The sequence below is a fragment of the Pseudomonas sp. G.S.17 genome (assembly GCF_038096165.1).
GTDB lineage: Bacteria > Pseudomonadota > Gammaproteobacteria > Pseudomonadales > Pseudomonadaceae > Aquipseudomonas.
In genome coordinates this window covers 5,189,675-5,644,707 of sequence record NZ_CP151076.1, presented here as the reverse complement: position 1 = coordinate 5,644,707, position 455,033 = coordinate 5,189,675, and the positions used below count along the sequence as shown (strand labels likewise).

Sequence of the window (455,033 nt, the reverse complement as noted above, 5' to 3'; positions counted from 1 at the left end):
GCCTTGCTTGATCAAGCGCACGACGAACAGCAGCGAGGCCAGGATGCTGTTGGCTGCCGCATAGGCGTTCGGCGAAAGCTGGGCTTGCCACATCGGCAGCAGCGTTATCTGGACGAAGCCGAATGCGGCAATCAGCAGCCCGAGCTGGACGCTGTAAAGGCGATAGCAACGTTGCCACTCAGGAATCAGCTTCATGCCTGAGCACCTGCCGTCTGGCCGTGTTGCGCCCCTCGAACCACGCCAGCCAACTGCAGGCCATCGGCGATGATTGAGTCGCCATACCACAGGCCACCCGGCAACGAGCCAGGACCGTTCTCATGACGGATGATGGCCGTGACCAGGTCGCGCATCGTTTCGAATTTGTATACGTCGACAACGCCATCATCTGGAGCAACTCCCAGCACACGCGACACTGTCGCCACGTAGGACTCGGTATCGTTTTCGTTGGGTGGGGCCCAGCGCTCGATGATTTCGCGAACACTGTCAATCCGACTACCATCGTTGGCGCGGCGCTTGTCCTGGTACGTGATCAGAACGCGGGCCAGTGCCCTGATACCCCAGCGCGGGCCATTGAATTGCACGAACGCAGAATCAGTCTGGACCTCGGCCTGACCCTGCCAGCGCACGCCTTGGGCGTGACGGATATTTCCGGGGTTGAAGTTGCGGATACCACGGGGGTTCTGGGGTCGCATACACGTCTCCTGCCGGGCACCCGTCGTGATTGCGGATGCCAGAAATACACACGCCGCCATGATCGGCGGCGCGGTGCAGGAGAGCTTTTAATCGTGTTTAAAGAGATTGCCAGGAGCAGTTGCTCTATGGAATAGAGAACAGATCAGGCTTTACAGTGCGACGGTTTCGGTAGCGCAAACACTTCTTTCGTTTCTGGATTCACGTCAAACACAGTTAAGCATTCTCGGCCGCCCCCTAGCTTTTCCCTAAGCTCTGCATCGCTCGCAGCTTCAGCCTTAGCAGATGCCACGGGATCAGCCGCTAGTAAGCAGTCAGCACGGTTCACCTGATAGCTATCAAACGCACTTTTTATTGACCCCGGTATTCTCTCGACGCCACCATTTTGAACCGAAGACAATTGGTTGCTCCACCAGCTGCGCGAATCAATACCAGCGGCAAAACACCTTCCAAGCGGCTCGAAAATAGAGCTACCAAACTTGCTTTCTCCGACCTTAACTAGTGCCGAAATATATTTGCTGTGAGCGCTGATGGCGGCCAGCTCTCCGCTTTGAAGTATAGAAACCCCATCTTTCATCGCTTTGTTGAGTGCATTCATTTGCTTATTGGCCTGCGCCAGAGACTCTGGGCTTGCCTTCGTGAGCTGCTCTGCATGAGCGGACTCAGGCTTTGAAACAGGAGCCTGAGACACTTTTTCTTGCTGTGCGGCGGTGATGATCGTGCGGTCAACCAAATCAGGCTGCGCTTGATCTTCGAGCGTTACCTCAGACCGCGCTGGCATGATGATGATCGCTACGGCAAAGACGATGAGCGCGACGAGATGCCCGCCCCCCAAAAGCTTCCATCGTCCAGGAACTACACCAGTTTTTTTGTTCCTGAATATCTGCGGCCTCAGAAGGCCGACATATGCCAGTAGCAAGAACAAACAGCCCAGTAACGCCAAAATCACTGCTGCAATACGCATGTCAATTCCTTTTTAGCCCATGAGTTCGGGGCAGTGAGGTTGATGTATGAATGATGGTTTGTACTACTAGGCCGGTTTGTCATCGGACGGCTTGCAATATCATAAAAGCGATGAAGCCTGCCAATGCTGAGAACCCCGCAACCCACCCTTGATACTCCGCAGGGAAGTATATTTTTAAAGAAAAACCTCCAAAAGCTATTGCTATGCTTGCCACACAAACGACGAGCAGTCGCAGCTCATTTCGCTTTTTCCTAAGCGCATCTTGCTCTTCTGCTTCAATCTGATCGTGGCGGTGATGGTCGTAATCACAGTGCATGCATAACTGCGTAAAACGCCACGTTGGTTTTTCACACTGCGGGCATACACGCTCACGATTACTTCCCTCTGGCGGAAGTTCTTTGCCCGGCTTTACTTCAAAGGTCTGACTACCAAGGTTGACGTTGTTATGGCTGCCCTTGATTTTTATTCTGATCTCATGATCCTTGCCATCACGGGGCAGGCTTTCAATTTCTTCCGCTACTCGCTCTGAGAGTTTTTGCACCAACTCATCGTCCCCACTCCGCATAACACTCCCGTTTTACATCAGCGGTTCACTACCAATTTAAGAATACGATCTACACGTGACTCATCAAAGTCCCGATCCTCGATAAGTGCGTTGTATACCTCGGCGGATATGGTCGCGAGCTTCTGTGCGGGCCAGCGCTTCCGTGCTTTCAGCGCAACCTCTTCTAGCATGCCGCAGATCCGCTCAAGCCTTGCCACGTCGATATGCGGCTGCCGCCCTGAAACCGCCGCCACACCAGCAGCTAATGGTGATGCGATCGGCTCTCCAGTAACCACGTAAAGAATATCCAGCCCCAGCTTTCCCCAAGCGGCCAACGCAGCAGCGTCAGGAGATCTTTCGCCTGTCTCGTAGCCGAAAAGCGTCTTTCTGCTAACCCCCGCAGCGCTCGCAAAATCCGTTTGATTCATTCCCAAACCTTCGCGCTGCTCACGCAGACGCACCCCGATGGGTATAAAACAACCCATAAACCACCTTGACTATGGGTAGAAAACTACCCAATATGACTAAACACCAATCAGCGCCGCACCAACGACTAACTGATTAGCAATCACAGCGCCCATAGGAACCCACCCATGAACGTCCCTTATCCGCCACCAAAAAACAAACCCTATACCGCAGACCGCGTTCGAGAGCTTTTCAATGCTGCGGGCGTATCAATTTCAAGCTGGGCCGAGGCAAACGGCTATACCCGGCACCAGGTGTACTGCGTCATCGGCGGCCAATACAAAGGCAATCGCGGCAAATGTCACGAAGTCGCCTTGAAGCTGGGCATGAAGCTTTCTGTCGAACAACTCGCGGCAATTGCAGCATGAACGGCACCTTACCCTACGAGTTCGGTTTCGACATGCACCGGTCCGTCACTGGTCACGGTTACGTTTTCCCGTCTTCACGTACCGAAAGTCAGCAAGCAATTGATCAGCCACTTCCTCAAGCGTCTGCACAACCGTTGCTCGATTCGGCACCTCAAGACGAAGCCGCTCACCAGCAATCCGAAGATCTGCCTGTAGCTTTTGCTCATCAAGCAAGCCGTTACGTTGAAGCGTTCCGGCCAGAATCATCACGCTGCGGGCAATGCCCTCAATGCGGCCAGCCAATTCATCAAATTCCTGCGTGGTCATTGTCATGACTCCGTTTGTCAATTTACCCCTAAACATTGCATCCAGTGCAAGCACTTTGCATAGGCGCAAACACGGACTTTGTTTGGAAAGGCTTGTTTTGGAGGCATTCCAATGAGCAAGCGTCGCTGGAAACTGATTCGTCCAACCTCTTTGCGTAATGCCATGGAGCTCTGCAAGGAGTACGCACGGGAAGTGCATAACAAGGGCATGCAACGCATCTCCGACGAGATGGGCGTTACTGACCACTGGACCGTCTACAAGTGGCTCCAAACGGCTCGCATGCCAGCCTGCATGATTCGTCCCTACGAACAGGCTTGCGGCTGCGATTACATCACCCGCTGGATCGCTGCAAGCGCTGGCCGTCTCACCATCGAAATACCGTCGGGGCGCAAATGCGCAGCCGAAGACATGCAGGCATTGCAGGAGTTGCTGAACACCGCTGCCGGAAAGCTGATGGCGTTCTACGCAAAAAACAGCGAAGCCGACGAGACCCTCTCAGCCATTCAGTCAGCAATGGAATCGCTGGCTTGGCACCGAGGCAACGTAAGCCAGAGCAGCAACCCACAGCTCGACTTTGGAGAGCAACCATGAGCGCAACGATCTCAGCGTCAGCGCGTGTTCTACGGGTTCTGAAGGCCTTAAAAGGCCACACCGTCACAGGGCTCAGCAACACGGAGCTTGCAAAGCTGACTGGCGACAGCCCGAGCAATATTACCCGCGCCATGCAAACCCTTATTGAAGAAGGGCTCGCGATGAAGCTCGACAACGGACGGTTTGCACACTCGGTTGGAATGCTACAGATCGCCCAGGCTCACGCCGAGCACATGGCGCGACTGCAAGGCCGGATGCAGGAAATTAACCAGCGCATTGCGGCTGGCTCGACGAATTAAGGGGAACACCATGGCGCGTACAAAACTGGAAGTCACACCTGAAATCGAACTTCCCGCACTGGACGGTGAGACGCTGACAGCGAATCAGAACCTGATGGCTGCAATGATTGACTCTCACAGCGATGAGCGCGACCTGCTGAATCAGTTGCTCGGCCAGGCACAAATGGCTGATTCGTTTGCCAAGTTTTCCCTGACCGTCAGGACTTCCAAGCTTGCATATGTCAAAGAAAACAAGCTCTACAAGGCGCTGAAGGGCAAAAAAACTCCTGACGGTCAGGGATTTCTGTCTGGCACCTGGGACGAGTTTTGCGGACTTCTCGGGCGATCTGTCGCCCAGATTGATGAAGACATTGCCAACCTTAGATCGCTTGGCGAAGAAGCACTTGAATCCATGTCCCGCATGGGCATCGGCTACCGCGAAATGCGCCAGTATCGCCGCCTGCCGGAAGATCACCAGGCAGCACTGATCGAGGTCGCGAAAACCGGCGACAAGGAGGCGTTCATTGATCTGGCCGAGGAGATCATCGCCAAGCACGCCAAGGAAAAAGAAGCGCTGACCCTGCGCCTCGACGAAGTGAACGCGGACTACGACGCCCAGGGCGAAGTTATGGCGGCGAAAACCATGGAACTGGATAAAACCAAGATCGAGCTGGAGAAAGTCCGGGGCCACATTCAGAAGCTGGCCCCGAACGAAGTCACCGAGATGATTCGGCAGGAAGCGGGCAGACAAGCCTTTGCCGTCGAATCCAGCATCCTTGGCGAGCTACGTGAAGCCCTCACAGAGCTTTCGAAGCATGCCGAAGAAACCGGTGAAGACCAGCGCACATTCCAGGCTGGCTTGCTTCAGAACCTTGAGCTGACCCTCGCCGCCGTCCGCAGCGAGTTCTATCTGACCGACGCCCTAGTTAGTACACCCGTCTGGCTAAACACGGCCGAGGCTTAATCCATGACGCCGGTACAAATCCAGCTCTTGGCTCGAATTGCCCAACAGGCAGCCAATGCCCCGCATGGCCAGCGCACTGCGATCTACAAGGCAGGCGCAGTCGAGCTGGGCGTATCGATCCAGACCTTACAGCGCAAGTTGAAGGACACCTCCATGACCAAGCCACGCAAGCGCCGAAGCGATTCAGGCTGCAGCGCGCTGCCTCTGAACGAAGCGCAACTGATCTCGGCGGTTCTTCTGGAGTCGATCCGGGCCAACAACAAACAATTGTCGACTGTCGAGCGCGCAGTTGAGCGCCTGCGCAGCAACAACATGATCATCGCCGGGCGTCTGGACGAAAAAACAGGCGTATTCACAGAGCTTTCAACCGGCGCGATCACTCGCGCATTGCGCACTTATAAGTTGCATCCGGAACAGCTGCTGCACGACGCACCCTCGGTATCACTCGCCAGCAAGCATCCCAACCACGTCTGGCAGGTCGATGCATCCATTTCTACCCAGTATTACTTGGCAGATGATGGCGCACGGGCAATGAACCCTGCCGAGTTTTATGACGGCAAGCCCGCCAACCTGAAGAAGATCGAGCGCCAGCGTCTTTGGCGCTATGTCATCACCGACCACACCAGCGGCACGCTTTACCTGGAGTATGTGCTGGGCGCCGAATCTTCGGAAAACCTGTGCAACGTCTTGATCAATGCTATGCAAAAACGGCATGAGTCGGACCCGTTCCACGGTGTGCCCTGGATGCTGATGACCGACCCAGGCGCAGCGATGACAAGCGGCATTTTTCGCAACCTATGCCGCGCCATGTCCATCGAGCTGATCATCAATCAGGTAGGCAACGCCCGCGCCAAGGGTCAGGTTGAGCAGGCTCACAACCTGGTGGAGCGGGAATTCGAAAGCGCTTTGAAATTCCAGGCGGCCACCAGCCTGGAGCAGGTCAACGAGTGGGCAGGTGAGTGGATGCGTTATTACAACGCCACTGCTATCCACACCCGCACTCAGCGTACTCGATACGGCGTCTGGCAACTGATCAAGGCTGACCAGTTGCGCCTGGCACCGAGCGTAGCTGTCTGCCGCGAACTGGCGGTCAGCACCCCTGAGGAGCGCACGGTCACCACCATGCTGCGCATCTCGTTCCGTGGCGCTCAGTTCGATGTCAGCAACGTGCCAGGCGTGATGGTCGGCGAAAAAGTGTTGGTGACGCGTAACTGCTGGCGGGACAAGGACGCCGCCTTGGTACTGCGGATCGGCGAGGACGGCCGTGAGCGCTATCACGTCATCGAGCGTCTCGACGTGGACCAGTTTGGGTTTTCCGAGGCTTCCGCTTTGATTGGCGAAAGCTTCAAAAGCCACGCTCAGACTCCTGCTCAGCTATCGCGCAAGGTGCTTGAACAACTCGCCACCGGCACAACCAACGAGGAGGACGCGAAGGCTGCACGCAAGGCCAAGACCCTACCGTTTGGCGGCATGATCGATCCGCACAAGCATGTCACCGACACCGTTCTTCCTGCCTACATGCCGCGCCGTGGCACTTCGTTGAGCGTGAACGTGCCCACCGTTGACCATGCGCCACTCACGCATGTGGAGGCAGCCAAGCTTCTTCGCGCCCGATTGGGTTCTACGTGGTCAGGCGAAACCTTCTCCTGGCTGCAGAAACGATTCCCTGAAGGCGTGCCGCCTGAACAGCTCGACGCCATTGAGGCTGAGCTGAACCGACCAGCAGAGGTGATGCGTCAGCCGCTCAGCCTGGTGCGCTCTGCTGCTGGAGGCGAGTGATGTTGAAGCTAAAGCAAGTACTGAAAGGGCTTGGCCGACCTCAGTCGGCTCTGGCTGAGTCGCTGAAACTCAGCGCAGCCACCATCGCCCAGCTGATCAACCACGGTCAATGGCCTCGCAGCTTGGACAGTGCGGACTTGCAAGGGCGCATTCGAGCGTTCCTGGTCGAGTCAGGGGCCAACGATTCTGACATCGCCAACGCATTTGAAAAAGTGGACCCGCCGTACGTCAACACGGCAGGTCCGGCCCTAAATGAAGAGCCGTCCGGGGAGGACGAACCCATGCTACTACCAAAACAAACACTCAAGGCATCGACCCGCAAGGTATTTGGGATGTTCCGCGACCCCTTTGACGAGCTTCAGAGCGCCAAAGACATGTGGGTCAGCCCTGATATTCGCTATGTCCGCGAGGCCATGTACCAGGTCGCTCGGCATGGCGGCTTCTTGGCCATCGAAGGCGAATCAGGTGCGGGGAAAAGCACATTGCGCCGCGACCTGATCAACCGCATTCAGGAAAACAACGACCCGATAATCATCATTGAACCTTATGTGCTCGCGTCCGAAGACAATGACACCAAGGGTAAATCACTGAAGAGCACTCACATCGCTGAGTCAATGATGGCAGCAGTAGCGCCACTGGAAAGAGCGAAAAGCAGCCCGGAGGCGCGCTTCGCCCAGTTGCACCGCGTCCTGAAAGAGTCCCACGCCGCTGGTTATCGCCACTGCCTAGTCATCGAGGAGGCGCACAGCCTTCCGATCCCGACGCTCAAGCATCTCAAGCGCATCCTGGAGCTGGAGATCGGTTTTACCAAACTGGTCAGCATCATCATGATCGGCCAGCCGGAGCTGGGCGTAAAACTGAGCGAGCGCAACGCTGACGTGCGTGAAGTCGTGCAGCGCTGCGAGCGCGTGACATTGCCCGCGATCGAGGGCGGTCGTCTCGACGAGTTCCTGCGGTTCCGTTTTGAACGCGCAGGTAAAGACCTGCGCGAAATCATCGACGAAAGCGGCATCCAAGCCGTTGCTGCTCGACTGTCACAGACCGGGCGACGTGGGGGCCGCGATGAGTCGATCTCGCTTCTGCACCCGCTGGCCATCGGCAACTTGGTGATTGCCGCGATGAACCTTGCGGCCGAGCTGGGTGTGCCCGTCGTTAACGCCGACATCGTGAAGGGGGTCTGACATGACACATCTTTCCTTGGTGCCAGCCCGACCCAAGCCACGATTGAGCCTCTTGGCTCCCGAGTTTCAGCCCCTGCTTTCGACATTTAATGACCTGACCCGCGACATCCGCAACGCTGGTGTCGCGATCCAGGGGCTTCGCTTTCTCGACAACCGCATCGTGGTATCGATTGACGATATCGACGTCATTGCACGTCGCTTTGCGCACGAAATTCGCAGCCAGAGCAGCAAGACGCAGGATGGCGAGACGCGTCACTCGGTGAAGATTCGCGGGATCTACGTCACTTGGTTTTCCCTGGTGAAGGAGCAAGACCGGTGAGTGCCGATTATCAAACGTTCGTGGTGAAAAACCCGAAGTCCGTCGAACTGCAAACCCCGATCCATGGTGGCCGGGTGGTTGCCTGGGCTGATGGGCACGCACTGACCGCCATGGGCGAGCTCGAAGACTTCATTCGCAGCCTGTCCTATGGCGACATCGAAAACCCCGAACAGGCTGCGGTTGAGCTGATGGAGCGCATGAAATGGGCATAAGCACTCGGCAAGTCACCGACCAATACCTCCTGCTGCAGGGGCGTCAGTTCGCGCTCGACCTCGTCGAGTCTTTTGGGCAGCAACTTTACAGCCCTAAGGGGCTCTCGGACGCCGTCAAGCGTCTCGATGCCGCAGCAGCGAACAAGCCAGAGAGCTACGCACTGGGCATCAACAACATCGTCGATGTGCTCAACAACACCATTCGGGGCTTGCCCCAGCCATCACTGGTGAAAAGTCATGACTAAGACCAATTGGATCTTATTCGCCGCGTTTGTGGCCATGGTCGTGATCCAGGGGATTACCGCAGATCAGCGTGACCGCGCCAAAAGCGATGGTCGCGTTCTGGCCGGGCTCTACAACGGCGTACTGATCGGTCGGGGATGTGAGCCGAACTGGTCAACAGAGGACGCCTTATCGGACGAGATATCCAACCTAGCAAGCCCTCCGGGGATCCGCCCATGAAGGCCAATCAGTGCGGAACCATGGCAGAGCAGAAGCGCTTCACTCAAGGCTGGCTCACCGCGACCCAGCGACCCCAGTGCGGCAACTGCAAAAACGGCGAGCAGAAATTCAATAACCCCGACTCTGCGTTTGAGTCAGTTATTTACCGCTGCACCTTGGGCGATTTTGCCACCGGCAAGACCGCTATTTGCAATCAGTATGAGGTTAAACCCCGTGATTAACTCCCAGCAAACATCAGTACCGGCTGGCTTCTGGCAAGACGCCCAAGGCCGTATGGTTCCAGAAAGCCTGATCAAGCCGATTGATATCGAGCGTGACCGGCTGGTTCGCCAGCTGGTGGGCTCAGCCAACAAACTCAGTGGCGAGCTGGCCAACCTCAAAGCCGCCGCGTTCGGAGATATCGAGGCCTTTATCGAGCTTAGCGCTGAACAGTACGGCATTACACTTGGTGGAAAGAAGGGCAATGTCACCCTTTATAGCTTCGATGGTCGCTTCAAGATCCAGCGTTCGGTGCAGGAGTCGATTGCTTTCGACGAAAGGCTGCAGGCGGCACGCGCCTTGATCGACGAATGCCTGCGTGACTGGACGCAGGGAGCGCGTCCAGAGGTGGCCACACTCGCCAACGACGCATTCCGCACCGACTCCCAGGGCGAAATCCGCACCGCCCGCGTGCTTGCGCTGCGCCGCTTGGATATCAAGGACGAACGCTGGCAGCGGGCAATGCAGGCGATCGGCGAAGCGTGCCAGGTGGTCGGCTCGAAGTCCTATATCCGCGTGTACGAGCGGATCGGCGACTCGGACCAGTACCGTGCCATCAGCCTTGATATTGCGGGGGTGTGACATGGAAGAGAACCGCATTCTCGACAAGATCAAAAAGTGCTTGGCGATGGCCAAGTCCAAAACCAGCAACCCCCATGAGGCTGAGACTGCGCTGCGCCAAGCACGCCTGCTGATGGAGAGATACAACCTGGAGCAAGGTGATGTTCTAGCCAGCATGGCGTGCGAGGTTTCAATACTCGCGGGATCTGAAGGTCCGCCGCCTGCATGGCGGGTTCGACTGGTGCAGGTCGCCACGCTGGCCTTCGGCACCAAGGTGATCGTTACCACCGGCAGGTTCAGAGCCGCACGTTTTCTCCTGATCGGCTGCTCAGCTGCACCCGAGTTGACCGGTTACGCATATCAAGTGCTGGCCCGCCAGCTGCAAAAGGCGCGACGCGAGTACCTGGATACTCAGAAGCGCTGCAAGCGATCCACGAAAGTGGCTCGCGGCGATGCATTTGCGAACGCCTGGATCGATGCGGTGCTGATAAAAATCGATGAGTTTGCCGGTGTTGAAGACAATATCGCGGAGGCAATCGAGGCGTTTGTGAAGAAAAACCACCCAGAGCTGGAGAGCTTCGAAGTCAAGCGTCGAAAACTCAAGTCACGCGATGAGGTTGCCGCAGATGCTGGCTATCAAGCCGGTCAGTCTGCCCAGTTGCACCAGGCGGTGAATCACCGGCCTCGTGCCCGCCTGACTGCAGGAGTCTGAGATGCGCGTTCAATGCCCTTGCTGCGGCGAACAGTTCCCACTGGAAGCCGGGTTTCTCGATGACGAGGGTAAGCGTCTGGCTGCTCAGTTTGCCGATATCGAGCCGCGCCTGGGTCGAGCGATCCTTGGCTACTTGCGTTTGTTCAGCCCGGCTAAGCGTGGGCTGCGCACCACTCGGGCCATCAAGCTGGTTGAGGAGCTGATGACCGCCATCAACGCTGGGACGGTTACTCGCGATGCCAGGACCGCCGAGGCGAAACCGGCCAGTCCGGCTATGTGGACGGCTGGGATTGATCAAATGCTTGCCCAGCGGGAGCGGCTTAGCTTGCCGCTGGACAATCACCATTACTTGCGGGCCGTGGTGTTCGGCATTGCCAATGATCCTGCGCTTGCCGCCAAGGTGCATCAGTCGGACCCCAAGAAGGTCAGATCACGCATGACCGCGCAGCAGCTGCACCAGGAGCAAATTGGCAGGATCAACAGTGACGTGTTGCTGGGGATCCTGAGTAAAGAGGACGGTGAGGGCCGCATCGCAGCATTACTGGGAGCAGAAGCATGAAGACGGACGAACGCTTGAAGCTGATCAAGCTTATCCACGTGGCGCGACGTGAGCTGGGCATGGATCGCGACACATACGGCCTCATGCTCAAAAGCATGAAGGGATTGGGCGGCGCGACATCCACGGCCGATCTGAGCGTTCCAAACCTTAGGTTGGTTTTGGAACAGCTCAAATTGAAAGGCTTCAAGGTTCGTCCAAACAAAAAACCAGCGCGCACCTTGGCAGCTGACCCGCAAGCACAAAAGATCCGGTCGCTTTGGCTGGAGCTACACGAGATGGGTGTTGTTCGAGATCCGTCTGAAGCCGCATTGGCGAAGTATGTGATGACCATGGCCAAGGTGCAGGCACTGCAATGGCTGACAGTCCCGCAGGCGAGCCATGTAATTGAAACCTTGAAACAGTGGATGGGGAGAGTCCAGCAATGAGCACGATCCGAGCTAGTGACCTTTTGAGTGAGTCAGTCGCGCCGATTGCGAAGGTAATCCAGCAGACGCTGGGGGTTAACGCGGAGTTGGCAGAAGCAACGAGCATTGAGATTACGATGCTCTTCGCTCACCTCTGGGGCGGCCAGGTGGTCTACGTCCCCAAAGGCGTTTGCATCCAGGCATCTAAGCTGCATCAGAAGATCTTCGATGACTGGACTGGTCGCAACCACCACGAAGTGGCAACAAAGCACGGTGTGTCGGTCCAGCATGTTTACGCAGTAGTGAAGCGGATGCGCCTGGCAATTATTGCCAGAGACCAGCACGATCTATTCGCGCCGCCAGAGGAGGAAGAGCTGCCCTAGACCAGTAGGATTTGCACCCCGGCCAGCAGCATCTGGTCGGGCTCCCCAGAATTGCACCCCGCGCAACGTTATTGCAGCACCCATCCCACTCGCAACCACTATCTCTCGCTTTATCCCGCAATTATCTTAGTTTCCCCTGTAGATTTATCTCAGTCCTAAACATGATCGATTTTCAGGATGTCCAACGGCAGGCGTTTGAGGTAGCTCAGTGAGGAGTAGCCGGTGCCGAAGTCGTCGATGGCGAGTTGTACGCCGAGCTTTTTCAGTTTGTGCAGGACGATAAGGGCTTCTTCGGCCTGGCTCATGATGAAGTTTTCGGTAATTTCCAGTTGCAGGTAGCCGGGTTTCAACTGGTTTTTCGATAGCAGTTGTTCGATGCGCGCCAGCAGGTTGGGTTGTCGCAGCTGTGCGCCGGCGAGGTTCACCGACAGCGGGCCAAAAGGCTTGTAGGTTTTGTTCCACTCGCACATTTGCTGGCAAGCCTGTTCGAGCACCCAGTCGCCGATCTGCAGGATCATGCCGTTCTCTTCCGCCAACGTGATGAAGTGCTCGGGATGCACTTCGCCAAAGGTCGGGTGGGTCCAGCGCAAGAGGGCTTCGGCGCCCACCAGTTTGTGGGTGATCAGGCTGACCTTGGGTTGGTAGCTCAGGCTCAGTTCATTGCGCTCGATGGCTCTGCGCAGTTCATATTCCAGCGCGATGCGCTCGCTGGCCTGGGAAGTCAGGTCGCGGGTGTAGCTTTCTACTCGATTGCGGCCCTTGGCTTTGGAGCGGTACATGGCGGCGTCGGCGTTCTTGACGACGGTGGCGACGTCTTCACCATCAGTCGGGAACAGACAGCTGCCGATGCTGGCGCTGATGAAAAACTCGTGTTCGCCGGCCTGGAAGGGCGCGGTGAAGCAAACCAGCAATTTGGTCGCGATGATCTCGGCGTCACTTGAGTTTTGCAGCCCCGGTAGCAGGATGATGAATTCATCGCCGCCAAGGCGCGCCACCGTGTCGATATCTCGCAGATGTTCCTTGAGGCGCTGGGCGATGCCCTGAAGCAGCAAGTCGCCCACCGGATGGCCGAGGCTGTCGTTGATATGTTTGAAGCGGTCCAGATCAAGGAACAGCACTGCGCCGAGACTGTTGGATTCCAGGCTGTGAATCAGCGCTGCCTGCAGGCGGCTCTCAAAAAGGGTGCGATTGGGCAGTCCGGTCAGGGGATCGTGGTGCGCTTGATAATCGAGTCGAGCCTGGGCGTGCTTGAGGCTGGAAATATCCGCGAATACCGCGACGAAATGGGTGATGAACTGATCCCTGTTTCGTACAGCGCTGATCGTCAGCCAGCTTGGGTAAATCTCTCCGTTCTTACGGCGATTGCTGATTTCTCCCTGCCAATGACCTTCGGCGGTGAGCTGATACCACATGGCCGCGTAGAAGGCGCTGTCGTGCAGTCCGGACGCGAGCAGGCGGGGAGTCTGGCCGATGGCTTCGTGTTCGCTGTAACCGGTGATTTCGCTGAAGGCCCGATTGACGGCGTTGATGCGTTGGCGGGTGTCAGTGATCAACACGCCTTCGGCGGTGCTCTCGAAAACAGTGGCGGCCAGTCGTAACTTTTCCTGCATCTGCTGGCGTTCAGTGATGTCCCTGGCGATGGTCAGCATGCAGTCTTCGCCGGCAATCAACAGCGGGCGGGAGGAGATCTCGCATACTCGGATCTGGCCGTCCTTGCGTCGGATGTGGCTGCGAAAATCTCGAACATAGCCATCCCGATTCAAGAACTTCAGCAGTTGTTCGCGCTCTTGCAGATCCACCCAGATTCCCAAGGTGATGGTCGAGCGGTCGACTGCAGCGGCGCCGTCATAGCCGGTGATCCGGGTGAAGCCTTCGTTGACTTCAACCAGCAAGCCGTCGCTCTGGCGGGTAATCAGCATGCCGTCTGGCGAGGAGTGGAACGACTTGGCGAACTTCTCTTCCGACAATTGCAGCAGTTGTTGGGCCTGCTTGAGCTGCGTGATGTCGCGAACCACGACCACCACGGCCTGAGTGGAATCCAGATCGAAAGGTTCGGCGGACAACAGCCCGGAGAAGGTCTGGCCGTTCTTGCGGCGAAAGGGCATTTCAAGGTTGCGGATACTGCCGTTTCGCAGCCGCTCAAGCAGTCCGGGACCTATACCGGGAACACCCCAGATATCGAGCTCGGTAGGCGTTTTGCCGATGACTTGTTCGGCGCTGAGTCCGATTTGCTCGACGAACGCTTTGTTGGCTTCCAGGAAGCAGCCGTCGCTGAGGCGGGCTATCACCAATATGTCGGGGCATTGGGCGAACACCGAAGCAAACTTCTCTTCGGACAGGCGCAGGGCTTCTTCGGTCTGCTTGGTCTCGCTGATATCGATCATCAGCCCGCGCATCAAGGGTTCGCGTCCATGCCGGATCAGGCTGACGATATCGCGGATCCAGAGCATCCGGCCGTCGGCGCTAAAGACTCGATAGTCGACGCTATGATCGTTGCCGTTACGGGTTTCCCTGTCGCAAAGATGTTCGGTGTGGGGGAGGTCGTCCGGGTGGACAATGCTGCGCCAGAAGCCGGGTTCCATCCATCTGGCGAGTGGGTAGCCCAGCAGTCGTTCGGCCTGAGGCGAAACGTAGCTGTAGGTGTAGTCGCGGACGTTGGCTTCCCATGCAATGGCCGAGAGGCTTTCTACCAGGCCGCGATAGTGATACTCGCTGCTGCGCAGTTCCTGTTCCAGGGCGACCCGCCGGGAAATTTCCGAACTGAGCTTGCGATTGGTGCGAACCACAATCGCCAGCACCGTGGACAAGAGCAGCAGGCCGGGCAAGCCGTAGAGCAGAAAGTTCTCCCAGAATCGAGGGCGTTCAGGGTTTCTACCAGTGCGGACGGCCTGATCCACTGTGATTTGCGGAGCGGTAGCGCTGGCCAGGAGTTCGTCTTCGTGAAAAACCAGTGATTTCAGCGTTGATCTTTGAAACTCCGGGACGGGCGAGAGCGTGCTGATGGCTATGTCGAGGTCATGACGAACGCTGGACCAGATACGTTCAGGATCTGTAAGGGTCAATGCGTTGGCAACTAACGGCAGGCCAATCAAGTAAGTAAAGATAATGGCCGGCAGTCGTGACATGGCAGCCTCAAGGGTCGCAGATAGCATGAGACGAGTGTAGCCGTACTGAGAAAAGCGTGACACGGGATGTAAAACTTATTAGCCAGAATGCAAAACCCCCAGCAATGCCGGGGGTTTTGGTGTCAGCTTGTCAGCTTATTCGTCAAGGAACGAACGCAGATGCTCGCTTCTTGTCGGGTGACGCAACTTGCGCAGAGCTTTGGCTTCAATCTGACGAATCCGCTCACGGGTCACGTCAAATTGTTTGCCTACCTCTTCCAGCGTGTGGTCGGTATTCATATCAATACCGAAACGCATACGCAGGACTTTGGCTTCCCGGGCAGTAAGGCCCGACAGCACTTCGCGGGTTGCTTCTTTCAAGCTTTCAACGGTAGCGACATCGATTGGCGACTGCATGGTCGAGTCTTCGATGAAGTCACCCAAGTGCGAATCTTCGTCGTCACCGATCGGGGTTTCCATGGAGATCGGCTCTTTAGCGATCTTCAATACCTTGCGGATTTTATCCTCAGGCATTTCCATGCGTTCGCCCAACTCTTCCGGGGTCGGTTCGCGACCCATTTCCTGCAACATCTGCCGGGAAATACGGTTGAGTTTGTTGATCGTCTCGATCATGTGTACCGGAATACGAATGGTACGGGCCTGGTCGGCAATCGAGCGAGTGATCGCCTGACGGATCCACCAGGTGGCATAAGTCGAGAACTTGTAACCACGACGGTATTCGAACTTGTCTACCGCTTTCATCAAGCCGATGTTGCCTTCCTGGATCAAGTCGAGGAATTGCAGGCCACGGTTGGTGTACTTCTTGGCGATGGAGATAACCAGACGCAAGTTCGCTTCAACCATCTCTTTCTTCGCGCGGCGGGCCTTGGCCTCACCGATCGACATGCGACGGTTGATGTCCTTGATTTCGGCAATCTTCAAGCCGGTCTCTGTTTCCAGAGCGGTCAGCTTTTGCTGGCAACGCTGAATGTCAGGTTGCAGGCGACCAATGGCTTCAGCGTATTTGCTTTTGCCTTTGGCCAGCGCCTCGCTCCAGCTTTCGTCAACTTCGTTGCCGGGGAACTGGCGAAGGAAGTCAGCGCGTGGCATACGTGCATCACGTACACACAGCTGCATGATGGCGCGTTCCTGAGCACGCAGGCGCTCAAGTGCACTGCGGACACGCTCGACCAGGCCTTCAAACTGTTTAGGAACCAGTTTGATCGGCATGAACAGCTCAGCCAGTGCAACCAGCTCGGCCATTGCCAGCTTGTTGCCACGACCGTGCTTTTTCAGGGCCTTGCGGGCGACTTCCATCTGATCGGAAACAGCACCGAAACGCTGTTGAGCAATGACCGGGTCCGGACCGCTTTCGACTTCTTCTTCGTCGTCAGTGGAATCGTCCTTCTCTTCCTCTTCCTCGTCGCCTTCGGCAGCCTTGACTGTTTTAGGGTCGACAGGCGGCGGCACTTCGGCTGGCGGCGCAATGCCGTCATCCGGGTCGATGTAACCGCTCAGGACGTCAGAGAGGCGACCGCCTTCGGTCGTGACACGTGTGTACTCGGAGAGAATATGGTCGACCGTGCCAGGGAAGTGCGCAATTGCGCCCATCACTTCACGGATTCCTTCTTCGATACGCTTGGCGATTTCGATTTCGCCTTCGCGGGTCAGAAGTTCGACCGTACCCATTTCACGCATGTACATACGCACAGGATCAGTGGTGCGACCGATGTCGGTTTCAACCGCTGCCAACGCTGCTGCCGCTTCTTCTGCGGCTGCTTCGTCGGTGTCGGCATCGGCCAGCATCAGGGCGTCCGCATCCGGGGCACTCTCGTGTACCGGGATCCCCATGTCATTAATCATGCGGATGATGTCTTCCACCTGCTCGGGATCTGAAATATCCTCAGGCAGGTGGTCGTTGACCTCTGCGTAAGTCAGATACTTCTGCTCACGACCCAGGGTAATCAACTCTTTGATACGAGACTGCTGTTGCGCTTTTCCGGACATAACACCCTATCCACTGAAGGTCTTGGCGGGCAAAAAACAAGCCGAGGATTATACCCGAGCTATGACCTCACGCGCCAGTTGAGGTCGGGGTTTGTGCAGGAACATTACGAATTAGCAGGTCACGCAGCTGAATTTTCTCTTCAGCGCTCAACTCGGTCTGACGTGCCTTCTTGATCAGATGTTCCAGGCTACGCTCGCGTTGGCGGGCGGATAAACTAGTTATAGTGTCGAAAAACTGCTGTTCAAGGTTATCGGCCTCGATCAGCCATTCCTTCTCTGCCAGTGCTCGCAACAGGCGACCTTGTTCGGTGCCATGCCAGCGTGCAATCAATTGCAGTGATCTTAAGTTGGGGTTTTTTTGCAAAGCTTCAAGCAAAGCCACCAACAATTGTGCATAAATGTGATCTTCTGCCGCGAAATGACTGGCATCTTCGACCTTTGCTGCCAGCTCTGGATGATGCAGTAACGTCCGTAAAGCTGTCAGTGTTGGTGGTTCGACGGTGGTCGGCGTGCGCGGGACACGTGGTTCGTAGTCAGGTCGCTTGCCTTTTTTGTCCCACGGCTTCTTTTCCCACTTTTTCTGGCCCTGGCCGGCGGTTTTCTTCGCCGTCCAGTCCTGCTGTCCTTCATACCCGCCAGGTTGCTGATAATCAGCATAGTCGGGCATTGCGTCATAATCGATGTTCGGGTCGTAGCTGGGTGGCGCTTCAGCGGGAGCGTTCTGCACCAGTTGACTGACGGCCTCGCTGTTGAGCCCGGTTATTTCCGTGAGGCGCTGACGCATCAGGGTCTTGAGGTTCGCGCCGGGCACCTTGTCGATCAGTGGCGCGGCAAGCGTGGCCATGTGGGCCTTGCCTTCCAGTGAGCGCGGATCGGCTTCCTTGGTCAGCTGCTCGAAGAAGTAATCGGCCAGCGGTTGCGCGTGTTGGTTGATGCGCGCCTTGAACGCATCGGTGCCTTCGGATCGCACCAGCGTGTCCGGGTCTTCGCCTTCGGGCAAAAACAGGAAGCGAGCACGTCGTCCATCCTGAAGGCTGGAAAGCGTCGCTTCCAGGGCGCGCCATGCGGCGTTGCGGCCAGCCTGGTCGCCGTCGAAACAAAACAGCACGTTCGGCACGACCCGGAACAGGCGCTTCAAATGTTCTTCGCTGGTAGCAGTGCCCAGCGTGGCGACGGCATTGCGCAAGCCCTGCTGAGCCAGCGCGATGACGTCCATATAACCTTCGACCACGATGATTTCGTCGAGGCTGCGGTTGTGCTTGCGCGCTTCGAACAGGCCGTACAGTTCCTGGCCTTTGTGAAATACCGGGGTTTCCGGTGAGTTCAGGTACTTGGGTTTGTCGTCGCCCAATACCCGGCCACCGAAGGCAATGACTCGTCCGCGACTGTCGCGAATCGGAAACATCACACGATCACGAAACCGGTCGTAACGTTTGCCGGTTTCCGCGTTTTCAATCAGCAGTCCGGCATCAATCATGGCTTTTTGCTGGAGCGTGTCGCTGCCCAGATGCTTGTGCAGGTTGTCCCAGCCGGGCGGGGCAAAGCCGAGGCTGAAGTCCCGGGCGATTTCGCCAGACAGGCCACGGCCTTTCAGGTAATCCACCGCCGATTTACGGGTCGGATGACTCTTGAGTGCCTGTCGGTAAAATTCCGCAGCGGCGGTCAGAAGCGGGTACAGCGGCGAGTCGGTCGGCTGGCGGGGTTTCTGGCCTTTGACGCTCTGCTCGCGGGGTACTTCCATGCCGGCGGCTTTGGCAAGGTCTTCGACGGCCTGGGGGAAATCCAGGTTGTCGTGATCCATGATGAAGCCGAGGGCATTGCCGCCCGCGCCGCAACCGAAGCAGTAATAGAACTGCTTGTCGGGGCTGACGCTGAACGACGGTGTCTTTTCTTTGTGGAACGGGCAGCAGGCGCTGTAGTTCTTCCCGGTTTTCTTCAATTGCAGACGTGAGCTGACAACATCGACGATGTCGGTGCGGTTCAGAAGGTCGTCAATGAAGCTCTGAGGAATAAGCCCGGCCATGGAATTCTCATCATCAAGCGTTTCGCCGCGAACATCGTGGCGAATCCAGAATACAGCGACGGTTGGCTGGTTGGCAGATCATGCCTGAAAGACATGCGCCATTGAGCACCAGTGCCGACTCATCATTATCCGGAAGAGTAGCTGCCAGCAAATCCACCTGTGGGTATCTATCTAGATCAGGCAGTCAGGGCTTGGTATTTTTTTGGTTCGGCTGCTGCTGCGAGCTGAAGGCTGCGAGTTGGACTTCGGCCTGCGGCCTCGGTTTTCGCTCAGCGGTCGAGAAGGACGCTGCCTTGGCTGAACTTCTTGCGAAGGTCATCAAGGCATACTCGTCATGCACCCTGATTTGCTCTCGTCGGTATCGACGAAATCAAAGTGGCCTGAGTTCAGGCTGGACGTGCTTTGACGGAGTGTTAATGCCGGATGTGGTCGCGTGGGCGACTCAAACAGCCTCAGTCAATATAGCGTTATGCTGTGCTTTAACTGCCGCTAGCCCGGCTTTGAGGCCGGGCGTTGCAGAAGCTTGCGACGGACGTCTGTAAATTAATACAGGCGAACGGCGCGGCGCTGTTCGCGCTGTACTTTCTTGGCGTGACGCTTAACAGCGGCTGCTGCTTTACGCTTACGCTCAGAAGTCGGCTTCTCGTAAAATTCGCGGCTACGAACTTCAGCCAGAACACCGGCTTTTTCGCAGGAGCGCTTGAAACGACGCAGAGCTACGTCGAAGGGTTCGTTCTCTTTAACTTTGACGGCTGGCATCCAGAGCTACCTTCATTTATTACCGGGGTCAACGCCTCGTGCAAAAACTGCACATAAGTACGTCGGTTTTTAAGGGTTGCGGATGTTAACCCCTCATTGAGAGGAATGCAAAGCCTCTGATCGAAAACCGCTGGTCGGGGGCTTGGGTGACGACTATTATGCGCGCCTTCGAATTCAGCCTCTACAAGGCGCAAACCCATGCTAGTACTGGGATTAGAAACTTCTTGCGACGAAACCGGCGTCGCGCTCTACGACAGTGAGCGCGGCCTGCTTTCCGATGCATTATTCAGTCAGATCGACTTGCACCGCGCCTACGGTGGCGTGGTGCCAGAGCTGGCTTCGCGTGATCACGTCAAGCGCATGCTGCCCCTGATTCGTCAGGTCCTGGCTGACGCCGATGCGGTCGCCGAAGATATCGACGCCATCGCATACACAGCAGGGCCGGGCCTTGTAGGCGCGTTGCTGGTCGGCGCGTCCTGTGCGCAGGCGCTGGCGTTTGCCTGGGACATTCCGGCGCTGGGCGTGCATCACATGGAAGGCCATTTGCTGGCGCCGATGCTCGAAGAACAGCCGCCCGAGTTCCCGTTCGTCGCTTTGTTGGTTTCCGGTGGTCATACGCAGCTGGTTCGTGTTGATGGCATCGGCCTGTATCAGTTGCTGGGCGACACTCTGGACGACGCCGCAGGCGAGGCATTCGACAAGACGGCCAAGATGATGGGCATGCAATATCCCGGTGGTCCGGAGATCGCCGCATTGGCTACCAAGGGTGTGGCGGGACGTTTCGTCTTCCCCAGGCCCATGACTGATCGGCCGGGTCTGGATTTTAGCTTCAGCGGCTTGAAAACCTCCGCTCTGAATACCTGGCAGCAGTGCCAAAGCGCTGGGGACGACAACGAGCAAACCCGTTGCGACATCTCGCTGGCCTTCCAGACGGCGGTGGTGGAGACTTTGACCATCAAGTGCAAGCGAGCCCTCAAGCAGGCCGGGATGAAACGCTTGGTGATCGCTGGCGGCGTCAGCGCGAACAAGGCGCTGCGCACCTCACTGGAAAAAATGCTCGGTGATCTGCACGGCAATGTGTTTTATGCGCGTCCTGAATTCTGTACCGACAACGGCGCGATGATTGCCTTTGCCGGTTGCCAGCGTTTACAGGCCGGGCAGAAGGAAGATTTGAGTATTACGGTGCAAGCGCGCTGGCCAATGGAGCAGTTGTCCGGGCTGTAGGCCGCACTTTGCCAACCTGAGCGGGATTCACCGGGCGCATTCAAAAATGCCGTTCGCGCCCTGCGAACAGGTCGCGTAGATTGCCTCGGTGGCGCCAGACGATCAGTAGCGTCAGCACGCTCATGGGCAGCAGCGCCAGTGGTTCTTTCCAGGCCAGCAGTGGCAGGGTCAGCGGCGTCGCAATCAACGCAGCCAGCGAGCTGGTGCGGGTCATGTAGAACACCAGCGCCCAGGCGCTGATCGCCAGGGCCGCCGCCGGGGCATACAGACCCAGCAGCATGCCGGCTGCCGTGGCGACGCCTTTGCCGCCGCGAAAGCGGAAGTACAGTGGGAAGAGGTGGCCGAGCACGGCACAGAGTCCGATCCAGGCTTGTTCCCGGGGATTCATGCCGCAAAGTCCGGCGATGAGTACCGGGATCAGGCCTTTGCACAAGTCGCCGATCAAGGTGAGGATCGCAAGCTTCTTGCCGGCCAGGCGCAACATGTTGGTGGCGCCGGCGTTGCCGGAACCACTGGCACGCGGGTCCGGGCTGCCAGTGAGGCGGCTGAGCAATATGGCGAAGGACAGTGAGCCAAGCAGGTAGGCGAAGATCGCCAGTAACCAAAACATGCTAACCATTCCGGGCGAGGAAGCCCTGATTCTAACGGCGCATCGCGCCCTTGTCGTGCAGTGGAGAGTAAGTGCTTGGACAGAGTTTTCATCGAAGGTCTGGAAGTTGACACGGTGATCGGCGCCTATGACTGGGAGCGCGGCATTCGCCAGTGCCTGCGTCTGGACCTCAGCTTCGGCTGGGACAACCGGCCCGCTGCTGCCGGCGATGATCTGAGCAAGGCGCTCGACTACGCCAGCGTCTCGACACGCATTCAGGCATTTGCCGAGCAGGCGCAGTTCCAGCTGGTCGAGACCTTTGCCGAGCGCCTGGCCGAAGTGCTGATGAGCGAATTCAATATCCCTTGGTTGCACCTTAAGCTGACCAAGCCCGGCGCCGTTGCGGCAGCTTCTGGTGTGGGCGTGGAGATCGAGCGCGGATGTCGCTAACCCGGATTTACCTAGGTCTCGGCAGTAATATCGAGCGCGAAAAGCACCTGGTTGCGGGGCTCGAGGCACTGGACGGATTCGTCAGCGAAATCACCTGTTCGCCGGTTTTCGAGAGCCTGCCGGTGGGCATCAAAAGCGGCCCGTTTTTCAATCTGGTGGTGACCGGCCTGACCGATCTGCCCTTGATGGAACTGGACCGCCGCCTGAAATTCATCGAAGCCGACAACGGCCGCTACGCCCCGGAACGCAAGGGTTTGCCGCTGGATATCGACGTGTTGCTGTACGGCGATCAGGTCGGTAACTTCGACGGTTTGATCCTGCCTCGGGCCGAGATTCTGAAGAATGCTTTCGTGCTGTGGCCCTTGTCGCTGATTGCCGCGGATCGTTCGCATCCTGGTGTAGGCATTCCGTTCGCGAAGCTGTGGGCAGATGCGCAGATCGAGCAAGAATTGTGGCCGGTGGCGTTCGCATGGCGGGGCGCGCAGCTGACGCCGGAAGGGTTGTTGCAGGCTGGCTCGCGGCCAATAGACTGACCTTTGTGGGAGCGAGCTTGCTCGCGAAGAGGTCGACTCATACGGCAAATTTCAGGGTCTGAAATACTGCCTTCGCAAGCAAGCTTGCTCCCACAAATTCGGAACCCGCTCAGCTGTTGTACTCCGCCTTGTAAATCTTCAGCGCATCCAGTCGCTCTACCTTGAGCGCTTCGCCCAGTTCCTGGCCCTTCAGGCCTTTCTCCAGTAATGGTTGTACCGAAACAGCGCGTGCCGCCTGGGCCGCACCGCGCAGGTAATCGGCTTGTGGGTAGCTGCGCTCTTCGAAGCCGTGACGTCCCCGCGCATCCATCTCGCAGGCCACGATGAAATCTTCGAAGCGCTGTGGTCGGCGATAGACGTCGAAACTGTGCAGCAGGTCCAGCAAGGTCGAGGGTTTCAGTTCAAGGGCGCGGTGGCCATGGGTGTGATATTGCCCGACCAGCAAGGCCAGTTCCTGACATTCCCTGGGTACTCGAAAGCGCGTGTTCATATCCTTGATCAGGCGCAGGCCGGTGTGTTCATGGGCGATATGCCGTGGCCAGTCAGCTTCCGGTGTCAGGCCTTTGCCGACGTCGTGCAGCAGGCACGCCCAGCGGACGCTCAGCGGTTGTTGGTGTCTGGCGGCTTGTTGCAGAACGCTGAGGACATGCACGCCGGTGTCGATTTCCGGGTGGTGGGCCTCAGGCTGCGGAACGCCGAACAGCGCGTCGATTTCCGGCAGCAGCTCTTTCAGCGCGCCGCATTCACGCAGCACTTCGATGAACACCTGAGGCTGGCTTTCCATGAGTGCGCGGGAGATTTCTTTCCAGCTGCGTTCGGGCGTCAGTGCTTCAAGTTCGCCCGATGCGCTGAGCTGACGCATCAATTCCAGCGTCTCTGGGGCGATGCTGAAACCGTCGGGTGCATAGCGCGCGGCGAAGCGTGCGACGCGCAGTACACGCAGCGGATCTTCGGCGAACGCCGGGGATACGTGACGTAAAATGCGCCCTTCGAGGTCGTGTAGGCCGCCATAAGGATCGGTCAGGTTGCCGTCTTTGTCTTCGGCAATGGCGTTGATCGTCAGGTCGCGGCGGATCAAGTCTTCTTCGAGGGTGACTTCCGGGCTGGCATGAAAAACAAAGCCGCCATAGCCGCGTCCGCTTTTGCGTTCGGTGCGGGCGAGGGCGTATTCCTCACCGGTCAGCGGGTGTAGAAACACCGGGAAGTCGGTGCCCACCGGGCGATAACCCTTGATCAGCATTTCTTCAGTGGTCGCGCCAACCACGACCCAATCGACATCGGTAACGGGTTTCCCCAGCAGGCGATCGCGAACGGCACCGCCAACTTTATAAATCTGCATAAAAAACCTCCGTAAGCGCGACAGGATAAACCTTGCGTCGCCCTCGCGGAGGTAAAACCGAATCAATATCAGCCAGCGTTCAGAAACGCACGCTGGCGGATCTGGCTCCTAGAGGTGAACTACCGCCAAATCAAGCCGGGGATATTCACTGTCGTGCTCACCCCGGGGGGGCACGTGATGAGTCTTCACGATCTGGTCGCCTTGCACGGTTTCCAGATGAATATCGAAGCCCCATAGCCTATGCAGATGTTTGAGTACCTCGTCAGTCGAGTCGCCCAATGGTTTGCGGTCGTGTTGCTGGTGGCGCAGTGTCAGTGACCGGTCGCCACGGCGATCAATGCTGTAAATCTGGATGTTGGGTTCGCGATTGCCCAGGTTGTACTGGGCTGCCAGGGTTTCCCGGATAATCCGGTAGCCGGGTTCGTCATGAATCGCAGGCACCAGCAGATCGTCTTTCTGGTCGTCATCCATGATGCTGAACAGCTTCAGGTCACGGATGACCTTGGGCGACAGGTATTGCAGGATGAAGCTCTCGTCCTTGAAGCTGCTCATGGCGAACTTCACCGCAGTCAGCCAATCGGTGCCGGCAATGTCGGGGAACCAGTGGCGATCTTCGTCAGTAGGCTCTTCGCAGATCCGTCGAATGTCGCGATACATCGCAAAACCGAGGGTATAAGGATTGATCCCGCTGTAGTACGGACTGTCGAAGCCGGGTTGAAAGACAACGCTGGTGTGGGACGTCAGAAACTCCATCATGAAGCCGTCAGTCACCAGGCCTTCGTCATACAGGTCATTCATCAGGGTGTAATGCCAGAACGTTGCCCAGCCTTCGTTCATCACCTGGGTTTGGCGCTGCGGATAGAAATACTGCGCGATCTTGCGCACTATTCGCACGACCTCACGCTGCCAGGGCTCCAGCAATGGCGCGTGTTTTTCGATGAAGTACAGAATGTTTTCCTGCGGCTCGGCAGGGAAGCGTGCGTTGTCCTCCTTGCTGTATTTGTCCGCGCTTTTCGGAATGGTGCGCCACAGATCGTTGATCTGTTTCTGCAGGTGTTCTTCGCGATCCTTCTGGCGACGACGTTCTTCTTCGGCCGAGATCGGATAAGGGCGCTTGTAACGGTCGACGCCATAATTCATCAGGGCATGGCAGGAATCGAGCAGGTCCTCGACGGCGTCGATGCCGTGGCGCTCTTCGCATTGCATGATGTACTGCTTGGCGAACACCAGGTAATCGATGATCGAACTGGCGTCGGTCCAGGTGCGAAACAGGTAATTGCCTTTGAAGAAGCTGTTGTGGCCATAGCAGGCATGAGCGACGACCAGGGCTTGCATGCAGATGGTATTTTCTTCCATCAGATACGCGATGCACGGATCGGAGTTGATGACGATTTCATAGGCCAGCCCCATCTGGCCACGTGAGTAGGATTTTTCCGTGCTGAGGAAGTGCTTGCCGTAGGACCAGTGGTGATAGCCCAATGGCATCCCCACCGAGGCATAGGCGTCCATCATCTGTTCAGCCGTGATGACTTCAATCTGGTTGGGGTAGGTATCCAGGGCGTAGCGGTCCGCAATACGGCTGATCTCGCGGTCATAGGCCTGGATGAGTTCGAACGTCCACTCTGAACCCGTGGAGAGGGGTTGGCGCTTCTGCTCTCTAGCGGTCATGTCACTAACCTGCGCTGGAAGAGTTCACGGAATACCGGATAGATATCACCGGCAGAGACCAGCTGCTGCTGGGCAAACGTATCGGCAAAGGCTTCGCCGATGCGCTCGTATTCGAACCACAAGGCCTGATGTTCCCGTGGGGTAATTTCCACGTAAGTGTAGTACTGCACGAACGGCATGATTTGCTTGATCAGGATTTCGCGGCAGATCGGCGAATCGTCGTTCCAGTTGTCGCCATCTGAAGCCTGGGCGGCGTAGATATTCCATTCGTTGGTTGGGTAGCGTTCAGCCATGATCTCCTGCATCAGTTTCAATGCGCTGGAAACGATGGTGCCGCCGGTCTCCCGCGAATAGAAGAACTCTTCTTCGTCGACTTCCCGGGCGCTGGTGTGGTGGCGGATGAACACTACTTCAATCTTGTCGTAATTTCGTTTCAGGAATAGATACAGCAGGATGAAGAAGCGCTTGGCGATGTCCTTGGTCGCCTGGGTCATGGAACCGGAGACGTCCATCAGGCAGAACATCACAGCCTTGGAGCTTGGGTTGGGCTGTTTGACCAGCAGGTTGTATTTGAGGTCGAAGGTGTCCAGATAGGGCACCCGTTTGATTCGCGCCCGCAGCCGCTCGATTTCTACTTCCAGCTCTTGAATGTCGCCGAAATTATCCGGTTCTTCGCGCTTCATGCGCTCAAGTTCGCTGATTGCTTCCTTGAGCTTGCCACGGCTGCTGCCGGACAGCGCGATGCGTCGCGCATGGGCCGAGCGCAAGGTGCGGATGATGTTGATGCGCGAGGGATTGCCCTCGTTGCTGATACCGGCGCGGACTGTCTTGTAGGTGTCGGTACCGGTCAGATTGCGTTTGACCAGATTGGGCAGTTCGAGGTCTTCGAACATGAATTCCAGAAACTCTTCCTGAGTGATCTGGAATACGAACTCATCCATGCCTTCGCCGGAATTGCTCGCCTTGCCCGGGCCTTTGCCGCCACCGCCACCTTGTGGGCGGGCAATGTGTTCGCCAGTGGTGAATTCTTTGTTGCCGGGATGGACCACCGTCTGCTTGCCGCCACGGCCATGATGAAGCACCGGTTCGTCAATGTCGCGACCCGGAATGCTGATTTGTTCGCCGTGCTCCATGTCGGTGATGGAGCGCCGGCTGACGGCCTCTTCAACTGCTTTTTTGATGTGGTCACGGTAGCGCCGCAAAAACCGCTGGCGGTTCACCGTGCTCTTGTTCTTGCCATTGAGACGTCGGTCGATCACATAGCTCATAGGCCCCTCCGGGGAGCTTCAAGTCGTAAGCCTCAAGCTGCAAGCGAATGCGCCGTCAACTCCCGAGTCCGGGACTCAACCGCTTTTCCCTTGCAGCCTGTAGCTAGAAGCTTGCAGCTGCTTCACTGCGACTTCCGGACCCGTAGGTACCATTCGGAAAGAAGCCGTACCTGTTTGTCGGTGTAGCCCCGCTCGACCATTCTGGTAACGAAGTCGTTGTGTTTCTGTTGATCCTCTTTGCTGGCTTTGGCGTTGAAGCTGATGACCGGCAGCAAGTCCTCGGTGTTGGAGAACATTTTCTTCTCGATCACCACACGCAGCTTCTCGTAGCTGAGCCAGGTTGGATTTTTGCCATTGTTGTTGGCTCGGGCGCGCAATACGAAGTTGACGATCTCGTTGCGGAAATCCTTCGGATTGCTGATCCCGGCCGGTTTTTCGATTTTTTCCAGTTCTTCGTTCAATGCCACGCGGTTGAGGATTTCTCCGGTTTCCGGATCGCGGTATTCCTGATCCTGAATCCAGAAGTCTGCGTAAAGCACATAGCGGTCGAAGATGTTCTGGCCGTACTCGCTGTAGGACTCAAGGTAGGCCGTCTGGATTTCCTTGCCGATGAACTCAATGTAGCGCGGCGCCAGGTATTCCTTGATAAAGCGCAGGTAGCGCTCGCGGGTTTCGGCCTGGAATTGTTCCTGCTCGATCTGCTGTTCGAGTACGTACAGCAAGTGCACCGGGTTGGCGGCAATCTCGTGCGGATCGAAGTTGAACACCTTGGAGAGGATCTTGAACGCGAAGCGCGTGGAAAGACCGTTCATGCCCTCATCGACGCCAGCGTTGTCGCGGTATTCCTGGATCGACTTGGCCTTTGGATCGGTGTCCTTGAGGTTCTCGCCGTCGTACACACGCATCTTGGAGTAGATGTTGGAGTTTTCCGGCTCCTTGAGGCGCGACAGCGTGGTGAACTGCGCAAGCATTTTCAGGGTGTCGGGTGCGCAATGCGCCTTGGCCAACGAGCTGTTGAACAGCAACTTGTCGTAGATTTTGATTTCGTCGCTTACGCGCAGGCAGTACGGCACCTTCACGATATAGATACGGTCGATGAAGGCTTCGTTGTTCTTGTTGTTGCGGAAGCTGTGCCATTCCGATTCGTTGGAGTGGGCCAGCAAGATGCCGGTGAACGGAATCGCGCCCAGGCCTTCGGTACTGTTGTAGTTACCTTCCTGGGTAGCGGTGAGCAGTGGGTGCAGCACCTTGATCGGCGCCTTGAACATTTCGACGAATTCCATCAAGCCCTGGTTGGCCCGGCAGAGTGCGCCCGAGTAGCTGTAGGCGTCGGCATCGTTTTGCGGGAATTCTTCCAGCTTGCGGATATCGACCTTGCCGACCAGCGCAGAAATGTCCTGGTTGTTCTCGTCACCTGGTTCGGTTTTGGCGACGGCGATTTGATTGAGGATGGATGGATAGAGTTTTACGACTTTGAACTGGCTGATGTCGCCCCCGAACTCAGCCAGACGCTTGGTCGCCCAGGGCGACATGATGGTGCTCAGGTAGCGTCGGGGAATACCGAAGTCTTCCTCGAGAATCGCTCCGTCTTCGGTGGCATTGAACAGCCCCAGCGGCGACTCGAAAACCGGCGAGCCCTTGATGGCGTAGAACGGCACCTTTTCGATCAGTTGTTTGAGTTTTTCAGCCAGAGATGACTTGCCGCCACCTACCGGGCCGAGCAGATACAGGATTTGTTTCTTCTCTTCCAGGCCCTGAGCGGCATGGCGGAAATACGACACAATCTGATCGATGCACTCTTCCATCCCGTGGAAGTCGGCAAAGGCAGGATAGCGACGGATCACCTTGTTGGAGAAGATTCTCGATAACCGGGAATTGACCGACGTGTCGACCAGCTCCGGTTCGCCAATGGCCAGCAAGAGGCGTTCTGCCGCAGACGCGTATGCGCTGCGATCCTGCTTACAGAGCTCTAAATACTCCTGTAAGGAGAGCTCCTCCTGGCGTGTCGATTCAAAGCGTTGTTGGAAGTGGCTAAAAATACTCATGACGTCACCTCGCTCGATACGTAGAGCCGGCGGCGGATCGTCAGTCGATGCTGGCAGCAGCTGTGAATCCAGTTGCCGTTTACCCCCCAGAACACCATAAAAGTAGCTACCGATGACCCACGCGCCGGTGTACCGGCTCTCCCCTGATTACGGATGGCCTGAGGCTAAGGATAGTTCGGAATCGGAAAGATAAAGAAGGGATGAACAATAAGTCAGGCCAACCGTTCGTCAGTTGGCCCGCCAACCCGCGCAGGACGCGGGATCAGCTGTAATAAAAAATATTTCGCTCAGCCTTGGGCTGTTTCACTTGGGAAGGTGCTGCGCCATAGCTCGAATCCGCCGTCCAGGCTGTACACCTCCGAGAAACCCTGGCTCACAAGGTAGGCCGCAGCGCTCTGGCTGGAATTACCGTGATAGCAGACAACGACCAGGGGTTTGTCCAGATCGGCTTCGCGGATGAAGTCCGAGATGGAGTGATTATCCAGGTGCAGCGAATTCGGAATGTGATTGCTGGCGAATGTCTGCGGGTCGCGTACATCCACAAGCACAGCGCCTTGTTCGCGCAAGGCTTGAGCCTGTTCGGGAGGAATGCGTTTGAACTCGGTCATGTCTGGCTCCTGTTTGTGGGTGTATTGATTCTAGCGTCCGGCCGGGATGACAGGACTTTGGGTAATGGTCCTGGCGGAACCGGATTCTGCGTTGCCCTGGGCGTCGCAATCGCAATGATGCCTTTGCAGCGTATCGACATTGAGCAGCGTCAGGGCTGCCCCCCAGACGCAACCGGTGTCCAGCGCAAACACGCCGGGCTCGTTGCAGCGACCTTCCAGCGCAGCCCAGTGACCGAAGATGATCTTCACGTCGCGGGTCTTGCGTTCCTTGTGGCTGAACCATGGGGCGTAGCCGGGCAGGGCGGTTTCTGCGCCTTCCTTGCCTTTGAGGTCGAGCTTGCCTTCGCTGGTGCAAAACCGCATACGAGTGAAGTAGTTGGTGATCACGCGCAAGCGCGTCACGCCCTGCAGCGCGCTGTCCCATTTGTTGGGCTCGTTGCCGTACATGCCGTCGAGGAACGGCTCGTAAAGCAGATCGTCATGCAGAGCGGTTTCGACTTCGGCCGCGTGCTTGAGCGCTTTCTTCAGCGTCCATTGCGGCGGGATGCCCGCATGCACCATCGCGACGTTACGCTCGGCATCGTAATGCATCATCTTTTGCTGGCGCAGCCACGCCAACAGGACATCGCGATCCGGCGCGTCGAGAATCTCGCGCAGGGTGTCGCCCTTCTTCAGGCGCTCGATCTTGCGTGAGACCGCCAGCAGATGCAGGTCGTGATTGCCCAGCACACAGACCAGGGACTCGCGGATGTTGTACAGGAACCGCAAGGTCTCGAGGGATTGCGGGCCGCGGTTGACCAGATCACCCACCAGCCAGAGGCGATCTTTGGCCGGATCAAATTGCACATGGTTCAGCAGGCATTGCAGCGGTTCAAGGCAACCTTGCAGGTCGCCAACGGCATATACCGTCATCAGTGCAGAGCCCCCGGCACAGCCAGGCGGAACGGCGCAATCACGGCGTCGAAGCGTTTGCCGTCTTCGGCGAGCATCTGGTAAGTACCCTGCATGTTGCCGACCTTGGTGGTCATCACTGTGCCACTGCTGTAGGTGTGGCTTTGGCCAGCATCGATCAAGGGTTGCTGACCGACGACGCCGTCGCCGCGCACTTCCTCGACATGGCCATCACCGTCAGTGATCACCCAATGACGGGACAGAAGCTTGGCCGGCAACTCGCCGCTGTTATGCACTGTCACGGTATAGGCGAACGCAAAACGGTTCTGATCGGGTTGCGACTGTTCTGCGAGGAAACGCGTGACGACGCTGACGTCGACCTGGTAACGGGAATCAGACATGCAGTAGGCCTTGAAAGCAAATGCGAATAAAAACCGGACATTCGGCGAAGTCAGTCTAGGACATGTGGGCGGGATAGACTATCGCCCACACGTCCGGCGTGCATCAGGCCTCGACCGGCTTCTCGCTGAGTTTGTCCGCCAGGCGTACGAACGCAGCCAGGTCCAGTTGCTCCGGACGCAGGCTGCCGTCCACGCCAGCGGCGGCAATGTCGTCGCTGGTAAGCAGCAACTTGAGCGTGTTGCGCAAGGTCTTGCGCCGCTGATTGAAGGCTTCGCGGACGACGCGTTCGAGCAGGCGGTGATCCTTGGCTGGATGCGGCAGGGTTTCGTGCGGGACCAGACGAACAATCGCGGAGTCGACTTTCGGCGGCGGATTGAACGCGCCTGGGCCGACGTTGAATAGGTGTTCCACGCGGCAGTGGTACTGAACCATGATCGACAAGCGACCATAGTCGCCGCCGCCGGGGCCTGCCGCGAGACGCTGCACCACTTCTTTCTGCAACATGAAGTGCATGTCGCGGATCAGGTTGGCGTTTTGCAGCAGATGAAAAATCAGCGGCGTGGAGATGTTGTAGGGCAGGTTACCCACCACGCGCAGGCTGTTGGCTGGCGCGTTGAGGCTGGTGAAGTCGAACTTCAGCGCATCGCCCTGATGCAGGTTGAAGTTCGGCTTGTTGCCGAACTGGTGAACCAGGATCGGGATCAAGTCCTTGTCCAGCTCAACCACATCCAGTTGCGCATTACTGTTGAGCAGGCCTTCGGTCAGGGCACCCTGGCCCGGCCCGATTTCCAGCAGGCGGTCTTCCGGCTTGGCACGAATGGCGCGCAGGATTTTGTCGATCACGCCAGCGTCGTGCAGGAAGTTTTGCCCAAAGCGTTTGCGCGCCTTGTGTTGGAATTGCTCGGTCATGAATGGGTCTCGGCCATCTGATAGGCGGTTTCCAGGGCGACTCGCAGGCTGCCGGTGTCGATTTTGCCACTGCCCGCCAGATCCAGCGCGGTGCCGTGGTCGACAGAAGTACGAATGATCGGCAGACCGAGGGTCACGTTGACTGCGGCGCCGAAACCTTTGTATTTCAGCACGGGCAAGCCCTGGTCGTGGTACATCGCCAGCACTGCGTCGCAGTGCTCCAGATATTTTGGGGTAAACAGAGTGTCGGCGGGTAGCGGGCCACGCAAGTCCAGGCCCTCGCTGCGCAGACGCTCCAGAGTAGGTTCAATGATGTCGATTTCTTCGCGGCCCAGATGTCCGCCTTCGCCGGCATGCGGGTTCAGCCCACACACCAGGATGCGTGGACGCGCGATGCCGAACTTGTTGACCAGATCGGCGTGCAGGATGCGGGTTACGCGCTCCAGTCGCTCGGCAGTGATCGCATCGGCAACATCACGCAAAGGCAGGTGCGTGGTGACCAGTGCGACACGCAAGTCGCCGGTCGCCAGCAGCATCACCACCTGTTCGGTGTGAGTCAGTTCGGCGAGGAACTCGGTGTGGCCTGAAAACGGGATGCCGCTGTCATTGATCACGCCTTTATGAACAGGCGCGGTAATCATGCCGACGAAATCGCCGTCGATGCAGCCTTGCCCGGCGCGCGTCAGGGTTTCCACGACGAACGGGCCGTTGGCGGTGTTCAGCTGGCCCGCAACGACAGGTCCGCGCAATGGCGTGTCCCAGACGTAGAGGCTACCGACTGGCGAAGGCTCATCAGGAAAGGCATCGGGCGTGACAGCAATCAGCTTGACGGCCACGCCCAGTTGCGCGGCCCGCTCGGTGAGCAAGTCGCGGCTGGTAATGGCAATCAGGGGATGTGGCTGAGGCTGCGTGGCGAGCAGCAGGCAAAGGTCAGGACCAATGCCGGCCGGCTCGCCGGGTGTCAGGGCGAAACGCTTTGGTTTCACTGCGCAGCCTGGGCGGCGCCAGGGAGCTTGATTTCAACGTAGGCTTCGTCGCGGATCTGACGCAGCCAGGTTTGCAGCTCTTCATCGTATTTGCGGTTACGCAACACGGTCAGGGCTTGCTGATCACGGGCCTGGTTGGTGCTGTCAGTGGCGCGGCGGCCAAGGACTTCCAGTACGTGCCAGCCATAAGCGGTCTTGAACGGCTTGGACAACGTGCCTTGCGGCGTGTCGTTCATCACCTGACGGAATTCCGGAACCAGCGAGTTAGGATCAACCCAGTTCAGATCGCCGCCGTTGAGTGCCGAACCCGGATCTTCAGAGAAGCTCTTCGCCAGCTCGCCGAAGTCATCGCCATTCTGGATGCGGTCGTAGATTTTCTGCGCCAGACGCTTGGTTTCTTCTTCGCTGCGGATCTCGCTTGGCTTGATCAGGATATGACGCACATGCACTTCATCGCGCATTTGAGCCTGGCCTTCACCGCCGCGTTTTTCCAGCAACTTGAGAATGATGAAACCACCTGGCGTCCGAGCTGGAGGCGTTACGTCGCCAATCGGCATGGTCCCGAGCATGTCACCAAACGGCGGTGGCAGTTGAGCGGCTTTACGCCAGCCCATGTCGCCGCCTTCCAGTGCGCTTTCGCTGGCGGAGTTGGCAATTGCCATCTGACCGAAGTCAGCGCCTTGCTTAAGCTTGCCGTAGAGGTCTTGAGCCTTGCGGGCAGCGGTCTGGATCTGGTCCGAGGAAGCGCTGTCCGGGGTGGCGATCAGGATGTTGGCGAGGTGGAATTCTTCCGACAGCTGAGCCTTGCCCTGGCCGGAAGCGAGGAAGTTCTTCACTTCCTGCTCGGAGACCTGGATGCGCTCGGCAACCCGGCGCTGACGTACCCGGCTGATGATCATTTCGCGACGAACCTGATCGCGAGCATCGTCGAAGGACAGTCCATCGTGGGACAACGCGGCGCGGAACTGGTCCACGGTCATGTTGTTACGCTGGGCAATGGTGCCTATGGCCTGGTTCAGCTCTTCGTCGGTGATCCGGATGCCGGAGCGCTCGCCGATCTGCAACTGCAGGTTTTCCAGGATCAGACGATCCAGAACCTGCGGTTGCAGCGCTTCTGCAGGTGGAACGCCCGAACCGCGTTTGGCAATGGTCTGTTGAACCTCACGGACACGTTGGTCCATCTGGCTCTTCATGATCACGTCGTTATCGACAATGGCCACCACGCTGTCCAGCGGCTGGACCGCAGCATGCGCTGCAGTCCCCAGGAGTAACGCGCCCAGCAGCAGCGGGCGCAGACAATCAGAAAGCTTGGTCTTCACGTTCACGATAACCTTGAATGCCTTTGTCGAGGAAACTCTCTACTTTGGCGCCGGTAACGCCACCAAGTCCCTTCAACACAATTTGTAGGAATACGCCGTGGTCGCCTTTCTCGTTCTGAGGAGCGTCCTGGCTGAACTCGTCGTAGTCGACCCAGTAGCGGCTGATCAAGCGCAGTTTCCAGCAGCAGTTGTCATACTCGAAGCCACCGAAGGCCTCCAGCGTGCGGTCGCGGTTGTAATCGTACTGCCAGCGGCTGATGGCGTTCCACTGCGGAACGATTGGCCAGATGACCGAGAAGTCATGCTGCTGGATCTTGTAGTAATCCTTGACGTAGTTCGGGCTGCCCGGGGTGCCGTAATCGCCACCACCCACGCTCCACTTGCCGGTGGTCTGGTCGTAACGCACCAGGTCATTGCGGTAGCGGTAGCCGAGGTTGACGACCTTGTTCGGGTTGTCTTCAGGCTGGTAGTGGAACATTGCGCTGCCGGAGCGAGTGCTGTGGCTGTCCGGATCCCAGTTGAAGTCCGAATTGACACGCCAGTCGCGGTTGAAGCGGTATTCGTATTCGAGTGCATACGGCGAGACGTTCGCTTGTGCGTCGTCACGGTCCTTGAACTCGATGCCCGGCAATTGAACCTTGCGATCAGCGAAGTACAACGCCTGACCGATGCTGAAGCGTTGACGTTCGAAGCCGTTGTCTTCGATCCAGCGGTTGGTGATGCCCAGGGACAACTTGTTTTCGTCGCCGATACGGTCGGAGCCGACGAAACGGTTGTCACGGAACAGCGACGCGTAGTTGAACGTCGTTTCAGCCGTGTCGAAGATCGGGATGTCGCTCTGGTCTTTCTCGGGAACATAGAGATAGAACAGGCGCGGTTCGAGAGTCTGGCGATAGTTCTTGCCGAACCACTGCGTATTGCGGTCGAAGTACAGGCCGCTGTCGACGCTGAAGATCGGTACGGCGCGGTTTTCGCTGCTGTTGAATTCTTCGTCGGCGAGCAGGGTTTGCTTGCCGCGACCGTCCAGATCCAGTTGGTACTGGGTGTAGACGTATTTCAACTTCGGCGTCAGGAAGCCGTAGGTCCAGTTCATCGGCAAGCTTACCGATGGTGCCAGGTTCAGGCGGTCGCCGTTTGCACGCGCCAGGCCGACAACGTTGGTGTCCAGACGAGGGCTTGCAACACCGTCCTGGTCAACGTAGTTGCCGGTTTCCAGGTCGCGGTCAAAGCGCACCAGTTCGGTCTGGTAATCGAAGTGCAGGCCGCCCGGATTGTAAGGCAGTGCACCGTTGAAGGTGATCTGCGGCAGGCGGTTGTACGGGGTGATGTTGGCGACGGTTGCCAGCTTGTAGGCCTGGGCGTTGACGGCTGCCGTGTAGGTGTCACCACGGTAGGTCAGGGAACCCTGCTGGTTGATGTAGTCGCGGTTTTCAACGCCGATCTGATCGGTTTTCAGATCCTGGAAGTAATAAGGATCGCTGACGTCGGTGTAGTCGACCTGAGTCAACCAGCGCGAGTCCAGGCCACCTTTGTGCTGCCAGTTGATCATCCAGCGGGTTTTTTCGTAATCGGTCTGACGACGACGTTCGTCTTCATCATCGTTCAGGTAAGCGCCGCCGAACTGACCTTCGCTGCTTTTGGTCAGGTAACGGAATTCGCCTTCCATCAACAGGCCACGCTTGGCCATGTAACGAGGATAGAGCGTGGCATCGTAGTTCGGTGCCAGGTTGAAGTAGTAAGGCGTAACCAGCATGAGGCCGGTATCGCTGCCGGTGCCGATGGTTGGCGGCAGGAAGCCTGACTGGCGACGGTCGTCGATCGGGAAGTAGATATACGGCGTGTAGAGTACCGGTATGTCCTTGACCCGAAGAGTGACGTTGGTCGCGGTGCCGAAACCGGTAGCCGGGTTCAGCGTGATGTTGTTGCCTTTGAGCGTCCACGCGTTGCTGCCCGGTTCGCACGTGGTGTACGTACCGTCCTTCAAACGAATGATCGCGTTCTCGGCACGCTTGGCGTACAGAGCGTTACCGCGAATATTCGATTTGTGCAGCACGTACTCTGCGTTGTCGACCTGGGCTTCGCCGGTGTCGAGTTGCAGTTCGGCGTGGTCGCCGACGATCAAGGCACCGTTGTCGCGCAAACGGACATCGCCGTTCAGCTCGCCACGGTTTTCGGTCTGATGAAGGCTCGCTTCCTGAGCCTGGACCTGCATGCTGCCCTGACGCAATACAACGTCACCGGCGAGCGTGGCGATCTGCTCTTCCTGCTGGTAGCGAGAAGCCTTGGCGCCGATGAACATTGGCGCTTCGCTCATCTTGGTCTTGTCGTCCATGCCAGGCCGGATCGGCTCGACATAGGCGCCCGAGCAATAAGGACCGGTTTCGGCCAATTGCGCAGGAGTCAGTTTTTCGCGAGGAACCCAATCAAGGTGGCTGTAGTCTGCACTACGCGACTTCAGACCTTTGCCCTTGGCTTCGGTTACCAGCTTAGTGGTAGCGACAGCAGGTTCACTGGTGGAGCCACTGTCCGAAGTGACCGAGCCGTTGGAACTGACCGACGTCGTGCTATGCACGGGGCGCGGAGGCAATTCGAGGGCGTTGGTTTTCGGCGCGCAATCCCAGGCGCCCGAAGCAGACACTGAACAGTCATACTGTTCCGCTGCGACCGCGAACTGAGTGGCAAGAGGTTGCATCGCCAGCAAACTGCCGGTTACGAGCAACGGAAATTTTTTACGAAACGCGGGGGATTTCAATGCCATCTTATTAATCCGGGCTTCCTGCGCGCCATCTGCCCGCGGGGGGGCCGCACGCCTCTCGATGGGCTGAAAAAGATGTCGGATAATAAAGCATGACCCGCTTGACGGCTAGCGCCGTCGGAGACCCTTGCAATGCCAGATCAAGATGTACGCCTGCAACACCTCGAAACTTGGCTCGATGAGCAACTTCCCGCGCTGTTCGCAACGCAAGGCTGGGGCGCGATTCCCCCGGCCACGTTGACCGCGGCCAGTAGTGATGCGAGTTTTCGCCGTTACTTCCGTTGGCAGGGGGGCGAGCGAACTTTTATTGTGATGGATGCGCCGCCGCCCCAGGAAAACTGCAAACCCTTCGTGGATATCGCAGGTTTATTAAGTAAATCAGGGATTAATGTTCCGAAAATTTATGCCGAAGACCTGACGCAGGGCTTTTTGCTGCTCAACGATCTGGGTCAGAAAACCTGGCTCGACGTGCTCGATGCAGACAACGCCGACGCTTTGTTTGCCGACGCGCTTGATGCGCTGCTGGCTTTTCAGCAGTTGCCGATGGATGCGCCGTTGCCCAGCTATGACGTGGCCTTGCTGCGCCGCGAGCTGGAGTTGTTCCCGCAGTGGTATGTCGCTCGGGAGCTGGGCATCGAGTTTGACCCGCAACAGCAGGCCATGTGGCAGCGATTCAGCGACCTGTTGATCAGCAGTGCGCTTGAGCAGCCCAAAGTATTGGTTCATCGCGACTATATGCCGCGCAACCTGATGCTCAGCGAGCCCAATCCCGGCGTGCTGGATTTCCAGGATGCGGTGTACGGCCCGGTGACCTACGACGTGACGAGCCTGTTCAAGGATGCATTCCTGAGCTGGCCCGAAGATCGTGTGCAAGGCTGGCTGAAGCTTTACTGGGACAAGGCGCAGGCCCTGGGCATCCCGGTGCAGGACGATTTCGCCGCGTTTGTGCGGGCCAGCGACTTGATGGGCGTGCAGCGGCATTTGAAGGTGATCGGGATTTTCGCGCGCATCTGCCATCGTGACGGCAAGCCGCGCTACCTGGCCGACGTCCCGCGATTCTTTGCTTATATAGAAGCGGTGTTGTCCAGGCGTCCCGAGCTGGCCGAGCTGGGTCAACTGCTGACCAGCCTGAAGCAGCCGGTGACACACGCTGTATGAAGGCCATTAGTACCAAGGCCATTACAACAAGAGGGTATTGCAAGTGTTGAAGAGGCTGGAATGAAAGCGATGATTCTCGCTGCAGGGAAAGGCGAACGGCTGCGCCCGTTGACCCTGCACACGCCAAAACCCCTGGTGCGCGCTGGCGGCGTACCTCTGATCGAATACCATTTGCGCGCCCTGCACCACGCCGGGTTTCACGATGTGGTGATCAACCACGCGTGGCTCGGTCAGCAGATCGAGGATTACCTGGGTGACGGGCAGCGCCTGAACCTGAGCATTCGCTATTCCCCGGAAGGTGAACCGCTGGAAACCGGCGGCGGCATCTTCCGTGCCCTGCCGTTGCTGGGCGACAAGCCTTTTGTGGTGGTCAATGGCGATATCTGGACCGACTACGACTTCGCCGGTTTGCGCATGCCCATCGCCGGGCTCGCGCATCTGGTGCTGATCGATAACCCTGCTCACAACCCCAGTGGTGATTTTGCCCTGGTCGACGGGCAGGTTCGTGATGACGACTCGGCAAGCGCGCGGCTGACCTACAGCGGCATCGCCATTTTGCACCCGCGTCTGTTTGCCGGTTGCGAAGCGGGCGCGTTCAAGCTGGCGCCGTTGTTGCGTCAAGCCATGACACAGGGCCAGGTCACCGGCGAGCATTTCAGCGGGCGTTGGGTGGATGTGGGTACTCACGAGCGGCTGGCTGAAGTCGAGCGACTGCTTGCGGTGGCCGGCTGATGTTGTGGCCGGGCACATTGCTGGGAGCGGGCGCAGGTTATCTGATCGCCAGCATTCCGGGCGCCATGCTCGGCGCTTTGCTGGGGCAGGCGCTCGACCGACGTCTGGCCCTGCAAAGCTGGGCTGAACTGCGCGCTCGATTGGGCGGTCGGCAGGTGCCCCGCGACGATGAGCTGCTGTTCCTGCTGCTGGGGCGACTGGCCAAACGCGACGGCCGTGTCGTCGAGCAACATATCCAGCAGGCCCGCGTGGAAATGCGTCGGCTGGACATGAGCGAGCCTGCGCAGCGCCGCGCTATTGCGGCGTTCAACCGGGGCAAGGATGGTCGCGATCATCTGCGCGGTTATCTGCGGCGCTTTCGGGCGCAACCCCATGCCGCCGAAGGTTTGCTGCGTGCTTGTTGGCGCATGGCCTGGGCCAACGGCAGGGCCACACGCAACGAGCGCGAGCTGATTGTGCTGTGGGGAAAATGGCTGGGTTGGCCTGCAGCGAAAGTCGAGGCGCTGGCCGCTGAACATGACACCCAGAGAAAGCCGCTGACCAGCAAGGTCAATGACTATCAGCACGCTCTGACGTTATTGGGCGTGAAAGCCGATTCTGAACCTGCGCAAATCAAACGCGCCTATCGGCGTCTGCTCAGTCGCAACCATCCGGACAAGATCGCCGGTTCCGGCGCGAGCCAGATCCAGGTCCGCGACGCCACCGACCGCACCCGGGAATTACACAGCGCTTATACCTTGATCAAGGAACGGCGCGGGTTTCGGTGAGTACCGGGTAAAAAACTGCAGCCTTGTGCGAGCTCGGTGGGAGCGAGCTTGCTCGCGAAGGGGCAGGTACATTCGACGTATTTTTTGAGTCTCGTATTTTGCCTTCGCAAGCAAGCTCGCTCCCACAACAGCGCATCATCACTTCGCCTCAATCCACCCTCGCACCCGGCGAAACATCTGTTCCTGTTCGGCTTCTTCATTGCCGGGAATGGCTGTCAGCGCAACTTGGGTAAACCCGGCGTTCTTCGTCCTTTTGCTGACTTGCAGCCGTGCGGTTGCAGCGTCGCGGGCCTGGAGCTGTTCCTTGTAGACGAAGTCCGAAGTCTTCATTTTCAGGGTCGGAATCAGCTCCAGAAGTGGCGGCTTGGCATCAAGCGGTTCGTGGGCGGTGACCATGACGAATTTCTGCACCAGTGGCGAAGGCCGTTCGTTCAAGAAGCGTGCGGCCCAATACGCGCCGCTGCCATGGCCGAGCAGCACGATGCTGCGTGCCTTGTTCTGCTGGGCAAAACTGATGGCGCTTTCGATGCGGGCGAAGATTTGTTCGGCTTGGGCCTTGGCCTGTTCTTCAGCTGCGGCGGCGCTCGCGGCAGTGGCGGCGGCTTCTTTTTCGGCAGCAGCGGCTTTGTCGGCTTCCAGAGCGGCAGCATCTTTAGGCGCGGCGTTCTTGGGCGCTTCCTTGGGCTTGTCGGTGCCTTCAGCCGGTGGCGCTTCGACCTCTCGCGGCTGGCTGAAATCGGTTTTAACGTCAGGCAGCGTCAGGCTCAGGCTGGCCCAGCCGATATCCGGAAAACGCCGACGCAGCGGGCCAACCGTATCGGGCCAGTCCGCCGATTCATCGGCCCCCGGCACAATAATCACTGCACCTTTTGGCTCATCGCTGTTGGCTGGCTTCCACAGTGCAAGAAACGTCTCGTCCCCGGCCTGCAATTGTTGTTGATCGGCCTGCGGCAGACGACCTTCAAGGGCCAGCGAGTCTTCCTGACTGCGTGGCAACAGCGGAGGCCGTTCGATGGCGGGCTCGGCAGCAGGTTCTTTGCCCGGTTCAGGATCAGCAGCGCTTGCAGACGGCGCACAGGGTAAGATCAGCGCTAGCCACAATGCAGGAAGCATTGCGCGAAAGGTGTAGGACATTGAGTATTCCAAAGCAGAAACTATTTCCGCAGCCTAATAGGTTGATCGGCATTTGTCAGGCAACGCGTCTCAGATCGCACACAGGAACAACACATAAATGACTGGCCTGCTGCGCACGGGTGTTATCGGCTGTCTGGCCGTGCTCTTGATGATCGGCGCTGGACTCGCCCAGTCTGCGCCAGCCGTTCCCACGCCTTCGGTGCTGACGCCGCAGCAGCGCAGCTGGCTTGAGCAGCGCGGCCAGTTGCGGGTCGGCCTGGTCATGCAAGCGCCGTACGCGCAATTTGACCGCCGCCAGCAGCAACTTTCCGGTGCCAACGTTGACCTGATGAACCTGCTGGGCAAGAGCCTGCAAGTCGAGCTGCTGTGGCGCAGTTTTCCCGATCAGGCGGCCCTCGAAGAGGCGCTGGCGCAAGGTCTTGTGGACATCGTCCCCGGCCTGACGCAAACCCCGGCGGGGCTGAAGACCTGGCTGTTTTCCGATCCGTACATGCGCGTGTCGCAACTGGTGGTCGGCGAACGGGACGGCACCGGCGTAGTGGATCTGGAAAAACTCGACAGCCGTACCCGCGTGGCGGTGCGGATGCCCAGCGTCACGGCCGATTACTTGCGTGGCAATTATCCGCACCTGAACCTGCAAGGCGTGCCGCTTGAGCGACAGGCGTTGCAATTGCTCTTGAGTCAGCAGGCGCGCTACGCGGTGTTGGACGAAGCGCAACTGAGTCGACTGTCCCGTGAGCCCGAGTTTGCCGGGCTCAGCATCGTCGGCGACATCGGTTTCCCACAACTGCTACGCATTGCCTCGCGGCGGGATGCGCCGGAACTGGCCGAGATCATCAGCGCTGCGTTGCAGGCCATTCCTGCTCGGGAGCTGGATCAGCTCCACGCGCGCTGGTTGCCGCTCAATTCAGTGAAAGCCAGCGAATCCCCCGGTTTCTGGCAGAACATCTGTCTGTTGTTGCTGGTGCTGCTGCTCGCCTGTTTTGCCATCGTCATCTGGCAGCGTCGCCAACAGCAGGCGCTGGAGCGCGAAGTGCTGGTCGCCCGCGAAGACATCGCGCGCCGTGCGGCGGGCGAAGAAGCGTTGCGGTTGGCGCAGTTTTCCATTGATCAAAGCACTGTCGGCATCTTGTGGGTCAACTGGGACAGCCGCGTGCGCTACGCCAATCGGGCCGCCGAAGCGATGTTGGGTTATCCGGCGGGTGGTGTGATTGAGCGGCCGTTGATCGACTTCGAACCCAGCCTGCACATGGACCGCTGGCTCGGGCTGTGGCGTAGCGCGCGGTCCAGCGAAGGCGTGGCGCAGACCTTCGAAACCAACTGTGTTCGCGCCGATGGCAGCATTTTGCCCGCTGATGTGTCCCTGAGTTTCCTGCGCTTTCAGGAATCCGAATACCTCGTCGTGTTCCTCACCGACGTTACCGATCGGCGCGGCTATCACGAGCAATTGCGTGAATTGTCGGCGCACCTGGAAAGCGTGCGCGAAGAAGAAAAGGCGCGCATCGCCCGGGAAGTGCACGACGAATTGGGGCAGATGCTCACGGTGCTGAAGCTTGAAACGTCCATGTGCGAGCTGTCTTACGCCGATCTTGATCCGGGTTTGCGTGAGCGCCTCAACAGCATGAAGCGCCTGATCTCACAGTTATTCCAGCTGGTGCGCGACGTGGCCACCGCCCTGCGCCCGCCGATTCTGGATGCCGGCATTGCCTCGGCGATCGAATGGCAGGCGCGACGTTTCGAGACGCGCACGCAGATTCCGTGTCTGGTTCAGGTGCCGGATAACCTTCCGGCGTTGAGCGACGCCCGCGCCATCGGCATGTTCCGGATTCTTCAGGAGGCGCTGACCAATGTCATGCGTCACGCCCAGGCGCATACCGTGGAGGTCAGCCTGACGCTGGATGATGGCCTGATGTGCATGACCATCGCCGACGACGGCCGTGGTTTTGTGCCGGAGCAGGGCAGGCCTGTTTCATTCGGACTGGTGGGCATGCGCGAGCGCGTGCTGATGCTCGGTGGGCGATTGGAACTGGACAGCGAGTCCGGTGAAGGCACAACCTTGCGGGCATACATTCCGCTGGATCAAGTCGGGCAGGAGCGAGAAAAGTGATTCGTGTACTGGTAGCTGAAGATCACACGATTGTTCGCGAAGGCATCAAGCAGCTGATTGGCCTGGCCAAGGATTTGCTGGTGGTGGGCGAGGCCAGCAATGGCGAGCAACTGCTGGAAACCCTGCGCCACGTGGAATGCGAAGTGGTGCTGCTGGACATCTCCATGCCCGGCGTCAACGGCCTGGAAGCGATCCCGAGAATTCGCGCGCTGAACAATCCGCCAGCGATTCTGGTGTTGTCGATGCACGACGAAGCGCAAATGGCCGCGCGCGCCCTGAAAGTCGGTGCCGCTGGTTATGCCACCAAAGACAGCGATCCTGCGTTGTTGCTGACGGCGATTCGTCGGGTGGCGGCGGGCGGGCGTTACATTGATCCGGATCTGGCCGACCGGATGGTGTTCGAGGTTGGCCTGACCGATAACCGCCCGCTGCATGCGTTGCTGTCCGAACGTGAGTTTTCGGTGTTCGAGCGTCTGGCCCAAGGCGCCAACGTCAACGACATCGCCCAGCAACTGGCGCTGAGCAGCAAGACCATCAGCACCCACAAGGCGCGGCTGATGCAGAAAATGAACCTCAACTCCCTGGCGGATCTGGTCAAGTACGCCATGGAACACAAATTGCTCTGAGTCTGAAAACGACATGTCTCAGACCTCATTGATGGGGATACTGTAGGACCGGCTTTAGCCGGGAGGGCGGCTGTTCTGGCGCCGCAGATCCAGTAAAGGTCACGGCCTGCTCCCGGCTGAAGCCGGTCCTACGGATTGCATGGCGTCCGCTAACGCGTCGGTCCGATAGACGCTTTCTTCTGATGACATATCTAATCCCGCCATCCCTGTAGGGCAATCCCTACCCCAATCTCTCCTGCGCCCCGATTTGCGTGGCGTGACGCCTGGCCTAGGCTTGTCCCACGCAGACAAAACAAAGGTGTGGGTAATGAGCAACGTCGATTCAAGCGCTGGGGCAAACGATGTTCTGGTCAGCTTTCGTGGTGTGCAGAAGAGCTACGACGGCGAATCCCTCATCGTCAAAGACCTCAACCTGGAGATTCGCAAAGGCGAATTCCTGACCCTGCTCGGGCCTTCCGGTTCCGGCAAGACCACCAGCCTGATGATGCTGGCCGGGTTCGAAACCCCGACCGCCGGCGAAATTCTCCTCGCCGGCCGTTCCATCAATAACGTGCCGCCGCACAAACGCGACATCGGCATGGTGTTCCAGAACTACGCGCTGTTCCCGCACATGACCGTCTCGGAAAACCTTGCGTTCCCGCTGTCGGTGCGCGGCCTGAGCAAGGCCGACATCAGCGAAAAGGTCAAACGTGCGCTGGACATGGTGCAACTCGGCACCTTCGCCCATCGCTACCCGGCGCAACTCTCCGGTGGTCAGCAACAGCGTGTGGCGCTGGCCCGCGCGCTGGTGTTCGAGCCGCAACTGGTGCTGATGGACGAACCCTTGGGCGCGCTCGACAAGCAACTGCGCGAACACATGCAGATGGAAATCAAACATCTGCACCAACGCCTGGGCGTGACCGTGGTCTACGTGACCCACGATCAGGGCGAAGCGCTGACCATGTCCGACCGCGTTGCAGTGTTCCATCAAGGCGAAATCCAGCAAATCGCCGCGCCGCGCACCTTGTATGAAGAGCCGAAAAACACCTTCGTCGCCAACTTCATCGGCGAGAACAACCGCCTCAATGGCAAGTTGCTCAGCCATTCCGGTGACCGTTGCGTGGTCGAGCTGGGTCGCGGCGAGAAAGTCGAAGCCCTGGCCGTCAACGTCGGTGCGGTCGGTGATGACGTGACCCTCTCGATCCGCCCCGAGCGCATCAGCCTCAATGGCAACAGCGAAAGCTGCGTGAACCGTTTCTCCGGCCGAGTGGCCGAGTTTGTGTATTTGGGCGACCACGTTCGTGTGCGTCTGGAAGTGGCAGGCAAGACCGATTTCTTCGTCAAGCAGCCCATCGCCGAGCTGGATCCGGCGTTGAGCGTTGGCGACGTTGTGCCAATTGGATGGCAAATCGAGCACGTTCGCGCGCTCGATCCCTTGCAGCAAGTGCATTGATTCACCAATAAAAAGGCATCAGCCAGAGGCGATAGATCGCCCTCAACGCATAAAACCAACACTGCTCGTGGAGAACACAACCAAATGCTCAAATCTTTGAAACTCACCGCCATTACGCTGGGCATGATGTGCGCGGCGCAAGCCATGGCTGTCGATCTGACCGTCGTGTCCTTTGGTGGCGCCAACAAGGCTGCCCAGGAAAAAGCGTTTTACGCCCCGTGGGAAAAGGCTGGCGAAGGCAAGATCATCGCTGGTGAATACAACGGTGAAATGGCCAAGGTCAAAGCCATGGTCGACACCAAAAGCGTGTCCTGGGATCTGGTAGAAGTCGAATCGCCGGAACTGGCTCGCGGTTGCGATGAAGACATGTTCGAACCACTCGATCCGAAATTGTTCGGCGACAAGGCAAAGTATGTCAAAGGCGCCATTCAGCCTTGCGGCGTAGGCTTCTTCGTCTGGTCCACGGTGCTGGCTTACAACGCCGAGAAGCTTAAATCGGCTCCGACCGGCTGGGCGGATTTCTGGGATACCGAGAAATTCCCCGGCAAACGTGGCCTGCGTAAAGGCGCCAAGTACACCCTGGAATTCGCCCTGATGGCTGATGGCGTAGCGCCAAAAGACGTCTACAAAGTGCTGGCCGGAAAAGACGGTCAGGACCGTGCATTCAAGATGCTCGACAAGCTCAAGCCAAGCATTCAGTGGTGGGAAGCGGGCGCCCAGCCTCCGCAGTTTCTGCAATCGGGTGACGTCGTGATGAGCTCGGCCTACAACGGCCGCATCGCAGCGGTAGCCAAGGAAAGCAAACTCAAAGTGGTTTGGACTGGCGGCGTGTACGACTTCGACGCTTGGGCGATCCCGAAAGGTCTGGATAAATCCCGAGCTGACGCGGCGAAGAAGTTCATCGCTTATAGCGTGCTACCTGAGCAGCAGAAGACCTTCTCGGAAAACATCGCTTACGGTCCGGCCAATACCGAAGCCGTCAAATTGTTGAGCGCTGAAACGCTGGAGAACATGCCGACTACTCCTGAGAACATCAAGGATCAGGTGCAGATCGACGTGGCATTCTGGGCCGACAATGGCGAGCAACTCGAACAGCGATTCAATTCCTGGGCTGCCAAGTAAGCGCATCAAGTTGAGTTAGATCCGGGCGCGTTTCCTGTGTGGGAAGCGCGTCCCTCGTTGACAGATTTCGGAGTTCGCTATGGCCCTCGCCCTGCCCCTGCCTGACGGCGCCAGCCCCACCTTGAAACAGCGCCTGGCTCGTGCCGAACGGGTCAACCGCTGGAAGGCCCAGGCATTGATTGCGCCACTGGTGATTTTCCTGTTGCTGGTGTTTCTAGTGCCAATCGTTGCGCTGCTTTACAAGAGCGTCGGCAACCCGGAAGTCGTCAACGCCTTGCCGGCCACTGTCGTGCAGGTCGCGCAATGGGACGGCAAAGGACTTCCTTCCGAGTCGGTCTACAAAACCCTGAGCCTTGAGCTGGCTGAAACCCGCAAGAATTCGACCCTGGGCGATTTGTCCAAGCGTCTGAACATGGAACTGGCCGGCTACCGCAGCCTGCTGATGACCACCGCTCGCGCCTTGCCGTTTGCCACTGAACCGGCTTCTTATAAAGATGCGCTCGAAGCATTGGACGAACGTTGGGGTGATCCGGCCTATTGGCAGGTGCTCCGTCGCAATACCAGTAGCGTTACCCCCTATTACCTGTTGGCCGCTGTCGACCACCGCATCGATGACCTCGGTGAAGTGGCGCCTGCGACCCCGGATCAAGCGATTTACCTGGATATCTTCGCCCGCACCTTCTGGATGGGGTTTGTCATCACCCTGATCTGCCTGGTCCTGGCGTATCCACTGGCTTATCTGCTGGCCAATCTGCCAGCACGACAAAGCAACCTGTTGATGATTCTCGTGCTGCTGCCGTTCTGGACCTCGATTCTGGTGCGGGTCGCCGCGTGGATCGTGTTGCTGCAATCGAGCGGGCTGATCAATGGCGCGTTGATGGCCATGGGCATTATCGATAAGCCGCTGGAGCTGGTGTTCAACCGGGTCGGCGTGTACATCTCGATGGTGCACATCATGCTGCCGTTCATGATTCTGCCGATCTACAGCGTGATGAAGGGCATTTCCCCGACGTACATGCGGGCGGCGATTTCCCTGGGCTGCAATCCATTTGCCAGCTTCTGGCGCGTGTACTTCCCGCAAACCTACGCCGGGATTGGCGCGGGTTGCCTGTTGGTGTTCATTCTGGCGATCGGCTACTACATCACCCCAGCGTTGCTGGGCAGCCCGAACGATCAAATGGTCAGTTACTTCGTCGCCTTCTACACCAACACCAGCATCAACTGGGGCATGGCCACAGCGCTGGGCGGCCTGCTGTTGCTGGCGACCGTCGTGCTTTATCTGATTTATAACTGGTTGGTCGGCGCCAGCCGCCTGCGCCTGAGCTGAGGAAAGTCGCCATGTTGAGTCCTTATTCTTCGCCTCTTGAGCGTGTCTGGTTTTACGCTCTGCGCATCATGTGCGGTCTGATCCTGTTGTTTCTGGTGCTGCCGGTACTGGTGATCATTCCGTTGTCGTTCAACTCCGGGAGTTTTCTGGTCTATCCGCTGCAAGGCTTTTCCTTGCATTGGTATCAGGACTTCTTCAACTCGAACGAGTGGATGCGCTCCCTGAAGAACAGCCTGATCATCGCGCCGGCTGCCACCATCCTGGCCATGGGTTTTGGCACGCTGGCGGCAATTGGCCTGACCCGTGGCAACTTCCCCGGCAAGGCGTTGGTCATGGCCTTGGTGATTTCGCCCATGGTGGTGCCAGTAGTGATCATCGGGGTGGCCAGCTATCTGTTCTTCGCCCCGTTGGGACTGGGCAACAGCTTTATCTCGCTGATCCTGGTGCATGCGGTTTTGGGTGTGCCGTTCGTGATCATCACGGTGTCGGCGACCTTGCAGGGCTTTAACTACAACCTGGTGCGCGCGGCCGCCAGTCTTGGTGCTTCGCCGGTGACTGCGTTCCGTCGGGTGACCTTGCCGCTGATTGCGCCGGGGGTTATTTCCGGCGCGCTGTTCGCCTTCGCCACTTCCTTCGATGAAGTGGTGGTGACGCTGTTCCTTGCCGGACCGGAACAGGTGACCCTGCCTCGGCAGATGTTCAGCGGCATCCGCGAAAACCTCAGCCCGACCATCGCCGCCGCCGCAACCTTGCTGATCGGTTTCTCGGTGGTATTGCTGCTGGTGCTGGAATGGTTGCGTGGGCGTAGCGAGAAGTTGCGCACGGCGGTGGAATGAATCACACCTGATTGTGGGGCGAGCTTGGGTGGGAGCGAGCTTGCTCGCGAAGGGGGTATCGCAGGCGATACATTTGTCGACTGGAATTCCGCTTTCGCGAGCGAGCTCGCTCCCACAAGGTTTGTATTTGCCGCGCCCAAGTCAATGCGGCGGGTACTGCTCCAGTATCTTCGCCACGGTCTGGCGAATCACGTTGTTGCGGGCATCCGGATTGGCGGATCTTTCGCTGAGGATCTGCTCGGTGCTGCCACGCCAGACCAGCTTGCCATCCTTGCCGTCGTACATATCAACCTGCAGCGTGGTCACTTTGTAATCGACGCTGCGCGTCTCGGTGCTCATCGGCGCGCCCCAATAACCGTAGCCACCCCAAGGTCCCCAGCCGCCGCCGTAATTGGTGCTGACCAGTTGCTGGCGATTCTCGACGATCAGCCAGGTCTGTATTTTCAGATCGGCATTGCTGCCCGGGCGGGCCATGCGCAGGCCGCGCTGGTCCAGCTGCTCGCCGAGCGACTGACGAATGCGTTGCTCGGTAAGGTCGCTTTTGATGCGCGGATCATCCGGCTGATATTGCACGCCGGGTTCTTTCCAGCTCCAGCTGCGATAGCCGCCAAAGTCGCGACTGGCATCGAAGTCACGATTGACCTGGCTGGTCTGGCAAGCGCTGAGCAGCAGCGCCAGGGACAACACGACAAGACCGCGGAACATGGCAGTTCTCCGAAACAATCAAGAAGGTGGGTAAGCGGTCAGTGCTTTCTGCACTGCCGTCCGCAATGCTTTGGTGCGGTCGGACAGGCTTCCGTCGCTGCGGGTTTCAGCGCTGGCGCTCCACACCGGCTGGCCGTTGCGCCCATCGAACAGGCTGATGTGTACGACAACGACCTGCTCCTGATAAGTGCGTACCACCGGCACGGACGCGTAGCCGCCGTAACCATAACCATTGTGATACGGACCGTTATAGCGTCCGTAGCCCAGCCCGGCACCGCCATAGTATGGATCGTAGTAGTCGTCGCGCACCTGACGCAGACGGGTTTCCAGTCGGGTATCAGCTGTCACCCGCAAATCCGCCGCCTGCGGGTTTTGCGCCGGTCGCAGGCCGCGTTGATCGAGCCCGTTGCTCACGGCTTCGGCGATTTGCGCCGAGTCGGCCCATGCCGAACCGGGTGGCAGTTGGCTGTTGAGCCAGGTCCAGCTGCGATAGCGGCCGTAATCCCGCGCCGGAGCAGGGTAGGCGCTCATGTCCAGCGTCGTGGCTGCTTGTGGCGGCGCCGGTGGCAAAGGCAACGAACTGGCGTTGTACGGGTTATCGGTTTGGCAGGCGCTGATGCCCAGGCACAGCGCGATCAAAGCGAAGCGGCGTTTCATGATGGCCTCCGCAGTGGCCTCGGATAGCAGTGAACAACCGTGGTTCTACACCGGGCGACACACCCAATGCAGGTAGCGCCCCAGCCCGGCATACGCCGGATGGCGACGATGGGCCAGTTCCATTTCCAGCAAGTCGGCCAGCTCTACGCGAGCCTGGAACTCGACCGGCATGTAATCGTGGAAAACTCTTACGCCGCTCTGGGTTTCGACTCGCCACATGCCTTCAAGTTGCGCCGCCAATTCACGCGGATCAAGTGGCTGTTGCGGCGTCAGACTTTGCTTCTCGCCGGCCATGTCGTTCTTGCGCATCTTGCGGAAGTGACCCTTGAGCAGGTTGCGATAGACCAACGCGTCACGATTATAAAAGGCCAGTGACAGCCAGCCATCGGCTTTGGTCAGTTGGTGCAACACCGGCAGAATCGTGTGCGGTTCCGCCAGCCATTCCAGCACCGCGTGGCAGACCACCAGATCGTAGGGTTCGCTGAGCAAACCGGGCAATTCTTGCCAAGGCGCCTGGATGAAGGTGGCGCTTTGGCCGGCTTCGGCGAATCGCTGGCGCGCGCCTTCGAGCATCGGCTCGGCGGGTTCGGCCAGGGTCACGTCATGCCCGCGTTCGGCCAGCCACAGCGACATATGCCCAAGCCCTGCGCCGATATCCAGAACGCGCAGCTTGCGCTCCGGCAATGCTTCGCTGAGATCGGCCTGCAACACCGCCAGGCGAATCGCACCCTTGGCGCCGCCGTAGATCTTTTCCGCGAAACGGGTCGCCAGTTGGTCGAAATGGCGGTCACTCATTTGGCGAACCTGCGTTCATTGTCTGCCAGCTTGGCGCGCACCACGGCGTCCATATCCAGACCCAGTTCGCTGCACATCAGAATCAGATACAGCACGATATCGCCGACTTCTTGCCCGGCGTGAGCCAGTTTTTCAGGCGGCAGCTGGCGCGATTGGTCTTCACTGAGCCACTGGAAGATTTCTACCAGCTCGGACATTTCAACGCTGGCGGCCATAGCCAGGTTTTTCGGGCTGTGAAATTGTTTCCAGTCGTTTTGATCGCGGATGCGATGCATGCGTTGGGTCAAATCGTCGAGGTTCATGATGTTCTCCAGAAGGCGCATAGCTTCCGGGGGAACGGGACGGGACGCAAGTGGGAGGCGCGCGGCGCAATGAGAATTGCCCGCAATTCGGCCGTAGGAGCGGCTTTAGCCGCGAGGCGTGCTCTCCCGGCTGAAGCCGGTCCTACGATAGACCGTGAATTTCTTATTCCACCGGCTGCCAAGTCCCCAGCATATGCACGATGCCCTGCGCGCCTTCCAGTTTCAGCTGCCCATGCGACCCTGCGGCACTGGCCGAGAGCACCACTTCGCTGGGCAGCCGCACCGGTTTGTGGAATTGCACGCTGATGTCGAGGTTCGACGCGGGTAAATGGTCTTCCAGAGCGGCGAGGGTACGGGCCTTGAGCCACATGCCGTGGGCGATGGCTTGCGGGAAACCGAACAGTTTGGCGCTGGGTCTGCTCAGGTGGATCGGGTTGTAGTCGCCCGAGCTCTTGGCATAGCGCCGACCGATATCGGCCGTTGCCTCCCAGCGCGCCACTTCGCTGACCGGCAATGGCGCGGGCTCGAAATCGCCCTCAGCCGCGCCTTCCAGTTGAACCCCGCGACACAGCATGGTGCTTTCTTCTTCCCAGAGAATGCCCAGCGAATCTTCAACCTGAGTCAGCAGGCTGAACGTGGCACCCTTAGCGTGGGGTTGCAGATTTTGCGCATGCACCCCGATGTAGACCTTATTCACCCCACCCAGCGGCCGATGGACCGTGATGCGATTGGCCAGATGAATCAGCCCCAGCAAGGGGAATGGGAAATCCTTGGCAGTCATCAGCTGCATTTGCAACGGGAAAGCCAGCGCATGGGGATACGTCGGCGGCAGCAGGCTGCTGTCGGGATAACCGCAAACTTGGCGGTACGCCGCCAGCTTGGCCGGGTCCACCGACATCCAGCAGCGCAGGCCCAGTTCCGGCAATTGCGTACCCGTCACTTTGCGCTTCAGGGCCGCCTGCACGAAAAGATTCGGCAAAGCCGGCAGGCTGTCCAGATAAAGCCAATGAGCACTCATCGTGTTTCTCCTTGCTCGTTTTTAACCGTGTCACTCACGCGCCGACGACACTTTGACCACAGACTCGCAACACTTGACCGCTGACTGCGCCGGAACCCGGCTGTGCCAGCCAGGCCACCGCTTCGGCGACGTCCTGAGGCAGGCCACCCTGGCCCAGCGAACTCATCCGGCGTCCGGCTTCGCGCAGGGCGAATGGCATGGCGGCGGTCATTTTGGTTTCGATAAAACCCGGCGCCACGGCGTTGATGCTGATGCCGCGTTCATGCAGCGACGGTGCCATGGCCCGCGCCAGGCCAATCAGCCCGGCCTTGCTGGCGGCATAGTTGGTTTGCCCGCGATTCCCGGCCAGCCCGGTCGTGGACGACATGAGAATCACCCGGGCGTTGTCGCGCAAGGTGCCGCTGTCGACCAGCGCTTGCGTCAGGACTTGTGGTGCGTTGAAGTTGACCGCCAGCACCGAGTCCCAGAAATCCGCCGGCATGTTGGCCAGGGTTTTGTCCCGGGTAATGCCGGCGTTATGCACCAGAATGTCCAGCCCGTCCGGCAGGTGCTCGATCAATTGGCTCGCCGCATCTTCGGCGCAGATATCCACCGTCAGCGCCCGTCCGCCGAGGCGCGCAGCCAGCGCTTCGAGGTCAGCCCTGGCCTGAGGCACATCGAGCAGCACCACTTCCGCGCCATCCCGGGCCAATGTTTCAGCAATGGCTGCGCCGATCCCGCGTGCGGCACCCGTTACCAGGGCCTTTCGACCCGCCAGCGGGCGACTCCAGTCCTGCACTTCGATGGCGCAACGGCGTAGGCGGATGACCTGACCGGAGATGAACGCGCTTTTCGGCGACAGGAAGAATCGGAACGCGCCTTCAAGCTGTTCTTCGGCGCCGTTATCGACCTGCAATAATTGCACGGTGCCGCCATTGCGCATTTCCTTGGCCAGCGAACGGCTGAAGCCTTCGATCGCCTGCTGGGTCGCGGCGGCAACCGGATCTTTCAGAGATGCCGGGGCATGACCGAGGATCAGCACATGGGCGCTGCTGTCCAGGCTGCGCAACAACGGTTGAAAGAATTCGCGCAACTGCTTGAGGTGATCGACTTGAGTGAAAGTGCTGGCATCGAACACCACCGCCTTGAGCTTCGGCCCTTGATCGGCCACCCAATTAGTTGCACCGGGAATCTCGCTGCCAAAACTGTAAAGCGAATCGGTCAGGCGCTGCGCGAACAGCCTGACGTGATCGGCAAGCGGTCCGGCGCTGATCAACAACGTGCCTTCGACAGGGCGCAGACGCCCGGCCTGCCAGCGTTCCAGTCTGACCGGCTTGGGCAGGCCAATCGCGCCAACCAGGCGACGGCCTATGTCGGAATTGGCGAAATCAATGTAGCGATCAGACGACATGGAACACTCTCCTTGAGTCGGGGTTCAAAGGAGTGGACCACAAAAAGGCGATCTTCGTTCGAGATCGTCCTACGCTGCTCATCAGCGAATTCGCGTTAAGAAAGGGAGTTTTCCATGAATCAGCCACGCCGGGTCGCCATTGTCGGCGGTAATCGCATTCCGTTCGCCCGTTCCAACGGGCCATATGCCACTGCCAGCAATCAAGCCATGTTGACGGCCGCCCTGGAGGGCTTGATCGAGCGCTTCAACCTGCACGGCCTGCGCCTTGGGGAAGTGGTCGCCGGTGCGGTGCTCAAGCATTCCCGGGATTTCAACCTGACCCGCGAATGCGTGCTCGGTTCGCGCCTGTCGCCGCAAACGCCGGCTTACGATCTCCAGCAAGCCTGCGGCACTGGCCTGGAAGCGGCGTTGCTGGTCGCCAATAAAATCGCCCTGGGCCAGATTGAATGCGGCATCGCGGGCGGCGTGGACACTACGTCCGATGCGCCCATTGGCGTGAACGAAGACCTGCGCAATATTCTGTTGCAGGTTAATCGCAGCAAGACCACCGCCGACAAGCTCAAGGCGCTGATGCAATTGCGCCCGCACAATCTCAAGCCGGAACTGCCACGCAATGGCGAACCGCGCACCGGGCTTTCAATGGGCCAGCATTGCGAACTCATGGCGCAAACCTGGGGTATTCCTCGCGACCAGCAGGATCAGCTGGCTCTGGAAAGCCATCTGAAAATGGCTGCGGCTTATGCCGAAGGCTGGCAAGGCGATCTGATGACGCCGTATCTGGGCCTTACTCGGGATAACAACCTGCGTCCGGATTTGACGCTGGAGAAGCTCGCCAGTCTCAAACCGGCCTTCGAGCGCAGCGCCAAGGGCACATTGACCGCTGGCAACTCGACGCCGCTGACCGATGGCGCCTCGCTGGTGCTGTTGGCGAGTGAAGAGTGGGCCAAGGAACGCGGTTTGCCGGTGTTGGCCTATCTGCGCGATGGCGAAGCGGCGGCGGTGGATTTCGTCAATGGCGCGGAAGGCCTGCTGATGGCTCCGGTGTACGCGGTACCGCGCCTGCTGGCGCGCAATGGCCTGACGCTGCAGGACTTCGATTACTACGAAATTCACGAAGCCTTCGCCGCGCAAGTGCTGTGCACGCTCAAGGCCTGGGAGGATGCGGACTACTGCAAATCACGCCTGGGTCTGGACGCGCCCTTGGGCTCGATTGATCGCGCGAAAATGAATGTCAAAGGCAGTTCGCTGGCCGCTGGACATCCTTTTGCCGCAACAGGCGGCCGTATAGTCGCCAACCTGGCCAAGCTGCTGAGCGTCGCCGGGCAAGGCCGTGGCTTGATTTCCATCTGCGCGGCGGGCGGGCAGGGTGTTACGGCGATTCTGGAGCGCTGAGCAAAACGCCTCAGTAATTGGAGCGAACTTGTGTGGGAGCGAGCTTGCTCGCGAATAGGCACGACGCCTCGCCAACAAGTTGTCTCCCACACGCGAACTCAAGCAGCCCGCGCTTCCTCCAGTGCTTCTGCGGACAACTGTTGTTTGTGGCGGGTGGCATAGCTCTCCGCCATTACCGAACAGACGATCAATTGCAGCGGGTGATAGATCATGATCGGCAGCAGGATCAGGCCCAGCCCCGGATTATCGCCAAAGATCAACGCCGCCATGGGCGCGCCTGCCGCCAGGGATTTCTTGCTGGCGCAGAACACCGCCGCGACTTTATCGGCATGGTTGAATTTCAGCAGTTTGGCGGTCGTGGTCGTGAGGAGCAGGATCACCAACAGCAACACGGCGCTGCCGACGAACGCCATCAAAATCACGCTGTTGCCCTGGGTTTGCCACATGCCCGAGACCATCGAATTGCAGAACGCCGCGTAAACCAGCAGCAGGATCACGATCTTGTCGATGATGTTGGTGTACTTCTTGTGCCGTGCGAAGAACTTGCCCAGCAACGGCCGCAGCAACTGGCCCAATACCAGTGGCAGCAGCATCATCAGGCTCAGGTTCAGCAGCGTCGAGCCCAGATCGATCCCGCCCGAGCCGGTGCCGACCACCAGGCTGACCAGCCATGGCGTCATGAATATCCCGAATACGCTGGACATACTGGCATTGAGAATCGCCGCTGGCACGTTGCCGCCTGCGCTGCCGGTCAAGGCCACCGAAGAGGAAATCGTCGAGGGCAGCGCGCACAAGTAGAGGAAGCCCAGCATCAACAGTGCCGGAATATGCGAGCCGAAGGCTTTGTCACACAGCAGCCAGATCACCGGGAAGGCGATGAAGGTGAAGGCTTGCACCATGATGTGCAGGCGCCAGTTCTTCAGGCCATGCTTGATCTGTTCGCTGGACAGATTCACCCCGTGCAGGAAGAACACCAGGAAGACGCCGATGTTGATCACGTATTCCGCATGCATGCCGCCGCCCTTCGCACCGAAGCCGGGGATGAAATAAGCCAGCACGGTGGCCAGGACCATTCCGCAGAGGAACCAGTCAGTGACCACGCGTTTGAGGTGTTTGAGTACAGGCATAAAAGGCTCGACGGATTCTTTGTAAATATAGATGTCCGCAGCCTAACGCACTCGTAAACTGCCGTCTTGCGACATAAGGCCATTACATGCCGACTAACGGACAACATCGAATTCATCCTTTGGGCAGCGAACGGCAGATCCCGACGCTGACGGATTTACCGCGCCCGCTGTACGCCCGTGCTGAAAGTCTCAGTGCCGGATCGTGGACGCCGCCGCATCGCCATGATTGGGTGCAGTTTTCCTACGCAATCAGTGGCGTTCTCGGTGTGCACACGGCCGAAGGAAGTTTTTTCGCCCCGCCGCAATGGGGCGTGTGGATCCCCGCCGGGCTGGAGCATCAAGTGGTGACGTCGATGCGCGCGGAAATGCGCAGCCTGTATGTGCGCAAGGAAGATTCCGAGTGGGCGCCGCAGCGTTGCCGGGTGTTGGAAGTGACGCCGCTGGCCCGAGAATTGATCAAGTCGTTCTGCCAGTTGCCACCGGTCTACCCGCTGGGCGACAGCAGTGAAGCGCGGCTGGTCCAGGTATTGCTCGATCAGTTGGCGCAGTTGCCGGAAGTCAGTTTCTCGCTGCCGTTGCCGCGTCATCCGCGCTTGCTGGCTTTGTGCAATGAACTGATCGAAAACCCAAGCCAGCTGATTACCTTGCACGACTGGGCGCAGCGCCTGGGCACTTCGGAAAAAACCGTCATGCGCCTGTTTCAGCGTGAAACCGGCTTGAGTTTCCGCGCCTGGCGCCAGCGCGCGCGATTGCTGTCGTCCCTCGGCGTACTGGAAGACGGCGACAGCGTGACCACCGCCGCGCTGGCTTGTGGCTACGATTCCACCTCGGCGTTCATCGCTGCATTCAAGGGCTTGTTTGGCTTCACGCCGGGAGAGCTGTTCAAACAATAATTGCAGGCGATTGGTTCAATAATGTTGCCAATGCTCGACGCTTCCTACAGTGTTGATGGCCTGCGCTAGACAGGTCGCGGGCGCATGTTCCGGCACGAAAGGTGCTTGATACCGGGAGGTTGGCGGGTTTTCCCACACAAACTATCTCCCTCAAACGTCAGCTCCTACTACTCGCTGGCAGAGGATTGCCGTATAACGGGCAACAATCGCGTGTTTGGCAACGAAGGACCCAGAATAAAAGCTGATGAAGACTCCTAAACGCATTGAACCCCTGATCGAAGACGGTCTGGTGGACGAAGTGCTGCGCCCGCTCATGAGCGGTAAAGAGGCAGCTGTTTATGTGGTGCGTTGTGGCAATGAGCTGCGGTGCGCCAAGGTTTATAAGGAGGCGAATAAACGCAGTTTCCGTCAGGCCGCGGAATATCAGGAAGGCCGCAAGGTTCGTAACAGTCGGCAAGCTCGGGCCATGGCCAAGGGCTCCAAGTTTGGCCGCAAGGAAACTGAAGACGCCTGGCAGAATGCCGAAGTGGCTGCGCTGTTTCGTCTGGCCAGTGCTGGCGTACGGGTGCCCAAGCCGTACGACTTCCTTGAAGGCGTGCTGCTGATGGAACTGGTTGCCGACGAGTACGGTGATGCGGCGCCGCGTCTGAATGACGTGACGCTGGAGCCTGATCAGGCGCGGGAATATCACGCGTTCCTGATCGAGCAGATCGTGCTGATGTTGTGTACCGGTCTGGTGCACGGCGACCTTTCCGAGTTTAACGTGCTGCTGACGCCGACCGGGCCGGTCATCATCGACCTGCCGCAAGCGGTGGATGCTGCGGGCAACAACCACGCGTTCAGCATGCTGGAGCGGGACGTGGGCAACATGGCGTCGTACTTCGGCCGCTTTGCGCCAGAGTTGCGCACCACCAAGTACGCCAAGGAAATGTGGTCGTTCTACGAAGCGGGCACCTTGTCCCCAGCTACCGTGTTGACGGGCGAATTCGACGAACCGGAAGACCTGGCCGATGTGGGCGGGGTCTTGCGTGAAATCGAAGCAGCGCGTCTGGACGAAGACCGTCGCCAGGCCGCTCGCGCCGCCGACGAAGCACCACCGACGAAAACCGCCGAAGAACCGCCTCCGCCCTGGATGCAGTGATCGACAGTTAAAAAGAAACCCGGCTCAGGCCGGGTTTTTTATGAGCTCCGACGCCTTCACGGAGGAATCAAACCGGTAGGAGGGGACTTGTCCCCGATGGCGTCGGATTGGCCGACAGTATTTCGCCTGACACCCATCCGTTGCCTGCGCCAGCGTCTCCCGGACAAGTCCGGTCCTACCTGATGGGTGTAAACCGGTAGGAGGGGACTTGTCCCCGATGGCGTCGGATTGGCCGACAGTATTTCGCCTGACACCCATCCGTTGCCTGCGCCAGCGTCTCCCGGACAAGTCCGGTCCTACCTGATTTGTGTAAGCCGGTAGGAGGGGACTTGTCCCCGATGGCGTCGGATTGGCCGACAGTATTTCGCCTGACACCCATCCGTTGCCTGCGCCAGCGTCTCCCGGACAAGTTCGGTCCTACCTGATTTGTGTAAGCCGGTAGGAGGGGACTTGTCCCCGATGGCGTCGGATTGGCCAGCATCTCCATCACCCGCAACACCCACCCGAAGCCAGGTCCTTGAGGATCGGGCAATCCGGGCGGTCGTCGCCCTGGCAGTGTTCAACCAGCTCCTGCAAGGTATCGCGCAGGCTCGCCAGTTCATCGATCTTCTGGTTGAGCTCGACGATGTGTTGCCGGGCCAGCGCCTTGACGTCGGCGCTGGCGCGTTGCCGGTCTTGCCACAAGGTCAGCAGCTTGCCGACTTCTTCGAGAGAAAATCCCAGATCCCGCGAGCGCTTGATGAACGCCAGGGTATGCAAGTCTTCGCTCGCGTAAAGGCGATAACCGCTGTCGCTGCGATGCGCGGGTTTGAGCAGTCCGGTGGACTCGTAATAACGAATCATCTTGGCGCTCAGGCCACTGTTTTTCGCCGCCTGGCCGATGTTCATTGCTGATCCTCCTGCTCGTCGGGCTTCCACGTCTTGAGCAACAAGGCGTTGCTGACCACGCTGACGCTGGACAACGCCATTGCCGCGCCCGCCAGCACCGGGTTGAGAAAACCGAACGCCGCCAATGGAATGCCGATCAGGTTATAGACGAACGCCCAGAACAGATTCTGGCGAATCTTTGCGTAGGTTTTGCGGCTGATGTCCAGCGCCGCCGGAATCAATCGTGGGTCACCGCGCATCAGGGTGATCCCGGCTGCCTGCATGGCCACATCGGTGCCGCCACCCATGGCGATGCCGATGTCGGCGGCCGCCAGCGCGGGCGCGTCGTTGATGCCGTCGCCAACCATTGCCACCACATGATGCTTTTTCAGTGCGATCACCGTCGCGGCCTTGTCGGCGGGCAACACTTCGGCGTGCACGTCACTGATGCCCAGCGCCTGGGCCACTACCCGCGCGCTGCCTTGATTGTCGCCGGTCAGCAAATGGCTGCTGATATGTCGCGCCGACAACTGTTGCACGGCATGCAGCGCGCCGGGTTTCAACGTGTCACCAAAGGCGAACAGGCCCAGCACGGCGGGATTGGGGCTCTGTTCGATCAGCCAGGATAAGGTGCGGCCTTCGGCTTCCCAGGTCCGTGCGGCATCCGCCAATTCACCCATAGGCAAGGCGTGTTCTTCCAGCAGACGGCGATTGCCCAGGGCGAGCATGCGGCCCTGAAATGTACCGGCAATTCCGCGTCCGGCCAGGGACTGGCTGTTCTCAACGGTGGTCGGGTTGATATGCAATTCCTTGCAGGCATCCAGTACGGCCCTGGCCAGCGGATGCTCGCTGCCGCGTTGCAACGCACCGGCCCATTCAAGGATTTGCTCTTCGCTGCCAGCGACCGCCGTCAGGTGCGCGATGCGCGGCGTGCCCGACGTCAGGGTGCCGGTCTTGTCGAAGACCACGGCGGTCACTTCGTGGGCGCGTTCCAGTGCTTCGGCGTCCTTGATCAGAATGCCGTAGCGCGCCGCCACGCCGGTCCCGGCCATGATTGCAGTGGGCGTCGCCAGACCGAGCGCGCAGGGACAAGCGATCACCAGCACCGCGACGGCATTGATCAGCGCCGTTTCCAGTGACGCATCGGCCAGCAGCCAGCCAACCAACGTTGCCAAGGCGATCAGCAATACGACCGGGACGAACACCTGGCTGACTTTATCCACCAGTTTCTGGATCGGCGCTTTGCCCGTCTGAGCGTCTTCCACCAGACGAATGATCCGCGCCAGCACCGTTTCCGCGCCCAAGGCCGTGGTCTTCACCACCAGGCGGCCTTCACCGTTGATCGCGCCACCGGTGACTTTATCGCCGGGCTGTTTCGGCACTGGCAGGCTTTCGCCACTGATCAAGGCTTCGTCTGCGTGGCTGCGGCCTTCCAGCACCTGGCCATCGACCGGGAAACGTTCGCCAGGTTTCACTGCGACCAGATCGCCGAGACGCAGGGCGCTGATCGCTACGTCGTGTTCCTGGCCGTCGATGACCTGGATGGCGCGTTCCGGACGCAAGGCTTCAAGGGCGCGAATCGCGCTGGCCGTCTGGCGCTTGGCTCGGCTTTCAAGGTATTTGCCCAGCAAAACCAAGGCGATGACCACCGCTGAAGCCTCGAAATACAGATGCGGCATGCTGCCCGGCGCCGAGTTGGCCCATTCGTACAGACTCAAGCCATACCCGGCGCTGGTGCCGAGTGCCACCAGCAAATCCATGTTGCCAGCACCGGCGCGCACGGCTTTCCAGGCAGCGACATAGAAGCGCGCACCCAAAATGAACTGCACCGGTGTCGCCAAGGCGAATTGCACCCATGCCGGCAACATCCAGTGCACGCCAAGTGGTTCAAGCAGCATCGGCAGCAGCAAAGGCACCGCCAGGGCGATAGCCAGGAACAATGCCCAGCGTTCCTTGCGCAGGTGCTGTTGGTAGTCAACCTCGGTCGGTTGGTTTTCCAGGGTCGTGGCGCCGTAGCCTGCCTTTACCACGGCGGCGATCAGCGTCGCCGGGTCCAGCGGCGTGAGGGTTTCGACGTGGGCCTGTTCGTTGGCCAGATTGACGCTGACACGACTGACGCCGGGCACTTTGGCCAGCGCACGTTCAACGCGACCCGCGCAACTGGCGCAGGTCATCCCGGAAATCGGCAAATCGAAAGAAACCGGCTTGAGCATCTTGAACACTCCCTGAAGACGTAATGCCAGCAAGGATCAACCTTTCTATGAGGTCAATGTCAAGCCTGGATCAATAGTTCAGGTCGGCGTGCTTGAGATACAAGCCATTTAGGTTGGCAGCAATGCGGAATTTGAGAATGTCGCCCGCCCGGATTTTGATCCGCGTGCCGTTCTGCGCTTCCATGCCCGGATCGCAACCGAACACACCACCTGGCAGCAGGCGCAAGCGGATCGACACATCGCCTGCGGGCAGATTGAACGACGCCGATTGTTCCTGAAACAGACGCCCGACCAGTTGATCCTGGATATACACGCCGATCTCGCAGGACGTCCCGACTTCCAGGCGCTCGCGGGAAATGATCAGAACGCCGTAATCCTGATCGGCTTGAACCGCTGGGGAGGCAGCCAACAAACCGAGAATGCCGAAGAGGCTCAATACTGACCAGCGCATCGCTGATACTCCTGATGTAGACAGTAATGACGCAGCTTGGCCGAGGCTCGCACCGAATACCAGCCCGGCAGGTAAAACAGAAACTTGACCTTGCCACGGCAGGAAGGTCAAACATGGCAGCCAGTGTTTCCCATACTCGTTTGAAGGAGCAACACCATGCAGCGATTCAACGTTCAAGGCATGACCTGCGGGCACTGTGTGAAGGCGGTGACCAATGCCATTAAAGGCCAGGACGCGGCGGCTATCGTCCAGGTTGACCTGCCCACCGGCGAGGTGCTGGTTGAAAGTGATCTGACGACCGAGCAGGTCATCGGTTTGATCGTGGAGGAGGGGTATCAGGCGCAGGTTGTTTAGGTATCGGTTCGTAGGACCGGCTTTAGCCGGGAGACCGCCAATACACTCACAGCAGCTCTGGCGTTTGTACCTTCGTCCTCCCGGCTAAAGCCAGTCCTGCGGAAACATGATGTCACCGAGATTTTTTGCAGTAATTTTCCCCATCAGGCGTTCGGTACCAGAGAGGCCGGGTAGACTAGCCCGCTGCGTTGAATACTGTCTGGATACCTGATGAACCTGAGAAGCATCCTGATTCTTGGTGCATTGAGCGCCTTCGGCCCGTTGGCCATCGATTTCTATCTGCCGGGTTTTCCCGCCATTGCCCTCGCGTTTGGCACTGACGAGCAACACGTCCAGCTGACCCTCGCGGCCTATTTCCTCGGGCTGTCCATCGGGCAACTGGCCTACGGTCCTGTGGCTGACCGGTTTGGTCGGCGTGTTCCGCTGTTGGTTGGCGTCACGCTGTTCACCTTGGCATCGCTGGCCTGCGCTTTCGCGCCGAGTCTGGAATGGCTGATCGGCGCGCGTTTCGTGCAGGCCTTGGGCGGTTGTGCGGGGATGGTGATTTCCCGGGCGATTGTCAGTGACAAATGCGATGCGGTGCAGTCGGCGAAGGTGTTTTCCCAGCTGATGCTGGTCATGGGATTGGCGCCGATACTCGCGCCGATGCTAGGTGGGCTGCTGGTCAATGTTTACGGCTGGCAGGCGATTTTCCTGTCGCTTACCGCGTTCAGTGCGCTGGCTTCGCTGTCTGTCGCCTTGTGGTTGCCGGAAAGCATGCCGGCGACTCATCCGCGCCTGCCGCTGACAGGTGCGTTTGGGCAGTACGCCAACCTGTTCAAGGATCGGGTTTTTCTCGGGCACGCGTTGACCGGCGGCATCGCCATGGCCGGGATGTTCGCCTACATCGCGGGTTCGCCTTTCGTCTTCATCAAGTTGTACGGCGTGCCGGCTGAGCATTACGGCTGGCTGTTCGGTGCGAATGCTGCCGGTTTCATCCTGGTGGCGCAGATCAACGCACGGATCCTCGGCAAGCGCGGTCCGGCTTTCCTGCTGTCGCGGGCGATCTGGGTTTATCTGGTGGCAGCGCTGGTGCTGCTCGGGATCGCGGGTGTTCACAGCGAAAAATTGTGGCCGCTGCTGGTGCCGTTGTTTGTGTGTATTGCCAGCCTCGGTTGCATCATCCCCAACGCTTCGGCGTGTGCGATGAACGGGCAATGGGCGCGAGCGGGCAGCGCTTCGGCGTTGCTCGGCTGTCTGCAGTTCAGCGTGGCAGCGGGTGCTGCGGCGTTGGTCGGCGTGCTGCATGACGGCAGCGCAGTGCCGATGGCGCTGGTGATCAGCCTGTGCGGGATCGTTGCCGTGAGCATGTCGGTGCTGACCCGGCGTTTGCAGGGCAAGCGCGATGCGCTGGCGGCGCGGGTCTAGATTCGGCTGTTATCCCTGCTATCAAACAAATACACCGCGTAGGACTGGCTTTAGCCGGGAGGAGGCCAGTCCATTCGCAGCAGCTGCGTCGTCGGAACTCTCGCCCTCCCGGCTGAAGCCGGTCCTACCGATCCGATGTTTGCTGCGCCTCAGAACCCTTCCAGCACAATCTTGCCTTTGGCCTTGCCGCTTTCCAGCAGTTCATGGGCGCGGCGCAGGTTGCTGGCGTTGATGGTGCCGAAATGCTCGCCGAATGTGGTTTTCAGGGTTCCCGCATCGATGAGCTGGGCGACACGATTGAGCAGTTTGTGTTGTTCGATCATGTCCGGCGTGCCGAACATCGAGCGGGTGTACATGAACTCCCAGTGCAGTGACAGGCTCTTGCGCTTGAGCTTGCTCACGTCGAGGGATTTGGGGTCGTCGATCAGGCCCAGCTTGCCTTGCGGCTGCAACGCTTCGACCAGTTGGTCCAGATGCTGATCGGTCTGGGTCAGGCTCGCCACGTGAGTGACGCTTTCCAGTCCGGCACGCTTGAGTTCCTCACTCAGCGGCTTGCTGTGATCCAGCACTTCGTGGGCGCCCAGCTCGCGAACCCAGGCAGTGGTTTCCGCACGCGATGCGGTGCCGATCACTTTCAGTGAAGTCAGCTGCCGGGCAAGCTGGGTGAGAATCGAACCAACGCCGCCAGCCGCACCGACGATCAGCAGGCTTTGCGGGCTGGCACTTTCACCTTCCGCGACCTGCAAGCGCTCGAAGAGCAATTCCCAGGCAGTGATCGCCGTCAGCGGCAGGGCTGCAGCATGGGCGAAACTCAGGGTTTTCGGCATATGGCCGACGATGCGCTCATCGACAACGTGCAGTTCGCTGTTTGCCCCCGGCCGGGTCAGCGAGCCGGCATAAAACACCTTGTCACCTGGCTGGAACAGCGTGACTTCGCTGCCCACCGCCTTGACCACGCCCGCGACGTCCCAACCCAGCACCTTGGCTTCGCCGCCTTCGGGCTGGACGTTCTGGCGCACCTTGGTGTCGACCGGGTTCACCGAGATCGCTTTGACTTCCACCAGCAAGTCGCGCGGACCGGCGGCGGGCTCCGGCAGATCGATGTCCTGCAAGGCTTGCTCATCGGTGATGGGCAGCGCGTGGTAATAAGCGATGGCTTTCATAAAGGCTCCTGAAGATTGGCTGGATGTTCAATGTCGGGGATGATTGGCTATTTCCTTCAAAGATAAAACCCGCTAAAACGGCAGGCTCTTTCAATGAAACATTGATAATGGACCGCCATGCTGCGTTTCGATGACCTGCAATTGTTCGTTCGTGCGGCTGATCTGGGCAGTTTGTCCGCTGCCGCGCGGGCCATGGATCTGTCGGCGGCGGTGGCCAGCGCCGCGCTCAAGCGTATCGAACAGCAGCTGGGTGCGCGTTTGCTGGCGCGCTCCACCCGCAGCCTGCGACTGACCGCCGAGGGCGAGGGTTTTCTGGCCTATGCGCGCTCGGCTTTAAGCAGCCTCGACGAGGGCCGACGTTTATTGGCCAGCAGCCAGGATCAATGCAATGGCGTGCTGCAGCTTTCAGCACCTTCGGATTTTGGTCGCAACGTGTTGCTGCCCTGGCTCGATGAATTCCAGCGCGAGCATCCGCAACTGACGGTTCGCCTGTTGCTGGGTGATCGCATCGCTGACCTGTTTCGCCAGCCGGTGGACATCGCGTTGCGGTATGGCGAGCCCGAGGATTCAAGCCTGGTCGCGCTGCCCATCGCGCCGCTCAATCGCCGGGTGTTATGCGCCTCGCCTGACTATTTGGCGCGCTGCGGCGAACCGCACCATGTGGAGCAACTGGCGCAGCACAATTGCCTGCTGTTCATGTTGGGTAATCGTGTCCACGATCATTGGACCTTTCATGACGGCAAGCGCGAAATGAGCCTGACCGTGCGCGGCGACCGCTTCAGCGATGATGCCGATGTGGTGCGCTTGTGGGCATTGGCGGGGGCTGGCGTGGCATATAAGTCCTGGCTGGATGTTGCCGCCGATGTGCGCGCAGGCAGATTGAAGGTGCTGATGCCACAGTTACAGGGGGAAGCGACGCCGCTGAACCTGTTGTGCGCGCATCGTGCGCAACTGAGCAAGCCGGTTAATTTGTTACGCGAAATGCTCGCGCGTCGTTGTGAAGCGTGGAGCAGGTAAGCCGCTGCAGGCCGATACAGCACAACCAAATCCGAATCCCACAGCGCGAAGCGAATTGCCTTACGGACAGTTCGGAAAATCGTGCAGGTAAATACCAATACCGACATTGAGCTGCGAACATGTGGATCGTGGTTGAATGTTTTTTTGCGCGCTTGTGCTGTTTGTTCTTGGTTGGTTACTTCGTCACCTTTTGCTTTGCAGCGACATCACAGGGAGTGAATACATGGAATATGCACCTTGCATCAGCCACATTGCGACCTTGCTGGCTGACCCCAAGCGCAGCGCAATGATTTGGGCGTTGATGGATGGCACCGCCAGGCCCGCCGATGAATTGGCCCTGCTGGCGGGGCTGACCACGTCTTCGGCGGGCGCGCATCTGGCGCGGTTGGCGTCGGGTGGGCTGGTCAAGCAGGAAGTGCGCGGCCGCAAACGTTTCTTTCGTCTGGCGGGGCCCGAGGTCGGCACTGTTGTCGAGGCTATGGCCAATGCTTCGCTGGTGAGCGCCGAGCAAATCAGCCGCAGCGTCGCCCAGCCCATGCCGGCCTTGCCGCTGCGTCGGGCGCGGGTTTGCAGTGATCATCTGGGGGGTGAAATGGCTGCTGACCTGTATCAGCGGTTGCTCGGCGCAGGCTGGATCGAGCAGCAGGAACAGCGTATCGAAGTGACCAGCGTGGGCGTCGCGAAGTTTGCCGAGCGAGGGATTTATGTTCCGGCGTTGGCGCTGCGTCAGCGCGAAACCGTGTGCGCCTGCCCGGCCTGGAGTGAGCGCAGCCCGCATTTGGGCGGCGCCTTGGGCGCGGGGCTGTTGCAGCTGTTCATTCAGATGGGCTGGTTACGCGAAACCGAGGAATCCAGCACCTTGCAGGTCTCGTCCAGCGGGCAGCGGGAAATCGGCAGAATCGCCTCGGCAGCCTGAGCCGATCTTGCGCGCGACGGCAGCGGTGCCAGGGTTACTGGCACCGCGCTTGCTGCAAGTCTTGATCAGTCAGGGCTTGATCAAACGGGCATCGAGACTGTTTTGTGCCAGGCGTTGCGCCTGATCCTTGGTCATCCCCAGATGGGTATACAGCGCATGGAAGTTTTCGGTGACGTAGCCGCCGAAGTAGGCCGGGTCATCGGAGTTCACCGTGACCTTCACGCCGCGTTCCAGCATGTCGAGGATGTTGTGTTTGGCCATGTCGTCGAACACGCACAGCTTGGTGTTGGACAACGGGCAAACCGTCAGCGGAATCTGCTCGTCGATGATGCGCTGCATCAGACGCTCGTCTTCGATGGCGCGCACGCCATGGTCGATCCGCTGGATTTTCAGCAGGTCCAGGGCTTCCCAGATGTATTCGGGCGGGCCTTCTTCGCCAGCATGGGCAACGGTCAGGAAGCCTTCGTTGCGAGCGCGATCAAAGACGCGCTGGAACTTGCTCGGCGGGTGGCCCATTTCCGAGCTGTCCAGACCCACGGCAACGAACGCATCGCGGAATGGCAGCGCCTGGTCGAGGGTCTTTTCGGCTTCTTCTTCGCTCAAGTGGCGCAGGAAACTGAGGATCAGACCGCTGCCGATGCCCAGTTTCGACTGGCCATCCTTCAACGCGCTGGCGATGCCATTGAGGACGACTTCGAAAGGAATGCCGCGATCGGTATGAGTCTGCGGATCGAAGAACGGTTCGGTATGGATGACGTTCTGGGCTTTGCAGCGCAACAGGTAGGCCCAGGTCAGGTCGTAGAAATCCTGCTCGGTGCGCAGCACGTCCGCGCCCTGGTAATACAGGTCGAGAAACTCTTGCAGGTTGTTGAAGGCATAGGCGCCGCGCAGGGCTTCGACGTCATTCCACGGCAGGGCAATTTTATTGCGCTCGGCCAGGGCGAAGAGCAGTTCCGGCTCCAGCGAACCCTCCAGGTGCAAGTGCAGTTCTGCCTTGGGCAGGGCGTTCAACCAATCGTACATGTGCTTTTCTCATCAGGCGCAGATCGCCGGCATTCTACAGACTCAGGCTCTTTTCAGGCTGAAACCTGACCAAGCGGTTCAATTAGCCTTGCTGCTCCCGGCGATAAGCGTAGGTATCGGCGAAGCGCGACAGCAGAAACTCCGCACAGGTGGTTGTCGGGTAGCGAGCTGGCCGGGTGGCGCTTTGGCAGCCGGGCAGGCATTCGATACGGGTGCCCGGGTTGGGCTCGACGAAGAACGGCATCGAGTAGCGGTCCACGCCGAGCGGGCTGATCACTCGATGCGGCGTGGACAGATAACGGTCGTTGCTCCAGCGCGCCATCATGTCGCCAATATTGACCACGAACGTACCGTCGATGGGCGGCGCATCGATCCACTGGCCGTCAACGTTGCGCACCTGCAAACCGCCCGCCGCATCCTGATGCAACAAGGTGATGCAGCCGTAATCGGTATGCGCGCCGGCGCCTTGTTGCTGCTCGGAAGTGGCGGTATGGCGCGGCGGGTAATGAATGAAGCGCAGCACGCTGACAGGCTCGACGAATCGTTGATCGAAGAAATCGCGCTCGATGCCCAAGGCCACGGTGATGGCCTGGAGCAAGGTTTGCCCGAGTGCCTGCATGTCCAGATAGTGCTGTTCCATGAGCGCTTGCCAGCCCGGCAGGTCCGGATGGCGATTGGGGCCGCGCAACGGTTGTTCGGCGAGGACGTCAGGATGATCGGCGGGCAGATGAAAGCCCATGTCGAAGGTTTCTTTAAGGTCGCTGGGCAGGTTCGGATCAAGCTGCTCGGTGGCGATGGCGCCATAGCCGCGATGATGACGGGTCTGGGTGATGTCGATCTTGAGTTTTTCAGCCTGGGACAGGGCGAAGAATTGCTGCGCGCTGCCGACCACCTGTTCAATGCGCTCGGCGCTGATCGGATGGCCTGTGATATAGAAGAATCCCCACTCACGACAGGCCTGGTCAATCTGCGCCGCAACGCTTTGCCAAGCCTGTTGGTCGTTGCCGTACAGCGGGGCGATATCGATGATCGGGAGCTGGTTCACGGTGTTTGTCCTGATAGTGTTTTTTCGTAGGACTGGCTTTAGCCGGGAGGAGGTCGGTACATCCGATACGTCGTCTTTGTTGGACATACCGCCTTCCCGGCTGAAGCCGGTCTTACGTAATGTGTTCCAGATTACTTCGGCAACTCAGCCTTGATGCCTTCGACGTAGTAATTCATCGAAGCCAGTTCCGCGTTGGTTGCGGTTTTGCCCGCCGGGATTTTCACCGCGCCGGTCTGATCCTTGATCGGGCCGGTGAACGGGTGGAATTCGCCGCTTTCGATGCTGGCGATGAGTTTCTCTGCTTCAGCTTTCACGTCCGCCGGTACCACATCGCTGATCGGCAGCTGCACCGTGCCTTCCTTCAGGCCGCCCCAGTAATCCTGGGATTTCCAGGTGCCGTCGATGACGCTTTGGGTGGCCTGGATGTAATGCGGGCCCCAGTTGTTGACGATGGACGTCAGCACCGCTTTGGGTCCGAAGTGCGCCATGTCCGAGGCGTAACCCACAGCGTAGACGCCGCGACGTTCAGCCGTCTGAATCGGCGCCGGGCTGTCAGTGTGCTGGAAGACCACATCGACACCCTGGTCGATCAGCGCGTTGGCGGCATCGGCTTCCTTGCCCGGATCGAACCAGGAGTTGACCCAGACCACTTTGATTTCGGTGCCGGGGTTGTACTTGTTCAGCGCCAGTTGGATCGCGTCGATGTCGCGGATCACTTCCGGGATCGGGAAGGAAGCCACATAACCGACCTTCTTGGTCTTGGTCATCTTGGCCGCCAGGAACCCGCTGACGTAGCGGCCTTCATAGGTGCGTGCCAGATAAGTGCCGAGGTTCTTGTCCTGCTTGTAGCCGGTGGCGTGTTCGAACGTCACCTTTGGAAATTGCTTGGCCACTTTCAGTGTCGGGTTCATGTAGCCGAAGGACGTGGTGAACACCAGGTCGTAACCACCTTTGGCCATGTTGCGAATGACCCGCTCGGCGTCCGCGCCTTCCGGAACGTTCTCGACAAAACTGGTGGTCACTTTGTCGCCGAGGGCTTCAACCATCGCCTTGCGGCCTTGCTCATGCTGATACGTCCAGCCGTGGTCGCCAATCGGACCGATGTAGACGAAGCCGACTTTCAACGGATCGGCGGCCGCAGCCATCAGGCTCGAACCCAGACCGACGACTGCTGCCACGGCGCACAGCAATTTTTTCAGGGGACGACGCGGGTGAAGAGTGGAATGCATCAGGTCTAGCTCCTTGGGGTCTTGTTGGCATGGCCGTCTTAGCGGGTTGCTCAAGCAATGCAAAAAACTGACCAACTGGACAGTTAATAGCGGCGCAGTGTCTTTCGCGGTTTTTGCGATGCGCGGGACGACACTCGACAGTGCATCAAGCCCCGCGGCTGCTGCTAACTGGTGCATCAGCCGTTGGAGCCGGGTTTGCCCGCGAAGAACGATAACGTGGTACGTCTGCCGTACTGCGGTGACTGATTCGCGTTTTCACACAGTCTGTGCCGGACGATTTCGCAGGTTTTGAAACCTTTGCTTACACTCAGCACTCTCAACGCCATGAACGCTTCACTTAAACGTTTCACTAAGAAGCCCTGCGGTACTCGGCGCAAGGTTTAAAAGGCAGTTAATGGGCTCAATACTCAAGCAAGAAAAGTTTCTTCTGCTGGCGATACTCGCGACATTTGTCGCCTATCCCTTCGAACACTGGTTCCTCAACAACGGCCAGGCCATCGCGTTGACAGCGGGGATTGCGCTGGTCGCGTTTATCGTCTGCGCCTCGATGCGTGTCGCGCACCATGCCGAGCTGCTGGCCGAAAAAGTCGGCGATCCTTACGGCACGATGATTTTGACCCTGTCGGCGGTGCTCGTCGAAGTGGTGATCCTGGCGATCATGATGAACAACGAGCCTTCGCCGACGCTGGTGCGAGACACGATCTACTCGGCGGTGATGCTCGACATCAACGGCATCCTCGGTCTGGCGGCATTGATGGGCGGGCTCAAGCATGGCGAGCAGTCCTACAACGATGACTCGGCGCGCACTTACAGCGTGATGATTCTGACTGCCATGGGTGTTTCCATGGTGGTGCCGGAATTCATTCCCGAGGGTGACTGGAAGCTGTATTCGGCCTTTACCATTGGCGCGATGATTGTCTTGTACACCTTGTTCCTGCGCATGCAGGTCGGGCCGCACAGCTATTTCTTCAGCTACAGCTACCCGGAGAAAAAGAAGCGCAATGACCCCGCTGTCGAAGAGGAACCGGTCAATCTGACGCGCTCCATCGGCACGCTGTTCGTCGGCATCGTGGTTATTGGCGCGTTGGCGGAAGTGATGTCCAAGACCGTCGACCTCGGCCTTGAAGGCACCGGCGCGCCGCCCGTGATGACTGCGATTCTGGTGGCGGCTATTTCTGCAGCACCGGAAATCCTGACTGCTCTGCGCGCGGCACTGGCCAACCGCATGCAGTCGGTGGTCAACATTGCGCTTGGCGCTTCGTTGTCCACGGTGATTCTTACCGTTCCGGTCATGGAAGCCATGGCGCTTTATACCGGCCAACCGTTCCAGATGGCCATGACCCCGGTGCAGACGGTGATGATCTTCATCACCTTGCTGGTCAGCGCGATCAACCTTAACGATGGCGAAACCAATGCCATCGAAGGCATGACCCACTTCGTGTTGTTTGCGACGTTCATCATGTTGTCGTTGTTGGGGCTTTGAGGACGGACTCACTCTCTGTAGGACCGGCTTTAGCCGGGAGAGCGTGTTTCTTGATCGAGGAAATGCAACGGCTGTGCCGGCCCTCTCCCGGCTGAAGCCGGTCCTACGAAATAGCGTCGACTTAACCGGCAATCAACTCCCGCGCCGCCTGGCTGTGATCGGCGATCAAACCCTTGAGGTCCAGCCCTTCAACCTGGCCGTCGATCACCCGCCACTGGCCGCCGATCATCACCCGATCGGCCCGGTCCGCGCCGCACAGCAGCAGCGCTGAAATCGGATCATGACTGCCGGAGAAGCGCAGTTCATCGAGCTTGAACAGCGCCAGATCCGCCTGTTTGCCCACCGCCAGCTCGCCAATATCGCTGCGCCCCAACAGTTGCGCCGAGCCTTTGGTGGCCCAGCCCAATACCAGTTCCGGGGTGATTTTTTCGGCGCCGTAGCGCAGGCGTTGTAGGTACAGCGCCTGACGGGTTTCGAGCATCATGTTCGACGCATCGTTGGACGCCGATCCATCAACGCCAAGGCCCAGCGGCGCGCCCGCCGCGAGCAGATCCAGCGTCGGACAAATGCCCGACGCGAGCCGCATGTTCGAACTCGGGCAATGACAAACACCCGTGCCTGCTGCGCCGAGGCGGGCGATCTCGTCCGGGTTGAAATGAATGCCGTGGGCCAGCCAGGTGCGCGGGCCAAGCCAGCCAACGCTGTCCAGATAATCCACGGTACGCAGGCCAAAACGTTGCAGGCAGAAATCTTCTTCGTCGAGGGTTTCCGCCAAATGCGTGTGCAGGCGCACATCGAGCTTGTCGGCCAGCGCGGCGCTTTCGGCCATGATCTGCGGGGTTACGGAAAACGGCGAACAGGGCGCCAAGGCGATCTGGATCTGCGCGCCATCGCCGCGCTGGTGGTAGCGCTGGATCAGGCGTTGGCTGTCTTCAAGAATGACTTCGCCCTGTTGCACGGTTTGCTGCGGCGGCAGGCCACCGTCGTCTTCGCCCAGACTCATGGAACCGCGCGTCAGCATGGCGCGCATGCCCAATTCACGGACGCTCTCGACCTGCACATCGATGGCGTTTTCCAGGCCATCCGGAAACAGATAATGGTGATCGGCCGCCGTGGTGCAGCCCGACAGCAACAATTCGGTCAATGCCACTTTGCTGGCCAGCGCGAGCTTGTCCGGCGTCAATCGCGCCCACACCGGATACAAGGTTTTCAGCCAGGGGAACAGCGGCTGATTCACCACCGGCGCCCAGGCGCGGGTCAGGGTTTGATAAAAGTGGTGGTGAGTATTGATCAACCCCGGCAGCAACACATGCTCGCGCGCATCGAAGGTCTGATCGCAAGGCGTAGCGGGTTGCTGACCGGCAGCGAGCATTTCGACGATGACGCCGTTTTCAATCACCAATCCTCCCCGGGCATCGAGGTCATTGGCGGTGAAAACAGCGAGGGGGTTTTTCAACCAGATACGGATCGCGGGCATTGGCCGGCTCCTCTGAAAATGAGTTCAGGTTTGCCAGCTCAGTGTTGCCCTGTCTGCTGATCCAGGGTCGCCAGCACTGCGGGGGCAGGGCTGGCGAGGGAGGGGATTCTAATGCGTCAGTGCAAGGCTGATCAAGCTGCGGCCAGATTAAGGGAGACCGCCAAACCTGCGGTTGCTGCGAGATCGACCAGCGCGTCAAGACTGAACAAATCAACCCGACCGGCCTTTAAATTGGAAAAACGCGGCTTGGTGATCCCAAGGCGAGCGGCCTTTTGGGTATCGCTGCCGGCCCATTCTTTAATGCGCTCGTTCAATTCAATCATGAGTGCAGATCGCACTTTGAGGTGCGCTGCTTCTTGGGCAGTGTCCGCAAGCGCATCCCATACGCTGGCAAAAGTTTGTTCTTCGATCATCTTTTAACCTCTCATCAGATCGCGCAGCCTTTTGGCAGCAAGATCAATATCGCGTTTTGCTGTCTTTTGACTTTTTTTACGGAACGCATGCAGCACATAAACCGCAGTTGGCAGTGTCGCTAAATACAGAATTCGGAAAGCGCCTGTCGGCTCACGAACCCGAATTTCACAGACTCCAATGCCAATACTGCTCATAGGTTTCCAATCTTCAGGTTCAATCCCTCGTTGGACCCGGTCCAACTGGAAACCGGCGACCGACTGTGCCGCCGATGGGAACTCCCGGAGGCAATCCAGGGAGTCGCCTAAAAATTTCACTGGTTTCATGCTTCATTTCCATATGGAGATGAAGCATATTGTTATCGGTTTCGATAACAAATATTAGCAGGACTTTTCCATTTCTGCTTCAGAAAGCTCAACGTCTTTTGTAGGCAGTCCATCTCACCAAGCAATCGTCTCACCCCGGTAATTCACGAAGTAATGCCCGCCCTTGCCGGAATAGGCTTCGAGCTGTTGGACCAGGCCTTTGGTGCTGGTTTCGACGTCGATTTCTGCGCCTTCGCCGCCCATGTCGGTTTTGACCCAGCCAGGATGCAGGGACAGTACGGTAGGGCGTGGTTCCGGGAGTTGCACGACGAAGCTGTTGGTCATGGAGTTCAGCGCGGCCTTGCTGGCTTTGTACAACGCCATGGTTTCGCCTTCGGGACAGGCGACGCTGCCCAGGACCGAACTCATGAACGCCAACACGCCGCTGTTCGGGCGGATTTGCTGGACGAAGCGTTCGGCCAGGCGAATCGGCGCGATGGCATTGGTCAGGAACAGCTGGCCCAACTCCGCTGCCGTGGCCTGAGCGGCGCTTTGGTGTTGCGGGCCCATGATGCCGGCGTTGACGAACAGCACGTCGAAAATCTGTCCTTTCAAGGTTTGTGTCAGTGCGTCCAGAGAGGCGACGTCATCCATCTCGAGGGTTTCGATGCGTACTCCGGGTACGGATTTCAAGTCAACGGCCTTCTGCGGATCGCGCACCGTGGCAATCACATTCCAGTTCTGCTCGCGCAGGCGTTGGACCAGGCCAAGGCCCAGCCCGCGCGAGGCGCCGATGATCAGTGCGGTTTTGTTATTTGACATGAAATGGTTCTCCTGTAGGAGCGAACTTGTTCGCGAGGCAATGCTTGAGTGTACTCAGAAACAACGCCTCGCCAACAAGTTGGCTCCTACAAACTGCCGTGCCACGGCTGGCCCAGCGAAACCGGCGCGTACAACCGGGTGCGCAGGGCGTTGCGCGAGAGCAGCACCAACACCAGAATTGTCGCGACATACGGCAGCATCGCCAGCAGATTGGACGGAATCGCCAGGCCAATGCCTTGCGCCACCAGATGCAGAATACTGGCCAGACCAAACAGCCACGCGCCCAACAGCAGACGCCACACGCGCCAGCTGGCGAATACCACCAGCGCCAGCGCAATCCAGCCGCGTCCAGCGCTCATGTTTTCCGCCCACATCGGTGTGTAGGCCAGCGACAGATAAGCGCCGGCCAGACCGGCCATCGCGCCGCCGAACAGCACTGCCAGCGCGCGCACCCGCAACACCGGCAAACCCATGGCGCTGGCCGCATCGGGATTTTCCCCGACCGCCTGAATGATCAAGCCGACCCGACTTTTCAGCAGCGCCCAGGCGACCAGCGCGAACAGAGCGAAGGACAGGTAAACCAGAATGTCCTGGGCAAACAGCATGCGACCGATCAACGGGATGTCACTGAGAAACGGGATCAAAACCGGTTCGAAACCCTGCAGCGGCTTGCCGACCCACGCTGCGCCGACAAAGCTTGAAAGCCCGACACCAAAGATCGTCAGGGCCAGCCCCGTTGCCACTTGATTGGCGTTAAACACCAGCGCCACGATGGCGAACAGGCCTGAAAGCAGCATGCCAGCACACATCGCCAGCAATACGCCGAGCCACAGATTGCCGGTGCTCAAGGCGACGATAAAACCGATCACCGCGCCAAACAGCATCATGCCTTCCTGGCCCAGATTGAGGACGCCGCTCTTTTCGCAGATCAATTCACCCAGCGCCACCAACAACAGTGGTGTGCCGCAGCGGACCATGGCGAAGAAAATATTGCTCAGCAGATCGATATCCATCACACGGCTCCCGCGACTGGCGCCATCTGGCGTTTGGCCCAGCGCAGCTTGAGGCGCGGGCGATAAAGGATCAGCACGTCACAGGCCAGCAGGAAAAACAGCATCATCCCCTGAAACAATTGCGTGATGGCTTGCGGCAGGTTCAAGGTCATCTGTGCGCTTTCGCCGCCCAGATACAACAAGGCCATCAGCAGACTGGAAAACAGAATGCCGATGGGGTTGAGTCGCCCGAGAAACGCCACGGTAATTGCCGCGTAGCCGTAGCCCGGCGAAACCTGCGGCACCAGTTGCCCGATTGGCCCGGTGACTTCGCAGACCCCCGCCAGACCGGCCAACCCGCCGCTGATCAACAGCGCGAGCCACACCAGGCGCTTCTCGCGAAAACCGACGAAGCCTGCCGCGCGTTTGTCCAACCCGAGCACTTTGATCTGGAAGCCAACGAAGCTGCGTTGCAGCAACACCCAGACCGCCACCAACGCCAGCAGCGCGAAATACACCCCGGCATGCACGCGGCCGTCTTCCATGAGCAGTGGCAAGCGGCTGGCCTCACCAAACATGGCGGATTCCGGGAAGTTCATGCCCGCAGGATCTTTCAGCGAGCCATGTACGAAATACAGCAGCAGGTTGAGGGCAATGTAATTGAGCATGATGCTGGTGAGGATTTCGTTGGCATTGAAATGCGTGCGCAGCCAGGCGGTCAGCCCGGCCCACGCCGCGCCGCCGAGAGTGCCCATGAGCAGAATCAGCGCCAGCGCCCAGCGACTTTCAATCTCAATGACATTAATCGCCACGGCGCTGCCCGCCAAAGCGCCGAGCAGCAGTTGGCCCTCGGCGCCGATGTTCCAGATGCGCGCCTGATAGGCAACTGCCAGACCCAGCGCACAGAGCAAAATGGGCAGCGTCTTGACCATCAATTCGGACACGCCGTATAGATCGCTGACTGGCGCGATCAACAAGGTGTGCAAGGTCAGCAGCGGGTCCAGACCCAGCATGATGAACAGCAAAGAGCCGCACGCCAGGGTCAGGATGGCGGCCAACAGCGGCGAAAACCACAACATGGCTCGTGATTGTTGTCCGCGCGGTTCCAGGGAAAGCAGCATCGGAAGCTCCGTTAGTTAAGCGCGGTGGCTTGAAAATGAGATTGAGCAGCAGGCGCGGCGTCGAATTGGCCGGCCATCCAGCCGCCGACTTGCACAGGCGAAGTCTGGCTGGTGGGGATCAGCGTCGAAAGTTTGCCGCTGCTGAGGGCGGCAACCCGGTCGCTGATCTGGAACAATTCGTCCAGATCTTCGGAAATCACCAGAATCGCTGCTCCCGCGTCGCGCAAGGCGATCAGTGCCCGATGAATCGCCGCCGCAGCGCCAACATCGACGCCCCAGGTGGGGTGCGCTGCGACGAGTATTTTCGGGTTTTGCAGAATCTCGCGGCCCAGAATGAATTTCTGCAGATTGCCGCCGGACAGGCTGCGCGCCGCGGCCTGTGCATCCGGCGTTTTGACCGAGAATCGCTGGATGATTTGCTCCGCCAGCGCACGCACCTTGCCGCGCTGAATCAGGCCGTTGCTGACCAGTCCTTGCTGAAATGCAGTGAGCAAGGCGTTGTCGGCGAGACTCAATTCCGGCACCGCGCCATGCCCCAGTCGTTCGGCCGGCACAAATGCCATGCCATGCTTGCGGCGCGCATCGGGCCTCAGGTGCCCGGCGTTCAGGTCCGCAAAACGTATCTGCGCGGATTGGTCTTTCGTCAGGACTTGTTCGCCGCTGAGCAACGCCAGCAACTCATCCTGACCGTTGCCCGCAACCCCGGCGATCCCGACGATTTCACCGCTGCGCACCTCAAGGTTCACATCGATCAGCGAGCAACCGAACGGGTCCGGATTGTGCCAGGACAACTTATCCACAAGCAGAAATGGCGCGTTACCCTCAACCTTCGGATAGTGCTCGGTCAAACCCTCGGCATCCCCGACCATCAGCCGCGCCAGTTCAAGATCCGTGCACTGCGCCGGGATGCAATGCCCGGACACCTTGCCGCCGCGCAACACCGTAGCGCTGTGGCACAAGGCGCGCACTTCGCCCAGTTTGTGGCTGATAAACAGGATGCTGCAGCCTTCCGTAGCCAGGCGGCGGAGGGTGACGAACAGTTCGTCGGCTTCCTGAGGTGTGAGCACCGATGTCGGCTCGTCCAGAATCAGCAGGCGAATGTCCTGCATCAGGCAGCGAATGATCTCGACCTTCTGCCGCTCACCGATGGACAGGCTGTGGACAAGTCGTTGTGGCTCCACGGCCATGCCATAGCGCTGGGAGACTTCGCGAATCTTCGGCTCCAGTTGTTTCGGCGTACCCGCTGCGCCGCCCATGGCCAGGGCGATGTTCTGTGCAACGGTCAGGGTTTCGAACAGCGAGAAATGCTGGAACACCATACCGATGCCAAGTCCTCTGGCCTGGGCGGGATTACGCATGTTCAACGCCTGGCCCTGCCAGATAATGGCGCCCGAGTCGGGTTGCGTGACGCCATAGATGATCTTCATCAAGGTGCTTTTGCCCGCGCCGTTTTCACCGAGCAGTGCGTGAATCTCACCGGGCGCGATGGTTAAATCGATGGCATCGTTGGCCAGACAACCGGGATATCGCTTGCTGATGGCGCTTAGTTGCAGACGCGGAACTGAGGCGGGGTTGGGCATGACAGACTCGAATTGTAAGGTGGGTCGCCAGTGGATAAAGCAATTTCCTGGCCATTGAGTCAGCTTTTTCGCGTTCTTGCCGATTGTGGCGCTGGCTAGGCGTAATTTCCGCCAGTTGCTGACCTGCAGATGGGTAATTCGAACGTTGCAGGCACCAATTCAGGGCGTGGGCGGCGATAGACGGCTCAATATCGCGCGATTGAACAAAAAACGTACAATCTCCGCGCGGCCCGGTGGTTCAAGCCTCCACGACACCCTTGCACCTGTTATCCACAGATTGTTCCACAGTAAATGTGCTTAAGCCGCGAGGAGGGATATAAGCAGCTTGAGGGTTGGTTCCACAGGCGATAAGCGCTGCTAAATCGCTGTATCAATGGCACTTTTCATTATTTGACGAGTGCCTGGGCAAAAAATGATCAGACGGCTGCAAGCCATATCTGCAAAGGCTCACAGCCGTATGTGCTCAGGTTATCCACAGCCGGATGCACAGTAGTTGTGGGCAAAATGAGAGAGTGCTGTAGGACCGGCTTTAACCGGGAGGGCAATTGATGAAAGGCTCGCGACTGAAGTCGCTCCTACGGTCGCTTCTACGGCTTATTTGCGGGCAAACCTCCAGCGGTTATTCAAAATCTCGCCGCAACAAGATTCGGCCGCGACTCAGATCCGCCAGCATCCGCTGCAGGGTTTCCACTTGCTCGGGGCCCACCGCGATCGACAGCTCGACGCCATTGGCGGTGAAATCCTCGCTCTGCACCAATCCATTGAGTTCCGCCACGCGCAGCTTCACCAGCGGCAACTCGGCGAAGCTGCATCCCAGGTTCAGTGACACACGGTTGATCAACGGCAGACGCTCGGCCTGTTGCAGGCATTTATTGGCGCCGCCGCCATAAGCTCGCGCCAGGCCGCCGGTGCCCAATTGGATGCCGCCGTACCAGCGGATGACCAGCACCACGACCTGATCGAAATCCTGCGCTTCGATGGCCGCAAGAATCGGGCGTCCGGCAGTGCCGCCGGGTTCTCCATCGTCATTGCTGCGGTATTGGTCGGCGAGTTTCCAGGCCCAGCAATTGTGCGTGGCATCGGCAATGCTGTGCTGCTCGATGAACGCCTGAGCGTCGGCCGGGCTGGCGATGGGAGCGGCGAGGGTGATGAAGCGGCTCTTGCGAATCTCTTCACGAAATTCACAAGGGCCAACCAGCGTAAAAGGCATGCGTGTTTTCCAGCTGTGGACAGGGTTGCGTCAGGTCAGGCGGTCGGCGGGGTGAGGCCGCAGCCTTTGAGGATGATACGAATCAGATTGTCGCTGGCAACTTCCATATCCTGCTTGGTCAGGCGCGTGCGCCCGGTCACCTGGCAGATTTGCGTGGCAAAGTCGGCGTAATGCTGGGTGCTGCCCCACAACAGGAAGATCAGATGCACCGGATCGACCGGGTCCATCTTGCCAGTATCTATCCAGGCCTGGAAAACCGCCGCGCGGCCTTTGAACCAGGTTTGATAATCCTGACTGAAATATTCATTCAAACATTCGCCGCCACTGATGATTTCCATCGCGAAGATCCGCGAAGCCTGCGGCTGACGGCGGGAAAATTCCATCTTGGCGCGGATGTAGCGGCTCAACGCCTGGGCCGGATCATCTTCAACGCTGAGGTTATTGAAGGTGCTGTCCCACAACTCGATGATATTGCTCAGCACCGCGATATACAGCCCAAGCTTGTTGGTGAAGTAGTAATGCAGGTTGGCTTTGGGCAGCCCGGCGTTGAGCGCGATGGTGTTCATGCTGGTGCCTTTGAACCCGTGACGAGCGAATTCGTCTTCGGCAGCCTGGATGATCGTCTCTTCGTTTTTCTGCCGAATACGGCTGGCCGGTTTGTTGCCGTGAGTGCTGTGCGCTGGGACTTCGAGGGTCATGGGCAGTTCCGAACAGATCAAGGTGTGCGACGGGTGAACAGATAGCGCACCCGCGACGATCCGACAAGCGTTGGCAGAGGAAAATTATTGTCGTCGCTGCTCAATGCTTCAGCGATTCCAGCTCCGCTTCAGGATTTTTTTCCAGCGCCGTGGACTTGTCCTCAGGCAGCAACAGGCACATGACGATGGCTGTAATGCCGCCGCTGGTGATTGCCGAATCAAACAGGTTCTGCACCAGCTTGGGCATCAGGTGCAACAGCGCGGGTTGCGCGGCGATACCCAGCCCGACACCAAACGACGTAGCAATGATCAACATACTGCGGCGATCCAGCGGTGCCTGGGACAGAATGCGTACGCCGGCGGCCGCCACGCTGCCAAACATCACCAGGGTCGCGCCGCCCAGCACCGGCTTGGGAATTTGCTGAAGCATGGCGCCGATGGTGGGGAACAGGCCGAGCATGAACAGCACGACGCCGATGTACAGGCCAACGTAGCGACTGGCCACGCCGGTCAGCTGGATCACGCCGTTATTCTGGGCAAAAGTGGTATTGGGGAATGCGCTGAAGGTCGCCGCAATCATGCAGCTGAAACCATCGCCCAACACGCCGCCTTTCAGCCGCGCGATGTAGCTTGGGCCCGTGATGGGTTGACGGGCGAGCATGCAATTGGCGGTCAGGTCGCCGACGGTTTCGATGGTGCTGATCAGATAAATCAGCGCGACCGGCAGGAAAGCGGTCCAGTCAAACGCGAAACCGAACTTGAAAGGAATGGGCACGCTGATCAACGGCACGTCGCTGATGGAATGCGGAACCAGTTTGCCGCTGAACCAGGCCGCAACACAGCCAACCGCGAGGCCGATAATAATCGCCGACAAGCGAATCCACGGCGTATTGGAACGGTTGAGCAGGATGATCACCAGCAATACGAAACCACCCAGCGCCAGGTTAAGCGGCTCACCGAAATCCGGCGCATTGAAGCCGCCGCCCAGATCGGTCACGCCGACCTTGATCAGGCTGACACCAATCAAGGTGATCACGATGCCGGTCACCAGCGGCGTGATGACTCGACGCAACTGGCCGATGAAGCGGCTCAACACGATCTGCACCAGAGCGCGGAAAAAGCACACGCCGAAGATCATCGCCATGATGTCTTCCGGGCTGCCGCCGCGCTGTTTAACCATGAATCCTGCAGACAACACCGCGCCCAGGAAGGCGAAACTGGTGCCTTGCAGGCAAATCATCCCCGCGCCGATGCCGAACGGTCGGCGCGCCTGAATGAATGTGCCGACCCCGGAAACCATCAGCGCCATGCTGATCAAATACGGCATATAAGCGTTCAGCCCCAACGCCGAACCAATCACCAGCGGCGGGGTAATGATGCCGACAAAACTGGCCAGCACATGCTGCAACGCGGCGAGGATGGCGGGCGCAGGTTTCGGGCGGTCATTCAAACCGTAGATCAGGTCGTTATTGGGTGCGGCGTCCGGTTGCATGGCGTGTTCTCGAGGTGGGTGGCACAACACCTCTGCAAAAAGCTGTCCAACTGCTCAGGTTATTGTTGGTTGTTCATGGGTATTGTCTTGTTAATCAACTGGATAAGAATGGTCTTCTTCGCGCTGAGGGCTGTTGTTTGCCTGCGCCAGCGCTCTGGAATGTTTCATCGCGTAGCAGCGAGCGTTTCAAGAAAGCTTTCCAGCACTAAATGAGGGCGACGGCCTTTGCGGGTAACGGACACCAGACTCAGATCGTAAAAACGGGCGCCGGGCTTCAAGGCTCGCAGCCGGCCTTGTTGCACCCAGAAGCTCGCATAGTGATCGGGCAGATAGCCGATGTAACGACCGGTCAGGATCAAGAACGCCATTCCTTCGCGATCCGAAGCACTGGCCGTGCAGTTGAGCGCCTGGTAATGCGCCTGGATTTCACCGGGCAGGCGGAAGGTTGGCGCGATGGCGTCTTGCGCGGCGAGTCGTTCGTCATCCAGTGCCGCATCTTCCATATAGAAGAGCGGATGGCCCACCGCGCAATAAAGCAGCGACCGTTCGCTGTACAGCGCCTGATATTCCAGCCCGGACAATGCGCTCGCCTGCGGAACGACGCCGACATGCAGTCGTCCGTCGAGCACGCCTTGTTCCACTTCATTGGGTGCGATCATGCGAATGTTGATGTGCACATCCGGGCCGCGCTCCTTGAGCTGGGCGAGGGCGTGAGTGATACGCATGTGGGGCAGGGTCACCAGATTGTCGGTGAGTCCGATATTCAACTCGCCGCGCAGATGCAGGTGCAGGCCGTTTACCTCTGTACGAAAACTCTCCAAGGCGCTGAGTAATTGCAGAGCCGAGTGGTAAACCTCACGACCTTCTTCGGTCAGGGAAAACCCCGCACGACCGCGTTGGCACAATCGCAGGCCTAGTCGCTGCTCAAGATCGCTCATCTGCTGGCTGATGGCGGAGCGGCCGATGCCGAGCACGCTTTCCGCAGCGGAGAAACCTCCGGCCTCGACTACGCTTCTGAAGATACGCAACAGGCGGATATCAAAATCGCTGACTTGGGCCAGCGGATCGGGGCGGCGGATGCTCATAGTTTAGTGGTCACTGAACTGAAGATCATAAATGTTGGGTTTTCTCGACTGTATCCCCGTGGCAACTTAGCTGCAATCACGCGTTTTCTTCCGTCTTACCGCTTACGCATCTGCGAGGTCCGTTCCGATGAATATGCTCGAATCGTCCGACATGTCTATTGCCAGCCAGTTGAAGCTCGATGCTCACTGGATGCCCTACACGGCGAATCGCAATTTCCAACGCGATCCGCGCATGATCGTGGCAGCGCAAGGCAGCTATCTGACAGACGACAAAGGCCGCAAGATCTACGACGGTTTGTCGGGGCTGTGGACGTGTGGCGCCGGGCATACCCGCAAAGAGATTCAGGAAGCGGTTTCCAAACAGCTGGGCATTCTCGATTACTCGCCCGCCTTCCAGTTTGGTCATCCACTCTCGTTCCAGTTGGCCGAGAAGATCACCGAGCTGACGCCGGGCAATCTCAATCACGTCTTCTATACCAACTCCGGCTCCGAATGCGCTGACACTGCGGTGAAGATGGTCCGTGCTTACTGGCGCCTGAAAGGCCAGGCGAGCAAGACCAAAATGATCGGTCGCGCCCGGGGTTATCACGGCGTCAACATTGCGGGCACCAGCCTGGGTGGCGTCAACGGCAACCGTAAAATGTTCGGCCAGTTGATGGACGTCGACCATTTGCCGCACACCTTGCTGGCCAGCAATGGCTATTCCAAAGGTATGCCGGAAGCGGGTGGTATCGCGCTGGCCGATGAAATGCTCAAGCTGATCGAGCTGCACGACGCGTCGAACATCGCCGCAGTGATCGTCGAACCGATGGCAGGCTCCGCTGGGGTGATCGTTCCGCCCCAGGGTTATCTGAAGCGTCTGCGGGAAATCTGCGACCAGCACAACATCCTGCTGATCTTTGACGAAGTGATTACCGGATTCGGGCGTACCGGTTCGATGTTCGGTGCTGACAGCTTCGGCGTGACGCCGGACCTGATGTGTATCGCCAAGCAAATCACCAATGGCGCGATCCCGATGGGCGCGGTGATTGCCAGCAGCGAGATCTATCAAACATTCATGAACCAGCCGACGCCTGAGTACGCCGTTGAATTTCCACACGGTTACACCTATTCGGCGCACCCGGTTGCGTGTGCGGCGGGCATCGCGGCGCTGGATCTGCTGCAGCGGGAAAATCTGGTGCAGCAGGCTGCCGAAATTGCTCCGCATTTCGAAAGCGCTTTGCATGGCATCAAGGGCACCAAGAACGTTGTCGATATCCGCAACTACGGCCTGGCCGGCGCGATTCAGATTGCCCCCCGTGATGGCGATGCCATCGTGCGTCCTTTCGAAGCGGGCATGAAGCTGTGGAAAGCAGGCTTCTATGTGCGTTTTGGCGGCGATACCCTGCAGTTCGGGCCAACCTTCAACAGCAAGGCTGCCGATCTGGATCGTATGTTCGACGCCGTGGGCGAAGCGCTCAATCAGGTCGACTGATTCGCCGGTCGCCTTGCATCCCTTCTATATAAGGCAGGCGCGGATACGTTCGCGCCTGTGTACACCTTCGGAGTTAATTCATGAGCAGCATTCAACATTTGATCAATGGCGAATTTGTCACTGATACCGAGCGCACAGCCGACGTTTTCAATCCATCGACCGGCCAGGCAATCCATAAAGTGCCTCTGGCCAGTCGTGAAACGATGCAGAAGGCTATCGATGCTGCCAAGGCCGCGTTCCCGGCCTGGCGCAACACGCCTGCGGCCAAGCGCGCCCAGGTCATGTTTCGTTTCAAGCTGCTGCTGGAACAAAACGAAGGCCGTATCGCTCAGTTGATCAGTGAAGAACACGGCAAGACGATCGAGGATGCAGCGGGTGAGTTGAAACGCGGCATAGAAAACGTTGAGTACGCCTGCGCCGCGCCGGAAATTCTCAAGGGTGAGTACAGCCGCAACGTTGGCCCGAATATCGATGCGTGGTCCGACTTCCAGCCACTGGGCGTGGTTGCCGGCATCACGCCGTTCAACTTCCCGGCCATGGTTCCGCTGTGGATGTATCCATTGGCGATTGCCTGCGGTAACTGCTTCATCCTCAAGCCTTCGGAACGTGATCCAAGTTCCACGCTGCTGATTGCCCAGCTGTTGCATGAAGCCGGTTTGCCTAAGGGCGTGCTTAACGTGGTGCATGGTGACAAGACCGCGGTTGATGCGCTGATCGAAGCCCCGGAAGTCAAAGCGCTGAGTTTCGTGGGCTCCACGCCGATCGCCGAGTACATCTATAAAGAAGGCGCGGCACGTGGCAAGCGCGTCCAGGCATTGGGCGGGGCGAAGAACCACGCAGTGCTGATGCCGGATGCGGATCTGGACAATGCGGTCAGCGCCTTGATGGGCGCGGCCTATGGATCGTGCGGCGAGCGCTGCATGGCCATTTCCGTCGCAGTCTGCGTGGGTGATCAGATCGCGGATGCGCTGGTTGCCAAGCTGGTTCCACAGATTGGCGCACTGAAAATCGGTGCGGGTACCACGTGCGGTCTGGATATGGGGCCGCTGGTTACCGGGCAGCATCGCGATAAGGTCAGCGGCTATATAGAAGACGGCGTGCAATCGGGGGCCAAGCTGGTTGTCGACGGTCGCGGTCTGAGTGTGACTGGCAATGAAGATGGCTTCTTTATGGGTGGTTGCCTGTTTGATCAGGTAACGCCGGAGATGCGCATCTATAAGGAAGAGATCTTCGGACCAGTGCTGTGCATCGTGCGCGTCGACAGTCTTGAGCAAGCCATGCAGCTGATCAACGATCACGAATATGGCAATGGAACCTGCATCTTTACCCGTGACGGGGAAGCGGCGCGGTTGTTCTGCGACGAGATCGAAGTGGGTATGGTTGGCGTTAACGTGCCGCTTCCGGTTCCGGTTGCTTATCACAGCTTTGGTGGCTGGAAGCGTTCACTGTTTGGCGACCTACACGCTTATGGTCCGGATGGCGTGCGCTTCTATACCCGGCGCAAGGCGATTACTCAGCGCTGGCCGCAACGGGCGAGCCATGAGGCATCGCAGTTCGCGTTCCCTAGCTTATAAGCAATGAAGAGGGGCGGGCCGCGAGGCCCGCCCCTTTGCTTTTAAGGGGTTTCAGATAGATATTACAAAATGATGAAATTAACGGTTGACGGCCTCTCGAATCTGTCTATAATTTGCACCTCTTCCGGAGCAGATGAAACGGAAAACTCCTTGGTAATCAAGTAGTTAGCCGGTTTGATTGGCGAGGAAGAGGTTTCGATGAGTTGATCGAAAGCGGTGAAAAAAGGTGGTTGACAGCAGATTGTAACGCTGTAGAATTCGCCTCCCGCTCACGAGCAACGCGAAGTTGATCGAAGCGCAAGTGGTTGAAGTTGCAAAGGAAACTTTGAAAACTTCGAAAAATAACCGCTTGACAGTAACTGGTGCTGCTGTAGAATGCGCGCCTCGGTTGAGACGAAAGAATCAACCCACCGCTCTTTAACAATTGAATCAAGCAATTCGTGTGGGTGCTTGCGCTGTCAGACTGAAGTCAACTGATTATCAGCATCGTAAGTTACTCCGCGAGAAATCAAAGAAATAACCAACGATTGCTGAGCCAAGTTTAGGGTTTTCTCAAAACCCAAAGATGTTTGAACTGAAGAGTTTGATCATGGCTCAGATTGAACGCTGGCGGCAGGCCTAACACATGCAAGTCGAGCGGCAGCACGGGTACTTGTACCTGGTGGCGAGCGGCGGACGGGTGAGTAATGCCTAGGAATCTGCCTGGTAGTGGGGGATAACGCTCGGAAACGGACGCTAATACCGCATACGTCCTACGGGAGAAAGCAGGGGACCTTCGGGCCTTGCGCTATCAGATGAGCCTAGGTCGGATTAGCTAGTTGGTGGGGTAATGGCTCACCAAGGCGACGATCCGTAACTGGTCTGAGAGGATGATCAGTCACACTGGAACTGAGACACGGTCCAGACTCCTACGGGAGGCAGCAGTGGGGAATATTGGACAATGGGCGAAAGCCTGATCCAGCCATGCCGCGTGTGTGAAGAAGGTCTTCGGATTGTAAAGCACTTTAAGTTGGGAGGAAGGGCCGTTACCTAATACGTATCGGTTTTGACGTTACCGACAGAATAAGCACCGGCTAACTCTGTGCCAGCAGCCGCGGTAATACAGAGGGTGCAAGCGTTAATCGGAATTACTGGGCGTAAAGCGCGCGTAGGTGGTTTGTTAAGTTGAATGTGAAATCCCCGGGCTCAACCTGGGAACTGCATGCAAAACTGGCAAGCTAGAGTATGGTAGAGGGTGGTGGAATTTCCTGTGTAGCGGTGAAATGCGTAGATATAGGAAGGAACACCAGTGGCGAAGGCGACCACCTGGACTGATACTGACACTGAGGTGCGAAAGCGTGGGGAGCAAACAGGATTAGATACCCTGGTAGTCCACGCCGTAAACGATGTCAACTAGCCGTTGGGAGCCTTGAGCTCTTAGTGGCGCAGCTAACGCATTAAGTTGACCGCCTGGGGAGTACGGCCGCAAGGTTAAAACTCAAATGAATTGACGGGGGCCCGCACAAGCGGTGGAGCATGTGGTTTAATTCGAAGCAACGCGAAGAACCTTACCAGGCCTTGACATCCAATGAATCTGCCAGAGATGGCGGAGTGCCTTCGGGAGCATTGAGACAGGTGCTGCATGGCTGTCGTCAGCTCGTGTCGTGAGATGTTGGGTTAAGTCCCGTAACGAGCGCAACCCTTGTCCTTAGTTACCAGCACGTAATGGTGGGCACTCTAAGGAGACTGCCGGTGACAAACCGGAGGAAGGTGGGGATGACGTCAAGTCATCATGGCCCTTACGGCCTGGGCTACACACGTGCTACAATGGTCGGTACAGAGGGTTGCCAAGCCGCGAGGTGGAGCTAATCCCAGAAAACCGATCGTAGTCCGGATCGCAGTCTGCAACTCGACTGCGTGAAGTCGGAATCGCTAGTAATCGCGAATCAGAATGTCGCGGTGAATACGTTCCCGGGCCTTGTACACACCGCCCGTCACACCATGGGAGTGGGTTGCACCAGAAGTAGCTAGTCTAACCTTCGGGGGGACGGTTACCACGGTGTGATTCATGACTGGGGTGAAGTCGTAACAAGGTAGCCGTAGGGGAACCTGCGGCTGGATCACCTCCTTAATCGAAGACCTTAGCTGTAGCGTAAGTTCCCACACGAATTGCTTGATTCATTGAAGAAGACGATTAGAAGCAGCTTTAAGCTCCACGCTGATAGCTCAGGCTAGCGGCTACAAGCTCGAAATTGGGTCTGTAGCTCAGTTGGTTAGAGCGCACCCCTGATAAGGGTGAGGTCGGCAGTTCGAATCTGCCCAGACCCACCAATTTTGTGTGGGAAACGCCTGTAGAAATACGGGGCCATAGCTCAGCTGGGAGAGCGCCTGCCTTGCACGCAGGAGGTCAACGGTTCGATCCCGTTTGGCTCCACCACTTACTGCTTCTGTTGCCTGTAAAGCTTAGAAATGAGCATTCCATCGTGTGATGGTGAATGTTGATTTCTAGTCTTTGATTAGATCGTTCTTTAAAAATTTGGGTATGTGATAGAAATATAGACTGGTAGCCACTTTCACTGGTGGGTATCAGGCTAAGGTAAAATGTGTGAGTTGCTCTTAAGTGAGCAAGCGTACGAATTTTCGGCGAATGTCGTCTTCACAGTATAACCAGATTGCTTGGGGTTATATGGTCAAGTGAAGAAGCGCATACGGTGGATGCCTTGGCAGTCAGAGGCGATGAAAGACGTGGTAGCCTGCGAAAAGCTTCGGGGAGTCGGCAAACAGACTGTGATCCGGAGATGTCTGAATGGGGGAACCCAGCCATCATAAGATGGTTACCTTACACTGAATACATAGGTGTATGGAGCGAACCAGGGGAACTGAAACATCTAAGTACCCTGAGGAAAAGAAATCAACCGAGATTCCCTTAGTAGTGGCGAGCGAACGGGGACCAGCCCTTAAGTTATCTTGAGATTAGCGGAACGCTCTGGAAAGTGCGGCCATAGTGGGTGATAGCCCTGTACGCGAAAATCTCTTGGTAATGAAATCGAGTAGGACGGGGCACGAGAAACCTTGTCTGAACATGGGGGGACCATCCTCCAAGGCTAAATACTACTGACTGACCGATAGTGAACTAGTACCGTGAGGGAAAGGCGAAAAGAACCCCGGAGAGGGGAGTGAAATAGATCCTGAAACCGTATGCGTACAAGCAGTGGGAGCCCACTTTGTTGGGTGACTGCGTACCTTTTGTATAATGGGTCAGCGACTTATTTTCAGTGGCGAGCTTAACCGAATAGGGGAGGCGTAGCGAAAGCGAGTCTTAATAGGGCGTCTAGTCGCTGGGAATAGACCCGAAACCGGGCGATCTATCCATGGGCAGGTTGAAGGTTGGGTAACACTAACTGGAGGACCGAACCGACTACCGTTGAAAAGTTAGCGGATGACCTGTGGATCGGAGTGAAAGGCTAATCAAGCTCGGAGATAGCTGGTTCTCCTCGAAAGCTATTTAGGTAGCGCCTCATGTATCACTGTAGGGGGTAGAGCACTGTTTCGGCTAGGGGGTCATCCCGACTTACCAAACCGATGCAAACTCCGAATACCTACAAGTGCCGAGCATGGGAGACACACGGCGGGTGCTAACGTCCGTCGTGAAAAGGGAAACAACCCAGACCGTCAGCTAAGGTCCCAAAGTTATGGTTAAGTGGGAAACGATGTGGGAAGGCTTAGACAGCTAGGAGGTTGGCTTAGAAGCAGCCACCCTTTAAAGAAAGCGTAATAGCTCACTAGTCGAGTCGGCCTGCGCGGAAGATGTAACGGGGCTCAAACCATACACCGAAGCTACGGGTATCACCTTCGGGTGATGCGGTAGAGGAGCGTTCTGTAAGCCTGTGAAGGTGAGTTGAGAAGCTTGCTGGAGGTATCAGAAGTGCGAATGCTGACATGAGTAACGATAATGGGTGTGAAAAACACCCACGCCGAAAGACCAAGGTTTCCTGCGCAACGTTAATCGACGCAGGGTTAGTCGGTCCCTAAGGCGAGGCTGAAAAGCGTAGTCGATGGAAAACAGGTTAATATTCCTGTACTTCTGGTTACTGCGATGGAGGGACGGAGAAGGCTAGGCCAGCTTGGCGTTGGTTGTCCAAGTTTAAGGTGGTAGGCTGGAATCTTAGGTAAATCCGGGATTCTAAGGCCGAGAGCTGATGACGAGTGCACTTTTAGTGCGCGAAGTGGTTGATGCCATGCTTCCAAGAAAAGCTTCTAAGCTTCAGGTAACCAGGAACCGTACCCCAAACCGACACAGGTGGTTGGGTAGAGAATACCAAGGCGCTTGAGAGAACTCGGGTGAAGGAACTAGGCAAAATGGCACCGTAACTTCGGGAGAAGGTGCGCCGGTGGAGGTGAAGCATTTACTGCGTAAGCCCCTGCTGGTCGAAGATACCAGGCCGCTGCGACTGTTTATTAAAAACACAGCACTCTGCAAACACGAAAGTGGACGTATAGGGTGTGACGCCTGCCCGGTGCCGGAAGGTTAATTGATGGGGTTAGCTAACGCGAAGCTCTTGATCGAAGCCCCGGTAAACGGCGGCCGTAACTATAACGGTCCTAAGGTAGCGAAATTCCTTGTCGGGTAAGTTCCGACCTGCACGAATGGCGTAACGATGGCGGCGCTGTCTCCACCCGAGACTCAGTGAAATTGAAATCGCTGTGAAGATGCAGTGTATCCGCGGCTAGACGGAAAGACCCCGTGAACCTTTACTATAGCTTTGCACTGGACTTTGAATTTGCTTGTGTAGGATAGGTGGGAGGCTTTGAAGCGTGGACGCCAGTCTGCGTGGAGCCAACCTTGAAATACCACCCTGGCAACTTTGAGGTTCTAACTCAGGTCCGTTATCCGGATCGAGGACAGTGTATGGTGGGTAGTTTGACTGGGGCGGTCTCCTCCTAAAGAGTAACGGAGGAGTACGAAGGTGCGCTCAGACCGGTCGGAAATCGGTCGTAGAGTATAAAGGCAAAAGCGCGCTTGACTGCGAGACAGACACGTCGAGCAGGTACGAAAGTAGGTCTTAGTGATCCGGTGGTTCTGTATGGAAGGGCCATCGCTCAACGGATAAAAGGTACTCCGGGGATAACAGGCTGATACCGCCCAAGAGTTCATATCGACGGCGGTGTTTGGCACCTCGATGTCGGCTCATCACATCCTGGGGCTGAAGCCGGTCCCAAGGGTATGGCTGTTCGCCATTTAAAGTGGTACGCGAGCTGGGTTTAGAACGTCGTGAGACAGTTCGGTCCCTATCTGCCGTGGACGTTTGAGATTTGAGAGGGGCTGCTCCTAGTACGAGAGGACCGGAGTGGACGAACCTCTGGTGTTCCGGTTGTCACGCCAGTGGCATTGCCGGGTAGCTATGTTCGGAATAGATAACCGCTGAAAGCATCTAAGCGGGAAACTAGCCTCAAGATGAGATCTCACTGGGACCTTGAGTCCCCTGAAGGGCCGTCGAAGACTACGACGTTGATAGGCAGGGTGTGTAAGCGCTGTGAGGCGTTGAGCTAACCTGTACTAATTGCCCGTGAGGCTTGACCATATAACACCCAAGCAATTTGCGACTCGAAAGAGACAGATTGCGGTGACTGTGAAGACGACACGAACCGAAAGTTCGGACGCACACAAATGACACCTGACTATCACATACCCGATTTGCCGAAACGTCGAAAGACGCGTCGGTACCCGAATTTCTTGACGACCATAGAGCATTGGAACCACCTGATCCCATCCCGAACTCAGCAGTGAAACGATGCATCGCCGATGGTAGTGTGGGGTTTCCCCATGTGAGAGTAGGTCATCGTCAAGATTGAATTCCAGAACCCCTGATCGCTTACGCGTTCAGGGGTTTTGTTTGTCTGCTCGGAAAATCCATTGGTTATTGCGCGGCACATCTTCGGTAAACCCTGATTAAAACTCTATCGAGTTTCTATGCATTGCCAGCGGGCATGGCTATGATGCGTGCCTCATTAACAGGCGATTTCTAAATGCTGACGTTGTTGAAGCTTCTTAAGGATGGAAAATTTCATTCCGGGCAGGATCTGGGTGGGGCTCTCGGAGTAAGTCGAAGCGCCGTTTGGAAGCAGTTGCAGCAGTTGGAGATCGCTCTAGGTATTGAGGTACATAAAGTGCGGGGCCGAGGTTACAAGTTGGCACGCCCGATCTCCCTGCTTGATGGCGCCGAGATCCAGGCTGCGACGCCTTCTCTGGGCTGGCCTGTTCAACTATTTGATTCGGTAGACTCGACGAACGCAGCCGCCATGAGGTTTATCGCTTCAAAGTCTCCATTGCCCCTGGTTGTATTGGCTGAGCGCCAGACCGCTGGAAGAGGGCGGCGAGGACGTAAATGGGTGAGTCCGTTCGGCGAGAACATTTACTACAGCCTCGCACTCCGGATCGAGGGCGGGATGCGCCAGCTCGAAGGTCTTAGTCTGCTGGTGGGATTGGCGGTCCTGAAAACTCTTCGCGAGAGCGGGGTGAAGGCTGCCGGCCTCAAGTGGCCCAATGACGTTCTGGTGGGGCGGCGCAAAATCGCTGGTGTTTTGCTGGAGCTATTGGGTGATCCTGCGGACGTATGTCACGTAGTCGTCGGAGTAGGGATCAACGTGAACATGCGGGCCTCGGATGAAGTCGATCAAGAATGGACGTCAGTTCATATAGAGGCTGGTGTCCCTTCCAATCGAAACGAACTGGTGGCCAGGCTAAGTGCCAACATCGCTGCATATCTGGCTGTGCATCAGGTGCAAGGGTTTGGCGCGTATATGGCGGAATGGGAAGAGAACCACCTCTGGCAAGGCCGCGCAGTTACTCTTCTCGCTGGTTCTGAGGCAATAGAGGGTATTGTGTTGGGGATTGATGCTCAGGGAGCCCTGCAGTTGCGGGTTGGTGACGATAAGAAAAGCTACAGTGGTGGCGAGCTCAGCCTGAGGTTGCGTAATGATACTTGAGCTGGATTGTGGAAATAGCTTCATAAAATGGCGAGTGATTGCCAATGGTGACTCTGGGCCTGCATCTGGACCTGCAGTAGGTGGAGTGGCGGACTCTGACGACGCGCTCATCGCTACGCTTTCTGAGTTATCTGCTGTGACGTTAACTCAGTGTCGGCTGGTGAGTGTTCGCACCCGCGAAGAAACGAATAAACTAATTTTGGCGCTCGCTTCAAGGTTTGCAATTGATGCTGTGTGCGCCGCGCCGGCTTTAGCACTTGCGGGTGTCGAGAACGGATACGATGACTATCAGCTTTTAGGTCTGGATAGATGGCTGGCGTTGGTAGGGGCTTACCAGCTCGCAGGAAAAGCCTGTCTTGTCCTCGATCTGGGCACTGCCGTGACAAGCGATTTCGTCACGGCTGATGGACTGCATCTCGGTGGATTCATTTGCCCCGGCATGACGTTAATGCGCAGCCAGCTCAAGAACCATACGCGCCGCATTCGCTACGATGATATGGATGCCAAGCGGTCACTGGCTAGCTACTCCCCCGGACGTTCGACAGTTGAGGCGGTGGAGCGCGGTTGCCATCTTATGCTGAAGGGTTTTGCTGCCACCCAGTTGGAGATGGCCCGCCAGTATTGGGGGGAGGATTTCGTGATTTTTGTAACTGGAGGGGATGCGGGTCTGGTTAGTGAATCGTTGCCAGGGGCGTGGCTTATGCCGGATCTCATCTTTGTCGGACTTGCGCTGGCCTGCCCTTTGCCTTGAGGTTTATATGCGTTGGTTGTTTTTGCTATTGCTGATGTTAAATGCTTTTTACTATATCTGGCATCAACAAGAAGCGCCTTTGCGAGCCAAGGAAGTATTGCCTTTATCGCTATATAGGGCAGAGCGACAGGATATCCATCTTCTGAGTGAATCGGATGCTTCTCGCGAGATGGGGGCGTTACAAAGTAATGCTGAAGAAAAATGTCTTTACTTGGGTGGGTTGCCTGGCCAGGAAGAGGCTCGTACCGTTGAGCAGCGCCTGATCAGCCTGGACATCCAGTCTCAATTTCAGGCGTTGCAATCGGGTGGTCAAAATACCTATTGGCTGAAAATAGCTCCAGGCAGCCGGCGCCTGGTTGATCAGGAGCTGCTGGTGGGCCTTGTTCATGACTTCCCTCAGCTGAAAAACAAAATTATGTTGTGTTCAGGCATTGCAACGGCCGATTAGTTTGCATAGAATGGCGCCCGCTCAGCAGCGTAGGGTTAGTTCCTAGTAACTGCCGAGCGACAGTCAGCGTTTGTAACCTCAGGTTTTTAATGAGAAAAAGGTTGACAGAAGGGTAGCATGAGTTGAAAATGCTGCCTCGTTCAGGAGGGGTTCCCGAGCGGCCAAAGGGATCAGACTGTAAATCTGACGTCTACGACTTCGAAGGTTCGAATCCTTCCCCCTCCACCAAATTTAAGCCTAAGCAGCAAGTTAGGCGGGTGTAGTTTAGTGGTAGAACCTCAGCCTTCCAAGCTGATGATGCGGGTTCGATTCCCGCCACCCGCTCCAAATTTGCTGTTTGTGCAAAGTGTTTCGCTCTTGTAGCTCAGTTGGTAGAGCACACCCTTGGTAAGGGTGAGGTCAGCGGTTCGAATCCGCTCAAGAGCTCCATATTAAGGCAGATATGAAAATATCTGCCTTTGTTTTAATCAGTGATTCGTTTGTTGTTGTCTTGCGAAGGCTGAAAGTAAGTGTCAAGGTTTAAGATGTTTCTGATGTTGTTGCCCGTTTATGACGTGCTTTTTGTTTGGCGGCTTTTCAGGTGGCGAGTTAAATGGGTGTGTGGCGGTGGTGAAGGTTGGGGTTGTTCGCCCTGTCTAGCTGTCGATCAGGCCTCAATCAGAAAAAGAGTTGTGAGGTTGTTGAAAAATTCTTGTTGGGCTGGCATAGTGGTCGGCCTGATTTTGCTTTTAGGTCAGTAGCTCAATTGGCAGAGCGACGGTCTCCAAAACCGTAGGTTGGGGGTTCGATTCCCTCCTGACCTGCCAGATTCATTAAATTGTGTCTGGCTTTCTTTTCACAGGATCTCCGTAGATGACTCCCAAGACTGAAGTCCAAGACTCACGCTTCGATATGCTTAAGTGGCTGCTCGTGGTCGTGTTGGTGGTCGTAGGTGTCGTCGGTAATCAGTATTACTCGGCTCAACCGATCCTGTACCGTGTTCTTGTACTGCTGGTGATCGCTGCTGCAGCTGCCTTTGTAGGGTTGCAGACGGTCAAGGGCAAGGCGTTCTTTGTTTTGGCAAAGGAAGCTCGCGCCGAGATTCGTAAAGTCGTGTGGCCTACTCGCCAAGAAACCACGCAGACCACTTTGATTGTAGTGGCTGTTGTACTGGTTATGGCGTTGCTGTTGTGGGGGCTTGATTCCCTGCTCGGCTGGCTTGTTTCCTTGATTGTTGGCTAAGGGTGTCCCGTGGCTAAGCGTTGGTACGTAGTGCATGCTTATTCGGGTTACGAAAAGCATGTAATGCGCTCGTTGATCGAGCGTGTGAAGCTGGCTGGCATGGAAGATGGCTTCGGCGAAATTCTGGTTCCCACTGAAGAAGTGGTTGAGATGCGTAACGGCCAGAAGCGCAAAAGTGAGCGTAAATTCTTCCCAGGCTATGTGTTGGTCCAGATGGACATGAACGAAGGGACTTGGCACTTGGTCAAGGATACCCCTCGCGTCATGGGTTTCATTGGCGGCACTGCTGATAAGCCAGCACCGATTACTGATAAAGAAGCCGATGCGATCCTGCGTCGCGTTGCTGATGGTAGCGACAAGCCGAAGCCTAAAACGCTGTTCGAGCCAGGTGAAGTTGTTCGCGTCACCGATGGTCCGTTCGCTGATTTTAATGGCACGGTTGAAGAAGTTAACTACGAGAAGAGCCGGATTCAGGTCGCGGTGCTCATTTTCGGTCGCTCTACTCCGGTAGAGCTTGAGTTCAGTCAGGTCGAAAAGGTCTAGCTGAGCGAGAATCCCACACCCCGTAGCCCTAGGCTGTGGGGTTTTTTCGTCACTGGGATAAACGTGCAAGTAACCGGGGAGCCTTGATTGGCGTTCGAACCCGTAACTGGAGTGCCTCATGGCCAAGAAAATTACCGCTTACATCAAGCTGCAAGTGAAAGCTGCTCAGGCTAACCCAAGCCCACCTGTTGGCCCGGCTCTGGGTCAGCATGGCGTGAATATCATGGAATTCTGCAAGGCCTTCAACGCCCGTACTCAGGGTATTGAGCCAGGTCTGCCGACTCCTGTGATCATCACTGTTTACAGTGACCGCAGCTTCACTTTCGAAACAAAAAGCACCCCTGCTTCGGTTCTGCTGAAGAAAGCTGCTGGTCTGACTAGCGGTTCGGCACGTCCGAACACCGTTAAAGTTGGCACCGTGACTCGTGCACAGCTGGAAGATATCGCTAAAGCAAAAAATGCGGATCTGACTGCTGCTGACATGGATGCGGCCGTGCGTACCATCGCCGGTTCCGCTCGTAGCATGGGCCTTAACGTGGAGGGTGTGTAAATGGCTAAGCTGACAAAGCGCCAAAAGGCTATCGCCGAAAAAATCGAGCCGGGCAAATCGTATAACTTCACAGACGCAGCAGCCCTGTTGGCTGAGCTGTCGACTGTCAAGTTCAGCGAGTCGGTTGATATCGCGGTAAACCTGGGTGTTGACCCACGTAAATCCGACCAGGTCGTTCGTAGCGCTACTGTGCTGCCACACGGCACTGGCAAGACTGTTCGCGTTGCAGTATTTACCCAAGGCCCGGCTGCTGAAGCTGCCTTGGCTGCTGGTGCTGATCGCGTTGGTATGGACGATCTGGCCGCCGAAATGAAAGCTGGCGATCTGAACTACGACGTCGTTATCGCTTCCCCGGATGCGATGCGTGTTGTGGGTCAGTTGGGTCAGATTCTCGGTCCACGTGGTCTGATGCCTAACCCTAAAGTCGGCACTGTTACTCCTGACGTTGCTAACGCCGTCAAGAATGCCAAGGCTGGTCAGGTTCGTTATCGCACCGACAAAAACGGCATCATCCACACTTCAGTTGGCAAGGTCGGTTTCGACGCAGTCAAACTGAAAGAAAACGTTGAAGCGCTGATCTCTGATCTGAAGCGTATCAAGCCAGCGTCTTCGAAAGGCATTTACGTCAAGCGCGTTACTTTGAGCACCACCATGGGCCCAGGTTTGGTTATCGACCAGGGTTCGTTGGACGCGTAAGACAAAATTGGCGTGTCAAAGCGCCAATGAAAGATTGGGGTCCCTGCCTGGCGGGGGCTATCCAAGACCGTAGGCGGCGCAAGTCTTAAACCTCAAGCCTACGCAGATGGTGCTCCCGGTTCCTTACCGAATCAGACACCAAAACGACATCCGGCCTCGGTTGGATGAAACGGTAACAAGCAGGAGTTAAACCCGTGGCAATTAAGCTTGAAGACAAGAAGGCCATCGTCGCTGAAGTCAACAAGGCTGCCCAAGTTGCTCTGTCCGCTGTCGTGGCTGATGCCCGTGGCGTAACAGTAAGCGCTATGACCGGACTCCGTAAAGAGGCTCGTGAAGCTGGCGTTTACGTACGTGTTGTACGTAACACCCTGCTCAAGCGCGCCGTTGCTGGCACTCAATATGACGTGCTCAACGACGTGTTCACTGGCCCGACCCTGGTTGCATTCTCTAACGAACATCCTGGCGCTGCTGCCCGTTTGTTCAAGGAATTCTCCAAAGGTCAGGATAAGTTCGAGATCAAGGCAGCTGCGTTCGAGGGCAAGTTCCTCGCGGCTAACCAGATCGACGTACTGGCAACCTTGCCGACCCGTGACGAAGCAATCTCCCAGCTGATGAGCGTGATTCAAGGCGCTACCAGCAAGTTGGCTCGTACTCTGGCGGCTATTCGCGATCAGAAAGAATCCGCAGCAGCCTAAGGCTGAGTGTTCCCTCTCGCGTATTTTTGTTTATTTTGATGGCCGCCTAGGCTGTCCCCCAATTCAGGAATTAGATTCATGTCTATCTCTCAAGAAGATATCCTCAACGCAGTTGGCGAAATGTCCGTTCTGCAGGTTGTTGAGCTGATCAAAGCCTTCGAAGAAAAGTTCGGTGTTACTGCCGCTGCTGCTTCTGCTGGTCCAGCTGCTGCTGCCGCTGTTGTTGAAGAGCAAACTGAATTCAACGTCATGCTGCTGGAAGCTGGCGAGAAGAAAGTTAACGTGATCAAGGCTGTACGTGAGCTGACCGGTCTGGGCTTGAAAGAAGCCAAGGCTGTAGTTGACGGCGCTCCAGGCATCGTTCTGGAAGCAGTTTCGAAAGACGCTGCTGACAAAGCCAAGGCTACCTTGGAAGAAGCAGGCGCTAAAGTCGAGCTGAAATAAGTACCGACTTTGAGTGTCCAGCCCAAGCGTTAAGCGAAAGGCTGATGGCTGGTGGCTCTTGCCACCGGCCTTTTTCCGTTATAGACGATTGGCTTGTACAACGTCTCTGACGTGCAAAAAAGCCACCGGAATGGTGGAGCAAACCACGGGGTTTGCACGATTTTCTGGCTGCTCCCGTCGGGGGGAGCCAAACAAGCAGGTGACCAAGCTGGGGAACGCTGATGGCTTACTCATATACTGAGAAAAAACGTATCCGCAAGGACTTTAGCAAGTTGCCGGACGTAATGGATGTGCCGTATCTCCTGGCCATCCAGCTGGATTCGTATCGCGAATTCCTGCAAGCGGGAGCTACCAAAGATCAGTTCCGCGACGTCGGTCTGCATGCAGCCTTCAAATCCGTTTTCCCGATCATCAGCTACTCCGGCAATGCTGCGCTGGAGTATGTAGGTTATCGCTTGGGCGAACCGGCATTTGATGTCAAAGAGTGCGTGCTGCGCGGTGTGACTTACGCTGTACCTCTGCGAGTCAAGGTTCGCTTGATCATTTTCGACAAAGAATCGTCGAACAAAGCGATCAAGGACATCAAAGAGCAAGAAGTCTACATGGGTGAAATCCCCCTGATGACTGAGAACGGTACCTTCGTTATCAACGGTACCGAGCGCGTTATCGTTTCCCAGCTGCACCGTTCGCCTGGCGTGTTCTTCGACCACGACCGTGGCAAGACGCACAGCTCCGGCAAACTGCTTTATTCCGCGCGTATCATTCCGTATCGCGGTTCGTGGTTGGACTTCGAGTTCGATCCGAAAGACTGCGTATTCGTTCGTATCGACCGTCGTCGCAAGCTGCCTGCGTCCGTGTTGCTGCGCGCGCTCGGTTATACGACTGAACAAGTGCTCGATGCTTTCTACACCACTAACGTTTTCCATGTGCAGGGTGAAAACCTTCGCCTGGAGCTGGTTCCTCAGCGTCTGCGTGGTGAAATTGCCGTTCTGGATATCCTGGACGACAAGGGTAAGGTCATCGTTGAGCAAGGCCGTCGTATTACCGCGCGCCACATCAACCAGCTGGAAAAAGCCGGGATCAAAGAGCTGGAAGTGCCTCTGGACTACGTCCTGGGTCGCACTACCGCCAAGGTCATCGTGCATCCAGCGACTGGCGAAATCATTGCCGAGTGCAACACCGAGCTGAACACCGAAATCCTGGGCAAAATTGCCAAGGCTCAGGTCGTTCGCATCGAAACGTTGTACACCAACGATATCGACTGTGGTCCATTCGTATCCGATACGTTGAAGATCGACTCCACCAGCAACCAACTGGAAGCTCTGGTAGAGATCTATCGCATGATGCGTCCAGGCGAGCCGCCTACCAAAGACGCAGCAGAAACCCTGTTCAACAACCTGTTCTTCAGCCCGGAGCGCTACGACCTCTCCGCTGTAGGCCGGATGAAGTTCAACCGTCGTATCGGTCGCACCGAGATCGAAGGTTCGGGCGTTCTGTGCAAAGAAGATATCGTTGCCGTTCTGAAGACGCTGGTTGATATCCGTAACGGTAAAGGCATCGTCGACGACATCGACCACTTGGGTAACCGTCGTGTTCGTTGTGTCGGCGAAATGGCCGAGAACCAGTTCCGTGTTGGCCTGGTGCGTGTTGAGCGTGCGGTCAAAGAGCGTCTGTCGATGGCAGAAAGCGAAGGCCTGATGCCTCAGGACCTGATCAACGCCAAGCCAGTCGCGGCAGCGGTCAAAGAGTTCTTCGGTTCCAGCCAGCTTTCCCAGTTCATGGACCAGAACAACCCGCTGTCCGAGATCACCCACAAGCGTCGTGTTTCTGCACTCGGCCCTGGCGGTTTGACTCGTGAACGCGCCGGCTTTGAAGTTCGAGACGTTCACCCGACGCACTACGGTCGTGTTTGCCCGATCGAAACGCCGGAAGGTCCGAACATCGGCCTGATCAACTCCCTGGCGGCCTATGCGCGCACCAACCAGTACGGTTTCCTCGAGAGCCCGTACCGTGTGGTGAAAGACGCACTGGTTACCGACGAGATCGTGTTCCTGTCGGCTATTGAAGAAGCGGATCACGTCATCGCCCAGGCTTCTGCGGCAATGAACGACAAGAAAGTTCTGATCGACGAGCTGGTAGCTGTTCGTCACTTGAACGAGTTCACCGTCAAGGCGCCGGAAGACGTCACCTTGATGGACGTTTCGCCGAAGCAGGTTGTATCGGTTGCGGCATCGCTTATCCCGTTCCTCGAGCACGATGACGCCAACCGTGCGTTGATGGGTTCGAACATGCAGCGTCAAGCTGTTCCGACCTTGCGTGCTGACAAGCCGCTGGTGGGTACGGGCATGGAGCGTAACGTAGCGCGTGACTCCGGTGTTTGCGTCGTGGCTCGTCGTGGCGGCGTTATCGACTCGGTTGATGCAAGCCGTATCGTGGTTCGTGTTGCTGATGATGAAGTTGAGACCGGTGAAGCCGGTGTCGACATCTACAACCTGACCAAATACACCCGCTCCAACCAGAACACCTGCATCAACCAGCGTCCGCTGGTGAGCAAGGGTGATCGGGTTGAGCGTAGCGACATCATGGCTGACGGTCCGTCCACCGATATGGGTGAGCTGGCTCTGGGTCAGAACATGCGCATCGCGTTCATGGCATGGAACGGCTTCAACTTCGAAGACTCCATCTGCCTGTCCGAGCGTGTTGTTCAGGAAGACCGCTTTACCACGATCCACATTCAGGAACTGACCTGTGTGGCGCGTGATACCAAGCTTGGGCCTGAAGAAATCACTGCAGACATCCCGAACGTGGGTGAAGCTGCACTGAACAAGCTCGACGAAGCCGGTATCGTTTATGTAGGTGCCGAAGTCGGCGCAGGCGACATCCTGGTGGGCAAGGTCACTCCGAAAGGCGAGACCCAGCTGACTCCGGAAGAAAAACTGTTGCGTGCGATCTTCGGTGAGAAGGCCAGCGACGTTAAAGACACGTCCCTGCGTGTGCCAACCGGCACCAAAGGTACAGTTATTGACGTACAGGTCTTCACCCGTGACGGTGTAGAGCGTGATGCTCGTGCACTGTCCATCGAGAAGACTCAGCTCGACGAGATCCGCAAGGATCTGAACGAAGAGTTCCGCATCGTTGAAGGCGCGACCTTCGAACGTCTGCGTTCCGCTCTGGTTGGCCGCAAGGTCGAAGGCGGCGCTGGCCTGAAGAAAGGTCAGGACATCACCGATGAGATCCTCGACGGTCTTGAGCATGGTCAGTGGTTCAAACTGCGCATGGCTGAAGATGCTCTGAACGAGCAGCTCGAGAAAGCCCAGGCTTACATCGTTGATCGTCGTCGTCTGCTTGATGACAAGTTCGAAGACAAGAAACGCAAGCTGCAGCAGGGCGATGACCTGGCTCCGGGCGTTCTGAAGATCGTCAAGGTTTACCTGGCAATCCGTCGTCGTATCCAGCCTGGCGACAAGATGGCCGGTCGTCACGGTAACAAAGGTGTGGTCTCCGTGATCATGCCGGTTGAAGACATGCCGCACGATGCCAATGGCACGCCGGTCGATATCGTTCTCAACCCGTTGGGCGTACCTTCGCGTATGAACGTTGGTCAGATCCTCGAAACTCACCTGGGCCTCGCGGCCAAAGGTCTGGGCGAGAAGATCAACCGCATGCTGGAAGAGCAGCGTAAAGTTGCTGATCTGCGCAAGTTCCTGACCGAGATCTACAACGAAATCGGCGGTCGCCAGGAAAATCTGGAAGACCTGTCCGACAAGGAAATCCTGGATCTCGCGAAGAACCTGCGTGGCGGTGTGCCAATGGCCACTCCAGTGTTCGACGGTGCCAAGGAAAGCGAAATCAAGGCCATGCTGAAACTGGCAGATATGCCAGAAAGCGGCCAGATGCAGCTGTTCGACGGTCGTACCGGCAACAAATTCGAGCGCCCGGTAACCGTTGGCTACATGTACATGCTGAAGCTGAACCACTTGGTGGACGACAAGATGCATGCGCGTTCCACTGGTTCTTACAGCCTGGTTACCCAGCAGCCGCTGGGTGGTAAGGCTCAGTTCGGTGGTCAGCGTTTCGGGGAGATGGAAGTGTGGGCGCTGGAAGCATACGGCGCGGCTTACACTCTGCAAGAAATGCTCACAGTGAAGTCGGACGATGTGAACGGTCGTACCAAGATGTACAAAAACATCGTGGACGGCGATCACCGTATGGAGCCGGGCATGCCCGAGTCCTTCAACGTGTTGATCAAAGAAATCCGTTCGCTCGGTATCGATATCGATCTGGAAACCGAATAACACGTGACGCGAATCGAGGGTGGGTCGGTATGACCGCCCTCTGCTCCGCCAGGAGGAAAGGCCTTGAAAGACCTACTGAATTTGCTGAAAAACCAGGGTCAAGTCGAAGAGTTCGACGCCATCCGTATTGGATTGGCATCGCCTGAGATGATCCGTTCGTGGTCGTTCGGTGAAGTTAAAAAGCCGGAAACCATCAACTACCGTACGTTCAAGCCTGAGCGTGACGGCTTGTTCTGCGCCAAGATCTTTGGCCCGGTCAAGGATTACGAGTGCCTGTGCGGTAAGTACAAGCGCCTGAAACACCGTGGTGTGATCTGCGAGAAGTGCGGCGTTGAAGTTGCGCTGGCTAAAGTCCGTCGTGAGCGTATGGCTCACATCGAACTGGCTTCGCCGGTTGCCCACATCTGGTTCCTGAAGTCCCTGCCGTCCCGTATCGGCTTGCTGATGGACATGACCCTGCGTGATATCGAACGCGTTCTCTACTTCGAGAGCTATGTCGTAATCGATCCAGGCATGACCACCCTTGAAAAAGGTCAGCTGCTGAACGACGAGCAGTACTTCGAAGCGCTGGAAGAGTTCGGCGACGATTTCGATGCCCGCATGGGTGCCGAAGCTGTCCGTGAACTGCTGCACGCGATCGACCTGGAACACGAGATTGGCCGTCTGCGCGAAGAAATTCCGCAAACCAACTCCGAAACCAAGATCAAGAAGCTGTCCAAGCGTCTGAAGCTGATGGAAGCCTTCCAGGGTTCGGGCAACTTGCCTGAGTGGATGGTCCTGACCGTTCTGCCGGTTCTGCCGCCAGATCTGCGTCCGTTGGTTCCGCTTGATGGCGGTCGTTTCGCGACTTCCGACCTCAACGATCTGTATCGTCGAGTGATCAACCGTAACAACCGTTTGAAGCGCCTGCTTGATCTGTCCGCTCCGGACATCATCGTGCGCAACGAAAAGCGTATGCTGCAGGAAGCTGTCGATGCATTGCTCGACAACGGTCGTCGTGGCCGCGCTATCACCGGTTCGAACAAGCGTCCTCTGAAATCCCTGGCTGACATGATCAAGGGTAAGCAGGGTCGTTTCCGTCAGAACTTGCTCGGTAAGCGTGTTGACTACTCGGGTCGTTCGGTAATTACCGTTGGTCCGACCCTGCGTCTGCACCAGTGCGGTCTGCCGAAGAAAATGGCTCTCGAGCTGTTCAAGCCGTTCATTTTCGGCAAGCTGGAAATGCGCGGTCTTGCGACCACCATCAAAGCTGCCAAGAAAATGGTTGAGCGCGAGCTGCCGGAAGTCTGGGACGTTCTCGCTGAAGTGATTCGCGAACACCCGGTTCTTCTCAACCGTGCACCAACGCTTCACCGTCTGGGTATTCAGGCATTTGAACCGGTTCTGATCGAAGGTAAGGCTATCCAGCTGCACCCGTTGGTCTGCGCCGCGTACAACGCCGACTTCGACGGCGACCAGATGGCCGTTCACGTACCGTTGACGCTGGAAGCCCAGCTCGAAGCGCGTGCGCTGATGATGTCGACCAACAACATCCTGTCGCCAGCCAACGGTGAGCCAATCATCGTTCCCTCGCAGGACGTTGTATTGGGTCTGTACTACATGACTCGTGAAGCGATCAACGCCAAAGGCGAAGGTCGTGTATTCGCGGATCTGCAGGAAGTTGACCGTGTATTCCGTGCCGGCGAAGCCGCACTGCATGCCAAGGTCAAGGTCCGCATCCACGAAACGGTCAACGATCGTGATGGTGGCAGCGTCAAGAACACTCGTATCGTCGACACCACTGTCGGCCGTGCGCTGTTGTTCCAGGTGGTTCCGGCCGGCCTGTCGTACGACGTGGTCAACCAGCCGATGAAGAAAAAGGCGATCTCCAAGCTGATCAACCAGTGCTACCGCGTGGTTGGTTTGAAAGAGACCGTTATCTTCGCTGACCAGTTGATGTACACCGGTTTTGCCTACTCGACGATTTCGGGTGTTTCCATCGGCGTTAACGACTTCGTTATCCCGGATGAAAAAGCTCGCATCATCGACGCAGCAACCGAAGAAGTTAAAGAGATCGAAAGTCAGTACGCCTCAGGCCTGGTAACCCAGGGCGAGAAGTACAACAAGGTAATCGACCTTTGGTCCAAGGCGAACGACGAAGTCTCGAAAGCGATGATGTCGAACCTGTCCAAAGAACGCGTTATCGACCGTCACGGCGTCGAAGTTGATCAGGAATCCTTCAACTCGATGTACATGATGGCTGACTCCGGCGCTCGGGGTTCCGCTGCACAGATCCGTCAGCTGGCGGGTATGCGTGGTTTGATGGCCAAGCCGGACGGCTCCATCATCGAAACGCCGATCACTGCGAACTTCCGTGAAGGTTTGAGCGTACTTCAGTACTTCATCTCGACTCACGGTGCTCGTAAGGGTCTCGCGGATACCGCGTTGAAAACAGCTAACTCCGGTTATCTGACGCGTCGTCTGGTAGACGTTGCGCAAGACCTTGTTGTGACAGAAGTCGACTGCGGCACCGAACACGGTCTGCTGATGACTCCGCACATTGAAGGCGGCGACGTTGTTGAGCCATTGGGCGAACGTGTACTGGGTCGAGTCATCGCCCGTGACGTGTTCAAGCCTGGCACCGACGAAGTGATCGTTCCTGGCGGTACGCTGGTAGACGAGAAGTGGGTTGAGTTCATCGAACTGAACAGCATCGACGAAGTTATCGTTCGGTCGCCGATCAGCTGCGAAACTCGCTACGGTATCTGCGCCAAGTGCTACGGTCGTGACCTGGCTCGCGGGCATCAGGTGAACATCGGTGAAGCTGTCGGCGTTATCGCTGCCCAGTCCATCGGTGAGCCGGGTACCCAGCTGACCATGCGTACGTTCCACATCGGTGGTGCGGCAAGCCGGACCTCCGCTGCGGACAGCGTTCAGGTGAAGAATGGCGGTACTGTCCGTCTGCATAACCTGAAACACGTTGAACGTGTCGACGGTCACCTGGTTGCGGTTTCGCGTTCCGGTGAACTGGCGATTGCTGATGACTACGGTCGTGAGCGCGAGCGCTACAAACTGCCTTACGGTGCAGTGATTTCGGTGAAGGAAGGCGACAAGGTCGACGCTGGTTCGATCGTGGCCAAGTGGGATCCGCACACTCACCCAATCGTTACCGAAATGAAAGGTACCGTGACCTACGTGGGCATGGAAGAAGGCATCACGATCAAGCGTCAGACAGACGAATTGACCGGTATGACCAACATTGAAGTACTCGACGCCAAAGACCGTCCAGCAGCGGGCAAAGATATTCGCCCAGCTGTGAAGATGGTCGGTGTTGATGGCAAGGATCTGTTGCTGCCAGGTACCGACGTACCGGCTCAGTACTTCCTGCCGGCTAACGCATTGGTCGGTGTAGCGGATGGTGTGCAGGTTGCGATCGGTGATGTTATCGCCCGTATCCCGCAAGAAACTTCGAAAACCCGTGACATCACCGGTGGTCTGCCGCGTGTTGCCGACTTGTTCGAAGCCCGTCGTCCGAAAGAAGCCTCGATTCTGGCTGAAGTCAGCGGCACCATCGCGTTCGGTAAAGAAACCAAAGGCAAGCGCCGTCTGGTTATTACCCCGAACGACGGTAGCGATCCGTACGAAGAGCTGATTCCAAAGTGGCGTCACCTGAACGTCTTCGAAGGCGAACAAGTGAACCGCGGCGAAGTTATCTCCGACGGTCCTAGCGATCCACACGACATCCTGCGTCTGCTGGGTGTGAGTGCGCTGGCCAAGTACATCGTCAACGAGATCCAGGACGTTTACCGTCTGCAAGGCGTGAAAATCAACGATAAGCACATCGAGACGATCCTGCGTCAGATGCTGCGTAAAGTTGAAATTGCCGAATCTGGTGATTCCACCTTCATCAAAGGTGACCAGATGGAGCTGACTCACGTTCTGGTAGAGAACGAGCGTCTGGCTGGCGACGAGAAATTCGTTTCCAAATTTACTCGTGTGTTGCTGGGTATCACCAAGGCATCGTTGTCCACCGAGTCGTTCATTTCCGCGGCCTCTTTCCAAGAGACAACCCGCGTACTGACCGAAGCGGCCGTTACAGGCAAGCGCGATTACCTGCGCGGCCTGAAGGAAAACGTTGTCGTGGGTCGTTTGATTCCGGCCGGTACCGGCCTGGCTTATCACAGCGAGCGCAAGCGTCGCCGTGAAGTAGACAAGCCGTTGCGTGTCAGCGCTAGCGAAGTCGAAGCAGCATTGACTGAAGCGTTGAACTCCAGCGGTAATTAAGATAAGGCCTCGGTCTTTCTTTTCGACGCGGCGGCAGGTAAATTCTGCCGCGGTGTCGGGAGGAGGGTCGGGGCTTTGCCTTGACTGGGGACAAGATCCTCTTTAGACTCTTGTACCCCTAAATTTGGCGGGACTTATGTCCTGCCATCTTGCTTTTCTTGTAAGACAATAGCGTCGCAAGACAACAGTGGAGCTAGTAGATGGCAACTATCAACCAGCTGGTACGTCAGCCGCGTAAGCGTATCGTCGAGAAATCCGACGTACCTGCGCTGCAGAACTGCCCGCAACGTCGTGGCGTATGCACTCGTGTGTATACCACCACGCCGAAAAAACCTAACTCGGCACTGCGTAAAGTATGCCGTGTGCGCCTGACCAACGGTTTCGAGGTTTCCTCGTACATCGGCGGTGAAGGTCACAACCTGCAAGAGCACAGCGTGGTCCTGATTCGTGGCGGTCGTGTAAAAGACTTGCCAGGTGTTCGTTACCACACCGTCCGCGGTTCTTTGGATACTTCCGGCGTCAAAGGTCGTAACCAGGGTCGCTCGAAGTACGGTACCAAGAAGCCTAAGTAGTCTTTAGGGTTCCTGTGACAAAAATGCAGATTTCTATTTTTCTGAGTCGATAAGAGTAAGGTCGGGCGCACCCTCGCTGGGTGGTGGTCCCGAGCTAACCTGAAGACCGTTTGAGGGCTTATCCATGCCAAGAAGACGCGTAGCAGCCAAGCGCGAAGTGCTTGACGATCCAAAATACGGAAGCCAAATTCTGGCCAAGTTCATGAACCACGTTATGGAAAGCGGCAAGAAAGCCGTTGCCGAACGTATCGTTTATGGCGCGCTGGAAAAGGTTAAAGAACGCAAGAACTCCGATCCCCTGGAAATCTTCGAGAAAGCTCTCGACGCCATCGCTCCGCTGGTCGAAGTGAAGTCGCGCCGTGTAGGCGGTGCTACTTACCAGGTCCCGGTCGAAGTTCGTCCGTCCCGTCGTAATGCATTGGCAATGCGCTGGCTGGTAGACTTCGCGCGCAAGCGCGGTGAGAAGTCTATGGCTCTGCGTTTGGCTGGCGAACTGTTGGACGCCGCCGAAGGTAAAGGTGCTGCAGTTAAGAAGCGTGAAGACGTGCACCGTATGGCTGAAGCCAACAAAGCTTTCTCGCACTACCGCTTCTAATTTCAGCGTCACTAATTTTGCGAGGGCTTTATGGCTCGTACTACTCCGATTAACCGCTACCGTAACATTGGTATCGTTGCTCACGTGGATGCTGGTAAAACCACCACCACCGAGCGCGTCCTTTTTTACACTGGCGTAAACCACAAAATGGGCGAGGTGCATGATGGCGCCGCGACCATGGACTGGATGGTGCAAGAGCAGGAGCGGGGTATCACCATTACCTCCGCTGCTACGACTGCATTCTGGGCTGGCTCCGACAAGCAGTTCGACCGTCACCGCTTCAACATCATCGATACCCCGGGCCACGTTGACTTCACCATTGAAGTAGAGCGCTCCCTGCGCGTACTCGATGGCGCGGTCGTTGTGTTCTGCGGTACCTCGGGTGTTGAGCCTCAGTCGGAAACCGTATGGCGTCAAGCCAACAAATACGGCGTTCCGCGTCTTGTTTACGTAAACAAGATGGACCGTGCCGGCGCAAACTTCCTGCGCGTGATCGGTCAGATCAAGCAGCGTCTGGGTCACACTCCGGTGCCTATCCAGTTGGCTATCGGCGCAGAAGACAATTTCCAGGGTCAGATCGATCTGATCTCCATGGAAGCTGTTTACTGGGACGACGCTGACAAAGGTATGGTTGCCCGTCGCGAAGCGATCCCTGCAGAACTGCAGGAATTGGCTGAAGAGTGGCGCAGCAACATGGTTGAAGCTGCCGCTGAAGCCAACGAAGAGCTGATGAACAAGTACCTCGAAGGTGAAGAACTCACCATCGAAGAAATCAAGTCTGCTCTGCGTCAACGTACCATCGCTGGCGAAATCGTTCTGGCTGTATGCGGTTCTTCGTTCAAGAACAAGGGCGTTCCCCTGGTTCTCGACGCAGTTATCGACTACCTGCCGGCTCCAGTAGACATTCCGGCCATCAAGGGTTCCGACCCGGATGACGAAGAAGTCGCAATGGAGCGTCATGCAGATGACAGCGAACCGTTCTCGGCTCTGGCTTTCAAAATTGCTACCGACCCATTCGTGGGTACCCTGACTTTCGCACGCGTTTACTCGGGTGTGTTGAGCTCTGGCGACGGCGTTTTGAACTCCGTAAAAGGCAAGAAAGAGCGCGTTGGTCGTATGGTGCAAATGCATGCGAACACTCGTGAAGAGATCAAAGAAGTACGCGCTGGTGACATCGCGGCTTTGATCGGCATGAAGGACGTCACCACTGGCGACACCTTGTGCTCTCTTGACAAGCCAATCATCCTCGTTCGCATGGACTTCCCGGAGCCGGTTATCTCGGTTGCCGTTGAGCCTAAGACGAAGGATGACCAGGAAAAAATGGGTATCGCTCTGGGCAAACTTGCTCAGGAAGACCCGTCTTTCCGCGTCAAAACTGATGAAGAGACTGGTCAAACGATCATCTCTGGCATGGGCGAGTTGCACCTGGACATCCTGGTTGACCGGATGCGCCGTGAGTTCAACGTCGAAGCCAACATCGGTAAGCCACAGGTTTCCTATCGTGAGAAGATCACGAAGGCTTGTGAGATCGAAGGCAAGTTCGTACGCCAATCCGGCGGTCGTGGCCAGTTCGGCCATTGCTGGATTCGTTTTGCACCGGCTGACGAAGGTCAGGAAGGTCTGCAATTCGTGAACGAAGTGGTAGGTGGTGTGGTTCCTAAGGAATACATCCCGGCCATCCAGAAGGGTATCGAAGAGCAGATGAAGAACGGTGTTGTTGCCGGCTATCCGCTGATCGGCCTGAAGGCTACCGTTTTCGATGGTTCTTACCACGACGTCGACTCCAACGAGATGGCGTTTAAGGTGGCAGCCTCCATGGCGACCAAGCAACTTGCCTCCAAAGGTGGCGGTGTTGTTCTTGAGCCGATCATGAAGGTTGAAGTTGTTACACCTGAGGACTACATGGGTGACGTGATGGGTGACCTGAATCGTCGTCGTGGTCTGATCCAGGGTATGGAAGATACGGTTTCCGGCAAGGTTATCCGTGCCGAGGTTCCGTTGGGTGAGATGTTCGGTTATGCGACCGACGTCCGTTCCATGTCCCAGGGTCGCGCGAGCTACTCTATGGAATTCTCCAAATACTCCGAGGCTCCGTCGAATGTCGTCGAAGCTATCGTTAAAAAACAAGGCTGATTCAGCCCCCCTTTAGGCTAGGAGTTAATTGTCGTGGCTAAAGAAAAATTTGATCGTTCCCTACCGCACGTCAACGTTGGCACCATCGGTCACGTTGACCACGGTAAAACCACTCTGACTGCTGCTCTGACTCGCGTCTGCTCCGAAGTTTTCGGTTCGGCTCGTGTTGACTTCGACAAGATCGACAGCGCACCAGAAGAGAAAGCTCGCGGTATCACCATCAACACCGCTCACGTTGAATACAACTCGGCTGTGCGTCACTACGCGCACGTTGACTGCCCAGGTCACGCCGACTACGTAAAAAACATGATCACCGGTGCTGCCCAGATGGACGGCGCTATCCTGGTTTGTTCGGCTGCTGATGGTCCGATGCCACAAACCCGTGAGCACATCCTGCTGTCCCGTCAGGTTGGCGTTCCGTACATCGTGGTTTTCCTGAACAAGGCTGACCTGGTAGACGACGCTGAGCTGCTGGAACTGGTTGAGATGGAAGTGCGCGATCTGCTGAGCACTTACGACTTCCCTGGCGACGACACTCCAATCATCATCGGCTCTGCCCGTATGGCGCTGGAAGGTCTGGACGACAACGAGATGGGCACCACTGCCGTCAAGAAGCTGGTTGAGACTCTGGATAGCTACATTCCTCAGCCTGAGCGTGCTGTCGACAAGCCATTCCTGATGCCGATCGAAGACGTATTCTCCATCTCTGGTCGCGGCACCGTTGTGACTGGTCGTGTTGAGCGCGGTATCGTCAAGATTCAGGATCCGCTGGAAATCGTTGGTCTGCGTGATACCACCCTCACCACCTGTACTGGTGTTGAAATGTTCCGCAAGCTGCTCGACGAAGGTCGTGCTGGCGAGAACTGCGGCGTTCTGCTGCGTGGTACCAAGCGTGACGACGTTGAGCGTGGCCAGGTTCTGGTTAAGCCAGGCACCGTTAAGCCGCACACTCAGTTCGAAGCTGAAATCTACGTACTGAGCAAAGAAGAAGGCGGTCGCCACACTCCGTTCTTCAAAGGCTATCGTCCACAGTTCTACTTCCGTACTACCGACGTAACCGGTAGCTGCGAACTGCCGGAAGGCGTTGAGATGGTAATGCCAGGTGATAACGTTAAAGTTAGCGTTACCCTGATCAAGCCAATCGCAATGGAAGATGGTCTGCGTTTCGCTATTCGTGAAGGCGGTCGTACCGTCGGCGCTGGCGTCGTAGCCAAAATCATCGCGTAAGCGATGAGTCAAAAAGAGCCCCCGCTTGCGGGGGCTTTTTTATTGGGTTGACACCCTGTTAGCTCGTCTATAGAATTGCGCCTCCTTTTAACGGGCGTATTGCGCTCGGTGGGAACAGCAATCTGGAGTCTGAAATCCAATGCAAAATCAGCAAATCCGTATCAGGTTGAAGGCTTTTGACCATCGCTTGATCGACCAATCTACCCAGGAAATCGTGGAAACCGCGAAACGTACTGGTGCACAAGTGCGTGGTCCGATTCCACTTCCTACCCGTAAAGAACGGTTCACTGTTCTGGTTTCACCGCACGTCAACAAAGACGCGCGCGACCAGTATGAGATCCGTACTCACAAGCGCGTTCTGGACATCGTCCAGCCGACGGATAAAACCGTTGACGCTCTTATGAAGCTTGATCTTGCGGCCGGTGTGGAAGTTCAGATCAGCCTCGGCTAAGACTCGGGTCTTAGTCGTGTAACGCTCTGAAATGGGCGGCCATAGCGGGTGAAAGCCCCGTACACTCATGAGGTTTACAACATGACTATTGGTGTAGTCGGTCGTAAATGCGGTATGACCCGTATTTTCACCGAAGAAGGTGTCTCCATTCCGGTTACGGTCATTGAGATCGAACCGAATCGCGTCACCCAGTTTAAAACCGAAGAAACCGATGGCTATCGTGCAGTGCAAGTCACTGTCGGTGAGCGTCGTGCTTCGCGCGTTACAGCTGCTCAAGCTGGCCACTTCGCTAAAGCGAACGTTGCCGCTGGTCGTACCGTAATGGAATTCCGTCTTGAAGAAGGCGACTACCAGGCCGGCGATCTGATCAACGCTGAAATCTTCGCTGCTGGTCAACTGGTTGATGTAACCGGTCAGTCCAAAGGTAAAGGCTTCCAGGGTACGATCAAGCGCTGGAACTTCCGCGGGCAAGATAATACCCACGGTAACTCCGTGTCCCACCGCGTCCCAGGCTCTATCGGCCAGTGCCAGACTCCTGGTCGTGTATTCAAGGGCAAAAAAATGTCCGGTCATATGGGCGCTGAGCGCGTGACCGTGCAGTCCCTGGAAGTAGTGCGCGTGGACGCTGAACGCAATCTGTTGTTGGTCAAGGGTGCTGTTCCTGGCGCTACTGGCGGCAATCTGGTTGTACGTCCAGCAGCCAAGGCTCGCGGTTAAGGGGAAGCTGACATGCAATTAAATGTAAATGACGCTCAAGCAATCGAAGTTTCCGAACTGACATTTGGCGGCGAATTCAACGAGACGCTGGTACACCAGGCAGTCGTGGCCTACATGGCTGGCGGTCGTCAAGGCACCAAGCAGCAAAAGACCCGTTCCGACGTTCGTGGTGGCGGTAAGCGCCCGTGGCGTCAAAAGGGTACTGGCCGTGCTCGTGCCGGTACAATCCGTAGCCCAATCTGGCGTGGCGGTGGTACCACTTTCGCAGCACGTCCACAGGATCACTCTCAGAAGCTCAACAAGAAGATGTATCGCGCAGCACTGCGCTCCATCCTTGCTGAACTGGTTCGTACTGATCGTCTGGTCGTGGTTCAGGACTTCGCTGTTGAAGCACCGAAAACCAAAGATTTGCTTAACAAGCTGACTGGCATGGGCCTGACTGACGTCTTGATCGTGTCTGATGCTGTTGACCAGAATCTGTACCTGGCTGCTCGCAACCTGCCGCACGTTGATGTACGTGACGTTCAAGGTTCCGATCCAGTTAGTCTGATCGCATACGACAAAGTGTTGATCACTGTGTCGGCCGTGAAGAAATTCGAGGAGCTGCTGGGATGAACCAGGAACGCGTATTTAAAGTTCTGCTTGGCCCGCACGTTTCCGAGAAGGCTACGGTTCTGGCAGACAAAAAAGGTCAGTTCGTTTTCAAGGTTGCTACTGACGCAACCAAGCTGGAAATCAAGAAGGCCGTCGAAAGCCTGTTCAGCGTGAAAGTTGAGCGTGTTACTACCCTGAATGTTCTGGGTAAGAGCAAGCGCACTGCTCGCGGTCTGGGCAAGCGTAATGACTGGAAGAAGGCGGTTATCTCCCTTCAGCCAGGCCAAGATCTCGATTTCAGCAGCAGTGCTGAGTAAGGAAGGGGTGCATCATGGCAATCGTTAAATGCAAACCGACTTCCCCTGGCCGCCGTTTTGTGGTCAAGGTGGTCAACCAGGAGCTGCATAAAGGCGCTCCTCACGCACCGCTGCTCGAGAAGAAATCGAAGACTGGTGGTCGTAACAACAATGGCCGTATTACTACCCGTCACATCGGTGGTGGTCATAAGCAGCATTATCGTTTGGTCGACTTCCGTCGCAACGACAAAGATGGCATCTCTGCCACTGTTGAGCGCATTGAATACGATCCAAACCGTACCGCTCACATCGCCCTTCTGCTGTACGCAGATGGCGAGCGTCGCTACATCATCGCCCCTAAAGGCGTTAGTGCTGGTGACCAACTGATCGCAGGTGCCTTGGCGCCGATCAAGCCAGGTAACGCTCTTCAACTGCGCAACATTCCAGTTGGTAGCACCGTTCATGGCATCGAATTGAAGCCAGGTAAAGGCGCTCAGATCGCTCGTTCCGCTGGTGCTTCGGCTCAGCTGATCGCTCGTGAAGGTGTGTACGTTACCCTGCGTCTTCGCTCCGGTGAAATGCGCAAAGTGCTGTCGGAATGCCGTGCAACGCTGGGCGAAGTCTCGAACTCCGAGCATAGCCTGCGTTCCCTGGGTAAAGCTGGTGCCAAACGCTGGCGTGGCGTTCGCCCAACCGTTCGTGGTGTTGCCATGAACCCGGTTGATCACCCACATGGTGGTGGTGAAGGTCGTACCTCTGGTGGTCGTCATCCGGTATCGCCGTGGGGCTTCCCGACTAAGGGCGCGAAGACTCGTGGTAATAAGCGTACCGACAAAATGATCGTCCGTCGTCGCAAGTAAATAGAGGGATACGACAGTGCCACGTTCTCTGAAAAAAGGTCCTTTTATTGATCTTCACCTACTGAAGAAGATCGAAGTGGCGGCGGAAAAGAACGATCGCAAACCGGTGAAAACCTGGTCGCGTCGTTCGATGATCCTGCCACAAATGGTCGGTCTGACCATTGCAGTGCATAACGGTCGCCTTCATGTCCCAGTTCTCGTGAACGAAGATATGGTCGGCCATAAACTAGGCGAGTTTGCCGGTACCCGCACATATCGTGGGCACGTGGCAGACAAGAAAGCCAAGCGTTAAGGGGTAAGGAACGATGGAAGTAGCCGCTAAGTTGTCGGGCGCTCGAATCTCCGCCCAGAAAGCCCGCTTGGTCGCCGACCAGATCCGCGGGAAGAAGGTGGGCGAAGCGCTCAACCTGTTGGCTTTCAGTAACAAGAAAGCTGCCGAGATCCTGAAGAAAGTGCTGGAGTCGGCCGTAGCCAACGCCGAGCACAACGAAGGCGCAGACGTTGATGACCTTAAGGTTGCCACCGTTTTCGTCAACGAAGGGCGTTCGCTGAAGCGTATCATGCCGCGTGCCAAAGGCCGTGCTGATCGCATCGTCAAGCGGTCTTGCCATATCACTGTCAAGGTTGCTGACAAGTAACGGAGTCGAAGAGATGGGTCAGAAAGTACATCCCATTGGCATTCGCCTGGGAATCGTCAAGGAGCACACCTCCGTCTGGTACGCAGACGGTCGGACTTATGCGGACTATTTGTTCGCTGATCTGAAAGTGCGTGAGTACCTCCAAGACAAATTAAAAAGCGCGTCCGTCAGCCGTATCGATATCCATCGTCCGGCTCAGACAGCACGTATCACCATCCACACCGCTCGTCCAGGTATCGTTATCGGGAAGAAAGGTGAAGATGTTGAGAAACTGCGTCAGGACCTGACCAAGCAAATGGGTGTGCCTGTGCACATCAATATCGAAGAGATCCGCAAGCCGGAGCTCGACGGTATGCTGGTTGCGCAGAGCGTAGCTCAGCAGCTGGAGCGCCGCGTAATGTTCCGTCGTGCTATGAAGCGCGCTGTTCAGAACGCCATGCGCATTGGTGCCAAAGGCATCAAAATCCAAGTGAGCGGTCGTCTCGGCGGTGCTGAAATCGCACGTACTGAATGGTATCGCGAAGGTCGTGTGCCACTGCACACCCTGCGTGCCGACATCGACTATGCCAACTACGAAGCTCACACCACTTATGGTGTGATCGGTGTAAAGGTTTGGATCTTCAAAGGCGAAGTAATTGGTGGTCGCCAAGAAGAACTGAAACCACAAGCACCTGCGCCTCGTAAAAAAGCTGCTAAGTAAGGGGTACGCCAAATGTTGCAACCAAAGCGTACGAAGTTCCGCAAGCAGATGACTGGCCACAACCGTGGCTTGGCACTGCGCGGTAGCAAAGTCAGCTTCGGCGAATATGCGCTGAAGTCTGTTGCTCGTGGTCGTCTCACTGCTCGTCAGATTGAGTCAGCGCGTCGTGCACTGACCCGTCACGTTAAACGTGGCGGCAAAATCTGGATCCGTGTATTCCCGGACAAGCCTGTAACCAAAAAGCCTCTCGAAGTTCGTATGGGTAAAGGTAAGGGTAACGTGGAGTACTGGGTTGCCCAGATTCAGCCAGGCAAAGTCCTGTATGAAATCGAGGGTGTTACTGAAGAGCTGGCGCGTGAGGCTTTCGCCCTGGCTGCTGCAAAGCTGCCACTCGCCACCTCCTTTGTTAAACGGACGGTGATGTGATGAAAGCGAATGAACTTCGTGAAAAATCAGCACAGCAGCTGAACGAGCAACTGCTCGGCCTGCTGCGCGACCAGTTCAATCTGCGTATGCAGAAAGCAACTGGCCAGTTGGGGCAGTCTCACCTGCTCTCGCAAGTTAAGCGCGACATCGCTCGCGTGAAGACTGTGCTCAACCAGCAGGCAGGTAAGTGATCATGGCTGAAGCTGAGAAAAATGTCCGTACGCTGACTGGCCGTGTTGTCAGCGACAAGATGGACAAAACCATCACCGTTTTGATCGAGCGTCGCGTAAAGCACCCGATCTACGGTAAATACGTTAAGCGTTCGACTAAGCTGCACGCGCACGACGAAACCAATCAGTGCCACATCGGCGACAAAGTCACTATTCGTGAAACTCGTCCGGTGGCCAAGACCAAGTCTTGGGCATTGGTTGATATTCTCGAACGCGCTGTGGAAGTCTAAGGACTAGGGGTCGGAGAAATTATATGATTCAGACTCAATCCATGCTCGATGTGGCCGATAACAGCGGCGCACGCCGCGTTATGTGCATCAAGGTGCTGGGTGGCTCCCATCGTCGTTACGCTGGTATCGGTGACATCATCAAAGTAACCGTAAAGGAAGCAATTCCGCGCGGTAAGGTGAAAAAAGGCCAAGTGATGACTGCTGTTGTAGTCCGCACTCGCCACGGTGTTCGTCGTGCTGACGGCTCCATCATCCGCTTTGACGGCAACGCTGCTGTTCTTCTGAACAACAAGCAAGAGCCGATTGGCACCCGTATCTTTGGGCCAGTGACCCGTGAACTTCGTACTGAGAAGTTCATGAAGATCGTCTCGCTCGCCCCAGAAGTGCTGTAAGGAGATCCGACATGCAAAAGATTCGTCGTGACGACGAGATCATCGTGATCGCCGGCAAAGACAAAGGTAAGCGCGGTAAGGTGCTCAAGGTTCTTGCTGATGACCGTCTGGTCATTGGTGGGATCAACCTGGTGAAGCGTCATACCAAGCCGAACCCGATGTCGGGCGTACAAGGCGGTATCGTCGAGAAAGAAGCGCCAATGCACGCTTCTAACGTCGCCATTTTCAACGGCGCAACCAACAAGGCTGACCGCGTTGGTTTCAAAGTTGAAGACGGCAAGAAAATTCGTGTCTTCAAGTCGACCCAAAAAGCGGTTGATGCTTGAACACTGCTAGGTAGAAGACCATGGCACGACTAAAAGAGATTTACCGGAAGGAAATCGCTCCGAAACTTAAGGAAGAACTTAAGCTTTCGAACGTGATGGAAGTTCCGCGCGTTACCAAGATCACCCTGAACATGGGTCTGGGCGAAGCGATCGGCGACAAAAAAGTCATCGAGCACGCTGTAGCTGACTTGGAAAAAATTACCGGTCAGAAAGTCGTTGTGACTTACGCCCGTAAATCCATCGCTGGCTTCAAAGTCCGCGAAGGATGGCCGATTGGCGTTAAAGTTACTCTGCGTCGCGATCGTATGTATGAATTCCTGGATCGTCTGCTGTCGATCTCCCTGCCTCGGGTTCGCGACTTCCGCGGCCTGAATGCCAAGTCCTTCGATGGTCGTGGTAACTACAGCATGGGCGTTAAAGAGCAGATCATTTTCCCGGAAATCGATTACGACAAGATCGATGCTCTGCGCGGTCTGGACATTACTCTGACCACCACTGCTCGGACGGATGATGAAGGTCGCGCATTGCTGCGTGCTTTCAAATTCCCGTTCCGCAACTGATTGGAGTAGGAAAATGGCCAAGAAGAGCATGAAGAATCGTGAGCTGAAGCGTCAGCTCACCGTTGCCAAGTACGCCAAGAAGCGTGCCGAGCTGAAAGCTGTCATCGTTGATCTGAACGCAAGTCCAGAAGCGCGCTGGGAAGCTACAGTAGCTCTGCAGAAGCAGCCACGTGACGCAAGCGCTTCGCGCATGCGTAACCGCTGCCGCATCACTGGTCGTCCGCACGGCGTTTACCGCAAGTTCGGCCTTGGCCGTAACAAGCTGCGTGAAGCTGCAATGCGTGGTGACGTTCCAGGTCTGGTTAAAGCCAGCTGGTAAGTCGTCTTTCTCGCCGAGTTCCGGCCGGGCGCCTGCGCGTTTGGTCGGAATGAAGCCTGAATTTGAATCAAGCCCCTATTGGGGCTTGCTTCATTTCTGGGGTGCGTCTAGAATTGCCGGCTCGCCTGAGCCCGTGTTTTTCATTTGCCCGGAGTTTCTCGGCGATAAGCTGTAGCCGCAAGGCTAATTATTTTGTATTAGGAGCGTCTAGCCCATGAGTATGCAGGACCCGTTAGCGGACATGCTAACTCGTATCCGTAATGCCCAGATGGCTGAAAAGCCCGTCGTAAGCATGCCATCTTCCACGTTGAAGGTAGCTGTAGCCAAAGTCCTGAAGGACGAAGGTTACATTGCGGGTTATCAGATCAGCAGCGAAATCAAACCGCTGTTGTCCATCGAGCTGAAGTACTTCGAAGGCCGTCCAGTCATCGAAGAAGTGAAGCGCGTCAGCCGTCCAGGCTTGCGTCAGTACAAGTCCGTCGATGATCTGCCAAAAGTTCGTGGCGGTCTCGGTGTGTCTATCGTCTCCACCAACAAAGGTGTGATGACGGATCGTGCTGCGCGCGCTGCCGGTGTCGGCGGCGAAGTGCTTTGCACAGTGTTCTAAGGGGGGATAAGCATGTCACGCGTAGCTAAGAACCCCGTTAAGTTGCCAGCAGGCGTCGAAGTTAAACTCGTCGGCCAGCAGCTTTCGGTGAAGGGTGCCAAGGGCACTCTAGATCTGAATATCCATTCGTCTGTTGAAATTGTTGAAGAAGCTGGTGAGCTGCGTTTCGCTGCTCGCAATGGCGATCAACAAACTCGCGCAATGGCCGGCACCACTCGTGCACTGGTTAACAACATGGTCCAGGGCGTAAGCCAAGGCTTCGAGCGCAAGCTCCAGCTGGTCGGTGTTGGTTATAAAGCGCAAGCAAAAGGCACAGTGCTGAACCTGGCTCTTGGCTTCTCGCACCCAGTGGATTACGAACTGCCGGAAGGCATCACCGCTGAGACTCCCAACCAGACCGATATCTTCATTCGAGGTATCGATAAGCAGTTGGTTGGTCAAGTGGCCGCTGAGATCCGCGACTTCCGCCGTCCTGAGCCGTACAAAGGCAAAGGTGTGCGTTACGCAGACGAAGTCGTCCGCCGTAAAGAAGCCAAGAAGAAGTAGGGCATAGCAAATGACCGACAAGAAAGTTACCCGACTGCGTCGCGCTCGGAAAGCACGCCTGAAAATGCACGAGCTAGAAGTCGTGCGTCTCTGCGTGTACCGCTCTTCGCAGCACATTTATGCCCAGGTCATCTCGGCCGACGGCAACAAAGTCCTGGCAAGCGCCTCGACTTTGGACAAAGAACTGCGTGATGGTGCCACTGGCAACATCGACGCGGCCACTAAGGTTGGCCAGCTGGTCGCTGAGCGTGCGAAAGCCGCCGGTGTATCGCAAGTGGCTTTTGACCGTTCTGGCTTCAAGTACCACGGCCGCGTCAAGGCGCTGGCTGATGCTGCTCGTGAAGGCGGGCTGGAGTTCTAAGTTATGTCAAATAACGACCAAAAACGCGACGAAGGCTACATCGAGAAGCTGGTTCAAGTTAACCGCGTTGCCAAGACTGTAAAAGGCGGCCGTATCTTCACTTTCACCGCGTTGACCGTGGTTGGTGATGGTAAAGGGCGTGTTGGCTTTGGCCGTGGCAAGTCACGTGAAGTGCCTGCTGCGATCCAGAAGGCGATGGAAGCTGCTCGCCGCAACATGATCCAGGTTGATCTGAACGGCACTACCCTGCAGTACGCAATGAAGTCTGCCCATGGCGCTTCGAAGGTGTACATGCAGCCTGCTTCTGAAGGTACCGGTATCATCGCTGGCGGCGCTATGCGCGCAGTGCTGGAAGTTGCTGGTGTTCAGAACGTATTGGCTAAGTGCTATGGCTCGACTAACCCTGTAAACGTGGTTCACGCCACATTCAAGGGTTTGAAGGCTATGCAATCTCCTGAGTCTATTGCTGCCAAGCGCGGCAAAAGTGTCAAGGAGATCTTCTGATCATGGCTACCGTTAAAGTAACGCTGATCAAAAGCATGACCGGTCGCATTCCTAACCACAAATTGTGTGTTAAAGGTCTGGGTCTGCGTCGCATCGGTCACACTGTAGAAGTGCTGGATACTCCCGAGAATCGCGGGATGATCAACAAGGCTTACTACATGCTGCGAGTCGAGGGTTAATCGATGAAACTCAATGATCTGAGTCCAGCGCCGGGTTCCCGTCGCGAAAAGCATCGTCCGGGCCGTGGTATCGGTAGTGGTTTGGGTAAGACCGGTGGCCGTGGCCACAAAGGTCAATCCTCCCGCTCCGGTGGCACAATCGCTCCGGGCTTTGAAGGCGGCCAACAGCCGTTGCATCGTCGTCTGCCAAAATTCGGCTTCGTTTCCCTGAAGGCCATGGACCGCGCAGAAGTGCGTTTGTCCGAGCTGGCTAAAGTGGAAGGCGACGTCGTAACTGTGCAGTCCCTGAAGGATGCCAACGTGATCAACCAAAACGTACAACGTGTGAAAATCATGTTGTCCGGTGAGGTTACTCGCGCTGTCACCATCAAAGGTATCGCAGCCACCAAAGGTGCGCGTGCGGCTATCGAAGCAGCTGGCGGCAAGTTCGAGGAATAAATGGCTAAGCAAGGTGCTCTCTCAGCGCTCGGCAAAGGCGGTATGTCTGAACTCTGGGCTCGTCTGCGTTTTCTGTTCCTGGCGATTATCGTCTACCGAATAGGCGCACACATCCCGGTACCAGGTATCAATCCTGACCGACTCGCAGACCTGTTTCGACAGAATGAGGGGACCATTCTTAGCTTGTTCAACATGTTTTCCGGTGGCGCACTGGAACGGATGAGCATCTTTGCACTGGGGATCATGCCGTACATTTCGGCATCGATCATCATGCAGTTGATGACCGCCGTCAGTCCGCAACTGGAGCAGTTGAAGAAGGAAGGTGAGGCTGGTCGTCGTAAGATCAGTCAATACACCCGCTATGGCACCGTCGTCCTGGCGCTAGTTCAAGCTATCGGCATGTCCGTTGGCCTGGCCAGTCAGGGCGTTGCGTTCTCTGCAGATATCGGCTTCCACTTCGTGGCCGTCACCACCTTTGTGGCGGGGGCGATGTTCATGATGTGGCTGGGCGAGCAGATTACCGAGCGCGGTGTTGGTAACGGTATCTCGATGTTGATTTTCGCAGGTATCGTCGCCGGTCTTCCGAGAGCTATCGGGCAGTCTTTCGAGTCTGCTCGTCAGGGTGATATCAACATTTTCGCTCTGGTTGCGATCGGGTTGCTGGCAGTAGCGATCATCGGTTTCGTGGTGTTCATTGAGCGTGGTCAGCGTCGTATTGCTGTTCACTACGCCAAGCGTCAGCAGGGCCGCAAGGTCTTCGCTGCGCAGACGAGCCACTTGCCGCTGAAAGTGAACATGGCTGGCGTTATTCCGGCTATCTTCGCGAGCAGCATTTTGCTGTTTCCGGCTTCGTTGGGTTCCTGGTTTGGTCAGTCTGAAGGTATGGGCTGGTTGCAGGACATCTCGCAGTCGATCGCTCCTGGTCAACCGTTGAATATTCTGCTGTTTAGTGCAGGGATTATTTTCTTCTGCTTCTTCTATACGGCGTTGATGTTCAATCCGAAAGACGTAGCGGAAAACCTGAAGAAGTCCGGTGCCTTTATTCCGGGTATCCGTCCAGGCGAGCAGTCGGCGCGCTATATTGATGGCGTTCTGACCCGCTTGACCATGTTCGGTGCTCTATATATGACGGCCGTGTGCCTGCTTCCACAGTTTTTGGTGGTCGCAGCAAACGTACCGTTCTACCTTGGCGGGACCTCGTTGCTGATCGTGGTAGTGGTTGTGATGGACTTCATGTCGCAAGTACAATCGCACCTCGTTTCGCACCAGTATGAATCCCTGATGAAGAAAGCCAACCTGAAGGGCTACGGCAGCGGCATGCTGCGCTGAAGCACCCATAAGGTTCGAGGAGTTGGTGATGAAAGTTCGTGCATCGGTGAAAAAGCTGTGCCGTAACTGCAAGATTATTCGCCGCGAAGGTGTTGTTCGAGTAATTTGCAGCGCGGAACCACGTCACAAACAGCGCCAAGGCTGAGTGTGATCTGCTTAAGCCCAGCAGCTAGTGCGCTGCTGGGTTGATTATTTGTTATTACAGCGATATTATCTCGCGCCCTATTTCTTGGCTTCCGGGGCGTAGGTAGCTGTCAATTGGAGTCCCACTGAATGGCCCGTATTGCAGGCGTTAACATTCCAGATAACAAGCATACTGTTATCTCGTTGACCTACATCTATGGTGTTGGTCGCACCACTGCACAGAAAATTTGTGCAACCACTGGGGTTAACCCAGCGGTGAAAATCAAAGATCTGAGCGACGAGCAGATTGAACAGCTGCGTGGCGAAGTGGCGAAGTTCACCACTGAAGGTGATCTGCGTCGCGAAATCAACATGAAAATCAAGCGCTTGATGGATTTGGGCTGCTATCGCGGTCTGCGCCATCGTCGTGGTCTTCCAGTGCGCGGTCAGCGTACCAAGACCAACGCGCGTACTCGCAAAGGTCCGCGTAAGCCGATCCGCAAGTAATCGCACCAGCGCAACGACAGGAATTTAGTCATGGCAAAACCTGCTGCTCGTCCTCGTAAAAAAGTTAAAAAGACGGTGGTTGATGGCATCGCCCACATCCACGCGTCGTTTAACAACACAATCGTCACCATCACCGATCGTCAAGGTAACGCGCTTTCTTGGGCTACCTCCGGCGGTTCGGGTTTCCGCGGTTCACGTAAGTCCACCCCGTTCGCTGCTCAAGTAGCTGCTGAACGTGCTGGTCAAGCTGCGCTGGAATATGGTCTGAAGAACCTCGACGTTAACGTCAAGGGTCCAGGTCCAGGTCGTGAGTCTGCTGTCCGTGCTTTGAACGGCTGTGGCTATAAGATCGCCAGCATCACCGACGTGACGCCAATCCCGCACAACGGGTGCCGTCCGCCGAAGAAGCGCCGCGTGTAATCCAGGAGACTGTAAGAAATGGCTCGTTACATTGGTCCAAAATGCAAACTTGCTCGTCGTGAAGGCACCGATCTCTTTTTGAAGAGCGGCGTTCGCGCTATCGAATCCAAGTGCAACATCGAAGCAGCTCCAGGTATCCACGGCCAACGCCGCGGTCGCCAGTCCGATTACGGTACTCAGCTGCGTGAGAAACAAAAAGTACGTCGCATCTATGGCGTTCTCGAACGTCAGTTCAGCGGTTACTACAAAGAAGCTGCCGGCAAGAAAGGCGCTACTGGTGAGAACCTGCTGCAACTGCTCGAATGCCGCCTGGATAACGTCGTATACCGCATGGGCTTCGGCTCGACACGTGCTGAATCCCGTCAATTGGTTTCGCACAAGTCGGTCAGCGTCAACGGCAAAACCGTTAACGTTCCTTCGTACCAGGTTCGTGCTGGTGACGTGGTTGCTATCCGCGAGAAGGCTAAGAACCAACTGCGCATTGTCCAAGCTCTCGATCTGTGTGCCCAACGTGGCCGCGTAGAATGGGTAGAAGTAGACATTGAGAAGAAGTCGGGCGTCTTCAAAAACGTTCCTGCTCGCAGTGATCTGTCCGCCGACATCAACGAAAGCCTGATTGTCGAGCTCTACTCCAAGTAAGGGCTAGAAAATAGGTGCATCCATGCAGATTTCGGTAAATGAGTTCCTGACACCCCGCCATATTGATGTGCAGGTTGTCAGTCCAACCCGCGCTAAAATCACTCTCGAGCCTCTCGAGCGTGGTTTTGGCCATACCCTGGGCAACGCGCTGCGCCGCATCCTGTTGTCCTCCATGCCCGGCTGTGCAGTAGTCGAGGCCGAGATTGACGGTGTACTCCATGAGTACAGCGCCATCGAAGGTGTACAGGAAGATGTCATTGAAATCCTGTTGAACCTTAAAGGTCTGGCTATCAAGCTGCACGGTCGAGACGAAGTTACGCTGACCTTGTCGAAGAAGGGTTCGGGGGTGGTTACCGCTGCCGATATTCAGCTGGATCATGATGTCGAGATCGTTAATCCCGATCACGTAATCGCTAACCTGGCGTCTAACGGCGCCCTGAACATGAAGCTCACCGTAGCTCGTGGTCGTGGTTATGAACCGGCAGACTCGCGTCAGAGCGATGAAGACGAAAGCCGCAGCATTGGTCGCTTGCAGCTCGATTCTTCGTTCAGCCCGGTTCGCCGTATCGCATACGTGGTGGAAAACGCCCGTGTCGAGCAGCGTACTAACCTGGACAAGCTGGTTATTGATCTGGAAACCAACGGTACTCTGGATCCTGAAGAGGCTATTCGCCGCGCTGCAACCATTCTGCAACAGCAGTTGGCTGCGTTCGTCGACCTCAAAGGTGACAGCGAACCAGTGGTAATCGAACAGGAAGACGAGATCGATCCGATCCTGCTCCGTCCGGTTGACGATTTGGAACTGACTGTACGTTCGGCCAACTGCCTCAAGGCGGAGAACATTTACTACATCGGCGACCTGATTCAGCGCACCGAAGTAGAACTGTTGAAGACTCCGAACCTTGGCAAGAAATCCTTGACTGAGATCAAGGACGTCCTGGCCTCCCGTGGTCTGTCCCTCGGCATGCGCCTCGACAACTGGCCGCCGGCAAGTCTTAAGAAGGACGACAAGGCGACTGCCTGATCGTCGTAATCACCGAACGTTGTGTTTGGTAAGGAATGAACCATGCGTCATCGTAAAAGTGGTCGTCACCTGAGCCGGACTAGCTCCCACCGTAAGGCCATGTTTCAAAACATGGCGGTGTCGCTGTTCGAGCACGAGCTGATCAAAACTACATTGCCGAAAGCCAAAGAACTGCGCCGCGTTGCTGAGCCGCTGATCACTTTGGCCAAGACAGACAGTCTGGCTAACCGCCGTCTGGCTTTCGACCGTACTCGTTCGAAAGCAATCGTTGGTAAGCTGTTCAACGATCTGGGCAAGCGTTATGCAACCCGTGAGGGTGGCTACCTGCGCATCCTCAAGTGCGGTTTCCGCACTGGCGACAACGCGCCTATGGCGTACGTCGAACTGGTTGATCGTCCAGCCGGCGGTGAAGCTGTATCCGCTGAGTAAGACGTCAGTCTGAAACAAAGAACCGGGCCTTGGGCCCGGTTTTTTGTGCCTGCAAGAAAAGCACGGTTCGTACAAGTTTCCCTTTCTGGCTCTCTGCATCATGCGGACGGAAGTGAGTTAGTAATTATCTATCGACACCTACAAATTAATGAATTTGTAGGTGTAACGTTGATGATCAATACTCCCTTCCAGCCAATTAGCCGGCAGTTCAAAGACTGACAGAGGAAGTAGATTGCATGAGCCAGAATAAAACGCTTACAACCGCCAGCGGCGCACCTGTCGCCGATAACCAGAATTCCCGCTCTGCCGGCCCCCGTGGCCCGCTGCTCCTCGACGATTTCCATCTGCTTGAGAAGCTTGCCCACTTCAACCGCGAAAACATTCCAGAACGCCGCGTTCACGCCAAAGGTTCGGGCGCTCACGGTACCTTCACGGTCAGCCGCGATATCTCGCAGTACACCAGTGCGAAACTGTTCGACACCGTTGGCAAGCAAACCCCGATATTCCTGCGCTTCTCCACCGTGGGTGGCGAGCGTGGTTCGGCCGATACCGAGCGTGACCCACGTGGTTTCGCCCTGAAGTTCTATACCGAAGAAGGCAACTGGGACATTGTTGGCAACAACACGCCTGTGTTCTTCATTCGCGATCCGCTGAAGTTTCCTGACTTCATCCACACTCAAAAGCGCCTGCCGCAGAGCAACCTGAAAAGCGGGCAGATGATGTGGGACTTCTGGTCGCATTCACCTGAGGCGCTGCACCAGGTCACGATTCTGTTTTCTGATCGCGGCATTCCGGACGGCTATCGCCACATGCACGGCTTCGGTAGCCACACCTACAGCCTGATCAGCGCGTCGGGTGAGCGTCACTGGGTCAAATGGCACTATAAGACCCAGCAAGGCATCAAGAACCTGGCTCCGGCCGATGCCGCGCGCATTGCCGGTACCGATCCCGATTACGCTCAACGCGACCTGTTTGGCGCCATCGAGAAAGGTGACTTCCCCAAGTGGACCGTTTGCATCCAGCTGATGACCGAAGCCCAGGCTGCGGCGCATCACGAAAATCCGTTCGATGTGACCAAAACCTGGTCGCAGAAAGAATATCCGTTGATCGAAGTGGGCGAGCTTGAGCTCAATCGCAATCCGCAGAATTACTTTGCTGAAGTCGAGCAGGCCGCATTTGGCCCGAGCAACATGGTGCCGGGCGTAGGTCTTTCGCCGGATCGCATGCTGCAAGGTCGTGTGTTCGCTTATGCCGATGCCCATCGCTATCGCGTAGGGACCAATCACCAGCAACTGCCGATCAATGCACCACGTAACCCGGTTCACAGCTATCAGCGTGACGGTTCCATGGCATTCGGTAGCAATGGCGGTTCGGCGCCGAACTACGAGCCGAACAGCTACGCCGACGCGCCGAAGCAGGATTCCCGTTACGCTGAACCTGCGCTGGCATTGAGTGGCGCGGCTGATCGTTACGATCATCGCGAAGATGGCGATTACTACAGTCAGGCAGGCAAGTTGTTCAACCTGATGAACGCTGACCAGAAAGCGTTGCTGATCAGTAATATTGCCGGCGCCATGGCTGGGGTTTCGAATGATGTGGTGCAGCGTCAACTGCAGCATTTCTTCAAAGCCGATGCAGCTTATGGCCAAGGTGTTGCTGACGCATTGGGTGTTCAGCTGGGCTAACTCGAAGTGATAAACAGAACCGCCCTCATTTGGGCGGTTTTTCGCATCCGGTTGTCCGACTTTCGCTGCTTTTGACCACTTATTTGCTGTTTGGCAAGTGACCTCGGCGCGCAGTTGGTTCAAACTCCACACTTTAAAGCAGGGAGATTTAGGGCGATGCAAGGTCACCCGGATGTAATCGATTATCTCAAGACGTTGCTGGTCGGCGAACTGGCAGCGCGTGACCAATATTTCATCCATTCGCGGATGTACGAAGACTGGGGCTTCAGCAAGCTCTACGAACGTATCAATCACGAGATGGAAGAAGAGACCCAACACGCCGACGCATTGATGCGCCGCATCCTGATGCTCGAAGGCACGCCGCGCATGCGTGCGGATGACCTGGATATCGGCACCACGGTCCCTGAGATGCTCGCCAGCGATCTTCGCCTTGAATACAAGGTGCGTGCCGCGCTGTGCAAGGGCATCGAGCTCTGTGAGCTGCACAAGGATTACGTTAGCCGCGATATCCTGCGTATCCAGTTGGCAGACACCGAAGAAGACCATACCTATTGGCTCGAACAGCAACTGGGTCTGATCAAGCGCATCGGTCTGGAAAATTATCTGCAATCGCAGTTCTGACCCGCACTGTTCGTCACGCATGAAAAAGCCCCTGCACATAACGTGACAGGGGCTTTTTATTGCCTTGCTGTTAAGCCGTCAGGCTTTATCCCGGAGCAGCAAAGGCTTGAGGTAATGCCCGGTGTAGGATTGCTCCATTTCGGAGACCTGCTCAGGCGTGCCCACGGCAATGATCTGCCCACCCTTGGAACCGCCTTCCGGCCCGAGGTCGACCAGCCAGTCCGCAGTCTTGATCACATCCAGGTTGTGTTCGATCACCACCACGGTGTTGCCGTGGTCGCGCAAACGATGCAACACGTCCAGCAGTTGCTGAATATCCGCGAAGTGCAGGCCGGTGGTCGGCTCGTCGAGGATGTACAGCGTCTTGCCGGTATCGCGCTTGGAAAGCTCACGGGACAGTTTGACCCGCTGGGCTTCACCGCCGGACAACGTTGTCGCCGACTGGCCGAGCTTGATGTAGGACAACCCCACATCCATCAGCGTTTGCAGCTTGCGCGCCAGTGCCGGAACAGCATCGAAGAACACACGTGCTTCTTCGATGGTCATTTCCAGCACTTCGTGGATGTTCTTGCTCTTGTACTTGATCTCAAGGGTTTCGCGGTTGTAGCGCTTGCTCTTGCACACGTCGCACGGGACATAAATGTCCGGCAGGAAGTGCATTTCGACCTTGATCAAGCCATCGCCCTGACACGCCTCGCAACGGCCGCCCTTGACGTTGAACGAGAACCGCCCAGGCCCGTAACCACGGGAGCGAGATTCCGGAACGCCGGCGAACAACTCGCGAATTGGCGTAAATAGCCCGGTATAGGTCGCCGGGTTGGAGCGCGGGGTGCGGCCAATAGGGCTTTGGTCGATATCCACGACTTTATCGAGATGCTGCAAGCCGTTGATGCTGTCGTGGGTCGCCGCTTCCAGCGTGGTCGCGCCATTGAGCGCGGTGGCGCTGAGCGGGAACAGCGTGTTGTTGATCAGCGTGGACTTGCCCGAGCCGGAAACCCCGGTAACGCAGGTCAGCAGGCCGATGGGGATTTCCAGATCCACGTTGCGCAAGTTGTTGCCCCGCGCGCCCTTGAGGGTCAGCGACAGCTTCTTGTTGCGCGGCGTGCGTTTGGCCGGGATTGCGATCTTTACGCGACCGGAAAGGTATTTGCCGGTCAGTGAGTCAGGATGGGCCATCACTTCGGCTGGAGTGCCTTCGGCCACGATGTGGCCGCCATGCACGCCCGCACCCGGACCGATATCGACCACGTAGTCCGCGAGGCGAATGGCATCTTCGTCGTGCTCGACCACGATCACGGTGTTGCCGATGTCGCGCAAATGCTTGAGCGTGCCCAGCAAACGATCGTTGTCCCGCTGATGCAGGCCAATGGACGGCTCATCAAGGATGTACATCACTCCGACCAGACCTGCGCCAATCTGGCTGGCCAGACGAATCCGTTGCGCCTCGCCACCGGACAAGGTGTCGGCACTGCGATCCAGCGTCAGATAATCAAGTCCGACGTTGACCAGAAATTGCAGGCGTTCGCGAATTTCCTTGAGGATCTTGTCGGCGATTTCCCCGCGTCTGCCGGTCAGCTTCAGCACACCGAAATACTCGGTGGCGTCGCCAATCGGCATGTTGGTCACTGCCGGCAGGGTTTTCTCACCCACCCAGACGTGACGCGCTTCGCGACGCAGCCGGGTACCGCGGCAATCCGGGCAAGGCTGCGTACCGAGGAACTTGGCCAGTTCTTCACGAACTGTCGCCGATTCCGTTTCCCGGTAACGACGCTCCAGATTGGGCACGATGCCTTCGAACGGATGCGCGCGTTTGACGATGTCGCCACGGTCGTTCAAGTAGCGGAAATCCACGCTCTGCGAGCCGCTGCCGTTGAGCAGGATTTTCTGCTGTTCGGCGGGCAGCTCTTTGAACGGCACTTCCAGACTGAAGCCGTAGTGCTTGGCCAGCGATCCGAGCATCTGGAAGTAATAGACGTTACGTCGGTCCCAGCCGCGTATCGCACCCTCAGCCAGGGTCAGTTCGCCATTCACCAGACGTTTGATGTCGAAGAATTGCTTCACGCCCAGGCCGTCACAGGTCGGGCAAGCGCCAGCCGGGTTGTTGAACGAGAACAGCTTGGGTTCCAGCTCGCTGATGGCGTGGCCGCAGATCGGGCAGGCGAAGCGTGCAGAGAAAATCATCTCTTCGCCAGGCTCGTCGTCCATCGGTGCCACCCAGGCGATACCGTCCGCCAGCTTCAGCGCGGTCTCGAAAGACTCCGCCAGCCGTTGTTGCAGGTCAGGGCGCACCTTGAAGCGGTCGACGACCACATCAATGGAATGCTTTTTCTGCTTGTCCAGCTTGGGCAACTCATCGAGTTCGCACAGTCGGCCATTGACCCTGGCCCGCACAAAACCCTGGGCGCGCAGTTCTTCGAAAACCGAAAGATGCTCGCCTTTGCGCTCACGAATCACCGGCGCCAGCAGCATCAACTTGCTGCCTTCGGGTTGCGCCATGACCAGGTCAACCATCTGACTGACGGTCTGCGCTTCCAGCGGAATGTCGTGATCCGGGCAACGAGGCTGACCGACCCGCGCATACAGCAGACGCAGGTAATCGTAGATCTCGGTGATGGTCCCGACGGTGGAGCGCGGGTTGTGCGACGTGGATTTCTGCTCGATGGAAATCGCCGGCGACAGGCCTTCGATGGTATCGACGTCCGGCTTTTCCATCATCGAGAGGAATTGCCGGGCGTATGCGGAAAGGGATTCGACATAGCGCCGCTGCCCTTCGGCATACAGCGTGTCAAAGGCCAGCGACGATTTGCCAGAGCCGGAAAGCCCGGTGATAACGATCAGCTTGTCGCGTGGCAGGGTGAGGTCGATGTTTTTCAGGTTGTGGGTTCGGGCCCCACGAATCAGGATCTTGTCCAAAGTGGCCTCGCTCGGCGGGCGTCGAAAACATGGGAGTATACGGTCAAATACTGGATGGATGCACACTATCGCGGCGTAACATGAAGACCATGTCATCTATGCGCGGCAAAGCGTCGCGATATACCCCGTCAATCGATGGGACTGGTAGAATCGCCGCCGGTTCACATGAGGTTTTTCCATGCACGATCCCCACAGCGAGCGAATGAGTGGCGGCGAGACCCGCGCAGCAGGTGGTCTGGCCCTGGTGTTTGCGTTTCGCATGCTTGGCATGTTCATGGTTTTGCCGGTCCTGGCTACCTACGGCATGGACATGGCGGGTGCCAGTCCGGCGCTGATCGGCCTGGCCATCGGCGCGTACGGCCTGACCCAGGCGGTGTTGCAGATTCCGTTCGGCGTTCTTTCCGACCGGATCGGCCGGCGCCCGGTGATTTATTTCGGGCTGATTATTTTTGCCCTGGGCAGCGTGCTCGCGGCCAACGCCGACTCGATCTGGGGAATTATCGCTGGACGCATCCTGCAAGGCGCTGGCGCAATTTCGGCTGCGGTGATGGCCTTGCTGTCAGATCTGACCCGGGAACAGCATCGCACCAAGGCCATGGCCATGATTGGCATGACCATTGGCCTGTCGTTTGCGGTGGCGATGGTGGTCGGCCCGTTGCTGACCCGCGCATTCGGTTTGTCCGGACTGTTTCTCGCCACTGGCGGGATGGCCTTGCTCGGAATCTTGATCGTCGTGTTCGTGGTGCCGAAAAAGACCGGCACCTTGCAGCACCGCGAATCAGGTGTCGCACGCCAGGCGTTGGGGCCGACGTTACGCAACTCAGACCTGCTGCGCCTGGATTTAGGTATCTTCGTGTTGCACGCGATGCTCATGTCAAGCTTCGTAGCCCTGCCTTTGGCGCTGGTCACCAAAGCCGGTTTGCCCAAGGAACAGCACTGGTGGGTCTACCTTACGGCGCTGCTGATCTCATTTTTCGCAATGATTCCCTTCATCATTTATGGTGAGAAAAAGCGTCAGATGAAGCGCGTGCTGATTGGTGCCGTGGGCGTGCTGATGCTCACTGAGCTATTCTTCTGGGCGTATGGCGATAGCTTGCGAGCGCTGGTCATCGGGACAGTGGTATTCTTCATCGCGTTCAATCTGCTGGAAGCTTCACTTCCGTCACTGATCAGCAAGGTTTCACCGGCTGGCGGAAAAGGCACGGCGATGGGAGTTTATTCCACCAGCCAGTTCCTTGGTTCGGCCGCAGGTGGGATACTCGGCGGCTGGTTGTTCCAGCATGGCGGGCTCGATGTGGTTTTCCTCGGCGGAGCGGCCATGGCTGCGATCTGGCTTGCCGTCGCAGTCACCATGCGCGAACCGCCTTACGTCACGAGTCTACGCTTGCCGTTGTCGCCGCAAGCGCAGCGTGACGCAGGCCTGGCAGCGCGGTTGATGGCTGTAGCAGGTGTAACGGATGCAGTGGTGGTTGCTGAAGAGGCAGCCATCTATATCAAATTAGACACAGCACTATTGGATCGCGCGTCTCTGGAACGGATGGTCAATCCATCGACCGAAACGTGCGAAGCCTATGGTTAAGGGCAATTTAATCTGTCCCTCTTTGACTAGTTAGGGGTAATTGAATTCTTTCCAAAAATCCACTAAGGGTAATTTATTTTGTCCTCGGAGCGGGGGAGCGAAGCGCTTCCTTCGAGTGCTCGCCATTATCGCGGGCTTTCCCAGTCCGCTGATTTCAAGCTCGCGAGGCGTGTGGTGTGTTCGCCGGTCATTATTATGAGCGGCACTTCTGGGTAGGTGAAGTGGCATATAGCGAAAAGCCTGAGTCAGATTTGCGCACGCATCCCCTCGGACAGCCATTGCCTGACGCACTCGCTTCTGCCTATTCTGTGTAACCGCTGAAGCGAAATTGACCCACTGCTGGAATTCATTGACCTACCCAAAAACATCGCGGATGAAGTATCTGTGCGGGATTTCGGATGCAGCGTATAGGTTACTCAAAATCAGCAGCCTGGGGTCAAAACGGCATCAGCGCCTACATGTAGACAAGCGTTGATAGCGATTAGGGACCGTTGTCAGGTTTTCCAAAAAGCGGTCATCTCCGGATGACCGCTTTTTATTGAGGTTCTTGTTATTGAGGCTCTTGGGCCAAACACCTTATGTGATAGAGCGCCGGGCCGGACTCATTGCCAGCCACCCATTCTAGTTGGCGTTTTGTCGGGTAACCATGTCGGTGGCTTGATTCGGAAACGATCGTTCCCTATATTGAGCTCATGACGAACACATCCCACACCTCAGGCCGCCCAGGCCGCCCTCGCGAGTTCGACAGTGATGCCGCGCTCGACAAGGCTATCGCTCGCTTCAGTGAGCACGGCTATCACGGCACCTCGATCTCGGATCTGCATGCTTCTCTGGAATTGACCTCGGGAAGCATCTACAAAGCCTGGGGTGACAAGCGCGGGCTGTTTCTCGCGGCGCTCGACCGTTATATGGAAGTACGAGCGGAAGCGATCCGTTCCTGCCTTGCCGCCAAGCGCTCCGGGCGCGACAAGATCAGTGCCCTGCTGGCCATGTATGCGCAGCTCAGCAGCGGGGCTGTTGGGCGCACTGGATGCTTGGTGGTCGAGAGCGCGGTCGAGCTATCGATTTCAGACCCTGAGATTGCGAAACGCATCGCGGCCCAACAGAAGAAACGAGAGACACAGTTGCGCCTATTGCTTGAGGTAGGCCAAGCGGATGGTTCGGTTCGTCGAGAACTGGATGCAGCGGTGACTGCCAGGCTTCTGCTCACTCTCCAGCAAGGAATGCGAGTCTTGGGCAAAACCGGTTCGACGGCGAAAGATATGCAGGGCCTGATTCTTGAAATGCTGCGACTGCTCGATTAAAAAAATTTTCTCAATTAGGAAATGAACATTCCCATATTGTCTGGAGGCAACGATGACAACTAATTCTGAACAACCTGAGTACGTAGGTGCGGACTTCTTTGCGCGCACCGATTTCTGGGGCACGTTTCATCATGGCAGCACGCAGGTGGGTGACGTGAACCTTCACTATGTGGAGGGGGGAGAGGGCGCTCCAATCCTGCTTATACCCGGCTGGCCTCAGAGTTGGTATGCCTGGCGTTATGTGATGCATGAGCTCGCGAACAGTGGCCGGCGAGTCATCGCCGTTGATCCTCGAGGTATGGGTGAAAGTGACGCGCCTATCGGTAGCTATGACGCGGGCACGGTCGCAGCGGAAATTCACGCCTTTGCAGACAAACTGGGCCTGTTCGATAACGGGCCAATCGATGTCGCGGCACATGATGTCGGCGTGTGGATCACCTATGCGCTGGCAGCGGATTGGCGTTCGAACATTCGTCGCATCGCGTTGCTCGATGCTCTGGTGCCGGGGCTTTCTGCACCACGTACGGATCTGCCGGTCGCCGAAGCTAATCTGCGCAGCTGGCATTTTGCGTTTAACCAATTGGATGAGCTGCCACAGCTGCTGATCTCGGGGCGCGAGGAGGCTTTTTTGACTTGGTTATTTCGAGCAAAATCCCTTCAGTCATGGGTTATCGCACCAGAAGACATCGCCGTCTATGCACGACAGCTTGCCGCGCCAGGTGCGTTGCGTGCAGCGACGAGTTACTACCAGGCCGCATTTTCGTCTGCCGGAATCGCTGCAAACCGCAAGCGCGCAGAAGTGCCTCTCGAGATCCCGATACTCGCGTTGGGTGCCGAGCGCGGCGTCGGTGACAATATGGTGAACGCACTCCGGGCCCTGGCAATCGACGTGAAGGGGCATGTCATCAGCAACGCTGGGCATTATCTACCAGAGGAGGCTGCGAATCGCGTGGCGGCGGAGTTAATCGAATTCTTCAACGAGATGCGGGGAGCCTGAGGTTCGATCCACGACGGACGGGGTCCGCTCTCGACATCCGTCCGATGGATTCGCTTTGAACCGCCGAGCCTGGATGGTGCCCAACCTGTATCACGTCAGAGGACACCGTCATGGCAGAAGAGAAGAAACAAGTTCCCAGGGAAGATGTTCCGGCTCACTCCACCGAGGAGGAAAAGGAACGACTCAAGGACTTCAACAAGAATGGTATTCCGCCTGGATCAAGTTAAGCGTTCTTGGCCGCGTTCGTCATCGAGTGGCGGGTCCAAGTCAGCCGCAGCTTGGTCCTGTCAGTTCGCGTAGGCGGTATCAATCACTGACGACTAGCACGATCTTTCCCTGGATGCTTCCCTGTGACGCGCGGTGGTGCGCGTCTGCTGCCTGGGCCAGCGGGAATGTGCTGTCGATCACCACGCGGATAGTGCCGTCGTTGAGCAGCTTGCCGGCTTGCTCCAGTTGCGTACCACTGGAGCGCACCTGCGTAGAAGAAACGGTGATTCCCAATTTATCCGCGTTTTCGTGCCCACCGAAACCAAGGGGGTTGACCAAAAAGAGGGCACCCCCGGGTTTGATGACGCCCAGGAAGCGTTCCATATGTGGGCCACCGACTGCGTCAACGACCAGGTCCACATTCTTGGCGACCGCTTCAGCGGCTGTCTTGGTATGGTCGATAAAGTCCTCAGCGCCTAAATCGCGAAGCAGCTTTTCATGCTTGCCAGAGGCCACCGCAATGACGCGTGCACCTTTCCATTTGGCAACTTGAACCATCAGATGCCCCACACCGCCTCCAGCCCCGTTTACCAAGACTGTCCTGCCTTCAAGCGGAATGGGGGCATGCTGAACGGCCTGGAACGGGTTAGGGGCGTCATGGCCAACCTCGACCAGAAACTGCCAGGCAGTCAGGAGCGACATGGGCGCGCCTGCTGCCTTGACGTGATCTATACGCTTGGGCTTCAAAGCCAACTCGGTCTCATTGACGCGTATGTACTGAGCATAGGCGCCGCTGCCCGTCATCAGATCATCCGGGAAACGCACCATCGCAAAAACATCCTCGCCGACATCGAATTTTGAGGCCTCGTCGCCAACTGCTACCACCTCTCCAGATACATCGGTGCCCCGAATCAGCGGGAAATTTGCGTCGGGCCGCCATTCAGGGGGCAGGGCCCGATAGCCGTCCCGCAGATAGAGGTCAGGCGGGTTGAGGCTCGCTGCGTGCACTCGGACAAGCACTTCTCCAGGAAGCGCGACAGGCCTGGGTGCATCTTCGTAATGCAAGACTTCAGGGCCGCCAAAATTATGTAATCGCACCGCCTTCATCGTTTCGCTCATCACAACCTCGTTCGTTTCGATGGGTATGACTCAGCCTAAACGCTGATGAGAGCGTTGATAATAGGGCGGGTAGCGGCGTCACTTCCCATCGGGCTGCACGTGCTCGCGCCCGCCATCACAGCGTTTCGTCGACGATACCCAAAGGTGCTGATAGACCTGCGCTTGAGCGACCAACACGTGAACCTGATTGAGGACGGAATCGATCTGGCGATACGGATCGGTGAGCTTGCGGACTCGTCTCTCCTTTCTCGCAGATTATTGTCGTACACACTCTGTTGTTACGCTTCGCCAGATTATCTGGCCAGGTACGGAACACCTCGGCATCCCGATGAGCTAGTGGCGCATGAGACGGTCAATCTTCGTTATCAAAGTTCCGGTCAAGCTTTACGATGGCCGTTTCGGATCTCAGACAAGGAGGTCGAGATACTTCCGTCATCGCCTGTCATCGTTGATGCAAGTGAAGCTGTGCTTGCGGCTATGGTCGCAGGCGCTGGCATAGGGATGGCGGCAAGTTTCATGGTGGCTTCCAGGCTGAGTCGGCAGGAGCTAGTTCCGGTTTTATCCGAGTTCGCAGCGACCCGAAACAACATCACTGCTGTTTGGCCTGAGAGTCGACGCACCAATCCTGCCGTGCGCGCATTTTTGGAGCTGCTGATCGAGGTTCGCTGAGAATTAGATAGCGTCGAGACCATGGGCGGAACATGACCAGGTGAAGCGCCATATGTTGGGCCTGACGCCGAATTGACCCAGTTGCCGATGCCACGCTGACCCAACATCAAACGGTGAATAGCTAACACAGGTAATGCTTCACAAGGTAGGAGCCTGGGTCAATGAAGTCTCGGTAACTAGGTCCATTCTGTGCTGGCGATAACACCGTAGATGGCTGCCACCCAAGCGTAATAATGCGCTCGCCAATTTGCCCGCCTTTGTGCCCTTACACCTAGCCCCCAAGGCTCAGGAAGCGGCTGATACATCGGTCAGCATCGAGATCCCGTACGAGCAAGGGGCCTTGACGGTGACGTGGCCCGCTGCTGACCCTGCGGGATGTGCCCGGTTTGTTCGCGGTCTGACACGATGATCCGCATCGACTCCATCTGGCTCGCCACCGAGCCCATGGACATGCGCGCCGGCACTGACACCGCTCTGGCACGTGTGGTCGCCGTGTTCGGTGCGGCGCAGCCGCACTGTGCTTATCTGTTCTACTCCAAAGCCGTAAGGCTGCGTTGGACTGCAAAGGCGCGCTTACTCCCGCCCTTAGCACAGATATCAATTACTTAATGTCAGTTAGAAATTTATCCAGCGCGTCGTTGAAGTGTTCAGGATACTCCCAAAAAGACAGATGCTTCCCAAACTTTACTATCGTTGCTGACGGCGTATTAATTTTACTCCACTCATCCACACGCTGACTTTTTTGACTCATGTAATAAAACAGAGGTACCTTTCCTTCCATCCCCTTGAGGTCGGTTTCGTAGTTTTGATAGGAGCCAGACTCATTCAGCAAGGCAGCAACACCATCTCCCGTCTGATTGCTAATCCGCGTTATCCACTTAATGTACTCTGGATGTGGGTTATCAACCATGTAACGTGCAAACTCATCGTTCAGCTGCTCACGACGTAACAATACGCCTTGTGTGAAGTGCTCCCGTACTCCGTCCGAACCATCAGACGTAAACCAATACCAGTCACTCGAGTGCTTTGGATCATCGCCCCCAAGACATTTGGGTACAGAATCCATCATAATAAATCCTTTGAGGTTGTCCGTCCCAAACTGATGCACATACGCTAAAATATCAAAGCCTCCGTAGGACCAGCCACCCAACACAACGTTATGTAAGTCGAGGGCTTTCATAAAATCAGCAATATCACGACCGTGCTGCTCATAGAAATTCCCTTCGACTGTATGGGTCGACAGGCCCTGACTCCGGGGATCGATAACTATTAACTTATAATCTTTAGAGTCTTTGAAATGCTCCAACTGATGTGCATACACTTCCGTGCTCATGGTCCAGCCTGGCACAAGAAGTATGACGTTCTCCCCCTGTCCGGAGCTTTCATAGTGAATATCCAGATCATTAGACACTTTGATCATCGCAGCCTGCGCGATTGAAAAAAACGACATCAACAACAAAAACACCAGAGCAAAGACGCGCATATTTTAATTCCTTTTTTAATTACCAAAGGTATGACTCTGAGTCATTTCAGCACACACTCAAGTCGACAGGAAGGAGAAGAAATCAATCCGAAGAACTAAAAATTCAAAAGTAATTCCTGGGGCACGAGACTATGCAAGGCATTATCAGCGAGTAAGATCGTGACGGCTTCAATATCCGGAGCGAAGAAACGATCTTTTTCGTAATAAGCAACCTTCTCCCTCAAAATCGTCCGAGCGCACTCAAGCATTGGCGACGTTTTTAACCCGTCGCGAAGGTCCAGCCCTTGGCAAGCAGCCAGCCATTCAATCGCGATAACTCCGCGCGTGTTTTCAGCCATCGCCCATAGCCGGCGCCCTGCGTTGGGGGCCATCGACACATGATCCTCCTGGTTAGCAGAAGTCGGCAGGCTGTCAACACTATGCGGGTGGGCAAGCGCCTTGTTGTCACTCGCCAACGCGGCGGCGGTAACTTGGGCAATCATGAAGCCTGAGTTTACCCCCCCGTTTGCAACCAGAAATGAGGGTAACTGCGACATGTGTTTGTCCATCATCAAGGACGTGCGTCTTTCTGATAGAGCCCCCATTTCGGCGATTGCCAACGCAATATTATCTGCTGCCATTGCGACAGGCTCTGCGTGGAAATTCCCACCTGAGATCACATCTCCCTCGTTTGCGAAGACAAGTGGGTTGTCTGACACGGCGTTCGATTCAATTGCCAAGATGTCGCAAGCGTTGCGCAGTTGTGTAAGACACGCTCCCATGACCTGCGGTTGGCACCTCAGTGAATAAGGATCTTGAACCTTACCGCACTCAGCATGCGACTCAGAGATTTCAGTAGAAGGCGTCAGCAGCTCACGATAGGCGCTGGCCACGGCGATCTGTCCAAGCTGCCCTCGTGCCGCATGGATACGTGCATCAAACGGAGAACGAGAACCTAACAGGGCCTCTACACTCAAGGCACCACATACCGTAGCTGCTGCGAACAAATCTTCCGCTTCGAACAGTCCACGTAACGCGTATGCCGTTGATACTTGAGTGCCATTCAGAAGCGCCAGGCCTTCTTTTGCTGCAAGCGTGACAGACTCAATTCCGGCCTGTTGCAGCGCCTCACCCGCAGACACCCAGCGCCCTTGGAATCTGGCTTTGCCTTCACCTATGAGAATCAGGGACATGTGCGCTAGCGGTGCCAAGTCGCCTGAGGCGCCCACAGAGCCCTTCGCCGGGATGTGTGGGTATACCTCAGCGTTAATCAAAGAAACTATCGCATCAATGACAATCTTGCGAATCCCCGAGTATCCCCTCGCGAGGCTATTGACCTTCAGTACCATGATCAGTCGAACCATAGCATCATCCAACGCCTCTCCAACCCCGGCAGCATGGGAGAGCACCAGCGAACGCTGAAGGTTTTCCAGATCAGAAGTGGCAATCCGCGTAGAAGCGAGTAATCCAAAACCGGTATTGATCCCGTAAGCTGTACGCCCCTCGCTGAGGATGCTTTCGACGCAGCGGACACTCGCCGCTATATCGTCTGAAGCGTGCTTCGCAAGCGTCAGTTTTGTAGGGCTGGCGTAGACACTCCTCAACTCCCGTAAGGTCATTTGCCCAGGAGTTATTTCGAGCTTGTTCATAGCATTCCTCTAAAACGGTGTTGACCTAGAAAGACTAGACAGCCGCTACAACTGTGATTTCTATCAGCAGCTCTGGCAAAGCCAGTCGCGACTCGACCGTAGCACGGGCGGGCGTATGCCCTTGCGGCACCCACGCATCCCATACCTCGTTCATGTCCGAAAAATGGCACTTAATGTCTGCGAGCCATATCTGCGCGGAAACAATGCGGGTTTTGTCTACTCCCGCTTTCTCCAGAAATCCGTCTATTTTTTTCAATACTTGGGCGGTCTGGCCTTTGATGTCCTGTGTAGAGTCTGCGGCTGTTTGGCCGCCAACGAACACAAAACCATTACTAACAACGGCCCGACTCATACGGTGATTACTGTCGATACGAACAATATCTTTCACTTTAAACTCCTGAAGGATTAATAATAAGGAAGCTCAGAAACCACCCAAGGCATCCACTTCGATCTAAAACAGAGGTCAAGCTACTTAGGTGCAAACTCTTTCAACGGGACCGCATTCACATCCGGAACATATGCGTTTGCCAAGTCAACTAGCTGTACTGGCTTGATCGGAGGCCGAATCCGGTAGTAACCTACCTTCTGCATCGTTGCCTTTGTGCACTCGGCCAAGAGTTCAGCAACAACTAGGCCGCACATGCGCCCCTGACATGGGCCCATGCCGCAACGCGAAAATGATTTCGTTTGATTAGGCCCACTGCAACCGAGTCGGCTCATCGCCCGGATATCACCCGCACTGACTTCTTCGCACCGGCAAACAATAGTCTGGTCTGCGGGACGACGAAAAATGTCTGCGGGGCGATACAACGTGTCTAGAAATGGCCGTACAGCTTGATGGCGATTTAACTGACGTTGTAGCTTGAGCGCTTTTGTATCTCGGACGTTCTCTGTCAAACATCCAAGTTGTTGACTGATCCGTAGTGCTGTCAGTGCGCCGGAAAGCTCTGCTGCCTTCGCGCCATCAATCCCTGCACCGTCACCCGCGATGAAAACTCCCGCCAGTGATGTTTCACCCCAAACATCAGCATCAGGACGCCAACATAATTGCACCTCGTCCCAACAGTGCTCACAACCCAGAGAGCGGGACAACTGAACATTTGGAATGACCCCCTGATGGACCAGCAGTAGGTCAGAGCCAATATCCGTGAAGGACCCACCTACGGAGTAGCGAACGCTATCTACTGCGCCATCGCCCCGCGCTTCCAGCGTTTCGACCTGACGGATATGCGGGATAGAACTTGCGGCAATAGCCCTTAATAGACCTAGCCCTTTGAGTAAATATCCTGGGGCACGCAACGCTGAAAACAAATGGCGAAGTGCAGGAAGACGATTATTTCGTGGAGTGGTGTCCAGAATCGCTGCCACGGAACTGCCCGACCTTATCAATTGCCAGGCAAACAAATAGAGCAACGGCCCGCTTCCAGCGAGTACAACGCGCTTGCTCGGTAAAAGCGCCGCTGACTTCAACAGCGTTTGAGCCGCGCCGATTCCCATAACGCCAGGCAATGTCCAGCCCGGAAATGGAGAGGGCCGCTCTTGAGCGCCATTAGCGATCACTAATGCGCGAGCCTGAATCTGGCCACTACCGCCACTAGGTCCATTGCGAGTAAAGCTAACTTGCCGGTCCTGGGTAATTTGCCACGCCAAGGTACCTGGCCAGTAGGTAACGCTGCTGGCTAGGAAACGCTCTACCAGCGCCGCACCAGCGGTATAGTCTTTGCCCAACAAAATGGGGTCAGCCAGAGGAGACTGGGAGACGCTGCGATAAATCTGTCCCCCAGGCAGGGGATTTTCATCCATCAACAATACATCAAGGCCCGCCTCTTTGGCCTGTAACGCGCAGGCCATACCAGCCGGGCCTGCGCCGATGATTAGAAGGTCAACATGGATCATGCTCATTTGAGACTCCTGGCTCCGATCATGGATCGAATCGTCATTCCGGGCTTCACCAGCGTCATACAGGCCTGTTGATTCGGAACGCCGTCAATTTCCACCAGGCATTCAAAACAGGCACCCATCATGCAGAACGGTGCCCTCGGAGCATTCGACACCGGTGTCTCGCGAACCTGAGTGATGCCTACACTCAGCAACGCAGCCGCTACTGTCATGTATTCAGGCACTGAAAAGTCATGCCCATTTATCAGGATTGAAACCTGAGTGGATGGCGCACTGGCGCGCGCGTTAAATAGCGAAACGTTTGGCATAGAAGTAATCGAGAAGAGAGGGACGTGGAGCACCCATCAGCCAGGGCACGAGTTTTTCGCAATGGGCTGCCGCCAGCGTCACGCCGCTATGGCACATGGCAACAAACGCACCAGGATGGGTGAGTGATTCTTCGTAAATCGGCATGCTGTCAGGGGTCATAATCCGCAGCGAACCCCAAGCTCGTACAACGCGGACGTTTTTGAGCATGGGAAACGGCGCAATTGCTTTCTGTGCGATATGAGCAATGACCCCAGGGGTTACACCGTCATCCATATCCACATCCTCAGCGGACTCTCCCAATAACAGCGAACCCTCGGCCGTCTGGCGTACAGAGATGGTCGGGTAATCAAGAAACCGTTTGACCCGCTCGGTCACTAGAATTTGCCCCCGAAGCGGCACTACAGGAGCGCGCAGGCCCACCATAGGTGCCAATTCACGATTCCCAAGGCCGGCACACAGAACAACTTTTCCAGCATCGATTACCTGTTTGCCCACGGTTAGCCGGAAACCACCCTCATGCGGAACAATCAAATCGACACGTGAGTCGGTCTTATAGACGCCTCCGGCCTGCTCAAAGCCCGCGAAAAGGCCGCGTAATGTATAGAGCGGACTGACGTGCCCGTCGTGGGGCGAGTAGACGGCCCCGGTCACGTCGGCGCCGATCGCTGGTATACGCTCCTTCAACTGCGCGTTATCTAGGACTTCATAGGTCAATCTGTTGTCTTGCGCATGGAGTTTTGCCAGCCCCGCTGCACTGCTGGCCAGACCTTGCTCGCTCATCGCGATCATCATCCCGCCGGGTTTTTCGTACCCCAGTTTCATACCACTGGCGTCTTCAAGTTCTTGGCAGAAGCCGGGCCAAAGCTGCGAGGACTCCAATGACCAGCGTGCATAATCGATTTGCTTGGAACCCTTACTCGAGACCCATACCAGGCCGAAGTTGCCTCGGGCGGCGCGTATGCTTGAGTCCTCGCCATCCAGCACCAGAGTTCTGACACCTCGTTTAGCCAGTCCATAAGCGATGGCCATCCCCACCAGCCCGCCACCGACCACTACGTAGTCGTAATCGATCTTCATGATTTTTTTCCCATTAAAACTTTGTCCAGCCCTACCAGTCGGTCAAGCACGATCATCAAGCCCAAGGTCACCGCGATGATCACGACTGCCACGGCCGCGACCATGGGATCAACGGTTTCGGTCATGCTCATATAGATCCGCACTGGCAAGGTGATTGTCGCGGGGGAAGCGAGGAATATGGTGGCAGTCAGTTCGTCAAAACTACTGGCAAACGCCAGCACCCAACCGCCAAGTATTCCAGGGAGAAGCGAGGGAAACGTGATGCGCCGAAAGGTCGTCCAGGCGCTAGCGCCTAGAGACATCGCTGCATGCTCAGGCTCACGAGAAAGACTCACCATCGACGCCATGATCAGGCGCAGCGAGTAAGGAAAGATCAACATCACGTGAGCCAATACCAACGAGCTAAACGAACCGTTCACGTTGAATTCATTAAATAGCCGCAGCAACGCAACGCCGAGAACTACAGGAGGAATCATCAACGGCGACAACAGCAAACCGTTCAGAGCCGCCCGACCGGGAAACTGGTAACGAGACAATCCCATAGCAGCAGGAACACCTAGTAGCGCGGCCCCTGTCGCGGAAAGAGTCGCCAGAATAATGCTGTTCCAGAATGCAGTGATAAAACCGTTGTCATTGAACAGCGCTACGAACCAGCGCAGTGAAAAGTGCAGTGTCGGAATGGTCAACATGTTATCCGGTGTAAAAGCGACCAGACACACGACGACCAAAGGTGCTGCCAGGAACACTGAAAAAATGCTGTGAAAAACGAGCGCCAAGACTCCATTTTTGTTCATGTCAGCGCCCCAGCCGTTTTTGAATTCGACGTTCGACTAACTTGCCGTACACCCCAATCACCAGAAGGTTAATCAGCAGCAATAGAACCGCGATGGTCGCGCCCATCGGCCAGTTCAGGGTATTGAGAAACTCATCGTAAGCAGCGGTTGCTGCGACCTTCAAACGTCGGCCGCCAATCAGCGCCGGGGTAGCAAACGCACTAGCACTAAGGGCGAATGTCATCAGGCTCCCGGACAACACACCAGGCAACACTTGGGGCAATACGATTCGACGCCAGACCGTCAGTTGTCCAGCACCCAGGCTAAGGGCAGCATCACAACTCTGAGGGTCTATGCCTTGCAACGAGGTCCAGACTGACAAAATGACCAACGGCACTAAGGCATGGATCAGAACCACAACCACAGCCCAAAACGAGAACAGCAGTTGTGCATTGCTATCCATCAGCCCCAACCACACGAGCACGCTACCAATGATTCCGTTCTGACTGAGCAAGATCGACCAGCCGAGAGTCCTGACAACCGCAGAGATCAGCAACGGAGCCAAGGTCAGGATCAGGAAGCACGTACGCCAGCGGGGCCGCATCCGATAGATGATGTAAGCCTCTGGGACGCCAAGCACCACTGCGCCCACTGTGACAGCTAACGCCAGCCCCAAGGTGCGCAGAAAAATCGTTTGGTAATAAGGATCGACTAGGACTAAGGCGTAGTTATGCAACGAGCGGGCAGGCAACATGGTGCTGGTAGTTATATCAAAACTGTACAGGCTTAATTCGCCCATCATCAACATTGGAATTGCGAGGAGAGCGATGAACAATAGACTCGCTGGCAGTAGCAGTAACAGTGCACGGCTACTAAAAGAGAAGGCTTTCCGCCGAGGAGCCAATACAGAAACTTGATTCATGGTTCCACCCCAGAAGAGGTCGCTGCTGAATCATTACTAATAATCAAGTGACGTAGAGCCGAAGGCTCCCACGCTAGACCGACATGTTCACCAGGCAACACGGCAAGCTGACCGCGATTTGCACGCATAACATGCAGAACCCCAAGCTCGGTCATGACCGTGACCAGCCAGCAATTCCCCTTAAACACGCATCCCATTACCTGACCACGAAGAACGGCATTCGAACTATCAACAAGGTCAATTCGCTCAGGCCGCAAGGACAACGTCGCGCGACCACAGGGGATTTCAGCATTGAGGTTAAGACTGCCTACGCCACAGACGAATTGTCGCTGACTGCCCCGCAGCACGATCTCGCCAGTTAACAGATTGGCGCGGCCGATGAAATCAGCAGCAAAGCGCGAACCTGGATCGTCATAGAGATGATTGGGTTTATCAAAACGCACAATGCGACCACGATCTAGCAGGGCAACTCGATCGCTCATGGCCAAGGCCTCATCCTGATCATGAGTGACCATGATCGTCGTTGTCCCCACTTGGCGTTGAATGCTTTGCAGCTCAGTCTGCATATCGTGACGCAGCTTGGCGTCCAGATTGGATAGAGGTTCGTCAAGCAAAAGCAACGGTGGCTTAATGACCAAAGCCCTGGCCAATGCGACGCGCTGCCGCTGACCGCCGGAAAGGTCGCGCGGAAACTTTTCAGCATGGGCGCCCAGTTGCACCAACTCCAGTGACTGGTTTACTTGCCGCGTTCGCTCGGCCCGTGCAACCCCGCGCATTTGGAGGCCGAATTCAATATTTTCCCGAACAGTCATGTGCGCAAACAGCGCATAACTTTGAAACACGACGCCTAAGCCACGCTGGGCTGGCGGCTGACCCAATAACGACTTGCCCTGTAAACGGATATCGCCATCGCTGGGCTCGAGGAAGCCTGCGATCATTTGCAACGTAGTTGTCTTTCCACACCCCGAGGGCCCCAGCAGAGAAATGAATTCGCCCTGTTCGATATTTAGATTGATTCCATGCAGGACCCTCACATCCCCGTAGGACTTGCTCAGGCCTTCGATAATCAAATAACTCATTTGCTGACTCGCTTTTTGCTTGTCCGTACAGATGTCATCTCAGGTAGGGCGGCTTTCAGCCGCACCGCCTGTTATGTAGATTTTATTGTTCGATCTGACGATTCCACTGCTGTATCCAGGCAGGTCGCATGGCATTTACCACGTCCCAATCAACGCTGAGCATTCCCTCAACGGTCTCTTGATCTGGAACCTTTGCCAGAACTGCAGGTGGTAACTTGGTGTGCTTATTGACTGGCGCCACACCTTCTCCATCAGCAAAAAGCACCTGTACTTCCGGACTCAAGGTGTACTGGACAAACTTCTGAGCCAAAGTATTTACGGTCTCATGCTTGACCGGGCACACGCTTAGTCCTAAGGCCATAGCCCCTTCTTTAGGAGCGACGAACTTCACCGGTACGCCTTGATTGCGCAATGCTTGGGTGCGACCGGACCCCCAAACGCCAATCCAGAGGCTGTCGTTCTGGAACAGTTCGGAAATTTTTCCAGGTGATGGATCGAAGGACAGAACATTAGGTGCCACGCTCGTCTTTATCGCAGTAAACCCCGGCTCGATGGTCTGCTCGCCCCCACCATTGAGGCGCGCAAACATCACCAGGCCCTCGAGACCGTAACCGTTCGTGATGCTTGGAAACTGAACGTGCCCTTTATATAAAGGGTTCGCCAAATCTTTCCACGACGTGGGGGGGGGCCATCCCTTGGCCGCGAATACTCGCTCGTTGTAAACAATGCCAGTACCGTTGAGCCCGATGGTCACAGCCTTATTACTTTTGAAGTGAGCGACGTCGAATAAGTCCTTGTAAATTGGAGCATCGGTCAACGTCTCGCAATAACCCAACTGAGCAGCCTGGGACATCGGGCCATCGTCCAGGAAGGCAACGTCCAAAGTCTGCTTACCTTTCTGAGCCTGCATGCGTGCCATAGTGGTTGTCGTATCGCCCGGGACCAGAATCACCTTGCTGCTGGTCAGCTTTTCGAAGTCCGGCACGATCTGCTCTTTGAGCAGTTTCTCAAAAGAACCACCAAAAACAGCAACGTACAGAATGGGCTGGTCTGCTTGGACGTGACTTGCGAACAGTGATGCCGCGACGAGTGCGGGGGCGAATCTTCTGATCATGTTGACTCCTGATTTGAGTGCCACTGTCAATGCCCGCACATTCCGGGCAAACCTAGTGTCTGCCCTAGTAACCAAGAGATCCAATTACCTTTCACACAAAACCAATGTCCAAATGTTATGACCTATACAAACAGAATGATTAGCATCTTTCTGCTATTTTGCTTTGATAAATTGGCATATCTAGGAGTTAATCACCTGTATCTGGCTGCAAATGCACCTATACAGTGCGCTAGCGCGCCAAGTTAGCGCATATTAATGTCTAGATATGATAAAGAGAAAAGAAATGAAAAACAGACAGCTCGAAGCCTTTCGTGCAGTGATGCTCAGACATTCAGTCACCAGCGCAGCAGAGATGATGAGTATCACCCAGCCTGCCGTGACCCGATTGATCGTCGATCTTGAGGAGGAAGTGGGTTTCAAGCTTTTTACACGGGAGAAAGGTCGGCTGTTTCCGACCTCTGATGCCGCGCTGCTGTATCGGGAGGTGGAGCGCTCTTTTGTCGGAGTGGAGAGGATTGCTCATGCAGCGCGTCAGATTCGCTCGGTAAACAAAGGCGCTTTGACCGTATGCTGCGCCCCCGCGTTGGCCGAAGGATTACTGCCAGCCTGGATCTCAGAGTTCATCTCGCTGCATGCGGGCGTTACTGTGGTTTTCGCAATTCACGGAACAAAAGTCGTGAGTGAGATGGTGGCTAACGAGCAATGCGACTTAGGCTTTATTACTTACACGACGTGGCAGCCTGGCGTAAAGCTAGAGCGGCTGTTTACAGCGCCCATGCGATGTATTTTGCCCCATGGACATAGGCTGGCAGAGCTGGAGTGCATTACTCCTGAGGACTTAGCCGGAGAGTCATTTATCTCATTCCCCAAAGAACTGGACACCCGACGCATCATCGATGAGCTATTCGCAAACCGCCAGATAGAGCGCCAGCTAAACATCGAATGCCAGCTGTCAGCGGCTATCGCGTCCTTTGTTAGCTGCGGCGCAGGCGTGTCCATCATAGACCCGGCAGTAGCCAACACGCTCGGTAATAAGGTGGTGGTAAGACCGTTTGCACCCGAGCTTGACTTTGAATATGCCATCGTAACCTCCGAACGAATGACTCCATCACGCCTGACAAAAGCGTTTCTCGCGTTCGTCAAAAATAAGATGAAGCTCTTACCGTCATTGCCTTAATTGAGTGGCTGCTCCGATACCGTAAGACCGAACACCGAAGCTATTTTGCTAAGTGCGCTGCCTGAAAAAACTCAACCGTGCGCGATCCCTTACGCGGGCCCGCGTAGCTTAGCTGTTCAGCCTGACCGTCTGGCTTTGAATACCAGGCTAGGCGGCTGCCCTGGAACGTCATCCAAAAAATCGACAATCCGCATACCAATCTTTTCCAAAACACGGATCGAGGCCGAATGGTTGGGCCGCACCACCGCAAAGACTTCATTTAAGCCAAGCTCCTCAAAACCGTAATCAAGTGCTGCTTGGCTGAGCTCTGTCGCATATCCTTTGCCCCAAGCCGTGGCGGCAAATCGATACCCGAGATTCAGACGCTCAACGTCGACGTACATTCGAGCATCGAGGCCTCCGAAGCCAATCAAGTTCTGCGGAGCTTCACACGTCGAAATTGCCCACTGGCCATAGCCCTTGTCTTCCCAGTGCTTCAACCAGACATGAAGAAGAGCCTCAGCTTGGCCGAGATCCCGCAAGGGTCCGGAAGGGTTGAACTGGTGAGTTGCAGGGTCACCGTAGATGGTGAAAAGACTTTCCAGATCATCGGCGGTTGGCGGTCTTACCACCAGGCGAGCAGTTGTTCGATGCATAGTTTTTCCTCTTTGGCGGCGTATAAAACCGCCCTTCTGGCCACTCAGTGTATGGTGAGTATTTGCATGGACGTGACCACCTGTTTGCATTCAACTTGACCAGCCGTTTGCATCCGACTTGACCAGTGCACATGATCTCCATGACTGGCTGGGCTCGACCCGAAGCAAGCGGTGCGACAGGCCAAACCGAGCCCATAGCGGACAGTCATAAATGGCAGAAAGCACAGGATTTGTGGATTCCGGTCAAACGTCCATTTCGATCATGCCGGAAACCTCACGACAAATTACGTATTAGATTCCAGCTATGGCGTGACAGGGGTGGAAGTTCCAAAAGGCCGGTTAGTAATTAGCCTTACCGTCGAGGCGGTGATACATTTCGCAGCCATGGATAAGTACCGTTCTTCTCTCTGCCACTTAGCTAAAGCCTTGCTGCTCCTTGTGCTCTTTAACAGCATGGCGTGCAGCATTGGGCACGGGCAGATGTTGCAGAAGATGTTTGCCTCCAATGAGCCGTCACGGTCTGATGAGGCAATATCCATGGGGCATCCCATGGTGATGGATCACTCCCGCCACCACATGAGTCAGGCATCTACGAGCCAGGACATGCCGCCTATGCACGGCATGGACTCTCTCTTCGGCGATTGTTTTTTCGCCGCCTCGCTGCCGCTAGGGTTGATGCTGTTCACAGTGTTGGCCTGGCTACTGCGGCGTCGACAAGTTCGTCCAGTTCCTCGCCAACTGGCACCCTTGTCACACCCTACCGCGCTATTACTGAGCCTTCAACCTCGCGCGCCATGAGTCCGGCCTAATGCCCCTGTTTTCATGCTGTTTGCACGCTCGGCCCTGATTTGGGCCAGAGCGGATCAGCGTGAACATTACATAGGGGAACTACCTGAATCGTAACGCGCTGCCTTGAGCGGCAGCGAGTTGCATTGCTGCCAACTCAAAAGAATTTCACTATGAACAGCACCTTTATCCGGCGGCCTGTGTGCCCGCTCGCCTCTGAATTTTATCTTGCGGCAATCTTGTGCACACCGGGCCTTGTGCTCGCGAAAGACAACATCACCTCGGATGTTGGCGATACCGCATCGTCGCACTCAGCGTCCGCTTATCCTGCCGTCGACCTGCCAGCCACCTCAGTTGTAGGCACTTCAATTTCGAGCTACATCACGCCGAAGTCCGCCAATACCAGCAGAACGGATGTTGCACTCAAGGATTACCCGGCCTCCATCCAAGTTGTTCCCAACGACCTGCTCAAAGACCGAGGGGTCACCCGCATCGATCAGGTAGCTGAGACCGTCAGCGGTGTACATGCCGAAGCGAATTACGGGGGTAATGGCGCAACTTTTTTCAACATCCGGGGCTTCAGTGAAAGCAATGGTCTGCGCGATGGTTTCCGCAATTACGGCTACTACGCTTTCCGCGATGTACAGAACATTGATCAGGTCGAGATTTTCAAGGGCCCCGCTGGCGCGTTGTACGGCGGCATCGGTGCGATTGGTGGATACATCAACACTGTTTCCAAAAGGCCGGAATGGAGTGACTTCGGTGAGATTAGCGGTACGGCAGGACGATACGACATGGCGCGTAGTACGCTGGATGTGAATAGGGTGTTGAGCGACGACGTAAGCGTGCGGCTCAACGCGTCTGCGGAACAGGATGCAACATTCCGCGATGAAACCCGTGATCATTCATGGTCATTCGCACCCGCCGTGACGTGGGACAACCACGACGGTACCTCTCTGACGCTGCTAAGTGAGTACAACCATCTCAACCGTAATGGATTCGATCTTGGTGTACCTGCCGTCGCCAACTATCGCGATCTATCCAGAACCCGCTACTACGGTCTCACCAGCAAGATGTATCCGGGAGTTGATGGTGATTATGGGAAGAACGACACGCTTTCTGAAACCCTGATGTTCGAGCATCAGCTGTCCGACGCCTGGAAACTGCGCCTCGCCGGGCAGTACACGTACGCAAGGCAGCGTTCGACTCAGTCTTTTCCTGGCAGCACAGTCCCCACTGGTAGTCTGCTCGACTATTCCGTTTACAGCGACGCAGATGAGTCTTCGCGGCAGTTCGGCACCCGCGCCGAATTGGTGGGTGATGTGTTCACCGGCGACGTCAAACACCAGTTGCTGATCGGTGCCGACTATAGCTTGCAAAAACTTGCGAACTCAGGCTCACAGGTGTCCACTATGACCTTGGATCTAAGCGACCCTGATTACCGTTCAGGTCTGACGCCTGCCGACCCATTGATTGGCCACGAATCGCAAGGCAAGGATTACGGGTTGTACATTCAGGACCTAATCGGATTGACACCGTCACTCACACTTCAGGTGGGCTTGCGCGCAGACCGATTCGAGAACCGGGCCAAGGAGTCGGGCGGCGAAACAGGGAAAGGAGAACAGTCGACGCTATCTCCACGCTTGGGAGTGGTATGGCAAGCGACCGACAGTACGTCGTACTTCGCCGATTGGAGCCTGAGTCATGCTCCAAACGTAGGCCATAGCGGCAGCAACGTGACCTACGAGGCAGAGGTTGCCGAGCAGTTCGAAGTGGGCCTCAAGCATGAACTGATCAAAGACCGGCTAGACGCGAACCTGGCGGTGTTCAATTTAGATCGCAATCACATTCTGACCACGGATCCGAACAATCCTTTGCTCCAAGTGTTGACGGGCAAGCAGCGCAGCCAAGGCGTAGAACTGGACATAACTGGCAATATCACTCCCCGCTGGAAAACCGCTGCGAGTTACACCTACACCGTGCCGAAAGTGCGTAGTGATAGCAACTACCCAACAGGCGACGTGCTGAGTGGTGTCCCACGCCACAGCGCAAGCCTGTGGACGGCTTACCAATTGGAGTACGTTGAAGGACTGCAACTGGGTGGCGGCCTCTATTACGTGGGCTCGCGCGAAGCGACACTGCCTAACACCTTCAAGCTTTCCGGTTATGTTCGCACCGATTTGATGGCGTCCTACAAGATCGGATCATGGACGACGCAACTGAACGTCTTCAACCTGTTCGACCGCGAGTATTACACCGGTGGCACCGCTGCGACATTTGACTACACACTGATGCCAAGCCCGCCAAGAACGCTTCAGTTGACGGAAACGTATCGATTCTGACTTGCGGTTCGACGATCACTAATAGGTGCTTTAACTGGCGTACATTCGACAAAGGTTCATCACCGGAATGATGAGTGCCTCGTCGAGACGGGATGAACGTTTATAGAGTGACGCAGGGCGATGCTGACCACGATTGCCCTGCATTATCGAAACTGAAGGTGCTCTGCCGGTGTTGGCGCTGATTGAAAACTGACCCACCGGGGGTGCGGACAAAAACTTGGACTGGTTATGCCGCGATGCCCAGGCTCTCACGATACTCAATGGGACTGAGAGCGCCGAGGGAAATCTTGATACGTTTCTCGTTGTACCAGCGAATGTATGAGTCCAGGGCCTGAATGAACTGTTCAATGCTCGTTGACTGCCAGTTACGAGGATAGAACAGCTCCGTTTTCAAACGGCCGAAGAAGCCTTCACAAGCCGCGTTATCAGGTGAGCAGCCCTTGCGTGACATCGAACGAATCAGCTTCGCATCAGCGATGCGCGATAACCAGCCGGGCCAGCGGTAGTGCGCGCCACGATCGGAGTGAACAACAGGCCGTTTATCGCTGCAGGCCACCGTTTCGACGGCAGCATCCAGCATCGTGTTCACAAGCTCGGCGTCGGGACGCGTGCCGATCGACCAACTGATTACCTTCCCATCGAAGCAGTCGATGATGGGGGACAGGTACACCTTGCCGGCCGGGATCTGGAACTCCGAGATGTCAGTTAGCCACTTCTCATTCGGCGCCGCAGCCTTGAAATCACGATTGAGGAGATTTTCCGGCGCAGGACTGATCTCTCCGAGGTAGGAACCGTATCGACGCCGTTTCGGCTTGGCGACGACCAGGCATTCCTGCTTCATCAAGCGCTGCACCACCTTCTCAGACAGGCGCACGCACTGCCTGCTCAGCGAAGCCCTCATCCGTCGGTAGCCATAGCAGCGATGATTGCGCTCGAAGATGTCTGCCATGGCACAACGCACTTCGGTGTATTTTTCCGCGACCTGCATTCGGGCTCGATGGTAGAAATAGGAGCTTCGGGCCAAGCCCAGCGCTTCAAGCAGCTCTGACAAGGAGTATGTCTGCCTCAGGGCATCAGCCAGCGATGTCTTCTCCCGGTTGGTCAGGACTTGCCGGTCGATGCCCGTCTCTTTTTTTATGAGTTCATTCGCCTTCATCAACAGGTCGTGTTCAAGCTGCAGACGGCGCACGTCGAGCCGGAGAGATTCGAGCTGCCGTTCCAACTCTTCTCGCTCCGGTGCCGATGGGGGTTCTAGTCGGCGCTTCATGGATGCGGATACCTCTGGGCCAAGTAGCTGGTTTTTCCAGTTGTACAAGGTCGGCCTGCATACGCCTAGTTTTTCAGCCAGGGCTTTCGCACTTTCTTGTCGCGTGCATAGCGCGATGACCGCTGCCTGCTTCATCGCTGGCGGGCGGGCCAACCCGTCAGATCGGCCGACGACACGCGTATGCAACTCGGGGTGCAATTCGTAAATCCAGGCACGCAACGAATCCCGTGCGGGATAGCCCAACTCCGTGACGGTAGCGGCGATGCTGCGACCGTGTTCGAGATAGTACTCGACAGCCTTTTCCCTTTGAGCCAGTGAGTACTTCGACTTCGAGTTCTCGTAGCCACGCGGCAGGTCGAGGCAGCGCTCATACTCTGCATACCAGCTCTTCAAAGAGTTCTTCGTCGGGTAGCCCAGCTGACGAATCGTTACCCCAATGCGTTTCCCTACTTTTATGTAGAGCTTGACTGCTCGGATGCGGTCTTCGTATGAATACATGAACTACCTCCAGGTAGTCCAAGATTTCCGCCGCATCCCCTGTGGCCGATGCCACACTGACCCAATACTGATCGGCAACAATCCAGTCCCACTATATGCGTCCGGCCATCACGCCTTGCGTGATTAAGCCGGTTGCCACTTATGCGGCAGCAGCTGATCTATTTCACTTGCCCGCTGCGTCGGCAGCCGCGTAAAAACATCCTTCAAATAGGCATACGGATCATGACCATTCAGCCGCGCAGACTGGATCAGACTCATTATCGCAGCCGCCCGTTTGCCGCTGCGTAATGACCCTGCAAAGAGCCAGTTCTTGCGTCCAAGAGCCCATGGTCGGATCTGGTTCTCTGCCCAGTTGTTGTCTATGGGTACAGCATCGTCATCAAGGTAGCGCGACAGCGCTGCCCAGCGTTTCAGGCTGTAATCGAGTGCCCTGCTGATGGCCGAGCCCTCGGGCACGAGGTCACGCTGGGCGAGCATCCAGGCATGTAGCATCTCCATCACCGGAATGGCTTTTTCTTGCCGTATTCGGCGGCGTAAATCCGGCTCCAGGTCGCGGACTTCACTTTCGATTTCGTACAGCAACTGGATGTAGCGCAGGACTTTCAAATACTGCGCCTGACAGTCAAGAAGCGAATGCGTGCGACGCTGCTTGGCTATTCGGGATGAGCTGAAGCGCCGACGTCATGAACCCATCCGTGCTCAAGGGCAATGGCTCACTCGGGTGGTAAGTGGTTACTTCAATTACCACGCGGTACCAGGAAACTTGAAGCTACTGAGTGGCTTCAGGAAGGCCATATGCAGATATTGGCGGCAGGCCCTCGGGCGACGCAGCCAGCGAAATCGGTTGCAGTGGTCTCGCTTCGGGTTGCTCACAGATCACTACATACCGAGCCCAAAGAGTTCACACCCGTATCCTGAGGATCGCTTAGCGTCACGCACCCAAGGCAGGAGCCGTATGCGGTAGTTCCGCACGTACGGATCTGTGCGGGGGGGCGGCAGGCAACTGCTATCCCTACCGCGACCTTTGCGCGGCCATTTTCGGTTAATATTTTCTGAGTGTTCGGCGCACATTTTAAGAAAATCTTGGCGCGGTTAAGAAAATCTAGCCAACGACAGGGGGAAAAATGGCAAATCTATAGTGGGTTACGCCTAGTGGATAAATGCGATGGAGCTACCCGCTGGTGCGGCAGCAACTGTCTAATTTCACTGGCCCTCTTTGTCGGCATGCACCAGCACCTTCATGCGGTTGTCCCGGCGGCTGGCAAAGAGGTAGCTGGCCGAACCGCACATGACGCTGAACGACAACAATGGCGGGTTCACCGACACGCTGTAAAACGACTGACAAGTAAAGCCAATTGGCTCATCACCGGTGTGCGATGTAATCACCGTGATACCGGAAGCATAGTGTCCGGGCGCCTCACGAAAGCTCATGGGCTCGATAGCATTAGCTGTAGCAATGGTAACGGCAGTGAGTGACATCGCAGTTCCTAGTTCGAAAGCTCTTTTCGAATGATCTTTGCGCCTGCACTCAACGCATTCAACTTGCCCCTCGCAACCTGCCGAGGCAACGGAGCCATGCCGCAGTTGGTGCAAGGATAAAGCTTGTCGGCATCTACGAACTGAAGTGCCTTGCGCAGGGTATTGGCGACTTCCTCGGGCGTCTCGATGGCATGGCTTGCCACATCAATGGCGCCCACCATCACTTTTTTGCCGCGAATGAGTTCGATCAGATCCATCGGGACGTGAGAGTTGTGACATTCCAGCGAGACGATATCGATGCTGGATTTCTGCAACTTGGGGAACGCCTCTTCATATTGGCGCCATTCCGAACCCAGCGTTTTCTTCCAATCGGTGTTGGCCTTGATGCCGTAGCCGTAACAAATATGCACGGCGGTTTCGCATTTAAGCCCTTCAATGGCTCGCTCCAAGGTGGCGACACCCCAGTCATTCACTTCGTCGAAGAACACGTTGAATGCAGGCTCATCGAACTGGATGATATCTACCCCGGCAGCCTCCAGCTCTCTGGCCTCCTGATTGAGAATCTTCGCAAATTCCCAAGCCAGTTTTTCGCGGCTTTTATAGTGAGCATCGTAGAGTGTATCGATCATCGTCATCGGGCCAGGCAAGGCCCACTTGATCGGCTGCTTCGTTTGCTGGCGCAAAAATTTGGCGTCCTCGACAAACACTGGCTTTTTCCGAGCAACCGCACCTACAACCGTCGGCACGCTGGCGTCGTAGCGATCACGAATCCGGACGGTTTCACGATTTTCAAAATCGACGCCTTCGAGATGCTCGATGAAGGTCGTCACAAAGTGCTGACGAGTCTGTTCGCCATCACTGACGATATCGATACCGGCCAGCTGTTGCTCCTGCAATGAGAGGCGCAGAGCGTCTTGTTTACCTTCAACCAGTTCTTCATCCTGCAATTTCCAGGGTGACCAAAGCGTTTCAGGTTGTGCAAGCCAGGAAGGTTTAGGCAGGCTACCAGCGGTCGAAGTAGGCAACAGTTTTTTCATTAAAAGTGACCTTGATTTTAAATTATTAAAGCGTGCAGGTAACAGACCACTGCTCAAGAAAGGCTTGATAAGGTTTGATGAATAGTTCTTCGGCAAACTTTCCCTGTTCGGCAGCCAGTCGGCTACGTTCTTCTCGATCATAAACAATTCGAGTCAATGAGTAGTCTTGGTGCTTCAAACTAGGCTGGTAGGACTTTCCAGCTACGGAGTTCGCATTGTAAATCTCAGGACGGTAGATTTTCTGGAACGTATCCATTGTGCTAATCGTGCCGATCAACTCAAGATCGGTGTAATCACTAAGCAAATCCCCTGAGAAGTAGAAAGCCAGTGGCGCAGCACTATGAGGCGGCATGAAGTAACGAACCTCCAAGCCCATCTTCCTGAAGTATTCATCTGTCAACGAGTACGCATCTTGCTGGTATTCGAAGCCCAGGACAGGGTGCTGGTGCTCTGTTCGCAGGTATGTTCGCGTACTCGATACGCTCAGGCAGATGACAGGTGGCTTGTCGAAATGCTCTTTGTACGCGTTTGAGTTGACGAAAAACTTGAACAGCTTGCCGTGCAAATCGCCAAAGTCATCTGGGGTACTGAATCCCGACTGGTTCTTGTTGTGCTCCAGCAGCCGCACACTGAAGTCATAGTCCCGCACGTAGGATGAGAAATTATTTCCTACAATGCCACTGATTCGTTCATTGGTTTTTCGATCAACTATGGTTGTCTTCAAAACTTCAATCAAAGGAATAGCGTGGCCGCGACCTTCAGCATCAATTTTCATTTCAGCGGAGATAATGTCCAGCTCTACCGTGTAACGATCACCTGTAGGATTATCCCGGTGCGCCAAAGCATTAAAACGATTGTCAATCATCTTCAAGGTGTTGCGCAGGTTTTCCTGACGACTCTCTCCCCTGGCCAGGTTGGCAAAGTTGGTGGTGATGCGTGTGCTATCCGAGGGGTGATAATTCTCATCAAAGCAAATGCTCTTGATAGCAAATGTGAATTCGTCGTTCATCGTGACCTGCACCTGTGTTTTTGACAAACCTGAACCGGCGCGTTGCCTCTTTCAGCCTTGATCAACATTCTGTTCCTTCGCTCGGCGGCCTGTAGATCAGCCACCGTGAAGTGCTGCACGCATTTTAAGCAGGGAGGCTACATGAACGTATGCGTCCGGGCATCACGCCTTGCGTGATTAGGCCGGCTGCCACCTATGCGGCAGCAACTGATCAATTTCACTCGCTCGCTGCGTTGGTAGGCGCGTAAGGACATCCTTCAGATATGCGTACGGATCATGGCCATTGAGCCGCGCAGACTGGATCAAACTCATAATCGCCGCCGCCCGTTTGCCGCTGCGCAGCGAACCTGCAAAGAGCCAGTTTTTGCGACCCAACGCCCACGGTCGGATTTGGTTCTCGCACCAATTATTGTCAATGGGTACGGCCCCGTCATCGAGGTAGCGCGACAACGCTGCCCAGCGTTTCAGGCTGTAATCCAGTGCTCTGCTGATGGCTGAGCCTTCAGGCACGAGATCGCGCTGGGCCATCATCCAGGCATGCAGCCTATCCATCACCGGTACGGCTTTTTCTTGCCGTATTCGGCGCCGTAAATCCGGCTCCAGGTCGCGCACTTCACTCTCGATTTCGTAAAGCAACTGGATGTAGCGCAGGGCCTGTTCGGCGAGCGTGCTCTTGTTGGTCGCGTGCAGTTCGAAGAACTTGCGCCGCGCATGGGCCATGCAACCGATCTCGGTCACGCCGAGTGCGAAGCTGGCCTTGTAGCCGCCAAAATCATCACAGACCAGTTTACCCTTCCAGTCTTGCAGGAAGTTGCGAGCATGTTCACCAGCGCGGCTGGGGCTGAAGTCATAAACAACAGCTGCTGTTTCGCAGAACTGGCTGGTGGCGTAGGCCCAAACATAGGAGCGGTGAGTCTTCTTCGTTCCCGGCATGAGCATTTGCACCGGTGTTTCATCGGCATGAACAACCTGTTGCCCTAGCACTACGTCGCGCAGTGCATCGACCAGAGGTTGCAGCTGCACCCCAGTCACACCCACCCATTGAGCCAAAGTTGAACGTGGAATCGCCAAGCCGGCACGACCGAAGATCGATTCCTGACGGTAAAGCGGCAGGTGGTCGGCAAACTTGGCGATCATGACGTGGGCCAACAGCCCGGCGGTTGGGATGCCCTTATCAATAATCTGTGCAGGAACCGGTGCCTGAATCAGCGTTTCGCAGTTATCACAGACCCATTTGCCACGGACATGGCGTTCAACGGTAAATACGCCGGGCGTGTAGTCCAGCTTTTCGCTGACGTCCTCACCGATACGCTTGAGTGCGCAGCCACATGGGCAGTGAGTGTTGTCCGGCTCGTGATGGATTAGCGTGCGTGGAAACTCTGCCGGCAAAGCAGTGCGTTTGGGCTTTTGCTTTTTCTCGGTCGGAGCCAGCACTGTTTGCAAGGCTTGAAGCTCTGCTTCAATCGCCGCGATATCGGTATCGATCAGGTCATCGAGCAAGCTGGCCTGTTCAGGATTCATCTGCTCGCTACGCTTGGCAAACTTCAAACGCTTGAGTTGTGCGATCTCGTGGGTGAGCTTCTCGATAACCGTTTGATCGCGGTTGATCTTCTTGCCCATCGTCTCAACCGTCTTACCCAGTGTGTCGACTTGATGGTCGAGCGTCTCGACACGCTGTATCAACTGCGCCGCCAAAGCGCGCAGTTGTTCAGGGGTAAGGTGGTCGAGATTGGGGAGCGAAGTCATGGCGCCGATTTTGCCAGAGCAAGCAGTTCGCGGCGATAGACCGATAGGCTAATGGCAGCCGTTAAAGCAGTGTGATCGAGCCGCCGGAGCCTACGCGTTGCCATGGCAGGCCCAGTACTAAAGCCTGAAGTTGCTCGGGAGCCAACTCCAGTTCAGAGCCTTGGCGAATACCTGGCCAGTGGAACTTGCCTTGGTTCAACCGGCGCGCCGCCAGCCATATTCCGAAGCCGTCATGCACCAGCACTTTCATGCGATTGGCGCGGCGGTTGGCGAACAGATAAGCACAGTGCGGCTTCGCCGCACCGAACACCGAGATCACCCTGGCCAATGCCGTCTCGGTACCGGCGCGCATGTCCATCGGCTCGGTGGCGAGCCAGATGGCATCGATGCGGATCAAAGAACAAGCCCTCGGACAAAGCGGGCGCATCCGTCAGGGTCGGAAGTTGGCCATTTCACGATGAGCGATTGCTCGCCAAGCGCCAGCGCAATGATCGCTGACGCTTCGGTCTTATGTTTTGGTTCAACCGGCGCGACTTTCAAAGGAATGAAAGCTGGCAGCGCGACTGCCTGCCGATCACGGTAAAGCGGTATCCACCGGCGAACGACATTGGCATTAATCCCGTGACTCATCGCAATAGCTGCCACGGAAACACCGGGCTGCTCGCACTCTTGAACGACTTGGGTCTTGAAGGATTTCGGGTATGACTTACGTTGGCGCATGACGATCCTGGCATTAAGGGTAATTGCGTCCGCTTAAAATACGCGGACACAATCGCCCTTATTGCTCGGGCTCGGAAGGCGTGTTCCCCGGCCCCTTACACATGAACAAAAACGAATTGATTTCAAAAGAATATTAGGCAAGCTCATGATGGCGTGCAGGTGCAGCGATGAGATCATCGGGGAGGCCCCTGTCGATCACCCCGGCTAAACCTTTCTTCGAGACCTTCTGCGATGATCCGCATCGACTCCGTCTGGCTCGCCAACGAGCCGATGGACATGCGCGCAGGCACCGAAACGGCATTAGCAAAAGTGATCGCGTTGTTCGGTGCGGCGCGCCGGTTGAACCAGAGCAAGTTTCACTGGCCTGACATTCGTCATGGCTCTGAAATGAAACTGGATGCTGATCACCTTCGACTCTGTAGTCGAACAGCAGCCTGCTGCTTAGCCCTTTGCTGCTCTCTGACCAAAGCCTGCTGCTCTATTCGAGTCTGTATTTGGGTGTAGAGCTGAGCCTGCTCGTTGTCGCGGTCGGCCACCGTAACCACCAGCGAATACTGTTCCTTTTCTGCAGCCGAAGGATTCCAGTCACGATCCTGCCTGACTACGACCACAAACCACTTCTCGCCGGGTTTCCCTTGTTTGAACGTCCAGCGAGAAGACTGAACCGTGCCGTGGTTTCTCATTTGGGCGGTAATGTCGCGATTTGTGTCCCTGGCCTCTTTGAGGACCTCCGTTGTCTTTTTCATCTCCTGGCTAAAGTGTTTCTGTACCTCCTCCAGCGAGTTGCCCGTGACCAAGCGGTAATAAATTTGGGTTGCCAGATATTCAATCCGGGTAGTACGGACTACTGGCGAGTAAGCCAGTGTTATTGAAAGCTCTCGGGTCCCTCGAGCGGAGCGCAAATAGTCCTCCGGCAACGGCAGTTCGAAGAATTGGCATCCGTCGTTCTCGATGGTTTCCTCTGACATCAACACCACGACGTTATCGGAAGACCTGAAAAGATCAGCCTCACTCACTACACCGTAGCCAGCCACATCCCTTTCTACATCACGATTCCAAGTCGCCTTCGCATTTTTGTAGCTCTTTCGAAACTCCTTCGAAAACGTCGAGGTGACCTTCTCCGGCAGATAAGCATGATTGACCAGCATTGCGCGAAGCATGTTCGCAGACGCCGCTGGATAAGCGTTCAGCAGGCGCCCGGCTAGGTGAGTGATGTACGGCGCCGCTAAGCTGGTCCCGCTGATTTCCTTAAAAACTGTATTCCCCCTCCACTGGTGGTTGAGCGTTAACACACCCAAACCTCGCATGTGTGGCGCCCATTGTGCGTTTGCTTGCCTCATAGGGCTTGCGAGATTGCCGCCGGCCGCAACGAGCTCGGGCTTAATCGCACCTTTTACAGACGGGCCATGCCGAGTGAAGGGCGATGGTTGATTTTCCGATGCAGGTGAGAGGTGGTAAATCTCCGGATACTTCTGGCTATCAATCGTAGAGTTGTGTCGGGAGATGCTCCCCACCGTCAACACCATCATTGCAGGTGCAGGGTCGATGATGGCGCTCTGGGCAGCGATTAGGTACTCAGGGTACTCGTCGCGCCAACTGTTGATTGGGACTGGTGGGCTTTCGGAGCCACAGAAATTGCCCGTAGAGACTACGAACAAGATGTTATACCGCCGGGAAAGTACATCCAGGATATAGGCTAGCCCTCTGACATGCGCACCATCGTAGGGAGCATTATTGTTGCCCAGCGAGAGGTTGAAGATCCGGCAGCCGAGTTCGACGAAATGCTCTACAGCCTTCGTCAGCGATACCTCGAGTGTGAGTTCGTCGTAGACCGCATTACCTGTATGCGGACATTTCTTCATGACTTTTCCATTGAAAAGCCAGAACTCCGGTTTCCAGAAATTCGAGCTGTTACAACCCTCCACGTCGCCATACAGGGCAACGCCGGCCACAGCGGTGCCGTGACCAGCTTCATCTGCATCACCCTCTTCATCGACAAACGAAGCGCTTTCAGCCATTGCAGGCTTCAGGAGGGGATGATTCCCGTTAATGCCGCTGTCTAGAATGCAGATGCGGGCCGCGTCACTAGGTGGTGGCGGGATGTTGAGAGGCAACTCATTGATGTCTCGGTTCATCTGTTGAATGCTGATGCCAGTGGCTGGGATGAGGTCCACCAAGCGAACATCGCGCTGGTTAAGTAGCAACTGTGCTTGTTCGGAGGTGACCTCGACCCGGTACATGAGCAGGCTGTCCAGATTGATTCTGTCGAGCTTTTTGATGTGCTCGGCGGCTAGCCAGGTTTCGAAAGACGTGGTCAGCTGAACACGACTTGGGTGATGCGCAACCTGAACAGGCCACAGCTCAACATCCAGTTTGAAGGTAGGGGTGTCCGGCAACCCTATGTTCCTGAGCGCCCAGCTCTTGCGATCTTCTGCTGACCAAGCATCTACACCCGCAATAGCTTCCAGAATCTGGCGATGGGTCAAGTTTGCGTCCATTGCACCAAGTTTTTGCAGATGAGCGGTAAATTTGGCCAAACCTTCTTCGCTCGCGAACACTACGCAGAGCTGCTTGCCTTCCTGGCTGACAAACTCTAACCCATGCGTATTCAGGTTGGCGAAGGTAAGCGCGCCTTCGTATTCAAGCTTGAGAACATAGGGAGATTGGGCTGAAGAGCCGATTTGCTTTTTGGCCAGTCCTTCGGCTGTGGCGAAGTATCCGTTGAGCTTTTGACCGTGACCGCGCCGATCCTCACGGGTGACGAAGTGAGGGGCGCTCTTCGTCCGACGCGAGTTATCCAAAACTTCCCGTGTGATGCTCAGGTGCTCGTAGGTCGCCACTGCTTCTTCCTTGATTTATTTAAGTTTTAAGACTTTCTGAGGTCCTCCCGCAAAAGAGCGCTTTTTAGCTCCTTGATGGTCAGAAACTCTTGCTCTCGCAGGATCATCCGCTTGGCGGCGCGGCGAATAATTCGCTCTATATCAGCGCCGCTCTTTCCATTAAATTCCTTTAATACTTCTTTGTCGTCAATCTCGAATTGACGACGGATGCCCCGCAGCTTCAGCAACAAGATCTCCTTCAGTTGCTTTTCTTCCGGAAGAGGAAACTCGATTGACTCATCGAATCGTCGCCAGATGGCAGAGTCTAAAATTTTCTCATGGTTAGTAGCAGCAAGGATCAAGCTACGACCTTCGTATGAGTCCATCATTTGAAGGACGGCGTTTACAACACGTCTCAGTTCGCCATGGTCGCCACTATCACCACGTTCTTTACCGATTGCATCGAACTCATCAAAGAGGACAACAAACGGATGTTGAGCAATAAAATCGAAGACCTTGCGTAGGTTGGCTGCCGTCTCGCCCAGGAAAGAGGACATCAACGCATCCAAGCGGACGATAGCTAAAGGTCGATCAAGCTCAAAGGCTACAACCTCTGCGGCTAGCGTCTTTCCGCAGCCGGGAGGGCCGAAGAAGATCACCTTGCCTGCGGGCTTCATGCCGTAGCTGCGCAGCACATCAGCACGCCGGTTCTCCTCGAGGATCTCCTCCAATGCAGCGGAACTGCTGGGAGGAAGTATCACTTCATCAAGGGACCGCTTTGGAGTTCTTATATCGAGCAGTGGTAAACCACGCTCCTTGTCTACGGGAACATCGTAGTGAACTCGCGGCGTATTACTGGATGCCTTGAGATTCAAATCGCTGCCGTAGAGGATCTGCTCCAGATCGTTAGCCAGAAGATGATGCTGCTTCTGCCGCTCCTCCTCAATAACCGCTTTAGAGGCAAGACGAAACGCATCGGCATCGCCAGCGGTACCTGCTCGGAACAGCTGACGAAGAATTTTTCCATTTGCCATAATCACCACCTTCTAAGCTATTGATTTATATACTTATGTAGATATCGACAATCCTGTCGCGACTACATAATTTCCAATAACTTGTCTCGCATTTTGATTTTCATAATCAGGCACTCCATTCCCAATTCAACATCTGTACACACACGCGCTAACACTCTGGAGCCTGGCAGCTAGCATGGCGGCGTAGCCTAGTTCATGTTGGAGTGGTCTTAAATGGCCCCTCACGAAATTCCGCCGAGCTGCAACCTGTCAACCCACCTCTCGACCGATTGCAAGAGCCATCCAAGATGGCAGTAACGACCGCACCGAGCTCAACGCATGCCAGTCGGTGGAAGTCAGCTGTTTACGTAGCGCTTCCATCACCTCACCTATACGCCGCTCTCCCAACCAAGCCAAGGCTCGAACTACAGCACCGGCGGTCGTAGAACCAAGCGCTAGCATCCAGCGGGGGGCGTGCCTGATCTCAGCCGATACTTCTCCAACTTGAAGCCTCCGAGCGCGCCCATTGGTGAGAAACGCGTCCCCACTCGGTACTTGCACCGACAGGCCCAGCATCTTTGCGGAACGAGCCCCATCAAGGGCGATCTTTTCCTGATTCTTCGAGGCTAGAGCACTGACAACCTTATCCATTGCCGGTGTTACATACCTACCTTGCTCAGTGACGGCTAGGTAAAGCCCACGAGTCGCACGAATTAGCTGTCCAGCCTTCGTCAATCGTGACAGCGCCTGATCTACGGCGGCCCGGCTTCCCAAGTGCAAGAACTCCTTGGCGCACACCAAGCCACCCTCAGGCAGAAGTCTGCTGTGCTCCAGGATCGATTCGGGGAGGGTCTTCATGGGCTTAACCAACTCTCGCAACTTTAATGTCAGAAGTCTGTTCCTATTTCTGACATTGGTCAATATTGATGACTCCCCAACCATAAATCGGCTCAACGTCTCTAAAAACGGTGGGCACGTCGTGCTGCAGTTGCTTCAGTCGGCGGCCTTACCAAACGGATGGGTAGCCAAACCGACAGCAAGCAGCAAGGCACGCTTAACAGCAATGACGGGGCGAACGTGTCCAGCACCAGGTAGCCAAGAAGGGCCACGCGCCTGAGCAGCCAGAACCGGTCGAGTAAGCAATACCATTCGTGGGCCGTACCCTGCGCACTGATCAACGGTAGAGGGAGCGTGCCACAGGGAATATTGAGAACGCCGTTAAAGCTCCGTACAGTGAAATTGTGACTAACGCCTGCTCGTGGCTTCACGTCCTCCCCAACTATCCATCTACAGCCGAGCGCCACGATAATTCTTGAATTTGCTGCTCAAAATCGAATGCAAACACGCGGTCAAGTTTGTGCAATTACGCAACTGCCGAGATTTAGTAACCAAGTACTGCTGCGCTATGACTCTGAGGGCCTCAAAATGACCATGCCGAATGAACGCACCCGGGCTGTCATCCAAACGGGAGAGTTTCTGCTCGAGCTATCCCGAGACTCCTCGTTGCCAGGGCGGATACGCCGTGACGCAAAGTTTCTCCTGCGTCACTACCCAGACCAGTTCCAGATGCTCCTTGCTGGACGGATCGAAGAATCATCAGATTCTGGCGTATCCCCGTCGGGTCCAGTCTTCAGTTCCTCAATCGAAAGCAGCTATCACTCACCTATCGTTTCCGCTGCTGAGCCCCCCCCAGATGAACGATTGGGATAGAGCCGTCGGAGCCATAGCCGCCGCTCGGAAAGTCGTATTTTTCACCGGGGCCGGCATCTCTGCAGAAAGCGGAATCCCGACATTTCGCGACAAGCTCACAGGCTTTTGGGAGAAGCACGACCCTGAAAAGTTGGAAACAGCACGGGCTTTTCGAGAGAACCCTCAACTGGTCTGGGGGTGGTACCTGTGGCGGCGTTCCCAAGCTGGCCAAGCCCAACCAAACGCCGCTCATCTTTCGATTAGCCGACTGGCGAATACCGGCATACAGGTTTCGGTGATCACTCAGAATATTGATGACCTGCACGAGCGCGCGGGATCTCAGAACGTCGCGCATTTGCACGGCAGCCTGATCAGTCCGATCTGCTTTGCCTGCAAGCGTCCGGCGGTACTCACGACTGACCAATTCCAAGTTTCTGCAGAAGGACAATGGGTAGAGCCGCCACGGTGTATCCGGTGCAATGGGAAACTCCGACCTGGAGTTGTGTGGTTTGGAGAGGATCTGCCTGCCGGAGCTTGGAAAGCAGCATTGGCTGACGTCAAAAATTGCGACGTTCTGATCTCGGTCGGGACTTCAGGAGTCGTCAGGCCTGCGGCGGATATTCCTGAAATCGCGTCGACATCTGGCGCGACGGTCATCCACGTCAACATTGCAAACGTGTGCCTAGGGGCTCCAAACGAGCTGATGCTCATGGGCTCGGCCGCACAGGTGTTGCCTGCGCTATTGCAGGCCACACCTTCGTCATAGGACTGACAGTGTCCCGGGAGGACACGCGACCGCTTTCGTAGCGCTTACCTTACAGTCACTCTGGGTTTAGGTGCCCCTTTGGACTCTGAGAGCTTTTCCGGGACATGAAGCTCATCTATCTCCTAAGCTTGAAAACATAATCAAAAAGAGGGAAACCTATGGAAGACGATCCCCGGCGCGCGTTGAGTTACAACGCCGCTGTTGAGGCTGGGCTGGAGCCTCGTTCGTACGAGTACAAGAATGTTCCCGAGGGTGTCTGGGCAGCACGGCTCGACTTTAAAGTTTGGTCAGATCGAACAGCCGCTGGCCACCTCCGGTGCTACTTCACATCGCTTGCTGACAATTGCCGTTATCTACTATCGGCGTTCCGACCAAAGCAGCCGGGCAGCCGACGCTACTCACCTAATGATGACGGGATTGATTTCTCACAGCAGGGATTAAACGGGCAGATATTTCTATTGGAGGTGGGTAGAAATGCCAAAGACAATGTTTCATGGATCGGTGCGGAGTTCGATGAAGATGATTAATGCACTACAGCTGGCCGCTGAGGGGCTTGCCTAGCATCTGCTCGGACGCCTTTTGGAAGGCCGGTCGAACGGTGAAAAAACATGTCTCCTTTCTTTCGCCAACTGCAATAACCAAAAGCCCGCCACTCTGTGGAGGGCTTTTTTAGTTCTCGGCAGAGTATCTGCTCGACTGAACGGTCCGCGCGGTCGGCACCAGGAGCGCTGCGCCATCAAGACTCTGATTAACCTAGATCTGTCGGGATTCGGCCCACATGGATCTTTTGCGGAACGTTCGGTTGGATAGAAAGGAGGTCGTGTCTTTGGCTGAGGCAGGGTTGATTAACTACTTCAAGCCGCACTACAACACTCTGATCAAAACGAACAATTTCTCGTCGAAGGACAAACTCAAGGTCCTGAAGCAGTTATTGAATAAAGGGATTGCCGGCCTGGTGCTGGAGCTCTGCTCGGTCAACCTACGGTCGCGGATCGGTACAGTTCACGCGGTGCCTATCGACCTAACCGAGATGATGCCAGATGAGGTTCTGGACGGGCGCAATCTTGAGGACGACGGCATGAAGGAGCAGTTGAAGCAAATGGCGCACACGCACTACGCCAGGTTTCCTCTCACCACCACTGAAGAAAGGAACACGTTCCTGCATGGCACTACCTTCGTCGGCCAGACCGAGGAGCCGTTGAACTGGTAGGTCTATGGCATGCTGGGGCTAGTTCATTCGCTAGCGCCACCGAAAACGCCTCATGACCGTTCGTACATCGGGCGTTTGCCGTACACAATTCCAAGCTGCCTGTTCTTTGTCCGTGAAGAGCAGGTATGTGCCCGCTAGAACTCGATTTTCTGGGTTGTCTGACCAGCTATTGAAATGCCTGTTTAGTCAAAGTTCTGAGAAATCAGTCGTTATGACTTTCGTGCCGCCAGTGGCATTTATTTCCGATTAGTTGCATCTATTTCCAAATGTCACACAATGGCGCCTTAGCAGAGGCTTGAGCCGTGTGCTGGGAAACTCGCATGCACGGTTCTTAGGGGGTTGGACGCGGGTAACCGCGTCTGACTACCCGACAATCAAATCCGGCCGTGGGCTCTTGGGCGCTCGAACTGGCTGTTCGCGGGCTCGTTACGCAGCGGTAAACGTGCGGCGGCGATCATGAGTTTGATCCAGTCGGCGCGGCTCAACGGACATGATCCGTATGCTTACTTGAAGGATGTTCTTACACGCCTGCCGACGCAGCGTGCGAGTGAGATAACCGAGCTGTTGCCGCACAGGTGGGCGCCCGTTTAATCACACAAGGTGTGTGGATTTTGATAATTAAAGCTGTCGCAGCGTAAGCATCCGCCGAAGTCACCTTGCGTGACTCAGGCGGGCATCCACCGATGCGGCAGCAGTTGATCAGTCTCACTGGCACGCTGCGTCGGCATGCACCAGCACTTTCATACGAGTGGCGTGGCGGTTGGCGAACAGATACTCATCCTCGACGAGGAATAGGGCGGCTCGGATTTCCGCCGCATCCCCAGTTGCTGATATCTCACTGACCCAAGGTGTTTTGACGTAAATAACTATTGTCTTTGGGTTTTTCGCGAGCTGAAGCAGGCCAGCGTCGCGTCGGCAACTAGGTCAAATCGGCTTCAGCGACTACATCTAATCCTCAATAACAAAAATGTGCCACCAGGCGCGTCCCGCAGCGCATTGTGGCTATGCTTCGGTTCGCTCCTGCGCTGGTCCAATAAGCTACTTTGTCCTATGGCTGAACGCGTTGCGGCAATTACTTTCAGCAATGAGCGTCTGTCTCGCCTGACAGGCGTGCTCAAGCTTCTATCTAAGTTGAACCTCTTTCTTGCTCATAGGCCTGTAACAGAAAATCAGTTACCTGCCACTGTACCTTCGAGGGGCAAGGGGCTTAAGGAATGTAACACCTCTTGAGGTTACCTTTTTCACGGAAAATTGCACGGCTCACACCTGGGGCAGAAACGCTACCGCATGGCACACCGCCCTCCGCTGCCCCATCCGCTAGGATGAGCGTCTGATCGAGCAATGCGATAAGCTGGGATCATCTAACTAGGAGCTGCACATGTCCAAACTGGCTGAATTCCGCGAACTTGAAAAACACCTGGCCGAACAACTGGCCGCCTTGGAAACACTTAAGGGTGACTCCGGCTTGCAACGCGAAATTGAATTCGAGCAAAAACTGCGCGAGCTTCTCGCTGAATACAGCTATAGCTTGCGTAACATTGTCGCCCTGCTCGATCCGAACGCATCGACTCGTCGTGGCCCAGTAGGCCTGGCGGCTCCCGAGAAAATCACCCGACGTGCACGTCAAATCAAGCAGTACACCAATCCGCACACCAGTGAAGTGATTGAAACCAAGGGTGGTAATCATAAGCAACTGAAAGAATGGAAAGCCGAGTACGGCGCTGAGACCGTTGAGTCTTGGCTGAAGGCATAAACCCTGCGCACTGCTTTTGTCACAAGAAAAGGCCCTGATGGGGCCTTTTTTAGCTCGAATAAGGGCTGCTGCTACTCCTCGCTGCCTGGATCTCAATGCCTATCCAGTCGTGGTGTTTGCCGCCGCAAATCGGCGACTCTCCGGAGCACTCCTGAGCAGACATACATGAGTCATTTGGCTGAGACACGCCACAACTGATCCAGCCTGGTCGTATAGCTTTGACTCATCAATTCTCGACGCATGCCCCAGTCAGGAGCGGTAGGGACACTTCCTGTGCGCAGCGTCCCCCTCCCCCAGCGCCCATTGATCTGATCCAGTACCGCCATTAACCGCTGCGAAGCTTCCGGCTGCGACTCAGCAAAGAGGTCATCCGTGTACTCGCCGTGCTGGCAAAGGTTGAGTAACAGCACCTCAGCTTTGCTGTAGCGAAACCCCGGTCGGTAGATCCGGTCCACTGCTTCGACGGCCATCCGGGTCATTAGCCGAACATCATCGGTAGGGTAAGGCAGTTCGACCAAGGCTCCGTTGGCATACTCGGCTTCGTCAGGATTGAACATGCCGGTTCGGATGCTGATCCGCATCTTCTTACACAATGATTTCTGCGCTCGGAGTTTTTCCGAGGCTCGCATCAGGTAGGTGGCCACCGCCTCCTTGATTGACGCAGGATCACTAAGTCGCTTACCGAACGCCCGACTGCAGCAGATCTCCTGCTTGGGAGGATCGACCTCATCCAGCTCCAGGCAAGGTGTGCCGGCCAGCTCGCGGGCAGTCTTCTCGATAACCACGCTGAATTTGTTGCGCAACATGGTCGGGTCAGCATTAGCCAGGTCCATCGCCGTCAGAATCTTCATCCCTTCCAGGTGAAGCTTCATGCGTCTACCTACGCCCCATACTTCGGCCACATCCGTTTTTCGCAGTACCCAGTCTCGTGTATTCGCATCACACAGATTCACCACGCCGCCGGTCCGGCTTTGGTAAATTTTCGCCGCATGGTTGGCCAGCTTTGAGAGGGTCTTGGTGTGAGCAATACCGACCCCCACAGGAATGCCCGTACCGCGATAGACCAAAGACCGAATACGACGCCCGAGCGCAGTTAGATCACCCGGCACACCGGTCAGATCGGCAAAGGCTTCATCAATGTAAAGGAAAGATGTCAATCCATGGACATCGGTTTGAATGAATATTTGTGAGGGTTTAGATCAGGTGTCCGATGTCCATAGACCACACGCATTTTTCACAGAAATGGATCACGTGGTGTCCATGGCAAATACGCGAATTTTGTGGCGAAGAAAGCTAGCGTGACCAAGATGAGCCCGCTCCAATAGTCCAAAGCTCATCCAACCTGGTTGTATAACTGGGGCTCTTAAGCTCTCTCCTCATACCCCATTCAGGTGATACAGGGACGCTGGCAGTCCGCAATGTACACCGTATCTGTAAAGCATGAGCACTGTGCTGGAGGCGCTAGCTGGACATCCTGACCACGTAGCAGCTGTAAATTACGGGCAGCAGTCGACCCAATGCAGCCCTCCGGCACCGGAAGAAATCCGCCAGAGATGGTCGCTCGCTATCTAAGAACTTGGGAGGGGGGAGATTCATCCAGCAATAATAATTCAGTCGGAAATCAGAGACTGCCGTGGGCTCTTGGACGCTAGGACTGCTTGCTTGCTGGATCGCAACGTATCGGCAAACGGGCGGCGGCGATCATGAGTTTGATTTACTCATGCGTGTATGAATGGGCATGATCCGAATGCTTATCTGAAGGACATGCTGACTCGTTTTCCGACACAGCGGGCCAGTGAAATCGGGCAACTGCTACCAGCGATGTGGTCGCCTGCCTAACCACCCTGCTTCTTCTGGGTCACTGTGCCCTTCAGCAAAATCAACAGCAACTCAATCATTGCTGTCTGGGGTACTGCCGGTGAGTCTTGTCCAGTTGCCATGAGCAAATTTTGCCTGGGCGCTGGCAGTGAGTCCGCAATTTTCCAGGAAACGTCTGGCATCGCCGCCAGGGCGGTACTGATATGGAAAGTCAGTTGAAAACAACAGACGATCCTCTCCAACAACCTCACGGGCTCGCGCCAAGTAATGCGGAAGGAACATGCCGCTGGCGGTCAGGTATAAATTTCTGCGCAAGTAAGTGGACATCGAATGAGCCAATCCACTAACGCCATCCATCGCCGCCAGTCGCTCTGCGTAGAACACCACCAACTCACCCCAGTGCCCCAGAATCACCTGAAGGTCAGGTAACCGATCAAATAAACCAGAGAGAATAAGCCTGACAAATTGTATCCCGGCATCATAGTGCCAACCCAGCCCATAAGTCGCAAAGGCGGCATCGACTTGAGGTTCAAACCCCGAATAGTAAGCGTCTCTGACGGCCACTGCCGGGACGCGAGGATGAAGCAGGATCGGCACTCTCAGCGTATGCGCGCAGTAAAAGATAGGCATAAGGTCTGGATGGTCAAGGTTGCGAACCCCCACCCTGCCGCACAACATCGTACCCTTGAAACCCAGCGTCCTGACACACCGATCCAGCTCCTGCGCCGCTTCCTCCGGCATAGTGACAGGGAGGGTCGCTAATGCTTGAAACCGTGTGGGATGTCGTGCGACGGCTTCGGCCAATAGATCATTCGCGCGTCGTGCAATCGCGACGCTCTCAGCGCCGAAATCATGTAGCCCAGGCGTAGTCAGCGACAAAACTTGAACGTCCAGGCCGGTTTCGTCCATCAGCACGAGGCGCTTTTCAGCTAAATCCAAGAGGCGGCCCTCGATTGCCCCCGAATGAAACGCCACGCTCGGATCGAGGGCCTCCAGTTGGAGTGAATGCCAGGCATCGCGTATTTCGACAGTCAGGAAGTGCTCTTCTATTCCAATCAGCTTCATTGAATATCTCGCTTGGCACACATGCGCTTGCGCTGCATAAGACGCGAGTGCGAGGCGCTGTGATAAGTGATCACCATGGGACGGTTTTACCTTCCCGGTCGATATACCGCAGCCCTTGCTTGCCTTGCTGTGAGAGCAGCGTGCTGACGATTTTCGGGACGGTTTCCTCCAGGCCGAATGGCGCGTTTGGCCCTCCGAGTGCTGTACGGATCCAGCCTGGCGCCAATAACACCAAGGCCCGAGGGTCTTCGGCGTGCCGTGCAGCATAACTGCGCACATACATGTTCAATGCTGCCTTGCTCCCGCGATAAACCTCGTGGCCTCCTTTCTCGTTATTACTCACGCTACCTTGTCCCGACGACATGATGCCGATCAGCCCGCTTGCAGGTACCAAGGATTGCAGGCCTTCGATCACACGCATTGGACTCAGTGCATTGGTAATCATGACGCGAACAAAATCGTCCGTTGCCACTTCTGCAATCGTTTCGTCCTGGTTGTGATTGGCAGTGCCCGCATTGACGAAGAGCATATCGAAGCTTCTTGTGGCAAGACGTCCCCTTAGCGCTTCAATTTCGTCGGGTTGGGTGATGTCCAGAGACTCGATCTCGACACGGCCTTTGTGTTCAGCGGCCAAGTCATGCAACTGCGTGGCAGTACCTCGGGTCGTACCGACTACGTTCCAGCCTCTCTTCAGGAACTCAGCAGCCATGGCATGGCCAATGCCGCGTGATGCGCCGATGATGAGGAGTGTACAAGGCGGGGTGGTTAATTCATTTGTGGACATGATTCATGTCTCCAGTGTTCGTTGCAATCACCTTGACTATAGGGGGGAGACACAAAAAGCGGTAGACGCAAGAAAATCACAATATAGTTGCATATAACGCCTTATACGATATGCCTATTAAAGCGGGATTTCCATGAGCGACACTGATCTGAATCTTCTCCTGGCCCTTGATATGTTGCTTGCCGAATGCAGCGTAACCCTTGCTGCACAACGGTTGAGTCTCAGTACCTCGGCCATGAGTCGCACGCTTACGCGCTTACGCGCTTACGTGCGGTAACTGGCGACCCTCTACTCGTGCGCGCAGGACGAGGATTGGTTCCTACGCCTCGCGCCATAGAAATGCGTGATCAGGTTCACGAGTTGACCCGTGATGCCAGGGCCATTTTGCGACCGCAGGTCAGTGACGTTGACATGGCATCGGTCGAGGGTACGTTCACCATTCGTGCCAGCCAGTCATTTATGGAGTGGCTTTCTGGCCCGGTGGTGAAGGCCGTTCTTGAAGTGGCTCCACGCATCTGTCTGCGTTTCGAGGGGAAACCTAACAACGACGCACAACCGCTTCGTGACGGTTCAGTCGACCTGGAGATCGGTCGGATCGGAACGTCCGCCCCCGAGATTCGCACCCGCGCCCTTTTCCACGATCACTACGTCGGCGTGGCGCGGATCGGTCATCCGATTCTGGAAAACAAGCAGGTCACCCTAGAGCAGTTTGCCGCCTGCAATCACGTCGTCGCGTTGCAGGAAGGGGACGCGATCAGGTCGCTCACTGGCGCACTGGAGCGCATCGATTTGACGCGAAACGTCACGGTCGTGGTACCCGGATATCCAGACGCGATGAGGATTGCACGCCAATCAGAGCTGATCGCTATCGTGCCTGGATCCTGCCTGGTTGATCCTGCTTCAGTGAATGGCTGTTCGACCTTGGGCAACTTCAATCTCCCGTCGCCTGTTGCGACCTTCAAGATATCGGCACTTTGGCATCCCCGCATGGACGCTGACCCTGTCCACCGCAGGCTGAGGGATATCATCATTTCGACGTGCCATGCGGTGTATTCACATGAGCCTCTATCAAAACCTGAATACTGAGTTTCGTGCGGGCCCCTGACCGTAGCGGGGCGAACGGCCGCTTTGGGCCCAGAGTGTGTAAAAACACTTGGCCAAAATTGAAGTGGGCGCGTCTACGTTAAATCTGAAATTTATCGGCACGTCAGCAGATGTGGATTTCGCGTAGAAACGCGATTTCCAGTCCGGTTTTGAGTACCTGTCGCGCTCAAAAACGTTTTTACACAGTCTCGGTTGTACGGTACCGGACATGGCAAGGACGGCCAACATCGCGGGCTGCAGCCCAGGCATGCTCGGCTTGCGGTTGCCGCAGCAGTGGCATTTATCGATTTCGTGTCGGAAACTCATCGATACCGAGAGGCTTCCGAGCCGCAGAGGTAAAGAGCTTGTCAGATCCGCTGTTTGATGGACCCGATGGGCATAGCCTCGACCGGCTCGCTTCCAGCCAGACGCTTCTAGATACCCCTGCGGGCTGGCGCCCACTGTGGCCGAGAAACAACTTAACGCGGTGTCCGAAATTAGTTGGCCACTACAGTCTCCTTCTACTGCAGCGCGAAGCTGTCTAATATTAAGTGCCGCGTTTCGCGCGAAAGCGGCCTCGACTTTTGCCTTGATACCTTTGCCCGACAATCGCTAAGCTTGGTCGCTTCTCCGTCGATTTGATGTCCAAAACGCATATTAATTGCCAGACATGAGGATGAAGGGCCATTGATTAATCAGAAATTAAACCCCTCAGTTGCCTGGATCAGCAGCTCTTCAACCATGCTGGTGCCTACCGTAGTAGAGAGCAAGGCAAGCGGGCACTTTCCGGATAGGCGAACGTGAGGCTGTTTTAGCCAACGCTCTGATTTATCATCATTTCCGGCGAACAACGCTGCCATAGTCGCAAGTATATGGCATATACGGAATAAACGATCGCTCTCAGCTACCGTCAGCCGCTGACCGCGAGCCAATCTCGACCGAAGGGTTTCGAGAGGGAGAATTGTGTCCCGTGACTGTGAATCTAATGAACCAATATCACATAAGGTTTGAACAGTGGAGGCAGGGAACCCGGTTTCAATCGCATGGTGAATCTGTTGACCGGTCGCGTGGACAGGGATTTGCAGAAGCAGTTCTAGCTTGCTCCTGTAGACACCATACGCTGACTCGCCCAAGACCTCTGCAAACATGAGACACCTATGTTGATGTCGACTGACCAACCGATGCATTAGTCGCGACTATGTCCAACGCATCATTGATAAACACAGTGGCCGATCCTAACTAGAAAATCGTCGACCAATCCAAAGCCCGCAGGATTTAATAGCATTCGAAGAGGGGTTTCCCCGTCGAGCCCCAATGCAGGACTCACGATCTAACTCTGCGCATCTTCTGAGCTACCAAATACCACCGTCGCTTTTGCCTGTATTTCGGCAAAACGGAAGAGCCGAGCGCTCTGGTCGGGGCTTAACTGACGGTCAGACTTTTGACGCCGGCGGTGCAGTGAACGCGACGAAAATCCGAGCACTTGGTGAAGTATTCGCCCATCCCGGAGAATGCCAAATCTGGATATCAACTTTACAACGTCCGTCGGTGGGATGCCGTTTTCAGTCCATCTGTAGAGCGAATGACGGTCCCTAAATGCCTCAGGGCCTTCAAACAGCAGGTCGCATGCCCGTCCACTCATCATCATTTGCCCCTCGTTCTGGCGCTTAGGCGCAGACAACAGGTGGTTCCGTCCGCGAGATAAATCTGCCACATAGCTACCTCATCGTGGGCTCGAATTCCGAGACGGTGTGGTGTGTGGAGATGCCACACACCGGCGCCTACAGCCAATTGAATACGACCATAATGGGCCGCTTCCTACAGCAGCTTCGATTTCGACAGCAGCGGCCGGAGCCAGATACGTCTCATTGCTACAACAGCTAGCTACCCAGGCATCACATCGGCGGCTTCCTCATAAGCAGCTGACAGCACCTTTTCTGGTTCCTGGCCGAGAATGTCCTCCGGGCGCTGGTTCTCCAGAAAATTGTTAGGGGATCTGAACCAAAAAGCCAAGTCCCAGCCATTTTTGGCTGGCCCTAAGACTGATATCACCTGGGCGAGCTGAGGTAGCAAATCACGGCCTGCGTTGTTTGCGAAAGCATAATCCGGAAAGAGTACTTGGCCTTGATGAGCTATCGAGAAAATTCTTCGCTGAGACTCTGCTTGTAGCAGCGACCTCTTGAACTCACCTTGATCTCTCTGATGAAGCCGAGCCAGGCGATCTAGGGGAAGGAACCGTTGTCCTGCCAAGATTTTGACCTTGGCGCGCGCAAGCGTCTCCTCCAACCTCTGCGCCCTCGTTCTCATACCTTCAGCCTCTAAACATAGTTGAAGATCCGCTGGGTTAAGGACGACGGCACGTGAGTCCTTATCCAGTCGTAGCCTACTGCTTCAGCAGAAATGTTAGTCAATTTATGGGGAGGTGTCGCCATTAAGCTCGAGATAGTTCAACACCGGTGGGTCAAAATCGTATCAGCGCCAACACGCGTCGGACAACTGATCTATATTGAAAGATCCTCACCGCTCAAATTAAAGCGCAGTTCGTAGACCTCACCTTTGAATTGTCACTCAGTCACGGCGGGCAAAAAAGAGCAGATTTAGTGCTCTACGCCCTGCGCTATATAGAATAGAAATTTGGCCTTGGGTAGGACGCCGTTCGATTCAGATATCCAGTAATCCGAGTCGCTTGGCCGCTAGTTGGAAGAGGCAGTCGCCGCGTTTGACCCGGGCTGTCGCCCGTTTGCAAATGACCTGGCCGCTACCATCGAATGTTACGACCTGCGGTTCGCGCAACGGCTCGTCAGGAAAGTGAATCAGCGCCGCCGGCTGTCCGGCTTGCACTTCATCGCCCAACTGCGCCAATGGCTCCCAAATACCGCGATGGTTGGCATAGGCATAATGAGTTAGCCGATCTATGCTCATCAGTTGTGGCTCTGCCGGGGCGGATTCAGGAACAAGCGAACCGCTCAGCACTCCGGTAAATCCCATCAGGTGCAACAAGCCTTGGCGTCCCTGCTGAAGGATTGCTTTGTCAACGTTGCCAGCACCGCCCAGTTCGGTCAGAAAACACAGCGCGTTCTGGCGGCGGGCGGCGGCCGTGATATTCACCGAGTTGGGCTGATACAAAAACGCTCGTGGTAAGCCGAATGCTTTCAAAAGCCCGATGACTCGGGCTTCCTCTTCTGCGTCCCGTGGCTCCAACGCCATCATGTTTGCACCGTCGTAAAGCAGCGAAGAGCCCCCCGAGTGCAGGTCGACGATGTAATCCGCCTTGGCCAGTAAAATATGCTCGACGAAGTGCGCAATGACTTGGGTTGGAGTCCCAGACTGCACGCCGGGGAACAGGCGGTTGAGGTTGCCGTCATCCAGTGGAGACGTGCGCGTGCCAGCATCCGCTGCTGGAAAATTCAGCATTGGCAGGATGATGATTTGTCCGTTGACCATGTCAGGGGAAATATCCCTCATCAGCGAACTGGCAATGATTTGACCTTCGTATTCATCGCCGTGACTTCCAGCAGAAACGATGAACACCGGTCCCTCACCGCGCTTGATCGACGCAATCGGAATCGGCAGCCAGCCGTAGGCAGAACGGTGTACCGAATGGGGCAGGCGCAGGTAGCCGACATGCTTGCCTGGAGCGTCCAGGTCTATTTCACTTTTAATAGTGTGCAGCATGACTCACTAAACTCCTTTATGAGTGCTCAGAAAGCAGGGTTACCAGTCAGCGTTTGCTTTGGCCATGTTGCCGACCAGGTCGTAGTTTTCGCCCAGATAGCGTTGGCCGATGCTTTGCAACGTGCCGTCCTGGATCATGTTGCCGATTGCCACGTCAATAGCCTCGCGCAGACTGTCATTACTCCTGGGGACGATGATCGCGCCGAGCGAATAGGTCACCGGATCACCCACCGCCTTGATCGGAAGATTACCTGCAGTGCGAGTCTTTTCCCCGACGAAGAAAGAGGCGATCACCGAATCCAGGCGACGGGTGGACAAGTCGCTGAAAAGCAGTCCGCCACCTTCATAACCGCGTATCTCGGACTCTTTCAACTTACGATGAGCCCACAGTTCGTTGGACGTGCCGGAACTGACACCTACGCTTTTGCCGCTGAGGCTGGGAATGTCATGGATATCCTGATTGCTAGTGCTCACCCATATACGGAAATCCTGAACGCTGTACGGAACGGTAAAATCGACTTTTTTGGCCCGGTCCGGGGTGTTGGCCATGCCGCTGACGACCAGATCGTATTTCGCAGTGGTCAGGCTTTCGACAAAGTTTGCAAACTTGTCGGCGATGATCTCGACCCTGACAACGCCGAGGCGTTTGAAGATTTCCGTGGCAACCGCTACATCGTAACCGTCTGGTTCATTCTGATCGTTGAGATAGCTCCACGGCCGACTGGTAAGCGTGGTAGCGACTTTCACCACACCTTTGGCCTGAAGCTGCTTGAGTGTGTCGTCGGCTGGCTGTGCACTCGCGACCGATACGACGGTCCCCAAGCTCAATAGAACTGCTAGGGCTGTCAGGGTCCATCTAGTGCGCATCATATTCATGGTGTTGACCTCAGTGGTTGGACGATCAATAACGCCGCATGAATTGCTGGATACGTTCACCACTGTTCTCGCCGAAAAACTCTTCCGTTGGGCAATCTTTAATAATCGCGCCGTTCTCCATGAAGACCACCCGATCCGCTGCTTCTCGGGCAAAGCGCAGCTCATGCGTGACGACCAGCATGGTCATTCCCGCGTTTGCCAAATCACGCATCACGTTAAGGACTTCGTCGCGAAGCTCAGGGTCCAGGGCGGAGGTAGGCTCATCGAAGAATATGACTTCTGGGTTCATTGCCAGCCCACGGGCAATGGCAACGCGTTGTTTTTGTCCGCCGGAAAGCTTTGCCGGGTAGCTGTCTGCTTTTTCAGACAAACCCACGGACGCCAGCAACTGCTGGCCTCGTTCGACGGCTTGAGCGCGTGGCACCTTGCGCACGCTGATCAAGCCTTCAATCACGTTTTGCAAAGCCGTCATATGCGGGAACAGGTTGAACGCCTGAAAAACCATTGCGGTCTTTTGACGCAGGAGTTCAACCTGCTTGCGTGCCGGGCGATCGAAGCGGCCGTCTACAGGAATCTCGACCCGATGCCCGCAGATTTCCAGAACACCTGCATCCGGCATTTCCAGCAAATTCAGCGAGCGTAGCAAGGTCGTCTTCCCAGACCCGGAAGGGCCCAGGATGACCACGACCTCACCGGCCTTGACCTCAAGATCTACACCTTTGAGCACGGTCAGTTCACCGAAAGACTTGCTCAAGCCGCTCACGCGCACTTTGGTAATACTCATCGCATGTGCCTCGTCCAACGGCCTTCCAGCCAGGTTTGCAGAACGGTCAGGATCTGATTGATCAGCCAATACATGAGCCCCACCATCAGGAACATTTCCATGTAACGGAAAGTGGCCGCACCCACTTGCTCGGCAACGCGAGTCAACTCCATAACCGTGATAGTCGACGCCAGCGACGTGTCCTTGATCAAGGCGATCATTCGGCTGCCCAAAGGCGGCGTCGCAATGCGCAGCGCCTGGGGCAAAATGATGCGGCGCAGGCAGGTCCAGTAACCCATGCTCATTGACTGCGACGCTTCCCATTGGCCTGGGTCGACGGAATTGATGCCGGCTCTGAAAATTTCACTCAAATAAGCCGCCGAAAACAGCGTCAATGCCAGAAGTGCCGAGGGGATGGGCGAGAGCACGATGCCGTAATGGGGCAGTCCGAAATAAATCAGCAGGATTTGCACCAGCAACGGCGTCCCGCGGAACAGCGAAACATATGAGAACGCTAGTATCCTGAACACGCGGATTTTGGAGAGGCGCAGCAGGGCAATCAGCATCCCAAGGATGCAGCCGAGGACGAATGCCCCAAGGCCGAGCCCCAAGGTCATTACAATGGCTTTTTCGAGCAGGGGTAACGAACGTAGGAACAAATCCCACATGGCTTATTCCTCGGTCAGTTCTAACAGTGCAGCCTGAATACCCTGAGTCATGTGGTAATCAGCACCGATCCACTGTTTGGAGTACGCGTCCACAGTGCCATCCTTGACCATGTCGTCGATGGCCTTGCCAACGGCGTCGCGCAAGCTTTCCCGACCTTTTGCCAGCACCGGCGCAGAGAGCTGATAGGTCAAGGGCGCTCCTACCGACTTGATGGGCAGATTGTTGGTTTTCTTGTACTTCTCACCGCCAAACAACGATGAAAGCACACCTTCCACCCGGCCGATGGCCAAATCATTGAAGAGTAGGCCACCATTTTCATAGGTCCGGATGTCCGAACTAGTCATGTGCTTGCGCGCCCACGACTCGTTGCTGGTGCCGGAGGTCACACCAATGGAACGACTTGGCATGTCCTTGATGCTGTTGATCGCCTTGTTGTCCTCACGCACAAAGATATAGAACTGTTCAACGCCATACGGGCTGGCGAAGTCGACCTGCTTTTTGCGCTCTTCGGTGGGCGTTACGTCGTTCATCACCAGATCGTATTTGTCAGCTTTCAGACCTTCGACGAAGTTTTTGAAGCTGTCAGCGATAAACTCGACTTTAGCCACACCAATGCGCTTGGCAACTTCCTTGGCGATGGCGACGTCGTAACCAGCGGGTAAGTTGTCATCGCCTAGGTAACTCCAGGGTGGGCTCGCCTGGGTGTTAGCGACACGGATCACGCCCCGATCACGTAGGGTTTGAAGAGAGTCATCTGCATTAGCGCCGGCGCAAGCGCCGAATGCAGTAACTAGAGTCAATGCGAAAAGAATGCCGTTCTGTTTCATTTTTTATCCATCCTCAATTTGAGTGTGCAATCTGCTCTGGGGAGCGAGTACCTAAGTAACGGCAGAACAAGTAATGGAGCAGGGTTGCCAGATCTGACGCGTGGCATACCTGATGTATCAGAGCGCTTTACCGTATGCGTCAAGCGCCTGTGCCAGATCGCTGATCAGCATGGCCTCGTCTTCTAGACCGATGGATATGCGGATGATCGACTGGTTGGTGGGCGAATAAAGTCGGGATGTTTGCTGTGAAGCCGGGTAGTAAGCGATCAAGCTGTGAGTCCCCCCCCAGCTGGCGCCGATGGGGAAATGTTTAAGAGCGTTGAAGAACACACCAAAGGTTGCCTCATCTGGCGGGGTCTGCAGCACGACAGACAACAAGCTGCCGCTGCCCTGAAATTGCTCGCGCCAGATACGGTGGCCGGGGTTGCTTTCCAGCGCCGGGAACAACACCTGTTTGACCAAGGGCTGCGTTTCCAGCCAGCGGGCAACATTGAGAGCTTTGCGACTTTGCTCGCGCAGACGAAGCTCGTAGGTTTGCAGGCCGCGCTCGACCAGAAAGCAGTCCTCGGGGCTGGTTGCCTGGCCGAAGGTGCTCTGCGTTTCACGTAGCACGGCATAGTTATCCAGGTCATTAAGGCTAACAGTGCCCATCAATACGTCAGAGTGACCGCCGAAGTATTTGGTCGCGGCCTGGACTACGAAGTCCACACCGTGGTCTATGGCTTTGAAAAACAGTGGGCTGGCCCAGGTATTGTCCATCATGGTCAGCACGCCACGGCGCTTGGCGATGGTGGTGATCGCGTCGATGTCCTGCATCTCCATGGTCACAGTGCCCGGAGCTTCAATACAGATCATCCTAGTGTTTGGACGGATCAGTGCCTCAATGCCAGCATCGATGGTTGGCGGATAAAACTCCACCTCCACGCCCATCTTCGCCAACCACAACCGGCCGAATGTTTTCAGCGAGCCGTAGCAGGATTCGGAGATCAGCAGATGGTCACCACCACGGACAAATGCCATGACGGTAGTAATCAAAGCCGACGCGCCCGAAGGCATCACCACGCAATGGTGGGCTCCTTCCATTGCGGCAATGCGTCTTTCCAAGGCACGCGCGGTCGGGGTGCCAGTAATCCCATAGCTGTAGCCGTCAGGCTGGCGGTTTTTACGGCCGACGAAATCTTCGAAAGTGTCGAAAACAACAGTCGAACCGCGCCAGACTGAGGGGGAGAGGCTCGCATAAGGGTTGCCCGCTTGATCATTTACTTTCATTGGATTGCGCCTTGCACGGGATCATGAACGATGGGCCATTGTTCAGTAGACCGAAAGGGGTGGCTACAGCTAGGATTACTAACTCGATAAGTTCAGGTTATAGGTGCAGGCCGTGGGTGTTCGTGAGATCGAGGTGTTCCGCATGGTGATGAACGCCGGCAGCACCAGTAAAGCTGCGCATCTGTTGGGTATTTCCCAGCCTGCGGTCAGCCAGGCAATTCGCAAACTGGAAGCCAATGCGGGCCTTGAGTTGTTCAACCGGGTTCGGGGCAGATTAGTGCCGACCCGAGAAGCCCAGGCACTGATGATTGATGTCGATAAGTTCTTCGTAGGTATGGAAGTCATTGAACACCGCTTGAAGAGTCTCAAGCAGTTCGGCATGGACCGGCTGGTTATCGCCACACACCCAGCTCTTGGCAATGCCTTTATCCCGCGAGCGTTAGCAGGTTTTTCGCTGAATGAGCGTGACCTGAGGATTTCTCTCAGAGTACTCAGTTCACGCGAAGTCCACCAAGACGTGTCTTCTGGGCAATGCGACTTCGGATTGATGGCCGATGAAATGACCGTGGCGGGACTGGAACACTCTCCCTTCCTGGATTCCCCGGGGGTTATGGTCATGCCCGCCGGTCATGTATTGGCAAGCAAACGTGTCATTCATCCAGAAGACCTTAGCGGTCACGACTTTTTAGCACTTAACCCTGAAGACAGCAGCCGGGTGCGGTTGGAGACGGCTCTGCACTCAAGTGCGATACGGCTCAACATCCGGGTTGAGACCCCTTATGCGCATACCGTATGCGAAATGGCCCTACGTGGGATTGGGATAGGCTTGGCAAATCCGGTATCAGTAGTTGATTACCTGGACAGGGGGTTAGTGATCAGGCCGTTCGCGCTGGATATTCGCTTCAATAGTTTGTTGTTGTTCAGGCCGGGAAATCCCCTAGCTGAAAATGCGAGAAAGTTGATTTCCGCTTTACGCATTCAGCTAGCAAAGGATCTGAAAAGTGTTGAAAACCATATGAAGAAATAACTCATCAGGTTATTTGCTCCGACCGCACTGATTGACGTCACCCTAGTGATCGACTCTGGTGGTTATCTGACCTACAGACACAGGTCTGTTTAGGTCAGGCCAGAGATGCTAAATTAGCAGCCATGAATTTTTTCCGACCCCCTCGCTTTTCCGTTGCCTGGATACTGTACGCAGTCGTCCTGTTCAATGGTCTCGCGTGCAGTATCGGTCATGGTCAGATGATGGCCGCTTTCGCTAGTGACGCTGTGGCATCGGCTTCCCATGGCGGCGACGGGATGTCCGACATGCATGGGGGACATCACGAGATGCACAGGCCCATGCCAGCATCTACCAAAAAAATAGATATGTCAGGAAGCATGAATGCGCAGTCGGGTGACTGTTCGTTCGCTGGGACGCTAACGCTGGCGATGATTTTCTTCGTGGTATTGGGTTGGTTGATTCGGACCCGAAGTTCGCGCATGATTTTGCCCGATCACTGGCTCAGCGAGCCATCACGCCACTCCTTTCCGGGACTCAATCCACAGGCTCCCTAGAGCTCATCGTGGAAATGCGAGCTCGCTCGTGCAAACAACCAATAATGATTTTGAATCTTGCCGGGAGCTGATCCTGGCTGGGTGCATTTAACCGTTGGTGAGTGCCTATGTCTGCGTCATCTTTAAGACCGGAACCACAGTCGTCCGGGGCCTTTGTCGCCTTGCTGAAAAGGCTCCATTTTTATATCGGTATATTCATCGGTCCTTTCTTGCTGGTCGCAGCGTTGAGTGGCGTCGTATACGCCCTGACGCCTCGGATTGAGGCATCGCTCTATTCCCAAGCCCTGCACACCGAGACGCGGGGACCCGCTTTGAGTCTGCAAGCGCAAGTACTGCGTGCGGTGCAACAGGTAGGGCCGGGTTTGAGCGTCGCCGCTGTGCGCCCGGCACCCGCACCGGGTGATACAACAAGAGTGATGTTCAGCGACCCCGATTTTGGGGCTTCCGAACATCGAGCGTTGTTTGTCGACCCGGTCAGTGGGGAAATTCGGGGTGATATGAAAGTCTATGGCACCAGCGGTGTACTACCGCTGCGCACATGGATCGATCAGTTTCATCGCGGCCTGCTGCTGGGAGATGTCGGTAGGATCTATAGCGAACTGGCAGCCTCATGGTTATGGGTTGCGGCAACGGGCGGCCTGTTGTTATGGGCCATTAAGCGTCGCCGTATCAATCGTCACCGTGGAAATGTGCGCAGGTGGCACGCCACCACAGGCGTCTGGTTGCTCTTGGGATTGCTGTTCTTTTCAGCCACCGGTTTGACCTGGTCGCAGTACGCCGGTGAAAACATCGGGGTGCTGCGCGCTTACTATGGCTGGTCAACCCCGAGCGTATCCACAGCACTCGGTAAACCTTCGGCCATGCAGATGCCGATGGATGAGCATGCTGAGCATCACATACAAATGGCTCCTGTTGCCCAGATCTCGGTGCTCGATCCTGCCTTGTTTGACAGCATTCTGGCCAGAGCACGTGCAGAGCATATCGATGCAGCCAAGGTTGAAATCAAGCCATCCAAGAGTGGTGACAAAGCCTGGGTGGTCAGTGAGATAGACCGTAGCTGGCCAACGCAGGTAGATGCTGTGTCGATAAACCCTCAAACACTGGAAGTGGTCGATCACGTCCAGTTTTCAGAGTACTCGCTGCCCGCCAAACTTACTCGCTGGGGTATCGACGCTCACATGGGAGCGCTGTTTGGTCTGGCCAATCAACTAGTCTTATTGGTCTTTGCCAGTGGTCTGGCAGCGATGGTTATCATGGGCTACCTAATGTGGTGGCGACGTCGGCCAAGTCTTTTTCCGGGGCGAGGTCATCAAACAACACTCCTGAGCGCCTGGCGTTCATTGCACCTAGGAGCCCAACTCGCCGTGATTCTGGTAGCGCTACTGCTAGGCAGTGCCCTGCCAGTACTGGGTTGGAGTCTGGTGGTCCTTATTCTCTTGGACGCTTTATTGTGCTTTCGGCAAGCCTCGAACAGATTTGTCGAAGGCAAGGCGTGATCAACGAGTGCGAAGGTAATGCGTAGCAGGCACCCGACCGGAGCGTGGCTGAGCCTGTTCGCCATGCTGATGATTTTCACCGGTCCGCTGATCAGTCAGGGGATCAGCCTTGCTCATGGCAAAACCCGGCCAATGAGCATGGCGGGTATGGAGTGCCACGAGATGCCTGGCATGAGCCAGATGTCTCACAATACCTCAGCCGAAAAGCCCCACGATTTGATCGTCTGCGAAAAATGCGGGTATTGTTCGCTGCTGTTTCAACACCCTGCGCTTGCCGAGTCGAACCTTCCCAGGTTGCGACTTTATGTTCCACCCTTGCAGTATTGCTATACCCACTTCATTCCCCAGCAATTCACGCCCCCGGTGTTTCCCGGTGCGCGAAGCCGAGCCCCGCCGATTCGACTGTTGAACGTCACTTCCACTTTTTGCTGAACGTGAATGGCCAACGCCGCGTCGACGGGCTCTTGTCCCCGGTAATGCGGTTCGCGCGCGCTCAGTCAACATCTGACTGTCATCGGAAGATTTCATGCACTCGACCAAGAACGAGCCGCTGTTTCACATTGACTTGTCGCGCCAACGTTGGTGCCCTGTTTTTTGCGTTTTTTTGGGCCTGGCGTCACCAGTATTTACCCTGGCTGCGCGGCCACATGATGACGAGACGGATACACAACAACCCGCACTGGGCCAGTCCCCATGGGTCATTACAGCGGTCCAGCAAAGTGCGCCACTGGCGGTTATCACCAGCCGCAGGGACGCTTGCCAATCGGTGCCTGCCGGCGACGGCAACGATTACCTGAAAACCATCCCCGGCTTTTGGGCGATTCGAAGCGGCGGTTTCAACGGTGATTCGGTAATGCGCGGCATGTTTGGTTCACGCCTGAACCTGCGCACTAACGGTGGCCTAATGCTGGGAAACCGGATAGATGAAGAACGCCACGCTGACGCTGCGGGGACGGAACCTGACAAACGAGTTTTATGGGGAATATTCGGGATATTCCTCGACGCAGATCTATATCGGAGCCCCACGCAGTGCAGAGCTTGGGCTGAACTTCAAGTTTTAAACACTTTAAACAAATAGGCCCGGTTCGCTGACCGGACTATTTAGAGGAGATTTACATGCAATCACCAATGACGCGTCGTTGGTTTATCCGTGGTCTCAGCCTGCTGAGTCTTGGTTTGCTTGCGGGCTGCGATGGCTCCAGTAAGTTGTCATTCAAATATGGCAAGGATCTGAGTGACAAGATCGCAGGGCGAACCTTTAAGCTTCGGGACCCTCAAGGCCGGGTCAAAACGCTGTCCAGTTACCGGGGCATGATGCCGATGGTATTTTTTGGTTTCACTCAGTGTCCTGCCGTCTGCCCTACTGCGCTGGCTCGTGCAGCGCAAATCAAGAAGTTAATGGGCAACGACGGTGATCTTTTGCAGGTGATCTTTATCACTGTGGATCCTGAAAGGGACAAGCCTGCAATGCTGGATGCTTACGTCAAAGCTTTCGATCCTAGCTTCGTTGCGTTGTACGGCAATCTTGAAGAAACAGCGGCGACGGCAAAGGAATTCGGGGTGTTTTACGAAAAGATACCCAGCGGCTCTACTTACACCATGTCGCACACGGCGACCAGTTACATCTATGACACCCGGGGTGTTTTGCGCCTGGGGCTATCCCATTCTCTTTCTGCTCAGCAGTGCACAGAAGATCTACTCACCGTCATGGAGGTTTGTTAATGGCTTTTAAAATAAACAAGACCCTATCCGCCCTCGCACTCGTGCAAGCACTGGCTTTGCTGCCTTTAATGGGTATTGCCACCCAGGTTTGCGCGCAAACGGTTATCGAGGATGCTTGGGTGAGGGCTACGGTACCTGGGCAGCCCTCGACTGGAGCATTCATGACAGTGACTGCAAATGCCGATAGTAAACTGGTGGCCGCTCTATCCCCTGCGGCAAAGCTTGTGCAAATTCATCAATCAAGCATGAAAGACGATGTGATGATCATGCAGGAAGTGGATTCGGTCACTTTGCCAGCAGGCAAACCGGTGGTTATGGCACCGAGCGGATACCATGTAATGCTTATCGACCTTGTGGGTCAGGTACAAGAGGGCGATGAGGTGCCGGTCACATTAGTGATTGAGGAGGCAAACGGGCATAGGGAAATGGTGAAGTTTCAAGCAAAGGCTCGTGCCCTTAACACTCCGGATTCTGACGCAATGCATGATCACGGCAAGATGCACTAAAGCCCATGAGCTAAAACAAATCGCGGTAGGCTTGCTGCCGCGATGTCTTCGCTCAATTCTTAAGGTAGTTGTACTGGGTGAACTGTCTCTGCGGATCGCCCAGCGGCGCAAGAAATCATTACAGTATATGTCCGAAAATGCAGCTAAAAGCTTCACTGAACTCCGGACTTTGCCTGCAGCAAGCGGCCTTCCCATTTTCCGAAGACAAGGCGTGACAGCTCATTGCATCAACTGATGCGTAAAAGATGCCAGATCGCAGCATGGTTAAGCCTCTTCGCCATGCTGATGATTTTTGTCGGTCCCCTGATCAGTCAGGGGCTTAACCTTGCGCATGGCAAAAGCTCACCCATAAGCATGGCGGGTATGGCCTGCGACGATATGCCTGGCACTAGCCAGATGTCTCACCATGCCTCTGCCGACAACCACAATGATCTCATCATTTGGGAGAAGTGTGGGTATTGCTCGCTCTTGTTCCAGCATCCACTGATCACCGAGTCGAATCTGCTTAACTTCTGCCTCCGTGTTCCACCTACGCTGTTCCTCCCGCGTCACTTCACCGCCCAGCTAGCAACACCGCCGGTATTTCCAGGTGCGCGAAGCAGAGCCCCACCGGTTCGACCGTTGAACATCACCTCTACTTTTTGCTGAACGCGAATCGCCGATTCTGCGTCAATGGGCTCTTGTACCCGGTGATGCAGATGCGTGCCTGCGCGCTCAGTCAGCATCTGACCTTCATCGGACGATCCCATGTACTCGACCCAGAACGAGCAGCTGTTTGACCTTGATCCATCACGCCTACGTTGGCGTCATGCGTTCTGTATATTTTTAGGCCTTTCATCGCCAGTGTTTGCCCAGGCTGCACAACCGCAGAACGCCGCCGTAGATGAGACACAAACATACAAGCCGTCGCAAACCTGGACCTTGGAGCCTATTAATGTTTCAGGTACACCTGAAGGCTACACATCGCCAACAACCTCATCAGCCACACGCACCGACACGCCTTTAATCCAAGTCCCGCAATCGGTGCAAGTCGTCACCCAATCGATGCTCAAGGAGCAAGACAGTCACTCGCTTGCCGACGCGCTGGTTAACGTCTCTGGAGTAAGAGCGACCAAGCCGCAAGAGGCGCTGTTCGCTCAGCCCATCGTGCGCGGTTTTCCGGCTGAGATTTACATGAACGGGCTCCCCGCATTTGGAGGGACAGCGGCAAGCATCGATCCGACCAGCCTGATTGGCACCGAGCGCATCGAGGTGCTCAAAGGTCCTACATCTGCGCTTTATGGCGGTGGGATTGGCGCGCCGTTAGGGGGATTGATCAATGTGATTTCCAAACGACCCGAGGCCGAGCCAAGTGCCTTGCTGTCGATGCGCACCGGAAGCTTCGGTACGGTGAATCCGTCGATGGATCTCAATACGCCCATCGGCGACAAGGTCTCTGCGCGGCTTTCCGCCGATTATCAGGAAAACGACAGCTGGATTGACCACGTGAAGGGCCATCAGTGGTCGATCCAGCCGAGCATCTCGTTCCAGCTGACGCCAGAGACCGAGTTGCTGCTGCGCGGCCAATACGAGGATCGTAGCCAGCTCGAATATTCAGGCCTGCCAGCCACGCAGGCATTGAGCGGTCAGATCGATCGCAACGCCTTTCCGGGTGCGACCAGGGGACAGACTCAGACGACTATCGAAAACCGAACAACCACTGCCCAACTCACCCACGAGCTTAACGACGACACGCGAATGAGCGTCACCGCTCAGTACTACGAGGGCAAGTTTCGCGACTATGGCAGTTTTGTTTATCCGGAGCTTCTTGGAGCGAATCCGGCGACACCCACGGTCTATCCTATTTTCAAGCTCTATCTGCCAGGAAACGTTCGCGAAAGCACGCTGGACACAAACTTGGGCACCCGTGTTGAGGCGCTGGGCGGCAGCCATGAATTGCTCGTTGGAGCCAGTTACGACCGCACGGACTTCACCTCAGGAGTATCGAATGCCGAGCTGATAGGCGAGCTTGATCTCGCTAATCCGAGCTACGGGATATCCTACGGCGCGACGCCTGAAGTGCTCTTCACACAGACCAACCGCTACGAGACCACGGCCGCTTATCTTCAGGACCAAGCGACCTATGGACGCTGGCACCTGCTGGGCTCGTTGCGCCTGACCCGACTTGACCTCAAGCAGCAGGAGCAGGGCGTCGACACTTCTTACCACCGTGTCACGCCAAGGCTGGGCATCACCTACGACCTTACCGAGAGCCTTGCGCTCTACGCAGCGTATTCAACCGGTTTCCGAGGGGCGTTCAACTTCATCGGTAACGAGACACCAAAGCCTGAGCTGTCCCGTAACTATGAGGTGGGCGTCAAGCTGGCGTTCGACGATATCGGCCTTTCTGGCACCTTCGCGGTGTTTGAACAAACGCGCCGTAATGTCTCCACCCCCGATCCTGATCCTGCTAACGCGCTTCTGGGCTATTCGGTGCAGAGCGGGGAACAACGCGCTCGTGGAGTGGAGGCGGATCTGGTCTGGGAACCAATCCCGGCCCTCTCGTTGCTCGCCAACTATGCGTACACCCAGGCAGAAGTGACAGATGACAACTCGATCCCAGTCGGTGATGGACTGCCGCGTGTGCCCCGGCACAGCGGTCGCTTCGCAGCACGCTATCGGATTCTCGATGGCAGCGCCAAGGGTCTGGCGTTTGGCGCAGGTATCACGGCGCTCAGTGCACGCGAACTCACCTTGCCCAACACGGTGTCCGCACCCGGCTATGCACTTCTGGACGCACAGACTTCCTACGATTTTGATCGTTATACGGTCTCGGTCTCAGCGGTCAACCTCACAGGACGCAAGGTCTACGAGACCTATCAATACCTCGGCTCGCCTCTGGTATTGCCCACTCAGCCGCGCTCGGCGTACCTCACCCTGACAGCCCGCTTCTAAGGACAATCATCATGATTGATAACCAACGCCGTAATCTGATGCTTGGCGCGCTTCTCGCGCCCTTGGCGGCCAGTATTCCTCGTGCAGTCTCGGCTGCTGAAAAGCCGACTCACGAACACGCCATGCCCGACATGGACCGCGATATGGATAAGGTGCATTGGATAGGTGACGAGCAAATAGGAATGCTGATCTACCCCGGCATGACTGTCATGGACCTGATCGGACCACACTGCATGTTCGGCTCTCTTATGGGCGCCAAGATTCACATTGTCGCCAAAACACTGGACCCGGTGACAAGCGATGCGGGGTTGACGATTATCCCGAGTGCCACATTCGACACCTGTCCCCGTGACCTGACTGTGTTGTTCACCCCTGGCGGCACGGATGGCACTCTCGCGGCTGCGACGGATGCCGAGACCTTGGCTTTCATGGCTGATCGCGGCGCACGTGCGAAATACGTCACCAGTGTTTGTTCCGGTTCGCTGATCCTCGGCGCTGCGGGACTCTTGGCGGGCTACAAGGCAACTTCTCACTGGTCATGCCGGGATGCATTGGCCGGGTTTGGTGCGATTCCTACCGATGCCCGTGTGGTGCGCGACCGCAATCGAATCACAGGTGCAGGGGTAACAGCAGGGCTGGATTTCGGCCCGAGTATGGTCGCTGAGCTGCGCGATCAGACCTACGCCGAGTGCGCCCAGTTGATGGGCGAATACGATCCTGATCCGCCGTTCAATGCCGGCTCCATGAAGACTGCTCCGCCTAAGGTTAAGACCGCCATGATCGAGCTGGTAGCCGACTTCACGAAGAAGGCGGAAGCCCTCTCCAGTGCGGCTAAAGGTTGAAGTCCTTGGCTCACAGCACGCCCCGCAAAGGGCGCGCCGTGCACGCATGGAAAGTCTGGCGTAAGGGTTTCCATAAAGCCTCTTTTCCGGCGTTGGCAACTGCCACGCCGTGGATTATTTTTTCCAGGAATGAAAAATGCTCCGAAATTTCTCAAGCCGCATGCCATGGGCAACCGCCACCTGCATGCTCTGCATCACGTCGAGTGCCTACGCTGCTGAAGGTGCAGGGTATGTTGAGCCCGATGGTCAAAAAACGTCTGTTGAGTTGTTACCGACCAATGTCGACGCCCAGCGTGATCGGCTACCAGCGCCTCGTGACGCGAAAAGCTTGCTAGGCGAAGCACCGGGACAGCAGGTTGCGGCAGGCAGTCAACTGGGGATTCTGGGGAACCGCGATGCCATGGATACGCCGTTCAACGTGACTGCGTACACCTCCAAATACATTGCCGACAGCCAGGCACGCAGCATCGCTGATGTCGCCGCTGCCGATCCATCGGTCAGGGTCATTTTCCCGAGAGCCAGTTATCGGGATGTTTACTCCATAAGGGGATTCAACCTGTTCTCCTACAACATGGGGCTTGACGGTCTATATGGCATGGCACCCAAGCAACGTTATCCCGCAGAGTTCGCCGAACGTATCGAAATCTTCAAGGGACCGGACACCTTTATAAACGGCATCTCTTTGGGTGGTTCTGTCGGCGGAGCGATCAACATCGTTCCCAAGCGCGCTACCAACGATGCCGTAACCACACTGACAACCAGCTACGAGTCAGGGAGCGATGTTGGCACGCACCTGGACGTGGGCAGACGCTTTGGTGAAGGAAATCGTTTCGGTATTCGCTTCAATGGACTGGGACGTGGAGGGGACACCGCGCTTGATGACCAGTCCGAAAAGCTAGGTGCGATGGCGCTGAGCCTGGACTATCAGGGTGACCGATTGCGTCTTTATGGCGACTTTGGCGTCCAGCGACAAACCATGGATTCGCCGGATTGGGTCGCCACCTTGGCTACCGGCGTTAAAACCCCGCCCAGGGTGGATGCTGATACCAACCTGGGCCAGTCATGGACTCAGATTAAAAGCAGAGACTCCTACAGTGTCGTGCGCGGTGAATACGATCTGAATCCAGACTGGACGGCCTTTACGTCCATTGGTTACAGCAAGACTGAGACCACCGGAATATACGTCCAGCCGACGGCACTCAAATCCAATGGTGACTACAACGGAACGATTCGCTCGTTTCCTTCAGGCGGGGAGCACATCGCTGGTCAAGCGGGCCTTCGGGGCCGATTCGATACCGGTGCAGTCGGTCATAACCTGACCTTGGCAACGGCTTATTGGAATCAGAACCTCAAAGCCGGAAATACTACGTTAGGTAGTTATGCCTCCAATGCCTATAACCCGGTCAGCATCGTCAAACCGGATACATCTGCGCTGGCCAGCCTTGATGATATCCACCGCACCTCACAGGTGCGCTATACCAGCCTTGCATTGGCGGACACGCTTGAGATGTTCGATGAACGATTTCAGCTGACGCTGGGTGGGCGCGAGCAGAAGATCGAAAGTACCAACTACTCAGCCCAGACAGGCTTGCAAACCTCGACCTATGACCGCTCAAAGCTCTCACCTGCGGTCGGCGCTGTGATCAAGCTTCAAGAACACGTCAGCCTCTACGGCAACTACGTTGAGGCATTGCAGCAAGGCCCGTCTGCACCCTCTACCGCCCAGAACTCAGGTCAGACCTTTGCTCCCGCGGTGGCCAGGCAAGTAGAGCTGGGTCTTAAGGTCGACCTCGATGGCTGGTTTACCAGCTTGAGCGCCTTCCAGATTACCCAGCCTAGCGGCACCACAGATCCCCAAAGCAACGTTTACGGGGTTGAAGGTGAGCAGCGTAACCGTGGCCTTGAGTGGAACGTGTCAGGTGAGCCGCTTGCAGGCTTCAGGTTGCTCGGGGGAGCAATGCTGCTTGATGCACGTCAGGTCAAAACCGCAGGCGGTCTGTATGACGGTAACCGGGCCATTGGCGTTGCACGTTATCAGGCCAACCTTGGCGCGGAGTGGGATGCCCCACTGATGCCTGGACTCACGCTGTCGGCGCGAGCGATCCGTACCGGTGAGCAATACATCGACTCTGCCAATACTCAGTCCATCGATGGCTGGACCCGCTATGACCTGGGTGCGCGCTACGCCCTGAAAGGCCTGATGGACAAGCCTGTGCTACTGCGTCTGGCAGTAGAGAACGTGTTGAACAAGGACTATTGGGCATCTGCATCCACAGGCCAGGTCTCGGGCGTGTCACGAGGTGCACCTCGTACCGTTCTGGTGTCGAGCACCTTTTCTTTCTAATTATTGGTGGAGGGACTGGTGCTCTTTTGAGCCGCAGTCCCTAAGCGAGCAGAGGAATAACGATGATGACTGACTTAGACGCTGACTACCCGGGAAGACGTGACTTTCTATCGCTCTCCATGGCACTGGCGGGGGGATTACTAATTGGGGAAAAGGCTAGCGCCAAAGAGATGGACGCGGGTATGCCAATGCCACGCACCAAGGCTCCTGGGGCTGGACGCAAGGTTGCAATGCTGATTCATCCACGTATGGCCTTACTGGACCTCGTCGGGCCGCAGACCATCCTCCGAATACTAGGGTGTGACATTTATCTGGTCGCAAAAACGCTAGATCCGGTTTCAACGGATGTTGGTATCAGCGTCACACCGGATATCACTTTCGATCACTGCCCGAAGGATCTGGATGTGTTGTTTGTACCGGGCGGCCTGATGGGCTCTCTGGTTGCCATGGAAGATCAGCAGACGCTCAGCTTCCTCGCAGATCGAGGTGCTTCAGCCAAGTATGTGACCGGTGTCTGTACCGGAGGATTGGTGCTTGCTGCGGCGGGACTGCTGAAAGGTTATCGGGCGACAGCGCACTGGGGCGTTGCAGACCTGTTGCCACTCATGGGGGCGGTTCATCAAAAGGGCCGTGTCGTGCATGACCGAAATCGTTTGACCGGAGGAGGCGTCACAGCAGGTCTGGATTTTGGTTTGACTCTGGCCTCGCAACTTTGTGGAGAAGATGCCGCGAAACATGTGCAGCTCATTATTGAATATTCACCCGAGCCACCCTTTCACTCAGGCACACCTGAAGAAGTCGGGCCGGAACGAATGATAGAAGAGCGCAAGGGCCGAGTGTGGATGGACGGCCAGGCACGACAAGCCTCTGAGCGAGCGGCCGCGAGGCTGGGCTTACAAATCAGTACTGTAAACCAAGGCATAGGCCACCCATTGAAGTAAGCATCCCGAACCCTTGGCCGCCTTCCAGTTAGCAGGTGGCCGAAAATTCGCACAGCACCTGCGCGCTTTTAAGTGAAAGCAGTGTGTCTGCCGTACTACCTGGTCACTAGGAAACGTGTCCATGATTAACCGAAACAACCACTGTTTTGCACTTGCTCCATCTGCCCGTAAATCGACATTGCAGCACGGCTTGCTGGTCTCCAGTCTATTTACATTGATACCCATCGACGTCGTATGGGCCGAACAGACTCAGATCGCAGACTCGACACTGACCCTTGGTACCGTCAACGTCTCCAGCTCCGCCAGCGGGCCTCTTTCGACGACCAGCGTGTTGAGTTCGGTCGATATTCTGGGAGGTGTTGCCGCTGACCGAAAACTGACCCGGTCAGTTTTCAATCAGCGCCGACAACTTGCCCGGCCATGGCTGCCAGAAGAGTATGCCTCTCGCGATTGATACCCCGCACCTTGCGGTGCCTCGTTACATTGTCAAAGGCGCTCTTGATTCAGCCTTCTAGATTCACCCGGTGGCACGGGTGGTTCCCTCAAAGGGGAACAACTTCTGTAAGCGACTCCGTGTCGCACCTCGCACCAGTTATTATCGATGGGCAGAGCACCGTCAGCGCTATCCAGCGTTTGAGGCTGTAATCCAAGACCTTGGCGATGGCCGAACCCTCAGACACAAGCTGTCTTTGGGCGGTCAGGACGTCAGCGAGGGTAGCTCAGCGTGCCTAAACGCAGATTCTCCAAACGGACTGGTGCCCCGCAATAAGACTAAAACATTGTTGTCCGAGGATCCATCATCACCCCTATCTCTTCAGCCGCAGCCCGAATGAATTTCGACTTGGCCATTAGAACGGAATGCTGAAGACTAGATGTTTTCCTCAAATTTGCTCCGCTTAAGAGCAAGCCATTTGAGCGCATTTGATTTAGCGACCAAACTAAACGCCGTTCAAAAAAACTATCAGAGTTTTCGGAGTGTAGTTCTGCTAACGCATATGACTTTGGGCAAAGCATACCACGAGTTTTGAGAGCTGAAATTATTGATGTTATATTCGCAGCTATGCACAAGCGCCGAACTGTAAGTCTGACGGGACGATTTCCGGCTGTAAGTTCTTCTGTCACCACTTGATTGATGAGCGCGATACCAAGTAGATCAATCGCTTCATAGTCTTTTCTAGGTAATCTATTGAGACACTTACGAACATCAAAAAGCTGTTTTGGGCAAGTTTCGTAAAGCCACACTCTATCGTTTTTTCGCAACCAATGCCAACAAGTATTATTTAGTCCTGCCAACATAACATTATCGGCCCCCGGATGTTGTGCCTTCAGCGCTCTGAGAGTTGCCCGTTTGCTCGAACGAATGGCATGCCTTTTTGCGGTATTGTAATCATCGAGTATTTCTGGGTGAGCAATCAGCACCAGATCGAGATCGCGATCAGAGATCGCCAGTTCGTTACATATTCTATATTTTTCAAGGCCGCTGGATAGCAACTCTTTTGCGCGATTAATGTTCTTCTGCCCGATGCGGTCGTGGGCTTTTTTTGTAAGCGGTACAGCAATTTTAAAGTGTTTGATGTCATGTATTAAGCTCCACTCTTGGGTTTCCAAAATATGTGCTGTAGTTGTTATCTTCCAGTCCCCTCGGCCGAGCGCGTCCAATATTTCGCTTTGTGAATTGACCGGCGTGCGCGCCCTTGACCTATAGCGTATGCCCTTTAGTTCCTTTGTTTCTTCGGAACGGCGCTCTGCCTCCTGCGCGACTAAGCTGGTAACGTCATCCGTAATAAGCCTGCTCAATAGTAACGAATGCAGTGCATTGGGAGTCTCATGTTCATGCTTCAATATGAACGAACGTTTAAAAGGTTGGCCTGTTTTTAGTAGATGCTCGGACGAGTGATTAAAGCCAAGCTGAGAAATAATACCTTCACCAAATATATTGAAAAGTTTCTCTTGAACGCGTCTGTGAGCGATTCGGCCATCAGAAGCTGCAAACTCACTATTCTTTATTGCGCCTATTAGGCGTGGCTGCATGTGAATGTCGTCCGGGAGCGCGGGGCCGGATAGGATATTATAGGCTTGGGTTGCTAGCCACATCCATGAATCAGCTTCGGCTTCTGATACATCATCCGCTGCGCTAGGCATGATTGGAATCTCACATTCACACACCGCAGCCATTCTCCATGAGTTCGCTCGACACCTATCCGCATGGCAAGTGACGCAGTCATAATGCAAAGGGATAAAGTGAATTGGGCAATATTTTACAAACATTGGTTGATGATATCGGTAGGCGACAGTGTGACCATATCGGAGCAGATCAGATTGAGTGCATGCTGGGCAGTGCTTGATGTTTTGTGACAGACGTAGTAATGCTGCAGTGGCAGGCCCCGTCCCGAGGCTAGAAGCGGGTCTAGTAAAGGAATCTGCAGCTAACGCAGATGTCAGAGTTTGCCGTCTGGCAGGCGAGGCAAAATAGATGTAAAGAGGGATGACCGTGTTGTTATAAATTATGCTCAATGGTGCGCCGGACCAAGGGTGCCCAACTGGCATTAGGTCACTCAGGCCGCCAAAGTTATTAGGGCAGGGAGAGTAGGGGCTCGCAAAGCTAAGTCCTAGAATCTCTAGGTTTCTATGCTTCGAGCCGGCGCTCCTCGCGAGATGTCTCGCGACGACAGAAGTATAAATTTCGTCCTTCACAGGTACGGGAAAATTTGGAAGTTTCATAAAGGTAATTTGAAGATGGAGGTTAGTTTTGCAACGTCGCTCGCCCCTACAGCCGATTCAATTTCAGCTAATGTAAGTTTCGGTCTCGATACGTTCTTATTTTTTCTCTTTTTCCTCTTAGCTTCTGCAGCGTCAGGAAGTTGGGGCCGAGCAGACCTGCTTTCATGCGAATCCACAAGTGGTGATGCTGGATTTAGATCGGTGCCAGCGGGAGTATCAGCAGTAGGATGGAAATTCCGATAAACATCTTCGAATCGTGACCCTTTCAGCATGCTTCCAACTCTGAGAGTTTCGATTGCTGAGTGTAGTGGCTTCATCTGGCTTCTGAAAACCTCCGAGATGAGGTCCGCATCAACCTTTTCACTTCCATTTTGCATTGCGGAAATTTGAGCTGCCGCGTACACGCTCAGCATGATGCCGGTAATTCCCTGGCTGACTGAGTACAGCGCCTCGCATATATCACTACTAAACTCCTGTGGCTCGCGAACCCATTGGTACGGCCACGCGACACGACACAGCTGCTGCCAACCATCATCATCAGCAGACGTTGGGCGTTCTAAGTCGTAAAATCCCCCTTCCGCCAGCCGTCTCGCGGTACTCATGTTTTTTTCTAATAAACCAAGAGCCCCGTAAGTTCCTATTATGACTATCGGAAGGCCTAGTTCATCTCTGAGGGTTACCAAAAACGCGATTATTTTTTCCGCGCCCACGCCCATAAGCGATAGGTTTTGGAACTCGTCAAAGACAAGCAACCCAACATGGTGATTTGTGATAATTTTTCGGATTTCGTTAATGAAATATGACCGGTCCGAAATCCTAGTATAGCTGAAGATTCCTTTATAGAGCTGTTGTCCTAACACATTATCTGCGTAGTCGCCGAATGAAGAACATAAAGTTTTCACTGTGCAGTATTCTGGCACGTTTCGGCGAAGCCATAGTATCTGTTGCTCGGGAAACGGCGTCCCCCTAAAGTCAACGTGCTGGTAAACCTGATGGCCTATGCTAGCCAAAATCCGATCTATTAAGGTTGACTTTCCCATGCCTGAATGACCTGCTATAAAAGATATAGTGGGTCGATATGAGTGGTCTGCAGGTCTGCCGATAAGTTTGCGCTGCCCTTGAGGTGTAAGTGGGTTTCGATGCATGTATCCGCTGAAAACTTGCGAGCTTATACCTATCAATGCATTCCTGTGTGCAGTCTGGGTTGGTACAAAAAAACCCCTTAACTTATCGACTCGCAACCTTCTCAATGAAGTTGGCAGGTTCCGATCACTCGGGTCAAAATCTGGCCGAAGACCTAATGAAATAAACGCGTCATCGTCTGTTTCCGGCGGCAATCGCAGGTGCGCAAGTAACGGATTGTCATCGATTTCGGGTGCGCCGATGCGTTTGTATCCGTCCGAGCTATTAGGTTTTATTAATTTCATTTACTTTGTCCCATAGTGAAGGAAAACATTCGGTTAGTATGTTTTTTTCTCTTTTCGGGCTGTTTGTATTTATTAGTTTATTAGGCGCCAGCGGGATGGCTCCGTTCATGCCACTTGTGCGTTCGGATGCTCTTTCCTCAGCGCGGCTAGCTATTATATTATCTTTTGCATTTTGGCCGCGCATGGTGGAAGAGTTCTTTGCGTAGACCGCTTCTTTGATTGATTTCCGAACATGTACAGACCTTGTGTTACGGCGCACATGATTTTCTAAGCTAGCTTGATCTACCAGAAGCTTTTGGAGGCTACGGTATTCTTTCGCTTCGCTAAATGATGCTTTTATTCTGTAAATTTCAGGATCAATGTTATAGGCCGGCACCCAGCACGACGCTCCCGTATCGAAGAAATACAGCTCAGATGCAAAGTGAGGGTTGAAACTCACAGAGATCTTATACGATCGGTCTAGAGCCCTGTTGAGAAGGCCCAGTTCTCTCAATCGATCACAGCTAAATTTTTCGCCATTCAGTTTTATACCCTGTGGAGTCACCGATCCCTTACCCTGTGTCAGCAGAAATTCGTATATAAAGTTTTGTGGCATGTTCCTCGTGAATCCTGCCCGATGTTCAAGCGCCCAGCTGTGCAATCCAATTCTGGTCGCAACTTTTGAACCAAAAGCCAGCGCGTCGGGGGGGATTTGATCAGGCTTCACCGGTGAATGGTTGAGATCCATGATGATCTCGACCAGAATCTTCTCGAACTCAAAGATGTCAAGCGCTGCTTTTTTCTTTCCGTTAGACTCGCGACGCTTCAGTATTTTTGAATAACGACCAGGTAGATCAAAGCGACCATTTTTTTTCTTCAAGTGTGAGTGCTTTCCTTCAACTGTGCCCTTTGCTTCTGGCGTCATTGAGGGCGTGATTTCGACTTTAATCCCTGAGAGGTTAAAATTGTGGCCCATGTTGGAAACTAATTCCGCCCGGTCCGCACGCAGCATGCTTGGCAAGTGATGACAAGGCCAGTCTTCGGTGGTGAAGTCTAGGCCCAGGCGCTCAAATGTCTTGTTCTTATCTGAGAAGCAATTATGCAAGGCTAATGCGGCAGTTGCCCAGCTGGGATTTTCCAATGTGACAGCGTATCCTACAATCGTTCCGTCATAGATATCTACGATCAAATATACGATAGGCCTCCCTACAAGCAATGACTTTGTAAGTCGAGACACTAATTGTATTTGAAAAAACGTGGCATCTATCTCAAAAAAACCTGGCCCGGGCACTGAATCACGAGCACTTCCTCGCGATCCCCGAGGTAATTCATAATCCACCTCAGCTCGATTTTTTGCAAGTTCCCTGCACCTGTAACGGAACTGCATCAAGGTTGGCAGTCTGTATTTGGTTAAGAGTACGGGTTCCATCAATAGACCCTTTCCCATTTTAGCGATCGCTTCGGGTGGCACTCCGTACATCGTTATAAGCATCTCAAAATAAGCAGCGAGCCAGGTCATTTTTCTTGTTAAAATAAATTTTTCATAGGCTTTAATTATCGTCGGTGCCGCTTCCGCAGCAGAAACGTCTGAGGAGGCGTTTCCGGATGCCTTCGCTCCGCGTTTCTTACCGACTAGTTGCGGGTTATGAGTTTTTCGCGCGGACGGCGAAGTGAAAGCCCCTACTACTGCGGCAGCGTTTCCTCCCGACTTAAACCATTCATACACCCAGCGTCGTATCGTTTTTTCGCTGAGTCTAGCCTCCACCACGATTGACTTTATTGCAGCGTTCAATGACGAAGTGTTTAAAAATATGTCTTTCTGGCTTGCTATCTTTCCCACAACTGAAATAATGCGCTTCAGCCTTTCGGATGCCCCAGGCGGCATCCCCGTCGGTGCGGCTGAGAAAAGCTCATACGGATCGGTGGTTCTTACCAGATCGCCATTTAAAATATACTCAGTCCATGTCGTGTACCTGATTCTAAAAGGTGAGCGAGTGAGGTTTTCGCTAATCTCAATTACTACGACGTAGTCAAATCCGACTGTCGCTAGTATTCTTACTGGACCAGAAATTCCAGTAACGGGCTGGACTGCCTTGTAAACATCATTCAACTCGAACATGGGGAACCCTCAAGTCATAGGAAATGTATCGGGTTGCGGTGAGCCACGTAGTAATCACTGATGTTCAATCGACTCACCTGGTTCCAAACCGCTACTCCTAGCAACGCGTGACCCGTAGCGATGTCTATCTTAAAATCATTGATGGTTTCCCCCATCACGCTATTGAATGACGCGCCTGGTTGATGGTTTTGCTCAAATTTTTCACTAAATTCGGCATGATCTATACCCGATTCCGCTCCTCGCTCGTCATAGAATGCCGTTCCAAAAAACTCAAGATTACTCGGTAAAAACTTTGGTATGTTGACTTCAGTCGCGAGCAACCAGCGTATGCCTCTTCGCGCCCAGTACATTTTTTCTAACAACAGCTTTTCCAAGTTCCTCGGTGTTAAGTCTTTGGTAAACTTAACGCTAACTGCGATCAACTCTATCCCGTCGTCACGACGCAACGACAATAGTAAGTCAGTCGTTAAAACGATTGGTGTTCTTGTCGTAGGATAAGTCGGGTGTCGTATGCCTAGAGAATCACTGATGGCTTGGGTTTCTTCCCAAGGTAGCAGTGCAAACTGTTCTCGTATGTCCATAATTTCAGACTGGTACTCAGCTAGAAGGTGGACCTTGAGTTCCTGCCTGGAGAGGTAGTGGTGGGTCCGGTTCGTAATTCTGCTTTTTACCATGCTGGATGTGCCTTGGGAGGGCACATCTCTGACGAACATAAAAGGTTTGTACTCGGCCGCTTGCCCTTGGCCATACCCTGCTTCGATCCATCGTTCGACTGTTGACGTCGATGGGGCTCGCGATTTCACTCCAGCCATAGGTATCCTAAGCTAACCGGAGGAAGCGCATGCCGGCATTCGACATGTCTGCCTCGCTAACAGGTTCATGACAGGGCCAGTTTCAGCCCTACGGGCTCTCTACGCCGGCAAAACCGGAGGAATTTCCCGCTCTGCAGGACTGGTTGCGGTAAACTCTCGAACCTACAATGCAATCTGACACGGGCAGGGCGGCTCCCGGCACCTCATACAGAGAGTAGGACACAATCTATTTTTTTTCGCATTTTCGGACAGTTATTTTGCCCCTCAGACAAAATAAATTGCCCTGAGACACCTAGGAGAACGTTATGGCCCGTGGGGTTAACAAAGTCATATTGGTCGGCACTTGCGGCCAGGATCCCGAAGTTCGCTACTTGCCTAACGGTAACGCCGTGACCAACCTGAGTCTGGCGACCAGCGAACAGTGGACCGACAAGCAAACCGGTCAGAAAGTCGAAAAGACTGAGTGGCACCGCGTTTCGATGTTCGGCAAAGTCGCCGAAATCGCTGGCGAGTACCTGCGCAAGGGCTCCCAGGTCTACATCGAAGGCAAGCTGCAAACCCGCGAGTGGGAAAAAGACGGCATCAAGCGCTACACCACTGAAATCGTCGTCGACATGCAAGGCACCATGCAACTGCTGGGCGGTCGTCCTCAAGGCGAAGGCGCTCCACAGGGTCAAGGTGGCGGTGGTTATCAGCAGAATTCTGCACCGCGTCCTCAGCAGTCGCGTCCGCAGCAGTCCGCGCCTCAAGCTCAGCCGCAACGCGAATCGCGTCCGGCTCCGCAACAAGCGCCGCAACCGGCTGCAGATTTCGACAGCTTTGATGATGATATTCCGTTCTAGGCCATGCCTCGAAACGTAAAAATGGCCCGTGACTTCACCGTCACGGGCCCTTTTTTATGGGACGGAATCTGCTTTGGTCACTGACACTTCACTGATTTTGCTGACGCTGGTGATCTGGCCGTTCCAGACCATCTCGTAATGCGCGGTCTGGATGATCGATGAGACCGGCCGGGGTTTCAGCAGTGCCCAGCAGTATTGGCCGTGGGCCCTGACCGAGCGATAACGCAAGCCGTTGCTGCCTGTGGCTCTGACTTCCCGGCCTATCTGATGTGATGCGCTGTAATCGTCCGGATCGTAAATGGGGTCAGTCATTGGTACGGCCGAAGCGTCCAGCATCCCGGCTTCATTGAAGGTGCAGGACAGGCCTCGAAACACAAACCGCTCGTAGCTGAGGTTTTGCACGTTCGACCAGTATTTGTTCTGGTGATGCTGCACTTCAGCCAGCGCCGTATCCATGCTGTCCGCCAGATACAAAACCCCATAACTGCCATCACTGAACCGCGAGCCACTCGGGTTGATATGGGTAAAGGGCGCCGTCGCGTAAGAGCAGCCGGTGATGCCGAACGGGATTTCTGCAAGCGGGATCAATTCCAGACGTCCGGTCTGATTCAACAATCGCGGATTGGTCAGTGCCTGAATCTGGTACAGGGCTTCGAACTCGTCGGCGCTGGCGACATCATCAAACAGGTCGATAGGCGGGAATTTGGAATTGACCAGTCGATAGGCCTGCTGTTGCTCGTCACTCAGGCTCGGCAACTGGCTGAGCATCACCACAAGCCACCGCGCAGCACGTCGATACGCCGGAAGGTTTCGTACAGGGAAATCATGTCGCCCTGCGCCATGATTTCCAGCGGCGAGCGGCCGTTGAAAAACTCGTTATCGTTAGCCATTGCCGGAAAACCGTAGACGTTATCCGGGTTGTCAAACACCAGGCGCAGGGCGGCGTGGATGTTGAGGACGAAGCTGATGCGCTGCATCTGATCCGCATCCAGACTCACGGACCAGGCCGGATCCTGCTGGTTGGCGCGGACATAAGTGCTGCGCGATATACGCAGGATCCGACATGTTTGATCACTTGAGGCTCGCCACTTTTCAAGAATGGCGACGGCGGCACGCAAACCCGCAGCGCATTGCGCTTTGGTGAATGCCTGGAGTTGAAGGACTGCCGACATGGCAATGACCTCTCTTTGAGTCTGTAGATACATTTGTCAGTAAATATAGTCTATAGACTCAAATCGCGCCAGTGTCCGTTTCCGTTTTTTCCTGCGTTACAACCCCAACTCTGAAAGCCCTGGATGATCATCCGGGCGTCTGCCCAGCGGCCAATGGAATTTGCGCTCCGATTCCTTGATCGGCATGTCGTTGATGCAGGCAAAGCGGTTGGCCATCAAACCGTTCTCGGCGAACTCCCAGTTTTCATTGCCGTATGAGCGAAACCAGTTACCCGAATCGTCGTGCCATTCGTAGGCGTAACGCACGGCGATGCGGTTATCGGTGAACGCCCAGAGCTCTTTGATCAGCCGATAATCCAGCTCTTTGGCCCATTTGCGTGTGAGAAAGCCCTTGGCTTCGTCGCGATTGGTCGCGAACTCCGTGCGATTGCGCCAGCGGGTATCCAGGGTATAAGCCAGCGCTACTTTCTCGGGGTCGCGGCTGTTCCAGCCATCTTCAGCAAGACGGACTTTCTGGATGGCCGACTCAAGGGAAAAGGGCGGCAGAGGAGGGCGTATTTCGGTGTTTGCTGACATGACGAAACCTCTAGACGATGAGAGTGGATGGCGTTGCGGCGGGGGAATCATTGATCCGGGCAGATTTGAGCAGTAACCCGGCCATATCTCGCGCGCTGTCCGCCGCGCGGTGATCGGCCATGACCCGCGCCAGCGTGATGGCGCCGTCGATGAGGATCAGCAGCTGTTTAGCCAGCACTTCAGGTTGCTCGACTGCCAACGGTTGACACAACTCCAGGACGTAATCGAAAAGCTTCTGCTTGTGGGCCTTGGCCAGTTGGCGGACCGGGTCGGCAGGGTCGCCGATTTCACCTGCGGTATTGATAAACGCGCAGCCGCGAAAACCTTCCGACTCAAACCAGCCCTTAAGCACTGCGAACATATTCAGAATGCGCGCCTCGGGCGTCGCCGCCTTGTCGGTCTCGCTGCGAAACCAGGCCATCCAGCGGATATCCCGCGCACTCAATGCATGCAGCGCGACTTCATCCTTGGTGGCGTAGTAGCGATAAATGCTTTTGCGGGCGACCCCCGACGTGCGTACCAGCAAATCCATGCCCATGGCATGAATCCCGTTCTGGTAGATGAGTTGCTCGGCGGTTTGCAGGATTTTGTCCTGCACGGTCGTAGTCGTTGGTGTGTTCATAGTGAGAAAGGTAGAACGATCGTTCTACCCCGTCAAGCATTGAATATCAGCTCAAAGAACAGCAGCGCTCGGTTTTTCTCCCGCCAATCCTTGAGCAAGGCTGGCCAGGACCATTTCGCCCATCCGCGTGCGGGTCTGCACGGTTGCGCTGGCGCGGTGGGGCTGGAGCACGACGGATTCCAGTTCGAACAGCTCACTGGGCACATTGGGTTCATCGACGAAAACGTCCAGGCCCGCACCGGCAATCGAGCCCGTCTTGAGCGCCGCGAGCAGATCCGGCTCATTGACCAGGCTGCCGCGCGCCACGTTGATCAGATACCCCTCGGCACCCAGCGCTGCCAGCACTTGCGCGTTGATAATGCCCTTGGCCTTGTCGGCTGCGGCCGCGACGATCAACGCGTCGCTGTGCCGAGCCAGTTCGATCAGGTCGGCGACGAAGGTGTAAGGCACGTCGTCCATCGCCTTCAGATCGGTGTAGCTGATCGGGCAACCGAAGGCCGCCGCACGGGTGGCAACGGCGCGACCGACGCGACCCAGACCGACGATCCCGATCTTCATGCCGCTGAACTGGCGGGCCAACGGGATGGGCGCCAATGGCGTCGGGCTTTGCGGCCAGGCGCCACTGCGCACGTAACGGTCGGCGGTGCACAGGCCACGGCAGGCTGAGATCAACAGGCCGATGGCCAGGTCAGCCACGTCCTCGGTCAGCGCGCCAATGGTCGCGGTGACATGAATACCACGGTCGCGTGCGTAGGCCAGGTCCACTGCGTCAGTGCCGACGCCATTGACGGCGATGACTTTCACGGCCGGCAATTGCTCCATCACTGCCCGGGTAATGCCAGTGTGGCCGCCAGTCACTACGCCTCGAATGTTGGCGCCGTGTTCACGCAGGTAAGCGGCCTTGTCGGTTTGCTGGAAGTACGGGCGAACGGTGTACAGCTCGTTGAGCCGCGCGTTGATCTCGGGGATCAGGATCGGGCTCAGTTGCAGGATTTCAGGTTTCATGGCGTTCTCGCTCAAGCAAAAATTAAGACAGATTGATCAGCCACGGCCGACGAAAGGCATGTTGGTGGCCATGACCGTCATGTTCAGCACGTTGGCGGAAAGCGGCAGATTGGCGATGTAACGCACGGCATCGGCAATGTGCTTGACGTCGATCATCGGCTCCACGGCGGTCTCGCCATTGGCCTGGCGCACGCCTTTGGTCATACGCACGGACAGCTCGGTCAGCGCGTTGCCGATGTCGATCTGGCTGCAGGCGATATTGAATTCGCGGCCGTCCAGGGCAAGGCTCTTGGTCAGTCCCAGAACCGCGTGCTTGCTGGCGGTGTAAGGCCCGGTGAATGGGCGCGGGGTGTGGGCGGAAATCGAACCGTTATTGATGATGCGTCCGCCCTGGGGCGACTGTTTGCGCATCAGGCCGAAAGCGCCACGGCTGCACAGGAAAACCCCGGTGACGTTGGTGTCGATCACGTTGAGCCACTTCTCCACCGGCAACTCGTCCATCGGCACGGCTGGGGCGTTGACGCCGGCATTGTTGAAGACCACATCGAGCCGGCCATAAACTTCTTCGATGGTGGCGAACAGGGCATCGACGCTGGCTGGATCGCGCACATCAGAGGATACCGCCAACGCTTCGCCGCCTTGCTCGGCGGCCAGTGCCACCAATTCCTCAAGCGGTTCCAGGCGTCGTCCGGTGACCACGACTTTGTAGCCATCAGCCAGCAGACCGAGCGCAACTGCACGGCCGATGCCGCTGCCAGCGCCGGTGACCAAGGCGATTTTCGGGAGGGAATTGTCAGTCATTGTTATATCTCCGTTTCATCATTTTCTGGATCAGGCAGCGCGACGGCCGCCAATACGTACTTCGAATGTGCCGATGCCCGCGATGCCCGCACTGATCACATCACCGGATTGCAGGACATCGACGCCGGGCGGGGTGCCGGTCATGATCAGGTCGCCGGGGATCAGCCGGATCGACTGCGACAGGCGGCTGACGATCTCGCCAACCGACCAGATCTGGCTTTCAAGGTCCGAGCGCTGGCGCTCGACGCCGTTGACGCTCAGCCACAGCGCGCCCTGACTGGGATGCCCGAGAATGCTGGCGGGCTGAATGGGGCTGATAGGCGCCGAGCCGTCGAACGCCTTGGCCGCTTCCCAGGGTTGGCCCACCGCTTTGGCCGCCATCTGCAAATCGCGGCGGGTTAGGTCCAGACCGGCCGCGTAGCCCCAGACGTGGTCCAGCGCATGCGCTTCATCGATGTTGAAACCGCCCGTGCCGATGGCAACCACCAGTTCGATTTCGTGGCAGAACTGCTCGGTCAACGGTGGAAACTCCAGTTCGCCCACGGCATCGATCACCGAGGTGGCGGGCTTCATGAAAAACGCAGGCATTTCTCGCGGGGCATTTAGCGAGTCGCCCCAGTGATAGTTGCGACCCAGGCAAAACACGCGCGCGACCGGAAAGCGCGCGGTGCTGTCCGCCACGGGCAAACTGCGGATCAGGCCAGGTTCGAACACGTAGTCAATCATGGTTATTCCTTGAGCTAGAGCCTTCTTGACGATCAGCCTACGGGATCGGCAACGGCCAAAGTTGGACAAAGCGGTGTTCAAACTGGAGTAAACACGGCGAATGCGCGCCATAAAAAAGGCGTACTTGCGTACGCCATTGCCAAAGGGGAGGCATAAGGTCACACACATTCTTTTTGCGTTAGCGGGTCTTCAATTCAATGCGGTAGATCTTGCCCAGCAACAACGAGTACGAGAGCGTGCCAATCAGCGCAACACCGCCGATGAACCAGAACGCGTAGGCGAACGACCCTGTGGCCTGCAGGATCTGGCCGATGACAATCGGTGTGACGATCCCGCCAATGTTGGCCGCCAGACTGGTAACGCCGCCGGTCAGGCCAATCAGTTCCTTGGGCGCAATTTCCGACACCGCCGCCCACGAAGACGAAGCGATGCCTTGGGCGAAGAAGGCGATGGTCAGCAGGGCAATACACACTTCGTTGGAGTCGGTGAAGTTGACCAACATGATCGACATGCCCAGCGCCGAGCCCACCACCAGCGGCAACTTGCGGGAGAACGACAGGGAATAGCCGCGGCGGATCATCCAGTCGGCAATCGCTCCGGCCAGCAGTACGCCAACGGTGGCGCCGATGAAGGGCAGCACGGCGAAGATCCCCACTTTGACCATGGTCAAATGACGCTCTTCAATCAGGTAAGTCGGGAACCAGGTCAGGAAAAAGTACAGTGCCGAAGTGCTGGCAAACTTGCCGATACAGATCGCCCAGATCTGGCGGTACTTCAACAGCTCGGCGATTTGCCCCCACTTGAATTTGTTTTTGTCCTTGCTGGCTTTCACCAGACCGCCACCGTCCTCGATGTATTGCAGTTCTTCCTTGCTGACCTTCTTGCAGAACAGCGGGTCGCGATACAGAAACAGCCAGGCGATACCGAAGATGATGCCCGCGATGCCGGTGCTGTAGAACACGTGGCGCCAGTCATAAGTGGTCGCCAGCCAGAGCAGCAGGCCAGTGAAAAGCGCCGTGCCCAGATACTGGCCGCAGACATAGATACTGCTGGCCAGGCCACGCTCCCTGGCAGGAAACCAGACGGTAACGGCGCGACTGTTGGCGGGGAAGGCCGGCGCTTCCATGGCACCGATTGCCAGACGCAGGCCGAACAGCGAGGCGAACCCGCCCGCCATGCCCTGGCACACCGTGACGGCGGACCACGAGATCAGCGAAACTCCGTAAGTAATCCGAGAGCCGAATCTGTCAGCGATGAAGCCTGCCGGCACCAGGGCAAACGCGTAAGTCCAGGCAAAGGCGGAAAAGATAAGGCCCATTTCGACTTTATCCAGGCCAAGATCCTTGGCCATGAACGGTGCGGCGATAGAGATGTTGACCCGGTCCACATAGTTGATGATTGTGGCAATCAACAACAGCGAAAGCATGAACCAGCGACGGCGTGAAGGCAGACGGACCGGTGCGGCAGCGGGTGCGGCGACACGGGCGTCGATCGCCTGGATATCAGGGGAGCTCGACATGAGAATTCCTCATTGTTTTTATTGGTATCGAGTTAAATTGCAGCCCCAAAGTGATCGTACGACGATCCAAAAACAACCAAGCGCTTAGACCGTTTATTAATTTGCAGGCAGTCCGCTCAGTATTTGTCCAAAAAAATTACATCGCTCGCGAAGCCCCAATAAATGGACAATATTGGACAAAACATACGACTTAGAGCGCTTGCAGGATTTGACGTGGTGAATTTTCTTTTGGACATGGCAAGACAATGGCTTGAAAATATTTTTACGGATTTATGTCATAGGACGACTGACAATAAAGGCGCGGCTCAGAACCGCAGCCGGATTTTGCACACGAGGTACCGAGATGGATTCAGCAACGCCAGCGCCAACCTATGGCATGCAGCAACGCAGCGAGCGGGCCGATTTCTACATCCGTGACAAGCATGCCCGTAGTGCCGAAACCGGGCCGCATCGGCATGAGTATTTTCAGATTCAGATCAATCTCGGCGGTGACACCGTGCAGCATATTGGCGGCGTCATCCGGCCATTCCCGCGCCACGCCCTGGCGTTTATCCTGCCGCACAAACTGCACCTGATCCCGCATCCGGACGCTGGCAATTTTCTGCTGATCAACTTTGCCCAGACCTTCCTGCTGCCGCAATTGCAGTGCGATCCGCTGGATCTGGAAGACGTGCCAATCGCGCTGGCGCCGGAGTTGTCGCCGTTTCGCTTTCAGGAAAGCCTGGATTTCATTCTCGATGAAGCCGACTTCGGTGAGATCGAGACCTTGCTGATTCGCATGCGCAGGCTGGATCAGCAGCGCCAGTTCGGTACGCGCGAAATCCTCAAAGGTTGTCTGTTGCAGCTGATCGGCACGGTCTGCGAGCGGTTTGCCGAGCAGATCAAAATCCTTGCCGACGACAATGCCGCCGAACGTAGTCGTCGCGATGCCCTGGCGCGGATGTCGGAGTACGTGCGCAAGAACCTCAGCGATCCGGACCTGAGCCTGAAAAAGGCCGCCTCTGCCGCGTTTCTTTCGCCCAACTACCTGACGCACTGGCTGCGCAAGGAAGTGGGCAAAACCTTCAGCGAACTGGTGCTGGAACGCCGCATGCACCTGGCCCGCACGCTATTGCTCACCGGTACCAAACCCGTGGGAGAAGTCGCCAGACTTTGCGGTTTCGCCGACGAAGCCTACTTCTCCCGCCGCTTCCGCAACGCCCACGGCATGCCGCCCGGACAGTTTCGCAAGCAGCGGGATTTGTAAGCGGCGCAATCGCCAAACCCGTTAGACCGACAAACCAGGCATAGCGCCTCGCTTTGTAGGAGCCAACTTGTTGGCGAGGCGTCGGTCCTGCGTATTCAGGAATATTGCCTCGCGAACAAGTTCGCTCATATAGGGATTTTGGCGTGCCGTTTCAAACCACCTGATCCGCCTCCGGCACGGCCTGCTGCTGTTCGCGCGGGCCGGGTACGGCGTGGCTCAGGGTGATCGGGATCGATTTGGCGGCCGGCACTTTGCTGCGCTCGGCGTAATGCCAGAGCGGCACCAGCGGATTACATTCCGGGTAGTACGCCGCGCTGCAACCTTCGGGAATATCGTAGGCAATGATCTGCATCGGCCCGACTTGCCGTTTGGTTTCCGGCTCGACCGCCGTGGTCAACAACACCCAGCCACCGGGGGCGAAACCCAGGCGGACAATGTCGTTACGGTTCATGAAAATCACCGTGCGCGTCCCGCTGACCCCGCGAAAGCGATCGTCATAGCCGTAGATCGTGGTGTTGAATTGGTCATTGCTGCGGATCGTCATCAATTGCAAAACCTCGCGTCGCTCTGGCGCAAGCTCCACATCGTCGTCTTCGCTGAGCATCGTCGGCGTGATGAACTGCGCACGCTCACTTTCGGTTCTCCATTGCCGATGCGCCGCAGGCAATGGGCGATGAAAGCCGCCGGGTTGCCACATGCGGGTTTCCATATCATGGAAAATTTCCGGATAAACCTGGCCAATGGCCTCGCGGATCTTCGAATAATCGCTGCGCCAGGCATCCCAATCGATGCGCTCAATGCCCGACAGGGTTATCTCCGCCAGCCCGGCGATAATCGCCACTTCCGCGCGCAAATGCTCGCTGACCGGCTCGCTCTGGCCTTTCCAGCCGTGGATGTAACCGGTGCTGTCTTCGGTGCTGTAGCTTTGTTCGCGACCGTTTTGCCGGTCGATTTCAATACGACCCAGACACGGCAGCAGCCAGGTATTTTTTGCCGTAACCAGATGCGTGCGATTGAGCTTGGTCGCAATCTGCACGCTCACTTGCAGGTTTTTCCAGGCGGGTTCCATGCGCGACGTATCCGGGATCGCCCGCAGGAAGTTGCCACCCAGGCCGATGAAACCCTGCATGCTGCCGTCGAGAATGCCTTCGCAGGTCTCCACCGTTGCACGGCCTTTCTTGCTGGGGACATGAAAACCGAACGACGCTTCGATCTTATCCACCGGGACTTTCGCCGGATCTTCGGTGATGCCCACGGTGCGCTGCCCTTGCACATTGGAATGGCCGCGCACCGGGCAAATTCCCGCACCGGGCTTGCCGATATTGCCGCGCAGCAGCAACAGATTGACCAGCATCTGCACGTTCTCAACGCCATGGCGGTGTTGGGTCATGCCCATGCCGTAGATGATCATCACCCGTTCGCTGCGGGCGTAAACCGTCGCGGCGGCTTCCATGGCGCTACGGCTCAGGCCGGACCGCTGCTCCAGGGTTTCCCAGGCGCAGGCGCGAGCCATGGCGACAAAACTGGCGAAGCCCTGAGTATGTTCGGCGATGAACGCCAGATCGATGATCGCCGGTTCACCTTTGACCAGCGCCGCCATGTCCATTTCGAACAGCGCCTTGGCAATGCCGGTTACCGCCGCCAGGTCGCCACCGATTGCCACCTGATGGTACTGAGTGCTGACCACGGTGGAGTCCGGGCCGAGCATTTCCTTGGGTGATTGCGGATTGACGAAGCGTTCCAGCCCGCGCTCGCGGATGGGGTTGAAGGTGATGATCGGCACATTGCGTTTGCGTGCTTCCTGCAACGGATGCAGCATGCGCGGGCTGTTGCTGCCGACGTTCTGGCCGAAGAAAAAGATGCAATCGGTGTGCTCGAAATCATCAAGCGTCACGGTGCCGACGGGTACGCCGATGCTTTCCTGCAAGCCCACCGAGGTGCTTTCGTGGCACATGTTCGAACTGTCCGGCAGATTGTTGGTGCCGTAGGCCCGGGCAAACAGCTGGTACATGAACGACGCCTCCAGCGAGGCGCGACCTGATGCATAAAACGCCACGCTGTCCGGTTCGATTGCGCGCAACTGGGCGCCGATCTCGCGGTAGGCTTCTTCCCAGCTGGTTTCCCGGTAATGATCGGTTTGCGGGTCATAGCGCAATGGATGAGTCAGACGGCCATGTTGCTCAAGGTCGTAGTCGGGCCATTGCAGCAGTTCGGTAACGGAGTGACGGGCGAAGAACGCCGGGCTGGTCTTGAGGGAAGTCAGTTCCCACGCCGTGGCCTTCGCGCCGTTCTCGCAGAATTCCAGGTGATGCGGCTTGCCAGGCTTGGCCCACGCACAGCTGACGCAAGCGAACCCGCCGGGTTTGTTTTGCTTGAACAGTGCAAGAGAACCTTTGGCCAGCGCTTGTTCGCGCCAGAGAATCTGCATCACAGACTTGGCCGAACCCCAGCCACCTGCAGCAGAGGTGTAAGGTCGGTAATGCGCTTTGGGGTGGATGAGCATCGAAACATTTCTCCTGACTGCGCAGGCCTGGGGGAACATGACGTGCGGCGCGGCCATATCCAGCTGTGACGCAGCGCTCTGGACAAAGGTTCGATGCAGATTCACCAGTGGTTCATCGGTCCGGCGGCGGGCGCAAAAGCGAACTTGCCGGGGAAAAACGAATCAGTTCTAGCGGCAGTTGATAAACAGAGGAGTGAACAGCGTTTTGCCGAATCTCAAGTCCTTCATCGTGCTCTGCGTTCTTTTATGCGCTGGCAACTTCAATCTTCAAGCTGCCGACGCACCTGCCGCAGCCGCTCCCGCACCTGCCGCAGACTCGGCGGCACCCACCGAAGAAGCGCCCGTCGCGCCTGAAATCCTGGTTCAGGGCGGTTTGCTCGGCGCCATCAGTTCAAGCATCGACGAGGTGCAGGACAAACTCGCACTTGACGGCCACCTGCTCGACTCCTGGCGACTGCGCGCCGATCGCGCGGCCAACGAGCTGGACAAGCTGGTCAGCAAACCGAGCTCGCGCTCACAGTGGGGGGTTGCCGGCGACTTCCTGATGCTTTCGGTGGTGTGGATCGGCGCCTTTGCGATCCTCACCACGCTGGGCAGTTTCCTCGCGATTCGTCTCAATCGGCGGCCATTCCTCGCGGTTCGCCAGCGCAGCCAGGCCTTGCTGGGGTACGTCTTGCCCTACACGCTGCCCGCCGTTGTCTGTCTACCTTTGACGCTGTATGTCAGCCATTTTCTGGACGCTTCTGTCGGCCGCGCCCTTGCGCTTTGCTTCGCGTATTCGACCAGCAGCGGCATTGTTTCGACCTCGGTGCTGCTGTGCGTGATCGTCATGTTCGATTTCGGCCACAAACGTGCGGCGGTACGCATGATCCGGCGCTACAGCCCACGCCCTTTGTTTGTCGTCGGTTTCATGGCCGCCTTGAGCGATGCGCTGACCAGCCCGCAGATCGCCCGCCAGTTCGGCAACAACGTCACCACCAGCGTCGCGGTATTTACCGGGCTGATCGCTTCGGTGGTGTTCTGCATTCTGGTGATCAAGATCCGACGCCCGATTGCGCACCTGATCCGCAACCGTTCCCTGCACAGCCGCCTGAAGCAGCCAGCGTTGCAGGAATCGCTCAAGGTGTTTTCCAACCTGTGGTATTTACCGATCCTGCTGATGATTCTGGTGTCGGCGGTGAACCTGATCGGCGCTGGCGAAGACAGCCAGAAAGCCCTGCGCTGTGCGTTGTTCACTACCGTGTTGCTGATTGCCACGGTGTTCCTCAGTACCGTTTTCCAGCACCTGTTCAAACCGGCAGCGGCGCCGGAGCGCAGCGGGCATGTCTATAAAGAGCGTCTGCTCAGCCTGCTGCATGCCATGGCGCGTATCGTACTCGCCGTCAGCTTTATCGAAATACTCGGGCGCATCTGGGGTTTTTCCCTGTTTGAGTTTGCGCAGCGCAATACCCTGGGCCGGGTTATCAGTGATTCGCTAAGCAGCATCGGTTTGATTCTGTTGGTCACCTGGCTGCTGTGGGTGGTGCTGGACACGGCGATTCAGGAAGCGCTGAAAACCCCGATCAATCATCGTTCGTCACGGCAGCCAAGTACGCGCATCAAAACCATTCTGCCGCTGCTGCGCAATGCGATAAAAATCGTCCTGGTGGTGATTTGCGCGATCACCACCATGGCCAATCTGGGCATCAACGTCGCGCCATTGCTGGCGGGTGCCGGGGTCGTCGGTCTGGCCATCGGTTTTGGTTCCCAGCAGTTGGTGCAGGACGTGATCACCGGGTTGTTCATCATCATTGAAGACACTTTTTCCGTCGGTGATTGGGTGGTGCTGTCCACCGGGCATTCCGGCACTGTTGAAAGCCTGACCATTCGCACCGTGCGTCTGCGTGATGGCAAAGGATTCGTGCATTCGGTGCCGTTCGGCCAGATCAAAGCCGTCACCAACCAGTCGCGGCAGTTCGCCTATGCGTTTTTCTCGGTGCAGTTCACTTACGACAGCGACATCGACAGCGCGCTGGCATTGATTCGCGAAACCGGGCAGTTGATCAGTGATGACATTTTGCTCAAAGGCAATCTGCAAGGTCCGCTGGAAGTGTTCGGCGTCGACCGCATGGACCTCAACGGCGTGGTATTGACCGCGCAATTCCGTACGGTTTCCGGCGGGCAATACGGCGTCGGCCGGGCTTTCAACGAGCGCTTGAAAAAGCTTGTGGATAAAGCCAGCGACGTCCGCTTTGCGCAGACTTATCCACAGACGGTGATCAGCCCGATTCCTGGAGCTCCACCGGCGCTGGCGATCGACGGCGAAGGCCAGCCCGCGCCAGCCAAGCCTAATGCGGTGAACCGGGATGGGTCGGAGAGTCCGGCGGTGTAGTTGGACCATCGGTGGGAGCAAGCTTGCTTGCGAAGACGGTATTCTGACATGCAGATCTGTCGGATTCACCGGACCCTTCGCGAGCAAGCTCGCTCCCACACAGTCTGCACAGGTTTTCAGCGCAACAACCGCTCCCTGATCTGCGCCATGCCCTGGCTATCCAGCTCCAGCCAGTAAACCGGTTTGCCTGCAATGATCGCCGCGGCAGGAATGCCGTCGCGGTAGATCAATCGATTGCCCACCAGCGCCGGCACTTTCTGGCCGGGCAACAAGGTGCCCGGCAGATTCAACGGATCAACGCCGCTCAAGCTGATCAGGCTGCCGTCCAGCGGCCGTTTGCGGATTTCACGCAGCACGGGGATTGCTTCCGGCAAGGCAAATTGCTCGCCCGCCAGGCCGCTGACGAAACGCCCGCCGCGTATCTCGCCGCGCGCTTCCAGACGATGAAAGGTGCGCAGCAGTTCGCGCCAACTCGGCAGCCAATCGGCTTCACGCTCCAGCAAGCGCCAGAACACCACGCCATACCGGCGCAACAATGTCAGCGCAATGTGCTCGAGTATTGCCGGATCGGTCGCTTGCGGCCGCTTGCTGTCGACGATTGCCGGTTCCGCCGCAGCGCGCCTGAGTAGCGCCCAGCGCCCCGCGTCGTCCATGCCGCCGATAAACGCGCCCCGGTTGCGGCGACTGGTGTGCGCCGAGCGCTTGCTGGCGGGCGTGATCAACGCACGCAACCCGGCGAAACTGTCGGCGTTGACCAACCCCGCCGCGACCAATTCCTGCAAGGCGATTTCCAGCTCGGCGCGCAGCAGATGCGCTTCGGTCACCAGCTCGTCGAAGAACATCGCGCCATGGCTGGCCAATGCAGCGTGCACTTTTTGCGCTTTCAGGGACAAATCCGCCACGGCCGATTGTTCGGTCAAGCCGCTCCAGAGACTCACCTGACTGCGCGGCAGCAATACAATCGGCGTGCTGCGCAACGCCGAGCCTCCGGTTTTGCTGCGGTTGGCGATCCGTGTCCAGACCACTTTGCCGGAGCGACAAATCTCATCCAGCCAGCCGGGGGAAAAGTCCTTGAGCCGCGCGGGCAGCAAATCACTGTCCCACGCGCCCGCAGCGGCACTGAAACCTTCGAGCTGACTGATGACCTCCGGCAACGCAGCCTGGCCCTGGCTGCGGGTCGCGGTGGACAAGTGCTGCCAATCGAACAGAAAACGCATGAAGTCCTGCAACGAAACCGGCTCGATCTCCCGGTGCAGGCGTTTGACGGTGTAGCGATGAATGCGCGCCAGCAGATGGCGCTCGCACCATTGATCGGTGGCCGCGCCGGGGCTGAAGCGACCGCGCAACACATAACCTTCGCTTTCCAGACGCGCCAATGCCTGAGCCACATGGCTGGCGCTCAAGGCCAACGGTCCGGCAATCTCTGCCACTGGCAGCGGCCCGAAGCCACTCAATCGGGCGCGCACCACCTCAACAAGCGCCTCGTCGCGTTCCCAGTCCTGATCGAAACCGGGCAGGGCGATCAGCTCGGGGTGCATCGGTGCCTGTGGATAAATCGCCTGCAGGCAGGTCAAACGTTCCAGCGGCAGCCAAAGCGCTTGATCTTCGTTAACTTGCAAACGCGTGACCCGGCCAGAACGTGCGAGCTTTTCCAGCCATTGCAGCCACGACGGCTGTGCCCGGGCTTCGGCGCCGCTCACGCAAGCGAGGCTCATCAACGCCTCGTGCATCTCGTCGCTGTTTTGCGGCTGCGGCCAGGCTTCTTCGCCGACCGCCGTAATGGCTTCGGCATCCAGCGCGCCGAGATCATCCGAGGATTGCGGATCGCTCCAGCGTCGGTTGAGCACCGCTTGCGTGCGGCGTTCCTCCAGCGGCGCATCGTCGAGAAACGTATAAGGTCGCGCATTGAGAATTTCTGCGGCAAGCGGCGAGGGCGCTGGCAAGTCCCGGGCAATCAGGCGAATCTGCCCGCTTTCCATGCGCCGCAACAGCGCCAGCCAGCCTTCGGCGTCCATGGCTTCGTGCAGACAATCGTCGAGGGTTTGCTCGATCAGCGGATGATCGGGAACGTCACGTTCGCCCACCAGATTCTCCAGGCAGGCAATCTGATCCGGGAAAACCGTGGCGATCAGGTCTTCGCTTTTCATCCGTTGCAGCTGCGGCGCCACCTTGCGCCCGCCGGTGTAGCGCGGCAGGGCCAGCGAGGTGCCCGCATTCCAGCGCCAGCGCACGCCGAACAGCGGCGCATCCAGCACCGCCTGAATCAGCAAATGTTCGGCGCTGTTGGCGTGCAGATACTTCCAGACTTCAGCCAGTTCAAAGCTGTGGCTGGTGGACAGCGACAGCACGATGGCATCTTCACTGGCTGCCGCTTGCAGCTCGAAATTGAATGTGCGGCAAAAGCGTTTGCGTAGCGCCAGGCCCCAGGCGCGATTGATGCGGCTGCCAAACGGGGTATGAATGATCAGCTGCGTGCCGCCCGACTCGTCGAAGAAACGCTCCATGATCAACGTGTCCTGAGACGGCAGCGCGCCCAGCACTGAGCGGGTGCGGGCCAGGTAATCCACCAGCTGTTCGGCGCTGGCCAGATTCAGGCCGAGAATATCGATCAGCCAATCGATGCACGGCTGCAAGTCGCCGGGGTGGGCACCGAGCAGCGCGTCGATCTGCCCTTGCAGACGCGCGACGGCCAGTGACAATTCATCACTGCGCCCCGGCGCTTCGCCGAGCCAGAACGGGATGGTCGGCGGCTGGCCATGGGCGTCTTCGACGCGCACCCGACCGCTTTCCACACGCAGGATGCGATACGAGGTGTTGCCCAGCTGGAAAATATCCCCGGCGATGCTTTCCACGGCGAAGTCTTCGTTGACCGTGCCGATGTTCAGGGCCTGGGGTTCAAGGATCACGCTGTAGTCGGCGTTATCCGGGATCGTTCCGCCGCTGGTGACCGCCGTCAGCTTGCTGCCACGTCGGCCGCGCAAGGTGCGGGTCAACGCGTCGCGGTGAATATAAGCGCTGCGCACGCCTTGCCGACCGGTGTAGCCATCGGCCAGCATGTTCAACAGCGCCTGATAGTGCTCGGCGTCCAGTTCCGCATACGGCGAGGCCTGGCGAAACATGTCCAGCAGCGCTTGCTCCTGCCATTCCTGACAGCTCACTTCGGCGACGATTTGCTGCGCCAGTACATCCAGTGGCGCTTTGGGGATCTGCAAAATGTCCAGCTCGCCCCGGCGCACGCAGTCCAGCAGCGCGGCGCATTCGATCAGGTCGTCTCTGGAAGTGGCAAACAAACGGCCCTTGGGCGTGCCGCCGACGTGATGCCCCGAACGGCCGACACGCTGCAAAAATGCCGAGATGGAGCGCGGCGAAGCGATCTGGCAGACCAGATCCACGTCGCCAATATCAATCCCCAATTCCAGTGACGCGGTGGCGATCAAGACTTGCAGGTCGCCGCGTTTGAGGCGTTGCTCGGCATCCAGGCGCTGTTCCTTGGCGAGGCTGCCGTGATGGGCGGCGACCGCCTCTTTGCCGAGGCGCTCACTCAAGTGCCGGGCCATGCGTTCGGCCAAGCGCCGGGTATTTACAAAAATCAGCGTGGTGCGATGTTCTCGGGCAAGGGCGGCGAGGCGGTCGTAGACCAATTGCCAAACGTCGTTGGCCATCACCGGGCCCAGCGCCACGGGCGGCACTTCAATGCCCAGATCCCGTGGCCGCGCATGGCCGATATCGACGATGGCGCACGGCCGTTTGAGCGGATCGGCACCTACCAGAAACCGCGACACCAGCTCGATGGGTTTTTGCGTCGCCGACAAGCCGATCCGCAGCAACGGCACGCTGCACAAGGCTTGCAGCCGCTCAAGGCTCAACGCCAGATGGCTGCCGCGTTTGCTGGCGGCAATGGCGTGGATTTCGTCGACGATCACGGTTCGGGTGCAGGCGAGCATGCTTCGCCCGGAATCCGAGCCGAGCAGCACGTACAGCGATTCCGGCGTGGTCACCAGAATGTGCGGGGCTTTCTTGCGCATGCTGGCACGGTCTTTCTGCGGTGTATCCCCTGTGCGCACGGCGGTGCTGATGCGCAGCGGCGGCAAGCCCATCCGCGCCAGTTGTGCGGTGATGCCCGCCAGCGGATTTTGCAGGTTGATCTGGATGTCGTTGGACAGCGCCTTGAGCGGCGACACATACACCACGAACGTCTGCTGCGGCAGTTCACCGCCGTTTTCCAGGCCGTGATGCACCAGATCGTCGAGCACCGCCAGAAAGGCGGTCAGGGTTTTACCCGAGCCGGTGGGCGCGGCGATCAGCGTCGAACGCCGCGCCTTGATCAATGGCCACGCCTGCGCCTGAGCGGGGGTAACCGCCGGGAACATGCTGCGAAACCAGGCGCTGACCGCCGGATGGAAACCATCGAGCGCCGGATCGGGGATATGCGGAAGATTCATGAGGCAATTAATGAGGGTGTGGGTAGCAACTTGCAAGCGCCTCTGATCGGGGGCCAGCGGGACCAATGGGGCACGGGCAATTGCCTTAAATACCCGGAAAAATCCCACACCCCCAAACGGTTGGGGGTTAAGCGGCAACGTGATATGTTTGCAGGCGTTTTAACACATAATATTTCATTGAATTTGATACCGAGCCTGCTGACTCTATGCGAATGCGCCTTATGCTGTTGGGCGGCGGGAATGCCCTCGGGCAGGCGCTGATTCGTCTGGGTGCCGAGGAAGACATTGGTTTCCTCGCGCCGCGTCCGCCGCAAGACGGCTGGGATGCAGCGAGCCTGACGCAACTGCTCGATGACACCCGTCCCGATGCCTTGATCAACCTTGCTTACTACTTCGACTGGTTTCAGGCCGAAACGGTGAGCGAGCTGCGACTGTCCAGCCAGGAACGCTCCGTGGAGCGTCTTGCCGAGCTGTGCCAGCACCACAACATCGTCCTGTTTCAGCCTTCGAGCTATCGGGTTTTCGATGGCTCGCGCGCGACTGCCTACAGCGAAAAAGACGAGCCGGTGCCGCTGGGCCTGCGCGGTCAGGCGCTGTGGCGTATCGAACAAAGCGTGCGCGCCACCTGCCCGCAACATGTGCTGCTGCGTTTTGGCTGGTTGCTCGATGACAGCGCCGACGGTGTGCTGGGCCGCTTCCTGACCCGGGCCGAATCCCCCGAAGAATTGCTGCTGGCCGACGATCGACGCGGCAATCCAACGCCTGTCGATGACGCCGCGCGGGTGATTATTGCCGTGCTCAAGCAGCTCGATTGCGAAGCGCCGTTGTGGGGCACGTACCATTACGCCGGCCACGAGGCGACCACGCCGCTGGCGCTGGGTCAGGCAATCATCACCGAAGCCAGCCCGCTGCATCCGCTGGCCATCGACGCGCCCACCGCCCAGGCTCACGCCGCACGGCCGGACGCCGCAGAAGAGCCGCAACACGGCGTGCTGGCCTGCAAAAAAATCCTTCATACCTTTGGCATCAAGCCGCGCGCATGGCGTGCCGGGTTGCCAAGCTTACTGGACCGCTATTACCGACATGTCTGAAGCCCCTATTCTGATCACCGGCGGTGCCGGTTTTATTGGCTCTCACCTTACGGATGCGCTGCTTGCCAAAGGCTACCGCGTACGCATTCTCGATGACCTTTCCACCGGCAAGCGCAGCAATCTGCCCCTGGACAACCCGCGTGTCGAGCTGATCGAAGGCGATGTCGCCGATGCAGCCTTGGTGGCCCGCGCCGCTGAAGGTTGTCAGGCCGTTGCGCATCTGGCGGCGGTCGCATCGGTTCAGGCTTCGGTGGATGACCCGGTTCGCACGCACCAGAGCAATTTCATCGGCACCCTGAATGTGTGCGAAGCCATGCGTCAGGCTGGCATCAAACGTGTGGTGTTTGCGTCCAGCGCGGCGATCTACGGCAACAACGGCGAAGGTCAGGCAATCAGCGAAGACACGCCCAAGGCTCCGCTGACGCCTTACGCGTCGGACAAGCTTTCCAGCGAGCACTACCTGGATTTCTATCGCCGCCAACACGCGCTGGAACCGGTGATTTTCCGCTTTTTCAATATCTTCGGTCCGCGCCAGGACCCATCGTCGCCTTACTCGGGCGTGATCAGCATTTTTGCCGAGCGCGCCGAGAAGGGCCTGCCGATTGCCGTGTTTGGCGATGGCGAACAGACGCGCGACTTTTTCTACGTGGGCGATCTGGTCAAGCTGCTGACTCAGGCGCTGGAAATGCCACAGCCCGAAGAAGGCGCATTCAACGTCGGCCTGAACAAGACAACCTCGCTCAATCAGTTGCTGGGTGCCTTGTCAGACGTCGTTGGCCAGCTGCCGGAAATCACCTACAAAGACCCGCGCTCCGGGGACATCAAACATTCCCGGGCGAATAATCAGCGACTGTTGGCGCGGTTCACTCTGGATGAGCCAACCCCGTTGACCGTCGGTCTGGCAAAACTGCTGGGGCGTTGATTCGCGGCAGGGGCAGATTCGAAGCATAAAAAAAGCACCGTGAAGGTGCTTTTTTTGTCTCTGATCTTCCCCGTCGGGTATCAGAATTTGTAACCAACGCCGACCATGTAAACCCATGGATCGACATCGACGCTGACTTTGGTCTTGCCGACGCTCAGGGCAGACGGGCCGTCTACGCTGGCTTTGGTGTCGATATCTACGTACCAGACCGAGGCGTTAAGCATGACTCTGTCGGTCAGCATGTAGTCCATACCGATTTGACCCGCCAGGCCGAATGAATCCTTCAGCTTGAGGTTGCTGAAGCCTTCGCTTTTACGCGTGCCAGTCAGGTCAGCATCGAAGAAGGTGGTGTAGTTGATACCGATACCGGCGTACGGCTGGAACTTCGACGACGGTTCCATTGGGTAGTACTGCAGCGATAACGTCGGTGGCAGCTGTTTGACGTCTGCCAGTTTGCCATCCAGGCCTGGGCCAAGGCCCTTGACCGAAACAGTGTGGTTGAACGGCGATGCCGCCAACAGCTCAAGGCCAATGTGCGGGGTCAGCATGTAAGCGAAGGTCAGACCCAGCTGGTTATCGCCATCCAGGGTCGCTTTGGTGCCGGACACTTTCGTGCCATCGAGTTTCACCTCGCCGCTGTCTTCGTTTGGCTCAACGTGCGCGACGCCGGCACGGACGATGATATCGCCAGCTTCGTGAGCCTGGGCTACGAGCGGGGCACTGAGTGCGAGCGCAATGAGGGACGCGCTGAGCAAAGACTTGTTCATGGAGGCTCCAAAGGCGGTTCAAGTTGTCTGTGTGCAATGTTACGGCGCGTCTGGAACGCGGCTTTGACACAGCTCAATAAAACGCGATGAAGCCCTCACACTTATGAATCAGGCAATTCGTACACCAGAATCTGGTCGGCCTCCATTTGATAACCGGCATCGGCCAGCTCGCTGGTGGACGCCTTGACCTGCATCGGCCCTTCGATCCAGTACGGCTGATACAGCTCGTCAACCTTCACACCCAGCGCGCTGGTGACGTGCACGATCTGGTTCGAGGGCGGTGGCGGCACATGAATGCACGCGCCGAAGTACGGGACCAGCAGGAACTCGATCACCCGACCTTCTTCGCTGACTTCCAGTGGCACGATATAACCCGGCAGGCGCACCCGTTGCCCATTGAGCGCCTTGACCACCGGCGCGTGTGGCGCCACTTGATGCGCGGCTGGCGCTGACTCGACCGACAGCGCATCGGACAGCTTCGACAAGTCATGGATCGGTGCCGTAATCGGGGCGATTTTCGGCGCGTCAGGCGGGATCATTTCTTCCCAGGTCAGCACGCGGGTTTGCGCCGCCCACAACGGCGTCGCAACCGACAAAAAAAACGCGAGCAGCAGACGGCGCATGTTCAACGTCCTCATAAACGGATCGACAGGCCATCGGCCAAAGACTGCCGATAGGCGCGCCATGCGGGCACGGCACCCATCAGCAATGCGGCGGCCAGAATACCGCCGAGCAGCGTCCATTCATATTCACTGGGCAACGACAGCGGCAAAAACAAACCGTAGTTGGCCTGCACATAACCTTGCGCAGCGGCGATGCCGATGTACAACAGCACCACGCCGCCGATCACGCCGGCCAGCGCCAGGGCGAACGCTTCCAGCACCAGCAGGCTGGCGATATGCCAAGGACGCGCACCCACCGAACGCAAGATCGCCATCTCCCGGCGCCGTTCGTTGAGGCTGGTGAGAATCGCCGTCAGCATGCCGATCAAGCCGGTCAGTACCACGAACAGCGAAATCACGAACAAGGCTTTTTCGGCGGTGCCCATCAGGCTCCACAATTCCTGCAGCGCCACACCGGGCAGGATCGCCAGCATCGGCTCGCCGCGAAATTCATTGATCTCGCGTTGCACGCTGAACGTGGCGATCTTTCTGTTCAGGCCCAGCATGAACGCGGTGATCGCCTGGGGCGTGAGGTCCATGTTGCGTGCCTGATCGGCGGAAATACGCCCGACGCCGTGAGCGGGCACGCCGTTTTGCCAATCGATATGAATCGCTTCCATGCCGCCCAGGCTGATGTGCAAGGTGCGATCCACTGGCGTGCCGGTGCGCTTGAGAATGCCCACCACGGTGAACGGCTTGTCGTCATGCTTGACCAGACTGATCGCCGCCACGCCATGGGCCAGCACCAGCTTGTCGCCGAGCTTGTACTTCAACGCGTCAGCCACTTCGGCGCCGAGCACCACTTCGAATGGATCGGTGGCGAAAGCGCGGCCTTCGGCCAGTTCCAGGTGTTGCTGACGGCCGAACTGGTAATGCTCGAAATAGCTTTCGTTGGTGCCCATCACCCGATAACCGCGATGGGAATCGCCCAGTGAAATCGGAATCGCCCACTTCACCTGTTTGTTCTGGGCGAAGTGCTCGAAGCTGTCCCAGCGAATGTTGTTGGTGGCGTTGCCGATGCGAAATACCGAATACAGCAGCAAGTTGACCGAGCCGGAGCGGGCGCCGACGATCAGGTCCGTGCCGCTGATGGTGCTGGCGAAACTGGCGCGGGCTTCGGTGCGCACCCGCTCGACAGCCAGCAGCAGGCACACCGACAAGGCAATGGCGAACGCGGTGAGAAAAGCGGTAAAGCGACGGTTAGCCAGACTGGCCATGGCTAGACGAAACAGATACATCTCACACCTCTGCGGCGACGGCGGCGCGATTGAGTTCGGACAACGACAGTGCGCGGTCGAACAGCGGCGCAAGGCTTTGGTCGTGGCTGACGAACAACAGGCTGGCGCCCGCTTCGCGGCATTCGGTGAACAACAGTTTAATGAAGGCTTCCCGGGAGTCGGCATCCAGCGCGGAAGTCGGCTCGTCAGCGATCACCAGTTCCGGCTGACCAATCAAGGCCCGAGCGGCTGCGACCCGCTGTTGCTGGCCGATGGACAGCGAGTCGGCGCGGCGGCCGAGCATCTGTGGATCTTTCAAACCCAGATGCGCCAGCAGCGTGACGGTGGCCTTGGCCACGCTGCCGTGGCGCTGAATCGCGCGCTGCGCGCGAACTTTGGAGAAGTGGCACGGCAGCTCGACGTTCTCGCGCACCGACAGAAACGGCAACAGGTTGAACTGCTGGAAAATGTAACCAGTGTGATCGACCCGAAACCGGTCGCGGGCGCTGGCCGACAACTGCGTCAGTTCCTGACCCAGCAGGCGAATACTGCCGCGATTGGGTGTCTGCACGCCGCCGAGCAGGCCGAGCAGGGTGGTCTTGCCGCTGCCGCTGGGGCCTTTGAGGAACAGCGTTTCACCCGGCTCCAGGCGGAACGTCGGGATGTCCAGCAACGGCGCATGCCCCGGCCAGCTGAAACCGAGGTCGGACAATTCAATGAGGGGCTGAGTCATTGCGAATCAGAATTTCAGTTTCGGGTTGCTTGGACGCACTTCGGCACCGGATTGGCCTTTTCGCGAAATCAGCTGTACCTGAATTTTTTGCGTGGCCGGGAATGATTTGAAGATCTGCGACAGGTCGAGTGTTTTCAATACCGCTGGCACCTTGCAGACGAAGGTGTAGTTGCCATGAATCTCGCTGTGCTCGTGGTGTTCCCCGGCCTTGGCGTCGTCATGATCGTCGGCATCGGGCTTGTCGCCGAACAGCGGGCTTTCCAGCTTCAAGGAGGTCACCGAACACTGCGCCGCTTCCGGCATGCTGAACAGCGCGTTGGGCTTGAGTAACACTTCGCGGGCCGCCAGCACTTTGGCCTTGTCTTCGGCGCTGGTGGCTTCGTGCTCGAAACCGACGATGTTCATCGCCGGGCTGTCCAGTTCGAATTCCAGCTTCTGACCTTCCAGCGCCACGTCCAGTCGACCCACGCCGTGCTCATGCGCGCCGAGGCTGCCATGTTCATGTTCATGTTCATGATCGTGCTCATCAGCCGCCTGAGCGATGGCGAGCGGCAGCAGGGCGAACGGCAGAGCAAGAAGCAGACGGCGCATAAAACAGTCTCCGGGACACATTTGGATAAAATCGTTATGTGATCTTATAACAATTATGTCGTTGGAGTGAGGAGATTTTTGAAGGAGCCAACTTGTTGGCGAGGCGATGTGTCAGGACGCTTCGCGAGCAAGCTCGCTCCCACACCCGTTCGCTCCGAAAGATTGCGCTCGATCCGGTTAAACGCGGTTATCCCAAGGTCGCGTCTGGCGCAGGTCATTGGCCAGCGTATAGATAAGGTCGCGGCCGCAATGGCTGGTCCAGCGCAGGGTTTCGATGAGGCGATGTTCATCGGGAGTGAGATAGGCGAAGCCTTGGCGTTTGGCTTCGTGGAGGCAATCGAGAGGTTGATGAGGCGGGCAATTGTGTTCGAGCTTCTTCATGTGCATTTCCTTTGTCAAAAAAGGCTGCCACACAACGCTGCGTTCGAATGGTGGCGGCTGTATACGGGTTCGCAGACCGAGGCAAAGGCATCCCGGCACACCGTTAGATGTCCCACATACAGCCGCCATTAAGCGTTTTGTAAGTTTGTCTGCCTTTGCTGATTCGGGCTGCGATACCCGTTCGCTGCTGCTGCAACGACCGGCGCACATTACCGATGCGAGAAGCGATCCACGAGGTAACGACAGCGATTCATAGCGTAGGAAATGTCTCAGATTGACGCTGAAATCGTTGGAGCGAATCTTGTCGGCGAGACGAATGTACAACGCCCGGTAGGAGGGGACTTGTCCCCGAATACGATGGTCCTGACCCCGAAAATCCGGAAGGTTAACGCTGCCTGAGCCACACCTTTCGGGGACAAGTCCCCTCCTACACAGACTGTACAAGCGAGCTTGCTCGCGAAGGCGGTGTTCAGACAATGAAGATCCATCAAGCAAGCAAAGAATCTATGCGAGCATGTCCCCCAGCAAAAAAACGAGGAAACCTCCATGTTGCGTATACGCGGAACCGTCGGTGATTGGCCGGTGGATTTGACCCTGGAGCTGGACGAGGGCGATTGGGCGCAGTTGGGCGCGCAACTCAAGGCCGCCAAGCCGGAAGCGGCAGTGGCCGAGAGCAAGCCTGCGACACAAGACGATGCGCTGTGGCAGATCGCTCAGGACCTGTTGCGCAAAGCGGGGCAGATGAACGGGCCGGAATTGCTCGATCAACTGGAAGGGCTGACCGGCAGCACGGCGGCGGGCAAGCGCCTGTTGGTGCGCTTGCGCCACAACGCGCAGGTCAAGGTCGAGAGCGGCCAGGATGCGCCGCTCTATATTTGGAAGGGATAATCTGGAAGGACTAGTACAGCGCAGCGAACAGCTTGCGGCGGTAAGCGGTGACCAGCGGGTGATCGTTGCCCAGCAGGTCGAACACTTGCAGCAACGTCTTGTGCGGCAAACCGTCGGCATAGTTGCGGTTGCGGATGAACAGTTTCAGCAGGCCTTCCAGCGCCGCTTCGTACTGCTGGCGCGCCAACTGCTGAATCGCCAGTTGATGCACGGCTTCGTCGTCCTGCGGGTTTTGCGCGATCCGGGCCTTGAGGTCGGCGGCGTCCGGGAAGGCTTTGGCTTCGGCCAGGAACGTCAGTTGCGCACGGGCACCGGCCAGCTCGGCTTTATGTTCGTCACCGCTGACGGCATCCAGCACCGCACGGGCTTCACCCAGTTCACCGCGCTCCGCCAGACAGCGCGCGTACAGAATCAGCGCAGCGGCGTTGGTGTTGTCTTCGGTCAGCAACTGTTGCAGCGCGGCCTCGGCTTCGGCGAAATGACTTTCAGCGAACATTTCCTGAGCCAGTTTCAGCGGATCGGCCGCAACGGGCGCGGGCATGACCACGTGCTGATCGAGAATCTTGCGAATCTCCGATTCGGGCTGCGCGCCGGTAAAACCGTCGATGGGCTGACCATCCTTGAACAACACCACGGTGGGCAGGCTGCGGATGCCGAAACGCGCAACGATGTCTTGCTCGGCGTCGCAGTCGACCTTGACCAGCAGCAACTCGCCTTGGTATTCCTCGGTGATTTTTGCCAGCAGCGGCATCAGCACCTTGCACGGTGCACACCACTCAGCCCAGAAGTCCACCAGCACGGGTTGGTCGAACGACTTGTCGATGACCAACTGTTGGAAGGTCGCATCAGTGGCGTCGAATATGTAGGAGGTTTCCTGGTTCATTGCGAGTCTCGGGGAAATCTGAATGCCGCCAACTATAAAGGGCGCGTGGGATTGCGCAAAGCGGTGTGAAAATTCGCGGTGGCGACTGTGGCGACTGTGGCGACTGTGGCGACTGTGTCGCTTACCGCGATCCGTAGGACCGGCTTCAGCCGGGAGGGCGGAAGGCCTGACGACGCAAATGCTGCGAGTGTACCGGCCTGCTCCCGGCTAAAGCCGGTCCTACGGGATGTGTCTAAATGCACAGGGTATGACGCTTACCGCGCTGCGTAGGACCGGCTTCAGCCGGGAGGGCGGAAGGCCTGACGAGGCAAATGCTGGGAATGTACCGGCTTCCTCCCGGCTAAAGCCGGTCCTGCGGGATGTGTTCAAATTCAAATGGTTATGTGAAAAGGCCCAAGAGGCTGTGGTATCACGGCGCCGGTTCGAATTTCAGCTGACCCAGCGCTTGAGTGGTGGGTTGCTGAATCTGCACCGACGGCAGGTGCAGGATCAACTGCCCGGATTTGCTCGCTCTCCCGCGCAGTTCGACCCGCGCCCCGGCTGGAAAAGCCTCGGGATTGAAACGCAGCTGAAACGGCAGCGACTGGTTGTTGCCGGCCAGCTTAGTGCTGGTCAGCAGTTTTTGCGGGCGACCCTGGTTGTCGATGACCAGCAACGCCAGTTCGACTTCGGCGCCAGCGGGCACGCCCAGCAATTGGCCGCTCAGTTCGCGCTGATACGGCAGCAGCGGTTCCGGGCCTGCCGGGGCTTTGCTGACAGGTGCGGTCACAGCCTTGGCCGGGGCCGGTTTGGCGGCATCATTACTGCTGCACGCAGCCAGCAGCCCGACGAGGCCGAGCAAGACAAACGGTCGTAGCGTCATGAACAGCTCCAACAAATACTTATATGAAGGACGGCCACAGGAACCGTTCATTCATCGCTGACGGGAGGTTAAAAGTGTCGCACCGCGGGCAGTATTACCGAACGCCGCGTGCGCTGCGCGTCTATATACCGCAAAGGCCAAGACTTGTCTTGCCTGCGGGATGCGCTACCATGGCGGCCCTTCCTATTTTTGTTGCCTGCGACCATGCACTGTCCCTTCTGCGGTGCCAACGACACCAAAGTCATCGACTCACGCCTTGTTGCTGAAGGCGAACAGGTACGTCGCCGTCGCGAGTGCCTGGCTTGCGGTGAGCGCTTTACGACTTTCGAGACCGCCGAACTGGTGTTGCCGCGCCTGATCAAGCAAGACGGCAGCCGTCAGCCATTCGACGATGAAAAACTGCGCGCCGGTATGCAGCGGGCCCTTGAAAAGCGGCCGGTCAGCGTCGAGCGCCTGGAAGCCGCGCTGGTGCACATCAAGCACAAGCTGCGTGCGACGGGCGAGCGCGAAGTCAAATCCCTGGTGGTCGGCGAGCTGGTCATGGCCGAATTGCAGAAGCTCGACGAAGTGGCGTATATCCGCTTCGCGTCGGTTTATAAACGCTTTCAGGACCTCAACGAGTTTCGCGAAGAAATCGACCGCCTGGCTCGCGAGCCGATTAAAGAGTGAGCGCCCCGTTGACTGAGCAAAACGCTCTGGACACCCATTACATGGCCCGCGCGCTGGAACTGGCGCGCAAAGGCATCTATTCCACGCATCCCAACCCACGGGTCGGCTGCGTGATCGTGCGCGACGGGCAGATTGTCGGCGAAGGCTGGCACGCCCGGGCGGGTGAACCTCATGCTGAGGTCCACGCGCTGCTGCATGCGGGCGACAAGGCCCGAGGCGCGACCGCTTACGTCACCCTTGAACCGTGCAGTCATCACGGGCGCACGCCGCCCTGTGCCGACGCGCTGGTCAATGCCGGTGTCGCGCGGGTTGTCGCGGCCATGCAAGACCCCAATCCTGAGGTCGCCGGTCGCGGCCTGCTGCGCTTGATGGGCGCCGGGATTGCGGTGCAGAGCGGTGTGCTGGAAAGCGAAGCCCGGACACTGAACAAAGGCTTTTTGAAGCGCATGGAAAAAGGCCTGCCTTACGTGCGGGTCAAAATGGCCATGAGCCTCGACGGTCGCACGGCCATGGCCAGCGGCGAGAGCCAGTGGATTACCGGCCCCGAAGCGCGTTCAGCCGTACAGCGTCTGCGCGCCCAGTCGAGTGTTGTGCTGACCGGCGCGGACACGGTTTTGGCGGACAATGCACGCTTGACCGTGCGCCCTGACGAACTGGGCCTGAATGCCGAATTGACTGCCTTGGCGATGACCCGTCCGCCGCTGCGCGTATTGATCGATGGCCGCTTGCGCGTGCCGTTGAGCGCGCCTTTCTTTCAGGCCGATCATGCGTTGGTCGCGACCTGTGCCGCTGCGTCGGCCCGGGAGCGCTATCACGACGAAGGCCACGACATGCTGGCGCTGGCGGGTGCCGATGGGCACGTTGATCTGCGCAGATTGCTGATCGAACTGGCCGCCCGTGGCGCCAACGACGTGTTGATCGAAGCCGGTCCGCGTCTGGCCGGGGCGTTTACGCGCCTGGGGCTGGTGGATGAGTTTCAGATTTTTATCGCGGGCAAGTTTCTCGGCTCTTCGGCCCGGCCGCTGCTTGATCTGCCGTTGGCGCAGATGAGTGAAGCGCTGGAGCTGAACATCGTTGAAATGCGCGCAGTTGGAAGGGATTGGCGAGTCATCGCGATACCCACGCCGCTACCGGGCGTATAATTTCGGCCTTTCGCTCAGCGCGCAGGCTCTGGTCTCCTGGAGGACCCCCATGTTTACCGGCATCATCGAATCCATCGGCAGCATCCGCGCCATGACCCCTAAAGGCGGCGACGTCCGCGTTTATGTGGAGACCGGCAAGCTCGATCTGGGCGACGTCAAACTGGGCGACAGCATCGCGGTCAATGGCGTTTGCCTGACTGCGGTCGAGCTGCCGGGCGACGGTTTCTGGGCTGACGTCAGCCGCGAAACCCTCGACGTGACGGCCATGGTCGATCTCAAGCCCGGCAGCCGCGTCAATCTGGAGAAAGCCCTGACGCCGACAACGCGTCTGGGCGGTCATCTGGTCAGCGGTCACGTGGATGGCGTTGGCGAAATCCTGTCCCGCGAAGAGAACGCCCGGGCGATTCAATTTCGTGTCCGCGCGCCACGCGAGCTGGCCAAGTACATTTCCCATAAAGGCTCGATCACGGTCGATGGCACCAGCCTGACCGTGAACGCCGTCGATGGCGCCGAATTCGAACTGACCATCGTGCCGCACACCCTGGCTGAAACCATCATGTCCGACTACCGCGCGGGCCGTAAGGTGAATCTGGAAGTGGACCTGCTGGCGCGCTATCTGGAGCGTCTGTTGATGGGCGACAAGGCGGCCGACTCCTCCAAAGGGCAGGCTGGCACCATCACCGAAAGTTTTCTGGCCGCCAATGGCTACCTCAAATCCTGAATCAAGGGGGTGCCACGTGGCGCTCAACAGCATCGAAGAACTGGTTGAAGACATTCGCCTAGGCAAGATGGTCATCCTCATGGATGACGAAGATCGCGAGAACGAAGGCGATCTGATCATGGCCGCCGAGTGTGTCAAAGCCGAGCACATCAACTTCATGGCCAAGCACGCCCGTGGGCTGATCTGCATGCCCATGACCCGCGAGCGCTGCGAGACCCTCAAGCTGCCGCTGATGGCGCCACGCAACGGTTCCGGTTTCGGCACCAAGTTCACTGTGTCCATCGAAGCCGCTGAAGGCGTGACCACCGGCATCTCTGCCGCCGACCGTGCGCGCACCGTGCAAGCAGCCGCTGCCAAGGACGCCAAGGCCGAAGACATCGTCAGCCCCGGTCACATCTTTCCGTTGATGGCGCAAGCGGGTGGCACGCTGTCCCGCGCCGGTCACACCGAAGCCGCCTGCGACCTGGCGCGCATGGCCGGTTTCGAAGCGAGCGGCGTGATCTGCGAAGTGATGAACGATGACGGCACCATGTCCCGTCGCGCCGAGCTGGAAACCTTTGCCGCCGTACACGGCATCAAGATCGGCACCATCGCCGACCTGATTCACTACCGGATGATCCACGAACGTACCGTTCAGCGGATTGCCGAGCAGCCAATGGACAGCGAACTGGGCCAGTTCAATCTGGTGACCTACCGCGATTCGGTGGAAGGCGACGTGCACCTGGCGCTGACTCTGGGCAAGATTTGCGCAGAAGAACCGACCCTGGTGCGCGTGCACAACATGGACCCGTTGCGCGACCTGTTGATGGTCAAACAGCCCGGCCGCTGGAGCCTGCGCGCCGCTATGTCTGCGGTCTCCGAGGCGGGCAGCGGTGTCGTGCTGTTGCTCGGTCACCCGCTGGATGGCGACGTTTTGCTTGCACATATTCGTGAGACCGCCGAACAGTTGCCGATCAAATCGCCGACCACTTACAGCACGGTCGGCGCCGGTTCGCAGATCCTTCGTGACCTGGGCGTGCGTAAAATGCGCCTGATGAGTTCACCAATGAAGTTCAATGCGATATCCGGTTTCGATCTGGAAGTTGTAGAATACGTGCCCTCCGAATAAATACCGGCAGGGCGTTTGCCGCCAGACCCCAAGGTTTGTCCAGCTTTCGCCCTGACAGTTACGATTCGTGGCCTAAAATCCCTCAAAGTCCGCCGCCAAGGCGTGCTTGCTCTTTAAGACGAGACTCACCCGAATGACCCTGAAGACCATCGAAGGTACCTTCATCGCCCCCCAAGGTCGCTATGCCCTTGTGGTAGGCCGTTTCAACAGCTTTGTCGTGGAAAGTCTGGTGAGCGGTGCCGTTGATGCCCTGGTTCGCCACGGCGTGAGCGAAAGCGATATCACCATCATCCGCGCGCCGGGTGCCTTCGAAATCCCGCTGGTGGTGCAGAAAGTTGCGCAACTGAGCGAATACGCGGCCATCGTTGCCCTGGGCGCCGTCATCCGTGGTGGTACTCCGCACTTTGAATACGTGGCTGGCGAATGCGTCAAAGGCCTGTCTCAGGTTTCCATGGAATTCGGTATCCCGGTCGCCTTCGGCGTGCTGACCGTTGACTCCATCGAGCAAGCCATCGAGCGTTCCGGCACCAAGGCTGGCAACAAAGGCGCAGAAGCTGCGTTGTCCGCCCTTGAAATGGTTAGCCTGCTGGCGCAGTTGGAGGCCAAGTGATTTCTGACGAGAGCGATCAGTTCAACCCCCGCGAAGAAAAGTCGCCGGAAGTTGCCAAGAGCAAGAGTGCCAAACGTCGCGAAGCGCGCCAGATGGCTACCCAGGCGCTGTATCAGTGGCACATGGCAGGTCATTCGCTGAATGAAATCGAGGCGCAGTTCCGCGTTGACAACGATTTCAAAAGCGTCGATGGCGCCTATTTCAGCGAACTGTTGCGCGGCGTGCCGACCAACAAGGACGAAATCGATGCGGTTCTGGCGCCATGCCTGGACATCACCATCGAAGAGCTCGACCCGGTTGAACTGGCGATCCTGCGCCTGTCCACCTACGAGCTGCTCAAGCGTATCGACGTGCCGTATCGCGTTGTGATCAACGAAGGCATCGAGCTGGCCAAGGTCTACGGCTCCACTGACGGCCACAAGTTCGTCAATGGCGTGCTGGACAAGCTGGCTCCGCGCTTGCGTGAAGTCGAAGTCAAGGCGCACAAGCGCTAGAACTGGCATCGACCTGTGGGAGTTGACTGTGGGAGCGAGCTTGCTCGCGAATTCGGTATTTCAGGCGCAGATACATGCTGGGCTTACCGATCTTCGCGAGCAAGCTCGCTCCCACAGAGGTTAGTCCGGTCGTCTCAACTTCAACACAAAACAATGAGATCCAGATGGGCGAGTTCGAGCTGATCCGCAATTTTTTCGCCGCAGCGCCTTGTGCGCAGGCGGGTGAAGGTGTCGCTTTGGGGATCGGTGACGACTGCGCCTTGCTGACGCTGCCGCCCGGCGAACAGTTGGCGATTTCCACCGATACCCTGGTTGCCGGGGTGCATTTCCCCGAAGTCTGTGACCCTTTCCTGCTCGGCCAACGCGCGCTTGCGGTTTCCGCCAGTGACCTTGCGGCCATGGGCGCCAGCCCTGTTGCGTTCACCCTTGCCCTGACGTTGCCTGATGTTGAAGCCGACTGGCTGCAAGCATTTGCTCGCGGCCTGAACGCCATGGCGCAGAGCTGTGGGCTGAGTTTAGTGGGCGGCGATACGACGCGCGGCCCGTTGAACCTGACGCTGACGGTTTTCGGCCGCGTGCCCGCAGGTCAGGCCTTGACCCGCAGCGGCGCGCAGCCGGGCGATCTGCTGTGTGTCGGCGGTCCGCTGGGCGATGGCGCTGGCGCTTTGACCCTGGTGTTGAACGAGCGCGAAGTTGAGGCGTCTACCGCAGAGTATTTATTGGCGCGCTATTGGTCGCCTCAGCCGCAAATCGCGCTTGGGCAGGCATTGCGCGGCAAAGCTACAGCCGCGCTGGATATTTCAGACGGCCTGCTGGCCGATTGCGGACATATCGCGCTGGCCTCCAGAGTGCGTTTGCTGGTTGAGCGGGATTTACTGCCGCTGTCCGAGCAACTGCTGACGTTGTTTGGCGTGCAGGCCGCGCAACAGGCGGCGCTCAGTGGCGGTGATGATTACAGGCTCGCCTTCACGCTACCGGCGCAGCATTTGACAGGTTTGCAAGAGGCCGGTTGGCCGGTGCAAGTCATTGGCCGTGTCGAAGCGGGCGAGGGCGTTGCGCTGATCGATGCCAATGGGCAGGACATTCCCGTCCTGACTCGCGGCTATCAACATTTTCGGGAGACACGGTGACAGATCATCCTAAGCAGGTCCCGGCGGAACACGTTCCCCCGTCGGTCTGGACCAATCCCTGGCACTTCCTCGCATTCGGCTTCGGCTCCGGCACACTGCCCAAAGCGCCTGGAACCTGGGGCTCCATCGTCGCCGTGCCATTCATTCCGCTCTGGCAAATGCTGCCGGACTGGGGCTACTGGCTGATGCTCGGCATCACCATGCTGTTTGGCTTCTGGCTGTGCGGCAAAGTCGCCGACGACCTTGGGGTCCACGACCACGAAGGCATCGTCTGGGACGAAATGGTCGGCATGTGGATCACGTTATGGCTGGTGCCCGAAGGCTGGGTCTGGCTGTTGGTGGGCTTTCTGGTCTTCCGCTTCTTCGACATCCTCAAGCCTTGGCCGATCCACTGGATCGACCGGCATGTGCACGGCGGCGTGGGCATCATGCTCGACGATGTGCTGGCCGGGGTATTCGCCTGGCTGGCGATGCAGGTCCTGGTCTGGGGCTGGCACTTCATCTGATGGTCGCGAGTGCGTCGCGTGCTGGCGATTGCCGGACGCGGCGCATATTCCTGAGTCTTCTTAAGGCATTGATTTAACTTCCTGATCTGTATGACTGACAATTCAGCCTAAGCGTCTGCAGGAACCTGCTGTTACAATGCCGCCTTGCGAATTTCCAGTCCTCATACTGATCAGGAGCACCCGGTGCCCGTCGTATTTGTCGCCGCTTCCAAGCTGCCAACTCCGTTTGCGCAATTCACCATGCATGGCTTTCTTGAGTCTGCAACGGGACGCGAACATCTCGTTTTGAGCCTCGGCGATGTGTCCGATGGCGCTCCGGTCCTCGGTCGAGTGCATTCCGAATGCCTGACGGGCGATGCTTTGTTCAGTCAGCGTTGCGACTGTGGCTCCCAGCTTGAGGCCGCCTTGCGCGCCATCGCTTCCGAGGGTCGCGGTGTTTTGCTGTATCTGCGCCAGGAAGGCCGGGGCATTGGCCTGCTGAACAAGATCCGTGCCTACGAATTGCAGGACGGCGGTGCCGATACGGTGGAGGCCAATGAGCGTCTCGGTTTCGCGGCAGACCAGCGCGATTACGCGATTTGCCTGCCGATGCTGCAGCATCTGGGCGTCGAGTCCCTGCGTTTGATGACCAACAATCCGCGCAAGGTCAAAGCCTTGACCGAGATGGGCATCACCGTCGCCGAGCGCGTGCCGCTGCATACCGGCCACAACCCACACAACAAACTGTACCTGGCCACCAAGGCCGGCAAACTCGGCCACATGATGGGCAATGAACATCAAGGCGAGGCAGATCGCGCGTGATCCGCAACAACCTGAGGCGCCGTCTGGCGCTCGCATGGTGGTGGCAATTGGTAGTGACGCTGGCGCCCTTGCTGGTCGCCAGTGCGCTGTTCGGTTCCAATAAAACCATGTCGCTGGTGTTGGCGATGCCGTTGTTTATCGCGGGGCTGCTGTCGATGTTCGTCAGCCTCAAGCCGTTCGGTGCATACAAACGAGCATTGATCGCCACCGAAGCCGCACTGGATACCCCCGAAGAAGCAGCCGCCTGGCGTCAGCTCGCCGCTGTCCGAAGCAAAGCCTTTCTCGCCGCCGGACTGCCCGCGTGGATTGCGGCCGCAGCAGTATTCGTCGGGCTGGAAGCGGTGCCGTTAGTATTGCTGGCGATATCCAGCGTGGTGTTGCTGTATCTGTATCGGATACCGCGGCAGCTAGGCTGAAAGGGTAGGAGGGGACTTGTCCCCGAATGCAAATCCATCTGCGGCGTACGCCATAGCGGCCGCCGCGTGACGGATTTCAACCAATCAACACCAGCCGTTCATTGATCGCCGCTTCAATCCCCGCTTCATCCAACCCGCACTCGGCCAGCATTTGCGCAGGCTTGGCATGTTCGACGTAAGCGTCCGGCAAGCCCAGATGCAGCACGGATTTGAGGATGTTCTCCCGCGCCAGGAATTCGCTGACGGCAGCGCCAGCACCACCCATTACGGCGTTTTCCTCGATGGTCACCAGCAACTCGTGATTGGCCGCGGCGTCGCGGATCAGAGCCTCGTCGATGGGTTTGACGAAGCGCATGTCGATCACGGTGGCGTCGATCTTCTCGGCAACTTTCAAGGCGTCGGCCAGTTGCACGCCGAACACCAGGATCGCAACGCCCTGGCCATTGCGGCGAACCACGCCCTTGCCGATTTCGATAGGCTCAAGGCTGCTGTCGATCACTGCGTTCGGGCCTGAACCGCGCGGGTAGCGCACGGCAGCCGGGCCGTTGTGCAGGTAACCGGTGCTGAGCATCATGCGCAATTCGTTCTCATCGCTCGGCGTCATCACCAGCATGCCGGGGATGCAACGCAGGTAGGACAAGTCGAAACTGCCCGCGTGAGTCGGACCGTCTTCGCCCACCAGACCGGCGCGGTCGATGGCGAACAGCACGTCAAGGTTTTGCACGGCCACGTCATGAATCAGCTGATCGTAGCCGCGCTGCAGAAACGTCGAATAAATCGCCACCACGGGCTTGGCGCCTTCGCAGGCCATACCCGCTGCCAGCGTCACTGCGTGCTGCTCGGCAATGGCGACGTCGAAGTAACGCTCCGGAAAACGTTCGCTGAACGCCACCAGATCCGAGCCTTCTTTCATCGCCGGAGTAATGCCGACCAGACGCGAATCGGCCTGCGCCATGTCGCAGATCCACTGGCCGAACACGCCCGAATACTTCGGGCCGCTGACCTTTTTCGGCGCGGCAATTGGGGCATTCAGGGGTTCAAGCTTGGTGATCGCGTGATAGCCAATCGGATCGGCTTCGGCAGGCGCAAAACCTTTACCTTTCTTGGTCACCACGTGCAGGAATTGCGGACCCTTGAGGTCGCGCATGTTGCGCAGCGTTGCGATCAGGGTTGGCAGGTCATGGCCGTCGATAGGGCCGATGTAGTTCCAGCCCAGCTCTTCGAACAGTGTGCCGGGGACCAACATGCCTTTGGCGTATTCTTCCGTGCGTCGGGCAATTTCCCAGGCGCCGGGCAGACGCGACAGCACCTTTTTGCTGCCTTCGCGCATGCTGGCGTAGGTGCGGCTGGAAAGGATCTTCGCCAGATAGTTCGACAGCCCGCCAACGTTGCGCGAGATCGACATGTCGTTGTCGTTGAGGATCACCAGCATGTCGGCGGCGACTTCAGGCGCGTGATTCAACGCCTCGAACGCCATGCCGGCGGTCAGCGCGCCATCACCGATAACGGCGATGGCCTTGCGCGAACGGCCCTGTAAACGGGCGGCAATCGCCATGCCCAACGCGGCGCTGATGGAGGTGCTGGAGTGGCCGACGCCAAAAGTGTCGTACTCGCTCTCGCTGCGACGCGGAAAGGCGGCTACGCCGTCCTTCTGGCGCAGGGTGGCCATGCGCTGGCGGCGACCTGTGAGGATCTTGTGCGGATACGCCTGATGACCGACATCCCAGACCAGACGGTCATCGGGCGTATCGAAAACATAATGCAGGGCGATGGTCAGCTCGATGACACCGAGACCGGCACCGAAATGCCCGCCGGTCTGGCCAACAGAATAAAGAAGCTCCAGGCGCAGTTCATCGGCCAGGGCTTCCAGCTCGGCTTCACCCAACCGACGCAAGCCGTCCGGCGTTTCAGCACGGTCGAGCAGCGGCGTGGCGGGGCGCTCGCGGGGAATCTCTTTGAACGTCGTGGGCATCAGGCGAATCGTTATAAGTAAAAGAGGCGGCAGTTTACCTGATGCATCGCATGCTGCCCATGAAGTGCGGCAGCGGATGCTCAGACACAGAGATCAAACACAAGACTGTGACCTGACTAATGCGCGCCAGTTCGTCACGTTATGAAGGCTGATAGCCGTTTAGTTACGCCGCTCGACGATGTACCGGGCCAGATCGCGCAGCGGTTGCGCGGCCGCGTCGAACGGTCGCAGGGCATCCAGTGCCTGATCGCGCAGCTCCAGGGCGTAGGCCTTGGCGGCATCGAGGCCCAGCAATGCGGGATAGGTCGGTTTGTCCCGGGCGATATCCGCGCCTTGGCGTTTACCGAGGGTTACGGTATCGCTTTCGACATCGAGGATGTCGTCCTGCACTTGAAAAGCCAGGCCGATGGCGCGGGCATACGCCTGCAGCGCATCGAGCCGGGCCTGATCCGCGTGGCCGCTGGCCAATGCGCCCAACTTGACGCTGGCTTCGATCAGCGCGCCGGTCTTGTGCCGGTGCATGAAAGCCAGCGCGGTTTGATCGAGCTTGATGCCCACCGAACCGAGATCAATGGCCTGACCGCCGACCATGCCTGCCGGACCGGCTGCGAATGCCAAGGCACCGACCATTTGCAGGCGCGTCTCTGCATCCTGGGGTGTCAGGCGCTGATCGAACAGGGCAGTAAACGCCAGGCTCTGCAAACCATCGCCAGCCAGAATCGCACAGGCTTCGTCGAACGCTTTGTGGGTCGTTGGCTGGCCGCGCCGCAGATCGTCATCGTCCATGGCCGGCAAATCGTCATGCACCAGCGAATATGCATGGATCAACTCCACCGCACAGGCCGCGCCGTTGGCCTCGTCAGCCTTGCCGCCGAGCGCTTCGCAGGCCGCATACGCCAACAACGGCCGCACACGCTTGCCGCCATTCATCACGCTGTAGCGCATCGCGTCATAAAGACGCGCCAGCTCCGGGCCTGGCGCAACAAACAGACTGTCGAGCGCCGCGTTGACGCGCAGCTGGCACTGGGCCTGATAGCTCGCAATCATTCGGGCTGTTCCGCATCGAAAGGCTCTTCGGCCAACTCACCGTCGCGCTCCAGCAACACCTGAACCTTCTGCTCCGCCTGCGCCAAGGCGCCCTGGCAGTCGCGGGTCAGGCGAATCCCCTGTTCGAACGCGGTCAATGAGTCTTCCAAAGACAACTCGCCATTCTCCAGACGCTCTACCAGCGTTTGCAGATCAGCGAGGGATTGTTCGAAATCCAGTGCAGCTTTCTTGCGGGCCATGAGCGCTATTCCGGTAGAGGTTAAACCGCCGCGACACTAGCAGAGCGAGGGCTTTGGGGCAAATGGGGATGGGGTGGTGGCGGGCAAACGGCGCTGTAAAGCCAGGGAATTGCTGGTGCGTTAAAGAGCCTCATACGATGCATTATCTGCGGCTTACCCTGCTCGGATCAGCGTCAGGCTGGCTTGCCGGCTTCTAATCATCCCATGTGCATTAGACGAGGCCTGATTTTTGGGAGCCGTCAGGCGTGAGTTATCACGATTAATTTAACTTTGCGTGAGGATTTAGAGATATTCCGCCGCCCATACTCGCAGCCAATGAGTAACGAGCGGAACGCCGAACATGTCGCAGTCATCTGCTTCACCCAGGGCCAGCCATCCACGCTGGCTAAGGTTTACCCATTGGCTCAACGCTTTGGCGGTTCTGTTGATGGTCACCAGTGGTTGGCGTATTTACAACGCTGCGCCGATCTACGACTTCAGTTTTCCCAAGTCGATTACCCTTGGCGGCTGGCTGGGCGGCGCCTTGCAATGGCATTTCGCGACAATGTGGTTTCTGGCGATCAACGGCCTTGTTTACCTGGCCTTCAATCTGTTCAGCGGACGCCTGAAGCGGCGTTTCTTCCCCGTGTCGCCCAAAGGTGTGCTGCATGACTTGTGGGCGGCCCTGCGAGGAAAGCTCGGGCACGCCGACCTTGGTCATTACAATCAGGTGCAACGGGCAGCATACCTGTTCGTGATGGTCGACAGCACGCTCTTGGTAGTGTCAGGGCTGGTGTTGTGGAAGTCGGTGCAGTTTCCGTTGCTCCGTGAATTGCTGTGGGGTTATGAAGGCGCACGCCGTGTGCATTTTTTCGCCATGGCGCTGTTGGTAGCCTTCGTGGTGGTGCACCTGGTGATGGTCGCGCTGGTTCCGAAAACGCTGTTGGCCATGATCGGCACCCGCAAGGAGTCGGTATGAAAAAGCGTATCCAGATACCGGGCCTGGACGAGACTTCGATCCTGATCGACGCTCGCAAGATCCTTGCCCCGCAGATCGAAGACCGCTCGCGCCGCTCATTCCTCCTGCGTGGTTTGACGCTCGGCGGTGTGGCGATGTTGTCCGGTTGCGACATCACCGACAATCAAGGCGTCGATACCGCGTTGTCGTCCATGTCGCGTTTGAATGACAGGGTGCAAGGCTGGCTGTTCAACCCTGGCGCGATGGCACCGACTTATCCCGAATCGATGATTACCCGGCCATTTCCCTTCAATGCCTTTTACGGCATCGACGAAGCGCCAACGGTAGAAGAGGAAAGCTTTCGCCTGGAAGTCACTGGACTGGTCTCCGACAAGCGCAACTGGCGCCTTGAAGACCTGCGGGCCATGGCCCAGACCGAACAGATCACCCGTCATATTTGCGTCGAAGGCTGGAGTGCGATCGGGCGTTGGGGCGGCGTGCGCTTCAGCGACTTTCTGAGAAGGGTCGGGGCCGACACCGATGCCAAATATGTCGGTTTTAAATGCGCCGACGATTACTACACCAGCATCGATATGGCCACCGCATTGCATTCGCAGACTCTGCTGGCGCTGACTTATGACGGCGCGGTGCTGCCGCGCGAATACGGTTTCCCGATGAAGCTGCGCATGCCCACCAAACTCGGCTACAAGAATCCCAAACACATCCAGGCAATTTTCATCAGCAACACCTACAGCGGCGGCTACTGGGAAGACCAGGGCTACAACTGGTTTGGTGGCAGCTGACGAGTGCCTGGTCATTTCATACGTCCATCAACCACGCTCCAAGGAGTATCACCATGAAAAAGTTGACTACCGTTGTTCTGTCCCTGTGCCTGGCCGTTGGTGCTGCCAGTGTTTTTGCTGCTGACACTATGAGTAACGACAGCATGAGCAAAGACTCGATGTCCAAGGACGGCATGTCCAAGGACACGATGAAGAAAGACGCGATGAAGAAGAACGATTCGATGTCCAAAGACAGTATGTCTAAAGACAACATGTCCAAAGATGCGATGAAGAAAGATACGATGAAGAAAGATACGATGTCCAAGGATGCAATGAAAAAAAGCGAAATGTCGCAGTAATGCCTGTTCTCGCCGTCTGTGGGGGACTGCGCCTGAGCTGACCAGGTAATCCTGCTCAAGGCCAAAGGCTTACATGCTTGTCTCCCCGCTAACAACTGGCAATAGAGAGTCTTTGTAGCAATGGGGCCTGATGATGTTGCAGCGCGAAAGATCGCACCGCACATTCGCCTCAGGCCCCATGCACCCATTCATAATGGCTGTTTCGGACACTGCTTAAACAATTGGCTCGGGTCTGCCTTCGATCAGTCTCGGCGCTGCTTCAAAGACAGTTGCAACATCCCCGCTGCTGCTTCATTTCGAGGCAAGAAATCCGCAGAGAGACGACACGCAGATGCACCTAAGCGTGGTCTTGGCACGAAGTCACGTCTCAGGGTTGGATGCATCCCCACTGAGAGTTCTCACCCCAAACAATCGTTCGGCTATCTGCCGACCTCGCTCGAGCCCTTCCTCCGTCAACCAGATCGACTTGTTCTTGTTCACCGGATTACTGATGAAGCCATGTTCATGCAATCGATTCATGATCTCGAAGTCGAACCCTTTCCACGCGTTGCCGTCGTCGGAACTGAACGCCGCCAATAGGGCAAGCACAGCTTCTTCAATCAATTTGTCGTCGTATTCCATGATCGTTGCTCCGCTCATGTTCACCAGGTGGCGTGGAGTTTGTGATGGACACTCCATAGGCCCCATGTTTTGTCGAGTTTGCTACAGCATTAAAGAGCTGGTTTTGAGCCTGATTCTTTCCGCTTTTGCAGTTGGCTGTCATCAAAAAAACTGAGGATATCTTGAGTATCGGGGATGGCTGAGTGCTTCTCCCTCAAAAGATCAGGTACGACCGCTTAAACAAGGCCTTTTGTGCAGGCTGTTTCCAGCCTGTACAAAACTGACCTTACCGGCAGGCAGCAGTCTCAGGCCGGAAACTGCTGGAGGTAAGGCGCTTAAGCGCTATATCAAGAGCCTGATCATCGAACAGTTTGCTTTTACGAGAGGCAGCAGCGGCTCCGCCATCCCAATCCCTCAACGCTTCACGCATGGCAGGAACGTTCGGAGAAACGCCTTCCTGGTTTAACAACCAATCAACCGTCGCTAATAACTCCATGCCGAAGGGAGACTCAAAGCCATCTATCAGCTCAGCGGTGCGCTCTAACGCTTGGGAGTACTCCTTGGCTTCTGTTTTGAGATAGGTTTGCAGAAAGGCTTTACGCTCTTCGTCAAACCAGATCACATCACTGATACCTGCATCACTTATGCGTTTGTCGCAATGCAGATAGCTGCCATCAAGATTGTTGAGCAGATGCTCCAATCGATTGGCATACGGCCCGTATTTATGAGCTACAAACTTAAGGTTCAGAGGGTTCTCGGTGTCAGGCAGCTGTTCTATGGCACGCTCAAGGAACCAGGCCAGCTTCTGAATCTCAAGCAGGCTGCACTCCATGCCTAAAACCCAATAGCGTCGAACCAGTTCGGCAATCAGGGCGCGAGCAGGCGTGAGCTTTTCCAATCCGCTACGCTTGGCCACATTCAGATATTGGCTGGAAGGTTCAAACACTAAGACATCCACATCCAGATCACTCAACACAGCAACAATCTGTTCGCGGACTTCGGGCCATTTCAAGCCGCCGTTACCAGCGCCCAGCGGTGGGACGGCCACAGACTTGACCTGATTCTCGATCAGAAAACGGCGCAGATCATGCAGGCCTTCCGTCACCCAGGCCATCTGCGAAGGCGAACGCCAGTGACGTTTGGTCGGGAAGTTTACGATCCAGCGAGGACCTTCCAGTTCGTTGACTGCTGTTACGTGAACCTTGCCTGTTTCTACCTCTCCAGCTTTGCAGGCCGCCGAATACAGGCGATAATTTTCCGCAAAACGCTCTTTGAACATCAGCGCGATACCTTTACCCATCACTCCAACGGTATTCACCGTGTTGACGAGGGCTTCGGTTTTGGCTTCCAGCAGATTGCCTTGGGTGAATCTGATCATTGGAAATACCATCCCGGACGCGCATGGACAGATAACGTCAGGCCTCTAGCGGCGACGTCCTGCTTTATGCGTTCTTTCATTGCATCGGTGTAACACATGATGCCAAGGAGTCCTGTAATCGGTAGGTGGTGGTGAATCAGCGCTTCGGCCTGATACCGCTCCATCTTGCGAGGGTCATCGGGGTCACGTTTGAAGTCGCGCCGTTGAAGGATAGACCAATCAATCTCATGGAGATGCGCCGGATCGCTGTAATAGTCTGTCCAATCCGGGTAGGCGTGTGCGTTTGTGAAGACGAACGGTAGGCCAAGTTCAGCGACGCGGTGCAGGCTGGAGACCAGAATTACGATCTCGTCATTGCTGCGTTGCTGAACGCTCCACCCGGAGTGAATGTTTTTCATCATCACAGAGAAAGGGGTGAAGTAGAAGGGCACGTAGTCGGCCAACACGCCTGCAGGCGCAATCGGAACATAGCGAGTGCGGCGTTTGTCAATTAAGTCAGCGTTGCCAATGTTCACGTACTGCGGGGCCTGCACCTCGGAGCTGGCACAGTGCAGGCCGTTGTCCAGAATCCAGGGCAGATTATCGCGGTGGACGATCCGCCAAATCAGGGCCTTCTCTGGATTCAGACTGCTGTAGTTCATTTATAAGAACATTCCGGAATTTACAGTTATGGGAGTCTTGAGGTTGGCTGCGCGCAGTTTAGCCTCACATAGCTGTCTGACTTCATCGTTTGGTACATAAATTCTGGAAAAGGTTTTGGGGGATACCACGTGGGGAGATAGGCATTCAGCCATACAAACGCTTTTGCATTCAGCATTTTGATAGGCCCGAGTATCCATCAGGATCCAGTCGATTGCTTTGTGGCCAGTCTCGTAGTCGAGTAGCTGAATCGCATCATCAGCGAGCGGATGATGGGGGATGATCATCCAGCCGTTATCTTTGGCAAATGTCCTGTAAACAGAGATGAGGACGAATTTCGATTTAGGTCGATCAAGCTGTACACGCCCATCAAATGGATTGGCACCAAACCAATGGAGTGGGACATAAGTGTCAAGCTTCAAGGCTTTGCGCTTCTTGAGAATTTCGCTGTCTGCTACGTCAGTGAAATCAGCGAGACTGGCCCGAGGCTTTAGGCCTTCTTTGAAAATCCCATCCAGATTTTCAACGGAGGTTAGATGGTAGACAAAAAATTGATCCTTGATGCTTTTGGCGTCCGGCATTGTGGTCTCCTTGACCTACGCATTTATCTAAACAGGCTTTAGTCCTAGCTGTTCCCCACCCCTCGATCCGTGGGGCAAGCAGAATATGCGTATTGATTTCAATGTGCCACTATCTTGCTCTGCAAGTGTTACGCGCGCATTAGCCTGTTCTTCATGAGCGCTTAAAACTCACTCCTCATCAAAATAATCCCGATCCAAAGCTGGCAACCTCAACAACCGCGACGTAACCCCTACCTCATGATCCATCATCAGATGCACCAGTCGCGTGCCATCCACCAACACAATGCCGTCCACCGATTTAGCGAAGTCGACAGCGTTTGCCGTGAATCCAGAGGTTGTGATGAACACCCCTCGTTTGGCTTTTTGCCCGGCGAGTGCACCGTAGAAAGCCTGCAGCTCGGGGCGACCCACTGTGTTCTGCCAGCGCTTGGCTTGAACGTAAACCTTCTCCAACCCCAATTTGTCGAGCGAGATGATGCCATCGATGCCAGCATCCCCCGAGCCGCCGACACGCTGCAAGTCATTGCGGCTGGCGCCGTATCCCAGGCGATGAAGCACATCCAGCACGATCACTTCGAAGCGGTTGGGGCTGACTTGCAACAAGTTATCCAAAAGGTCGGTAGCTGTGGCGTCGCGCAACTCCTGGAGCGCTTGCTCGAGCCGGTCATCCGGGCTAGCGGTGGCAGAGGTGACATCAGGTTTAACAGGCGTTTCGTCATCAAGCGGAGCGGCATCGGGAGCAACTTTCAGCTTCACATTCATATAGCCAATGGCTAAATGCTCCACTTCATCGGACGACAGGGGGGCTGGGTGGTCCATGGCGTACGCCACACCCGTGTCAGTCAATTTCCAATATCCGCGTTTAGCGCTGCTGGAAAGGCCGGCTCGCTTGAGCCGGTCGTGCGCCCATCCTGCTCTGTTTTTATAGGTGGTTTGGCCACTGGCGATCAGTTCTTCACGTTGCTCCAGCGTCAGCTGTAACATTTTCGCTGCTGCTTCATGGGCGTCCCGAGCGGGTACACCTTCGGTTTTGGTGGCGAGAAAACGCAGGATGGGTTCGATGAATTTGTCGTAAGTAGGAACACTCATGTTCGATCCTTCGATTAAAGCAATAACGTCGGTTAAGCGGTAGTCAGTCGGCAAGCTTAAGCAGATCAAAAACCACTCGGGCAAATTTGCTGGCCTTGGCGGGGTCGGATAGCAGCTGCATCATCTGGTTCTGGTGTGCATCACCGCTGTCCATGATCGCGTCATCCACCGCATTGGCGAAGTTGCCAAGCAGCGCTTGCTCAGGTGTATTGTTGGCAAGTTGCTGCATGACCAATTGGTTTTCACTGACCTTGTCCCTGATGGTGTAGGCGTAGTTGACCATATCTTTATCGGTCAGTTGGTCGGTAATGAACAGCTCGTTGAGCCGCTCCAGTATCTGCGAAAGTAGCTCTTCTTTTTTGTCCTTCGCCGCTGCCGATCCCAGCCCTTCGCCTGGAGTGAGCTTGAAGTCTGGAGAGTCTTCTTGCAGTTTCAGGTCTTGCTGGAGGATTTTCGAGACGCGGTAATGGCTGAGTACGATGCCTGTGAGGTCAATCTCATCCTCATCAACGTTTGCTTCACGTAGCATCGGGCTCAAATTGCGTGCATACAGGCTAAGCTTTTCCAGCTGCTTGTCGTCGTAATCGACGATTTGCGACATGAATTCGTAGAAACGCACAAACGTGCCAAGGTCCTTTTTGAAGATATCGAGAGCATCCTTGGCTTGCTTGCAGTCTTTCAGATCATTTTCAGCGTTAGCGATCAGTACTGCGTCTTTGGTCTTTTTGATTCGCTCAAAAATGTCTTTCGAGTGTGTGAAGGCTTCAACAGCTTGCTTATAGCGTTTTGCCCAGCGCTCTACGGCAGGTTTGCAAATATTGGCAATCGCAGCATTACTTTTGTTTTTGACGAAGAAGGCTGCAGAGAACTGCTCAACTTCACTGGATTTGTAAATGCCGGTAGCGTTTAGCTTCTCAAACAGATCGAAGATCAAGTCTGGATTGGAGACGTCCGCCAGCTCTGCCGTCTGAAAATACGGCTGGAATGAATCAAGAATCTCTTGCGGTTCGTTGAAAAAATCCAGGATAAACGTGCCAACGTCCGCCTTGCCGGGATAGGTTCGATTCAAACGGGAAAGAGTCTGCACGCACTCGACGCCGCCGAGTTTTTTGTCTACATACATGGCGCAGAGCTTGGGTTGGTCAAAGCCCGTCTGAAATTTGTTGGCAACGATCATCACCTGATAATCATCGCTATCAAAGGCTTTGCGCATATCGCGGCCTTTGAGGTTGGGGTTCATGTTGCTCTCGGTGTATTTGTTGCCGAGTAACGCGACCGCATTTGGGTCTTTCTCTGTGAACTCCACCTCACTGGAGAATGCCACCATGGCATGGATTTTTTGGTAGCCCTTATCGACGATGTATTTGTCGAAACACAGTTTGTATCGCACGGCCTCTTTGCGTGAGCTGGTGACCACCATGGCTTTGGCTTGACCGCCCAACAGGCCCATCACGTTGTTGCGAAAGTGCTCAACAATCACCTGCACCTTTTGCGCGATGTTGTATTCGTGCAGGCGCACCCACTGGTTGAGCTTGACCTTGGCTTTCTTGCTTTCGACTTCCTGATCCGCCTTGTCGATTTTTTGCGCCAGATTGTAGGCCACTTTGTAGTTGGTGTAGTTTTTCAGCACATCGAGAATAAAACCCTCTTCAATGGCCTGACGCATGCTGTACACGTGGTAGGCCGCGGGTTTATTGGTTTTAGAGGGCTGCTCAGTGGGCTTGGGCAAACGGCCAAACAGCTCCAGCGTCTTGGTTTTCGGCGTTGCAGTGAAGGCAAAGTAGCTGAGGTTTTTCGACACGCGGCGTGAAGCTACGGCGGCATCGAGAATGTCCTCGGTGCTGAGTTCGTCCTCACCATCAGCTTTGGCCTCAATCATCAACACTTCTTTCAGCTGCCGCGCGGTAGAGCCGGTTTGCGATGAGTGCGCTTCGTCGGCAATGATCGCGTAGCTGCGCTCTTTAAGGCTGACGCTGTTTTCGATGGCGCGCAGCACATAGGGAAAGGTCTGGATGGTGACGATAATAATCGGCTGCGAGTTTTCCAGTGCAGCAGCGAGCTTTTCCGATTTGGAACCGTCGCCTTCCTGATTATTGATGCGGCCAACTGCGCCGTCGACATGTTCAAACTGATTAATGGTGTCTTGCAGCTGATCATCCAGCACGGTGCGATCCGTCACCACAATCACTGAGTTGAATTGCTTGCAACCCTGGTTGTCATAAAGCGCCGAAAGCTGATGCGCTACCCAGGCAATCGAGTTGGACTTGCCAGAGCCTGCGCTGTGCTGGATCAGGTACTTATGGCCGGGGCCTTCGGTGCGGGCCGCCGTGACCAGTTTATTAACCACATCCCACTGATGGTAGCGCGGAAAAATCAGGCTTTCTTTCTTGTATTTACGGCCTTCCCAATCTTCTTTCTCTTCAATTTGGAGATGCACAAAGCGCCCGAGAATCGACAGCAGATTGCTGGGGCGCAAGACTTCGTTCCACAGGTAATCGGTGGCGTACTGGTTAATATCTGACGGCACATCGTTCCCGGCACCGCCAGCCTTGGTGCCTTTGTTGAACGGTAGGAAGAAGGTATCAGCGCCTTCCAGCCGCGTGGCCATATAGACCTCGTACTGGCTCACGGCAAAATGCACCAACGCACCACGCTTAAAGGTCAGCAGCGGTTCGGGCTTTTTGGTGACAGGGTCTGTGGCAAAGCGTGTAGTTTTGTACTGCTTAATGGCGCGGTGCACAGCCTGCTTGAATTCGGATTTCAGCTCTAGCGTGGCGACCGGCAAGCCATTTACAAAAAGCACCAAGTCAATTCGCCATGCTTGAGCCTTGCTGCCGGTTTGTTCGAGATGGGCTTTGGTAGCCCAAGGTGAGTAAACCAACTCAGGGACGACACGGCAGCGGTTCTTGGCATAACGGGCCAAGGTGTCGGGGTTTAGATCGTGTTCAGGTTTGAACTGGCACAGGCTGAAACGGGTGCCACGGTGGCGCAGTTCATGGCGCAACACGCCCAGCGTGCCGAAGGTGCGCATTTCTTTGCTGGCTGCATTGGGGTCGGTTTTATTCAGTTGGGTGGCAACACGTTCAAGAAAGTGGTGCTCTGGGGTGCTCGGGTAGAGCGCGCAGAATTTTTGCCATTGTTCAGGCTGGGTGTCTTGAACGAAACCCAGCAAGTCTTCTGGGTATAAGGCCAGGTCGCGATTGTAGCTTTCGGCCTTGCCCTGTAGCCAACCGCTGGCAACCAGATGCTGAAGCATATCGTTCTGGAACGTAAACTCGTTGGCCTTACCGCCACCCAATGCACTCATGCGGCTACTTCCTTGTTGGTTTTACTACCTTGCGACGCGACCCAGTTTCTCACATCGATTTTACCGGTGACGGCGGCTGAAATTAGGGCGGTGCGGCGTTCTTTAAGCAAAGTTATGCCAGTTTCAGCCTGTGAAGATAGCATTTCAAATTGCTCCATCAACTCAATAACATGCCTCTGAATCTCTCGCTGCTCATCAAATGGCGGAATTGGAATGCGCTCGTTAGTTACTTTTGTCCCAGTAATCAATGGTTGTGCATTTTTATCTGCTAATGTGTTTAGGTTTCTTGCCCCCAAACATAAAGATATATAGTCAAGACTAAAAACTGAAGTGTTTGTACTCAAAATAAGCGCATTATCGCTAATCCAAGATGAATCCATGACTTTATGGATATTGCCACAGAGAGCCCCAACACGGCCAATTACGATTGCGGCGCTTATAAGATTGAATCTCTTTGCGTATCCCAAAATTCCATTGCCGCCATATACTGGGTAGCAAAAATTCTCATCTTGAGCAGATTCAATATCGCTCGCTGGCAAATTTTCACCGCTTTTAATCCCTGCATACCACTTTATTTGGCTGACTTTCCAATGCTCTGGCACTTCCCCCAGCCAATCAACACCCGAGTCGCGCATCTTGGCGTTGGGGTTCAAGCCTTTGGTGACGGCATGGCTAATCACGGCCTGACGTTTTTCATTTAGCAACAGGATGAGTTGCTGTTGTTTTCGATCAATGTGTCAATTTTAATGGTTTCATGATCGAGGAAGCTGGCAATTTTAATCTGCTCATCTAACGGAGGAAATGGCGCAACAAATTCATTAAAGGCTTCTGTGGGAAGCCTCCACCGTCCAATATTAGATGCTCCTTGGCCCAGCGGATAAAATATTTTAGCCGTATAGCAAAGTTGTAACAAATAAAGAAAATATTTTTTGTGCGAGTTTTTATCTTCAAGTGTAAAGACGCGGTAATCTGGGCTAGTTACCCCGTCATGCTTTGAAATATCCACATATCCAGTTAATAGATCCATGTGATTCATCGCAAAATCGTTTTCGTACACCCGCTGATACTTTGAATAATCCATTGAAAGCTGGCCGTCACCAGTTTCTGTATCTTTAATTTTTACTCCTTTTTGAGTAATTGAAAGAATATCGAAGCCAAGTTTTCCTGCGATTCTCTTTTTTATTCGAAAAGTATTTTTAAATCTGTTCAAAATCCAATGCGAAGGAATCTCGCAAAGCCAAGAAATGTTTGACTCTTTAATAGATGAATATGCTTTGTACTTTCCGGTCATTATGAATGCACCTCTTGCAGCAACTTCATAATCTCGGCAGACACTGCATCCAGATCCGCATCAATCTCAAGCAAATCGCGCGGGGGCTGATACTGGTAAAAATGACGGCTAAACGGAATTTCATAGCCGACGATGCCAATCTCCTGATCTTTCGCGTCTCTCTTGCTGGCATCGATCCAGGCGTCTGTGACGTGCGGCTGTACTTCTTTAAGGAAATACGTCTCGTTGAGAGCATTTACGCTTTGGCTTGGGTCAAGCGCTACGTTTTCATTGTCGCGCAGGTCGCTATCGGTTTGATATTCCAGCACCTCACTGTTGACGGCAAACAATCCGTACAGGGGATTTGCTTTGGTTTTGTGCGCCTTTTTGATGACCTTTGCCGCTTCTGGGTTTTTCCAGCTCACGGCATCGATGATCTGTTTTTTGTCTTTGGCGTCTAGGACAATGCCCTGTTGCTTGCAGACCGCTTTGACGGCCTCGTCAAAGGTGTTGAAGTCGTCATGCTGGGCGGTGCCAATGCTGTCCTGCAGACTTTGTGCCTTGAGTAACAGCCGCTTCTGATCCATCCAGGTTGTTCTGTTGAGCAGATTCTTGATGTCCTTCTCTTTTAGATCGGCAAAATGCAGCTTGCAGTAACGGCGAATGGCGTCTTCATGAGCGCTTAGGTCGCCGTAACGCTTGCAGGTGTCGCTATCACTCCAGCTTTCGCCCTCTACTGCGCTGAACTCTTGGTAGATCCAACGCATAGCGCTGTTGAGTGCGCCGGGAGCGAAGCGACAGGTAGCCACTCGCTCATCACTGAATTGATAGGACAGCCGCAACGGACGCTCAATGCTGATTCGGCGATAGCCGAACTCATAGCTATTGAATATCTTGCTGGCGAAGGTCTTGGCAGCCTCGGTTTTCGGGTTGGCAGCCTGGCGGCCCCGATTACTTTTTTGGGCGGCTTGTTTGTCTAGTTCGTAGGCATCGACTGCGGCAAAGCTGCCGAAGGCGCGGATCACTGTGGCGATATCGCTTTCATCCATTTCATTGCGTTTGGAACCGAGGGATTTGCGCATTTTCCCGCACAGGTTCACGCCATTAATCAGTTGCACCTTGCCCTTGCGCTCTGCGGCTTTTTTGTTCGACAGCACCCAGACATAAGTGGAAATGCCGGTGTTGTAGAACATGTCGGTGGGCAGCGCGACGATGGCTTCGAGCAAATCAGCTTCGAGGATGTAGCGGCGGATTTCCGATTCGCCAGAGCCGGCGCCACCGGTAAACAATGGCGAGCCATTAAGGATGATGCCGATCCGGCCGCCGCCCTGCGAGCCGTCACGCAGCTTGCTGATCAGGTGCATCAGGAACAGCAACGAGCCATCACTGACCCTCGGCAAACCTGCGCCAAAACGGCCGTTGAATCCTTTTTGCGCATGCTCATCGTTGATCTCTTGCTCAATTTTTTTCCAATCCACGCCAAAGGGCGGGTTGGAGAGCATGTAGTCAAATTCAGTCGCGTACAGCTGGTCGTTCGACAACGTGTTGCCAAGCTTTATGTTGCTGACGTCCTGCCCTTTGATCAGCATGTCAGCTTTGCAGATGGCATAACTCTCAGGGTTGAGCTCCTGACCATAGGCGCGCATCACCGCATGTGGATTGAGCTCATGGACGTATTCCATGCCCGACGAGAGAAAGCCTCCCGTCCCGGCCGTAGGGTCGTAGACGGTGCGAATGATGCCTGGCTTGGTCAGCGCATCATCGTCTTCCATAAATACAAGGGAGGTGGTGAGGCGAACTATGTCGCGAGGCGTGAAGTGCTCCCCAGCGGTTTCATTGGAGCTTTCTGCAAAACGACGAATCAGTTCTTCAAACACCAGCCCCATATCATGGTTGGAGACTGCTGCGGGGCTTAGGTCAGTTTTTTGAATCCGTTGCACGATCTTGTAGAGCAGGTTGGCATCGTTGAGTTGGCCTAGGAACTCGGTAAATTTGAAGTGTTCAAAAATCTCCCGCGCATCCTTGGAAAATCCTTGCAGGTAGGACTCCAGGTTAGCCTTGATCCCCCCCTCGCCCAGCTTGGACAAATCCATTTGCGAGGTGTTGAAGAACGACAACCCACCGCTGGCGCGCAGAAGTAGTTTTTCCTGCGCTTCCTCGGAGATGTTGAGTTGCTGAACGCGTAAATGTTCCTTTAAAACCGCCGCCTTGCTAGCCTCCAACACGCATTCAAGACGGCGTAGCAGGGTGAACGGCAAAATGATTCGACCGTATTGGCTTTGTTTGAAATCCCCACGGAGTAGATCGGCCAAAGACCAGATGTAGGCGGCCAGATTGTTGGAGGCTTGCGACATGTACGGAAATCCCTGTAATGCTCGAGTCTGCAGGACCACTGGCAGCTCGGTAATGAAAATTCAGGGGCGTATTATGCTGCAACGAAAGCGTGAGGTGACCCCGGATTAGGAATTTCTGAAAACACGATCACGTGTTGTCGAGTTTTCCTACAGACATTAAAAAGCCGGCTTGTGGCCGGCTTCTCAAGGACGAGCTTGGTTTGTTTTTGGCAAACCGCACTCGCCTTTAACAGTTGCGCTCAGCGAGTGGGCGCTAATAGGGAGTGGCTTCGCGGTTTCGCGTTGCCAGGCCTTAAGGCGGGATGTGCCTTTGGGCTTGAAGATGGGCGCAGAGGATACTGATGTTCATCCCGGTTGCCCAGCGTTGAAATGCCTTGTAACCCACTTCGATCCTCCCCGTTCAGCGGAAGGGTGGCGCGTGGCGGCGTACGTTCAGGGTTGACCACCAGAATATCCAGCCCAGGATGCGTATCTGTTGTTGCTCGATCTGTTCTGCGGTGAAGAGTTCGTCGGGGTATTCGCGGTGGTTGTGGCTGCGCAGGCGCAGGCCGCCGCCGGGTAGGCGGTAGAGGTATTTCACGCGGAGCATGCCGCTGTGTTCGAGGGCGTACATCTCGCCGTCGATGACGCGGGTCTGGGCGCGGTCGACGCCGATCAGGGAGCCGTCCTGGATTTTCTCGGCCATGCTGTTGCCAATCATGGCGATGCAGATGGCGTTGTCGGGGTGGATGTTCATGCTTTGCAGCACGTGCAGTGGCAAACGGATGGTCTTCCCTGGGGCTTGGGCGATGGCCGTTTCCGATTCCTGTTCTTTCAATACCGGCAGTTCTATGTCTCCACGCGGCAGGGTCCGTCCTGGGTGGAGCGTTAGCGGTGTATCGCCGCCGTTATGTTCATTGGCGGGTTCACTCGGGTGTTTGGGGCCGTCGCCCGTGCGTAGCCAGCGAGCGTTGACGGTCAGTAGTTCAGCCACCTCTTCCAGGCGCGCCATGGGGATGCCGCGTTTGAACCAGTTGTTCACATGTTGAGGTGTGACCTTCCGGTTGGCGGCGAAGTCCGTGGCAGAGAGATGGCACTCCCGCAGGAGGGCGCGTAGTCGATCACCTGATGTATTCATGGCGATGGATTTTACGTATCTCGTGAACTTGTTTAAATAAACGAAGTGTTCAAATACGCGATGTGTGCAGTCCGGGTTGTATTGGGCTGACTACAAATCTGGTGGTGCCATGTAGGCATATTCTGTAATTATCACGTTATAAGTAAACGATGCTCAGGATATTTAGCGCGGTGCTAAAGGCGTTGGCGTCATGTTTATTGTTTAGTCGAAACGTCGAAAGGTCTGCCTATATGTTTATCTGAAAAATGATTGTTTCCACAGCGAGTCCAATGTCAGGCATCGGAAAGCGTGCTGCATCAATGCGCAGGCGGGCTTCAGGTGTGAAGAAAGGGCGTTGAGGGTCGGGAGAGCGGGGTGTTGCGAGGATTTAAACGTTGTTTGCGGAATGTCTGTTGCCAGACATCCCGCAAACGCTGAAACGGGTTATCAGCCTTTGTAGGCGGCTACCGATTTCATGATCTCGGTACGGGCGGCTTCTGCGTCGCCCCAACCTTCGATTTTTACCCACTTGCCTTTTTCGAGGTCTTTGTAGTTCTCGAAGAAGTGTTTGATTTGCTCAAGCAGCAGTGCTGGCAGATCGGTGTATTCCTTCACGTCGACGTACAACTGGGACAGCTTGTCGTGTGGCACCGCGATAACTTTGGCATCGCCGCCGCCGTCGTCGGTCATGTGCAGGATGCCCACTGGACGTGCGCGGATTACCGAACCTGGGGAAACCGGGTAAGGCGTCACGACCAACACGTCGAGGGGATCGCCGTCGTCAGCCAGAGTGTTCGGAATGAAGCCGTAGTTGGCCGGGTAGAACATCGGCGTGGCCATGAAGCGGTCAACGAACAGGCAATCGGTTTCTTTGTCGATTTCGTATTTGATCGGCGCGTGGTTGGCCGGAATTTCGATCGCGACGTAGATGTCGTTCGGCAGGTCTTTACCAGCCGGAATCTTGCTGTAGCTCATTGGGCAGTGCCCCCTTTGATTGACCAGACGGCTTTGGCTGATTACGCCAAAAAGTGGGCCGGATTATAGGCATATTCTGTTGCTGTTGCCATGCGTGGCCTTGCGCCTTTAGGCGTGTAGCCCTTTAGTGCTGAGTCTTGTACGAAGGTTCATCGCGCTGCAGTGAAATCAGTCGAGCAAGCGGATCCTGACGGTAGAAGGCCTTGAGTTGCTCGTACACTGCCGGGTAAGCCTCGGCCAGCAAATCCGGGGCGCTGAAGAAGTATTCGCTGGTCACGGCAAAGAATTCGGCGGGGTTTTCCGCTGCGTAAGGGTCGATGGCGGTTTCGAGGTGCAGGTGGCGATCCAGTTGCCGATTGAGATCGTCGTAGGCGCTTTGCATGATGCTCGCCCACTCGCTGACCCGCATGTCGCTGTGCAAGGGCGGCAGACCGTTGGCGTCGCCGTTGAGCATGTCGAGTTTGTGCGCCAGCTCATGGATAACCAGATTGTAGGCATCCCAGTCGCCACTGGATAACACGCCGGGCAACGCCAGGATCACCGGGCCTTGTTGCCAGGCTTCGCCGCTGTGTTCGCCGTCCCATTCGTGCTCGACGCCGCTTGCATCGCGATGGCGTTGCGGGCTGCGGAAGTCGTCGGGGTAAATCACCAGTTCGTGAAAACCCTGATACCAGTTCAGATCGCCCAGATTGAGCAGCGGCAGTTGGGCTTGCGCTGCAATGAACAGGCGCTGTTCGTCATTCAGCTCGACGCCGGGCAAGGTGGTGATGTGCTTGTCCTGTAAAAACAGCACGCTGTTCTCACGCAGCAGGGTTTCCTGTGCAGCGGTCAGGCCGTCGAGAATCGGCAAGTGCTGTCGCACTCGCTGCCAAAGCTCGGGTGCGACCGGATTTTTTGCCAGCGTGCGGCGGCGGCGCCATTGGCTGAACGACCACATCGTCTAGCGGGCGTCTGCTGAGCGGGCCATGCGGCTGCGGACCACACTCACAATCATCGGCAGCAGCGACAGCAGGATGATCGCCAGCACCAGCACCGACAGGTTTTTCTTGATGAATGGCACGTTGCCGAAGAAGTAGCCGAGAGTCACCAGGCCGCCAACCCACAGTACCGAACCCAGCACGCTGAAGCCCAGGAAGCGCGGGTAATGCATTTTGCCAACGCCGGCAACGAACGGCGCGAAGGTGCGAATGATTGGCAGGAAGCGCGCGAGCGTGACGGTCTTGCCGCCATGGCGCTCATAGAACTCGTGGGTGCGCTCCAGATAATCCCGACGAAAGATCTTCGACTTCGGATTGCTGAACAGGCGTTCTCCGGCGGTGCGGCCGATGATGTAGTTGGTGCTGTCGCCGAGTATTGCGGCGAACATCAGCAGCCCGCCCAGCAGCACCGGGTCCATGCCACCACCGGCTGCCACCGCACCGGCGATGAACAGCAGCGAGTCACCGGGCAGGAATGGCATTACCACCAGGCCGGTTTCGCAGAAAATCACCAGGAACAGGATCGCGTAAACCCAGGTGCCGTAGTTGGTGACCAGAAGGTCCAGGTAGACATCCAGGTGAAGAATGAGGTCGAGCGGGTTGAAGTCCATGTAGGGCGCCTGTATAGCTGACCCACGGCCGGGTCACGTGCGGAAGTAACTGCTGAGAGTGATCAGGGCGCGATTATAGAGGGAGAAACGCATGACGGGGCGAGGAGCGTCGATCTTGTCGGGCCGCGTGGCGGATTTGTATGACTGGATTTGTCCGAGTTCTGTAGGCGCCAACCTGTTGGCGAGGCGCCGGACGGTCGCGCAGCAGACACGGTCCCCTCCTACAGATGCGGCGCGGCACTCAATCCCCATTGATCGGCAGCACGTGCAGCACGTAGTTCTTGAATTCCTTGTCTTCGCGAAAGCCGATGGATTCGTAAACTTTCTGCGCAACTTCATTGTTGCTGCTGGTGGAAACCCGCATGCGGATGGCCTGGGATTCCTTGGCCATTTTTTTTGCGCTTCTCATCAAATGGTCAGCGACCAGCTGGCGGCGGGCGTCCTCGGCGACGTAGATGTCGTTGAGGATCCAGACGCGTTTGAGGGACAGCGACGAGTAGCTCGGGTAAAGCTGGCAGAAGCCCAGCAGCTTCGTGTCATCGTCGTCCGGCAGCGCAAGATAGATCACTGATTCGTCACGGCGCAGGCGCTTTTCCAGGAAGCTGCGTGAAGACTCCGGGAAAGGATGTTCGCCGTAGAATTCACGGTATTTGACGAACAACGGGCAGAGCAGGTCCAGATGATCCAGCGTGGCTTTGATAATCCGCATGGTGGCCTCAACTTCACTAAGGGCTAATGCCGGGACTGTGACGGGTTCGATCAGGTTGTTGAGCCGATGCTGCCTAACGCCTTTAGAAAGCGCAATCTAATGATTTGAATTAAAGCAGATCATGAGACCCCCTCAAAAACGCCAATGGCCTCCGAAGAGGCCATTGGCGGTCAAGCAGCCGGGTTTAGAAGAAGCCCAGCGGATTGATGTCGTAGCTCACCAGCAGGTTTTTGGTTTGCTGGTAGTGCTCAAGCGCGATTTTGTGGGTTTCGCGACCAACACCGGATTTTTTGTAGCCACCGAACGCGGCGTGCGCCGGGTACAGGTGATAGCAGTTGGTCCACACGCGACCGGCTTTGATAGCGCGGCCGACGCGGTAGGCGCGGTTGATGTCGCGAGTCCACAGACCGGCACCCAGGCCGAACTCGGTATCGTTGGCGATGGCCAGGGCTTCGGCTTCGTCCTTGAAGGTCGTGACGCTGACCACCGGACCGAAGATTTCTTCCTGGAACACACGCATCTTGTTGTTGCCTTTGAGCAAGGTCGGCTGGATGTAGTAACCAGTCGCCATGTCGCCTTCCAGTTTTTCTACCTTGCCGCCCGTCAGCAGTTCGGCGCCTTCGCCCTGAGCGATTTCCAGGTACGAAAGAATCTTGTCGAATTGCTGCTGCGAAGCCTGGGCGCCGACCATGGTTTCGGTGTCCAGCGGGTCGCCACGCTTGATCTTCAGCACCTTCTGCATCACGACTTCCATGAACTGCGGATAGATGGATTCCTGAATCAACGCACGGGATGGGCAGGTGCAGACTTCGCCCTGGTTGAAGAACGCCAGCACGATGCCTTCGGCGGCTTTGTCGATGAACTCAGGCTCGGCGCTCATGATGTCTTCGAAGAAGATGTTCGGCGATTTGCCGCCCAGTTCCACGGTGGAGGGGATGATGTTGGCGGCCGCCAGACTCATGATGTGCGAGCCAACCGGTGTCGAACCGGTGAACGCGATCTTGGCAATACGCTTGCTGCTGGCCAGCGCTTCGCCGGCTTCGCGGCCGTAGCCTTGCACGACGTTCAGAACGCCGGGCGGCAGCAGATCGCCGATCAGTTCCATCAGCACGGTGATGCCCAACGGCGTCTGTTCGGCGGGCTTGAGCACGACGCAGTTACCCGCAGCCAGGGCCGGAGCAAGTTTCCAGGCGGCCATCAGGATCGGGAAGTTCCACGGGATGATCTGACCGACCACGCCCAGCGGTTCATGGATGTGATAGGCAACTGTGTTGCCGTCGATTTCTGCTGCGCTGCCTTCCTGGGCGCGCAGTACGCCAGCGAAGTAGCGGAAGTGGTCAACGGCCAGCGGGATATCGGCGTTCAGGGTTTCGCGGACGGCCTTGCCGTTGTCCCAGGTTTCGGTGATGGCCAGGACTTCGAGGTTCTGCTCGATACGGTCGGCGATTTTCAGCAGTGCCAGGGAGCGAGCCTGCACGGAGGTCGAGCCCCAGGCTTCGGCTGCGGCATGAGCGGCATCCAGGGCTTTTTCGATGTCTTCAGCAGTGGAGCGCGGGAATTCAGCAATTGGCTTGCCGGTGACCGGCGAAGTATTGGTGAAGTATTGACCCTTGACCGGGGCGACAAACTCGCCGCCGATGAAGTTACCGTAACGCTCCTTGAAGTTGACCAGAGCGCCTTCGGTACCGGGATGTGCGTAACGCATGGTGTTATCTCCTGATTCTTGTTGTTGGGGGAGCTGCGGCGAAGCGGGGGTGACAACGCGCGGTTGCACTTGTTAAAGCGTAGAGCAAAGGGCGGGCCACCGCGTCCAAAGCACTGATTCAGAGGCTTGCGCAAGGATGAACGGCAGTTGTCGCGATCGCGCTGTGCCACCAGTGGTGCAAGGGAGCGTGACACTTTGTGCCAGTTTCGATACGTGCGACCAAAGCAAGCGGCGGCGCGATTGCAAAGGCCGGCGGGCAGGAGGATGCTGGCCGGTAACTCCCGTGGAAAACAATAAAGTGGAGAACAATAAAAAGTGCATAGCAATCATCTGACCCGGCACGCGCAACAAGTCCTGACGGTCGCCAAAGGCGAGGCGCAATTGCGCGGCCCGGGCAGCGACCCGTCCATCGTCCGTTCCTGGCTGCGCTGCCTGGACGATTACCATCTCGACCCCGCGCACGCCAACGCGCCAGTGGTGCTCGAACATGATCGCGTGCTGGAAAGCCGCCAGCGTTTGCAGCAAGTGCTGAGCGTCGCCGGTCAGGAAATGAGCAGCCTGCATCAACAGTTGGCGGACGGTCACGCCGTATTGCTGACCGATGCGCGTGGCGTGATCCTCAACTGCGTCACCGCGCCGGCCGAGCGTACGGTTTTCGAACGCGCCGGGTTGTGGCTGGGCGCTGACTGGAGCGAGGCGTGCGAAGGCACCAACGGCATCGGCACCTGCCTGGTAGAACGCCAGCCGCTGACCATTCATCGCGATGAACATTTTCGTGGCCGTCATACCGGCCTGACGTGTTCGGCCAGTCCGGTTTTCGATCCTCATGGCGACTTGCTCGCGGTTCTCGACGTGTCCTCGGCGCGCGATGATGTGTCGCGGCAAAGCCAGTTTCACACCATGGCGCTGGTCAATCTTTCGGCGAAACTCATCGAAAGCAGCTATTTCCGGCATCACTTCGAAGATCAGTGGTTACTGCGTTTTCACGTGCAATCCGAATCGGTCGGGCTGTTCAGCGAAGGCTTGCTGGCGTTCGATGGGGAAGGCCGCATCAGCGCGCTGAACCAGAGTGCCTTGAACCTGTTGGGTCTTGGGCGCAGTCAGCTGCTGGGTCAGCCGGTGGACATGTTTTTTGACTGTTCACTTAGCGAACTGCTGGGGCGCGCCAGTCCTGAGGCGCATACCAGCTGGCCGCTGCGCACCCGCGACGGTCGCGGATTCTTCGCCGCCTTGCGTGGGCAATTACCCCGCACCGCCAAAGGCCCGACGGCGCGGGTGGTGCAACCCGCGACCCAAATTGTTCCGCCCAGCGGCATTTGCCTGGGCGATGAAGCATTGCAGAACGATTTTCGCCGCGCGCTACGGGTCTTCGAGCGCGATGTACCTTTGCTGATTAATGGCGAAACCGGCTCCGGCAAGGAAGCTTTTGCCAAGGCCGTGCATCAGGCCAGCCTGCGTTCGAGCAAGACGTTTGTCGCGCTGAATTGCGCGGCGATCCCGGAAAGCCTCATCGAAAGCGAACTGTTCGGCTATCGCGGCGGCAGTTTTACTGGCGCGCGCAAGGACGGCATGCGCGGCAAACTGCAGCAGGCTGATGGCGGGACGCTATTCCTCGACGAAATCGGCGACATGCCGCTGGCCCTGCAAACCCGTTTGCTGCGGGTGCTTGAAGATCGTCTGGTGGTGCCGATTGGCGGCGAACCCCAAGCGGTGGATGTACGAATTATCAGCGCGACCCACCGGAATTTGCTGGATCGCGTATCCGATGGCAGCTTCCGCGAGGATTTGTATTACCGGCTCAATGGCCTGGAAGTGGCGTTGCCGGCCTTGCGTGAACGCAGCGACAAGTCGCAGCTGCTGGATTTTTTGCTGACACAGGAATCTGCCGGGCAACGCCTGACCATAGACGGCGAGGCGCGCCAGGCGTTATTGGGTTTCGCCTGGCCGGGTAACGTCAGGCAACTGCGCACGGTGTTGCGCACTCTGGCGGCGTTATGTGAAGAGAACCGGATTTGTTTTGACGATCTTCCGGCAGCCATTCGTCTTGGCGCTGCGCCAGTCGTGGCAGTGTCGGTGGTTGATCATCCCCTGGAAGACGCCGAGCGCAGCGCGTTGATCTCGACGCTTGAGTCCCACCGCTGGCACATGACCCACAGCGCCCGGCAGTTGGGGATTAGCCGTAATACGTTGTATCGAAAGTTGCGTAAGCATGGGATTGCGCGGTGAATGCAATGGAGAAGGTAAGGTTTTCTGTGGGAGCGAGCTTGCTCGCGAAGGTTTTGAGACATCCACAACATTTTTGCCATCTGGTCCACCGTCTTCGCAAGCAAGCTTGCTCCCACAGATTGAAGGTCCTGCGCGCACGCACCCACAAACACTAAGTGCCATTTCACCGCCCCTGAGCTAACCTGCGCGGATGTTTTAAGAGGTGGTCATGCATATTCATATCCTTGGTATTTGCGGCACTTTCATGGGTTCGCTGGCGGTGCTCGCCAAAGAGTTGGGCCATCGGGTCACGGGCTCCGACGCCAATGTCTATCCGCCGATGAGCACGCAATTGCAGGCTCAAGGCATCGAACTGACTCAGGGTTACGGCCCGGAGCAGCTCGACCCCGCACCTGATCTGGTGGTGATTGGCAACGCGCTGTCGCGGGGCAATCCGGCGGTCGAGTACGTGCTGAATAAAGGCCTGCCTTACGTGTCCGGCCCGCAATGGCTTGCCGATCACGTCTTGCAAGGTCGCTGGGTGTTGGCGGTGGCTGGCACTCACGGTAAAACCACAACCAGCAGCATGCTGGCCTGGGTGCTGGAACACGCGGGCATGAGCCCTGGTTTCCTGATCGGCGGCGTCCCGCAGAATTTCGCAGTGTCGGCCCGTCTGGGTGACACGCCGTTTTTCGTGGTGGAAGCCGACGAATATGACAGCGCGTTTTTCGACAAGCGTTCCAAGTTCGTTCATTACCGCCCGCGCACTGCGATCCTCAATAACCTTGAGTTCGATCATGCGGACATCTTCCCCGATCTTCCGGCTATCGAGCGGCAGTTCCATCACTTGGTGCGCACCATTCCAAGTGAAGGCCTGGTCATTCATCCCACCACTGAACCGGCGTTGACGCGGGTTATTCAGATGGGTTGCTGGACGCCGGTACAAACCACCGGTCAGAACGGCCAGTGGCAGGCGCGCTTGCTCAGCGAAGACGGTTCGCGTTTTGAAGTGCTTTTCGAAGGCCAGTTGCAAGGCGTGGTCGAGTGGGACATGACCGGCCAGCACAACGTGGCTAATGCGTTGGCAACCCTGGCTGCCGCGCGCCATGTGGGTGTCGTGCCGGCCATGGGCGTTGAAGCCTTGAGCGCGTTCAAAAGCGTCAAGCGGCGCATGGAGAAGGTCGCCGAAGTGCGCGGCATCACCATTTATGACGACTTCGCCCACCACCCGACCGCTATCGCCACCACCCTTGATGGCCTGCGCAAGAAAATCGGCGATGCGCCACTGATCGCGATCATCGAGCCGCGTTCCAACTCCATGAAACTCGGCGCCCACCGCGCCGGCTTGCCGGAAAGCGTGCAGCAGGCTGATCAAGTGGTGTGGTATGCCCCGGCCAATCTGGGCTGGGATCTGGCCGGCACCGCCGCGCTGTGTTCGGTGCCCGCCGTGGTGTGCGATTCCCTGGAGGGGATTATTGCCCGGGTGAAAAGCCAGGCGCAGCCCGGCACGCATATTGTGATCATGAGCAACGGCGGCTTCGGCGGCCTGCACGGCAAACTGGCCGAGGCGCTGCAATGAACGGCCCGGAACGCGTCACCGTTGCCATGACCGGCGCGTCGGGCGCGCAATATGGCCTGCGTCTGCTTGATTGTCTGGTGCGGGAAGACCGCGAGGTGCACTTCCTGATTTCCAAGGCCGCGCAGTTGGTCATGGCCACCGAGACGGATGTCTTGCTGCCGCCCAAACCGAGCATGATGCAGGCGTTCCTCACCGAATACACCGGCGCGGCAGCGGGGCAGATTCGCGTGTATGGCAAGGAAGACTGGATGTCGCCCGTGGCTTCTGGCTCGGGCTCGCCCGCCGCGATGGTCGTGGTGCCTTGCTCGACCGGGACTTTGTCGGCGATTGCCACCGGTGCCTGCAATAACCTGATCGAACGGGCTGCGGACGTAACGCTGAAGGAGCGTCGGCAGCTGATTCTGGTGCCGCGTGAAGCGCCGTTTTCCAGCATTCATCTGGAAAACATGCTCAAGCTGTCGAACCTGGGCGCGGTGATTCTTCCGGCATCGCCCGGCTTTTATCATCAGCCGCAAACCATCGATGACTTGATTGACTTCGTGGTCGCCAGAATTCTCAATCTGCTGAACATCCCGCAAGACATGCTGCCGCGTTGGGGCGAACATCATTTGAGCGCTGATGAATAAGCTGCTGCTGATTGCCCTGGCGCTGACCCTGACCGGTTGCGCCACCGCCCGCACGCTCAACGCGGCGCAACCCGGCGCGCCAGTGGTGTATGCCGGGACGCGGCTGGATTTGTATGCGATGCAGGGCGGTTGTTGCGCGATGGATCGTTTCGGAGCCGAAGCACCAAGCTATCCGGGCCTGGACCTGCCCGGCAGCGCAGTGCTCGATACCTTGCTGCTGCCGTTGTCGCTGCTCACCGCGTTGGGCGTTGGGTTTCAGGCGACGGGTGGGCTGTAGGCGGCTTCCCTGGATATTGTGGGAGCAAGCTTGCTTGCGAAGGCATTTCCAAGGCCACCACAACGGGGTTGGATGTATGGATGTCTTCGCGAGCAAGCTCGCTCCCACAAGGTAATTAGCGTTTCGCGTTACTTCCCCAACTTGCGCAACTCATCCGACTCCACAACCCGCTCACCGGATTGTTCTTCCAGCGCCAAACGCCATAGCGCTCGAGCCAGGCTGCAGGCCTCGATGGCGCCGTATTTTCCGGGGATCAGCTTGGCGATGGGCGCGGCGAGCTGTTCGGCCAGACGCGTTTCATTGCGATTACCCACCAGCAGCGAAGGGCGGGCGATGGTCAGTTGCGGCCAGTCCTGCGCCTTGAGCGCCTGCTCCATTTCACCCTTGGTGCGGGTGTAGAACACGCTGGAGCCTGGGTCGGCGTTGATCGCACTGATCACCACCAAATGCCGCGCGCCCATTTCACGGGCGCGTTTGCCGAAAGCCACCACCATATCCAGATCAATGGCGCGAAACGCTTCCTGTGAACCGGCCTGCTTAATGGTGCTGCCCAGGCAGCAAAAGGCGATGTCAACCTGGCCGCTCAGGGTCGGCAGCAGACTCGTCAACTCACCCACGGGATTTTCCAGTCGCGGATGTACGGCCAGCGGCCGGCGGGTTGGGGCCAGCACGCGGCTGACCGTGGGTTCATTGAGCAGGCGATCCAGCAAGTGTTCGCCAGTCAGGCCGGTGGCACCGGCGAGCAGGATGTGTTGTGGCGTCAAGTACATAAATTCCTCCCTTGATTGACGACAGCTTAGTGGCTGCCGACGGTCTTCGCTTCCTTGCGAGTCGATACCGTATTGAGTGCACGTTCCGCCTGGCTCTTGCGCAGCAGATTCCAGTGCGCGATGACGCCTTTGGGCGCCCACATCTGCGGTTCCGAAGCGTCGAAATTGTCAGCGATTTCCCGCTCGGCGACGGTATCTTTGGCCGCGTTGAACGCTTGCTGCAGGTCGTCGGTTGCAACCAGCGCCTTGGCAAACAGCGCGTCACCGAAGTAAGTGAAGTCCGCTTCTTCCGAGCAGCCGAAGGAAACCCGGTCTTCTCGGGAGGCAGTAATTACCAACGTGCGCTCGTCTTTCAGGGCCGGAATGAAGCCGCCCGAATAACACGCCGAAATCACCACGACCTTGTCACGGTTTTTCAAAGGTGCCATGACGGCAGCCAGTTCGTCTGCGGGCAAATCGGCCAGTTCGATACGCGGTTGATCCAGAACCAGCTCGTGGTCCTGGGTGCCGTGGCTGGTCAGGTAAATGAACACCAGGTCTTCCGGGCCGCTGCGTTGCGCGAGGGTGCGCATGGCGCGGCTGATGTTTTCCCGGGTCGCCAACGGCCGGTCGATCATGTGGTCGCGATGGTTGACCAGACTGATCTGGCCGTAAGCGCCGAATCGCGAGGCCAGCAGGTTGCTGACAAAATCGGCCTCGCGCAGAAATACGCTTTGCTTGCCGTCGCCGCCCACCACCAGGGTGAACAGCTCCACGGCCGGGGTTGAAACAGGCACGGCGGCCAAGGCTTTGTCCAGCAACGGGCCTTGGGCGAGCATGCCGACTTCCAGTGAGTCAGGCAAAAGTTTGCCCTGAGCGTCACGCACGCGCTGGCTGTTCACCCAGAAACCGCTCTGCACCGTGCCTTGCGCAGAGGTCAGGACGCCTTGGCCCTGATAAGTATCATCGGCAAACTCGCCCACGTAAGTGCTGCCATCGACCAGTCGCAGACGACCTTGCCCGGAGAATTTCCAACCGCCGAATTCGCCGACATAGTGGCTGCCATCAGCGCCGATCAACTCTCCTCGGCCGTTGAGCGCGCCGTCCTTGAACATCCCGACCCACACGTCGCCGTCGCTGTTTTCATAGCGGCCGTGACCGTTGAGCTGGTTGTTGATGAAGCCGCCAACGTATTGATCGCCATCGGCGCTGTTGAAGCTGCCGACGCCTTGCAGCTGACCATTGACGAAGTTGCCGCTGAATTGATTGCCGCTGGCGTCGCTGCGCTGACCTTCGCCATTGGGTTTGCCACGAGAGAACTGGCCCTGATACTGGCTACCGTCATCGAGTTCGAGGCGACCGAGGCCGTCATACTGGTCAGCCTTGAATGCGCCGCGATAGGTCAGGCCTTTCTCTTTGAGCGTGCCTTCGCCTTCACGGCGGCCCAGCTTGAAGCCGCCGACATAGCTGCCGCCGCTGGTGGTCAGCGTGCCGTGCCCATCGAACAGGCCATTGGCGAAGCCGCCTTTATAGACGTCGCCGTTGCTCGCGTGCCATTCGCCCTGGCCGTGCCACTGGCCATTCTGGAATTGCCCGGCGTACCAGCTGCCATTGGGGTAATCGATTCGTCCCTGGCCTTGCAGCAAACCGTTGACCACATCGCCGCGATAGCGTCCGCCGTCCGGCAGGCGTGCGTCGGGTGGGGACAGCGGTTCGCCGTCACCGCAGGCAGCGATTAGGAGTGACAGAGCCAATGGAACAAGCGCGCGCATGGTAGATCCCGAAAAATTAAAGCCAGGCGAGTTTCGAATGTGCCCGAGCGGGCGCCATCGCACAGCCGGTGGGAGTATGCCGCAGCCAGGAAGAGAGACGAAACAGTCTGTAACGACTGTTTCGTGATTTAACAGTGTTACACGAAGCACATGGACAAGGGTTCAGCGATGAACGCTGGCTTCTCCTGGCCCTCGATCTCCAGTGTGGCCGTGGCTTTGAGCAGCCACTGCCCCGGTTTTTTCTCGGTCACCTCGGTCAGTTCAACTTTTAGACGAACGCGCGAGTCGACCTTCACTGGCTGGATAAAACGCACGCTGTCCAGGCCATAGTTAATTGCCATCTTCAAGCCTTCGGGCATCACCAGCAGGTTTTCCATCAGCTTGGGGATCAGCGACAACGACAGAAAACCGTGGGCGATGGTCCCGCCGAACGGCGTCTGGGCGGCTTTGACCGGGTCCACGTGAATGAACTGAAAATCACCTGTGGCTTCGGCGAACAGGTTGATGCGCTCCTGATCAATGGTCAGCCATTCGGAATATCCCAGCTCCTTGCCGACATAATTCTTGAGCTCGGTAACAGGTACAAACGGCATAGGCACTCTCCTTGTCTTCGTCGTTTTCTTTTTTGTATTACTGCTTTTTCATCTTTTTGCGTAGGATTTTGCCTTCGCAGGTGAAATCCAAGATCAGCAGAGGGTTGAGGATTGGTCAAGGGATGGTTAGCCAAGTGCGGCTTTGCGAATGCCGATCCATAGCCATCATGGCTGCGTGCCTATAATGTCGCCGCCGATTTGCTGGAGCTTTTTATGTTGTTACGGGGTTTGACCTGGCTGGTGCTGTTCCAATTGCTCGGCACTGCGCTCAATCATTTGTTCTTGTCGATACTGCCCGGGCCGATTATCGGGTTGGTGTTGATGCTGGTGTATCTCATGGTGCGCGGCGAGGTCAGCGAGCCGATCAGCCTGGCGGCCAGCAGTCTGCTGCGCTATCTGCCGTTGCTGCTGGTGCCGCCCGCCGTGGGCGTGATGGTCTACGCCGCGGCCATTGCCGAGGATTTCTGGGCCATCGTTGGCTCGCTGGTGTTGTCGCTGATGATTGCCCTGACGTTCGCCGGATGGCTGATGCAGAAACTCATCGACCGTCAGGCGCGCCGCCAGGAGCCATCATGAGTCTCGACTGGCACGGCGCCGCGATGTCGGTGATTCATCATCCGTTGTTCGGCATCGCTATTACCCTTGGCGCTTATCAGCTGGTGCTGGCTGGCTACGAGAAAACCCGCTGGGTGTTTTTGCAGCCGGTGCTGGTGTCGATGCTGGTGGTCATTGGCGTTTTGCTCAGTTGTGGCCTGAGCTACGCCGAATATCGCAAGAGCACGGAAATCCTCAGCATTCTGCTCGGCCCGGCGACGGTGGCGCTGGCGGTGCCGCTTTTTCTGAATTTGCGCAGGATTCGACAGTTGTTGTGGCCGACTTTAACTACGCTGGTAGTGGGCGGCGTCTTCGCCACCGGGCTGTGCGTGCTGCTGGGCTGGCTGTTTGGCGCCGATCACATGATTCTGATGACCATGGCGCCCAAGTCGGTGACTTCGCCCATCGCCATGCTGGTCGCCGAGCAGATCGGCGGTGTGGCGGCGCTGGCGGCGGTGTTCGTGTTGATTACTGGCGTGATCGGGGCAATATTCGGTCCCGGTCTGCTGACCCTGGCCGGTGTGCAAAACCCCGCTGCCCGAGGGATGGCGCTGGGCCTTACTGCCCACGCGGTGGGTACCTCGGCGGCGTTGCAGGAAGGTGAGGAGTGCGGCGCATTTGCTGCACTGGCAATGAGTCTGATGGGTGTCGCGACTGCGTTGTTCTTGCCGCTCGCGGTGTCTTTGGTCGTTTAAAGGTGCTCTGGTATGACGTTGCCGCTTTTTCCACTTAACGCTGTGCTGTTTCCGGGTTGCGTGCTTGATCTGCAACTGTTCGAAGCGCGCTATCTGGACATGATCAGCCGCTGCATGAAACAAGGCGAAGGCTTTGGCGTGGTGTGCATCACCGAAGGTAAAGAAGTCGGTGAGGTACCGGCGGGTTATTCACTGATCGGCTGCGAGGCATTGGTGCGTGACTTCCAGCAACAGGACAATGGCCTGCTGGGTATTCGCGTGGAGGGCGGGCGGCGTTTTCGCGTGCTCAGCACCGAGACCCAGCGCGACCAATTGCTGCTCGCCCAGGTGCAATGGCTGGACGAGCCGCAAGAGCGGCCATTACAGGAAGAAGATGCCGATCTGGTCGCCTTGCTCGCCGCCCTGGCCGAGCATCCGATGGTGGCTGCGCTGAACATGGGCCTGACCGCCAGCGGCCAGCAGTCACTGGCCAATCAGTTGGCGTATCTGCTGCCGTTCACCGAGGAAGACAAGATCGAGTTGCTGGAAATCGATGACGCCGAAGAGCGTCTCGATGCGATCCAGGATCTGCTCGATGAAATGCAAGGCGATCTGCAGGCCTGAGCGGCCGGCCTGCGTTGGGCATCAATACTGATAGCGCAAGATCGCATGGGGCAGCGAATGCAAGGCAAAGGCGCTGAACAGCGCGACCAGCGCCGGCAGGATCAGCCACCAGACCCGCACCGGCAGGGCGTTCAACGACGTGTCGCGCTGGACGAAGGCCAGGCTGGCGGCGCACACGCAGAACGCCAGCATCATCCCGGCCAGTACGTCCGTCGGCCAGTGCACGCCCAGATACACCCGTGACATGGCAATCGACAGCGCCGGTATGCCGCCCAACAACAGCCAGGTCAGGCGCAAGCGCACCGGTTGCCCGCGACCAGCCAGCACCGCCAGGGTCATGAACAAGCCAAACGCCGCCGAACTGTGACCGCTGGGCATGCTGTAAGTGGTGAGGGGTTCGAGCAGCACTTCCGGGCGGGCGCGGGCGAAGATGTATTTCATGCTGCCATTGACGATGGCGCAACCCAGGGTCGTGGCCCCGGCAAACAGGGCATGACGCCATTGTCTGGTGATCAGCAGCAGGGCCAGCAACAGCGCAGCGGCAAAAAACTGCGTGCGGAAATCTCCCAGCCCGGTCACGACGATCACAAAGTCATCGACTGCGGCGCTGCGATGTTCTTGCACCAGGGTCATCAGCCCGTTATCGAACCGGGTCAGGTACGGCCAGCCGAGAAACAGGCCGCCCAACATGATCCCGGCGACCACCGCAATGACCTTGGTGGCGTAACGCTTGGCGCGCAGACTGCTTTGCACAGCCACGGCGAGCAGCACGGCCATGCCGCCACCGACCACCGCTGCCTGCGGCCAGAAACCTTCCGGCAACGGCAGACGAACCGCCGCACCTGCGGCCCAACCCGGCAGCAGGTAGACAATCGACCATCCCGCCGCCGCGATGACGCTGACCGCGGCGAAGCGCGGGAATGGCATGTCGAACATGCCGGCCACCATCGGCAGCATGGGCCGTAGCGGACCGATGAAGCGCCCGACCAGCAAGCTGGCAATGCCGTAGCGCTGAAAGTAAGTCTCGGCGCCGCCGATCCATTCGGGGTGATGGCGCAGGCCCGGCAGGCGGCGGATGTTTTGGTGAAACTTGCGGCCCAGGAAATAAGAAATCGCATCGCCCAGCAATCCGCCGACAAACCCCAGCAGCAAGACTTCACCCAGCGGCAGCACGCCGCTACCCGCCAAAGCGGCGACGGCAAACAGCAAAACCGTGCCGGGCACGATGATCCCGGCGATGGCCAGACACTCGATAAATGCCACCACGAAAATGGCCACGCTCAGCCACGAAGGGTTTGCCGCCAGCCAACCGGTGATGCTATCGAGCCATGGCCCCATGGGTCATTTTCCTTGATCGATTAAAAAGTAGTCGCGGCCTTCGACCTGACCACGGCGCAGCGGGTTCCGCGTACAGAAGCGAGCGTATTGAGCGTCGACGAAGCGGTACAGAAGATGTTCGTCACGGCCGGTCGGGATGCCCAGGCGTGTGGTCTGAATAATCTGACGCGGGTTCTGGTTTACGTCCTCGACCAGCAGTTGCTCGGGATCGAAGCGCCTGGCGTCCCACATCGGCACTTTCAGGCCCAGCGCCTTGCACAGCAGGGTCTGGCCGGAACACAGCCGTTCGGCTGGGCGGATCGCGCCGCTGGCGTCCGGGTTATTCAATTGCATTTGCGCAAGGCTGTTGGCGTCCGATACGTCGTCGACCCATGGGAAGGCGGATTTGATCAGCACTGCATTGCCCGGGCCTTCGGCACTGAAGTTCAGTGAGTCGCCGCCCCGGGCGTAATACATATAGATGTGACCACCGTCGAGAAACAGTGCTTTGCGCTTCTCGGTGTAGCCCAGCGACGCGTGACTGCCTTTCTCGGCGCAGTAATAGGCTTCGGTCTCGATAATCCGCGCCGCCAGCCAGAGTTTGCCGACCTTATGTCGAATCACCTTGCCCAACAGCGCTCGGGCCAGCACTTGTGCGTCGCGATGGAAAAAACTGTCGGGAAGGGCGTCAGGCATGGGGACACATGAAGTGGCGGCGGGTGGGCGGTGATGATAGCAACCTCAGTCTTAATTGGAGCTGAATAGTGCAGAGTTAGATATCCTCCGGCCTCGCTCCAACGGATCGCATCAAGGGCAATCGGCCCAGAATTGATCCACCACCCCTCGTTTTTGCACTGTTCTCGACCATCCGCCTGTCACCGCTGTCGTTAGCGGCGCTTGACAGCTATAATCGGCCGCTTTCCTCTATGCCAAGACCTCTGAGACCATGACTGAGTCTGTTCTTGACTACATGACCCGCCTGGGTCAAGCCGCCCGCGAAGCTTCGCGAGTGATCGGCCGTGCCAGCACTGCGCAGAAAAACCGCGCGCTATTGGCCACCGCTGCCGCTCTGGATGACGCCCGCGCTCAATTGTCTGCTGCCAATGACATGGACCTGGCCGCCGGCCGCGCCAATGGTCTTGAGCCGGCAATGCTTGAGCGTCTGGCCCTGACCCCCGCACGGATCGACAGCATGATCGTCGGGTTGCGTCAGGTAGCGAACCTTCCGGACCCGATCGGCGCGATCCGCGACATGAGCTTTCGCCCGTCCGGTATTCAGGTGGGCAAGATGCGCGTGCCGCTGGGCGTGGTCGGGATCATCTACGAGTCGCGGCCCAACGTGACCATCGATGCCGCGAGCCTGTGCCTGAAGTCTGGCAACGCGACCATCCTGCGCGGGGGTTCCGAGGCGATTCATTCGAACCAGGCGATTGCCGCCTGCATCCAGCGCGGCCTGGCCGAAGCCGGTTTGCCGGCTGCCGTCGTTCAGGTAGTGGAAACCACAGACCGCGCCGCCGTCGGTGCGTTGATCACCATGCCCGAGTTCGTCGACGTCATCGTGCCGCGTGGCGGCAAAGGCTTGATCGAACGCGTCAGCCGTGACGCACGGGTGCCGGTCATCAAGCATCTGGACGGCATTTGCCACGTGTATGTCAGCGCTCATGCGGATTTGCCGAAAGCTCAGCGCATTGCGTTCAACGCCAAGACTTATCGTTACGGGATATGTGGCGCCATGGAAACCCTGCTGGTCGATCAGACCATCGCAGCCGAGTTCCTGCCGCAGATGGCTGCCCAGTTCCGCGAAAAAGGCGTTGAACTGCGTGGTTGCGAGCGTACCCGCGAGTTGATCGAGGCGAACGTTGCCACCGAAGAAGACTGGAATACCGAGTACCTGGCAGCGATTCTGTCGATCCGGATCGTGACCGGGCTGGATCAGGCCATCGAACACATCAATCACTATGGCTCGCATCACAGCGATGCCATCGTCTCCGATCATCAGGGACAAGTGCGGCGCTTCATGGCCGAAGTCGACTCCAGTTCGGTGATGGTCAACGCACCGACCAGCTTCGCTGATGGCTTCGAATACGGATTGGGTGCCGAGATCGGCATTTCTACTGATAAGCTGCACGCCCGCGGTCCGGTCGGTCTCGAAGGTCTGACCTGCGAGAAGTACATCGTGATCGGTGATGGCCAGCTGCGTGGACAGGAGCCAGCCTGACTTGAGCGAGCCTGAACGGCACGCCGCTGCGCTTATGCCCAAACGCATCGGGATTCTGGGTGGCACCTTTGACCCCGTGCACATCGGTCATTTGCGCGGTGCGCTGGAAGTCGCCGCGTTGCTTGAACTGGATGAGTTACGCCTGACGCCCAGCGCCCGGCCGCCTCATCGCGATACGCCGAGTGTGTCTGCGCAGGATCGTCTGGCGATGGTCGAATGCGCGGTTGTCGGCGTGCCGCCCTTGACGGTGGATGACCGCGAGTTGAAGCGGGACAAGCCGTCCTACACCATTGATACGCTGGAATCGACGCGGGCCGAGCTGGCCGCGCAGGACCAGTTATTCCTGTTGCTGGGTTGGGATGCCTTTTGTGGGCTGCCAACCTGGCATCGTTGGGATGAACTGTTGGAGCACTGCCATATCGTGGTGCTGCAGCGCCCGGACGCGGACAGCGAGTCGCCGGATGCCATGCGCAATCTGCTGGCGGCACGCGCAGTCAGCGATCCGAAGGCCCTGAAAGGGCCGGGCGGACACATTACATTCGTCTGGCAGACACCGTTATCCGTGTCTGCCACCCAGATCCGCCAACTGCTGGCCAGCGGGAAGTCGGTACGTTATCTGGTGCCAGACGCGGTACTGGCCTATATCGAAGCGCACGGGCTGTACCATGCGCCGAAAAACTGAGGGAACGCCCCACAACAGCTTTAATCGATAAGCGTTTTGGCGTTTCCACACATACGAGCAAATTGAGTTTTTTATGACAAAGCAAAAAATGAGCAGTGAAGAAGTCGTCCAGATTGCAATTGCAGCGCTGGAAGACGTCAAAGGCACCGACATTCAAACCATCGATGTACGCGACAAAACCAGCATCGCCGACTACATGCTGATCTGCACCGGTACTTCCAACCGTCAGTTGAACGCACTGGTTGATAGCGTGCGTGACAAGGTCAAGGCTGCCGGCCTGAAATCGCTGAGCGAAGAAGGCAAGGGCGACAGCGACTGGGTGCTGCTGGACCTGGGTGACGTCATCGTTCACGTGATGACCGCCAATGCCCGTCAGTTCTATGACCTTGAGCGTCTGTGGCAGGGTGCTGAGCAAAGCCGTGCGGCGGATGCCAAGCACCACAGCCCTGAAGTTGGCCATGAGCATTTCAACAAGCTCAACAAAGACCAGCAGTAAGAGGTCGTTGTGCGTCTGCGTCTGATCGCGGTCGGTTCGCGCATGCCCAAGTGGGTGGAGGAAGGTTGGCACGAGTATGCCAAGCGTCTGCCATCCGAACTGGCGCTCGATCTGGTGGAGATTCCGCTCAATACCCGTGGCAAGAATGCCGACGTGGCGCGCTTCATCCGTCAGGAAGGCGAAGCCATGCTGGCCAAAGTGCAGCCGGGCGAGCGGATCGTGACCCTTGAGGTCCACGGCAAACCCTGGAGCACCGAGCAACTGGCGGTTGAGCTTGAGCGCTGGCGTCTGGACTCGCGTACTGTGAACTTCATGGTCGGCGGGCCCGAAGGGCTGGCGCCGGAAGTCTGCGCGCGCAGTGATCAGCGCTGGTCATTGTCGCCGCTGACCCTGCCGCATCCGCTGGTGCGCATCCTGATTGGCGAGCAGATCTACCGCGCCTGGACAGTTCTGTCCGGGCACCCTTATCACAAATAGCACTGCGCCCTAATGTCTCAGCCGATCCGCCTAAAAGACCATGAGAAAGACGCACGTCTGGTGCGCGGCCGGGTCGTGGTCGGAGCTGTGGCTGTCGTAGTGCTGATTTGCGTGCTGGTGGCGCGGCTGTATTTCCTGCAGGTCATCCAGTACGAGTATCACTCGACCCTGTCGGAAAACAACCGGGTTCATGTCCAGCCGATCCCTCCCAGCCGGGGCTTGATCTTTGACCGCAATGGCGTGGTGGTGGCCGATAACCGGCCCAGTTTCAGCCTGAGCATGACCCGCGAGCGTTCCGGCGACTGGTCCCAGGTGCTCGATACCATCGTCGAAGTGCTGGAGCTGACGCCGGACGACCGTTCCATTTTCGAAAAACGCATGAAGCAAGGGCGACGGCCGTTTGAGCCGGTGCCGATTCTGTTTGAGCTCACCGAAGAACAAATTGCCAGAGTGGCCGTCAACCAGTTCCGCCTTCCGGGCGTTGAAGTGGTGGCGCAGCTGGTGCGGCATTATCCCGAGGGGTCGCATTTTGCGCACTCGGTGGGTTACATGGGCCGGATCAACGAGAAAGAGCTGAAAAGCCTCGATCCCGTGGCCTATAGCGGCACCCATCACATTGGCAAGACTGGCATCGAGCGTTTCTACGAACCCGAACTGCATGGTCAGGTCGGCTACGAAGAAGTCGAAACCAATGCCCGGGGTCGTGTGTTGCGTGTCCTCAAACGGACCGATCCGGTGCCGGGCAAGGACATCGTGCTCAGCCTCGACATAAAACTGCAGCAAGCCGCAGAAGCGGCGCTGGGCGGGCGTCGCGGCGCAATCGTCGCCCTCGACCCAGCGACGGGCGAAGTCCTGGCGATGGTCAGTGCGCCGAGTTTCGACCCGAACCTGTTCGTGACCGGTATCAGCTTCAAGGCCTACGCTGAACTGCGCGATTCGATTGATAGACCGCTGTTCAACCGAGTTCTGCGCGGCCTGTATCCGCCAGGATCGACCATCAAACCCGCCGTGGCGATTGCCGGTTTGGACTCCGGTGTGGTGACCGCTTCGACACGGGTCTTCGACCCCGGCTTCTATCAGCTGCCCAATTACGATCACAAATACCGCAACTGGAACCGTACCGGCGATGGCTGGGTCGATCTGGACACCGCGATCATGCGCTCCAATGACACCTATTTTTACGATTTGGCGCACAAGATCGGCATCGACCGACTGGCCACGTATATGAACAAGTTCGGCATCGGCCAAAAAGTGTCGCTGGACATGTTCGAAGAGTCTCCTGGCCTGATGCCATCCCGGGACTGGAAGCGCGCGACCCGCCGCCAGGCCTGGTTCCCTGGCGAGACCTTGATCCTCGGGATCGGTCAGGGCTACATGCAGGCCACGCCGTTGCAACTGGCCCAGGCCACTGCGCTGGTGGCCAACAAGGGCAAGTGGAATCGTCCGCATCTGGCCAAAACCATCGAAGGCCAGCCGCCTGTTGATGAAAACCCGATGCCGGACATCGTGCTGCGCGATCCGTCGGATTGGGCCAAGGTCAACCATGGCATGCAGCAGGTCATGCACGGTGCGCGCGGCACGGCCCGCAAGGCGGCGATTGGCGCGCAGTACCGGATTGCCGGGAAAAGCGGTACCGCCCAGGTCGTGGCGATCAAGCAAGGCGAAAAATATGACCGCTCCAAGGTTCAAGAGCGCCATCGAGACCACGCCTTGTTCGTAGGTTTCGCGCCAGCCGACAACCCGAAGATCGTGGTCGCCGTCATGGTGGAGAACGGCGAGTCGGGTTCCGGCGTCGCTGCTCCCGTGGTTCGTCAGGTCATGGACGCCTGGCTGCTCAATCCCGACGGCACGCTCAAGCCTGAGTACGCCGGCCTAACACCTGTGGAGACTGCGGCCAGTGCCCGTGAAGAGTAATTTCGACCGCATTCTGTCCAGTGAAGATGTGATGCGCCGCCGCGCCACCTTCCTGCAGCGCATTCATATCGACGGGCCGCTGCTGATTCTGTTGCTGACATTGGCAGCCGGTAGCCTGTTCGTGCTGTATTCGGCCAGCGGCAAGAACTGGGATTTGCTGATCAAGCAGGCCAGTTCGTTTGGCATCGGCCTGGTGGCGATGGTCATTATCGCCCAGCTTGAACCGCGCTTCCTGGCGCGCTGGGTGCCGGTGCTCTATGTGCTGGGCGTGCTGCTGCTGGTGGTGGTGGATGTGATGGGTCATAACGCTATGGGCGCGACTCGCTGGATTAACATACCCGGCGTGATCCGTTTCCAGCCTTCGGAATTCCTCAAGATCATCATGCCGACGACCATCGCCTGGTATTTGTCGAAACGCACGCTGCCGCCCCATCTCAAACATGTAGCGGTCAGCCTGGCGCTGATCGGCATTCCATTCGTCCTCATCGTTCGCCAGCCGGACCTGGGCACCTCGCTGTTGATTCTGGCCTCTGGGACCTTCGTGTTGTTCATGGCCGGGTTGCGCTGGCGCTGGATCATCAGCGTGGTTGCTGCTGCCGTGCCGGTCGCGGTGGCGATGTGGTTCTTCATCATGCACGACTACCAGAAGCAGCGAATCCTGACGTTCCTTGATCCGGAGAGCGATCCGCTGGGCACCGGATGGAACATCATTCAGTCCAAGGCGGCCATCGGTTCGGGCGGCGTGTTTGGCAAGGGTTGGCTGCTGGGCACCCAGTCGCACCTGGATTTCCTGCCGGAAAGCCACACTGACTTCATTATTGCGGTATTGGGTGAAGAGTTCGGTCTGGTGGGGATTTGCGCGCTGCTGCTGATTTATCTGCTATTGATCGGGCGCGGCCTGGTGATCACCGCTCAGGCCCAGACTTTGTTCGGCAAATTGCTCGCGGGCAGCCTGACAATGACATTTTTTGTTTACGTTTTCGTCAACATCGGTATGGTCAGTGGCCTGCTGCCAGTTGTGGGCGTGCCGCTGCCCTTCATTAGTTACGGCGGAACTTCGCTGGTAACCCTACTGTCAGCGTTTGGGGTTTTGATGTCGATTCACACACATCGTAAGTGGATCGCACAGGTTTGATTAAGGTGAAGAATTCCATGCAAGTAGTGCGTAACTGGGCTCGATATGCTCCGTTGGTCGGCCTGGTTGGTATCCTTGGATCTGTTCAAGAGGCATTGGCAGGGGATTACGAAGGCTCGCCACAGGTTGCCGAGTTTGTCGCACAGATGACTCGCGATTACGGCTTCGCCGGCGAGCAGTTGATTGACGTGTTTCGTGAAGTGGAGCGCAAGCAGTCGATCCTCGATGCTATTTCCCGGCCGGCCGAGCGGGTCAAGCAATGGAAGGAGTATCGTCCGATGTTCATCACTGACGCGCGCATCGCGCGAGGTGTGGACTTCTGGCGTCAGCACGAGGCCGCGCTGGCCCGTGCCGAGCAGGAATACGGCGTTCCGGCCCAGGTCATCGTGTCGATTATTGGCGTCGAGACGTTTTTCGGGCGCAATACCGGCAATTACCGGGTCATCGACGCCCTGTCTACGCTAGGCTTTGACTATCCGCCGCGTGCCGATTTCTTTCGCAAGGAGCTGCGCGAGTTTCTGTTGCTGGCCCGCGAACAGCAGGTCGATCCGCTGACGCTCAAGGGCTCCTATGCAGGTGCCATGGGTTTGCCGCAGTTCATGCCGAGCAGTTTTCGCGCGTATGCAGTGGATTTCGACGGCGACGGCCACATCAATATCTGGACCGATCCGGACGACGCCATCGGCAGCGTGGCCAGCTACTTCAAGCGCCATGGCTGGGTCGCTGGCGAGCAGGTGGTCAGCCTTGCCAATGTGCGCGGCGACCGGGTTGACGAAGGATTGAGTCCGGGCATTGATCCGGTTAAGACCGTTGGGGAGTTGCGAGCGTTGGGTTGGGCGAGTCATGATGCGCTGCGCGATGACCTGCCGGTAACCGCCTTTCGCCTTGAGGGCGAAAAGGGGCCGGAATACTGGATGGGTCTGAATAATTTTTATGCAATCACGCGTTATAACCGCAGCGTGATGTACGCCATGACCGTGCATCAGCTGTCTGAATTATTGGTTCAAGCTCGAGGCGTCAAGTAATGCCGGCAATGCCGATTCGCACACCGCTGAAGTTGTTGTCCTACGCTGCGCTCGCGTTGCTGGTGGTGAGTTGTTCATCCAATACCGGCCGCTCGCCACAAAAAGGCGGCGCAGCAGTGCGTGCCATGCCCGGCCTGGATATCAACCGGGCACACAAGGACGGCGCGCCGTGGTGGGATGTCGACGTGTCGCGCATTCCCGACGCCACGCCAACCCTGCATAACGGGCCTTATAAAGCCAACCCGTACACCGTGCTGGGCAAGACCTATTTCCCGCTCAACGATTCCCGGCGCTACGTTGCTTCGGGCACGGCGTCCTGGTACGGCACCAAATTCCATGGCCAGAATACGGCCAACGGCGAAGTGTATGACCTGTACGGGATGAGCGCGGCGCACAAGACCTTGCCGCTGCCGAGCTATGTGCGGGTGACCAATCTGGACAATAACCGCACGGTAATCCTGCGGGTCAATGATCGCGGGCCGTTCTACTCCGACCGGATCATTGACTTGTCCTATGCCGCAGCCAAGAAGCTCGGTTATGCCGAAACCGGCACGGCGCGGGTCAAGGTCGAAGGTATCGATCCTCAAGAGTGGCTGGCGCAGAACGGCCGCCCGGCACCGCTGTTGCCGAATCAGCCGCAGGTTATCGCCCAGGCCACGCCGCCTGCGTTGACGGTTTCCGCAGGAACCATCGAACAGTACACACCGCCGCCGCAGCAGCACGCGGCACCGGCCGTCCCGTTGCAGGTCGACGCAAAAAAAAACGCTTCCGGACAAGCGTCTGGGCTATTTCTCCAGGTGGGAGCCTTCGCCAATCCGGACGCTGCGGAACTCCTGAGGTCGAAGCTCAGCGGAATGGTCCGGGCACCGGTTTTCGTCAGTTCGATCGCACGCAATCAGCAAACGCTGTATCGGGTGCGGATGGGGCCGATCGACACGCAGGGTGAAGCCCAGCAATTACAGAACAGCGTCAGGTCAGCCAATCTTGGTCAGCCTAGCGTCGTGACATCAGATCAATAGTCGGTGCGGTTTCGGAGTGATCCGAGGCTGATCGACTGGCGGTTTCCGGAGACGCGCATTTGCCGGCAGAGCATGCGTTTCCGGCAACTGTATGCAAGTTTGTCTGTCGAACAGACGACCTTGTTTGCCAGGATCAGAGCCTGGCGTAGCAGGTCGTGAAAAGTGTTTTCGCTTTCACCGCCTGATCAGCTTTGCCCGTGAGGGCATGTTTGCCCATTAGCAATTTCGAGAGACGGATGAACATCACCACCTTTGCAAAACGCTTGTGCCTGCTTGTACCGCTGATCATCACGCCTGCCGCCTGGGCGGTTGAACAGATGACACCCGCCGCGCCGCAACTGGCTGCCAAGGCCTATGTGCTGATGGACGCCACCAGCGGCAACGTTCTGGTCGAGAACAACGGCGACCAGCGTCTGGCCCCGGCGAGCCTGACCAAACTGATGACGGCGTACATCGCCACCCTGGAAATTCGTCGCGGTCAGATCGGCGAGAACGATCCGGTTACCGTCAGCGAGAACGCCTGGCGTACCGGCGGTTCGCGGATGTTCATCAAGGTCGGCACCCAGGTCACGGTCAGCGACCTGCTGCACGGCATCATCATTCAGTCGGGTAACGACGCCAGTGTTGCGCTTTCCGAGCACATCGCCGGCAGCGAAGACGCATTCGCTGACATGATGAACAAGACTGCCGCCGATCTGGGCATGACCAACAGTCACTTCATGAACCCGACTGGCCTGCCGAACCCGGAGCATTACTCTTCGGCGCACGACATGGCGACTCTGGCTCGGGCGATCATTCATGAAGATCCGGCTCACTACGCGATCTACTCGCAGAAAGAGTTCTTCTGGAACGGCATCAAGCAGCCTAACCGCAACCTGCTGCTGTGGCGCGACAAGACTGTCGATGGCCTGAAAACCGGTCACACCGATGAAGCAGGTTACTGCATGGTGTCTTCGGCAGTGCGTGATGGCATGCGTTTGATCGCGGTGGTGTTCGGCACCAACAGCGAACAGGCTCGTGCGGCTGAAACCCAGAAGCTGCTTACCTACGGTTTCCGTTTCTTCGAAACCCAGAACTTCTATCAGAAAGGCACCGAGCTGGCCCAGGCTCCGGTCTGGAAAGGCGCAGAGCATCAAGTCAAGGCTGGACTGGCTGAAGACCTGAGCATGACCATGCCTAAAGGCGAGATGAAAAAGCTCACCGCCAGCATGACCATGAACCCGCAACTGGTTGCGCCAATCGCCAAGGGCGACGTAATCGGTAAAGTTGAAGTGAAAATGGAAGACAAGGTGGTTCACACTGCCAACCTGATCGCGCTGGAGCCGGTCGAGGAAGGTGGCATTTTCCGCCGCGTGTGGGATAGCATCCGCTTGTTCTTCTACGGCTTGTTCAACTGACATCCCAAGAAATCAATGCCGACCTTCTCGCGCCCGCTCATATCCTGAGCGGACGCGTGTCCGTCGTCACGGCTTGTGAGACCTTTACTGCCATGACTGATTCCGACGTTAAGTCGCACATAATCGAATTTCCCTGCGATGACTATCCGATCAAAGTGATCGGCGACACCGTCGTGGGCTTCACCGATTCGGTGATCGAGATCCTGAAGAAACACGCCGAGGTCGATATCAAGACCCTTGCCGAGCGCCAAAGCAGCAACGGCAAATACACCACCGTTCAGCTGCATATCATTGCCACGGGCGAAGACCAATTGCGCGATATCAATAGCGCCCTGCGCGCTACCGGTTTCGTGCACATGGTGCTCTGATGACCGGCACCCTGGGTTTTCGTGATCCCGGGCTGGTCGAATACGAGCGTGGCTGGCACGCCATGCAGCGCTTTACCGATGAGCGCGGTAAAGAGGTGCAGGACGAAGTCTGGCTGGTCCAGCACCCGCCGATCTTCACCCAGGGGCAGGCCGGCAAGGCCGAGCATCTGCTGCTGCCGGGCAATATTCCGGTCATACAGGTCGATCGTGGCGGCCAAGTAACCTATCATGGCCCCGGCCAACTGGTTGCTTACCTGATGCTGGACGTCAGGCGCCTTGGCTTCGGCGTGCGTGATCTGGTTTCCCGGATCGAACGCAGCCTCATCGCAGTGCTGGCCAGTTACGGTGTGACGGCAGCCGCGAAACCCGACGCACCGGGTGTTTACGTCGATGGAGCGAAAATCGCGTCCCTGGGGCTGCGAATTCGCAACGGTTGTTCATTTCATGGTCTGGCGTTGAACGTCGACATGGACCTTGAACCGTTTCGACGGATAAATCCCTGCGGATATGCGGGGCTGGCGATGACCCAGCTGCGTGATCATGCAGGCCCGATTGAATTTGCCGAGGTTAGTGCCCGGCTGCGCGCGCAGCTCGTCAAACACCTCGACTATGCTGAGCAGACGACCCTCACGGGCGGAATCGATTGATATGACTACTGCGACCGACATTGCTGAGAACCCCGTGCAAAACCTGATCCCGACGCTTGATGTTTCCGAGCGCGTTGCCCGCCCGAAAGTCGAAGCCGGCGTGAAACTGCGCGGCGCGGAAAAGGTTGCGCGGATTCCGGTAAAGATCATTCCAACGGTCGACCTGCCGAAGAAACCTGACTGGATTCGTGTCCGCATCCCGGTTTCCCCCGAGGTTGATCGCGTCAAGCAACTGCTGCGCAAACACAAGCTGCACAGCGTCTGCGAAGAAGCGTCCTGCCCGAACCTGGGCGAGTGCTTTTCCGGCGGCACCGCAACCTTCATGATCATGGGCGACATCTGCACCCGTCGCTGTCCGTTCTGTGACGTCGGTCACGGCCGTCCGAAGGCGCTGGACGTCAACGAGCCGCTGAACCTCGCCGTGGCCATCGCTGACTTGCGCCTCAAGTACGTGGTGATCACCTCGGTGGACCGCGACGACCTGCGTGACGGCGGTGCCCAGCACTTTGCCGATTGCATCCGTGAGATCCGCAAGCTGTCGCCAAACGTGCAGCTGGAAACACTGGTTCCGGACTATCGTGGCCGCATGGACATCGCCCTGGAAATCACCGCTGCCGAGCCACCGGATGTGTTCAACCACAATCTGGAAACCGTGCCGCGCCTGTACAAGGCTGCGCGCCCTGGCTCCGATTACCAGTGGTCGTTGACCCTGCTGCAACGTTTCAAGCAGATGGTGCCGCACGTGCCGACCAAGTCCGGCTTGATGCTGGGCCTGGGCGAGACCGACGAAGAAGTCATCGAAGTCATGAAGCGCATGCGCGAACACGACATTGACATGCTGACTCTGGGTCAATACCTGCAACCATCGCGCAGCCACTTGCCGGTCGAACGCTTCGTGCATCCGGACGTCTTCGCCTGGTTCGCTGAGGAAGGCTACAAGATGGGCTTCAAGAACGTTGCGTCCGGCCCGTTGGTACGTTCCTCGTACCACGCCGACGAACAGGCCAAGACCGCTGTAAAAGCCATGTCGTAAGGCAGAGCTGAAACCAAAAACGGGCCGGATAGTGATATCCGGCCCGTTTTTTTTGCTTGATGCCCAACTCCCGTAGGACCGGATTCATCCGGGAGGGCGGTATATCGATGAAGGACATGCATCGGATGTACCGGCCCTTTCGGGAATAAATTCCCTCCTGCAGGGTGGCCTTGCTTCAAGGCTTGCGCAACGTTTCCAGCAATTCATGTGTCGGGTAGCCATCAGCAGGCCAACCGTAGGATTGCTGGGCGCTGCGAATTGCTTTGCGGGTGTTGGCGCCGATAATCCCGTCTGGCGTGCCTGCGTCGTATTGCTTGGCCGAGAGCAGGCTTTGCAGTTCGATGCGCTCAGATCGGCTCAGAGGCGTGTCGTTGCGCGGCCATTCACCTATAACGTAGCCACCGCCTCTGAACCGCTCGGAAAGCAGGCCGATAGCCAGCGCGTAGGACGATGAGTTGTTGTACTTGAGGATTGCCCGGAAGTTATCAATAACCAGAAACGCTGGCCCGCGATAGCCAGCAGGCAACAGCAGTGCGGCCTGTTGCTGATCGGTGCCGGCCGGCAAAGGCGAACCATTGGCCAGACTCACGCCCAGTTGCTGCCATTGGGCGAGGCTTTTACGCGTCGAAGCGTCGGCCAGGGCGTAGTCAAAACCTTTCGCCAGGCCAACTTCGTAGCCCCACGACTGGCCGCGCTGCCAACCGGAGCTTTGCAGGTAATGCGCAGTCGACGCCAAAGCGTCAGCCGGGGTGTTCCAGATATCGCGGCGACCGTCGCCATCGAAGTCCACGGCGTGGGTGTTGTAGGTCGTCGGAATGAATTGGGTCTGCCCCATGGCGCCGCCCCACGAACCGAGCATCCGGTCTGCGGTGATATCGCCGTGCTGGATAATCTGCAGCGCCGCGAGCAATTGATCCTGGGCGAAGCCGCGACGACGGCCTTCATACGCCAGGGTCGCCAATGAACGAATCACCGATTGCGTGCCCTGAAACTGGCCGAAATTACTCTCCATGCCCCAGACCGCCACCAGCACCTGGCGATCTACGCCATAACGGGTCTCGATATTCTGCAGCACATCGGCATATTGGTTGAGCAATGCCTGACCTTTACGCACCCGGGCTGCGGAGATCGCGCCGTCGAGGTATTCCCAGACCGGGCGAGTGAACTCGGGTTGGCTGCGGTCAGCCTTGACCACGCTCATGTCTGGCGTCACGCCAGCGAACGCGTTGTCGAAAATGTCGGGCCTGATGCCTGCCTGCAAAGCCTGTGCTCGAAAACCTGCCTGCCAGTCACTGAAACTGATGGTTGGCTGGATATCGAGATTCGCATCGACGGCAATAACCGGAGCGACGGGCGCAACAGGTGCAACAGGCAACGTGCTGGCAACTGGGAGAGGAGTGGCGTCGGCTGCGGTGGGTTTTTCCGCGCAGGCAACTAACAGGATAAGGCTTGAGGCGGCGATCAGCTGGCGTAACTGCCAACGTCGGGAAAAACAAGAGGGCATGCTTGGGTCCAAGGTATTACCGATAGGTGCAGACCTTAACACGCCAGCCCGATCTAAGGGGCGTCGGGGGAAGTCGTAGTGTTTCAAGCCGCCAGAAGGTAAGAAGCCTCCCAGCTTTTAGACTGGAAGGCTTCGCGGCGGTAGCTGCCCTTACCTTTGCCGGGTTGTTCCTGACGGCTGCGGAACAGTGGCTGGGCGACGATGGATTTGGCCTTGTTGGCCCGCTTTGGTTTTTTCATGGCGGATGCTCGCTTGGGTGGGATTGAACGCGGGCAATCATCCGGCAGAGAAGGGCGTCTGTCTAATAGATGTGTGCTATGGAAGGGAGCGCGATTATTCGTCCAACGGTTTCCGGTTACTCCGCTGGCAACGCCAACCTTTGGCCGGCCATCAGCAGCGCCAGCCGGGTCAGGCTGCTCCAGGGTGAGCCGGCCGCCTGGCCTTTGATTTGCGCGTCGATGCGTTGCGCATCCATCAGCAATTCACTCCAGCGCTTGGCCGAGTGGCGTTGCAGGGCTTTGCTCATCAACGGTTTGCGCTTGTCCCAGATCGGCGGGCGGGCCGAGCTGAAGGCTTTGTCCAGCGGCACGCCCTGGCTGAATTGCAACGCCAGGTTCGCCAGCACGCGCAGTTCCCGGGACAAGGCCCAGAGAATCACCGGCGGTTCCACGCCTTCGCCACGCAGGCCTTCGAGCATGCGCAAGGCGTGAGCGGCTTCGCCGTTGAGCACCGCGTCGGTCAGGCCGAAGACGTCGAAGCGCGCACTGTCAGCCACCGCAGCCTGGACGGTTTCGACGGTGATCTGGCCTTCTTCGGCCATCAGCTTGAGCTTTTCGATTTCCTGAGCCGCCGCCAGCAAGTTGCCTTCTACCCGCGCCGCGATGAGTTCCACGGCATCCTGAGTCGCGGCAAGCCCGGCCTGAGACAGCCGTTGGCGAATCCATTGCGGCAACTGGCCAATATCCACCGGCCAGATCTGCACGAATTGCGTTTGCGCGCCTTCGACCAGGGCTTTACCCCATTTGGTCTTTTGCGCGCTGCCGTCGAGTTTCGGCAGGCTGATCAGCAGCAAGGTGTCTTCGGCGGGGCGTGCGCAATATTCCATCAGCGCCGCAGCGCCCTTGTCGCCGGGCTTGCCGGAAGGCAAGCGCAGTTCCAGCAGGCGCCGCTCGGCAAACAGCGACATGCTGGCACCCGCCTGCAGCAGCGTGCCCCAGTCGAAACTGGCATCGGCGCTGAACACCTGACGTTCGTCGAAGCCTTGCAGGCGCGCCGCAGCACGAATCGCATCGGCGGCTTCCTGGCACAGCAAAGGATCGTCGCCACTCACGATATAGACCGGCGCGAGCGTACCTTGCAGGTGTTTGGGGAGTTGAGCTGGAGTGAGTTTCATAAGTCAGAAGATGTTGGGGCCAGCAAGCTGGCCCCAAACATTTAGCGCGACGGGATTTCGATAGGCGACTGTTGCGGTGTTTCGTCGCGGACTTTCTGTGCGGCTTCCAGTGCGTCGGCTTCGGCCTTGGCAACGGCATCGGCTTTCTGCTGGAGTTCGTCCAGGCGCGCTGGCGACAGACGGCTCAGCGCAGCGACCATCTTCTGCACTTGTTCGTTACGCATTTCCTTACGGATCTGCGCAGCTTCCTGATCGGAGCCGATCAGGTTATTGCCGTCATGCACATAGATTTTGTCGGTCTGGACTTTGCCACCGGTCAGCAGGCGGTCTTTTTCACCGTGGATTTCATAGTTGAGTACGGTAGTCAGGGAGTATTCAGCCGAGCGCGCGGAGCCCGAATAGCTCGCGGTACGCTGGGATTCCTGCTCGTCGGTCAGGACCAGTTTGTATGGCGCGCCGGTGTAGACCTTGACGCCACCGCCTTCCAGAACACGGCGCAGCTGGCTCACGGTTTCGCCGTAAGCGTTACGCGCGCTCAGATCCAGTTCCTTGATCGCGATCTCGTTACTGCCGGTGCCACGCAGCTGGAAGCCACAGGCGCTCAACAGCACCGCGAGGCCCATAACCAGCAAATTGCGTTTGATCATCTTGATGCTCCCCTTGAAACCGTATGGGCCGACAGTGCGTCCCTGGAAATATGTTCAGCGCCCGGTCGATACCAGGCGCTTGATCCCATCAGCTTGCGACGATATTGACCAGTTTACCGGGCACCACGATCACTTTGCGGATGGTCAGGCCATCGGTGAAGCGCAAGACGTTTTCGTTGATCCGGGCCGCCGCTTCGACTTCTTCGCGAGTCGCGCTGGCAGGCATTTCAATGTGGCCGCGCAGCTTGCCGTTGACCTGAATCACCAGTTGCAGGCTGTCCTGCACCAGCGCGGTCTTGTCCAGAATCGGCCAGCCCGCATCGATGATCGGCGTGTTGTGGCCCAGTTCGGTCCACAGCTCATGGCTGATGTGCGGCGTAATCGGTGCCAGCAGCAGGGCGACGGTCTGCAGACCTTCCTGAAGCAAGGCGCGGTCCTGAGGCGAAGCCTGCGGGGCTTTTTCCAGAACGTTCATCAGGGTCATCACTTGCGCGATGGCGGTGTTGAATTTGTGGTGCTGGCCGACATCCTGGCTCGCTTGCTTGATCGCCTGGTGAATGGCGCGACGAATGACTTTCTGCTCGTCATTCAGCGTGGCGATGTCCAGTGCGCCCGGCAGGCCTTGCGCAACATGGGCTTGCGCCAGACGCCAGACGCGACGCAGGAAACGGTGCGAACCTTCGACGCCGGAGTCGGACCATTCCAGGCTCATGTCAGGTGGCGAAGCGAACATCATGAACAGGCGGCAGGTGTCTGCGCCGTACTGATCGATCATCGACTGTGGGTCGACGCCGTTGTTCTTCGACTTGGCCATCTTCTCGATGCCGCCGATCTCGACCGGCAGGCCATCGCTGATCAGCTTGGCGCCAATGATCTTGGCCTTGCTGTCGCGTTCCAGCTCGACGTCAGCCGGGTTGAACCAGGTCTTGCTGCCGTTGGCCTCAAGACGGTAATAGGTTTCGGCGATGACCATGCCTTGGGTCAGCAGGTTCTTGAACGGCTCATTGGAGCTGAGCAGGCCTTCGTCGCGCATCAACTTGTGGAAGAAGCGCGCATAGAGCAAGTGCAGGATCGCGTGTTCGATGCCGCCGATGTATTGGTCTACCGGCAGCCAGTGGTTGGCTGCGACCGGGTCAACCATGCCGCCTTCGTAATGAGGTGAGGCGTAACGCGCGAAGTACCACGAGGACTCCACGAAGGTGTCCATGGTGTCGGTTTCGCGTTTGGCCGGTGCGCCGCATTTCGGGCAGCTGCACTCGTAGAATTCAGGCATGCGCGCCAACGGCGAACCGGCGCCGTCGGGTACGACGTCTTCCGGCAGCACGACGGGCAGTTGGTCTTCAGGGACCGGCACGTCGCCGCAGGTGTCGCAATGCACGATCGGGATCGGGCAACCCCAGTAGCGTTGACGGCTGATGCCCCAGTCGCGCAGGCGGAACTGGGTGCGGGATTCGCCAAGGCCTTTCTTGATCAGCGCGACTTCAATCGCGTCGAACGCGCCAGCGAAGTCCAGGCCGTCGAACTCGCCGGAATTGATCAGCTGACCGTGTTCGTTGTAGGCAGCCTGCCAAGGTGCTGGCGTTTCATCGCCGGCACTGGTACGCACCACTGGCTTGATCGCCAGGTGGTACTTGGTGGCGAATTCGAAATCGCGTTCGTCATGGGCAGGAACCGCCATGACCGCGCCGTCGCCGTAATGCATCAGGACATAGTTGGCGACCCACACCGGGAGTTTCTCACCGGTCAGCGGGTGTTCGACGAACAGCGAAGTCGGCAGGCCCTTTTTCTCCTGGGTCGCGACGTCGGCTTCCGCGACGCTGCCGCTCTTGCATTCGTGAATGAAGGCTTGCAGCTCGGGATTGTTCTGGGCAGCCAAGGTCGCCAGCGGATGCTCGGCAGCCACGGCGACGTAGGTCGCGCCCATCAGGGTGTCCGGACGGGTGGTGAAGACTTTCAATACGCCGGCTTCGCCAATGGACGCCTGGTCGTACGGGAACTGCACTTCCATGCCGCGGGATTTGCCGATCCAGTTGCGCTGCATGGTCTTGACCTGTTCAGGCCAGCCCGGCAACTCGTCGAGACCCGTCAGCAGCTCCTCCGCGTAAGCGGTGATCTTGAAGTAATACATCGGGATTTCGCGTTTCTCGATGATCGCGCCCGAACGCCAGCCGCGACCGTCGATGACTTGTTCGTTGGCCAGGACGGTCTGGTCGACCGGATCCCAGTTCACGGTGCCGTTCTTGCGGTAGATCACGCCTTTTTCGAACAGGCGCGTGAACAGCCATTGTTCCCAGCGGTAGTAATCCGGCTTGCAGGTGGTGATCTCGCGGGACCAGTCGACGCCCAGGCCCAGGCTGCGCAGCTGGGTCTTCATGTAGGCGATGTTTTCGTAGGTCCACTTGGCCGGCGCGACGTTGTTTTTCATCGCGGCGTTTTCCGCCGGCATGCCAAATGCGTCCCAGCCCATGGGCTGCATGACGTTTTTGCCTTGCATGCGCTGGTAGCGGGCGATCACGTCACCGATGGTGTAGTTGCGCACGTGACCCATATGCAGCTTGCCGCTAGGGTAAGGAAACATCGACAGGCAGTAGAACGTTTCCTTGCCTGGCTGCTCACTGACTTCAAAAGACTTTTGCTCGTCCCAAAGGGTTTGGGCGGCGGCTTCGATTTCGCGGGGCTGATAGAGTTCGTGCATGGCTACTTTTTACTAAGAATTGGTGACCCTTGACCTCTTCGTTGCTTCGTCGAGTCAGGTCGGCACCGCTGCCGGACAAAAGGGACTGCCTGCGCGGTGCGTTCCAGCTCAAGAGAGCGGAAGTGGAATTACAGGAAGCGCCGTAGCATACATGAGCGCCGACTATCGAGGGAAACGCTGTTTGCTTGGCTGATGCGTCGAGAAGCCCCGATCAGCGCCTCGCCGCCGCCGTTGGTCGCTGCAACCGGCCGGTTTTGACAGCGGCGCTAAGCTCAATGTCGAGGGTATGTTTTATCTTCGATGAGGTGAACGGATGACAGAGTTGCAGCACACAGAAACAAACCCTGAGCTGTATGAACGTTTGATTAATCGACTGGGGCTTGCCTTGGAGATAGCGAAAACTTCGGTCCGTCTGCGAAACGAACTCCCTCAGGAGCTGGAATTGCGCGGCCTTAGTCATGCTGAATTCGAGCTTATTGAAGCGTATCTTGGAAAAGGCAAACCAGCGCCGGTTACTGTATTGACCGGCGAGTTGAAGGGCAGCTTCATGGCTTCACGGGAACCCGCTGGGCCGGTATCGACGCCGCAACCTTCAGCCAAGGTCATCTGGCTGAAAGATCAGAAACGCGCCAAGGCATCGGCAAAGTTGAGTCGTTACAGTTCAAGCAATTTTTTTAAACGCTAGAACCTGATGCAGGCTGCGCGCCTGCTGCTTTAAGCATTGTCGCTTAACGTCAATCCTCTTAGGCTTCGAGCATCTCTGGAGATGCTCGATGCCTATTCGTTATCTGCTTAAAACCCTGCTGCTGCCGCCCGGCGTTCTCTTGCTGTTGCTGCTGCTCGCCTGGTGGTTGCGTCGTTCCCGGCCGCGTCTGGCGGCTGCCTGTTTTGCCATCGGCGTCGGTGGCCTGTGGCTGATGAGTTTGCCGATTGTCGTCGAGTGGGCTGCGCACGGGATCGAGCAGGACGTGCCATTGCCCCGGGATCAATGGGCGAACCTGGCGCAGCAGGCGGATGCCATTGTGATTCTGGGCTCGGGCCGCGAGCGCAAGGACCCGACCTGGGGCGAGGATATCCCCACCGGCGTGGAGCTGGAACGCATGCGTTACGCGGCGCAACTGGCGAAAGCGTCGGGTTTGCCCGTCTTGACCAGCGGCGGGCTGCACTATGGCGAGCCGCCGAGTGAGGCGGCGATCATGGCGCAATCTCTGGAGCGTGACTTCGGTGTTGCGGTGCACTGGCAGGAAGGCTTGAGCCGCACCACCTGGGAAAACGCCACCATGAGCGCAGCGGTGCTTCAGCCGTTGGGCATCAAGCGCATCATTCTGGTGACGCAGGCGTGGCATATGCCGCGCTCGCGCTGGAGTTTTGAGCACGCCGGTTTCACCGTGATCAGCGCCCCGGTGGGTTTCCTCGGCCGCGACAACGCCGTGCCGTTCGGCGGCTGGCTGCCGGAAAGCCGGGCGGTGTGGCAGAGCGGCCAGTTGCTGAATGAAGCGGTGGGGTTGTGGGCGTATCGGGTGTTGTATCGCTGAGAGCGCGATTTTTTCGCAGGACCGGCTTTAGCCGGGAGGGTCGGTGCATACAAAAATCTGTATCGTCTGCACCATTGGCCTCCCGGCTGAAGCCGGTCCTACGCAGTCTGTACAGCAGCTTTACATGCCTCAAACCGTCTTGGATATCCGGCTCGCCACCAGCGCCCAGCCGATCAGCGCGATGCACAGGATCGTCAACGGCCAGGAACGCCAGCGCAGGTAAGGCGTGAGGTTGTGCATGGGCACGACCTCGCCATACAGCACACCACGTTCGAATTGCGGAATCTTCACGGTGATCTTGCCGAACGGATTGATCAGCCCGGTGACGCCGTTATTGGTCGCGCGGATCATCCAGCGACCGGCTTCCAGCGCGCGCATCTGCGCCATTTGCAGATGTTGCAACGGCCCAATCGACGTGCCGAACCAGGTGTCATTGCTCACCGTCAGCAGCAAATCGCTCCGCGCTGATAGACCTGCCGCGAACTCGGGATAGACCACTTCGTAACAAATGAACGGTGCGATCTGATAGCCCTTGGCTTGCAGCATCGGCTGATCGCTCGGGCCGCGCGCGAAGTCTGACATCGGCAGATCAAAGAAGGCGATCAAGCCGCGCAGAATGTCCTGCAGCGGAACGTATTCGCCGAACGGCACGAGTTTCTGCTTCAAGTAAGTGCCGTCGCCTTCGCCAACCACTGTGATGCCGTTGTAGAAGCGTTTTTCCCCATGCCCACCGATCTGCCGAATCGGCACGCCGGTAATCAGGGCCGCGCCCCGGTCGGCGGCGAACTTGCCCATCATCGCCAGATAGCCTTCCGCCGACTCCTTGAGCACTGGCACTGCGGTTTCCGGCCAGATGATCAGATCAGCCTGTTGCGAGCGGAAGGTCATGTCGCGATACAGCGCGAGTTGCGCGTTGAGCTGCTCCGGGTCCCACTTCATGCTTTGTTCGATATTGCCTTGCAGGGCGGCGACCTTCAGCGGCGCGCCGGACGGCTCGGTCCAGGCGTAGTTCTTCAACGCGAGGCCGATGATCCACGGGCCGAGCAGCAACACCACGCCAGCGGCCAGAAACGACTTGCGCGCCCGCAATCGGGACAGGTTGCACAGCAGAGCCGCCGTCAAGGCGAGGGTGAAGGACACCAGCCACATGCCGCCGATCGGCGCGAGGCCTGCCAACGGGCCATCGAGCTGGCTATAACCGGAATACAGCCACGGGAAACCGGTCAGGAACCAGCCGCGAAAGGCTTCCTGCGCCAGCCACAAGGCGGCGAAGGCGAGGGCGTCCGCGAGGGGCGCTTCGGTGCGGCGAATCCAGCGCGCCCAGAGCCACGCGGGCAGGGCGAAGAACCAGGCGATGCAGGCGATAAACAGCAGCATCAGGAAACCGGCCAGCAATACTGAAGCGCCGCCGAAATTGTGAATGCTGACGTAGATCCAGCTGGTGCCCGCGCCGAACAGGCCGAAACCGAAACACCAGCCTCGGCCCAGCGCCTGACGAGGGCTCAGGTCACGCAAGCCCAGATAGAACATCGCCAATGCCACCAGCGCCAGCGGCCAGATGTCGAAAGGCGCCAGGGCCAGCGTGGTGAGCGCGCCGGCCACCGCGGCCAGCAAGTTACCGGGCCAGCCGGGGCGGGTGATCCAACGCATGTACTTTCCTTAAAGCGGGTAGGACTTTTTACGAGCGCGAGAGCGGACTCAGGCGCAGCAAGTGAATTCGACGGCTGTCAGCGTTCAGAATCCGGAAACGATACTCGCCGATTACGGTGATTTCGTTACGCTTGGGCAAATGCCCGAACGCACTCATTACCAGACCGCCGACGGTGTCGAACTCGTCATCGGAAAACTCGCTGTCGAAAAACTCGTTGAAGCTCTCGATAGGCGTCAGCGCCTTGACCAGGAAGTCGCCGCTGGGCAGCGGTTTGATGTAGCTGTCTTCCTCGACGTCATGCTCGTCCTCGATATCGCCGACGATCTGCTCCAGAACGTCTTCGATGGTCACCAGACCCGCCACGCCGCCGTATTCGTCGATGACGATGGCCATGTGATTGTGGTTGGCGCGAAATTCACGCAGCAGCACGTTCAGTCGCTTGGACTCTGGAACGAAGGTCGCGGGGCGCAGCAATTTCTTGATGTCGCCTTCGCTGCCGTTCTCGCTGAGGATCAGGGGCAGCAAATCCTTGGCCAGCAGAACGCCAAGCACGTCGTCGTGGCTTTCGCCGATCACCGGGTAGCGCGAGTGCGCGGCATCGATGACAGCAGGCAGGAATTCGCGTGGAGTCTGGGTCGCCTTGATGCTGATCATCTGCGAGCGCGGCACCATGATGTCGCGTACTTGCAGGTCAGCCACCTGAATGGCGCCTTCGACGATGGCCAGCGCTTCGCTGTCCAGCAGCTTGTTTTGATGGGCTTCGCGCAGCAGCTCAAGCAGCTCCTGGCGGTTTTTCGGCTCGTGGGCAAAAGCCTGGGTCAGTTTACCCAGCCATGACTTTTGCCCGTTGCTCGATCGGTCTTCGCTCATAGCCCTTACTCGTGGTCCTTGCTTGGTGTTGCTGAATGTGGATGGTCGGCGCTTTCGTCGTCGGCATACGGGTCGGGATAGCCCAACTGCGTAAGCAACGTTCGTTCCAGTGCTTCCATTTCTTCGGCTTCTTCATCGTCGATATGGTCGAAACCCAACAGATGCAGGCAGCCATGAATCACCAGGTGCGCCCAGTGTGCGTCCAGTTCCTTGCCTTGTTCCTGCGCTTCGCGCGTCACAACAGGCACGCAGATGACCAGATCGCCGAGCAGCGGGATATCCAGCAGCTCGTCGGGGACATCTGCCGGGAACGACAACACGTTGGTTGCGTAATCCTTGTGTCGCCAAGTGTGATTAAGCTCGCGGCCTTCAGTTTCATCCACCAGCCGAATGGTCAGCTCGGAATCGGCACTGCGCTGGCGCAGGCCCATTTCGCACCAAAGGCGGAACTGGGCTTCACTGGGGGCGCTTGCTTCACTTGCCAGTTGCAGGTCCAGCTCAAGCATCGCGGCGGTATTCCCGAGAGGAATTGGCGCCAGCCGGCGGCTCGTCGCTGAAGCGGTCTTCGAAGCGCTCGTAGGCTTCGACGATGCGCTGCACCAGCGGATGGCGAACGACGTCCTTGGGCTTGAAGTGCGTAAAGCTGATGCCCGGCACATCCTTGAGCACATCGATGACATGGGTCAGGCCCGACTTCGTGCCTTTGGGCAGGTCGACCTGAGTGATGTCACCGGTGATCACGGCTGTGGAGCCGAAGCCGATCCGGGTCAGGAACATTTTCATCTGCTCGACAGTGGTGTTCTGGCTTTCGTCGAGAATGATGAAACTGTTGTTCAGCGTCCGGCCGCGCATGTAGGCCAGCGGAGCGACTTCGATGACCTGCTTCTCGATCAGCTTGGCGACGTATTCGAAACCGAGCATTTCGTAGAGCGCGTCGTACAGCGGGCGCAGGTACGGGTCGATCTTCTGTGCCAGATCGCCGGGCAGGAAGCCGAGTTTTTCACCCGCTTCGACCGCCGGGCGCACCAACAGGATGCGTCGGATCTGTTCCCGCTCCAGCGCGTCCACGGCACAGGCCACGGCAAGATAGGTCTTGCCGGTACCCGCCGGGCCGATGCCGAAGTTGATGTCGTTGCCGAGGATTTCCTTGACGTAACGCTGCTGGTTCAGGCCGCGCGGGCGAACCATGCCCTTTTTGGTACGCAGCGCCACGCCGGGTTCGGCGGCAGGGTGATTGTCCAGCGACTCGACGCCTGATTCCTGGAGGAACAGGTGAACCATATCCGGCGACAGCTCGGTACCTTTGGTTTCCCGGTACAGGCGGCGCAGCAGATTCTCGGCCGAGGTGGTGTGTTTAGGCTCGCCAATCAGCTCGAACTGGTTTCCGCGATTGCGGATTTCGATGTCCAGGCGTTGTTCGATCAAGCGCAAATGCTCGTCGAGTTGCCCGCACAGATTTGCGAAGCGATGAGCCTCGAAGGGTTCGAGGATAAAACGATGTGGTTCGACTGGTGCGTTCAAGGTCGTTTTTAGCCGCCCTGGGGCAATTAAGGTGAAACGAAGGATAACCCCAGCGCTTCGAGTGCGAAAGCTTTGACTTGAGAAAGGTTGTGCGCAGGCTCGCCAACAACCATTTTGAATTGGAGCGTATCCCGTAGGAGCGGCTTTAGCCGGGAGGAGGCGGGTGCATTCACAGCAGCTCTTTGGTCAGAGCTCTGGCCCTCCCGGCTGAAGCCGGTCCTACGGATTTGGCTGCGTTCTCAATTCAACAACGACCCCCGCAACGAGTGCGGTTGCGCGTCATCGATATGCACGTCGGCGAACTGGCCGATCAGCCGGGGGTTGTCGCAGCGGAAGTTGACGATGCGGTTGTTCTCGGTGCGGCCCTGGAGTTCGCCGGGGTCTTTCTTCGAATAGTCGGTGACCAGGATGCGCTGGGTGCTGCCAACCATCTGGCGGCTGATCTCGAAACCTTGCTGGTTGAGGCGATGTTGCAGCGCAGCCAGGCGCTCTTTTTTCAGCGCTTCGGGAGTTTCGTCCTTCAGGTCGGCGGCCGGAGTGCCGGGGCGCGGGCTATAGATGAACGAGAACGAGAAGTCGAAACCGACGTCTTCGATCAGCTTCATGGTGTTGTCGAAGTCTTTTTCGGTCTCTCCGGGGAAGCCGACGATGAAGTCCGAGCTGATGCTGATGCCCGGAACCGCAGCCTTGAGCTTGCGCAGCTTGGACTTGTATTCCAGCGTCGTGTGATTGCGCTTCATCGCCGCCAGGATCCGATCCGAACCCGATTGCACCGGCAAATGCAGGTGTTTGACCAGTTCTGGCACTTCGGCGTGGGCCAGGATCAGGCTGTCGGAAAACTCCAGCGGGTGCGACGTGGTGTAACGGATGCGATCAATGCCGTCGATGGTCGCGACGACCCGAATCAGGTCGGCAAGATCGGCAATCCGCCCATCATGGGTGGTGCCGCGATAGCCATTGACGTTCTGGCCCAGCAGCGTGACTTCACGCACGCCGTTTTCTGCCAGGTGAAACACTTCCGCGACCACGTCGTCGAACGGCCGGCTGACTTCTTCGCCGCGCGTATAAGGCACCACGCAGAACGTGCAGTACTTGCTGCAGCCTTCCATCACCGACACATAAGCGCTCGGGCCATCGACGCGCGGCTCGGGCAAATGGTCGAATTTTTCGATTTCCGGGAACGAGACATCGACCTGCGGCAGGCGCGTGAGGCGTGCGGCGTCGATCATTTCCGGCAGGCGGTGCAGGGTTTGCGGGCCGAATACTACGTCCACGTAGGGCGCGCGGTCACGAATCGCCGCACCTTCCTGGCTGGCCACGCAACCGCCGACGGCGATGACCATCTCCGGGTTGGCCAGTTTCAGCTCACGCCAGCGGCCCAGCTGGGAATACACCCGATCCTGGGCGCGCTCACGAATCGAGCAGGTGTTGAGCAGGATGACGTCGGCATCTTCCGCGCGGGCGGTGACTTCCAGGGCTTGATGTTCGCCCAGCAGGTCGACCATGCGCGAGCTGTCGTACTCGTTCATCTGGCAACCGTGGGTTTCGATATAAAGCTTCTTGGCCATGCGTACGTCATCAGGTGGTTCAAAGAACCGCGCATTATAGTGATGAAGCACGCCGGTTCCTACCATTCCCTGTCCAGCGGGCATGCTATAGTTCGCGCCCTCTTTTATATCGCCGACTCTTGCCCGCCCTTTATGACCAAACGCGAAGCTCCAATCTACAAGGTGATTTTCCTCAACCAGGGACAGGTATTCGAGATGTATGCCAAGCAGATCTATCAAAGCGATCTGTGGGGTTTCCTGGAGGTAGAAGAGTTCGTCTTCGGCGAGCGCACGACCGTCGTGGTGGATCCGAGCGAAGAAAAGCTCAAGGCGCAGTTCGAGGGCGTGGTGCGCAGTTTCGTGCCAATGCATTCCATCGTGCGCATCGACGAAGTCGAGCGGGTCGGCACGCCGAAAATCAGCGAAGCGCGCGGCACCAGCAACGTGATGCCGTTTCCGATGCCGATGCCGGACAAGTGATCAGCCAGTTATCGAGTTGAGCGATTGCCGCTTGCTTACGGCAGCGGCGCAAACGGCGTACGACCTTCAGCTGTTTGCAGTTCCAGCAGATATTTGCGGAAGATCTGGCCCAGCACCTGGGTAGCGACTTCAAGTTCGTCGCGCTGCATGCGTTCGGACACTTCATCGGCTGCGTCCAGTGCATCTTCGGAGCCGTTGACCGCGGCCATCTTCAGCACGATATACGCCTGAATGTTATTGGCCTGCACGCCTTCGCCCTTGGAGAACATCAGGCCCAGCTGATATTGCGCCTGCGGATGGCCCTGCAACGAGGCCTGCTCGAAGTAATTGAGCGCTTGAGGCAGGTCACGTGGCGCGTGTTTACCGTCGTGGTAAAACTCACCCAACTCGTATTGTGCTTGTGCATCCCCGGATTGCGCAGCCTGTTTGCACGCCGAAAGCGCCGCAGGCAGGTTGTCTGGCTGGGTATTGAGGGTGCAACGACCCACCGCTGGGATTAACAACGAGTTGCCGCCTGCGTCCGCCAGCAGGGGATGAATAAGCAACAGGCAGCCCAATGCAAGGGTGCGGCCGGTGCGGTTCATGGGAATCGACTTACCTCTGAAAAAGGTGCGGGCGTACCCGTCCAGCTAAACGTGCTGGCTGCGCATTATGAAATAAGCGAGGCCAACCTTACAAAGTCTTTACGGATTTTCTGCTGCACGGGCTTGAAATGCCTGTTTTTGCTGAAGATTGGCCGTCCGTAGGAGCGGCTTTAGCCGCGAAGGCGATGAAGCAGACGCTGAAGGTGTGTCTATCATGGCGGCGCTCTCCCGGCTAAAGCCGGTCCTACGAAGGTTTTTTCAGGCTTATTTCAGTGCCGCAAACGCCTTCTCGGCCGCATCCAGCGTCAGCTTCAGCTCTTCGTCGCCATGAGCGATGGAAGTGAAGCCGGCTTCGAAGGCACTTGGCGCCAGGTACACGCCGCCTTCAAGCATCAGGTGGAAGAAGCGCTTGAAGCGATCGGCGTCGCTGGTCATCACATCCTTGAAGGTGACGATCTCTTTCACGTCGCTGAAATACAAGCCGAACATACCGCCCGCCTGAGTGGTCACGAACGGGATACCGGCGGCATCGGCGCGTTGTTGCAGGCCCTCGAGCAGGCGACGGGTGAAGTCGCTCAGTTCGTCGTGGAAACCCGGACGGCTGATCAAGCGCAGCGTGGTCAGGCCGGCAGCCATGGCCAGCGGGTTGCCGGACAGCGTGCCCGCCTGATAAACCGGGCCGAGCGGGGCGATGTGCGACATGATTTCGCGTTTGCCGCCGAAGCAGCCGACCGGCATGCCGCCGCCGATGATTTTGCCGAAGGTGCTCAGGTCAGGCGTTACGTTGTAGTAAGCCTGGGCGCCGCCGAGAGCGACGCGGAAACCGGTCATTACTTCGTCGAAGATCAACACCACGCCATGTTCGTCGCACAGATCGCGCAGGCCTTGCAGGTAACCCGGCGCAGGCGGCACGCAGTTCATGTTGCCGGCAACCGGCTCGACGATGATGCACGCTACTTCTGGACCCACCTCGGCCAGCAGCTCTTTGACTGCTTCAAGGTCGTTGAACGGCACGGTCAGGGTGTGTTTGGCGAATGCTGCCGGAACGCCCGGCGAGCTTGGCACGCCCAGGGTCAACGCACCGGAACCGGCCTTGACCAGCAGGCTGTCGGAATGGCCGTGGTAGCAGCCTTCGAACTTGATGATGCTGTCGCGGCCGGTGTATCCCCGTGCCAGACGGATCGCGCTCATGGTCGCTTCAGTGCCGGAGCTGACCATGCGTACCATTTCCATGGAGGGCACGATAGAGCAGACCAGATCCGCCATCTCGGTTTCCATGGCGGTCGGCGCGCCGTAGGACAGGCCGTGTTGCAGCTGATTGCGTACCGCGTCGAGCACATCCGGGTGACCATGACCCAGAATCATCGGCCCCCAGGAACCCACGTAATCCACGTAACGCTTGTCGTCTTCGTCTGTCACGTAGGCGCCGGCCGCATGCTTGAAGAACAACGGCGTGCCGCCCACGCTTTTGAAAGCGCGAACCGGCGAGTTCACGCCACCGGGAATATGGACTTGAGCGTTGGCGAACAATGTTTCAGAACGGGACATGTGCAGGTCTCTACGTTTAAACGAAATAGGGGGCGGGGCCTGATTCAGGAAAAGAAATCAGGCCCGTTTCAGCAAGGCATTGAAGGCGCGGGCGCGGCGGGTGACTTCTTGAGTGGTATCAGCACCGAACAGACCGTGGACCACCGCCAGCAGATCGGCGCCGTGGGCGACCAGTTGCGGAGCATTCTCCAGGGTGACGCCGCCTATCACTGCAATCGGCAAGTGAAAACGTGCGCGGGCCTGTTCCAGGATCTCCAGCGCGATGGCTGGGGCGTCGGGTTTGGTGTTGGACGTGAAGAAACGCCCGAACGCCACGTAACTGGCACCATCAGCCTTGGCTTGTTCGGCCAGCTCCAGGCTGCCATGACAGGTGGCGCCGACAATGGCCTCGCGGCCGAGGATGGTGCGCGCCAGCGTCAACGAGCCATCGGTCTGGCCCAGATGCACGCCGACGCCCAGGCGCGAGGCCAGTTCAGCGTCGTCGTTGATGATCAGCCGGGTCTTGTACTGTTCGCACAGCTTGAGCAGGGCAGTGGCTTCGCGCAGTCGGCGTGACTCATCACTGCCCTTGTCGCGGTACTGCAACAGCGTGACACCGCCTTCAAGTGCGGCTTCGACGTAAGACAAAAACTTGCCCGCCAACAGCTGGCTGTCGGTAATGGCATACAAGCCACGTAGTTTCATTGATTGAGCCTCATGACGTGGCGTTACGAACAAAAATCCAGCGGCAGGCGGCGCGGAACGAATTGTCCCTTGCCCAGCTGATCGGCGTCGCGCAGCGTGCGCCAAGTGTAGTCGAGTGCAGATTTCACCGCGCTGACCAGCTCTTCACCATGCGCCAGACGGCCAGCCAGGGCACTGGCCAGCGTGCAACCGGAACCGTGATAACTGCCAGGCAGACGCTGGCAAGTGAAGGTCCGGGTTTCGCCATTACGTATATAAAGACGGTTGTGGACTTCCTGCTCGTCGCCATGACCGCCGGTAATCAACAAGTGCTCGCAATAGGGCAGGAGCCTGGCCGCGCATTCATCTGCGGTGCCCTCGGGCAACTCGGCGAGAATCCGGGCTTCTGGCAGGTTCGGCGTGGCAATGGTGGCCAGTGGCAGCAGTCGTTCACGCATGGCGTAACCGACTTCATCCTTGCCGAGCCGCCCGCCGCCGCCTGCGCGCAGCACAGGGTCGCAGACCAATGGCAGGTGCGGATGCGCCTTTAGCAGTTCGACGACTGTTTCTACCATTTCCAGAGAGCCGAGCATGCCGAGCTTGACCGCCGCGACAGTGGAATCGTTGAGCACGGCATTGGCTTGCGCCAGCACCCACTCGCGATCCAGTACGCGGAAATCGCTGACATTCACGGTGTCCTGAACGGTCAGCGCGGTGACCGCTGGAGCGGCGTGGCAACCCTGGGCGAGCAAGGCTTCGATATCTGCCTGCAAGCCGGCGCCGCCACTAGGGTCGTGGCCGGAGAGACAGAGGACAACGGGGCGGGAGCTATAGATATTCATGGTGCGCGAGCTTACCACTAAACGTTTTGCGCGGCCCTCGCCGACCTCGGAATTTTCCTGCAAGCCAAATCGCTATTTCTATACGCCGGGAGTGAAAATCCCCACAGAAAAATTTCGTGTTTGAGCGGAGAGTGCCGGAATAGAGCCTTTGCGAAGATTGCAAACTGTTGGTATCCAATCCCCATTGCCAGCTATGCTGTCAGCACTCTGATCACAGGATGGATTTCGCGTGACCCTTTGTCGTAGTGGGTAAGCAACCTGCCGGTAAACAGAGTCACAACAAACGAAAGCCACACTGAGACGAAGGCTTCAAGGACGATCCGGACCTATTCCAATAAAACGAATTCGCAGGTACCGAAGCTCCAGTGGAAGGAGTATTCGCACGATCTGAACTGTTCGCCGGGGCCGTATGCGCTATTTGCTGTTATTGCTGGTCGCCTTGTTGCCGGTCTGGGCCGCCGCCGTCGAATTCGACGAAAGCACCCGCACCCTCGCGTTGGGTTCCAAGGCGCAAGTATTTGAAGACCCCAGCGGCCAGGCGACGATAGAGAGTGTCAGTTCGTCGGCCATGGCCGCGCATTTCAAGCCGCTGAAGCGCGCGACCTTGAATGCTGGCTATTCGCGCTCGGCATTCTGGCTAAAGGTTGATCTGCACTACCGGCCCCACGATTCCGCTGCGCATCGGGACTGGCTGTTGGAAGTGGCCTTCCCGGCGCTGGATCACGTTGATCTTTATCTTACCGATGACTACGGCACCGCACGGCTGGTTAACCGTACCGGCGACATGCTGCCGTTTTCCAGCCGCCAGTTAAAACAGAACAATTACCTGTTCGAGTTCAGTGTCCTGCCCGAGCAGAGCAGGACGGTCTATCTGCGGGTGGCCAGTCTGGGTTCGATCCAGGTGCCGTTGAGTCTCTGGTCTGCTCGCGCGTATCTGGAAGACCAGCCGGCCCGGCTGTACTTTCTCGGCTTGTTGTATGGCGTGTTGCTGGTCATGCTGGTTTACAACCTGTGCATTTATATAGGCATGCGCGACGCCAGCTATTTGTATTACATCCTCTACATCGCGCCGTTCGGGCTCTATCAATTGGCGGTCCATGGCACAGGTGTCGAATTTCTCTGGCCGGATAACACTTGGTGGGCCAACGCGGCCCCGCCGTTTTTGATCGGCGCGTCGATGCTGTTCGCCTGCCAGTTCGCCCGCTCATTTCTGCACACTGCTGCCGTCGGGCGCTGGGTCGATCGTGCGTTGGCGCTGCTGATGGGCTTCGCCGGACTGGTGGCAGTGCTGGCGCTCAACCCTGATTACAGCCTCGCCTTGCGCCTGGCGAACATTCTGGTGCTGGCCTGCACGCTGGTGATTTTTGCCGCCGGATTCGCCGCAATCTTCAAAGGCGTGTACGTCGCGCGGTACTTTGTCATCGCCTGGTCGGCTTTTTTGGTCGGCAGTGCCATCCATACCTGCATGTTGATGGGCTATCTGCCCAATACCTTTTTTACGATGTTTGCCAATCAGATCGGCTCCGCACTGGAAGTCGCGCTGCTGTCGATGGCGCTGGCCGCGCGCATCAACCATGCCCGTGACGAACAGGCGCGGGTGCTGCACCAAACCGGTGAAAAGCTGGAGCGGCTGAATGAGCAATTGGCCACCAGCAATCGCCTCAAGGATGAGTTTCTCGCCACGCTGACCCACGAACTGCGTACGCCAATGAATGGGGTGATCGGCTCTCTTGAGCTCATGCAGACCGTGAAAATGGACTCGGAGCTTGAGTCCTATCAGCAGACCGCAGCCTGTTCGGCGCAAAACATGATGCGTCTGGTCAACGGCATCCTGACCCTTACCGAGTTACGCGCCGGGCGGGTTGGCGTGGCTGCCGAGTCGTTCAATCTGCGTGCGCTGTTGCAGTCGATGGCGGCTGATTTCAGCCCATTGGCCCAAGCGAAGGGCCTGGAATTCGTACTGGAGCTGGACGAGCCTTTGCCGGACAACGTGCAAGGTGATCCCGGCAAATTGCGCCAATGCCTGGAATGCCTGCTGGATAACGCCCTCAAGTTCACCGGGACCGGTTTCATCCAGGTGCGCGTCGCGGGCGTGCCCGCGGGTACCGGCGCTTTCCAGGTCAAGATTGAGGTGATCGACAGCGGCATTGGTTTCACTCGATTGAACGAAGCCGTCCCTTATCAGCGCTTTTTCCAGGTCGATGGCTCCATGACGCGCGAGTACGGCGGGCTGGGCATCGGCCTGGCAATCTGCGCCCAATTGATCGAGTTGCAGGGCGGCGTTCTCAGTCATCAGTCCGAACCCGGACGCGGCAGCTGTTTCACGCTGAGCGTGCCGTTGCGGGTGCTTTCCCGTCAGGCGCAGCTGCACTCGCAGGAACGTCGGGAAATCCTCTAGCGTCCGATTCGCAGGGCAAAAGCGCCGATATTTAGTCAGGTACGGCACTTTTTAAACACCGGGCTGCGTGGTTCACTGCGATTTATGGACCTGCGGCACTGTGTCCCGCAGCCGTGTTCCGTCAACAGGAGCCCCCGTCATGAACCTGCATCAGTTCGCCGAAACCCACGAAGTGACCAATCAGCCGCCGTCGCTGGACGGCAGTAACCTGTATCGCATCGACTTGCCTTTGCAAGACTGGTCCGAGCGGTTCGGCGCGGGTTGGGCCGAGGCGCGGCTCGACGCCTATGGCGCGCTGGCGGGCGGACCGTTGATGGAGGCGGGTTTTCTTGCCAATCAGAACAAACCTGTGTTCGTCAGCCATGACCGCTACGGGCATCGCCTCGATCTGGTGGAGTTTCACCCGGCTTACCATCAACTGATACGCACGGCGGTGGAACATGGCATTCCGTCCTTGCCCTGGACTCATCCGCAACCCGGCGCGCACGTGGCACGGGCCGCCATGAGCTATCTGCACAGTCAGGCCGAGGCCGGCAGCGGTTGCCCGTTGACCATGACCTTCGCCAGCGTTCCGGCGCTGCGCATGCAGGCGGATCTCGCGCAAAGCTGGTTGCCGAAGATTCTCGCCACCGAGTACGACCCGCGTAACGTCGGTATGGCGCACAAGGCGGGCGTGACCATCGGCATGGCTATGACCGAAAAACAGGGCGGCACCGACGTGCGGGCCAACACCACTCGGGCTTATCCGGTCGGCGCCGGTGGGCCAGGTCAGGCGTATGAGCTGGTCGGACACAAATGGTTTTGCTCGGCGCCAATGTGCGATGCCTTCCTGACCCTGGCGCAGACTGACAAGGGCCTGACGTGTTTCCTGCTGCCGCGTCATCGCCCGGATGACACGCGCAACGAGTTCTACATACAGCGCCTGAAGAACAAACTGGGCAATTGGTCCAACGCCTCCAGCGAAGTCGAATTTCGCGGCGCGTTTGCCTGGATGCTGGGCGAAGAAGGTCGCGGTGTGCCGACCATTATCGAAATGGTCGCCATGACCCGCTTCGATTGCATGGTCGGTTCCAGCGCCCTGATGCGCCAGGCATTGACCCAGGCCAGCCATCACTGCGCGCACCGAACCGTGGGCGGCCGCGTGCTCAGTGAGCAGCCATTGATGCAGAACGTCCTGGCCGACCTGGCACTGGAAAGCGAAGCTGCGCTGGCGCTGACCCTGCGCATGGGTCGCGCTTTGGATAACTTGCAGGATCCCCACGAGGCGCGTTTCGCCCGGCTGGTCACGGCGGTGGGCAAATACTGGATCTGCAAACGCGCCCCGGCGATGATCAATGAAGCTGCCGAATGCATGGGCGGCGCAGGTTATGTCGAAGAAAGCATCCTGCCGCGCCTGTATCGCGAAGCGCCGGTCAACTCGACGTGGGAAGGCTCGGGCAACGTGCAATGCCTTGATGTACTGCGCGCGCTGTCCAAGGAACCCGGCGTGCTGGATGCGTTGTTCACCGAGTTGGGCGACGGCCACGGCGATCAGGACCTGGCGATGCACATCGACCGGCTCAAGGCAGCGTTGCGCGATACCAGCGATATCCAGTATCGCGCCCGCCAGCTTACTGAAGACATTGCCCTGGCCTTGCAGGCCAAGTTATTGCTTGAAGCGGGTAATTCCGTGGTCAGCGACGGCTTCATCGCCAGCCGCCTGGCGTCACGCAGCGGTGTATATGGCGCGCTGCCCAGAGGCGTGGATGTCGAAGCGCTGGTGGCGAGGTCTGCGCCGCAGGTTCTTTAAGACGCAAAACCCGTTGGATCTGCGTTGCGGCTAGTGCCTTCCCTCGACGATGCAGGCAAGATGGAGGCCTGCAAGATCAGAAGGATACGAATCGTGACCCCAGCGTTTATTGTCGTTGAAACTGCCGAACAAGCCGTTGATCGGCTCGCCGAACTGCACAAGACCGCGACCGATGCGCTGAGCCAGGCCCTCAAGCGTTATCTCAAAGACCGTGTCGAACCTGATGCCGAGCAGCGTGCGCTGTTCCGTTATCCGGAGATTCGTCTGACTTATCTGTGTCAGGGCGAAGTGCCGCTGACCACTCGGGCTTACGCCAAAGTCCAGCTGCCGGGCACTTACAGCGTCACCGTGACTCACCCCGCAGCCTTCCGCAAATACCTGCTGGAACAGCTGGTGCCACTGATGAACGACTTCACCATCACGGTGGAAGTCGGCGTCAGCGAGCAGAATATTCCTTATCCGTATGTGGTCGAGCAGGGTGACGAGCTGGCCGGTTCCGGCGTGACCGCTGCAGCGCTGGCGCGGGTTTTCCCCAGCACTGATTTGTCCGCCGCCACCGACGGCATCGCCGATGGCCTGTACGACTGGGCCAACACTGATCCGTTGCCGCTGGCGTTGTTCGATGCCGCGCGCGTGGACTTCTCGTTGCGGCGCCTGGTGCATTACACCGGCAGCGACTGGCGTCACGTCCAGCCGTGGATCCTGCTGACCAACTACCACCGTTACGTTGACCAGTTCATCGTCCACGGCCTGGAAAAACTCCGCGAAGACCCGCGTTTCGTACGCATGGTCTTGCCGGGCAACGTCGTGGTCGAGAAGAGCATGGATCACGGCGAGGCGCAGGCCATCGTCGCCAGTGTGGTCTGGCATCGCTACCAGATGCCGGCCTATCACCTGATTGCCGAAGACGGCCATGGCGTGACGCTGGTCAATATCGGCGTCGGCCCGTCCAACGCCAAGAACATCACCGATCACCTGGCGGTGTTGCGTCCGCATTGCTGGCTGATGATCGGCCACTGCGGCGGGCTGCGCCAATCCCAGACCATCGGCGACTACGTGCTGGCTCACGCCTACATGCGTCGCGACGGGATTCTGGACCGTGTGCTGCCGCCGCATATTCCGATCCCGGCCCTGGCCGAAGTGCAGCTCGCCTTGCAGGAGTCGGCGGCGCAAATCACCGGCGAACGTGGCGATGATCTGAAGAAGCGCCTGCGCACCGGCACGGTCCTGACCTACGACGACCGAAACTGGGAATTGCGCTGGGCTCAGGAGCGTCCGTTGATCAACCTGTCGCGGGCGGTTGCCGTGGACATGGAAAGCGGCACCATCGCTGCCCAGGGTTACCGTTTACGGGTGCCTTATGGCACGTTGTTGTGCGTTTCGGACAAGCCGTTGCACAGCGAAATCAAGTTGCCGGGCTCGGCCAATGCGTTCTACGAACGTGCGGTCAGCCAGCATTTGAAGATCGGCATCGCTGCGCTGGATCTGCTGCGCACCGAGCTGAATTCGCTGCACTCGCGCAAATTGCGCAGCTTCGATGAGCCGCCGTTCCGTTGATCGGTTAGGTAATTAACGAAAGGGCCATTAAAGTGGCCCTTTCTGTTTGCCGAATCCTGAACTGTCATGTCCCGCATTCAACGCCCCGTTTCTCGCCGTCCTGCGCCCGCCAGCCCTGGCGCTGGCCGTCGTATCGCCAAAGCTCCGCCCGCCGAACCGAAGCTGATTCTGTTCAACAAACCTTTCGACGTACTGACCCAGTTCAGTGACGGAGAAGGGCGGGCGACGCTCAAGGATTTCATCGAAATTCCCGGTATTTACCCGGCCGGACGGCTGGACCGGGACAGCGAAGGATTGTTGCTGCTGACCAATGACGGTCAGCTACAGGCGCGTATCGCCGATCCGAAACACAAGCTGGCGAAAACTTACTGGGTACAGGTCGAAGGCGAGCCAAGCGCCGAGCAGTTGCAGCAATTGCGCGACGGCGTGCAGCTCAACGACGGGCCGACGCTGCCCGCGCAGGCTCGTCAGCTGGACGAACCGGAACTCTGGCCACGCAACCCGCCGGTGCGCTTTCGTAAAAGCATACCGACCAGCTGGCTGGAACTGGTGATCAAGGAAGGCCGCAACCGCCAGGTGCGGCGCATGACCGCCGCCGTGGGCTTGCCTACGCTGCGTCTGGTGCGGGTCAGGATTGGTGACTGGACGCTGGAAGGGCTGGATCAAGGGCAATGGCGGGAAGTGCCTCTGTAGGACCGGCTTTAGCCGGGAGGACTTCCTTGCATTCAATACATCTGCTTGGTTAGTGGTATTGGCCTCCCGGCTAAAGCCGGTCCTACGGATCATCAACTCTCCAGGTAAGCAATCACCACGGTCTTGATCACGAAGGCCATGATCCCGAGTCCGAGTACGAAGAACAGGATGAAGGTACCGAATTTGCCGGCCTTGGATTTCTTCGCCAGGTCCCAGACGATGAAGCCCATGAACCCGATCAGGATGGTGACCAGGATCGTCATCATCCACTCTTCGAAAACCGCAGGATCCATTATTCATCTCCAGTACAAAGGCAGTGGGCGGCGATTATACGGGAACTGTGCGATCCCTCCCATGCGGCTCGATGGCGCGCCCGGTCAGTTGCGCAGGTGGATCAGCGGCAGTTCGGTACTGGCCAGCACCTGATTGAGCACAAAGCTCGAGCGGACGCTGGTCACGCCTTCAATGCGCGTAAGGTGGCCCAGCAGCAGTTTCTGATAGTGATCCATGTCAGACACCACGACCTTGAGCTGATAATCGGCGTCCATTCCCGTCACCAGGCTGCACTCGAGCACTTGGGGCAGGTTGCGAATGTGCATCTCGAAGTTCTCGAATCGCTCGGGCGTGTGTCGATCCATGCCGATCAAGACGTAAGCGGTAAGGTTCAATCCCAGCTTCTTGCGGTCCAGCAAGGCGACCTGGCGGACGATATAGCCATCATCTTCAAGCTGCTTGACCCGGCGCGAGCAAGGCGAAGGCGACAGGCCGATGCGTTCAGCCAGTTCTTGATTGGAGATGCGCGCGTCACGCTGCAATTCAGCCAAAATACTCAAGTCGTACCTGTCGAGTTTGCTCACTAAGATCGCCTTTCTAGGTTAAATTGCGCTGAATTATCTATCTGAAGTTAAAAATTGCGCAAGTGATGTTTTATTGAGCAATTTTAGCAATCCCCTGCTGGTGTCTCAGGCCTATTCTTTTAAACAGAATCACTGCCCGGACATAGCGTCCAGCGCGGCTCGCCAAATCAGGCCAGCTGCGGCCTCCAGCCCCAAAGGGTTGGCAAGGCCCCCGGGCTACATACTGTCCAGAAGACGGCATGAGGTGAGCCGACGCCACAAGCGTTGAGCCAGGACGAAATTTTCAAGGGGGGCCGCGAGGTCCCCTTTTTCTTGTGTGCGGATTATGTCCGACAGTGATGGCGTACTGATAGAGTGCGCCGAACGACGCGCCTATAACGCAGTCTTATTTATGTACATCGCGCACAACCGCGTCCCAGTGAGGAAAACATGAAATCAGGCATCTGGCATTTGGCAGGTGTAAGCCTGTTGTGTCTGAGCATCAGCGCTCAGGCATTGGCTGAGGATCAGGGCCAGGGTCCGCGTGAACAGAACCGCGGCAACTCCGACAATGGCGGCGGGCAGGGACGCGAGCAGAATAACGCCGGGCAGCAATACCAGCAGCAACGTCAGCAACAGCAGCAGATTCAACAGCAGCAAGGCCAGCAGCGGCAGGTCGAGCGCCAGCAGCAACAGCAGATTCAACAGCAGCAGGGCCAGCAGCGGCAGGTCGAGCGCCAGCAACAACAGCAGATTCAGCAGCAACAGGTCCAGCAGCGGCAGCAAGAGCAGCAGAACCAGCGCCTGCAAAACCAGCAACAGCAAAACCAGCAGCGGCAGATTCAGGAACAGCAGAATCAGCAGCGTCAGGTCGAGCGCGAGCAGTTGCAGCAGCGCCAGAACAATCTGCCGATCCAGAGCGGTCCCGGCGAATCACGCCAGACCCAGCAACCACGCCAAGGCTATTACAACGACAACGGCAACAACCGCAATCGTCAGGCGGGCGGCAATTATCGGCCCAATGATCATTGGGAAGGTCGACCTGATGGCCACGGCAACGGCTGGGGTCCGGGTCCGCAATATCGTCCGGGCCATGTGATTGATCGCGTGCCTTCGGATTACTCGCGTGTGCCGTATCGGGGTCAGGATTATTTCTATTCGGGCGGCTACTGGTATCGTCCGGACGGCCCGCGTTATGTGGTCGTGACGCCGCCTTATGGCGCTCGCGTGCGCAGCCTGCCGTCATATTCCCAGGAAGTGGTGATTGGCAGCTCGCTGTTTTTCCTGGCGGCCGGCACTTACTACATGTATCAGAACGACACTCAGGAATACATCGTGACCACGCCGCCGCAGCCGGTTCAGTCGGGCGGTTATGCTCAGCCGATCGGTCAGGGCAGCCCTTACGATCCGGTTGCGTATCCGGCCAATGGCCAGAGCCCCGAGCAGATCGAACAGGACCGTTACGATTGCTATCGCTGGTCCGTGGAGCAAAGCAGCTTCGATCCGGCCAATCCGGGTTATCAGCCAGCCCCGGCGATGATTCAGGTATACCGCCGCTCGATGGTGGCGTGCCTAATGGATCGCGGTTACGCCATCAACTGATCATACGGGTGCTGGCTGCACGACTTCCTGCGGGTCGGCGTGCACCAGCACTTCGGCCTTCGGGTATTCCTTGTGGATAGCATCGGCGGCCTGATCGGAAATCGTGTGCGCCGCTGACAGGCTTAAATTTCCCGGCAACTCCAGATGCAGCTGCACGAACCAGTGGTTGCCGGAAATCCGCGTGCGCAGGTCATGAGCGCCCAGCACACCGGGCACAGCGCAGGCCAGTTCGAGCATGTGTGCGCTGACATCCACCGGCAATTCCTCGTCCATCAACACCGCCACGGTTTCCCGCGCGATCTGAAAGGCGCTCCAGAGGATGTATACCGCAATCCCCAGGCCGAAATACGCATCCAGCTGCGCCCAGCCATACCAAGCCAGCACCAGCGCGACGAGGATGCTGAAGTTCAGCAGCAAGTCGGAACGGTAATGCAGCGAGTCGGCGCGAATCGCCGCTGAGCCGGTTTCCCTGATGACTTTGTGTTGCAGCATCAACAGCGCCACGGTCAGGGCAAACGACAGCAGCATCACGACGATGCCCAGCCCCGGCGCGCCGAGTTCCTGAGGATGCTGAATGCGGTCAACGGCCTGGTACGCAATCAGGCAGGCACTGACCGCAATGAACAGCGCCTGGGCCATGCCCGACAGCGCCTCGGCTTTGCCGTGACCATAACGGTGATCGTCATCGGCCGGGCGCAGGGCGTAATGCACCGCGAGCAGATTGAGGAACGACGCCGCGCCATCAAGCGCCGAGTCGGTCAGCCCGGCCAACAGGCTGACCGAACCGCTGAGCCACCAGGCAATCGCCTTGGCAATGATCAATATGCTGGCAACGGCCAGCGAAGCTCGGGTTGCCAAGCGCATCAGGCGGGCGTGTTCAACGCTGGTACTCATGGTGCTTCCTTCAATCACAGTCAGGCCGAAGGCACCAGGCCAAGCGCTGCCAACTGCTGCACGCTGCCGCGATGCTGGATCAGGCGCGGGTCGTTCAACGGCAGGGTCCGGCCCAGCTCGGTTTCGATGATCGCCTGCAACTTGAGGTTGTCGACGCTGCCGTCAGCGTTGATCGCCGGTTGCAGCTTCTGCGGGTCGATCTGCGCGTGCTCGCCTGGGGCGTAGTAAATCGCACCGCTGGCGAAGTCCACCGCGAAGGCGATCAAGCCGGGAATGACATAGAACAACAGGCCGACGGCATCGAGCACAGCAATCGCCGGATCGATCTTGCCATCGATCTGCCCGCGCCGATCAGGATAGAAAATGCTGCCACACGCAGTGATCTGAGTAAGCAGAGCCGCGACCATTACGCCGCCGATGAAACGAGAAGGAATGCGCATGACAATCTCCGTGAAGTGAAGTGGCAACTATACAAGGCAAAGACAACAGGGCTATGACTATTGCTTCATCTTGGGGTTCTGATATCCGTTGCGAGGCTTGCCCGCGAATCATTCACCTCGGTAAGAAAGACACACCGCGTTATCGTTCTTCGCGGGCAAGCCTCGCTCCAACGGGAAGTTAGTGTTGTGAATGCACGTATAATCAGCCGCCTGTTCTGGAGCTGCCATGATTTCCTTGCCCATCGATGCCGTTTTACCTGATCTGCGCCGAGCTTTGGCGGCGCGTAACGAAGCGGTGCTCGAAGCGCCGCCGGGTGCCGGTAAAACCACGCGGGTGCCCTTGGCGTTGCTGGAAGAAACCTGGCTCGCCGGGCAAACCATTCTCATGCTCGAGCCGCGACGGCTGGCGGCGCGGGCTGCGGCAGAGCGTCTGGCCAGCGAGCTGGGCGAAAAGGTCGGCGAAACCGTTGGCTATCGCATCCGCCTGGAAAGCCGGGTCGGCCCCAACACACGTATCGAAGTCGTCACCGAAGGCATTCTGACCCGGCGTTTACAGGACGATCCGGCGCTGGAAGGCGTTGGCCTGCTGATCTTCGATGAATTCCACGAACGCAGCCTCGACGCCGATCTGGCCCTGGCCCTGAGTCTGAATGGCCGTGAACTGTTTCGCGACGATCAGCCGCTGAAGATCCTGCTGATGTCCGCCACGCTGGAAGGCGAGCGGTTGTCGAGTCTGCTCGACGACGCCCCGGTGGTGCGCAGCGACGGGCGCATGTTTCCCGTGCAAATGCGCTGGAGTCGGCCGTTTCAGTCGGGGGAATTCATCGAGCCGCGTGTGGTGCAGACGGTTCTGGATGCCCTCAACGATGAAACCGGCAGTCTCTTGGTGTTCCTGCCGGGGCAAGCCGAGATTCGTCGGGTCAATCAGCAACTGGCCGAAGCCTTGGGCACGCGGACCGATATTCTGCTGTGTCCGTTGCATGGTGAGCTGGATCTAAACGCCCAGCGCGCCGCCATCGAACCCGCGCCCAAAGGCATCCGCAAGGTGGTGCTGGCGACCAATATTGCCGAAACCAGCCTGACCATTGATGGCGTGCGGGTAGTGATTGATGCCGGATTGGCGCGAGTGCCGCGTTTCGATCCCGGTAGCGGCATGACCCGTCTGGACACGCAGCGAATTTCCCGCGCCAGCGCCACGCAACGCGCCGGTCGCGCGGGGCGTCTGGAGCCCGGCGTGTGTTATCGGCTGTGGTCCGAAGCGCAGCATGAGCAACTGGCGGCCTACGGCACGGCGGAAATTCTCCAGGCGGATCTTGCCGGACTGGCGCTGCAACTGGCGCGCTGGGGCGTGACGCCGCCGCAGTTGGTCTGGCTCGATATTCCGCCAGCAGCAGCGTACGCCCAGGCGCAGGATTTGCTCGGTCGTCTCGGTGCGCTGACCATCAAGCCCGGCGAAGAACGCAAACTCACGCCCCACGGCCAGGCCATGGCGGAACTGCCCGCGCATCCGCGAATCGCCCATTTGCTGCTGCGCGGCCAGGCATTGGGCCTGGGCGCGCTGGCCTGCGACGTGGCGGCGTTGTTGGGTGAGCGCGACATCCTGCGCGGCGCGGGCGCTGATCTGCACAGTCGCCTGCATCTGCTCTCCGGCAGCGAGCGGGCGCGCGGATCGCAGGGCGGCGTGCAGCGCGCCAAACAACTGGCCCGGCAATATCGTAGCTATTTGCGCGGCGCGGCGACTGAGCCGGTCAGTGATCCCGAACATTCGCGCTGGTTGGGTGCATTGCTGGCTTTGGCTTATCCAGATCGAGTGGCGCAACAGCGTCGCGCTGGCGGCGCCGAATATCGCCTGGCCAATGGCCGGGCGGCGTTGTTCGCCGAAGCCGACGCCTTGATGAAACAGCCATGGCTGGTGGTCGCCGATCTGGGCAGTCGCCAGGGCCAGCGCGAAGAGCGCATTTACCTTGCCGCCGAGTTCGACCCGGCATTGTTTGATTCGGTATTGGCCGAGCAGGTTGTGACGCTTGATCAACTGGATTGGGACGAACGCGAAGGCGTGTTCCGCGCCGAGCGTCAGCGCAAGGTCGGCGAGCTGATCCTCAGTCGCGAGCCGCTGACTGGTCTGGATGAATCCGCCAAAGGTCAGGCCTTGCTGGCGCTGGTGCGGCGCAAGGGACTCGAACTGCTGCCGTGGACGCCGGAACTGCGCCAGTGGCAGGCGCGGGTCGCGCTGCTGCGACAGCTGGAACTGCAGCGTCAGGACGCCAGCGAATGGCCGGATGTGAGCAACGCGGGCTTGCTGGAAAAACTCGAAAACTGGCTGCTGCCGTATCTGGGCAAAGTGCAGCGGCTCAGTCATTTCAGCAATCTGGACCTGTCGTCGATCCTGCATAACCTGCTGCCCTGGCCGCTGCCTCAGCGCCTTGATGAGCTGGCGCCGCATCACTTGAGTGTGCCGTCCGGCTCGTCGGTGCGCCTGGATTACAGCGAGCATCCGCCGATTCTCGCGGTGCGCCTGCAAGAGCTGTTCGGCCTGGCCGATACCCCACGCATCGCCAACGGTCGGCAGATCGTCAAGCTGCACCTGCTGTCACCCGCGCGTCGCCCGGTGCAGGTCACGCAGGACCTGGCCAACTTCTGGCGCAGCACCTATGCCGAAGTGAAAAAAGACCTCAAAGGCCGCTACCCGAAACACTACTGGCCCGATGATCCATTGATTGCCGAACCGACAGCGCGGATCGAACCAAGGAAGTCATAGGCGCTTGCAGGACCTTTTGAGTAGCCAGACCACGCATTATCCAGAAGGACTATCCGAACGTATTGGTCCTGTGGTCACGCCGGGAACGGGATATATCCGTTGCGGATCGGCCAGGCCCCGTGTTTGAAGCAGTCGAGCACCTGAGTCACATTCTGCAAACCATATGAAGGTGTTTTGGCTGCGCCGGTTTGGTGATACTGCCGGGCGCCGCTGACGCTGGCACAACCCATTGCAGATTACGTCCTGGCCCTGAGCTGGCGTGGCCTGGAAAATCGCATCATGGGCTTGAAGCTGCACCCTTGGTATTGGAGAAGTTCGGAGTCATGGATCAATCGCTCAACCCCAAAGTCTACGTATTGACCTTCACCGCATTCGTCATGCTGTCTTCGGAATTTATCGTCGCAGGGCTGCTTCCGCAGATCGCATCAGCGCTGCAGATCTCTATCGGCCACGCCGGTTGGCTGGTCACCGCCTTTGCAATGGGCATGGGAGTCAGCGCACCGATCATTGCGGCATTCACTTACAAAGTCAGCTTGCGTTCCCTGCTGATCGTCGCCTGTTTGGCTTTGTTCCTTGGCAACACGCTTTGCGCTGTGACTGATAACTTTCCCCTGTTAATGATCGGGAGAGCATTGGGCGGCGTGGGTGTTGCGATGTTCTGGACCAACGCGGTGATCGCAGCAGCGGCAATGTCCACGCCTGAGACCAAGAGCCTTGCGGTTTCCAGAGTGCTCATCGGTGTGTCGATCGCGTCGGTGGTCGGCGTTCCCCTGGGCAAAGCTGTCAGCGATGCCTGGCGTTGGGAAGATGCGTTGGTGTTGATGTCGGTGCTGAGTGCGCTGGCTCTGGTGATGGTCGTCAAATGCATTCAGATACCGCCGGCGGACGAAGCGCAGTTGCACCTGACGCTGTCTGACCGGATCCGCGCTGTCTGTCGCAAGGACATCCTCCTGGCACTGCTCAGCTACCTGTTGATCTTCGGTGGGATCATGGCTGTCTTCAGCTATCTGGCTACGTTTCTCATCCGCTATACCGAGTTTCCTGCCGCGTACGTGACCCCGGTTCTTGTCTTGTACGGTATCGCTGACATCGTGGGTAACCTGTTCGTGGCCAGGCGTGTGCCCGAGCAGATGGAAGGAATGTTCAAGCGCCTGCTCCTGATGCTGGCGATATCGTTGATGGCTATTTCCCTGTTCGGCACTACCGTCTGGATACTTCCTTTCGTTATTGCCGCTGTCGGGGCTTGTCACGCCGCTGCGGGATTGATGACGGGGATTGACGTCCTGCGCCGGTCGGGAGCGAATGCCCAACTGGTTGGCGCGTTTAACGTCTGCGCAATCAACCTCGGCATCATGCTGGGTGCGATTTCCGGCGGGTTATTGATCGACCACGTAGGACTCGGGCTTATCGGATGTCTGGGGGGTGGTTTTGTATTGCTGGCATTGCTGATCAGGACTCGTCTGTCGCCCGGATAGTCAGCTGCGCCGCTGGCACTATCTCTTCGCGCACAGGTTGCTCCTACTGATGAGGGGCTGCGGGTAACAAAAACCGCCCGATCACCGGCAAGTGATCGGAGATCAGCAGCGTGTCTTCTCGCCGAACCCGGGCATCAATGCGTTTGAGGTGCGGACTGTAGAACAGGTAATCCACGGTCCGGTCCGGGCCGCTGATTCGTGGGTCGTTGGGGAAATGGGTCAGCCATTTGCTGCGATCAATGCCGCCGAGTTCGGTGTTGTCAGGGATCATCGGGTATTTGTCCCAGAACACATGCAGCTGACTGTCCGCTTGGTAGCGGCTGCGCTGTTCCGGCGGTAGACGCCGGTATTGGCCGAGGGGCAACAGATTGAAATCCCCACCGATCAACCATGGTGTGCCGCTGCTTTCGAATTTATCCAACAACTGGCTGGTGACCTGAACCTGACGCGATTGCGTGTCGGTGCCTTGGGTCAGACGATCCAGCTGAGTGTTGATAACAGCCATCTGACCGCCGTCACGCAACGGCAGGTAACTGACCAGCAATGCGCGTTTGGGTTGAAATTGGCGCGCCAGCAGGTTGCTGTCCTGAATCGGCAGCTGGATGCGCTCGGCGCGGTCGATGTGATAGCGGCTCAGCATCGCCAGCTTGGTGCCGACACTGCCGAAGATATGTGGCAACGGGACAAAGTCAGCTTTCCAGTCAAAGGCCTGGCTGCTGCATGGATACAGATCGGTGACCCGTTCCTGAAGCAGCGCGAGCTGATCGGCGTAGTCGGTGTTCTTGGCACCGTCACTCACTTCCTGAAGCAGGACAATATCCGGCTGTTCGTCACGAATGACTCGCGCGACTTCATCGAGGTTGTAGGCCAGATCCTCGGGCGTCGGCCGTTCATCGGCGCCGCTGCCATCGTCCATGTCATACCAGAACACATAGCGTTTGCCCGCCAGATACTGGATGTTCCAGGTCATGACCTTCAAGGCCTGGCCCGGTACCAGCATGGGCGCTTGAAGCTTCGGGTTGCAGGCCACGGGCAAGTGCTCGTGGGCGGCGGGCCGCCAGGTCACGTTGTAGACAAAGCCGAAAAGCAGGCCGGTCAACAGCACAATGATGACGAGGATGCGGGCTTTCACGCCGGTTGTCCCGGCTCGCTGATCAACATGAACAGGCGGAACATCACCACGCTGGTGAACAGTTGCAGGAAGCTGCTGATGCTGTCGATAGCCAGCGTAACCGCCGCGCTCTGTGGTTCCGGCAGCAGGAACATGCCGATGCCTTCCAGCACCGACAGCGGCAGATAAACGCACAGCACACAGGCCAGGATGCGTACGAACTGGCCCTTGGTCAGCAGCAGGCTTTCGCGCATCGCGGCCAGCGGCGTCAGGCCGCGCAGGACCAGCAGATACTCGGAAAAGGCCAGTTTGACCATGATGTACACGCCGGGAATGATGAACATCGACAGGCCGAACATGATCAGCAACGTGCTTAGCGCCGACAGCACGGCAAAGGTCGGCCACAGGCGCAGGGCCATGGCGAGCAGGTCGCGTTTGTCGGGTTCTTCGCCACGGCTGCGGGCGTCAAGAAACAGAATCAGCGCGCCGGTATACAGCGGATAAAACAACAGGCCGACCAGCAGTTCGTAAGCCGGCGAAGCCTGCGCTGCCAGCGCATTGCCCAGGGCTTGCTTGGCCAAGGCTTCGAGTATCACCAGCGGCAGACAGAGCAGCAGAATGCTCGCCAGGTTGCGCCGGAAAAAATACAGCGAGTCTTGCAGAACGATCAGCGGGTTCATGGAATCGGGTCGCAGAGAAAAAGCAGGTGGTCACTTTAGCCCATGCACCCCAGCGAACCAAGCGCGAGCCAGAGCGTTGCGCGGCATTCTTAACATTTGCGCACAGCCATTGAAACGCATCGGATCAGCCCCATTACCTTGCGTACGTCTGGCCATTTGGCCCGGCGACGATATTTAACGGCAATCTAACGAGGTCGCCATGAACAGCGAAGAGCAAACCCTGATCGATGGCCTTTTCTCGAAACTGAAAAGTGCCGAAACCGCTTCAGCCCCACGCGATGCGCAGGCCGAAGCCAGGATCAAGGAGCATCTCACCCAGCAGCCAGCGGCCCCTTATTACATGGCGCAGGCAATTCTGGTGCAGGAAGCGGCAGTCAATCAGTTGAACCTGCAGATCAAACAGCGCGAGGAGCAGATTCAGCAGCTTCAGGCCGAGTTGCAGCAGGCCAAGGCGCAATCGTCAGCGGCGCCAGCTCCGAGCAGCGGTGGCTTTTTGTCGAGCATCTTCGGCGGTGGCAACTCCCAGCAGCCGCAGGCGCGGCCGAGCAACCCGTCGTCTTCGGGCGGCTGGCGCGATGGCCCGGCCAGCCCGCCACCTTCCAACTTTCAGCAAGGCAATCCCCAGCAAGGCAACTATGCCGCGCCGCAACAACAGGCCCCGGCAGCTCCGATGGGCAGCGGCTTTCTGGGCGGTGCCTTGAAAACAGCGGCCGGCGTGGCGGGCGGCGTGATGCTGGCCCAAGGCATCAGCAGCATGTTCGGCCATCACGAGCAGCCGCAGGAAGTGGTCGAAGTCATCAAGGAAGAGCCGGAGCAGGTTGCCGATCACGGTAACAGCGACAGCGGCAACAACTGGGGCAATGACCAACAGCGCGTCAGCGACAACGACGTCAACGGTAATCAGGACAGCTACGCCGACAGCGGCTACGACGATGGCGGTGGCGATGACATGTTTGGCGATGATGATTCGTTTGTCTGACCGACGCCCTCCCGGCTGAAGCCGGTCCTACGGGGTTACGAGTTCTTGTAGGAGGGGATTTATCCCCGAGGAGGGCGTTGAAAATCTTGATTGGCAGGATCGACGCCCTCCCGGCTAAAGCCGGTCCTACGGCTGACGCGAAACTGGCATACTGGGCGCCGATTCACTTCTGGATCGGCGTCATGAGGATTTCCGGTGAAAAAGATCGCAGTGTTCGCCGATGTACAGAACCTCTATTACACCGTTCGACAGGCGCATGGCTGCCATTTCAGTTACGCAGCGTTGTGGGCTGATATCAGCCAGCGCGGCGAAATCGTGCAGGCTTACGCTTATGCCATCGACCGTGGCGACAGTAAACAGCAGCAGTTCCAGCAGATCCTGCGCAACCTCGGTTTTACCGTGAAACTCAAGCCTTACATCCAGCGCAGCGACGGTTCGGCCAAGGGTGACTGGGATGTAGGCATCACCATCGATATCATGGACATCGCCTCGCAAGTCGACGAAGTGGTGCTGGCTTCCGGTGATGGTGATTTCGATTTGCTGCTCGAACACATCATCAACAAGCATGGCGTCGAGGCTGTGGCTTACGGCGTACCCGGCTTGACCGCCAATTCGTTGATCCGCGCCGCCACGCGCTATGTGCCGATCGAAGGTTCGCTGCTGCTGCGCAACTGAGCATGTTCATTTTTCAAAGGATCCAGGCAAGTGTTGGAACGCATCGCAGTCATCGACTTTGAAACCACCGGTATTTCCCCCGGCCACGGTTGCCGGGCGACGGAAATCGCCGTGGTGATCATGGAGCAGGGGCGCATCGTCGAGCGTTATCAGAGCCTGATGAACGCAGGCGTGCGAATTCCTTCATTCATCGAGTCGCTGACCGGCATCAGCAACAGCATGATTCGTACAGCGCCCAGCGCCGAAAGAGTCATGAACGATGTGGCGGATTTTGTCGGCCTGACACCATTGGTGGCGCACAACGCTTCATTCGACCAGAAATTCTGGGATTACGAGCTGTCCCGCATTCAGCGCAATCGCGAACAAAGCTTCGCCTGTTCGATGCTGCTGGCGCGGCGTTTGATGCCCGGTGCGCCGAACCACAAGCTTGGCACCCTGACCAGCTACGCGCGCCTGCCCAACACCGGCAAGGCTCACCGGGCCATGGCCGATGCGGAAATGGCCGCCAACCTCACGGCGCACCTGACCAACGAACTGCGCCACACCCATGGCATCGCCGGGATTTCCCATCAGTTGCTCTGCACTTTGCAGAAAGTTCCCGCCGCCAAGATCAGTGAAGCCCTCAAGCGTCAGCGCGGATTCTGACTTGCTGAACGGCAAGCCGGTTGCTGTTCAGACTGTGTTGAAGTTAGTGAGCAAGAAACGGGTTTTCCTCGCCGGTCAGCTGGTTTAAAAAGGTTCAGTGTTTACTGCCAAGATCAGCCTTTCTATAGAGCTGGCGAATAATAATTAACTTTCCGAGCCTGACATGCCGAGTTCTCGTCGTTTTCCGTTGCTGCTTGTGGGTGCCTTCCTGGCGTTGTATCTGGTGTGGGGATCGACTTATCTGGTGATCCGCATTGGCGTCGAGTCGTGGCCGCCGCTGATGATGGCCGGAATTCGCTTCCTGATCGCCGGTTGCCTGCTGTATGGCTTTCTGCGTTTTCGCGGCGCACCGGCCCCAACTTTTGCGCAATGGAAGGCATCGGCTGCGATCGGCTTTTTGCTGCTCGCTTGCGGCAATGGCGGGGTGACGTTGGCGGAACATGCGGGCATCGCGTCGGGCATTGCCGCGCTGGCGATTGCGACCATGCCGCTGTTTACCCTGTTGTTCGGCCTGTTCTGGGGCAATCGCACCACGCGCCTGGAGTGGGCCGGGATTATCCTCGGGCTGATCGGCATCGGCCTGCTGAACCTGGGTTCGAACCTGCAAGCCAGTCCTTATGGCGCCGCACTGGTGATTTTTGCCGCCGCCGCCTGGGCGTTCGGCTCGGTGTGGAGCAAGCATCTGCCGTTGCCCGAAGGACCGATGGCCAGCGGCGCCGAGATGATTACCGCCGGCGTCATGTTGCTGATCGCCAGTGCCATGAGTGGCGAGCATCTGCAGCAGATGCCCAGCGCCGCAGGTTGGGGCGCCTTGGCCTATCTGATTGTGTTCGGCTCCATCGTCGCGTTCAGCGCCTATATGTATCTGCTGAAAAACGTCAGGCCCGCCGCCGCCACCAGCTATGCCTACGTCAATCCAGCGGTCGCGGTGTTGCTGGGCATCCTCTTCGCGGGCGAAACCATCGGTCCGGAAGAGTGCCTGGCGATGGCAGTGATTATCAGCGCGGTGGTGCTGATCGGCCTGCCGCAATGGCGAAAGCCGCAGCCGGAACAGGCCGGATCGGTGAGGACAGGGTAAACTCCGCGTCTTGCGTTGAATTTCCCTATGGTATTACCGATGACATTTGCCACTCTTGGCCTGATCGAACCCCTGCTGCGCGCCCTTGAAACGCTCGGTTACCAGACGCCGACGCCTGTGCAGACGCAGGCGATCCCACCGGTTCTGGCCGGGCGTGACTTGATGGCTGCGGCCCAGACCGGGACCGGCAAGACCGCCGGTTTTGCCTTGCCGCTGCTGCAACGATTGACTCTGGAAGGCCCGAAAGTCGCCGCCAACTCGATCCGCGCCCTGGTTCTGGTGCCCACCCGCGAGCTGGCCGAACAGGTTCACGAGAGCATCCGTCAATACGCCGAGCACCTGCCGCTGAGCACCTACGCGGTCTACGGTGGCGTGAGCATCAACCCGCAGATGATGAAGCTGCGCAAAGGCGTGGACGTCCTCGTCGCGACGCCGGGTCGTCTGCTGGACCTGCATCGCCAGAACGCATTGAAGTTCTCGCAACTGCAAACCCTGATTCTCGACGAAGCCGACCGCATGCTGGATCTGGGCTTCTCGGAAGAGCTGCGCAGTATTTATGCCGCGCTGCCTAAACGCCGCCAGACCTTGCTGTTCTCGGCGACGTTTTCCGACGCGATCCGCCAGTTGGCGGCGCAAATGCTCGATGATCCACTGACCATCGAAGTCAGCCCGCGCAATGTGGCCGCCAGTTCGGTCAAACAATGGGTGGTGACCGTCGACAAGAAGCGCAAGCCGGAACTGTTCATCCATCTGCTGAAAAAACTGCACTGGTCCCAAGTGCTGGTGTTCGCCAAGACACGCGTCGGCGTCGATCAACTGGTCGAGCGTCTGCAAGGTCTGGGCTTCAACGCCGATGGCATTCATGGCGACAAGCCACAAGCCACACGGCAACGGGCGCTGGATCGCTTCAAGGCCAGCGAAGTGCAGATTCTGGTGGCCACTGACGTTGCCGCGCGCGGTCTGGATATCGACGATCTGCCAACGGTGGTCAACTTCGACCTGCCTATCGTGGCCGAGGATTACATCCACCGCATCGGTCGCACCGGCCGTGCTGGCCTGACCGGCGAAGCGATTTCTTTGGTGTGCGCGGATGAAGTCGAGCTGCTTTCGGCCATCGAAACCCTGACGCGGCAGACCTTGCGTCGCGAGGAAGAGCCGGACTTCACGCCTGAGCATCGGGTGCCGACGACCGATTCCACCGGGCAGATTCTGAAGAAACCCAAGAAGCCAAAAAAACCGAAAATCTCCGGCGGCGGTAAACGCAACCTGGGCAAATGGGTCGACAGCGGCGACACAGCGCCTGATCCAGTGGCGGTCAAGCCGGTGCGTAAAGTGCCCGTATTCAATACCGGACCGCGCAAGAAGAAGCCTTGATCGAGGTCTCGGCGTAATCCCGTAGGACCGGCTTTAGCCGGGAGGGCGTGCTCCCGGCTAAAGCCGGTCCTACGGATTTACGTCATTTATCTGCGCAACCACTCCACCATCCCCAACCCCGCTGTACGGCCGCTGGCGAAACAGGCGGTCAGCAGATAGCCGCCGGTGGGTGCTTCCCAGTCGAGCATTTCGCCTGCGCAGAACACGCCGGGTAATGGCTTGAGCATCAGGCGTTCGTCCATGGCTTCGAACGTCACGCCGCCTGCGGTGCTGATCGCTTCGTCCATCGGTCGCGCCTTGACCAGCTTCAGTGGCAGAGCTTTGAGCGCCTTGCTCAGCTGAGCGGGATTATCGAATGCCTCTTTCGAAGCCAGTTCCCGAAGCAACGCAGCCTTGACCCCATCAATCCCCAGCTGACTGTGCAGATGTTTGGACATCGAGCGCGAGCCACGCGGCTTGGCGAGAAGTTTTTCGATGTTCGATGCGCTTTTGCCAGGCAGCAGGTCGATATAAACCGTTGCTGACCCGCGCTGATTGATCAGCTCACGAATCTGCGCCGACAGGGCATAGACCAGGCTGCCTTCGACGCCGGTTTCGGTGAGCACACATTCGCCCAGGCGCGCGGCCTGACCGGGCAGGCCCATGGCGATGTTCTTCAGCGGCGCGCCAGCAAATTTGCTGCGCAGCAACTCGCTCCAGCCACTTGTTTCGAAGCCGCAATTGGCCGCTTGCAGCGGCGTAACGTTAACCCCGCGTTGTTCCAGCCATGGCAGCCACGCGCCGTCGGAACCCAAGCGCGCCCAGCTCGCGCCGCCCAGCGCCAGCAGCACGGCATCAGGATTGATCGACGTTTCGCCGTCAGCATTGGCAATCCGCAAATGACCTTGCGCATCCCAGCCCAGCCAGCGATGCCGGGTGTGAATCACCACGCCGGCCTCGCGCAAACGCTTGAGCCAGGCGCGCAGCAAGGGCGCGGCCTTCATGTCGGTGGGGAAAACCCGGCCGGTGCTGCCAACAAACGTCTCGATGCCCAGCCCGTGAATCCACTCGCACAGCTGATTGGAACCAAAACTGCGCAGCATCGGCGCGATCTGCGGCGCGCGTTCGGCGTAGCGCGACAAAAACGCCGGATAAGGTTCCGAGTGAGTAATGTTCATGCCGCCGACGCCGGCTAGCAGAAACTTGCGACCCACCGAAGGCATGGCGTCGTACAGATCGACTTTGATCCCCGCCTGACTCAGCACCTCGGCGGCCATCAGGCCAGCAGGGCCGCCACCGATAATGGCGACTGAAGGTTGGGATTTGCTGGCGGGGCTGGTCATGGCGAGTTTGGCATCTCAGTAGGAGGGGACTTGTCCCCGATGGCGTCGGATTGACCAGCATCATACAGCCTGACCCAGCCCGGTATCTGCGCCGGCCTCTTTCCCGGACAAGTCCGGTCCTACCAGATCCGCTCCAATCGGTAGGAGGGGACTTGTCCCCGAATGCTGGTGTCGAAAGTCGTGTGTCTTGCCGCTCACAACCCCTGCGCCACCCAGACCTTCTGCGCGCTGTGATGCAAAATCCCGTGGCGGCGCGCCAACGCCTGGCGATCTTTGCTGTAGCCGCCGCCGATCACGCCCATCACCGGAATATCCCGTTGCAGGCAGTGGCGCAGCACGGCTTCGTCTCGCGCCGCCACGCCAGCATCGGTCAGTTTCAGGTAGCCGAGGGCGTCGTCCTGATGCACATCGACACCCGCGTCATACAACACCAGATCCGGCTTATAGAACGGCAGCAAGTAATTGAGCACATCATCGACGACTGTCAGGTATTCCTCATCGCCCATGCCCATGGCCAGCGGGATGTCCCAGTCGCTGTGGGCCTTGCGGGCCGGAAAGTTCTTTTCGCAATGCAGCGAGACGGTGATGGCATCTTCGGTGTCGGCGAGAATCCGCGCCGTGCCGTCGCCCTGATGCACGTCGCAATCGAAAATCAGCACTTTGCTCACGCGGCCGCTCTGCAGCAGGTATTGGCTGATCACCGCCAGGTCATTAAAGATGCAAAATCCGGCGGGATAATCGTAGTGTGCGTGATGGGTGCCGCCCGCCAGATGACAGGCGAGGCCGTGTTCAAGAGCCGTTTCGGCAGTCAGCAGCGAGCCGCCGACCGCGCGTACGGTACGGCGGGCGAGGGCTTCGCTCCACGGCAGGCCGAGGCGGCGCTGGTCTTCCCGGGACAGATCACCTTCCATATAGCGGCGAATGTAGGACCGATCGTGGGCCAGGGCCAGAATCTCGTTCGGGCACAGTTCCGGACGCAACAGTTGCGCATCGGTCGTCAGGCCGCTGTCGATCAAGTGATCGCGCAGCAGCCGGAACTTGTCCATGGGGAAGCGATGGTCAGCCGGGAAGTCCGGGCTGTAATCCTCGTGATAGATGAGCGGCAGGGACATTTTGCGTCCGTTGGGAGGTCGAAGCCGGATAGTGCCAGCATTGCTCGTATCCGCCCAGCTTTGCGGTTTGATCGAGCGCAACACGGGCCGACTATCCACCGACGGGTCAGACAGGCTGTTTAGGAGCAAACGATGGAGCCGATACTCAAGCTCGAGAGCGCACGATTGTTGATGCGCCAGTGGCGAGATGACGATTTGCCGGCATTTGCCGCCATGTGCGCCGACCCGCAGGTGATGCGTTACTTTCCAGCGCCGCTGACGCGTCTGGAAAGCGCGGCGTTGATCGGACGCGTGCGTGGGCATTTTGCCGAGCTGGGCTTTGGAATGTGGGCGCTGGAGCGTAAAGACAGCGGTGAGTTCATTGGCTTCACTGGCCTTTGCGTGGTGGGTTTCGATGCGCACTTCACCCCGGCGGTGGAAATCGGTTGGCGCCTGGCGCGCGAGCATTGGGGCTTCGGTTACGCCAGTGAAGCGGCCTGGACCGCTCTGGGCTGCGGGTTCGAGCGCCTGGGGCTGGAGCAGATCGTGTCGTTTACCGCCGTCAGCAACCTGCCGTCGCAGAAAGTCATGCAGGCCATCGGCATGCACAGCGATCCTGCGGAGAACTTCGAGCACCCGAAACTTCCGCCAGGGCATCCGCTCACACCCCACGTGCTGTATCGGATCAATCGCCAACAATGGCTGAAAACCCTGCAAGCTTGACCGGGAATGCCTGGTTTATTTCTGTATCATTTCAACTTTGTCGCGCCGCAAAGGGCGACCAGGTTTGGGTGAGGAATGATGAATGAGCCAAGTATTGGATGATCTGGTCGAGCTGCTGACTCTGGAGCCGATTGAGGAAAACCTGTTTCGCGGCCGCAGCCAGGACCTTGGCTTTCGTCAGTTGTTCGGTGGGCAAGTGTTGGGCCAGTCGCTGTCGGCCGCCAGCCAGACCGTAGAGGACGAGCGCCACGTGCATTCGCTGCACGGCTATTTCCTGCGCCCCGGCGATGCTGGTTTGCCGGTGGTCTATCAGGTGGATCGGGTGCGCGATGGCGGCAGTTTCAGTACGCGTCGGGTCACGGCCATTCAGAAAGGTCAGCCGATCTTCACTTGCAGTGCTTCCTTCCAGTACGACGAGAAGGGCTATGAACATCAGACGTCGATGCCCGATGTGGTCGGCCCGGAAAACCTGCCTTCGGAGCTGGAATTGCTGCAGCAACGCGCGCACCTGATTCCCGAGCAGATGCGCGACAAGATGCTCTGCCCCAAGCCGATCGAATTCCGTCCGGTGACGGCGTCCGATCCTTACGATCCGCAGCCTGCCGAGCCGGTGAAGTACATCTGGTTCCGTGCCGATGGCACGTTGCCGGATGTTCCCGCGCTGCATAAATATCTGATGGCCTACGCGTCGGACTTCAATCTGCTGACCACTTCGTTGCTGCCGCATGGCAAGACGGTCTGGCAGAAGGACATGCAAGTAGCCAGTCTTGATCATTCGCTGTGGTTTCATGGCGACCTGCGCGCCGATGACTGGCTGCTGTATGCGATGGACAGCCCGTGGGCCGGCAATTCCCGTGGATTTTCCCGAGGCAGCGTTTACAACCGCGCCGGTCAGCTGGTGGCTTCGGTCAGTCAGGAAGGCCTGATTCGTCATCGCAAGGATTGGGCATGAACCTGAACGGAATTCACCACTGGGTGTTCGACATGGACGGCACCCTGACCATCGCCGTGCATGATTTTCCGGCGATCAAACGCGCGCTGGATATCCCGCAGGATCACGACATTCTCGGTCATCTGGCGGCATTGCCCGCCGATGTGGCTGCGGCCAAACACGCCTGGTTGCTGGAACATGAGCGTGAACTGGCCTTGGGTTCGCAAGCGGCGCCGGGCGCGGTGGAATTGGTACGAGATCTGGCCGGGCGTGGTTATCGGCTCGGCATCCTGACCCGCAACGCGCGGGAGCTGGCGCATGTGACCCTTGAAGCCATCGGGCTGGCGGATTGTTTTGCCCTGGAAGATATCCTTGGCCGCGACGAAGCCGCGCATAAACCTGACCCAGCCGGCCTGCTGCATCTGGCGCGGGCCTGGCAGGTCGAGCCGTCGCAGATGGTCATGGTCGGCGATTATCGCTTTGATCTGGACTGCGGCCGTGCTGCCGGAACCCGCACGATTCTGGTCAATCTGCCGGAAAACCCATGGCCGGAACTGGCCGATTGGCACGCGCAGGATTGCGTGGAATTGCACGGGTTGCTGGCCTGACAACTACCCCTGCTGGAGGCTTACCCGCGAAGGGGCCGTTTCAGGCGACATATATACGTCGATTGAAATTCCGATTCGCGGGCAAGCCTCGCTCCAACGGGTAAAGTCAAAGCGGCTTGAACAACACCGCCTGGCCTTCCGGCGAGGTGAACATACCGTCGCCGTTATGACCCACATTTGGCACGATGATCAAACGCTGGTTCAGGCCTTCCGGATGGCGCTTGGTCAGGTAGTTGAAGTAGTTCTGGCCGCGCGCCAGGCGGAATGCGCCCTGGGCTTCGGCGCCGCAGGTCTTGTCCAGCGCGGGATGGTTGGGGTTGGTGTCGAGTTCACCCAGCAGGTAAGTGACGTCGCGTTTGACGTAACCCTGCTCGATTTCAGCCGGGTTCACTTTGCCGGCATAGGTCGGCATGTGTTTCAAACCGTACTTCCAGTCATCAAAGCCAGGGCACTGCGCCGCTGTTACCGGCAACGGCCGCTCGGCATCGAAATACGCGTAGCTGGACGGGTTGGCGATCACATAACGCAGCTTGATGCCTTCTTTCCTGAGCAGCACGTCTTCCTTGCCGCCGAGCATCACGTAGCGTTGCACCACCTGCGCGCCGCCGGAGTGACCGGCAATCACGATTTCCTTCAGGTTCGGGTACAACTTGCTGTCGCTGAGGCGGCGCAGGATATGGTCGATGACGATGAACGAGCTGACCGGCTTGGGCCCGATGGCGGTGTCGCCGGCCATCCAGTCATTGCCGTGCCAGCGTAGGATGTTGTCCGCAAGGTGGTGGGCGACGACATCCTTCTCATTGAGAAATTGCGGCGCTATCAACAGCGTCTTGCTGCGTTCCTTGGACTGGTTGGCGGCACGCTCGATGCTGCGCAAGTAGGTCTGCGCATTACGCAAGCGGCCGTGCAGAACAATCACCGCACGCTCGATCTGCGGCTTGGGCCTGTTCCATTGCTGGCTCAAACCGAGCGTTGCCTGCACGCCATTAATGGTCAGTCGATTCGGACTGATTGATTTGACCGCCTGATCCTCGGCATGAGCTGCAAAACTCAGAAGGGCGCTTAACGACAGGACCAGAAGCGGTTTTATCATGTGATCAGAGGCTCTTTGCTGCGAACGTGTCGCACTGATTGATTTGGCCTTGGGCGAAGCCGGTCTTGAACCAGCGAACCCGTTGAGCGGAGGTCCCGTGCGTGAACGAATCGGGTACTACGCGGCCCTGGCTTTGCTGCTGCAAACGGTCATCGCCAATGGCGTTGGCCGCGTTCAGCGCTTCTTCAATATCTCCGGGTTCGAGCCAGTTCAAACGCTTTTGCGCATTGAAAGCCCAGACACCTGCCAGACAGTCGGCCTGAAGTTCCTGGCGTACCAGCAACCCATTGGTGCCTTCCATTTTCTGGCCCCGTTGACGGGCTGCCTGAACCTTATCTGAAACACCCAGTAACGTCTGCACATGATGGCCTACTTCGTGAGCAATCACATAGGCCTGGGCGAAATCTCCTGCGGCCTTGAAGCGCTGTGACATTTCCCGGAAGAAGTCCATGTCCAGATAGACCTGGCGGTCTGCCGGGCAGTAGAACGGGCCGCTGGCCGACGACGCAAAACCGCACGCCGACTGAACCTGGCCGCGAAACAGCACCAGCTTCGGATCCTGGTATTGGCGGCCGTTAAGCTGGAAGACTGCACGCCAGGTGTCTTCGGTATCGCCCAGAATTGAACGGACGAACTCAGCCTGCTGATCGTTGGCGGGTGGCGCCTGGGTTGTTTGCGGGCTGACTGCCGCCGGTTGTTCGCTTAGCTGGCCGGTGATCTGCCCGAGAATCTGCATCGGGTCCTGACCGGTCAACAGACCGATAGCGACAATGATGACGATGCCACCGATGCCCAATCCCTTGCCGCCCAAGCGCATTCCACCGCCGCCGCTACCGCTGTCTCGCGCATCTACCACGTTGTCGCTGCGGCGACCTTTTTTCCATAGCATGGGGCAATCCTCTACTGATCCTTTATGGAGTTTCGCTGCTAGGTCGGGTATGCGCCAGTCTGATTATTCAGGCTGGCGAAATGGATGACGTAAAGCGACGAATCTTCGACGGATAGATAGAGATGTTTCGGTGGGTATTAGTTCGCCATTATTCCGCGTTGTACAGCCTGGCTTGCCTAGCTCGTTCAGGGGTCGCTGACTGTGCCGTCATCAGCGCCTTACCAGCAAAACCCCCGACTCCATGTGATGGGTATACGGAAACTGGTCAAACAGCGCGCAGCGCTCGACGCGATGGGTGTCGTGCAGTTGCGCGATGTTGGCAGCCAGGGTTTCCGGGTTGCAGGAGATATAAAGGATGCGCTCGAAGCGCCGGGTCAGCTCGCAGGTGTCCGGGTCCATACCGGCGCGCGGCGGGTCGACGAAGACGCTGCCGAACTCGTAGCTCTTCAAATCCACGCCATGCAGGCGACGGAACGGTCGCACTTCATTCAACGCCTGGGTCAGCTCTTCGGCTGAAAGACGCACCAGCGTGACGTTATCCACCGCGTTGTCCGCCAGATTGGCCAACGCCGCATTCACCGAAGTCTTGCTGATTTCGGTGGCCAGTACTTTGCGCACTCGCGTTGCCAATGGCAGGGTGAAGTTGCCGTTGCCGCAATACAACTCCAGCAAATCGTCATCCCGCGTGCCCAGGGCGTCGTAGGCCCAGGTGAGCATCTTCTGGTTCACCGTGCCGTTGGGCTGAGTGAACGCGCCTTCCGGCTGGCGATAACTGAAGGTGCGTCCGGCGACGTCCAGTTCCTCGGTCACGTAGTCGCGGCCGATTACCAGACGCTGGCCCTTGGAACGTCCGATCAGGCTGACGTCCAGTTCGGCGGCGAGTTTTTCGGCGGCGGCGGTCCACTCTTCGTCCAGCGGGCGGTGATAACACAGGGTGATCATCGCGTCGCCGGCCAGCGTGGTCAGGAAATCCACCTGAAACAGCTTGTGGCTCAGCACGCCGCTGGCTTCCCAGCGGTCGCGCAACACCGGCATCAGGGCATTGATGCGCGCGCTGGCGATGGGCAAACCTTGCAGCAGGATCGGCGTGCGGTTGTCGCCGGGAGCGAACATCGCGTAGTGACGCTTCTGGTCCTCGCGCCACAGACGGAATTCGGCGCGCAGCCGGTAATGCTCGCGCGGCGAGTCAAACACCTGCGGCTCGGGTGCGTCGAACGGCGCCAGCAACTCACGCAGGCGCATGGCTTTCTCTGCGAGCTGACGGTCGTAGCTGGCAGGATCGAATGGAACGCTCATTGAAGAAGACTCATGCAGGGAACCAACCCAACTTGATCACGAACAGAATCGACAGGATCACCAGCGCAGAATTCAGCTCGCGCCAGCGGCCCGACAACAGTTTGATCGCTGTCCAGGAAATAAAACCAAAGGCGATGCCGTTGGCAATGGAATAGGTGAAAGGCATGGCCAGCGCGGTGATGACCACGGGCGCGGCGACGGTGATGTCATCCCAGTCGATTTCAGCCAGACCGGAAGTCATCAGCACGGCCACGAACAGCAGGGCAGGGGCCGTGGCGAAGGCTGGAACGCTGCTGGCCAGCGGCGCGAAGAACAACGCCAGCAGGAACAGAATCGCTACGACAATCGCAGTCAAACCGGTGCGCCCACCAGCGCTGACGCCGGCTGCGGACTCGATGTAACTGGTGGTGGTCGAGGTGCCCAGCAGCGAACCGGCCATGGCTGCGGTACTGTCGGCGATCAGCGCGCGGCCCATTTTCGGCATGTGGCCGTTCTTGTCCATCAAACCGGCGCGTTTGGCGACGCCGATCAACGTGCCGGAGTTGTCGAACAGATCGACGAACAGGAAGGCGAAGATCACGCTGATCAGACCAATGTCCAGCGCGCCCCTGATGTCCAGTTGCAGGAAGGTCGGGGCTAGCGAAGGCGGCATCGACATCACCCCGCCAAACGGCGTGAAGCCCAGGACGATCGAGGCGATGGTCACCGCGAGAATGCCGATCAGTACCGCGCCGCGTACCTGGAGTCTTTCCAGGGCGACAATCAGGAAGAAGCCCAGCGTCGCCAGCACCGGCGCCGGTTGTTTCAGGTCGCCCATGCCAACCATGGTTGCCGGATTGCTGACCACGATGCCCGCGTTGTGCAGGGCAATCAACGCCAGGAACAGGCCTATACCGGCGGCAATTGCCGAGCGTAACGGCAGCGGAATGCTGTTGATGATCCATTCACGGATGCGAAATATCGACAAAATGAAGAACATCACTGCCGAAATGAACACCGCGCCCAGCGCTACTTGCCAGGTATGGCCCAGGTGCAGCACGACGGTATAGGTGAAGAACGCGTTCAGCCCCATACCCGGCGCCAGGGCAATCGGGTAGTTGGCAATCAGGCCCATGGTCGCCGAACCGATGGCGGCGGCCAGACAGGTAGCGACGAACAGCGCGCCCTTGTCCATGCCGGTTTCGCCGAGGATGCTCGGGTTGACGAACAGGATGTAGGCCATGGCCAGAAAGGTCGTGATGCCCGCGAGAATCTCGGTGCGCACGTTGGTGTTGTGTGCCTTGAGTTGAAACAGCCGTTCCAGCATGTCTGGCTCCCCGTGACGCGCCTGCGTCGTAAATGAATCGACTAAAACAGCAAAGCACAGACTGCTCGGCAGCCGGGACATTTTCTGTGGGTCGAAAAAGCCGCGCATCATACCAGTAGCGTGTTCATATGACTGCTCACCGATCATCGGCGGTTGTTCATAAATTCTGGCTAAGCTTGCCGTAAACCTTGTCGAGGAGTCGCCTGTGAGTAAAAGAGCCTTGATTGCGGTGGCAGATGGCATCGACGATCTGCAAAGCGTGACTTTGATCGACGTGCTGCGGCGCGCTGATATCGACGTGGTAGTGGCCAGCATCGAAGCGCGGCGCATGCTGACTTGCGTGCGGGGCACTCGTTTGACAGCCGACACCATGCTGGTGGATGTGCTGGCGCAGACCTTCGATTTGATCGTGCTGCCCGGTGGCTCGCCCGGCGCCCGGCATCTGGCCGAACATCAGCCGTTGGCGCAACGGGTGCGCGAGCAAGCCGCCGCTGGCCTGTTCTACGCCGCAATGGATGAATCCCCGGCGCTGGCGCTTCAGGCCTATGGCGTGCTCAAGCAGCGCCGCATGACCTGTAGCGAAGCGGTCAGTGATCAGCTCTCCGGCTGTTCATTTGTTGATCAACCGGTGGTGGTGGACGGCAATTGCATCACGGCAAAAGGCTCAGTCGCCGCCCTGGAATTCGCCTTGATGCTGGTCGAGCAGCTGTGCGGCAAGGTGCGGCGCTCAGCGGTTTTGAACACCATCGCCTGACGCTGGATCAGGTAGGAGGGGACTTGTCCCCGAAAGCGTACTCTGAGGCGTGTGATTTTCCAGACTTGTCTCGTTGTCCGTCCCATTGCCTTCGGGGACAAGTCCCCTCCTACCCGTTTGTATCCGCCCTTGACCCGCTTTTCAGCCCCCTATCGACGCCCGTCAACAAACCCTGAACGTTGCCAACCCCACGAAGTCGTACCCCTTAAGACGCAGAATAACTGCGCTAAAAAGTACCTACCGTGAGGTTCTCATGACTGCAACGACCCCCAAGGATTTCGCCGGCCACGCGATAAGCCTGACCCTCAACGGCCAAACCCGGCAGCTCGATGTGCAGCCGTGGACGACATTGCTGGATCTGCTTCGCGACCGGCTTGACCTGACCGGTAGCAAGAAAGGCTGTGATCACGGCCAGTGCGGTGCATGTACCGTGCTGCGCGACGGCAAACGCATCAATGCCTGCCTGACTCTGGCGATCATGTGCGATGGCGCGGAACTGACCACCATCGAAGGACTGGCCGATGGCGAGCAGCTGCATCCGCTGCAGCAGGCCTTCGTCAAGCACGACGCGTTTCAGTGTGGCTATTGCACGCCAGGGCAGATTTGCTCGGCGGTTGGCCTGGCCAATGAAGGACGCGCCAACAGCCGCGCCGAAATCCAGGAAATGATGAGCGGCAACCTGTGCCGTTGTGGGGCGTACAGCAATATCCTCGCCGCAGTTGAAGACGTGCTGCCCGAAATGCGCGAAGCGCAACGCGCAAGGAGCGGCCAATGAATCCCTTCACTTATAGCAAGCCCGCGACCGTCAGCGACGCCGTCCACCTGAGCGGTGCGGCAACGCGATTTATCGCGGGCGGCACCAACCTGCTCGACCTGATGAAAGAAAACATCACCCGGCCTGAGCACCTGATCGATATTACCGGCTTGCCACTCAAGAGCATCACCCCGACCCCCAATGGCGGCGTGTTGATTGGTGCATTGGTGAGCAATGCCGATCTGGCCTGGAACCCGATCATCGAAAAGCAGTATCCGCTGTTGTCCAAAGCGGTCCTGGCAGGCGCTTCGCCGCAGTTGCGCAACATGGCCAGTACTGGCGGCAATCTGTTGCAGCGCACCCGCTGCTATTACTTCTACGACGCCGGCGTGCCCTGCAACAAACGAGAACCGGGCAGCGGCTGTCCAGCGCGGACGGGCCTGAACCGGATTCACGCGATTCTGGGTGCCAGCGACGAATGCGTCGCGACTCATCCTTCGGACATGTGCATCGCCCTGTCCGCGCTGGATGCAGTCCTCCACGTAGAAGGTCGGGCAGGCGTTCGCACAATCGAATTCGCCGACTTCCACCGACTGCCGGGCAATTCGCCTGAACGTGACAATCAGCTGGCTGATGACGAACTGATCACTGCTGTTGAGCTGCCGCCAGCCGGTTTCAGCGCCAACCACAATTACCTGAAAATCCGGGATCGTGCGTCTTATGCGTTCGCCCTGGTGTCCGTCGCTGCTGCGCTGGAGCTGGACGGTGGAATCATTCGCGACGTGCGCCTGACCCTTGGCGGCGTTGCGCACAAACCTTGGCGCGACAAGGCCGTCGAGCAATCGCTGATCGGCAAACCGGTGTCTCGTGAGCACTTCGCAGTGGCGGCGGATGCGCTGCTCAAGGACGCCCAGCCACTGGAGCACAACGCCTTCAAAATCAAGCTGGCGCGTCGGGCGATCATTCGCGCCCTGAGCGATGCCGCCGTGGGAGCCAACGCGCTATGAACAGCCTGACCAATAAGCCGTCCACGCCGCTGGGCCAACCGCTGGACCGCGTTGACGGCCGACTGAAAGTCACCGGACAGGCGCGTTATGCCGGTGAATTTCCGGAAACCGGCTTGCTGCACGGCAGCGTGGTGTCCAGCAGCATTGCCCGTGGCCGCGTGACGCATATCGATATCACCGAGGCCTTGCAGGTTCCCGGCGTAGTGATGGTCCTGGATCACAAAAACCGTCCAAGACTCGCCAGCTACGACAAAGACTATCAGGACGCCGATTCGGCAGAAGGTTCGCCGTTCCGCCCGTTGTATAACGACCGGGTTATGTACAGCGGCCAGCCGCTGGCGCTGGTGGTGGCCGAAACCCTGGAGCTGGCGCGATATGCCGGTTCATTGGTGCGTATCGAATATCTGGTCGAAGATCACGAGACGGATTTGCTCGCGGTACTGGACGAATCCCAGGACGCACCGGCCGAACTGCCCAAGCCGCGCGGCAACTTCCAGGCTGAGTTTGCCGGATCAGCATTGAGCGTCGACGTTCACTACAGCACGCCCATCGAGCATCACAATCCGATGGAACCCCACGCGTCCACCGTGCTGTATCAAGCCGATGGCAGCCTGCATATTCATGACAAGACCCAAGGCCCGCAGAATTGTCAGGATTACCTGCACAAGGTATTCGGCATGGAAAAGGAAAAGATCCGCGTGTTCGCCGCCTTTGTCGGTGGCGCGTTCGGTTCCGGACTGCGTCCGCAATATCAGCTGCCACTCGCGGTCATGGCTGCGCTGGAGTTGAAGCGTTCGGTGCGCGTGACCTTGACCCGACAGCAGATGTTCACCTTTGGCTATCGTCCGCGAACCTTGCAGCATCTGCGTCTGGGTGCAGCGGCCAATGGCCGGCTGTTGGCGGTCGGGCACGAAGCCATCGGCCAGACCTCGCGTTTTGAAGACTTCACCGAGCACGTCGTGGAATGGAGCGGCATGCTCTATCAGTGCGACAACGTGCAGCTCACTTACAAACTCGCGGCGCTGGATGTCTTCACCCCACTGGACATGCGCGCGCCTGGGGCCGCCCTGGGCTTGATCGGCCTGGAATGCGCCATGGATGAACTGGCCTGCGCCGTCGCGATCGACCCGGTGCAATTGCGCCTGATCAATTTCGCCGAGCGCAATGGCAATGAAGACAAGCCTTATTCGAGCAAAGAGCTGCGCGCCTGCTATGCGCAGGGCGCGGAACGTTTCGGCTGGAGCAAGCGCAATCCGGAACCGCGCAGCATGCGTGAAGGTCGGCAGCTGATCGGTTGGGGTATGGCGGGCGGCGTCTGGGAAGCGATGCAAATGAAGGCCAGCGCCAAGGCCCGGCTGGGCGTTGATGGCAAGTTGATCGTCAGCAGCGCAACCACCGATATCGGCACCGGCACCTACACCGTCATGACCCAGATCGCGGCAGCGGCGGCGGGCGTTGCGACTGAAGATGTCACCTTTTTGCTTGGCGACTCCTCGCTGCCCACTGCGCCATTGCAGGGTGGTTCCTTCACTGTTTCTTCGGTGGGCACCGCTGTGCAACAGGCCAGCAAGGCCTTGCGCGAGAAGCTGTTCGAGGCGGCCTGCCAGATCGATGCGCAGTGGAATTTAGCCCGCGCCGATCAGATGACCCTTGCCCAAGGCTACCTGTATTTGGGTGAGCAACAGCTGGCGTTGGCCGAGGTATTGAGCGGCCTTCCCGATGGGCTTGAGGTGCAGATCGACGCCGAGCCGGACAAGAAGCGCAAAGCTTATTCCACCGCGACGCATTCGGCGGTTTTCGTCGAAGTGCAGGTGGACGAAGATCTGGGCAGCATTCGGGTCAGCCGGGTGGTCAGCGCCATCGCGGCGGGACGGGTAGTCAATCCGAAAATGGCCCGCAGCCAGATCCTCGGCGGCGTGGTCTGGGGCATCGGCATGGCATTGCATGAAGAAACCCAGACTGACCATCACCTGGGGCGTCAGATGAACCACAGTCTTGCCGAGTACCACATTCCGGTTAATGCCGATATCGGCGACATTGATGTGATTCTCGTTGAAGAAGACGACGAGATCGTCAATGCATTGGGTTCCAAGGGTGTCGGCGAAATCGGCATCGTGGGCGTCGCAGCGGCGGTCGCCAACGCGATCTACCATGCAACCGGCAAGCGCGTTCGGGACTTCCCGATTACGCTGGATAAGGTGCTTTAACGGGTAGTGCTTACCTGTGGCAACTGTGTGGGAGCGAGCTTGCTCGCGAAGGCGGTGGTTCTGGCCTATTCGCGAGCAAGCTCGCTCCCACCAGGCCCGCTCCTGCAGCGCTGGCTTTGAATGTCGCCAGAGTGCAAGCACAGGTCGCGCTGGTGCGCTTCATGCAGCGCACTGCTGCGTAATTTGGTCACTCCGGCAGCACTCGTATTGCCGCTGATGCTTGAAAAAACCAAAAAATATCGAGCCGACCCGAGGGAGCACGCATGAAGAAACTAATTCGTCATATCAGTTGCGGTGTATTGATGCTGAGCAGTACAGCGTTGCTGGCTGCCGAACCCGCTGCGTGCCAGAACGTACGCATGGGCGTGGTCAACTGGACCGATGTGATCGCCACCAGCGCGGTTGCCCAGGTCTTGCTGCAAAACATGGGCTATGACGTCAAACAGACCAGCGCGGCGCAGCAGATTGTCTTCGGCGGTTTACGCGACGGGCGTCTGGATATCTTCCTCGGCTACTGGAAGCCGGCGATGGACAAGAATATCGCCCCGTTCGTGGCGGCCAATCAGGTCAAAGTCCTCGATAAACCCAGCATGAGTGATGCTCAGGCGACGTTGGCGGTGCCGGATTACGTGGCGGCTGGCGGGCTCAAGACCTTCGGCGATATCGCCAAATTCAAGGACAAGCTCGGCGGCAAGATCTACGGCATCGAACCAGGCACCGGCGCCAATACCAACATCAAGGACATGATCGCCAAGAACCAGTTCGGCCTCGGTGGCTTCCAGTTGGTCGAGTCGGGCGAGGCGGGGATGCTGGCGGCGGTTCAGCGCGCGGTCAAACGCAACGAATGGGTGGTGTTTGTCGGCTGGACCCCGCACCCAATGAACATCAATATGAAAATCGATTACCTGACCGGCAGCGAAGACGTCTTTGGTCCACAGGAAGGCGCCGCGACCGTTTCCGTCGTAACCGCTCCGGACTACGCCCAGCGCTGCCCGAACGTCAGCAAATTGCTGACCAATCTGACGTTCACCGCCGCTCAGGAAAGCCAGATGATGGTGCCGATCATGGATCGCAAGGCGCCGGATGATGTCGCCAAACAATGGCTGAAGGATCATCCCGAAGATCTGCAACGCTGGCTGGCCGGCGTGACAACCTTCGATGGCAAGGACGCAGCGCCAGCGGTTGTCGCCGCAATCGGGAAGTAGCGCTGGTTTCGTAGGGGCCAACTTGTTGGCGAAGCGGCGGCTTCGCGAGCAAGCTCGCTCCCACAGATGTTCACTCCCACACCCAATGGAGTCTTTGTGACCACCCATTACCCTCTGTCTGCCGAAATGGCCGGGTTCGTCGCCAGGACCCTGATCTTCAGCTCCTCCGCTCCGGATATGAACGAGCAGCGCGCGGCTTATTCGAAGATGTGCCGCGCGTTTAACCCGTCACGTCCGGCTGGCCTAGCCGTAACGGATTTCGAACTGGCTGATGTGCCGGTTCGCAGTTATCGACCTGAAAGCCTTTCCCCGAACACTGTTGCTGATTGCGTGCTGTACCTGCATGGCGGCGGGTGGGTGGTGGGCGATCTGGATTCTCACGATTTCATCTGCACCGATCTCGCCCTTGATCTGGGCTGTGTGGTCATCGCTGTGGACTATCGGCTGGCGCCGGAGCATCCGTTTCCGGCGGCTTTCGAGGATTGTGTGGCGGTCTGGCATGGCATTCAGGCGCAAGCAGACTGGCTGCGCATCGATCCGTCAAAGGTCGCGGTTGCCGGTGATAGCGCGGGGGCGACCTTGGCGGCTGCGTTGTGCCTGGCGCTGCGCGATGCGCGGCAGCGCCAGCCCAGCGGTCAGGTCCTGATCTATCCGGCGTTGGGCGGCGCAGCAGATTTGCCATCGCGCAGCGAATGTGCCGACGCCCCACTATTGAGCAGCGTGGATATTGATTGTTATCTGGCGCTGTACGCGACAAAGCCTGAACACATGCAGTCGCCTTATGCCTGGCCCTTGCTGGCGCAAGACTTCAGCCAGCTCGCCCCGGCGTTCATTGCCGTCGCGCAGTTCGATCCGCTGCGTGATGACGGCGTGGTTTATGAGCAGAAACTGCGCGATGCGGGCGTTGCGACGAGCTTTTATCCGGGTAAGGGATTGGTCCATGGCTGTCTGAGGGCCAAGGGACAGGCGCAGGAGGCCGATGAGTTGTATCGGTGGTTGGTGGGCGCGTTTTCCTTGGCCGGGTGCTGAAATCAGGCGTGGGAGCGAGCTCCCGCCGTTATCCGAGAATGAAGTTAAACGGTCGCCTTCTGTACTCCCGCCTCTTCCACCACATCCCGCATCCGGTCGCGATTGGCCAGGGTCGGGAACAGCTTGATCCAGATACCGGTCACCGCCAGGGTGCCGACGCCGCCCAGCACTACTGCCGGGACGGTGCCCAGCCAATGCGCGGTCAAACCGGATTCGAACTCCCCAAGTTGATTGGATGCGCCAATGAACAGCCCGTTGACCGCACTGACGCGGCCGCGCATTTCATCCGGGGTTTCCAGCTGCACGAACGAAGCGCGGATCACCATGCTGATCATGTCCGCCGCACCCAGCACGACCAGCACGGCCAGGGAAAACCAGAACGACGTCGACAAACCGAACGCGATGGTCGCCACCCCGAACACGCCGACGGCGGTAAACATCACGCGTCCCACGTTGCGTTCGACGTTGAAGTGCGCGAGCCACAACGACATGCCCAGCGCGCCGACTGCTGGCGCCGACCGCAACAAACCCAAGCCCCACGGGCCGGTCAGCAGGATATCGCTGGCGAATACTGGCAACAGCGCAGTCGCGCCGCCGAGCAGCACCGCGAACAGATCCAGGGAAATCGCGCCGAGTACGTCCGGGCGGCTACGGATAAAGCGAATTCCGGCCATCAGCGAATCGAGCGTTGCCTTGCCCTTGTTTAACGCCATCTGGCGAGCGGGCAGGCTGAGCATTAACCCGCAGGCAATCAGATATAGCAGCACGGTCGGGCCGTAGACCCAGCTGCTGCCGAATGCATACAGAAAACCGCCCAGCGCCGGCGCGACGATGGTCGCGGTTTGCTGCGCCGACTGCGCCGACGCTACCGCCCGGGGGAACAGTGAGCTGGGCACGATACTCGGCAGCAGCGCCTGGGTCGCAGGCATTTCGAACGAGCGAGACGCGCCCAGGGCAAACGCCAGAATAAAGATCATTTCCCGCGTCACGCTGTCCGTGGTGCTGCCGATGAACAGCGCCAGAGCGATCAATGCCTGTGCGGTCTGGCACAGCGCGGCGATCTTGCGTCGGTCGTAGCGATCCGCCACGTGACCGGTGTGCAACATGAACAGCACGCGAGGTGCGAACTCCACGAGCCCGACCAAACCCAGGTCCAGAACGTTGCCGGTCAGCTGATAAAGATTCCAGCCAATGGCCACTGTCAGCATCTGAAAACCACTGGCGGTGAAGATACGGGCGAACCAGAAAGCGACGAACGGACGATGATTGCGCAACAGAACGGGGGCTTGAGTCGGCATGAGTTACAGCGGCCTGGCGGGGGGGGATGGCCGAGATTATCACTTTGTAACAATGCATTGCCTGAAAGTATGGGCGATGCCGCCGGATTTTTTTGCGGAAGATGCGCCGCTTACAAATTCCACTTCGATATCAGAAAACTCCGAGGCCCAAGCTGGGCGGGCGTTTGCGGGGTGAGGCAAGACGTCACGCGACAAAAGACCACACAGAGCACGCGTTCAAATAGGTCTACTCTTTGATCGTTGGTTGACCTGCGTCAATGCACATAAAGCAATCGTGTGTAGGCGCAACCAACAGATCCCCCATGCCAGAAACAACACAGAACAATTCCACCCTGCCGTGCTCCATATTTGTGGGGGCAGTCGCTGATGGCCTCAAGTCACCAGCTGTATAACCTGAAGAGGAAGACCTATGTTCGGTTTGGAGGCAATTGATCTCGCCCGAATTCAGTTCGCGTTCACCATTTCGTTCCACATTCTGTTTCCTGCCATCACCATTGGTCTGGCAAGTTATCTGGCTGTGCTCGAAGGGCTGTGGCTGAAGACCCGTGAAGACGTCTACCGTGACCTGTACCATTTCTGGTCGAAGATCTTTGCCGTTAACTTCGGTATGGGTGTGGTTTCCGGGTTGGTCATGGCCTATCAATTCGGCACCAACTGGAGCCGGTTTTCGGATTTCGCGGGGGCTGTCACCGGTCCGCTGCTGACCTACGAGGTGCTTACGGCGTTCTTCCTCGAAGCAGGCTTCCTCGGCGTCATGTTGTTCGGCTGGAATCGCGTCGGTCGCAACCTGCACTTTTTCTCGACGGTCATGGTGGCTATCGGCACCCTGATTTCGACCTTCTGGATTCTGTCGTCCAACAGCTGGATGCAGACCCCGCAGGGCTTTGAAATCGTCGACGGCCGGGTGATCCCGACCGACTGGTTCGCCGTGGTGTTCAATCCATCGTTCCCGTACCGCCTGGCGCACATGTCCGTGGCAGCGTTCGTGGCAACGGCGTTCTTCGTCGGTTCATCGGCTGCCTGGCATTTGCTGCGCGGTCGCGACACACCGCCAATCCGCAAGATGCTGTCGATGGCCATGTGGATGGCGCTGCTGGTCGCGCCGGTACAGGCCGTGATCGGCGACTTCCATGGTCTGAATACCCTTGAGCATCAACCGGCAAAAATCGCTGCGATTGAAGGTCATTGGGAAAACGTCGGTGACGAGCCGACGCCATTGATCCTGTTCGGCCTGCCGAACATGAAAACTGAAACAACTGACTTTGCCGTGGAAATCCCGTATCTGGGCAGCCTGATCCTCACCCACAGCCTGGACAAGCAAGTCCCGGCGCTCAAGGAATTCAAGCCTGAAGACCGGCCCAATTCGACCATTGTGTTCTGGTCGTTCCGGGTCATGGTCGGCCTCGGCTTCCTGATGATCTTCACCGGACTGTGGAGCCTGTGGCTGCGCAAGCGTGACACGCTCTACAAATCCCGTCCGTTCCTGTACCTGGCGCTGTGGATGGGACCTTCGGGCCTGATTGCGATTCTGGCGGGCTGGATCACCACCGAAGTCGGTCGTCAGCCTTGGGTCGTGTACGGCCTGATGCGAACCAAGGACGCCTCGTCCGGGCACAGCATCGAGCAGATGACTTTTACTCTGGTGCTGTTTGTCGTGGTGTATTTCCTGCTGTTTGGTACCGGTCTTGGCTACATGATGCGTCTGGTGCGCAAAGGTCCGGTGGTCAACGAAGGCGATACGCCCAAGCACGGCGGCCCTGGTCAGAAACGTACTCCGGCTCGTCCGCTCTCCGCCGCTGAAGAAGGCGCCGAAGACCACGTCAATCAAGACAGCCTGACCAAGGAGCATTAAGCCATGGGTATTGATCTTCCGCTGATCTGGGCCATCATCATCATCTTCGGCATCATGATGTACGTCGTGATGGACGGCTTTGACCTCGGCATCGGCATCCTCTTCCCGTTCATGAAGCAAGAGCACGACCGCGATGTGATGATGAACACCGTCGCGCCAGTCTGGGACGGTAACGAAACCTGGCTGGTCCTCGGGGGCGCGGGTTTGTTCGGCGCATTCCCGCTGGCTTATTCGGTGGTGTTGTCGGCGCTTTATCTGCCATTGATCCTGATGCTGATCGGGCTGATTTTCCGTGGCGTTGCGTTCGAGTTCCGTTTCAAGGCCACCGCCGCCAAGCGTCACTTGTGGGACAAGGCCTTTATTGGCGGCTCGCTGACGGCCACGTTCTTCCAGGGGGTAGCGCTAGGGGCGTTTATTGATGGCTTCCCGGTGGTCAACCGGCAATTTGCTGGCGGTTCACTGGACTGGCTCACACCGTTCACGATGTTCTGCGGTGTGGCGTTGATTGTTGCCTATGCGCTGCTGGGCTGCACCTGGCTGATCATGAAGACCGAAGGCGCGTTGCAAAAGGCAATGCATGATCTGGCGCGTCCGTTGGCCTTTGCGGTGCTGGCCGTGATCGGCATTGTCAGTCTCTGGACGCCGCTGGCCCACCCGGACATCGCCAATCGCTGGTTTACGCTGCCGAATCTATTCTGGTTCCTGCCAGTGCCGATTCTGGTGCTGGTGACCATGTACGGTTTGTTCAAAGCCGTGGCGCGTAATGCGAACTACACGCCGTTCCTGTTGACGCTGGTGCTGATTTTCCTCGGCTACAGCGGCCTGGGTATCAGCTTGTGGCCGAACATCGTGCCGCCGTCGATTTCCATCTGGGACGCTGCTTCGCCACCGCAAAGCCAGGGGTTCATGCTGGTCGGGACGCTGTTCATCATCCCGTGCATCCTGGGCTACACGTTCTGGAGCTACTACGTGTTCCGTGGCAAGGTCACCCAGGAAGACGGCTATCACTAGCAGACTGGCCTCTGGCGCTTAGCGCCGGAGCCATTGATAGAGGAGATTGGCGATGTCTGGCAAAGAATCTTTTCATGACGACCAGGACCCGGCCCTGAAAAAGCCGCTCTGGCAGCGCGTGGCCTGGTTGATCGGTATCTGGGCGGGCAGTGTGTTCGCCCTGTATATCGTCGCCAGCCTGCTGCGGATGTTCATGACCGCCGCAGGTATGCGCACTCATTGACACGAATCCCATCCCGCGCTCACTGGGCGCGGCTTTCATAACCCTCCGTCTGGAGGGTTTTTTTGCTTTATTTGCGGGCTTTGAGGATCACGAACTTCGGTGTGGCAGCCACTTGCTCGACACCGCGAAACAGTCGCGCCAGTTTGCTGTGGTAACCCAGATGGCGGTTGCCGACCACATACTGCGCGCCACCGACGACCAGCGCCGCGCGGGCCTGTTGAAACATGCGCCAGGCGAGAAAATCGCCGACCACCTGTTGTTGGTGAAAGGGCGGGTTGCACAGCACCACGTCGAGGGAATCGGGTTCCTGGCTGGCGAGCCCGTCATCGGCGCGGATGACAGCTTCGCGCTCGCCCAGTGCCGTTTTCCAGTTCTGCGCAGCCGACTGCACGGCCATGAACGACTCGTCCACCAGGGTGTAATGGGCTTGCGGATTAGCCAGCGCGCTGGCAATCGCCAACACACCATTGCCACAACCCAGGTCGGCAACGCGGGCCGACCCCAGGTTTTGTGGCAGATGGGGCAAAAATGCGCGCGTGCCGATGTCCAGGCCTTCGCGGCAGAAAACATTGGCGTGGTTGACCAGCTCGATGGCGGGTTCGTCAAGCTTATAGATGGTCGGGTAGGGCGAGGGCTGGATTTCACCGGGTTGCGGCGTCGCGAACAGCAGCCGCGCCTTCTTGACTGCCAACGAGGCGGTCACCGGGCCGACATATTGCTCAAGCAACTCTCCGGCCGAACGTGGCAGATGCTTGACCATGGCCGCAGCCACGACCCGCGCGCCCGGTGCCAGTTGGCCTTGCAGGCGGATCAGCTGTTCTTCCAACAGCGCGAGGGTTTTCGGCACCCGGATCAGCACCCAGTCAAATGGCCCTTGCAGTGGCTCGCTGGCCGGAATCATCGGCACCGAGTCGTAAGCCATGTTGTTGCGGATCAGATTTTTTTCCAGACCGTGAGCGGCCAGGAACGAATCCGTGCTGCTGATGACCGTCGCATGTTGCGCGAGGCTCGCGGCCAGTGCGCCAAAGCTGTCATTGAGCACCAGCACCCGGCTCTGCAATGTCACGCCATGCTCGGCCACGTGGTTGAGCAAGTACTCATCGGCAGCGTCAAATGCCTGCAATGGCTCATCTTGCTGTTCCGGTTGGCGTATCAGATCGAGCTGGGCAAAGGGGGTGATAAGCAGGGGCATGGGCAGGCAAACTCAGGGGCAATCAACGTGTTGTCACATAAGCCCATGGTGCTCGGGCTCGCAGAAGACGGTGATTTTACGTGCTTTTTGCCGCTTGGCACTCTGTCGTTTGTCCTTTGCTCAGAACATGCCGCTTAACGCAGCCTGTACCACCGCCGAGATCTTGTTGCACGCGCCCATTTTTTGCACAGCGTTTGCCACGTGGAAGTGTACGGTTCGTTCTTTCATGCTGAGGATGATGGCGATATCTGCCGCTGTCTTGCCCTCGGCGGACCAGCGCAGAATTTCTATTTCTCGTGGGGTCAGGTGTTTGTCAGACACCCCCTGCAACGAGCTGACTAAAATTCTATCCATTCTCGCCTCCGTGCTGCTCTTCACTCATTCCATACGTAGAGACTCCAAGTGTAGGAAAAAAACCTCGAGGGGAATTTGGCGCTGGAAGGCTTGTGGACGGATGGATGCTGGCATTTATGGCCTGTTTTCGACGTTGTAAGGGTTCACCCCGGCGGGAGCTGCGTGTCACTGCGGTTACGCTAAATTCAAGTCCGGATGCGGACCGTGTCGCGATAGTAACAAGAGTGAAAGATTCTAAATATTCAGCTTGTTTGGCGCCCTGACGGGATACCACTACAAACCGGCGGTGTTTATCTGCAAGGCTTTGCGGGACACTGATCACCTCCTTTTTTTGCTTGCAGGTTGACCATGACCGCCAGTGCAGACAAATTCACTCGGCAAACCCTGCTGAATGTGACGCCACTCACCCCCAGCCTGTTTACCCTGCGCACCACGCGCGACGCGGGTTTCCGCTTCCGGGCAGGGCAGTTCGCACGCCTGGGTGTCACCAAGGCTGACGGCAGTGTTGTGTGGCGTGCCTACTCGATGGTTTCTTCGCCTCATGACGAATTCCTCGAGTTTTTCTCCATCGTCGTGCCGGACGGCGAATTCACCAGCGAACTCAGCAGGTTGCGCGAAGGCGATTCGCTGCTGATCGAAAAACAGGCATTCGGTTATCTGACGCTGGATCGTTTTGTCGATGGCCGCGACTTGTGGCTTTTATCCACCGGCACCGGCATCGCCCCCTTTCTGTCGATCCTGCAGGATTTTGAAGTCTGGGAAAAATTCGAGCGGATCATTCTGGTCTACAGCGTGCGCGAGGCCAAAGAGCTGGCCTATCAGGAGCTGATTGCCACCCTGACCGAGCGCGAATACCTGGCTGAATACGCCGACAAATTCCTGTTCCTGCCTCTGGTGACCCGCGAACAGCCACCTGGCGTGTTGCACGGGCGGATTACGCACCTGCTGGAAAGCGGCGATCTGGAGAAGGCTGCGGCGCTGGACATGGATGCCGAGCACTCAAGAGTGATGCTGTGCGGCAACCCGCAAATGGTCGAAGACACCCGCGCCCTGCTCAAGGAGCGAGACATGCAGTTGAGCCTGAGTCGGCGGCCGGGGCAGGTTGCGGTGGAAACGTATTGGTGAAAAATCCAGTTCTGTTGGAGCGAAGAGGGCGGTACATTCGACGCGAACCTGGCGCATCGAATGTACCGCCCTCCCGGATACATCCGGTCCTACAGGTATTGCGTCAAATCAAACCGGACGCAACGGATCCACAGTGATCGGTGCCGCAGGCTTGTTCTGTTCTTTCAACAGATCACGGATCTCACCCAGCAGGATTTCTTCCTTGCTTGGTGTAGGCGGCAAGGTCGGAGCCTTGGCCTCTTCGCGTTTCAGGCGGTTGATCGCCTTCACACCCATGAAAATGGCAAACGCCACAATGATGAAGTCGATCACGGTCTGGATGAATTTACCGTAGGCCAGCATCACCGCCGGTGTATTGCCTTCTCCAGGTCGCAGAACGATTGCAAGGTCGCTGAAATCCACGCCGCCAATCAGCAGCCCGAGGGGCGGCATGATTACATCGCCGACGAACGACGAAACGATCTTGCCGAATGCCGCACCAATGATGATACCGACGGCCATATCGACCACGTTACCTTTGACGGCAAAGGCTTTGAACTCGCTAAGTACGCTCATGGGTCATTCCTTGTTACAGATGAGTTTGGTCAATGCAGTGTAATTCAGCTCCGCGCAACGCGCTTCACCTGCAATCGACCGGCCTCTGGCGCGGAAGTTTTATCGAAACACTCAAAAACACAGGTCATAGAGGCTCTGGAACGCAGTCGCGGCAACCTGCGTTATGATTGCCGACTTTTACGAATGGGGTGGTCATGGCCAAGGCCAAACGCATGTACGGTTGCACCGAGTGCGGTGCGACCTTTCCCAAGTGGGCCGGTCAGTGCAGCGAATGCGGTGCCTGGAACACATTGGTTGAAACCGTTCTGGAAAGCGGTTCGGCAGCGCCGCCCAGTGGCCGTTCCAGCTGGACCGGCCAGCAGGCGCAGATCCGCACGCTGGCAGAAGTCAGCGTCGAGGAAATTCCGCGCTTTTCGACCAACTCCGCCGAGCTGGACCGCGTGCTCGGCGGCGGCCTGGTCGATGGCTCTGTCGTCCTGATTGGCGGCGATCCGGGCATCGGCAAATCCACCATCTTGCTGCAAACCCTGTGTGCTATCGCCGAGCGCATGCCGGCGCTGTATGTCACAGGTGAAGAATCACAGCAGCAGGTCGCCATGCGCGCCCGTCGTCTGGGCTTGCCTCAGGACAAGCTCAAGGTCATGACCGAAACCTGCATCGAAAGCATCATCGCCACGGCGAAGGTCGAAAAGCCGAAGGTCATGGTCATCGACTCGATCCAGACGATTTTTACCGAGCAACTGCAATCCGCGCCGGGCGGCGTTTCCCAGGTGCGGGAAAGCGCCGCGTTGCTGGTGCGTTATGCCAAGCAAAGTGGCACGGCGATTTTCCTTGTGGGTCACGTCACCAAGGAAGGCGCGCTGGCCGGTCCTCGGGTTCTCGAACACATGGTTGATACGGTGTTGTACTTCGAAGGCGAATCCGATGGACGCCTGCGTCTGCTGCGCGCGGTGAAGAATCGTTTCGGCGCGGTCAACGAGCTGGGCGTGTTCGGCATGACTGACAAAGGCCTGAAAGAGGTTTCCAACCCGTCGGCGATCTTTCTCACGCGCGCCCAGGAAGAAGTCCCAGGCAGTGTGGTGATGGCGACGTGGGAAGGCACGCGACCAATGCTGGTCGAAGTGCAGGCGCTGGTGGATGACAGTCATTTGGCCAATCCACGCCGGGTCACCCTCGGGCTGGATCAGAATCGCCTGGCGATGCTGCTGGCTGTCCTGCATCGCCACGGTGGGATTCCCACCCACGATCAGGATGTTTTCCTCAATGTGGTCGGCGGTGTCAAAGTGCTGGAAACCGCATCCGACCTGGCCTTGATGGCAGCGGTGATGTCCAGCCTGCGCAATCGTCCGCTGCCTCACGACTTGCTGGTGTTCGGTGAAGTCGGGCTGTCTGGCGAAGTGCGACCGGTGCCCAGCGGCCAGGAGCGCTTGAAAGAAGCGGCCAAACACGGCTTCAAACGCGCCATCGTGCCCAAGGCCAATGCGCCGAAGGAATCACCGCCAGGCTTGCAGATTATTGGTGTGACGCGGCTGGAACAGGCGCTGGATGCGTTGTTTGAGTGAACAGTCTGGGTAGGAGGGGACTTGTCCCCGAAGGCGCCAGTGCAAGCGCTGAAGATCTTCCTCGCCAGGCACGCCGCTTTCCCGGACAAGTCCGGTCCTACCGAATCTGTGCAAACCGGTAGGAGGGCTTCAAACCGCGATCAACGCCGCCAGTTCGCGGTCGAGCTCATCCGCGTCAGCCAGGTTCAGCTCGATCAGGCGGCGTAGATGGCTGATCGACTCCAGGCCGATGTGCAGGCAGGCAAACCCCAGTTGCTGATGATCGTCATGGGTCAGCTGGACATCCATCTGCACCTGAGCCTCGCCGCTCAGGCGGATATCCACCGAAAATGGCTTGCCGGTGTCGGCCAGCCAAGCGGCGGGACGCTGGATAAGCAGACCTTTGAGGGACAGGTCGACCAACTGCACTTGCCAGTGTTTGTCACCCTGGCGCAGTTCGGTCTTTGCGTCGAAGGCAATGCGCTTGAAACGTCGGCGGTCTGTGTGGGAGTCGGTCATCTGGTCAGTTCTCTTGTAATCGAGTGACTATACGTCAGCGGATCGACGCGCGTCAGCAGCGCCGCATCTCTGGACGATAGACCTGTTCAGAGTTGCCGAACAGTTCTCAACTGTATATTTATCAGGCGAAGTTGCTGTGCGAATTGTGCTTATTTCAATCGGACTTTTCTGACGGACTGTATCTGTGAATTCTTTTGCGCTGTATACCTTCGTGGGGGGTGGCCTTTCACAGCGACAGAGCTAAACTCGCAGCGTTGGTCTTCTAGTCATTCTGCTGGAATAAAAAAATGAAAAATAATAATAGCGTCATGCGCCATGTGCCTTGGCTGATCGTTGCAATTATCGGGGCCTGTGCCCTTGGTGTCGTGGCCTTGCGCCGCGGAGAAGCAATCAACGCGTTATGGATCGTGGTGGCAGCGGTTGCCATCTATCTGGTTGCGTATCGCTATTACAGTCTGTTCATTGCTACGCACGTGATGCAACTCGATCCGCTGCGGGCAACTCCGGCAGTGGTCAACAATGACGGTCTGGACTATGTGCCGACCAACAAACACATTCTTTTCGGTCACCACTTTGCTGCCATCGCTGGCGCAGGTCCGCTGGTCGGACCGGTTCTGGCGGCGCAAATGGGCTATCTGCCCGGCACGCTGTGGCTGATTGCTGGCGTGGTGCTGGCCGGTGCGGTGCAGGATTTCATGATCCTGTTCCTCTCCACACGCCGTAACGGTCGCTCGCTGGGTGACATGGTTCGCGAGGAAATGGGCCGCATTCCCGGCACCATCGCCTTGTTTGGCTGCTTCCTGATCATGATCATCATCCTTGCGGTGCTGGCGCTGATCGTCGTGAAAGCCCTGGCCGAAAGTCCATGGGGCATGTTCACGGTGCTGGCGACCATCCCGACGGCGATGTTCATGGGCATTTACATGCGCTACATCCGTCCGGGTCGTATTGGCGAAATCTCGGTCATCGGCGTGGTGTTGCTGCTGCTGTCGATCTGGGCCGGTGGGCAGATTGCCGCCAGTCCCGAGTGGGCACCGATGTTCACCTTCACCGGCGTGCAGATCACCTGGATGCTGGTGGGCTACGGTTTCGTAGCGGCCATGCTGCCAGTCTGGCTGCTGCTGGCGCCGCGTGATTATCTGTCTACTTTCCTGAAAATCGGCACCATCGTTGCCCTGGCAATCGGCATTCTGATCCTCGCGCCAGAGCTGAAAATGCCTGCGCTGACCCAGTTCACCGACGGTACCGGTCCAGTCTGGAAAGGTGCGCTGTTCCCGTTCCTGTTCATCACCATCGCCTGTGGCGCGGTTTCGGGCTTCCACGCACTGATCTCGTCGGGCACCACGCCAAAACTGCTGGATAACGAAGCCAACGCCCGTTACATCGGTTACGGCGGCATGTTGATGGAGTCCTTCGTGGCCATCATGGCAATGGTTGCCGCATCGGTGATCGAGCCTGGCGTGTACTTCGCCATGAACAGCCCGGCGGCCATCGTCGGCGGTGACGTCGTGACCGTTGCGCAGACCGTGACCAGCTGGGGCTTTGCCATTACGCCTGATCAACTGATCGCAGTGGCCAAAGACATCGGCGAAAACACTGTGCTGGCTCGTGCTGGCGGTGCGCCGACTCTGGCGGTTGGTATCGCGCAGATCCTGCACCAGGCGTTGCCGGGCACCAGCACCATGGCTTTCTGGTACCACTTCGCGATCTTGTTCGAAGCGCTGTTCATTCTGACGGCGGTTGATGCCGGGACCCGTGCCGGGCGTTTCATGCTGCAAGATTTGCTTGGCAGCTTCGTGCCAGCCCTCAAACGCACCGAGTCCTGGACCGCCAACGCCATCGGCACCGGTGGTTGCGTCGCCCTGTGGGGTTACTTGCTGTATCAAGGCGTGATCGATCCGCTGGGTGGCATCAACACCTTGTGGCCGCTGTTCGGTATCTCCAACCAGATGCTGGCCGGGATCGCGCTGATGCTGGCGACGGTCGTTCTGATCAAAATGCGGCGTCAACGTTATGTCTGGGTGACCATGTTGCCCGCCACCTGGCTGCTGATCTGCACCGTGACGGCGGGCTTCATCAAGTTGTTCGACGCCAACCCGGCGGTCGGCTTTCTGGCCCTGGCCAAGAAATACAGCACTGCCGCTGACGCCGGTCAGATCCTGGCTCCGGCCAAGACCATGGACCAGATGCAGCATGTGATCTTCAACGCTTACACCAACGCAACGCTGACCATCCTGTTCCTGTTCGTGGTGTTCAGCATTCTGTTCTACGCGTTGAAAATCGGCATCGCGGCTTGGGGCAAGAAGGAGCGTACCGACAAGGAAGCTCCATTCCACGCCTTGACCACGCCGACTCAAGTGTGAATAGCCAGCTGAAAAGAGGATCTGCTTATGTTCAATGACCTGAGTCGTCTCGGGAAATACCTCGGTCAGGCCGCACGCCTGATGGTGGGCATGCCCGACTACGACACCTACGTCGCGCATATGCAGGTCAAACATCCTGACAAGCCGGTGATGGATTACGAGGCGTTCTTCCGGGAGCGCCAGGAGGCCCGATACGGCGGCAAGGGTGGGCCCAAATGCTGTTGATCGGCTGATCAATCGCAGGCTAGCCTGACCAACGCGCCACGCTTGTCGTGGCGCGTTTTTTTTTATTTTTACAGGAGCACCCATGACCACCCCGCAACCCATCCCCGTCACTGTCCTCAGCGGTTTTCTCGGTGCGGGCAAGACCACGTTGCTGCGGCATCTGCTCAAGGCCGAGCACGGCCTGAAAATCGCCGTGATCGAGAACGAATTCAGTGATGCCGGTATCGATACCCAATTGTTGGGTTCGGAACCGGTGCAAGTCATGACCCTGTCCAACGGCTGCGTGTGCTGCACCATTCACACTGACCTGACCAAAGCGTTGTTCCTGCTGCTTGAGCGTCTGGACAGCGGCGAAATCGCCTTTGATCGGCTGGTGATCGAGTGCACCGGGCTGGCTGATCCGGCTCCGGTGGCGCAGACCTTCTTCATTGATGAAGAACTGCGCGAGCGCTACATCCTCGACGGGATCATCACCTTGGTCGACGCGGCGAACGCCGATACCCATCTGGCGCAAACCATCGCTCAGGCGCAGATCGGCTTTGCCGATCGTTTGCTGGTCAGCAAGCGCGATCTGGTGGATGACGCGGCATTCGAGGCCCTCAGTGCGCGGCTGACGCGCATCAACCGCCGTGCGCCGATTCGGGTGGTTGAGCACGGCAAGATCGACCTGGCTGAACTGCTGGACGTACGTGGCTTCAATCTGAACGCCGATCTGGGCGGCGGCATGAGCTTGCGGCCGGTGGCACCCGCCGGTCATTCGGTCGACCGGATCAGCAGTCTGGTGCTGCGCAGCGATAAACCGCTGGATCTCGACAAGCTCAGCGAGTTCATGAACGAACTACTGGAAGAGCACGGCCCGCAACTACTGCGCTACAAAGGCGTGCTGAGCATCGTCGACGAACCGCGTCGCATGGTGTTTCAGGGTGTGCTGAAGCTCTATGGCTTCGACTGGGATACCGAATGGGCCGAAGACGAAAAGCGCGAAAGCGTGATCGTGTTCATTGCCGATGAGTTGCCGGAGGAGAAGATTCGGGCGGGGTTTGCCAGGGTAGCAGAGTAGGCGTAGGACCGGCTTTAGCCGGGAGGGGGGGCATGCCTGCCCTGGAGAGTGTCGCGTATGCGCTGGCCCTCTCCCGGCTAAAGCCGGTCCTACGGTTATGTCGCGCACAAAAAAACCGGCTCAAGAGCCGGTTTTTTAATGTGACTGCCGAAACGCGCTGATTAAGCGCCGTATACCGGCAGTTTGGCGCAGATGGCTTTTACTTTTTCGCGTACTGCGTCGATCACGGCTTCGTTGTTCAGGTCAGCCAGGATGTCGCAGATCCAGCCAGCGAGTTCCTTGCACTCTGCTTCCTTGAAGCCACGAGTGGTCACCGCCGGGGTGCCGAAACGCAGGCCCGAGGTCACGAACGGCGAGCGTGGATCGTTAGGTACGGAGTTCTTGTTCACGGTGATGAACGCACGACCCAGGGCAGCGTCAGCGTCTTTACCGGAGATGTCCTGTTTGATCAGCGACAGCAGGAACAGGTGGTTTTCTGTACCGCCGGAAACCACGTCAAAGCCGCGTTCGATGAACACGCCCGCCATGGCCTTGGCGTTTTTCACCACTTGTTGCTGGTACGTCTTGAACTCAGGCTGCAGCGCTTCCTTGAAGCAAACGGCCTTGGCCGCGATAACGTGCTCCAGCGGGCCGCCTTGTGCGCCGGGGAAAACTGCCGAATTCAGCTTTTTTTCGATTTCGGCGTTGGCGCGAGCCAAGATCAGGCCGCCACGTGGACCGCGCAGGGTCTTGTGCGTAGTGGTGGTCACGACGTCAGCGAAAGGCACCGGGTTCGGGTACACGCCTGCAGCAACCAGACCGGCAACGTGAGCCATGTCGACGAACAGGTACGCGCCGACCTTGTCAGCGATGGCGCGGAAGCGTGGGAAATCGAGGATCTGCGAGTAGGCAGAGAAACCGGCCACGATCATTTTCGGCTTGTGCTCAACGGCCAGGCGCTCGACTTCGTCGTAATCGATCATGCCGTTGCCGTCGATGCCGTACTGCACCGCGTTGTACAGTTTGCCCGACGAGCTGACGCTGGCACCGTGAGTCAGGTGACCGCCGTGAGCCAGGCTCATGCCCAGAATGGTGTCGCCGCCTTGCAGCAGTGCCAGGTAAACCGCGCTGTTGGCTTGCGAACCGGCGTGGGGCTGGACGTTGGCGTAATCGGCGCCGAACAGCTCTTTGGCACGGTCGATGGCCAGTTGCTCAACCACGTCGACGAATTCGCAGCCGCCGTAGTAGCGCTTGCCTGGATAGCCTTCGGCGTACTTGTTGGTCAGGACCGAGCCCTGAGCTTCCATGACCGCTGGGCTGGTGTAGTTTTCCGAGGCAATCAGCTCGATGTGCTCTTCCTGGCGCTGAGCTTCTTGCTCCATTGCGGCAAAGAGATCGGAGTCGTACTTGGCGAGAGTCAAATCACGGCTGAACATGGCGGTCCTCAAGGATCGGGGCAGAAAAGGAGGGCATTCTACCCCATCGGCTTTTATCTGGCATATGAAAGGGAGTCATGTCGTGGACAAGCGGTTTTCACGCAGCGCGGCTTGCACACACACATACATACCGTTGGAGCGAGGCTTGCCCGCGAATGCGTCAATTCGGTCGATGAAAGTATCGCCTGAGACATTGATTCGCGGGCAAGCCTCGCTCCAACAGATCAGTCGAGCATGAAAAGCGCATCGTTGCTGAACTGTGCTTCGAAGCGACCCGGCGGCATTGGGCGGCCGAACAGGTAGCCCTGGACTTCATCGCAGCCATGCTCGCGCAGGAATTCCAGCTGCTCGTGGGTCTCGACGCCTTCGGCGATGACCGCCAGGTTCAGGCTGTGCGCCATGGCAATGATCGCCCGAGCAATCTGGGCGTCCTGTTCGCCTGAAGGCAAGCCGTCGACGAAGGTGCGGTCGATTTTCAGCACGTCGATGGGGAATTGCTTGAGGTAGTTCAGCGATGAGTAACCCGTGCCGAAGTCGTCGACCGCGATGCTCAGGCCCAGGCATTTGAGACCGTCGAGAATCTGCATGGCTTCGTTGACTTCACGCATCAGGATACTTTCCGTCAGTTCCAGCTCCAGACAAGCCGGTGGCAGCCCGGAGTCCTTGAGGATATTGGCGATCCGCGTGCCGAGCTGGCCGTCCGAAAACTGCCGGGCCGAGATGTTCACCGAGACTTTGGGCACGCGGACCTTGGCCACATGCCACGCCTTGAGCTGGCGACAGGCTTCGGCCAATACCCAATCCCCGACTTCCACCACCAGCCCGAGTTCTTCAAGCACGGGGATGAATTCGTTGGGCGATACCAGGCCACGACGCGGATGGCGCCAGCGCAGCAGGGCTTCAGCGCCGGTGAGGCGTTTGCCGTCGCCGCTGAACTGCGGCTGATAGTAGAGGGTGAATTCTTTCTGTTCCAAGGCGTGGCGCAGGTCGCTTTCCAGCTCCAGGCGTTCCAGCGCCGAGGCGTTCATGTCGGCCTGATAGAACTGGAAGTTGTTTTTGCCGCGCTCTTTGGCGTGATACATCGCCGTGTCGGCGTTTTTCATCAACTGGCTGAGCTCATTGCCATCCTGCGGGCTGAGCGCGATGCCGATGCTGGCGGTGACGAAGAACTCGCGGCCTTCGAGCACAAACGGCGTGACCAGACTGGTCAGGATCTTCTCGGCGACATTGATTGCGCGGTTCAAGGCCAGTTGGCGAGTGGCGCCCGGTTGCAACAGCAGGGTGAATTCGTCGCCACCCATGCGCGCCACGGTGTCGTCATCGGCAACGCAGGCCAGCAGGCGCGTGGCCATTTCCTGGAGCATGCGGTCGCCGGCAGCATGGCCAAGGGAATCGTTGATCGGTTTGAAACGGTCCAGGTCGAGGAACATCAGCACGACCCATGACTGCTGCCGTTCGGCCTGTTGCAAGGCCGAATGCAGACGATCCTGAAACAGCGTGCGGTTGGGCAGATGGGTCAGTGCGTCGTAGTAAGCCAGCCGATGGATGCGTTGCTCGCTGGCCTTGCGCTCACTGATGTCGCTGAAGAAGCACACGTAACTGGCCAGATCACCTTCATCGTCGAGCACCGCATTGATGCCAACCCATGCCGGGTAATGCTCGCCGCTGCGGCGCTTGAGCCACACTTCGCCTTCCCAGCTGCGCCGCTGATGCAGTTGCTTGACGATGTAGCGCAGGTGCGCTTCCTGGTGTTCGTCAACGGTCAGCATGCTCGGCAGCTGATCCAGCACTTGCGCCACTTCGTAGCCGCTGACTCGACTGAACGCTTCGTTGGCCTGGACGATATAGCCTGCCGGGTCGGTAATAATGATGGCGGATGTGGAATGTTCAAACACCGTGGCCGCCATGCGCAGGTCTTTTTCCGCCCGCCGTTGCTGGCTGACATCGCGACCGACGCCGAGGATGCCTTCGAAGACACCGTGTTCATCCCAGACCAACACCAGACGCAGCTCGATGGGGATCTTTCGGCCATCGGCCCGCAGGGAATCGAACAAAAACAGCTGGGTGGGGACTTCCAGGCGCAGCTTCTGCAATTCGTCGGGCTGGTCCAGCGCCTTGCTGACCCGCGCGAGCAGCGCGTACATGTCCGCCAGTTGTGCAGGGTTGGCGAATGTCGTGTCCCAGCCGTTTTCGAGAATCCACTCGGCGCTGTAGCCCAGGACGGTGTTCACCGATGGGCTGACGTAATTGGGTTTGAGCTGGCTGTCGGTGGAGAAAATCACGTCGCTGATGCTTTCGGCAAGCATGCGATAGCGCTGTTCGCTGTCACGCAAGGACTCGCTGGCTTCCAGCTGTTCAGTCACGTCCTTGGCGACGCCGATGATGCGGGTGACCTGATCGTCCTTGTCGCGGGCCAGTGCCTGTTCGCGAATGTCGAAGCGCCGCCACTTGCTGTTGCTGTCACGAAAACGCAGCAGGCAATGCAGCAGCTCGCTATGGCCTCGATGACGCTGACGCAGGCGCATGTCCTGATAACTCTGCGCGTCATCAGGGTGCAGCAGGATTTCCCAGAAAAACTCGCCCATCCGCAACAGCTCGATCTTGCTGTAACCCAGCGTGTGCCCCAGGTGATGGTTGCTGTAGATCATCCGCTGGCTGAGCACGTCCTGAACATAGAGATGATCCGGCACGGTGCGCACCACATCGGACCAGAAACTCTCGCGTTCCTGCAATGACAACTCGACCTGCTTGCGCCGGGTAATGTCGCCGATGCTCAGAATCACTGCATGGAAGTCGTCAATATGTTCCGGCAGGCGCAGCACCAGCCATAGATGCTGGTCTTCGCCGTCATCCTGAGTCAGGCGGATTTCCAGTTCGAGCTGGTTTTGCCTGGACAACACCGCGTGCAGCACCTGTTCGCCAATGCCCTGACGCGTGCGCGGACAGCCTTCGATCAAGTACTCCCAGGCCTGCTGGCTGGATTCAACCTTGAGCAGGCTCAGCGCGACCTGATTGACCTCGGTAATGCGCAATTGGCGCAACAGCGCCTTTAATTGGCCAGGCTGAGCCCGCAACAAAGCTTCCAGATCGTCGCGGGTGTTGAGTTTCAAGGCCTTCAGATGGTCCGGCAGGCCGGACATGTCCAGCACGCAAATCGCAACGCCGGCGCCTTCGAAAATCTCCTGATAACGGCGGCGACTTTCGTGCAGTTGACGCTGGCGGCGACGTAAGCTGAGCAACGCCAGTAGCGGCAGGATCGAACACAAAAGGCCGATCAGGCACTTGCCGATCAATGGCGGCAGCAGTTGTTCCCGCGCCTTCTGCGCGTCAAACAGGCCACGCAGTTGCCAATCGCTATTGGTCAGCGGCTGGAGCAGCACTGTTTCGTTATCCCCAAGACTGCTGCCGCTCGGCTCGTTTCCTGGCGGGGTATCACGAAACAACATGCGTTCGGTGGTGCGGTTTTCCAGGCGCCACAGTGGCTGGAAATCCTGAGCGGTCTGTCGGGCCAGGGCTTTCAAGGCATCCGGGGCCATCCGCAGCGCCCAGTATTCGCGGACGTCGCCGGGTTTGCGCACCAACAGATAGATGACTGAGCCATCGGTCGCGTTGTCGTAGTAATAAGGTCGGCCCGCTGCCTGTTGCAGGGCCTTTTTCAGAACATCGGCGTCCCGAGGGTTATCCACGCTATCGGCGATGACACTGCCGGTGGCGTCGAGCAAGGCAATGCTGCGCAATGAAGGCAAGGATTGACGCAGCGCCGCAAGCTGGGTCGATCCGGTCGAGTCTTGGGGTTGTTGCGAGCTGTCGGCCAGCAGATTGAGGCCAACCTGGGCGCTGAGGGCCATGTTCAGGCTCATGCGGTCTGCCAATTGCACGCTGTAGTCGAGACTGCGTTGCCGCTGGCGCTCCTGCGTCTGCTGGAATTGCTCGATCAACTGCCACAATAACAGCGCCAGCATCAGCAGCACCAAAGCCGCCAGCGCACCTTTCAATGAGCCGCGCAAAGGCGTGACGGTCGCGCCTTTAGCCGTACGCGTTGAATATGGGTGAATTGGTGTGGACAAGCTCTGATCCTGACTACTACTGGACTGAACAGACAGCGTGAAAACTCCAGCAATACGTTTTCACACAATCGGTGGGGCAACTAATGCGAAATGCACTATAAGCCGGACGCCCAAAGGGCGGCTAGCATGCCTTTAGTTGTGGCAAAGTGCCAGTCCCGTTAGGCTGGATGGTTTGCCCTGCCGAGCGCATTCGGGTAGCTTTGCGCGACGCGCGGCCCTGATTTCTGCATGAGTAATTCCACTACTTGCCTTTAATGATCCCGATCCCAACCCTATCGTTCATCGCCTGGTCGCTGTGCTTGATTCAAGGCTCGGAAACGTCAAACGGCAAGTGTCGTCGATAAAAAAAGCTTTTTTCAGGACGGGGCTCTAAGCTCGCGCTCTATTCAGCCCTATTTAATAGCCACATACACCAGGTTTTTATTCCATGGCCCAATACGTCTTTACCATGCATCGGCTGAGCAAAGTTGTGCCGCCGAAGCGGGAAATTCTCAAAAATATCTCCCTCTCGTTCTTTCCGGGCGCCAAGATCGGCGTTCTGGGCCTGAACGGGTCGGGTAAATCGACTCTGTTGAAAATCATGGCCGGTGTCGACACCGAGTTCGATGGCGAAGCACGGCCGATGCCCGAGCTGAACATCGGCTATCTGCCACAGGAACCACAACTGGACCCGACCAAGACCGTCCGCGAAGTGGTCGAGGAAGCCGTGAGCGTGATCAAGAACGCCCAGGCGCGTCTGGACCAGGTCTACGCCGAATATGCCGAGCCGGATGCCGATTTCGACAAGCTGGCCGCCGAACAGGCCAAGCTCGAAGCCATCCTGCAAGCCAGCGACGGTCACAACCTGGAACGTCAGCTGGAAGTGGCGGCCGATGCCTTGCGTCTGCCTGCGTGGGACGCGAAAGTCGCGGTCCTTTCCGGTGGTGAAAAACGTCGCGTGGCCTTGTGCCGCCTGCTGCTGTCGGCGCCGGACATGCTGCTGCTCGACGAACCGACCAACCACCTGGACGCCGATTCCGTCGCCTGGCTTGAGCATTTCCTGCACGATTTCCCGGGCACCGTGGTTGCGATCACGCACGACCGGTACTTCCTGGATAACGTCGCCGGCTGGATTCTGGAACTTGACCGCGGTGCGGGCATTCCTTACGAGGGCAACTATTCGGGCTGGCTTGAAGCCAAGTCCGACCGTCTGGCCCAGGAATCCAAGCAGCAATCGGCCCATGAAAAGGCCATGAAAGAAGAGCTGGAATGGGTTCGGCAGGGCGCCAAGGCGCGTCAGTCCAAATCCAAGGCTCGTCTGCAGCGCTTTGAAGAAATGCAGTCGCAGGAATTCCAGAAACGCAGCGAGACCAACGAGATCTATATCCCGGCCGGTCCGCGTCTGGGCGACAAAGTCATCGAGTTCAAGAACGTCAGCAAGGGTTACGGCGACCGCGTGTTGATCGACAACCTGTCGTTCGCCATGCCTAAAGGCGCGATTGTCGGTGTGATCGGCGGTAACGGTGCTGGTAAATCGACCCTGTTCCGCATGCTGATGGGCAAGGAGCAGCCGGATTCGGGCAGCATCGAAATCGGTGAAACCGTGCAGCTGGCCTGCGTGGATCAAAGCCGTGACGACCTGGACGGCAGCAAAACGGTATTCCAGCAGATTTCCGACGGCTCTGATCAGATCCGCATCGGCAACTATGAAATCCCGTCGCGTACTTATGTCGGTCGTTTCAACTTCAAGGGCGGCGATCAGCAGAAGTTCGTCAAGGACCTTTCCGGTGGTGAGCGCGGCCGCTTGCACCTGGCATTGACCTTGAAAGAGGGCGGCAACGTCCTGCTGCTCGATGAACCGTCAAACGACCTCGACGTGGAAACCCTGCGTTCGCTGGAAGAAGCGCTGCTGGACTTCCCTGGCGCCGCCATTGTGATCTCTCACGATCGGTGGTTCCTGGACCGTGTGGCAACGCACATCCTGGCCTACGAAGACGACTCGCAAGCGGTATTCTTCGAAGGTAACTACACCGAGTACGAAGCCGACCGCAAAAAGCGCCTCGGCGACGCGGCCGCCCAGCCACACCGGGTACGCCACAAGAAACTGGCCTGATTGCTCAGGTTTCACAAAAGCGGAGCCTTCGGGCTCCGTTTTTGTTGGCCGCGGAGCGGATGTGAATAGACACCCAGGGAGCCGGTCGATGCATGGCAGGTGCTTCGTCGCCAGCACAATCGCCCTCCCGGCTGAAGCCGGTCCTACGGAATTGGCGTTTGCTTCTTCAAACATCCGCCTCAATCAACACCACTTCAATCAACTGATCCCCAGCCGGGCGTTTCCACAGCACTTCATCGCCCAATTGCGCACCCAGCAACGCGCGGCCCAATGGCGAGCCCCAGTTGATCAACCCGGCAGTGGCGTCGGCCTGATCCTCGCCGACCAGTTGCACGCGCTGCTCGACGCCTTGTTCGTCGGCGAAGGTCACCCAACTGCCGATCTGCACCTTTTCCGTTGAAGTCGCGGGCGTAACGACCTGAGCACTCAGCAGGCGCTGATTGAAATAGCGCAGATCCCGCTCGAGATCGGCCAGGCGCTGTTTGTCGGTGTTGTCCCGCAATGACGCTTGCGCGCTGTGTTGCGACTGGAGTTCGGCGACGCGGTTCTGCAATTGCAGCAAACCGTGGGCGGTGACGTAGTTGGGTTGTTGGCTGACGAGACGTTCGACCGGCTGGCTGGCGTCCGCAGCGGCGTTATCTTCATTGACGAAGGCGCGGCTCATGGGTTTCTCCTGTTCATGAGATTTGGGCCGCGCCTGCGGCTGATTAGTTTCGTTGAATCGCTATCCGGCCAGCTCAGTGCGACCGATAAGCCTTGCCCGCGCCTTGGGTTTTTTGTTGCTCCCAAGCTCGATCATGGTCGTTCCAGATGTGATCGGTGTCCAGCCGGTCGCGGCTTTCCAGCATGCTCTGGCACTGCCGAAAACCGTCGCTCCAGCCTTGAGCGTAAGTCACGTCCTTGAGGTAACGCGGCACATCCTTCTTGTACTGCCCACCGATTGATCCCGCCGCCTGCCGGCCACTGCCGCAGCCATCCTGAAAGCCGTCGGCGAATGCCGGAGGATAACCTTCGGCCACTAATTGCTCGTGAGTTGACTGACACCCAGCGACTAGCACCACTAACCACAGCACAGCCCAACGCACGTTCATCACGGATTCCTCGACTTGTGGATAAAGTCTAAAAGCCGCTCTGTGAGTTATTCGTTAAAGACGTGTAGGAAATTAGTGATTTGTCCCTGTGGGAGCGAGGCTTGCCCGCGAAGAACGATAACGCGGTGGGTCTGGTACACCGAGGCGCCTGATTCGCGGGCAAGCCTCGCTCCAACTGATCGCATTTTGTGTTGTTTGATCAGCGCGAAATCAATAGTGATACCACTTCACTTCAAGCATTACTTCATTCTGCGGCGAAGCCAGCTGGCTGAATTCGCGCTGGGCGCTCAGGCGCAGGCCGAGGTTGCGTGACAGTTCCCATTGCTGGTTGAGGCTGATGCTGCGGCGTACTTCGCCGTTGGTGAAGTAATCGCCCTTGGTTTCCAGGCTCAGGTTGCCCAACGGATTGCGCCACAACACGCCGGTATTGAATCCGGCCGCCGGCGAGACGAACTCGGCGAAGTCGTTGTTGTGCTCGACCCGCACCGTGCCCAGCGCAAAGCCCAGCACGTCTTCACCCAACTGCCAGGTGCCGCCCGCGCCGCCGTTCACGTGGCTGACCAGCGTTTCGTCGCCATGCTTGCCCAACACCCGCTCCAGCCCACCGGCCACTTGCCATGACCAAGGTTGTAGCAGTTCGTTGCGCGGCGTCAGCGAGCGGATGGTGGCCAGATCCAGCTGTTGCAGCTGCCACTTATTGCCTTCGTACTGCCGCAGTTTGAGTTGCAGGATTTCAATCTGCGCGCCCAGCGGAAAGCCGTAAGCGTTGTCATTGAGATCGTGATAAGCCATGCGCAAGCCGTACTCGGCAAAGGCCTTGTCGTCTCGTGTGCCGGCGCCAATCTGCCAGGTGCGCGATTGATGACCGTCTTCCGGCAAGCCAGGGCGGGCGATGTCCAGCGCGGGTGGCGGGTTCTGATTGATCGCGCGCAGCAGCTCGAAACTGCGTTGCGAGCGCTCGCTATCACGTTCCAGGCCGTTGGCGCGGTAGCGTTCCAGGCGATACGCCGCATCCTGAATCAACGCCCGACGCTCTTTGGGTTGGGCCAGATAGTCGGCGTTTTGCAGTTGTTTCTGATCGGCGCTGACGTGCAGCACCCATTGTTGCTCGTCGCTGTTCAGCGGTTTGGCGCGCTCCAGCAACTCGCGTTCACGTGACGGGCGATAATCGATTTTCTCCACCAGACCGGCGGCTTTCACTGCTTTTACGGTATCGGTCGGGATAGCGGTCAGCGGGAATTGTTCAGTCAGCTGCAAGCCTGGGCGAGCGACCTGAAGCAGTTCCAGCAGGCGATAGGAGCAATTTTCGTCGAAGAAGAAATAACCGAAACGGATCTGTTTCAGCTCCCAGACGTGCTCGACCATGCGCCCGGTTTCTTCCGGGGTCAGATTCAAACGGTATTCCCACAGGTCTCGGTTTTCCAGGCTGCGGTATTCCGAGAGCTTCTCTTGATAGGGCACCAGGGCGAACAAACCCGGATAACCGCCCATCAAGCCTTTCCAGGCATACAGAATGCTGTTGTCCATGCCTTCGATGTAGGCGCCGAAGTTGATGGCATAGCTGAGCAGGGCGGTGTGATTGGTTTGTACGTCAGCCTGATCGATGCGCAGCAAGGTGTGGCCGAACATCGACGACGGGCTGTTCAGGTATGCGGCCGGAAAGATCAGCACCGCGCTGTCCGGGGCGACGTCCTTGAACCATTGCCTGAATTCCTTGCACTCAACCGCAGGCAGATCAATCAGCTTCAGTTGATCACGCAACCAGCGGGTGCGGGCTGGATAGACGCATTGCGCATGTTTTTCGCCAGCACTGGCCGGCGCGTAGATCGCGTCCAGTGTGGCGCTCAGCTCAGCCTTCGGGTCATGGGCACCGTTGGCGGCGAGAAAGAATTTGGGATCATCGACATAGCTGCGCCAGCCGCCGAGCTTGGCGGTTTCGTAGTGGCCCAGGGAAATCCAGAACGGCGCATTGGCCAGTTGCTGCAAACGGGCATCGCTCGCATGGGGAGCGGCGCACAGCGGGGCGCAGACAAACAGCGCCAAATACACAAGGCGTTTGAGCATAGAGAGCAACTAGTCAGGGGACCGGGCGCGAGAGCGCAACAACTCCTGCCCCTCCGGACAGAGGGGCAGGCGCAACGAGCTTAAGCCTGGGTAGCGTATTTCGCCAGGGTTGGATCGTTTTTCAGAACGTTGATGGTGTTGTTGTGGACGTCGTCAGCAGTAGCGTCGGCTTTGCTGAAGATTTGATTGAAGTGCTCGTGGGTGACTGCGGCGAAATGCGCACGGTCTTCCGGTGCAACGCCCAATACCACCGCGTAAGTGGTCAGAGCTTCGCCTTGACCCATGGCCATGTCTTTGGAGAGTTCATCCATCATGCCGTTCATGGCAATCCAGGATTTACCGCCGTAGGTCAGCGCGCTGTTGGTGGAGCAACCGTTGGTGCCCGAGGTCATGCCGAAAGTGGCGTTACCAGAGGTGCCATTGGTGGTCGATGCGAGAAAGTGAGCGGGCGTGCCGCGCTGACCTTCAAACAGCATGTTGCCCCAGCCACAATCCGGGCCGCCTGGGGCCTGGGCCATTGCGTTGATGGAAACAGCTGCGAAGAGAGTACCAAGAAGAATCCGTTTCATAGCTTTGTTCTCTTTATATTCAACCAAGGGTCAGGGTTCATGGCCGTTACAAGCGCCAAGGCGGCCAGAGGTATGTTTTAGTCTGGTACGCGGAACTTGGAGTTTAGGCAGGTTCCAAGGGTTCCGCTGTTTATTACAAATTGTTGTTTGCGCGAAGCGCCCTACATGCCCGATCGGCCGCTCGACGGGTCAATAAGTCCCTGAGGATTATCCTGTCTTGCAAGTCATGTGCGGCGAGCGCCAGAATGCCGGTCATCTGCCCCGTGATGTAAGGATGCCCGATGCCCGATCCTGTTGCTGCCAGCCTGCGTCTTGCGCCTGAAGCGCTGACCCGTCCGTTTTCCGCTGAACAGTTCAGCTTTTCGACGACCAATGATCTGGAACCCTTTCGCGGAGTGCTCGGTCAGGAACGAGCAGTCGAAGCCCTGCAATTCGGCGTGGCCATGCCGCGCCCCGGTTACAACGTATTTGTCATGGGCGAGCCCGGCACCGGTCGGTTCTCGTTCGTAAAACGCTACCTCAAGGCCGAGGGCAAGCGCATGCAGACCCCTTGCGACTGGGTCTACGTCAATAATTTCGACGAACCCCGCGAGCCTCGCGCTCTGGAGCTGCCGCCAGGCACCGCGCACCAGTTCATCACTGATATCGGTGGCTTGATCGATAACCTGCTGGCGACGTTCCCGGCCGTGTTCGAGCACCCGTCCTACCAGCAGAAGAAAAGCGCCATCGACCGCGCGTTCAATCAGCGCTATGACAAGGCGCTGGACGTGATCGAGCGTCTGTCTCTGGAAAAAGACATCGCCCTGTATCGCGACAGCACCAACATCGCCTTTACGCCCATGCTCGACGGCAAGGCGCTGGACGAAGCTGAGTTCTCGCAACTGCCGGAAGCGGATCGTGAGCGCTTTCATGAAGACATCTCGACGCTTGAAGAACGCCTGAACGAAGAACTGGCCAGCCTGCCGCAGTGGAAGCGCGAATCGAGCAATCTGCTGCGCCAGCTCAACGAAGAAACCATTACTTTGGCCTTGCAGCCGTTGCTGGCGCCGTTGTCCGAGCAGTATGCGGAAAACGCCGCGGTGTGCGCTTATCTGCAAGCGATGCAGGTTTACTTGCTGAAAACCGTGGTCGAGCAACTGGTCGACGAAAGCAATACCGACGCTCAGGCGCGCAAGCTGCTCGAAGAGCAATACAGCCCGAGCCTGGTGGTCGGTCACTCCGCCAGTGGCGGCGCGCCGGTGGTGTTCGAACCGCATCCGACCTACGACAATCTGTTCGGGCGTATCGAGTACAGCACCGATCAAGGCGCGCTTTACACCACGTATCGTCAGTTGCGGCCGGGTGCCTTGCATCGGGCCAACGGTGGTTTCCTGGTGCTTGAAGCGGAAAAAATGCTCAGCGAGCCCTACGTTTGGGATGCCCTGAAGCGAGCACTACAATCACGCAAGCTGAAAATGGAATCGCCGCTGGGTGAAATGGGCCGTCTGGCGACCGTGACGTTGACCCCGCAAGTGATCCCGTTGCAGGTCAAAGTCATCATCATCGGCGCACGTTCGCTGTATTACACCCTGCAAGACCTGGATCCTGACTTCCAGGAAATGTTTCGTGTGCTGGTGGATTTCGACGAAGACATCCCGATGTACGACGAAACCCTTGAACAGTTCGCGCAACTGCTGAAAACCCGCACATCGGAAGAGGGCATGGCGCCGCTCACCGCCGATGCGGTGGCGCGACTGGCGACCTACAGCGCGCGTCTGGCCGAGCATCAGGGGCGTTTGTCGGCGAAGATCGGCGATCTGTTTCAGTTGGTCAGCGAAGCGGACTTCATTCGCCAGTTGGCCAACGACGACAAGACCGACGCCGGGCACATTGAACGCGCCCTCAAGGCCAAGGCGACGCGCACCGGGCGAGTTTCGGCGAGGATTCTCGACGACATGCTGGCGGGTATCATTCTCATCGACACCGACGGCGCGGCCGTGGGCAAATGCAACGGCCTGACGGTGCTGGAGGTCGGCGACTCGGCGTTCGGCGTGCCGGCGCGGATTTCCGCGACGGTTTACCCCGGCGGCAGCGGCATTGTCGACATTGAGCGCGAGGTCAACCTTGGTCAGCCGATCCACTCCAAGGGCGTGATGATCCTCACCGGTTATCTGGGCAGCCGGTATGCCCAGGAATTCCCGCTGGCGATTTCCGCGAGCATTGCTCTTGAGCAATCCTACGGTTACGTGGATGGCGACAGCGCGTCATTGGGCGAGGCTTGCACGCTCATTTCGGCCTTGTCGAAAACCCCGCTCAAGCAGTGTTTCGCGATTACCGGCTCGATCAACCAGTTTGGGGAAGTGCAGGCGGTGGGCGGGGTCAACGAGAAAATCGAAGGCTTCTTCCGACTCTGCGAGGCGCGGGGCCTGACCGGTGAGCACGGCGCAATCATTCCGCAAGCCAACGTCGCCACGCTGATGCTGGACGAACGCGTGCTGCAAGCGGTGCGCGCCGGGCAGTTTCACGTCTATGCGGTGCGTCAGGCCGATGAGGCGTTGAGCCTGTTGGTGGGCGAACCTGCTGGCGAGCCGGACGAAAATGGCGAGTTTCCTGAAGGCAGCGTCAATGCGCGGGTGGTGGAGCGCCTGCGCGACATCGCCGAAATGCTCAGTGACGAAGACCTCAAGGAAGAACTGGAGAAAGAGCCCGCGCAGTTGGCGCCTGAGCTGAAGGCCTGACATATTTGTGGGAGCGAGCTTGCTTGCTCCCACCGGGTTGTAATCGCACGGCCAACGACCATTCATCCCCGGCTCCTGTCGACTCCGGCTTTTCTTCTATCCTGTGTTGTTACCACGGTTGTCAAAGGGACTGACGCGCCGCTTCAGCAGTATCGGGAGGTGAATACCGTATCAACGAGGAGCTCGCCATGTTGCGTAGCCTCTGTCTTACTCGCCAATGCCTGGGTCTGATGACCCGAATCGAATGCGCAATCCGCCCCCTCTCAGGTGACAACGGCATGTGGACGTTGCTGTTTGCCGCAGGAATGTCAGGGAGTCAGCCTTCTGCAATCAAGGTTCAAGGACCGTTCCACGGCTCTCTGGCCGCTGAGTCGGTGATGATGGCCATCGCCGAAAGCCTTGCTCTACAGGGCTATCAGGTGAGCGACGATATACCCATCTGGAGCGTGCATCTGCAAGCTGAACTGCGCCGGCTCAACGGCGATACCACTCAACCCAGAAGAACCTCGCCGTTCTGACGAGGCCATTCGATCTCTTCCTTCAGCGGTGTCTTGCAAGCCATGCTCCAGGCGTGGAATGCAGCAGTGGCATCGTTCGCTACAGTCTTCTGCTCCCGTTTAACTGCGATCTATGAATTCCGGAGCTGCTGGTATACGCGCCGGCACTTCCCACCATCTGTGAGTTTCAATGGAACGTTTTATCGAAAATGCCATGTACGCCTCGCGCTGGCTGCTGGCGCCGCTTTATTTCGGTTTGTCTCTGGGTTTGCTGGCGTTGGTCCTGAAGTTCTTCCAGGAAATCGTCCACGTCCTGCCCAATGTGTTTGCCCTGGCTGAGTCGGACCTGATTCTGGTGCTGCTGTCGTTGATCGACATGGCGCTGGTCGGTGGCCTGCTGGTGATGGTGATGATCTCCGGTTACGAGAACTTCGTCTCGCAGCTGGATATCGATGAGGACAAGGAAAAGCTCAACTGGCTGGGCACCATGGACTCTTCCTCGCTGAAGATGAAAGTGGCCGCGTCCATCGTTGCGATTTCCTCGATCCATCTGTTGCGGGTGTTCATGGATGCCAAGAACATCGAGCCGCAATACCTGATGTGGTACGTGATCATTCACATGACGTTCGTCGTGTCGGCCTTCGCCATGGGTTATCTGGACAAGCTGACCAAGCACTGATCCGGGCTTCCTGCTGCACCACGCCGCCCGGCCATCGCGAGATGGACGGGCGGTGTCGTTGCTGGCGTTTGGATCCGCTATGTTGTTGTACGAGGTTTGTGGTTTTGCATAACAATCGTGCAGCATCCAGAGGGATAGCAAATGAACGCATATGAATTGGCAAGGCATGCCAACGCAGGAAGCATCGACGAACTGAACCTGATCTCCATCGAGGGTGGCATTTACCTGCTGCAAGCGCGATTGCAGGGCACGGTGGGCTACCTGAATGACGACAAGGGCGAAATCATGCATTTGCGCTCTGTCGAGCATGCTCGAGAGTTGCTCAAGGATTTACCGCCGTTACCCTTTCACCTCGTCCACGCCGTGGTCCATGACGAAATGTGTGGCATGCCGATGGACAAGCGCGACCCGTTGCGAGTGCCGATCAGCTTTCATTCGAAGTGGTAAAGGCCTCATCTTCTCGGGGCATTGCTGTTCCGCGTCTGTAGGACCGGCTTCAGCCGGGAGGGCGGGAGCACGGGAGTTCCAGGTGCGAATCGGCTGGGCTCCTCCCGGCTGAAGCCGTCCTGCAGAATCGGGTCGTGCATCTGTGCTAGGCTGCTCGCCCTTTTGGTTCGGGGCGCTTTGTTTGAGCGTTCCCCTTGCGGAGCAGCGATATGTCCGAAGTTAACCTGTCTACCGATGAAACCCGCGTCAGCTACGGCATCGGCCGTCAACTGGGCGACCAGCTGCGTGACAATCCACCACCAGGCGTAAACCTGGATGCAATCCTGGCGGGCCTTACCGATGCATTCGGTGGCAAACCAAGCCGTGTTGGTCAGGAAGAAATGTCCGCCAGCTTCAAGGTTATCCGCGAAATCATGCAGGCCGAAGCGGCTGCCAAGGCTGAACAGGCTGCGGGCGCTGGTCTGGCTTACCTGGCCGAGAACGGCAAGCGTGACGGCGTGACCACTCTGGCTTCCGGTCTGCAATTCGAAGTGCTGACCACCGGTGATGGCGCCAAGCCGTCGCGCGAAGATCAGGTTCGTACGCACTACCACGGCACGCTGATCGACGGCACTGTGTTCGACAGCTCCTACGATCGTGGCGAACCGGCTGAATTCCCGGTTGGCGGCGTTATCCCAGGCTGGACCGAAGCTCTGCAATTGATGAATGCCGGCAGCAAATGGCGTCTGCACGTGCCGAGCGAGCTGGCTTACGGCGCTCAAGGCGTGGGCAGCATCCCGCCGCACAGCGTGCTGGTATTCGACGTCGAGTTGCTTGACGTTCTCTGATCGACTCCAGTCGCATCAGTTGCCTGCTGAACGAATCGTCCTGATTCGTTCAGCGTCAACGTTCGGTCGGGGAGTGCGGTGGCTCATGGTCAGTGCAGCTCTCCGGCCGGGCGCAGCGCTCGCGCATAGCAGAACAGAAACAGATTGCGCACCAGCTCCTTGAGCACGACCGGTTCGCTCGAACTCAGGTCATGTACATCCAGATCGCCCTGATCACGCAATTCATCCAGCGCTTCCTCTTCCAGCACTGCACAGACTTCGCCCGTTTCCCGGTGAAGAATTCTGAGGTAAGGGTGCGGGCGATCCAGCCATGCATCGATCAAATAAGTCATGTGTCTTCTCCTTGGTGAGTGCAATGAGAATAATTCTTATTGATGGAATAGCAAGTCTCTATTGAGAATAGTTCGCATTTTGCGCTGAATGGTTGACGGAGATCAGGAAGTTCAGGTTGTGGAAATCCCGTGGGAGCGAGCTTGCTCGCGAAGAGGCCAATACTGTTGAGGCATCTTCAGATCGTTGAATGCCGCCTTCGCAAGCAAGCTTGCTCCCACAAAATCAGATGCGGTGGCGGTCCCAACAAAAAGCCCGTCACATGGACGGGCTTTTTTAGTCGCTGCAAGCGATCAGTGCGTACGCGCTACCGCAAACTCACTCAACTCCACCAACGCATCGCGGTACTCGCTGGGCGGCAGGGCATCGAGGCAGGAGATGGCGCGGGCGACGTAATCGCGGGCCAGTTGCGCGGTGTAATCCAGCGCGCCGGCTTGCTCGACAGCATCGCGGATGCTTTCCAGGTCTTCCAGGCCGCCTTTCTGAATGGCCTGACGGACCAGGGCTGCCTGTTCCGGCGTGCCTTCGCGCATGGTGTAGATCAGCGGCAAGGTTGGCTTGCCCTCGGCCAGGTCGTCGCCGACGTTCTTGCCCAGGGTTTCCGCGTCGCCGCGATAATCGAGCAGATCGTCAACCAGCTGGAAGGCAACACCCAAATGGTCACCGAACGTGCGCAGGGCTTCGCTCTGTGCTTCGCTCGCATTGCACAAGGCTGCGGCGCTGTGCGTCGAGGCTTCGAACAGCATGGCTGTCTTGCCGCGAATCACTTCCATATAGGTTTCTTCGGTGGTGCTCGCGTCGCGGATCTTCGACAGTTGCAGCACTTCGCCTTCGGCAATCACGCGTGTCGCTTTCGACAGAATCTTCATGACCGGCATCGAGCCAAGCTCAACCATCATTTCGAACGAGCGCGAATAAAGGAAGTCGCCGACCAGAACGCTGGGCGCATTGCCCCACAGTGCATTGGCGGTGGAACGGCCACGGCGCATGCCGGACATGTCCACGACGTCGTCGTGCAGCAAGGTTGCGGTGTGCAGGAATTCGATGGTGGCGGCCAGCAGGCGCAGGTCATCGCCTTCGCGGCCCAGGGCCTTGCCGCAAAGAAGTACCAACAACGGGCGCAGGCGTTTGCCTCCAGCCGAAGTGATGTAGTCACCGATTTTCGAGACCAGCGGTACGCGCGACGTCAGCTGCTTCTTGATAATGACGTCAACGGCACTAAAATCGTCCGCCACCGCGTGGTAGAAGGCTTGAGGTTGCATCAGCGACAGGTGCTCCAGAAGGGATGCGCCGCATGCTAGGTTGCGGGTCCGAAGGTGTCAAGGCATGACGTTTGGGCTCTTGCATCAGTCTTGCGCCTTGCGTACAATCGCGCACCCTAACTTTCCTGGGCAGCACCTGCCTTACGCAATTGCAAACGGGCCGTTCCAGCCCCAAGCAGCCATGCCAGCCAATACTCTACTTATAAAGAGCTGGGTGAGCAGGATTTACGGAGAAATACCATGTCTTATGCAGTAATCGTAACCGGTGGCAAGCAATACAAGGTTGCCCCAGGTGAATACCTGAAGATCGAAAAACTGGAAATCGCCACTGGCGAATCCGTTACTTTTGATCGCGTTCTGTTGGTTGCCAATGGCGACGACGTGAACATCGGCGCTCCAGTTGTTGTTGGTGCCACCGTTGTTGCTGAAGTGATCTCCCAAGGTCGTCACGACAAAATCCGCATCATCAAGTTCCGTCGTCGTAAGCACCACATGAAACGTATGGGCCACCGCCAGTGGTACACCGAGATCAAAATCACCGGTATTCAGGCTTAATTCAGCCTAATCCTCATTTGGAGAATTGACTCATGGCACACAAAAAAGCTGGTGGTAGTACTCGTAACGGTCGCGACTCAGAAGCCAAACGCCTTGGCGTTAAGATGTATGGCGGCCAGGCTATCATTCCGGGCAACATCATCGTGCGTCAGCGCGGCACCCAATTCCACGCTGGCTACGGCGTTGGCATGGGTAAAGATCACACCCTGTTCGCGAAAGTGGAAGGCGTGATCAAGTTCCAGGTTAAAGGCGCCTTCGGTCGTCGCTACGTGAGCATCGTTCCGAAGACTGTAGTCTCCGCAGCGTAATCATGCAGCAGCTGGAAAAGCCCTGTCTCGCGACGGGGCTTTTTCGTTTTTGAAGGTTGTTGGTTGTTGGTTGTAAAAGTTTCTGGTGAGTCTCTTGCAAAACTGTTTGTGCGGGCTGTTGTGATGTTGACCCCTTAAGGTCGCTGGTTTCTGATCGGTATCGCAACGCTCATTTTTGCAAGAGTCTTATGAATTTATGTTGTTCAGCTCGTCCCTGTGGCGGGAGGCGTGCGTTATGAAATTTGTTGATGAAGTATCCATTCGAGTAAAGGCCGGTGACGGCGGCAACGGTTGCATGAGCTTCCGTCGCGAAAAATTCATCGAAAACGGCGGCCCTAACGGCGGCGACGGTGGCGATGGCGGCTCGATCTATATGATCGCCGATGAAAACCTCAACACCCTGGTCGATTACCGTTACACCCGTCACTTCGACGCCGAGCGCGGTTCCAATGGCGGCAGCGCCGATTGCACCGGCAAGAAAGGTGAAGAGCTGGTGCTGCGCGTACCGGTCGGTACAACGGTTATCGATGCAAGCACCCAGGAAATCATCGGCGACCTGACCAAAGCTGGTCAGCGTCTGCTGGTTGCCATGGGCGGCTGGCACGGTCTGGGCAACACCCGTTTCAAATCCAGTACCAACCGTGCGCCACGTCAGACCACGCCGGGCAAGCCTGGTGATCAGCGCGATCTGAAGCTGGAGCTGAAGGTTCTGGCTGACGTCGGTCTGCTTGGTTTGCCGAACGCCGGTAAAAGCACATTCATTCGCTCGGTGTCCGCTGCCAAGCCGAAAGTGGCCGATTACCCGTTCACCACCCTGATCCCTAACCTGGGTGTGGTCAGTGTTGATCGCTGGAAGAGCTTCGTTGTTGCCGATATTCCTGGCCTGATCGAAGGTGCTTCCGATGGCGCGGGCCTGGGGATTCGTTTTCTCAAGCACTTGGCGCGGACTCGTCTGCTGTTGCACCTCGTCGACATGGCGCCGCTGGATGAATCCAGTGCTCCGGATGCCGCCGAAATCATCGTCAACGAGCTGGTCAAGTTCAGCCCGTCCCTGGCTGAGCGCGATCGCTGGTTGGTATTGAACAAGTGCGACCAGATCCTTGAAGAAGAGCACGAAGCCCGGGTCAAGGAAATCGTCGATCGTCTTGAGTGGAGCGGTCCTGTCTACGTGATCTCTGCGATTGCCAAAGAAGGCACCGAGCAGCTGAGCCGCGACATCATGCGTTATCTCGAAGAGCGCAATCTGCGTCTGGTCGAAGAGCCTGGCTATGCTGAAGAGCTGGCCGAGCTGGATCAGCGCATCGAAGATGAAGCGCGTGCCCAGCTGCAAGCGCTGGACGATCAGCGTGCCCTGCGCCGCAGCGGCGTGAAGAGCGTGCATGACATTGGTGAAGACGATTGGGATGAAGATGACGAGGACGATGAAGATGGTCCGGAAATCATTTACGTCCGTGACTGATCGGGTGCAGTAAACTAGACGCCGCTTATTTATAAGCGGCGTTTTTGTATCCGGTTTCTCGAATTTGTATCTACCAAAATTCTCTGGCTAAGGTTGGAAGATGATGCGCAGCAAAGTGACGGGCGCCCAGCGCTGGGTCGTGAAGATCGGCAGTGCCCTGCTTACGGCAGATGGCAAGGGCCTTGATCGTTCGGCGATGGGTGTGTGGGTCGAGCAAATGGTGGCGCTGCATGAGGCGGGCGTTGAGCTGGTATTGGTGTCATCCGGGGCCGTCGCGGCCGGGATGAGTCGTCTGGGCTGGACGGTGCGACCCAGCGCCATGCACGAGTTGCAGGCTGCCGCCGCTATCGGTCAGATGGGTCTGGTACAGGCGTGGGAATCGAGCTTTGCCGAGCATGGCCGGCATACTGCGCAAATCCTCCTGACCCACGACGATCTGTCTGATCGCAAGCGCTATCTGAACGCCCGCAGCACCTTGCGCACGCTGGTCGAGCTGGGTGTCATCCCGGTTATCAACGAAAACGACACGGTCGTGACCGATGAAATTCGTTTCGGCGACAACGACACGCTGGCGGCGCTGGTTGCGAATCTGGTCGAGGCTGACCTGTTGGTGATTCTTACTGATCGCGACGGCATGTTCGACGCTGATCCGCGTAACAATCCCGAAGCTCAGTTGATCTACGAAGCGCGTGCCGATGATCCGGCGCTGGACGCTGTTGCCGGTGGTACGGGCGGCGCGTTGGGTCGTGGCGGTATGCAGACCAAGTTGCGTGCGGCGCGTCTGGCTGCTCGTTCCGGCGCGCACACCGTTATCGTCGGTGGGCGCATCGAGCGGGTGCTGGCGCGGCTCAAGGCCGGTGAGCGCCTCGGTACGCTGCTCTCGCCGGAGCGTGAAATGCTCGCGGCGCGCAAGCAATGGCTGGCGGGGCATCTCCAGACCCGTGGCACGCTGGTGCTCGATGCCGGTGCCGTGAAGGCGCTGAGTACTGATCACAAAAGTTTGCTGCCTGTCGGTGTGAAGTTGGTGCAAGGCAGCTTCCGTCGCGGTGAGATGGTGGTCTGCGTCGCGCCGGATGGCCGCGAGGTTGCGCGGGGCTTGAGTAACTACAGTGCGCTTGAGGCGCAGAAAATTATTGGTCAGTCGTCCGACGCTATTGTGCGCGTGCTTGGCTACATGGCTGAGCCGGAGCTGGTGCACCGGGATAATCTGATTCTGGTTTGATCGGGCTTTTTTGCTGGAAGGAAGAATTGATGCGCGTCATGAAGGGAATAGTGGGGCTGCTGCTGGCGTTTCCGCTGCTGGCATCGGCTGAAGAGATTGGTCAGGTTTCGACCGTGTTCAAGTTTGTTGGGCCGAACGACCGGATTGTGGTCGAGGCATTCGATGATCCCAAGGTCGAGGGCGTGACCTGTTATCTGTCCCGGGCCAAGACTGGCGGAGTGAAGGGTAGTCTCGGGCTGGCTGAAGATCGCGCCGAGGCGTCCATCGCCTGTCGTCAGGTCGGGCCGATCCGCTTCAAGGAAAACCTGAAGGACGGTGATGAGGTGTTCAAGGAGCGCACATCGCTGGTCTTCAAGACCATGCAGGTCGTGCGTTTCCTGGACAAGAAGCGCAACACGCTGGTGTATCTGGTCTATAGCGACCGCATCATCGAAGGCAGCCCGCAGAATGCCGTGACAGCGATTCCGATCCTGCCGTGGGTGCCCGCGCCCGCGCCTTGAAGTGTAGGACCGGCTTTAGCCGGGAGGGGGCAATTGATCCGCAGCAGCTGCGTCGTCAGAGTTCCGGTCTCCCGGCTGAAGCCGGTCCTATGTATGGACTCGCCCACACTTTCAACCTGCTTTTGAACACTGCTACCCGGTTGCATCTATGTATAAGGCCTGTTCGAGGAAGCGTTACGGCTTCTGGCCAACATTGGGTAAGCTCGCGGTATGCCGATTACGTTAAGGCCTCAAAGGGCCAGTAGGACCGTAGGCATCTATCCGCGACGGTCTGACCTGGGGTCAATGTTCTTCAGCAGCGGTTGAGGTGACTCAGCACCCCGGTGGCAGAACTCTGTTGATTAATGATTCATCGTCGCCTCCTGGCAACCTGCAGGCTGACGACGATAGGTCTGATTGTTTTGCAGCAGCACCCAGACGATGCGCAGGTTTCTATTGGCCAACCTTACGGCTGCTCCTTTTTGACCATGCTGACTTAGCCAGCGTCGTAGCCGGCGATCATCGGGATGCTCCGAATCAGGCTTCACCTGCCTTAACACGGCGTGCGCTCCTTGAATCGACAGGCTGCGAATATAGCCATCTCCGCGTCTGCAAATTCCTCCCAATCGGATTTTTTGCCCGCTGCTGTGCTGCTCGGGCACCGTGCCGAAGTAGGCAGCAAACATTCGGGCATTGGCGAAACGCTCAGGCTCAGTCTGTTTGGCCAGCAAGGCCGTGGCGATGATTGGGCCGATGCCGCGCACTGTCATCAGACGCTTTGCTGTCTCATCTTCGCGCGCTGCTGCTTCCAGACGGCCCGTCAGTACATCGATGCGCTCACCCAGATGGCTCCATTCGCCCAGCATTTCATCAATCAGCTCGCGCAACATATCCGGCAATGGCTGGATGGCATCTTCCAATATACGTGGGACATTTCGGCTGAGGGTCACCGCCCCTTGCGCCATGGCAATACCCTGTTCCAGCAACAGCCCGCGTATCTGATTACCCATTGCAGTGCGCCGCCTTACATACCCTTGTCGAGCACGATGCAGAGCCTGCATGGCCAGTTGTGCGGTGCTTTTGACTGGCACTGGCGCAATGTTTACATCTCGTCCTGAACGCAATATCGCCAGCACATCGTTGCGATCATTTTTGGCACCGCTACGATGTTTGGCGACATGTTGCGCCGGTAAAATTCGCGCCTGATTGCCTTGTGCTTGCAACAGCCGCGCCCAAGCCTGCGCGCCAGGGCCGGTCTCCATCAGCACCGTCACGCCTGCCGGCAGTTTTTGTAAAAAGGCCACAAAGGTTTCGCGTGACTTGATCCGCTCTTCGTAAATGACCTGACCAAGGGCATCTTCCCCGGCCACCTGGAACACATTCTTGGCAAGATCTACCGCCACTGTCGAACAAGCCGACACGTCGGCTGAAGACAAGGCGTTACTTTTGGTCGTATGCTTTTTCATGGACTCGCCCTCGCTGTCGTTGGCTTCTTAAGAATGCCACCGTGGCGCTACAGACGCCTCGGCTTGGGCGAGTCCATCCAATTACGGGGCCCATCACGTCCAGCCCCATTGGCTCAGCTGCGCATCTCCAAATCCCACCCAATAAAAAACCGACCCTGAGGTCGGTTTTTTAACAAGCGTGTCGCTTAGGCAGCAGCAAGGTTCAGAGCCTTGATGTGACCATTCAGGCGACCTTTATGGCGAGCAGCCTTGTTCTTGTGGATGATGCCTTTATCGGCCATACGGTCGATGATTGGCACAGCCAGAACATAAGCAGCTTGCGCTTTTTCAGCGTCTTTTGCGTCGATGGCTTTAACTACATTCTTGATGTAGGTACGAACCATGGAACGCAGGCTGGCGTTGTGGCTGCGACGCTTCTCAGCCTGTTTTGCACGTTTTTTGGCGGAAGGTGTGTTGGCCACCGTCGAGCTCCTCGAAAGACTTTTTAGGAAATAGCAAACAAAATAGGCCGCGAATCATGCCGATGAGTTGATGTGTTGTCAAGGGCAGTTGATGTGTTCCGCTGAGTGGTCGCTGTGTTTGACCGGGATATTTATTTCCGGTGCGCGACCTGTAAACTCGCCGACTTTGACTCTGGGCTTTTGCGGCGCGGAGTATCGCATAAATGGACAGGTTAATCGCCCGGTCCTTTAGCCAAGGCAATAATTCCTTAATGAATCTACTCAAATCATTGGCTGCCGTCAGCTCTATCACGATGCTTTCCCGGGTTCTGGGCTTTATTCGGGACACAATCATCGCGCGAACTTTCGGTGCCGGAATGGCAACGGATGCCTTTTTTATCGCATTCAAGCTGCCCAACCTGCTGCGCCGCATCTTCGCCGAGGGGGCTTTCTCCCAGGCTTTCGTACCGATTCTCGCTGAATATAAAAGCCAGCAGGGCGAGGAGGCGACGCGAACCTTCGTCGCTTATGTGACCGGCTTGTTGACCCTGGTGCTGGCGTTGGTGACCTTGCTGGGCATCATTGCCGCCCCTTGGGTGATCTGGGCCACGGCCCCCGGCTTTGCTGACACGCCGGAAAAATTCGCACTGACGTCCGACCTGTTGCGAGTGACTTTTCCTTATATATTGCTGATCTCGCTGTCATCGCTGGCGGGCGCGATCCTCAACACCTGGAATCGCTTCTCGGTGCCGGCCTTCGTGCCAACCCTGCTCAACGTCAGCATGATTTTTTTCGCGCTGTTCCTGACTCCGTACTTCGATCCGCCGGTCATGGCGCTGGGCTGGGCGGTACTGGTCGGCGGTTTGCTGCAGTTGCTCTACCAACTGCCGCACCTGAAAAAGATCGGCATGCTGGTCCTGCCGCGACTGAATTTGCGCGACTCCGGCGTCTGGCGGGTAATGAAGCAGATGCTGCCGGCCATCCTTGGCGTTTCGGTGAGTCAGATTTCTCTGATTATCAATACGATATTTGCCTCGTTCCTTGTGGCCGGATCGGTTTCCTGGATGTACTACGCCGACCGTTTGATGGAATTGCCATCAGGTGTGCTGGGCGTTGCGCTCGGCACGATCTTGCTGCCGATCCTCTCCAAAACCTACGCCAGCAAGGACCGCCATGAGTACTCGCGGATCCTCGACTGGGGTTTGCGCCTGTGCTTCGTACTGGTCCTGCCATGCACGCTGGCCTTGGGTATCCTTGCTGAACCGCTGACCGTTTCTCTGTTTCAATACGGTAAATTCGATGCCCTGGACGCGGCCATGACCCAGCGTGCATTGATCGCTTACTCAGTCGGCCTGCTGGGCATCATTGTCATCAAGGTGCTGGCGCCCGGCTTTTATGCGCAACAAAATATTCGTACCCCGGTGAAAATCGCGATCTTCACCCTCATTGTTACTCAGTTGCTCAACCTCGCGTTCATTGGCCCGCTGCAGCATGCGGGTCTGGCGTTGGCGATCAGCGTCGGCGCCTGCATCAACGCGGGATTGCTGTTCTGGCAGCTGCGCAAGCAGGATTTGTTTCAGCCGCAACCCGGCTGGACCAAGTATTTGTTCAAGCTGGTCTTGGCCGTGGCGGTGATGTCAGGCGTTCTGCTGGGGCTCATGCACTTCATGCCGGCCTGGGATGAGGGGCATATGCTGGAGCGCTTCATTCGCCTGGGTGGCCTGGTGGCTGCGGGGCTGGCGACGTATTTCGTGATGCTTCTGGCGCTGGGTTTTCGTCTGAAAGATTTCGCCCGCAGTGCCGTGATGTAGGAAGGGATTCAAAGGGTAGTCGTCGATTTTTGCCGTTATGGGCGCACGACTGTTGTTTTGCCTTGGCGTGTTGCCTGTCGTCCAAGGCTGTGTGTGGTTATAATCGGCCACTTTATGAGCAAGAAGCGCGTTATGCAGCTGGTTCGAGGCCTTCACAATCTGCTTCCCCGACATCGGGGTTGCGTCGCCACTATCGGCAACTTCGACGGTGTTCACCGAGGCCACCAGGCTATCCTGGCGCGCTTGCGGGATCGTGCTGTCGAGTTGGGCCTGCCCAGCTGTGTGGTGATTTTCGAGCCGCAGCCGCGTGAGTTCTTCGCCCCGGCTACCGCTCCAGCCCGTCTGGCACGCTTGCGCGACAAGCTGGAATTGCTGGCCGCCGAGGGCGTTGATCAGGTCTTGTGCCTGGCTTTCAATCAACGCTTGAGTGAGCTCAGTGCCGCCGAGTTCGTCGAAACGGTGCTGATCCAGGGCCTGGGCGTGCGGCATCTTGAAGTGGGCGACGACTTCCGATTCGGTTGCGACCGGATCGGCGATTTCGATTTTCTGCAACACGTGGGTGCCACCAAGGGCTTTACGGTCGAGGCGGCACAGACCGTCGAGATCGATGGTGTTCGGGTCAGCAGCACCAAGGTGCGTAACGCCTTGGCTGTGGCGGACTTCACCCTTGCCGAGCGCATGCTCGGTCGTCCGTTCCGGATTACCGGAAGAGTGCTGCATGGCCAGAAGCTGGCGCGCCAGTTGGGTACGCCCACGGCCAACGTGCAACTCAAGCGCCGTCGTGTACCGCTGACCGGGGTTTATCTGGTCAGTGCGAGCATCGACGGCAAGACCTGGCCGGGAGTCGCCAATATCGGCGTGCGCCCGACTGTGGCAGGTGATGGCAGTGCCCACCTTGAAGTGAATCTTCTGGATTTTGCCGGTGACCTGTATGGCCGGCGTTTGACGGTGGCTTTCCACCATAAGCTGCGTGATGAGCAGCGTTTCGCCTCACTGGAGGCGCTTAAGACGGCGATCAATGCGGACGTCGCCGCCGCCCGTGCCCATTGGCATGGCCAACCGCTAACGAAGAGCCTTAAATGACCGACTACAAAGCCACGCTAAACCTTCCGGACACCGCCTTCCCAATGAAGGCCGGCCTGCCCCAGCGCGAGCCGCAAACTCTGCAGCGCTGGGACAGCATTGGCCTGTACCAGAAGCTGCGCGAAATTGGCAAGGATCGTCCAAAGTTCGTCCTGCACGACGGCCCTCCTTACGCCAACGGCAATATTCACATCGGTCACGCCGTAAACAAGATTCTCAAGGACATGATCATCCGCTCGAAAACCCTTTCGGGTTTCGACGCGCCTTATGTTCCGGGTTGGGACTGCCATGGCTTGCCGATCGAGCACAAGGTCGAAGTCACCCACGGCAAGAACCTGCCTGCGGACAAGACTCGCGAGTTGTGCCGCGCCTACGCGGCCGAGCAAATCGAAGGCCAGAAAGCCGAGTTCATCCGCCTGGGCGTGCTGGGCGACTGGGACAATCCGTACCGCACCATGGACTTCGCCAACGAAGCCGGAGAAATCCGTGCGCTGGCGGAAATGGTCAAGGGCGGTTTCGTGTTCAAGGGCCTCAAGCCAGTGAACTGGTGTTTCGATTGCGGTTCGGCGCTGGCTGAAGCGGAAGTCGAATATCAGGACAAAAAGTCTTCGACCATCGACGTGGCTTTCCCGATTGCCGATGAAGCCAAACTGGCTGCGGCCTTTGGCCTGCCTTCGTTGAGCAAACCTGCATCCATCGTCATCTGGACCACCACCCCGTGGACCATTCCTGCCAACCAGGCGCTGAACGTTCACCCCGAGTTCGAATACTCGCTGGTCGATGTCGGTGACAAGTTGCTGGTGCTGGCTTCGGAGCTGGTCGAGTCGTGTCTGGCGCGCTACAAGCTGCAAGGCACAGTGATCGCCACCACGACCGGTGCCGAGCTTGAGCTGATCAACTTCCGTCACCCGTTCTATGATCGCCTGTCGCCGGTGTATCTGGCTGACTACGTCGAGTTGGGCGCCGGTACTGGCGTTGTTCACTGTTCGCCCGCTTATGGCGTCGACGACTTCGTGATCAGCAAGAGCTACGGCCTGACCAACGACGACATCATCAGCCCGGTGCAGAGCAACGGCGTGTATGTCGAGTCGCTGGAATTCTTCGGTGGCCAGTTCATCTTCAAGGCCAACCAGAACATCATCGACAAGCTGGCCGAAGTCGGCAGTCTGATGGACACCGAAACCATCACGCACAGCTACATGCACTGCTGGCGCCACAAATCGCCGCTGATCTACCGCGCTACGGCGCAGTGGTTCGTGGGCATGGACAAGCAGCCGGAAACCGGCGAAACCTTGCGCGAGCGTGCCGTCAAAGCCATCGAAGACACCCAGTTCGTACCGGCCTGGGGCCAGGCGCGCCTGCACTCGATGATCGCCAATCGTCCTGACTGGTGCATCTCGCGTCAGCGCAACTGGGGCGTGCCGATCCCGTTCTTCCTGCACAAGGAAAGCGGCGAGCTGCACCCGCGTACCGTCGAGCTGATGGAAGAGGTTGCCCTGCGTGTCGAGCAGGAAGGCATCGAAGCCTGGTTCAAGCTGGATGCCGCCGAGTTGCTCGGTGATGAAGCGTCGAAGTACGACAAGATCTCCGACACCCTGGACGTCTGGTTCGATTCCGGCACCACGCATTGGCATGTCCTGCGCGGTTCGCACCCGATGGGCCACGAGACTGGTCCGCGCGCCGATCTGTACCTGGAAGGCTCGGACCAACACCGTGGCTGGTTCCACTCGTCCTTGCTGACCGGTTGCATGCTGGACGACCACGCTCCGTATCGCGAATTGCTGACCCACGGTTTCGTCGTCGACGAAAACGGTCGCAAGATGTCCAAGTCGTTGAACAACGTGGTTGCGCCGCAGAAGGTCAACGATTCCCTGGGCGCCGACATCATGCGTCTGTGGGTTTCCGCAACTGACTACTCCGGCGAGATGGCGGTGTCCGATCAGATCCTGCAGCGCAGCGCAGACGCCTATCGGCGGATCCGCAACACTGCACGGTTCATGCTCTCGAACCTGACCGGCTTCAACCCGGCGACCGATATCCTGCCCGCCGAAGAAATGCTCGCGCTGGATCGCTGGGCCGTGGATCGCGCTGCGCTGCTGCAACGCGAACTGCAAGAGCACTACGGCGAATACCGTTTCTGGAACGTCTACTCGAAGGTCCACAACTTCTGCGTGCAGGAGCTGGGCGGCTTCTATCTGGACATCATCAAGGACCGTCAGTACACCACGGCGGCCGACAGCACGGCACGGCGCTCATGCCAGACCGCGCTGTTCCACATCTCCGAGGCGCTGGTGCGCTGGATCGCGCCGATCCTGGCGTTCACCGCCGACGAGCTGTGGCAGTACCTGCCGGGCGAGCGTAACGAATCCGTGATGCTCAACACCTGGTACGAAGGCCTGAGCGAAATGCCGGCTGACTTCGAACTGGACCGCGCCTACTGGGAGCGGATCATGGAAGTCAAAGTCGCGGTCAACAAGGAAATGGAAAACCTGCGGGCAGCCAAGGCCATTGGTGGCAACCTGCAAGCTGAAGTGACCTTGTATGCCCAGGATTCGCTGGTTGCGGACCTGGCCAGACTCGGCAACGAACTGCGCTTCGTGCTGATCACATCGACTGCCAGCGTCGCGCCGTTGCTTGATGCGCCTGCCGATGCGGTGGTCACCGAGGTTGCTGGTCTGAAGCTGAAAGTGGTCAAGTCAGGCCATCCGAAGTGCGCCCGTTGCTGGCATCACCGCGCTGACGTTGGCGTAGATCCAGAGCATCCGGAAATCTGCGGTCGTTGCGTCGACAATATCAGCGGTTCGGGTGAGGTTCGTCACTATGCCTAAGGCAGGTTTCGGCCGTCTGGCCTGGCTCTGGCTGAGTGTGCTGGTCCTGGTCATCGACCAGGCCAGCAAGTATTACTTCGAAAACACGCTGAGCCTGTATCAACAGATCATCGTGATTCCGGACTACTTCAGCTGGACCCTGGCCTACAACACGGGCGCGGCATTCAGCTTTCTGGCCGACAGTTCGGGCTGGCAACGCTGGCTGTTCGCCCTGATCGCGGTCGTGGTCAGTGCGGTGCTGGTGGTCTGGCTTAAACGCCTGGGCCGGGATGAAACCTGGCTCGCCGTGGCGCTGGCGCTGGTTTTGGGGGGCGCTCTGGGCAACCTCTATGACCGCATCGCGCTGGGCCATGTGATCGATTTCATCTTTGTACACTGGCGCAACGAATACCGCTTCCCGGCGTTCAATGTTGCCGACAGTGCGATCACCGTCGGTGCAATCATGCTGGCGCTGGATATGTTCAAGAGCAAGAAAACCGGAGAGCCCGTTAATGACTGAACAGTTATTGGCCGACAGCGCCGCGAAAGCGCAACGCATCGGTCAGAACACCGAAGTCACCCTGCATTTTGCCTTGCGTCTGGAAAACGGCGATACGGTAGACAGCACCTTTGACAAGGCCCCGGCCACGTTCAAGGTCGGTGATGGCAACCTGTTGCCCGGCTTTGAAGCCGCGTTGTTCGGCTTCAAGGCTGGCGACAAGCGCACCGTGCAGGTCCTGCCGGAAAACGCCTTTGGTCAGCCAAACCCGCAAAACGTCCAGATCATCCCGCGTTCGCAGTTCAAGGACATGGATTTGTCTGAAGGCCTGCTGGTGATCTTCAACGATGCGGCCAATACTGAGCTGCCGGGCGTGGTGAAGGTATTCGATGATGAGCAAGTGACCATCGACTTCAACCACCCGTTGGCGGGCAAGACCCTGAACTTCGAAGTCGAGATTTTCGAGGTCAAGGCGCTCTGAGGCCTGACGCTGGGTTAGAAAGTCAGCCCGACTCCGGTCGGGCTGTTCCGCACGTAGACACGAGGCACGCTATGCAAATCAAACTCGCCAACCCCCGCGGCTTCTGCGCTGGAGTGGACCGTGCGATCGAAATCGTCAATCGTGCCCTGGAAGTGTTTGGTCCGCCGATCTATGTGCGCCATGAAGTGGTTCATAACAAATTTGTCGTCGAAGACCTGCGCGCACGTGGTGCGATCTTCGTCGAAGAGCTGGATCAGGTGCCGGATGACGTCATCGTGATTTTCAGCGCCCACGGTGTTTCTCAGGCAGTTCGCACTGAAGCCGCCGGGCGTGGCTTGAAAGTATTCGACGCGACGTGCCCGCTGGTGACCAAGGTGCACATCGAAGTGGCGCGTTACAGCCGCGACGGTCGTGAGTGCATCCTCATCGGCCACCAGGGCCATCCCGAAGTCGAAGGCACCATGGGTCAATACGACGCCAGCAATGGCGGCGCGATCTATCTGGTGGAAGACGAACAGGACGTCGCCAACCTGCAAGTGCGCAACCCTGAATCCCTGGCGTTCGTGACTCAGACGACCTTGTCCATGGACGACACTAGCCGGGTCATCGACGCATTGCGCAGCCGTTTCCCGGCCATCGGCGGGCCACGCAAGGACGATATCTGCTATGCCACGCAAAACCGCCAGGATGCGGTCAAGTTGCTGGCTGACGAATGCGATGTGGTGTTGGTGGTCGGCAGCCCGAACAGCTCCAACTCCAACCGTTTGCGCGAACTCGCCGAACGCATGGCGACCCCGGCCTACCTGATCGACGGCGCCGAAGACATGCAGCGCAGCTGGTTCGACGGTGTCGAGCGCATCGGCATTACCGCTGGCGCTTCAGCCCCCGAAGTTCTGGTGCGCGGCGTAATCCAGCAGCTCCACGCCTGGGGCGCCACCGGCGCAGACGAGCTGGCCGGCCGCGCCGAGAACGTCATCTTCTCGATGCCCAAGGAATTGCGGGTCAAATCGTTGTTGTGATGCGAGAGTGATTTATTTTGTTGGAGCGAGGCTTGCCCGCGAAGAACGATAACGCGGTAGGTCTGTTCTACCGCGCCGCCTGATTCGCGGGCAAGCCTCGCTCCAACAGCGCCCGAGCCCATTTGCGTTACCCACATAACGCCTCAGGCTTCTCCTCATTCTTGATTGTGACCCGGCCCGTCAACGCCAATACAACCTGATAACGACTCACGGGTTTCTCTTTCAGGCAAACAGACAACGTTCCGTTGAACAATCCATTGAGTGCGCCCAGGCCATTGAAACTGATACGGCTCGCCAGGTGTGTATTTCCAACAACCCTGACTTTCCCACTGGCCGCTCGCTCCACAAGCACCGGATCGTCGTCGTCAGGCCCCTTGCCATCCTTATCCGCAATGATTCGCCAGCCATTGCTCCAGTCAGCGTCGATGCTGTGGATGGTGACGACCTGATTACGCAGGATCGCTTCGGTGCGGGCCGTGCGTATGCCGCTGGCCAACTGCTGCGCCGCGTCCTGCCGCCGCTGCGCATCGACCATTTCCCCAAGCGCCGGTAACGCCACGAGCGAAATCACCGCCAGCAGCACCAGCGTCACCATCAACTCGACAAGCGTGAAACCTGCCTGCTTCATGAGCATTCCTCCCTGAAAATACTTCACCTGAACGCCATCCGGGCATTCGTCCTGACTAAACAACCGTATATCCTTCAGTCAACTTCAGGACGCAGCCGCTGCCCTATAGTTGTAACGTCTAGGAGACACTCAATGAGCCACCGCGCCAAGGGCTTCAGCCTGATCGAATTGTTAGTCACTGTGTCCTTGGTGGGTATTCTGGCGGCGATTGCGATTCCCAGTTTTACCAGTGTCATCCAGAACTCAAAAGCGGATGCCGAAGTGACTACGTTGCAGCGGGCGCTCAACTTTGCTCGGCTGGAGGCGATAAACCGTGGTGTAAGCACGCAGGTGTTGCCGGTGGCGGGGGCTGCCTGGAACACCGATCTGATGGTGGTGCTGTCTGCTTCTCCAACTGCGGCGACTGCTTTACGTCGAACCGCTGCGATGACCAGCGGGGCGCTGGTCAATACGGGAGGGGTTTCAGTAATCGAATTCAACAATCTGGGGGCGCTCAATGGGTTTGCAGCACCCGTAGTAATGACCTACACATCGGGCACCATTACCAGAACGATAAATGTTTGCCTGAATGGACGAATAGTTTTAGGCGGAAGCTGCATATGAAGAAAGGCAGTAGCAGTACGCAAACAGGGATGACGCTGATTGAAGTGCTGGTGTCAGTGCTGATCCTGGCCATCGGCATGCTGGGCGCAGCGGCGATTCAGCTCAATGCGCTCAAATACACCGACAGTTCGCGAATCGGCACTCAGGCGAGTTTTGTTGCCTACGACATGATGGACCGGATCAGGGCGAATCCAAGCGCTGATTACCGACTCGCTTCCCTCGCAGCTGCTCCGACTGCTGGAAACCTTGCAGTGCCAAGGACGCAGGACCTTTTCGATTTTGGAACCAACGTTACTAATCTGGGCGGGGTCGGCGCCAACGCAACAATTGGAGTGTTGCAAAGGGTGGTGACTATCACTATTACCTGGAATGACTCGCGGGCTGCCAATGCTGCCAATACGCTGCAAGTGTTCACACTGACCAGTCAGGTTGGCCCATGAAAAATCGGTCGGCAGGGTTCGGACTGATTGAAATCATGATATCCCTGGTTTTGGGGTTGGTGATTCTCTTGGGCGTGACGCAGATTTTTGTGAGCGCGAAGACTACCTATGTCAGTCAAAATGCATCTTCAATCATGCAGGAAGATGCGCGATTTGTACTGAGTAAAATGGTCCAGGAAATTCGCATGGTTGGAATGTTCGGCTGCCTGCAAACGGTGCTCGACTCCAGCATAAACAGTGATTTCAGAGCCGCTCAGACCACACCGATCAGTTGGGACAGCGCCACCGGTACATTGACGTTAATTAGCGCTGCCAGTAGCACCACGGGCACGGTGCCAAATTGGACAATACGTTCTGACTGCAAGTCATCCGCGACCGCTTACTCGGGCGTCAGTACTCCCACAAGTGGTCAGTTGGCATTTCCGATCAGAAGGCTGGTGTACAGATTCGCAAATGCTCAAATCACCTTGGGCAATCAGCCTTTGGTTAGCAACGTGACCGCATTTAACCTGCTATTTGGCCTGGCCAATAATGCTTCTGACAATGCGGTTACCAGTTACTCCGCTAATCCCCCCGACCCAGCGCTTATACGAAGCGTGAACATTGCGCTCACGCTCAGTGATCCGGCTGGCAAGGTCAGTGCGCAGCGGTTCAGCGTCGTGGCAGCTCTACGGAACAGGCTTAAATAGATGCCGACTATTGATAAACGTGGCTTTTGTTGTCAGGGCCCGTGCAGTGTTTCTCAGCGAGGCATGGTGCTGGTAGTCAGCCTGATCTTCCTGCTGCTATTGACACTGGTCGGCATTTCATCCATGCAAAACGCAACGCTTCAGGAAAAAATGTCCGGCAGTGTGCAGTTGCGTAATCAGTCTTTTCAGTTTGCAGAAGCGGCCCTTCGCGTAGCCGAGGTTGAGGTACAGAGGCCCGCTTACACCATCTCTGCATGCGCCAGTGTAATCAAGTGCGCGCCACCCACAGAGGCCGCTACGGTCGCCGCCGCTGGTTTGAATGTGACTTCCGGAGTGACATGGGTTGCTACCGCAGGGGGACTTTATGGTGTTCAGAAGATCGGGACAACGAAGGATCCGGTCAATGCAAGTTTTGGGTTGGATGAAAGTCTTCCATGGACACTTTATAGAATAACCGGTGTAGGTTTGGTCGGTTCCCAGGGTGGTTCGCGTACAGTGGTGGAGAGTATTTATGCCAGGCTTTATTAAATCCCCCGGCTCATTGCTGATCTGGTTGTCGAAACTCTTCGCAGGAGCCTTGTTGGGATTTGGTACTGCCTCATCCGCTTACGCCTTTACTCCCTCGGACTCCCCGTTACTGACTGCCGGGTCGGTCACGCCAAATGTGATGCTCCTCGTTGATGACTCAGGGAGTATGAATAATATTATCTGGGCGACGGGCTATAATCCTGCAGTCGTGCAGACGCAGGTTTATGCCTGTAATTCTGACAGTGGTTGCGGATCTGTTAGCGCGCTGGACATGGATAATACCAATCTTTTTATTAGTAGTTTGAAGCGAGGAGGGTGTTCGACCGGGTATCTCGGGTTCTACAAATACACTCCGGCAGGTGTCGTTTGTTTGAAGCTGCCAGACCCGGTGGGTAGCGGTAATACTCGCTATACCGTCAATTATATCGGCTACTTGTTAGCGTCGACGACCTTGTCTAAAAAAGACTACACGATCGACACATCGGTCCCGAATGACTACCGCATCAATGTTGCCCGTACGGTTTCTACGGCGCTGGTTACCAGTAACCGTAATCTTCGAATTGGTCTGGCGACATTCAACCCTCCAACATCAAACAATTCCGGGCCGGGCGGCAATATTGCCAGATCGATTTCCGATTTATCTGTGACAACCAATACCCCCCAAACCAGTGCTGATAAAAACTACACGGATCTTATTGCCGCCATCAATAATCTTGGGGCCATTGCGAACACCCCATTGGCAGAGACTTACTATGAGGTTACCCGATATTTTCGAGGAATATCTCCCTACTACAACTCCACGCCGACCACCTATACCAGTCCCATCCAATATCGTTGTCAGAAAAATTACAGCGTGGTCATTACCGACGGCTTGCCAACTTATGACCGAACGTTTCCGAGCAATGATCCGTTGGGTGGTTCTCGATTGCCCAATTGGGACGGCAACAGCGCTGATGACGGCGACAACCTTAACGGCGACGGAGAAGGCGATACGCTCTATCTCGATGACATTGCCAAATTCGCATACGACATAGATCTACGTTCTGGCGGCACTGATGCTGCCGGCAAAAGCTGGGACGCCGCCGATTTTACCAAACAGAATCTGTTTACCTACACGGTAGGCTTCACCGCCGCGAACGCAATGCTGTCAAAAGCCGCCAGTTACGGGAACGGGATTTATTACCAGGCGACTGACAGCGCTGGCTTGAATGCCGCGTTATCGGCGGCGCTTAATGACATCACCTCAAGAGCGGGTACGGGCGGCGGCGGGGCGTCAAACTCTTCTATTTTGTCGAGCAGCAGCGCGTACTATCAAACCCAGTATGATCCAACAGATTGGCGCGGCACCATTAAGTCTCTGGCTTTTAACGCAAATGGTACCGTAAATAAAACAACGCCTAACTGGTCGACAGATGACACCATCGTGCCGGGTGCGACGGCGACTTATCAATCGTGGAATACCGCGACCAATGTTGCTGTGGCTCTGAGTTACCCTAATTTTTCGTCGGCGCAGCAGGCCACGCTTAATTTGAATTTGCCGACGCTTATCACGGGTGCGGACTTGGTTGAATGGAGTAAAGGCACTAATAAGGCCGGTTTGAAAGTGCGAACTGCTTTACTGGGGGATATCATAAATTCCCCGCTGGCTTTTGCTTCTCCCTCCGCCAAAACAGCGTCCGATCCCGCTGCAGATAACAGTTATACGGCGTATCTTGATACCAAAATAGCGAGCATGTCCGCCAACCTGGTCGTGAACGCCAACGACGGGTTTGTGAATGTCATCAACCCCGTTAATGGTGTTAGACGTTATGCGTTCATGCCTTCCACGGTACTGCCGAACCTGCGTTATATCGCCAGCACCAGCTACATCAATGGGGTATCGCACAAGTTTCTTGTGGATGGGCAGGTAGCAGTTGTCGATGCTCGGGTTGGTACAGCGTGGAAGACTTTGGCCTTGGGCGGTGTGGGGGCCGGTGGAAAGGGCTTCTATGCGTTGCAACTGTTCGATGCTTCGGGAAGCAACTCCATAAGCGCGTTGTGGAATATCACGAATTCGACCACCGGCTACACCAACATGGGCTATGCCTATGCCAAACCGGAGGTCGCGCAGCTGCCTGACGGGCGTTGGGCTGCATTCATTTCCAACGGCTATGGCAGCACGTCCGGCGCCGCATCCCTGTTTGTGGTGAACATCGCCGACGGCTCATTGATCAAGGAAATCGTGGTCGACTCCACAGGCAACAACGGGCTGTCATCAGTGAGGTTGCGCGTTAATGCTCAGAGCGTTATCCAGTACGCTTATGGCGGCGATTTGAAAGGGCAGATGTGGAAATTCGATTTCACTAGTACCAACGTTGCAAGCTGGACGATCGGGTTTGGCGGCTCTCCACTGTTTACGGCTCCTCGCGGTGTTAACCAGCCGATTACTGCGCAGCCGGTAGTTGGTAACCACCCGAGTGGCGGCAAAATGGTTTATTTCGGAACCGGCAAGCTAAATGAGGTTGCGGATAAAACCAGTACCGCGCTACAGACTTTCTACGCGGTCCGGGATACCGACTCCACGACAGCCAACTATCACGAGAGCGATCTTCAAGCCCAATCCATTACGGGGGCGTTCGCGGGTTCGTCCGCCCAGTACTTCACGACAAGCGAGACAGATGTCAGTTACTCGAGCAAAAAAGGGTATTTCTTGCCGTTGATCTACAACAACGTGGCTACTGGAGAGCGGGTCATCTATCCCGCCCAGCTTACGTATGGCCGGGTATTGTTCACTACCGCTTCGGTTGATACTACTGACCCTTGCTCCAGCGCGGGCTCAGGTCGACTGGTGGACATTGATGCAATCAACGGCAAGATGTTGAATTACGCAGTGCTCGATACCAATGGCGACGGTGCGATAAATGCCAGTGACGCTAAATCAAGCGGTTTCACTATCAGTGATGGCGTGCCGTTCTTGGCGGCTGCGTTGAGTACCGGTTCTGATGGCAATCAGTTGCTGGTCCTTGGTGGAAGCACTGGTACGGGTTCGGGCGGCTCAGGCACCAATCCGAACCTTGAGTTAGGTGGTACGAGTAACAGGAGAATCATGTGGCGACAAATTCAGTAGGGAAGGCAGTTTTATGCGAAAGATAGCCAAAGGCTTTACCTTGATCGAGCTCATGATCGTCGTGGCGATTGTCGGTATTCTGGCGGCAGTTGCTTACCCCAGTTACACGGAGTACGTGCGGCGTACCCATCGGGCTGAGATAGCCAGCTTGTTGTCGGAGCAGGCTCAGGCCCTTGAGCGTTTTTATTCGCGAACCGGTCAGTACACAGATGTTGCCGCGGCTGGGGGTAATCCCGCTATGACGCTGACCATTCCGGCCGGTAATGGGTTTTACACAATTGTTCCGGGGCGGGCTGCCCAATCGTTTGCCATGACCGCAACCCCAGTCGCAACCTCAGTAATGAGGAACGACAAATGCGGCGTGTTTACCCTTAATCAGTTAGGAGTCACTGGCAATACCGGCCTTGCCAACGGCACAACCAGCAAAGACTGCTGGAGCCGCTGACTTCTACTTTTGACATAGAGAACAAGATGTCCAAGCAACACGTTGTGATTGTCGGCGGCGGGGTCATTGGGTTGTTGACGGCGCTCAACCTCGCTGCCGAGGTGGAAAGTGTCGTTCTGCTGGATCGTTCCAATGTCGGCCAGGAGTCTTCATGGGCCGGTGGCGGGATTGTTTCGCCGCTTTATCCGTGGCGCTACAGCCCTGCGGTGACGGCGCTGGCGCATTGGTCGCAGGATTTCTATCCGCAGTTGGCCGAGCGATTGTTTGTGCGGACCGGTATAGATCCTGAGGTGCATACCACGGGGTTGTACTGGCTGGATCTGGATGACGAGCAGCAGGCGCTGGATTGGGCTGCGCAAAACAATCGCCCGTTGAGCGCCGTTGAAGTCTCTGCTGTGCATGACGCTGTGCCTGTGCTCGGCGAAGGCTATTCGAGCGCGATTTACATGGCCAACGTCGCCAACGTGCGTAATCCGCGGCTGGTGAAGTCGCTGACGGCGGCCTTGCTGGCGCTGCCGAATGTCACCATTCGTGAGCAGTGTCAGGTCAGTGGCTTTGTTCGGGATGGTGATCGAATTCTGGGCGTGAGTACCGCGTCTGGCGATATTCTTGCCGATCAGGTCGTTCTGGCTGCCGGTGCCTGGAGTGGTGAGTTGCTCAAGACACTTGGCCTGGATTTGCCGGTAGAGCCGGTCAAAGGCCAGATGATCCTCTACAAGTGCGCAGCGGATTTCCTGTCGAGCATGGTGCTGGCCAAAGGGCGCTACGCGATCCCGCGTCGTGACGGGCATATTCTGGTGGGCAGCACGCTGGAGCACGAAGGCTTCGACAAGACGCCCACCGATGCCGCGCTGGAAAGTCTCAAGGCTTCGGCCATCGAACTGATCCCGGCGCTGGCCGATGCGCAGGTCGTGGGCCATTGGGCCGGATTGCGTCCCGGCTCGCCCGAGGGCATTCCGTATATCGGCCCGATGACCGGGTTTGACGGGCTGTGGCTAAACTGCGGTCATTACCGCAATGGACTGGTTCTGGCACCCGCGTCGTGTCAGCTGTTGGCCGATTTGTTGCTGGGACACGAACCGGTGATCGATGCCGCGCCCTATGCGCCGCAGGGCAGGGTTGTCGGTAATTAAGACCTGTGGGAGCGAGCTTGCTCGCGAAGGCGTCATTTCAGACGATGGATATGTCGACTGGAATACCGATTCGCGGGCAAGCCTCGCTCCAACAGTTTTAGGCTCTATTCCAGCCCCAACTTCTTCAACCGATAGCGCATCGACCGAAACGTCAGGTTCAGGCGCTGCGCCGCAGCCGTGCGGTTCCAGCGGGTTTCTTCCAGCGCCTGGAGGATGATCTTGCGTTCGATGTTTTCCAGATAGTCCTCCAGGTTGTCGATGTCGGCGAGGTTGTGTTCATCCTGTTCAAGCGGTCCGGCGGTTTGGGCAAGGCGCAGGTCGCCGATGTCGATGCGGTGGTTTTCGCACAGGGTGTAGGCGCGCTCCAGAATGTTCTCCAGTTCACGCACGTTCCCCGGAAATCGATAGCTTTTCAGCGCCGACAACGCCTGGGGTTCAAGACGTGCGGCAGCTTGCCCCGAACCGTTCGCCAGGCGCTGTAGGACATGTGCCGTCAGTTGATCAAGATCTTCGCGACGTTCCCGCAACGGCGGCACAGCGAGTTCGATGACATTGAGGCGGTAATACAAATCCTGCCGGAAACGTCCAGCCGCCACTTCCGCGTTCAAATCCTTGTGGGTTGCACACAGGATTCGCACATCCACCACCTGTTCCTGCTGATCGCCGATGCTGCGCACGGATTTTTCCTGAATCGAGCGCAGGAGTTTTACCTGCATCGCCAGCGGCAAATCTGCGACTTCATCGAGAAATAACGTACCGCCGTTTGCTGCCTGAAACAGTCCTGGCTTGTCCTCGTGGGCGCCGCTGAAACTGCCTTTGCGGTGGCCGAAGAACTCGCTTTCCATCAGCTCGGTCGGAATGGCCCCACAGTTGACCGGAATAAATGGCCGTTCAATGCGCGGCCCCTGTTCATGAATCAGCCGCGCCACCAGTTCCTTGCCGCTGCCGGACTCGCCGCTGATATAGATCGGCGCCTGGCTGCGGGCCAGCTTGTCGATTTGCAGGCGCAGGGCGCGAATGGGCGGCGAATCCCCCAGCAGGCGGCGGTCTATGCTGCGCTCGCTTTGGCTGGGCGCTTGCAGGCGCAGGGCGCTGCTTACCAGCTCACGAAGGCGGCCCAGGTCCACGGGTTTGGTCAGGAAGTCGAACGCCCCGGCCTTGAGCGCGTGAATCGCGGTGTCGAGGTTGCCGTGGGCAGTGATCATCGCCACCGGCACTTGCGCATGACGCTGCTGGATGTGCTGAACCAGTTCCAGGCCGTTGCCGTCCGGCAGGCGCATGTCGGTCAGGCACAAATCGAAGGCTTCGCGTGCCAGCCAGTCATGAGCTTCCTTGACGTTGCGGGCGCTGCGGGTATCGAGCTTCATCCGGCCAAGGGTGATTTCCAGGAGTTCGCGAATGTCTGGTTCATCATCGACGATCAGAATTTTTTGTCGCTGGATCATGGTCAACTCAACTTCAACGGGTGAGCGAAGGTGATGCGCAGGCAACTGCCGCCACCTTCCCGAAATGTGTAGTCCAGCTGTGCCTGATTGCTCTCGCAAAGCTCTCTCGAAAGATAAAGGCCCAGGCCGGTGCCCTTGCTTTCGGTGGTGTAGAACGGCTCGAAAAGCTTGCTCAAATGTTCGTCAGCTACGCCGGGGCCGTCGTCGAGCACTTCCAGTACCGGCAATTCGCTGCGCGGGTCCTGAAACAGCCGAAGCCAGACCTGCGCGTGTGCATGCTGCTTACCACTGTAGCGCAAGCCGTTTTGCAGCAGATTGCTCAATACCTGAGTGAGCTGCTCCGGGTCCATGCGGGTGACCAGTGGCGCGGCTGCAATGTCCAGATGAATGGTCTGGTTGGGCGCTTCGCTGCTGTGCGCCTCGGCGACGAACTGTTCGAGCCAGGCCTTGAGATCAAGCATTTGCGGTTCAGCCTGGCGACGTCGCGACAGTTGCAGCACGTTTTCAATGACCCGGTTCATGCGTAACGACTGGTCCTGAATGATCTGATTCAGGCGTCGGTCGCCACCTTCCAGCGCTTCGGACTCATGCAGCAGTTGCGCCGCGTGGCTGATGGCGCCCAGCGGATTGCGGATTTCATGGGCAATCCCGGCAGTCAGGCGACCCAGCGCGGCCAGCTTGAGTTGTTGTGCCTGTTGGGAAATCTGCGAAAGGTCTTCGAGAAAAATCAGGGTCTGGCGCTGCTCGCCCCGATTGAGCGCGACGAATGTCGGTCGCAGGATTGGCCCGATGGCAGAAGTGGAGATGCTCTGCGGCACCAGAACCGGATTGATCAACCATTGGCGAAAGCGTGTGACCAGTTGCGGGGAATAACTGTCGATGGTCTCGCCCAGCAGGTTTTCATGGCCCAGGAGGATCAACGCGCTCTGGTTGGCCAGCACTACCTGGCGACGGGCGTCCAGAACCAGAATGCCGGTGCGCATGCGCTGCAGAATCAGCGCATTGAGTTCTTCCAGGTTGTGGACGTCGGTTGCGCGCTGTTCGGCCAGCACTTCGCTGATGTGCAGTCGGCGAGTCAGCGCTTGCACCATCAGGGCAGCAGCAAAGCACAGGGCGCCCAGCGAGCCGGCCTGCACGTAATGGCTGGCGGCGGAAGGGCTGCTGAAACTGATGTAGAACGTCAGGTAAATGATGCCAATGGCCGAGACGGCCGCGATCACCACACCGGTGCGTCCGCGCAACAGAACGTTGCTGATCGCCACCGATGCAATCAACAGGTTGCCGATGCCGCTGGGTGGGCCGCCTGCGGCATAAAACAATCCGGAGAGCATGATGGCGTCGGCCATGGCCAGGGCGAAAAGCTGCGCCTTGTGGCCCGGCCGATCCAGCAGCACCACGACCAGGATGTTGAACACCAGATACAGCCAGCAACCGGCCCGAAACAGGCTCGGATTGACGAACTCCAGCAGCTCGGTGTCCATGCCGCTGGAGATCAACAGGACCAGCATGATGCCAATGGTCAGTCGATACAGATGGTACAGCCGCAGAATCCGTTGGGCTTGTGGACTACCGAGGGAAAGAGCCTCAGCGATCACGTGCGGCAGGGCCTTCTAGCCGATGCGCCTCGCTGCAATACCATTGCTGATCCTGACTCAAGGCGCGGTCGCGAGGCAGGTGAACACCGCATTGCGCACAACGAACCATGGGCGCAGCGGCAACTTCGGGCGCTTGTGCCCTGGTTTTCTTTGCGGGAGGGTTAAGCAGACGCTTGATGAACCATACGATTGCCGCGATCAGCGCAACCCACATAATTAAGCGAATCATGACTACCAGCTTGGTGATTGAGATTTCGCAGTGTAGCGAAGGAACGTCTGTTGCGCTCCTTGTATGTCAGCGGCGATCAGACACCGGCCCCGCTCCAGCAAGTCAAAAAAAAAGACCCGAAGGTCTCTTTTTTATACGCAGATGAATCAGTCAAAGACGCCCAGCGTCATGTAGCTGAACCATGAGCGGTTGTTGTTATTGCCTTCCGCTTCATGTTCCTGTTCGTCGATTTCGTCCTGGTTTTCAGGCAGAAGCTCGCGAGGGATCGCTTCCTTGGCATCTTGATACTGTTTGATCACGTCCTGGTTGGCGCGAGTCTGACCCGGTGGCAGCGGCGGGCTGCTTTCGATCAGGCCCAGAGTTGCCTTGGACAGCCACGAACGGTTATCGGCTTCGGCTTCACGCGGCACAAACTGACCGTCCACCAGTTGCGGGTGGTTCGGGTAGTTGGTCTTGAGCACTTCAAGGCTGGTAGCCGCCAGGTCGTCCAGGTGCAGACGCTGATAGGACTCGACCATGACTGCAAGGCCGTCGCCCACCGATGGGGTTTCCTGAAAGTTTTCGATCACGTAACGGCCGCGGTTCGCCGAAGCGACATAGGCCTGACGCGTCAGGTAGTAGTCGGCTACGTGGATTTCGTAGGCGGCCAGCAGGTTGCGCAGATAAATCATGCGCTGCTTGGCATCCGGCGAATAACGGCTGTTCGGGAACCGACTGGTCAGCTGGGCGAACTCGTTGAACGAGTCGCGTGCCGCGCCCGGGTCACGTTTGGTCTGGTCCAGCGGCAGGAAGCGCGCCAGCAGGCCGACATCCTGATCGAAAGAGGTCAGGCCTTTCATGTAATAGGCGTAGTCCACGTTCGGATGCTGCGGATGCAGGCGAATGAAACGCTCGGCAGCCGATTTCGCAGCTTCCGGTTCACCACTCTTGTAGTTCGAGTAGATGAGTTCGAGCTGAGCCTGATCGGCGTAGCGACCGAACGGATAGCGCGATTCCAGTGCCTTGAGCTTGTCGGTAGCAGTGCTATAGCTGTTATTACCCAGATCGGCCTGCGCCTGCTGGTACAGCTCGACTTCACTCAGGTTTTCGTCGATCACTTCCTTCGACGAACAGGCAGCGGTGAGTGCGAGGATGGCTATCAGCAGCAGGTGTTTCACTTGCATGGCGGCTTGCGTCCCTATAACGGTCGCTGTCTTGGGCGTGACCGTCCTGTTATGATGGGCGCCCCGCGGAACCCCCGGGGCAAAAGACGCCGTATTTAACCACAAGCGCGCTGCCGAAACCAAAGGCTAGCCGCCACCTAGTCTGGCCATGTCCGAAAATATAGAACTTCGCGCAGAGGTGCCGTCCGATTTGGGCGGTCAACGCCTCGATCAAGTCGCCGCACAATTATTCGCTGAGCACTCGCGCTCGCGCCTCTCCGCCTGGATCAAAGACGGTCGCCTGACAGTGGACGGGGACGTTTTGCGTCCGCGTGACATCGTGCATGGCGGCGCTGTTTTGCAGCTCATTGCCGAACAGGAAGCCCAAGGTGAATGGGTTGCGCAGGATATTGCGCTCGATATCGTCTACGAGGACGATCAAATCCTGGTGATCAACAAGCCTTCCGGGCTGGTTGTGCACCCTGCCGCCGGTCATGCCGATGGCACACTGCTGAACGCTTTGCTGCACCACGTCCCCGACATCATCAACGTCCCGCGTGCGGGTATCGTGCATCGTCTGGACAAAGACACCACTGGTCTGATGGTGGTCGCCAAGACCATTCAGGCGCAGACCCAGCTCGTGACTCAGCTGCAGAACCGCACAGTCAGCCGCGTCTATGAATGCATCGTGATCGGTGTGGTCACGGCTGGCGGCAAGATCGACGCGCCGATTGGCCGTCACGGTCAGCAGCGTCAGCGCATGGCAGTCATGGAAGGCGGTAAACAAGCCGTCAGTCATTACCGCGTGCTCGAACGTTTCCGCTCCCACACGCACGTGCGGGTCAAGCTGGAAACCGGTCGTACTCACCAGATCCGCGTACACATGGCGCACGTCAACTACCCGTTGGTTGGCGATCCTGCCTACGGTGGTCGGTTCCGTATCCCGCCAGCGGCGAGCGTGACCATGGTCGAGTCGCTGAAAAGCTTCCCGCGCCAGGCCCTGCACGCACGTTTCCTGGAACTGGATCATCCGACGACCGGTAAGCGCATGAGCTGGGAATCGCCATTGCCTGACGATTTCGTCTGGTTGCTGTCGCTGCTCAAGCAAGACCGCGAGGCGTTCATCGGGTGAGTGACTGGTTGATTCCCGACTGGCCCGCGCCTGCGGGAATCAAATCCTGTGTCACGACCCGCGAGGGCGGCGTCAGTCTGGCGCCGTTCGATAGCCTGAATCTGGGCGATCACGTCGATGACAGCCCGGCCGCCGTCGCCAGCAATCGTCTGCACCTCACCTCAACGTTGAATATTCGTCCCGCGTGGTTGAAGCAGGTCCACGGCGTTGCAGTGGCTGAAGCGGATCCATCACGTGTCATGGAAGCCGACGCCAGCTGGACGGCGACTCCCGGCATCGCTTGCACGATCATGACCGCCGATTGCCTGCCTGCCTTGTTTTGTACCCTTGACGGTAAACGCGTCGCTGCGGCCCATGCCGGATGGCGCGGGCTGGCGGCCGGGGTTCTCGAAGCAACCGCTGACAGCCTGGATGTGCCACCCGCGCAAATCATGGTCTGGCTCGGTCCGGCTATCGGCCAGCCGTCATTCGAAGTCGGGGCGGAAGTCCGCGAAGCCTTTATCAGCACTCATCCGCAAACCGCTGAAGCTTTTATACCCAGCGAAAATCCCGGGCGCTTCATGGCCGACATTTACGCCCTGGCGCGTTTGCGCCTTGCAGCCCACGGAATTACTGCTGTTTATGGCGGCGGTTTCGATACCTTTACCGATTCACGTTTCTATTCCTACCGCCAAAGCGCTCGCAACGGCCGTTTTGCTTCGCTGATCTGGATTGATCGAGGCTGATCTTTTGCGAATGTAATCCTGTAGGACCAGCTTTAGCCGGGAGGATGTCGGCAAAGGCGCTACATTGTTTCGTCATAAATGCAGCCCTCCCGGCTAAAGCCGGTCCTACGGGAAGGTAATGCTGACCTGCATCAATCAAATGCTGCTTGAATCTCGCACAATCGTCCGCATCTAAGTGGGTATCCAGCAGGTTTTCTAGAGGGTCTGTTATCGTTTCAGCGCGGCCGCGCCGGAGCCCGTTTTGCCGCGAGGCAAGGCGCGAGACGCGAAGTTTGGTTTTTCAAATGAGCGTCGAGAAACGCAGCATCGCGGCAAAACGGGCCCGGCCCTTTGGGTTGCGTGCAAAATCTCGCCATGCTGCGTTGGAGGACTTGAAAAGGGAAAAACATTTCCTGCGTCCTCCGCCTTGCCTGGCGAGATTTTGCCCAGCAACGCGGCTCGTGCTGAAACGATAACAGACCCTCTGTGTGTGTTCATTGCTCCGGCCTGCTTATATAGGAAGGTGACAAATGCGTATCGATAGATTGACCAGCAAATTACAGTTAGCGTTATCTGATTCACAATCACTGGCGGTCGGCCTCGACCATCCGGCCATTGAGCCTGCACATTTGATGCAGGCGTTGCTTGAGCAGCAAGGCGGCACCATCAAGCCATTGCTGATGCAGGTCGGCTTTGACGTCAACAGCCTGCGCAAGGAGTTGAGCAAAGAGCTCGACCAGCTGCCAAAAATCCAGAATCCCACCGGCGACGTCAACATGTCCCAGGATCTGGCGCGCCTGCTGAATCAGGCCGATCGCCTGGCGCAGCAGAAAAGCGACCAGTTCATCTCCAGCGAGCTGGTGCTGCTCGCCGCTATGGATGAGAACAGCAAGCTCGGCAAATTGCTGCTCGGCCAGGGTGTCAGCAAGAAAGCCCTGGAAAATGCCATCACCAACTTGCGCGGCGGCGCGGCAGTCAACGACGCCAACGTCGAAGAGTCGCGTCAGGCTCTGGATAAATACACCGTCGACCTGACCAAGCGCGCCGAAGAAGGCAAGCTTGATCCGGTGATTGGTCGCGATGATGAAATTCGTCGCACGATCCAGGTGCTGCAACGCCGGACCAAGAACAACCCGGTATTGATCGGCGAGCCTGGCGTGGGTAAAACCGCCATTGCCGAAGGTCTGGCGCAACGCATCATTAATGGTGAAGTGCCGGACGGCCTCAAAGGCAAGCGCCTGCTGTCGCTGGACATGGGTTCGCTGATCGCGGGCGCCAAGTTCCGGGGTGAGTTCGAAGAGCGTCTGAAGTCGCTGCTGAACGAGCTGTCCAAGCAGGAAGGGCAGATCATCCTGTTCATCGACGAACTGCACACTATGGTCGGCGCCGGTAAAGGCGAAGGCTCGATGGATGCGGGCAACATGCTCAAGCCCGCCCTGGCCCGTGGCGAGCTGCATTGCGTGGGCGCGACCACGCTCAACGAATACCGCCAATATATAGAGAAGGATGCGGCCCTCGAGCGGCGCTTCCAGAAAGTGCTGGTGGAAGAGCCGAGCGAAGAAGACACCATCGCGATTCTGCGGGGCCTGAAAGAACGCTATGAGGTTCACCATAAAGTCGCCATTACTGACGGCGCGATCATCGCGGCGGCCAAGCTCAGCCATCGCTATATCACCGACCGTCAGTTGCCGGACAAGGCCATCGACCTTATCGACGAAGCGGCCAGCCGTATTCGTATGGAAATCGACTCCAAGCCCGAAGTGCTCGATCGCCTTGAGCGTCGCCTGATTCAGCTCAAGGTCGAATCCCAGGCGCTGAAGAAAGAAGACGATGAAGCGGCGATCAAGCGCCTGGAAAAACTTCAGGAAGAGATTGTCCGCCTGGAACGCGAGTACGCCGATCTCGAGGAAATCTGGACGTCGGAAAAAGCCGAAGTCACCGGTTCCGCGCAGATCCAGCAGAAAATCGAGCAATCGCGTCAGGAACTGGAAGCGGCACGTCGGCGCGGCGATCTGAACCGCATGGCTGAATTGCAGTACGGCATCATTCCGGACCTGGAACGCAGCCTGCAAATGGTCGATCAGCACGGCAAGCCAGAGAACCAGTTGCTGCGCAGTAAAGTGACCGAAGAAGAAATCGCTGAAGTTGTGTCGAAGTGGACCGGTATTCCGGTAGCGAAGATGCTCGAAGGCGAGCGCGACAAGCTGTTGAAAATGGAAAGCCTGTTGCACCAGCGCGTGATCGGTCAGGACGAAGCGGTAGTAGCCGTCTCCAACGCCGTGCGCCGGTCCCGTGCCGGGTTGTCTGACCCGAATCGCCCAAGCGGCTCGTTCATGTTCCTCGGCCCGACCGGCGTGGGTAAAACCGAGCTGTGCAAGGCGTTGGCGGAATTCCTCTTCGACACCGAAGAGGCCATGGTGCGAATCGACATGTCCGAGTTCATGGAGAAACATTCCGTGGCGCGGCTGATCGGTGCGCCGCCAGGCTATGTCGGCTATGAAGAGGGCGGTTATCTGACCGAGGCGGTACGTCGCAAGCCTTATTCGGTGATCCTGCTGGACGAAGTCGAGAAGGCACATCCGGATGTGTTCAACATCCTGCTGCAAGTGCTAGAAGACGGACGCCTGACCGACAGTCACGGCCGCACGGTGGATTTCCGCAACACGGTGATCGTCATGACCTCCAACCTGGGCTCTGCACAGATCCAGGAGCTGGTGGGTGATCGTGAGGCGCAACGCGCGGCGGTAATGGATGCGGTGAGCACTCACTTCCGGCCGGAGTTCGTCAACCGTATAGATGAAGTGGTGATCTTCGAGCCACTGGCCCGCGATCAGATCGCCGGCATCACCGATATTCAGCTGAGTCGTTTGCGTGCGCGTCTGACCGAGCGCGAGCTGACGCTTGAGCTGAGCCCTGAGGCTATGGACAAGTTGATCGCGGTTGGCTACGACCCGGTGTATGGCGCACGGCCGTTGAAGCGTGCGATCCAGCGCTGGATCGAAAACCCGTTGGCGCAGTTGATCCTGTCGGGCGGCTTGCTGCCTGGTTCGAGCGTCACCGGTACCGTGGTAAACGACGAGATCGTGTTTGGTTGATAAATAGCCAGACCGCTTGCCTGCAAAGATTTATCGCTGGCAAGCGGCGGCTGTTGATTGCTGCAAGGGTTGATTGGGCAGAATCCCGTGTTTTGTCTTGTTCCAAAGGCGATCTGAAAAAAAATCGCAAATCATTGTCTTCAAAGCAATTTAGGGGGTTGACACCTGTTTTTAAAATTGTAGAATAGCGCGCCTCAGAGACGTGAACGCAGCGATGCAAACACAGCGAAGAGCACGAATTAACACGTTAACAGCGCGTTAGTTCAAGGTTGTAAAGTTGTAGAAGTTGCATCTGAAATCGATAAGTTCCGCGATAGCTCAGTTGGTAGAGCAAGTGACTGTTAATCACTGGGTCCCTGGTTCGAGTCCAGGTCGTGGAGCCAGATTTCACTATGTAGCTGTATCGGGGTATAGCGCAGTCCGGTAGCGCGCCTGCTTTGGGAGCAGGATGTCAGGAGTTCGAATCCCCTTACCCCGACCATTTTTGGGTCGTTAGCTCAGTTGGTAGAGCAGTTGGCTTTTAACCAATTGGTCGTAGGTTCGAATCCCACACGACCCACCATTTTTGGCCTCAACAGTAATGTTGGGGCCGAATCTTATAGATCTGATGCCATTAGCATCAAATCGCAGACGGCTGGTTGAGGCGTCTTTAAAAAGTTTCAAACGGGGTATAGCGCAGTCCGGTAGCGCGCCTGCTTTGGGAGCAGGATGTCAGGAGTTCGAATCCCCTTACCCCGACCATATTCACAAAAAAGCCTGATTGAAGCCTTGCGCTTGAATCGGGCTTTTTTGCGTCTGGTGTTTGTGGGAGCGAGCTTGCTCGCGAAGGCGCAAGTTCGGCCGACACATTTTCTCAGCCTTATTAAAAGCTTCGCGAGCAAGCTCGCTCCCACACAAACTCGCTATCACTCGCTTAGCCAGCCCTTTGCGCCGCCAACTCCACCCGATTACGCCCTTGTTGCTTGGCGCGATACAGCGCGGTGTCGGCGGCTTTCAGTAAGTCGGCGATGTTCGACTGCGCATCGGGAGCGACCACCGCTACGCCCACGCTCACTGTCAGACTCTTGAATGGCGACATGTCGTGTGGCACCTGCAATTGCTCGATCTCCCGGCAAATCGTGTCAGCGAACGCCAGCGCTTGTTCTTCACTGGTTGACTGCAAGATGATGGCGAACTCCTCTCCGCCGTAGCGCGCCACAAAGTCGCCGTTGCGCCGCACATGCACCGTCAGCTCTGCCGCCACCCGGCGCAGCACCTCATCCCCGGCCTGGTGGCCGTAGCGGTCGTTGTATTGCTTGAACAAGTCTACGTCGAGCATCGCCAGCATCAGCTTCTGGTCGTTGCGGCGTGCGCGGTTCCACTCGGTGTTCAGGGTTTCGTCGAATTGGCGGCGGTTGGGAATGCCGGTCAAGCCATCCGTGGCGCTGATTGCGGCGAGTTGCAGGTTCGATAATTCCAGTTCGTGAGTGCGGCTGCGCACCCGAGCTTCCAGCTCAAGTTCGCGCACCTGCATTTCCTTGAGCAGAATGGAAAAGCCGATGCCGATCAGACTCAGGGTGAAAATAAACTCTTGGGCGCGCAGTACTTCCAGCTGCATGGACAGGCCGCCGAATGGCTTGAGCCCCATGGTCATCATCATGGTGATCGACAGCGACACCAATGCGACGAAAATGGTGGTCAGGCGGATACCGAAACGAAAGGCGATGACGGCGGCGCCCGGTAGCAGCAGGGTCGGTGTGACGGTTATTTCGTCGACGTTGCCGCCGTAGTGTTCGACGATGACCGAGGTCACCACGACCAGGGTCAAGACCAGCAAGGCTTTGTCGAACCGCGTCAGGCGAATTTTCTGCAGTGCAGGCTGAGTCAAGGCCAGCAGCAGTGGTGTGTAGATCAGCAGGCCCAGCGCATCGCCGAACCACCATAAACGCACCAGCGTCAGGTAGTGGCTGGTGGCGCCGCCGACTTGCTGAAGCACGAACGCCGCCATCAGGCTGGCAAGCAGCGCTCCGGTCAGCGGGCCGGCGAGGACGAACTTGACCAGGTCTTCCAGGCGCTGCAAGCGCGAGGAGGCACCGCTGCGTTTCATCAGCAGGTACGTGACGACGACCTCGGTGAGATTGACGGCGCTGAGCAACACGGCTTCGTACCAGCTGAATACGCCAAGATTGCCCAGCACGTCGGAACTGAAGGTGATGGCGGCCAGCAGCGGCGCGCGCTGCCCGCGAACCCGCAGCAACGCCGCGAGCAACACAGCATTAGGGAGCCATACGACGACTACGTTGTCCGGTGTGACTGCGCAAAAAAAGGTCAGTTTGACGCTGGCGAAGTGAATCAGCATGAGCAGCGCGCAGAACAGCAAGCCAGGGCGATGCCAGAATTTTTCAGGTGGAGCGATCATCACCGACATCCAAAAGCAGGTGACGCGAATGATTGTCTGCGCCACTGGCCTTGTCAATTGGATGGCGCGCAGCGTCATTACGAACCAACAACCACCTAAGTTGAAATGCCGCTCCAACGGGCCGGGTATTTGCGGGTGACGTTACATCAATGCAGCTTCATCCGCGGTTCAGTGCCTTTGCCGATGCGGCTACCGAGCATCAGCATCAGGGTGCGGAAGGTGCCGTACAACGCCATTTGATGCATGCGGTACAGCGAGATGTAGAACATCCGCGCCAGCCAGCCCTCGAGCATCACGCTGCCCATCAGGTTGCCCATCAAATTACCCACGGCGGAGAATTTCGACAGCGAAATCAGCGAGCCGTAATCGGTGTATTTATAGTCCGGCAACGGCTTGCCTTCGATCCGCAGGCGCAGGGATTTGACCAGCAGCGAGGCCTGTTGATGCGCCGCCTGGGCGCGGGGCGGGACGTTGCGGTCCGAGCCTTTTTGCGGGCAGGCGGCGCAGTCGCCGAAGGCGAAGACATTGTCGTCGCGGGTCGTTTGCAAGGTAGTACGCACTTGCAGCTGGTTGATGCGATTGCTCTCCAGGCCGTCCAGTTCATGCAGGAAAACCGGCGCACGGATGCCAGCCGCCCAGACCTTCAGCGTGGCCGGGATCACCTGGCCGCTGGCGGTGATCAGGCTGTCGGCGGTGACTTCGCTGACCGCCGCATTGGTCAGGACCGTCACGCCGAGTTTCTCCAGCGTGGTGTGAACCGGACCGCCGATTCGCTCAGGCAGCGCCGGCAGTACCCGAGGACCTGCCTCGATTAGCGTGATGCGCAGGTTTTCCGGCTTGATGCGGCCCAGGCCGTAAGCCGCCAGTTCGTGCGCCGCATTGTGCAACTCGGCCGCCAGCTCCACCCCAGTCGCACCGGCGCCAACAATGGCCACGGTGATTTCTTCGGTGATGTCGGTTTGGCCAGCATGGGCGCGCAGGTATTGATTGAGCAGTTGCTGGTGAAACTTTTCCGCTTGCAGGCGGGTGTCGAGGAACAGGCAATGTTCCGCCGCGCCCTGGGTGTTGAAATCGTTGGTGGTGCTGCCGACCGAGATCACCAGCGAGTCGTAGTCCAGGCTGCGCGCGGGCACCAGCTCCAGACCGTTTTCGTCCAGCGTCGCGGCCAGATGCAACTGGCGTTGCTCGCGATCCAGGCCGGTCATGCGCCCGAGCTGGAACTGGAAGTGATTCCACTTGGCTTGCGCCACGTAGTTCAGCTCGTCTTCATAGGAATTGAGCGAGCCCGCTGCCACTTCGTGCAGCAACGGTTTCCAGATGTGGGTCAGATTGGCATCCACCAGCGTGACGCTGGCCGTGCCATTCTTGCCCAGGGTTTTACCCAGACGGGTAGCCAGCTCCAGACCGCCGGCGCCTCCGCCAACGATGACAATACGATGGGTCATAGGGATATCTCATAAGGTTCAAGGAATTCGAGGGGCGAGGGCGAGTCTGCGCGAGCGCGACAAGGCGGCTCATAGCGTCAGATAGCTCAACAAACGGCTCAACAGGCCCAGGCCAACCACAACGACTACCACCACGATCAGGAGCAGCCATGGCCGAAAAGGCCGGCGCTCGACTTGATGCTGGGGAGCTTGCAGGTACTCTTCGACACGCTGTTGGTCTTCAGGGTTCAGACGGCTGGACATAAAGCCTCTCTGTAAAAAGTTGCCTCGTTGGATAGAACGGCTAGTCGGCGATGAAATCCAGCGGTTCGACGCGCAATGAGTCATCAAGGCGAATAATTCCGCTCTGGATCACCCGGGCGGTGATGCCGCCATGCCCGCGTACCGCTTGAAACGTGCCATGCCCAAGCCGTTGCTCCAGGCGGGCGCAGGGCTGGCACCAACCGGTGGTTTCCAGAATAGCCTGACCGACCTTGAAGCGTCGGCCTTTGAGGCTGAACAGATTGATGCCGCTGATCACCAGATTGCGCCGCAAATCCTGCGGCACGATGGGTTGCTCGGCAGCGCGCCCGAGCAGCGAGCCGACCACCGCCAGATGCTCCCACTGGATCAAGGTCACCTGGCGCGCGTTACGTGGGCCGGGGCGCGAATGGTCGCCGGTCAGGCCCGCTTCGCGCCGCGCTTCCACAGCCTCCAGCTCGATCATCTCGGCGCGGGATTCGGGACGCACGCCGATCCAGCGCACGCGGCCTTGCTGGGGCACATCAGCCAGCAGTTCTTGCAGGGGGCTCATAAACTGATTCCAACATCAAAGACAACACTGCGACCCAGATTGGTCCGCAGAAAATCCGGTGCGCCGGGATGGGCAAACAGCACCCTGGCAAAGGTGGGGCCGACCAGCGACAGCGACCGCCAGCCTTGGCGCAGGTATTCGGTAGGCGGTGGGAAATGACTGTTCAGATCCAGCACTTCGCGCTTGAGACTGGCGAAAGCGATGATGTCCAGCTCGCCCAGATCCAGGCCGCGTTCGCGATAATTGTGGGCTTTTTTACGTAAGGTTGGACCTAGACGTTGCAGCAGTTCCGGCGCGGGAATGCGCTTGGGCTTGGCTTCACGCCGCACCAGCTGGCTCAGGGAAAACGCGCTACGCCGGCGCGCCAGTTCTTCGCGCCACTCGTCGTTGAGGCGGCGGCCTTCATCAAGCACGAAGAACACCTCGAAACAGGCGTCGCGAAACAGTACATCCGGCGGCTCCTGCCCGGCGGCGGCGAAGTCTTCATTGCGATGCGGTATGTTCAAGCCCTGCAGCAGGCGCTGACAAACCCATCGCTCACGCTCCCACTTTCGCGCATTGGAGAGGAACGCGTTGGCTTGTTCGGCCTGGATCGTGAGCAGGCGAAGGTAGTCAGAGTCATCCATAGGCCCAAGCTTAGCGTTCAATTCGCGATAACTGAAACGATGTTTAGTCGCCAGGCCCGACTTACTGTAGGACGGGCTTTAGCCGGGAGGGCGATTGGCGTTCTCGCGACTAAAGTCGCTCCTACGGTCGCTCCTACAGCCGATTCGCGGGTAAGTCGGATCGCCGCCCGTTCGCTCCAGCGGATTTAGGATGGCCATCTCGGCTATCCTGTGTCTTTAACCGATCCGGGAGAACCGACGTTTGAAGCTCTGGCCAATCCTGTTATTGATTTTGCTGCCGTTGACCGCGCAGGCCATTGAAATCGGCGACCCTGTGCCGTCATGGAGTCTGCTGGACCAGTTCGACCAGCCTTACGCGATGGACCAACACAAAACCCAGACGATTCTGGTCGCCAGCAGCATGAGCGCTGGCAAGACCATGGAAAAGGCCCTCAAGGACAAGCCCAAAGGCTTTCTCGAAGCGCGCCGCACGGTGTTCATCGCCGATATCAAACCCATGCCAGCGCTGATCACCCAGTTTTTCGCCGTGCCCAAGATGCGCAAGGTCTACTCCTATCGCGTGGCGCTGGACCGCGAAGCGCTGATCGCACCGGGTTACGGCGGCGATCCGAGCAAAGTGCAATGGCTGCAACTCAAGGACGGCAAACTGGTGGAGCGTCGGGAATTCAACGGTCCGGACGAATTACGGGAGGCACTTGAACAACCATGATCGGCGCGCTGGTCCTGACTGCGGAAACCATGACCACAGCCTGGCTGTTGTACGTGCCGGTCTTGTGCTGGGCCATCTGGCGTTCGCCCTGGGTTGAGCTGTTCACCGACAGCCGCCGTCAGCATCTGCTGTTCGGCACGGTGTTCGCGCTGTTTTTGCTCTGGCTGGTGCGGCGGGATTTCGACACCGGCGTGTCGTATCACTTCATCGGCATGACCGCCGTGACCCTGCTGCTGGATTGGCCTTTGGCGATTCTCGGCGCGCTAGTGGCGCAGGTGGGATTAGTGGCGCTGGGTCGACAGGATCTGGCGGCACTTGGCGTCAACGGTCTGCTGTTCATCGGGCTGCCGGTATTGGTCACCGAAGCCTGCGCGATGCTCGTCGAGCGAGCGCAACCGAAAAGCCCGTTCGTGTACATCTTCTGCTCGGGATTTCTCGCGGCTGCGTTGGCGGCGTTGCTGTGCCTGTTGCTGGCGTTGGGGCTGTTGTGGTTTGAAGGGCTGTTCGAAATGCCGATCTGGCTGTCGGATTTTATCGGCTACCTGTGGCTGATCATTTTCCCCGAAGCCTTCATCAACGGCATGATCGTCAGCGCTTTGGTGGTGTTCAGCCCTGAATGGCTGGAGACGTTCAATCGTACCCGCTACCTGTCAGCGCCCTGGAATGAAGGGCGCTCAGGCGACGACACCTGAGCGGTGCTCGGTGCCGCTTTGATCAATGGCCGCGTTCGGGGAAATCACCGGAAAACAGTTCGTCTTCGGCATCCGGGCTGACCGGGATCGCATGTTCTTCCGACGCCCAGGCGCCCAGGTCGATCAGCTTGCAGCGCTCGGAACAGAACGGCCGGGAAGGGCTGGCGGCGCTCCATTCCACAGGTGCGCCGCAGGTTGGGCAATCGACGGTTTTTGCTTGGCTCATGACTGGCCTCCAGACAACGTTAAATAGAAATGATGCAGCCGCTCGACTTCGCTTTGCAGCCAGGCGTGATCGCGGTCGTTGATCAACACCTCGTCGGCATGTTTCAGCCGCTCTTCACGATTGGCCTGCACCTTGAGAATCGCCTGGACCTGCTCCTCGCTGGAACTGTCGCGCAACATCGTGCGCTGCACTTGCAGCTGTTGCGGCGCGTCGATCACCAGCACGCGCTGGGTCAGCTTGTACTGGCCTGACTCGATCAACAGCGGCGAAACCAGAATCGCGTAGGGCGACGTTGCACTGGCCAGATCGCGCTGAATTTCCTCGGCAATCAGCGGATGCAGCAGGGCTTCCAGCCAGCGTCGCTGCTCGGCGTCTTCGAAGATCAAACCGCGCAGGGCGCTGCGATTGAGGGTGCCGTCGGCTTGCAACACGCTGGGGCCGAAATGCTCGGCGATTTTAACCAGAGCAGGCCGGCCCGGCTCGACCACCCAGCGCGCGGCGTGATCGGCGTCCACCACGTGAACGCCAAGGCCGATAAAACACTGCGCTGCCGCGCTTTTGCCGCTACCGATGCCGCCGGTAAGGCCGAGAATCCAGGGTTTGATCACGCTGTTGGTCATTTGAAACCGGCAAACTGCAAATAAGAGGCGGTTATTTGACCACCCCAGAGCAAAGCGATCCAGCCTGCGATGGCCAGATAAGGACCAAAAGGGATCGGCGTGCTGGTCGCTACGTTGCGCATACGCAGCATGATCAGGCCCAGAATCGCGCCCACCAGCGAGGACAAAAGGATGGTCAGCGGCAAAATCTGCCAGCCGCCCCAGGCGCCGAGCATGGCCAGCAGTTTGAAATCGCCCTGGCCCATGCCTTCCTTGCCGGTGACCAATTTGAACAGCCAGAACACCGACCACAGCGTCAGATAACCCGCCACCGCGCCCCACAGCGCATCGCCCAGGCTGGTGAACAACCCGAACGAGTTGACGATCAGCCCCAGCCACAGCAACGGCATGACCAGCGCATCCGGCAGCAACTGATGGTCGGCATCGATCAGGCTCATCGCCAGCAAGCCCCAGGTCAACACCAGCATCGCCCCGGCCTGCCAGCCAAAGCCGAAATGCCAGGCGATAAATGCCGACAACACACCGCACGCCAGCTCCACCAACGGGTAACGCTTGCTGATCGGCGCCTTGCAGCTCGAACACTTGCCGCCGAGCAACAGATAACTCAGCACCGGCAGGTTTTCCCAAGGGCGAATCTGATGCGCGCAATGCGGGCAGCGCGAATGCGGCAGGATCAGGTTGAACGTTTCGCCCGCAGGCTCAGCGGGAAGACCCAGCATTTCCCGGGACTGCGCTTTCCAGTCCAGCTCCATCATTTTCGGCAGGCGGTAGATCAGGACGTTGAGGAAGCTGCCGATTAAAAGGCCCAGTATGAGTGTGGATAGGATGAAGGCGAGGGGGGCGGTGGCCAGGAAGTCGAGGAGGGACATGTTTAGACGACGTTTCCGAGCTGGAAGATAGGCAAGTACATGGCGATAACCAGGCCGCCGACTATGATCCCAAGGACCGCCATTATCATGGGTTCCATCAGGCTGGTCAGGCTGTCTACCATGTTATCCACCTCCTCTTCATAGTAAGTGGCAACCTTATCGAGCATGTTATCCAGCGCACCGGACTCTTCACCGATCGCGGTCATTTGTATCGCCAGGCTGGGGAACACGCCGACGGAACGCATTGAAAAGTTGAGCTGCATACCTGTCGAAACGTCTTGGCGGACTTTCAATACAGCATTCCGGAATACAACATTACCCGTTGCGCCCGCCACGGAGTCCAGTGCTTCTACCAGCGGCACGCCCGCAGCGAATGTAGTCGCAAGGGTCCGCGCAAAACGGGCAACTGCAGACTTGAAGAGCAGAGGCCCGATTACTGGTACTTTCAGCAATCCACGATCAATACTGTCGCGTAGTTTTACCGATTGCTTGTAGCCGCGTTTGAATAGAAAGAAAGCTGCAACCATCAAGCCTAGAATTATTAGCCACCATTCCTGAACAACATTGGAAAGGCTGACGACCATTTGGGTAAACGCTGGTAACTCTGCTCCAAAACTCGAGAACACAGATTGAAACTGCGGCACAACTTTAATCAGAAGGATACCGGAAACAATGAATGCAACAACCAATACGGCAGTCGGATAGGTCATTGCTTTCTTGATCTTAGCCTTGAGTGCTTCGGTCTTTTCTTTATAAGTAGCGACTCGGTCCAGCAGGGTTTCCAAGGCACCAGCCTGCTCACCTGCATCTACAAGGCTGCAATACAACTCATCGAAATATTGCGGCTTTTGCCTCAGCGCGGTGGCGAAGCTATTGCCAGCAGCAACTTCCTGTTTGACGTCGTTGATCAACTTGCGCATGTTCGGATTGTCGGCGCCTTCAATGATGATGTCGAAGGACTGGAGCAACGGCACGCCGGCCTTCATCATCGTCGCCATTTGCCGTGAGAAAAAAGCGATGTCCAACGGTTTTATTTTTTTCCCCTCGCCAAAGATCGAGACGGATTTTTTGCGAACTTTTAACGGGTTGATACCTTGTTTGCGCAACTGCGCTTTAATCAAGGCAACATTATGCCCGGTCAGTTCGCCGGTCATTTTCGTGCCTTTCTTGTCCGTGCCTTCCCATGTGTACGTGCCGACTTTTACTGCTTTGCTGGCCATGGTCAGTCCTTGGTCACGCGGTTGACTTCTTCGAGGCTGGTTATGCCTTGCATGGCCTTCCTCAGGCCCGATGTGCGCAGGTCATTGAAGCCGTCTTTGCGCATCTGGATGGAAATATCCAGGGAGTTGCCTTCTTCCATGATGATCCGTTCCAGCGCCGGGGTTTTCTTGACCACCTCATAGATCCCGACGCGGCCTTTGTAACCGCCGTTGCATAAATCACACCCAACCGGCGCGTAAATCTTGAATTTGCCAATCTGGTCTACCGGGAAACCTTCCTTTATCAGGGTTTCCCGGGGGATATCCGCTTCTTTCTTGCAATGCGGACACAACTTGCGCGCCAACCGCTGGGCAATGATCAGGTTAATAGCCGTGGCAATGTTAAATGCCGCAACGCCCATATGGTGCAAGCGAGTCAGCGTTTCCGCAGCACTGTTGGTGTGCAGGGTCGACAATACCAGGTGACCGGTCTGCGAAGCCTTGATGGCAATTTCAGCGGTTTCAAGGTCACGAATCTCGCCGACCATGATCACGTCAGGATCCTGACGCAGGAAGGCCCGCAGCGCTTGGGAAAAGTCCATTCCTTGACGCGGATTGACGTTGACCTGGTTTATGCCTTCAAGGTTGATCTCGACCGGGTCTTCGGCCGTGGAAATATTGATGTCCACGGTGTTGAGAATATTCAAGCCGGTATACAGCGATACGGTCTTACCCGAACCGGTGGGGCCGGTAACGAGGATCATGCCCTGAGGCTGGCGCAATGCTTCCAGATACAGTTCTTTTTGATCTGGTTCATAACCCAACGCGTCGATACCCATCTGCGCACTGGTAGGATCAAGAATCCGCATTACGATCTTTTCGCCCCACAACGTCGGCAGGGTATTGACCCGGAAATCAATCGCTTTGGTTTTCGAGATGCGCAGCTTGATCCGCCCGTCCTGAGGCTTGCGTCGTTCGGAAATATCCAGGCTAGCCATAACCTTCAGGCGCGCAGCGATGCGGCTGGCGAGATGAATCGGCGGCCTGGCGACTTCGTGCAGGATGCCATCGGTACGCAAACGCACCCGGAACATTTTTTCGTAGGGTTCAAAGTGCAAGTCAGATGAACCGAGGCGGATGGCATCCAGCAACATTTTGTTGACGAACCGCACCACTGGCGCATCGTCCGCATCGCCCTTGGTGGACAGAGTGCTTTCTTTACTGTCATCAACTGTTTCGATTTCCAGGCCGAGGTCGACATCTGCCAGATCGCCCATCCCGCTATTGGAATCGAAAAACTTCTCGATAGCGTCGCTGAGCTTATCGTCCTCGACCAGAATGGCCTCGGTAGTGAGCCCGGTATTGAATTGAATATCAGTGATGGCTTGATGATTGGAGGGGTCAGAAATTCCGACGAACAATTTGTTGCCACGTCGCCACAAAGGCAGGGCCTGATGCTGGCGAATGAGTTTTTCGCTGACCAAGCCTTTGGGCTGGCTGTCCTTGTCCAGGCTTCTCAGGTCAAAAAACGGGATACCAAATTGATCGGACGCCATTTCTGCGAGGACAAGCGCCTTGACCAGCTTGTTCTGGACCAGATAACTGACCAAGGAAACCTTGTCACGGCGCGCTTGCTGAAACGCCTGCTGCGCAGCTTTTTCATTCAGAAGCTCGGCGACAACCAATTGTTTGGCCAAACCGGTGAGGACGACATCACTCATAAAACCACCAGACACAGACAGTGCGTGGTTTATAGCGTAGTCAGGCGTTGCTGCCAATGATGTGAGGCAATGTGACGTAATTTGTCAGTTTGTGCGTGGAAGCTCACGCTGAAAACACTGCTATTGACGCGAAGCGAGCAATAGATGGTGTAAAAATTTTGTTGGCACGACCTATGCTTTTATCGCTGCAGGCAACATCTTATTGACGCAGCGGAGCAGTACCCATGAAGGCACAAAAAGGCTTTACCCTTATCGAACTGATGATCGTGATTGCGATTATCGGGATTTTGGCAGCGATTGCGTTGCCCGCTTATCAGGACTACACCGCTCGCGCTAAAGCGTCAGAGCTGATCCTTGCTGCGAGCGGTGCGCGCACTTGCGTAACTGAGGCTGTGTCTACCAACGGTTTCACCGGCCTTGCTGCTTGTGGTACTGATTTTGTACCGACAACCTATGCGACAACACTTGCAGTGGATGCAGCAACCGGTGCAATCGTAGTAGACGGCACTATCAACGCCGCAGCGGTAAAGGTTACGTTGACTCCGACAGTAGCGGCAACCAACGCCAACGCTATTGCCTCTTGGACATGCGTCGGCACACCAGCAAACTGGATGCCTGCTTCCTGTAAGTAATGGTGAGGACTGTTCGTTGACCTGATGAACAGCGATGCTAGCTTTACCCCTCTGAAGCCGAAATAGCTCAGCCCGGTAGAGCAGCGCACTCGTAACGCGAAGGTCGCAGGTTCGATTCCTGTTTTCGGCACCAGCTTCACGATTTACACCGTTTCACGCTTCACCTACCTACACCGCCGCAAACGAAAAGCCCCGCACATGCGGGGCTTTTCGCGTTATAGCGGTCGTCAATCACGCATCACGTCCACTACAACCTCCTCGTCAAACATTCACCTGATAAAGCCCAAGATGCCGGCCATCGACGCAACGGACGTCCGGTCCGTCGATAAAAGCCATGTCGTGGCCTTCATGGTCGACCAGTCGCCGGGGTGGGCAGAGGACGAGGATGCCGATGTCGCCGCTCCAGTCGCGGCGCGGGTCGTGTTCGAGGTAGGCATAGACCCGCCGGTCCTGGATACGCCAGACGGGGTTTTTCTGATCGGGGTCTTTTACGTCGTAGGTGGCAGCAGGGTCGAAGACGAAGTTGGCAGTCATGGCGGTGTCCGTTATCAGGCGTGGCCGACTGCACGTAAGACCAGTTCTGTTCAGTTGTTGGAAGATGACGTCTCGTTGGTGGGGAGCCAGATGCATTCGGCCAGCTGCAATGACAGGTCGGCCGATTCTCCATTGGCCAACGCTCTACAGGCATTGCTTGCCCATTCCTGGTATTCGGCGAAGGTGAATACGCCGGTACGCTGAAGCTCCAGCAAGCGTCCGCAAAAGATGCCGATGCGGAAGATGCGGGTCGACACTTCGTCGGGTTGCCCCAACTCCTCCAATGCCATATGGAGTTCAAGTCGTCGTTGGGTTTTCAGCGATTCATCCAGGTTGTCGTTCATTGCCGCGACCCCAGTAAGGCGTAATACCTGCGCACGTCTTCGGTAGAACTTAGTACAAATTCGTGTAAGTACAGCACCGCTCGTCGCCGCTGTCCGCTTGTTCCTCCACGAAGCGAGAACCACTTGTCAGCAGAGCCTTACATGGCCTGCAAAACAACCATCTGTGGCTACACTGGCTTCAGGTCTTTTCACGCAGTCAGCGCGCCAGCGCTCTACGACAGGCCTCGCGGGTCGTTGTCTGAATTCGAAGGTTTCTCTGTGTCGCTCCTGATCTCTTTGATGATGACGGGAACGATCCGGTAGGCATCCCTGACGTAACGCTTGCCCAGCCGCCGTGGCTCATGAATGAAACGATGCAGCCATTCAAGTGACAGGCGTTGCATCCATTCCGGTGCTCGCCTGACTTTTCCTGAGAGAAACAGCAGTGACGCGCCGACGCACAGGCCAATCCCTACAGCCCCGCGACCTTGGAGCACACGCATCGCGAGTATTTCCTGGCGCGGCGAGCCCACTGAAAACACCACCATCCGCGCCGGATGTTGATTGATGAAATCAACGGCGCGCTGGATTTCCCGGGCATCGTCGATGAAGCCCATCGGCGGGTTGTAGTGGCGGAAGGTGATCGAGGGATTCATCTGCTGCAACGTGGCAATGACTTCCTGTTCACAGCCGATGACCGTCACTGTCCAGCCACGCTCCTGTGCAATCTGGATCATGTCCCGAGTCAGCGTGCTGCCGGGAATCGCCTCAGCGATGTCGGCGTGCAGCCGATTCAACAGCGGGAAAAGCACGCGGCTGTCGCATAGCCGATACGCAGCGTAGCTGTAGGCCCTGCGCAAATCCTTGTCGTGTTCCAGCATCACCACGTGGTCGACGTTTGGCGTCACGACGTAGCGAAACGACCTGCTGCTGAGCACGGTCAGTTCGCGGACGAGATCCTTTCGCTGGCGATGATAGAACTCGATGCCGAATACTTTCATAAGGTGCTCCTCGCGCTTGATCGCCGTAGCTCACGCGATTTTCCGAAGGGGATTTGCCTGACGCATCTGCCTGGATGCACCAACACAAGGGGGTCAGCTCATATGCTCGATTCACTGGACTCAGCCGTGGTGGCGGCGCTTGAAAAGCCATCGATGACAACGCCCGGCGGCATCGACTGGACGGGCAAATTGCTGCTCGTCGTCGTGCTGCTGGTGCTGTCTTTCGGGGCCAATGCGCAAAAAACCGCCAGGCAAGCGCCGATGGTCTTGATCAACGTCTCGGGTGCGGAGTTTTCCGAGGGCGTCTGGCCGGGAGAAAACGGCACGCACTATTTTTTTCCGGACGAGAATTACTTCGATAAATGGCAGGCCAGAGGCATCCGCGCGATTCGCTTCCCCATGCGCTGGGAGCGTTTGCAGCTCAAGCTGGGGGGCGAGCTGGATGAAACCTATGCGTCGCTGATCGACAAAATGCTGATCCAGGCCGAGCGGCGCGGGATCAAGGTCACGCTTGATGTGCATAACTTCGGGCGTTATGAAAATGAAGTGCTGGGCAGCAAGCACGTGCCGATCAAGGCTTATCGGGATCTGTTGCACCGGGTGTCGATGCGCTGGCGGGATTTTCGGGCGCTGTACGCCTACGACATCATGAACGAACCCCATGACGAGGCCGACCAGTATTGGCCCAAGGCGGCACAGGCGGGGATTTTCGCCATACGCGCCAATGACTGGCACCGCCCGATCATTATCGAAGGGCGCTCCTGGTCCAGTGCGACACGCTGGCCGCATCACAACGATGCGTTACTGGACCTGCAAGACCCGTCCAACAATCTGATTTATTCCGCCCATCTGTATTTCGATGAAGACGCCAGCGGGCGCTATCAGAAAGTCCTCGGGCAGCGCTTCGATCCGGACATTGCCGTGAAGCGCGTCCGGCCGTTTGTCGAATGGCTGGAGAAAAACGGCAAGCGTGGCCAGATCGGTGAAGCCGGGTTCCCGGCGGACGACCCGCGCTGGGGGCAGGCCATGGATCGTTTGCTGGCCTATCTGCAAGAAAAATGCGTGCCGCTGGCGTATTGGTCGGCCGGTTCGGCGTGGGGCGATTACGCGCTGTCCATTGAACCGGTAAACGGCCGTGATCGTCCGCAATGGCCAGTGCTGGCGAAGTATCTGGTGGCGCCGCACTGCACGATGACCCGGGGTTAGGTTTTTGCCCGCGCAACGGTCCGGGTTCGCAGGGCATCTTCAGGCAGCCAGTTGTTCCTCGGTGTTGCCGTTGCCGGCGAGTCTTGCGTCCGGGCGTAATAAACGAACGCGGCGATGGACAGCCCGGTGATTTCCCCGCCGTACATGATGGTGTTGGAGAAGAAAAAATTGATCCCGTTGAACCAGAATGTCAGCTGCAAGGCATTGAGCAGATCGCCTTTTTTCCGGCAATAGGACATGAAACGAAAGAAGCCCAGGTAGTAAATCAGCGCGATAGCCGGAGTCAGGAAACCAAACCGGTAATAGACCCCGAGCAGGCCCACATCCGACAGATAGAAGTAGCCGTTGTACAGCCGCGAGAAACCGCCTTGCCATTGCAGGGACAGCGCGCCCATGCCGATCAGGCCGTTGCGCGCCAGTTCCTCGACCACAATCTGCGTCGTGATATTGCGCACGCCCGGTTCTCGCGCCTCGAACAACAGCGCGTCGAACCTGCCCAGTTGCGCGGCGAAAAAATCCGGTGCCAGGGAAAAAGCCGCCAGCAGCACCGCGCTCGCCAGGATGCCGAGCTTGACCAGCAAACCGACCCGGCTGCGAAAGATCCAGATCCCCGCCAGCGCCCAGATCAGCATGATGTTGCGCGTCTGAATCACCAGCCAGAGATACGAGGCGAACAGCAGCAGTAGTGCAACAGCGAGCCAGGACATGGACCGTTGCAGGCGATACATCAGCATGAAGGCGCAGGCGCTGACATAAGGTGCGCCAATGCTGAGGCGATTGGGCCGCAACGGGTTGATCCCGTAATCCTTTTCATCAACGGTAAAACTGACGTCGTTGTTTTCCAGCAACACGCCCCAGTAATACAGATAGCCCACCACCACGCAGGCCACGGCGCAGCAGAGCATGAACTTCTCCATTTGCTCCTGGGTGGGATGCGCTTTTATCAGCAAAAACAGCATCGGGAAGAACAGCAGATAAAGAAAGCTGCGGCGCTCTTCCAGCAAGCCAAAGTCAAAAGGCTGGCCGAAGTTCAGCGCCGCCAGCAGCGCCGACAGCAGCGGCAGGACCAGGCCGAAAATCACAATCCACAAGCCTGCGCGCGACTGCTGGGCGCGGCTCCAGGTCAGCAATAAAACCAGAGCGCCGAGCACGATGGCGACGATAAACAATTCCCGCAGATACGGGATGCCGGCTTTTTTATCGTCAGTCAGGAACAGACACGCCGAGTTCATCAACAACAGCAAGAACAGCAAGGCGCGATAGGCAAAGAGTTTGCGAATCATCGGGTGTGTCTCTCAATTCGTGGGAGCGAGGCTTGCCCGCGAAGGCGTCGGGTCAGGCGACGGATACTTCGACCGGAGTACCGAATCGCGGGCAAGCCTCCAAAGGGTCTACAGTCGAGCATGTGTTCAGGTCCGCCACCTCACAATCCGTGGGAGCGAGCTTGCTCGCGAAAAGGTCGGTAAACCCGACACATCTTCGGCGTCTGAAACATCGCCTTCGCTAGCAAGCTAGCTCCCACAGGTGGAATGCGGTCATCCCGAGGGACCGGATTTATCCGGGAAGCCGTCGGTACAAACAATACATCTGCGGCGTCTGTGGGTTGCCCCCAAACATAGAATCTCCAACGGGGCGGGTGTTCGCGGGGATAGCGTGGTGTTAATGCTTTTGCGAAATTCTTTTTTAAGCACACCGAACCATTCCAATTGGAACGAGATCCTTGGGAGCAGGCTTGCCCGCGAAGGCGTCAAATCAGGCGACGGATACTTCGACCGGAGTACCGAATCGCGGGCAAGCCTCCAACGGGTCTACAGTCGAGCATGTGTTCAGGTCCGCCACCTCACAATCCGTGGGAGTGAGCTTGCTCGCGAAAAGGTCGGTAAACCCGACACATCTTCGGCGTCTGAAACATCGCCTTCGCTAGCAAGCTAGCTCCCACAGGTGGAATGCGGTCATCCCGAGGGACCGGATTTATCCGGGAAGCCGTCGGTACAAACAATACATCTGCGGCGTCTGTGGGTTGCCCCCAAACATAGAATCTCCAACGGGGCGGGTGTTCGCGGCGATAGCGTGGTGTTAATGCTTTCGCGAAATCCTTTTTAAGCACACCGAACCATTCCAATTGGAACGAGATCCGTGGGAGCGAGGCTTGCCCGCGAAGGCGTCAAATCAGGCGATAGATGCGTCGGCTGGAATATCTTTTCGGCAATGAATTCCCTCCTACAGGAAATCTGCAATTCGTTGGAGCAAGACCTGCGCTGTTCAACGCCACGAAAACGCCAAACCTTCGCCGATGCCCTTGATCCCATACCGAATGTTTTTCAGGTTGTGGCGGTTTTGCAGTGCCGTGATGGCCGTCAGAGCCAGCGCCGAAAACAGGTAGCAGGGCATTGAGTGGAATTTTTTGTTGTACATGATGGCCGCGCGGTTTCGATAGTAATGAAACATGTGGCTGCGGTTCTGGGTGCTGGCGCTGTCGCCGTGGCGGGCGAAGCTGCCTGTCGCCACCTGACAGGTAAAACCCAGGCTGGCGGCGCGGCGTTGCCAGTCCACTTCTTCGGAGTACATGAAATAGCGTTCATCCATCAGGCCGACGCGCTGGATGACTTCGCGCTTGATCAGCAGCGAGGCGCCCATCAGGTAATCAGGTTTCGGCAGTTTGCCAAGGTGATGGCCCAGCTTGTCGCGGCCAAGGTTTTTGCCGACCAACCGGGCCTTGCCCAGCCACGGATAAAGCTGCCCGCCGCCGACACACTGGACGATTTCCGGATGATCGGCATAGACCAGAATCGACGCGCAAAACCCGCAATTGGCGTCGCTGCCCAGGGTCGACAGCAGCGCTTGCAATGAGTCTGCTTCAACGGTGATGTCGTTATTCAGCAGCCAGATATAGTCGTAGCCGGCGCGGTACAAGTAATCGATGCCTACGTTGTTGCCGCCGGCATAGCCGTAGTTGCCCGCATTCCTGATCAGGCAGGTGCGGTGTTTGTGTGGGTACTCGCGGATCTGCTCTTCTGTGCCGGTCCAGGTATCGCCATCGGTTCGCGTGCTGAAGTAGTCGGTCAGGCGCTGGTAATCCGGTGCTTCGGAATGGTTGTCGACCACCACGAGAGGAATCGCGCAGTAAGCGTCCACCGATCTCACGCATTTGATGGTCTGTTCAGCGCCGTTCCAGTTGAGGATCAGCGCGCATACGTTAGCCATGGCCATGTTCGGATGACTCCTGCGCAGACGAGAGATCGCGAGCCGGGCGGTTCTGGCGTTGATGCCAGCGCCGGGCCTCAAACAGAACGACGACGATCAGGCTCAGGTTGATTGCGGTGTTGGCCGCCGCGAAGGCCATCACCACCGCCAGGGCGTTCTTGAACAGCAGTGCCCCAGCGAAGACCGCCACGACCCGCAATGTGGTGCTGACAATCTCGAAGAACAGAAAGCGTTTTTGCAGGGCCAGCGCCGGAATCGCCACAGCGCAGGGGCCCGCGATGAAACCGGCGAACTCCGCCAGGGCCAGCCAGCGGGCATATTCGCCAGCGGCCGCCCACTGCGCGCCGAACACCAGCCCGAACAGCCAGGGTCCGGCCAGCGCCAGTGTGGCGAACGGCACGATTCCCACCAGCGCCATGCCGGCCACGCCGCGCACCAACAGCCTGGTAACCGGTTCATCGGTGTGAATCGCCTGGGTGATTCGTGGGTAATAAACGCTGCCGACTGCCTTGCCGATAAAGTTGCTTGGCATACTCAGCACTTGCAGGCACAGGGCGAAAAATCCCGCCGAGACGGCACCGAAGGACGCCGCCAGAACCAGCGTCGGCATGTGCACGGAAAGGGCATTGATCAGCACCTGCGGCGCGCGAAATAGCGGGAAATCCCGATATTGCGCAGCCAGTTTCGTCAGGCTGACGGAGGTTGGCGGGTTGGTCGGGGCGAGGTTGTTTGCGGTGGGCTTGAAGGTCATGCCCAGCAACAGCAATGCGCTGTGGATCACGTAATACAGCGCACTGGTCACCACCAATACCGGGGCCGAGGCCTGTACGAGTCCGGCGAGGCTGCGCGTCGCGTTATAGACCAGCGCATGCAAGGTTGCGCCGCGCGCGGTAAGGCTGAAGCGTTGAGTTCGGTATAACCATTGCTGGGTGATTTCCAGCACGGCGGCGCTGAACATCACGATGGGCAGCAGCATCAGGTAAGGCGTCAGCATGTCGATGCCCAACGCGCTGGCCATCGCTGGCCCCTGGAAATACAGGAGCAGTGCGGACACGCTCGCGATGCTCAGCGCCACCCACAGCGAAAGTATGATCAGGCCTCGGGCGTCGGCGTCGCTTTTGGGCAGGACAATCGCCATGGGCCAGGTCAGCGCACACGCCGGAATCAGGATAATGGTCAGGCTCTGGAACGTGCCGACCACGCCGAACGCTTCCGGCCCGTAGATGCGCATGATGACGGGAATCAGCGCCAGGTTGATCGCCTGCGCCCCGGCACTGCCGGACACCGCCGTAGCGATGTTGCGCAACAGGCGCGCGCGGGCCGCCTGCTGCCATCGCCCGCGCCAGCCGCTGCCTCGGCCTGGCAACACGGCACCGCCTGATTCCTGATCAGCCATGTCCGTCTCCATCTCAATAGATATTGCGCGAGAACAGCGTGAACGGCGTCTTGAGCAGGATTTTGATATCCAGCCAAAGCGACCAGTGATTGATGTAGTCCAGGTCCTTTTCCAGACGCTCTTGCATCTTTTCCAGGGTTTCGGTTTCGCCGCGAAAGCCGCTGACCTGCGCCAGGCCGGTGATACCCGGCTTGATGCGGTGGCGTGCGGTGTAAGCGAGGATTCGCGCGCCGTAATACTGGTTATGAGCAATCGCGTGGGGGCGCGGGCCGACCAGGGCCATTTCGCCCCGCAGCACATTGATCAACTGGGGCAGTTCGTCCAGCGAGGTGCGGCGCAGGAAGGCGCCGACCGGCGTGATCCGTGGATCGTCGCGGGTTGCCTGTTGCACGTGGCTGTCCTCATGCACATGCATCGAGCGAAATTTCCACACCTGGATGACTTCGCCGTTGCAGCCATGCCGGGGCTGGCGGAAAAACACCGGGCCGCGTGACGAGAGCTTCACCGCCAGGGCAATGGCCGACATCACCGGCAGCAGCACCAGCAAGGCGAGCAGCGCCAGGCTGCGGTCGAACATTTCCTTGCCCAGGGTGGCGGCGGGATGGGAGCTGCGCGGGGTTTCGTTGAGGTAAATCGCCGGGAACTGCTCGATCTGGGAAACCGATTGATTGAGCAGCAGCATGCTGCCGAAATCCGGCACCCAGACCACATCCACATTGAGGTCCAGCAGGCTCAGGTAGATGGTTTCAATCTGCGTGATCATGTTCAGTGCCAGGGCGATATACACCCGCCGCACGTGATCGCCGATAACCAGATCGCGCAGCTGCGCCAGTTCGCAGAGAACCGGAGGCTGGCCGCTTATCGAGGAAACGCCGGGTTCGGTCGCCACCAGGCCGAGCACCGGAACCCGCTGTCGCAGCTGTGCCGCCAGGGTGTAGGCCATGGGGCATGTGCCGATGATTACCGAGACTCGCTCCTTGCGCAGCCAGCGCGAGTGCAGGCTGACCAGATACCGCAAGGGCAGGTATGTCGCGCATTGCGCCAGATAACCCGCCATTGCGGCCTCGAACAGCAAGCCGTTATCCAGATCGCCAGCGTCGAGGCAAACCCGCGACAGCACTGACAGCGCGGTAACCAGCAGCAGCCAGCCGCCGAGCACACGCAGCAAACCCGTCAGGTAGCCGAAGCGCTTGTGATAGACATGCAGCGCGCTATAGATCGGCACCGAACCGAGCACGCCGACGATCATCAGCACCCGATAGGCGTAGGGAATCGCGCCGATGTCCTGATATATGATCGCGCAGGTCACGAGCGCGGTCAGGCCCATGGCGCAGACCCATTGCACCCAGAAAGTCAGGCCGCGTCGATTGACCGACGGATGTAGGCGTTGAGCAAGCATGGTGGATATCTCCCCGATGGGTGGCATCGCGCAGTCGCTCGCCCTCGGCATCGGCGAGTCAAACAACGCATGCAGCGGCCAGAATGTGCAGGCGATAACGTGCGCAGCCGCGTCGAGACGACAGCGGCCCATGACGCGCGATTACGCCTTACTGGGTAGTTTCACGAGGCAGATAACGGTAGTGCTGGCTGTATCCCTGGCGTCCTTTCAACGGGGTAATTTGATTGAGCACCACGCTGGTCAGCGGAGCGCCGTTTTGCAGAAGTTGGTCGATGCACTGATGAACCAGCGGCGCGGGTGTGCTGTCGGACTTGATCACGTAGATCGCCGCGTCGGCCATGGCACACAGCACCGCTGCATCGCTGACCGCATCACTGGCCGGCGAGTCGAGGATGATCCGGTCGTAATGCTGCCGAGCCCACTCGATGAAGCGTCCGAAGTTCGCTGAGGCCAGCAGTTCCAGCGGGTTGGGCGGCACCTCGCCCGCAGTGAGAATGTCCACCTGGCCGACGCGGTGGATGCACGCGTCTATTTTCGCCTGGCCGGTAATCAGGCTAGCGAGGCCGGGTTGCGCGGCGTTCATGCCAAGACTGCGCGCCAGATTGGGGCGGCGCAGGTCGGCCTCGATCAACAGCACCCGTTCCAGTTGGCCCAACGCAAACGCCAGATTGACCGCAATGGCGCTCTTGCCTTCGCCGGGCAGCGTCGAAGTGATGACCAACAGGCCGCGGCGTTTGTGGGTATCGCCGAGCATGATCGCGGTGCGCAAGGTGCGAATGGCTTCGGTAAAGCCTGCGTCGTCGTTGCGTTCGAACTGCCGGGAAATACTGCTGCGACTTTTCTTCTGCAGCAGTGGCACCAGGCCAAGTACTGGCAGGTTGAGTTTCCTGGCGATGTCGTCGCCGGATTTGAAGCCATTGTGCAGCGTGTCGCGCAGCAGGAAAAACACGCAGCCGAGCACCAGCGCCAGCAGCGCAGTTATTGACGCGATCAGGGATTTCTTCGGCGCGCTGGGTTCGCTGGGCACAATCGCGGGGTCGACGATGCGCGCATTGCTGACGCCGATATCAGCGGTCGCCGTGGTCTCGCGCAGACGCGTCACGAAGGTTTCGTACAAGGTGCGATTGCTGTCCACGTCCCGTTGCAGCTCGCGCAGTTTGAATTCCTTGCGGGAAATGTCCTGAATCTGCGCCCGGCTGGTATCCACCGATGAGCGCAAGGATTCTTCATTGGCGCGGGCCAGCTGGTAATTGCGCTCAAGGCCCGCCACGACCTGATCGACCTGACCGCGCAGACTCGCCTGAGCGGCCGCGAGGTCCGAGCGCGCGGCGATCATTTTCGGATGGCGATCCCCGTAGCGGCGCGACAGTTCGTCGACCTTGGCCCTGGCCTGCGCCTCGTTGGCCTGGAATTGCTGGATCACCGGATTGCCGATCACCGCTGGCACGCTGGACAGGTTGGCCAGGCTTTTCGAGCCGAGCATCGCCTTCACCTGCGCGTACTGGCTTTGCGCTTCGGCACGTTGGCGGCGCGCATCGATCATGCGGTCACTGGTTTTCGACAGCTCGTTGGCGCTGAGGGTGACCACGCCGTCCACGTCCACCAGGCCTTCGGCATCGCGATAGCGTTGCAGTTTGTTTTCCGACTCCTGCAGTTGCGTACGCAACTCGATCATCCGGCTGTTCATCCATTTCGATGCGTTCAATGACTCGTTCATTTGCGCATCGAGCCGGCTGTCGAGATAGCCGTGGGCCAGCGCGTTGGCCGCCAGCGCGGCGGTTTCCCGGTCGGCCAGGCTCACGCTGATATTGACCAGCTGACTCTTGCCCTGGGCGCCGACGCTGGTGCGTTCCATCAATTCCCGGACTGTGGCGTCGAACACTTCGGTCGGGGTCATGCTGTGACTGGCAAGCCAGCTGGCGGGAAACGCGCCCGGATAAAGCCTGGCAATTTCCCCGCGCGCTTCCCGGAGCAGATGCAGGCGCTGGCGCGGATCGAACTCGGGGTGTTCGGTCAGGTTCAACTGGCGGACCACGCGCTCGGCCACTGCGCGACTCTGGATCAGCGTGATCTGGGTTTGCAGGTAGTCGACGGCGGCGTTTGGCGAATCGTAAGTTGGCTGCTGGAATGTGATCAGCGTTACGCCCTTGGGCTCGATGACCAGCGATGCCGTGGCGCGATAGACCGGCGTGATGTTGTGCAGAATCAGCATGACGGCCAGGGTCGCGGCTGCCGCCAGTGCGGCGATGCGCCATTTGTGAGTCCAGAGGATCAGGCCGAGCTTGCGCGAGTCGATGAAGTCGCGGTCGTCGGCGATGGGGGCGTAGCGCTGCGGCAGCCCGAAGTTGCTTACAGGGCTGCTCACGTGGCGGCTTGAAGTCACCTCGTCCATGTCAGAAAAACCCCTGTTCGATGGTGATGGTGTCGCCGGGTTCGACCAGCGTGTTCAGGCTCGCCTTCTGGCTGCTGCGCCGCGTATCGGCACCGCGCACGATGTAGATACGCCGGTCCGAAGCGCGCTCGGTCAGGCCGCCAGCCAGGGCAATCGCCCGATCCAGCGTCAGGCCCGGTTCGAATGGGTAGCCGCCGGGCAACTTCACCTCGCCGCTGATGTAGAACGGTCGATAAGCCAGCACGCTGACCGAGACGCGGGGCGCGACCAGATAGCCGTCCTGGAGTTTGTTCGTGAGCAGGGCCTCGACTTCGGCCGGCGTCTTGCCTTTGGCGTTGACCTCGCCGATGAAGGGGTAGGAAAAGGTGCCCGCATCGTTAAGCCGCATTTCCGCGAAGCTGAGGTCCGTTTCACCAAACACATTGATGCGCAGAATGTCGCCTGAGTTGAGTTTGTACTGCGGCGCGGCGAATACCGGGCCGCTGACGATGAGCAAAAGCGCAATGCGGCAGAACTGACCTAAAGACATGGTATTCCCCTCCAGACCCTTTCCCTCCAGGCACATCGGTGCTCAAAGGCTCAAATCGAAGTTCAGCAGGTAGACATTGCGCGTGTAGCGCTCGTCGACGACGTTGGAGTCGTTATGCCAGCGCCGATAACCGAGGCTGACTTCGGCCCAGCGGTTGACGGCGTAGATCAGCGACGCGCCATAGGCGTCCAGCGTGTCGTCGCGGCTCAGGCCCAGGTATTCGCGTTCGGCGTGACGGTAGTCGAGCTTCGAGGAAATCCAGCCCGACCATTTGTGGGTCCAGCTCAAACGGGTGCTGGTGGTATGGACCGTGCTGGCGCCGTCGTCACCTTCATCGAAGGCCTTGCGCATGTTCAACTCGAAGGTGGAGTAGGTGCGTGGCTTCCAGGCCAGGCCGACTTCCCAGGTCGGGCTGCTGCGGTCGCTGACCGCGCCACTGTCGAAATCCTTGCGTTCATAGCCGACGCGCAAGCTGCCACTGGTTTTGGCCGTGACATCCCGGGTGAAGCCGATCAGTGCCGCGCTGCCGGTGCTGTTGCGCGGGCTGCCCGGCATTACGTAGTCGTAGTCACTGCGGCGCAATTCGAACAATCCTCGGGTGCGTCCACCAAGCCGGTGATACCAGGTGGCGACATACGCGCGGGTGTCGTGTTCTTCGTCTTCGTTGAGATTGCCGCTGTTGCGATAACGCAATTCCTCATATTCGGCCGAAACATCAATCTGGTTCATGCCGCTTTGTGTGCCGAAGCTGTAACCGAGCAGCGCGTTCTTCAGGGTGTACTTATCGTTTTCCAGCGGGTCGGCGGTATCGACTGTTTCCTCGGCGCGCTTATAACCCAGTTCCCATTTCAACCGGTTGCGCGAATCGACCTCCAGCACGCTTCTAAGTGCCACCTGCTGGTCCACATGGTTGGCGTCGGTGTGATCGTGAAAGGTCTCGCTGTCCACGGCGTATTCAAGTTGATAAGCACTTTTGCGAGTTTGCGCTTCCAGCAGGAAAGTGGGGCGCAGTGAAGTAATCCACGATGACAAGGTGCCGTTGTGGAGTGTGCGAAAGTTATCGTCATACCGTTCACCTACCTTCAGCGTCGGCGTGAACTCGAAACCACCAACTTCAATGCTCTGGGGTTTACCGGCCATGGCCGACATCGGAAAGGGCGAAAGGACAAGCAGGGCCAGCCAGTTTTGCCTTTTCATTTGCAGGATCCGTTTGCGCCGCACGAGCACGCCCTGCGCAAAGGCTATCGCCGGTTGCGCGGCAGTGTTCACCACGACGAGCTTGTCTGGGGGGAGAGTCTGGAGTTGCCGAATAACGGGTAGGCTACCGCACGAGCTTTACTTTGCCCGGATAGATCTAAGGCCTAAAACTTTTGGCAATAACAATAACTTCGCTTTTATTAAATATTCGGAATGCAAGACAAGCGCAACCGTTCAGAGTCGTGCAGTGACAAACGGTATGGGCGGGTTTTAATATTGAAACCGCGAATCAATTTGTGAGGTGTGGATAAATAAAATTAATGAGTTGTTTGGTTCTTTCCCGCGATGTAGACGATTTCTATATATAGAGATTTCACAGTGTTAATTGTTCGTAACCCGGAATATGCGTTGAGCGTGGCTTGCCGCGAAGAAAGATAACGCGGTGGAACTGAACCACCGCAATGTCTGAATTCGCGGGCAAGCCACGCTCCAACGGATTTAAAGACTCAACCGCATCGATAGATCCACGGCCTTCACATCCTTGGTCAGGGCGCCGATGGAGATGTAATCCACACCGGTTTCGGCGATGACCCGCAATGTCTGGTCGTTGATACCGCCGCTGGCTTCGAGTTTGGCGCGACCGGCATTGATCGTCACCGCTTCGCGCATATCGTCCAGGCTCAACTCATCGAGCATGACAATGTCCGCACCGGCATCCAGTGCCTGACGCAATTCGCTGAGGCTTTCCACTTCGATTTCCACCGGCTTGCCGGGCGCAATCTTGTGCGCGGCGCTGATGGCCTCGGCAATACCGCCGCTGGCGGCGATGTGGTTTTCCTTGATCAGGAACGCATCGAACAAACCAATGCGATGGTTATGACAGCCGCCGCACGTAACCGCGTACTTCTGCGCCAGGCGCAGGCCGGGTAGCGTTTTGCGGGTATCCAGCAGCTGGACTTGAGTGTCAGCGACCATATCGGCGTAATGCTGCGCCTTGGTGGCCACGCCCGACAGCATTTGCAGGAAGTTCAGCGCGCTGCGTTCGCCCGTCAGCAATGAGCGCGCCGGACCTTCCAGATGAAACAGTACCTGGTCCGGTTTGACCCGATCACCGTCGACCACCTGCCAATGCACCGCAACACGCGGGTCCAGTTGGCGGAACACGGCATCGACCCACGCCGTACCGGCGATGACCGCCGCATCCCGGGAGATCACCGTGGCCTTCGCCAGACGCTCCGCCGGAATCAGCTGAGCGGTGATGTCGCCACTGCCGACGTCTTCCAGCAGCGCCCGGCGCACATTGGCCTCGATTTCGGTGGTCAGGGCGGCGAGTTGTAAATTCGGCATATCGGACTCCACTAACAAAGTGGCGCGAGTATAAGGCAGGTTTTCCCTGCGACCCACCTATCGAACGGCCCCGCTCAACGGCCCAGAGGTGCTGTTGGTCGGTTTTTTTATAACCTTTGCGATGGAATGGCTTTTCTGCGGTCTATGGCTGTACCGGTCAATCTATCAATTGTTCAAAACGGTAAACCAGTGCTGGCGCCGTGGACATGATTTGAAAGATAATCCGACTTGTATTTGACGTCATGACTTTGACGTTTCTTTAGCGCATACGTAATGCCCCGCAAAAACGGTGCTTTGAGCCCGGATTGTGAAGAGATCGCGGCTGTTTCCTGGTAGGGGGCTTGATGCAAAACGACGAGAAAGTTGTGCCGTTGAACAAAGCGACCCCTGAACTGGCCGCGAATTCGCCGCTTGCCCGTTTGCCGGTCGTGCTCCTGCAGGTCCGGGACAAGGCTGCGCAGCAGCTCAAGGAAGCCTTGCAGGCGCTGTTCGATAACGCCGACGACACGCTTTTCGAAATGGCGGATCGGGCGCAGAACAACACCGAGCAGAACACCTTCTTTGAAGCCATGCGCGACCTGCGTCTCAAGCGCAAAAGCATCGAGCGGGCCTTTCTCGACAAATTCTACGAAGCGTTCCTGCGCCTTGGTCAGTATCAGATCACCGAGCCGGTGCTCCCGGGGGCCATGACCTTTGACAAGCTGGCCCTGGTGCACAACGACGACCTGGAAAAAACCGTCGCCGTAGATGCCATGGTGGCCAAGGTCCTGAGTCGCGATGGCGTTGCCCTTGGGCAGCTGACGACGCGTCTGAACCAGCTGATAACCCAGCCGTTGAGCGATAACTCGAACCCGATGGGCCCGGCAATGCTCTGCGATTTCTTCCTGCAGGCCGGTCGCAGCCTGGGCGTCGAGATCAAGGTCAAGCTGATCATTCTCAAGCTCTTCGAAAAATACGTACTGGCCGATGCCGATCATTTATATGCCGAAGCCAATCAGCTGTTGATTGCCACTGGCGTGCTGCCCGAACTCAAGGCCTTGCCGGCTCGTCGCGCGTCAGATCGCGTAACCCGCCAGGCTCGCGCCAGCGATCTGGCCGATCCTGATCTGGCCCAGGCTGCCGACAAGCTCGACAAAGGCGTGCAGGAAGTTTTTTCTGCCTTGCAGGAATTGCTGTTGCAGGTGCGCGGCAATCTTGCGCCGCGTCACGAGCCCAATGCCGAAGCCCGTCCGATTTCCAGTCAGGATCTGCTGCGCCTGCTGTCGCACCTGCAGCAATACGTGCCGTCGCCGGACGCCCATGACGATTTCGATCTGCGCAATCAGCTTGAGCAATTGCTGACCCGCGTCAGCGTGAAAAGCGGCAAGTTTCGGGTAGTGGGCGGCGGTGACGAAGACGTGATCAATCTGATCGCCATGCTCTTCGAATTCATCCTCGATGACCGCAACCTGCCGTCGTCGTTGCGTGCGTTGATCGGACGTCTGCAAATTCCGATGCTCAAAGTCGCGGTCATCGACAAAAGCTTTTTCAGTCGCGGCAGCCATCCTGCGCGTCGGCTGCTCAATGAAATCGCCTCCGCAGCCCTTGGCTGGGGCGGACGGGACGACTACCAGCGCGACTCGCTGTATGTGCGCGTCGAACAAATCGTGCAGCGTTTGCTCAACGATTTTGTCGACGACCCGGCGATTTTCTCCGAGCTGTTGGTGGATTTCCTGGCGTTTACCAGCGATGAACGACGCCGCAGTGAACTGCTCGAACAACGTACCCGTGACGCCGAGGAAGGTCGCGCTCGTGCCGAACTGGCGCGTCAGCGTGTGCAGCAGGAACTCAACCACCGTTTGATGGGCAAGACTCTGCCGGAAGTAGTGGTGCGCCTGCTGCAGGAAGCCTGGAGCAAAGTGCTGCTGCTGATGTGTCTCAAGCACGGCGACGAGTCTGCCGAATGGGCAGCGGGTCTGACGGCCATGGACGATCTGATCTGGAGCGTCGAGCTGCACGAAGAAGCCGAAGCCCGTCAGCGCTTGCTGGATCTGGTGCCGGGTTTGCTCAAGGCGCTACGTGAAGGCCTGGCCAGCGCGGCGTTCGATCCTTTCGCCACCAGCGAATTCTTCAGCCAGCTCGAAGTGCTGCATGTGCAGGCGTTTCAGCATTTCTCGAAAATGCAGGACGAGGCCGTCGAAGGCGGTCTTCCGGACGCAGAAGGCGAGGGCATGCCCGGCCCGTCGATGATCGAAGTGGTTGAGGAAATCGTGCTGATCGCGCCCGGCGAGCAATTTCTCAATGAGCCTGCTCTGCGCCTTCCGGACGATGACGCAGGCCTGCTGCAAGTCGACAAGTTGCGGCTGGGTTGCTGGGTCGAGATTCAGGAAGATGAAGAGCACCGCTTGCGCTGCAAACTGGCGGCAATCGTCGAGCCGAGCGGTCGCTATGTGTTCGTCAACCGCACGGGCATGAAAGTCCTGGAAAAAACCCGCATGGGTCTGGCCGTGGAATTCCGCCGTGGCGCCATTCGCATGCTGGACGACGCGCTGCTGTTCGACCGCGCCCTGGAATCGGTGATCGGCAACCTGCGCAAGCTCAAGGGCGTTTGACCGACGTCGCCTGACAACCGTAGGACCGGCTTTAGCCGGGAGCACGCCCTTCCGGCTAAAGCCGGTCCTACAGGCTGCGCTAGCGCGGCCAATTTACTCCCCCACACCCCCCACAGCGGGCATACTTGCGGCTATCGATTTGTCCGTTCAAGGAACACTCATGCATCTGGACCCCGCAAGCGGTTGGTGCCAAGGCGTGCAGCACTGCCCATCGCCCAATTTCAACGCGCGCCCGGCGAATGAAATCTCGTTATTGGTGATCCACAACATCAGCCTGCCCCCAGCCCGGTTCAAGACCGGCAAGGTGCAGGCTTTTTTTCAGAATCAGCTGGACGTAAACGAGCATCCTTATTTCGCGGGCATTGCCGATTTACGCGTATCGGCGCATTTTCTGATTGAACGTGATGGCGACGTCTTTCAGTTCGTATCCTGTCTGGAACGGGCCTGGCACGCGGGTGTGTCGAGCTTTCAGGGACGGGACACCTGCAACGATTTCTCCATCGGCATCGAGCTTGAGGGCACCGATGATCAACCGTTCACAGACGCGCAGTACGCTGCACTGATTGAATTGACCCGCCAGTTGCAGGCCGCATTCCCGGCCATCACCGGCGAGCGAATCTGCGGGCACAGCGACATTGCACCCGGCCGCAAGACGGATCCGGGGCCTTTTTTTGACTGGTCGCGCTTGCAGTCGGCCCTGCTGGACGAAGTGAGGAGTAAATAATGAGTTTCCTGGTGTTGCTGCTGGCTGTCTGGATAGAAAAGTTTTCCGCCCTGCGTCAGCGCGTGCAGCGTGACTGGCCTTGGTTGAGCGAGCTGTCCCGGCTTGAAACGAACCCGCGTTTCGCCGCGCGGCCCTGGCTGATCCTCAGCGTGCTGGTGTTACTGCCGGTTGTGCTGCTGGCGTTGATGTTGGTAGTGCTCGGTTCGGTGTTCAATGGCTGGCTGGCGTTTCCGGTGCATCTATTGGTGCTGATTTACAGCCTGGGTCGTGGCGATCTGATTGCTGCGCTCGGGCCGTTTCGCGATGCCTGTCGGCGCGGTGACGCAGAGGCCGCCGTGCTGGTGGCCGAGCGTGACATGCAGGTCGAGGCCGACAACAGCGAACAGCTGCTCGAAGGTGTTCAGGGTTATCTGTTGTGGCAGGCCTATCAAAGCTTCTTCGCGGTGATTTTCTGGTATTTCCTGCTCGGTCCGGTGGCTGCACTGGCCTATCGCCTATTGGCCCTGGCCGCTGAAAACGGCAAGACTCCGGCCTTGCGCGACGCTGCCGGGCAACTGCGGCATGCCTTCGACTGGGTGCCGGTGCGCCTGTTGGCGGCCAGCTTCGCTCTGGTCGGCAACTTCGTCGCCGTCAGCCGGGTGATGCTGCACGAGCTGCTCAACTGGAACATCAGCGCCGCTCAGCTGATCGCGAAAGTCGGCTGCGTCGCCAGCGAAGTCCCCGCCCCGGCGATGGGCGCCGAAGGCGTTACCAGCCTGGATGTGCTCTGGGAACTGCTGATCCGCGCGGCGATTGTCTGGTATGCGGGTTTTGCGTTGTGGACGTTGTTTGTCTGAGGGTTTGCTTGAAGTCCCGTGGGAGCAAGCTTGCTTGCGAAGGCGCTGTGACAGCCGCTGAAAATGTGTCGGATGAACTTGCCTATTCGCGAGCAAGCTCGCTCCCACAGGTGGGAATACGGTCGTCCAGTGGGACCGGATTTATCCGGGAAGATGTCGGTGCAGACAACACACGGTTACCCCCAACCAAACAACTCCCGTGCATTGCGCGTGCTGGCTTCGGCCAGTTGCTCGGCGGAAGTATTCATCAGCTCGGCCAATGCCGCACAAATCTGCGGCAGGTGTTCCGGGCTATTGCGTTGGCCGGGAAACATCGCCGGTGCCATGTCGGGTGAGTCGGTTTCCAGCACCACGCTGTCCAGTGGCAGTTCGGCGATCACCCGATGCATGCGCAAGGCTTGCGGCCAGGTCGCGGCCCCGCCCAGGCCGAGCTTGAAACCCAGCTTGATGTACTCCCGCGCTTCTTCGCGACTGCCGGCAAAGGCGTGAATGATCCCGCAGCGCTTGAGCTTGAAGCGCTTCAAACTCGCGATCACGTCAGCATGGCTGCGCCGCACATGAATCAGCGCGGGCAGATTGAAGTCCACGGCGAGTTGCAGTTGGGCGTCGAACAATTGCTGCTGAACCTGACGATCCAGCGTCTCTATGTAGTAATCCAGGCCGATTTCACCCACGGCGCACAATTGCGGATGCCCTTGCAGCCGAGACAGCCAGTCACCCAGTTCAAGCAGATGTTCGGGGCGATGCTCGTCGATGTATACCGGGTGCAGGCCAAACGCCGCGTGCAGGGCCGGATCGCTCAGGGTCAGCTCCCAGACTCGTTGCCAGTTACGCTGATAAACCCCCAGCACCACCAAACGCTCGACATCCAATCTCTGGCAGTTGGCGAGGATGGTCGCGCGATCCGCTTCGAAGTCCGGAAAATCCAGATGCGTGTGGGTATCGATCAGCGTCAACGATCAGCCCTCGTGAATACGTTGCTTGAAGGTACGCACAATGGCGTGAACCCCCGGTTCGTATTGATCCTTTTCAATCGCGGCCAAGGCCAGTTCCAGCGCCATGCTGGCGATGACCTGATGCTGTTGCGCCATGGCGTTGACCGGCAACGGCAGGAAATCCAGCAGTTGCGTGTCACCGAATGTCCCCAGATGAAACTGCTCTGGATTCACGGCGTGGCTCTGCAAGACGTCGAATATCCCCTGCAACAAGACGTAGGACGTGGTGATCAGCGCGTCCGGGAAATGTCCCAGGCGTTCCAGCACCTCATTCATCAAGCGCTGGCCGCATTGGCGACTGAACGCTTCGCCGTGCTCGATCATGACCTTTCCGGCAAACCCGTTCAGGGCGTGTTCGAAACCGTCGGCGCGGGCGCGGCTGATGATCAGCTCCGGGCGCGCGCCGATCAGGGCGATATGGGCGGGATGTGTCGCGAGCAGGCTGTGGGTCAGGCGCAGGCTGGCGTCATGGTCGTCGCTGACCACCGAACAGAAGTGCGCCGCATCCATTTCCCGGTCGATGGCAATGATCGGCAAGCCTTTGCTTTGCAGCTCGCGGTAACTGTCATCGCTGGCGGGCAGGCAACTGGCGACGAACAGCGCGTCGCAGCGCCGCGCACGAAACAATTGCAACAATTGCAGCTCGCTGATGGGATCGTCGTCGGAACTGGCGATCAGCAACTGGTAGCCCTGTGCCCTTGCGCCTTGCTCGAGCAGCTTGGCGATGCGCGCAAAACTGGGGTTTTCCAGGTCCGGCAGGATAAAGCCCAAGGTGCGCGTGTGGCGGCTGCGCAGCCCGGCGGCTTGCGGGTTGGGTCGGAAACCATGCTCCTCGACCACGGCGCGGACCCGCTCGACGGTGGCGTTGCTGATGCGCTGCTGTTCGGCCTTGCCGTTGATCACGTAACTGGCGGTGGTCACGGAACACCCGGCCAGACGCGCAATATCACTGAGTTTCAACGCTGGAATTCCTTTTGTTATTGAGCGCTTGAAAACGGCGTCCTGGGATTTTCGCCCATTGCGGCCGATCTTGACAGCAGACCGTTGGCAATACCAAACGCTCAGATTTATTTGCCTTCGGCGCGTAGCATCGGACCGAGTGGGCTTCAACCGGCGCGGATAATCAAGTAACGTGCCGGGCAATGTAGATTAAACGATTCAGCAAATTTTTTTGAATTGCTGTCGTTACGCTGAAAACGCTGTCAGATGGTTATCGTTTTCATCACCTAAGCTGTCGATCAACCTTTACTGATCGTTCTTAAAACAAGAATCCAGGCGCTTTACCGCGCTGCACAGGAGTTAGGCATGCTCGAGCTTACCGTAGAGCAAATTTCCATGGCCCAGACGGCTGTGGATAAGTCCGCCGCATTGCAATTGCTTGCTGATCTGCTGGTCGCCGATGGTCTGGTTGCCGACGGCTATCTGACCGGTTTGCAGAACCGCGAACTGCAAGGCTCGACCTTTCTCGGTCAGGGCATCGCGATTCCCCACGGCACGCCCGAAACCCGCGATCAGGTATTCGCCACTGGCGTGCGCCTGATGCAGTTCCCCGAAGGGGTGGATTGGGGTGACGGACACATTGTGTACCTGGCCATTGGTATCGCCGCCAAGTCCGACGAACATCTGCGTTTATTGCAATTGCTGACCCGTGCGCTGGGCGAAACCGACCTGGGCGAAGCCCTGCGTCAGGCGCAAACCCCCGAAGCGCTGCTGCAACTGCTGCAAGGCGCGCCGCAAGAGCTGGCGCTGGATGCGCAGATGATCAGCCTGGGCGTTTCGGCGGACGATTTCGAAGAGTTGGTCTGGCGCGGCGCCCGGCTGTTGCGCAAGGCCGACTGTGTCAGCAATGGTTTTGCTGCCGTCCTGCAGCAAGTCGAAGCGCTGCCTCTGGGTGATGGCTTGTGGTGGCTGCACAGCGAGCAAACCGTCAAGCGGCCGGGGCTGGCTTTTGTCACGCCAGACAAGCCAATCCGCTATCTGGGCCAACCGCTGAACGGTCTGTTCTGTCTGGCCAGCCTCGGTGAAGCTCATCAGGCCTTGCTCGAACGCCTGTGCTCGCTGCTGATTGAAGGTCGCGGCCATGAATTGGGCCAGGCCACCAGCAGTCGCGCGGTGCTTGAAGCGCTGGGCGGCGAGTTGCCAGCCGAATGGCCAACCCAGCGCGTGCCGCTGGCCAATGCTCATGGTTTGCACGCGCGTCCGGCGAAGATCCTTGCGCAGTTGGCGAAAAATTTCGACGGCGAAATTCGCGTCCGCGTGGTTGATACCGGCGAAAGCGCGGTGTCGGTGAAGAGCTTGAGCAAGCTGCTCAGCCTTGGCGCGCGCCGTGGTCAGGTGCTGGAGTTCATCGCCGAGCCGAGCATCGCCGCTGACGTTCTGCCCGCGTTGCTGGCCGCCGTGCTGGAAGGGCTCGGCGAGGAAGTCGAGCCGCTGCCATCGGCATCGTCCCCTGCGCCAGCTTCTCTTGAAGCAGTGATCAGCAAAGCAGTCGTCGCACCGCTGGACGGTAGCCAGTTGCAGGCCGTGCCCGCATCGCCGGGCATTGCCATCGGTCCGGCGCATATCCAGGTGTTGCAGGAATTTGATTACCCGCTGCTGGGCGAGTCGGTTGCCATCGAACAGCAGCGCTTGCAGAGCGCGCTGGCCGAAGTGCGTCAGGACATCGAAGGCCTGATCCAGCGCAGCAAGGCCAAGGCCATTCGCGAGATTTTCATTACCCACCAGGAAATGCTCGACGATCCTGAGTTGAGCAACGAAGTCGCCTTGCGCCTGAAACAGGGTGAAAGCGCGGCAGCGGCCTGGGCCAGTGTGATCGATAGCGCCGCGCGGCAGCAGGAGCAGTTGCACGATGCGTTGCTGGCCGAGCGGGCGGCGGATCTGCGTGATGTGGGTCGTCGGGTGCTGGCGCAGATTTGCGGCATTGAAACCCTGGTCGCGCCGGACGAACCCTACATTCTGGTGATGGATGAAGTCGGGCCATCCGATGTTGCGCGCCTGGACCCGGTGCAAGTTGCGGGGATTCTCACCGCGCGCGGCGGTGCCACGGCGCACAGCGCAATCGTCGCCCGTGCCTTGGGCATTCCGGCGCTGGTTGGTGCCGGTGATTCCGTGCTGCTGATCAAGCCGGGCACGGTGCTGCTGCTCGACGGCCAGAAAGGTCGCCTGAGCGTCGCGCCGGATGCCGCCACCCTGCAACGCGCCGCCCAGGATCGCGATACTCGCGAGCAACGTCTGCAAGCCGCTGCCGAAAAGCGCATGGACCCGGCGGTGACCCGCGACGGTCATGCGGTTGAAGTCTTCGCCAACATCGGCGACAGCGCCGGTACTCCAGCCGCTGTCGCTCAAGGCGCGGAAGGCATCGGCCTGCTGCGTACCGAATTGTTGTTCATGGCCCATTCCCAGGCGCCGGATGAAGCAACCCAGGAAGCCGAATATCGCCGTGTGCTCGACGATCTGCAAGGTCGGCCGCTGGTGGTGCGCACGCTGGACGTTGGCGGTGACAAGCCGCTGCCGTACTGGCCCATCGACAAGGAAGAAAACCCGTTCCTCGGCGTGCGCGGCATTCGCTTGACCCTGCAACGTCCGGACGTCATGGAAAGCCAATTGCGCGCCTTGCTGCGCGCCGCTGACAACCGCCCGCTGCGCATCATGTTTCCCATGATCGGCACCGTTGAAGAATGGCGTCAGGCGCGGGATATGACCCTGCGCCTGCTGGAAGAAATTCCGGTTGCTGACTTGCAGATCGGCATCATGATCGAAGTGCCGTCGGCGGCCTTGCTGGCTCCGGTTCTGGCCAAAGAGGTGGATTTCTTCAGCGTCGGCACCAACGACCTGACGCAATACACCATGGCCATCGACCGTGGTCACCCAACGCTGTCGGCTCAGGCTGACGGCCTGCACCCGGCCGTGCTGCAACTGATCGACATCACCGTGCGCGCGGCCCATGCCCATGGCAAATGGGTCGGCATCTGCGGCGAGCTGGCGGCTGACCCGTTGGCGGTTCCGGTGCTGGTGGGGCTCGGGGTCGACGAGTTGAGCGTTTCGGCGCGCAGCATTGGCGAAGTTAAAGCCGGTGTGCGTGAACTGACCCTGAGTGCCGCGCAACAACTGGCGCAAACCGCGCTGACCTTAGGCAGCGCCAGCGAAGTTCGCGCGCTCGTGGAGGCTTTGTAATGGCGAAAATTCTTACCTTGACCATGAACCCGGCACTGGACCTGACCGTGCAGCTCGGTCCTTTGCAGCTGGGGCAGGTCAATCGTAGTGAAGCCATGCTCACCCACGCGGCGGGCAAGGGCTTGAACGTGGCGCAGGTGCTGGCCGATCTGGGCCATCAACTGACCGTCGCCGGATTTCTTGGCATTGATAATCAGCAACCCTTCGAAGCGCTGTTTGCCCGTCGTGGTTTTGTCGATGAATTTGTCCGGGTGCCCGGCGAAACCCGCAGCAATATCAAGCTGGCCGAGCACAGCGGGCGCATCACCGACTTGAACGGCCCAGGCCCGATGGTCAGCGAAGAGGCGCAGCAAGCGTTGTATGCGCGAGTCGAGCAGATCGCTTCCGGTTTCGACGCGGTAGTGGTCGCGGGCAGCCTGCCGCGCGGTGTCAGCCCGGAATGGTTGCACAAGCTGCTGGTGCGTCTGAAGGATCTGGGCCTGAAAATCGCCTTGGACAGCAGCGGCCTGGCGTTGCGCGCCGGGCTTGCGGCTGGCCCGTGGTTGATCAAGCCCAACACTGAAGAACTGGCCGACGCGCTGGATGCGCCGATCATCTCCATTGCGGCTCAGGCCGAAGCCGCTGCCGGCCTGCGCGCCAAGGGCATCGAGCATGTGGTGATTTCCCAGGGATCGGAAGGTGTGCATTGGTTCAGCTCCAGTACCGCGCTGCAATCCTTGCCACCGAAAGTCACTGTGGCCAGCACTGTCGGCGCGGGTGATTCGCTGTTGGCGGGCATGGTTCACGGCCTGCTCAGTGGCCACTCGCCGCAACAAACCTTGCGCACCGCCACCGCGATTGCGGCCATGGCCGTGACCCAGATCGGCTTTGGCATCAACGATGCGGCGCAACTCAAACGGCTTGAAAGCGGCGTCAACGTGCGCACTCTGGCAGAACAATAAGAGAGGATTTGTGATGAAGTTAGCCATTGTGACGGCCTGCCCGAACGGCAAGGTCAGCAGCGTCCTCAGCGCCCGTTTGCTGGATGCCGCCGCGCAGCGCCAGGGTTGGAGCACCAGCGTCGAGGTCCATGACCCACGCCACCCCGACCGACAATTGACCGCCGAGCAAATCGAAACGGCCGACTGGGTGCTGGTGGTCAATACCGGCGCCATCGACCTCAGCCGCTTCGTCGGCAAGCGTGTGTTTCAGGACACTCCAGCCCACGCGTTGCAGGATGTCGACGGCTTTCTGCATCGCGCGTCCGAGCAGGCTGCGGTTCATGTTGCTGCCGACGTCAATTCGCCCGCCGCTGCGCCATTGTCCAGCAGCGTGCCGCGCATCGTTGCGGTAACCGCCTGTCCAACCGGCGTCGCGCATACGTTCATGGCTGCCGAAGCCATTCAACAAGCAGCCAAGCGGCTGGGTTATGAACTGCAGGTCGAAACCCAGGGCTCGGTGGGCGCGCGCAATCCGCTTGGCGATCAGGTGATCGCCGATGCCGACGTGGTATTGCTGGCCGCCGATATCGAGGTCAATACCGAGCGTTTTGCCGGCAAGCGGATTTATCGCTGCGGCACCGGCATCGCCCTCAAGCAAGCCGAAGCGACCCTGAAAAAGGCGTTGGCCGAAGGTCAGGTGGAATCCGCCGTCGGCTCTGCCAAGGCCCCGGCCAAGCAGGAAAAAACCGGCGTCTACAAGCATTTGCTGACCGGTGTTTCGTACATGCTGCCGATGGTGGTCGCCGGTGGTCTGTTGATTGCCCTGTCGTTCGTGTTCGGTATTACCGCGTTCAAGGAACCAGGCACCCTCGCGGCGGCCTTGATGCAGATTGGCGGCGACGCGGCGTTCAAGTTGATGGTGCCGTTGCTGGCCGGATACATCGCTTACTCCATCGCCGACCGTCCAGGCCTCGCGCCGGGGATGATCGGCGGGTTGCTGGCGAGCACGCTGGGCGCGGGTTTCATCGGTGGTATCGCGGCCGGTTTCATCGCTGGTTACAGCGCCTGGGCAGTCAATCGTTATGCGCGTTTGCCAGCCAGCGTCGAAGCGCTCAAGCCGATTCTGATCATTCCGTTGCTGTCGAGTCTGTTCACCGGGCTGGTGATGATTTATGTGGTCGGCAAACCAGTGGCGGGGCTGCTGGAAAGCCTCACGCAGTTCCTCGACAGCATGGGCACCACCAATGCGATTCTGCTCGGCGTGGTGCTCGGCGCCATGATGTGCGTCGATCTGGGCGGGCCGATCAATAAGGCGTCCTACGCGTTTTCGGTCGGCCTGCTGGCATCGCAAAGCTACGCGCCGATGGCTGCGGCCATGGCGGCGGGCATGGTGCCGCCGATTGGCATGGGCATCGCCAGCTTCATCGCGCGGCGCAAGTTTGCCCAAAGTGAACGCGAGGCGGGCAAGGCGGCGTTTGTCCTGGGCTTGTGTTTCATCTCCGAAGGCGCGATTCCTTTTGCCGCCAAAGATCCATTGCGGGTGATTCCGGCGAGCATCGCCGGTGGTGCGTTGACCGGCGCGCTGTCGATGTATTTCGGCTGCAAACTGATGGCGCCCCACGGTGGTTTGTTCGTGATGCTGATCCCCAATGCGATCAACCACGCGTTGCTGTATCTGCTGGCGATTGTGGCCGGCAGTCTGCTGACCGGCGTGGCGTATGCGCTGCTCAAGCGGCCGGAAGTGGTGGAGATGGAGGTTGTGCCGGCTAGCGCGTGAGCGGGGAATGCAATGCCAGGCCATACACAACCGGTAGGAGGGGACTTGTCCCCGAAGAGGCCGGTACAGCGCTGAAGATCTTCCTCAGCAAACCCGCCGCCTTCCCGGACAAGTCCGGTCCTACCGAGCCCGGCACAACCGGTAGCAGGGGACTTGTCCCCGAAGAGGCTGGATCATCGCTGTCACATTCAGCCAACATTGCCCTGCTAGCTTTCCCCTTTTGGCTAAATCACCCAAGGGGCCCGCCATGACTCAGTTCGATCTCACCCGTCGTCGCATCATCCAGGTCGCAGGCGCCGGTTTGCTGCTGCCGGGCCTGGCCCCGGCGGTCATCGCTGCGGTTCAGGATCGTCCGAAAATCACCGATGGCGTGCAGTCCGGCGACTTGCTGGGCGACCGCGCCGTGGTCTGGAGCCGCAGCGACCGGCCTGCGCGGATGGTGGTCGAGTGGGACACGCGCAGCATGTTCACCAATCCCCGCCGGGTGGTTTCCGCCCTGGCGGATCAGCGCACCGACTTCACGGCGCGCGTCGAACTCAGCGAATTGCCCAGCGATCAGGCGATTTTCTACCGCGTGCAATTCGAAGACGCCCAGTCCGGCGTCACCAGCGAACCCTGGTTCGGCCATTTGCGCAGCGCGCCACAACAGCGCCGGGATTTGCGCTTCGTCTGGAGTGGCGACACGGTCGGGCAAGGCTTCGGCATCAATCCGGACATCGGCGGCATGCGTATCTACGAAGCCATGCGTCTGCGTTTGCCGGACTTCTTCATTCACAGCGGCGACACCATCTATGCCGATGGCCCGGTTCCTGCGCAGGTCGTCACGGAAGGCGGGCGCATCTGGCGCAACATCACCACCGAAGCGAAAAGCAAAGTCGCGGAAACCCTCGATGAATATCGCGGCGCTTACCGCTACAACCTGCTGGACGACAACCTGCGGCGCTTCAATGCCGAGGTGCCGCAAATCTGGCAATGGGACGATCACGAAGTCACCAACAACTGGTCGCCGAGCAAGCAACTGGATGATCGCTACAAGGAAAAGGATATTCGGCTGCTGGCCACTCGTGGGCGACAGGCGTTTCTTGAGTACGCGCCGATGCGCTTGCAGCAGGCCGACAACGGCGGGCGCATCTATCGCAAGCTCAGCTATGGCCCGCTGCTGGATGTGTTCGTGCTGGATATGCGCAGTTATCGCGGCGGCAACGATGCCAACCTCGACGAGAAACCGGGGCCGGACACCGCGTTCCTCGGGCGCCAGCAACTGGATTGGCTCAAGGCCGAACTCAAGGCTTCCAGCGCGCAATGGAAGGTGATTGCCGCCGATATGCCGATCGGCCTTGGCGTGCCGGATGGCGAGGTGAGTCCGGGCGTCGGGCGCTGGGAAGCCATCGCCAACGGCAACGACGGCCCGGCAGCCGGCCGCGAACTGGAAGTCGCCGAGCTGCTGGGTTTTCTGCGCGCGCAAAAGGTCCGCGATTGCGTGTGGCTGACCGCCGATGTGCATTACTGCGCGGCGCACCACTATCAACCGGATCGAGCGGTGTTCCAGGATTTCGACCCGTTCTGGGAATTCGTCGCCGGGCCGTTGAACGCCGGCAGCTTCGGGCCCAATCCGCTGGACAAGACCTTCGGCCCCGAGCTGGTGTTCCAGAAAGCCCCGCCGGCGCAAAACACCTCGCCCTTCGCCGGATTTCAGTTCTTCGGCGAAGTGAACATCGACGGCCAGAGCGCCGAGCTGACCGTGACGTTGCGCGATCTGGACGGGGTTTCGGTGTTCGAGAAGAAGCTGGTGCCCGCCGCCGAAGTGGCCTGAACTGTGGGAGCGAGCTTGCTCGCGAAGCGCCTGGTCCATCCAACGCTTCTTTGTGAAGTGGTAGATAGTCTTCGCAAGCAAGCTTGCTCCCACAAGTATTTGGAGCCCGTCATGGGCAATTCCCTGTAACACTCGCGTCATCGGTGGCTTATCATTAGCTACCTAACGACGGGACAGGGTTCTGGGCATGCTTTCCATTTTTCTCGAAACCCTGAACATCACCGCGCCGGTGTTCGCCATGTTGTTTCTGGGCGTGATCCTCAAGCGCATCGGCTGGATTGATGACGGCTTCATCATGACGGCGTCGAGCCTGGTGTTTAACGTCACCATGCCGGCCTTGCTGTTCCTGGGGATTATCCACGCGGATCTGCATGCGGCCTTGCAGCCATCGCTGCTGATATTTTTTAGCGCCGCTACGCTGTTCGGCTTCGCATTTGCCTGGGGCTGGGCGATCTGGCGGGTGCCGCTGGTAGAACGCGGCATCTTCGTGCAAGGCGCGTTTCGCGGCAACAACGGCGTCATCGGCCTCGCGCTGGCGGCCAGCATGTACGGCGATTACGGCATTTCGCTGGGGGCAATCCTCGCCGCGCTGGTGATTCTGTTCTACAACGCGCTGTCGACCATCGTGCTCGCGGTGTACAGCCCGGTGATCAAGTCCGATCCCTGGAGCGTCTTCAAAAGCGTGCTCTGTAACCCGCTGATCATCAGCGTGCTGGCGGCGGCGCCGTTCGCTTACTTCAAGATCGGCTTGCCGCACTGGTTCGAGACATCGGGTAATTACCTGGCGCAGATGACCTTGCCGCTGGCGCTGATCTGCATCGGCGGCACGCTGTCGCTGACGTCGCTACGCAAAAGTGGCAGCTTGGCGATCAGCGCCAGCATGATGAAAATGGTCACGCTGCCGGTGATCTGCACGCTGGCGGCGTGGCTGTGCGGTTTTCGCGGCGCGGAGCTGGGGATTCTGTTTCTGTACTTCGGCAGCCCCACCGCTGCGGCCAGTTACGTCATGGCCCGTGCTGCCAATGGCAATCATGAGCTGGCGGCAGCGATCATTGTTATCACCACCCTGGCAGCGGCGGTGACGACCAATATCGGCATCTTTATTTTGCAGTGGGGCGGCTGGATCTAGCGTCTAGTGTGCTGTCTCAAAAATAAAGCTCCTCATGCCTGTGAGGCCATTGCCTCACGGGCTCGCTGTATCTTGTTCAAAATATCTTCCCCCTTGGCGTTCCAGACATAGCGAGTCGGCTGCGCATTTCGCAGTGCTAGGAACGTGGTGATCGAGCTTTCCAGTTCGCGAACCGAGCTGAAACTGCCGTCACGCAGGTACACCGTGATATCGCGAAAGAAGCGCTCAACCATGTTCATCCACGAGCTGGAGGTCGGGGTGAAGTGCATGTGGAAGCGCTTGTGCTTCTCAAGCCATGCCTTCACTTTCGGGTGTTTATGCGTGGCGTAGTTGTCCACGATCAGATGCAATTGGAGCTGTTTGGGCGTTTCTCGATTGATCTTCTTGAGAAACTCCAGCCATTCCTGATGCCGGTGTTGGCGCTCTATGGAACTGATCAAGCGCCCCTGAAGATAATCCAGCGCAGTGAACAAGGTGACGGTGCCATGGCGGACATAATCGTGCGATTGCGTACGGATATGACCGATCCCCAAAGGCAGTCCAGGCTGGGTACGCTCCAGAGCCTGAACCTGGCTTTTTTCATCGCAACAAAGCACCAATGCCTTATCCGGCGGATCCAGATACAGCCCGATGACGTCCCAGAACTTCTCTTCGAAGTTTGGATCTTTGGACAGTTTGAAGGTACGTGTCAGGTGCGGTTTTATATCGTTGGCGGCCCATATGCGCTGGACGCTGGCCGGTGAAATGCCGGCGACTCGCGCCATGCTTCGACAGCTCCAGCGAGGCTGACCGATACGCGGCTGAGTGACCTGCTCAAGTGTTCGTTTCAACGCTTCGGCCGATAGGGATGGCTTGCGACCTCGTCCGGGCAGATCCACTAGGCCTTGTAGACGCAGCTCTTGAAAGCGCTTGCACCAGCGGGTGACTGAAACAACGGAGAGACCTGTCAACTGGGCAATCTCGTTACGAGAACAACCTCGAGCGGCTAGCAAAATCACCCGTGCCCGACGACCGTCGCGCTGACTGATCGTGGCTGATCTTATGCGCCGACTCAGTTCAATTTGTTCGTCTTCACTGAGCACGATGTCCTGAGAGTTCATGTGATCACTCCAAGCACTGACTGACCACAGAAGCATAGCTCAGGTTAGAAACTTATTTCAGAGACGGCACACTAGTGCTGGCGCCGCCACGCCTTGATCGTGCTGTACACCACGAAGACCGCCAGCACCGGAAGGACGAAGCGCACCATCAGCCGCTCCAGCGTGTCGGCCAGCGGCATGCCGGTGGTAAACGACACGATGTGCAGCCCGTAAGCCAGGTACAACGCCAGCAATAGCAGGCCTTCGAAGCGCGTGATGCGATAACCGGAATAGAACAGCGGCAGGCACAAGGCGGCGACGCCGAGCATCACCGGCAGATCGAAATCCAGCGCATTGGGCGAAACCGACAACGGCACCGGCGTGAGCAGCGCAGTGACGCCTATTACACCCAGCAGATTGAACAGATTACTGCCGATCACGTTGCCCACGGCGATGTCACGTTCGCCGCGAAAAGCGGCAATCAATGAAGTGGTCAAACCTGGCAGGGACGTGCTGACCGCGATCACCGTCAAGCCGATGATACGCTCGGACAAACCCAGGTCGAGGGCGATGATCACCGATGCGGCCACCAGCAGATGGCTGCCAAACACCAGCAGCGCAATCCCGCAGACCAATGCCGTCATGCGCAGCAGAATTGGCCAGGCCTTGGGCGAGCGACCTTTGCTGGCTGACTGTCGGTAAGCAAAGCCCTGGCCGGACTGGCGCAGCACGATCAGCAGATAAGCCAGCAATCCCAGCAGCAGCGTCACGCCGTCGATCACGCCCAGCTCGCCGTTCAACGACAGGACGAAGACCAGGGCGCTGGCGGCGACCATCAAGGGGATTTCCAGGCGCACCAGTTGCCGGGTGACGCGCAACGGGATGACCAGTGCGCACAGGCCCAGCGTCACCAGTACATTGAAAATATTGCCGCCCACCACGCTGCCCACGGCGATGTCCGGGCTGGAGGTGAAGGCCGCTTGCAAGCCGACCGCCATCTGCGGCGCGCTGCTGCCCAGGGCCACAAAGGTCAGGCCGATGAACAGCGGGCGAATGCCAAGAGTCGTGGCGAGGCTGACTGCGGCGCGCACCGACAGCTCGGCGCCGATGACCAGCAGCAGCAGGCCGCTGATCCATTGGATCAGGCTCGGCAGCGGCAGGGTTGAGAGCTGAAGAATTCCGGGCGTCCTTATTCGAGGGCTTGCACACGGACCTGAGCGGTTCCGCTGCGCAGCATACCCAGTTGTGCAGCCGCTGCGCGTGACAAATCGATCAATCGGCCACGGGTGTGCGGGCCGCGATCGTTGATACGCACGACCACTGATTTGTCATTGTCCAGATTGGTTACTTTGACGCGGGTGCCAAAGGGCAGCCGCCGATGTGCTGCGGTCAGTGAGTTCTGATCGAAGCGCTCGCCACTGGCAGTGCGATTGCCGTGATGTTGCGAGCCGTAATACGAAGCGCCGCCGGTTTCATCGTAACCGTGAGGATCGATGAGGCCCGTCGCGCAACCGGTGAGCAGGGAGATCAGGGCGCAAGAGGCAAGAAGCCGCAGCATGGTTTGGTCCTTGGATGTGCAGACGCGTGTTGCCCGTAGGACCGGCTTTAGCCGGGAGGCGTGCTCCCGGCTAAAGCCGGTCCTACGGATCGGTCGCCGCCCTCTGAATCAGCCTTCCAGCTTCTTCTTCAGCAGTTCATTGACCTGCTGCGGGTTGGCCTTGCCCTTGGAGGCTTTCATGGCCTGGCCGACGAAGAAACCAAACATCTTGCCGCGCTTGGCTTCGTCCGCTGCCCGATAATCCACGACCTGCTGCGCATTGGCGGCGAGCATCTCGTCGAGCATCGATTCAATGGCGCCGCTGTCGGTGACCTGTTTCATGCCGCGGGTTTCGATGACCTGATCCGCAGTGCCTTCGCCGTTGGCCATGCCCTCGAAGACCATCTTGGCGATTTTGCCCGAGATGGTGTTGTCGGTGATGCGCAACAACATGCCGCCCAATTGCTCGGCGCTGACCGGGGATTGTTCGATTTCCAGGCCCAGCTTGTTCAGCAGGCTGCCCAGCTCGACCATGACCCAGTTGGCCGCCAGTTTGGCGTCGCCACTGATGCTGACCACTTGTTCGAAGTAGTCGGCTTGCTCGCGGCTTGAAGCCAGGACGCTGGCGTCGTAGGCCGACAGACCGAACTGCGCCTGGAAACGCTCGCGTTTTTGCGGCGGCAGCTCCGGCAGCGTGGCGCGGGTTTCTTCGATGAACGAGTCTTCGATGATCACCGGCAGCAGGTCTGGATCGGGGAAGTAACGGTAGTCGTTGGCTTCCTCCTTGCTGCGCATGGCGCGGGTTTCGTCTTTGTTTGGATCGTAAAGACGGGTCTGCTGGATGACCTTGCCGCCGTCTTCGATCAGATCGATCTGACGCTGGATTTCACTGTTGATCGCCTTCTCGATGAAGCGGAACGAGTTGACGTTCTTGATCTCGCAGCGGGTGCCGAACTCAACCTGGCCCTTTGGACGAATCGACACGTTGCAGTCGCAACGCAGCGAGCCTTCGGCCATGTTGCCGTCGCAGATGCCCAGGTAGCGGACCAGCGCGTGCATGGCTTTGACATACGCCACGGCTTCCTTGGCCGAACGCATGTCCGGGTCGGAAACGATTTCCAGCAGCGGGGTGCCCGCGCGGTTGAGGTCGATGCCGGTCATGCCGCTGAAGTCTTCGTGCAGGCTTTTGCCGGCGTCTTCTTCAAGGTGCGCGCGGGTAATACCGACGCGCTTGACGGTGCCGTCTTCAAGGGTGATATCCAGATGGCCCTTGCCGACAATCGGCAATTCCATCTGGCTGATCTGGTAACCCTTGGGCAGATCCGGATAGAAGTAGTTCTTGCGGGCGAACACGTTGTGCTTGCCGATTTCGGCATCTACCGCCAGGCCGAACTTGACGGCCATACGCACGGCTTCTTTATTGAGCACCGGCAAGACACCCGGCATGCCCAGGTCGACAAGGCTGGCCTGAGTATTGGGCTCGGAGCCAAACGTGATTGAGCTACCGGAGAAAATCTTCGATTGGGTCGACAGCTGGGTGTGAATTTCCAGCCCGATGACAACTTCCCATGACATGTGTGTTTCTCCTTAGAAGCCTGTCGGCGCGCGCAAATGCCAGTCAGTGACTTGCTGGTATTGGTGGGCGACGTTGAGCAGGCGGCCTTCCTGGAAGTACGGGGCAAGCAACTGCACGCCGACCGGCAAACCTTCGACAAAACCTGCTGGCATGGACAAGCCCGGCAGACCCGCGAGGTTGGCGGTGATGGTGTAGAAGTCTTCCAGGTACTCGGAAATCGGATCGTTGTTCTTGGCGCCGATTTTCCAGGCCGGGTTAGGCGTGGTCGGGCCGAGAATCACGTCGACTTCAGTGAAGGCGCTCATGAAATCATTCTTGATCAAGCGACGGATCTTCTGCGCTTGCAGGTAATACGCGTCGTAATAACCAGCGGACAGCGCGTAGGCACCGACCAGGATCCGGCGTTGTACTTCCGGGCCGAAACCCTCGGCGCGGGAGCGCTTGTACAGGTCGGTCAGGTCTTTCGGGTCTTCGCAGCGATAGCCGAAACGCACACCGTCGAAACGCGACAGGTTGGACGAGGCTTCAGCCGGCGCGATCACGTAATAAGCCGGGATGCCGTGTTGCAGGTTCGGCAGGCTGACTTCCTTGACAACGGCGCCGAGTTTTTCCAGCTCCTTGACGCTTTCCAGAACCAGCTCGGCAATACGCGGGTCGAGACCTGCGCCGAAATATTCTTTCGGGATGCCGATGCGCAGGCCTTTGAGCGACTGATTGAGGCTGGCGCTGTAATCCGGCACAGGCTCGTCAATGCTGGTGGAATCCTGCGGGTCGAAACCGGCCATGCCTTGCAGCAGCAGCGCGCAGTCTTCGGCCGAGCGGGCCAGCGGGCCGGCCTGATCGAGGCTCGACGCGTAGGCGATCATGCCCCAGCGGGAAACCCGACCATACGTCGGTTTCAGGCCGGTGAGGTTGGTCAGCGCGGCGGGCTGGCGAATCGAGCCGCCGGTGTCAGTGCCTGTTGCTGCGGGCAGCAAGCGTGCAGCAACCGCAGCAGCCGAACCGCCGGACGAACCGCCCGGCACATGTTCAAGGCTCCACGGGTTTTTCACCGCGCCATAGTGGCTCGACTCGTTGGCCGAACCCATGGCGAATTCGTCCATGTTGGTCTTGCCCAGGGTCACGGTGCCCGCTGCAGCCAGTTTGGCAACCACGGTGGCGTCGTACGGCGCCTTGAAGTTGTCGAGCATCTTCGACGCGCAGCTGGTGCGGATGCCTTTGGTGCAGAACAAATCCTTGTGGGCCAACGGTGCGCCGAGCAACGGATTGTTCTCACCGGCGGCACGACGAGCGTCAGCGGCCTGCGCCTGGGTGATGGCCAGGTCTTCGGTGAGGGTAATGAAGCTGTTGATCTGCGGGTCGAGCTGCGTGATGCGCGCGAGCAGGACACGGGTCAATTCTTCAGAAGAAAACTTTTTTTCGGCGAGTCCGCGGGCGATCTCGGCCAGAGTCATTTGATGCATTGCAGGCTCATTCCCTTACTCGATGACTTTCGGAACCAGATAAAGGCCGTGTTCGACCGCTGGTGCGATGGCTTGGTAAGTCTCGCGATGATTTTGCTCGGTAACGACGTCTTCGCGCAGACGTTGCGACGCTTCCAGCGGGTGCGCCAGCGGTTCGATGCCGGTGGTATCGACGGCTTGCATCTGATCAACCAGCGCAAGAATATTATTTAATGCTTCGGTAGTACGCGGGATATCGGCGTCATTCAGGCCAAGTCGGGCCAGATGAGCGATCTTTTCCACGTCGGAGCGATCAAGCGCCATGGGGTTCTCCAGTGGAATGCTTACGGAACGGATCTGTGTGTTAGATTGGCGAACACTATCGCATTTCTACGGTCATAAGGCCGCGAACGTCTAGGGTCATGCTCGGAAAAGCCGCTAATTTAACATATTGGCTCCTTGCCCAAAATCCCTGTCGTTGTTAGAGTTTGCCGCACTTTTTTACCCACGCGTTCCCTAGGGTCCCTTTCCCATGTTCAAGAAACTGCGTGGCATGTTTTCCAGCGATCTGTCTATCGACCTGGGCACTGCCAACACCCTTATCTACGTGCGTGAGCGCGGTATCGTTCTGAATGAACCATCAGTTGTGGCCATTCGGACCCACGGAAACCAGAAGAGCGTCGTTGCTGTCGGGATGGAAGCCAAGCGCATGCTCGGCCGGACTCCAGGCAACATCGCGGCTATTCGCCCAATGAAAGACGGCGTGATCGCCGATTTCAGCGTGTGCGAAAAGATGCTGCAGTACTTTATCAACAAGGTTCACGAAAACAGCTTTCTGCAGCCAAGCCCTCGGGTGCTGATCTGCGTACCGTGCAAATCGACTCAGGTCGAGCGTCGCGCCATTCGCGAATCGGCCCTTGGTGCCGGTGCACGTGAAGTATTTTTGATCGAAGAACCCATGGCTGCTGCTATCGGCGCCGGTCTGCCGGTTGAAGAAGCACGCGGTTCGATGGTTGTCGATATCGGTGGTGGTACCACTGAAATCGCCCTGATCTCCCTGAACGGTGTGGTTTACGCCGAATCCGTACGGGTTGGCGGCGACCGTTTCGACGAAGCGATCATCACTTACGTGCGTCGTAACTACGGCAGCCTGATCGGTGAATCAACCGCTGAGCGCATCAAGCAGGAAATCGGTACCGCCTATCCGGGCGGCGAAGTGCGTGAAGTCGACGTGCGCGGCCGTAATCTGGCCGAAGGCGTTCCACGTGCCTTTACACTGAATTCCAACGAAGTGCTCGAAGCGTTGCAGGAATCCCTGGCGACCATCGTTCAGGCCGTGAAAAGCGCCCTGGAACAATCGCCTCCGGAACTGGCTTCGGACATCGCCGAGCGCGGTCTGGTATTGACCGGTGGTGGCGCCTTGCTGCGCGACCTGGACAAATTGCTCGCCCAGGAAACCGGTTTGCCGGTCATCGTTGCCGAAGACCCGTTGACCTGTGTAGCGCGTGGCGGTGGCCGTGCGCTGGAAATGATGGATAAGCACACCATGGATCTGCTTTCCAGCGAGTGATTGCTGGCAGCACTTCAGGCAGCCTTATGTTTACAGGTAGCGCTTTGGCTACCTGTATGCGTTAGGCTGACGCCGAAATCCGGTGTTCACTTTCTCATCTGTCCAGGCCGGTTCAATGCCGCATGAATAAGCACAGCCAATTGAAATCTTGCCCTGGAGGAGCGGCCTATTAAACCGCTTTTCACAAAAGGCCCGTCGCTGGGCGTGCGCCTGTTGGTGCTGGTCGTGTTATCGGTAGCGCTGATGGTGGTCGATGCCCGGTTTACCGTGCTCAAACCGCTGCGTAGCCAGATGTCGCTGGTCTTGATGCAGTCCTACTGGATAGTCGATCTGCCGCAGCGCCTTTATCAAGGCGTCGCCAGCCAGTTTGGCAGCCGGACCGAACTGCTCGCCGAAAATGAAAAACTCAAGACCGAGGCTTTGCTTCTGCAAGGGCGCCTGCAAAAACTGGCGGCCCTTACCGAGCAGAACGTGCGTCTGCGCGAGTTGCTCAATTCTTCGGCGCTGGTTAACGAGAAAGTCGAAGTCGCCGAGCTGATCGGCATGGACCCGAACCCGTTCACCCATCGAATCATCATCAACAAAGGCGAACGCGATGGTGTGGTCCTCGGCCAGCCGGTGCTCGATGCCCGCGGCCTGATGGGGCAAGTCGTCGAGTTGATGCCGTACACCTCCCGCGTTCTGTTGCTGACCGACACAACCCACAGCATTCCGGTGCAGGTCAACCGTAACGGCCTGCGCGCCATTGCCAGTGGCACCGGTAACCCGGAGCGCCTGGAGCTGCGCCACGTCGCGGACACGGCGGATATCAAGGAAGGCGATCTGCTGGTGAGTTCTGGCCTCGGTCAGCGTTTCCCGGCCGGTTATCCGGTGGCGACGGTCAAGGAAGTGATTCACGATTCCGGCCAGCCGTTTGCCATCGTTCGTGCCGTGCCGACTGCGGCCTTGAATCGCAGTCGTTACCTGCTGCTGGTGTTCTCCGACGGACGCTCGCCGGAAGAGCGCGCCGCCGAAGCCGCCCAGGCTCAGGAGTCTGCCGAAAAAGCCGCCGAGCCTGCTGCTGCCCAAGGCGCCGGGACCGCAACTCCGGCCACCACTGCACCGGTCAAGCCGGGCGCTGCGCCAGCCGCGACGACGCCAGTGAAGCCAGGTACTGCTGCGCCGACCCATGCGCCAGCAATTCCTGCGACTACCGCACCAAAACCGGCCAGCAAACCCGCCAGCAAGCCGCCGGCCAAGCCTGCCGCAACGCCGGCCGTTACCAAACCACCGGCCGCCGCGCCCGCCACCACTCGGGAGAGAATCGATGGTTAGTCTCGCCCCGGCCCGCAATGGGTGGGTCGTCTGGCTCACTTTCGCGATTGGCCTGCTGTTGAGCGTTTCGCCGCTGCCACAGTTCATGGAAATCTTCCGGCCACTGTGGCTGGCGCTGTTGCTGACCTTCTGGATTCTGGCGCTGCCCCATAAAGTCGGCATGACCACCGCCTGGATGCTGGGCATGATGGAAGACGTGCTGTACGGCACGCTGCTGGGGCAGAATGCGTTGATCCTCAGTCTGATCGCGTTTCTGGTCATGACCTTGCATCAACGCCTGCGAATGTTCCCCATCTGGCAGCAATGCCTCGTTCTCCTGGTCGTGTTCGGTCTCGCCCAACTGGCGCAACTGTGGCTCAGCGCCCTGACCGGCAACCGCCAGCCGACTCTTGCCCTGGTGCTGCCAGCCTTGGTCAGCGCACTGTTGTGGCCTTGGGTCAGTTATGGCCTGCGCGGGTTGCGCAAGCGTTTGAGAATCAACTAACGAGCCTTTGGGCGAACGCGCTTTTATCAGGATGGCGTTCACCCTCATCGACACGGAGATGTCCTCATGCCCCAGCTTCATCTGGCTTCTGGCTCACCGCGCCGCCGTGAATTACTCACTCAGATCGGCGTGCCCTTCACTGTGCTCAGCGCGCAGATAGACGAAACCCCATTACCCAACGAGCCCGCCGTGGCCTATGTCGAGCGTCTGGCGCGCGGCAAGGCCGAGGCCGGGCTTGCGCAGCTGAGTGACGATGACGCTTGCGTCATGGGCGCCGACACTGCCGTGGTGCTCGATGGCCGGATCCTCGGCAAGCCGGTCGACGAAGCCGATGCGCTGGCCATGCTGGCGGCGCTGTCCGGGCGTGAGCATGAAGTGCTGACGTCCATTGCGCTGATCGACCGGCAACGCTGCGAAACCCGAACCGTCAGCAGTCGCGTCCGTTTTCGCAGCATCGCGACACATGAAGCAAAAGCTTACTGGGCCAGCGGCGAACCTCGGGACAAGGCTGGCAGCTATGCTATCCAGGGTCTGGCGGCGATCTTCGTCGAGGGCTTGCAAGGCAGTTATTCCGCTGTGGTTGGGCTGCCGCTGTGCGAAACCGCAGAACTGCTTGGCCGTTTCGGCATACCCTGTTGGCAATGCCTGGAAGGTGACAAGTCATGAGTGAAGAGATCCTGATCAACATCACGCCGATGGAGTCGCGCGTGGCGGTGGTGGAAAACGGTGTTCTGCAGGAAGTCCACGTCGAGCGGACCCAGCGTCGCGGCATCGTCGGCAATATCTACAAAGGCAAGGTCGTGCGGGTATTGCCCGGCATGCAAGCTGCATTCATCGATATCGGCCTGGACCGGGCAGCGTTCATTCACGCCTCGGAAATATCCATGCGTGAAGGCCCGTCCGTGGAAAGCATCAGCTCGCTGGTCCACGAAGGTCAGAGTCTTGTGGTGCAGGTCACCAAGGACCCGATCGGCAGCAAAGGCGCGCGCCTGACCACGCAACTGTCGATCCCTTCGCGGTACCTGGTGTATATGCCGCGCACGGCGCATGTCGGTATTTCCCTGAAGATCGAGGATGAAGCCGAACGCGAGCGACTCAAGAAAGTCGTGACCGATTGCGTTGCCCTCGAAGGTATCAAGGAAGCGGGCGGGTTCATTCTGCGCACGGCAGCCGAAGGCGCCGGTGCCGACGAAATCCTCATGGACATTCGCTACCTGCGCAGGCTTTGGGATCAGATCGGCGAGCAAATCAAGACCGCCTCGACACCCAGCGTGATCTACGAAGACCTCGGCCTTGCGCTGCGCACCTTGCGCGATCTGGTCAGCCCGCGCATCGAGAAAATTCGCATCGACTCGCGGGAAACCTTCCAGAAAACCACGCAATTCGTTGCCGAACTGATGCCGGAAATCGCTGATCGTCTGGAACACTATCCGGGTGAGCGGCCGATTTTCGATCTGTACGGCGTCGAGGATGAAATCCAGAAGGCTCTGGAGCGCAAAGTCCCGCTCAAGTCGGGCGGCTATCTGGTGATCGATCCGGCCGAAGCCATGAGCACCATCGACGTCAATACCGGTGCGTTCGTCGGCCATCGCAACCTCGAAGAAACCATCTTCAAGACCAACCTGGAAGCGGCAACCGCGATTGCCCGCCAGCTGCGCCTGCGCAATCTGGGCGGCATCATCATCATCGATTTCATCGACATGGAAGACGGCGAGCACCAACGCCAGGTTCTGCGTACGCTGGAAAAACAGCTTGAGCGTGACCACGCCAAGACCAACATCATCGGCATCACCGAGCTGGGTCTGGTGCAGATGACCCGCAAGCGCACCCGCGAAAGCCTTGAACAGGTGTTGTGTGAGCCGTGCAGCAGTTGTCAGGGCCGTGGCAAGCTGAAGACCCCGGAAACCGTGTGTTACGAAATCTTCCGCGAGATCCTGCGCGAAGCGCGGGCCTATCAGGCGGTGGGTTATCGGGTGCTGGCCAACCAGCGTGTCGTGGATCGACTGCTCGATGAAGAGTCCGGAAACGTCGCGGAACTGGAAGGCTTCATTGGCCGTACCATTCGTTTTCAAGTAGAAACCATGTATTCCCAGGAACAATACGACGTGGTGTTGCTCTGACCTTGCACGTAGTGAACATGTATCGAGAACAGTGCCGTAGGGCCAGCGGCAAGGACGCCCTTATAACGAGAATTATGCGTGGCAAATGAGCAAAACCCGGACGTACTCGCACCTGCACGATTGAGCCGGGCCCATTTCACGCAAGCTGAACTTTGCGGACCCCGGCGCGGAGGCTCTTGGACATGGAGCGTCTGACACGTATTTTTGCCACCCTGACGCGTTGGGGGCTGATGCTGTGCGCGCTGGTTCTGGTGCTGGCGGCGCTGTACGTCAGCGTCGGTCGTCAGCTTACGCCGCTGATTTCCGAATACCGCGCTGAAGTCGAGAGCAAGGCGCGCGCCGCTTTGGGCATGCCCTTGGCAATCGGCAGCCTGGAAGGCAGCTGGAGTGGTTTTGCACCCATCTTCGTGGCTCACGATGTGATGCTGGGCGAAGGGACGGCCACGGTTCGCCTGGATCAGATCCGCGCGGTGCCTGATTTGTGGGCAAGCCTGCTGGCCCGGGAAGTGCGTATCGCGCATCTGGAGGTCAACGGCCTGCAAGTGAGCTTGAAGCAGGATCAGGACGGGCGCTGGGCGCTGCAGGGTTTGCCGGTCAGCAATGACAAGCCTTTCGATCCGCAACAGGTCCTGACCCAGATGCAGATGGTTTCGCGTCTGTCGCTGCTCAACAGTCAGATTACCCTGCAGCCGTTCGGCCAGGCGCCATTCACGCTGACTTACGTGAACCTCAGCCTCGCCACCGGCAGCTATCACCAGCGTCTCGATGCGCGGCTGACGTTGCCGGACGGGCACCCCGTGGCCCTGAACCTGCGTTCGCGCATCCAGGCCAGCAAATGGCAGGAAGGCGAGGCCGATGTGTATCTGAGCCTGCCGCAGAGCGAGTGGGCGCAATGGCTGCCGAAAACCCTGACCCGTGAGTGGAAAGTTTCCACGCTGAAGGCGGGCGGCGAATTCTGGCTGAGTTGGGGCAAAGGCACGGTCCAGAGTGCGGTGGCGCGGATCAACGCTCCGCAAGTCAAGGCGGGCTATGCCGAACGCAAGGCTTCGACGATCAACAATCTGGCCCTCAATGCCTGGTTCAAACGCAACGAAACAGGCTTTGACGTAACCCTGGGTTCCCTCGCCATGGACCTGGGCGCCAAGCGCTGGGAAAGCCGGGTTCAACTCAATCAGCAGGTCGCCACGGCCGACACCGAAGAGCTCTGGCATGTTCAGGCCGATCGTCTGGACCTGACGCCGGTCACGCCGTTGATTGATTCACTGGCACCGCTGCCGGACAAGCTGATGGCCGTCATCGACAGCCTCAAGGTCACCGGTGGCCTGCGCAACGTGTTGCTGGATTTCCGCCCGCAAGCCACCGGCGACAAGCGACTGAGCTTCGCCGCCAATCTGGACAAGGTCGGTTTCAACGCCTATCACGGCGCACCCGCTGCCGGGAATGTCAGCGGCGCGATCAGCGGCGATCTCGGTCAGGGCGAACTGCGTCTGGCCAGCGAAGATTTCATGCTGCATCTGGACCCGATCTTCGCCAAGCCCTGGACCTATCCGAAAGCCAACGCGCGTCTGACCTGGCGTCTGGATGAGAAAGCGTTCACGTTAATTGCGCCGTACATCAAGGTGCTCGGCGACGAAGGCAAGATTGCGGCGGATTTCCTGATTCGCATTCATCTGGATAATAGCCAGGAAGACTACATGGACCTGCGGGTCGGCATGGTCGATGGCGACGGGAGCTACACCAGCAAATACCTGCCGGCGGTGCTCAGCCCTGCGCTGGACGAGTGGCTGCGCACGGCGATTCTGGCGGGCAAGGTCGACCAGGGTTTCTTCCAGTACCAAGGCTCTCTGAACAAGGGCGCGCCAGACACCGCGCGGGTGATCAGCCTGTTCTTCAAAGTGCGTGACGCGACCCTGGCGTTCCAGCCGGGCTGGCCACAGCTGACCGGCGTCAACGGCAAGGTCTACGTGGAAAACAGCGGCGTGCGCATCAAGGCCAGCAAAGGCCAGTTGCTCAATACCCAGGTCAGCAACGTGTTGGTGAATATCCCGCATGTGCCGGCAGGGCAGGACAGTCATTTGCTGGTGGACGGTGACTTTGCCGGTGGTCTGGCTGATGGCGTGAAGATTCTCCAGGAAGCGCCCATCGGTACCGCCAGCACCTTTGCCGGCTGGCAAGGCGAGGGTCCGTTGCAAGGCAAGCTGAAGCTGGATATTCCGCTGGTCAAAGGCCAGGAGCCGAAGATCGCGGTGGATTTCAGTACCGACGGGGCGCGGCTGAAACTCAGCGATCCAGTCCTGGAACTGACACGGCTCAAGGGTGACTTCCGTTTTGACAACGCCAAGGGCCTGAGCGGCAAGGGCGTGCGGGCGCAAGCCTTTGATCGTCCGGTGACGGCGGAAATCGCCGCGGAGGGCAAGCCGGGGGCAAACATCACCCGAGTGGTCGCCAGTGGCCAGATCACGGTGCCCAAACTTACCGAATGGCTGGGCGTGACCCAGGCGCTGCCGGTGTCCGGCGATCTGCCGTATCAGCTGCAACTGACGCTGGGCAATGACAGCCAGTTGAAGATCAATTCCAGTCTCAAAGGCGTGGTTATCGATTTGCCGGCACCGTTTGGCAAAGCCGCCGATGAAAGCCGTGACAGCGAATTCCGCATGACCTTGCAAGGCGCCGAGCGCCGATATGGCCTCACCTATGCGAACCTCGCCAGTCTGGCGTTTGCCTCTCCCGCAGGGAAGCTGGCGGACGGGCGTGGTGAATTGTTCCTCGGCGACGGCGGTGCCATCGTTCCCGACGCCAAGGGGCTGCGTGTACGCGGTTCCCTGTCGGAACTGGACGTGGCGCCATGGCAAGCGGTTGTCGAACGTTACGCGGGCAATGATCCGGGTGGCAGCGCCAAACAGTTGGTCAACAATGTGGACCTGCAAATCGGCAAGCTCACCGCCATGGGCACCACCCTTGATCAAGCCAGTGTCCAGCTCAAGCGCAGCGACACGGCCTGGGGATTGTCGCTGGACAGCCAGCTGATCAAGGGCAGCGCAAGCATTCCCGACGCGAAAACCGCGCCCATCGGTATCGACCTGCTTTACGTGCGTCTGCCAGCTGCCGATCCGAATGCCGCAGTCATCGAAAACGCGCCGGACCCATTGGCCGATGTCGACCCGACCAAAATTCCGGCGATGAATATCAAGATCACTCAGGTGTTTCAGGGCGAGCAGTTGGTCGGCGCGTGGTCGCTGAAAACCCGGCCGACCGCGACCGGCATCCGCTTTCTGGATATGGACATGGGCCTCAAAGGCATGCTGTTGCAGGGCGAAGGCGTCTGGGAAGGCGCGCCGGGCTCCAGCAGCAGCTGGTACAAGGGCCGTCTGGATGGCAAGAATCTCGCTGACGTCCTCAAAGGCTGGGGATTTGCGCCGACGGTCACCAGTGAGGATTTCGAATTGAACGTCGATGGCCGCTGGCCCGGCTCTCCGGCCTGGGTCGCCCTCAAGCGTTTCTCCGGCAGCCTGGACGCAACCTTGCGCAGCGGCCAGTTCGTCGAAGTCGAAGGTGGAGCCGCAGCGCTGAGGGTCTTCGGTCTGCTTAACTTCAACTCCATTGGTCGCCGTCTGCGCCTGGATTTCTCGGATTTGCTTGGCAAAGGCCTGAGCTATGACCGGGTCAAAGGGTTGCTGGTGTCCAGTGATGGCGTCTACGTGACCCGCAAGCCGATCACCCTGGCCGGACCGTCGAGCAATCTGGAGCTGGACGGCACGTTGGACATGGTCAAGGACCGGGTCGACGCCAAGCTGTTGGTGACTTTGCCGGTGACCAATAACCTGCCGATTGCAGCGCTGATCGTCGGCGCTCCGGCCATTGGCGGCGCGCTGTTCCTGGTCGACAAGCTGCTGGGTGATCGGGTCGCGCGGTTTGCCAGCGTGCAATACAAGGTCGAAGGCCCGTGGAAAGAACCTAAGATCACCTTCGACAAGCCTTTTGAGAAACCTCAATAACACGCCATGGAGTACAGTGGTGGCCTGTCATCAGCGGAGTGCGCCATGTCTTTTGCCGTGATTCAAATGGTCAGTCAGAGCGATGTCCTGGGCAATCTGGACCGAGCGCGCCGCTTGCTTGAGCAGGCTGCAGCCTCGGGCGCACGCCTGGCGGTATTGCCGGAAAACTTCGCTGCCATGGGTCGTCGCGACGTCGCCGATATCGGTCGCGCCGAGGCTCAAGGGCAAGGGCCGATCCTTCCGTGGTTGAAACTGGCCGCTCGCGACCTCAAGTTATGGATAGTTGCCGGCACTTTGCCGCTGCCACCCGGTGATCAGCCGAACGGCAAAGTCACCGCCTGCTCGCTGTTGATCGATGAGCACGGCGAACAGGTGGCGCGTTACGACAAGCTGCACCTGTTCGATGTGGACGTGGCGGACAACCGGGGCCGTTATCGTGAGTCGGATGACTATGCTCATGGCAATAACGTAGTGGTTGTCGACACGCCCGTGGGTCGGTTGGGTTTGAGCGTGTGTTACGACCTGCGCTTCCCTGAGCTGTACAGCGCCTTGCGTGAAGCAGGCGCCGAATTGATTACTGCACCGTCGGCCTTCACCGCCGTTACCGGTGCGGCGCATTGGGACATTCTTGTCCGGGCGCGGGCCATTGAAACCCAGTGTTATCTGCTGGCGGCCGCGCAAGGCGGGGTCCATCCGGGGCCTCGGGAAACTTATGGGCACGCCGCGATCGTCGACCCCTGGGGTCGAGTGCTGGCCGAGCAGGCGCAGGGTGAAGCCGTGCTGCTGGGCGAACGCGACATAGATGAACAGGCGTCCATACGGGCGCGGATGCCGGTGTCCAGTCACCGGCGCTTTTTTTCGCAGGACGCATTGCGGCCTGTGCAGACCTCGGAGTGAATATGAGCGACTTGTCCTCAGTCAGCGAACACCTTCTGGCCCCCGGCGGCGTGACCCTCGACAGCCTTCAATCGGTGCTGGGCGAGCTGGCCGGCCCGGGTATCGACGCGGCTGACCTGTATTTCCAGGGTCAGATTTCCGAGTCCTGGTCGCTGGAAGACGGCATCGTCAAGGAAGGCAGTTTCAACCTCGATCAAGGCGTTGGTGTACGGGCGCAATCGGGTGAGAAAACCGGCTTCGCCTACAGCAACGCGATTACCCATGAAGCCTTGAGCACGGCGGCGCGCGCGGCGCGTTCGATTTCCCGTGCCGGCCAGAACGGCACCGTTCAGGCGTTCACGACCCAGGACGTTGCCCAGTTGTACGCGCCGGACAACCCGCTGGAAGTCATGACGCGCGCGGAGAAGGTCGAACTGCTCAAGCGTGTCGATATCGCTACCCGGGCTCTGGATACGCGTATCCAGCAGGTGACCGTGAGCATGGCCGGGGTTTGGGAACGCATTCTTGTAGCCTCCACCGATGGCAGTCTGGCCGCCGATGTACGCCCGCTGGTGCGCTTCAACGTCAGTGTGATCGTTGAGCAGAACGGCCGTCGCGAGCGCGGCGGGCATGGCGGCGGCGGGCGTACCGATTACCGTTATTTCCTCAGCGACGACCGCGCCATGGGTTACGCCCGTGAAGCGTTGCGTCAGGCGCTGGTCAACCTGGAAGCCATTCCGGCACCGGCCGGCACGTTGCCAGTGGTGTTGGGCTCCGGTTGGTCGGGCGTGTTGCTCCACGAAGCCGTGGG

At 57.8% G+C, this 455,033-nt stretch carries 426 protein-coding genes, 11 tRNA genes, 3 rRNA genes and 8 pseudogenes (2 of these 448 running past the window's edge); 244 read left to right on the top strand and 204 right to left on the bottom strand.

The window, feature by feature from the left end:
- From AABC73_RS26320 to AABC73_RS26300, 5 genes are all read right to left on the bottom strand, one after another.
- On the bottom strand, nucleotides 1-195 hold the 5' portion of the coding sequence (locus AABC73_RS26320; protein WP_341521532.1) for a hypothetical protein. 21 nt of this gene lie to the left of the window's left edge; the window shows 195 of its 216 coding nt (coding positions 1-195); the start codon lies at nucleotides 193-195; its stop codon lies beyond the left edge, outside the window.
- Nucleotides 192-692 carry a structural protein gene (locus AABC73_RS26315; protein ID WP_341521531.1) on the bottom strand — a complete coding sequence of 167 codons (501 nt, stop codon included), beginning with the start codon at nucleotides 690-692 and terminating at the stop codon, nucleotides 192-194. Before AABC73_RS26315 ends, AABC73_RS26320 begins: the two co-directional genes overlap by 4 nt.
- Nucleotides 693-835: 143 nt before the next feature.
- Nucleotides 836-1,654 (bottom strand): hypothetical protein, encoded by an 819-nt coding sequence (locus tag AABC73_RS26310; RefSeq protein WP_083359074.1) that lies wholly within the window; start codon nucleotides 1,652-1,654, stop codon nucleotides 836-838.
- Between the two features lie 79 nt (nucleotides 1,655-1,733).
- Nucleotides 1,734-2,195, bottom strand: coding sequence for a hypothetical protein (locus tag AABC73_RS26305; RefSeq protein ID WP_130908922.1), 462 nt, complete (start codon nucleotides 2,193-2,195; stop codon nucleotides 1,734-1,736).
- Nucleotides 2,196-2,236: 41 nt separating this feature from the next.
- Nucleotides 2,237-2,683: a helix-turn-helix transcriptional regulator gene (locus AABC73_RS26300; RefSeq protein ID WP_269457872.1), complete on the bottom strand. Its 447-nt coding sequence runs from the start codon at nucleotides 2,681-2,683 to the stop codon at nucleotides 2,237-2,239.
- 108 nt (nucleotides 2,684-2,791) lie between these two features.
- On the opposite strand from AABC73_RS26300, the gene AABC73_RS26295 reads away from it, so the two are divergent.
- Nucleotides 2,792-3,031 carry a DNA-binding protein gene (locus tag AABC73_RS26295; protein ID WP_083359072.1) on the top strand — a complete coding sequence of 80 codons (240 nt, stop codon included), beginning with the start codon at nucleotides 2,792-2,794 and terminating at the stop codon, nucleotides 3,029-3,031.
- 45 nt (nucleotides 3,032-3,076) lie between these two features.
- Here the strand turns inward: AABC73_RS26295 and AABC73_RS26290 are convergent, their stop codons facing one another.
- The gene (locus tag AABC73_RS26290) at nucleotides 3,077-3,337 is read right to left on the bottom strand and encodes a hypothetical protein (protein WP_083359071.1); all 261 of its coding nucleotides are present in this window, start codon (nucleotides 3,335-3,337) and stop codon (nucleotides 3,077-3,079) included.
- Between the two features lie 111 nt (nucleotides 3,338-3,448).
- Between AABC73_RS26290 and AABC73_RS26285 the strand changes: the two genes are divergently transcribed.
- From AABC73_RS26285 to AABC73_RS26215, 15 genes are read left to right on the top strand one after another with little or no spacing between them, the layout of a single operon-like run.
- Nucleotides 3,449-3,928 (top strand): hypothetical protein, encoded by a 480-nt coding sequence (locus AABC73_RS26285; protein WP_083359070.1) that lies wholly within the window; start codon nucleotides 3,449-3,451, stop codon nucleotides 3,926-3,928.
- Nucleotides 3,925-4,227 carry a helix-turn-helix domain-containing protein gene (locus AABC73_RS26280; RefSeq protein WP_083359069.1) on the top strand — a complete coding sequence of 101 codons (303 nt, stop codon included), beginning with the start codon at nucleotides 3,925-3,927 and terminating at the stop codon, nucleotides 4,225-4,227. The genes AABC73_RS26285 and AABC73_RS26280 overlap by 4 nt, the downstream gene beginning before the upstream one ends.
- Nucleotides 4,228-4,237: 10 nt before the next feature.
- On the top strand, nucleotides 4,238-5,170 hold the full coding sequence (locus AABC73_RS26275) for a hypothetical protein (protein WP_341521530.1): 933 nt from the start codon (nucleotides 4,238-4,240) through the stop codon (nucleotides 5,168-5,170).
- A gap of 3 nt (nucleotides 5,171-5,173) precedes the next feature.
- On the top strand, nucleotides 5,174-6,949 hold the full coding sequence (locus tag AABC73_RS26270) for a DDE-type integrase/transposase/recombinase (protein ID WP_083359067.1): 1,776 nt from the start codon (nucleotides 5,174-5,176) through the stop codon (nucleotides 6,947-6,949).
- The gene (locus AABC73_RS26265; protein WP_083359066.1) at nucleotides 6,949-8,130 is read left to right on the top strand and encodes an AAA family ATPase; all 1,182 of its coding nucleotides are present in this window, start codon (nucleotides 6,949-6,951) and stop codon (nucleotides 8,128-8,130) included. The genes AABC73_RS26270 and AABC73_RS26265 overlap by 1 nt, the downstream gene beginning before the upstream one ends.
- Nucleotide 8,131: 1 nt before the next feature.
- A complete protein-coding gene (locus AABC73_RS26260) occupies nucleotides 8,132-8,449 on the top strand; it encodes a hypothetical protein (RefSeq protein WP_130908921.1) in 318 nt (105 codons plus the stop codon).
- Nucleotides 8,446-8,661 (top strand): hypothetical protein, encoded by a 216-nt coding sequence (locus AABC73_RS26255; RefSeq protein ID WP_341521529.1) that lies wholly within the window; start codon nucleotides 8,446-8,448, stop codon nucleotides 8,659-8,661. The genes AABC73_RS26260 and AABC73_RS26255 overlap by 4 nt, the downstream gene beginning before the upstream one ends.
- A complete protein-coding gene (locus tag AABC73_RS26250) occupies nucleotides 8,652-8,906 on the top strand; it encodes a hypothetical protein (protein ID WP_083359063.1) in 255 nt (84 codons plus the stop codon). Before AABC73_RS26255 ends, AABC73_RS26250 begins: the two co-directional genes overlap by 10 nt.
- Nucleotides 8,899-9,123: a hypothetical protein gene (locus AABC73_RS26245; protein ID WP_083359062.1), complete on the top strand. Its 225-nt coding sequence runs from the start codon at nucleotides 8,899-8,901 to the stop codon at nucleotides 9,121-9,123. Before AABC73_RS26250 ends, AABC73_RS26245 begins: the two co-directional genes overlap by 8 nt.
- Nucleotides 9,120-9,344: a hypothetical protein gene (locus tag AABC73_RS26240; protein ID WP_083359061.1), complete on the top strand. Its 225-nt coding sequence runs from the start codon at nucleotides 9,120-9,122 to the stop codon at nucleotides 9,342-9,344. The genes AABC73_RS26245 and AABC73_RS26240 overlap by 4 nt, the downstream gene beginning before the upstream one ends.
- A complete protein-coding gene (locus AABC73_RS26235; protein ID WP_269457887.1) occupies nucleotides 9,340-9,963 on the top strand; it encodes a DUF3164 family protein in 624 nt (207 codons plus the stop codon). The genes AABC73_RS26240 and AABC73_RS26235 overlap by 5 nt, the downstream gene beginning before the upstream one ends.
- A gap of 1 nt (nucleotide 9,964) precedes the next feature.
- Nucleotides 9,965-10,654, top strand: coding sequence for a DUF2786 domain-containing protein (locus AABC73_RS26230; RefSeq protein ID WP_083359059.1), 690 nt, complete (start codon nucleotides 9,965-9,967; stop codon nucleotides 10,652-10,654).
- A gap of 1 nt (nucleotide 10,655) precedes the next feature.
- A complete protein-coding gene (locus tag AABC73_RS26225) occupies nucleotides 10,656-11,213 on the top strand; it encodes a hypothetical protein (RefSeq protein WP_083359058.1) in 558 nt (185 codons plus the stop codon).
- The gene (locus AABC73_RS26220; protein WP_083359057.1) at nucleotides 11,210-11,638 is read left to right on the top strand and encodes a regulatory protein GemA; all 429 of its coding nucleotides are present in this window, start codon (nucleotides 11,210-11,212) and stop codon (nucleotides 11,636-11,638) included. The genes AABC73_RS26225 and AABC73_RS26220 overlap by 4 nt, the downstream gene beginning before the upstream one ends.
- Nucleotides 11,635-12,000, top strand: a complete 366-nt coding sequence (locus AABC73_RS26215) for a Mor transcription activator family protein (protein WP_083359056.1) — start codon at nucleotides 11,635-11,637, stop codon at nucleotides 11,998-12,000. Before AABC73_RS26220 ends, AABC73_RS26215 begins: the two co-directional genes overlap by 4 nt.
- A 164-nt stretch (nucleotides 12,001-12,164) precedes the next feature.
- On the opposite strand, the pseudogene AABC73_RS26210 reads toward AABC73_RS26215, so the two are convergent.
- From AABC73_RS26210 to rpsU, 4 genes and pseudogenes are all read right to left on the bottom strand, one after another.
- Nucleotides 12,165-14,852, bottom strand: a pseudogene (locus tag AABC73_RS26210) (PAS domain S-box protein); the annotation flags it as partial.
- A 408-nt stretch (nucleotides 14,853-15,260) separates the two neighbouring features.
- Nucleotides 15,261-17,111, bottom strand: a complete 1,851-nt coding sequence (gene rpoD / locus AABC73_RS26205; RefSeq protein ID WP_065831479.1) for an RNA polymerase sigma factor RpoD — start codon at nucleotides 17,109-17,111, stop codon at nucleotides 15,261-15,263.
- Nucleotides 17,112-17,178: 67 nt separating this feature from the next.
- Nucleotides 17,179-19,134 carry a DNA primase gene (dnaG, locus tag AABC73_RS26200; protein WP_341521528.1) on the bottom strand — a complete coding sequence of 652 codons (1,956 nt, stop codon included), beginning with the start codon at nucleotides 19,132-19,134 and terminating at the stop codon, nucleotides 17,179-17,181.
- 543 nt (nucleotides 19,135-19,677) lie between these two features.
- On the bottom strand, nucleotides 19,678-19,893 hold the full coding sequence (rpsU, locus tag AABC73_RS26195; RefSeq protein ID WP_002551877.1) for a 30S ribosomal protein S21: 216 nt from the start codon (nucleotides 19,891-19,893) through the stop codon (nucleotides 19,678-19,680).
- Nucleotides 19,894-20,091: 198 nt separating this feature from the next.
- On the opposite strand from rpsU, the gene tsaD reads away from it, so the two are divergent.
- A complete protein-coding gene (gene tsaD / locus AABC73_RS26190; RefSeq protein WP_331151931.1) occupies nucleotides 20,092-21,117 on the top strand; it encodes a tRNA (adenosine(37)-N6)-threonylcarbamoyltransferase complex transferase subunit TsaD in 1,026 nt (341 codons plus the stop codon).
- Nucleotides 21,118-21,157: 40 nt separating this feature from the next.
- Here the strand turns inward: tsaD and plsY are convergent, their stop codons facing one another.
- Nucleotides 21,158-21,727: a glycerol-3-phosphate 1-O-acyltransferase PlsY gene (plsY, locus tag AABC73_RS26185; protein ID WP_065831476.1), complete on the bottom strand. Its 570-nt coding sequence runs from the start codon at nucleotides 21,725-21,727 to the stop codon at nucleotides 21,158-21,160.
- Nucleotides 21,728-21,802: 75 nt separating this feature from the next.
- Here plsY and folB point away from each other — a divergent pair, with 75 nt between their 5' ends.
- Nucleotides 21,803-22,156: a dihydroneopterin aldolase gene (gene folB, locus AABC73_RS26180; protein ID WP_020290907.1), complete on the top strand. Its 354-nt coding sequence runs from the start codon at nucleotides 21,803-21,805 to the stop codon at nucleotides 22,154-22,156.
- Complete coding sequence (gene folK, locus AABC73_RS26175) at nucleotides 22,147-22,689, top strand: 2-amino-4-hydroxy-6-hydroxymethyldihydropteridine diphosphokinase (RefSeq protein WP_341521527.1); 543 nt, start codon at nucleotides 22,147-22,149, stop codon at nucleotides 22,687-22,689. Before folB ends, folK begins: the two co-directional genes overlap by 10 nt.
- A 109-nt stretch (nucleotides 22,690-22,798) precedes the next feature.
- Here the strand turns inward: folK and AABC73_RS26170 are convergent, their stop codons facing one another.
- The 11 genes from AABC73_RS26170 to AABC73_RS26120 all read right to left on the bottom strand — a co-directional run bounded on the left by AABC73_RS26170 (nucleotide 22,799) and on the right by AABC73_RS26120 (nucleotide 36,882).
- Nucleotides 22,799-24,028: a multifunctional CCA addition/repair protein gene (locus AABC73_RS26170; protein ID WP_341521526.1), complete on the bottom strand. Its 1,230-nt coding sequence runs from the start codon at nucleotides 24,026-24,028 to the stop codon at nucleotides 22,799-22,801.
- Between the two features lie 108 nt (nucleotides 24,029-24,136).
- Nucleotides 24,137-25,696 carry a SpoVR family protein gene (locus AABC73_RS26165; protein ID WP_341521525.1) on the bottom strand — a complete coding sequence of 520 codons (1,560 nt, stop codon included), beginning with the start codon at nucleotides 25,694-25,696 and terminating at the stop codon, nucleotides 24,137-24,139.
- Nucleotides 25,693-26,964: a YeaH/YhbH family protein gene (locus tag AABC73_RS26160; RefSeq protein ID WP_331151926.1), complete on the bottom strand. Its 1,272-nt coding sequence runs from the start codon at nucleotides 26,962-26,964 to the stop codon at nucleotides 25,693-25,695. The genes AABC73_RS26165 and AABC73_RS26160 overlap by 4 nt, the downstream gene beginning before the upstream one ends.
- A 122-nt stretch (nucleotides 26,965-27,086) precedes the next feature.
- Complete coding sequence (locus AABC73_RS26155; RefSeq protein WP_020290912.1) at nucleotides 27,087-29,009, bottom strand: PrkA family serine protein kinase; 1,923 nt, start codon at nucleotides 29,007-29,009, stop codon at nucleotides 27,087-27,089.
- A 287-nt stretch (nucleotides 29,010-29,296) separates the two neighbouring features.
- Complete coding sequence (gene glpE / locus AABC73_RS26150; RefSeq protein WP_341521524.1) at nucleotides 29,297-29,617, bottom strand: thiosulfate sulfurtransferase GlpE; 321 nt, start codon at nucleotides 29,615-29,617, stop codon at nucleotides 29,297-29,299.
- 30 nt (nucleotides 29,618-29,647) lie between these two features.
- On the bottom strand, nucleotides 29,648-30,529 hold the full coding sequence (locus tag AABC73_RS26145) for a symmetrical bis(5'-nucleosyl)-tetraphosphatase (RefSeq protein ID WP_341521523.1): 882 nt from the start codon (nucleotides 30,527-30,529) through the stop codon (nucleotides 29,648-29,650).
- A complete protein-coding gene (apaG, locus tag AABC73_RS26140; protein WP_020290915.1) occupies nucleotides 30,529-30,909 on the bottom strand; it encodes a Co2+/Mg2+ efflux protein ApaG in 381 nt (126 codons plus the stop codon). The genes AABC73_RS26145 and apaG overlap by 1 nt, the downstream gene beginning before the upstream one ends.
- 103 nt (nucleotides 30,910-31,012) lie before the next feature.
- Complete coding sequence (rsmA, locus tag AABC73_RS26135; RefSeq protein ID WP_331151291.1) at nucleotides 31,013-31,819, bottom strand: 16S rRNA (adenine(1518)-N(6)/adenine(1519)-N(6))-dimethyltransferase RsmA; 807 nt, start codon at nucleotides 31,817-31,819, stop codon at nucleotides 31,013-31,015.
- Nucleotides 31,816-32,805 (bottom strand): 4-hydroxythreonine-4-phosphate dehydrogenase PdxA, encoded by a 990-nt coding sequence (pdxA, locus tag AABC73_RS26130; RefSeq protein ID WP_341521522.1) that lies wholly within the window; start codon nucleotides 32,803-32,805, stop codon nucleotides 31,816-31,818. The genes rsmA and pdxA overlap by 4 nt, the downstream gene beginning before the upstream one ends.
- Nucleotides 32,802-34,124, bottom strand: a complete 1,323-nt coding sequence (locus AABC73_RS26125) for a peptidylprolyl isomerase (protein ID WP_341521521.1) — start codon at nucleotides 34,122-34,124, stop codon at nucleotides 32,802-32,804. Before AABC73_RS26125 ends, pdxA begins: the two co-directional genes overlap by 4 nt.
- Nucleotides 34,105-36,882, bottom strand: a complete 2,778-nt coding sequence (locus tag AABC73_RS26120; protein WP_341521520.1) for an LPS-assembly protein LptD — start codon at nucleotides 36,880-36,882, stop codon at nucleotides 34,105-34,107. Before AABC73_RS26120 ends, AABC73_RS26125 begins: the two co-directional genes overlap by 20 nt.
- A gap of 129 nt (nucleotides 36,883-37,011) precedes the next feature.
- On the opposite strand from AABC73_RS26120, the gene AABC73_RS26115 reads away from it, so the two are divergent.
- From AABC73_RS26115 to AABC73_RS26105, 3 genes are read left to right on the top strand one after another with little or no spacing between them, the layout of a single operon-like run.
- Nucleotides 37,012-38,037, top strand: a complete 1,026-nt coding sequence (locus AABC73_RS26115; protein ID WP_341521519.1) for a phosphotransferase — start codon at nucleotides 37,012-37,014, stop codon at nucleotides 38,035-38,037.
- 60 nt (nucleotides 38,038-38,097) lie between these two features.
- The gene (murU, locus tag AABC73_RS26110) at nucleotides 38,098-38,769 is read left to right on the top strand and encodes an N-acetylmuramate alpha-1-phosphate uridylyltransferase MurU (RefSeq protein ID WP_341521518.1); all 672 of its coding nucleotides are present in this window, start codon (nucleotides 38,098-38,100) and stop codon (nucleotides 38,767-38,769) included.
- The gene (locus tag AABC73_RS26105) at nucleotides 38,769-39,536 is read left to right on the top strand and encodes a TerB family tellurite resistance protein (RefSeq protein ID WP_341521517.1); all 768 of its coding nucleotides are present in this window, start codon (nucleotides 38,769-38,771) and stop codon (nucleotides 39,534-39,536) included. Before murU ends, AABC73_RS26105 begins: the two co-directional genes overlap by 1 nt.
- Before the next feature lie 138 nt (nucleotides 39,537-39,674).
- Here the strand turns inward: AABC73_RS26105 and AABC73_RS26100 are convergent, their stop codons facing one another.
- On the bottom strand, nucleotides 39,675-40,670 hold the full coding sequence (locus AABC73_RS26100) for an alpha/beta hydrolase family protein (protein ID WP_341521516.1): 996 nt from the start codon (nucleotides 40,668-40,670) through the stop codon (nucleotides 39,675-39,677).
- A gap of 97 nt (nucleotides 40,671-40,767) precedes the next feature.
- On the opposite strand from AABC73_RS26100, the gene AABC73_RS26095 reads away from it, so the two are divergent.
- The 6 genes from AABC73_RS26095 to AABC73_RS26070 all read left to right on the top strand — a co-directional run bounded on the left by AABC73_RS26095 (nucleotide 40,768) and on the right by AABC73_RS26070 (nucleotide 48,120).
- A complete protein-coding gene (locus tag AABC73_RS26095; RefSeq protein ID WP_341521515.1) occupies nucleotides 40,768-42,777 on the top strand; it encodes a transporter substrate-binding domain-containing protein in 2,010 nt (669 codons plus the stop codon).
- On the top strand, nucleotides 42,774-43,403 hold the full coding sequence (locus AABC73_RS26090) for a response regulator transcription factor (RefSeq protein WP_065833347.1): 630 nt from the start codon (nucleotides 42,774-42,776) through the stop codon (nucleotides 43,401-43,403). The genes AABC73_RS26095 and AABC73_RS26090 overlap by 4 nt, the downstream gene beginning before the upstream one ends.
- A 307-nt stretch (nucleotides 43,404-43,710) precedes the next feature.
- Nucleotides 43,711-44,835: an ABC transporter ATP-binding protein gene (locus tag AABC73_RS26085; RefSeq protein WP_341521514.1), complete on the top strand. Its 1,125-nt coding sequence runs from the start codon at nucleotides 43,711-43,713 to the stop codon at nucleotides 44,833-44,835.
- 84 nt (nucleotides 44,836-44,919) lie between these two features.
- Nucleotides 44,920-45,957 carry an ABC transporter substrate-binding protein gene (locus AABC73_RS26080; RefSeq protein ID WP_341521513.1) on the top strand — a complete coding sequence of 346 codons (1,038 nt, stop codon included), beginning with the start codon at nucleotides 44,920-44,922 and terminating at the stop codon, nucleotides 45,955-45,957.
- A 79-nt stretch (nucleotides 45,958-46,036) separates the two neighbouring features.
- Entirely contained in the window at nucleotides 46,037-47,284 is a 1,248-nt protein-coding gene (locus AABC73_RS26075) for an ABC transporter permease (RefSeq protein ID WP_341521512.1), read from the top strand.
- 11 nt (nucleotides 47,285-47,295) lie between these two features.
- Nucleotides 47,296-48,120, top strand: a complete 825-nt coding sequence (locus AABC73_RS26070) for an ABC transporter permease (RefSeq protein ID WP_341521511.1) — start codon at nucleotides 47,296-47,298, stop codon at nucleotides 48,118-48,120.
- A gap of 141 nt (nucleotides 48,121-48,261) precedes the next feature.
- Here the strand turns inward: AABC73_RS26070 and AABC73_RS26065 are convergent, their stop codons facing one another.
- The 6 genes from AABC73_RS26065 to AABC73_RS26040 form a co-directional block, all read right to left on the bottom strand.
- Entirely contained in the window at nucleotides 48,262-48,825 is a 564-nt protein-coding gene (locus AABC73_RS26065; protein WP_341521510.1) for a DUF4136 domain-containing protein, read from the bottom strand.
- 18 nt (nucleotides 48,826-48,843) lie between these two features.
- Nucleotides 48,844-49,482, bottom strand: a complete 639-nt coding sequence (locus AABC73_RS26060) for a DUF4136 domain-containing protein (protein WP_341521509.1) — start codon at nucleotides 49,480-49,482, stop codon at nucleotides 48,844-48,846.
- A gap of 45 nt (nucleotides 49,483-49,527) precedes the next feature.
- Nucleotides 49,528-50,277 carry a methyltransferase domain-containing protein gene (locus AABC73_RS26055; RefSeq protein ID WP_341521508.1) on the bottom strand — a complete coding sequence of 250 codons (750 nt, stop codon included), beginning with the start codon at nucleotides 50,275-50,277 and terminating at the stop codon, nucleotides 49,528-49,530.
- Nucleotides 50,274-50,579: a nucleotide pyrophosphohydrolase gene (locus tag AABC73_RS26050; protein ID WP_331149944.1), complete on the bottom strand. Its 306-nt coding sequence runs from the start codon at nucleotides 50,577-50,579 to the stop codon at nucleotides 50,274-50,276. Before AABC73_RS26050 ends, AABC73_RS26055 begins: the two co-directional genes overlap by 4 nt.
- A 163-nt stretch (nucleotides 50,580-50,742) precedes the next feature.
- Nucleotides 50,743-51,597: a MaoC/PaaZ C-terminal domain-containing protein gene (locus AABC73_RS26045; protein ID WP_341521507.1), complete on the bottom strand. Its 855-nt coding sequence runs from the start codon at nucleotides 51,595-51,597 to the stop codon at nucleotides 50,743-50,745.
- A 34-nt stretch (nucleotides 51,598-51,631) separates the two neighbouring features.
- Complete coding sequence (locus AABC73_RS26040; protein ID WP_341521506.1) at nucleotides 51,632-52,987, bottom strand: 3-oxoacyl-ACP reductase; 1,356 nt, start codon at nucleotides 52,985-52,987, stop codon at nucleotides 51,632-51,634.
- A 114-nt stretch (nucleotides 52,988-53,101) separates the two neighbouring features.
- Here AABC73_RS26040 and AABC73_RS26035 point away from each other — a divergent pair, with 114 nt between their 5' ends.
- On the top strand, nucleotides 53,102-54,379 hold the full coding sequence (locus tag AABC73_RS26035) for an acetyl-CoA C-acetyltransferase (RefSeq protein ID WP_341521505.1): 1,278 nt from the start codon (nucleotides 53,102-53,104) through the stop codon (nucleotides 54,377-54,379).
- A gap of 98 nt (nucleotides 54,380-54,477) precedes the next feature.
- Here AABC73_RS26035 and AABC73_RS26030 read toward each other — a convergent pair whose 3' ends face one another.
- A complete protein-coding gene (locus AABC73_RS26030) occupies nucleotides 54,478-55,506 on the bottom strand; it encodes a bile acid:sodium symporter family protein (protein ID WP_341521504.1) in 1,029 nt (342 codons plus the stop codon).
- A gap of 86 nt (nucleotides 55,507-55,592) precedes the next feature.
- Between AABC73_RS26030 and AABC73_RS26025 the strand changes: the two genes are divergently transcribed.
- Both AABC73_RS26025 and AABC73_RS26020 read left to right on the top strand, forming a co-directional pair.
- Nucleotides 55,593-56,399 carry a helix-turn-helix transcriptional regulator gene (locus AABC73_RS26025; RefSeq protein WP_341521503.1) on the top strand — a complete coding sequence of 269 codons (807 nt, stop codon included), beginning with the start codon at nucleotides 55,593-55,595 and terminating at the stop codon, nucleotides 56,397-56,399.
- A gap of 244 nt (nucleotides 56,400-56,643) precedes the next feature.
- Nucleotides 56,644-57,540, top strand: coding sequence for a PA4780 family RIO1-like protein kinase (locus tag AABC73_RS26020; protein ID WP_341521502.1), 897 nt, complete (start codon nucleotides 56,644-56,646; stop codon nucleotides 57,538-57,540).
- 486 nt (nucleotides 57,541-58,026) lie between these two features.
- Here the strand turns inward: AABC73_RS26020 and cueR are convergent, their stop codons facing one another.
- From cueR to AABC73_RS26005, 3 genes are all read right to left on the bottom strand, one after another.
- Complete coding sequence (gene cueR / locus AABC73_RS26015; protein WP_331149950.1) at nucleotides 58,027-58,428, bottom strand: Cu(I)-responsive transcriptional regulator; 402 nt, start codon at nucleotides 58,426-58,428, stop codon at nucleotides 58,027-58,029.
- Nucleotides 58,425-60,620, bottom strand: a complete 2,196-nt coding sequence (locus AABC73_RS26010) for a heavy metal translocating P-type ATPase (protein ID WP_341524339.1) — start codon at nucleotides 60,618-60,620, stop codon at nucleotides 58,425-58,427. The genes cueR and AABC73_RS26010 overlap by 4 nt, the downstream gene beginning before the upstream one ends.
- Before the next feature lie 70 nt (nucleotides 60,621-60,690).
- Nucleotides 60,691-61,071 carry a hypothetical protein gene (locus tag AABC73_RS26005; RefSeq protein ID WP_341521501.1) on the bottom strand — a complete coding sequence of 127 codons (381 nt, stop codon included), beginning with the start codon at nucleotides 61,069-61,071 and terminating at the stop codon, nucleotides 60,691-60,693.
- A gap of 156 nt (nucleotides 61,072-61,227) precedes the next feature.
- On the opposite strand from AABC73_RS26005, the gene AABC73_RS26000 reads away from it, so the two are divergent.
- Together AABC73_RS26000 and AABC73_RS25995 are read left to right on the top strand one after the other, a co-directional pair.
- Nucleotides 61,228-61,425: a cation transporter gene (locus tag AABC73_RS26000; RefSeq protein WP_341521500.1), complete on the top strand. Its 198-nt coding sequence runs from the start codon at nucleotides 61,228-61,230 to the stop codon at nucleotides 61,423-61,425.
- Nucleotides 61,426-61,635: 210 nt separating this feature from the next.
- The gene (locus tag AABC73_RS25995; protein WP_341521499.1) at nucleotides 61,636-62,832 is read left to right on the top strand and encodes a multidrug effflux MFS transporter; all 1,197 of its coding nucleotides are present in this window, start codon (nucleotides 61,636-61,638) and stop codon (nucleotides 62,830-62,832) included.
- Between the two features lie 149 nt (nucleotides 62,833-62,981).
- On the opposite strand, the gene AABC73_RS25990 is transcribed toward AABC73_RS25995, so the two are convergent.
- On the bottom strand, nucleotides 62,982-63,995 hold the full coding sequence (locus AABC73_RS25990) for a zinc-binding alcohol dehydrogenase family protein (protein WP_341521498.1): 1,014 nt from the start codon (nucleotides 63,993-63,995) through the stop codon (nucleotides 62,982-62,984).
- A gap of 117 nt (nucleotides 63,996-64,112) precedes the next feature.
- On the opposite strand from AABC73_RS25990, the gene AABC73_RS25985 reads away from it, so the two are divergent.
- Both AABC73_RS25985 and AABC73_RS25980 read left to right on the top strand, forming a co-directional pair.
- Nucleotides 64,113-65,012, top strand: coding sequence for a LysR substrate-binding domain-containing protein (locus tag AABC73_RS25985; protein ID WP_341521497.1), 900 nt, complete (start codon nucleotides 64,113-64,115; stop codon nucleotides 65,010-65,012).
- A gap of 223 nt (nucleotides 65,013-65,235) precedes the next feature.
- Nucleotides 65,236-65,928 carry a helix-turn-helix transcriptional regulator gene (locus AABC73_RS25980; protein ID WP_065835185.1) on the top strand — a complete coding sequence of 231 codons (693 nt, stop codon included), beginning with the start codon at nucleotides 65,236-65,238 and terminating at the stop codon, nucleotides 65,926-65,928.
- 69 nt (nucleotides 65,929-65,997) lie between these two features.
- Here AABC73_RS25980 and AABC73_RS25975 read toward each other — a convergent pair whose 3' ends face one another.
- The 3 genes from AABC73_RS25975 to AABC73_RS25965 form a co-directional block, all read right to left on the bottom strand.
- Nucleotides 65,998-66,951, bottom strand: coding sequence for an adenosine deaminase (locus AABC73_RS25975; RefSeq protein WP_331149958.1), 954 nt, complete (start codon nucleotides 66,949-66,951; stop codon nucleotides 65,998-66,000).
- An 82-nt stretch (nucleotides 66,952-67,033) separates the two neighbouring features.
- A complete protein-coding gene (locus tag AABC73_RS25970) occupies nucleotides 67,034-67,996 on the bottom strand; it encodes a 2-oxoglutarate and iron-dependent oxygenase domain-containing protein (RefSeq protein WP_341521496.1) in 963 nt (320 codons plus the stop codon).
- Nucleotides 67,997-68,127: 131 nt separating this feature from the next.
- A complete protein-coding gene (locus tag AABC73_RS25965; protein WP_341521495.1) occupies nucleotides 68,128-69,225 on the bottom strand; it encodes a BMP family ABC transporter substrate-binding protein in 1,098 nt (365 codons plus the stop codon).
- Nucleotides 69,226-69,619: 394 nt separating this feature from the next.
- On the opposite strand from AABC73_RS25965, the gene AABC73_RS25960 reads away from it, so the two are divergent.
- On the top strand, nucleotides 69,620-70,708 hold the full coding sequence (locus AABC73_RS25960) for a calcium:proton antiporter (protein WP_341521494.1): 1,089 nt from the start codon (nucleotides 69,620-69,622) through the stop codon (nucleotides 70,706-70,708).
- A gap of 121 nt (nucleotides 70,709-70,829) precedes the next feature.
- On the opposite strand, the gene AABC73_RS25955 is transcribed toward AABC73_RS25960, so the two are convergent.
- The 11 genes from AABC73_RS25955 to AABC73_RS25905 all read right to left on the bottom strand — a co-directional run bounded on the left by AABC73_RS25955 (nucleotide 70,830) and on the right by AABC73_RS25905 (nucleotide 81,901).
- A complete protein-coding gene (locus tag AABC73_RS25955; protein ID WP_341521493.1) occupies nucleotides 70,830-72,185 on the bottom strand; it encodes an 8-oxoguanine deaminase in 1,356 nt (451 codons plus the stop codon).
- A gap of 131 nt (nucleotides 72,186-72,316) precedes the next feature.
- Nucleotides 72,317-72,598: an XRE family transcriptional regulator gene (locus AABC73_RS25950; RefSeq protein ID WP_341521492.1), complete on the bottom strand. Its 282-nt coding sequence runs from the start codon at nucleotides 72,596-72,598 to the stop codon at nucleotides 72,317-72,319.
- Nucleotides 72,599-72,601: 3 nt separating this feature from the next.
- Nucleotides 72,602-72,922 carry a type II toxin-antitoxin system RelE/ParE family toxin gene (locus AABC73_RS25945; RefSeq protein ID WP_341521491.1) on the bottom strand — a complete coding sequence of 107 codons (321 nt, stop codon included), beginning with the start codon at nucleotides 72,920-72,922 and terminating at the stop codon, nucleotides 72,602-72,604.
- A 114-nt stretch (nucleotides 72,923-73,036) separates the two neighbouring features.
- Nucleotides 73,037-73,723: an SDR family oxidoreductase gene (locus AABC73_RS25940; RefSeq protein WP_341521490.1), complete on the bottom strand. Its 687-nt coding sequence runs from the start codon at nucleotides 73,721-73,723 to the stop codon at nucleotides 73,037-73,039.
- A gap of 86 nt (nucleotides 73,724-73,809) precedes the next feature.
- Nucleotides 73,810-74,736 carry an ABC transporter permease gene (locus AABC73_RS25935; RefSeq protein ID WP_331149964.1) on the bottom strand — a complete coding sequence of 309 codons (927 nt, stop codon included), beginning with the start codon at nucleotides 74,734-74,736 and terminating at the stop codon, nucleotides 73,810-73,812.
- Entirely contained in the window at nucleotides 74,736-75,836 is a 1,101-nt protein-coding gene (locus AABC73_RS25930) for an ABC transporter permease (protein ID WP_341521489.1), read from the bottom strand. Before AABC73_RS25930 ends, AABC73_RS25935 begins: the two co-directional genes overlap by 1 nt.
- A gap of 11 nt (nucleotides 75,837-75,847) precedes the next feature.
- Nucleotides 75,848-77,416, bottom strand: coding sequence for an ABC transporter ATP-binding protein (locus AABC73_RS25925; RefSeq protein WP_341521488.1), 1,569 nt, complete (start codon nucleotides 77,414-77,416; stop codon nucleotides 75,848-75,850).
- Nucleotides 77,417-78,035: 619 nt separating this feature from the next.
- Nucleotides 78,036-78,626 (bottom strand): YigZ family protein, encoded by a 591-nt coding sequence (locus AABC73_RS25920; protein WP_341521487.1) that lies wholly within the window; start codon nucleotides 78,624-78,626, stop codon nucleotides 78,036-78,038.
- A gap of 35 nt (nucleotides 78,627-78,661) precedes the next feature.
- Complete coding sequence (locus AABC73_RS25915) at nucleotides 78,662-79,324, bottom strand: TetR/AcrR family transcriptional regulator (RefSeq protein ID WP_341521486.1); 663 nt, start codon at nucleotides 79,322-79,324, stop codon at nucleotides 78,662-78,664.
- 100 nt (nucleotides 79,325-79,424) lie between these two features.
- Nucleotides 79,425-80,816: a nucleobase:cation symporter-2 family protein gene (locus AABC73_RS25910; RefSeq protein WP_341521485.1), complete on the bottom strand. Its 1,392-nt coding sequence runs from the start codon at nucleotides 80,814-80,816 to the stop codon at nucleotides 79,425-79,427.
- Between the two features lie 164 nt (nucleotides 80,817-80,980).
- Nucleotides 80,981-81,901 carry a LysR family transcriptional regulator gene (locus AABC73_RS25905; RefSeq protein ID WP_341521484.1) on the bottom strand — a complete coding sequence of 307 codons (921 nt, stop codon included), beginning with the start codon at nucleotides 81,899-81,901 and terminating at the stop codon, nucleotides 80,981-80,983.
- A 127-nt stretch (nucleotides 81,902-82,028) separates the two neighbouring features.
- Between AABC73_RS25905 and AABC73_RS25900 the strand changes: the two genes are divergently transcribed.
- From AABC73_RS25900 to bfr, 56 genes are all read left to right on the top strand, one after another.
- Entirely contained in the window at nucleotides 82,029-83,375 is a 1,347-nt protein-coding gene (locus AABC73_RS25900; RefSeq protein ID WP_341521483.1) for an aspartate aminotransferase family protein, read from the top strand.
- A gap of 80 nt (nucleotides 83,376-83,455) precedes the next feature.
- Nucleotides 83,456-84,949 carry a CoA-acylating methylmalonate-semialdehyde dehydrogenase gene (locus AABC73_RS25895; protein ID WP_341521482.1) on the top strand — a complete coding sequence of 498 codons (1,494 nt, stop codon included), beginning with the start codon at nucleotides 83,456-83,458 and terminating at the stop codon, nucleotides 84,947-84,949.
- Between the two features lie 571 nt (nucleotides 84,950-85,520).
- Nucleotides 85,521-87,059: ribosomal RNA gene (locus AABC73_RS25890) — 16S ribosomal RNA — on the top strand.
- A gap of 123 nt (nucleotides 87,060-87,182) precedes the next feature.
- Nucleotides 87,183-87,259 (top strand) — tRNA-Ile (locus AABC73_RS25885).
- 30 nt (nucleotides 87,260-87,289) lie between these two features.
- Nucleotides 87,290-87,365: transfer RNA gene (locus AABC73_RS25880), tRNA-Ala, on the top strand.
- A gap of 251 nt (nucleotides 87,366-87,616) precedes the next feature.
- A 23S ribosomal RNA gene (locus AABC73_RS25875) occupies nucleotides 87,617-90,510 on the top strand.
- 151 nt (nucleotides 90,511-90,661) lie between these two features.
- A 5S ribosomal RNA gene (gene rrf / locus AABC73_RS25870) occupies nucleotides 90,662-90,777 on the top strand.
- Together the 16S, 23S and 5S rRNA genes with 2 tRNA genes alongside form the textbook arrangement of a ribosomal RNA operon.
- Nucleotides 90,778-90,955: 178 nt before the next feature.
- Nucleotides 90,956-91,915 carry a bifunctional biotin--[acetyl-CoA-carboxylase] ligase/biotin operon repressor BirA gene (birA, locus tag AABC73_RS25865; protein ID WP_341521481.1) on the top strand — a complete coding sequence of 320 codons (960 nt, stop codon included), beginning with the start codon at nucleotides 90,956-90,958 and terminating at the stop codon, nucleotides 91,913-91,915.
- Nucleotides 91,905-92,666 carry a pantothenate kinase gene (locus AABC73_RS25860; protein ID WP_341521480.1) on the top strand — a complete coding sequence of 254 codons (762 nt, stop codon included), beginning with the start codon at nucleotides 91,905-91,907 and terminating at the stop codon, nucleotides 92,664-92,666. The genes birA and AABC73_RS25860 overlap by 11 nt, the downstream gene beginning before the upstream one ends.
- Before the next feature lie 7 nt (nucleotides 92,667-92,673).
- Nucleotides 92,674-93,114, top strand: a complete 441-nt coding sequence (locus tag AABC73_RS25855) for a hypothetical protein (protein ID WP_341521479.1) — start codon at nucleotides 92,674-92,676, stop codon at nucleotides 93,112-93,114.
- A 143-nt stretch (nucleotides 93,115-93,257) separates the two neighbouring features.
- A tRNA-Tyr gene (locus AABC73_RS25850) sits at nucleotides 93,258-93,342 on the top strand.
- Between the two features lie 25 nt (nucleotides 93,343-93,367).
- Nucleotides 93,368-93,441: transfer RNA gene (locus AABC73_RS25845), tRNA-Gly, on the top strand.
- 26 nt (nucleotides 93,442-93,467) lie between these two features.
- Nucleotides 93,468-93,543 (top strand) — tRNA-Thr (locus AABC73_RS25840).
- A gap of 301 nt (nucleotides 93,544-93,844) precedes the next feature.
- Nucleotides 93,845-93,920, top strand: a tRNA-Trp gene (locus AABC73_RS25835).
- A gap of 46 nt (nucleotides 93,921-93,966) precedes the next feature.
- Nucleotides 93,967-94,335 (top strand): preprotein translocase subunit SecE, encoded by a 369-nt coding sequence (gene secE / locus AABC73_RS25830; RefSeq protein WP_065833633.1) that lies wholly within the window; start codon nucleotides 93,967-93,969, stop codon nucleotides 94,333-94,335.
- A 9-nt stretch (nucleotides 94,336-94,344) separates the two neighbouring features.
- Nucleotides 94,345-94,878 (top strand): transcription termination/antitermination protein NusG, encoded by a 534-nt coding sequence (nusG, locus tag AABC73_RS25825; protein WP_020290714.1) that lies wholly within the window; start codon nucleotides 94,345-94,347, stop codon nucleotides 94,876-94,878.
- A 118-nt stretch (nucleotides 94,879-94,996) separates the two neighbouring features.
- A complete protein-coding gene (rplK, locus tag AABC73_RS25820) occupies nucleotides 94,997-95,428 on the top strand; it encodes a 50S ribosomal protein L11 (RefSeq protein ID WP_065833634.1) in 432 nt (143 codons plus the stop codon).
- On the top strand, nucleotides 95,429-96,124 hold the full coding sequence (gene rplA / locus AABC73_RS25815) for a 50S ribosomal protein L1 (protein ID WP_020290712.1): 696 nt from the start codon (nucleotides 95,429-95,431) through the stop codon (nucleotides 96,122-96,124).
- 194 nt (nucleotides 96,125-96,318) lie between these two features.
- Nucleotides 96,319-96,819 (top strand): 50S ribosomal protein L10, encoded by a 501-nt coding sequence (rplJ, locus tag AABC73_RS25810; RefSeq protein ID WP_020290711.1) that lies wholly within the window; start codon nucleotides 96,319-96,321, stop codon nucleotides 96,817-96,819.
- A gap of 78 nt (nucleotides 96,820-96,897) precedes the next feature.
- On the top strand, nucleotides 96,898-97,263 hold the full coding sequence (gene rplL, locus AABC73_RS25805) for a 50S ribosomal protein L7/L12 (RefSeq protein WP_020290710.1): 366 nt from the start codon (nucleotides 96,898-96,900) through the stop codon (nucleotides 97,261-97,263).
- 221 nt (nucleotides 97,264-97,484) lie between these two features.
- On the top strand, nucleotides 97,485-101,558 hold the full coding sequence (gene rpoB, locus AABC73_RS25800) for a DNA-directed RNA polymerase subunit beta (protein WP_341521478.1): 4,074 nt from the start codon (nucleotides 97,485-97,487) through the stop codon (nucleotides 101,556-101,558).
- Nucleotides 101,559-101,621: 63 nt separating this feature from the next.
- On the top strand, nucleotides 101,622-105,821 hold the full coding sequence (gene rpoC, locus AABC73_RS25795; protein ID WP_341521477.1) for a DNA-directed RNA polymerase subunit beta': 4,200 nt from the start codon (nucleotides 101,622-101,624) through the stop codon (nucleotides 105,819-105,821).
- Between the two features lie 200 nt (nucleotides 105,822-106,021).
- Nucleotides 106,022-106,393, top strand: coding sequence for a 30S ribosomal protein S12 (gene rpsL / locus AABC73_RS25790; RefSeq protein WP_002555494.1), 372 nt, complete (start codon nucleotides 106,022-106,024; stop codon nucleotides 106,391-106,393).
- Between the two features lie 124 nt (nucleotides 106,394-106,517).
- Nucleotides 106,518-106,988 (top strand): 30S ribosomal protein S7, encoded by a 471-nt coding sequence (gene rpsG, locus AABC73_RS25785; protein WP_002555493.1) that lies wholly within the window; start codon nucleotides 106,518-106,520, stop codon nucleotides 106,986-106,988.
- 30 nt (nucleotides 106,989-107,018) lie between these two features.
- Nucleotides 107,019-109,121, top strand: a complete 2,103-nt coding sequence (gene fusA, locus AABC73_RS25780; protein WP_065833637.1) for an elongation factor G — start codon at nucleotides 107,019-107,021, stop codon at nucleotides 109,119-109,121.
- A 33-nt stretch (nucleotides 109,122-109,154) separates the two neighbouring features.
- Complete coding sequence (gene tuf / locus AABC73_RS25775) at nucleotides 109,155-110,348, top strand: elongation factor Tu (RefSeq protein ID WP_341521476.1); 1,194 nt, start codon at nucleotides 109,155-109,157, stop codon at nucleotides 110,346-110,348.
- 139 nt (nucleotides 110,349-110,487) lie between these two features.
- The gene (rpsJ, locus tag AABC73_RS25770; protein WP_003186070.1) at nucleotides 110,488-110,799 is read left to right on the top strand and encodes a 30S ribosomal protein S10; all 312 of its coding nucleotides are present in this window, start codon (nucleotides 110,488-110,490) and stop codon (nucleotides 110,797-110,799) included.
- Between the two features lie 81 nt (nucleotides 110,800-110,880).
- Nucleotides 110,881-111,516 carry a 50S ribosomal protein L3 gene (rplC, locus tag AABC73_RS25765; RefSeq protein ID WP_007253310.1) on the top strand — a complete coding sequence of 212 codons (636 nt, stop codon included), beginning with the start codon at nucleotides 110,881-110,883 and terminating at the stop codon, nucleotides 111,514-111,516.
- Between the two features lie 12 nt (nucleotides 111,517-111,528).
- The gene (gene rplD, locus AABC73_RS25760; RefSeq protein ID WP_020290705.1) at nucleotides 111,529-112,131 is read left to right on the top strand and encodes a 50S ribosomal protein L4; all 603 of its coding nucleotides are present in this window, start codon (nucleotides 111,529-111,531) and stop codon (nucleotides 112,129-112,131) included.
- Nucleotides 112,128-112,427: a 50S ribosomal protein L23 gene (gene rplW, locus AABC73_RS25755; protein ID WP_002555488.1), complete on the top strand. Its 300-nt coding sequence runs from the start codon at nucleotides 112,128-112,130 to the stop codon at nucleotides 112,425-112,427. The genes rplD and rplW overlap by 4 nt, the downstream gene beginning before the upstream one ends.
- Before the next feature lie 14 nt (nucleotides 112,428-112,441).
- Complete coding sequence (gene rplB / locus AABC73_RS25750; RefSeq protein ID WP_020290704.1) at nucleotides 112,442-113,266, top strand: 50S ribosomal protein L2; 825 nt, start codon at nucleotides 112,442-112,444, stop codon at nucleotides 113,264-113,266.
- A 16-nt stretch (nucleotides 113,267-113,282) separates the two neighbouring features.
- Nucleotides 113,283-113,558 (top strand): 30S ribosomal protein S19, encoded by a 276-nt coding sequence (gene rpsS, locus AABC73_RS25745; protein WP_003232420.1) that lies wholly within the window; start codon nucleotides 113,283-113,285, stop codon nucleotides 113,556-113,558.
- A 13-nt stretch (nucleotides 113,559-113,571) separates the two neighbouring features.
- On the top strand, nucleotides 113,572-113,904 hold the full coding sequence (gene rplV, locus AABC73_RS25740; protein ID WP_020290703.1) for a 50S ribosomal protein L22: 333 nt from the start codon (nucleotides 113,572-113,574) through the stop codon (nucleotides 113,902-113,904).
- Between the two features lie 13 nt (nucleotides 113,905-113,917).
- Nucleotides 113,918-114,604, top strand: coding sequence for a 30S ribosomal protein S3 (rpsC, locus tag AABC73_RS25735; RefSeq protein WP_003176422.1), 687 nt, complete (start codon nucleotides 113,918-113,920; stop codon nucleotides 114,602-114,604).
- A 12-nt stretch (nucleotides 114,605-114,616) separates the two neighbouring features.
- Nucleotides 114,617-115,030 carry a 50S ribosomal protein L16 gene (gene rplP, locus AABC73_RS25730; protein WP_003444372.1) on the top strand — a complete coding sequence of 138 codons (414 nt, stop codon included), beginning with the start codon at nucleotides 114,617-114,619 and terminating at the stop codon, nucleotides 115,028-115,030.
- Nucleotides 115,030-115,221, top strand: a complete 192-nt coding sequence (rpmC, locus tag AABC73_RS25725; protein WP_002555481.1) for a 50S ribosomal protein L29 — start codon at nucleotides 115,030-115,032, stop codon at nucleotides 115,219-115,221. The genes rplP and rpmC overlap by 1 nt, the downstream gene beginning before the upstream one ends.
- Nucleotides 115,222-115,223: 2 nt before the next feature.
- Entirely contained in the window at nucleotides 115,224-115,490 is a 267-nt protein-coding gene (gene rpsQ, locus AABC73_RS25720; RefSeq protein ID WP_020290702.1) for a 30S ribosomal protein S17, read from the top strand.
- 23 nt (nucleotides 115,491-115,513) lie between these two features.
- Nucleotides 115,514-115,882, top strand: a complete 369-nt coding sequence (gene rplN / locus AABC73_RS25715) for a 50S ribosomal protein L14 (protein WP_002555479.1) — start codon at nucleotides 115,514-115,516, stop codon at nucleotides 115,880-115,882.
- A gap of 11 nt (nucleotides 115,883-115,893) precedes the next feature.
- Nucleotides 115,894-116,208 carry a 50S ribosomal protein L24 gene (gene rplX / locus AABC73_RS25710; RefSeq protein ID WP_020290701.1) on the top strand — a complete coding sequence of 105 codons (315 nt, stop codon included), beginning with the start codon at nucleotides 115,894-115,896 and terminating at the stop codon, nucleotides 116,206-116,208.
- A gap of 20 nt (nucleotides 116,209-116,228) precedes the next feature.
- Nucleotides 116,229-116,768 carry a 50S ribosomal protein L5 gene (gene rplE / locus AABC73_RS25705; RefSeq protein WP_020290700.1) on the top strand — a complete coding sequence of 180 codons (540 nt, stop codon included), beginning with the start codon at nucleotides 116,229-116,231 and terminating at the stop codon, nucleotides 116,766-116,768.
- Nucleotides 116,769-116,781: 13 nt separating this feature from the next.
- Nucleotides 116,782-117,087 carry a 30S ribosomal protein S14 gene (gene rpsN / locus AABC73_RS25700; RefSeq protein WP_020290699.1) on the top strand — a complete coding sequence of 102 codons (306 nt, stop codon included), beginning with the start codon at nucleotides 116,782-116,784 and terminating at the stop codon, nucleotides 117,085-117,087.
- Nucleotides 117,088-117,301: 214 nt separating this feature from the next.
- The gene (gene rpsH, locus AABC73_RS25695) at nucleotides 117,302-117,694 is read left to right on the top strand and encodes a 30S ribosomal protein S8 (RefSeq protein ID WP_065833640.1); all 393 of its coding nucleotides are present in this window, start codon (nucleotides 117,302-117,304) and stop codon (nucleotides 117,692-117,694) included.
- A gap of 12 nt (nucleotides 117,695-117,706) precedes the next feature.
- On the top strand, nucleotides 117,707-118,240 hold the full coding sequence (gene rplF / locus AABC73_RS25690; protein WP_020290697.1) for a 50S ribosomal protein L6: 534 nt from the start codon (nucleotides 117,707-117,709) through the stop codon (nucleotides 118,238-118,240).
- Between the two features lie 10 nt (nucleotides 118,241-118,250).
- On the top strand, nucleotides 118,251-118,601 hold the full coding sequence (rplR, locus tag AABC73_RS25685; protein ID WP_341521475.1) for a 50S ribosomal protein L18: 351 nt from the start codon (nucleotides 118,251-118,253) through the stop codon (nucleotides 118,599-118,601).
- Between the two features lie 3 nt (nucleotides 118,602-118,604).
- The gene (rpsE, locus tag AABC73_RS25680) at nucleotides 118,605-119,105 is read left to right on the top strand and encodes a 30S ribosomal protein S5 (protein WP_003186035.1); all 501 of its coding nucleotides are present in this window, start codon (nucleotides 118,605-118,607) and stop codon (nucleotides 119,103-119,105) included.
- Nucleotides 119,106-119,107: 2 nt separating this feature from the next.
- Entirely contained in the window at nucleotides 119,108-119,284 is a 177-nt protein-coding gene (gene rpmD, locus AABC73_RS25675) for a 50S ribosomal protein L30 (protein WP_003186033.1), read from the top strand.
- 3 nt (nucleotides 119,285-119,287) lie between these two features.
- Nucleotides 119,288-119,722, top strand: a complete 435-nt coding sequence (rplO, locus tag AABC73_RS25670; RefSeq protein ID WP_020290695.1) for a 50S ribosomal protein L15 — start codon at nucleotides 119,288-119,290, stop codon at nucleotides 119,720-119,722.
- Complete coding sequence (secY, locus tag AABC73_RS25665; protein WP_020290694.1) at nucleotides 119,723-121,051, top strand: preprotein translocase subunit SecY; 1,329 nt, start codon at nucleotides 119,723-119,725, stop codon at nucleotides 121,049-121,051.
- 28 nt (nucleotides 121,052-121,079) lie between these two features.
- Entirely contained in the window at nucleotides 121,080-121,196 is a 117-nt protein-coding gene (gene rpmJ, locus AABC73_RS25660) for a 50S ribosomal protein L36 (protein WP_002555468.1), read from the top strand.
- A gap of 128 nt (nucleotides 121,197-121,324) precedes the next feature.
- The gene (gene rpsM / locus AABC73_RS25655; RefSeq protein ID WP_002555467.1) at nucleotides 121,325-121,681 is read left to right on the top strand and encodes a 30S ribosomal protein S13; all 357 of its coding nucleotides are present in this window, start codon (nucleotides 121,325-121,327) and stop codon (nucleotides 121,679-121,681) included.
- Between the two features lie 30 nt (nucleotides 121,682-121,711).
- On the top strand, nucleotides 121,712-122,101 hold the full coding sequence (rpsK, locus tag AABC73_RS25650) for a 30S ribosomal protein S11 (RefSeq protein ID WP_002555466.1): 390 nt from the start codon (nucleotides 121,712-121,714) through the stop codon (nucleotides 122,099-122,101).
- An 18-nt stretch (nucleotides 122,102-122,119) separates the two neighbouring features.
- Complete coding sequence (gene rpsD, locus AABC73_RS25645; RefSeq protein ID WP_020290692.1) at nucleotides 122,120-122,740, top strand: 30S ribosomal protein S4; 621 nt, start codon at nucleotides 122,120-122,122, stop codon at nucleotides 122,738-122,740.
- Between the two features lie 22 nt (nucleotides 122,741-122,762).
- Nucleotides 122,763-123,764: a DNA-directed RNA polymerase subunit alpha gene (rpoA, locus tag AABC73_RS25640; RefSeq protein ID WP_003176403.1), complete on the top strand. Its 1,002-nt coding sequence runs from the start codon at nucleotides 122,763-122,765 to the stop codon at nucleotides 123,762-123,764.
- A gap of 42 nt (nucleotides 123,765-123,806) precedes the next feature.
- A complete protein-coding gene (gene rplQ / locus AABC73_RS25635; RefSeq protein ID WP_008145500.1) occupies nucleotides 123,807-124,193 on the top strand; it encodes a 50S ribosomal protein L17 in 387 nt (128 codons plus the stop codon).
- A gap of 236 nt (nucleotides 124,194-124,429) precedes the next feature.
- Nucleotides 124,430-125,878 (top strand): catalase, encoded by a 1,449-nt coding sequence (locus tag AABC73_RS25630; protein WP_341521474.1) that lies wholly within the window; start codon nucleotides 124,430-124,432, stop codon nucleotides 125,876-125,878.
- Nucleotides 125,879-126,034: 156 nt separating this feature from the next.
- Nucleotides 126,035-126,499: a bacterioferritin gene (gene bfr, locus AABC73_RS25625; RefSeq protein WP_020290690.1), complete on the top strand. Its 465-nt coding sequence runs from the start codon at nucleotides 126,035-126,037 to the stop codon at nucleotides 126,497-126,499.
- A 78-nt stretch (nucleotides 126,500-126,577) separates the two neighbouring features.
- Here the strand turns inward: bfr and uvrA are convergent, their stop codons facing one another.
- Nucleotides 126,578-129,412: an excinuclease ABC subunit UvrA gene (gene uvrA / locus AABC73_RS25620; RefSeq protein WP_020290689.1), complete on the bottom strand. Its 2,835-nt coding sequence runs from the start codon at nucleotides 129,410-129,412 to the stop codon at nucleotides 126,578-126,580.
- A gap of 178 nt (nucleotides 129,413-129,590) precedes the next feature.
- On the opposite strand from uvrA, the gene AABC73_RS25615 reads away from it, so the two are divergent.
- The 3 genes from AABC73_RS25615 to AABC73_RS25605 all read left to right on the top strand — a co-directional run bounded on the left by AABC73_RS25615 (nucleotide 129,591) and on the right by AABC73_RS25605 (nucleotide 133,292).
- Nucleotides 129,591-130,991 (top strand): MFS transporter, encoded by a 1,401-nt coding sequence (locus AABC73_RS25615; RefSeq protein ID WP_341521473.1) that lies wholly within the window; start codon nucleotides 129,591-129,593, stop codon nucleotides 130,989-130,991.
- Between the two features lie 692 nt (nucleotides 130,992-131,683).
- Complete coding sequence (locus tag AABC73_RS25610) at nucleotides 131,684-132,295, top strand: TetR/AcrR family transcriptional regulator (protein ID WP_341521472.1); 612 nt, start codon at nucleotides 131,684-131,686, stop codon at nucleotides 132,293-132,295.
- Nucleotides 132,296-132,347: 52 nt separating this feature from the next.
- Nucleotides 132,348-133,292, top strand: a complete 945-nt coding sequence (locus tag AABC73_RS25605) for an alpha/beta hydrolase (RefSeq protein WP_341521471.1) — start codon at nucleotides 132,348-132,350, stop codon at nucleotides 133,290-133,292.
- Nucleotides 133,293-133,598: 306 nt separating this feature from the next.
- On the opposite strand, the gene AABC73_RS25600 is transcribed toward AABC73_RS25605, so the two are convergent.
- The gene (locus AABC73_RS25600; protein WP_341521470.1) at nucleotides 133,599-134,618 is read right to left on the bottom strand and encodes an NADP-dependent oxidoreductase; all 1,020 of its coding nucleotides are present in this window, start codon (nucleotides 134,616-134,618) and stop codon (nucleotides 133,599-133,601) included.
- 45 nt (nucleotides 134,619-134,663) lie between these two features.
- Between AABC73_RS25600 and AABC73_RS25595 the strand changes: the two genes are divergently transcribed.
- Nucleotides 134,664-135,287: a substrate binding domain-containing protein gene (locus tag AABC73_RS25595; RefSeq protein ID WP_341521469.1), complete on the top strand. Its 624-nt coding sequence runs from the start codon at nucleotides 134,664-134,666 to the stop codon at nucleotides 135,285-135,287.
- 601 nt (nucleotides 135,288-135,888) lie between these two features.
- Here AABC73_RS25595 and AABC73_RS25590 read toward each other — a convergent pair.
- The 10 genes from AABC73_RS25590 to AABC73_RS25545 form a co-directional block, all read right to left on the bottom strand.
- Nucleotides 135,889-136,770, bottom strand: coding sequence for an alpha/beta hydrolase (locus tag AABC73_RS25590; protein WP_341521468.1), 882 nt, complete (start codon nucleotides 136,768-136,770; stop codon nucleotides 135,889-135,891).
- A 95-nt stretch (nucleotides 136,771-136,865) separates the two neighbouring features.
- Complete coding sequence (gene hutH / locus AABC73_RS25585; protein ID WP_341521467.1) at nucleotides 136,866-138,398, bottom strand: histidine ammonia-lyase; 1,533 nt, start codon at nucleotides 138,396-138,398, stop codon at nucleotides 136,866-136,868.
- A 34-nt stretch (nucleotides 138,399-138,432) separates the two neighbouring features.
- Nucleotides 138,433-138,786 (bottom strand): RidA family protein, encoded by a 354-nt coding sequence (locus AABC73_RS25580; RefSeq protein ID WP_341521466.1) that lies wholly within the window; start codon nucleotides 138,784-138,786, stop codon nucleotides 138,433-138,435.
- An 80-nt stretch (nucleotides 138,787-138,866) separates the two neighbouring features.
- Nucleotides 138,867-140,300 carry an FAD/NAD(P)-binding oxidoreductase gene (locus tag AABC73_RS25575; RefSeq protein ID WP_341521465.1) on the bottom strand — a complete coding sequence of 478 codons (1,434 nt, stop codon included), beginning with the start codon at nucleotides 140,298-140,300 and terminating at the stop codon, nucleotides 138,867-138,869.
- Entirely contained in the window at nucleotides 140,297-140,605 is a 309-nt protein-coding gene (locus AABC73_RS25570; protein ID WP_080482293.1) for a (2Fe-2S)-binding protein, read from the bottom strand. The genes AABC73_RS25575 and AABC73_RS25570 overlap by 4 nt, the downstream gene beginning before the upstream one ends.
- Nucleotides 140,583-141,683, bottom strand: a complete 1,101-nt coding sequence (locus tag AABC73_RS25565) for an FAD-dependent oxidoreductase (protein ID WP_341521464.1) — start codon at nucleotides 141,681-141,683, stop codon at nucleotides 140,583-140,585. Before AABC73_RS25565 ends, AABC73_RS25570 begins: the two co-directional genes overlap by 23 nt.
- The gene (locus tag AABC73_RS25560; protein ID WP_341521463.1) at nucleotides 141,680-142,477 is read right to left on the bottom strand and encodes an ABC transporter permease; all 798 of its coding nucleotides are present in this window, start codon (nucleotides 142,475-142,477) and stop codon (nucleotides 141,680-141,682) included. The genes AABC73_RS25565 and AABC73_RS25560 overlap by 4 nt, the downstream gene beginning before the upstream one ends.
- 1 nt (nucleotide 142,478) lies before the next feature.
- Nucleotides 142,479-143,378: an ABC transporter permease gene (locus AABC73_RS25555; protein ID WP_341521462.1), complete on the bottom strand. Its 900-nt coding sequence runs from the start codon at nucleotides 143,376-143,378 to the stop codon at nucleotides 142,479-142,481.
- The gene (locus AABC73_RS25550) at nucleotides 143,375-144,457 is read right to left on the bottom strand and encodes an ABC transporter ATP-binding protein (RefSeq protein WP_341521461.1); all 1,083 of its coding nucleotides are present in this window, start codon (nucleotides 144,455-144,457) and stop codon (nucleotides 143,375-143,377) included. The genes AABC73_RS25555 and AABC73_RS25550 overlap by 4 nt, the downstream gene beginning before the upstream one ends.
- Before the next feature lie 82 nt (nucleotides 144,458-144,539).
- Nucleotides 144,540-145,571: an ABC transporter substrate-binding protein gene (locus AABC73_RS25545; RefSeq protein ID WP_341521460.1), complete on the bottom strand. Its 1,032-nt coding sequence runs from the start codon at nucleotides 145,569-145,571 to the stop codon at nucleotides 144,540-144,542.
- Nucleotides 145,572-145,854: 283 nt separating this feature from the next.
- Between AABC73_RS25545 and AABC73_RS25540 the strand changes: the two genes are divergently transcribed.
- Nucleotides 145,855-146,748 (top strand): LysR substrate-binding domain-containing protein, encoded by an 894-nt coding sequence (locus AABC73_RS25540; protein WP_341521459.1) that lies wholly within the window; start codon nucleotides 145,855-145,857, stop codon nucleotides 146,746-146,748.
- 116 nt (nucleotides 146,749-146,864) lie between these two features.
- Here AABC73_RS25540 and AABC73_RS25535 read toward each other — a convergent pair whose 3' ends face one another.
- Nucleotides 146,865-147,383 (bottom strand): GNAT family N-acetyltransferase, encoded by a 519-nt coding sequence (locus tag AABC73_RS25535; RefSeq protein ID WP_341521458.1) that lies wholly within the window; start codon nucleotides 147,381-147,383, stop codon nucleotides 146,865-146,867.
- Nucleotides 147,384-148,342: 959 nt separating this feature from the next.
- On the opposite strand from AABC73_RS25535, the gene AABC73_RS25530 reads away from it, so the two are divergent.
- The gene (locus AABC73_RS25530) at nucleotides 148,343-150,511 is read left to right on the top strand and encodes a TonB-dependent siderophore receptor (RefSeq protein WP_341521457.1); all 2,169 of its coding nucleotides are present in this window, start codon (nucleotides 148,343-148,345) and stop codon (nucleotides 150,509-150,511) included.
- A 226-nt stretch (nucleotides 150,512-150,737) separates the two neighbouring features.
- Here AABC73_RS25530 and AABC73_RS25525 read toward each other — a convergent pair whose 3' ends face one another.
- The 11 genes and pseudogenes from AABC73_RS25525 to AABC73_RS25475 form a co-directional block, all read right to left on the bottom strand.
- Nucleotides 150,738-152,276: an IS3 family transposase gene (locus AABC73_RS25525; RefSeq protein WP_341521456.1), complete on the bottom strand. Its 1,539-nt coding sequence runs from the start codon at nucleotides 152,274-152,276 to the stop codon at nucleotides 150,738-150,740.
- Between the two features lie 123 nt (nucleotides 152,277-152,399).
- Nucleotides 152,400-152,855 (bottom strand): annotated as a pseudogene (locus AABC73_RS25520) (transposase); the annotation flags it as partial.
- Nucleotides 152,856-153,545: 690 nt separating this feature from the next.
- Nucleotides 153,546-153,755: pseudogene (locus AABC73_RS25515) on the bottom strand (flavin reductase family protein); the annotation flags it as partial.
- 8 nt (nucleotides 153,756-153,763) lie between these two features.
- A complete protein-coding gene (locus AABC73_RS25510; protein WP_341524338.1) occupies nucleotides 153,764-154,792 on the bottom strand; it encodes a methionine synthase in 1,029 nt (342 codons plus the stop codon).
- Nucleotides 154,793-154,817: 25 nt separating this feature from the next.
- Complete coding sequence (locus AABC73_RS25505; protein WP_341521455.1) at nucleotides 154,818-155,801, bottom strand: DUF1852 domain-containing protein; 984 nt, start codon at nucleotides 155,799-155,801, stop codon at nucleotides 154,818-154,820.
- 177 nt (nucleotides 155,802-155,978) lie between these two features.
- On the bottom strand, nucleotides 155,979-157,547 hold the full coding sequence (locus tag AABC73_RS25500) for an IS66 family transposase (RefSeq protein ID WP_341521454.1): 1,569 nt from the start codon (nucleotides 157,545-157,547) through the stop codon (nucleotides 155,979-155,981).
- Between the two features lie 61 nt (nucleotides 157,548-157,608).
- On the bottom strand, nucleotides 157,609-157,944 hold the full coding sequence (gene tnpB, locus AABC73_RS25495) for an IS66 family insertion sequence element accessory protein TnpB (protein WP_230000024.1): 336 nt from the start codon (nucleotides 157,942-157,944) through the stop codon (nucleotides 157,609-157,611).
- Nucleotides 157,941-158,267 carry a transposase gene (locus AABC73_RS25490; protein ID WP_341521453.1) on the bottom strand — a complete coding sequence of 109 codons (327 nt, stop codon included), beginning with the start codon at nucleotides 158,265-158,267 and terminating at the stop codon, nucleotides 157,941-157,943. The genes tnpB and AABC73_RS25490 overlap by 4 nt, the downstream gene beginning before the upstream one ends.
- Before the next feature lie 404 nt (nucleotides 158,268-158,671).
- The gene (locus AABC73_RS25485; RefSeq protein WP_341521452.1) at nucleotides 158,672-161,107 is read right to left on the bottom strand and encodes a S8 family peptidase; all 2,436 of its coding nucleotides are present in this window, start codon (nucleotides 161,105-161,107) and stop codon (nucleotides 158,672-158,674) included.
- 26 nt (nucleotides 161,108-161,133) lie between these two features.
- Nucleotides 161,134-162,120, bottom strand: a complete 987-nt coding sequence (locus AABC73_RS25480) for an ATP-binding protein (RefSeq protein ID WP_341521451.1) — start codon at nucleotides 162,118-162,120, stop codon at nucleotides 161,134-161,136.
- A 249-nt stretch (nucleotides 162,121-162,369) separates the two neighbouring features.
- The gene (locus AABC73_RS25475; protein ID WP_341521450.1) at nucleotides 162,370-162,957 is read right to left on the bottom strand and encodes a DUF6088 family protein; all 588 of its coding nucleotides are present in this window, start codon (nucleotides 162,955-162,957) and stop codon (nucleotides 162,370-162,372) included.
- A 477-nt stretch (nucleotides 162,958-163,434) separates the two neighbouring features.
- On the opposite strand from AABC73_RS25475, the gene AABC73_RS25470 reads away from it, so the two are divergent.
- The 6 genes and pseudogenes from AABC73_RS25470 to AABC73_RS25445 all read left to right on the top strand — a co-directional run bounded on the left by AABC73_RS25470 (nucleotide 163,435) and on the right by AABC73_RS25445 (nucleotide 167,517).
- Complete coding sequence (locus AABC73_RS25470; protein ID WP_341521449.1) at nucleotides 163,435-163,809, top strand: BPSL0761 family protein; 375 nt, start codon at nucleotides 163,435-163,437, stop codon at nucleotides 163,807-163,809.
- Nucleotides 163,793-164,554, top strand: a complete 762-nt coding sequence (locus AABC73_RS25465; protein WP_341521448.1) for an NAD-dependent deacylase — start codon at nucleotides 163,793-163,795, stop codon at nucleotides 164,552-164,554. The genes AABC73_RS25470 and AABC73_RS25465 overlap by 17 nt, the downstream gene beginning before the upstream one ends.
- Before the next feature lie 158 nt (nucleotides 164,555-164,712).
- Nucleotides 164,713-165,081, top strand: coding sequence for a hypothetical protein (locus AABC73_RS25460; protein ID WP_341521447.1), 369 nt, complete (start codon nucleotides 164,713-164,715; stop codon nucleotides 165,079-165,081).
- Nucleotides 165,082-165,374: 293 nt separating this feature from the next.
- A complete protein-coding gene (locus tag AABC73_RS25455; protein ID WP_341521446.1) occupies nucleotides 165,375-165,764 on the top strand; it encodes a hypothetical protein in 390 nt (129 codons plus the stop codon).
- Between the two features lie 369 nt (nucleotides 165,765-166,133).
- A pseudogene (locus AABC73_RS25450) lies at nucleotides 166,134-166,355 on the top strand (transposase domain-containing protein); the annotation flags it as partial.
- A 787-nt stretch (nucleotides 166,356-167,142) separates the two neighbouring features.
- Entirely contained in the window at nucleotides 167,143-167,517 is a 375-nt protein-coding gene (locus tag AABC73_RS25445; RefSeq protein ID WP_341521445.1) for a histone-like nucleoid-structuring protein, MvaT/MvaU family, read from the top strand.
- A gap of 170 nt (nucleotides 167,518-167,687) precedes the next feature.
- On the opposite strand, the gene AABC73_RS25440 is transcribed toward AABC73_RS25445, so the two are convergent.
- Nucleotides 167,688-168,674, bottom strand: coding sequence for a DUF4113 domain-containing protein (locus AABC73_RS25440; RefSeq protein ID WP_341521444.1), 987 nt, complete (start codon nucleotides 168,672-168,674; stop codon nucleotides 167,688-167,690).
- 136 nt (nucleotides 168,675-168,810) lie between these two features.
- Nucleotides 168,811-168,945 (bottom strand): annotated as a pseudogene (locus tag AABC73_RS25435) (DUF4113 domain-containing protein); the annotation flags it as partial.
- Between the two features lie 173 nt (nucleotides 168,946-169,118).
- Here AABC73_RS25435 and AABC73_RS25430 point away from each other — a divergent pair.
- Nucleotides 169,119-169,356 (top strand): annotated as a pseudogene (locus tag AABC73_RS25430) (transposase domain-containing protein); the annotation flags it as partial.
- A 51-nt stretch (nucleotides 169,357-169,407) separates the two neighbouring features.
- Here AABC73_RS25430 and AABC73_RS25425 read toward each other — a convergent pair.
- On the bottom strand, nucleotides 169,408-170,400 hold the full coding sequence (locus tag AABC73_RS25425; RefSeq protein WP_341521443.1) for an amidohydrolase family protein: 993 nt from the start codon (nucleotides 170,398-170,400) through the stop codon (nucleotides 169,408-169,410).
- A gap of 70 nt (nucleotides 170,401-170,470) precedes the next feature.
- Nucleotides 170,471-171,184, bottom strand: coding sequence for an SDR family oxidoreductase (locus AABC73_RS25420; RefSeq protein WP_341521442.1), 714 nt, complete (start codon nucleotides 171,182-171,184; stop codon nucleotides 170,471-170,473).
- 133 nt (nucleotides 171,185-171,317) lie between these two features.
- Here AABC73_RS25420 and AABC73_RS25415 point away from each other — a divergent pair, with 133 nt between their 5' ends.
- From AABC73_RS25415 to AABC73_RS25405, 3 genes are all read left to right on the top strand, one after another.
- Nucleotides 171,318-171,461 (top strand): LysR family transcriptional regulator, encoded by a 144-nt coding sequence (locus AABC73_RS25415; protein WP_341521441.1) that lies wholly within the window; start codon nucleotides 171,318-171,320, stop codon nucleotides 171,459-171,461.
- Nucleotides 171,462-171,523: 62 nt separating this feature from the next.
- On the top strand, nucleotides 171,524-172,270 hold the full coding sequence (locus tag AABC73_RS25410) for a LysR substrate-binding domain-containing protein (protein ID WP_341521440.1): 747 nt from the start codon (nucleotides 171,524-171,526) through the stop codon (nucleotides 172,268-172,270).
- Nucleotides 172,271-172,480: 210 nt separating this feature from the next.
- Nucleotides 172,481-172,627 carry an abortive infection family protein gene (locus tag AABC73_RS25405; protein ID WP_341521439.1) on the top strand — a complete coding sequence of 49 codons (147 nt, stop codon included), beginning with the start codon at nucleotides 172,481-172,483 and terminating at the stop codon, nucleotides 172,625-172,627.
- A gap of 335 nt (nucleotides 172,628-172,962) precedes the next feature.
- Here AABC73_RS25405 and AABC73_RS25400 read toward each other — a convergent pair whose 3' ends face one another.
- From AABC73_RS25400 to AABC73_RS25370, 7 genes are all read right to left on the bottom strand, one after another.
- Complete coding sequence (locus AABC73_RS25400) at nucleotides 172,963-173,415, bottom strand: antitoxin Xre/MbcA/ParS toxin-binding domain-containing protein (RefSeq protein WP_341521438.1); 453 nt, start codon at nucleotides 173,413-173,415, stop codon at nucleotides 172,963-172,965.
- 1,513 nt (nucleotides 173,416-174,928) lie between these two features.
- Complete coding sequence (locus AABC73_RS25395) at nucleotides 174,929-175,942, bottom strand: succinylglutamate desuccinylase/aspartoacylase family protein (RefSeq protein ID WP_341521437.1); 1,014 nt, start codon at nucleotides 175,940-175,942, stop codon at nucleotides 174,929-174,931.
- A 39-nt stretch (nucleotides 175,943-175,981) separates the two neighbouring features.
- Nucleotides 175,982-176,770, bottom strand: coding sequence for a transporter substrate-binding domain-containing protein (locus AABC73_RS25390; RefSeq protein WP_341521436.1), 789 nt, complete (start codon nucleotides 176,768-176,770; stop codon nucleotides 175,982-175,984).
- Nucleotides 176,771-176,843: 73 nt separating this feature from the next.
- Nucleotides 176,844-177,602: an amino acid ABC transporter ATP-binding protein gene (locus tag AABC73_RS25385; RefSeq protein ID WP_341521435.1), complete on the bottom strand. Its 759-nt coding sequence runs from the start codon at nucleotides 177,600-177,602 to the stop codon at nucleotides 176,844-176,846.
- On the bottom strand, nucleotides 177,599-178,249 hold the full coding sequence (locus AABC73_RS25380; RefSeq protein ID WP_341521434.1) for an amino acid ABC transporter permease: 651 nt from the start codon (nucleotides 178,247-178,249) through the stop codon (nucleotides 177,599-177,601). The genes AABC73_RS25385 and AABC73_RS25380 overlap by 4 nt, the downstream gene beginning before the upstream one ends.
- Before the next feature lie 3 nt (nucleotides 178,250-178,252).
- On the bottom strand, nucleotides 178,253-179,077 hold the full coding sequence (locus tag AABC73_RS25375; protein ID WP_341521433.1) for a transporter substrate-binding domain-containing protein: 825 nt from the start codon (nucleotides 179,075-179,077) through the stop codon (nucleotides 178,253-178,255).
- A gap of 117 nt (nucleotides 179,078-179,194) precedes the next feature.
- Nucleotides 179,195-180,346 carry an aminotransferase class V-fold PLP-dependent enzyme gene (locus tag AABC73_RS25370; protein WP_341521432.1) on the bottom strand — a complete coding sequence of 384 codons (1,152 nt, stop codon included), beginning with the start codon at nucleotides 180,344-180,346 and terminating at the stop codon, nucleotides 179,195-179,197.
- A 112-nt stretch (nucleotides 180,347-180,458) separates the two neighbouring features.
- Between AABC73_RS25370 and AABC73_RS25365 the strand changes: the two genes are divergently transcribed.
- The 13 genes and pseudogenes from AABC73_RS25365 (at nucleotide 180,459) to AABC73_RS25305 (ending at nucleotide 193,145) form a co-directional block, all read left to right on the top strand.
- The gene (locus AABC73_RS25365; protein WP_341521431.1) at nucleotides 180,459-181,373 is read left to right on the top strand and encodes a LysR substrate-binding domain-containing protein; all 915 of its coding nucleotides are present in this window, start codon (nucleotides 180,459-180,461) and stop codon (nucleotides 181,371-181,373) included.
- A 122-nt stretch (nucleotides 181,374-181,495) separates the two neighbouring features.
- Complete coding sequence (locus tag AABC73_RS25360) at nucleotides 181,496-181,906, top strand: DUF2946 family protein (protein ID WP_341521430.1); 411 nt, start codon at nucleotides 181,496-181,498, stop codon at nucleotides 181,904-181,906.
- Nucleotides 181,907-182,013: 107 nt separating this feature from the next.
- A complete protein-coding gene (locus tag AABC73_RS25355; RefSeq protein ID WP_341521429.1) occupies nucleotides 182,014-183,402 on the top strand; it encodes a PepSY-associated TM helix domain-containing protein in 1,389 nt (462 codons plus the stop codon).
- An 18-nt stretch (nucleotides 183,403-183,420) separates the two neighbouring features.
- Entirely contained in the window at nucleotides 183,421-183,834 is a 414-nt protein-coding gene (locus AABC73_RS25350) for a DUF2946 domain-containing protein (protein WP_341521428.1), read from the top strand.
- Between the two features lie 94 nt (nucleotides 183,835-183,928).
- Nucleotides 183,929-184,327: pseudogene (locus AABC73_RS25345) on the top strand (TonB-dependent copper receptor); the annotation flags it as partial.
- Nucleotides 184,328-184,518: 191 nt separating this feature from the next.
- Nucleotides 184,519-185,124 (top strand): SCO family protein, encoded by a 606-nt coding sequence (locus AABC73_RS25340; protein ID WP_341521427.1) that lies wholly within the window; start codon nucleotides 184,519-184,521, stop codon nucleotides 185,122-185,124.
- The gene (locus AABC73_RS25335; RefSeq protein ID WP_341521426.1) at nucleotides 185,124-185,630 is read left to right on the top strand and encodes a copper chaperone PCu(A)C; all 507 of its coding nucleotides are present in this window, start codon (nucleotides 185,124-185,126) and stop codon (nucleotides 185,628-185,630) included. Before AABC73_RS25340 ends, AABC73_RS25335 begins: the two co-directional genes overlap by 1 nt.
- Nucleotides 185,631-185,864: 234 nt before the next feature.
- Nucleotides 185,865-186,278 (top strand): DUF2946 domain-containing protein, encoded by a 414-nt coding sequence (locus tag AABC73_RS25330; RefSeq protein WP_341524337.1) that lies wholly within the window; start codon nucleotides 185,865-185,867, stop codon nucleotides 186,276-186,278.
- A gap of 99 nt (nucleotides 186,279-186,377) precedes the next feature.
- Complete coding sequence (locus AABC73_RS25325; protein ID WP_341521425.1) at nucleotides 186,378-188,564, top strand: TonB-dependent siderophore receptor; 2,187 nt, start codon at nucleotides 186,378-186,380, stop codon at nucleotides 188,562-188,564.
- A gap of 11 nt (nucleotides 188,565-188,575) precedes the next feature.
- Nucleotides 188,576-189,406: a DJ-1/PfpI family protein gene (locus AABC73_RS25320; protein ID WP_341521424.1), complete on the top strand. Its 831-nt coding sequence runs from the start codon at nucleotides 188,576-188,578 to the stop codon at nucleotides 189,404-189,406.
- 136 nt (nucleotides 189,407-189,542) lie between these two features.
- Nucleotides 189,543-191,750 (top strand): TonB-dependent siderophore receptor, encoded by a 2,208-nt coding sequence (locus AABC73_RS25315; RefSeq protein WP_341521423.1) that lies wholly within the window; start codon nucleotides 189,543-189,545, stop codon nucleotides 191,748-191,750.
- Between the two features lie 65 nt (nucleotides 191,751-191,815).
- A complete protein-coding gene (locus AABC73_RS25310; RefSeq protein ID WP_341521422.1) occupies nucleotides 191,816-192,691 on the top strand; it encodes a DJ-1/PfpI family protein in 876 nt (291 codons plus the stop codon).
- A 121-nt stretch (nucleotides 192,692-192,812) separates the two neighbouring features.
- Nucleotides 192,813-193,145 carry a hypothetical protein gene (locus AABC73_RS25305; RefSeq protein ID WP_341521421.1) on the top strand — a complete coding sequence of 111 codons (333 nt, stop codon included), beginning with the start codon at nucleotides 192,813-192,815 and terminating at the stop codon, nucleotides 193,143-193,145.
- Nucleotides 193,146-193,462: 317 nt separating this feature from the next.
- On the opposite strand, the gene AABC73_RS25300 is transcribed toward AABC73_RS25305, so the two are convergent.
- The 4 genes from AABC73_RS25300 to AABC73_RS25285 form a co-directional block, all read right to left on the bottom strand.
- Entirely contained in the window at nucleotides 193,463-194,833 is a 1,371-nt protein-coding gene (locus AABC73_RS25300) for a TnsD family Tn7-like transposition protein (protein WP_341521420.1), read from the bottom strand.
- Between the two features lie 575 nt (nucleotides 194,834-195,408).
- Entirely contained in the window at nucleotides 195,409-196,839 is a 1,431-nt protein-coding gene (locus AABC73_RS25295; protein WP_341521419.1) for an ATP-binding protein, read from the bottom strand.
- On the bottom strand, nucleotides 196,820-198,937 hold the full coding sequence (locus AABC73_RS25290) for a hypothetical protein (RefSeq protein ID WP_341521418.1): 2,118 nt from the start codon (nucleotides 198,935-198,937) through the stop codon (nucleotides 196,820-196,822). Before AABC73_RS25290 ends, AABC73_RS25295 begins: the two co-directional genes overlap by 20 nt.
- 14 nt (nucleotides 198,938-198,951) lie before the next feature.
- On the bottom strand, nucleotides 198,952-199,749 hold the full coding sequence (locus AABC73_RS25285) for a TnsA endonuclease N-terminal domain-containing protein (protein WP_341521417.1): 798 nt from the start codon (nucleotides 199,747-199,749) through the stop codon (nucleotides 198,952-198,954).
- Nucleotides 199,750-200,054: 305 nt separating this feature from the next.
- Here AABC73_RS25285 and AABC73_RS25280 point away from each other — a divergent pair, with 305 nt between their 5' ends.
- Nucleotides 200,055-200,591, top strand: coding sequence for a single-stranded DNA-binding protein (locus tag AABC73_RS25280; protein ID WP_020290687.1), 537 nt, complete (start codon nucleotides 200,055-200,057; stop codon nucleotides 200,589-200,591).
- A gap of 54 nt (nucleotides 200,592-200,645) precedes the next feature.
- On the opposite strand, the gene AABC73_RS25275 is transcribed toward AABC73_RS25280, so the two are convergent.
- The 8 genes from AABC73_RS25275 to AABC73_RS25240 all read right to left on the bottom strand — a co-directional run bounded on the left by AABC73_RS25275 (nucleotide 200,646) and on the right by AABC73_RS25240 (nucleotide 207,012).
- On the bottom strand, nucleotides 200,646-201,359 hold the full coding sequence (locus tag AABC73_RS25275; protein ID WP_341521416.1) for an RES family NAD+ phosphorylase: 714 nt from the start codon (nucleotides 201,357-201,359) through the stop codon (nucleotides 200,646-200,648).
- Nucleotides 201,359-201,763 carry a hypothetical protein gene (locus AABC73_RS25270; RefSeq protein WP_341521415.1) on the bottom strand — a complete coding sequence of 135 codons (405 nt, stop codon included), beginning with the start codon at nucleotides 201,761-201,763 and terminating at the stop codon, nucleotides 201,359-201,361. The genes AABC73_RS25275 and AABC73_RS25270 overlap by 1 nt, the downstream gene beginning before the upstream one ends.
- 96 nt (nucleotides 201,764-201,859) lie before the next feature.
- The gene (locus AABC73_RS25265) at nucleotides 201,860-202,339 is read right to left on the bottom strand and encodes a nuclear transport factor 2 family protein (RefSeq protein ID WP_331150752.1); all 480 of its coding nucleotides are present in this window, start codon (nucleotides 202,337-202,339) and stop codon (nucleotides 201,860-201,862) included.
- 10 nt (nucleotides 202,340-202,349) lie between these two features.
- Nucleotides 202,350-202,961: a TetR family transcriptional regulator gene (locus AABC73_RS25260; RefSeq protein WP_341521414.1), complete on the bottom strand. Its 612-nt coding sequence runs from the start codon at nucleotides 202,959-202,961 to the stop codon at nucleotides 202,350-202,352.
- Between the two features lie 51 nt (nucleotides 202,962-203,012).
- On the bottom strand, nucleotides 203,013-203,966 hold the full coding sequence (locus AABC73_RS25255) for a 2-hydroxyacid dehydrogenase (RefSeq protein WP_341521413.1): 954 nt from the start codon (nucleotides 203,964-203,966) through the stop codon (nucleotides 203,013-203,015).
- A gap of 36 nt (nucleotides 203,967-204,002) precedes the next feature.
- Entirely contained in the window at nucleotides 204,003-204,767 is a 765-nt protein-coding gene (locus tag AABC73_RS25250) for an SDR family oxidoreductase (protein ID WP_341521412.1), read from the bottom strand.
- A 30-nt stretch (nucleotides 204,768-204,797) separates the two neighbouring features.
- Entirely contained in the window at nucleotides 204,798-205,499 is a 702-nt protein-coding gene (locus AABC73_RS25245; protein WP_341524336.1) for a fumarylacetoacetate hydrolase family protein, read from the bottom strand.
- 172 nt (nucleotides 205,500-205,671) lie between these two features.
- Nucleotides 205,672-207,012, bottom strand: a complete 1,341-nt coding sequence (locus AABC73_RS25240; protein WP_341521411.1) for an MFS transporter — start codon at nucleotides 207,010-207,012, stop codon at nucleotides 205,672-205,674.
- 376 nt (nucleotides 207,013-207,388) lie between these two features.
- Here AABC73_RS25240 and AABC73_RS25235 point away from each other — a divergent pair, with 376 nt between their 5' ends.
- Nucleotides 207,389-208,258, top strand: a complete 870-nt coding sequence (locus AABC73_RS25235; RefSeq protein WP_341524335.1) for a helix-turn-helix transcriptional regulator — start codon at nucleotides 207,389-207,391, stop codon at nucleotides 208,256-208,258.
- Between the two features lie 151 nt (nucleotides 208,259-208,409).
- On the opposite strand, the gene AABC73_RS25230 is transcribed toward AABC73_RS25235, so the two are convergent.
- Entirely contained in the window at nucleotides 208,410-210,761 is a 2,352-nt protein-coding gene (locus AABC73_RS25230; RefSeq protein ID WP_341521410.1) for an FdhF/YdeP family oxidoreductase, read from the bottom strand.
- 193 nt (nucleotides 210,762-210,954) lie between these two features.
- On the opposite strand from AABC73_RS25230, the gene AABC73_RS25225 reads away from it, so the two are divergent.
- Nucleotides 210,955-213,132 (top strand): mechanosensitive ion channel family protein, encoded by a 2,178-nt coding sequence (locus AABC73_RS25225; RefSeq protein WP_341521409.1) that lies wholly within the window; start codon nucleotides 210,955-210,957, stop codon nucleotides 213,130-213,132.
- A 116-nt stretch (nucleotides 213,133-213,248) separates the two neighbouring features.
- On the opposite strand, the gene AABC73_RS25220 is transcribed toward AABC73_RS25225, so the two are convergent.
- On the bottom strand, nucleotides 213,249-217,574 hold the full coding sequence (locus tag AABC73_RS25220; RefSeq protein ID WP_341521408.1) for a DEAD/DEAH box helicase: 4,326 nt from the start codon (nucleotides 217,572-217,574) through the stop codon (nucleotides 213,249-213,251).
- Nucleotides 217,575-217,780: 206 nt separating this feature from the next.
- Here AABC73_RS25220 and AABC73_RS25215 point away from each other — a divergent pair, with 206 nt between their 5' ends.
- Both AABC73_RS25215 and AABC73_RS25210 read left to right on the top strand, forming a co-directional pair.
- A complete protein-coding gene (locus AABC73_RS25215) occupies nucleotides 217,781-218,665 on the top strand; it encodes a sugar nucleotide-binding protein (RefSeq protein ID WP_341521407.1) in 885 nt (294 codons plus the stop codon).
- Nucleotides 218,658-219,587: an NAD-dependent epimerase/dehydratase family protein gene (locus AABC73_RS25210; protein WP_341521406.1), complete on the top strand. Its 930-nt coding sequence runs from the start codon at nucleotides 218,658-218,660 to the stop codon at nucleotides 219,585-219,587. Before AABC73_RS25215 ends, AABC73_RS25210 begins: the two co-directional genes overlap by 8 nt.
- Before the next feature lie 80 nt (nucleotides 219,588-219,667).
- On the opposite strand, the gene AABC73_RS25205 is transcribed toward AABC73_RS25210, so the two are convergent.
- From AABC73_RS25205 to AABC73_RS25180, 6 genes are all read right to left on the bottom strand, one after another.
- Nucleotides 219,668-220,354, bottom strand: coding sequence for an OmpW family outer membrane protein (locus AABC73_RS25205; protein ID WP_341521405.1), 687 nt, complete (start codon nucleotides 220,352-220,354; stop codon nucleotides 219,668-219,670).
- A gap of 101 nt (nucleotides 220,355-220,455) precedes the next feature.
- Entirely contained in the window at nucleotides 220,456-220,977 is a 522-nt protein-coding gene (locus AABC73_RS25200) for a DUF3299 domain-containing protein (RefSeq protein WP_341521404.1), read from the bottom strand.
- A gap of 11 nt (nucleotides 220,978-220,988) precedes the next feature.
- Nucleotides 220,989-222,254: an ABC transporter permease gene (locus AABC73_RS25195; protein ID WP_341521403.1), complete on the bottom strand. Its 1,266-nt coding sequence runs from the start codon at nucleotides 222,252-222,254 to the stop codon at nucleotides 220,989-220,991.
- A 1-nt stretch (nucleotide 222,255) separates the two neighbouring features.
- Nucleotides 222,256-222,966, bottom strand: coding sequence for an ABC transporter ATP-binding protein (locus AABC73_RS25190; RefSeq protein ID WP_341521402.1), 711 nt, complete (start codon nucleotides 222,964-222,966; stop codon nucleotides 222,256-222,258).
- Between the two features lie 6 nt (nucleotides 222,967-222,972).
- Entirely contained in the window at nucleotides 222,973-223,557 is a 585-nt protein-coding gene (locus tag AABC73_RS25185; RefSeq protein ID WP_341521401.1) for a DUF2796 domain-containing protein, read from the bottom strand.
- A 177-nt stretch (nucleotides 223,558-223,734) separates the two neighbouring features.
- Complete coding sequence (locus tag AABC73_RS25180; protein ID WP_341521400.1) at nucleotides 223,735-223,938, bottom strand: hypothetical protein; 204 nt, start codon at nucleotides 223,936-223,938, stop codon at nucleotides 223,735-223,737.
- A gap of 546 nt (nucleotides 223,939-224,484) precedes the next feature.
- Here AABC73_RS25180 and AABC73_RS25175 point away from each other — a divergent pair.
- Nucleotides 224,485-224,826 carry a hypothetical protein gene (locus AABC73_RS25175; protein ID WP_341521399.1) on the top strand — a complete coding sequence of 114 codons (342 nt, stop codon included), beginning with the start codon at nucleotides 224,485-224,487 and terminating at the stop codon, nucleotides 224,824-224,826.
- Between the two features lie 10 nt (nucleotides 224,827-224,836).
- Here the strand turns inward: AABC73_RS25175 and trxA are convergent, their stop codons facing one another.
- Together trxA and AABC73_RS25165 are read right to left on the bottom strand one after the other, a co-directional pair.
- The gene (trxA, locus tag AABC73_RS25170; RefSeq protein WP_341521398.1) at nucleotides 224,837-225,709 is read right to left on the bottom strand and encodes a thioredoxin; all 873 of its coding nucleotides are present in this window, start codon (nucleotides 225,707-225,709) and stop codon (nucleotides 224,837-224,839) included.
- A gap of 409 nt (nucleotides 225,710-226,118) precedes the next feature.
- Entirely contained in the window at nucleotides 226,119-226,571 is a 453-nt protein-coding gene (locus AABC73_RS25165) for a YbaY family lipoprotein (RefSeq protein WP_065833664.1), read from the bottom strand.
- A gap of 204 nt (nucleotides 226,572-226,775) precedes the next feature.
- Here AABC73_RS25165 and nrdR point away from each other — a divergent pair, with 204 nt between their 5' ends.
- The 10 genes from nrdR to AABC73_RS25115 all read left to right on the top strand — a co-directional run bounded on the left by nrdR (nucleotide 226,776) and on the right by AABC73_RS25115 (nucleotide 234,168).
- Nucleotides 226,776-227,240: a transcriptional regulator NrdR gene (gene nrdR, locus AABC73_RS25160; protein ID WP_020289647.1), complete on the top strand. Its 465-nt coding sequence runs from the start codon at nucleotides 226,776-226,778 to the stop codon at nucleotides 227,238-227,240.
- 41 nt (nucleotides 227,241-227,281) lie between these two features.
- Complete coding sequence (gene ribD / locus AABC73_RS25155; protein WP_341524334.1) at nucleotides 227,282-228,382, top strand: bifunctional diaminohydroxyphosphoribosylaminopyrimidine deaminase/5-amino-6-(5-phosphoribosylamino)uracil reductase RibD; 1,101 nt, start codon at nucleotides 227,282-227,284, stop codon at nucleotides 228,380-228,382.
- Nucleotides 228,383-228,431: 49 nt separating this feature from the next.
- Complete coding sequence (locus tag AABC73_RS25150) at nucleotides 228,432-229,103, top strand: riboflavin synthase (RefSeq protein WP_020289645.1); 672 nt, start codon at nucleotides 228,432-228,434, stop codon at nucleotides 229,101-229,103.
- A gap of 16 nt (nucleotides 229,104-229,119) precedes the next feature.
- Nucleotides 229,120-230,211 carry a bifunctional 3,4-dihydroxy-2-butanone-4-phosphate synthase/GTP cyclohydrolase II gene (ribBA, locus tag AABC73_RS25145; RefSeq protein ID WP_341521397.1) on the top strand — a complete coding sequence of 364 codons (1,092 nt, stop codon included), beginning with the start codon at nucleotides 229,120-229,122 and terminating at the stop codon, nucleotides 230,209-230,211.
- 133 nt (nucleotides 230,212-230,344) lie between these two features.
- Nucleotides 230,345-230,821, top strand: a complete 477-nt coding sequence (ribE, locus tag AABC73_RS25140; RefSeq protein WP_020289643.1) for a 6,7-dimethyl-8-ribityllumazine synthase — start codon at nucleotides 230,345-230,347, stop codon at nucleotides 230,819-230,821.
- Complete coding sequence (gene nusB / locus AABC73_RS25135) at nucleotides 230,818-231,315, top strand: transcription antitermination factor NusB (protein ID WP_065833668.1); 498 nt, start codon at nucleotides 230,818-230,820, stop codon at nucleotides 231,313-231,315. The genes ribE and nusB overlap by 4 nt, the downstream gene beginning before the upstream one ends.
- A 164-nt stretch (nucleotides 231,316-231,479) precedes the next feature.
- Nucleotides 231,480-232,445, top strand: a complete 966-nt coding sequence (gene thiL / locus AABC73_RS25130) for a thiamine-phosphate kinase (RefSeq protein ID WP_341521396.1) — start codon at nucleotides 231,480-231,482, stop codon at nucleotides 232,443-232,445.
- A complete protein-coding gene (locus AABC73_RS25125) occupies nucleotides 232,442-232,951 on the top strand; it encodes a phosphatidylglycerophosphatase A (protein WP_020289640.1) in 510 nt (169 codons plus the stop codon). The genes thiL and AABC73_RS25125 overlap by 4 nt, the downstream gene beginning before the upstream one ends.
- A gap of 183 nt (nucleotides 232,952-233,134) precedes the next feature.
- Complete coding sequence (gene ribA, locus AABC73_RS25120) at nucleotides 233,135-233,752, top strand: GTP cyclohydrolase II (RefSeq protein ID WP_020289639.1); 618 nt, start codon at nucleotides 233,135-233,137, stop codon at nucleotides 233,750-233,752.
- Nucleotides 233,749-234,168 (top strand): MFS transporter, encoded by a 420-nt coding sequence (locus AABC73_RS25115; RefSeq protein ID WP_331152722.1) that lies wholly within the window; start codon nucleotides 233,749-233,751, stop codon nucleotides 234,166-234,168. Before ribA ends, AABC73_RS25115 begins: the two co-directional genes overlap by 4 nt.
- 76 nt (nucleotides 234,169-234,244) lie before the next feature.
- Here AABC73_RS25115 and dxs read toward each other — a convergent pair whose 3' ends face one another.
- The 3 genes from dxs to AABC73_RS25100 form a co-directional block, all read right to left on the bottom strand.
- Nucleotides 234,245-236,140, bottom strand: coding sequence for a 1-deoxy-D-xylulose-5-phosphate synthase (dxs, locus tag AABC73_RS25110; protein WP_331152723.1), 1,896 nt, complete (start codon nucleotides 236,138-236,140; stop codon nucleotides 234,245-234,247).
- Between the two features lie 159 nt (nucleotides 236,141-236,299).
- A complete protein-coding gene (locus AABC73_RS25105) occupies nucleotides 236,300-237,187 on the bottom strand; it encodes a farnesyl diphosphate synthase (protein WP_341521395.1) in 888 nt (295 codons plus the stop codon).
- A complete protein-coding gene (locus AABC73_RS25100) occupies nucleotides 237,184-237,426 on the bottom strand; it encodes an exodeoxyribonuclease VII small subunit (RefSeq protein ID WP_020289635.1) in 243 nt (80 codons plus the stop codon). Before AABC73_RS25100 ends, AABC73_RS25105 begins: the two co-directional genes overlap by 4 nt.
- Nucleotides 237,427-237,766: 340 nt before the next feature.
- Here AABC73_RS25100 and AABC73_RS25095 point away from each other — a divergent pair, with 340 nt between their 5' ends.
- The 3 genes from AABC73_RS25095 to AABC73_RS25085 are packed head-to-tail and all read left to right on the top strand — an operon-like array spanning nucleotide 237,767 to nucleotide 239,504.
- Nucleotides 237,767-238,384: a cytochrome b/b6 domain-containing protein gene (locus AABC73_RS25095; protein WP_341521394.1), complete on the top strand. Its 618-nt coding sequence runs from the start codon at nucleotides 237,767-237,769 to the stop codon at nucleotides 238,382-238,384.
- Nucleotides 238,381-239,166 (top strand): molybdopterin-dependent oxidoreductase, encoded by a 786-nt coding sequence (locus AABC73_RS25090; RefSeq protein ID WP_341521393.1) that lies wholly within the window; start codon nucleotides 238,381-238,383, stop codon nucleotides 239,164-239,166. The genes AABC73_RS25095 and AABC73_RS25090 overlap by 4 nt, the downstream gene beginning before the upstream one ends.
- A gap of 53 nt (nucleotides 239,167-239,219) precedes the next feature.
- Nucleotides 239,220-239,504, top strand: a complete 285-nt coding sequence (locus AABC73_RS25085) for a pentapeptide MXKDX repeat protein (RefSeq protein ID WP_341521392.1) — start codon at nucleotides 239,220-239,222, stop codon at nucleotides 239,502-239,504.
- Between the two features lie 360 nt (nucleotides 239,505-239,864).
- On the opposite strand, the gene AABC73_RS25080 is transcribed toward AABC73_RS25085, so the two are convergent.
- From AABC73_RS25080 to AABC73_RS25055, 6 genes are all read right to left on the bottom strand, one after another.
- Nucleotides 239,865-240,125, bottom strand: coding sequence for a DUF6429 family protein (locus AABC73_RS25080; protein ID WP_341521391.1), 261 nt, complete (start codon nucleotides 240,123-240,125; stop codon nucleotides 239,865-239,867).
- A 265-nt stretch (nucleotides 240,126-240,390) separates the two neighbouring features.
- A complete protein-coding gene (locus AABC73_RS25075; RefSeq protein WP_341521390.1) occupies nucleotides 240,391-241,482 on the bottom strand; it encodes a macro domain-containing protein in 1,092 nt (363 codons plus the stop codon).
- A complete protein-coding gene (locus AABC73_RS25070; protein ID WP_341521389.1) occupies nucleotides 241,479-242,123 on the bottom strand; it encodes a DUF4433 domain-containing protein in 645 nt (214 codons plus the stop codon). Before AABC73_RS25070 ends, AABC73_RS25075 begins: the two co-directional genes overlap by 4 nt.
- Nucleotides 242,124-242,702: a DarT ssDNA thymidine ADP-ribosyltransferase family protein gene (locus AABC73_RS25065; RefSeq protein WP_341521388.1), complete on the bottom strand. Its 579-nt coding sequence runs from the start codon at nucleotides 242,700-242,702 to the stop codon at nucleotides 242,124-242,126.
- Nucleotides 242,703-242,870: 168 nt separating this feature from the next.
- Entirely contained in the window at nucleotides 242,871-243,791 is a 921-nt protein-coding gene (locus tag AABC73_RS25060; RefSeq protein WP_341521387.1) for a restriction endonuclease, read from the bottom strand.
- Nucleotides 243,792-243,834: 43 nt separating this feature from the next.
- Entirely contained in the window at nucleotides 243,835-246,798 is a 2,964-nt protein-coding gene (locus tag AABC73_RS25055) for a DEAD/DEAH box helicase family protein (protein WP_341524333.1), read from the bottom strand.
- On the opposite strand from AABC73_RS25055, the gene AABC73_RS25050 reads away from it, so the two are divergent.
- On the top strand, nucleotides 246,787-246,978 hold the full coding sequence (locus AABC73_RS25050) for a hypothetical protein (RefSeq protein WP_341524368.1): 192 nt from the start codon (nucleotides 246,787-246,789) through the stop codon (nucleotides 246,976-246,978). The genes AABC73_RS25055 and AABC73_RS25050 overlap by 12 nt on opposite strands.
- Before the next feature lie 116 nt (nucleotides 246,979-247,094).
- On the opposite strand, the gene AABC73_RS25045 is transcribed toward AABC73_RS25050, so the two are convergent.
- From AABC73_RS25045 to AABC73_RS25005, 9 genes are all read right to left on the bottom strand, one after another.
- Entirely contained in the window at nucleotides 247,095-247,802 is a 708-nt protein-coding gene (locus AABC73_RS25045) for a restriction endonuclease subunit S (RefSeq protein WP_341521386.1), read from the bottom strand.
- Nucleotides 247,796-248,389 carry a restriction endonuclease subunit S gene (locus tag AABC73_RS25040; protein ID WP_341521385.1) on the bottom strand — a complete coding sequence of 198 codons (594 nt, stop codon included), beginning with the start codon at nucleotides 248,387-248,389 and terminating at the stop codon, nucleotides 247,796-247,798. Before AABC73_RS25040 ends, AABC73_RS25045 begins: the two co-directional genes overlap by 7 nt.
- Nucleotides 248,389-250,722, bottom strand: a complete 2,334-nt coding sequence (locus AABC73_RS25035; RefSeq protein ID WP_341521384.1) for a class I SAM-dependent DNA methyltransferase — start codon at nucleotides 250,720-250,722, stop codon at nucleotides 248,389-248,391. Before AABC73_RS25035 ends, AABC73_RS25040 begins: the two co-directional genes overlap by 1 nt.
- A 400-nt stretch (nucleotides 250,723-251,122) precedes the next feature.
- Nucleotides 251,123-251,839 (bottom strand): helix-turn-helix transcriptional regulator, encoded by a 717-nt coding sequence (locus tag AABC73_RS25030; RefSeq protein ID WP_341521383.1) that lies wholly within the window; start codon nucleotides 251,837-251,839, stop codon nucleotides 251,123-251,125.
- 426 nt (nucleotides 251,840-252,265) lie between these two features.
- Nucleotides 252,266-252,793, bottom strand: coding sequence for an inorganic diphosphatase (ppa, locus tag AABC73_RS25025; RefSeq protein ID WP_020289622.1), 528 nt, complete (start codon nucleotides 252,791-252,793; stop codon nucleotides 252,266-252,268).
- Between the two features lie 124 nt (nucleotides 252,794-252,917).
- A complete protein-coding gene (locus AABC73_RS25020) occupies nucleotides 252,918-253,730 on the bottom strand; it encodes a M90 family metallopeptidase (RefSeq protein ID WP_341521382.1) in 813 nt (270 codons plus the stop codon).
- Between the two features lie 3 nt (nucleotides 253,731-253,733).
- Nucleotides 253,734-254,381: a DedA family protein gene (locus AABC73_RS25015; protein WP_341521381.1), complete on the bottom strand. Its 648-nt coding sequence runs from the start codon at nucleotides 254,379-254,381 to the stop codon at nucleotides 253,734-253,736.
- A gap of 241 nt (nucleotides 254,382-254,622) precedes the next feature.
- Nucleotides 254,623-255,090, bottom strand: a complete 468-nt coding sequence (locus AABC73_RS25010) for a GNAT family N-acetyltransferase (RefSeq protein ID WP_341521380.1) — start codon at nucleotides 255,088-255,090, stop codon at nucleotides 254,623-254,625.
- Between the two features lie 184 nt (nucleotides 255,091-255,274).
- Entirely contained in the window at nucleotides 255,275-256,795 is a 1,521-nt protein-coding gene (locus AABC73_RS25005; protein WP_341521379.1) for an aldehyde dehydrogenase family protein, read from the bottom strand.
- 315 nt (nucleotides 256,796-257,110) lie between these two features.
- On the opposite strand from AABC73_RS25005, the gene AABC73_RS25000 reads away from it, so the two are divergent.
- From AABC73_RS25000 to AABC73_RS24985, 4 genes are all read left to right on the top strand, one after another.
- A complete protein-coding gene (locus tag AABC73_RS25000; protein ID WP_341521378.1) occupies nucleotides 257,111-259,021 on the top strand; it encodes a sigma-54-dependent Fis family transcriptional regulator in 1,911 nt (636 codons plus the stop codon).
- 208 nt (nucleotides 259,022-259,229) lie between these two features.
- The gene (mpl, locus tag AABC73_RS24995) at nucleotides 259,230-260,579 is read left to right on the top strand and encodes a UDP-N-acetylmuramate:L-alanyl-gamma-D-glutamyl-meso-diaminopimelate ligase (RefSeq protein WP_341521377.1); all 1,350 of its coding nucleotides are present in this window, start codon (nucleotides 259,230-259,232) and stop codon (nucleotides 260,577-260,579) included.
- Nucleotides 260,576-261,205, top strand: a complete 630-nt coding sequence (ubiX, locus tag AABC73_RS24990) for a flavin prenyltransferase UbiX (protein ID WP_020289615.1) — start codon at nucleotides 260,576-260,578, stop codon at nucleotides 261,203-261,205. The genes mpl and ubiX overlap by 4 nt, the downstream gene beginning before the upstream one ends.
- Nucleotides 261,198-261,482 (top strand): YceK/YidQ family lipoprotein, encoded by a 285-nt coding sequence (locus AABC73_RS24985; RefSeq protein WP_341521376.1) that lies wholly within the window; start codon nucleotides 261,198-261,200, stop codon nucleotides 261,480-261,482. Before ubiX ends, AABC73_RS24985 begins: the two co-directional genes overlap by 8 nt.
- Before the next feature lie 128 nt (nucleotides 261,483-261,610).
- On the opposite strand, the gene AABC73_RS24980 is transcribed toward AABC73_RS24985, so the two are convergent.
- The 3 genes from AABC73_RS24980 to AABC73_RS24970 form a co-directional block, all read right to left on the bottom strand.
- Nucleotides 261,611-262,252 (bottom strand): oxidoreductase, encoded by a 642-nt coding sequence (locus AABC73_RS24980; protein ID WP_341521375.1) that lies wholly within the window; start codon nucleotides 262,250-262,252, stop codon nucleotides 261,611-261,613.
- 26 nt (nucleotides 262,253-262,278) lie between these two features.
- Nucleotides 262,279-264,003, bottom strand: a complete 1,725-nt coding sequence (locus AABC73_RS24975) for a C13 family peptidase (RefSeq protein ID WP_341521374.1) — start codon at nucleotides 264,001-264,003, stop codon at nucleotides 262,279-262,281.
- A 137-nt stretch (nucleotides 264,004-264,140) separates the two neighbouring features.
- On the bottom strand, nucleotides 264,141-264,596 hold the full coding sequence (locus AABC73_RS24970; protein ID WP_331150574.1) for a MaoC family dehydratase: 456 nt from the start codon (nucleotides 264,594-264,596) through the stop codon (nucleotides 264,141-264,143).
- Between the two features lie 213 nt (nucleotides 264,597-264,809).
- Here AABC73_RS24970 and AABC73_RS24965 point away from each other — a divergent pair, with 213 nt between their 5' ends.
- The 3 genes from AABC73_RS24965 to AABC73_RS24955 are packed head-to-tail and all read left to right on the top strand — an operon-like array spanning nucleotide 264,810 to nucleotide 266,488.
- Nucleotides 264,810-265,172, top strand: a complete 363-nt coding sequence (locus AABC73_RS24965; RefSeq protein WP_331150573.1) for a CidA/LrgA family protein — start codon at nucleotides 264,810-264,812, stop codon at nucleotides 265,170-265,172.
- On the top strand, nucleotides 265,169-265,885 hold the full coding sequence (locus AABC73_RS24960; protein ID WP_341521373.1) for an LrgB family protein: 717 nt from the start codon (nucleotides 265,169-265,171) through the stop codon (nucleotides 265,883-265,885). Before AABC73_RS24965 ends, AABC73_RS24960 begins: the two co-directional genes overlap by 4 nt.
- Before the next feature lie 12 nt (nucleotides 265,886-265,897).
- A complete protein-coding gene (locus AABC73_RS24955) occupies nucleotides 265,898-266,488 on the top strand; it encodes an LON peptidase substrate-binding domain-containing protein (protein ID WP_341521372.1) in 591 nt (196 codons plus the stop codon).
- Nucleotides 266,489-266,509: 21 nt separating this feature from the next.
- Here the strand turns inward: AABC73_RS24955 and AABC73_RS24950 are convergent, their stop codons facing one another.
- Nucleotides 266,510-267,826: a bifunctional DedA family/phosphatase PAP2 family protein gene (locus AABC73_RS24950; RefSeq protein ID WP_341521371.1), complete on the bottom strand. Its 1,317-nt coding sequence runs from the start codon at nucleotides 267,824-267,826 to the stop codon at nucleotides 266,510-266,512.
- A gap of 3 nt (nucleotides 267,827-267,829) precedes the next feature.
- Nucleotides 267,830-268,501 (bottom strand): DNA-3-methyladenine glycosylase, encoded by a 672-nt coding sequence (locus AABC73_RS24945; RefSeq protein WP_341521370.1) that lies wholly within the window; start codon nucleotides 268,499-268,501, stop codon nucleotides 267,830-267,832.
- 250 nt (nucleotides 268,502-268,751) lie between these two features.
- Between AABC73_RS24945 and AABC73_RS24940 the strand changes: the two genes are divergently transcribed.
- The 12 genes from AABC73_RS24940 to lipA all read left to right on the top strand — a co-directional run bounded on the left by AABC73_RS24940 (nucleotide 268,752) and on the right by lipA (nucleotide 280,216).
- Entirely contained in the window at nucleotides 268,752-270,023 is a 1,272-nt protein-coding gene (locus AABC73_RS24940; protein ID WP_331150568.1) for a glutamate-5-semialdehyde dehydrogenase, read from the top strand.
- Nucleotides 270,024-270,057: 34 nt separating this feature from the next.
- Nucleotides 270,058-270,705 (top strand): nicotinate-nucleotide adenylyltransferase, encoded by a 648-nt coding sequence (nadD, locus tag AABC73_RS24935; RefSeq protein ID WP_341524332.1) that lies wholly within the window; start codon nucleotides 270,058-270,060, stop codon nucleotides 270,703-270,705.
- Between the two features lie 73 nt (nucleotides 270,706-270,778).
- Nucleotides 270,779-271,201, top strand: coding sequence for a ribosome silencing factor (rsfS, locus tag AABC73_RS24930; protein ID WP_020289603.1), 423 nt, complete (start codon nucleotides 270,779-270,781; stop codon nucleotides 271,199-271,201).
- A gap of 9 nt (nucleotides 271,202-271,210) precedes the next feature.
- Complete coding sequence (gene rlmH / locus AABC73_RS24925; RefSeq protein ID WP_341521369.1) at nucleotides 271,211-271,678, top strand: 23S rRNA (pseudouridine(1915)-N(3))-methyltransferase RlmH; 468 nt, start codon at nucleotides 271,211-271,213, stop codon at nucleotides 271,676-271,678.
- A 12-nt stretch (nucleotides 271,679-271,690) separates the two neighbouring features.
- Entirely contained in the window at nucleotides 271,691-273,592 is a 1,902-nt protein-coding gene (gene mrdA, locus AABC73_RS24920) for a penicillin-binding protein 2 (RefSeq protein ID WP_341521368.1), read from the top strand.
- Between the two features lie 31 nt (nucleotides 273,593-273,623).
- Nucleotides 273,624-274,727, top strand: coding sequence for a rod shape-determining protein RodA (gene rodA / locus AABC73_RS24915; protein ID WP_341524331.1), 1,104 nt, complete (start codon nucleotides 273,624-273,626; stop codon nucleotides 274,725-274,727).
- Nucleotides 274,728-274,744: 17 nt separating this feature from the next.
- A complete protein-coding gene (gene mltB, locus AABC73_RS24910) occupies nucleotides 274,745-275,752 on the top strand; it encodes a lytic murein transglycosylase B (protein WP_341521367.1) in 1,008 nt (335 codons plus the stop codon).
- The gene (locus AABC73_RS24905) at nucleotides 275,752-276,771 is read left to right on the top strand and encodes a septal ring lytic transglycosylase RlpA family protein (RefSeq protein ID WP_341521366.1); all 1,020 of its coding nucleotides are present in this window, start codon (nucleotides 275,752-275,754) and stop codon (nucleotides 276,769-276,771) included. The genes mltB and AABC73_RS24905 overlap by 1 nt, the downstream gene beginning before the upstream one ends.
- Before the next feature lie 236 nt (nucleotides 276,772-277,007).
- Nucleotides 277,008-278,168: a D-alanyl-D-alanine carboxypeptidase family protein gene (locus AABC73_RS24900; protein WP_065833710.1), complete on the top strand. Its 1,161-nt coding sequence runs from the start codon at nucleotides 277,008-277,010 to the stop codon at nucleotides 278,166-278,168.
- Between the two features lie 92 nt (nucleotides 278,169-278,260).
- Complete coding sequence (locus AABC73_RS24895) at nucleotides 278,261-278,536, top strand: DUF493 domain-containing protein (protein WP_331150095.1); 276 nt, start codon at nucleotides 278,261-278,263, stop codon at nucleotides 278,534-278,536.
- Nucleotides 278,536-279,183, top strand: a complete 648-nt coding sequence (gene lipB, locus AABC73_RS24890) for a lipoyl(octanoyl) transferase LipB (protein WP_341521365.1) — start codon at nucleotides 278,536-278,538, stop codon at nucleotides 279,181-279,183. The genes AABC73_RS24895 and lipB overlap by 1 nt, the downstream gene beginning before the upstream one ends.
- 1 nt (nucleotide 279,184) lies before the next feature.
- Entirely contained in the window at nucleotides 279,185-280,216 is a 1,032-nt protein-coding gene (lipA, locus tag AABC73_RS24885; RefSeq protein ID WP_341521364.1) for a lipoyl synthase, read from the top strand.
- Nucleotides 280,217-280,391: 175 nt separating this feature from the next.
- On the opposite strand, the gene AABC73_RS24880 is transcribed toward lipA, so the two are convergent.
- From AABC73_RS24880 to leuS, 5 genes are all read right to left on the bottom strand, one after another.
- A complete protein-coding gene (locus AABC73_RS24880) occupies nucleotides 280,392-281,720 on the bottom strand; it encodes a lytic murein transglycosylase (protein WP_341521363.1) in 1,329 nt (442 codons plus the stop codon).
- Between the two features lie 83 nt (nucleotides 281,721-281,803).
- Nucleotides 281,804-281,959, bottom strand: coding sequence for an alternative ribosome rescue factor ArfA (arfA, locus tag AABC73_RS24875; protein WP_020289592.1), 156 nt, complete (start codon nucleotides 281,957-281,959; stop codon nucleotides 281,804-281,806).
- Between the two features lie 116 nt (nucleotides 281,960-282,075).
- Complete coding sequence (gene holA / locus AABC73_RS24870) at nucleotides 282,076-283,113, bottom strand: DNA polymerase III subunit delta (protein WP_341521362.1); 1,038 nt, start codon at nucleotides 283,111-283,113, stop codon at nucleotides 282,076-282,078.
- A 41-nt stretch (nucleotides 283,114-283,154) separates the two neighbouring features.
- Nucleotides 283,155-283,760, bottom strand: a complete 606-nt coding sequence (gene lptE / locus AABC73_RS24865) for an LPS assembly lipoprotein LptE (protein ID WP_341521361.1) — start codon at nucleotides 283,758-283,760, stop codon at nucleotides 283,155-283,157.
- Between the two features lie 88 nt (nucleotides 283,761-283,848).
- Complete coding sequence (gene leuS, locus AABC73_RS24860) at nucleotides 283,849-286,455, bottom strand: leucine--tRNA ligase (protein ID WP_341521360.1); 2,607 nt, start codon at nucleotides 286,453-286,455, stop codon at nucleotides 283,849-283,851.
- Nucleotides 286,456-286,768: 313 nt separating this feature from the next.
- On the opposite strand from leuS, the gene AABC73_RS24855 reads away from it, so the two are divergent.
- Nucleotides 286,769-287,140, top strand: a complete 372-nt coding sequence (locus tag AABC73_RS24855) for a hypothetical protein (protein ID WP_020289588.1) — start codon at nucleotides 286,769-286,771, stop codon at nucleotides 287,138-287,140.
- An 88-nt stretch (nucleotides 287,141-287,228) separates the two neighbouring features.
- Complete coding sequence (locus tag AABC73_RS24850; protein WP_341521359.1) at nucleotides 287,229-287,990, top strand: YdcF family protein; 762 nt, start codon at nucleotides 287,229-287,231, stop codon at nucleotides 287,988-287,990.
- 129 nt (nucleotides 287,991-288,119) lie between these two features.
- Here the strand turns inward: AABC73_RS24850 and lnt are convergent, their stop codons facing one another.
- From lnt to miaB, 5 genes are all read right to left on the bottom strand, one after another.
- The gene (gene lnt / locus AABC73_RS24845) at nucleotides 288,120-289,640 is read right to left on the bottom strand and encodes an apolipoprotein N-acyltransferase (RefSeq protein WP_341521358.1); all 1,521 of its coding nucleotides are present in this window, start codon (nucleotides 289,638-289,640) and stop codon (nucleotides 288,120-288,122) included.
- A 28-nt stretch (nucleotides 289,641-289,668) separates the two neighbouring features.
- The gene (locus AABC73_RS24840; RefSeq protein WP_020289585.1) at nucleotides 289,669-290,511 is read right to left on the bottom strand and encodes an HlyC/CorC family transporter; all 843 of its coding nucleotides are present in this window, start codon (nucleotides 290,509-290,511) and stop codon (nucleotides 289,669-289,671) included.
- A 5-nt stretch (nucleotides 290,512-290,516) separates the two neighbouring features.
- Nucleotides 290,517-291,017 carry an rRNA maturation RNase YbeY gene (gene ybeY, locus AABC73_RS24835; RefSeq protein WP_341521357.1) on the bottom strand — a complete coding sequence of 167 codons (501 nt, stop codon included), beginning with the start codon at nucleotides 291,015-291,017 and terminating at the stop codon, nucleotides 290,517-290,519.
- Nucleotides 291,010-292,032 (bottom strand): PhoH family protein, encoded by a 1,023-nt coding sequence (locus tag AABC73_RS24830; protein ID WP_065833722.1) that lies wholly within the window; start codon nucleotides 292,030-292,032, stop codon nucleotides 291,010-291,012. Before AABC73_RS24830 ends, ybeY begins: the two co-directional genes overlap by 8 nt.
- Before the next feature lie 239 nt (nucleotides 292,033-292,271).
- Nucleotides 292,272-293,600: a tRNA (N6-isopentenyl adenosine(37)-C2)-methylthiotransferase MiaB gene (miaB, locus tag AABC73_RS24825; RefSeq protein ID WP_341524330.1), complete on the bottom strand. Its 1,329-nt coding sequence runs from the start codon at nucleotides 293,598-293,600 to the stop codon at nucleotides 292,272-292,274.
- Between the two features lie 132 nt (nucleotides 293,601-293,732).
- Between miaB and AABC73_RS24820 the strand changes: the two genes are divergently transcribed.
- Nucleotides 293,733-294,059 (top strand): DUF1820 family protein, encoded by a 327-nt coding sequence (locus AABC73_RS24820; RefSeq protein WP_065833723.1) that lies wholly within the window; start codon nucleotides 293,733-293,735, stop codon nucleotides 294,057-294,059.
- A 35-nt stretch (nucleotides 294,060-294,094) separates the two neighbouring features.
- On the opposite strand, the gene AABC73_RS24815 is transcribed toward AABC73_RS24820, so the two are convergent.
- From AABC73_RS24815 to AABC73_RS24800, 4 genes are all read right to left on the bottom strand, one after another.
- Nucleotides 294,095-294,643, bottom strand: coding sequence for a tetratricopeptide repeat protein (locus AABC73_RS24815; protein ID WP_065833724.1), 549 nt, complete (start codon nucleotides 294,641-294,643; stop codon nucleotides 294,095-294,097).
- 264 nt (nucleotides 294,644-294,907) lie between these two features.
- Nucleotides 294,908-296,191 carry a glutamate-1-semialdehyde 2,1-aminomutase gene (gene hemL, locus AABC73_RS24810; protein WP_341521356.1) on the bottom strand — a complete coding sequence of 428 codons (1,284 nt, stop codon included), beginning with the start codon at nucleotides 296,189-296,191 and terminating at the stop codon, nucleotides 294,908-294,910.
- 57 nt (nucleotides 296,192-296,248) lie between these two features.
- Complete coding sequence (gene thiE, locus AABC73_RS24805; protein ID WP_341521355.1) at nucleotides 296,249-296,875, bottom strand: thiamine phosphate synthase; 627 nt, start codon at nucleotides 296,873-296,875, stop codon at nucleotides 296,249-296,251.
- A gap of 23 nt (nucleotides 296,876-296,898) precedes the next feature.
- On the bottom strand, nucleotides 296,899-297,696 hold the full coding sequence (locus tag AABC73_RS24800) for a hydroxymethylpyrimidine/phosphomethylpyrimidine kinase (RefSeq protein WP_341521354.1): 798 nt from the start codon (nucleotides 297,694-297,696) through the stop codon (nucleotides 296,899-296,901).
- A 409-nt stretch (nucleotides 297,697-298,105) separates the two neighbouring features.
- Here AABC73_RS24800 and AABC73_RS24795 point away from each other — a divergent pair.
- The 4 genes and pseudogenes from AABC73_RS24795 to AABC73_RS24780 form a co-directional block, all read left to right on the top strand.
- Nucleotides 298,106-300,031 (top strand): annotated as a pseudogene (locus tag AABC73_RS24795) (sensor histidine kinase); the annotation flags it as partial.
- A gap of 202 nt (nucleotides 300,032-300,233) precedes the next feature.
- Nucleotides 300,234-301,883 carry an acyl-CoA dehydrogenase family protein gene (locus tag AABC73_RS24790; protein ID WP_341521353.1) on the top strand — a complete coding sequence of 550 codons (1,650 nt, stop codon included), beginning with the start codon at nucleotides 300,234-300,236 and terminating at the stop codon, nucleotides 301,881-301,883.
- 60 nt (nucleotides 301,884-301,943) lie between these two features.
- On the top strand, nucleotides 301,944-303,440 hold the full coding sequence (gene amn, locus AABC73_RS24785; RefSeq protein WP_341524329.1) for an AMP nucleosidase: 1,497 nt from the start codon (nucleotides 301,944-301,946) through the stop codon (nucleotides 303,438-303,440).
- A gap of 132 nt (nucleotides 303,441-303,572) precedes the next feature.
- Nucleotides 303,573-304,133, top strand: a complete 561-nt coding sequence (locus tag AABC73_RS24780) for a pseudouridine synthase (protein ID WP_341524328.1) — start codon at nucleotides 303,573-303,575, stop codon at nucleotides 304,131-304,133.
- A 92-nt stretch (nucleotides 304,134-304,225) separates the two neighbouring features.
- On the opposite strand, the gene AABC73_RS24775 is transcribed toward AABC73_RS24780, so the two are convergent.
- The 3 genes from AABC73_RS24775 to AABC73_RS24765 all read right to left on the bottom strand — a co-directional run bounded on the left by AABC73_RS24775 (nucleotide 304,226) and on the right by AABC73_RS24765 (nucleotide 305,824).
- Complete coding sequence (locus tag AABC73_RS24775; protein ID WP_341521352.1) at nucleotides 304,226-304,426, bottom strand: DUF2788 domain-containing protein; 201 nt, start codon at nucleotides 304,424-304,426, stop codon at nucleotides 304,226-304,228.
- Nucleotides 304,427-304,510: 84 nt separating this feature from the next.
- Entirely contained in the window at nucleotides 304,511-304,990 is a 480-nt protein-coding gene (locus AABC73_RS24770; RefSeq protein WP_065833732.1) for an Lrp/AsnC family transcriptional regulator, read from the bottom strand.
- Between the two features lie 435 nt (nucleotides 304,991-305,425).
- Nucleotides 305,426-305,824 carry a hypothetical protein gene (locus tag AABC73_RS24765; protein ID WP_341524327.1) on the bottom strand — a complete coding sequence of 133 codons (399 nt, stop codon included), beginning with the start codon at nucleotides 305,822-305,824 and terminating at the stop codon, nucleotides 305,426-305,428.
- A 240-nt stretch (nucleotides 305,825-306,064) separates the two neighbouring features.
- Between AABC73_RS24765 and AABC73_RS24760 the strand changes: the two genes are divergently transcribed.
- Nucleotides 306,065-306,571 carry a DUF6515 family protein gene (locus AABC73_RS24760; RefSeq protein WP_256208066.1) on the top strand — a complete coding sequence of 169 codons (507 nt, stop codon included), beginning with the start codon at nucleotides 306,065-306,067 and terminating at the stop codon, nucleotides 306,569-306,571.
- On the opposite strand, the gene AABC73_RS24755 is transcribed toward AABC73_RS24760, so the two are convergent.
- Both AABC73_RS24755 and AABC73_RS24750 read right to left on the bottom strand, forming a co-directional pair.
- Nucleotides 306,572-307,465: a cation diffusion facilitator family transporter gene (locus tag AABC73_RS24755; RefSeq protein WP_341521351.1), complete on the bottom strand. Its 894-nt coding sequence runs from the start codon at nucleotides 307,463-307,465 to the stop codon at nucleotides 306,572-306,574.
- A gap of 20 nt (nucleotides 307,466-307,485) precedes the next feature.
- On the bottom strand, nucleotides 307,486-307,905 hold the full coding sequence (locus AABC73_RS24750) for a polyribonucleotide nucleotidyltransferase (protein ID WP_341521350.1): 420 nt from the start codon (nucleotides 307,903-307,905) through the stop codon (nucleotides 307,486-307,488).
- 226 nt (nucleotides 307,906-308,131) lie between these two features.
- Here AABC73_RS24750 and hrpB point away from each other — a divergent pair, with 226 nt between their 5' ends.
- Both hrpB and AABC73_RS24740 read left to right on the top strand, forming a co-directional pair.
- A complete protein-coding gene (hrpB, locus tag AABC73_RS24745) occupies nucleotides 308,132-310,663 on the top strand; it encodes an ATP-dependent helicase HrpB (RefSeq protein WP_341521349.1) in 2,532 nt (843 codons plus the stop codon).
- A 323-nt stretch (nucleotides 310,664-310,986) separates the two neighbouring features.
- On the top strand, nucleotides 310,987-312,138 hold the full coding sequence (locus AABC73_RS24740; RefSeq protein WP_341521348.1) for an MFS transporter: 1,152 nt from the start codon (nucleotides 310,987-310,989) through the stop codon (nucleotides 312,136-312,138).
- A gap of 43 nt (nucleotides 312,139-312,181) precedes the next feature.
- On the opposite strand, the gene AABC73_RS24735 is transcribed toward AABC73_RS24740, so the two are convergent.
- Entirely contained in the window at nucleotides 312,182-313,270 is a 1,089-nt protein-coding gene (locus AABC73_RS24735; protein WP_341521347.1) for an endonuclease/exonuclease/phosphatase family protein, read from the bottom strand.
- Nucleotides 313,267-313,929: a YciC family protein gene (locus AABC73_RS24730; protein WP_341521346.1), complete on the bottom strand. Its 663-nt coding sequence runs from the start codon at nucleotides 313,927-313,929 to the stop codon at nucleotides 313,267-313,269. The genes AABC73_RS24735 and AABC73_RS24730 overlap by 4 nt, the downstream gene beginning before the upstream one ends.
- Nucleotides 313,930-314,128: 199 nt before the next feature.
- On the opposite strand from AABC73_RS24730, the gene AABC73_RS24725 reads away from it, so the two are divergent.
- From AABC73_RS24725 to AABC73_RS24705, 5 genes are all read left to right on the top strand, one after another.
- Nucleotides 314,129-314,908 (top strand): DUF2076 domain-containing protein, encoded by a 780-nt coding sequence (locus tag AABC73_RS24725; RefSeq protein ID WP_341521345.1) that lies wholly within the window; start codon nucleotides 314,129-314,131, stop codon nucleotides 314,906-314,908.
- A gap of 195 nt (nucleotides 314,909-315,103) precedes the next feature.
- Entirely contained in the window at nucleotides 315,104-315,583 is a 480-nt protein-coding gene (locus AABC73_RS24720) for an NYN domain-containing protein (RefSeq protein WP_065833742.1), read from the top strand.
- 33 nt (nucleotides 315,584-315,616) lie between these two features.
- Nucleotides 315,617-316,228 (top strand): 3'-5' exonuclease, encoded by a 612-nt coding sequence (locus AABC73_RS24715; RefSeq protein WP_331153155.1) that lies wholly within the window; start codon nucleotides 315,617-315,619, stop codon nucleotides 316,226-316,228.
- Between the two features lie 163 nt (nucleotides 316,229-316,391).
- Entirely contained in the window at nucleotides 316,392-317,306 is a 915-nt protein-coding gene (gene yedA, locus AABC73_RS24710; protein WP_331153116.1) for a drug/metabolite exporter YedA, read from the top strand.
- 39 nt (nucleotides 317,307-317,345) lie between these two features.
- Nucleotides 317,346-318,680 (top strand): DEAD/DEAH box helicase, encoded by a 1,335-nt coding sequence (locus AABC73_RS24705; protein WP_047579675.1) that lies wholly within the window; start codon nucleotides 317,346-317,348, stop codon nucleotides 318,678-318,680.
- Between the two features lie 86 nt (nucleotides 318,681-318,766).
- On the opposite strand, the gene AABC73_RS24700 is transcribed toward AABC73_RS24705, so the two are convergent.
- Both AABC73_RS24700 and AABC73_RS24695 read right to left on the bottom strand, forming a co-directional pair.
- A complete protein-coding gene (locus tag AABC73_RS24700) occupies nucleotides 318,767-320,002 on the bottom strand; it encodes a TIGR03862 family flavoprotein (protein WP_341521344.1) in 1,236 nt (411 codons plus the stop codon).
- A gap of 194 nt (nucleotides 320,003-320,196) precedes the next feature.
- A complete protein-coding gene (locus tag AABC73_RS24695) occupies nucleotides 320,197-321,114 on the bottom strand; it encodes a histone deacetylase (RefSeq protein ID WP_341521343.1) in 918 nt (305 codons plus the stop codon).
- Between the two features lie 132 nt (nucleotides 321,115-321,246).
- On the opposite strand from AABC73_RS24695, the gene AABC73_RS24690 reads away from it, so the two are divergent.
- From AABC73_RS24690 to AABC73_RS24680, 3 genes are all read left to right on the top strand, one after another.
- Entirely contained in the window at nucleotides 321,247-321,816 is a 570-nt protein-coding gene (locus tag AABC73_RS24690) for a GNAT family N-acetyltransferase (protein WP_331153120.1), read from the top strand.
- Between the two features lie 82 nt (nucleotides 321,817-321,898).
- The gene (tesB, locus tag AABC73_RS24685) at nucleotides 321,899-322,768 is read left to right on the top strand and encodes an acyl-CoA thioesterase II (RefSeq protein ID WP_341521342.1); all 870 of its coding nucleotides are present in this window, start codon (nucleotides 321,899-321,901) and stop codon (nucleotides 322,766-322,768) included.
- Entirely contained in the window at nucleotides 322,765-323,355 is a 591-nt protein-coding gene (locus tag AABC73_RS24680; RefSeq protein WP_341521341.1) for an HAD family hydrolase, read from the top strand. Before tesB ends, AABC73_RS24680 begins: the two co-directional genes overlap by 4 nt.
- Before the next feature lie 106 nt (nucleotides 323,356-323,461).
- On the opposite strand, the gene AABC73_RS24675 is transcribed toward AABC73_RS24680, so the two are convergent.
- From AABC73_RS24675 to AABC73_RS24660, 4 genes are all read right to left on the bottom strand, one after another.
- On the bottom strand, nucleotides 323,462-324,448 hold the full coding sequence (locus tag AABC73_RS24675) for an alpha/beta hydrolase (protein ID WP_341521340.1): 987 nt from the start codon (nucleotides 324,446-324,448) through the stop codon (nucleotides 323,462-323,464).
- A gap of 4 nt (nucleotides 324,449-324,452) precedes the next feature.
- Nucleotides 324,453-325,337, bottom strand: a complete 885-nt coding sequence (locus tag AABC73_RS24670) for a neutral zinc metallopeptidase (protein WP_331153124.1) — start codon at nucleotides 325,335-325,337, stop codon at nucleotides 324,453-324,455.
- Between the two features lie 210 nt (nucleotides 325,338-325,547).
- Nucleotides 325,548-326,633 carry a tRNA (uridine(54)-C5)-methyltransferase TrmA gene (trmA, locus tag AABC73_RS24665; RefSeq protein ID WP_341521339.1) on the bottom strand — a complete coding sequence of 362 codons (1,086 nt, stop codon included), beginning with the start codon at nucleotides 326,631-326,633 and terminating at the stop codon, nucleotides 325,548-325,550.
- 10 nt (nucleotides 326,634-326,643) lie between these two features.
- A complete protein-coding gene (locus tag AABC73_RS24660; protein ID WP_065836138.1) occupies nucleotides 326,644-327,939 on the bottom strand; it encodes an NCS2 family permease in 1,296 nt (431 codons plus the stop codon).
- 205 nt (nucleotides 327,940-328,144) lie between these two features.
- On the opposite strand from AABC73_RS24660, the gene AABC73_RS24655 reads away from it, so the two are divergent.
- The 6 genes from AABC73_RS24655 to AABC73_RS24630 all read left to right on the top strand — a co-directional run bounded on the left by AABC73_RS24655 (nucleotide 328,145) and on the right by AABC73_RS24630 (nucleotide 334,895).
- On the top strand, nucleotides 328,145-328,693 hold the full coding sequence (locus AABC73_RS24655) for a DJ-1 family glyoxalase III (RefSeq protein WP_341521338.1): 549 nt from the start codon (nucleotides 328,145-328,147) through the stop codon (nucleotides 328,691-328,693).
- A gap of 253 nt (nucleotides 328,694-328,946) precedes the next feature.
- Nucleotides 328,947-329,468 (top strand): (2Fe-2S)-binding protein, encoded by a 522-nt coding sequence (locus tag AABC73_RS24650; protein WP_341521337.1) that lies wholly within the window; start codon nucleotides 328,947-328,949, stop codon nucleotides 329,466-329,468.
- Complete coding sequence (locus AABC73_RS24645) at nucleotides 329,465-330,454, top strand: xanthine dehydrogenase family protein subunit M (RefSeq protein WP_341521336.1); 990 nt, start codon at nucleotides 329,465-329,467, stop codon at nucleotides 330,452-330,454. Before AABC73_RS24650 ends, AABC73_RS24645 begins: the two co-directional genes overlap by 4 nt.
- Nucleotides 330,451-332,661 carry a xanthine dehydrogenase family protein molybdopterin-binding subunit gene (locus tag AABC73_RS24640; RefSeq protein WP_341521335.1) on the top strand — a complete coding sequence of 737 codons (2,211 nt, stop codon included), beginning with the start codon at nucleotides 330,451-330,453 and terminating at the stop codon, nucleotides 332,659-332,661. The genes AABC73_RS24645 and AABC73_RS24640 overlap by 4 nt, the downstream gene beginning before the upstream one ends.
- A gap of 263 nt (nucleotides 332,662-332,924) precedes the next feature.
- On the top strand, nucleotides 332,925-333,866 hold the full coding sequence (locus AABC73_RS24635; RefSeq protein WP_341521334.1) for a choline ABC transporter substrate-binding protein: 942 nt from the start codon (nucleotides 332,925-332,927) through the stop codon (nucleotides 333,864-333,866).
- A 126-nt stretch (nucleotides 333,867-333,992) separates the two neighbouring features.
- Nucleotides 333,993-334,895, top strand: coding sequence for an alpha/beta hydrolase (locus AABC73_RS24630; RefSeq protein ID WP_341524326.1), 903 nt, complete (start codon nucleotides 333,993-333,995; stop codon nucleotides 334,893-334,895).
- Between the two features lie 44 nt (nucleotides 334,896-334,939).
- Here the strand turns inward: AABC73_RS24630 and AABC73_RS24625 are convergent, their stop codons facing one another.
- Nucleotides 334,940-336,193 (bottom strand): MFS transporter, encoded by a 1,254-nt coding sequence (locus AABC73_RS24625; RefSeq protein ID WP_341521333.1) that lies wholly within the window; start codon nucleotides 336,191-336,193, stop codon nucleotides 334,940-334,942.
- A 409-nt stretch (nucleotides 336,194-336,602) separates the two neighbouring features.
- On the opposite strand from AABC73_RS24625, the gene AABC73_RS24620 reads away from it, so the two are divergent.
- From AABC73_RS24620 to AABC73_RS24610, 3 genes are read left to right on the top strand one after another with little or no spacing between them, the layout of a single operon-like run.
- Nucleotides 336,603-338,045: a cytochrome ubiquinol oxidase subunit I gene (locus AABC73_RS24620; RefSeq protein ID WP_341521332.1), complete on the top strand. Its 1,443-nt coding sequence runs from the start codon at nucleotides 336,603-336,605 to the stop codon at nucleotides 338,043-338,045.
- 3 nt (nucleotides 338,046-338,048) lie between these two features.
- Nucleotides 338,049-339,056 carry a cytochrome d ubiquinol oxidase subunit II gene (gene cydB, locus AABC73_RS24615; RefSeq protein ID WP_341521331.1) on the top strand — a complete coding sequence of 336 codons (1,008 nt, stop codon included), beginning with the start codon at nucleotides 338,049-338,051 and terminating at the stop codon, nucleotides 339,054-339,056.
- 52 nt (nucleotides 339,057-339,108) lie between these two features.
- Nucleotides 339,109-339,279 (top strand): DUF2474 domain-containing protein, encoded by a 171-nt coding sequence (locus AABC73_RS24610; RefSeq protein WP_331153143.1) that lies wholly within the window; start codon nucleotides 339,109-339,111, stop codon nucleotides 339,277-339,279.
- A 67-nt stretch (nucleotides 339,280-339,346) separates the two neighbouring features.
- Here the strand turns inward: AABC73_RS24610 and AABC73_RS24605 are convergent, their stop codons facing one another.
- Nucleotides 339,347-340,471, bottom strand: coding sequence for a methyltransferase (locus tag AABC73_RS24605; RefSeq protein ID WP_341521330.1), 1,125 nt, complete (start codon nucleotides 340,469-340,471; stop codon nucleotides 339,347-339,349).
- Between the two features lie 120 nt (nucleotides 340,472-340,591).
- Entirely contained in the window at nucleotides 340,592-340,825 is a 234-nt protein-coding gene (locus AABC73_RS24600) for a helix-turn-helix transcriptional regulator (RefSeq protein ID WP_341521329.1), read from the bottom strand.
- 348 nt (nucleotides 340,826-341,173) lie between these two features.
- Between AABC73_RS24600 and AABC73_RS24595 the strand changes: the two genes are divergently transcribed.
- Nucleotides 341,174-341,950 (top strand): ferredoxin--NADP reductase, encoded by a 777-nt coding sequence (locus AABC73_RS24595; protein WP_341521328.1) that lies wholly within the window; start codon nucleotides 341,174-341,176, stop codon nucleotides 341,948-341,950.
- 108 nt (nucleotides 341,951-342,058) lie between these two features.
- On the opposite strand, the gene mscL is transcribed toward AABC73_RS24595, so the two are convergent.
- Nucleotides 342,059-342,505, bottom strand: coding sequence for a large-conductance mechanosensitive channel protein MscL (mscL, locus tag AABC73_RS24590; protein WP_341521327.1), 447 nt, complete (start codon nucleotides 342,503-342,505; stop codon nucleotides 342,059-342,061).
- 194 nt (nucleotides 342,506-342,699) lie between these two features.
- On the opposite strand from mscL, the gene radA reads away from it, so the two are divergent.
- Nucleotides 342,700-344,067 carry a DNA repair protein RadA gene (radA, locus tag AABC73_RS24585; protein ID WP_341521326.1) on the top strand — a complete coding sequence of 456 codons (1,368 nt, stop codon included), beginning with the start codon at nucleotides 342,700-342,702 and terminating at the stop codon, nucleotides 344,065-344,067.
- 129 nt (nucleotides 344,068-344,196) lie between these two features.
- Here radA and AABC73_RS24580 read toward each other — a convergent pair whose 3' ends face one another.
- Nucleotides 344,197-344,565, bottom strand: a complete 369-nt coding sequence (locus tag AABC73_RS24580; protein WP_341521325.1) for a PilZ domain-containing protein — start codon at nucleotides 344,563-344,565, stop codon at nucleotides 344,197-344,199.
- Between the two features lie 287 nt (nucleotides 344,566-344,852).
- Here AABC73_RS24580 and AABC73_RS24575 point away from each other — a divergent pair, with 287 nt between their 5' ends.
- From AABC73_RS24575 to yjiA, 3 genes are all read left to right on the top strand, one after another.
- Nucleotides 344,853-346,928: a carbon starvation CstA family protein gene (locus tag AABC73_RS24575; protein WP_341521324.1), complete on the top strand. Its 2,076-nt coding sequence runs from the start codon at nucleotides 344,853-344,855 to the stop codon at nucleotides 346,926-346,928.
- 27 nt (nucleotides 346,929-346,955) lie between these two features.
- The gene (locus tag AABC73_RS24570; RefSeq protein WP_065836155.1) at nucleotides 346,956-347,153 is read left to right on the top strand and encodes a YbdD/YjiX family protein; all 198 of its coding nucleotides are present in this window, start codon (nucleotides 346,956-346,958) and stop codon (nucleotides 347,151-347,153) included.
- A gap of 82 nt (nucleotides 347,154-347,235) precedes the next feature.
- The gene (gene yjiA / locus AABC73_RS24565; protein ID WP_341521323.1) at nucleotides 347,236-348,213 is read left to right on the top strand and encodes a GTPase; all 978 of its coding nucleotides are present in this window, start codon (nucleotides 347,236-347,238) and stop codon (nucleotides 348,211-348,213) included.
- Nucleotides 348,214-348,374: 161 nt separating this feature from the next.
- Here the strand turns inward: yjiA and glyA are convergent, their stop codons facing one another.
- Nucleotides 348,375-349,628, bottom strand: coding sequence for a serine hydroxymethyltransferase (gene glyA, locus AABC73_RS24560; protein WP_331153157.1), 1,254 nt, complete (start codon nucleotides 349,626-349,628; stop codon nucleotides 348,375-348,377).
- 224 nt (nucleotides 349,629-349,852) lie between these two features.
- Nucleotides 349,853-353,590, bottom strand: coding sequence for an EAL domain-containing protein (locus AABC73_RS24555; protein ID WP_341524325.1), 3,738 nt, complete (start codon nucleotides 353,588-353,590; stop codon nucleotides 349,853-349,855).
- Between the two features lie 532 nt (nucleotides 353,591-354,122).
- On the opposite strand from AABC73_RS24555, the gene ettA reads away from it, so the two are divergent.
- On the top strand, nucleotides 354,123-355,787 hold the full coding sequence (gene ettA / locus AABC73_RS24550) for an energy-dependent translational throttle protein EttA (RefSeq protein WP_020291016.1): 1,665 nt from the start codon (nucleotides 354,123-354,125) through the stop codon (nucleotides 355,785-355,787).
- A 166-nt stretch (nucleotides 355,788-355,953) separates the two neighbouring features.
- Here ettA and AABC73_RS24545 read toward each other — a convergent pair whose 3' ends face one another.
- The 4 genes from AABC73_RS24545 to AABC73_RS24530 form a co-directional block, all read right to left on the bottom strand.
- Nucleotides 355,954-356,451 carry a GreA/GreB family elongation factor gene (locus AABC73_RS24545; protein WP_341521322.1) on the bottom strand — a complete coding sequence of 166 codons (498 nt, stop codon included), beginning with the start codon at nucleotides 356,449-356,451 and terminating at the stop codon, nucleotides 355,954-355,956.
- 73 nt (nucleotides 356,452-356,524) lie between these two features.
- A complete protein-coding gene (locus tag AABC73_RS24540; RefSeq protein WP_341521321.1) occupies nucleotides 356,525-356,878 on the bottom strand; it encodes a hypothetical protein in 354 nt (117 codons plus the stop codon).
- A 210-nt stretch (nucleotides 356,879-357,088) separates the two neighbouring features.
- Entirely contained in the window at nucleotides 357,089-358,942 is a 1,854-nt protein-coding gene (locus AABC73_RS24535; RefSeq protein WP_341521320.1) for a DUF4105 domain-containing protein, read from the bottom strand.
- Between the two features lie 80 nt (nucleotides 358,943-359,022).
- A complete protein-coding gene (locus AABC73_RS24530) occupies nucleotides 359,023-359,511 on the bottom strand; it encodes a DUF3015 domain-containing protein (protein WP_331152114.1) in 489 nt (162 codons plus the stop codon).
- 281 nt (nucleotides 359,512-359,792) lie between these two features.
- Between AABC73_RS24530 and AABC73_RS24525 the strand changes: the two genes are divergently transcribed.
- From AABC73_RS24525 to AABC73_RS24505, 5 genes are all read left to right on the top strand, one after another.
- Nucleotides 359,793-362,228 (top strand): AAA family ATPase, encoded by a 2,436-nt coding sequence (locus AABC73_RS24525; protein ID WP_341521319.1) that lies wholly within the window; start codon nucleotides 359,793-359,795, stop codon nucleotides 362,226-362,228.
- A 191-nt stretch (nucleotides 362,229-362,419) separates the two neighbouring features.
- Nucleotides 362,420-362,746 carry a hypothetical protein gene (locus tag AABC73_RS24520; protein ID WP_341524324.1) on the top strand — a complete coding sequence of 109 codons (327 nt, stop codon included), beginning with the start codon at nucleotides 362,420-362,422 and terminating at the stop codon, nucleotides 362,744-362,746.
- A 169-nt stretch (nucleotides 362,747-362,915) separates the two neighbouring features.
- Complete coding sequence (locus AABC73_RS24515; RefSeq protein ID WP_065836165.1) at nucleotides 362,916-363,404, top strand: TIGR00645 family protein; 489 nt, start codon at nucleotides 362,916-362,918, stop codon at nucleotides 363,402-363,404.
- 141 nt (nucleotides 363,405-363,545) lie between these two features.
- A complete protein-coding gene (locus tag AABC73_RS24510) occupies nucleotides 363,546-363,851 on the top strand; it encodes a DUF6482 family protein (RefSeq protein ID WP_341521318.1) in 306 nt (101 codons plus the stop codon).
- A gap of 209 nt (nucleotides 363,852-364,060) precedes the next feature.
- A complete protein-coding gene (locus AABC73_RS24505) occupies nucleotides 364,061-364,678 on the top strand; it encodes an FKBP-type peptidyl-prolyl cis-trans isomerase (protein ID WP_331153194.1) in 618 nt (205 codons plus the stop codon).
- An 89-nt stretch (nucleotides 364,679-364,767) separates the two neighbouring features.
- On the opposite strand, the gene AABC73_RS24500 is transcribed toward AABC73_RS24505, so the two are convergent.
- Both AABC73_RS24500 and AABC73_RS24495 read right to left on the bottom strand, forming a co-directional pair.
- Nucleotides 364,768-365,010, bottom strand: coding sequence for a hypothetical protein (locus tag AABC73_RS24500; RefSeq protein ID WP_020291026.1), 243 nt, complete (start codon nucleotides 365,008-365,010; stop codon nucleotides 364,768-364,770).
- Nucleotides 365,011-365,301: 291 nt separating this feature from the next.
- A complete protein-coding gene (locus tag AABC73_RS24495; RefSeq protein WP_341521317.1) occupies nucleotides 365,302-366,270 on the bottom strand; it encodes a polyprenyl synthetase family protein in 969 nt (322 codons plus the stop codon).
- A 240-nt stretch (nucleotides 366,271-366,510) separates the two neighbouring features.
- Here AABC73_RS24495 and rplU point away from each other — a divergent pair, with 240 nt between their 5' ends.
- The 5 genes from rplU to AABC73_RS24470 all read left to right on the top strand — a co-directional run bounded on the left by rplU (nucleotide 366,511) and on the right by AABC73_RS24470 (nucleotide 370,314).
- Nucleotides 366,511-366,825 carry a 50S ribosomal protein L21 gene (gene rplU, locus AABC73_RS24490; protein ID WP_020291028.1) on the top strand — a complete coding sequence of 105 codons (315 nt, stop codon included), beginning with the start codon at nucleotides 366,511-366,513 and terminating at the stop codon, nucleotides 366,823-366,825.
- 32 nt (nucleotides 366,826-366,857) lie between these two features.
- Nucleotides 366,858-367,133 (top strand): 50S ribosomal protein L27, encoded by a 276-nt coding sequence (gene rpmA / locus AABC73_RS24485; RefSeq protein ID WP_341521316.1) that lies wholly within the window; start codon nucleotides 366,858-366,860, stop codon nucleotides 367,131-367,133.
- Nucleotides 367,134-367,368: 235 nt separating this feature from the next.
- Nucleotides 367,369-368,592 carry an Obg family GTPase CgtA gene (cgtA, locus tag AABC73_RS24480; protein WP_341521315.1) on the top strand — a complete coding sequence of 408 codons (1,224 nt, stop codon included), beginning with the start codon at nucleotides 367,369-367,371 and terminating at the stop codon, nucleotides 368,590-368,592.
- Between the two features lie 103 nt (nucleotides 368,593-368,695).
- Entirely contained in the window at nucleotides 368,696-369,814 is a 1,119-nt protein-coding gene (proB, locus tag AABC73_RS24475) for a glutamate 5-kinase (protein WP_020291031.1), read from the top strand.
- 29 nt (nucleotides 369,815-369,843) lie between these two features.
- Entirely contained in the window at nucleotides 369,844-370,314 is a 471-nt protein-coding gene (locus AABC73_RS24470) for a CreA family protein (protein WP_341521314.1), read from the top strand.
- Between the two features lie 341 nt (nucleotides 370,315-370,655).
- Here the strand turns inward: AABC73_RS24470 and AABC73_RS24465 are convergent, their stop codons facing one another.
- Together AABC73_RS24465 and rpsT are read right to left on the bottom strand one after the other, a co-directional pair.
- Entirely contained in the window at nucleotides 370,656-371,714 is a 1,059-nt protein-coding gene (locus AABC73_RS24465) for an IS110 family transposase (protein WP_341524163.1), read from the bottom strand.
- Nucleotides 371,715-371,944: 230 nt separating this feature from the next.
- Nucleotides 371,945-372,220: a 30S ribosomal protein S20 gene (gene rpsT, locus AABC73_RS24460; RefSeq protein WP_341521313.1), complete on the bottom strand. Its 276-nt coding sequence runs from the start codon at nucleotides 372,218-372,220 to the stop codon at nucleotides 371,945-371,947.
- A gap of 251 nt (nucleotides 372,221-372,471) precedes the next feature.
- Here rpsT and murJ point away from each other — a divergent pair, with 251 nt between their 5' ends.
- The 6 genes from murJ (at nucleotide 372,472) to ispH (ending at nucleotide 379,899) form a co-directional block, all read left to right on the top strand.
- On the top strand, nucleotides 372,472-374,010 hold the full coding sequence (murJ, locus tag AABC73_RS24455) for a murein biosynthesis integral membrane protein MurJ (protein WP_341521312.1): 1,539 nt from the start codon (nucleotides 372,472-372,474) through the stop codon (nucleotides 374,008-374,010).
- Nucleotides 374,011-374,142: 132 nt separating this feature from the next.
- On the top strand, nucleotides 374,143-375,093 hold the full coding sequence (gene ribF, locus AABC73_RS24450) for a bifunctional riboflavin kinase/FAD synthetase (protein WP_341521311.1): 951 nt from the start codon (nucleotides 374,143-374,145) through the stop codon (nucleotides 375,091-375,093).
- Entirely contained in the window at nucleotides 375,090-377,921 is a 2,832-nt protein-coding gene (gene ileS / locus AABC73_RS24445; RefSeq protein ID WP_341521310.1) for an isoleucine--tRNA ligase, read from the top strand. The genes ribF and ileS overlap by 4 nt, the downstream gene beginning before the upstream one ends.
- The gene (gene lspA, locus AABC73_RS24440; protein WP_065836173.1) at nucleotides 377,914-378,420 is read left to right on the top strand and encodes a signal peptidase II; all 507 of its coding nucleotides are present in this window, start codon (nucleotides 377,914-377,916) and stop codon (nucleotides 378,418-378,420) included. Before ileS ends, lspA begins: the two co-directional genes overlap by 8 nt.
- Nucleotides 378,413-378,880 (top strand): FKBP-type peptidyl-prolyl cis-trans isomerase, encoded by a 468-nt coding sequence (fkpB, locus tag AABC73_RS24435; RefSeq protein WP_341521309.1) that lies wholly within the window; start codon nucleotides 378,413-378,415, stop codon nucleotides 378,878-378,880. The genes lspA and fkpB overlap by 8 nt, the downstream gene beginning before the upstream one ends.
- A gap of 71 nt (nucleotides 378,881-378,951) precedes the next feature.
- On the top strand, nucleotides 378,952-379,899 hold the full coding sequence (gene ispH / locus AABC73_RS24430; RefSeq protein ID WP_065836175.1) for a 4-hydroxy-3-methylbut-2-enyl diphosphate reductase: 948 nt from the start codon (nucleotides 378,952-378,954) through the stop codon (nucleotides 379,897-379,899).
- A gap of 127 nt (nucleotides 379,900-380,026) precedes the next feature.
- On the opposite strand, the gene AABC73_RS24425 is transcribed toward ispH, so the two are convergent.
- On the bottom strand, nucleotides 380,027-380,527 hold the full coding sequence (locus AABC73_RS24425; RefSeq protein WP_341521308.1) for a GspH/FimT family pseudopilin: 501 nt from the start codon (nucleotides 380,525-380,527) through the stop codon (nucleotides 380,027-380,029).
- Nucleotides 380,528-380,659: 132 nt separating this feature from the next.
- Here AABC73_RS24425 and AABC73_RS24420 point away from each other — a divergent pair, with 132 nt between their 5' ends.
- The 7 genes from AABC73_RS24420 to thiO are packed head-to-tail and all read left to right on the top strand — an operon-like array spanning nucleotide 380,660 to nucleotide 387,471.
- Entirely contained in the window at nucleotides 380,660-381,130 is a 471-nt protein-coding gene (locus AABC73_RS24420; RefSeq protein ID WP_341521307.1) for a GspH/FimT family pseudopilin, read from the top strand.
- Complete coding sequence (gene pilV, locus AABC73_RS24415) at nucleotides 381,127-381,570, top strand: type IV pilus modification protein PilV (protein WP_341521306.1); 444 nt, start codon at nucleotides 381,127-381,129, stop codon at nucleotides 381,568-381,570. The genes AABC73_RS24420 and pilV overlap by 4 nt, the downstream gene beginning before the upstream one ends.
- Complete coding sequence (locus AABC73_RS24410; protein ID WP_341521305.1) at nucleotides 381,567-382,259, top strand: prepilin-type N-terminal cleavage/methylation domain-containing protein; 693 nt, start codon at nucleotides 381,567-381,569, stop codon at nucleotides 382,257-382,259. Before pilV ends, AABC73_RS24410 begins: the two co-directional genes overlap by 4 nt.
- Nucleotides 382,260-382,787, top strand: coding sequence for a PilX N-terminal domain-containing pilus assembly protein (locus AABC73_RS24405; protein ID WP_341521304.1), 528 nt, complete (start codon nucleotides 382,260-382,262; stop codon nucleotides 382,785-382,787). It begins immediately after the preceding gene.
- The gene (locus AABC73_RS24400) at nucleotides 382,771-385,893 is read left to right on the top strand and encodes a PilC/PilY family type IV pilus protein (RefSeq protein WP_341521303.1); all 3,123 of its coding nucleotides are present in this window, start codon (nucleotides 382,771-382,773) and stop codon (nucleotides 385,891-385,893) included. The genes AABC73_RS24405 and AABC73_RS24400 overlap by 17 nt, the downstream gene beginning before the upstream one ends.
- Nucleotides 385,894-385,906: 13 nt before the next feature.
- Nucleotides 385,907-386,338, top strand: coding sequence for a type IV pilin protein (locus tag AABC73_RS24395; RefSeq protein WP_341521302.1), 432 nt, complete (start codon nucleotides 385,907-385,909; stop codon nucleotides 386,336-386,338).
- A 26-nt stretch (nucleotides 386,339-386,364) separates the two neighbouring features.
- The gene (thiO, locus tag AABC73_RS24390; protein ID WP_341521301.1) at nucleotides 386,365-387,471 is read left to right on the top strand and encodes a glycine oxidase ThiO; all 1,107 of its coding nucleotides are present in this window, start codon (nucleotides 386,365-386,367) and stop codon (nucleotides 387,469-387,471) included.
- A gap of 104 nt (nucleotides 387,472-387,575) precedes the next feature.
- On the opposite strand, the gene AABC73_RS24385 is transcribed toward thiO, so the two are convergent.
- From AABC73_RS24385 to AABC73_RS24370, 4 genes are all read right to left on the bottom strand, one after another.
- Complete coding sequence (locus AABC73_RS24385; protein ID WP_341524323.1) at nucleotides 387,576-388,913, bottom strand: sigma-54 dependent transcriptional regulator; 1,338 nt, start codon at nucleotides 388,911-388,913, stop codon at nucleotides 387,576-387,578.
- A gap of 5 nt (nucleotides 388,914-388,918) precedes the next feature.
- Nucleotides 388,919-390,511 carry an ATP-binding protein gene (locus tag AABC73_RS24380; RefSeq protein ID WP_341521300.1) on the bottom strand — a complete coding sequence of 531 codons (1,593 nt, stop codon included), beginning with the start codon at nucleotides 390,509-390,511 and terminating at the stop codon, nucleotides 388,919-388,921.
- Nucleotides 390,501-390,740 carry a PP0621 family protein gene (locus tag AABC73_RS24375; RefSeq protein ID WP_331152876.1) on the bottom strand — a complete coding sequence of 80 codons (240 nt, stop codon included), beginning with the start codon at nucleotides 390,738-390,740 and terminating at the stop codon, nucleotides 390,501-390,503. The genes AABC73_RS24380 and AABC73_RS24375 overlap by 11 nt, the downstream gene beginning before the upstream one ends.
- Nucleotides 390,741-390,886: 146 nt before the next feature.
- Nucleotides 390,887-391,903 carry an outer membrane protein assembly factor BamD gene (locus tag AABC73_RS24370; protein ID WP_341521299.1) on the bottom strand — a complete coding sequence of 339 codons (1,017 nt, stop codon included), beginning with the start codon at nucleotides 391,901-391,903 and terminating at the stop codon, nucleotides 390,887-390,889.
- 148 nt (nucleotides 391,904-392,051) lie between these two features.
- Here AABC73_RS24370 and rluD point away from each other — a divergent pair, with 148 nt between their 5' ends.
- From rluD to AABC73_RS24335, 7 genes are all read left to right on the top strand, one after another.
- Entirely contained in the window at nucleotides 392,052-393,014 is a 963-nt protein-coding gene (gene rluD / locus AABC73_RS24365) for a 23S rRNA pseudouridine(1911/1915/1917) synthase RluD (RefSeq protein ID WP_065836188.1), read from the top strand.
- Entirely contained in the window at nucleotides 393,011-393,739 is a 729-nt protein-coding gene (gene pgeF / locus AABC73_RS24360) for a peptidoglycan editing factor PgeF (protein ID WP_341521298.1), read from the top strand. Before rluD ends, pgeF begins: the two co-directional genes overlap by 4 nt.
- Before the next feature lie 509 nt (nucleotides 393,740-394,248).
- Nucleotides 394,249-396,813 (top strand): ATP-dependent chaperone ClpB, encoded by a 2,565-nt coding sequence (gene clpB / locus AABC73_RS24355; RefSeq protein WP_065836190.1) that lies wholly within the window; start codon nucleotides 394,249-394,251, stop codon nucleotides 396,811-396,813.
- Nucleotides 396,814-397,120: 307 nt separating this feature from the next.
- Nucleotides 397,121-397,196, top strand: a tRNA-Asn gene (locus AABC73_RS24350).
- A 21-nt stretch (nucleotides 397,197-397,217) separates the two neighbouring features.
- Nucleotides 397,218-397,294, top strand: a tRNA-Pro gene (locus AABC73_RS24345).
- Nucleotides 397,295-397,299: 5 nt separating this feature from the next.
- Nucleotides 397,300-397,375, top strand: a tRNA-Lys gene (locus AABC73_RS24340).
- A 102-nt stretch (nucleotides 397,376-397,477) separates the two neighbouring features.
- A tRNA-Pro gene (locus tag AABC73_RS24335) sits at nucleotides 397,478-397,554 on the top strand.
- Nucleotides 397,555-397,726: 172 nt separating this feature from the next.
- On the opposite strand, the gene AABC73_RS24330 is transcribed toward AABC73_RS24335, so the two are convergent.
- The 5 genes from AABC73_RS24330 to AABC73_RS24310 all read right to left on the bottom strand — a co-directional run bounded on the left by AABC73_RS24330 (nucleotide 397,727) and on the right by AABC73_RS24310 (nucleotide 402,075).
- Nucleotides 397,727-399,211, bottom strand: coding sequence for a diguanylate cyclase (locus AABC73_RS24330; RefSeq protein ID WP_341521297.1), 1,485 nt, complete (start codon nucleotides 399,209-399,211; stop codon nucleotides 397,727-397,729).
- Nucleotides 399,212-399,357: 146 nt separating this feature from the next.
- The gene (locus tag AABC73_RS24325) at nucleotides 399,358-400,656 is read right to left on the bottom strand and encodes an NAD(P)/FAD-dependent oxidoreductase (RefSeq protein ID WP_341521296.1); all 1,299 of its coding nucleotides are present in this window, start codon (nucleotides 400,654-400,656) and stop codon (nucleotides 399,358-399,360) included.
- Between the two features lie 69 nt (nucleotides 400,657-400,725).
- A complete protein-coding gene (locus AABC73_RS24320) occupies nucleotides 400,726-400,899 on the bottom strand; it encodes a DUF3094 family protein (protein WP_341521295.1) in 174 nt (57 codons plus the stop codon).
- A 40-nt stretch (nucleotides 400,900-400,939) separates the two neighbouring features.
- Nucleotides 400,940-401,449, bottom strand: coding sequence for an MOSC domain-containing protein (locus AABC73_RS24315; RefSeq protein ID WP_341521294.1), 510 nt, complete (start codon nucleotides 401,447-401,449; stop codon nucleotides 400,940-400,942).
- Nucleotides 401,446-402,075 (bottom strand): DUF1780 domain-containing protein, encoded by a 630-nt coding sequence (locus AABC73_RS24310; RefSeq protein WP_020291059.1) that lies wholly within the window; start codon nucleotides 402,073-402,075, stop codon nucleotides 401,446-401,448. Before AABC73_RS24310 ends, AABC73_RS24315 begins: the two co-directional genes overlap by 4 nt.
- A 241-nt stretch (nucleotides 402,076-402,316) precedes the next feature.
- Between AABC73_RS24310 and AABC73_RS24305 the strand changes: the two genes are divergently transcribed.
- Nucleotides 402,317-402,784, top strand: coding sequence for a hypothetical protein (locus tag AABC73_RS24305; protein ID WP_065836195.1), 468 nt, complete (start codon nucleotides 402,317-402,319; stop codon nucleotides 402,782-402,784).
- Nucleotides 402,781-403,476 (top strand): energy-coupling factor ABC transporter permease, encoded by a 696-nt coding sequence (locus AABC73_RS24300; protein ID WP_341521293.1) that lies wholly within the window; start codon nucleotides 402,781-402,783, stop codon nucleotides 403,474-403,476. Before AABC73_RS24305 ends, AABC73_RS24300 begins: the two co-directional genes overlap by 4 nt.
- Before the next feature lie 22 nt (nucleotides 403,477-403,498).
- Here the strand turns inward: AABC73_RS24300 and yacG are convergent, their stop codons facing one another.
- From yacG to pilB, 5 genes are read right to left on the bottom strand one after another with little or no spacing between them, the layout of a single operon-like run.
- Nucleotides 403,499-403,702: a DNA gyrase inhibitor YacG gene (yacG, locus tag AABC73_RS24295; protein ID WP_065836197.1), complete on the bottom strand. Its 204-nt coding sequence runs from the start codon at nucleotides 403,700-403,702 to the stop codon at nucleotides 403,499-403,501.
- Nucleotides 403,699-404,322 carry a dephospho-CoA kinase gene (coaE, locus tag AABC73_RS24290; protein ID WP_341521292.1) on the bottom strand — a complete coding sequence of 208 codons (624 nt, stop codon included), beginning with the start codon at nucleotides 404,320-404,322 and terminating at the stop codon, nucleotides 403,699-403,701. The genes yacG and coaE overlap by 4 nt, the downstream gene beginning before the upstream one ends.
- The gene (locus AABC73_RS24285; protein ID WP_341521291.1) at nucleotides 404,319-405,191 is read right to left on the bottom strand and encodes an A24 family peptidase; all 873 of its coding nucleotides are present in this window, start codon (nucleotides 405,189-405,191) and stop codon (nucleotides 404,319-404,321) included. Before AABC73_RS24285 ends, coaE begins: the two co-directional genes overlap by 4 nt.
- Before the next feature lie 2 nt (nucleotides 405,192-405,193).
- Nucleotides 405,194-406,411 (bottom strand): type II secretion system F family protein, encoded by a 1,218-nt coding sequence (locus tag AABC73_RS24280; RefSeq protein WP_341521290.1) that lies wholly within the window; start codon nucleotides 406,409-406,411, stop codon nucleotides 405,194-405,196.
- Nucleotides 406,412-406,413: 2 nt separating this feature from the next.
- Nucleotides 406,414-408,111 (bottom strand): type IV-A pilus assembly ATPase PilB, encoded by a 1,698-nt coding sequence (pilB, locus tag AABC73_RS24275; protein WP_341521289.1) that lies wholly within the window; start codon nucleotides 408,109-408,111, stop codon nucleotides 406,414-406,416.
- Nucleotides 408,112-408,335: 224 nt separating this feature from the next.
- On the opposite strand from pilB, the gene AABC73_RS24270 reads away from it, so the two are divergent.
- Nucleotides 408,336-408,743 (top strand): prepilin-type N-terminal cleavage/methylation domain-containing protein, encoded by a 408-nt coding sequence (locus AABC73_RS24270; protein WP_341521288.1) that lies wholly within the window; start codon nucleotides 408,336-408,338, stop codon nucleotides 408,741-408,743.
- A 56-nt stretch (nucleotides 408,744-408,799) separates the two neighbouring features.
- A tRNA-Thr gene (locus tag AABC73_RS24265) sits at nucleotides 408,800-408,876 on the top strand.
- 128 nt (nucleotides 408,877-409,004) lie between these two features.
- Here AABC73_RS24265 and AABC73_RS24260 read toward each other — a convergent pair.
- The 3 genes from AABC73_RS24260 to AABC73_RS24250 form a co-directional block, all read right to left on the bottom strand.
- Nucleotides 409,005-409,277 (bottom strand): hypothetical protein, encoded by a 273-nt coding sequence (locus AABC73_RS24260; protein ID WP_341521287.1) that lies wholly within the window; start codon nucleotides 409,275-409,277, stop codon nucleotides 409,005-409,007.
- 50 nt (nucleotides 409,278-409,327) lie between these two features.
- The gene (locus tag AABC73_RS24255) at nucleotides 409,328-409,621 is read right to left on the bottom strand and encodes a hypothetical protein (protein WP_341521286.1); all 294 of its coding nucleotides are present in this window, start codon (nucleotides 409,619-409,621) and stop codon (nucleotides 409,328-409,330) included.
- Nucleotides 409,622-409,833: 212 nt separating this feature from the next.
- Nucleotides 409,834-410,601 carry a WecB/TagA/CpsF family glycosyltransferase gene (locus tag AABC73_RS24250; protein WP_341521285.1) on the bottom strand — a complete coding sequence of 256 codons (768 nt, stop codon included), beginning with the start codon at nucleotides 410,599-410,601 and terminating at the stop codon, nucleotides 409,834-409,836.
- A gap of 102 nt (nucleotides 410,602-410,703) precedes the next feature.
- On the opposite strand from AABC73_RS24250, the gene AABC73_RS24245 reads away from it, so the two are divergent.
- Nucleotides 410,704-411,807 (top strand): cellulase family glycosylhydrolase, encoded by a 1,104-nt coding sequence (locus tag AABC73_RS24245; protein ID WP_341521284.1) that lies wholly within the window; start codon nucleotides 410,704-410,706, stop codon nucleotides 411,805-411,807.
- Here the strand turns inward: AABC73_RS24245 and AABC73_RS24240 are convergent.
- The 8 genes from AABC73_RS24240 to nadC all read right to left on the bottom strand — a co-directional run bounded on the left by AABC73_RS24240 (nucleotide 411,804) and on the right by nadC (nucleotide 423,271).
- Nucleotides 411,804-413,090 (bottom strand): hypothetical protein, encoded by a 1,287-nt coding sequence (locus tag AABC73_RS24240; RefSeq protein ID WP_341521283.1) that lies wholly within the window; start codon nucleotides 413,088-413,090, stop codon nucleotides 411,804-411,806. The two genes, AABC73_RS24245 and AABC73_RS24240, sit on opposite strands and share 4 nt — an antisense overlap.
- Before the next feature lie 979 nt (nucleotides 413,091-414,069).
- Complete coding sequence (locus AABC73_RS24235) at nucleotides 414,070-415,017, bottom strand: glycosyltransferase family 2 protein (protein ID WP_341521282.1); 948 nt, start codon at nucleotides 415,015-415,017, stop codon at nucleotides 414,070-414,072.
- Nucleotides 415,004-416,407: an oligosaccharide flippase family protein gene (locus AABC73_RS24230; RefSeq protein WP_341521281.1), complete on the bottom strand. Its 1,404-nt coding sequence runs from the start codon at nucleotides 416,405-416,407 to the stop codon at nucleotides 415,004-415,006. Before AABC73_RS24230 ends, AABC73_RS24235 begins: the two co-directional genes overlap by 14 nt.
- Nucleotides 416,408-416,420: 13 nt before the next feature.
- Entirely contained in the window at nucleotides 416,421-417,806 is a 1,386-nt protein-coding gene (locus tag AABC73_RS24225) for an undecaprenyl-phosphate glucose phosphotransferase (protein WP_341521280.1), read from the bottom strand.
- Between the two features lie 148 nt (nucleotides 417,807-417,954).
- Entirely contained in the window at nucleotides 417,955-420,171 is a 2,217-nt protein-coding gene (locus AABC73_RS24220) for a polysaccharide biosynthesis tyrosine autokinase (protein WP_341521279.1), read from the bottom strand.
- A gap of 28 nt (nucleotides 420,172-420,199) precedes the next feature.
- Nucleotides 420,200-420,727: a polysaccharide biosynthesis/export family protein gene (locus AABC73_RS24215; RefSeq protein WP_341521278.1), complete on the bottom strand. Its 528-nt coding sequence runs from the start codon at nucleotides 420,725-420,727 to the stop codon at nucleotides 420,200-420,202.
- A 42-nt stretch (nucleotides 420,728-420,769) separates the two neighbouring features.
- Nucleotides 420,770-421,924, bottom strand: coding sequence for an outer membrane beta-barrel protein (locus tag AABC73_RS24210; protein ID WP_341521277.1), 1,155 nt, complete (start codon nucleotides 421,922-421,924; stop codon nucleotides 420,770-420,772).
- Nucleotides 421,925-422,422: 498 nt separating this feature from the next.
- Nucleotides 422,423-423,271: a carboxylating nicotinate-nucleotide diphosphorylase gene (gene nadC / locus AABC73_RS24205; protein ID WP_341521276.1), complete on the bottom strand. Its 849-nt coding sequence runs from the start codon at nucleotides 423,269-423,271 to the stop codon at nucleotides 422,423-422,425.
- Nucleotides 423,272-423,615: 344 nt separating this feature from the next.
- On the opposite strand from nadC, the gene AABC73_RS24200 reads away from it, so the two are divergent.
- The 3 genes from AABC73_RS24200 to ampE all read left to right on the top strand — a co-directional run bounded on the left by AABC73_RS24200 (nucleotide 423,616) and on the right by ampE (nucleotide 427,422).
- Nucleotides 423,616-425,862, top strand: a complete 2,247-nt coding sequence (locus tag AABC73_RS24200) for a DUF1631 domain-containing protein (protein ID WP_341521275.1) — start codon at nucleotides 423,616-423,618, stop codon at nucleotides 425,860-425,862.
- Between the two features lie 160 nt (nucleotides 425,863-426,022).
- Complete coding sequence (gene ampD, locus AABC73_RS24195) at nucleotides 426,023-426,586, top strand: 1,6-anhydro-N-acetylmuramyl-L-alanine amidase AmpD (protein ID WP_341521274.1); 564 nt, start codon at nucleotides 426,023-426,025, stop codon at nucleotides 426,584-426,586.
- Nucleotides 426,586-427,422, top strand: coding sequence for a regulatory signaling modulator protein AmpE (gene ampE / locus AABC73_RS24190; RefSeq protein ID WP_341521273.1), 837 nt, complete (start codon nucleotides 426,586-426,588; stop codon nucleotides 427,420-427,422). Before ampD ends, ampE begins: the two co-directional genes overlap by 1 nt.
- A gap of 176 nt (nucleotides 427,423-427,598) precedes the next feature.
- Here the strand turns inward: ampE and AABC73_RS24185 are convergent, their stop codons facing one another.
- Complete coding sequence (locus tag AABC73_RS24185) at nucleotides 427,599-428,378, bottom strand: TatD family hydrolase (protein ID WP_341521272.1); 780 nt, start codon at nucleotides 428,376-428,378, stop codon at nucleotides 427,599-427,601.
- A gap of 3 nt (nucleotides 428,379-428,381) precedes the next feature.
- On the bottom strand, nucleotides 428,382-429,377 hold the full coding sequence (cra, locus tag AABC73_RS24180; RefSeq protein WP_341521271.1) for a catabolite repressor/activator: 996 nt from the start codon (nucleotides 429,375-429,377) through the stop codon (nucleotides 428,382-428,384).
- A 345-nt stretch (nucleotides 429,378-429,722) separates the two neighbouring features.
- Between cra and ptsP the strand changes: the two genes are divergently transcribed.
- The 5 genes from ptsP to AABC73_RS24155 all read left to right on the top strand — a co-directional run bounded on the left by ptsP (nucleotide 429,723) and on the right by AABC73_RS24155 (nucleotide 438,229).
- A complete protein-coding gene (gene ptsP, locus AABC73_RS24175; RefSeq protein WP_341521270.1) occupies nucleotides 429,723-432,590 on the top strand; it encodes a phosphoenolpyruvate--protein phosphotransferase in 2,868 nt (955 codons plus the stop codon).
- Complete coding sequence (pfkB, locus tag AABC73_RS24170; RefSeq protein ID WP_341521269.1) at nucleotides 432,590-433,531, top strand: 1-phosphofructokinase; 942 nt, start codon at nucleotides 432,590-432,592, stop codon at nucleotides 433,529-433,531. The genes ptsP and pfkB overlap by 1 nt, the downstream gene beginning before the upstream one ends.
- A 13-nt stretch (nucleotides 433,532-433,544) precedes the next feature.
- The gene (locus AABC73_RS24165; RefSeq protein WP_341521268.1) at nucleotides 433,545-435,287 is read left to right on the top strand and encodes a PTS fructose-like transporter subunit IIB; all 1,743 of its coding nucleotides are present in this window, start codon (nucleotides 433,545-433,547) and stop codon (nucleotides 435,285-435,287) included.
- A gap of 247 nt (nucleotides 435,288-435,534) precedes the next feature.
- Nucleotides 435,535-437,100, top strand: coding sequence for an alkaline phosphatase D family protein (locus tag AABC73_RS24160; RefSeq protein WP_341521267.1), 1,566 nt, complete (start codon nucleotides 435,535-435,537; stop codon nucleotides 437,098-437,100).
- A gap of 187 nt (nucleotides 437,101-437,287) precedes the next feature.
- Nucleotides 437,288-438,229, top strand: a complete 942-nt coding sequence (locus AABC73_RS24155; RefSeq protein WP_341521266.1) for an AEC family transporter — start codon at nucleotides 437,288-437,290, stop codon at nucleotides 438,227-438,229.
- 32 nt (nucleotides 438,230-438,261) lie between these two features.
- Here AABC73_RS24155 and AABC73_RS24150 read toward each other — a convergent pair whose 3' ends face one another.
- The 6 genes from AABC73_RS24150 to gatC form a co-directional block, all read right to left on the bottom strand.
- Entirely contained in the window at nucleotides 438,262-439,329 is a 1,068-nt protein-coding gene (locus AABC73_RS24150; RefSeq protein WP_034136202.1) for an IS630 family transposase, read from the bottom strand.
- A gap of 71 nt (nucleotides 439,330-439,400) precedes the next feature.
- Nucleotides 439,401-440,453 carry a calcium/sodium antiporter gene (locus tag AABC73_RS24145; protein WP_341524322.1) on the bottom strand — a complete coding sequence of 351 codons (1,053 nt, stop codon included), beginning with the start codon at nucleotides 440,451-440,453 and terminating at the stop codon, nucleotides 439,401-439,403.
- Between the two features lie 44 nt (nucleotides 440,454-440,497).
- Nucleotides 440,498-440,866: a septal ring lytic transglycosylase RlpA family protein gene (locus tag AABC73_RS24140; protein WP_341521265.1), complete on the bottom strand. Its 369-nt coding sequence runs from the start codon at nucleotides 440,864-440,866 to the stop codon at nucleotides 440,498-440,500.
- A 108-nt stretch (nucleotides 440,867-440,974) separates the two neighbouring features.
- The gene (gene gatB, locus AABC73_RS24135; RefSeq protein ID WP_341521264.1) at nucleotides 440,975-442,420 is read right to left on the bottom strand and encodes an Asp-tRNA(Asn)/Glu-tRNA(Gln) amidotransferase subunit GatB; all 1,446 of its coding nucleotides are present in this window, start codon (nucleotides 442,418-442,420) and stop codon (nucleotides 440,975-440,977) included.
- A gap of 12 nt (nucleotides 442,421-442,432) precedes the next feature.
- Nucleotides 442,433-443,884 carry an Asp-tRNA(Asn)/Glu-tRNA(Gln) amidotransferase subunit GatA gene (gene gatA, locus AABC73_RS24130; RefSeq protein ID WP_341521263.1) on the bottom strand — a complete coding sequence of 484 codons (1,452 nt, stop codon included), beginning with the start codon at nucleotides 443,882-443,884 and terminating at the stop codon, nucleotides 442,433-442,435.
- Between the two features lie 15 nt (nucleotides 443,885-443,899).
- Nucleotides 443,900-444,187: an Asp-tRNA(Asn)/Glu-tRNA(Gln) amidotransferase subunit GatC gene (gene gatC, locus AABC73_RS24125; protein WP_020292893.1), complete on the bottom strand. Its 288-nt coding sequence runs from the start codon at nucleotides 444,185-444,187 to the stop codon at nucleotides 443,900-443,902.
- Between the two features lie 208 nt (nucleotides 444,188-444,395).
- On the opposite strand from gatC, the gene mreB reads away from it, so the two are divergent.
- From mreB to tldD, 8 genes are all read left to right on the top strand, one after another.
- Nucleotides 444,396-445,433, top strand: coding sequence for a rod shape-determining protein MreB (gene mreB, locus AABC73_RS24120; protein ID WP_020292894.1), 1,038 nt, complete (start codon nucleotides 444,396-444,398; stop codon nucleotides 445,431-445,433).
- Nucleotides 445,434-445,601: 168 nt separating this feature from the next.
- Nucleotides 445,602-446,747: a rod shape-determining protein MreC gene (gene mreC / locus AABC73_RS24115; protein WP_341524321.1), complete on the top strand. Its 1,146-nt coding sequence runs from the start codon at nucleotides 445,602-445,604 to the stop codon at nucleotides 446,745-446,747.
- Nucleotides 446,740-447,231 (top strand): rod shape-determining protein MreD, encoded by a 492-nt coding sequence (mreD, locus tag AABC73_RS24110; protein WP_341521262.1) that lies wholly within the window; start codon nucleotides 446,740-446,742, stop codon nucleotides 447,229-447,231. The genes mreC and mreD overlap by 8 nt, the downstream gene beginning before the upstream one ends.
- 66 nt (nucleotides 447,232-447,297) lie before the next feature.
- Nucleotides 447,298-447,897: a Maf family protein gene (locus tag AABC73_RS24105; RefSeq protein WP_341521261.1), complete on the top strand. Its 600-nt coding sequence runs from the start codon at nucleotides 447,298-447,300 to the stop codon at nucleotides 447,895-447,897.
- Nucleotides 447,894-449,351 (top strand): ribonuclease G, encoded by a 1,458-nt coding sequence (rng, locus tag AABC73_RS24100; RefSeq protein ID WP_331151098.1) that lies wholly within the window; start codon nucleotides 447,894-447,896, stop codon nucleotides 449,349-449,351. The genes AABC73_RS24105 and rng overlap by 4 nt, the downstream gene beginning before the upstream one ends.
- A gap of 182 nt (nucleotides 449,352-449,533) precedes the next feature.
- The gene (locus AABC73_RS24095; protein WP_341521260.1) at nucleotides 449,534-453,346 is read left to right on the top strand and encodes a YhdP family protein; all 3,813 of its coding nucleotides are present in this window, start codon (nucleotides 449,534-449,536) and stop codon (nucleotides 453,344-453,346) included.
- A gap of 45 nt (nucleotides 453,347-453,391) precedes the next feature.
- On the top strand, nucleotides 453,392-454,243 hold the full coding sequence (locus tag AABC73_RS24090) for a carbon-nitrogen hydrolase family protein (protein ID WP_341521259.1): 852 nt from the start codon (nucleotides 453,392-453,394) through the stop codon (nucleotides 454,241-454,243).
- A 2-nt stretch (nucleotides 454,244-454,245) separates the two neighbouring features.
- Nucleotides 454,246-455,033, top strand: partial view of a metalloprotease TldD gene (gene tldD, locus AABC73_RS24085; RefSeq protein ID WP_341521258.1) — the 5' portion only. It continues 652 nt past the right edge of the window; 788 of the gene's 1,440 nt are visible here — the first part of the coding sequence; its start codon is at nucleotides 454,246-454,248; its stop codon lies off the right edge, out of view.

Bases quoted from the DNA above. Each gene is read 5' to 3' on its own strand.
- AABC73_RS26315 (WP_341521531.1), bottom strand. From the start codon at position 692: ATGCGACCCCAGAACCCCCGTGGTATCCGCAACTTCAACCCCGGAAAT.
- AABC73_RS26310 (WP_083359074.1), bottom strand. From the start codon at position 1,654: ATGCGTATTGCAGCAGTGATTTTGGCGTTACTGGGCTGTTTGTTCTTG.
- AABC73_RS26300 (WP_269457872.1), bottom strand. From the start codon at position 2,683: ATGGGTTGTTTTATACCCATCGGGGTGCGTCTGCGTGAGCAGCGCGAA.
- AABC73_RS26295 (WP_083359072.1), top strand. From the start codon at position 2,792: ATGAACGTCCCTTATCCGCCACCAAAAAACAAACCCTATACCGCAGAC.
- AABC73_RS26290 (WP_083359071.1), bottom strand. From the start codon at position 3,337: ATGACCACGCAGGAATTTGATGAATTGGCTGGCCGCATTGAGGGCATT.
- AABC73_RS26285 (WP_083359070.1), top strand. From the start codon at position 3,449: ATGAGCAAGCGTCGCTGGAAACTGATTCGTCCAACCTCTTTGCGTAAT.
- AABC73_RS26280 (WP_083359069.1), top strand. From the start codon at position 3,925: ATGAGCGCAACGATCTCAGCGTCAGCGCGTGTTCTACGGGTTCTGAAG.
- AABC73_RS26275 (WP_341521530.1), top strand. From the start codon at position 4,238: ATGGCGCGTACAAAACTGGAAGTCACACCTGAAATCGAACTTCCCGCA.
- AABC73_RS26270 (WP_083359067.1), top strand. From the start codon at position 5,174: ATGACGCCGGTACAAATCCAGCTCTTGGCTCGAATTGCCCAACAGGCA.
- AABC73_RS26265 (WP_083359066.1), top strand. From the start codon at position 6,949: ATGTTGAAGCTAAAGCAAGTACTGAAAGGGCTTGGCCGACCTCAGTCG.
- AABC73_RS26260 (WP_130908921.1), top strand. From the start codon at position 8,132: ATGACACATCTTTCCTTGGTGCCAGCCCGACCCAAGCCACGATTGAGC.
- AABC73_RS26250 (WP_083359063.1), top strand. From the start codon at position 8,652: ATGGGCATAAGCACTCGGCAAGTCACCGACCAATACCTCCTGCTGCAG.
- AABC73_RS26245 (WP_083359062.1), top strand. From the start codon at position 8,899: ATGACTAAGACCAATTGGATCTTATTCGCCGCGTTTGTGGCCATGGTC.
- AABC73_RS26240 (WP_083359061.1), top strand. From the start codon at position 9,120: ATGAAGGCCAATCAGTGCGGAACCATGGCAGAGCAGAAGCGCTTCACT.
- AABC73_RS26230 (WP_083359059.1), top strand. From the start codon at position 9,965: ATGGAAGAGAACCGCATTCTCGACAAGATCAAAAAGTGCTTGGCGATG.
- AABC73_RS26225 (WP_083359058.1), top strand. From the start codon at position 10,656: ATGCGCGTTCAATGCCCTTGCTGCGGCGAACAGTTCCCACTGGAAGCC.
- AABC73_RS26220 (WP_083359057.1), top strand. From the start codon at position 11,210: ATGAAGACGGACGAACGCTTGAAGCTGATCAAGCTTATCCACGTGGCG.
- AABC73_RS26215 (WP_083359056.1), top strand. From the start codon at position 11,635: ATGAGCACGATCCGAGCTAGTGACCTTTTGAGTGAGTCAGTCGCGCCG.
- rpoD (WP_065831479.1), bottom strand. From the start codon at position 17,111: ATGTCCGGAAAAGCGCAACAGCAGTCTCGTATCAAAGAGTTGATTACC.
- dnaG (WP_341521528.1), bottom strand. From the start codon at position 19,134: ATGGCCGGGCTTATTCCTCAGAGCTTCATTGACGACCTTCTGAACCGC.
- rpsU (WP_002551877.1), bottom strand. From the start codon at position 19,893: ATGCCAGCCGTCAAAGTTAAAGAGAACGAACCCTTCGACGTAGCTCTG.
- tsaD (WP_331151931.1), top strand. From the start codon at position 20,092: ATGCTAGTACTGGGATTAGAAACTTCTTGCGACGAAACCGGCGTCGCG.
- plsY (WP_065831476.1), bottom strand. From the start codon at position 21,727: ATGTTTTGGTTACTGGCGATCTTCGCCTACCTGCTTGGCTCACTGTCC.
- folK (WP_341521527.1), top strand. From the start codon at position 22,147: ATGTCGCTAACCCGGATTTACCTAGGTCTCGGCAGTAATATCGAGCGC.
- AABC73_RS26170 (WP_341521526.1), bottom strand. From the start codon at position 24,028: ATGCAGATTTATAAAGTTGGCGGTGCCGTTCGCGATCGCCTGCTGGGG.
- AABC73_RS26165 (WP_341521525.1), bottom strand. From the start codon at position 25,696: ATGACCGCTAGAGAGCAGAAGCGCCAACCCCTCTCCACGGGTTCAGAG.
- AABC73_RS26160 (WP_331151926.1), bottom strand. From the start codon at position 26,964: ATGAGCTATGTGATCGACCGACGTCTCAATGGCAAGAACAAGAGCACG.
- AABC73_RS26155 (WP_020290912.1), bottom strand. From the start codon at position 29,009: ATGAGTATTTTTAGCCACTTCCAACAACGCTTTGAATCGACACGCCAG.
- glpE (WP_341521524.1), bottom strand. From the start codon at position 29,617: ATGACCGAGTTCAAACGCATTCCTCCCGAACAGGCTCAAGCCTTGCGC.
- AABC73_RS26145 (WP_341521523.1), bottom strand. From the start codon at position 30,529: ATGACGGTATATGCCGTTGGCGACCTGCAAGGTTGCCTTGAACCGCTG.
- apaG (WP_020290915.1), bottom strand. From the start codon at position 30,909: ATGTCTGATTCCCGTTACCAGGTCGACGTCAGCGTCGTCACGCGTTTC.
- rsmA (WP_331151291.1), bottom strand. From the start codon at position 31,819: ATGACCGAGCAATTCCAACACAAGGCGCGCAAACGCTTTGGGCAAAAC.
- AABC73_RS26120 (WP_341521520.1), bottom strand. From the start codon at position 36,882: ATGGCATTGAAATCCCCCGCGTTTCGTAAAAAATTTCCGTTGCTCGTA.
- AABC73_RS26115 (WP_341521519.1), top strand. From the start codon at position 37,012: ATGCCAGATCAAGATGTACGCCTGCAACACCTCGAAACTTGGCTCGAT.
- murU (WP_341521518.1), top strand. From the start codon at position 38,098: ATGAAAGCGATGATTCTCGCTGCAGGGAAAGGCGAACGGCTGCGCCCG.
- AABC73_RS26105 (WP_341521517.1), top strand. From the start codon at position 38,769: ATGTTGTGGCCGGGCACATTGCTGGGAGCGGGCGCAGGTTATCTGATC.
- AABC73_RS26100 (WP_341521516.1), bottom strand. From the start codon at position 40,670: ATGTCCTACACCTTTCGCGCAATGCTTCCTGCATTGTGGCTAGCGCTG.
- AABC73_RS26095 (WP_341521515.1), top strand. From the start codon at position 40,768: ATGACTGGCCTGCTGCGCACGGGTGTTATCGGCTGTCTGGCCGTGCTC.
- AABC73_RS26085 (WP_341521514.1), top strand. From the start codon at position 43,711: ATGAGCAACGTCGATTCAAGCGCTGGGGCAAACGATGTTCTGGTCAGC.
- AABC73_RS26080 (WP_341521513.1), top strand. From the start codon at position 44,920: ATGCTCAAATCTTTGAAACTCACCGCCATTACGCTGGGCATGATGTGC.
- AABC73_RS26075 (WP_341521512.1), top strand. From the start codon at position 46,037: ATGGCCCTCGCCCTGCCCCTGCCTGACGGCGCCAGCCCCACCTTGAAA.
- AABC73_RS26070 (WP_341521511.1), top strand. From the start codon at position 47,296: ATGTTGAGTCCTTATTCTTCGCCTCTTGAGCGTGTCTGGTTTTACGCT.
- AABC73_RS26065 (WP_341521510.1), bottom strand. From the start codon at position 48,825: ATGTTCCGCGGTCTTGTCGTGTTGTCCCTGGCGCTGCTGCTCAGCGCT.
- AABC73_RS26060 (WP_341521509.1), bottom strand. From the start codon at position 49,482: ATGAAACGCCGCTTCGCTTTGATCGCGCTGTGCCTGGGCATCAGCGCC.
- AABC73_RS26055 (WP_341521508.1), bottom strand. From the start codon at position 50,277: ATGAGTGACCGCCATTTCGACCAACTGGCGACCCGTTTCGCGGAAAAG.
- AABC73_RS26050 (WP_331149944.1), bottom strand. From the start codon at position 50,579: ATGAACCTCGACGATTTGACCCAACGCATGCATCGCATCCGCGATCAA.
- AABC73_RS26045 (WP_341521507.1), bottom strand. From the start codon at position 51,597: ATGAGTGCTCATTGGCTTTATCTGGACAGCCTGCCGGCTTTGCCGAAT.
- AABC73_RS26040 (WP_341521506.1), bottom strand. From the start codon at position 52,987: ATGTCGTCTGATCGCTACATTGATTTCGCCAATTCCGACATAGGCCGT.
- AABC73_RS26035 (WP_341521505.1), top strand. From the start codon at position 53,102: ATGAATCAGCCACGCCGGGTCGCCATTGTCGGCGGTAATCGCATTCCG.
- AABC73_RS26030 (WP_341521504.1), bottom strand. From the start codon at position 55,506: ATGCCTGTACTCAAACACCTCAAACGCGTGGTCACTGACTGGTTCCTC.
- AABC73_RS26025 (WP_341521503.1), top strand. From the start codon at position 55,593: ATGCCGACTAACGGACAACATCGAATTCATCCTTTGGGCAGCGAACGG.
- AABC73_RS26020 (WP_341521502.1), top strand. From the start codon at position 56,644: ATGAAGACTCCTAAACGCATTGAACCCCTGATCGAAGACGGTCTGGTG.
- cueR (WP_331149950.1), bottom strand. From the start codon at position 58,428: ATGAACATCGGCCAGGCGGCGAAAAACAGTGGCCTGAGCGCCAAGATG.
- AABC73_RS26010 (WP_341524339.1), bottom strand. From the start codon at position 60,620: ATGCTCAAGCCGGTTTCTTTCGATTTGCCGATTTCCGGGATGACCTGC.
- AABC73_RS26005 (WP_341521501.1), bottom strand. From the start codon at position 61,071: ATGCGCTGGTCAGTATTGAGCCTCTTCGGCATTCTCGGTTTGTTGGCT.
- AABC73_RS26000 (WP_341521500.1), top strand. From the start codon at position 61,228: ATGCAGCGATTCAACGTTCAAGGCATGACCTGCGGGCACTGTGTGAAG.
- AABC73_RS25995 (WP_341521499.1), top strand. From the start codon at position 61,636: ATGAACCTGAGAAGCATCCTGATTCTTGGTGCATTGAGCGCCTTCGGC.
- AABC73_RS25990 (WP_341521498.1), bottom strand. From the start codon at position 63,995: ATGAAAGCCATCGCTTATTACCACGCGCTGCCCATCACCGATGAGCAA.
- AABC73_RS25985 (WP_341521497.1), top strand. From the start codon at position 64,113: ATGCTGCGTTTCGATGACCTGCAATTGTTCGTTCGTGCGGCTGATCTG.
- AABC73_RS25980 (WP_065835185.1), top strand. From the start codon at position 65,236: ATGGAATATGCACCTTGCATCAGCCACATTGCGACCTTGCTGGCTGAC.
- AABC73_RS25975 (WP_331149958.1), bottom strand. From the start codon at position 66,951: ATGTACGATTGGTTGAACGCCCTGCCCAAGGCAGAACTGCACTTGCAC.
- AABC73_RS25965 (WP_341521495.1), bottom strand. From the start codon at position 69,225: ATGCATTCCACTCTTCACCCGCGTCGTCCCCTGAAAAAATTGCTGTGC.
- AABC73_RS25960 (WP_341521494.1), top strand. From the start codon at position 69,620: ATGGGCTCAATACTCAAGCAAGAAAAGTTTCTTCTGCTGGCGATACTC.
- AABC73_RS25955 (WP_341521493.1), bottom strand. From the start codon at position 72,185: ATGCCCGCGATCCGTATCTGGTTGAAAAACCCCCTCGCTGTTTTCACC.
- AABC73_RS25950 (WP_341521492.1), bottom strand. From the start codon at position 72,598: ATGATCGAAGAACAAACTTTTGCCAGCGTATGGGATGCGCTTGCGGAC.
- AABC73_RS25945 (WP_341521491.1), bottom strand. From the start codon at position 72,922: ATGAAACCAGTGAAATTTTTAGGCGACTCCCTGGATTGCCTCCGGGAG.
- AABC73_RS25940 (WP_341521490.1), bottom strand. From the start codon at position 73,723: ATGTCAAATAACAAAACCGCACTGATCATCGGCGCCTCGCGCGGGCTG.
- AABC73_RS25935 (WP_331149964.1), bottom strand. From the start codon at position 74,736: ATGGATATCGATCTGCTGAGCAATATTTTCTTCGCCATGGTCCGCTGC.
- AABC73_RS25930 (WP_341521489.1), bottom strand. From the start codon at position 75,836: ATGCTGCTTTCCCTGGAACCGCGCGGACAACAATCACGAGCCATGTTG.
- AABC73_RS25925 (WP_341521488.1), bottom strand. From the start codon at position 77,416: ATGCCCAACCCCGCCTCAGTTCCGCGTCTGCAACTAAGCGCCATCAGC.
- AABC73_RS25920 (WP_341521487.1), bottom strand. From the start codon at position 78,626: ATGCCTTTTACGCTGGTTGGCCCTTGTGAATTTCGTGAAGAGATTCGC.
- AABC73_RS25915 (WP_341521486.1), bottom strand. From the start codon at position 79,324: ATGACCCTCGAAGTCCCAGCGCACAGCACTCACGGCAACAAACCGGCC.
- AABC73_RS25910 (WP_341521485.1), bottom strand. From the start codon at position 80,816: ATGCAACCGGACGCCGCACCCAATAACGACCTGATCTACGGTTTGAAT.
- AABC73_RS25905 (WP_341521484.1), bottom strand. From the start codon at position 81,901: ATGAGCATCCGCCGCCCCGATCCGCTGGCCCAAGTCAGCGATTTTGAT.
- AABC73_RS25900 (WP_341521483.1), top strand. From the start codon at position 82,029: ATGAATATGCTCGAATCGTCCGACATGTCTATTGCCAGCCAGTTGAAG.
- AABC73_RS25895 (WP_341521482.1), top strand. From the start codon at position 83,456: ATGAGCAGCATTCAACATTTGATCAATGGCGAATTTGTCACTGATACC.
- birA (WP_341521481.1), top strand. From the start codon at position 90,956: ATGCTGACGTTGTTGAAGCTTCTTAAGGATGGAAAATTTCATTCCGGG.
- AABC73_RS25860 (WP_341521480.1), top strand. From the start codon at position 91,905: ATGATACTTGAGCTGGATTGTGGAAATAGCTTCATAAAATGGCGAGTG.
- AABC73_RS25855 (WP_341521479.1), top strand. From the start codon at position 92,674: ATGCGTTGGTTGTTTTTGCTATTGCTGATGTTAAATGCTTTTTACTAT.
- secE (WP_065833633.1), top strand. From the start codon at position 93,967: ATGACTCCCAAGACTGAAGTCCAAGACTCACGCTTCGATATGCTTAAG.
- rplK (WP_065833634.1), top strand. From the start codon at position 94,997: ATGGCCAAGAAAATTACCGCTTACATCAAGCTGCAAGTGAAAGCTGCT.
- rplA (WP_020290712.1), top strand. From the start codon at position 95,429: ATGGCTAAGCTGACAAAGCGCCAAAAGGCTATCGCCGAAAAAATCGAG.
- rplL (WP_020290710.1), top strand. From the start codon at position 96,898: ATGTCTATCTCTCAAGAAGATATCCTCAACGCAGTTGGCGAAATGTCC.
- rpoB (WP_341521478.1), top strand. From the start codon at position 97,485: ATGGCTTACTCATATACTGAGAAAAAACGTATCCGCAAGGACTTTAGC.
- rpsL (WP_002555494.1), top strand. From the start codon at position 106,022: ATGGCAACTATCAACCAGCTGGTACGTCAGCCGCGTAAGCGTATCGTC.
- rpsG (WP_002555493.1), top strand. From the start codon at position 106,518: ATGCCAAGAAGACGCGTAGCAGCCAAGCGCGAAGTGCTTGACGATCCA.
- fusA (WP_065833637.1), top strand. From the start codon at position 107,019: ATGGCTCGTACTACTCCGATTAACCGCTACCGTAACATTGGTATCGTT.
- rpsJ (WP_003186070.1), top strand. From the start codon at position 110,488: ATGCAAAATCAGCAAATCCGTATCAGGTTGAAGGCTTTTGACCATCGC.
- rplC (WP_007253310.1), top strand. From the start codon at position 110,881: ATGACTATTGGTGTAGTCGGTCGTAAATGCGGTATGACCCGTATTTTC.
- rplD (WP_020290705.1), top strand. From the start codon at position 111,529: ATGCAATTAAATGTAAATGACGCTCAAGCAATCGAAGTTTCCGAACTG.
- rplW (WP_002555488.1), top strand. From the start codon at position 112,128: ATGAACCAGGAACGCGTATTTAAAGTTCTGCTTGGCCCGCACGTTTCC.
- rplB (WP_020290704.1), top strand. From the start codon at position 112,442: ATGGCAATCGTTAAATGCAAACCGACTTCCCCTGGCCGCCGTTTTGTG.
- rplV (WP_020290703.1), top strand. From the start codon at position 113,572: ATGGAAGTAGCCGCTAAGTTGTCGGGCGCTCGAATCTCCGCCCAGAAA.
- rpsC (WP_003176422.1), top strand. From the start codon at position 113,918: ATGGGTCAGAAAGTACATCCCATTGGCATTCGCCTGGGAATCGTCAAG.
- rplP (WP_003444372.1), top strand. From the start codon at position 114,617: ATGTTGCAACCAAAGCGTACGAAGTTCCGCAAGCAGATGACTGGCCAC.
- rpmC (WP_002555481.1), top strand. From the start codon at position 115,030: ATGAAAGCGAATGAACTTCGTGAAAAATCAGCACAGCAGCTGAACGAG.
- rpsQ (WP_020290702.1), top strand. From the start codon at position 115,224: ATGGCTGAAGCTGAGAAAAATGTCCGTACGCTGACTGGCCGTGTTGTC.
- rplN (WP_002555479.1), top strand. From the start codon at position 115,514: ATGATTCAGACTCAATCCATGCTCGATGTGGCCGATAACAGCGGCGCA.
- rplX (WP_020290701.1), top strand. From the start codon at position 115,894: ATGCAAAAGATTCGTCGTGACGACGAGATCATCGTGATCGCCGGCAAA.
- rplE (WP_020290700.1), top strand. From the start codon at position 116,229: ATGGCACGACTAAAAGAGATTTACCGGAAGGAAATCGCTCCGAAACTT.
- rpsN (WP_020290699.1), top strand. From the start codon at position 116,782: ATGGCCAAGAAGAGCATGAAGAATCGTGAGCTGAAGCGTCAGCTCACC.
- rpsH (WP_065833640.1), top strand. From the start codon at position 117,302: ATGAGTATGCAGGACCCGTTAGCGGACATGCTAACTCGTATCCGTAAT.
- rplF (WP_020290697.1), top strand. From the start codon at position 117,707: ATGTCACGCGTAGCTAAGAACCCCGTTAAGTTGCCAGCAGGCGTCGAA.
- rplR (WP_341521475.1), top strand. From the start codon at position 118,251: ATGACCGACAAGAAAGTTACCCGACTGCGTCGCGCTCGGAAAGCACGC.
- rpsE (WP_003186035.1), top strand. From the start codon at position 118,605: ATGTCAAATAACGACCAAAAACGCGACGAAGGCTACATCGAGAAGCTG.
- rpmD (WP_003186033.1), top strand. From the start codon at position 119,108: ATGGCTACCGTTAAAGTAACGCTGATCAAAAGCATGACCGGTCGCATT.
- rplO (WP_020290695.1), top strand. From the start codon at position 119,288: ATGAAACTCAATGATCTGAGTCCAGCGCCGGGTTCCCGTCGCGAAAAG.
- secY (WP_020290694.1), top strand. From the start codon at position 119,723: ATGGCTAAGCAAGGTGCTCTCTCAGCGCTCGGCAAAGGCGGTATGTCT.
- rpmJ (WP_002555468.1), top strand. From the start codon at position 121,080: ATGAAAGTTCGTGCATCGGTGAAAAAGCTGTGCCGTAACTGCAAGATT.
- rpsM (WP_002555467.1), top strand. From the start codon at position 121,325: ATGGCCCGTATTGCAGGCGTTAACATTCCAGATAACAAGCATACTGTT.
- rpsK (WP_002555466.1), top strand. From the start codon at position 121,712: ATGGCAAAACCTGCTGCTCGTCCTCGTAAAAAAGTTAAAAAGACGGTG.
- rpsD (WP_020290692.1), top strand. From the start codon at position 122,120: ATGGCTCGTTACATTGGTCCAAAATGCAAACTTGCTCGTCGTGAAGGC.
- rpoA (WP_003176403.1), top strand. From the start codon at position 122,763: ATGCAGATTTCGGTAAATGAGTTCCTGACACCCCGCCATATTGATGTG.
- rplQ (WP_008145500.1), top strand. From the start codon at position 123,807: ATGCGTCATCGTAAAAGTGGTCGTCACCTGAGCCGGACTAGCTCCCAC.
- AABC73_RS25630 (WP_341521474.1), top strand. From the start codon at position 124,430: ATGAGCCAGAATAAAACGCTTACAACCGCCAGCGGCGCACCTGTCGCC.
- bfr (WP_020290690.1), top strand. From the start codon at position 126,035: ATGCAAGGTCACCCGGATGTAATCGATTATCTCAAGACGTTGCTGGTC.
- AABC73_RS25615 (WP_341521473.1), top strand. From the start codon at position 129,591: ATGCACGATCCCCACAGCGAGCGAATGAGTGGCGGCGAGACCCGCGCA.
- AABC73_RS25610 (WP_341521472.1), top strand. From the start codon at position 131,684: ATGACGAACACATCCCACACCTCAGGCCGCCCAGGCCGCCCTCGCGAG.
- AABC73_RS25605 (WP_341521471.1), top strand. From the start codon at position 132,348: ATGACAACTAATTCTGAACAACCTGAGTACGTAGGTGCGGACTTCTTT.
- AABC73_RS25600 (WP_341521470.1), bottom strand. From the start codon at position 134,618: ATGAGCGAAACGATGAAGGCGGTGCGATTACATAATTTTGGCGGCCCT.
- AABC73_RS25595 (WP_341521469.1), top strand. From the start codon at position 134,664: ATGAGAGCGTTGATAATAGGGCGGGTAGCGGCGTCACTTCCCATCGGG.
- AABC73_RS25590 (WP_341521468.1), bottom strand. From the start codon at position 136,770: ATGCGCGTCTTTGCTCTGGTGTTTTTGTTGTTGATGTCGTTTTTTTCA.
- hutH (WP_341521467.1), bottom strand. From the start codon at position 138,398: ATGAACAAGCTCGAAATAACTCCTGGGCAAATGACCTTACGGGAGTTG.
- AABC73_RS25575 (WP_341521465.1), bottom strand. From the start codon at position 140,300: ATGAGCATGATCCATGTTGACCTTCTAATCATCGGCGCAGGCCCGGCT.
- AABC73_RS25570 (WP_080482293.1), bottom strand. From the start codon at position 140,605: ATGCCAAACGTTTCGCTATTTAACGCGCGCGCCAGTGCGCCATCCACT.
- AABC73_RS25565 (WP_341521464.1), bottom strand. From the start codon at position 141,683: ATGAAGATCGATTACGACTACGTAGTGGTCGGTGGCGGGCTGGTGGGG.
- AABC73_RS25560 (WP_341521463.1), bottom strand. From the start codon at position 142,477: ATGAACAAAAATGGAGTCTTGGCGCTCGTTTTTCACAGCATTTTTTCA.
- AABC73_RS25555 (WP_341521462.1), bottom strand. From the start codon at position 143,378: ATGAATCAAGTTTCTGTATTGGCTCCTCGGCGGAAAGCCTTCTCTTTT.
- AABC73_RS25550 (WP_341521461.1), bottom strand. From the start codon at position 144,457: ATGAGTTATTTGATTATCGAAGGCCTGAGCAAGTCCTACGGGGATGTG.
- AABC73_RS25545 (WP_341521460.1), bottom strand. From the start codon at position 145,571: ATGATCAGAAGATTCGCCCCCGCACTCGTCGCGGCATCACTGTTCGCA.
- AABC73_RS25540 (WP_341521459.1), top strand. From the start codon at position 145,855: ATGAAAAACAGACAGCTCGAAGCCTTTCGTGCAGTGATGCTCAGACAT.
- AABC73_RS25535 (WP_341521458.1), bottom strand. From the start codon at position 147,383: ATGCATCGAACAACTGCTCGCCTGGTGGTAAGACCGCCAACCGCCGAT.
- AABC73_RS25530 (WP_341521457.1), top strand. From the start codon at position 148,343: ATGAACAGCACCTTTATCCGGCGGCCTGTGTGCCCGCTCGCCTCTGAA.
- AABC73_RS25525 (WP_341521456.1), bottom strand. From the start codon at position 152,276: ATGTATTCATACGAAGACCGCATCCGAGCAGTCAAGCTCTACATAAAA.
- AABC73_RS25510 (WP_341524338.1), bottom strand. From the start codon at position 154,792: ATGAAAAAACTGTTGCCTACTTCGACCGCTGGTAGCCTGCCTAAACCT.
- AABC73_RS25505 (WP_341521455.1), bottom strand. From the start codon at position 155,801: ATGAACGACGAATTCACATTTGCTATCAAGAGCATTTGCTTTGATGAG.
- AABC73_RS25500 (WP_341521454.1), bottom strand. From the start codon at position 157,547: ATGACTTCGCTCCCCAATCTCGACCACCTTACCCCTGAACAACTGCGC.
- AABC73_RS25490 (WP_341521453.1), bottom strand. From the start codon at position 158,267: ATGCGCCAACGTAAGTCATACCCGAAATCCTTCAAGACCCAAGTCGTT.
- AABC73_RS25480 (WP_341521451.1), bottom strand. From the start codon at position 162,120: ATGGCAAATGGAAAAATTCTTCGTCAGCTGTTCCGAGCAGGTACCGCT.
- AABC73_RS25475 (WP_341521450.1), bottom strand. From the start codon at position 162,957: ATGAAGACCCTCCCCGAATCGATCCTGGAGCACAGCAGACTTCTGCCT.
- AABC73_RS25470 (WP_341521449.1), top strand. From the start codon at position 163,435: ATGCAAACACGCGGTCAAGTTTGTGCAATTACGCAACTGCCGAGATTT.
- AABC73_RS25465 (WP_341521448.1), top strand. From the start codon at position 163,793: ATGAACGATTGGGATAGAGCCGTCGGAGCCATAGCCGCCGCTCGGAAA.
- AABC73_RS25460 (WP_341521447.1), top strand. From the start codon at position 164,713: ATGGAAGACGATCCCCGGCGCGCGTTGAGTTACAACGCCGCTGTTGAG.
- AABC73_RS25445 (WP_341521445.1), top strand. From the start codon at position 167,143: ATGTCCAAACTGGCTGAATTCCGCGAACTTGAAAAACACCTGGCCGAA.
- AABC73_RS25425 (WP_341521443.1), bottom strand. From the start codon at position 170,400: ATGAAGCTGATTGGAATAGAAGAGCACTTCCTGACTGTCGAAATACGC.
- AABC73_RS25420 (WP_341521442.1), bottom strand. From the start codon at position 171,184: ATGTCCACAAATGAATTAACCACCCCGCCTTGTACACTCCTCATCATC.
- AABC73_RS25415 (WP_341521441.1), top strand. From the start codon at position 171,318: ATGAGCGACACTGATCTGAATCTTCTCCTGGCCCTTGATATGTTGCTT.
- AABC73_RS25410 (WP_341521440.1), top strand. From the start codon at position 171,524: ATGCGTGATCAGGTTCACGAGTTGACCCGTGATGCCAGGGCCATTTTG.
- AABC73_RS25400 (WP_341521438.1), bottom strand. From the start codon at position 173,415: ATGTTTGCAGAGGTCTTGGGCGAGTCAGCGTATGGTGTCTACAGGAGC.
- AABC73_RS25395 (WP_341521437.1), bottom strand. From the start codon at position 175,942: ATGCTGCACACTATTAAAAGTGAAATAGACCTGGACGCTCCAGGCAAG.
- AABC73_RS25385 (WP_341521435.1), bottom strand. From the start codon at position 177,602: ATGAGTATTACCAAAGTGCGCGTGAGCGGCTTGAGCAAGTCTTTCGGT.
- AABC73_RS25380 (WP_341521434.1), bottom strand. From the start codon at position 178,249: ATGTGGGATTTGTTCCTACGTTCGTTACCCCTGCTCGAAAAAGCCATT.
- AABC73_RS25375 (WP_341521433.1), bottom strand. From the start codon at position 179,077: ATGAAACAGAACGGCATTCTTTTCGCATTGACTCTAGTTACTGCATTC.
- AABC73_RS25370 (WP_341521432.1), bottom strand. From the start codon at position 180,346: ATGAAAGTAAATGATCAAGCGGGCAACCCTTATGCGAGCCTCTCCCCC.
- AABC73_RS25360 (WP_341521430.1), top strand. From the start codon at position 181,496: ATGAATTTTTTCCGACCCCCTCGCTTTTCCGTTGCCTGGATACTGTAC.
- AABC73_RS25355 (WP_341521429.1), top strand. From the start codon at position 182,014: ATGTCTGCGTCATCTTTAAGACCGGAACCACAGTCGTCCGGGGCCTTT.
- AABC73_RS25350 (WP_341521428.1), top strand. From the start codon at position 183,421: ATGCGTAGCAGGCACCCGACCGGAGCGTGGCTGAGCCTGTTCGCCATG.
- AABC73_RS25340 (WP_341521427.1), top strand. From the start codon at position 184,519: ATGCAATCACCAATGACGCGTCGTTGGTTTATCCGTGGTCTCAGCCTG.
- AABC73_RS25335 (WP_341521426.1), top strand. From the start codon at position 185,124: ATGGCTTTTAAAATAAACAAGACCCTATCCGCCCTCGCACTCGTGCAA.
- AABC73_RS25330 (WP_341524337.1), top strand. From the start codon at position 185,865: ATGCGTAAAAGATGCCAGATCGCAGCATGGTTAAGCCTCTTCGCCATG.
- AABC73_RS25325 (WP_341521425.1), top strand. From the start codon at position 186,378: ATGTACTCGACCCAGAACGAGCAGCTGTTTGACCTTGATCCATCACGC.
- AABC73_RS25320 (WP_341521424.1), top strand. From the start codon at position 188,576: ATGATTGATAACCAACGCCGTAATCTGATGCTTGGCGCGCTTCTCGCG.
- AABC73_RS25315 (WP_341521423.1), top strand. From the start codon at position 189,543: ATGCTCCGAAATTTCTCAAGCCGCATGCCATGGGCAACCGCCACCTGC.
- AABC73_RS25310 (WP_341521422.1), top strand. From the start codon at position 191,816: ATGACTGACTTAGACGCTGACTACCCGGGAAGACGTGACTTTCTATCG.
- AABC73_RS25305 (WP_341521421.1), top strand. From the start codon at position 192,813: ATGATTAACCGAAACAACCACTGTTTTGCACTTGCTCCATCTGCCCGT.
- AABC73_RS25300 (WP_341521420.1), bottom strand. From the start codon at position 194,833: ATGCCTAGCGCAGCGGATGATGTATCAGAAGCCGAAGCTGATTCATGG.
- AABC73_RS25295 (WP_341521419.1), bottom strand. From the start codon at position 196,839: ATGAAATTAATAAAACCTAATAGCTCGGACGGATACAAACGCATCGGC.
- AABC73_RS25290 (WP_341521418.1), bottom strand. From the start codon at position 198,937: ATGTTCGAGTTGAATGATGTTTACAAGGCAGTCCAGCCCGTTACTGGA.
- AABC73_RS25285 (WP_341521417.1), bottom strand. From the start codon at position 199,749: ATGGCTGGAGTGAAATCGCGAGCCCCATCGACGTCAACAGTCGAACGA.
- AABC73_RS25280 (WP_020290687.1), top strand. From the start codon at position 200,055: ATGGCCCGTGGGGTTAACAAAGTCATATTGGTCGGCACTTGCGGCCAG.
- AABC73_RS25275 (WP_341521416.1), bottom strand. From the start codon at position 201,359: ATGCTCAGCCAGTTGCCGAGCCTGAGTGACGAGCAACAGCAGGCCTAT.
- AABC73_RS25270 (WP_341521415.1), bottom strand. From the start codon at position 201,763: ATGTCGGCAGTCCTTCAACTCCAGGCATTCACCAAAGCGCAATGCGCT.
- AABC73_RS25265 (WP_331150752.1), bottom strand. From the start codon at position 202,339: ATGTCAGCAAACACCGAAATACGCCCTCCTCTGCCGCCCTTTTCCCTT.
- AABC73_RS25260 (WP_341521414.1), bottom strand. From the start codon at position 202,961: ATGAACACACCAACGACTACGACCGTGCAGGACAAAATCCTGCAAACC.
- AABC73_RS25255 (WP_341521413.1), bottom strand. From the start codon at position 203,966: ATGAAACCTGAAATCCTGCAACTGAGCCCGATCCTGATCCCCGAGATC.
- AABC73_RS25250 (WP_341521412.1), bottom strand. From the start codon at position 204,767: ATGACTGACAATTCCCTCCCGAAAATCGCCTTGGTCACCGGCGCTGGC.
- AABC73_RS25240 (WP_341521411.1), bottom strand. From the start codon at position 207,012: ATGTCGAGCTCCCCTGATATCCAGGCGATCGACGCCCGTGTCGCCGCA.
- AABC73_RS25235 (WP_341524335.1), top strand. From the start codon at position 207,389: ATGCAGCAACGCAGCGAGCGGGCCGATTTCTACATCCGTGACAAGCAT.
- AABC73_RS25230 (WP_341521410.1), bottom strand. From the start codon at position 210,761: ATGCTCATCCACCCCAAAGCGCATTACCGACCTTACACCTCTGCTGCA.
- AABC73_RS25220 (WP_341521408.1), bottom strand. From the start codon at position 217,574: ATGAATCTTCCGCATATCCCCGATCCGGCGCTCGATGGTTTCCATCCG.
- AABC73_RS25215 (WP_341521407.1), top strand. From the start codon at position 217,781: ATGCGAATGCGCCTTATGCTGTTGGGCGGCGGGAATGCCCTCGGGCAG.
- AABC73_RS25210 (WP_341521406.1), top strand. From the start codon at position 218,658: ATGTCTGAAGCCCCTATTCTGATCACCGGCGGTGCCGGTTTTATTGGC.
- AABC73_RS25205 (WP_341521405.1), bottom strand. From the start codon at position 220,354: ATGAACAAGTCTTTGCTCAGCGCGTCCCTCATTGCGCTCGCACTCAGT.
- AABC73_RS25200 (WP_341521404.1), bottom strand. From the start codon at position 220,977: ATGCGCCGTCTGCTGCTCGCGTTTTTTTTGTCGGTTGCGACGCCGTTG.
- AABC73_RS25195 (WP_341521403.1), bottom strand. From the start codon at position 222,254: ATGTATCTGTTTCGTCTAGCCATGGCCAGTCTGGCTAACCGTCGCTTT.
- AABC73_RS25190 (WP_341521402.1), bottom strand. From the start codon at position 222,966: ATGACTCAGCCCCTCATTGAATTGTCCGACCTCGGTTTCAGCTGGCCG.
- AABC73_RS25185 (WP_341521401.1), bottom strand. From the start codon at position 223,557: ATGCGCCGTCTGCTTCTTGCTCTGCCGTTCGCCCTGCTGCCGCTCGCC.
- AABC73_RS25180 (WP_341521400.1), bottom strand. From the start codon at position 223,938: ATGAAGAAGCTCGAACACAATTGCCCGCCTCATCAACCTCTCGATTGC.
- AABC73_RS25175 (WP_341521399.1), top strand. From the start codon at position 224,485: ATGTTGCGTATACGCGGAACCGTCGGTGATTGGCCGGTGGATTTGACC.
- trxA (WP_341521398.1), bottom strand. From the start codon at position 225,709: ATGAACCAGGAAACCTCCTACATATTCGACGCCACTGATGCGACCTTC.
- AABC73_RS25165 (WP_065833664.1), bottom strand. From the start codon at position 226,571: ATGACGCTACGACCGTTTGTCTTGCTCGGCCTCGTCGGGCTGCTGGCT.
- nrdR (WP_020289647.1), top strand. From the start codon at position 226,776: ATGCACTGTCCCTTCTGCGGTGCCAACGACACCAAAGTCATCGACTCA.
- ribD (WP_341524334.1), top strand. From the start codon at position 227,282: ATGGCCCGCGCGCTGGAACTGGCGCGCAAAGGCATCTATTCCACGCAT.
- AABC73_RS25150 (WP_020289645.1), top strand. From the start codon at position 228,432: ATGTTTACCGGCATCATCGAATCCATCGGCAGCATCCGCGCCATGACC.
- ribE (WP_020289643.1), top strand. From the start codon at position 230,345: ATGACCCTGAAGACCATCGAAGGTACCTTCATCGCCCCCCAAGGTCGC.
- thiL (WP_341521396.1), top strand. From the start codon at position 231,480: ATGGGCGAGTTCGAGCTGATCCGCAATTTTTTCGCCGCAGCGCCTTGT.
- dxs (WP_331152723.1), bottom strand. From the start codon at position 236,140: ATGCCCACGACGTTCAAAGAGATTCCCCGCGAGCGCCCCGCCACGCCG.
- AABC73_RS25105 (WP_341521395.1), bottom strand. From the start codon at position 237,187: ATGATTGCGAGCTATCAGGCCCAGTGCCAGCTGCGCGTCAACGCGGCG.
- AABC73_RS25100 (WP_020289635.1), bottom strand. From the start codon at position 237,426: ATGGCCCGCAAGAAAGCTGCACTGGATTTCGAACAATCCCTCGCTGAT.
- AABC73_RS25095 (WP_341521394.1), top strand. From the start codon at position 237,767: ATGTCGCAGTCATCTGCTTCACCCAGGGCCAGCCATCCACGCTGGCTA.
- AABC73_RS25090 (WP_341521393.1), top strand. From the start codon at position 238,381: ATGAAAAAGCGTATCCAGATACCGGGCCTGGACGAGACTTCGATCCTG.
- AABC73_RS25085 (WP_341521392.1), top strand. From the start codon at position 239,220: ATGAAAAAGTTGACTACCGTTGTTCTGTCCCTGTGCCTGGCCGTTGGT.
- AABC73_RS25080 (WP_341521391.1), bottom strand. From the start codon at position 240,125: ATGGAATACGACGACAAATTGATTGAAGAAGCTGTGCTTGCCCTATTG.
- AABC73_RS25075 (WP_341521390.1), bottom strand. From the start codon at position 241,482: ATGATCAGATTCACCCAAGGCAATCTGCTGGAAGCCAAAACCGAAGCC.
- AABC73_RS25070 (WP_341521389.1), bottom strand. From the start codon at position 242,123: ATGAACTACAGCAGTCTGAATCCAGAGAAGGCCCTGATTTGGCGGATC.
- AABC73_RS25065 (WP_341521388.1), bottom strand. From the start codon at position 242,702: ATGCCGGACGCCAAAAGCATCAAGGATCAATTTTTTGTCTACCATCTA.
- AABC73_RS25060 (WP_341521387.1), bottom strand. From the start codon at position 243,791: ATGAGTGTTCCTACTTACGACAAATTCATCGAACCCATCCTGCGTTTT.
- AABC73_RS25050 (WP_341524368.1), top strand. From the start codon at position 246,787: ATGGCGCAACACGCCCAGCGTGCCGAAGGTGCGCATTTCTTTGCTGGC.
- AABC73_RS25040 (WP_341521385.1), bottom strand. From the start codon at position 248,389: ATGACCGGAAAGTACAAAGCATATTCATCTATTAAAGAGTCAAACATT.
- AABC73_RS25035 (WP_341521384.1), bottom strand. From the start codon at position 250,722: ATGTCGCAAGCCTCCAACAATCTGGCCGCCTACATCTGGTCTTTGGCC.
- AABC73_RS25030 (WP_341521383.1), bottom strand. From the start codon at position 251,839: ATGAATACATCAGGTGATCGACTACGCGCCCTCCTGCGGGAGTGCCAT.
- ppa (WP_020289622.1), bottom strand. From the start codon at position 252,793: ATGAGCTACAGCAAGATTCCGGCTGGTAAAGACCTGCCGAACGACATC.
- AABC73_RS25020 (WP_341521382.1), bottom strand. From the start codon at position 253,730: ATGTGGTCGTTCAGCCAATGGCGCCGCCGCCGCACGCTGGCAAAAAAT.
- AABC73_RS25015 (WP_341521381.1), bottom strand. From the start codon at position 254,381: ATGGACTTCAACCCGCTCGACCTCATTCTTCACCTGGATGTCTACCTG.
- AABC73_RS25010 (WP_341521380.1), bottom strand. From the start codon at position 255,090: ATGCGGATTATCAAAGCCACGCTGGATCATCTGGACCTGCTCTGCCCG.
- AABC73_RS25005 (WP_341521379.1), bottom strand. From the start codon at position 256,795: ATGCGTTACGCACATCCCGGTACCGAAGGCGCTCTGGTCAACTTCAAG.
- mpl (WP_341521377.1), top strand. From the start codon at position 259,230: ATGCATATTCATATCCTTGGTATTTGCGGCACTTTCATGGGTTCGCTG.
- ubiX (WP_020289615.1), top strand. From the start codon at position 260,576: ATGAACGGCCCGGAACGCGTCACCGTTGCCATGACCGGCGCGTCGGGC.
- AABC73_RS24985 (WP_341521376.1), top strand. From the start codon at position 261,198: ATGAATAAGCTGCTGCTGATTGCCCTGGCGCTGACCCTGACCGGTTGC.
- AABC73_RS24980 (WP_341521375.1), bottom strand. From the start codon at position 262,252: ATGTACTTGACGCCACAACACATCCTGCTCGCCGGTGCCACCGGCCTG.
- AABC73_RS24975 (WP_341521374.1), bottom strand. From the start codon at position 264,003: ATGCGCGCGCTTGTTCCATTGGCTCTGTCACTCCTAATCGCTGCCTGC.
- AABC73_RS24970 (WP_331150574.1), bottom strand. From the start codon at position 264,596: ATGCCGTTTGTACCTGTTACCGAGCTCAAGAATTATGTCGGCAAGGAG.
- AABC73_RS24965 (WP_331150573.1), top strand. From the start codon at position 264,810: ATGTTGTTACGGGGTTTGACCTGGCTGGTGCTGTTCCAATTGCTCGGC.
- AABC73_RS24960 (WP_341521373.1), top strand. From the start codon at position 265,169: ATGAGTCTCGACTGGCACGGCGCCGCGATGTCGGTGATTCATCATCCG.
- AABC73_RS24955 (WP_341521372.1), top strand. From the start codon at position 265,898: ATGACGTTGCCGCTTTTTCCACTTAACGCTGTGCTGTTTCCGGGTTGC.
- AABC73_RS24950 (WP_341521371.1), bottom strand. From the start codon at position 267,826: ATGGGGCCATGGCTCGATAGCATCACCGGTTGGCTGGCGGCAAACCCT.
- AABC73_RS24945 (WP_341521370.1), bottom strand. From the start codon at position 268,501: ATGCCTGACGCCCTTCCCGACAGTTTTTTCCATCGCGACGCACAAGTG.
- AABC73_RS24940 (WP_331150568.1), top strand. From the start codon at position 268,752: ATGACTGAGTCTGTTCTTGACTACATGACCCGCCTGGGTCAAGCCGCC.
- nadD (WP_341524332.1), top strand. From the start codon at position 270,058: ATGCCCAAACGCATCGGGATTCTGGGTGGCACCTTTGACCCCGTGCAC.
- rsfS (WP_020289603.1), top strand. From the start codon at position 270,779: ATGACAAAGCAAAAAATGAGCAGTGAAGAAGTCGTCCAGATTGCAATT.
- mrdA (WP_341521368.1), top strand. From the start codon at position 271,691: ATGTCTCAGCCGATCCGCCTAAAAGACCATGAGAAAGACGCACGTCTG.
- rodA (WP_341524331.1), top strand. From the start codon at position 273,624: ATGCGCCGCCGCGCCACCTTCCTGCAGCGCATTCATATCGACGGGCCG.
- mltB (WP_341521367.1), top strand. From the start codon at position 274,745: ATGCAAGTAGTGCGTAACTGGGCTCGATATGCTCCGTTGGTCGGCCTG.
- AABC73_RS24905 (WP_341521366.1), top strand. From the start codon at position 275,752: ATGCCGGCAATGCCGATTCGCACACCGCTGAAGTTGTTGTCCTACGCT.
- AABC73_RS24900 (WP_065833710.1), top strand. From the start codon at position 277,008: ATGAACATCACCACCTTTGCAAAACGCTTGTGCCTGCTTGTACCGCTG.
- AABC73_RS24895 (WP_331150095.1), top strand. From the start codon at position 278,261: ATGACTGATTCCGACGTTAAGTCGCACATAATCGAATTTCCCTGCGAT.
- lipB (WP_341521365.1), top strand. From the start codon at position 278,536: ATGACCGGCACCCTGGGTTTTCGTGATCCCGGGCTGGTCGAATACGAG.
- lipA (WP_341521364.1), top strand. From the start codon at position 279,185: ATGACTACTGCGACCGACATTGCTGAGAACCCCGTGCAAAACCTGATC.
- AABC73_RS24880 (WP_341521363.1), bottom strand. From the start codon at position 281,720: ATGCCCTCTTGTTTTTCCCGACGTTGGCAGTTACGCCAGCTGATCGCC.
- arfA (WP_020289592.1), bottom strand. From the start codon at position 281,959: ATGAAAAAACCAAAGCGGGCCAACAAGGCCAAATCCATCGTCGCCCAG.
- holA (WP_341521362.1), bottom strand. From the start codon at position 283,113: ATGAAACTCACTCCAGCTCAACTCCCCAAACACCTGCAAGGTACGCTC.
- lptE (WP_341521361.1), bottom strand. From the start codon at position 283,760: ATGATCAAACGCAATTTGCTGGTTATGGGCCTCGCGGTGCTGTTGAGC.
- leuS (WP_341521360.1), bottom strand. From the start codon at position 286,455: ATGCACGAACTCTATCAGCCCCGCGAAATCGAAGCCGCCGCCCAAACC.
- AABC73_RS24855 (WP_020289588.1), top strand. From the start codon at position 286,769: ATGACAGAGTTGCAGCACACAGAAACAAACCCTGAGCTGTATGAACGT.
- AABC73_RS24850 (WP_341521359.1), top strand. From the start codon at position 287,229: ATGCCTATTCGTTATCTGCTTAAAACCCTGCTGCTGCCGCCCGGCGTT.
- lnt (WP_341521358.1), bottom strand. From the start codon at position 289,640: ATGCGTTGGATCACCCGCCCCGGCTGGCCCGGTAACTTGCTGGCCGCG.
- AABC73_RS24840 (WP_020289585.1), bottom strand. From the start codon at position 290,511: ATGAGCGAAGACCGATCGAGCAACGGGCAAAAGTCATGGCTGGGTAAA.
- ybeY (WP_341521357.1), bottom strand. From the start codon at position 291,017: ATGCTTGAGCTGGACCTGCAACTGGCAAGTGAAGCAAGCGCCCCCAGT.
- miaB (WP_341524330.1), bottom strand. From the start codon at position 293,600: ATGGCCAAGAAGCTTTATATCGAAACCCACGGTTGCCAGATGAACGAG.
- AABC73_RS24820 (WP_065833723.1), top strand. From the start codon at position 293,733: ATGACCAAACGCGAAGCTCCAATCTACAAGGTGATTTTCCTCAACCAG.
- AABC73_RS24815 (WP_065833724.1), bottom strand. From the start codon at position 294,643: ATGAACCGCACCGGCCGCACCCTTGCATTGGGCTGCCTGTTGCTTATT.
- hemL (WP_341521356.1), bottom strand. From the start codon at position 296,191: ATGTCCCGTTCTGAAACATTGTTCGCCAACGCTCAAGTCCATATTCCC.
- thiE (WP_341521355.1), bottom strand. From the start codon at position 296,875: ATGAAACTACGTGGCTTGTATGCCATTACCGACAGCCAGCTGTTGGCG.
- AABC73_RS24800 (WP_341521354.1), bottom strand. From the start codon at position 297,696: ATGAATATCTATAGCTCCCGCCCCGTTGTCCTCTGTCTCTCCGGCCAC.
- AABC73_RS24790 (WP_341521353.1), top strand. From the start codon at position 300,234: ATGAACCTGCATCAGTTCGCCGAAACCCACGAAGTGACCAATCAGCCG.
- amn (WP_341524329.1), top strand. From the start codon at position 301,944: ATGGAGGCCTGCAAGATCAGAAGGATACGAATCGTGACCCCAGCGTTT.
- AABC73_RS24775 (WP_341521352.1), bottom strand. From the start codon at position 304,426: ATGGATCCTGCGGTTTTCGAAGAGTGGATGATGACGATCCTGGTCACC.
- AABC73_RS24755 (WP_341521351.1), bottom strand. From the start codon at position 307,465: ATGAGTACCAGCGTTGAACACGCCCGCCTGATGCGCTTGGCAACCCGA.
- AABC73_RS24750 (WP_341521350.1), bottom strand. From the start codon at position 307,905: ATGCGCATTCCTTCTCGTTTCATCGGCGGCGTAATGGTCGCGGCTCTG.
- hrpB (WP_341521349.1), top strand. From the start codon at position 308,132: ATGATTTCCTTGCCCATCGATGCCGTTTTACCTGATCTGCGCCGAGCT.
- AABC73_RS24740 (WP_341521348.1), top strand. From the start codon at position 310,987: ATGGATCAATCGCTCAACCCCAAAGTCTACGTATTGACCTTCACCGCA.
- AABC73_RS24730 (WP_341521346.1), bottom strand. From the start codon at position 313,929: ATGAACCCGCTGATCGTTCTGCAAGACTCGCTGTATTTTTTCCGGCGC.
- AABC73_RS24725 (WP_341521345.1), top strand. From the start codon at position 314,129: ATGAACAGCGAAGAGCAAACCCTGATCGATGGCCTTTTCTCGAAACTG.
- yedA (WP_331153116.1), top strand. From the start codon at position 316,392: ATGCCGAGTTCTCGTCGTTTTCCGTTGCTGCTTGTGGGTGCCTTCCTG.
- AABC73_RS24705 (WP_047579675.1), top strand. From the start codon at position 317,346: ATGACATTTGCCACTCTTGGCCTGATCGAACCCCTGCTGCGCGCCCTT.
- AABC73_RS24700 (WP_341521344.1), bottom strand. From the start codon at position 320,002: ATGACCAGCCCCGCCAGCAAATCCCAACCTTCAGTCGCCATTATCGGT.
- AABC73_RS24695 (WP_341521343.1), bottom strand. From the start codon at position 321,114: ATGTCCCTGCCGCTCATCTATCACGAGGATTACAGCCCGGACTTCCCG.
- AABC73_RS24690 (WP_331153120.1), top strand. From the start codon at position 321,247: ATGGAGCCGATACTCAAGCTCGAGAGCGCACGATTGTTGATGCGCCAG.
- tesB (WP_341521342.1), top strand. From the start codon at position 321,899: ATGAGCCAAGTATTGGATGATCTGGTCGAGCTGCTGACTCTGGAGCCG.
- AABC73_RS24680 (WP_341521341.1), top strand. From the start codon at position 322,765: ATGAACCTGAACGGAATTCACCACTGGGTGTTCGACATGGACGGCACC.
- AABC73_RS24675 (WP_341521340.1), bottom strand. From the start codon at position 324,448: ATGATAAAACCGCTTCTGGTCCTGTCGTTAAGCGCCCTTCTGAGTTTT.
- AABC73_RS24670 (WP_331153124.1), bottom strand. From the start codon at position 325,337: ATGCTATGGAAAAAAGGTCGCCGCAGCGACAACGTGGTAGATGCGCGA.
- trmA (WP_341521339.1), bottom strand. From the start codon at position 326,633: ATGAGCGTTCCATTCGATCCTGCCAGCTACGACCGTCAGCTCGCAGAG.
- AABC73_RS24660 (WP_065836138.1), bottom strand. From the start codon at position 327,939: ATGCTGGAACGGCTGTTTCAACTCAAGGCACACAACACCAACGTGCGC.
- AABC73_RS24650 (WP_341521337.1), top strand. From the start codon at position 328,947: ATGACTGCAACGACCCCCAAGGATTTCGCCGGCCACGCGATAAGCCTG.
- AABC73_RS24645 (WP_341521336.1), top strand. From the start codon at position 329,465: ATGAATCCCTTCACTTATAGCAAGCCCGCGACCGTCAGCGACGCCGTC.
- AABC73_RS24640 (WP_341521335.1), top strand. From the start codon at position 330,451: ATGAACAGCCTGACCAATAAGCCGTCCACGCCGCTGGGCCAACCGCTG.
- AABC73_RS24635 (WP_341521334.1), top strand. From the start codon at position 332,925: ATGAAGAAACTAATTCGTCATATCAGTTGCGGTGTATTGATGCTGAGC.
- AABC73_RS24630 (WP_341524326.1), top strand. From the start codon at position 333,993: ATGGCCGGGTTCGTCGCCAGGACCCTGATCTTCAGCTCCTCCGCTCCG.
- AABC73_RS24625 (WP_341521333.1), bottom strand. From the start codon at position 336,193: ATGCCGACTCAAGCCCCCGTTCTGTTGCGCAATCATCGTCCGTTCGTC.
- AABC73_RS24620 (WP_341521332.1), top strand. From the start codon at position 336,603: ATGTTCGGTTTGGAGGCAATTGATCTCGCCCGAATTCAGTTCGCGTTC.
- cydB (WP_341521331.1), top strand. From the start codon at position 338,049: ATGGGTATTGATCTTCCGCTGATCTGGGCCATCATCATCATCTTCGGC.
- AABC73_RS24610 (WP_331153143.1), top strand. From the start codon at position 339,109: ATGTCTGGCAAAGAATCTTTTCATGACGACCAGGACCCGGCCCTGAAA.
- AABC73_RS24605 (WP_341521330.1), bottom strand. From the start codon at position 340,471: ATGCCCCTGCTTATCACCCCCTTTGCCCAGCTCGATCTGATACGCCAA.
- AABC73_RS24600 (WP_341521329.1), bottom strand. From the start codon at position 340,825: ATGGATAGAATTTTAGTCAGCTCGTTGCAGGGGGTGTCTGACAAACAC.
- AABC73_RS24595 (WP_341521328.1), top strand. From the start codon at position 341,174: ATGACCGCCAGTGCAGACAAATTCACTCGGCAAACCCTGCTGAATGTG.
- mscL (WP_341521327.1), bottom strand. From the start codon at position 342,505: ATGAGCGTACTTAGCGAGTTCAAAGCCTTTGCCGTCAAAGGTAACGTG.
- radA (WP_341521326.1), top strand. From the start codon at position 342,700: ATGGCCAAGGCCAAACGCATGTACGGTTGCACCGAGTGCGGTGCGACC.
- AABC73_RS24580 (WP_341521325.1), bottom strand. From the start codon at position 344,565: ATGACCGACTCCCACACAGACCGCCGACGTTTCAAGCGCATTGCCTTC.
- AABC73_RS24575 (WP_341521324.1), top strand. From the start codon at position 344,853: ATGAAAAATAATAATAGCGTCATGCGCCATGTGCCTTGGCTGATCGTT.
- AABC73_RS24570 (WP_065836155.1), top strand. From the start codon at position 346,956: ATGTTCAATGACCTGAGTCGTCTCGGGAAATACCTCGGTCAGGCCGCA.
- yjiA (WP_341521323.1), top strand. From the start codon at position 347,236: ATGACCACCCCGCAACCCATCCCCGTCACTGTCCTCAGCGGTTTTCTC.
- glyA (WP_331153157.1), bottom strand. From the start codon at position 349,628: ATGTTCAGCCGTGATTTGACTCTCGCCAAGTACGACTCCGATCTCTTT.
- AABC73_RS24555 (WP_341524325.1), bottom strand. From the start codon at position 353,590: ATGCTGGCGCTGTTATTGTGGCAGTTGATCGAGCAATTCCAGCAGACG.
- ettA (WP_020291016.1), top strand. From the start codon at position 354,123: ATGGCCCAATACGTCTTTACCATGCATCGGCTGAGCAAAGTTGTGCCG.
- AABC73_RS24545 (WP_341521322.1), bottom strand. From the start codon at position 356,451: ATGAGCCGCGCCTTCGTCAATGAAGATAACGCCGCTGCGGACGCCAGC.
- AABC73_RS24540 (WP_341521321.1), bottom strand. From the start codon at position 356,878: ATGAACGTGCGTTGGGCTGTGCTGTGGTTAGTGGTGCTAGTCGCTGGG.
- AABC73_RS24535 (WP_341521320.1), bottom strand. From the start codon at position 358,942: ATGCTCAAACGCCTTGTGTATTTGGCGCTGTTTGTCTGCGCCCCGCTG.
- AABC73_RS24530 (WP_331152114.1), bottom strand. From the start codon at position 359,511: ATGAAACGGATTCTTCTTGGTACTCTCTTCGCAGCTGTTTCCATCAAC.
- AABC73_RS24525 (WP_341521319.1), top strand. From the start codon at position 359,793: ATGCCCGATCCTGTTGCTGCCAGCCTGCGTCTTGCGCCTGAAGCGCTG.
- AABC73_RS24515 (WP_065836165.1), top strand. From the start codon at position 362,916: ATGGAACGTTTTATCGAAAATGCCATGTACGCCTCGCGCTGGCTGCTG.
- AABC73_RS24510 (WP_341521318.1), top strand. From the start codon at position 363,546: ATGAACGCATATGAATTGGCAAGGCATGCCAACGCAGGAAGCATCGAC.
- AABC73_RS24505 (WP_331153194.1), top strand. From the start codon at position 364,061: ATGTCCGAAGTTAACCTGTCTACCGATGAAACCCGCGTCAGCTACGGC.
- AABC73_RS24500 (WP_020291026.1), bottom strand. From the start codon at position 365,010: ATGACTTATTTGATCGATGCATGGCTGGATCGCCCGCACCCTTACCTC.
- AABC73_RS24495 (WP_341521317.1), bottom strand. From the start codon at position 366,270: ATGCAACCTCAAGCCTTCTACCACGCGGTGGCGGACGATTTTAGTGCC.
- rplU (WP_020291028.1), top strand. From the start codon at position 366,511: ATGTCTTATGCAGTAATCGTAACCGGTGGCAAGCAATACAAGGTTGCC.
- rpmA (WP_341521316.1), top strand. From the start codon at position 366,858: ATGGCACACAAAAAAGCTGGTGGTAGTACTCGTAACGGTCGCGACTCA.
- cgtA (WP_341521315.1), top strand. From the start codon at position 367,369: ATGAAATTTGTTGATGAAGTATCCATTCGAGTAAAGGCCGGTGACGGC.
- proB (WP_020291031.1), top strand. From the start codon at position 368,696: ATGCGCAGCAAAGTGACGGGCGCCCAGCGCTGGGTCGTGAAGATCGGC.
- AABC73_RS24470 (WP_341521314.1), top strand. From the start codon at position 369,844: ATGCGCGTCATGAAGGGAATAGTGGGGCTGCTGCTGGCGTTTCCGCTG.
- murJ (WP_341521312.1), top strand. From the start codon at position 372,472: ATGAATCTACTCAAATCATTGGCTGCCGTCAGCTCTATCACGATGCTT.
- ribF (WP_341521311.1), top strand. From the start codon at position 374,143: ATGCAGCTGGTTCGAGGCCTTCACAATCTGCTTCCCCGACATCGGGGT.
- ileS (WP_341521310.1), top strand. From the start codon at position 375,090: ATGACCGACTACAAAGCCACGCTAAACCTTCCGGACACCGCCTTCCCA.
- lspA (WP_065836173.1), top strand. From the start codon at position 377,914: ATGCCTAAGGCAGGTTTCGGCCGTCTGGCCTGGCTCTGGCTGAGTGTG.
- fkpB (WP_341521309.1), top strand. From the start codon at position 378,413: ATGACTGAACAGTTATTGGCCGACAGCGCCGCGAAAGCGCAACGCATC.
- ispH (WP_065836175.1), top strand. From the start codon at position 378,952: ATGCAAATCAAACTCGCCAACCCCCGCGGCTTCTGCGCTGGAGTGGAC.
- AABC73_RS24425 (WP_341521308.1), bottom strand. From the start codon at position 380,527: ATGAAGCAGGCAGGTTTCACGCTTGTCGAGTTGATGGTGACGCTGGTG.
- AABC73_RS24420 (WP_341521307.1), top strand. From the start codon at position 380,660: ATGAGCCACCGCGCCAAGGGCTTCAGCCTGATCGAATTGTTAGTCACT.
- pilV (WP_341521306.1), top strand. From the start codon at position 381,127: ATGAAGAAAGGCAGTAGCAGTACGCAAACAGGGATGACGCTGATTGAA.
- AABC73_RS24410 (WP_341521305.1), top strand. From the start codon at position 381,567: ATGAAAAATCGGTCGGCAGGGTTCGGACTGATTGAAATCATGATATCC.
- AABC73_RS24405 (WP_341521304.1), top strand. From the start codon at position 382,260: ATGCCGACTATTGATAAACGTGGCTTTTGTTGTCAGGGCCCGTGCAGT.
- AABC73_RS24400 (WP_341521303.1), top strand. From the start codon at position 382,771: ATGCCAGGCTTTATTAAATCCCCCGGCTCATTGCTGATCTGGTTGTCG.
- AABC73_RS24395 (WP_341521302.1), top strand. From the start codon at position 385,907: ATGCGAAAGATAGCCAAAGGCTTTACCTTGATCGAGCTCATGATCGTC.
- thiO (WP_341521301.1), top strand. From the start codon at position 386,365: ATGTCCAAGCAACACGTTGTGATTGTCGGCGGCGGGGTCATTGGGTTG.
- AABC73_RS24375 (WP_331152876.1), bottom strand. From the start codon at position 390,740: ATGATTCGCTTAATTATGTGGGTTGCGCTGATCGCGGCAATCGTATGG.
- AABC73_RS24370 (WP_341521299.1), bottom strand. From the start codon at position 391,903: ATGCAAGTGAAACACCTGCTGCTGATAGCCATCCTCGCACTCACCGCT.
- rluD (WP_065836188.1), top strand. From the start codon at position 392,052: ATGTCCGAAAATATAGAACTTCGCGCAGAGGTGCCGTCCGATTTGGGC.
- clpB (WP_065836190.1), top strand. From the start codon at position 394,249: ATGCGTATCGATAGATTGACCAGCAAATTACAGTTAGCGTTATCTGAT.
- AABC73_RS24330 (WP_341521297.1), bottom strand. From the start codon at position 399,211: ATGATCGCTCCACCTGAAAAATTCTGGCATCGCCCTGGCTTGCTGTTC.
- AABC73_RS24325 (WP_341521296.1), bottom strand. From the start codon at position 400,656: ATGACCCATCGTATTGTCATCGTTGGCGGAGGCGCCGGCGGTCTGGAG.
- AABC73_RS24320 (WP_341521295.1), bottom strand. From the start codon at position 400,899: ATGTCCAGCCGTCTGAACCCTGAAGACCAACAGCGTGTCGAAGAGTAC.
- AABC73_RS24315 (WP_341521294.1), bottom strand. From the start codon at position 401,449: ATGAGCCCCCTGCAAGAACTGCTGGCTGATGTGCCCCAGCAAGGCCGC.
- AABC73_RS24310 (WP_020291059.1), bottom strand. From the start codon at position 402,075: ATGGATGACTCTGACTACCTTCGCCTGCTCACGATCCAGGCCGAACAA.
- AABC73_RS24300 (WP_341521293.1), top strand. From the start codon at position 402,781: ATGATCGGCGCGCTGGTCCTGACTGCGGAAACCATGACCACAGCCTGG.
- yacG (WP_065836197.1), bottom strand. From the start codon at position 403,702: ATGAGCCAAGCAAAAACCGTCGATTGCCCAACCTGCGGCGCACCTGTG.
- coaE (WP_341521292.1), bottom strand. From the start codon at position 404,322: ATGACCAACAGCGTGATCAAACCCTGGATTCTCGGCCTTACCGGCGGC.
- AABC73_RS24285 (WP_341521291.1), bottom strand. From the start codon at position 405,191: ATGTCCCTCCTCGACTTCCTGGCCACCGCCCCCCTCGCCTTCATCCTA.
- AABC73_RS24280 (WP_341521290.1), bottom strand. From the start codon at position 406,411: ATGGCCAGCAAAGCAGTAAAAGTCGGCACGTACACATGGGAAGGCACG.
- pilB (WP_341521289.1), bottom strand. From the start codon at position 408,111: ATGAGTGATGTCGTCCTCACCGGTTTGGCCAAACAATTGGTTGTCGCC.
- AABC73_RS24270 (WP_341521288.1), top strand. From the start codon at position 408,336: ATGAAGGCACAAAAAGGCTTTACCCTTATCGAACTGATGATCGTGATT.
- AABC73_RS24260 (WP_341521287.1), bottom strand. From the start codon at position 409,277: ATGACTGCCAACTTCGTCTTCGACCCTGCTGCCACCTACGACGTAAAA.
- AABC73_RS24255 (WP_341521286.1), bottom strand. From the start codon at position 409,621: ATGAACGACAACCTGGATGAATCGCTGAAAACCCAACGACGACTTGAA.
- AABC73_RS24250 (WP_341521285.1), bottom strand. From the start codon at position 410,601: ATGAAAGTATTCGGCATCGAGTTCTATCATCGCCAGCGAAAGGATCTC.
- AABC73_RS24245 (WP_341521284.1), top strand. From the start codon at position 410,704: ATGCTCGATTCACTGGACTCAGCCGTGGTGGCGGCGCTTGAAAAGCCA.
- AABC73_RS24240 (WP_341521283.1), bottom strand. From the start codon at position 413,090: ATGATTCGCAAACTCTTTGCCTATCGCGCCTTGCTGTTCTTGCTGTTG.
- AABC73_RS24235 (WP_341521282.1), bottom strand. From the start codon at position 415,017: ATGGCCATGGCTAACGTATGCGCGCTGATCCTCAACTGGAACGGCGCT.
- AABC73_RS24230 (WP_341521281.1), bottom strand. From the start codon at position 416,407: ATGGCTGATCAGGAATCAGGCGGTGCCGTGTTGCCAGGCCGAGGCAGC.
- AABC73_RS24225 (WP_341521280.1), bottom strand. From the start codon at position 417,806: ATGCTTGCTCAACGCCTACATCCGTCGGTCAATCGACGCGGCCTGACT.
- AABC73_RS24215 (WP_341521278.1), bottom strand. From the start codon at position 420,727: ATGTCTTTAGGTCAGTTCTGCCGCATTGCGCTTTTGCTCATCGTCAGC.
- AABC73_RS24210 (WP_341521277.1), bottom strand. From the start codon at position 421,924: ATGAAAAGGCAAAACTGGCTGGCCCTGCTTGTCCTTTCGCCCTTTCCG.
- nadC (WP_341521276.1), bottom strand. From the start codon at position 423,271: ATGCCGAATTTACAACTCGCCGCCCTGACCACCGAAATCGAGGCCAAT.
- AABC73_RS24200 (WP_341521275.1), top strand. From the start codon at position 423,616: ATGCAAAACGACGAGAAAGTTGTGCCGTTGAACAAAGCGACCCCTGAA.
- ampD (WP_341521274.1), top strand. From the start codon at position 426,023: ATGCATCTGGACCCCGCAAGCGGTTGGTGCCAAGGCGTGCAGCACTGC.
- ampE (WP_341521273.1), top strand. From the start codon at position 426,586: ATGAGTTTCCTGGTGTTGCTGCTGGCTGTCTGGATAGAAAAGTTTTCC.
- ptsP (WP_341521270.1), top strand. From the start codon at position 429,723: ATGCTCGAGCTTACCGTAGAGCAAATTTCCATGGCCCAGACGGCTGTG.
- pfkB (WP_341521269.1), top strand. From the start codon at position 432,590: ATGGCGAAAATTCTTACCTTGACCATGAACCCGGCACTGGACCTGACC.
- AABC73_RS24165 (WP_341521268.1), top strand. From the start codon at position 433,545: ATGAAGTTAGCCATTGTGACGGCCTGCCCGAACGGCAAGGTCAGCAGC.
- AABC73_RS24160 (WP_341521267.1), top strand. From the start codon at position 435,535: ATGACTCAGTTCGATCTCACCCGTCGTCGCATCATCCAGGTCGCAGGC.
- AABC73_RS24155 (WP_341521266.1), top strand. From the start codon at position 437,288: ATGCTTTCCATTTTTCTCGAAACCCTGAACATCACCGCGCCGGTGTTC.
- AABC73_RS24150 (WP_034136202.1), bottom strand. From the start codon at position 439,329: ATGAACTCTCAGGACATCGTGCTCAGTGAAGACGAACAAATTGAACTG.
- AABC73_RS24140 (WP_341521265.1), bottom strand. From the start codon at position 440,866: ATGCTGCGGCTTCTTGCCTCTTGCGCCCTGATCTCCCTGCTCACCGGT.
- gatB (WP_341521264.1), bottom strand. From the start codon at position 442,420: ATGTCATGGGAAGTTGTCATCGGGCTGGAAATTCACACCCAGCTGTCG.
- gatA (WP_341521263.1), bottom strand. From the start codon at position 443,884: ATGCATCAAATGACTCTGGCCGAGATCGCCCGCGGACTCGCCGAAAAA.
- gatC (WP_020292893.1), bottom strand. From the start codon at position 444,187: ATGGCGCTTGATCGCTCCGACGTGGAAAAGATCGCTCATCTGGCCCGA.
- mreB (WP_020292894.1), top strand. From the start codon at position 444,396: ATGTTCAAGAAACTGCGTGGCATGTTTTCCAGCGATCTGTCTATCGAC.
- mreD (WP_341521262.1), top strand. From the start codon at position 446,740: ATGGTTAGTCTCGCCCCGGCCCGCAATGGGTGGGTCGTCTGGCTCACT.
- AABC73_RS24105 (WP_341521261.1), top strand. From the start codon at position 447,298: ATGCCCCAGCTTCATCTGGCTTCTGGCTCACCGCGCCGCCGTGAATTA.
- rng (WP_331151098.1), top strand. From the start codon at position 447,894: ATGAGTGAAGAGATCCTGATCAACATCACGCCGATGGAGTCGCGCGTG.
- AABC73_RS24095 (WP_341521260.1), top strand. From the start codon at position 449,534: ATGGAGCGTCTGACACGTATTTTTGCCACCCTGACGCGTTGGGGGCTG.
- AABC73_RS24090 (WP_341521259.1), top strand. From the start codon at position 453,392: ATGTCTTTTGCCGTGATTCAAATGGTCAGTCAGAGCGATGTCCTGGGC.